Source organism: Sphingomonas sp. BK481 (assembly GCF_014194875.1).
GTDB classification, from domain to species: Bacteria; Pseudomonadota; Alphaproteobacteria; order Sphingomonadales; family Sphingomonadaceae; genus Sphingomonas; species Sphingomonas aerolata.
In genome coordinates, this window is sequence record NZ_JACIAP010000003.1 from 114,801 (window position 1) to 553,623 (window position 438,823).

431 protein-coding genes, 4 tRNA genes, 2 pseudogenes and 1 riboswitch (1 of these 438 running past the window's edge) are annotated in these 438,823 nt (G+C 67.3%); of the genes and pseudogenes, 226 read left to right on the forward strand and 211 right to left on the reverse strand.

Annotated elements, in window-relative coordinates; genetic code table 11:
* The 3 genes in view from FHY04_RS06820 to FHY04_RS06830 are tightly spaced (each overlapping or abutting the next) and all read left to right on the forward strand, a layout consistent with a single transcriptional unit that may run on beyond the window.
* Positions 1-323, forward strand: the 3' portion of a protein-coding gene (locus tag FHY04_RS06820) for a glycosyltransferase (protein WP_260171409.1). It extends 718 nt beyond the left edge of the window; 323 of the gene's 1,041 nt are visible here — the last part of the coding sequence; its start codon lies beyond the left edge, outside the window; its stop codon occupies positions 321-323.
* Positions 323-1,993 (forward strand): hypothetical protein, encoded by a 1,671-nt coding sequence (locus FHY04_RS06825; protein WP_183935931.1) that lies wholly within the window; start codon positions 323-325, stop codon positions 1,991-1,993. The genes FHY04_RS06820 and FHY04_RS06825 overlap by 1 nt, the downstream gene beginning before the upstream one ends.
* On the forward strand, positions 1,984-3,438 hold the full coding sequence (locus FHY04_RS06830; protein WP_183935932.1) for a glycoside hydrolase: 1,455 nt from the start codon (positions 1,984-1,986) through the stop codon (positions 3,436-3,438). Before FHY04_RS06825 ends, FHY04_RS06830 begins: the two co-directional genes overlap by 10 nt.
* Positions 3,439-3,446: 8 nt before the next feature.
* Here the strand turns inward: FHY04_RS06830 and FHY04_RS06835 are convergent, their stop codons facing one another.
* Positions 3,447-4,499 (reverse strand): acyltransferase, encoded by a 1,053-nt coding sequence (locus FHY04_RS06835; RefSeq protein WP_183935933.1) that lies wholly within the window; start codon positions 4,497-4,499, stop codon positions 3,447-3,449.
* A gap of 170 nt (positions 4,500-4,669) precedes the next feature.
* Between FHY04_RS06835 and FHY04_RS06840 the strand changes: the two genes are divergently transcribed.
* Positions 4,670-5,644 (forward strand): glycosyltransferase family 32 protein, encoded by a 975-nt coding sequence (locus FHY04_RS06840; protein ID WP_183935934.1) that lies wholly within the window; start codon positions 4,670-4,672, stop codon positions 5,642-5,644.
* Positions 5,645-5,692: 48 nt separating this feature from the next.
* On the opposite strand, the gene FHY04_RS06845 is transcribed toward FHY04_RS06840, so the two are convergent.
* The 4 genes from FHY04_RS06845 to FHY04_RS06860 all read right to left on the reverse strand — a co-directional run bounded on the left by FHY04_RS06845 (position 5,693) and on the right by FHY04_RS06860 (position 10,307).
* On the reverse strand, positions 5,693-7,189 hold the full coding sequence (locus tag FHY04_RS06845; protein ID WP_183935935.1) for a lipopolysaccharide biosynthesis protein: 1,497 nt from the start codon (positions 7,187-7,189) through the stop codon (positions 5,693-5,695).
* 1 nt (position 7,190) lies between these two features.
* Positions 7,191-8,270 (reverse strand): acyltransferase, encoded by a 1,080-nt coding sequence (locus FHY04_RS06850; protein ID WP_183935936.1) that lies wholly within the window; start codon positions 8,268-8,270, stop codon positions 7,191-7,193.
* A 61-nt stretch (positions 8,271-8,331) separates the two neighbouring features.
* On the reverse strand, positions 8,332-9,426 hold the full coding sequence (locus FHY04_RS22880; RefSeq protein ID WP_183935937.1) for a glycosyltransferase family 1 protein: 1,095 nt from the start codon (positions 9,424-9,426) through the stop codon (positions 8,332-8,334).
* A complete protein-coding gene (locus FHY04_RS06860; RefSeq protein ID WP_243845674.1) occupies positions 9,423-10,307 on the reverse strand; it encodes a glycosyltransferase family 2 protein in 885 nt (294 codons plus the stop codon). The genes FHY04_RS22880 and FHY04_RS06860 overlap by 4 nt, the downstream gene beginning before the upstream one ends.
* Before the next feature lie 203 nt (positions 10,308-10,510).
* Between FHY04_RS06860 and FHY04_RS06865 the strand changes: the two genes are divergently transcribed.
* Positions 10,511-11,644, forward strand: a complete 1,134-nt coding sequence (locus FHY04_RS06865) for a glycosyltransferase family 1 protein (RefSeq protein ID WP_183935938.1) — start codon at positions 10,511-10,513, stop codon at positions 11,642-11,644.
* Here FHY04_RS06865 and FHY04_RS06870 read toward each other — a convergent pair.
* The gene (locus FHY04_RS06870; protein ID WP_042466930.1) at positions 11,638-12,234 is read right to left on the reverse strand and encodes a sugar transferase; all 597 of its coding nucleotides are present in this window, start codon (positions 12,232-12,234) and stop codon (positions 11,638-11,640) included. The genes FHY04_RS06865 and FHY04_RS06870 overlap by 7 nt on opposite strands.
* Before the next feature lie 508 nt (positions 12,235-12,742).
* Complete coding sequence (locus FHY04_RS06875) at positions 12,743-13,750, reverse strand: LacI family DNA-binding transcriptional regulator (RefSeq protein WP_183935939.1); 1,008 nt, start codon at positions 13,748-13,750, stop codon at positions 12,743-12,745.
* Between the two features lie 124 nt (positions 13,751-13,874).
* Here FHY04_RS06875 and FHY04_RS06880 point away from each other — a divergent pair, with 124 nt between their 5' ends.
* From FHY04_RS06880 to FHY04_RS06920, 9 genes are read left to right on the forward strand one after another with little or no spacing between them, the layout of a single operon-like run.
* Positions 13,875-15,137, forward strand: coding sequence for an MFS transporter (locus FHY04_RS06880; RefSeq protein WP_236559211.1), 1,263 nt, complete (start codon positions 13,875-13,877; stop codon positions 15,135-15,137).
* Positions 15,134-16,198 carry a sugar phosphate isomerase/epimerase gene (locus FHY04_RS06885; protein WP_183935940.1) on the forward strand — a complete coding sequence of 355 codons (1,065 nt, stop codon included), beginning with the start codon at positions 15,134-15,136 and terminating at the stop codon, positions 16,196-16,198. Before FHY04_RS06880 ends, FHY04_RS06885 begins: the two co-directional genes overlap by 4 nt.
* On the forward strand, positions 16,195-17,337 hold the full coding sequence (locus FHY04_RS06890) for a Gfo/Idh/MocA family protein (RefSeq protein WP_183935941.1): 1,143 nt from the start codon (positions 16,195-16,197) through the stop codon (positions 17,335-17,337). The genes FHY04_RS06885 and FHY04_RS06890 overlap by 4 nt, the downstream gene beginning before the upstream one ends.
* Positions 17,334-17,723 (forward strand): cytochrome c family protein, encoded by a 390-nt coding sequence (locus tag FHY04_RS06895; protein WP_183935942.1) that lies wholly within the window; start codon positions 17,334-17,336, stop codon positions 17,721-17,723. The genes FHY04_RS06890 and FHY04_RS06895 overlap by 4 nt, the downstream gene beginning before the upstream one ends.
* Positions 17,724-17,736: 13 nt before the next feature.
* Positions 17,737-18,648 carry a hydroxypyruvate isomerase family protein gene (locus FHY04_RS06900; protein WP_183935943.1) on the forward strand — a complete coding sequence of 304 codons (912 nt, stop codon included), beginning with the start codon at positions 17,737-17,739 and terminating at the stop codon, positions 18,646-18,648.
* A gap of 26 nt (positions 18,649-18,674) precedes the next feature.
* Positions 18,675-19,490 carry a DUF1080 domain-containing protein gene (locus FHY04_RS06905; protein ID WP_183936164.1) on the forward strand — a complete coding sequence of 272 codons (816 nt, stop codon included), beginning with the start codon at positions 18,675-18,677 and terminating at the stop codon, positions 19,488-19,490.
* On the forward strand, positions 19,487-20,062 hold the full coding sequence (locus FHY04_RS06910) for a gluconate 2-dehydrogenase subunit 3 family protein (protein WP_031394100.1): 576 nt from the start codon (positions 19,487-19,489) through the stop codon (positions 20,060-20,062). Before FHY04_RS06905 ends, FHY04_RS06910 begins: the two co-directional genes overlap by 4 nt.
* Positions 20,059-20,904 carry a sugar phosphate isomerase/epimerase gene (locus FHY04_RS06915; RefSeq protein WP_183935944.1) on the forward strand — a complete coding sequence of 282 codons (846 nt, stop codon included), beginning with the start codon at positions 20,059-20,061 and terminating at the stop codon, positions 20,902-20,904. The genes FHY04_RS06910 and FHY04_RS06915 overlap by 4 nt, the downstream gene beginning before the upstream one ends.
* 21 nt (positions 20,905-20,925) lie before the next feature.
* On the forward strand, positions 20,926-22,602 hold the full coding sequence (locus tag FHY04_RS06920; RefSeq protein WP_031440861.1) for a GMC family oxidoreductase: 1,677 nt from the start codon (positions 20,926-20,928) through the stop codon (positions 22,600-22,602).
* A gap of 57 nt (positions 22,603-22,659) precedes the next feature.
* On the opposite strand, the gene FHY04_RS06925 is transcribed toward FHY04_RS06920, so the two are convergent.
* The gene (locus FHY04_RS06925; protein ID WP_082451164.1) at positions 22,660-23,745 is read right to left on the reverse strand and encodes a LacI family DNA-binding transcriptional regulator; all 1,086 of its coding nucleotides are present in this window, start codon (positions 23,743-23,745) and stop codon (positions 22,660-22,662) included.
* A gap of 259 nt (positions 23,746-24,004) precedes the next feature.
* Between FHY04_RS06925 and FHY04_RS06930 the strand changes: the two genes are divergently transcribed.
* The 9 genes from FHY04_RS06930 (at position 24,005) to FHY04_RS06970 (ending at position 38,316) form a co-directional block, all read left to right on the forward strand.
* Positions 24,005-25,177, forward strand: a complete 1,173-nt coding sequence (locus tag FHY04_RS06930; RefSeq protein ID WP_260171375.1) for a glycoside hydrolase family 43 protein — start codon at positions 24,005-24,007, stop codon at positions 25,175-25,177.
* Complete coding sequence (xylB, locus tag FHY04_RS06935) at positions 25,177-26,622, forward strand: xylulokinase (RefSeq protein WP_183935945.1); 1,446 nt, start codon at positions 25,177-25,179, stop codon at positions 26,620-26,622. The genes FHY04_RS06930 and xylB overlap by 1 nt, the downstream gene beginning before the upstream one ends.
* 9 nt (positions 26,623-26,631) lie before the next feature.
* Positions 26,632-27,939 (forward strand): xylose isomerase, encoded by a 1,308-nt coding sequence (gene xylA / locus FHY04_RS06940; protein ID WP_056406591.1) that lies wholly within the window; start codon positions 26,632-26,634, stop codon positions 27,937-27,939.
* A gap of 380 nt (positions 27,940-28,319) precedes the next feature.
* On the forward strand, positions 28,320-29,588 hold the full coding sequence (locus tag FHY04_RS06945) for an arsenic transporter (protein ID WP_183935946.1): 1,269 nt from the start codon (positions 28,320-28,322) through the stop codon (positions 29,586-29,588).
* 53 nt (positions 29,589-29,641) lie between these two features.
* Positions 29,642-30,922, forward strand: coding sequence for an MFS transporter (locus FHY04_RS06950; protein ID WP_183935947.1), 1,281 nt, complete (start codon positions 29,642-29,644; stop codon positions 30,920-30,922).
* 101 nt (positions 30,923-31,023) lie between these two features.
* Positions 31,024-32,601, forward strand: a complete 1,578-nt coding sequence (gene nadB / locus FHY04_RS06955) for an L-aspartate oxidase (RefSeq protein WP_031440868.1) — start codon at positions 31,024-31,026, stop codon at positions 32,599-32,601.
* A 116-nt stretch (positions 32,602-32,717) separates the two neighbouring features.
* Positions 32,718-33,827, forward strand: coding sequence for a serine hydrolase (locus FHY04_RS06960; RefSeq protein WP_183935948.1), 1,110 nt, complete (start codon positions 32,718-32,720; stop codon positions 33,825-33,827).
* A gap of 78 nt (positions 33,828-33,905) precedes the next feature.
* Positions 33,906-36,680 (forward strand): DNA polymerase I, encoded by a 2,775-nt coding sequence (gene polA, locus FHY04_RS06965; RefSeq protein ID WP_183935949.1) that lies wholly within the window; start codon positions 33,906-33,908, stop codon positions 36,678-36,680.
* A gap of 118 nt (positions 36,681-36,798) precedes the next feature.
* Positions 36,799-38,316 (forward strand): oligosaccharide flippase family protein, encoded by a 1,518-nt coding sequence (locus FHY04_RS06970; RefSeq protein ID WP_183935950.1) that lies wholly within the window; start codon positions 36,799-36,801, stop codon positions 38,314-38,316.
* A 33-nt stretch (positions 38,317-38,349) separates the two neighbouring features.
* On the opposite strand, the gene purH is transcribed toward FHY04_RS06970, so the two are convergent.
* The 4 genes from purH to FHY04_RS06990 all read right to left on the reverse strand — a co-directional run bounded on the left by purH (position 38,350) and on the right by FHY04_RS06990 (position 43,946).
* The gene (gene purH / locus FHY04_RS06975) at positions 38,350-39,912 is read right to left on the reverse strand and encodes a bifunctional phosphoribosylaminoimidazolecarboxamide formyltransferase/IMP cyclohydrolase (protein ID WP_183935951.1); all 1,563 of its coding nucleotides are present in this window, start codon (positions 39,910-39,912) and stop codon (positions 38,350-38,352) included.
* A gap of 292 nt (positions 39,913-40,204) precedes the next feature.
* Positions 40,205-41,908, reverse strand: coding sequence for a heparinase II/III family protein (locus FHY04_RS06980; protein ID WP_183936166.1), 1,704 nt, complete (start codon positions 41,906-41,908; stop codon positions 40,205-40,207).
* 29 nt (positions 41,909-41,937) lie between these two features.
* On the reverse strand, positions 41,938-42,597 hold the full coding sequence (gene rpe / locus FHY04_RS06985) for a ribulose-phosphate 3-epimerase (RefSeq protein WP_031396295.1): 660 nt from the start codon (positions 42,595-42,597) through the stop codon (positions 41,938-41,940).
* A gap of 71 nt (positions 42,598-42,668) precedes the next feature.
* A complete protein-coding gene (locus FHY04_RS06990; protein ID WP_183935952.1) occupies positions 42,669-43,946 on the reverse strand; it encodes an RsmB/NOP family class I SAM-dependent RNA methyltransferase in 1,278 nt (425 codons plus the stop codon).
* A gap of 102 nt (positions 43,947-44,048) precedes the next feature.
* On the opposite strand from FHY04_RS06990, the gene FHY04_RS06995 reads away from it, so the two are divergent.
* Both FHY04_RS06995 and FHY04_RS07000 read left to right on the forward strand, forming a co-directional pair.
* Positions 44,049-44,207: a DUF1674 domain-containing protein gene (locus FHY04_RS06995; RefSeq protein ID WP_081874308.1), complete on the forward strand. Its 159-nt coding sequence runs from the start codon at positions 44,049-44,051 to the stop codon at positions 44,205-44,207.
* Between the two features lie 234 nt (positions 44,208-44,441).
* The gene (locus FHY04_RS07000; protein WP_311723999.1) at positions 44,442-46,271 is read left to right on the forward strand and encodes an AsmA family protein; all 1,830 of its coding nucleotides are present in this window, start codon (positions 44,442-44,444) and stop codon (positions 46,269-46,271) included.
* A 45-nt stretch (positions 46,272-46,316) separates the two neighbouring features.
* Here the strand turns inward: FHY04_RS07000 and FHY04_RS07005 are convergent, their stop codons facing one another.
* Together FHY04_RS07005 and tsaD are read right to left on the reverse strand one after the other, a co-directional pair.
* Entirely contained in the window at positions 46,317-47,294 is a 978-nt protein-coding gene (locus FHY04_RS07005) for an NAD(P)H-dependent glycerol-3-phosphate dehydrogenase (RefSeq protein WP_056406605.1), read from the reverse strand.
* Complete coding sequence (gene tsaD / locus FHY04_RS07010; RefSeq protein WP_183935954.1) at positions 47,291-48,319, reverse strand: tRNA (adenosine(37)-N6)-threonylcarbamoyltransferase complex transferase subunit TsaD; 1,029 nt, start codon at positions 48,317-48,319, stop codon at positions 47,291-47,293. The genes FHY04_RS07005 and tsaD overlap by 4 nt, the downstream gene beginning before the upstream one ends.
* Positions 48,320-48,394: 75 nt before the next feature.
* On the opposite strand from tsaD, the gene hemC reads away from it, so the two are divergent.
* Positions 48,395-49,303, forward strand: a complete 909-nt coding sequence (gene hemC, locus FHY04_RS07015; protein WP_031440879.1) for a hydroxymethylbilane synthase — start codon at positions 48,395-48,397, stop codon at positions 49,301-49,303.
* Positions 49,300-50,946 carry a uroporphyrinogen-III synthase gene (locus FHY04_RS07020; RefSeq protein ID WP_183935955.1) on the forward strand — a complete coding sequence of 549 codons (1,647 nt, stop codon included), beginning with the start codon at positions 49,300-49,302 and terminating at the stop codon, positions 50,944-50,946. The genes hemC and FHY04_RS07020 overlap by 4 nt, the downstream gene beginning before the upstream one ends.
* A gap of 54 nt (positions 50,947-51,000) precedes the next feature.
* Here the strand turns inward: FHY04_RS07020 and FHY04_RS07025 are convergent, their stop codons facing one another.
* Both FHY04_RS07025 and FHY04_RS07030 read right to left on the reverse strand, forming a co-directional pair.
* Complete coding sequence (locus FHY04_RS07025) at positions 51,001-52,512, reverse strand: globin-coupled sensor protein (protein ID WP_183936167.1); 1,512 nt, start codon at positions 52,510-52,512, stop codon at positions 51,001-51,003.
* Positions 52,513-52,750: 238 nt separating this feature from the next.
* Positions 52,751-52,825, reverse strand: a tRNA-Gly gene (locus tag FHY04_RS07030).
* 163 nt (positions 52,826-52,988) lie between these two features.
* Between FHY04_RS07030 and FHY04_RS22490 the strand changes: the two genes are divergently transcribed.
* The 7 genes from FHY04_RS22490 (at position 52,989) to FHY04_RS07065 (ending at position 61,052) form a co-directional block, all read left to right on the forward strand.
* Positions 52,989-53,786: an ImuA family protein gene (locus FHY04_RS22490; protein WP_183935956.1), complete on the forward strand. Its 798-nt coding sequence runs from the start codon at positions 52,989-52,991 to the stop codon at positions 53,784-53,786.
* Positions 53,755-55,260, forward strand: a complete 1,506-nt coding sequence (locus FHY04_RS07040; protein ID WP_260171412.1) for a DNA polymerase Y family protein — start codon at positions 53,755-53,757, stop codon at positions 55,258-55,260. Before FHY04_RS22490 ends, FHY04_RS07040 begins: the two co-directional genes overlap by 32 nt.
* 7 nt (positions 55,261-55,267) lie before the next feature.
* Complete coding sequence (locus tag FHY04_RS07045) at positions 55,268-58,651, forward strand: error-prone DNA polymerase (RefSeq protein WP_183935957.1); 3,384 nt, start codon at positions 55,268-55,270, stop codon at positions 58,649-58,651.
* 88 nt (positions 58,652-58,739) lie between these two features.
* Entirely contained in the window at positions 58,740-59,636 is an 897-nt protein-coding gene (locus FHY04_RS07050) for a tetratricopeptide repeat protein (RefSeq protein WP_183936169.1), read from the forward strand.
* Complete coding sequence (locus tag FHY04_RS07055; RefSeq protein ID WP_031395355.1) at positions 59,633-60,235, forward strand: LON peptidase substrate-binding domain-containing protein; 603 nt, start codon at positions 59,633-59,635, stop codon at positions 60,233-60,235. The genes FHY04_RS07050 and FHY04_RS07055 overlap by 4 nt, the downstream gene beginning before the upstream one ends.
* The gene (locus FHY04_RS07060; RefSeq protein WP_056406620.1) at positions 60,232-60,420 is read left to right on the forward strand and encodes a Trm112 family protein; all 189 of its coding nucleotides are present in this window, start codon (positions 60,232-60,234) and stop codon (positions 60,418-60,420) included. The genes FHY04_RS07055 and FHY04_RS07060 overlap by 4 nt, the downstream gene beginning before the upstream one ends.
* Positions 60,420-61,052 (forward strand): DUF2238 domain-containing protein, encoded by a 633-nt coding sequence (locus FHY04_RS07065; RefSeq protein ID WP_183935958.1) that lies wholly within the window; start codon positions 60,420-60,422, stop codon positions 61,050-61,052. Before FHY04_RS07060 ends, FHY04_RS07065 begins: the two co-directional genes overlap by 1 nt.
* On the opposite strand, the gene FHY04_RS07070 is transcribed toward FHY04_RS07065, so the two are convergent.
* Positions 61,034-62,248 (reverse strand): UbiH/UbiF/VisC/COQ6 family ubiquinone biosynthesis hydroxylase, encoded by a 1,215-nt coding sequence (locus FHY04_RS07070; RefSeq protein ID WP_107931099.1) that lies wholly within the window; start codon positions 62,246-62,248, stop codon positions 61,034-61,036. The genes FHY04_RS07065 and FHY04_RS07070 overlap by 19 nt on opposite strands.
* A 143-nt stretch (positions 62,249-62,391) precedes the next feature.
* On the opposite strand from FHY04_RS07070, the gene FHY04_RS07075 reads away from it, so the two are divergent.
* The 5 genes from FHY04_RS07075 to FHY04_RS07095 all read left to right on the forward strand — a co-directional run bounded on the left by FHY04_RS07075 (position 62,392) and on the right by FHY04_RS07095 (position 68,143).
* On the forward strand, positions 62,392-64,707 hold the full coding sequence (locus FHY04_RS07075; RefSeq protein ID WP_183935959.1) for a DNA translocase FtsK: 2,316 nt from the start codon (positions 62,392-62,394) through the stop codon (positions 64,705-64,707).
* 210 nt (positions 64,708-64,917) lie between these two features.
* Entirely contained in the window at positions 64,918-65,538 is a 621-nt protein-coding gene (locus tag FHY04_RS07080) for an outer membrane lipoprotein carrier protein LolA (protein WP_031395416.1), read from the forward strand.
* A 261-nt stretch (positions 65,539-65,799) separates the two neighbouring features.
* On the forward strand, positions 65,800-66,582 hold the full coding sequence (locus FHY04_RS07085; RefSeq protein ID WP_056406626.1) for an exodeoxyribonuclease III: 783 nt from the start codon (positions 65,800-65,802) through the stop codon (positions 66,580-66,582).
* A complete protein-coding gene (gene ribA / locus FHY04_RS07090; RefSeq protein WP_260171376.1) occupies positions 66,579-67,634 on the forward strand; it encodes a GTP cyclohydrolase II in 1,056 nt (351 codons plus the stop codon). Before FHY04_RS07085 ends, ribA begins: the two co-directional genes overlap by 4 nt.
* Positions 67,631-68,143, forward strand: a complete 513-nt coding sequence (locus tag FHY04_RS07095) for a YdcF family protein (RefSeq protein ID WP_051916637.1) — start codon at positions 67,631-67,633, stop codon at positions 68,141-68,143. Before ribA ends, FHY04_RS07095 begins: the two co-directional genes overlap by 4 nt.
* Here FHY04_RS07095 and FHY04_RS07100 read toward each other — a convergent pair.
* Both FHY04_RS07100 and FHY04_RS07105 read right to left on the reverse strand, forming a co-directional pair.
* Positions 68,140-68,823, reverse strand: coding sequence for an HAD family phosphatase (locus tag FHY04_RS07100; protein WP_183935960.1), 684 nt, complete (start codon positions 68,821-68,823; stop codon positions 68,140-68,142). The two genes, FHY04_RS07095 and FHY04_RS07100, sit on opposite strands and share 4 nt — an antisense overlap.
* Positions 68,820-69,518 (reverse strand): YggS family pyridoxal phosphate-dependent enzyme, encoded by a 699-nt coding sequence (locus tag FHY04_RS07105; RefSeq protein ID WP_260171377.1) that lies wholly within the window; start codon positions 69,516-69,518, stop codon positions 68,820-68,822. Before FHY04_RS07105 ends, FHY04_RS07100 begins: the two co-directional genes overlap by 4 nt.
* 58 nt (positions 69,519-69,576) lie before the next feature.
* On the opposite strand from FHY04_RS07105, the gene FHY04_RS07110 reads away from it, so the two are divergent.
* Entirely contained in the window at positions 69,577-70,053 is a 477-nt protein-coding gene (locus FHY04_RS07110; RefSeq protein WP_260171378.1) for a thiamine phosphate synthase, read from the forward strand.
* 43 nt (positions 70,054-70,096) lie between these two features.
* Here FHY04_RS07110 and FHY04_RS07115 read toward each other — a convergent pair whose 3' ends face one another.
* Positions 70,097-70,807 (reverse strand): hypothetical protein, encoded by a 711-nt coding sequence (locus FHY04_RS07115; RefSeq protein ID WP_234387526.1) that lies wholly within the window; start codon positions 70,805-70,807, stop codon positions 70,097-70,099.
* 247 nt (positions 70,808-71,054) lie between these two features.
* On the opposite strand from FHY04_RS07115, the gene FHY04_RS07120 reads away from it, so the two are divergent.
* From FHY04_RS07120 to holA, 4 genes are read left to right on the forward strand one after another with little or no spacing between them, the layout of a single operon-like run.
* Positions 71,055-71,486, forward strand: coding sequence for a DUF3576 domain-containing protein (locus FHY04_RS07120; RefSeq protein ID WP_031396163.1), 432 nt, complete (start codon positions 71,055-71,057; stop codon positions 71,484-71,486).
* A gap of 10 nt (positions 71,487-71,496) precedes the next feature.
* On the forward strand, positions 71,497-74,010 hold the full coding sequence (leuS, locus tag FHY04_RS07125) for a leucine--tRNA ligase (protein WP_183935962.1): 2,514 nt from the start codon (positions 71,497-71,499) through the stop codon (positions 74,008-74,010).
* Positions 74,007-74,528 carry an LPS assembly lipoprotein LptE gene (lptE, locus tag FHY04_RS07130; RefSeq protein WP_183935963.1) on the forward strand — a complete coding sequence of 174 codons (522 nt, stop codon included), beginning with the start codon at positions 74,007-74,009 and terminating at the stop codon, positions 74,526-74,528. Before leuS ends, lptE begins: the two co-directional genes overlap by 4 nt.
* Positions 74,525-75,544 carry a DNA polymerase III subunit delta gene (gene holA, locus FHY04_RS07135; protein ID WP_183935964.1) on the forward strand — a complete coding sequence of 340 codons (1,020 nt, stop codon included), beginning with the start codon at positions 74,525-74,527 and terminating at the stop codon, positions 75,542-75,544. The genes lptE and holA overlap by 4 nt, the downstream gene beginning before the upstream one ends.
* 70 nt (positions 75,545-75,614) lie before the next feature.
* On the opposite strand, the gene FHY04_RS07140 is transcribed toward holA, so the two are convergent.
* The 6 genes from FHY04_RS07140 to FHY04_RS07165 are packed head-to-tail and all read right to left on the reverse strand — an operon-like array spanning position 75,615 to position 81,366.
* Complete coding sequence (locus FHY04_RS07140) at positions 75,615-76,526, reverse strand: ParB/RepB/Spo0J family partition protein (protein WP_183935965.1); 912 nt, start codon at positions 76,524-76,526, stop codon at positions 75,615-75,617.
* A 10-nt stretch (positions 76,527-76,536) separates the two neighbouring features.
* Positions 76,537-77,319 (reverse strand): ParA family protein, encoded by a 783-nt coding sequence (locus tag FHY04_RS07145; RefSeq protein WP_031396158.1) that lies wholly within the window; start codon positions 77,317-77,319, stop codon positions 76,537-76,539.
* Complete coding sequence (locus FHY04_RS07150; protein ID WP_183935966.1) at positions 77,316-77,936, reverse strand: 16S rRNA (guanine(527)-N(7))-methyltransferase RsmG; 621 nt, start codon at positions 77,934-77,936, stop codon at positions 77,316-77,318. The genes FHY04_RS07145 and FHY04_RS07150 overlap by 4 nt, the downstream gene beginning before the upstream one ends.
* Positions 77,933-79,768 carry a tRNA uridine-5-carboxymethylaminomethyl(34) synthesis enzyme MnmG gene (gene mnmG, locus FHY04_RS07155; protein WP_183935967.1) on the reverse strand — a complete coding sequence of 612 codons (1,836 nt, stop codon included), beginning with the start codon at positions 79,766-79,768 and terminating at the stop codon, positions 77,933-77,935. Before mnmG ends, FHY04_RS07150 begins: the two co-directional genes overlap by 4 nt.
* A gap of 54 nt (positions 79,769-79,822) precedes the next feature.
* Positions 79,823-81,103 (reverse strand): tRNA uridine-5-carboxymethylaminomethyl(34) synthesis GTPase MnmE, encoded by a 1,281-nt coding sequence (gene mnmE / locus FHY04_RS07160; RefSeq protein ID WP_183935968.1) that lies wholly within the window; start codon positions 81,101-81,103, stop codon positions 79,823-79,825.
* A gap of 8 nt (positions 81,104-81,111) precedes the next feature.
* On the reverse strand, positions 81,112-81,366 hold the full coding sequence (locus FHY04_RS07165) for a DUF6489 family protein (protein ID WP_031440901.1): 255 nt from the start codon (positions 81,364-81,366) through the stop codon (positions 81,112-81,114).
* Between the two features lie 56 nt (positions 81,367-81,422).
* Here FHY04_RS07165 and FHY04_RS07170 point away from each other — a divergent pair, with 56 nt between their 5' ends.
* Complete coding sequence (locus FHY04_RS07170) at positions 81,423-81,896, forward strand: methylated-DNA--[protein]-cysteine S-methyltransferase (protein WP_183936172.1); 474 nt, start codon at positions 81,423-81,425, stop codon at positions 81,894-81,896.
* Positions 81,893-82,594 (forward strand): dienelactone hydrolase family protein, encoded by a 702-nt coding sequence (locus FHY04_RS07175; protein ID WP_183935969.1) that lies wholly within the window; start codon positions 81,893-81,895, stop codon positions 82,592-82,594. Before FHY04_RS07170 ends, FHY04_RS07175 begins: the two co-directional genes overlap by 4 nt.
* 237 nt (positions 82,595-82,831) lie before the next feature.
* On the opposite strand, the gene FHY04_RS07180 is transcribed toward FHY04_RS07175, so the two are convergent.
* The 4 genes from FHY04_RS07180 to hemE all read right to left on the reverse strand — a co-directional run bounded on the left by FHY04_RS07180 (position 82,832) and on the right by hemE (position 86,826).
* Positions 82,832-83,551 (reverse strand): TerC family protein, encoded by a 720-nt coding sequence (locus FHY04_RS07180; RefSeq protein ID WP_031395108.1) that lies wholly within the window; start codon positions 83,549-83,551, stop codon positions 82,832-82,834.
* Between the two features lie 237 nt (positions 83,552-83,788).
* Entirely contained in the window at positions 83,789-85,045 is a 1,257-nt protein-coding gene (gene rho / locus FHY04_RS07185) for a transcription termination factor Rho (RefSeq protein ID WP_031395107.1), read from the reverse strand.
* Positions 85,046-85,339: 294 nt separating this feature from the next.
* Positions 85,340-85,801 (reverse strand): CopD family protein, encoded by a 462-nt coding sequence (locus FHY04_RS07190; protein WP_031440904.1) that lies wholly within the window; start codon positions 85,799-85,801, stop codon positions 85,340-85,342.
* The gene (gene hemE / locus FHY04_RS07195) at positions 85,798-86,826 is read right to left on the reverse strand and encodes a uroporphyrinogen decarboxylase (RefSeq protein ID WP_183935970.1); all 1,029 of its coding nucleotides are present in this window, start codon (positions 86,824-86,826) and stop codon (positions 85,798-85,800) included. The genes FHY04_RS07190 and hemE overlap by 4 nt, the downstream gene beginning before the upstream one ends.
* Positions 86,827-87,175: 349 nt before the next feature.
* Between hemE and FHY04_RS07200 the strand changes: the two genes are divergently transcribed.
* From FHY04_RS07200 to FHY04_RS07250, 11 genes are all read left to right on the forward strand, one after another.
* Positions 87,176-87,991 (forward strand): pyruvate, water dikinase regulatory protein, encoded by an 816-nt coding sequence (locus tag FHY04_RS07200; RefSeq protein ID WP_031395104.1) that lies wholly within the window; start codon positions 87,176-87,178, stop codon positions 87,989-87,991.
* A complete protein-coding gene (locus FHY04_RS07205; RefSeq protein WP_082451170.1) occupies positions 87,988-88,581 on the forward strand; it encodes a nucleoside triphosphate pyrophosphatase in 594 nt (197 codons plus the stop codon). Before FHY04_RS07200 ends, FHY04_RS07205 begins: the two co-directional genes overlap by 4 nt.
* Positions 88,582-88,700: 119 nt before the next feature.
* The gene (locus FHY04_RS07210; protein ID WP_183935971.1) at positions 88,701-89,516 is read left to right on the forward strand and encodes a shikimate dehydrogenase; all 816 of its coding nucleotides are present in this window, start codon (positions 88,701-88,703) and stop codon (positions 89,514-89,516) included.
* Positions 89,513-90,100: a dephospho-CoA kinase gene (gene coaE, locus FHY04_RS07215; protein ID WP_183935972.1), complete on the forward strand. Its 588-nt coding sequence runs from the start codon at positions 89,513-89,515 to the stop codon at positions 90,098-90,100. Before FHY04_RS07210 ends, coaE begins: the two co-directional genes overlap by 4 nt.
* Positions 90,101-90,107: 7 nt before the next feature.
* Positions 90,108-90,800: a DNA polymerase III subunit epsilon gene (dnaQ, locus tag FHY04_RS07220; RefSeq protein WP_183936173.1), complete on the forward strand. Its 693-nt coding sequence runs from the start codon at positions 90,108-90,110 to the stop codon at positions 90,798-90,800.
* 49 nt (positions 90,801-90,849) lie between these two features.
* Positions 90,850-91,446: a ribosome hibernation-promoting factor, HPF/YfiA family gene (gene hpf / locus FHY04_RS07225; RefSeq protein WP_031395099.1), complete on the forward strand. Its 597-nt coding sequence runs from the start codon at positions 90,850-90,852 to the stop codon at positions 91,444-91,446.
* A gap of 101 nt (positions 91,447-91,547) precedes the next feature.
* Positions 91,548-92,015, forward strand: coding sequence for a PTS sugar transporter subunit IIA (locus FHY04_RS07230; protein WP_107931477.1), 468 nt, complete (start codon positions 91,548-91,550; stop codon positions 92,013-92,015).
* Positions 92,005-92,484 (forward strand): PaaI family thioesterase, encoded by a 480-nt coding sequence (locus FHY04_RS07235; RefSeq protein ID WP_183935973.1) that lies wholly within the window; start codon positions 92,005-92,007, stop codon positions 92,482-92,484. Before FHY04_RS07230 ends, FHY04_RS07235 begins: the two co-directional genes overlap by 11 nt.
* Before the next feature lie 10 nt (positions 92,485-92,494).
* Positions 92,495-92,821 (forward strand): DUF1491 family protein, encoded by a 327-nt coding sequence (locus FHY04_RS07240; protein ID WP_183935974.1) that lies wholly within the window; start codon positions 92,495-92,497, stop codon positions 92,819-92,821.
* Positions 92,822-93,010: 189 nt separating this feature from the next.
* On the forward strand, positions 93,011-93,634 hold the full coding sequence (locus FHY04_RS07245; protein WP_234387597.1) for a cell wall hydrolase: 624 nt from the start codon (positions 93,011-93,013) through the stop codon (positions 93,632-93,634).
* 117 nt (positions 93,635-93,751) lie between these two features.
* Positions 93,752-94,249 carry an MmcB family DNA repair protein gene (locus FHY04_RS07250; protein ID WP_031395094.1) on the forward strand — a complete coding sequence of 166 codons (498 nt, stop codon included), beginning with the start codon at positions 93,752-93,754 and terminating at the stop codon, positions 94,247-94,249.
* A gap of 60 nt (positions 94,250-94,309) precedes the next feature.
* Here FHY04_RS07250 and FHY04_RS07255 read toward each other — a convergent pair whose 3' ends face one another.
* Positions 94,310-94,966 (reverse strand): ankyrin repeat domain-containing protein, encoded by a 657-nt coding sequence (locus FHY04_RS07255; protein WP_244648442.1) that lies wholly within the window; start codon positions 94,964-94,966, stop codon positions 94,310-94,312.
* Between the two features lie 74 nt (positions 94,967-95,040).
* On the opposite strand from FHY04_RS07255, the gene FHY04_RS07260 reads away from it, so the two are divergent.
* From FHY04_RS07260 to FHY04_RS07270, 3 genes are read left to right on the forward strand one after another with little or no spacing between them, the layout of a single operon-like run.
* On the forward strand, positions 95,041-95,640 hold the full coding sequence (locus tag FHY04_RS07260) for an SCO family protein (protein ID WP_183935975.1): 600 nt from the start codon (positions 95,041-95,043) through the stop codon (positions 95,638-95,640).
* Positions 95,637-96,071 (forward strand): YcgN family cysteine cluster protein, encoded by a 435-nt coding sequence (locus FHY04_RS07265; RefSeq protein ID WP_031395091.1) that lies wholly within the window; start codon positions 95,637-95,639, stop codon positions 96,069-96,071. Before FHY04_RS07260 ends, FHY04_RS07265 begins: the two co-directional genes overlap by 4 nt.
* A gap of 4 nt (positions 96,072-96,075) precedes the next feature.
* Positions 96,076-96,750 carry a M48 family metallopeptidase gene (locus FHY04_RS07270; RefSeq protein ID WP_183935976.1) on the forward strand — a complete coding sequence of 225 codons (675 nt, stop codon included), beginning with the start codon at positions 96,076-96,078 and terminating at the stop codon, positions 96,748-96,750.
* Here FHY04_RS07270 and FHY04_RS07275 read toward each other — a convergent pair.
* The 5 genes from FHY04_RS07275 to FHY04_RS07295 form a co-directional block, all read right to left on the reverse strand.
* Complete coding sequence (locus FHY04_RS07275) at positions 96,726-98,885, reverse strand: transglycosylase domain-containing protein (RefSeq protein WP_183935977.1); 2,160 nt, start codon at positions 98,883-98,885, stop codon at positions 96,726-96,728. The genes FHY04_RS07270 and FHY04_RS07275 overlap by 25 nt on opposite strands.
* A gap of 119 nt (positions 98,886-99,004) precedes the next feature.
* Entirely contained in the window at positions 99,005-100,090 is a 1,086-nt protein-coding gene (locus FHY04_RS07280) for an NAD(P)/FAD-dependent oxidoreductase (RefSeq protein ID WP_244180450.1), read from the reverse strand.
* A complete protein-coding gene (locus FHY04_RS07285) occupies positions 100,087-100,785 on the reverse strand; it encodes a methyltransferase domain-containing protein (RefSeq protein ID WP_183935978.1) in 699 nt (232 codons plus the stop codon). Before FHY04_RS07285 ends, FHY04_RS07280 begins: the two co-directional genes overlap by 4 nt.
* Positions 100,779-101,909 carry a type III polyketide synthase gene (locus tag FHY04_RS07290; RefSeq protein WP_409349150.1) on the reverse strand — a complete coding sequence of 377 codons (1,131 nt, stop codon included), beginning with the start codon at positions 101,907-101,909 and terminating at the stop codon, positions 100,779-100,781. The genes FHY04_RS07285 and FHY04_RS07290 overlap by 7 nt, the downstream gene beginning before the upstream one ends.
* Before the next feature lie 100 nt (positions 101,910-102,009).
* Positions 102,010-102,171 (reverse strand): hypothetical protein, encoded by a 162-nt coding sequence (locus FHY04_RS07295; RefSeq protein ID WP_167396709.1) that lies wholly within the window; start codon positions 102,169-102,171, stop codon positions 102,010-102,012.
* 324 nt (positions 102,172-102,495) lie between these two features.
* On the opposite strand from FHY04_RS07295, the gene FHY04_RS07300 reads away from it, so the two are divergent.
* Together FHY04_RS07300 and FHY04_RS07305 are read left to right on the forward strand one after the other, a co-directional pair.
* Positions 102,496-102,963, forward strand: coding sequence for a hypothetical protein (locus FHY04_RS07300; RefSeq protein ID WP_031395526.1), 468 nt, complete (start codon positions 102,496-102,498; stop codon positions 102,961-102,963).
* 212 nt (positions 102,964-103,175) lie between these two features.
* Complete coding sequence (locus tag FHY04_RS07305; RefSeq protein ID WP_183935981.1) at positions 103,176-103,883, forward strand: PilZ domain-containing protein; 708 nt, start codon at positions 103,176-103,178, stop codon at positions 103,881-103,883.
* Here the strand turns inward: FHY04_RS07305 and FHY04_RS07310 are convergent.
* From FHY04_RS07310 to FHY04_RS07320, 3 genes are all read right to left on the reverse strand, one after another.
* Positions 103,880-104,035 (reverse strand): hypothetical protein, encoded by a 156-nt coding sequence (locus FHY04_RS07310; RefSeq protein WP_166746558.1) that lies wholly within the window; start codon positions 104,033-104,035, stop codon positions 103,880-103,882. The two genes, FHY04_RS07305 and FHY04_RS07310, sit on opposite strands and share 4 nt — an antisense overlap.
* 92 nt (positions 104,036-104,127) lie before the next feature.
* Positions 104,128-104,214 (reverse strand) — tRNA-Leu (locus FHY04_RS07315).
* A 162-nt stretch (positions 104,215-104,376) separates the two neighbouring features.
* A complete protein-coding gene (locus FHY04_RS07320; protein ID WP_260171380.1) occupies positions 104,377-105,363 on the reverse strand; it encodes a zinc-ribbon domain-containing protein in 987 nt (328 codons plus the stop codon).
* Positions 105,364-105,561: 198 nt separating this feature from the next.
* On the opposite strand from FHY04_RS07320, the gene ftsE reads away from it, so the two are divergent.
* From ftsE to FHY04_RS07345, 4 genes are read left to right on the forward strand one after another with little or no spacing between them, the layout of a single operon-like run.
* Positions 105,562-106,272: a cell division ATP-binding protein FtsE gene (ftsE, locus tag FHY04_RS07330; protein ID WP_183935982.1), complete on the forward strand. Its 711-nt coding sequence runs from the start codon at positions 105,562-105,564 to the stop codon at positions 106,270-106,272.
* Entirely contained in the window at positions 106,269-107,147 is an 879-nt protein-coding gene (locus FHY04_RS07335; RefSeq protein WP_183935983.1) for an ABC transporter permease, read from the forward strand. Before ftsE ends, FHY04_RS07335 begins: the two co-directional genes overlap by 4 nt.
* On the forward strand, positions 107,144-107,680 hold the full coding sequence (locus tag FHY04_RS07340) for a YdcF family protein (protein WP_031393671.1): 537 nt from the start codon (positions 107,144-107,146) through the stop codon (positions 107,678-107,680). The genes FHY04_RS07335 and FHY04_RS07340 overlap by 4 nt, the downstream gene beginning before the upstream one ends.
* A complete protein-coding gene (locus FHY04_RS07345) occupies positions 107,677-108,363 on the forward strand; it encodes a 1-acyl-sn-glycerol-3-phosphate acyltransferase (RefSeq protein WP_183935984.1) in 687 nt (228 codons plus the stop codon). Before FHY04_RS07340 ends, FHY04_RS07345 begins: the two co-directional genes overlap by 4 nt.
* A 25-nt stretch (positions 108,364-108,388) precedes the next feature.
* Here FHY04_RS07345 and FHY04_RS07350 read toward each other — a convergent pair whose 3' ends face one another.
* On the reverse strand, positions 108,389-109,297 hold the full coding sequence (locus FHY04_RS07350; RefSeq protein WP_056673245.1) for a prephenate/arogenate dehydrogenase family protein: 909 nt from the start codon (positions 109,295-109,297) through the stop codon (positions 108,389-108,391).
* On the reverse strand, positions 109,297-110,394 hold the full coding sequence (gene hisC / locus FHY04_RS07355) for a histidinol-phosphate transaminase (protein WP_031439518.1): 1,098 nt from the start codon (positions 110,392-110,394) through the stop codon (positions 109,297-109,299). Before hisC ends, FHY04_RS07350 begins: the two co-directional genes overlap by 1 nt.
* 73 nt (positions 110,395-110,467) lie before the next feature.
* On the opposite strand from hisC, the gene FHY04_RS07360 reads away from it, so the two are divergent.
* From FHY04_RS07360 to FHY04_RS07370, 3 genes are all read left to right on the forward strand, one after another.
* Positions 110,468-111,607, forward strand: a complete 1,140-nt coding sequence (locus FHY04_RS07360) for a homoserine O-acetyltransferase (protein ID WP_031393675.1) — start codon at positions 110,468-110,470, stop codon at positions 111,605-111,607.
* On the forward strand, positions 111,604-112,224 hold the full coding sequence (metW, locus tag FHY04_RS07365; RefSeq protein ID WP_056406672.1) for a methionine biosynthesis protein MetW: 621 nt from the start codon (positions 111,604-111,606) through the stop codon (positions 112,222-112,224). Before FHY04_RS07360 ends, metW begins: the two co-directional genes overlap by 4 nt.
* Before the next feature lie 110 nt (positions 112,225-112,334).
* On the forward strand, positions 112,335-112,730 hold the full coding sequence (locus FHY04_RS07370; protein ID WP_031439515.1) for a response regulator: 396 nt from the start codon (positions 112,335-112,337) through the stop codon (positions 112,728-112,730).
* A gap of 16 nt (positions 112,731-112,746) precedes the next feature.
* Here FHY04_RS07370 and FHY04_RS07375 read toward each other — a convergent pair whose 3' ends face one another.
* From FHY04_RS07375 to FHY04_RS07400, 6 genes are all read right to left on the reverse strand, one after another.
* Positions 112,747-114,294 (reverse strand): PAS domain-containing protein, encoded by a 1,548-nt coding sequence (locus FHY04_RS07375; protein ID WP_311724050.1) that lies wholly within the window; start codon positions 114,292-114,294, stop codon positions 112,747-112,749.
* Positions 114,295-114,299: 5 nt separating this feature from the next.
* Complete coding sequence (ssb, locus tag FHY04_RS07380) at positions 114,300-114,887, reverse strand: single-stranded DNA-binding protein (protein WP_183935985.1); 588 nt, start codon at positions 114,885-114,887, stop codon at positions 114,300-114,302.
* 8 nt (positions 114,888-114,895) lie between these two features.
* Positions 114,896-116,758: a ferrous iron transporter B gene (locus FHY04_RS07385; protein WP_183935986.1), complete on the reverse strand. Its 1,863-nt coding sequence runs from the start codon at positions 116,756-116,758 to the stop codon at positions 114,896-114,898.
* A gap of 13 nt (positions 116,759-116,771) precedes the next feature.
* A complete protein-coding gene (locus FHY04_RS07390) occupies positions 116,772-117,047 on the reverse strand; it encodes a FeoA family protein (RefSeq protein WP_031394931.1) in 276 nt (91 codons plus the stop codon).
* A 106-nt stretch (positions 117,048-117,153) separates the two neighbouring features.
* Positions 117,154-117,807 (reverse strand): COQ9 family protein, encoded by a 654-nt coding sequence (locus tag FHY04_RS07395; protein WP_183935987.1) that lies wholly within the window; start codon positions 117,805-117,807, stop codon positions 117,154-117,156.
* Positions 117,804-118,781 carry a DMT family transporter gene (locus FHY04_RS07400; RefSeq protein WP_183935988.1) on the reverse strand — a complete coding sequence of 326 codons (978 nt, stop codon included), beginning with the start codon at positions 118,779-118,781 and terminating at the stop codon, positions 117,804-117,806. Before FHY04_RS07400 ends, FHY04_RS07395 begins: the two co-directional genes overlap by 4 nt.
* A gap of 50 nt (positions 118,782-118,831) precedes the next feature.
* On the opposite strand from FHY04_RS07400, the gene FHY04_RS07405 reads away from it, so the two are divergent.
* Together FHY04_RS07405 and FHY04_RS07410 are read left to right on the forward strand one after the other, a co-directional pair.
* Positions 118,832-119,920: an alkene reductase gene (locus FHY04_RS07405; RefSeq protein ID WP_183935989.1), complete on the forward strand. Its 1,089-nt coding sequence runs from the start codon at positions 118,832-118,834 to the stop codon at positions 119,918-119,920.
* Between the two features lie 90 nt (positions 119,921-120,010).
* A complete protein-coding gene (locus FHY04_RS07410; RefSeq protein WP_260171381.1) occupies positions 120,011-120,547 on the forward strand; it encodes a hypothetical protein in 537 nt (178 codons plus the stop codon).
* A 50-nt stretch (positions 120,548-120,597) separates the two neighbouring features.
* On the opposite strand, the gene ribH is transcribed toward FHY04_RS07410, so the two are convergent.
* The 7 genes from ribH to gltX form a co-directional block, all read right to left on the reverse strand.
* Positions 120,598-121,020: a 6,7-dimethyl-8-ribityllumazine synthase gene (gene ribH / locus FHY04_RS07415; RefSeq protein ID WP_031440486.1), complete on the reverse strand. Its 423-nt coding sequence runs from the start codon at positions 121,018-121,020 to the stop codon at positions 120,598-120,600.
* A complete protein-coding gene (gene ribB, locus FHY04_RS07420; protein ID WP_031440487.1) occupies positions 121,020-122,183 on the reverse strand; it encodes a 3,4-dihydroxy-2-butanone-4-phosphate synthase in 1,164 nt (387 codons plus the stop codon). Before ribB ends, ribH begins: the two co-directional genes overlap by 1 nt.
* Entirely contained in the window at positions 122,173-122,814 is a 642-nt protein-coding gene (locus FHY04_RS07425) for a riboflavin synthase (RefSeq protein WP_183935990.1), read from the reverse strand. Before FHY04_RS07425 ends, ribB begins: the two co-directional genes overlap by 11 nt.
* Positions 122,814-123,791 (reverse strand): bifunctional diaminohydroxyphosphoribosylaminopyrimidine deaminase/5-amino-6-(5-phosphoribosylamino)uracil reductase RibD, encoded by a 978-nt coding sequence (gene ribD, locus FHY04_RS07430; RefSeq protein ID WP_183936177.1) that lies wholly within the window; start codon positions 123,789-123,791, stop codon positions 122,814-122,816. The genes FHY04_RS07425 and ribD overlap by 1 nt, the downstream gene beginning before the upstream one ends.
* Positions 123,792-123,793: 2 nt before the next feature.
* Entirely contained in the window at positions 123,794-124,141 is a 348-nt protein-coding gene (locus FHY04_RS07435) for a hypothetical protein (protein WP_031396092.1), read from the reverse strand.
* Positions 124,142-124,243: 102 nt separating this feature from the next.
* Positions 124,244-124,909, reverse strand: a complete 666-nt coding sequence (locus FHY04_RS07440) for an energy transducer TonB (protein ID WP_183935991.1) — start codon at positions 124,907-124,909, stop codon at positions 124,244-124,246.
* Between the two features lie 159 nt (positions 124,910-125,068).
* A complete protein-coding gene (gene gltX / locus FHY04_RS07445; RefSeq protein WP_183935992.1) occupies positions 125,069-126,412 on the reverse strand; it encodes a glutamate--tRNA ligase in 1,344 nt (447 codons plus the stop codon).
* Between the two features lie 106 nt (positions 126,413-126,518).
* Here gltX and FHY04_RS07450 point away from each other — a divergent pair, with 106 nt between their 5' ends.
* Positions 126,519-127,457, forward strand: coding sequence for a ribose-phosphate pyrophosphokinase (locus tag FHY04_RS07450; RefSeq protein WP_056673279.1), 939 nt, complete (start codon positions 126,519-126,521; stop codon positions 127,455-127,457).
* Between the two features lie 34 nt (positions 127,458-127,491).
* Here FHY04_RS07450 and FHY04_RS07455 read toward each other — a convergent pair whose 3' ends face one another.
* On the reverse strand, positions 127,492-127,833 hold the full coding sequence (locus tag FHY04_RS07455) for a PilZ domain-containing protein (protein ID WP_042466950.1): 342 nt from the start codon (positions 127,831-127,833) through the stop codon (positions 127,492-127,494).
* Between the two features lie 230 nt (positions 127,834-128,063).
* On the opposite strand from FHY04_RS07455, the gene sucC reads away from it, so the two are divergent.
* The 5 genes from sucC (at position 128,064) to FHY04_RS07480 (ending at position 133,373) form a co-directional block, all read left to right on the forward strand.
* Complete coding sequence (sucC, locus tag FHY04_RS07460; protein ID WP_159512100.1) at positions 128,064-129,266, forward strand: ADP-forming succinate--CoA ligase subunit beta; 1,203 nt, start codon at positions 128,064-128,066, stop codon at positions 129,264-129,266.
* 231 nt (positions 129,267-129,497) lie between these two features.
* Positions 129,498-130,244: an electron transfer flavoprotein subunit beta/FixA family protein gene (locus FHY04_RS07465; RefSeq protein ID WP_031393439.1), complete on the forward strand. Its 747-nt coding sequence runs from the start codon at positions 129,498-129,500 to the stop codon at positions 130,242-130,244.
* The gene (locus FHY04_RS07470) at positions 130,241-131,170 is read left to right on the forward strand and encodes an electron transfer flavoprotein subunit alpha/FixB family protein (protein ID WP_031440307.1); all 930 of its coding nucleotides are present in this window, start codon (positions 130,241-130,243) and stop codon (positions 131,168-131,170) included. The genes FHY04_RS07465 and FHY04_RS07470 overlap by 4 nt, the downstream gene beginning before the upstream one ends.
* 166 nt (positions 131,171-131,336) lie before the next feature.
* Entirely contained in the window at positions 131,337-132,092 is a 756-nt protein-coding gene (locus FHY04_RS07475; protein WP_183935993.1) for an energy transducer TonB, read from the forward strand.
* Positions 132,093-132,134: 42 nt separating this feature from the next.
* Positions 132,135-133,373, forward strand: a complete 1,239-nt coding sequence (locus tag FHY04_RS07480) for a dipeptidase (RefSeq protein ID WP_183935994.1) — start codon at positions 132,135-132,137, stop codon at positions 133,371-133,373.
* Positions 133,374-133,376: 3 nt separating this feature from the next.
* Here the strand turns inward: FHY04_RS07480 and FHY04_RS07485 are convergent, their stop codons facing one another.
* The 4 genes from FHY04_RS07485 to FHY04_RS07500 are packed head-to-tail and all read right to left on the reverse strand — an operon-like array spanning position 133,377 to position 137,792.
* Complete coding sequence (locus FHY04_RS07485) at positions 133,377-134,651, reverse strand: MFS transporter (RefSeq protein WP_183935995.1); 1,275 nt, start codon at positions 134,649-134,651, stop codon at positions 133,377-133,379.
* Entirely contained in the window at positions 134,623-135,627 is a 1,005-nt protein-coding gene (locus tag FHY04_RS07490) for a histone deacetylase family protein (RefSeq protein ID WP_183935996.1), read from the reverse strand. The genes FHY04_RS07485 and FHY04_RS07490 overlap by 29 nt, the downstream gene beginning before the upstream one ends.
* 23 nt (positions 135,628-135,650) lie before the next feature.
* Positions 135,651-137,225, reverse strand: coding sequence for a lysine--tRNA ligase (locus tag FHY04_RS07495; protein ID WP_183935997.1), 1,575 nt, complete (start codon positions 137,223-137,225; stop codon positions 135,651-135,653).
* A 57-nt stretch (positions 137,226-137,282) separates the two neighbouring features.
* Positions 137,283-137,792 carry an outer membrane protein assembly factor BamE gene (locus FHY04_RS07500; RefSeq protein ID WP_031396395.1) on the reverse strand — a complete coding sequence of 170 codons (510 nt, stop codon included), beginning with the start codon at positions 137,790-137,792 and terminating at the stop codon, positions 137,283-137,285.
* Between the two features lie 129 nt (positions 137,793-137,921).
* On the opposite strand from FHY04_RS07500, the gene FHY04_RS07505 reads away from it, so the two are divergent.
* On the forward strand, positions 137,922-138,428 hold the full coding sequence (locus FHY04_RS07505) for a ubiquinol-cytochrome C chaperone family protein (protein ID WP_183935998.1): 507 nt from the start codon (positions 137,922-137,924) through the stop codon (positions 138,426-138,428).
* The gene (locus FHY04_RS07510) at positions 138,425-138,949 is read left to right on the forward strand and encodes a YceD family protein (protein WP_166746539.1); all 525 of its coding nucleotides are present in this window, start codon (positions 138,425-138,427) and stop codon (positions 138,947-138,949) included. The genes FHY04_RS07505 and FHY04_RS07510 overlap by 4 nt, the downstream gene beginning before the upstream one ends.
* An 18-nt stretch (positions 138,950-138,967) precedes the next feature.
* On the opposite strand, the gene FHY04_RS07515 is transcribed toward FHY04_RS07510, so the two are convergent.
* Together FHY04_RS07515 and FHY04_RS07520 are read right to left on the reverse strand one after the other, a co-directional pair.
* A complete protein-coding gene (locus FHY04_RS07515; protein WP_031396398.1) occupies positions 138,968-139,507 on the reverse strand; it encodes a histidine phosphatase family protein in 540 nt (179 codons plus the stop codon).
* Positions 139,508-139,517: 10 nt separating this feature from the next.
* Positions 139,518-142,247 (reverse strand): ATP-dependent DNA helicase, encoded by a 2,730-nt coding sequence (locus FHY04_RS07520; RefSeq protein ID WP_183936178.1) that lies wholly within the window; start codon positions 142,245-142,247, stop codon positions 139,518-139,520.
* 306 nt (positions 142,248-142,553) lie between these two features.
* Between FHY04_RS07520 and FHY04_RS07525 the strand changes: the two genes are divergently transcribed.
* The 5 genes and pseudogenes from FHY04_RS07525 (at position 142,554) to FHY04_RS07545 (ending at position 148,620) form a co-directional block, all read left to right on the forward strand.
* Positions 142,554-143,933, forward strand: a complete 1,380-nt coding sequence (locus tag FHY04_RS07525) for a glycosyl transferase family protein (RefSeq protein WP_183935999.1) — start codon at positions 142,554-142,556, stop codon at positions 143,931-143,933.
* On the forward strand, positions 143,899-145,125 hold the full coding sequence (locus tag FHY04_RS22495; protein ID WP_260171382.1) for a hypothetical protein: 1,227 nt from the start codon (positions 143,899-143,901) through the stop codon (positions 145,123-145,125). The genes FHY04_RS07525 and FHY04_RS22495 overlap by 35 nt, the downstream gene beginning before the upstream one ends.
* Before the next feature lie 43 nt (positions 145,126-145,168).
* Positions 145,169-146,083, forward strand: coding sequence for a sulfite exporter TauE/SafE family protein (locus FHY04_RS07535; protein WP_037529957.1), 915 nt, complete (start codon positions 145,169-145,171; stop codon positions 146,081-146,083).
* A gap of 38 nt (positions 146,084-146,121) precedes the next feature.
* Positions 146,122-146,841 (forward strand): TIGR02186 family protein, encoded by a 720-nt coding sequence (locus tag FHY04_RS07540; protein ID WP_052149151.1) that lies wholly within the window; start codon positions 146,122-146,124, stop codon positions 146,839-146,841.
* 88 nt (positions 146,842-146,929) lie between these two features.
* A pseudogene (locus tag FHY04_RS07545) lies at positions 146,930-148,620 on the forward strand (ATP-binding protein).
* Between the two features lie 43 nt (positions 148,621-148,663).
* On the opposite strand, the gene FHY04_RS07550 reads toward FHY04_RS07545, so the two are convergent.
* Both FHY04_RS07550 and FHY04_RS07555 read right to left on the reverse strand, forming a co-directional pair.
* Positions 148,664-149,275 carry a BLUF domain-containing protein gene (locus FHY04_RS07550; protein ID WP_221211694.1) on the reverse strand — a complete coding sequence of 204 codons (612 nt, stop codon included), beginning with the start codon at positions 149,273-149,275 and terminating at the stop codon, positions 148,664-148,666.
* A gap of 240 nt (positions 149,276-149,515) precedes the next feature.
* Positions 149,516-151,045, reverse strand: a complete 1,530-nt coding sequence (locus FHY04_RS07555; protein WP_183936001.1) for a M23 family metallopeptidase — start codon at positions 151,043-151,045, stop codon at positions 149,516-149,518.
* A 242-nt stretch (positions 151,046-151,287) separates the two neighbouring features.
* On the opposite strand from FHY04_RS07555, the gene FHY04_RS07560 reads away from it, so the two are divergent.
* From FHY04_RS07560 to FHY04_RS07585, 6 genes are all read left to right on the forward strand, one after another.
* The gene (locus FHY04_RS07560) at positions 151,288-153,780 is read left to right on the forward strand and encodes a helicase-related protein (protein WP_183936002.1); all 2,493 of its coding nucleotides are present in this window, start codon (positions 151,288-151,290) and stop codon (positions 153,778-153,780) included.
* Positions 153,773-154,096 carry an RNA-binding S4 domain-containing protein gene (locus FHY04_RS07565; protein WP_260171383.1) on the forward strand — a complete coding sequence of 108 codons (324 nt, stop codon included), beginning with the start codon at positions 153,773-153,775 and terminating at the stop codon, positions 154,094-154,096. Before FHY04_RS07560 ends, FHY04_RS07565 begins: the two co-directional genes overlap by 8 nt.
* A gap of 214 nt (positions 154,097-154,310) precedes the next feature.
* Positions 154,311-154,652, forward strand: a complete 342-nt coding sequence (fdxA, locus tag FHY04_RS07570) for a ferredoxin FdxA (RefSeq protein ID WP_031393648.1) — start codon at positions 154,311-154,313, stop codon at positions 154,650-154,652.
* Positions 154,653-154,870: 218 nt separating this feature from the next.
* Positions 154,871-155,404 carry a CarD family transcriptional regulator gene (locus FHY04_RS07575; RefSeq protein ID WP_031393647.1) on the forward strand — a complete coding sequence of 178 codons (534 nt, stop codon included), beginning with the start codon at positions 154,871-154,873 and terminating at the stop codon, positions 155,402-155,404.
* Between the two features lie 147 nt (positions 155,405-155,551).
* On the forward strand, positions 155,552-156,283 hold the full coding sequence (locus FHY04_RS07580) for a head GIN domain-containing protein (protein ID WP_183936004.1): 732 nt from the start codon (positions 155,552-155,554) through the stop codon (positions 156,281-156,283).
* A 52-nt stretch (positions 156,284-156,335) separates the two neighbouring features.
* Entirely contained in the window at positions 156,336-157,028 is a 693-nt protein-coding gene (locus FHY04_RS07585) for a GIN domain-containing protein (RefSeq protein ID WP_183936005.1), read from the forward strand.
* Between the two features lie 9 nt (positions 157,029-157,037).
* On the opposite strand, the gene FHY04_RS07590 is transcribed toward FHY04_RS07585, so the two are convergent.
* On the reverse strand, positions 157,038-157,454 hold the full coding sequence (locus tag FHY04_RS07590) for a DUF1489 family protein (RefSeq protein WP_037530035.1): 417 nt from the start codon (positions 157,452-157,454) through the stop codon (positions 157,038-157,040).
* A 43-nt stretch (positions 157,455-157,497) separates the two neighbouring features.
* Positions 157,498-158,907, reverse strand: a complete 1,410-nt coding sequence (mgtE, locus tag FHY04_RS07595) for a magnesium transporter (protein WP_183936006.1) — start codon at positions 158,905-158,907, stop codon at positions 157,498-157,500.
* Positions 158,908-159,016: 109 nt separating this feature from the next.
* Between mgtE and FHY04_RS07600 the strand changes: the two genes are divergently transcribed.
* On the forward strand, positions 159,017-159,472 hold the full coding sequence (locus FHY04_RS07600) for a peptidylprolyl isomerase (RefSeq protein ID WP_056406711.1): 456 nt from the start codon (positions 159,017-159,019) through the stop codon (positions 159,470-159,472).
* Between the two features lie 182 nt (positions 159,473-159,654).
* Here the strand turns inward: FHY04_RS07600 and FHY04_RS07605 are convergent, their stop codons facing one another.
* The gene (locus FHY04_RS07605) at positions 159,655-160,539 is read right to left on the reverse strand and encodes a LysR substrate-binding domain-containing protein (RefSeq protein ID WP_183936007.1); all 885 of its coding nucleotides are present in this window, start codon (positions 160,537-160,539) and stop codon (positions 159,655-159,657) included.
* A gap of 277 nt (positions 160,540-160,816) precedes the next feature.
* Between FHY04_RS07605 and FHY04_RS07610 the strand changes: the two genes are divergently transcribed.
* Positions 160,817-163,090 (forward strand): CDC48 family AAA ATPase, encoded by a 2,274-nt coding sequence (locus FHY04_RS07610; RefSeq protein ID WP_183936008.1) that lies wholly within the window; start codon positions 160,817-160,819, stop codon positions 163,088-163,090.
* Between the two features lie 344 nt (positions 163,091-163,434).
* A complete protein-coding gene (locus FHY04_RS07615; protein WP_183936009.1) occupies positions 163,435-163,680 on the forward strand; it encodes a hypothetical protein in 246 nt (81 codons plus the stop codon).
* A 27-nt stretch (positions 163,681-163,707) separates the two neighbouring features.
* Here FHY04_RS07615 and FHY04_RS07620 read toward each other — a convergent pair whose 3' ends face one another.
* Complete coding sequence (locus FHY04_RS07620) at positions 163,708-165,030, reverse strand: MFS transporter (protein WP_183936010.1); 1,323 nt, start codon at positions 165,028-165,030, stop codon at positions 163,708-163,710.
* The gene (locus FHY04_RS07625) at positions 165,027-165,350 is read right to left on the reverse strand and encodes an antibiotic biosynthesis monooxygenase (RefSeq protein ID WP_031441002.1); all 324 of its coding nucleotides are present in this window, start codon (positions 165,348-165,350) and stop codon (positions 165,027-165,029) included. The genes FHY04_RS07620 and FHY04_RS07625 overlap by 4 nt, the downstream gene beginning before the upstream one ends.
* A 181-nt stretch (positions 165,351-165,531) precedes the next feature.
* On the opposite strand from FHY04_RS07625, the gene FHY04_RS07630 reads away from it, so the two are divergent.
* Positions 165,532-166,146 carry a class I SAM-dependent methyltransferase gene (locus FHY04_RS07630; protein WP_031394390.1) on the forward strand — a complete coding sequence of 205 codons (615 nt, stop codon included), beginning with the start codon at positions 165,532-165,534 and terminating at the stop codon, positions 166,144-166,146.
* Here the strand turns inward: FHY04_RS07630 and FHY04_RS07635 are convergent.
* Positions 166,125-166,712: a septal ring lytic transglycosylase RlpA family protein gene (locus tag FHY04_RS07635; protein ID WP_183936011.1), complete on the reverse strand. Its 588-nt coding sequence runs from the start codon at positions 166,710-166,712 to the stop codon at positions 166,125-166,127. The two genes, FHY04_RS07630 and FHY04_RS07635, sit on opposite strands and share 22 nt — an antisense overlap.
* 120 nt (positions 166,713-166,832) lie before the next feature.
* On the opposite strand from FHY04_RS07635, the gene FHY04_RS07640 reads away from it, so the two are divergent.
* The gene (locus FHY04_RS07640) at positions 166,833-168,842 is read left to right on the forward strand and encodes a bifunctional diguanylate cyclase/phosphodiesterase (protein ID WP_183936012.1); all 2,010 of its coding nucleotides are present in this window, start codon (positions 166,833-166,835) and stop codon (positions 168,840-168,842) included.
* Between the two features lie 19 nt (positions 168,843-168,861).
* Here the strand turns inward: FHY04_RS07640 and FHY04_RS07645 are convergent, their stop codons facing one another.
* On the reverse strand, positions 168,862-169,788 hold the full coding sequence (locus FHY04_RS07645) for a crotonase/enoyl-CoA hydratase family protein (protein ID WP_042466417.1): 927 nt from the start codon (positions 169,786-169,788) through the stop codon (positions 168,862-168,864).
* A gap of 211 nt (positions 169,789-169,999) precedes the next feature.
* On the opposite strand from FHY04_RS07645, the gene FHY04_RS07650 reads away from it, so the two are divergent.
* Positions 170,000-171,382, forward strand: coding sequence for a hypothetical protein (locus FHY04_RS07650; RefSeq protein WP_183936013.1), 1,383 nt, complete (start codon positions 170,000-170,002; stop codon positions 171,380-171,382).
* A gap of 15 nt (positions 171,383-171,397) precedes the next feature.
* On the opposite strand, the gene FHY04_RS07655 is transcribed toward FHY04_RS07650, so the two are convergent.
* The 3 genes from FHY04_RS07655 to FHY04_RS07665 all read right to left on the reverse strand — a co-directional run bounded on the left by FHY04_RS07655 (position 171,398) and on the right by FHY04_RS07665 (position 175,102).
* Positions 171,398-172,420 carry a lactonase family protein gene (locus tag FHY04_RS07655; protein ID WP_183936014.1) on the reverse strand — a complete coding sequence of 341 codons (1,023 nt, stop codon included), beginning with the start codon at positions 172,418-172,420 and terminating at the stop codon, positions 171,398-171,400.
* A 73-nt stretch (positions 172,421-172,493) separates the two neighbouring features.
* Positions 172,494-172,766: a CsbD family protein gene (locus FHY04_RS07660; protein WP_031396253.1), complete on the reverse strand. Its 273-nt coding sequence runs from the start codon at positions 172,764-172,766 to the stop codon at positions 172,494-172,496.
* Between the two features lie 119 nt (positions 172,767-172,885).
* On the reverse strand, positions 172,886-175,102 hold the full coding sequence (locus FHY04_RS07665) for a TonB-dependent siderophore receptor (protein ID WP_183936015.1): 2,217 nt from the start codon (positions 175,100-175,102) through the stop codon (positions 172,886-172,888).
* A gap of 141 nt (positions 175,103-175,243) precedes the next feature.
* Between FHY04_RS07665 and FHY04_RS07670 the strand changes: the two genes are divergently transcribed.
* From FHY04_RS07670 to FHY04_RS07685, 4 genes are all read left to right on the forward strand, one after another.
* Positions 175,244-175,801, forward strand: coding sequence for a pyridoxamine 5'-phosphate oxidase family protein (locus tag FHY04_RS07670; RefSeq protein WP_183936016.1), 558 nt, complete (start codon positions 175,244-175,246; stop codon positions 175,799-175,801).
* The gene (locus FHY04_RS07675; protein ID WP_031439290.1) at positions 175,798-175,998 is read left to right on the forward strand and encodes a DUF2007 domain-containing protein; all 201 of its coding nucleotides are present in this window, start codon (positions 175,798-175,800) and stop codon (positions 175,996-175,998) included. Before FHY04_RS07670 ends, FHY04_RS07675 begins: the two co-directional genes overlap by 4 nt.
* A gap of 171 nt (positions 175,999-176,169) precedes the next feature.
* Entirely contained in the window at positions 176,170-176,508 is a 339-nt protein-coding gene (locus FHY04_RS07680; protein WP_031439291.1) for a P-II family nitrogen regulator, read from the forward strand.
* A gap of 27 nt (positions 176,509-176,535) precedes the next feature.
* Positions 176,536-177,888: an ammonium transporter gene (locus tag FHY04_RS07685; RefSeq protein WP_031394700.1), complete on the forward strand. Its 1,353-nt coding sequence runs from the start codon at positions 176,536-176,538 to the stop codon at positions 177,886-177,888.
* A 125-nt stretch (positions 177,889-178,013) separates the two neighbouring features.
* Here the strand turns inward: FHY04_RS07685 and FHY04_RS07690 are convergent, their stop codons facing one another.
* The 3 genes from FHY04_RS07690 to recQ are packed head-to-tail and all read right to left on the reverse strand — an operon-like array spanning position 178,014 to position 180,618.
* Positions 178,014-178,427 carry a hypothetical protein gene (locus FHY04_RS07690; RefSeq protein WP_183936018.1) on the reverse strand — a complete coding sequence of 138 codons (414 nt, stop codon included), beginning with the start codon at positions 178,425-178,427 and terminating at the stop codon, positions 178,014-178,016.
* Positions 178,424-178,852, reverse strand: coding sequence for a TIGR01244 family sulfur transferase (locus FHY04_RS07695; RefSeq protein WP_031394698.1), 429 nt, complete (start codon positions 178,850-178,852; stop codon positions 178,424-178,426). The genes FHY04_RS07690 and FHY04_RS07695 overlap by 4 nt, the downstream gene beginning before the upstream one ends.
* Positions 178,849-180,618: a DNA helicase RecQ gene (gene recQ, locus FHY04_RS07700; protein WP_183936019.1), complete on the reverse strand. Its 1,770-nt coding sequence runs from the start codon at positions 180,616-180,618 to the stop codon at positions 178,849-178,851. Before recQ ends, FHY04_RS07695 begins: the two co-directional genes overlap by 4 nt.
* Before the next feature lie 284 nt (positions 180,619-180,902).
* Here recQ and FHY04_RS07705 point away from each other — a divergent pair, with 284 nt between their 5' ends.
* The gene (locus tag FHY04_RS07705) at positions 180,903-181,877 is read left to right on the forward strand and encodes an aspartyl protease family protein (protein WP_183936020.1); all 975 of its coding nucleotides are present in this window, start codon (positions 180,903-180,905) and stop codon (positions 181,875-181,877) included.
* Between the two features lie 143 nt (positions 181,878-182,020).
* On the opposite strand, the gene FHY04_RS07710 is transcribed toward FHY04_RS07705, so the two are convergent.
* On the reverse strand, positions 182,021-183,850 hold the full coding sequence (locus FHY04_RS07710; protein ID WP_183936021.1) for an ABC transporter ATP-binding protein/permease: 1,830 nt from the start codon (positions 183,848-183,850) through the stop codon (positions 182,021-182,023).
* Between the two features lie 43 nt (positions 183,851-183,893).
* Here FHY04_RS07710 and FHY04_RS07715 point away from each other — a divergent pair, with 43 nt between their 5' ends.
* The gene (locus FHY04_RS07715; protein WP_260171385.1) at positions 183,894-184,202 is read left to right on the forward strand and encodes a hypothetical protein; all 309 of its coding nucleotides are present in this window, start codon (positions 183,894-183,896) and stop codon (positions 184,200-184,202) included.
* 146 nt (positions 184,203-184,348) lie between these two features.
* Here the strand turns inward: FHY04_RS07715 and FHY04_RS07720 are convergent, their stop codons facing one another.
* From FHY04_RS07720 to crtY, 4 genes are all read right to left on the reverse strand, one after another.
* Entirely contained in the window at positions 184,349-185,296 is a 948-nt protein-coding gene (locus FHY04_RS07720; RefSeq protein ID WP_183936022.1) for a phytoene/squalene synthase family protein, read from the reverse strand.
* A gap of 148 nt (positions 185,297-185,444) precedes the next feature.
* Entirely contained in the window at positions 185,445-186,026 is a 582-nt protein-coding gene (locus FHY04_RS07725) for a TIGR00730 family Rossman fold protein (RefSeq protein WP_031394045.1), read from the reverse strand.
* Between the two features lie 197 nt (positions 186,027-186,223).
* Positions 186,224-187,702, reverse strand: coding sequence for a phytoene desaturase (locus FHY04_RS07730; protein WP_031394044.1), 1,479 nt, complete (start codon positions 187,700-187,702; stop codon positions 186,224-186,226).
* Positions 187,699-188,865, reverse strand: a complete 1,167-nt coding sequence (crtY, locus tag FHY04_RS07735) for a lycopene beta-cyclase CrtY (protein ID WP_183936023.1) — start codon at positions 188,863-188,865, stop codon at positions 187,699-187,701. Before crtY ends, FHY04_RS07730 begins: the two co-directional genes overlap by 4 nt.
* A gap of 235 nt (positions 188,866-189,100) precedes the next feature.
* Here crtY and FHY04_RS07740 point away from each other — a divergent pair, with 235 nt between their 5' ends.
* Complete coding sequence (locus FHY04_RS07740) at positions 189,101-189,685, forward strand: GNAT family N-acetyltransferase (RefSeq protein WP_183936024.1); 585 nt, start codon at positions 189,101-189,103, stop codon at positions 189,683-189,685.
* A gap of 172 nt (positions 189,686-189,857) precedes the next feature.
* Here FHY04_RS07740 and FHY04_RS07745 read toward each other — a convergent pair whose 3' ends face one another.
* A complete protein-coding gene (locus FHY04_RS07745) occupies positions 189,858-190,277 on the reverse strand; it encodes a hypothetical protein (RefSeq protein WP_183936025.1) in 420 nt (139 codons plus the stop codon).
* A gap of 421 nt (positions 190,278-190,698) precedes the next feature.
* On the opposite strand from FHY04_RS07745, the pseudogene FHY04_RS22500 reads away from it, so the two are divergent.
* The 4 genes and pseudogenes from FHY04_RS22500 to thiC form a co-directional block, all read left to right on the forward strand.
* Positions 190,699-191,056, forward strand: a pseudogene (locus FHY04_RS22500) (sterol desaturase family protein); the annotation flags it as partial.
* The gene (locus FHY04_RS07750; RefSeq protein ID WP_260171386.1) at positions 190,962-191,411 is read left to right on the forward strand and encodes a DUF2141 domain-containing protein; all 450 of its coding nucleotides are present in this window, start codon (positions 190,962-190,964) and stop codon (positions 191,409-191,411) included. The pseudogene FHY04_RS22500 and the gene FHY04_RS07750, both read left to right, overlap by 95 nt.
* 69 nt (positions 191,412-191,480) lie before the next feature.
* A complete protein-coding gene (locus FHY04_RS07755) occupies positions 191,481-192,344 on the forward strand; it encodes a MipA/OmpV family protein (protein ID WP_236701581.1) in 864 nt (287 codons plus the stop codon).
* A gap of 87 nt (positions 192,345-192,431) precedes the next feature.
* Positions 192,432-192,541, forward strand: a riboswitch (TPP riboswitch).
* A 39-nt stretch (positions 192,542-192,580) separates the two neighbouring features.
* Positions 192,581-194,503, forward strand: a complete 1,923-nt coding sequence (gene thiC, locus FHY04_RS07760) for a phosphomethylpyrimidine synthase ThiC (protein ID WP_183936026.1) — start codon at positions 192,581-192,583, stop codon at positions 194,501-194,503.
* 57 nt (positions 194,504-194,560) lie between these two features.
* Here thiC and FHY04_RS07765 read toward each other — a convergent pair whose 3' ends face one another.
* Positions 194,561-194,866 (reverse strand): alkylphosphonate utilization protein, encoded by a 306-nt coding sequence (locus FHY04_RS07765; protein ID WP_031394037.1) that lies wholly within the window; start codon positions 194,864-194,866, stop codon positions 194,561-194,563.
* 25 nt (positions 194,867-194,891) lie between these two features.
* On the reverse strand, positions 194,892-195,017 hold the full coding sequence (locus tag FHY04_RS22505; protein WP_260171387.1) for a hypothetical protein: 126 nt from the start codon (positions 195,015-195,017) through the stop codon (positions 194,892-194,894).
* A gap of 168 nt (positions 195,018-195,185) precedes the next feature.
* Between FHY04_RS22505 and FHY04_RS07770 the strand changes: the two genes are divergently transcribed.
* Both FHY04_RS07770 and FHY04_RS07775 read left to right on the forward strand, forming a co-directional pair.
* On the forward strand, positions 195,186-195,734 hold the full coding sequence (locus tag FHY04_RS07770; protein WP_183936027.1) for a hypothetical protein: 549 nt from the start codon (positions 195,186-195,188) through the stop codon (positions 195,732-195,734).
* Positions 195,727-196,365 carry a YbhB/YbcL family Raf kinase inhibitor-like protein gene (locus FHY04_RS07775; RefSeq protein WP_183936028.1) on the forward strand — a complete coding sequence of 213 codons (639 nt, stop codon included), beginning with the start codon at positions 195,727-195,729 and terminating at the stop codon, positions 196,363-196,365. Before FHY04_RS07770 ends, FHY04_RS07775 begins: the two co-directional genes overlap by 8 nt.
* Positions 196,366-196,408: 43 nt before the next feature.
* Here the strand turns inward: FHY04_RS07775 and FHY04_RS22510 are convergent, their stop codons facing one another.
* From FHY04_RS22510 to FHY04_RS07785, 3 genes are all read right to left on the reverse strand, one after another.
* Positions 196,409-196,537, reverse strand: a complete 129-nt coding sequence (locus tag FHY04_RS22510; protein WP_260171388.1) for a hypothetical protein — start codon at positions 196,535-196,537, stop codon at positions 196,409-196,411.
* A 335-nt stretch (positions 196,538-196,872) separates the two neighbouring features.
* Entirely contained in the window at positions 196,873-197,883 is a 1,011-nt protein-coding gene (locus tag FHY04_RS07780) for a GGDEF domain-containing protein (protein WP_311724103.1), read from the reverse strand.
* 95 nt (positions 197,884-197,978) lie between these two features.
* Positions 197,979-198,509 carry a peroxiredoxin gene (locus tag FHY04_RS07785; RefSeq protein WP_031395292.1) on the reverse strand — a complete coding sequence of 177 codons (531 nt, stop codon included), beginning with the start codon at positions 198,507-198,509 and terminating at the stop codon, positions 197,979-197,981.
* Positions 198,510-198,600: 91 nt separating this feature from the next.
* Between FHY04_RS07785 and FHY04_RS07790 the strand changes: the two genes are divergently transcribed.
* Positions 198,601-199,449, forward strand: coding sequence for an inositol monophosphatase family protein (locus FHY04_RS07790; RefSeq protein WP_183936029.1), 849 nt, complete (start codon positions 198,601-198,603; stop codon positions 199,447-199,449).
* 189 nt (positions 199,450-199,638) lie between these two features.
* On the opposite strand, the gene FHY04_RS07795 is transcribed toward FHY04_RS07790, so the two are convergent.
* Complete coding sequence (locus tag FHY04_RS07795; protein WP_183936030.1) at positions 199,639-201,762, reverse strand: AsmA family protein; 2,124 nt, start codon at positions 201,760-201,762, stop codon at positions 199,639-199,641.
* Between the two features lie 199 nt (positions 201,763-201,961).
* Between FHY04_RS07795 and rpmI the strand changes: the two genes are divergently transcribed.
* The 7 genes from rpmI to FHY04_RS07830 all read left to right on the forward strand — a co-directional run bounded on the left by rpmI (position 201,962) and on the right by FHY04_RS07830 (position 209,510).
* Positions 201,962-202,165, forward strand: a complete 204-nt coding sequence (gene rpmI / locus FHY04_RS07800) for a 50S ribosomal protein L35 (RefSeq protein ID WP_031395289.1) — start codon at positions 201,962-201,964, stop codon at positions 202,163-202,165.
* A 19-nt stretch (positions 202,166-202,184) separates the two neighbouring features.
* Positions 202,185-202,550, forward strand: coding sequence for a 50S ribosomal protein L20 (gene rplT, locus FHY04_RS07805; protein WP_031395288.1), 366 nt, complete (start codon positions 202,185-202,187; stop codon positions 202,548-202,550).
* 262 nt (positions 202,551-202,812) lie between these two features.
* A complete protein-coding gene (locus tag FHY04_RS07810) occupies positions 202,813-203,154 on the forward strand; it encodes a GIY-YIG nuclease family protein (RefSeq protein WP_031395287.1) in 342 nt (113 codons plus the stop codon).
* A 22-nt stretch (positions 203,155-203,176) separates the two neighbouring features.
* On the forward strand, positions 203,177-204,271 hold the full coding sequence (gene pheS, locus FHY04_RS07815) for a phenylalanine--tRNA ligase subunit alpha (RefSeq protein WP_183936181.1): 1,095 nt from the start codon (positions 203,177-203,179) through the stop codon (positions 204,269-204,271).
* On the forward strand, positions 204,268-206,682 hold the full coding sequence (pheT, locus tag FHY04_RS07820; protein ID WP_183936031.1) for a phenylalanine--tRNA ligase subunit beta: 2,415 nt from the start codon (positions 204,268-204,270) through the stop codon (positions 206,680-206,682). Before pheS ends, pheT begins: the two co-directional genes overlap by 4 nt.
* A gap of 158 nt (positions 206,683-206,840) precedes the next feature.
* Positions 206,841-207,716 carry an aldose 1-epimerase family protein gene (locus FHY04_RS07825; protein WP_183936032.1) on the forward strand — a complete coding sequence of 292 codons (876 nt, stop codon included), beginning with the start codon at positions 206,841-206,843 and terminating at the stop codon, positions 207,714-207,716.
* Positions 207,717-207,941: 225 nt separating this feature from the next.
* Positions 207,942-209,510 carry a peptide chain release factor 3 gene (locus tag FHY04_RS07830; protein ID WP_031395328.1) on the forward strand — a complete coding sequence of 523 codons (1,569 nt, stop codon included), beginning with the start codon at positions 207,942-207,944 and terminating at the stop codon, positions 209,508-209,510.
* 61 nt (positions 209,511-209,571) lie between these two features.
* On the opposite strand, the gene FHY04_RS07835 is transcribed toward FHY04_RS07830, so the two are convergent.
* The 5 genes from FHY04_RS07835 to rpmF form a co-directional block, all read right to left on the reverse strand.
* Positions 209,572-209,931 (reverse strand): MerR family transcriptional regulator, encoded by a 360-nt coding sequence (locus FHY04_RS07835; RefSeq protein WP_107930923.1) that lies wholly within the window; start codon positions 209,929-209,931, stop codon positions 209,572-209,574.
* Between the two features lie 8 nt (positions 209,932-209,939).
* Positions 209,940-210,239 carry an integration host factor subunit alpha gene (locus FHY04_RS07840; RefSeq protein WP_031395326.1) on the reverse strand — a complete coding sequence of 100 codons (300 nt, stop codon included), beginning with the start codon at positions 210,237-210,239 and terminating at the stop codon, positions 209,940-209,942.
* Positions 210,240-210,333: 94 nt separating this feature from the next.
* The gene (locus FHY04_RS07845) at positions 210,334-211,302 is read right to left on the reverse strand and encodes a beta-ketoacyl-ACP synthase III (protein WP_183936033.1); all 969 of its coding nucleotides are present in this window, start codon (positions 211,300-211,302) and stop codon (positions 210,334-210,336) included.
* Positions 211,299-212,327, reverse strand: coding sequence for a phosphate acyltransferase PlsX (gene plsX / locus FHY04_RS07850; RefSeq protein ID WP_031395324.1), 1,029 nt, complete (start codon positions 212,325-212,327; stop codon positions 211,299-211,301). Before plsX ends, FHY04_RS07845 begins: the two co-directional genes overlap by 4 nt.
* A 27-nt stretch (positions 212,328-212,354) precedes the next feature.
* The gene (gene rpmF, locus FHY04_RS07855; RefSeq protein ID WP_031438822.1) at positions 212,355-212,534 is read right to left on the reverse strand and encodes a 50S ribosomal protein L32; all 180 of its coding nucleotides are present in this window, start codon (positions 212,532-212,534) and stop codon (positions 212,355-212,357) included.
* Between the two features lie 207 nt (positions 212,535-212,741).
* Between rpmF and FHY04_RS07860 the strand changes: the two genes are divergently transcribed.
* Together FHY04_RS07860 and FHY04_RS07865 are read left to right on the forward strand one after the other, a co-directional pair.
* The gene (locus FHY04_RS07860; RefSeq protein WP_056406758.1) at positions 212,742-213,185 is read left to right on the forward strand and encodes an MAPEG family protein; all 444 of its coding nucleotides are present in this window, start codon (positions 212,742-212,744) and stop codon (positions 213,183-213,185) included.
* A 38-nt stretch (positions 213,186-213,223) separates the two neighbouring features.
* Complete coding sequence (locus FHY04_RS07865) at positions 213,224-214,843, forward strand: M28 family metallopeptidase (protein ID WP_183936182.1); 1,620 nt, start codon at positions 213,224-213,226, stop codon at positions 214,841-214,843.
* A 187-nt stretch (positions 214,844-215,030) separates the two neighbouring features.
* Here the strand turns inward: FHY04_RS07865 and FHY04_RS07870 are convergent, their stop codons facing one another.
* Positions 215,031-215,699 (reverse strand): MBL fold metallo-hydrolase, encoded by a 669-nt coding sequence (locus FHY04_RS07870; protein WP_031394761.1) that lies wholly within the window; start codon positions 215,697-215,699, stop codon positions 215,031-215,033.
* An 80-nt stretch (positions 215,700-215,779) separates the two neighbouring features.
* Between FHY04_RS07870 and pabB the strand changes: the two genes are divergently transcribed.
* From pabB to msrA (FHY04_RS07890), 4 genes are all read left to right on the forward strand, one after another.
* Entirely contained in the window at positions 215,780-217,540 is a 1,761-nt protein-coding gene (pabB, locus tag FHY04_RS07875; RefSeq protein ID WP_183936034.1) for an aminodeoxychorismate synthase component I, read from the forward strand.
* 50 nt (positions 217,541-217,590) lie between these two features.
* Positions 217,591-218,790, forward strand: a complete 1,200-nt coding sequence (locus FHY04_RS07880; protein ID WP_183936035.1) for a pyridoxal phosphate-dependent aminotransferase — start codon at positions 217,591-217,593, stop codon at positions 218,788-218,790.
* A gap of 202 nt (positions 218,791-218,992) precedes the next feature.
* Positions 218,993-219,139: a hypothetical protein gene (locus tag FHY04_RS07885; protein ID WP_166746496.1), complete on the forward strand. Its 147-nt coding sequence runs from the start codon at positions 218,993-218,995 to the stop codon at positions 219,137-219,139.
* Positions 219,140-219,223: 84 nt separating this feature from the next.
* Entirely contained in the window at positions 219,224-219,883 is a 660-nt protein-coding gene (msrA, locus tag FHY04_RS07890) for a peptide-methionine (S)-S-oxide reductase MsrA (protein ID WP_183936036.1), read from the forward strand.
* 15 nt (positions 219,884-219,898) lie between these two features.
* Here msrA (FHY04_RS07890) and pdeM read toward each other — a convergent pair whose 3' ends face one another.
* Positions 219,899-220,594 (reverse strand): ligase-associated DNA damage response endonuclease PdeM, encoded by a 696-nt coding sequence (pdeM, locus tag FHY04_RS07895; RefSeq protein ID WP_183936037.1) that lies wholly within the window; start codon positions 220,592-220,594, stop codon positions 219,899-219,901.
* Between the two features lie 124 nt (positions 220,595-220,718).
* Between pdeM and FHY04_RS07900 the strand changes: the two genes are divergently transcribed.
* Entirely contained in the window at positions 220,719-222,683 is a 1,965-nt protein-coding gene (locus FHY04_RS07900) for a potassium transporter Kup (protein ID WP_042466152.1), read from the forward strand.
* Positions 222,684-222,843: 160 nt separating this feature from the next.
* On the opposite strand, the gene FHY04_RS07905 is transcribed toward FHY04_RS07900, so the two are convergent.
* From FHY04_RS07905 to FHY04_RS07915, 3 genes are all read right to left on the reverse strand, one after another.
* Positions 222,844-224,235, reverse strand: a complete 1,392-nt coding sequence (locus FHY04_RS07905) for a M20/M25/M40 family metallo-hydrolase (protein ID WP_409349155.1) — start codon at positions 224,233-224,235, stop codon at positions 222,844-222,846.
* An 80-nt stretch (positions 224,236-224,315) separates the two neighbouring features.
* Positions 224,316-225,287 carry an aspartyl protease family protein gene (locus FHY04_RS07910; protein ID WP_183936039.1) on the reverse strand — a complete coding sequence of 324 codons (972 nt, stop codon included), beginning with the start codon at positions 225,285-225,287 and terminating at the stop codon, positions 224,316-224,318.
* A 66-nt stretch (positions 225,288-225,353) separates the two neighbouring features.
* Positions 225,354-227,762, reverse strand: a complete 2,409-nt coding sequence (locus FHY04_RS07915; RefSeq protein ID WP_311724122.1) for a ligase-associated DNA damage response DEXH box helicase — start codon at positions 227,760-227,762, stop codon at positions 225,354-225,356.
* A gap of 116 nt (positions 227,763-227,878) precedes the next feature.
* Between FHY04_RS07915 and FHY04_RS07920 the strand changes: the two genes are divergently transcribed.
* Both FHY04_RS07920 and FHY04_RS07925 read left to right on the forward strand, forming a co-directional pair.
* A complete protein-coding gene (locus FHY04_RS07920) occupies positions 227,879-228,484 on the forward strand; it encodes a hypothetical protein (protein WP_183936041.1) in 606 nt (201 codons plus the stop codon).
* 68 nt (positions 228,485-228,552) lie between these two features.
* A complete protein-coding gene (locus FHY04_RS07925; protein WP_183936184.1) occupies positions 228,553-229,551 on the forward strand; it encodes a ligase-associated DNA damage response exonuclease in 999 nt (332 codons plus the stop codon).
* Here FHY04_RS07925 and FHY04_RS07930 read toward each other — a convergent pair.
* The 6 genes from FHY04_RS07930 to FHY04_RS07955 all read right to left on the reverse strand — a co-directional run bounded on the left by FHY04_RS07930 (position 229,548) and on the right by FHY04_RS07955 (position 235,249).
* Complete coding sequence (locus FHY04_RS07930; protein WP_260171389.1) at positions 229,548-230,939, reverse strand: DUF418 domain-containing protein; 1,392 nt, start codon at positions 230,937-230,939, stop codon at positions 229,548-229,550. The genes FHY04_RS07925 and FHY04_RS07930 overlap by 4 nt on opposite strands.
* A gap of 61 nt (positions 230,940-231,000) precedes the next feature.
* The gene (gene rpoN, locus FHY04_RS07935; protein WP_183936042.1) at positions 231,001-232,521 is read right to left on the reverse strand and encodes an RNA polymerase factor sigma-54; all 1,521 of its coding nucleotides are present in this window, start codon (positions 232,519-232,521) and stop codon (positions 231,001-231,003) included.
* Positions 232,522-232,525: 4 nt separating this feature from the next.
* Positions 232,526-233,320 (reverse strand): LPS export ABC transporter ATP-binding protein, encoded by a 795-nt coding sequence (lptB, locus tag FHY04_RS07940; protein WP_031438836.1) that lies wholly within the window; start codon positions 233,318-233,320, stop codon positions 232,526-232,528.
* A gap of 90 nt (positions 233,321-233,410) precedes the next feature.
* The gene (locus FHY04_RS07945) at positions 233,411-233,956 is read right to left on the reverse strand and encodes an LptA/OstA family protein (RefSeq protein WP_056406775.1); all 546 of its coding nucleotides are present in this window, start codon (positions 233,954-233,956) and stop codon (positions 233,411-233,413) included.
* A 5-nt stretch (positions 233,957-233,961) separates the two neighbouring features.
* On the reverse strand, positions 233,962-234,627 hold the full coding sequence (lptC, locus tag FHY04_RS07950; protein WP_234387468.1) for an LPS export ABC transporter periplasmic protein LptC: 666 nt from the start codon (positions 234,625-234,627) through the stop codon (positions 233,962-233,964).
* Position 234,628: 1 nt separating this feature from the next.
* Positions 234,629-235,249 (reverse strand): ribonuclease D, encoded by a 621-nt coding sequence (locus FHY04_RS07955; RefSeq protein WP_183936043.1) that lies wholly within the window; start codon positions 235,247-235,249, stop codon positions 234,629-234,631.
* A 249-nt stretch (positions 235,250-235,498) separates the two neighbouring features.
* On the opposite strand from FHY04_RS07955, the gene FHY04_RS22885 reads away from it, so the two are divergent.
* On the forward strand, positions 235,499-236,347 hold the full coding sequence (locus tag FHY04_RS22885) for a cold-shock protein (protein WP_183936044.1): 849 nt from the start codon (positions 235,499-235,501) through the stop codon (positions 236,345-236,347).
* A gap of 37 nt (positions 236,348-236,384) precedes the next feature.
* Complete coding sequence (locus FHY04_RS07965; protein WP_183936045.1) at positions 236,385-237,209, forward strand: glutaminyl-peptide cyclotransferase; 825 nt, start codon at positions 236,385-236,387, stop codon at positions 237,207-237,209.
* Here FHY04_RS07965 and FHY04_RS07970 read toward each other — a convergent pair.
* The 5 genes from FHY04_RS07970 to FHY04_RS07990 all read right to left on the reverse strand — a co-directional run bounded on the left by FHY04_RS07970 (position 237,206) and on the right by FHY04_RS07990 (position 240,748).
* A complete protein-coding gene (locus FHY04_RS07970; RefSeq protein WP_183936046.1) occupies positions 237,206-238,816 on the reverse strand; it encodes a cisplatin damage response ATP-dependent DNA ligase in 1,611 nt (536 codons plus the stop codon). The genes FHY04_RS07965 and FHY04_RS07970 overlap by 4 nt on opposite strands.
* A gap of 138 nt (positions 238,817-238,954) precedes the next feature.
* The gene (locus FHY04_RS07975; RefSeq protein ID WP_031395540.1) at positions 238,955-239,140 is read right to left on the reverse strand and encodes a DUF1328 domain-containing protein; all 186 of its coding nucleotides are present in this window, start codon (positions 239,138-239,140) and stop codon (positions 238,955-238,957) included.
* A gap of 74 nt (positions 239,141-239,214) precedes the next feature.
* Positions 239,215-239,712 carry a Dps family protein gene (locus FHY04_RS07980; RefSeq protein WP_031395539.1) on the reverse strand — a complete coding sequence of 166 codons (498 nt, stop codon included), beginning with the start codon at positions 239,710-239,712 and terminating at the stop codon, positions 239,215-239,217.
* A gap of 106 nt (positions 239,713-239,818) precedes the next feature.
* Positions 239,819-240,385, reverse strand: a complete 567-nt coding sequence (locus FHY04_RS07985; protein ID WP_183936047.1) for a TMEM165/GDT1 family protein — start codon at positions 240,383-240,385, stop codon at positions 239,819-239,821.
* A 21-nt stretch (positions 240,386-240,406) separates the two neighbouring features.
* On the reverse strand, positions 240,407-240,748 hold the full coding sequence (locus FHY04_RS07990; RefSeq protein ID WP_042466204.1) for a hypothetical protein: 342 nt from the start codon (positions 240,746-240,748) through the stop codon (positions 240,407-240,409).
* Between the two features lie 205 nt (positions 240,749-240,953).
* Here FHY04_RS07990 and rpmG point away from each other — a divergent pair, with 205 nt between their 5' ends.
* A complete protein-coding gene (rpmG, locus tag FHY04_RS07995; protein WP_017977469.1) occupies positions 240,954-241,121 on the forward strand; it encodes a 50S ribosomal protein L33 in 168 nt (55 codons plus the stop codon).
* A gap of 107 nt (positions 241,122-241,228) precedes the next feature.
* On the opposite strand, the gene FHY04_RS08000 is transcribed toward rpmG, so the two are convergent.
* Positions 241,229-241,591, reverse strand: a complete 363-nt coding sequence (locus FHY04_RS08000; protein ID WP_183936048.1) for a response regulator — start codon at positions 241,589-241,591, stop codon at positions 241,229-241,231.
* A 39-nt stretch (positions 241,592-241,630) separates the two neighbouring features.
* Between FHY04_RS08000 and FHY04_RS08005 the strand changes: the two genes are divergently transcribed.
* The 4 genes from FHY04_RS08005 to FHY04_RS08020 are packed head-to-tail and all read left to right on the forward strand — an operon-like array spanning position 241,631 to position 244,214.
* A complete protein-coding gene (locus tag FHY04_RS08005) occupies positions 241,631-241,912 on the forward strand; it encodes a DUF3572 domain-containing protein (RefSeq protein WP_183936049.1) in 282 nt (93 codons plus the stop codon).
* Positions 241,909-242,535, forward strand: a complete 627-nt coding sequence (locus FHY04_RS08010; RefSeq protein ID WP_056406780.1) for a hypothetical protein — start codon at positions 241,909-241,911, stop codon at positions 242,533-242,535. The genes FHY04_RS08005 and FHY04_RS08010 overlap by 4 nt, the downstream gene beginning before the upstream one ends.
* A gap of 33 nt (positions 242,536-242,568) precedes the next feature.
* Entirely contained in the window at positions 242,569-243,036 is a 468-nt protein-coding gene (locus FHY04_RS08015) for a RidA family protein (protein WP_031396590.1), read from the forward strand.
* Positions 243,037-243,068: 32 nt separating this feature from the next.
* Positions 243,069-244,214 (forward strand): GNAT family N-acetyltransferase, encoded by a 1,146-nt coding sequence (locus FHY04_RS08020; protein ID WP_183936050.1) that lies wholly within the window; start codon positions 243,069-243,071, stop codon positions 244,212-244,214.
* On the opposite strand, the gene FHY04_RS08025 is transcribed toward FHY04_RS08020, so the two are convergent.
* A complete protein-coding gene (locus FHY04_RS08025) occupies positions 244,177-245,769 on the reverse strand; it encodes a hypothetical protein (protein WP_051916706.1) in 1,593 nt (530 codons plus the stop codon). The two genes, FHY04_RS08020 and FHY04_RS08025, sit on opposite strands and share 38 nt — an antisense overlap.
* Positions 245,770-245,888: 119 nt before the next feature.
* Positions 245,889-247,136 carry an argininosuccinate synthase gene (locus FHY04_RS08030; RefSeq protein ID WP_236559181.1) on the reverse strand — a complete coding sequence of 416 codons (1,248 nt, stop codon included), beginning with the start codon at positions 247,134-247,136 and terminating at the stop codon, positions 245,889-245,891.
* Between the two features lie 149 nt (positions 247,137-247,285).
* On the opposite strand from FHY04_RS08030, the gene FHY04_RS22890 reads away from it, so the two are divergent.
* Positions 247,286-247,675 carry an EF-hand domain-containing protein gene (locus tag FHY04_RS22890; RefSeq protein WP_183936051.1) on the forward strand — a complete coding sequence of 130 codons (390 nt, stop codon included), beginning with the start codon at positions 247,286-247,288 and terminating at the stop codon, positions 247,673-247,675.
* Between the two features lie 149 nt (positions 247,676-247,824).
* Here FHY04_RS22890 and FHY04_RS08040 read toward each other — a convergent pair whose 3' ends face one another.
* Genes FHY04_RS08040 through FHY04_RS08050 form a run of 3 tightly spaced genes read right to left on the reverse strand, consistent with a single transcriptional unit; the run spans position 247,825 to position 250,635 of the window.
* Positions 247,825-249,051: a cyclopropane-fatty-acyl-phospholipid synthase family protein gene (locus tag FHY04_RS08040; RefSeq protein ID WP_031439117.1), complete on the reverse strand. Its 1,227-nt coding sequence runs from the start codon at positions 249,049-249,051 to the stop codon at positions 247,825-247,827.
* A gap of 49 nt (positions 249,052-249,100) precedes the next feature.
* Positions 249,101-249,862, reverse strand: a complete 762-nt coding sequence (locus FHY04_RS08045; RefSeq protein ID WP_183936052.1) for a molybdopterin-dependent oxidoreductase — start codon at positions 249,860-249,862, stop codon at positions 249,101-249,103.
* Positions 249,859-250,635 carry a cytochrome b/b6 domain-containing protein gene (locus FHY04_RS08050; protein ID WP_042466308.1) on the reverse strand — a complete coding sequence of 259 codons (777 nt, stop codon included), beginning with the start codon at positions 250,633-250,635 and terminating at the stop codon, positions 249,859-249,861. The genes FHY04_RS08045 and FHY04_RS08050 overlap by 4 nt, the downstream gene beginning before the upstream one ends.
* A gap of 51 nt (positions 250,636-250,686) precedes the next feature.
* Here FHY04_RS08050 and FHY04_RS08055 point away from each other — a divergent pair, with 51 nt between their 5' ends.
* A complete protein-coding gene (locus tag FHY04_RS08055; protein ID WP_183936053.1) occupies positions 250,687-251,304 on the forward strand; it encodes a flavin reductase family protein in 618 nt (205 codons plus the stop codon).
* Positions 251,305-251,375: 71 nt separating this feature from the next.
* Here the strand turns inward: FHY04_RS08055 and FHY04_RS08060 are convergent, their stop codons facing one another.
* From FHY04_RS08060 to FHY04_RS08075, 4 genes are all read right to left on the reverse strand, one after another.
* Entirely contained in the window at positions 251,376-252,134 is a 759-nt protein-coding gene (locus FHY04_RS08060) for a sulfite exporter TauE/SafE family protein (RefSeq protein ID WP_260171390.1), read from the reverse strand.
* Positions 252,127-253,317: a 23S rRNA (adenine(2503)-C(2))-methyltransferase RlmN gene (rlmN, locus tag FHY04_RS08065; RefSeq protein ID WP_042466312.1), complete on the reverse strand. Its 1,191-nt coding sequence runs from the start codon at positions 253,315-253,317 to the stop codon at positions 252,127-252,129. The genes FHY04_RS08060 and rlmN overlap by 8 nt, the downstream gene beginning before the upstream one ends.
* Before the next feature lie 216 nt (positions 253,318-253,533).
* Positions 253,534-254,007, reverse strand: a complete 474-nt coding sequence (locus FHY04_RS08070; protein WP_183936054.1) for an invasion associated locus B family protein — start codon at positions 254,005-254,007, stop codon at positions 253,534-253,536.
* Entirely contained in the window at positions 254,004-254,687 is a 684-nt protein-coding gene (locus tag FHY04_RS08075; RefSeq protein WP_183936055.1) for a histidine phosphatase family protein, read from the reverse strand. Before FHY04_RS08075 ends, FHY04_RS08070 begins: the two co-directional genes overlap by 4 nt.
* 139 nt (positions 254,688-254,826) lie before the next feature.
* Between FHY04_RS08075 and FHY04_RS08080 the strand changes: the two genes are divergently transcribed.
* The 6 genes from FHY04_RS08080 to gyrB all read left to right on the forward strand — a co-directional run bounded on the left by FHY04_RS08080 (position 254,827) and on the right by gyrB (position 262,568).
* Positions 254,827-255,480: an outer membrane protein gene (locus tag FHY04_RS08080; protein ID WP_031395115.1), complete on the forward strand. Its 654-nt coding sequence runs from the start codon at positions 254,827-254,829 to the stop codon at positions 255,478-255,480.
* Positions 255,481-255,612: 132 nt separating this feature from the next.
* Complete coding sequence (gene dnaN, locus FHY04_RS08085; protein WP_031395114.1) at positions 255,613-256,731, forward strand: DNA polymerase III subunit beta; 1,119 nt, start codon at positions 255,613-255,615, stop codon at positions 256,729-256,731.
* A 110-nt stretch (positions 256,732-256,841) separates the two neighbouring features.
* Positions 256,842-257,636 carry a Coq4 family protein gene (locus FHY04_RS08090; RefSeq protein ID WP_183936056.1) on the forward strand — a complete coding sequence of 265 codons (795 nt, stop codon included), beginning with the start codon at positions 256,842-256,844 and terminating at the stop codon, positions 257,634-257,636.
* 125 nt (positions 257,637-257,761) lie between these two features.
* Positions 257,762-258,886, forward strand: coding sequence for a DNA replication/repair protein RecF (gene recF / locus FHY04_RS08095; protein WP_183936057.1), 1,125 nt, complete (start codon positions 257,762-257,764; stop codon positions 258,884-258,886).
* Positions 258,887-258,983: 97 nt separating this feature from the next.
* Positions 258,984-259,775 (forward strand): OmpA family protein, encoded by a 792-nt coding sequence (locus FHY04_RS08100; RefSeq protein WP_260171391.1) that lies wholly within the window; start codon positions 258,984-258,986, stop codon positions 259,773-259,775.
* Positions 259,776-260,036: 261 nt separating this feature from the next.
* A complete protein-coding gene (gene gyrB / locus FHY04_RS08105) occupies positions 260,037-262,568 on the forward strand; it encodes a DNA topoisomerase (ATP-hydrolyzing) subunit B (protein ID WP_409349151.1) in 2,532 nt (843 codons plus the stop codon).
* A 53-nt stretch (positions 262,569-262,621) separates the two neighbouring features.
* Here gyrB and FHY04_RS08110 read toward each other — a convergent pair whose 3' ends face one another.
* From FHY04_RS08110 to FHY04_RS08135, 6 genes are all read right to left on the reverse strand, one after another.
* The gene (locus tag FHY04_RS08110; protein WP_183936060.1) at positions 262,622-263,683 is read right to left on the reverse strand and encodes a LuxR C-terminal-related transcriptional regulator; all 1,062 of its coding nucleotides are present in this window, start codon (positions 263,681-263,683) and stop codon (positions 262,622-262,624) included.
* A gap of 114 nt (positions 263,684-263,797) precedes the next feature.
* Positions 263,798-264,256, reverse strand: coding sequence for a spore coat U domain-containing protein (locus FHY04_RS08115; protein ID WP_183936061.1), 459 nt, complete (start codon positions 264,254-264,256; stop codon positions 263,798-263,800).
* On the reverse strand, positions 264,244-265,503 hold the full coding sequence (locus FHY04_RS08120) for a fimbria/pilus outer membrane usher protein (protein WP_183936062.1): 1,260 nt from the start codon (positions 265,501-265,503) through the stop codon (positions 264,244-264,246). Before FHY04_RS08120 ends, FHY04_RS08115 begins: the two co-directional genes overlap by 13 nt.
* On the reverse strand, positions 265,500-266,597 hold the full coding sequence (locus FHY04_RS08125) for a fimbria/pilus outer membrane usher protein (protein WP_221211697.1): 1,098 nt from the start codon (positions 266,595-266,597) through the stop codon (positions 265,500-265,502). Before FHY04_RS08125 ends, FHY04_RS08120 begins: the two co-directional genes overlap by 4 nt.
* A complete protein-coding gene (locus FHY04_RS08130; protein ID WP_183936064.1) occupies positions 266,557-267,258 on the reverse strand; it encodes a molecular chaperone in 702 nt (233 codons plus the stop codon). The genes FHY04_RS08125 and FHY04_RS08130 overlap by 41 nt, the downstream gene beginning before the upstream one ends.
* 66 nt (positions 267,259-267,324) lie before the next feature.
* On the reverse strand, positions 267,325-267,846 hold the full coding sequence (locus tag FHY04_RS08135; RefSeq protein ID WP_183936065.1) for a spore coat protein U domain-containing protein: 522 nt from the start codon (positions 267,844-267,846) through the stop codon (positions 267,325-267,327).
* Between the two features lie 495 nt (positions 267,847-268,341).
* Between FHY04_RS08135 and msrB (FHY04_RS08140) the strand changes: the two genes are divergently transcribed.
* Positions 268,342-268,794, forward strand: a complete 453-nt coding sequence (gene msrB, locus FHY04_RS08140; protein WP_183936066.1) for a peptide-methionine (R)-S-oxide reductase MsrB — start codon at positions 268,342-268,344, stop codon at positions 268,792-268,794.
* A 40-nt stretch (positions 268,795-268,834) separates the two neighbouring features.
* Here the strand turns inward: msrB (FHY04_RS08140) and FHY04_RS08145 are convergent, their stop codons facing one another.
* The 11 genes from FHY04_RS08145 to FHY04_RS08195 form a co-directional block, all read right to left on the reverse strand.
* On the reverse strand, positions 268,835-269,260 hold the full coding sequence (locus FHY04_RS08145; RefSeq protein ID WP_056673505.1) for an organic hydroperoxide resistance protein: 426 nt from the start codon (positions 269,258-269,260) through the stop codon (positions 268,835-268,837).
* 111 nt (positions 269,261-269,371) lie between these two features.
* Positions 269,372-270,403 (reverse strand): sensor histidine kinase, encoded by a 1,032-nt coding sequence (locus FHY04_RS08150; protein WP_183936067.1) that lies wholly within the window; start codon positions 270,401-270,403, stop codon positions 269,372-269,374.
* On the reverse strand, positions 270,404-270,847 hold the full coding sequence (locus FHY04_RS08155) for a response regulator (protein WP_183936068.1): 444 nt from the start codon (positions 270,845-270,847) through the stop codon (positions 270,404-270,406). It lies immediately after the preceding gene.
* Positions 270,844-272,352 carry a CHASE3 domain-containing protein gene (locus FHY04_RS08160; protein WP_183936069.1) on the reverse strand — a complete coding sequence of 503 codons (1,509 nt, stop codon included), beginning with the start codon at positions 272,350-272,352 and terminating at the stop codon, positions 270,844-270,846. Before FHY04_RS08160 ends, FHY04_RS08155 begins: the two co-directional genes overlap by 4 nt.
* Before the next feature lie 185 nt (positions 272,353-272,537).
* Positions 272,538-272,780, reverse strand: a complete 243-nt coding sequence (locus FHY04_RS08165) for a hypothetical protein (RefSeq protein WP_031394821.1) — start codon at positions 272,778-272,780, stop codon at positions 272,538-272,540.
* 355 nt (positions 272,781-273,135) lie between these two features.
* Positions 273,136-273,381, reverse strand: coding sequence for a hypothetical protein (locus FHY04_RS08170; protein ID WP_183936070.1), 246 nt, complete (start codon positions 273,379-273,381; stop codon positions 273,136-273,138).
* Between the two features lie 109 nt (positions 273,382-273,490).
* Positions 273,491-274,270: an exonuclease domain-containing protein gene (locus FHY04_RS08175; RefSeq protein WP_042467016.1), complete on the reverse strand. Its 780-nt coding sequence runs from the start codon at positions 274,268-274,270 to the stop codon at positions 273,491-273,493.
* A 27-nt stretch (positions 274,271-274,297) separates the two neighbouring features.
* Complete coding sequence (locus tag FHY04_RS08180; protein WP_107930841.1) at positions 274,298-274,753, reverse strand: PH domain-containing protein; 456 nt, start codon at positions 274,751-274,753, stop codon at positions 274,298-274,300.
* A 79-nt stretch (positions 274,754-274,832) separates the two neighbouring features.
* On the reverse strand, positions 274,833-276,200 hold the full coding sequence (pgmG, locus tag FHY04_RS08185) for a phosphoglucomutase/phosphomannomutase PgmG (protein WP_183936071.1): 1,368 nt from the start codon (positions 276,198-276,200) through the stop codon (positions 274,833-274,835).
* 16 nt (positions 276,201-276,216) lie between these two features.
* Positions 276,217-276,519: a J domain-containing protein gene (locus FHY04_RS08190; protein WP_260171392.1), complete on the reverse strand. Its 303-nt coding sequence runs from the start codon at positions 276,517-276,519 to the stop codon at positions 276,217-276,219.
* Positions 276,506-277,360: a division plane positioning ATPase MipZ gene (locus FHY04_RS08195; protein ID WP_243845586.1), complete on the reverse strand. Its 855-nt coding sequence runs from the start codon at positions 277,358-277,360 to the stop codon at positions 276,506-276,508. Before FHY04_RS08195 ends, FHY04_RS08190 begins: the two co-directional genes overlap by 14 nt.
* Positions 277,361-277,435: 75 nt before the next feature.
* Between FHY04_RS08195 and panC the strand changes: the two genes are divergently transcribed.
* Both panC and FHY04_RS08205 read left to right on the forward strand, forming a co-directional pair.
* Positions 277,436-278,287: a pantoate--beta-alanine ligase gene (gene panC, locus FHY04_RS08200; RefSeq protein ID WP_183936072.1), complete on the forward strand. Its 852-nt coding sequence runs from the start codon at positions 277,436-277,438 to the stop codon at positions 278,285-278,287.
* 80 nt (positions 278,288-278,367) lie between these two features.
* On the forward strand, positions 278,368-278,664 hold the full coding sequence (locus FHY04_RS08205; protein ID WP_107045447.1) for a sel1 repeat family protein: 297 nt from the start codon (positions 278,368-278,370) through the stop codon (positions 278,662-278,664).
* A gap of 44 nt (positions 278,665-278,708) precedes the next feature.
* Here the strand turns inward: FHY04_RS08205 and topA are convergent, their stop codons facing one another.
* Positions 278,709-281,330, reverse strand: coding sequence for a type I DNA topoisomerase (gene topA, locus FHY04_RS08210; protein ID WP_183936073.1), 2,622 nt, complete (start codon positions 281,328-281,330; stop codon positions 278,709-278,711).
* Positions 281,331-281,744: 414 nt separating this feature from the next.
* Here topA and FHY04_RS08215 point away from each other — a divergent pair, with 414 nt between their 5' ends.
* Complete coding sequence (locus FHY04_RS08215) at positions 281,745-282,011, forward strand: hypothetical protein (RefSeq protein ID WP_183936074.1); 267 nt, start codon at positions 281,745-281,747, stop codon at positions 282,009-282,011.
* Here FHY04_RS08215 and dprA read toward each other — a convergent pair.
* Both dprA and plsY read right to left on the reverse strand, forming a co-directional pair.
* Entirely contained in the window at positions 281,980-283,116 is a 1,137-nt protein-coding gene (gene dprA, locus FHY04_RS08220; RefSeq protein WP_311724169.1) for a DNA-processing protein DprA, read from the reverse strand. The genes FHY04_RS08215 and dprA overlap by 32 nt on opposite strands.
* Positions 283,109-283,726 (reverse strand): glycerol-3-phosphate 1-O-acyltransferase PlsY, encoded by a 618-nt coding sequence (gene plsY, locus FHY04_RS08225; RefSeq protein WP_056673530.1) that lies wholly within the window; start codon positions 283,724-283,726, stop codon positions 283,109-283,111. Before plsY ends, dprA begins: the two co-directional genes overlap by 8 nt.
* A 310-nt stretch (positions 283,727-284,036) precedes the next feature.
* On the opposite strand from plsY, the gene murI reads away from it, so the two are divergent.
* Both murI and hemA read left to right on the forward strand, forming a co-directional pair.
* Positions 284,037-284,831, forward strand: a complete 795-nt coding sequence (gene murI, locus FHY04_RS08230) for a glutamate racemase (protein ID WP_183936076.1) — start codon at positions 284,037-284,039, stop codon at positions 284,829-284,831.
* Positions 284,832-284,967: 136 nt separating this feature from the next.
* Positions 284,968-286,230, forward strand: coding sequence for a 5-aminolevulinate synthase (gene hemA, locus FHY04_RS08235; RefSeq protein WP_042466797.1), 1,263 nt, complete (start codon positions 284,968-284,970; stop codon positions 286,228-286,230).
* 11 nt (positions 286,231-286,241) lie between these two features.
* Here the strand turns inward: hemA and FHY04_RS08240 are convergent, their stop codons facing one another.
* From FHY04_RS08240 to FHY04_RS08255, 4 genes are read right to left on the reverse strand one after another with little or no spacing between them, the layout of a single operon-like run.
* On the reverse strand, positions 286,242-286,706 hold the full coding sequence (locus FHY04_RS08240) for a DUF3429 domain-containing protein (protein WP_183936077.1): 465 nt from the start codon (positions 286,704-286,706) through the stop codon (positions 286,242-286,244).
* A complete protein-coding gene (locus FHY04_RS08245; protein WP_311724173.1) occupies positions 286,706-287,425 on the reverse strand; it encodes an anti-sigma factor domain-containing protein in 720 nt (239 codons plus the stop codon). The genes FHY04_RS08240 and FHY04_RS08245 overlap by 1 nt, the downstream gene beginning before the upstream one ends.
* On the reverse strand, positions 287,418-287,987 hold the full coding sequence (locus FHY04_RS08250; protein ID WP_031441039.1) for a sigma-70 family RNA polymerase sigma factor: 570 nt from the start codon (positions 287,985-287,987) through the stop codon (positions 287,418-287,420). Before FHY04_RS08250 ends, FHY04_RS08245 begins: the two co-directional genes overlap by 8 nt.
* Before the next feature lie 10 nt (positions 287,988-287,997).
* Complete coding sequence (locus FHY04_RS08255; protein WP_183936078.1) at positions 287,998-288,426, reverse strand: hypothetical protein; 429 nt, start codon at positions 288,424-288,426, stop codon at positions 287,998-288,000.
* Between the two features lie 160 nt (positions 288,427-288,586).
* Between FHY04_RS08255 and rpiB the strand changes: the two genes are divergently transcribed.
* From rpiB to FHY04_RS08280, 5 genes are all read left to right on the forward strand, one after another.
* A complete protein-coding gene (rpiB, locus tag FHY04_RS08260) occupies positions 288,587-289,045 on the forward strand; it encodes a ribose 5-phosphate isomerase B (RefSeq protein WP_183936079.1) in 459 nt (152 codons plus the stop codon).
* Positions 289,042-290,352: a serine hydroxymethyltransferase gene (locus tag FHY04_RS08265; RefSeq protein WP_031441042.1), complete on the forward strand. Its 1,311-nt coding sequence runs from the start codon at positions 289,042-289,044 to the stop codon at positions 290,350-290,352. The genes rpiB and FHY04_RS08265 overlap by 4 nt, the downstream gene beginning before the upstream one ends.
* A 5-nt stretch (positions 290,353-290,357) precedes the next feature.
* Positions 290,358-290,537, forward strand: coding sequence for a hypothetical protein (locus FHY04_RS08270; RefSeq protein WP_055882487.1), 180 nt, complete (start codon positions 290,358-290,360; stop codon positions 290,535-290,537).
* A complete protein-coding gene (nrdR, locus tag FHY04_RS08275; protein ID WP_031394945.1) occupies positions 290,538-291,002 on the forward strand; it encodes a transcriptional regulator NrdR in 465 nt (154 codons plus the stop codon).
* A 160-nt stretch (positions 291,003-291,162) separates the two neighbouring features.
* Positions 291,163-292,248, forward strand: coding sequence for a TrmH family RNA methyltransferase (locus tag FHY04_RS08280; RefSeq protein WP_183936080.1), 1,086 nt, complete (start codon positions 291,163-291,165; stop codon positions 292,246-292,248).
* A gap of 267 nt (positions 292,249-292,515) precedes the next feature.
* Here FHY04_RS08280 and FHY04_RS08285 read toward each other — a convergent pair whose 3' ends face one another.
* Positions 292,516-292,815 carry a chorismate mutase gene (locus FHY04_RS08285; RefSeq protein WP_031394943.1) on the reverse strand — a complete coding sequence of 100 codons (300 nt, stop codon included), beginning with the start codon at positions 292,813-292,815 and terminating at the stop codon, positions 292,516-292,518.
* A 192-nt stretch (positions 292,816-293,007) separates the two neighbouring features.
* Here FHY04_RS08285 and rpsD point away from each other — a divergent pair, with 192 nt between their 5' ends.
* Complete coding sequence (rpsD, locus tag FHY04_RS08290; protein WP_031394942.1) at positions 293,008-293,622, forward strand: 30S ribosomal protein S4; 615 nt, start codon at positions 293,008-293,010, stop codon at positions 293,620-293,622.
* A gap of 118 nt (positions 293,623-293,740) precedes the next feature.
* Here rpsD and FHY04_RS08295 read toward each other — a convergent pair whose 3' ends face one another.
* Entirely contained in the window at positions 293,741-295,717 is a 1,977-nt protein-coding gene (locus FHY04_RS08295) for a S9 family peptidase (RefSeq protein ID WP_183936081.1), read from the reverse strand.
* 204 nt (positions 295,718-295,921) lie between these two features.
* On the opposite strand from FHY04_RS08295, the gene FHY04_RS08300 reads away from it, so the two are divergent.
* Genes FHY04_RS08300 through aguB form a run of 4 tightly spaced genes read left to right on the forward strand, consistent with a single transcriptional unit; the run spans position 295,922 to position 299,741 of the window.
* Complete coding sequence (locus FHY04_RS08300; protein WP_183936082.1) at positions 295,922-297,553, forward strand: M28 family peptidase; 1,632 nt, start codon at positions 295,922-295,924, stop codon at positions 297,551-297,553.
* Positions 297,554-298,522: an agmatine deiminase family protein gene (locus FHY04_RS08305; protein ID WP_183936083.1), complete on the forward strand. Its 969-nt coding sequence runs from the start codon at positions 297,554-297,556 to the stop codon at positions 298,520-298,522. It begins immediately after the preceding gene.
* Positions 298,522-298,872, forward strand: coding sequence for a DUF3147 family protein (locus FHY04_RS08310; RefSeq protein WP_183936084.1), 351 nt, complete (start codon positions 298,522-298,524; stop codon positions 298,870-298,872). Before FHY04_RS08305 ends, FHY04_RS08310 begins: the two co-directional genes overlap by 1 nt.
* An 8-nt stretch (positions 298,873-298,880) precedes the next feature.
* Entirely contained in the window at positions 298,881-299,741 is an 861-nt protein-coding gene (gene aguB, locus FHY04_RS08315) for an N-carbamoylputrescine amidase (protein WP_183936085.1), read from the forward strand.
* A 6-nt stretch (positions 299,742-299,747) separates the two neighbouring features.
* Here the strand turns inward: aguB and FHY04_RS08320 are convergent, their stop codons facing one another.
* Complete coding sequence (locus FHY04_RS08320) at positions 299,748-300,419, reverse strand: uracil-DNA glycosylase (protein WP_183936086.1); 672 nt, start codon at positions 300,417-300,419, stop codon at positions 299,748-299,750.
* A gap of 22 nt (positions 300,420-300,441) precedes the next feature.
* Here FHY04_RS08320 and folK point away from each other — a divergent pair, with 22 nt between their 5' ends.
* From folK to FHY04_RS08345, 5 genes are all read left to right on the forward strand, one after another.
* Entirely contained in the window at positions 300,442-300,918 is a 477-nt protein-coding gene (gene folK, locus FHY04_RS08325) for a 2-amino-4-hydroxy-6-hydroxymethyldihydropteridine diphosphokinase (protein ID WP_183936087.1), read from the forward strand.
* A gap of 18 nt (positions 300,919-300,936) precedes the next feature.
* Positions 300,937-301,012: transfer RNA gene (locus FHY04_RS08330), tRNA-Lys, on the forward strand.
* Positions 301,013-301,099: 87 nt separating this feature from the next.
* Positions 301,100-301,519 carry an HIRAN domain-containing protein gene (locus FHY04_RS08335; RefSeq protein WP_183936088.1) on the forward strand — a complete coding sequence of 140 codons (420 nt, stop codon included), beginning with the start codon at positions 301,100-301,102 and terminating at the stop codon, positions 301,517-301,519.
* Between the two features lie 175 nt (positions 301,520-301,694).
* Entirely contained in the window at positions 301,695-301,964 is a 270-nt protein-coding gene (locus tag FHY04_RS08340; RefSeq protein WP_031395725.1) for a DUF1488 family protein, read from the forward strand.
* A 6-nt stretch (positions 301,965-301,970) separates the two neighbouring features.
* The gene (locus FHY04_RS08345) at positions 301,971-302,723 is read left to right on the forward strand and encodes a phosphatase PAP2 family protein (protein WP_183936089.1); all 753 of its coding nucleotides are present in this window, start codon (positions 301,971-301,973) and stop codon (positions 302,721-302,723) included.
* A 12-nt stretch (positions 302,724-302,735) separates the two neighbouring features.
* On the opposite strand, the gene galE is transcribed toward FHY04_RS08345, so the two are convergent.
* Positions 302,736-303,716 (reverse strand): UDP-glucose 4-epimerase GalE, encoded by a 981-nt coding sequence (gene galE, locus FHY04_RS08350; RefSeq protein WP_183936189.1) that lies wholly within the window; start codon positions 303,714-303,716, stop codon positions 302,736-302,738.
* 92 nt (positions 303,717-303,808) lie between these two features.
* On the opposite strand from galE, the gene msrA (FHY04_RS08355) reads away from it, so the two are divergent.
* Complete coding sequence (gene msrA, locus FHY04_RS08355; protein ID WP_031395728.1) at positions 303,809-304,351, forward strand: peptide-methionine (S)-S-oxide reductase MsrA; 543 nt, start codon at positions 303,809-303,811, stop codon at positions 304,349-304,351.
* A gap of 88 nt (positions 304,352-304,439) precedes the next feature.
* Here msrA (FHY04_RS08355) and FHY04_RS08360 read toward each other — a convergent pair whose 3' ends face one another.
* Positions 304,440-305,444 carry an L-threonylcarbamoyladenylate synthase gene (locus tag FHY04_RS08360; RefSeq protein WP_183936091.1) on the reverse strand — a complete coding sequence of 335 codons (1,005 nt, stop codon included), beginning with the start codon at positions 305,442-305,444 and terminating at the stop codon, positions 304,440-304,442.
* Between the two features lie 46 nt (positions 305,445-305,490).
* On the opposite strand from FHY04_RS08360, the gene FHY04_RS08365 reads away from it, so the two are divergent.
* Complete coding sequence (locus FHY04_RS08365; RefSeq protein WP_183936092.1) at positions 305,491-307,203, forward strand: acyl-CoA dehydrogenase; 1,713 nt, start codon at positions 305,491-305,493, stop codon at positions 307,201-307,203.
* Positions 307,204-307,616: 413 nt separating this feature from the next.
* Positions 307,617-308,447, forward strand: coding sequence for an arylamine N-acetyltransferase (locus FHY04_RS08370; protein ID WP_166746443.1), 831 nt, complete (start codon positions 307,617-307,619; stop codon positions 308,445-308,447).
* A gap of 35 nt (positions 308,448-308,482) precedes the next feature.
* On the opposite strand, the gene FHY04_RS08375 is transcribed toward FHY04_RS08370, so the two are convergent.
* Both FHY04_RS08375 and FHY04_RS08380 read right to left on the reverse strand, forming a co-directional pair.
* Positions 308,483-308,839: a GntR family transcriptional regulator gene (locus FHY04_RS08375; protein WP_031394568.1), complete on the reverse strand. Its 357-nt coding sequence runs from the start codon at positions 308,837-308,839 to the stop codon at positions 308,483-308,485.
* Positions 308,840-308,876: 37 nt separating this feature from the next.
* Positions 308,877-309,452, reverse strand: a complete 576-nt coding sequence (locus tag FHY04_RS08380) for a nitroreductase (RefSeq protein WP_031394567.1) — start codon at positions 309,450-309,452, stop codon at positions 308,877-308,879.
* Between the two features lie 164 nt (positions 309,453-309,616).
* Here FHY04_RS08380 and FHY04_RS08385 point away from each other — a divergent pair, with 164 nt between their 5' ends.
* Complete coding sequence (locus tag FHY04_RS08385; RefSeq protein ID WP_183936093.1) at positions 309,617-311,410, forward strand: peptide MFS transporter; 1,794 nt, start codon at positions 309,617-309,619, stop codon at positions 311,408-311,410.
* A 152-nt stretch (positions 311,411-311,562) separates the two neighbouring features.
* On the opposite strand, the gene FHY04_RS08390 is transcribed toward FHY04_RS08385, so the two are convergent.
* Both FHY04_RS08390 and FHY04_RS08395 read right to left on the reverse strand, forming a co-directional pair.
* Positions 311,563-312,555, reverse strand: coding sequence for an aldo/keto reductase (locus FHY04_RS08390; protein ID WP_183936094.1), 993 nt, complete (start codon positions 312,553-312,555; stop codon positions 311,563-311,565).
* Positions 312,530-313,804 carry a dicarboxylate/amino acid:cation symporter gene (locus FHY04_RS08395; protein ID WP_056406869.1) on the reverse strand — a complete coding sequence of 425 codons (1,275 nt, stop codon included), beginning with the start codon at positions 313,802-313,804 and terminating at the stop codon, positions 312,530-312,532. The genes FHY04_RS08390 and FHY04_RS08395 overlap by 26 nt, the downstream gene beginning before the upstream one ends.
* A 69-nt stretch (positions 313,805-313,873) precedes the next feature.
* On the opposite strand from FHY04_RS08395, the gene glmM reads away from it, so the two are divergent.
* The 7 genes from glmM to FHY04_RS08430 all read left to right on the forward strand — a co-directional run bounded on the left by glmM (position 313,874) and on the right by FHY04_RS08430 (position 320,583).
* Positions 313,874-315,214 (forward strand): phosphoglucosamine mutase, encoded by a 1,341-nt coding sequence (gene glmM, locus FHY04_RS08400; RefSeq protein ID WP_056673574.1) that lies wholly within the window; start codon positions 313,874-313,876, stop codon positions 315,212-315,214.
* Positions 315,214-315,429, forward strand: coding sequence for a DUF1272 domain-containing protein (locus FHY04_RS08405; protein ID WP_031395385.1), 216 nt, complete (start codon positions 315,214-315,216; stop codon positions 315,427-315,429). The genes glmM and FHY04_RS08405 overlap by 1 nt, the downstream gene beginning before the upstream one ends.
* Before the next feature lie 212 nt (positions 315,430-315,641).
* Positions 315,642-316,433 (forward strand): bifunctional hydroxymethylpyrimidine kinase/phosphomethylpyrimidine kinase, encoded by a 792-nt coding sequence (thiD, locus tag FHY04_RS08410; RefSeq protein WP_183936095.1) that lies wholly within the window; start codon positions 315,642-315,644, stop codon positions 316,431-316,433.
* Positions 316,421-317,059: a ribonuclease HII gene (locus FHY04_RS08415; RefSeq protein ID WP_183936096.1), complete on the forward strand. Its 639-nt coding sequence runs from the start codon at positions 316,421-316,423 to the stop codon at positions 317,057-317,059. The genes thiD and FHY04_RS08415 overlap by 13 nt, the downstream gene beginning before the upstream one ends.
* Positions 317,060-317,236: 177 nt before the next feature.
* Complete coding sequence (locus FHY04_RS08420) at positions 317,237-318,379, forward strand: site-specific DNA-methyltransferase (RefSeq protein ID WP_183936097.1); 1,143 nt, start codon at positions 317,237-317,239, stop codon at positions 318,377-318,379.
* 156 nt (positions 318,380-318,535) lie between these two features.
* Positions 318,536-319,594 (forward strand): dihydropteroate synthase, encoded by a 1,059-nt coding sequence (folP, locus tag FHY04_RS08425; protein ID WP_183936098.1) that lies wholly within the window; start codon positions 318,536-318,538, stop codon positions 319,592-319,594.
* A 104-nt stretch (positions 319,595-319,698) separates the two neighbouring features.
* On the forward strand, positions 319,699-320,583 hold the full coding sequence (locus FHY04_RS08430) for a bestrophin family protein (protein WP_031396098.1): 885 nt from the start codon (positions 319,699-319,701) through the stop codon (positions 320,581-320,583).
* Between the two features lie 42 nt (positions 320,584-320,625).
* Here the strand turns inward: FHY04_RS08430 and FHY04_RS08435 are convergent, their stop codons facing one another.
* Entirely contained in the window at positions 320,626-322,044 is a 1,419-nt protein-coding gene (locus FHY04_RS08435) for a sigma-54 dependent transcriptional regulator (RefSeq protein ID WP_183936099.1), read from the reverse strand.
* Positions 322,045-322,251: 207 nt separating this feature from the next.
* Here FHY04_RS08435 and FHY04_RS08440 point away from each other — a divergent pair, with 207 nt between their 5' ends.
* The 6 genes from FHY04_RS08440 (at position 322,252) to FHY04_RS08465 (ending at position 326,527) form a co-directional block, all read left to right on the forward strand.
* Entirely contained in the window at positions 322,252-322,374 is a 123-nt protein-coding gene (locus tag FHY04_RS08440) for an aa3-type cytochrome c oxidase subunit IV (RefSeq protein WP_031396100.1), read from the forward strand.
* A gap of 4 nt (positions 322,375-322,378) precedes the next feature.
* On the forward strand, positions 322,379-323,500 hold the full coding sequence (locus FHY04_RS08445) for an NAD(P) transhydrogenase subunit alpha (protein WP_183936100.1): 1,122 nt from the start codon (positions 322,379-322,381) through the stop codon (positions 323,498-323,500).
* Between the two features lie 69 nt (positions 323,501-323,569).
* Positions 323,570-323,863, forward strand: coding sequence for an NAD(P) transhydrogenase subunit alpha (locus tag FHY04_RS08450; protein ID WP_031394789.1), 294 nt, complete (start codon positions 323,570-323,572; stop codon positions 323,861-323,863).
* Between the two features lie 28 nt (positions 323,864-323,891).
* On the forward strand, positions 323,892-325,325 hold the full coding sequence (locus tag FHY04_RS08455; protein ID WP_107930774.1) for an NAD(P)(+) transhydrogenase (Re/Si-specific) subunit beta: 1,434 nt from the start codon (positions 323,892-323,894) through the stop codon (positions 325,323-325,325).
* 100 nt (positions 325,326-325,425) lie between these two features.
* Complete coding sequence (locus FHY04_RS08460) at positions 325,426-326,376, forward strand: hypothetical protein (protein WP_183936101.1); 951 nt, start codon at positions 325,426-325,428, stop codon at positions 326,374-326,376.
* Positions 326,377-326,451: 75 nt separating this feature from the next.
* A tRNA-Val gene (locus tag FHY04_RS08465) sits at positions 326,452-326,527 on the forward strand.
* A gap of 74 nt (positions 326,528-326,601) precedes the next feature.
* Here FHY04_RS08465 and FHY04_RS08470 read toward each other — a convergent pair.
* From FHY04_RS08470 to FHY04_RS08525, 12 genes are all read right to left on the reverse strand, one after another.
* Positions 326,602-327,366: a site-specific integrase gene (locus FHY04_RS08470; protein ID WP_183936102.1), complete on the reverse strand. Its 765-nt coding sequence runs from the start codon at positions 327,364-327,366 to the stop codon at positions 326,602-326,604.
* Between the two features lie 38 nt (positions 327,367-327,404).
* Positions 327,405-327,728, reverse strand: a complete 324-nt coding sequence (locus FHY04_RS23040; RefSeq protein WP_183936103.1) for an excisionase family DNA-binding protein — start codon at positions 327,726-327,728, stop codon at positions 327,405-327,407.
* Positions 327,728-327,922, reverse strand: a complete 195-nt coding sequence (locus FHY04_RS08480; RefSeq protein WP_183936104.1) for a hypothetical protein — start codon at positions 327,920-327,922, stop codon at positions 327,728-327,730. Before FHY04_RS08480 ends, FHY04_RS23040 begins: the two co-directional genes overlap by 1 nt.
* Entirely contained in the window at positions 327,922-328,062 is a 141-nt protein-coding gene (locus tag FHY04_RS08485; RefSeq protein ID WP_183936105.1) for a hypothetical protein, read from the reverse strand. The genes FHY04_RS08480 and FHY04_RS08485 overlap by 1 nt, the downstream gene beginning before the upstream one ends.
* Complete coding sequence (locus FHY04_RS08490; protein WP_183936106.1) at positions 328,059-328,595, reverse strand: hypothetical protein; 537 nt, start codon at positions 328,593-328,595, stop codon at positions 328,059-328,061. Before FHY04_RS08490 ends, FHY04_RS08485 begins: the two co-directional genes overlap by 4 nt.
* Positions 328,595-328,840, reverse strand: a complete 246-nt coding sequence (locus FHY04_RS08495) for a DUF2312 domain-containing protein (protein ID WP_311724270.1) — start codon at positions 328,838-328,840, stop codon at positions 328,595-328,597. Before FHY04_RS08495 ends, FHY04_RS08490 begins: the two co-directional genes overlap by 1 nt.
* A 119-nt stretch (positions 328,841-328,959) precedes the next feature.
* Entirely contained in the window at positions 328,960-329,112 is a 153-nt protein-coding gene (locus tag FHY04_RS08500; RefSeq protein ID WP_183936107.1) for a hypothetical protein, read from the reverse strand.
* Positions 329,112-329,534, reverse strand: a complete 423-nt coding sequence (locus tag FHY04_RS08505; RefSeq protein ID WP_183936108.1) for a helix-turn-helix transcriptional regulator — start codon at positions 329,532-329,534, stop codon at positions 329,112-329,114. Before FHY04_RS08505 ends, FHY04_RS08500 begins: the two co-directional genes overlap by 1 nt.
* Before the next feature lie 11 nt (positions 329,535-329,545).
* A complete protein-coding gene (locus FHY04_RS08510) occupies positions 329,546-332,257 on the reverse strand; it encodes a toprim domain-containing protein (protein ID WP_183936109.1) in 2,712 nt (903 codons plus the stop codon).
* Positions 332,258-332,365: 108 nt separating this feature from the next.
* Positions 332,366-334,045 carry a hypothetical protein gene (locus tag FHY04_RS08515; RefSeq protein WP_183936110.1) on the reverse strand — a complete coding sequence of 560 codons (1,680 nt, stop codon included), beginning with the start codon at positions 334,043-334,045 and terminating at the stop codon, positions 332,366-332,368.
* Between the two features lie 10 nt (positions 334,046-334,055).
* Positions 334,056-334,592 carry a phage tail protein I gene (locus tag FHY04_RS08520; protein WP_183936111.1) on the reverse strand — a complete coding sequence of 179 codons (537 nt, stop codon included), beginning with the start codon at positions 334,590-334,592 and terminating at the stop codon, positions 334,056-334,058.
* Positions 334,589-335,488 carry a baseplate J/gp47 family protein gene (locus tag FHY04_RS08525; protein ID WP_183936112.1) on the reverse strand — a complete coding sequence of 300 codons (900 nt, stop codon included), beginning with the start codon at positions 335,486-335,488 and terminating at the stop codon, positions 334,589-334,591. The genes FHY04_RS08520 and FHY04_RS08525 overlap by 4 nt, the downstream gene beginning before the upstream one ends.
* A gap of 141 nt (positions 335,489-335,629) precedes the next feature.
* On the opposite strand from FHY04_RS08525, the gene FHY04_RS08530 reads away from it, so the two are divergent.
* The 3 genes from FHY04_RS08530 to FHY04_RS08540 all read left to right on the forward strand — a co-directional run bounded on the left by FHY04_RS08530 (position 335,630) and on the right by FHY04_RS08540 (position 339,914).
* On the forward strand, positions 335,630-335,926 hold the full coding sequence (locus tag FHY04_RS08530) for an immunity 53 family protein (protein ID WP_183936113.1): 297 nt from the start codon (positions 335,630-335,632) through the stop codon (positions 335,924-335,926).
* Positions 335,927-336,989: 1,063 nt separating this feature from the next.
* Positions 336,990-339,122 carry a S8 family peptidase gene (locus tag FHY04_RS08535; protein ID WP_260171394.1) on the forward strand — a complete coding sequence of 711 codons (2,133 nt, stop codon included), beginning with the start codon at positions 336,990-336,992 and terminating at the stop codon, positions 339,120-339,122.
* Positions 339,123-339,578: 456 nt separating this feature from the next.
* Positions 339,579-339,914, forward strand: coding sequence for a helix-turn-helix transcriptional regulator (locus tag FHY04_RS08540; RefSeq protein WP_183936115.1), 336 nt, complete (start codon positions 339,579-339,581; stop codon positions 339,912-339,914).
* Positions 339,915-340,099: 185 nt separating this feature from the next.
* On the opposite strand, the gene FHY04_RS08545 is transcribed toward FHY04_RS08540, so the two are convergent.
* From FHY04_RS08545 to FHY04_RS08570, 6 genes are all read right to left on the reverse strand, one after another.
* Positions 340,100-340,354, reverse strand: coding sequence for a hypothetical protein (locus FHY04_RS08545; protein WP_183936116.1), 255 nt, complete (start codon positions 340,352-340,354; stop codon positions 340,100-340,102).
* Positions 340,355-340,948: 594 nt separating this feature from the next.
* The gene (locus FHY04_RS08550) at positions 340,949-341,407 is read right to left on the reverse strand and encodes a phage virion morphogenesis protein (RefSeq protein ID WP_183936117.1); all 459 of its coding nucleotides are present in this window, start codon (positions 341,405-341,407) and stop codon (positions 340,949-340,951) included.
* The gene (locus tag FHY04_RS08555; protein ID WP_183936118.1) at positions 341,404-341,898 is read right to left on the reverse strand and encodes a phage tail protein; all 495 of its coding nucleotides are present in this window, start codon (positions 341,896-341,898) and stop codon (positions 341,404-341,406) included. The genes FHY04_RS08550 and FHY04_RS08555 overlap by 4 nt, the downstream gene beginning before the upstream one ends.
* A 135-nt stretch (positions 341,899-342,033) precedes the next feature.
* Entirely contained in the window at positions 342,034-342,273 is a 240-nt protein-coding gene (locus FHY04_RS08560) for a P2 family phage major capsid protein (RefSeq protein ID WP_183936119.1), read from the reverse strand.
* A gap of 49 nt (positions 342,274-342,322) precedes the next feature.
* Positions 342,323-343,027, reverse strand: coding sequence for a GPO family capsid scaffolding protein (locus FHY04_RS08565; RefSeq protein ID WP_183936120.1), 705 nt, complete (start codon positions 343,025-343,027; stop codon positions 342,323-342,325).
* A complete protein-coding gene (locus FHY04_RS08570; RefSeq protein ID WP_183936201.1) occupies positions 342,999-343,652 on the reverse strand; it encodes a hypothetical protein in 654 nt (217 codons plus the stop codon). Before FHY04_RS08570 ends, FHY04_RS08565 begins: the two co-directional genes overlap by 29 nt.
* 1,166 nt (positions 343,653-344,818) lie before the next feature.
* Between FHY04_RS08570 and FHY04_RS08575 the strand changes: the two genes are divergently transcribed.
* Positions 344,819-346,138 (forward strand): M20/M25/M40 family metallo-hydrolase, encoded by a 1,320-nt coding sequence (locus tag FHY04_RS08575; protein ID WP_183936121.1) that lies wholly within the window; start codon positions 344,819-344,821, stop codon positions 346,136-346,138.
* A gap of 20 nt (positions 346,139-346,158) precedes the next feature.
* On the opposite strand, the gene FHY04_RS08580 is transcribed toward FHY04_RS08575, so the two are convergent.
* From FHY04_RS08580 to FHY04_RS08595, 4 genes are all read right to left on the reverse strand, one after another.
* On the reverse strand, positions 346,159-348,594 hold the full coding sequence (locus FHY04_RS08580) for a hypothetical protein (protein WP_183936122.1): 2,436 nt from the start codon (positions 348,592-348,594) through the stop codon (positions 346,159-346,161).
* A 53-nt stretch (positions 348,595-348,647) separates the two neighbouring features.
* Entirely contained in the window at positions 348,648-349,952 is a 1,305-nt protein-coding gene (gene pncB / locus FHY04_RS08585; RefSeq protein ID WP_183936123.1) for a nicotinate phosphoribosyltransferase, read from the reverse strand.
* A 21-nt stretch (positions 349,953-349,973) separates the two neighbouring features.
* Positions 349,974-350,633 (reverse strand): dTMP kinase, encoded by a 660-nt coding sequence (locus FHY04_RS08590; RefSeq protein ID WP_183936124.1) that lies wholly within the window; start codon positions 350,631-350,633, stop codon positions 349,974-349,976.
* A gap of 140 nt (positions 350,634-350,773) precedes the next feature.
* The gene (locus FHY04_RS08595; protein WP_031395533.1) at positions 350,774-351,052 is read right to left on the reverse strand and encodes a chorismate mutase; all 279 of its coding nucleotides are present in this window, start codon (positions 351,050-351,052) and stop codon (positions 350,774-350,776) included.
* 101 nt (positions 351,053-351,153) lie between these two features.
* Here FHY04_RS08595 and FHY04_RS08600 point away from each other — a divergent pair, with 101 nt between their 5' ends.
* On the forward strand, positions 351,154-352,182 hold the full coding sequence (locus tag FHY04_RS08600) for a polyprenyl synthetase family protein (protein WP_056406890.1): 1,029 nt from the start codon (positions 351,154-351,156) through the stop codon (positions 352,180-352,182).
* Positions 352,183-352,260: 78 nt separating this feature from the next.
* On the opposite strand, the gene FHY04_RS08605 is transcribed toward FHY04_RS08600, so the two are convergent.
* The 3 genes from FHY04_RS08605 to mutS form a co-directional block, all read right to left on the reverse strand.
* Complete coding sequence (locus FHY04_RS08605; protein ID WP_031395535.1) at positions 352,261-352,689, reverse strand: glycine zipper 2TM domain-containing protein; 429 nt, start codon at positions 352,687-352,689, stop codon at positions 352,261-352,263.
* Positions 352,690-352,741: 52 nt separating this feature from the next.
* The gene (locus FHY04_RS08610; RefSeq protein WP_159512325.1) at positions 352,742-353,725 is read right to left on the reverse strand and encodes a cation diffusion facilitator family transporter; all 984 of its coding nucleotides are present in this window, start codon (positions 353,723-353,725) and stop codon (positions 352,742-352,744) included.
* A gap of 92 nt (positions 353,726-353,817) precedes the next feature.
* On the reverse strand, positions 353,818-356,397 hold the full coding sequence (gene mutS / locus FHY04_RS08615; protein ID WP_183936191.1) for a DNA mismatch repair protein MutS: 2,580 nt from the start codon (positions 356,395-356,397) through the stop codon (positions 353,818-353,820).
* Positions 356,398-356,548: 151 nt separating this feature from the next.
* Here mutS and FHY04_RS08620 point away from each other — a divergent pair, with 151 nt between their 5' ends.
* Positions 356,549-358,807 (forward strand): NADP-dependent malic enzyme, encoded by a 2,259-nt coding sequence (locus tag FHY04_RS08620; protein WP_031394701.1) that lies wholly within the window; start codon positions 356,549-356,551, stop codon positions 358,805-358,807.
* A 144-nt stretch (positions 358,808-358,951) separates the two neighbouring features.
* Here FHY04_RS08620 and FHY04_RS08625 read toward each other — a convergent pair whose 3' ends face one another.
* Positions 358,952-359,740: an SDR family oxidoreductase gene (locus tag FHY04_RS08625; protein WP_159512323.1), complete on the reverse strand. Its 789-nt coding sequence runs from the start codon at positions 359,738-359,740 to the stop codon at positions 358,952-358,954.
* A gap of 344 nt (positions 359,741-360,084) precedes the next feature.
* On the opposite strand from FHY04_RS08625, the gene FHY04_RS08630 reads away from it, so the two are divergent.
* Positions 360,085-360,699, forward strand: coding sequence for a CHAP domain-containing protein (locus tag FHY04_RS08630; protein ID WP_081877380.1), 615 nt, complete (start codon positions 360,085-360,087; stop codon positions 360,697-360,699).
* A 13-nt stretch (positions 360,700-360,712) separates the two neighbouring features.
* Here the strand turns inward: FHY04_RS08630 and msrB (FHY04_RS08635) are convergent, their stop codons facing one another.
* From msrB (FHY04_RS08635) to FHY04_RS08650, 4 genes are all read right to left on the reverse strand, one after another.
* A complete protein-coding gene (msrB, locus tag FHY04_RS08635; RefSeq protein ID WP_183936192.1) occupies positions 360,713-361,219 on the reverse strand; it encodes a peptide-methionine (R)-S-oxide reductase MsrB in 507 nt (168 codons plus the stop codon).
* A 62-nt stretch (positions 361,220-361,281) separates the two neighbouring features.
* Positions 361,282-362,529 carry a cytochrome P450 gene (locus FHY04_RS08640; protein WP_183936193.1) on the reverse strand — a complete coding sequence of 416 codons (1,248 nt, stop codon included), beginning with the start codon at positions 362,527-362,529 and terminating at the stop codon, positions 361,282-361,284.
* Between the two features lie 97 nt (positions 362,530-362,626).
* Positions 362,627-363,856 (reverse strand): ABC transporter permease, encoded by a 1,230-nt coding sequence (locus FHY04_RS08645; RefSeq protein ID WP_183936125.1) that lies wholly within the window; start codon positions 363,854-363,856, stop codon positions 362,627-362,629.
* Positions 363,853-364,770: an ABC transporter ATP-binding protein gene (locus FHY04_RS08650; RefSeq protein WP_037528830.1), complete on the reverse strand. Its 918-nt coding sequence runs from the start codon at positions 364,768-364,770 to the stop codon at positions 363,853-363,855. Before FHY04_RS08650 ends, FHY04_RS08645 begins: the two co-directional genes overlap by 4 nt.
* 38 nt (positions 364,771-364,808) lie before the next feature.
* Here FHY04_RS08650 and queG point away from each other — a divergent pair, with 38 nt between their 5' ends.
* Positions 364,809-365,960 (forward strand): tRNA epoxyqueuosine(34) reductase QueG, encoded by a 1,152-nt coding sequence (queG, locus tag FHY04_RS08655; RefSeq protein ID WP_183936126.1) that lies wholly within the window; start codon positions 364,809-364,811, stop codon positions 365,958-365,960.
* A gap of 125 nt (positions 365,961-366,085) precedes the next feature.
* On the forward strand, positions 366,086-367,099 hold the full coding sequence (locus FHY04_RS08660; RefSeq protein ID WP_260171396.1) for a VacJ family lipoprotein: 1,014 nt from the start codon (positions 366,086-366,088) through the stop codon (positions 367,097-367,099).
* Between the two features lie 5 nt (positions 367,100-367,104).
* Here FHY04_RS08660 and FHY04_RS08665 read toward each other — a convergent pair whose 3' ends face one another.
* From FHY04_RS08665 to FHY04_RS08675, 3 genes are all read right to left on the reverse strand, one after another.
* Positions 367,105-367,446, reverse strand: a complete 342-nt coding sequence (locus tag FHY04_RS08665; RefSeq protein WP_183936195.1) for a hypothetical protein — start codon at positions 367,444-367,446, stop codon at positions 367,105-367,107.
* 65 nt (positions 367,447-367,511) lie between these two features.
* Entirely contained in the window at positions 367,512-368,210 is a 699-nt protein-coding gene (locus FHY04_RS08670) for an EI24 domain-containing protein (RefSeq protein ID WP_183936127.1), read from the reverse strand.
* Positions 368,211-368,259: 49 nt separating this feature from the next.
* Positions 368,260-368,823 carry a helix-turn-helix domain-containing protein gene (locus FHY04_RS08675; RefSeq protein WP_031394722.1) on the reverse strand — a complete coding sequence of 188 codons (564 nt, stop codon included), beginning with the start codon at positions 368,821-368,823 and terminating at the stop codon, positions 368,260-368,262.
* 105 nt (positions 368,824-368,928) lie between these two features.
* Between FHY04_RS08675 and FHY04_RS08680 the strand changes: the two genes are divergently transcribed.
* From FHY04_RS08680 to FHY04_RS08690, 3 genes are all read left to right on the forward strand, one after another.
* The gene (locus FHY04_RS08680; protein WP_260171398.1) at positions 368,929-369,531 is read left to right on the forward strand and encodes a DUF6456 domain-containing protein; all 603 of its coding nucleotides are present in this window, start codon (positions 368,929-368,931) and stop codon (positions 369,529-369,531) included.
* Positions 369,516-370,463, forward strand: a complete 948-nt coding sequence (gene dapF, locus FHY04_RS08685; protein ID WP_183936128.1) for a diaminopimelate epimerase — start codon at positions 369,516-369,518, stop codon at positions 370,461-370,463. Before FHY04_RS08680 ends, dapF begins: the two co-directional genes overlap by 16 nt.
* A gap of 84 nt (positions 370,464-370,547) precedes the next feature.
* Complete coding sequence (locus tag FHY04_RS08690) at positions 370,548-371,102, forward strand: fasciclin domain-containing protein (RefSeq protein WP_031395557.1); 555 nt, start codon at positions 370,548-370,550, stop codon at positions 371,100-371,102.
* A gap of 86 nt (positions 371,103-371,188) precedes the next feature.
* On the opposite strand, the gene FHY04_RS08695 is transcribed toward FHY04_RS08690, so the two are convergent.
* Complete coding sequence (locus FHY04_RS08695) at positions 371,189-372,454, reverse strand: NupC/NupG family nucleoside CNT transporter (RefSeq protein ID WP_031440507.1); 1,266 nt, start codon at positions 372,452-372,454, stop codon at positions 371,189-371,191.
* 161 nt (positions 372,455-372,615) lie between these two features.
* On the opposite strand from FHY04_RS08695, the gene FHY04_RS08700 reads away from it, so the two are divergent.
* From FHY04_RS08700 to FHY04_RS08725, 6 genes are all read left to right on the forward strand, one after another.
* A complete protein-coding gene (locus FHY04_RS08700) occupies positions 372,616-373,260 on the forward strand; it encodes a queuosine precursor transporter (RefSeq protein ID WP_183936129.1) in 645 nt (214 codons plus the stop codon).
* Between the two features lie 132 nt (positions 373,261-373,392).
* Positions 373,393-374,310, forward strand: a complete 918-nt coding sequence (argB, locus tag FHY04_RS08705) for an acetylglutamate kinase (RefSeq protein ID WP_056406920.1) — start codon at positions 373,393-373,395, stop codon at positions 374,308-374,310.
* Between the two features lie 223 nt (positions 374,311-374,533).
* Positions 374,534-374,836 (forward strand): YggT family protein, encoded by a 303-nt coding sequence (locus FHY04_RS08710; protein ID WP_031395935.1) that lies wholly within the window; start codon positions 374,534-374,536, stop codon positions 374,834-374,836.
* Positions 374,833-375,129, forward strand: a complete 297-nt coding sequence (locus FHY04_RS08715; RefSeq protein WP_183936130.1) for a DUF167 family protein — start codon at positions 374,833-374,835, stop codon at positions 375,127-375,129. The genes FHY04_RS08710 and FHY04_RS08715 overlap by 4 nt, the downstream gene beginning before the upstream one ends.
* A 10-nt stretch (positions 375,130-375,139) precedes the next feature.
* Positions 375,140-376,030, forward strand: a complete 891-nt coding sequence (gene folD, locus FHY04_RS08720) for a bifunctional methylenetetrahydrofolate dehydrogenase/methenyltetrahydrofolate cyclohydrolase FolD (protein WP_183936131.1) — start codon at positions 375,140-375,142, stop codon at positions 376,028-376,030.
* A complete protein-coding gene (locus tag FHY04_RS08725; protein WP_031440980.1) occupies positions 376,027-376,647 on the forward strand; it encodes a MarC family protein in 621 nt (206 codons plus the stop codon). The genes folD and FHY04_RS08725 overlap by 4 nt, the downstream gene beginning before the upstream one ends.
* A gap of 561 nt (positions 376,648-377,208) precedes the next feature.
* On the opposite strand, the gene FHY04_RS08730 is transcribed toward FHY04_RS08725, so the two are convergent.
* On the reverse strand, positions 377,209-378,999 hold the full coding sequence (locus FHY04_RS08730; protein WP_183936132.1) for an AcrB/AcrD/AcrF family protein: 1,791 nt from the start codon (positions 378,997-378,999) through the stop codon (positions 377,209-377,211).
* 91 nt (positions 379,000-379,090) lie between these two features.
* Here FHY04_RS08730 and FHY04_RS08735 point away from each other — a divergent pair, with 91 nt between their 5' ends.
* Positions 379,091-379,516 carry a GtrA family protein gene (locus FHY04_RS08735; protein ID WP_183936133.1) on the forward strand — a complete coding sequence of 142 codons (426 nt, stop codon included), beginning with the start codon at positions 379,091-379,093 and terminating at the stop codon, positions 379,514-379,516.
* Between the two features lie 16 nt (positions 379,517-379,532).
* A complete protein-coding gene (locus FHY04_RS08740; protein ID WP_183936134.1) occupies positions 379,533-380,261 on the forward strand; it encodes a bifunctional 2-polyprenyl-6-hydroxyphenol methylase/3-demethylubiquinol 3-O-methyltransferase UbiG in 729 nt (242 codons plus the stop codon).
* A 36-nt stretch (positions 380,262-380,297) separates the two neighbouring features.
* Here FHY04_RS08740 and FHY04_RS08745 read toward each other — a convergent pair whose 3' ends face one another.
* From FHY04_RS08745 to FHY04_RS08760, 4 genes are all read right to left on the reverse strand, one after another.
* Positions 380,298-380,480 (reverse strand): hypothetical protein, encoded by a 183-nt coding sequence (locus FHY04_RS08745; RefSeq protein WP_183936135.1) that lies wholly within the window; start codon positions 380,478-380,480, stop codon positions 380,298-380,300.
* A gap of 698 nt (positions 380,481-381,178) precedes the next feature.
* On the reverse strand, positions 381,179-382,171 hold the full coding sequence (locus FHY04_RS08750; RefSeq protein WP_183936136.1) for a glycosyltransferase family 2 protein: 993 nt from the start codon (positions 382,169-382,171) through the stop codon (positions 381,179-381,181).
* 62 nt (positions 382,172-382,233) lie between these two features.
* Positions 382,234-384,045: a DUF885 family protein gene (locus FHY04_RS08755; RefSeq protein WP_183936137.1), complete on the reverse strand. Its 1,812-nt coding sequence runs from the start codon at positions 384,043-384,045 to the stop codon at positions 382,234-382,236.
* 304 nt (positions 384,046-384,349) lie between these two features.
* On the reverse strand, positions 384,350-386,470 hold the full coding sequence (locus FHY04_RS08760) for a bifunctional (p)ppGpp synthetase/guanosine-3',5'-bis(diphosphate) 3'-pyrophosphohydrolase (protein ID WP_031394869.1): 2,121 nt from the start codon (positions 386,468-386,470) through the stop codon (positions 384,350-384,352).
* A 131-nt stretch (positions 386,471-386,601) separates the two neighbouring features.
* Between FHY04_RS08760 and FHY04_RS08765 the strand changes: the two genes are divergently transcribed.
* Positions 386,602-387,096 carry a helix-turn-helix domain-containing protein gene (locus FHY04_RS08765; protein ID WP_183936138.1) on the forward strand — a complete coding sequence of 165 codons (495 nt, stop codon included), beginning with the start codon at positions 386,602-386,604 and terminating at the stop codon, positions 387,094-387,096.
* Positions 387,097-387,100: 4 nt separating this feature from the next.
* Here FHY04_RS08765 and FHY04_RS08770 read toward each other — a convergent pair whose 3' ends face one another.
* Positions 387,101-387,529 (reverse strand): thioesterase family protein, encoded by a 429-nt coding sequence (locus FHY04_RS08770; RefSeq protein WP_166746411.1) that lies wholly within the window; start codon positions 387,527-387,529, stop codon positions 387,101-387,103.
* Positions 387,530-387,963: 434 nt separating this feature from the next.
* Positions 387,964-389,172, reverse strand: coding sequence for an LL-diaminopimelate aminotransferase (locus FHY04_RS08775; RefSeq protein WP_166746410.1), 1,209 nt, complete (start codon positions 389,170-389,172; stop codon positions 387,964-387,966).
* Positions 389,173-389,558: 386 nt separating this feature from the next.
* On the opposite strand from FHY04_RS08775, the gene FHY04_RS08780 reads away from it, so the two are divergent.
* The 3 genes from FHY04_RS08780 to clpS all read left to right on the forward strand — a co-directional run bounded on the left by FHY04_RS08780 (position 389,559) and on the right by clpS (position 392,983).
* Positions 389,559-391,316, forward strand: coding sequence for an alpha/beta hydrolase (locus tag FHY04_RS08780; protein ID WP_183936139.1), 1,758 nt, complete (start codon positions 389,559-389,561; stop codon positions 391,314-391,316).
* A gap of 133 nt (positions 391,317-391,449) precedes the next feature.
* On the forward strand, positions 391,450-392,358 hold the full coding sequence (phaP, locus tag FHY04_RS08785) for a phasin family protein (protein WP_183936140.1): 909 nt from the start codon (positions 391,450-391,452) through the stop codon (positions 392,356-392,358).
* Between the two features lie 238 nt (positions 392,359-392,596).
* Positions 392,597-392,983: an ATP-dependent Clp protease adapter ClpS gene (gene clpS, locus FHY04_RS08790; protein WP_221211699.1), complete on the forward strand. Its 387-nt coding sequence runs from the start codon at positions 392,597-392,599 to the stop codon at positions 392,981-392,983.
* Positions 392,984-393,037: 54 nt separating this feature from the next.
* On the opposite strand, the gene FHY04_RS08795 is transcribed toward clpS, so the two are convergent.
* Entirely contained in the window at positions 393,038-393,826 is a 789-nt protein-coding gene (locus FHY04_RS08795) for a Crp/Fnr family transcriptional regulator (protein WP_081874263.1), read from the reverse strand.
* A gap of 121 nt (positions 393,827-393,947) precedes the next feature.
* Between FHY04_RS08795 and murA the strand changes: the two genes are divergently transcribed.
* Positions 393,948-395,231 (forward strand): UDP-N-acetylglucosamine 1-carboxyvinyltransferase, encoded by a 1,284-nt coding sequence (murA, locus tag FHY04_RS08800; protein WP_031440515.1) that lies wholly within the window; start codon positions 393,948-393,950, stop codon positions 395,229-395,231.
* A gap of 118 nt (positions 395,232-395,349) precedes the next feature.
* Here the strand turns inward: murA and FHY04_RS08805 are convergent, their stop codons facing one another.
* The 6 genes from FHY04_RS08805 to lgt all read right to left on the reverse strand — a co-directional run bounded on the left by FHY04_RS08805 (position 395,350) and on the right by lgt (position 401,114).
* On the reverse strand, positions 395,350-395,868 hold the full coding sequence (locus FHY04_RS08805; protein ID WP_031440516.1) for a phosphoribosyltransferase: 519 nt from the start codon (positions 395,866-395,868) through the stop codon (positions 395,350-395,352).
* Between the two features lie 150 nt (positions 395,869-396,018).
* Positions 396,019-397,362 carry a cystathionine gamma-synthase family protein gene (locus FHY04_RS08810; protein ID WP_373928262.1) on the reverse strand — a complete coding sequence of 448 codons (1,344 nt, stop codon included), beginning with the start codon at positions 397,360-397,362 and terminating at the stop codon, positions 396,019-396,021.
* 76 nt (positions 397,363-397,438) lie between these two features.
* The gene (pgeF, locus tag FHY04_RS08815) at positions 397,439-398,203 is read right to left on the reverse strand and encodes a peptidoglycan editing factor PgeF (protein ID WP_183936141.1); all 765 of its coding nucleotides are present in this window, start codon (positions 398,201-398,203) and stop codon (positions 397,439-397,441) included.
* A 300-nt stretch (positions 398,204-398,503) separates the two neighbouring features.
* Positions 398,504-399,013: a GNAT family N-acetyltransferase gene (locus FHY04_RS08820; RefSeq protein ID WP_183936142.1), complete on the reverse strand. Its 510-nt coding sequence runs from the start codon at positions 399,011-399,013 to the stop codon at positions 398,504-398,506.
* Complete coding sequence (locus FHY04_RS08825; protein WP_183936143.1) at positions 399,010-400,062, reverse strand: class I SAM-dependent methyltransferase; 1,053 nt, start codon at positions 400,060-400,062, stop codon at positions 399,010-399,012. Before FHY04_RS08825 ends, FHY04_RS08820 begins: the two co-directional genes overlap by 4 nt.
* Positions 400,063-400,205: 143 nt before the next feature.
* Positions 400,206-401,114, reverse strand: coding sequence for a prolipoprotein diacylglyceryl transferase (gene lgt / locus FHY04_RS08830; RefSeq protein WP_409349152.1), 909 nt, complete (start codon positions 401,112-401,114; stop codon positions 400,206-400,208).
* A gap of 94 nt (positions 401,115-401,208) precedes the next feature.
* Here lgt and FHY04_RS08835 point away from each other — a divergent pair, with 94 nt between their 5' ends.
* From FHY04_RS08835 to phbB, 4 genes are all read left to right on the forward strand, one after another.
* Positions 401,209-402,897, forward strand: coding sequence for a class I adenylate-forming enzyme family protein (locus FHY04_RS08835; RefSeq protein WP_183936145.1), 1,689 nt, complete (start codon positions 401,209-401,211; stop codon positions 402,895-402,897).
* 342 nt (positions 402,898-403,239) lie between these two features.
* Entirely contained in the window at positions 403,240-405,432 is a 2,193-nt protein-coding gene (locus FHY04_RS08840; protein WP_183936146.1) for a xanthine dehydrogenase family protein molybdopterin-binding subunit, read from the forward strand.
* Positions 405,429-406,436 (forward strand): ferrochelatase, encoded by a 1,008-nt coding sequence (gene hemH, locus FHY04_RS08845; protein WP_159512143.1) that lies wholly within the window; start codon positions 405,429-405,431, stop codon positions 406,434-406,436. Before FHY04_RS08840 ends, hemH begins: the two co-directional genes overlap by 4 nt.
* Before the next feature lie 34 nt (positions 406,437-406,470).
* Positions 406,471-407,193, forward strand: coding sequence for an acetoacetyl-CoA reductase (phbB, locus tag FHY04_RS08850; protein ID WP_031439092.1), 723 nt, complete (start codon positions 406,471-406,473; stop codon positions 407,191-407,193).
* A 140-nt stretch (positions 407,194-407,333) separates the two neighbouring features.
* Here phbB and FHY04_RS08855 read toward each other — a convergent pair whose 3' ends face one another.
* Positions 407,334-407,648: a hypothetical protein gene (locus tag FHY04_RS08855; protein ID WP_183936147.1), complete on the reverse strand. Its 315-nt coding sequence runs from the start codon at positions 407,646-407,648 to the stop codon at positions 407,334-407,336.
* Between the two features lie 527 nt (positions 407,649-408,175).
* Complete coding sequence (locus FHY04_RS08860) at positions 408,176-408,562, reverse strand: glycine zipper 2TM domain-containing protein (RefSeq protein ID WP_056406961.1); 387 nt, start codon at positions 408,560-408,562, stop codon at positions 408,176-408,178.
* A gap of 205 nt (positions 408,563-408,767) precedes the next feature.
* On the opposite strand from FHY04_RS08860, the gene FHY04_RS08865 reads away from it, so the two are divergent.
* Positions 408,768-409,802 (forward strand): esterase-like activity of phytase family protein, encoded by a 1,035-nt coding sequence (locus FHY04_RS08865; RefSeq protein ID WP_311724243.1) that lies wholly within the window; start codon positions 408,768-408,770, stop codon positions 409,800-409,802.
* A gap of 228 nt (positions 409,803-410,030) precedes the next feature.
* Here FHY04_RS08865 and rpmB read toward each other — a convergent pair whose 3' ends face one another.
* Entirely contained in the window at positions 410,031-410,321 is a 291-nt protein-coding gene (gene rpmB / locus FHY04_RS08870; RefSeq protein ID WP_031395040.1) for a 50S ribosomal protein L28, read from the reverse strand.
* Positions 410,322-410,548: 227 nt separating this feature from the next.
* Between rpmB and FHY04_RS08875 the strand changes: the two genes are divergently transcribed.
* A complete protein-coding gene (locus FHY04_RS08875) occupies positions 410,549-410,782 on the forward strand; it encodes a hypothetical protein (RefSeq protein ID WP_031395039.1) in 234 nt (77 codons plus the stop codon).
* Between the two features lie 79 nt (positions 410,783-410,861).
* A complete protein-coding gene (locus FHY04_RS08880; protein WP_183936197.1) occupies positions 410,862-411,293 on the forward strand; it encodes a nucleoside deaminase in 432 nt (143 codons plus the stop codon).
* 510 nt (positions 411,294-411,803) lie between these two features.
* Here the strand turns inward: FHY04_RS08880 and FHY04_RS08885 are convergent.
* On the reverse strand, positions 411,804-412,478 hold the full coding sequence (locus FHY04_RS08885) for an OmpA family protein (RefSeq protein WP_031394229.1): 675 nt from the start codon (positions 412,476-412,478) through the stop codon (positions 411,804-411,806).
* A gap of 140 nt (positions 412,479-412,618) precedes the next feature.
* Between FHY04_RS08885 and FHY04_RS08890 the strand changes: the two genes are divergently transcribed.
* Complete coding sequence (locus FHY04_RS08890) at positions 412,619-413,920, forward strand: hemolysin family protein (RefSeq protein WP_107045480.1); 1,302 nt, start codon at positions 412,619-412,621, stop codon at positions 413,918-413,920.
* 77 nt (positions 413,921-413,997) lie between these two features.
* On the opposite strand, the gene FHY04_RS08895 is transcribed toward FHY04_RS08890, so the two are convergent.
* On the reverse strand, positions 413,998-414,399 hold the full coding sequence (locus tag FHY04_RS08895; protein WP_183936148.1) for a hypothetical protein: 402 nt from the start codon (positions 414,397-414,399) through the stop codon (positions 413,998-414,000).
* A 183-nt stretch (positions 414,400-414,582) separates the two neighbouring features.
* Between FHY04_RS08895 and FHY04_RS08900 the strand changes: the two genes are divergently transcribed.
* Entirely contained in the window at positions 414,583-414,840 is a 258-nt protein-coding gene (locus tag FHY04_RS08900; RefSeq protein WP_056673693.1) for a hypothetical protein, read from the forward strand.
* 41 nt (positions 414,841-414,881) lie between these two features.
* On the opposite strand, the gene FHY04_RS22895 is transcribed toward FHY04_RS08900, so the two are convergent.
* Both FHY04_RS22895 and purD read right to left on the reverse strand, forming a co-directional pair.
* Complete coding sequence (locus FHY04_RS22895; protein ID WP_183936150.1) at positions 414,882-415,667, reverse strand: hypothetical protein; 786 nt, start codon at positions 415,665-415,667, stop codon at positions 414,882-414,884.
* A gap of 134 nt (positions 415,668-415,801) precedes the next feature.
* Positions 415,802-417,073 carry a phosphoribosylamine--glycine ligase gene (gene purD / locus FHY04_RS08910; protein WP_183936151.1) on the reverse strand — a complete coding sequence of 424 codons (1,272 nt, stop codon included), beginning with the start codon at positions 417,071-417,073 and terminating at the stop codon, positions 415,802-415,804.
* Here purD and xseA point away from each other — a divergent pair.
* Genes xseA through FHY04_RS08925 form a run of 3 tightly spaced genes read left to right on the forward strand, consistent with a single transcriptional unit; the run spans position 417,072 to position 419,615 of the window.
* Positions 417,072-418,535 carry an exodeoxyribonuclease VII large subunit gene (gene xseA / locus FHY04_RS08915; protein WP_409349153.1) on the forward strand — a complete coding sequence of 488 codons (1,464 nt, stop codon included), beginning with the start codon at positions 417,072-417,074 and terminating at the stop codon, positions 418,533-418,535. The two genes, purD and xseA, sit on opposite strands and share 2 nt — an antisense overlap.
* A gap of 31 nt (positions 418,536-418,566) precedes the next feature.
* Positions 418,567-418,767, forward strand: a complete 201-nt coding sequence (locus FHY04_RS08920; RefSeq protein ID WP_031441717.1) for a DUF2093 domain-containing protein — start codon at positions 418,567-418,569, stop codon at positions 418,765-418,767.
* Complete coding sequence (locus tag FHY04_RS08925) at positions 418,764-419,615, forward strand: M23 family metallopeptidase (protein WP_409349154.1); 852 nt, start codon at positions 418,764-418,766, stop codon at positions 419,613-419,615. The genes FHY04_RS08920 and FHY04_RS08925 overlap by 4 nt, the downstream gene beginning before the upstream one ends.
* 30 nt (positions 419,616-419,645) lie before the next feature.
* On the opposite strand, the gene FHY04_RS08930 is transcribed toward FHY04_RS08925, so the two are convergent.
* A complete protein-coding gene (locus tag FHY04_RS08930; RefSeq protein ID WP_260171399.1) occupies positions 419,646-420,167 on the reverse strand; it encodes a hypothetical protein in 522 nt (173 codons plus the stop codon).
* 348 nt (positions 420,168-420,515) lie between these two features.
* On the opposite strand from FHY04_RS08930, the gene FHY04_RS08935 reads away from it, so the two are divergent.
* Positions 420,516-423,611 (forward strand): TonB-dependent receptor domain-containing protein, encoded by a 3,096-nt coding sequence (locus tag FHY04_RS08935; protein ID WP_260171400.1) that lies wholly within the window; start codon positions 420,516-420,518, stop codon positions 423,609-423,611.
* 404 nt (positions 423,612-424,015) lie between these two features.
* On the forward strand, positions 424,016-427,051 hold the full coding sequence (locus tag FHY04_RS08940; RefSeq protein ID WP_183936152.1) for a TonB-dependent receptor domain-containing protein: 3,036 nt from the start codon (positions 424,016-424,018) through the stop codon (positions 427,049-427,051).
* Between the two features lie 73 nt (positions 427,052-427,124).
* Here the strand turns inward: FHY04_RS08940 and clpB are convergent, their stop codons facing one another.
* Positions 427,125-429,704 carry an ATP-dependent chaperone ClpB gene (gene clpB / locus FHY04_RS08945; RefSeq protein ID WP_183936153.1) on the reverse strand — a complete coding sequence of 860 codons (2,580 nt, stop codon included), beginning with the start codon at positions 429,702-429,704 and terminating at the stop codon, positions 427,125-427,127.
* A gap of 170 nt (positions 429,705-429,874) precedes the next feature.
* On the opposite strand from clpB, the gene FHY04_RS08950 reads away from it, so the two are divergent.
* Entirely contained in the window at positions 429,875-430,276 is a 402-nt protein-coding gene (locus FHY04_RS08950) for a thioesterase family protein (protein WP_031441838.1), read from the forward strand.
* Between the two features lie 411 nt (positions 430,277-430,687).
* Here the strand turns inward: FHY04_RS08950 and FHY04_RS08955 are convergent, their stop codons facing one another.
* Positions 430,688-432,082, reverse strand: coding sequence for a short-chain fatty acyl-CoA regulator family protein (locus FHY04_RS08955; RefSeq protein ID WP_183936154.1), 1,395 nt, complete (start codon positions 432,080-432,082; stop codon positions 430,688-430,690).
* A gap of 101 nt (positions 432,083-432,183) precedes the next feature.
* Between FHY04_RS08955 and FHY04_RS08960 the strand changes: the two genes are divergently transcribed.
* The 7 genes from FHY04_RS08960 to scpA all read left to right on the forward strand — a co-directional run bounded on the left by FHY04_RS08960 (position 432,184) and on the right by scpA (position 438,521).
* Positions 432,184-433,710, forward strand: a complete 1,527-nt coding sequence (locus FHY04_RS08960) for an acyl-CoA carboxylase subunit beta (protein ID WP_183936155.1) — start codon at positions 432,184-432,186, stop codon at positions 433,708-433,710.
* Positions 433,711-433,769: 59 nt separating this feature from the next.
* Complete coding sequence (locus FHY04_RS08965; protein ID WP_056673713.1) at positions 433,770-434,072, forward strand: hypothetical protein; 303 nt, start codon at positions 433,770-433,772, stop codon at positions 434,070-434,072.
* A complete protein-coding gene (locus FHY04_RS08970) occupies positions 434,069-434,281 on the forward strand; it encodes a hypothetical protein (protein WP_037530777.1) in 213 nt (70 codons plus the stop codon). Before FHY04_RS08965 ends, FHY04_RS08970 begins: the two co-directional genes overlap by 4 nt.
* Complete coding sequence (locus FHY04_RS08975; RefSeq protein WP_159512118.1) at positions 434,278-434,796, forward strand: hypothetical protein; 519 nt, start codon at positions 434,278-434,280, stop codon at positions 434,794-434,796. The genes FHY04_RS08970 and FHY04_RS08975 overlap by 4 nt, the downstream gene beginning before the upstream one ends.
* Positions 434,793-435,212, forward strand: a complete 420-nt coding sequence (mce, locus tag FHY04_RS08980; protein ID WP_183936156.1) for a methylmalonyl-CoA epimerase — start codon at positions 434,793-434,795, stop codon at positions 435,210-435,212. The genes FHY04_RS08975 and mce overlap by 4 nt, the downstream gene beginning before the upstream one ends.
* A 256-nt stretch (positions 435,213-435,468) precedes the next feature.
* Complete coding sequence (locus tag FHY04_RS08985; RefSeq protein ID WP_183936157.1) at positions 435,469-436,254, forward strand: enoyl-CoA hydratase-related protein; 786 nt, start codon at positions 435,469-435,471, stop codon at positions 436,252-436,254.
* 122 nt (positions 436,255-436,376) lie between these two features.
* Positions 436,377-438,521, forward strand: a complete 2,145-nt coding sequence (gene scpA / locus FHY04_RS08990) for a methylmalonyl-CoA mutase (RefSeq protein WP_031441845.1) — start codon at positions 436,377-436,379, stop codon at positions 438,519-438,521.
* Positions 438,522-438,823: the final 302 nt, after the last annotated feature.

Genomic DNA, 438,823 nt, shown 5'->3' on the forward strand with positions numbered 1-438,823 from the left:
GGTTCGACGAACTGCGCCACGCTTATGCGACGTCGAAGGCGCTCATCTTCACGCCCGAGGAGGATTTCGGGATCGTGCCGGTCGAGATGATGGCATCGGGTCGCCCGGTCCTCGCCTATGCACGCGGCGGGATCCGCGACAGCCTGGTCGAGCGCAAGACCGGACTGTTCTTCGAACACCAGACGGTCGGATCGCTGATCGACGGCGTTCGCGCGATGGAGGCATGGCTGCCGGAATTCGACCCCGCCGATGCGGTGGCGCAGGCGGAACGGTTCGCCCTCGAGCATTTCGATGCCGGGATCCTGGCGGCGCTGGAGGCATGATGCGCCGCAGGGCCCTGATCGCGGCAATCTGCACGGCGTTCGCGGTCGCCGGCAGCGCGCAGCAGCAGCCCGGGACCCCGCTAATGCGTCTCGGCGTCCAGACTCATTTCAGCCAGAACTGGCCTGCCGCATGGGGCGATCGGGCGATCGACGTCACCGCCGGGTCGTTGCGCGATTCGATCCCCTGGGCTTCGGGCGAACCGCGTCCGGGCAAATATGCGATCGAGGGTAGCGTCGCTGGCACCCTGTCCCGCTATTGCCACCGCAGCGGCGGTGACGTCCTGCTGACGCTCGACCCACGCCACCCGCTCTATGACGGCGGCCATACCGTCAGCACGCCGACGGCGATGGCCGCCTATGCGGCCTATGTCGGCACGGTCCTCGATCGCCTCCCCGGCTGCGTCACCGCGATCGAGGTCGGCAACGAGATCAATAGCGGCAACCTGGCCTATCCGAAGGGTGTCGACCCCGCCGCCGCCTATGTCGCGCTGCTGACGGTCGTCCGCGACCATATCGAGCCGCGCCACCCGTCCGTCGCGATCCTTGGCGGTTCGACCAACATGATCGGCACCGGGTTCCTCGAGACGCTGTTCAAGGCCGGGATGCTTGGTGTCGCCGACGGCGTCGCGGTGCATCCCTATCGCCACCTGGCGGACAATATCGACTGGGAGATCGCGCATCTCGACGCGACGATGCGCCGCTACGGCACGCCGATCCCGATCTGGGCGACCGAGTTCAGCGACAATTACCCGACGCCCGATCTCGCCGCGCCTGAACTGGTCAAGTTCGTCACGCTGATGAGCGCGAGCGGGGTCCGGCGCGCCTATTGGTACGCGCTGATCGACCAGCGATTCTTTCGGAACATGGGTCTCTTCACACAGTCGCAGGCGGCCAAGCCCGCAGCGGAGGCCTTCACGCTGCTCACCACGCACATGCTGCCCGCCGGGCGCGCGCAGCGTATCGACACGGGCGATCGCGATGTCCGGCTCTATCGCTTCGGTGCAGATCGCTGGGTGGTCTGGGGTCCATCCGGGACGCTGCGGTTCGATGCGGGGCGCATCCTATCGGCGCGCAACCGGCCCCTGCCCGGCACCAGCGTCGCGATCGGTCCGGATCCGGTCGTCGTGATCGGCGCTGGACGCTTCGCCTTCACGCGCGGCACGGTGCTCGCCGACAGCCTCAGCGGCTATGGCAGCGCCCCCTGGTCCTATTGGGTCGAAGGCGCCGACGGACAGCGCCACGCGCTCGGCATCCTCGACGGGATGTGGACGAGCGCCTTTGGCAGCCGCTTCACGCGGCCGCTGGCGATCAGCGACACCGGCGGCGCGGTCGCGGGCGATGCGGCGCATGCGGCCCGCGCCGTGATCCGCTACACCGCCCCCGCCGCGATGACCGCGCGCATTGCCGCCTGCATCGCGAAATCACCCGGTGGCGACGGGCTCGACGTCGCGCTTCTGGTCAGGGGCAAGCGGGTCGCAGGCGCGGTCGTCGTCGATCGCTGGACGGCCACCGACCAGACCGTGACGTTGCGCACCGGCGAGACGGTCGATCTGTCGGTCGGCCCCAACCAGATCCCGGGACACGACGCCTTTACCTATCGGATCCGGCTCACCGAAGCGGGCAGCACCATTTCGCCCGACGCCACCAAGGGACCTGCAGGATGCATCTGACGCTCATCGGCGCTGTTCAGCTCGTCATCGGCTTCCTCCTGCTCATGTTCGGTACCGTGCCGGGCATGCTCGCCTTCGTGCTCGTCTCCGCGCTGATGATGGGGTCGTCGGCGATCGATCTTCCCGCGATCGGCGCGTCGTCGATCCCGCCGATCGAGTTCGCCGCCGTGTTCCTCACGATTCGCGTGCTGCTGCCCGGATCGATCAACGTGCCCGCGCTGGCGGCCGCGTTGCGCGCCAACATCCTGATGATCATCTTCGTCGCCTATGGCATCGTCGGCGCGATCCTGTTGCCGCGGCTCTATGCCGGCCAGATCGACGTCGTGCCGATGCGCGTCCGCGCGCTCAACCGCTACGAATCGATGGAACGCTTCACCTATGCGACCCAGCGCCTGCTGCCGACGTCGCAGAATCTGACCACCGCCATCTACCTTCTCGGGACGGTGATGGTCACGATCTGTGCCTATGTGGCGCTCACGCACAAGGATGCATGGCGTCTGCTGGTCAAGACGGTCGCCGTGGTCGCCCTGATCCATGTCGTCATCGGCATCGCCAGCGTGGCGGTGCCGGGCAACGCTGTCCTGACCTTCTTCCGCAACGGCGCCTATGCGCAGATCGACAATAGTTATCGCGGTTTTGTCAGGATGAACGGCATCGCGCCCGAGGCGTCCGCCTATGGCGGATTCGGGTTCATGCTGTTCGTGTTCCTGTTCGAATGCTGGATCCGCGACGTGATGCCGCGTTTGACGGGCCCGTGCGCGCTCGCGCTGGGGCTCGCGCTGGGCGCCAGCACGTCGAGCCTGGCCTATCTCGGCCTCGTCTCCTATGCCGTCCTCGTCTTTCTCCGGTCGGTCGTCTTTCCCAAGACGATGCGGGTGGATCGCCTGCTCGTGCTCGGCGCGACGACGATGCTCTTCGTCATGGTGGTTGCCGCGGCCAGCGTCTGGTACCCGCAGCTGGTCGCCGAATTCGGCGATATGATCACCCATTTCACCCTCGAAAAATCCCAGTCGCAATCGAGCGAACAACGGCAATTCTGGTCGTTGATCGGTTACCGGGCGTTTCTTGAAAGCTATGGCCTCGGTATCGGCGCAGGCAGCTTCCGGTCGTCGTCGCTGATCACCGCGATCATGGGATCGATGGGCGTGATCGGCATCGTCTGCTTCGTGAGCTATCTGTTGCAGGTCTTCAAACCCCTGCGCCTGAGCACCTATGTCTCCCCCGCCGATCCTCGCGCCGCAGTCGGCGCCGCGGCGTCCTGGGTCTGCTTCGCCTCGATGGTGCCCGCCGCGGTCGGCAGTCCGACACCCGACCCGGGCGTGCTCTTCGCGGTATTTGCCGGGGCCGCGCTGGCCTTGCGCCCGGCGGTATCGCGCAAGCCGCAGCGGATCCAGGCCGGCCCCCCGCCCGGCCAGGCGACGATGCACGATGCAGCGATGGTCTGACCCTGCGCCTAGCGTGCCGCCTTGGCGGGATGTGTCAGGCGGGTGCGGTGGAGCAACCACTTGCGCACAGGCTCGTCGAACGTCTTCACCGCGACCCATGCGAACACCGTGAATATGACCGACATCAGGATCGCCAGCAGCGTTGCTGCCAGACCCTGGATGTGCAGATGACCGGCCAGCCCGCGGATATGCGGAGCGATACCGCCCTGCAGGATATAGACCGGATAGGAGAGTGCCCCCAGCGTGCGGCACAGCGGTACAGTGCGCGTGACCGTCGCATTAGCGCCGGCCGCGACCAGCAGCGGGAAGAGGAGGATCGCCGCGGCGACCTCATACACGCCGTTCCACGCACCCAGCCGGGGCATCGCCATAATCCCGCACAGCGTCGCGATTATCGCCCGGACGGGCGCGCGCAGTCGGTCGAGCAGGCCCGCCCGGCGCAGCCTGTACACCCCGACTCCGGCAAAGAACGAGAACATCACGCGGGGGAGCCCCGCCCAGCCTTCCGGCCAATAAGGGCCGACCGCGAGCGTCTCGAAATAAAGGCCGGTCGCCGCCAGCGCGATGGCCGATACGCCGACGATGACCGCAAGCATCCGGTTATGCAGGAGCGGTGCGATCGCGCCATAGAGAAGATTGACGAGCAATTCCCACAGCAGCGACCAGCTCGGCGCATTGAGCGCATACATGCACTGGTCTTCCGACAGCGCACCATAGGGGGTCGGGATCATCAGCACCCCGGTCACGAAGAGCAGCGCCAGCATCCCGCCATCGTAAAGACGGACAAACCCTGCCGCACCGATGACGGCGCCGAGAACGATCAACGGATACAGGCGAACCACGCGCACCCACATGAAGGCCTTCAACGACATCCCCGCCTTGATCCGCTCCTCATAGACGGCCGCGATCACGAAACCGCTCAGGCCGAAGAAGAAGTCGACCGCCAGCGCGGCGTGCGGGGTTATCAGGATCGCATTATACGGCGTGACGTGCATGACAAGAACAGCGAAGGCGGCAACGCCCCGCAGGCCGTCCAGAACATCAAATCTGACCCTCTCCACATTCTTTCCGCATGTATTTTGTGTATGTCTTGTGCGGCAGACTTTATTTCTTAGACACTAGTATGTTTTTCCTTTGATTCCATTACTTGGCTCAATATCCTGCATCACGGGCTACAACTCGACTTTCTTTTATGTTCAGACTTATGACCAATAATGAGGGATTTGCGGCAATGGCGGAGCCTTTAAGTCTGCGAGTGAAACGCGTCGTGCATTCGCTGCGTGATGATTCCGCCTGGCGCATCGCGCGGTTTCTGCGCCACGACGCCCGCGATCGGGCAGCCGTTACGCCTGTGGTGTCCGACGATCCCGTTGTGGGCAGCTATCGCAATGACGTGGTCACGCTCGACGACGCGGATCTGGACGACTTTCCCGCCGTGATCTTCCAGACGTGGAAAAGCCGGTCGGTAATTCCCGGCAATTACCGGCACTGGCGGCAGACCTTCGTCGACACCAACCCCGACTGTCGCGTGCTGCTCTGGGACGACGCCGACAACCGCGCCTTCATCGCCGATCGGTTCGCCTGGGCGCTGCCGGTCTATGACAGCTATCCGCAGGAGATCTTCCGCGCGGATGCCGTGCGGTTCTTCTTCCTGCTCGAATTCGGCGGCCTGTACGCCGACATGGATACCGAATGCCTGCGCCCGATCCGGCCCAGCGCGTCGACCGGTGCGGTCGTGCTGTGTCGCATGGGGGGCAATCCCGATTTCGCGCACGCCATTCCCAACGCGATCATGGCATCCCGGCCGTCACAGATCTTCTGGCTGTTCGCGATCCACCGCATGATCGAGGCGGCGGAGCGCATCCCGGATGCCGCCGCACGGATCGCCGCCGGGCCGGAGACGATGACCGGCCCGGTGCTGCTGAAACAGGCCTATGACGCGTTCGTCGCGCTCGACGAAGCCGCGGTCATGGCGCTGCTCGCGCCGCTGCTCGCCAAGCTTACCGAGCGACAGCGCACCCGGCTGCGCTATGCGCGACCGACGCTGCTCGACGGCCGGAACTGGTATCCGCTCGACTGGACCAACATGTTCCACAAGCGGCTGTGCAACCGGTTGCGCACCGACCGCCGCATCCTGCCGATCGAGGTCGGCCGCACTCTCTTTCCGGACGCCGCGGTCGTCACCTATTGGAGTCATTCCTGGTAAACACGGCCTGCTGTGACCCGCCCCGCGCGAGGGGGCGGGCCGCGGGGGTCACGCGACCCCGCGCGTACGCCGTGACACGAGCCGGTGAAACCGGTCCGCGGCGACCGTCTCGATCCCTCGCGGGCGGCCGCTGGCCTGCCAGACCAGCATCAGCACGACGAGATACAGCATCATCCCCCCCGCCCCGGCGCCGACGAGCCCGAGCCCGCGGTCGAACCCGGTCAGCGTCTGCAGCCAGGGGCGCAGCGCGAGCAACAGCGCGGCCATCACCGCGGATGCGGCAAAGGCCCGCCACGGCCGGACGAGCTGCACGCCGAGCGGGACGCCGATCAGGCTCCGGACATAGGCCGCGGACACGATGCCCGTGACGAGGGACGATCCCGCCCGCGCGGCGATCGCGCCGGCGACGCCGAAATACAGCGCGCCGAGGATCGTCGCAGGCACCTTGATGCACAATTCGCACAGGCTCTGCCGGAAGAAGATCGCGGTCTGGCCCAGCGCCATGGCGAGCGGCGCGAGCGCGGCAGCGAACAGCGTCGGGATCATTGCCAGCACCAGCCATTGCAGCAGCGGCGATGCCGGTTGCCATTTCGGCCCGAGCGCGAAGGCGACGAGCGGCTGTGCGAGGATGCTGATCGCGACGAGGACGGGAAGGACGGCGCTGACGATCGTGCTGGTCGTCCGCAGATAGGCCTCGCGCAGGCGTTCGGGATCGTGTCGCACCATCGAGAAGGCCGCCAGCAGCGGCCGGATCGTCGGCTTGAGCACCGCCTGGTCGGGCAGGCTGGCAAGGTCGCTGGCGAGCGAGAACGTCCCCAGTTGCGCGCGCGAGACGGTGAAGCCGAGCACCAGCCGGTCGATCTGCCAGTTGATCGCGGTCACGGCCTGCGCGGCGGTCGTCCATCCGAGCAGGTCGGCGAATTCGCGCCAGCGCCCGAGTCCGAAGCGCGGGCGGAAGGGGGCGAACCAGTAGGAGGCCAGCACCATGAAGGCGGGGGCGACGACCGTTCCCGCGGCGATCGCCCAGTAGCTGCGCGTCAGGATCGCGCAGGCCGCGGCCGCGACAAAGGCGCAGCCGCGGCCGCCGACCTCGATGATCAGGTCGCGGTGGAAACTGATATCCTTGGCATATTGCGCCATCTTCGGACTGACGAGGCCGCGCAGCGCGGGGGCGAGCGCGATGAAGCAGATCAGCGGGACGAGCCGCGGGTCGCCGTAGAAATAGCCAAAGGGTATCGCGAGCAAGGCCAGACCCACCGCGAGCACGGCACTGCGCATTACGCCGAGCGTGAACGCGGTTTCCAGCATCGGCCGACTGATAGCCTCGGCGCGGACGAGCACCTGACCCACGGGCAGTTCGAAGACCGCCTCGACGATCCGGACCAGCGTCATCGCGATCGCGACGAGCCCGAAGTCCTGCGGCACCAGATAGTTGGCGAGCAGCAGAAGGCTGGCAAAGTCGATCAGCCGCGCCAGGAACCGCGAGGCGATGAGCCACGCGGCACCCGCGGTGGTGCGTCCGGCAATGGGGGCCGCCTGCGTCATCTCAGACGCCGTTCGCGATGCGCTGCGGCGCGCGGGTGCGCAACCACGTCGTCATGGCACGGCGCACCGGTTCGTCCCACCACCGCAGAATCAGCCAGCTCGCGATCAGCACGCCGGGCAGCGCCAGCCCGGTGCCGACCGCAAAGCTCCTGCTTCCAAGGATCGCCTGATAGGCCGCGTTGATCCAGACGAAGATCGGATAATGCAGCGCATAGACGGGGAACGAGAGCGCCCCCAGCACCGCCGATGCCCGCGCCACCCGGCCGCGCAGCACGACATGCGCCCCGCTGAGCACCAGCAGCGGCGAGACGATCAGCGACCAGCTCCATCCGACCCAGAAGGACAGGCCCTGAGGCCAGTAGAAGAGCAGCGCGCTGAGCCCGAGCAGCGGCCAGAACAGGAACCGCCACCGCGCATTGCGGATCAGCGCGAACCGCGATTGCGCATGATAGAGCCCGACCCCGGCGTAAAAGGCCCCGAACACGCGCGGCAGGCCGGTCCAGAAGCTCGCCACCTCGTCCCCGCCTATCCCGACCAGCGCCATCAGCGCATATCCCGCCACGACGATCGCCAGCGCGCTCCCCATCCCGTCGATCCGGCGCAGCGCCGCCCAGGCGATGTTGACGACGATTTCGAGAAACAGCGTATATTGCGGGCCGTTGAGCGGAAAGACCTGTGGCCCGCCGATCGCCCGGCTCGCGTCGAGCATCGGCAGGCACAACAGCCCGAACGCGGTCGCACGGCTCAATTCGGCGATAGTGATGGTTGAATCGTGCAGCAAGACGATGCGCGCGGCGAGATAGGCGGCGGAGATCAGCGTGCCGAGAATGACGAGCGGCATCAGCCGGACGAGCCGCAGGACGGCAAACGTCCGCGTCGCCATCCCCTGATCAAGCGTGTCGCGATACGCCACCGACAGGACATAGCCACTCAGACAGAAGAAGAAATCGACCGCTAGCCCCGCATTCGCCGCCAGCCAGGGATGACCCTGCCAATGACCGAGATGGAAGAGCAGGACCGATATCGCCGCCAGCCCGCGCAGCCCGTCGAGCGCTGCATAATGCGGGCGCTGGCGGGTCACGCCGCGATCGCTTCGATCAGCGCCCGGCCCCGCCGGTGCATACGCACGCGCATCGATCCCCTCAGTCACGCGCGACACGCTCGATAACGTCCAGCAGCTGCCGTCCCGCCGAATCCCAGCGGAACGCCGCGGCCCGGTCATGGCCGGCGGCGCGCTTCGCCGACCGGACAACCGGATCGGCCAGCGCGGTGATGGCCTGCCGCCACCCCGCCGGATCGTCGACATCGGCATAGAGGACCGCATCGCGGCACATTTCCGGAATCGCGCCCGCCGGCGCGACGATCGCCGGGCAACCGCACAGCATCGCCTCGAGCGGCGGGAGCCCGAAGCCTTCGGTGCGCGACGGAAAGACCTGCGCATGCGCGTCCATATAGAGCGCGCGCAGCGTCGCATCGTCGCAGCGGCCGACGAACAGCGCGTCGGGCGGCGGCGTCAGGCCAGCCGCGTCGAGCGCTGCGCGATCCGCGCCGACCACGACGAGCTGCAACGGCGCCAGCGCGCCATCGGCAAAGGCCTCGAACACGACGTGGTTGTTCTTATAAGCCTTGGGGCTGCCGAACAGGAGCACATAGCGCCCCGCGGTGAGCCCCAGTCGCGCCAGCGCGTCGCGGTCGGACTCGCCGTCGAGAATATGGTCGACGCCGTTGTGGAGGACTTCGGTCATCCGCCGATCGACCACGCCGAGCAGGTCGAGCATCTGCCGGGAATAGGCCGACACGGTGAGGACGGCCGCGCTGCTGCGCGCCATGCGCGGCACGAGCAGCCGGTATCCGACGCGCTGCCGCCATGGATAGGAGCTGTCGGGAAAGAGGAACTGCGCGTCGTGGATCAGCAGGATCTTGCGACGATGCCGGATCGGCGCGAGGTTGGCGAGGTTGACCAGCACGCCGTCGGCCGCGCGCGCGGGCAGGACGAGCTGCTCCCATCGCTGCGTATCGCCGTCCGCCTGCTCGACCAGTTCGATCGCGCGCAGCACGGGCTGCCATTGCCGCCGCGCGGGTATCAGCAGGCGGGCCGGCGGGCGACGTTCGGGCGGCATCGCGGCGAGCAACGCGTCGACCTCGCGGATAAGCCGATCGGACACGCGGTGCACCCCGTTCATCCCGCCCGCATAGAATTTGCCGTTGAAATAGATCGGCGTCGCGGTGCTGCTCACATCCGCTCGATCTTGCGGGGATCGAGCTTGCCGCGGGTCAGGTCGGCAAAGGCCAGGACATTGCCCCACAAGCGCCCGCGCCGATCGACATGCGCCTCGGGCCACAGGCTGCGCACCAGATTCGCGATGACGTTCGCGGTCATCAGCCGTTCGCCCAGCCGCGGCTGCATCGTACCCTTTCGCTTCAGATAGACGATGTTCGCGATCTGCGAATAGCCGAGCTTCTTGCCCGGCGTGCGGCCGGACTTCACGCCCATGTGTACGCCGGTGATCGACGCGGACGAAACCAGTCGGCCGCGTCGTCCGATCTGCGTCGTGAAATCGATATCCTCCTGCCAGCCATAAAGCGGCAGCGCCTCGTCGAAACGCAGTCCGGTCGCGGCACTCAGGCGGATCGCCATGTTGCAGCCATAGAGCGCCTGACGGTCGCGCAGCGCCGGGTCGGCTTGGGGATCGGCTTGGGAATCGGGGCTGGCGGCACGCGCCGCGACGATCGCCAGCGCGGCCTCGACGCTCAGCCCGCTCGAATTGATGCCGTCGGCGAGCAGGTCGCCGGTGATCCCGACAATCGCGGGATCGCCTTCGAACACGCGCTCGACCATTTCGAGATAGTCGGGCGCGGGGACGAAATCGTCATCGAAGAAGGTGACGAACGCCGCCGCGTCGCCGATCATGTCGAGCGCCGCGTTGCGCTGCCGGCACAGGCCGCGTCCGGCGAACACGATCTCGGGCTGCACCGGGCTTTCCGCGACACCCTCGACGTCCTGCGGCGAGACCGACACGACGATCACCCGATCGGGCCGTCGCGTCTGTCGTTCCAGCAGATCGATCGTTCGACGCGTCAGTGACGCCCGACCGACCGTGGCCACGACGACATACATCAAAGCCACTATTCGCCCCCAAGCAATATCCAGCATAGCTGCTTGACGACTTGTATTGTAACGTACCTTCTATTCATAGCAAGCATGTCGCTTACTATTACGGCTTGGAAAATCTTTTGTACAATTTGATAAAATAGAAATACTTTATTTTCATAATGATGATGTTAGTCGCGGACGACATGTCTTTTGGTTCGGGGATAATAATGACGGACCAGCTGCAGGAATTGGTCATCAACGGGCGCTTCTTGATGCAGCCCACGACCGGCGTTCAACGCGTTGCACGTGAAATCACACGCGAGATCGATCACCTCGTTGCGAACGGCGACGTGCCGCTGCGCGTCCGCCTGGTGTGCGAAGCCGATGCCGATATCGGCGATCTCAACCTGCGCGCGATGCAGGTGGAACGGACGCGTCACGCGCATGGCCATGTCTGGGAACAGTTCGTGCTGCCCCGCCATGTGAAGGGCGGACGCCTGCTGTGCCTCGGCAATACCGCACCGATTGTGACGTTGCTCGGCCGCAAGCCGGTCGCGTTGATGATCCACGATCTGTCCTATCGGCTGTTTCCCGATGCCTATCGCCGTCATTACAAGCTCGGCCATGCGCTCATGCTGCCGTTCCTGTTGCGCCGCGCGGATCCGATCGTGACGGTGTCCGAAACAGAAAAGGCAATGTTCACCAGCCTGGTGCCGGGTGCACGCCACCGCCTGATCGTCGCGCAGAATGGTGGCTGGCGGGCCGGCTGCGATGCTCGCGCGGCCCCGCCGCCCGATATCGACGCGACCCGGGGCGATTATATCCTCTATGTCGGCTCGCTGTCGCATCGCAAGAACATCGCCGGGGTGCTGGCGGTCGGCATCGCGATGGCGCGCGAACGCGGCATCCCGCTCGTGCTGGTCGGATCGTCCGGCGCATTTCTGTCGCCGCTCCCCGTCAGCATTCCCGACGACGTCAGACATCTGATCCGCCTCGAGGGTCAGGTCGAGGATCTCGGCCGGCTTGGCGATCTGTACCGCAACGCGCGGTGCCTGTTATTCCCGTCCTTCTACGAAGCCTCCCCCCTCCCCCCGCTCGAGGCGATGCATTTCGCCTGCCCGGTGGTGGCCTCCGACATCCCGTCGATGCGCGAGCGGTGCGGCGATGCAGCGGCCTATTGCGATCCCTATGATCACGACTCGATCCACCGTGCGGTGACCTCGGTGCTCGACGATCCCGGTTATGCGCGGATGCTCGCGGGTCGCGGGCTGGCGCAAGCGAGCCGATATTCCTGGCGCGAGCAGGCGCGGATCATCCTTTCCGCGATCTTCGATCTCCAGACCGTGCAACCGGGTCAGTAGGACCCCTTGGCCATCAGTACCGCGGGCGCGGTCATCAGGATGATCCTGAGATAGAGCGACAGCGACTGCGACCGGCAATAGGCGACGTCGAAGGCGACCCGGCGCTGATAGGAGACATCGCTGCGGCCGCTGATCTGCCACAGCCCCGTAATCCCCGGACGCGACATGCAGTAATGCTCGAAATACCGGCCGTAGCGCCGCTTTTCCGCCTCGACGATCGGCCTTGGCCCGACAATGCTCATCTCTCCGCGCAACACGTTGAACAGCTGGGGCAATTCATCCAGGCTGCTCTTGCGCAGGAAGCTGCCGACGCGAGTGACGCGCGGATCCTCCTTGAGCTTGTGGCTCAATTCCCATTCGAGCCGGGCCTGCGGGTCGGACGCCAGCAGATCGGCGAGCAGCGCCTCCGCGTTGACCGCCATCGAGCGGAACTTGAAGCACCGGAAATAGGCACCGCCATAGCCGATGCGGCGTTGCGCAAACAGGATCGCCCCGGGGTCACTGACATAGACGGCTGCGGCAATGACGAGGAGCAGCGGCGCAAAGAAAAGCAGCGCAACAAGCGCGAGCAGAATGTCGAAAAGCCGCATGAGGCGTCGTTCGACAGAAATGGCTGGCGGTGCCGGGCTGCGCTCAGCACCATATTGAAGAATTTCCCCGCGTGTCGCCACAAAACCCCCCACGGTGATAGCAAAGCGCATTTGTTATTCTGCGATGCAACACAAACCTTTCCTCTATGTTGCATTCAATAAGGCAATGTAATTGTATAAATATCGCGCTTGTTGAGTCTGAATCTAATAATACAATCTTGTTTTCTGAATATCTACAATCATTCTATAGACTTCATTGGCAAATATAAGGCCGAACATATTGTAAGCATCTAATAGATGAGTCCCGCTGCCTTTATGATAGTTTTGACGGGCTGCATCATTAAGTGCCTGCTGGAACTTCATATTTTCTGAGAATGGTCGAGGGACGGGCAGGCGCGGCGGTCCGCCGGGGCCGAGGCACGGTCGACGACATCCGGCGCGCGCGCTTGGCGGGACGCGGCCTCAGGGACGATGCGGGCGGCCCGTCGGACGGTGCCGCGTGTCAACGTTAGGGGTCGGTGCGCGGCTCGGCTGTGCTGCCGCGCACCACGAGCGTATGCGCGAGCGTCGTCTGCCGCCGCGGGCATTCGACGCCGCGCAGTATGTCGACGAGCAGCTCGACGGTGCGCCGGCCGATCATCCCCTTGGGTTGCGCGATGGTGGTCAGCGCGGGCTGAAAATAGCGTGCGAGCGGAAGATCGTCGAACCCCATGACCGACACGTCACGCGGACAGGACAATCCGGCCTCGCCGATCGCGCTCAGCGCCCCCAGCGCCATCTCGTCGCTGAAGCAGAAGATCGCCGTCACCCCGGCGGCGAGCAGCGCACGCGTGGCCACGAACGCCGACCCCGCGGAATAATCGCCGATCTCGACGTGCAGCGCGTCGCGCAGACCGCGCAGTTCGGCCGCCCGCAGCGCACCCGTCAGACGGTCGCGGCTGATCGGGCTGATCTCGGGGCCGGTGACGACGCCGATCGCCCGGTGGCCGAGACCGGCGAGATGCGCGATCGCCTCCGCGCTCGCCGCCGCATTGTCGATATGGACGCTGGGGACGCCGAGATCCGCACTATATTCGCATCCATTGACGATCGGTGCGGCACCCCCCTCCCGCGCGAGCAGCGCCGCCAGGCTGTCGGGGAGGCGATGGCCGAGGAAGATCAGCCCGTCGACCTCGCGACGCGACAGCATGTCGGCATATTGATCCTCGACCGCGGAATCATGCCGCGTGTCGCCGACAACGACCGAATAGCCCGCGTCGCGCGCCGCCTCCTCTGCGCCGCGGATGACGCTGGCGAAGAACGGGTTCGAGATGTCGGGGACCGTCAGCAGGATCTTGGCGGCGCGCAGCGTGCGCAGGCTGCGCGCGGCGACATTGGGGGCGTAGCCCGACGACCGGACGATCGCGAGCACGCGCAGCCGGGTCTTTTCGGACACCTGGTCCGGTCGGCTGAGCACGCGCGACACGGTTGCGGTGGAGACGCCAGCCATCGCGGCCACTTCGATGATCGTCGGCATCGCCGGGTCATGGATCCGGGCGCTGCCGCTGTCGACCGATAACCGATGTAATCCTTTACATCGATCCCGCGTCGACCTAGCCTTATGTCAGACAAGCAGCAAAACTGCGGTTGAGAGGTGGCGAATGGCGGTAGCGGACGATCTGGGAACGGCCCCCTTGCGCGGTGTCGACACCGCGACGGGCGGCATGCTCACCGCGCGCCTCAGTGCGCTTATGTTCATGCAGTTTTTCGTCTGGGGTGCGTGGAACGTCACGCTCGGGCTGGCGATGCAGACCGTCGGGATCGGCAACCTGATCGGCAATGCCTTTTCAGTCGGCCCGATCGCGTCGATCGTCGGCTCGTTCCTGCTGGGCATGGCGGCGGCGCGCTATGTCAGCCCGAAGATGCTGATGGTCATCCTCCATCTCGTCGGCGGCGCGATCCTGTTCGTGCTGCCGTCGTTCGTGACGCCGGAGCGCGGCGCCAGCTTCGTCTGGCTGCTGCTCGGCTACATGATCCTCTACATGCCGACCGTGGGCCTCGCGAACACGATCGCGCTCAAGAGCTTTGGCGATCGGACCGACAATTTCCCGTTCGTGCGCGCGTTCGGGACGCTCGGCTGGATCACCGCGGGGCTGATCATCGGCTGGGCGGGCCTGTCCGCGAGCCCGCAGATCTTCCGGGTCGCAGCGGTCGTCTCGATCGCGCTCGGGCTCTACAGCTTCACGTTGCCCAATGTCGCAACCGATGCGCCACGCGATGAAAGCGTGCTGCGCCAGGTCCTGTGCGTCGAGGCCTTCGGGCTGCTCCGCCAGCGGTCGTTCCTGATCTTCATGACCTGCGCGACGCTGATCTCGATCCCGCTCGCCATGTATTATGCCTATGCCTCGCCCTATGTCGGCGCGACCGGCATCACCAATGTCGGCGGTACGCTCGCGATCGGGCAGATGTCCGAACTTGTCTTCATGTTCTCGATGCCGTGGCTGTATCGCCGATTCGGCGTGAAGCCGCTGCTGCTGGTCGGGATGATCGCCTGGGCGGCGCGCTACGCGCTGTTCGCGATCGGCGACGGCGGATCGAGTCTCTGGGCGGTCTATCTCGGCGTCGCGCTGCACGGCGTCTGCTATGACTTCTTCTTCGTCGCGGGCGCGATCTACACCGGCACGATCGCGACGCCCAAGGGGGTGAACGCACAGGCGCAGGGGATGCTGACGCTGTTCACCTATGGCGTCGGCATGCTGCTCGGGTCGCAGATCGGCGCGATGCTCTATGCGCAGCTGCCCGCCGCGCCGACCATCGCCGACTGGCAGCATATGTGGTGGTATCCCGCGATCGCCGCCGCCGTGATCGCGCTGCTGTTCCAGATCCTGTTTCGCGACGATACCCGACGGGAGATTGCAGCATGACCGGACTGCGCGGACCAGCCATCTTTCTTGCCCAGTTTCTCGGTTCCGAGCCGCCGTTCGACACGCTCGACGGACTCGCGCAATGGGCTGCGGGCCTTGGCTATGTCGGGGTGCAGATCCCCTGCACGTCGCAGTTGATCGACCTGTCGCTGGCTGCCGAGAGCAAGACCTATTGCGACGATCTTAGCGGCCGGCTCGCCGCGCACGGCATCGCGATCACCGAGCTGTCGACGCATCTCCAGGGCCAGCTCGTCGCGGTCCACCCGGCCTATGACGCGCTGTTCGACGGGTTCGCCCCGCCCGAGCTGCACGGCAAGCCCGCCGAGCGCCAGCAATGGGCGGTCGAACAGGTCAAGCTGGCTGCGCGTGCGAGCGCCAATCTCGGCCTGTCCGCGCATGCGACCTTTTCGGGCGCGCTCGCCTGGCCCTATGTCTATCCCTGGCCGCAACGCCCGGCCGGGCTGATCGAGGAGGCGTTCGCCGAGCTCGCGCGGCGCTGGACCCCGATCCTCGACGTGTTTGCGGATGCCGGGGTCGACTGCGCGTTCGAGGTGCATCCGGGCGAGGACCTCCACGACGGCGCGTCCTGGGAACGCTTCCTTGCCGCGGTCGACAACCATCCGCGCGCGCGCCTCCTGTTCGACCCGTCGCATTTCGTGCTGCAACAGCTCGACTATCTCGACTTCATCGACCGTTATCACGACCGGATATCGTGCTTTCACGTCAAGGATGCCGAGTTCAACCCGACCGGCCGATCGGGCGTCTATGGCGGGTATGAAAGCTGGGTCGACCGCGCCGGGCGGTTCCGTTCGCTCGGCGACGGACAGGTCGATTTCTCGGCGATCTTCAGCAAGATGGCGCAATATGGCTTTGCCGGCTGGGCGGTGCTCGAATGGGAATGCGCGCTCAAGCGGTCCGAGGACGGCGCGCGCGAGGGTGCACCGTTCATCCGTGATCACATCATCCGCCTGACCGAGCGCCCGTTCGACGATTTCGCCGCCAGCGGGATCGATCGCGCATCGATCCGCGCGATCCTGGGGCTGGCCGAGGACCGCGCATGACCCGGCTGCGGCTCGCGATGGTCGGCGGCGGCGAGGGCGCGTTCATCGGCGCGGTCCACCGGATGGCCGCCGCGCTCGACGGCGACTGGGACCTCGTCGCAGGCGCGTTCAGCACCGATGCCGGCCGCAACACGCGTACCGGCACACAGCTCGGGCTCGCCCCGGCACGCGTCTACGCGTCGTTCGAGGCGATGATCGCCGGCGAACGTGCGCTGCCCGCGGACATCCGCGCGCAGGCGGTCGCGGTCGTCACGCCCAACCATCTCCACGCGCCGATGGCGATTGCCGCGCTAGACGCGGGCTTCGACGTGCTGTGCGAAAAGCCGATGGCGATGAGCGTCGCCGAATCAGAGGCGATCGCCGCCGCCGCCAAGGCGAGCGGCCGGCATTTCGCGCTCGCCTTCACCTATAGCGGCTATCCGATGATCGAGGAGGCGCGCGCCCGCGTCGCACGCGGCGATCTCGGCGCGATCCGCCTCGTCCAGGTCGAATATCTGCAGGGCTGGCTCAGTTTGCCGATCGATGGCGACGGCAACCGCCAGGCCGAATGGCGGACCGACCCGGCCCGTGCCGGGCTGGGCGGCTGTCTCGGCGATATCGGCACGCACGCCTTCCACCTCGCCGAACATGTCTGCGCGCTGCGGGTCGAGGCGGTCTCGGCGGATCTGACGACGCACGTGCCAGGCCGCCGGCTCGACGACGATGTCAGCGCGATGCTGCGGTTCGAGGGCGGCGCGCGCGGCATGCTGAAGGCGAGCCAGGTCGCCGCCGGCGAGGAAAATGCGCTCACGCTGCGAGTCTATGGCGAGCGAGGCGGGCTCGAATGGGCGCAAATGGAGCCGAACACGCTCGTCATGCGCTGGCTCGACCGCCCTGCCGAGATCGTCCGCACCGGCGGCCCCGCGCTGCAGCCCGGCGTCGCCACGCTGACGCGAACCCCGTCGGGCCACCCCGAAGGCTATATCGAGGCGTTCGCCAATCTGTACCGCGCCTTTGCGGCAACCGTCCGCGGCGAGGGCGGACGCTGGTTCCCCGGCGTCGTCGACGGGCTTCGCACGATGCGGTTTATCGAGGCGGTGATCGCCAACGCGGCATCGGACCGCAAATGGTCGCCGCTCTATCCTGGAGAGACGGAATGAAATTCTTCATCGGGCTTGGCGCAGCCGGTATCGGCGCGGCGGCCCTCATCGCCGTCTGCGCGCCGACCAGCGCCCAGACGACACCCGCCGCGGCGCCCCCGGCCTTCGCCGCTTGCCGGGCCTGCCATACGGTCGACAAGGGCGGCCGCAACGGTATCGGCCCCAATCTTCACGGCGTGGTCGGCCGTGCCGCCGCCGCGTCGCCGGGGTTCAATTATTCGCCTGCGCTGAAGGCGTCGAAGCTGCGCTGGGACGACGCGACGCTGAGCGAATATCTGGCGGCCCCGTCGAAGAAGGTCCCCGGATCGCGCATGCCGATCGCGACCCCGGATCCCGCAAAGCGCGCCGCGATCATCGCCTATCTGAAGGCGGCGGGCTCGAAATGAGACGGATCCGGCGATGACGCTCTCCCGCCGCACGCTGATCGCGGCCGGCGCCGCGGCGTCGCTGCTCCCCGCGGGTATCGCCGCGCAGCGCCGCGGCACGACCGCCGCCCGCTTCTCGCTCGGCTATGCGCCGCATGAGGGCAGCTTTGCGAGCCGCGGCGGACTGATCGAGCAGATCGCCTTCGCCGCCGACCAGGGCTTCACCGCCTGGGAGGACAATGAGGCCGCGGCCCGCCCCCTCGCCGACCAGGAGCGGATGGCCAAGGCGCTGGCGCAGCGGGGCATGACGATGGGCGTCTTCGTCGCGAGCATGCCAAAATGGGCGAAGTCGCGCCCCTTGCTGGGCGCCAATGACGACGCGGATCGCGAAGGGTTCCTTGCCGATATCCGCGCGTCGATCGCTGTCGCCAAGCGGCTGAACGCAAACCGGATGACGGTCGTCACCGGCTTCATGGACCCGAAACTGCCCGTCGAGATCCAGACGGCGCGCGTGATCGACGTCATGCGACGGGCCGGCGACATCGTCGCGCCGCACGGCATCGCGATGGTGATGGAGCCGCTCAACACGCGCACCAACCATCCCGGCGTCTATATGCAGACGATCGCGCAGGGCTATGCGGTCGCCCGCGGCGCGAACAGCCCCGCGGTCAAGATCCTTGCCGACCTCTACCATGAGCAGATCCAGTCGGGGAATCTGATCCCCACGCTGGACAGCTGCTGGAACGAGATCGGCTATCTCCAGTTCGGCGACAATCCGGGCCGCAACGAGCCGATGACGGGCGAGATCAACTATGCCGCGATCGTCCGCTGGCTGCGCGGCCGGCGCTATGCGGGGGTGATCGGCATGGAACACGGCAATTCGGTGGTGGGACGCGCGGGCGAGGATCGCCTGATCGCCGCCTATCGCGCGATCGACGCGGCATGAGGGGGAAGAGCATGACGAGCTATGTGATGGCGGGGGTCGTCGCGGCGATGGCGCTGACGACAACGGGGTCCGTTGCCGCGCAGGACAAGCCGGGCTTCAAGGACACGCCGATGCTGCCCGGCGGCCAATGGCGTGTCCACGACGCCGACCGCCCTGCGCCCGTCGCCGTCGCGCCGGCCGCCGCCCCCGGCGGTCCGCCCGCCGACGCGATCGTGCTGTTCGACGGCCGTTCGCTCGACGCGTGGAAGCCCGATCGCATCGCCTGGCCGATCGAGAACGGTGCGCTGATAATCCCGTCGCGCGCAAAAAGCGGCGGCGAGAACAATCTCGTCTCGAAACAGAGCTTCGGCGACGTGCAGATGCATCTCGAATTCCGCTCGCCCAATCCGCCGACCAAGAGCTCGCAGGACCGCGGCAACAGCGGCATCTGGTTCATGCAGCGCTACGAGCTGCAGATTCTCGACGGCTATCGGAACCCGACCTATGCCGATGGCACGGTGGGCGGGGTCTATGGCTGGAAGCCGCCGCTGGTGAACCCGGCGCGCAAACCGGGCGAATGGCAGACCTACGACATCGTGTTCGAGCGGCCGCGCTTTGCCGCCGACGGCAGTCTGGTTCGGCCGGCTTACGTGACCGCTTTGCTCAACGGCGTGCTCGTCCAGAATCATCAGGCGATGCTCGGCACGACCAACTGGCGCCATGTCGCACGCTATACCGCGCATCCCGATGCGGCACCGATCCAGCTGCAGGACCATGATTCCCCCGTGGCGTTCCGCAACATCTGGATCCGCCCGCTGACCGATGCGGCAATCGCGCAGGACCTTGGAAAGGACGGTAAATGATCGATCGCAGAACCGCGCTGGCTGGTGTCGCCGGCATGTTCGGCGCAGCGCTCTATGCCCCGATCGCGCGCGCGGCCGGGCTCGTACAGCAGCCGGCGGCCGGTATCCCGCCGATCAGCGAAGGGCCACCGAGCGCGCCGGTCTTCACGCCTGCACAACGTGCACTGATGACCCCGCTCAGCGAGCGCGTCCTGCCGACCACCGATACCCCCGGCGCGATCGCGGCGGACGTCCCGGCCTTTATCGAAAAGCTGCTCGCCGACTGGGCCCGGCCCGAGGACCGCGTGCCGATCATCGCCGGGCTCGACTCGATCGAGGCGCGCTGTCTGCAGGACTATAAGGTCGCCGGCGCCCGGGCGACCGCGGCACAGCACGACGCGCTGCTCACCCTGGCGATGAACGACGGCCTGCCGTCGGGCGGCGCGTTCTTCACCGCATTCCGGCAGCTCGTCATCACCGGTTACTACACGTCCGAAATCGGCATCACGCAGGAACGCGAATATCTGCCGGTCCCCGGCGAATATAACGGTGCCTTCCCCTATTCTCAGGTCAACAAGGTGTATTCCTCATGATCCTCAGCCGTAGAACCCTGCTTACGGGCACCGGTGCGGTGGCGGCGCTCGCGCTGGTCGATCGCTCGATCTCCCCCGCCTCCGCCGCACAGCTCAAGGCGATCGGCCTGCAACTTTATACCGTGCGCGAGCTGTTCGCGAAGGACCCCGTCGCCACGCTCGAGGCGGTTGCGCGGATCGGCTACCGCGAGGTCGAATTCGGCGGTGGCGGGTACGAGACGATGGATCACGCGCTGTTGCGCAAGACCATGGACCGGCTCGGCCTGACCGCACCCTCGGTGCATATCGGCTATGACGCGCTGCTTCAGCGGTTCGAACCGTCGGTGGCAATGGCGAGGACGCTCGGCGCGAAGACCGTCGTGCTGCCGTACATGACCGACGAGCATCGCAACGAACAGGGCTGGAACGCCGCGCTGCCCAATTTCAACCGCTTCGCGACACAGCTGAAGTCGGCGGGGTTCGGTTTTGCGTATCACAACCATGATTTCGAATTCACGGTCCGGCCGGGCGGGGTCAGCCTGTACGACCGGCTGCTCAAGGAAACCGATCCCGCGCTCGTCAAGCTCGAGCTCGATATCTACTGGGCGGCGCATGCGGGCGAGGATCCCGCGGCGCTGATCGACCGGCTGTCCAACCGCCTCTACGCCTATCACGTCAAGGACATGCGGCCCGATCGCAGCATGACCGCGGTCGGCCAGGGCACGCTCGACTTTGCCGCTTTGTTCAAGCGCAAGTCGAGTGCCGGCGTGCAGCATTTCTACGTCGAGAACGACCAGGCGCCCGCGCCCTATCTGCCCGACATCACCACCAGCTTCCGGACGCTGCGCGCACTGCGCTTCTGACCGAGACAGGAGACCAAGACCATGGCCGCAACCAACAGGTTCGACGCGATCGTCATAGGATCGGGCGTGAGCGGCGGGTTCGCTGCGAAGGAACTCACCGAAAAGGGCCTGCGCGTCCTGATGCTCGACCGCGGCGTGATGGTCGAGCACGGCGAAGGCTATGCCTATGACGGCAAGCCCGCCTACGAGGTGCCCGCGCGCAACATCATGCCCCCGGCGCTCGTCAAAAGCGATTATTTCATCGCCAAGCACGGCTATGTCGCACCCAGCAACCGCGCCTTCTACAATGACGACCGGCTGAACCCCTATGCCTATGACGAGGGCAGCAAATTCTACTGGATCCGGCCCGCGGCGGTCGGCGGCAAGTCGCTGATCTGGGGACGCTGGTGCTTCCGGTGGAGCGAGGAGGATTTCGAGGCGAACAAGCGTGACGGAATCGATGGCGACTGGCCGATCCGCTATGGCGACGTCGCGCCCTGGTACAGCTATGTCGAGAAATATATCGGCGTGTCGGGCTCGCGCGAGAACCTGCCCTATCTGCCGGACAGCGAATTCCAGCCGCCCATCCCGATGAACGTCGCGGAAAAGTGGCTGAAGCAGAATCTGGAGAGCCGCTTCCCCGGTCGCAAGCTGATCAACACGCGCCTGTCCAACATGACCGAGGACAAGCCCGAGCAGAACCGGACCAAATGCCAGTTCCGCAACCAGTGCAGCAATGGCTGCTCGTTCGGCGCCTATTTCTCGACCCAGGCAGTGACGCTGCCCGCGGCGCGCGCAACCGGCCGATTGACGCTGCAGTCGGACGCGGTCGTCACCAGCCTCGATTATGATCCCAAGGCCAAGCGCGTGACCGGCGTCCGCTACATCGATACCAAGACCGGCCAGGCGCAGTCGGTCCAGGCCGACCTCGTCTTCCTCTGCGCCTCGGCGATGGCATCGACGCAGATCCTGCTCAATTCGCGTCCGGCGGGCAGCGATCGCAGCCATTTCGACACGAGCGGCACGCTCGGCCGCTATGTGATGGACCACATCTTCCGCGTCGGGGTCGACGGCGAGATCGGCGGGATGCAGGAGTTCATCGAATATGGCCGCCGCCCGGGGGGCGTCTACATCCCGCGTTTCCGCAACATCGGCGGCGACGACGGTGTCGGCTTCAAGCGCGGCTATGGCTATCAGGGCGGTGCCTATCGCACGCCCGCGGCACCCGTCGGGTTCGGCGCATCGATGAAGCACGGGATGCGCAACTATGCGCCGTGGCACTTCAGCATGGGCGCGTTCGGCGAATGTCTGCCCTATGCCGACAACCATGTGTCGCTGCATGCGTCGAAGGTCGACCGGTTCGGCGTGCCGCTGCTCCGGTTCGACGTGCGCTTCCACGACAACGAACTCAAGATGATGGCCGATGCGCGGGCGCAGGGCGAGGCGATGCTCCGCGGTGCCGGGCTGACCAACGTCAAGAGTTCGGAACAGGAGCACGTCCCCGGCGACGCGATCCACGAGATGGGCGGCGCGCGCATGGGGCGCGATCCGCGCACCTCGGTGCTGGACGCGTGGAGCCGCGCGCACGAGGCGACCAACCTGTACGTCACCGACGGCGCGCAGATGGCTTCGGCCTCCTGCGTCAATCCGTCGCTCACCTTCATGGCACTGACCGCACGCGCCGCCGATCACGCGGTGAAGCAGCGCACCCGCGCCTGATCGGCCCCCGCCACCCGTTTATGATATCGCTATCATTAACGGGTGGCACGTAGCGGATCAGTCGACGGAGACCTTGGGCCTGCGCCGCGGTGCCGAGTCGGACTGGCGCCGGATCAGCGTGAAATCGAACGTCTTGTGCCGGTCCTGCGGATCAATCGCCTGCGACCGGCGGATGGTCGAGGCGAGCATTTCGACCGCCGACCGCGCCATGTCCGCGATTGGCTGGTGGATCGTCGTCAATTCGGGCCAGATCGCGGTCGACAGGGTCGTGTCGTCGAACCCGCACACCGTCAGGTCGCCCGGCACGTCGAGCCCGCGCCGATGTGCGACCGCGACCGTCGCGGCGGCCATGTCGTCGTTCGACGAGAAGATCGCCGATGGCTGCTCGGCGAGCCCCAGCAGCGTCTCGGCGGCATCGAGCCCCGATCGGTAGGTGAACAGCCCGTGCGCGATCAGCGACTCGTCGCGTGCGATCCCGGCCTCGTCCAGTGCCGCCGCATAGCCTTCGAGCCGGCGCGCGCTCGACGACAAATTCGGGTTGCCGGTGATGAAGCCGATCCGGCGATGGCCCAGCGCGATGATGTGCCGCGTCATCGTCAGCGCCGCCTCGCGGTCGTCGATGCGGATCGCCAGCATGTCGGGCACGGGCAGACCGCTCGCCAGCGACACGGTCGGGACCTGTGCCGCCGCCAGCAGGTCGAGCACCGCATCCGCCTCGCACAGCGGCGGCGGCAGGATGATGCCATCGATCCCGCCCTCGATCAGGTGACGCGTCACCGCGATCTCGTGCTCGCCCAGGTCGCATTTCTCGATGATGATCTGCACGTCGCTGCGCGCCGCCTGGTCGAGGCTGCCGAGCAGGAACTCGCTGAGAAAGCCCGCGCTCGGGTTGCTGTAGAGCAGGCCGATGCGGACCTGCCCCGCCCCGGCCAGGCTGCGCGCGGCCGGGTTGGGCGCATAGTTCAGCGTCGCGATCGCGTGAGTCACTGCGTCGCGCGTCGCGGCGCGCACATTGCTCGTGCCGTTGATCACGCGCGACACGGTCATCGGCGAGACCCCGGCGAGTCGAGCGACATCGCTGATGGTCGGCGCGCCGCCGGTGCGCCGCGACGTCTTGACGCGGCCGATCGAGGAAGTGTTCATGTACCAACCGTTAGCGCACCCCCTTGACGCGGCAAAGCCCCACGCGATCCGATCCCGAGTCGGCCGTCGTCGTCGGGCTTCGATGGACGACTCGCCCCGTTGCGAGACGCCGGCCGTTCTTTTCATGGGGTATTTTTCGTGCGCGACGATGCGGAACCCCCTTGCTCCGGCGCACGAGAGGGATATGATAGCGCTATCTCCCGCCCCGGCGGAGGACAGGTCTCGTAGAAGACCAGCTCTTAGGAAGGATCATAAGGTCATGCGCCTCCGTTTCCCCATGCCCGCCCGCCGTGCGCGCGCGGTCCCGTTGCTGGCCGCCTCCGCTCTGGTCGTTCCCGTGCTGGCGGGTCTCGCACCCACATTGTTCACGGGCGGGGCCGCGACCGCACAGTCCGCCGCCAAGCCGCAGGGCGAACCGCGCAGCCCCGAGGGCAAGCGCTATTTGTCGCAGCCGCTGGTCACCAGCATCTACACCGCTGACCCGTCCGCGCATGTCTTCAACGGCAAGATCTATGTCTATCCGAGCCACGACATCGACGTGACGACTGCCGACGACGATCTGGGCAACCAATATGCGATGCGCGATTACCGCGTGCTGTCGATGGACCGGATCGGCGGGCCGGTGAAGGTGAACCCCGTCGCGCTCGACGTGAAGGACGTGCCCTGGGCGTCGCAGCAGATGTGGGCGCCCGACGCGGCCTATAAGAACGGCACCTATTATCTGTATTTCCCGGTACGCGACAAACAGCTCGACAAGAACGGGCTCGGCACCTTCCGCATCGGCGTCGCGACCTCGAAGAGCCCGGTCGGCCCGTTCAAGGCGGACCCCAAGCCGATCGCGGGCAGCTTCTCGATGGATCCCGCGGTGTTCACCGACGCGAACGGCGCCAGCTACATGTATTTCGGCGGCATCTGGGGTGGCCAGCTGCAGCGCTGGAAGGACGGCAAGTTCGACCCCAACGGCTCCGACACCGATCTCGGCCAGGACGACCAGCCCGCGCTGTCAGGCAAGATCGCGCGGTTGAACCCCGACATGAAGAGCTTTGCCGAGACGCCGCGCGACGTCCAGATCCTCGACGAGGCCGGCAAGCCCGTCCTTGGCGGCGATCATGAGCGGCGCTTCTTCGAGGCGTCGTGGGTCTTCAAGCGCGGCGGCAAATATTACTACACCTACTCGACCGGCGACACGCACTTCCTGAACTATGCGACCGGCGACAATCCGTACGGGCCGTTCACCTACAAGGGGCATATCCTGAAGCCGGTGCAGGGCTGGACGAGCCACCATTCGATCATCGAGTGGAACAAGAAATGGTGGCTGTTCTATGCGGACACGCAGCTGAGCAACAAGAACCACCTGCGCAACGTCAAGGTGACCGAGCTGAAGTTCGCGCCCGACGGCTCGATCCCCACCATCGATCCGTTCGTCAACTGATGTTCCTCGGGATCGACATCGGCACTTCCGGCGTAAAAGCCGTGGTGCTCGACGAGGCCGGCAGCGTCGTCGGCCAGGGCGTCGCCGCGCTGAGCGTCCAGCGCCCGCATCCGCTCTGGTCCGAACAGGATCCCGATGCGTGGTGGCACGCGACGACCGCCGCGGTCCAGGCCATCGACCCGGCCGTCCGCCGCTCGGTCCGCGGCGTCGGGCTTGCCGGGCAGATGCACGGCGCGACCCTGCTCGACGCCGACGACCGCCCTTTACGCCCCGCGATCCTGTGGAACGACGGCCGCAGCTTTGCTGAGTGCGAAGCGATGGAGCGTGCGGTGCCCGATCTGCGCGCAATCGCGGGCAACATCGCGATGCCGGGCTTCACCGCGCCCAAGCTGCTCTGGGTGCGCGAGCATGAGCCCGAGATCTTCGCAAAGATCGCGACCGTGCTGCTGCCCAAGGACTATGTCCGCCTGCTGATGACCGGCGACAAGGCGTCCGACCTGTCGGACAGCGCAGGGACCCTGTGGCTCGACGTCGCCGCGCGGAGCTGGAGCGACGCGCTGCTGGCCGCGTGCGGACTGACGCAGGCGCAGATGCCACGGCTGTACGAAGGCTCCGAGATCACCGGCACGCTGACCGCCGAGGTCGCCGAACTCTGGGGCATGCCGCCGGTCCCCGTCGCGGCGGGGGGCGGCGACAATGCCGCGGGTGCGGTCGGCGTCGGCGTGGTCGCGGACGGCGACGCATTGCTCTCGCTCGGCACCTCGGGCGTGATCTTCGTCGCGACGAAGGAGTTCCGTCCCAACGCCGATAGCGCGGTCCATGCCTTCTGCCACGCGCTGCCGGGCATGTGGCACCAGATGTCGGTCCATCTGTCGGCTGCGTCGTGCATCGACTGGGTCGCGAGAATCACCGGCGCGACCGGCCCGGCCGACCTGTTCGCACGCGCGGAAGCCGCTGGTCCCGCCAGCGGCCCCGAGATCTTCCTCCCCTATCTGTCGGGCGAGCGTACGCCGCACAATGATGCCGAAGTCCGCGGCGCGTTCCTCCGGCTCGACAACGACACCGATGCCGGCCGTCTGTCGCAGGCGGTGCTCGAGGGCGTCGCCTTCGCGCTCGCCGACGGGCTCGACGTGCTGCGTGCGGCGGGTACGACGGTCGAACGCCTCGCGGTCATCGGCGGCGGCGCGCGCTCGCGCTACTGGGGCGCAGTGCTCGCCGCGGCGATGGAGGTCGAACTCGTCTATCTCCAGGGCGGCGAGGTCGGCCCCGCGCTCGGCGCCGCGCGGCTCGCGCAGCTTGGTGTCGATGGCGGCGATCCCGCGACCGTCTGCGTCGCACCGCCCGTGTCGCACCGCATCGCCCCCGACCCCGCCCTCGTCGCCGCGCTCGCCGAGAAAAAGGCGGCGTTCCGCCAGGCCTATTCCCGTATCACCCCAAAGTCATAGGAATCCCCGATGTCCGACTTCTTCGCCGATATCCCCCAGATCAAATATGAGGGCCCCGACAGCAGCAACGAGCTCGCCTATCGCTATTACGACAAGAGCAAGGTCGTGCTCGGCAAGACGATGGAGGAGCATCTGCGCTTCGCCGCGTGCTTCTGGCACACCTTCTGCTGGCCGGGGTCGGACGTGTTCGGCGGCGGCACGTTCAACCGCCCCTGGCATGCCGGCGCCAACGACTCGGCCGCCGCGGCGCACAAGCGCGAGGTCGCGTTCGACTTCTTCAAGAAGCTCGACGTGCCCTATTATTGCTTCCACGACGTCGACGTCATGGCGGATGCCGCCAACGTGACCGAGCATCGCCGCTTCTTCGCCGAAGCCGTCGACCATCTCGAACAGCTCCAGGCCGCGTCGGGCCGCAAGCTCCTCTGGGGCACCGCCAACGCGTTCAGCCATCCGCGCTATGCGGCCGGCGCGTCGACCAACCCCGATCCCGAAGTCTATGCCTTTGCCGCGCTGCAGGTCCGCGACGCGCTCGAGGCGACGCATCGCCTCGGCGGCCAGAACTACGTGCTGTGGGGCGGTCGCGAAGGCTATGAGACGCTGCTCAACACCGACATGAAGCGCGAACTCGACAATTTCGGCCGCTTCCTGAGCCTCGTCGTCGAGCACAAGCACAAGATCGGCTTCACCGGCACGATCCTGATCGAACCCAAGCCGCACGAGCCGACCAAGCATCAGTACGACTTCGACACCGCAACGGTGTACGGCTTCCTCAAGCGCTACGGGCTCGAGAATGAGGTGCGCGTCAACATCGAGGCGAACCACGCCACGCTGTCGGGGCATACCTTCGAACACGAGATCGCGACCGCCAACGCGCTCGGCATCTTCGGGTCGATCGACGCCAATCGCGGCGATCCGCAGAATGGCTGGGATACCGACCAGTTCCCCAATTCGGTCGAGGAACTGACGCTGGCGATGGTCGAGATCCTGCGCGGCGGCGGCTTCACCACCGGCGGCTTCAACTTCGACGCCAAGGTCCGGCGCCAGAGCATGGACGCGGCCGACCTGTTCTACGGCCATGTCGGCGGCATCGACGTCGTCGCGAAGGGGCTGCTCGCCGCTGCCGCGATCATCGAGGATGGTCGGGTCGATGCGATCAAGGCCAAGCGCTATGCCGGCTGGGACGGTGACTTCGGCAGCACGATCGGCGGGCTCGATCTGGCCGGCATCGCCGATCTCGCGGTCGAGCGCGACATCGATCCGAAGCCGGTTTCGGGCCAGCAGGAACGCCTCGAAAACCTGATCAACCGCTTCCTCTGATCGACCCGCGACGCCGGGGCCACGTCCTGACGGACGGGCCCCGGCCTTACCGCCGCTCGCCGCCCAGCCGCTGCAATCAAGCCGCTGAGAACGGGCGATAAACCCGTTGATCCGGGTCCGATTGCCACATGAACGATTTGTCACGATCGCGGCGGGGTCCTTTGCCCCTACTGCTGTGTTGTCGCGCCTGACACCAGTTGTCCGCAAGTCATGTCAGGGGCCGGATCGATGCGTAACACAATCATTAGGGCAACAACACTTCCCGATCACGCCGCCTAGTCTGAAAGGACCATGGCGAGGACCAGGGTGATGACCGGCTATGCTGGTCATTGTGGCGATAATGACTGCCGTGTCGCGCCGGATCGGTGCCGCAGCGGAAAATGCGACGGACACAGCGCGTGACCCCCGGGATTGGCCTGACCTGGGCGATCTGCGCGGCGGCGACGGCCGGGGTGATCACGCGCCCGTTCCGCCTGCCCGAGGCGGTGTGGGCGGTCGCGGGCGCGGTCGCGTTGCTCGCGCTGGGTCTGTTGCCGGTCGCCGCGGGGCTGACCGCGGTCGGCAAGGGCATGGACGTCTATCTCTTCCTGATCGGCATGATGCTGCTCAGCGAGACCGCGCGCCAGCAGGGCCTGTTCGACTGGATCGCCGCGACCGCCGCGCGCGGTGCACAGGGGTCGCCCGTCCGCCTGTTCGCGCTCGTCTATGTCACCGGGATCGTCACCACGACCTTTCTGTCGAACGACGCCACCGCGGTGGTGCTCACGCCCGCCGTCTATGCCGCCGCGCGCAAGGCGAAGGCGGATCCGCTGCCGTTGCTGTTCGCCTGCGCGCTCATCGCCAACGCGGCAAGCTTCGTGCTGCCCATCTCCAATCCGGCGAACCTCGTGCTCTATGGCGGCACGATGCCCCCGCTCGGCCAGTGGTTCGCGTCGTTCGCGCTGCCATCGGTCGCGGCGATCGTCGTGACCTATGTCGCGCTCCGCTGGACCGAGCGTGCACGACTCGTCGGGCAATGCGAGACGGAGATCGCGCGCACGCCGCTGACCATCGGCGGCAAGGCGGCGCTGGCGGGGATCGTCGTCACGGCGGTCGTGCTGCTGCTGGCCTCGGCATTCGACGTGCAACTCGGGCTGCCGACCTGCATCGCCGGGGTCGCGACGACGCTCGCCATCTGCCTGCTGGTACGCATGTCACCCCTCATGGTCGTGCGCGACGTGTCGTGGAGCGTGCTGCCGCTCGTCGCCGGGCTGTTCGTACTGGTCGAGGCGCTCGATCATAGCGGCGTCATCGGCCACGTCGCGGCGTGGTTGCGTGCAGAGGCCGCCGATCCGGCACGCGCGGCGATGACCGCGGGGACAGCGCTCGCCTTCGGGTCTAACCTAGTCAACAATCTTCCCGCCGGGTTGATCGCGAGCACCGCGGTCGCGCAGGCGCAGCCGCCGCGCGTCGTCGTCGACGCCCTGCTGATCGGCGTCGATCTCGGCCCCAACCTGTCGATCACCGGGTCGCTCGCGACGATCCTGTGGCTCCAGGCGATCCGCCGCGAAGGCCTTGATGTCGGGTTCCTGCGCTTCCTGAAGGTCGGCGCGGTGACGATGATTCCCGCGCTTGCCGCCGCGCTCGGCACGCGTCTGCTGATCGGCTGACCCTCGACGCTCCCCTCTGCCCGCCCCCTCTTTTCCAGGACCAAGGACCGACCATGGCGACCCTCTCCGCTTCCCTGCCCTCCCGCCACCCCCCCGGCGGCAAAGCTCCGCACCGTCATGCGCCGGCGGGACGCACGCTCGACGCGCTCAACTTCTTCCTCGCCGACGTGCGCGACGGGCTCGGGCCCTATCTCGCCATCTATCTGGTCGCGGTCCGCGGTCCTGCGCATGGCTGGAACGAGGCGACGGTCGGGCTGGTCCTGACGATCGCCGGGATCGTCGGCCTAATCGCGCAGACGCCCGCCGGCAGTCTGATCGACAAGAGCCGCAACAAGCCGCGGATCGTCATGGTGGCAGCGTTGCTGGTGACGTTGGCCAGCGTGTCGCTGCCGTTCGTTACGGGCTTCACCGTGGTGACCATCACCCAGTCGGTCGCCGCCGTCGCCGGCGCGATCTTCGCCCCCGCGATCTCGGCGATCACGCTCGGTCTGGTCGGGCCGAAGATGTTCGCCAAGCGGGTCGGCCGTAACGAGGCGTTCAACCATGCCGGCAACGCGGTGTCCGCCGGGCTCGCGGGCGTGCTCGCCTGGACGTTCGGACCGGTCGTGGTCTTCTGGCTGATGGGCGCGCTGACCGTCGCCAGCATCGTCACCGCGACGCGGCTCCACAACGACGATATCGACAATGCCGTCGCGCGTGGCCTCGACTGCGAGCCCGATGCAAACTGCGACGAGCCGAGCGGCTGGAAGACGCTGATCGAGAACCGGCCGCTGATGACCTTTGCGGTGATCGCGTTCCTCTTCCATCTGGCGAATGCCGCGATGCTGACCTCGGTCAGCCAGCTGCTCGCGCGCACCGTCGGCAAGGATCAGGCGACGTCGCTGACCGCCGCGTGCATCGTCGCGGCACAGCTCGTGATGGTGCCCGTCGCGATCTTCGTTGGTCGCCATGCCGAACGGCTCGGCACAAAGCCGCTGTTCCTCGTCGCCTTCGGATTCCTCGCCGCGCGCGGCGCGCTCTACACGCTGTCCGACGACCCCTATTGGCTGGTCGGCGTGCAGGCACTGGACGGCGTCGGCGCGGGCATTTTCGGTGCCCTGTTCCCCGTCGTGATCGCCGACCTGACCGAGGGCAGCGGCCGGTTCAACGTCAGTCAGGGCGCGGTCGCGACGACGCAAGGGCTTGGCGCAGCGCTGTCGGCGACGCTGGCGGGATCGATCATCGTCTGGGCAGGCTATAGCGCGAACTTCCTCACGCTCGCGGCGATCGCGGGGGCCGGGTTCCTGCTCTATCTGGTCGCTATGCCCGAGACGAAGAAACGCGCGCGCGGATAAGTCCGGGCGATCGATCGGAACACCCCCTGTCCTGTGGTCTCACTTTCGTGCAACAGCAGGACCCCGCATTACCCTGTCCCCTGCCCCGGATCCCGAGCCGCATGACCAGCGACATTCTCATCATCGGTTCCGGCGCGGCCGGGCTGACCGCGGCGCTCACCCTCGCCGACCGTTTCACCGTCACCGTGCTTGCCAAGGGGGCGCTGAACGAAGGGTCGACCGCCTGGGCACAGGGCGGGATCGCCGCGGTACTCGAACCCGGCGACACGTTCGAGAATCATGTCGAGGACACGATGGTCGCCGGCGCCGGGCTGAACGATCGCGGGATCGTCGAGATGGTGGTCGAGGGCGCGCCGGCCGCGATCGAACGGCTCACCCATCTCGGCGTGCCATTCGAGACCGAGGGGAACGCGCTGCACCTGACGCGCGAGGGCGGCCACAGCCATCGGCGGATCGTCCATGTCGCCGACGCGACCGGCTGGGCGGTGCAGGAGGCGCTGCAGAGGGCCGCCGAGGCGCATCCCAACATAACGCTGGTCCCCGACCAGGTCGCGATCGACCTCGCCACCGGGCGGCACGAGATGCGCTATTCAGGCGCGGGCCGGGTCTGGGGCGTCTATGCGGTCGACCGCGGCACCGGTCGCGTCGCGCTCTACACGGCGCGCGCGACGATCCTCGCGACCGGGGGTGCGGGCCGCACCTATCTGTTCTCGACCGCGCCACGCGGCGCGACGGGCGACGGCATCGCGATGGCCTGGCGCGCGGGCGCGCGCGTGTCGAACATGGAGATGATGCAGTTCCACCCGACCTGCCTCTACAATCTGGAGGTCAAGAATTTCCTGATCACCGAGGCGGTGCGCGGCGAAGGCGGGCGGCTGATCAACCCGACCACCGGCAAGCGTTTCATGACCTATTATGATCCCGTCCGGATGGAGCTGGCGCCGCGCGATATCGTCGCGCGCGCGATCGACGCCGAGATCAAGCGCTACGGGCTCGATTACGTCCATCTCGATATCAGCCACATGCCCGCCGACTTCATCCGGCATCATTTTCCGAACATTCACGAAAAGCTGCTGACGGTCGGGATCGACATGACGACGCAGCCGATCCCCGTCGTCCCTGCCCAGCATTACACCTGTGGCGGGATCGTCGTCGACGAGCATGGCAAGACCGACCTGCCCGGGCTCTACGCGGCGGGCGAATGCACCGAATCGGGGCTGCACGGCGCGAACCGGCTGGCGTCCAACTCGCTGCTCGAATGCTTCGTGTTCGGCGAGGCCGCGGCGGACAGCATCGCCGCCGATTGGGACAGCCTGCCCCCGCCGCCGCCGATCCGCCCCTGGGATGAGAGCCGCGTCACCGATTCGGACGAGGAAGTGGTCATCAAGCAGACCTGGACCGAGATCCGCCGCTTCATGTGGAATTATGTCGGCATCGTCCGCACGACCAAAAGGCTCGAACGCGCGCAGCACCGGATCGCGATGCTGAACGAGGAGGTCGCCGAATATTACCAGCATTTCCGCGTCACGCCCGACCTGATCGAACTGCGCAACCTGCTTCAGACCGCCGAACTGATCGTCCGCTCGGCGCTACATCGTCACGAAAGCCGTGGCCTGCACTACACGCTCGATTATCCGCAGATGCTGCCGGAGGCTGTCGATACGGTCCTGACGCCCTGACGTTCCACATCCCGGCGCGCCGTGCGTGCAGTTCGTCGCAGCCGGGCGCGCGGGGCGTATCGCGGCGATCCGGACCGTATCAGGATCGTAGCGCTATCGCAGGATATCCGACACCCATGGCAATTGGCAGGTTCGCGCGTCTTTTCGTGACCGGCGGCATCGCGCTCGCGCTGACCGGCTGTGGCTCGACGTCACGCCCCGGGGCGACCGGCGCCGCGCCGCAGGCCGATGGAACTGCCAGCGTATCGATCCCGGTCCCATTGCCCACCGCACGCCCCATCCGTGCCGCCCCCGCATCTCTCGTCGCGGCCGTCACTGCGCTGCACCATGATTTTGCGGGCAAGGCGGGGATCGCGATCCGCGCGGTGGACGAGGGCTGGACGGTCGAGGCAGGCGGACGCCAGCGCCTGCCGCAGCAATCGGTCAGCAAGCTCTGGGTCGCGATCACGCTGCTCGACCTGCGCGACCAGGGCAAGGCGAAGCTCGAGGATCCGGTCGTCGTCCGCGCGGAGGATCTGACGCTGTTCCATCAGCCGATCGCGATGCTCGTCACCGGCGACGGCTATCACACCACCGTCGGCGAATTGCTCAGGCGTGCGCTGACGCATAGCGACAATACCGCGAACGACCGGCTGCTGAGCTATGTCGGCGGCCCGCGCGCGGTGCGCGGCATGATCCTGCGCAAACAGCTGGGCGAGATCCGCTTCGGTCCGGGCGAGCGGCTGTTGCAAAGCGGGACGGCGGGGCTCGTCTGGCAGCCCGCCTATGCGCTCGGCAACGCGTTTGCGGTCGCCCGCGCACGGCTCGATCCGCAGATCCGCGCCGCCGCACTCGACGCCTATGTCGCCAATCCGCCCGATGGCGCCGCGCCGATCGCGATCGCGGACGCGCTGGCCCGGCTCGCGCGGGGCGAATTGCTCAGCGCCAGCTCGACCCAGGTGCTGCTCGACACGATGGGCGCGTCGGTCACCGGCCGCGCGCGGTTGCGCGCCGCGCTGCCCGCGGGGTGGCGGATCGCGCACAAGACCGGCACCGGCCAGGATCTCGGTCCCCGCAACGCCGGCTTCAACGATGTCGGACTTCTCACCGCACCCGACGGCAAGCGCTATGCGATCGCGGTGATGATCGGCGACACGCTGCGGCCGATCCGCGAACGCCAGATGCTGATCCAGGCGGTCGCTGCCGCGGTTGCCGCGCATGCCGGTGGCGCCCGCCCGTCGATCTGAGATTTTCCTCACACCTGATACCCAACAACCACGCTTCGCCCATTGGTCCGCGCGCGCGCATCCGCTAGACCGCGCGCGATGCCCCATCTCTATCTCGTCGACGGCTCCGGCTATATCTTCCGCGCCTATCACCGGCTGCCGCCGCTTACCAACAAGGATGGCGAGCCGGTTGGCGCGGTGTACGGCTATACCACCATGTTGTGGAAGCTCGCCGATGAGGTCCACGCCGCCGACGGCCCGACGCACATGGCGGTCATTCTCGACAAGTCGTCGAAGACGTTCCGCAACGATCTCTACGACAAGTACAAGGCACAGCGTCCGCCCCCGCCCGAGGATCTCGTTCCCCAGTTCCCGATGATCCGCGACGCAACGCGCGCCTTCTCGCTGCCGTGCATCGAGACCGAGGGGCTCGAGGCGGACGACATCATCGCCTGTTATTCGAAGGCTGCGCTGGCGCAGGGCTGGTCGGTCACGATCGTCTCGTCGGACAAGGACCTGATGCAGCTGATCGAGCCCGGGCTCGACATGTACGACACGATGAACAACCGCCGGCTGGGCGCGGAGCATGTCGCGGAGAAATTCCACGGCGTCACCCCGGCGCAGCTCGGCGACGTGCTCGCGCTGATGGGCGACAGCGTCGACAATGTGCCGGGCGTTCCCGGCGTCGGCCCGAAAACCGCCGCCAAGCTGATCCTCGAGCATGGCGATCTCGAATCGGTGCTCGCCGCCGCCGAGGGCATGAAGAAGGGCAAGCTGCGCGACAATCTGATCGAGCATGCCGAGATGGCGCGGCTGTCGAAGGTGCTGGTCACGCTCAGATGCGACGTCGCGCTGCCCGAGCCGCTCGAGGATCTCGAGCTCAAGGGCATTCCCGACGCCCCCTTGCGCGCGTTCCTCGATCATCACGGCTTCAAGTCGCTGATCGCCAAATTGTCGGCCGTCGCCGAAGCACCGGTCGCCGAGTCGACCGTCGTCGCTGACATGGACGCGGACGAGCCGTGCAAGCATGACGATTACGAGACCGTCGTCGACGAGGCGGCGCTCGACCGCTGGATCACGCTGGCGAAGCATCAGGGCTGGATCGCGATCGACACCGAGACGACCGGGATCGACGCGACGCGCGCCGACCTGGTCGGGATCAGCCTGGCGCTGCATCCGAACCTCGCCTGCTACGTGCCTATCGCGCATGGCGGCACCGATTTGCTCGCGGAAAACCCGGTCCAGATCGACCGCGCGGTCGTGCTGGCGAAGATGAAGCCGTTGCTGGAGGATCCGAGCATCCTCAAGATCGGCCATAATCTGAAATACGACATGATCGTGCTGGCCCGCGCCTATGCCGCCACCGGTGGCGTGACGATCGCGCCGTTCGACGACACGATCCTGATGAGCTTCGACCTCGACGCGGGGCTTCACGGACACGGCATGGACGAGCTCGCCGCGACGCACCTCTCGCACACCTGCATCGCGTTCAAGGACGTGGTCGGCACCGGCAAGTCGCAGCGCAGCTTCAACGAAATCGACCTCAAGGCCGCGACCCATTACGCCGCCGAGGACGCCGACGTGACGCTGCGCCTGTGGCGGCGGTTCAAGCGCCGCCTGCCCGCCGAGGGTTCGACGCGGGTCTACGAGATGGTCGACCGCCCGCTCGTCCCCGTCATCGCGCAGATGGAGATGCACGGGATCAAGGTCGACGCCGCGAAGCTGTCGAAGCTGTCGACCGAGTTCGCCGCACAGATGGCGAGCCTCGAGACCGAGATTCACGCGCTCGCCGGCGCGCCGTTCACGATCGGCAGCCCCAAGCAACTCGGCGACGTGCTGTTCGAGAAGATGGGCATCAAAGGCGGCCGCAAGGGCAAGTCCGGGGTCTATTCGACCGACGTCACCGAACTCGAACGCATCGCCGCCGACAAGGATTCGCCCGGCGCGGTGATCGCGCGCAAGGTGCTTGACTGGCGCCAGCTGTCGAAACTGAAATCGACCTATACCGACGCGTTGCAGGCGCAGATCAACCCCGCGACGGGTCGCGTCCACACCTCCTACTCGCTGACCGGCGCACAGACCGGGCGGCTGTCGTCGACCGATCCCAACCTGCAGAACATCCCGATCCGCACCGAGATCGGCCGCCAGATCCGTGACGCGTTCGTGGCGGAGCCCGGCAACGTGATCCTCGCCGCCGACTACTCGCAGATCGAACTGCGACTGGCCGCGCACATGGCGAACGTCCCCGCGCTGAAGCAGGCGTTCGCGAACAGCGACGACATCCACAGCCTGACTGCGCAGGAGCTGTTCGGCGAGGTCAACCGCGACACGCGCGGTCGCGCCAAGACGATCAACTTCGCGATCCTCTACGGCATTTCGCGCTGGGGGCTCGCCGGCCGGCTCGACGTGTCCGCGGACGAAGCGCAGGCAATGATCGACCGCTATTTCGATCGCTTCCCCGGCATCTCCAGCTACATCGTCGACACCACCGAAAGCGTCCGCGCGACCGGGTTCACGACGACGCTGTTCGGCCGCAAGACGCATTTCCCGCGGATCCGCTCGAAGATCCAGCACGAACGCCAGGGCGCCGAGCGTGCCGCGATCAACGCGCCGATCCAGGGGACGAGCGCCGACATCATCAAGCGCGCGATGGTCCGGATGGGGCCGGCGCTGCTCGAAGCCGGGCTGCCGAACGTGCGCATGCTGCTTCAGGTCCACGACGAACTCGTGTTCGAACTGCCCGAAGGCGATGTCGAGGCGGCCAAGCCCGTCATCGAACGTGTGATGGCGTCCGCGGCCGAGCCGGCGGTGACGCTCGACGTGCCGCTGGGGATCGAGATCGGCACCGGCCTGAGCTGGGGCGCAGCGCATTGATCGCGCAGGGCGGCAGCCGGCCACGCCCGGCTGACTCGCACAAGCGCGGCCGGCGGAGCGTTCGCTCCGACCGACGACGCGGCTTTGCCGTGGCGCGGCGCACCAACGGCGCCCGCCCGTGACCGAATCGACCAAGGACATCGACACGCTCGCCAAGGGCGGTCGGACCAACATTGCGGGCTTCGTCCTCCGCCTCGCCGCGCGCATCCCGTTTCTGTTTATCGCGGGCCGCATCTACGGCCCGGACCTGGTCGGCCGATTCGCGATCGCGGTCGTGGTGGTCGAACTCGCCGCGCTGCTGGCGACGCTCGGCCTCAAGCGCGGTCTTGCGCAGGCGCTGAGCAGCACCGAGCGGCCGCACGCTTATGTCGTGTGGGATGCGATGGCGGTGGCGTTCGTCGCGTCGCTGATCGCGAGCGTGGTGCTCTTCACCTTCCCCGAGATCATGTACCCCAATACGGCGATCACCGGGCTCGACCGGTTTTTGCCGCTGATCATCGTCGCGGTCGCCTGGTCCGACGTCAGCCTGGCCGCACTCGCCTATCGGCTGAACGTCAAGGCCGCGGTCACCGCGCGCGCGGTGGTCGAGCCGTGGACGATCTCGATCGCCGCCTGGGCCTTTTCCTATTTCACGATCCGCGACGGGCTCGTGCTGAGTTACGTCGCGTCGATGACCGCGGCGCTGATCGCCAGCCTCGTGCCGTTCGTGCGCAGCTACGGGCTGCCGCGCGGCTGGTCGCCGCATCTGCGCCCGCTCTACGCGCTCGCCCGCGCCAATGTGCCGCTGGCGGGCGCGGACATCCTCGAATGGGGCAGCCGCAACGTCGACCGCTTCATCCTTGGCGTGATGTTCGAGCCCAAGGTCGTCGGTATCTATTACATGGCGCAACAGGTCGCGAGCCTGCCGCAGAAGCTTAAGACGAGCTTCGACCCGATCCTCGGCCCCGTCATCACGCAGAGCCTGGCGATCAACGACCGCGCGGCGATCGCCAACCAGGTCCGCCAGGTCGCGTTCTGGATCATGGCGGCACAGGGCGGCCTCGCGCTGATGGGCTCGATTCCCGGCGAGGCGGTGATGGGCGTGGTCGGCCCGCAATTCGTCGCTGGCACCGCCGCGCTCGCCTTCCTGCTGACCGCCGAATTCCTCGCCTCGAGCGGCGCGGTCAGCGAATCCGCGCTCGTCTATATCGCGCGGCACCGCAATCTGATGATCTCGGCGGTGATGCTCGCCTTCCAGATCGGCCTCAGCTTCGCGCTGATCTTCGCGATCCGCCGGCTTGGCTATCCGGTCAATTATCAGGCTGCGGGGCCCGCGATCGCGCTCATGATCTCGGTCGCGCTGACCTCGGTGATCAAGTCGCGGCTGCTCGGAAGCCTGCTCGGCGCGAGCGTCTCGCCATGGCGCTGGCCGCTGGTCTGGGCGGCGCTTGCGGCGATCGTCGTGGGCGCGGGCTTTACCGCGCTGCCCAAGCGGCTCGAATGGGTCGAACTCGCGGTCGGCGAACCGGCGATCGCCGCGACCTATCTCTTCATCCTCTGGAAATGGGCGTTCGGGCCCGCCGACCGCGCCCTGTTCGCCAAGACCCCCGAGCCCAGCGAAGCGACGCTGCCGCGGAGCGGATCACCGGTCCGCTGATCCGGCCCCCCGAAGCCGGGGGGCCGCCGGCGATCAATGCCGGAAGTGGCGCATCCCGGTAAACACCATCGCCAGCCCCGCCTCATCCGCCGCCGCGATCACGTCGGCGTCGCGGATCGACCCGCCCGGCTGGATCACCGCGGTCGCGCCTGCCTCGACCGCCGCGAGCAGCCCGTCGGCAAACGGGAAGAACGCGTCGGAGGCAACCGCCGAGCCGATCGTCCGCGGCGTCGCCCAGCCCGCCTTGTCCGCCGCATCCTTGGCCTTCCACGCGGCGATGCGCGCGGATTCGAGGCGATTCATCTGCCCCGCACCGATGCCCGCGGTGCTGCCGTCCTTGGCATAGACGATCGCGTTCGACTTGGTGTGCTTGGCGACGGTCCAGGCGAAGCGGCAGTCGGCGAGTTCCTGCGGCGTGGGCTGGCGCTTCGTCACCACCTGCAATTCGCCGGGCGTGCCGTTGTCGCGCCCCTGGACGAGCCAGCCGCCCGCGATCGACTTGGCGGTGAGTCCGGTGCGCGCTGCATCGGGCAGGTCGCCGGTCAGAAGCAGACGCAGGTTCTTCTTCGCGGCGAACAACGCGATCGCCTCCTCATCGGCGTCGGGTGCGACGACGACTTCGGTGAAGATGCCGGTGATCGCGCGCGCGGTCTCGACATCGAGGCGGCGGTTGACCGCGATGATCCCGCCGAACGCCGACACCGTGTCGCAGGCGAACGCCGCGGCATAGGCCTCCTCGAGCGTCGCGGCGGTCGCGACGCCGCACGGATTGGCATGCTTGACGATGACGACCGAGGGGGCGGCATCGCGGAACTCGGCGACGAGTTCGAGCGCGGCGTCCGCGTCGTTCAAATTGTTGTAGCTCAGCGCCTTGCCCTGCACCTGACGCGCCTGGCCGATGCCGCGGACGCCGTCGGTCGCGGTGTAGAAGGCCGCCGACTGGTGCGGGTTCTCACCATAGCGGAGCGCATCGCCGCGCTTGAGGGTGATCGGCAACGTGGCCGGAAACTGTTCGCCCTGGTCGACCGTGCCGAACCAGGTCGCGATCGCCGAGTCATAGGCCGCGGTGGTCGCGAACGCCTTGGCGGCGAGGCGCTTGCGGTCGTCGAGCGTCGTGCTGCCGCCCGCGACCAGCGCATAGTCCGCGGGATCGGTGACGATCGCGACATAGGCGTGGTTCTTGGCGGCCGAGCGCACCATGCTGGGACCGCCAATGTCGATATTCTCGATCACCGTGTCGCGGGCCGCGCCCTTGGCGACGGTCGCCTCGAACGGGTAGAGATTGACGATCACAAGGTCGATCGCGCCGATCTGGTGCTCCTCCATCGACGCGGCATGCCCCGCATCGTCGCGCACCGCGAGGAGGCCACCGTGCACCATCGGGTGCAGCGTCTTGACGCGGCCATCCATCATCTCGGGAAAGCCGGTCAGCTCCGACACGTCGCGCACCGTCAGCCCTGCCGCACGCAGCGCGGTGGCGGTACCGCCGGTCGACACCAGTTCCACACCGTGGCTCGCAAGCGCGGTGCCGAGATCGACGATCCCGGTCTTGTCGGAGACGGACAGGAGTGCGCGCTTTATCGGGATGCTGGTCATGACAGGTCTTTCGTGATCCGGGTTTCGCCGTGCGGCGGGCCTTAGCGTCGGTTGGAGTTTGGGAACAGGGGGCGTGCGGGAACGCGGCGATCTTCGAAGGTGGCGTCTCGACCAGTCATCGCGAAAGGAAGCACCTCCCCAGCGAAGGCCGGGGTCCAGTTGGAAAGGCCGTCGTAACGACGCGCTGTCCCCTGTCAGCGCCGTCTCGCAACTGGACCCCGGCCTTCGCCGGGGAGGTGGCAGTGTCTGGGAATGAAAAGACCATTGGGTCGTGATCTTGCCGGAGAAAGTGTCAGGCCTTTTTCAGTGCCCAGCTCACGCTGGCGCCGCCGGCCGCGGCCTCGCCGGTGATCATCAGTTGCTGCGTCGCGACCGGGCGGCCGTCCGCGTCGATCCAGACGCTGTCCTCGACCACCAGCGCGCCGCCGCGGCAGCGGAACTGCCAGATCGCGCCGCCCGGCAGGCGGAGGATCGCGCCCAGACCGTCCGCGGTCGGCGACACCTGCGCCCCCGCGCCCAGATGGAAGCGGATCGCGAACAGCGAAAGGCCCAGGCGCCGCTTGCTGCCCTTGGGCAACAGCGCGTCTTCGCCCCGCAATTCGCGGCCATCGCCGGTCAGCATCAGCTGGCGGCGGTGCACAAAGCCCCAGCGCCGGACATAGCCGTCATGGCTCGCCTCGATCCGGCTCGCCGCCTCCGATTCCTGCCGGCTCAGCTCGACTTCGGCGACACCGCGGCCGAGCGTACCGTCGGCGTGGATCGCGGTCGAGTTGCTGTCGGCGATCGTCAGCGTCGAATGCGCGGCGGTCGACCGCAGACCTTCGACCATTGCCGGCGGTAATTGCGCGATCCCTGCCCGTGCGCCGCCGCAATTGACGACAAGCCGCGCCGGGCCATCGGAGAATTCGAACGCGAGCGTCGAAGCGCACCCTCCCTCGACCAGCCGTGCGACGGGTGGCGGCGCGGCGTCGACGATCAGCACCGAGGTTGCCGCCGCCAGCCGCTGATAGCCCCAGTCGCGCGCCTGGCGGAGCGGCCGGGTCCGGACGCCGCTCGCCTCGATCACCGCGGCGACCTGGGTCTCGCTTGCGGGGCCCCCACCCTGCCAGCTCGACAGCCCAAGATCGCCATGCGTCACGCCGAGCAGCGCCGCGACCATCCTGGTGAGCGTCGTCGCGACGGGTTCGGGCAAGGCCAGATTGCGCGCCAGGTAACTGTCCTGAAGCAGCGTCAGAAGCTGGATCGAATCGAGCAGCATCGCCGGGCTGCGCGAGACCGAACCGCCATCGTCGAACAACCCCGTGCCGAGCGCGCGCAGCAGCCCGGCCTCACCGAACGCGCGGCGTGGGTCACCGCCCGGGATCAGCAGCCCGGCGGCGACGACGCCGCACCATGCCGCGATCCGCGGTGCGCCCGCGGGCACCTTGTCCGCGCTTCGATCAAGGTGCAGCGCGCCCCGCGCGAGCGCGTTCAGCACCTTCGAGCGGTAGACCAGATCGGACGACGACAGGATCAGGGGCGCATGCGCGGTCCAGAACAGGATCCGCCTGCCCCAGAGGTCCGGCCGCCACGCGATCCCGCCCGGCGTGTCGGCATAGGCGGTCAGCCACAGCCCCATGAGATATTCAGCGATCGGCGCCCCGCGCGCGCGGGTTGCGACGGTCGACAGGTCGCGCAGCCAGGCGAAGCTGTGGAAATAGTCGGCAAAGGGACCGGGCAGCGGCTTTGCAAGATCGAGCGTCTCGATATCGCGCGCCTCGCCGCGGAACGACAGCAGGCCCTCGAGCAGCATCGTGCCCCGCGGGATGTCGCCGAGCACCGGATCCTCGGGGACGGCGATCAGCTTGAGCGGATAGCGTCCCTTGAGCCGCAAGGCATGGAGCGGCGTACGCCAGGTCAGGCGGTGAAACCGCTCCGCCAGCCGGTCGGCGAGCGACAGCCCGTTGTCGCCGCCGAGCCGGATCAGGCGACGTCCTTCGTCGATACCGTCGAGCATTGGATCGGTCACGGGATCGGGCTGGTCGGTCAATCGCCCCTCAATGCCGCGATGTTGGCGGCATATTGTGCCGGCCCCCCGCGAAACACCGACGTCCCCGCGACCAGCGCGTCCGCACCCGCATCGATGCAGCGCTTCGCCCATTCGGCGTCGACACCGCCATCGACCTCGAGATCGATCATGCGACCGCTCTTCTCGATCATCGTCCGGATCGCGGTGATCTTCTTGAGCTGGCTGGGGATGAAGCTCTGCCCGCCAAACCCGGGATTGACGCTCATCACCAGCACGAGGTCGACCATGTCGAGCAGGTAATCGAGCATCTTCGCCGGCGTACCGGGGCAGATCACGACACCCGCGCGCTTGCCGAGCGACTTGATGTGCTGGAGCGAGCGGTGGATGTGCGGGCTGGCCTCGTAATGCACGGTGATGCAGTCCGCGCCGGCCTCCGCGAACGCATCGAGATACGCATCGACGGGGGCGATCATCAGATGGACGTCGAACGGCTTGGCGGTGACGCCGCGCACCGACTTCATGACCGCGGGGCCGAACGAGATGTTGGGCACGAAATGCCCGTCCATGACGTCGATATGGATCCAGTCGGCGCCAGCCGCATCGATGGCGCGGACCTCCTCACCCAGTTTGGCGAAGTCGGCGGACAGGATCGAGGGAGCAATGCGGACGGGTTGCATGAATGTGTCCTAGCGGGGGATTCACGTGGTGCGAAGGCCTTCAATCCTCCCCCAAAGCGGGGGAGGATTGATCAGGCACGCTTCAGACGGGTGATGAAGAAGCCGTCGCAACCGCCTTGTTCGGCGAGCATGCCCGGCAGCGTACGAACGGTGCCGGTGTCGGTCGGCGTGATCCCGGCGGGGAGCTCGGCCTGGTCGACCGGCACGATCGAATAGTCGCTGCGCGCAGACAGGAACGCGTCGAGCTGCGCCTCGCCTTCCGACGGTTCGAGCGAACAGGTGGCGTAGACGAGCGTGCCGCCGGGCTTCACCCAGTCGGCCGCGCGCGCGAAGATCCGCGCCTGCAGCGCCGCGGTCTCGGCGATGATCGAGGGGCGGACGCGGTGGAGCACGTCGGGGTGGCGGCGGAAGATACCGGTCGCGCTGCACGGCGCGTCGATCAGGATCGCGTCGGCGGGCTGGGCGGGCGCCCATTCGAGGAGGTCGGCGTTCACCACCTCGGCCTTCAGATGCGTCCGGTAGAGATTCTCGCGCAGCCGCTTGATCCGGCTCTGCGAATTGTCGACCGAGGTGACGGTCCAGCCCGCCGAAGCGAGCTGCAGCGTCTTGCCGCCGGGCGCCGCGCACAGATCGAGGACATGGCCCTCCCCCTTGCCCAGCAAGCGCGCGGGCAGCGAGGCGGCGATGTCCTGCACCCACCAGGCGCCGTCGCCAAAGCCCTCCATGTCGGGGACCGAGGCATGATCGCCCAGCCGCAGATGCCCGGGCATGAAGCTCTCGCCGCCAAGCTTCTCGCGCCAGCCTTCGGTTTCGGCCGGGTCGGCGATCGTCAGGTCGAGCGGCGGCGGTGCGGCGATCGCACGGCCCGCATCGTCGACCATCTCCTCGCCCCATGCGGCTTCCCAGCGCAGCTCGACCGGAGCGGGCAGCGTGGGCACCTCGGGCAGCAGCATGTTAGCGCGGAACAGCGTCCCGAACACGCCGTGGACGAGTTTCCGCGGACCGCCATCGACCAGCGGCAGCACGGTCGAGATCGCGGCGTGCGACGGCGTGCCCAGGATCAGCACCTGGACGAGCGCGATCCGCAGCGCCATCCGCGCCTTCGCATCGTCGGGCAGATTGGTCTTGGTGACCGAATCGATCATCGCGTCGAGATCGGGGAGACGGCGCAGCGTCTCGGCGGCGATCGCATGCGCAAGCCCGCGATCGGGCCCATGGATCGCGCGGGTCGCGGCGGGCAGCGCGGATTCGAGCGACTCGCCGCGGCGGAGCACCGCATCGAGCAGGCGCAGCGCGGCGCGGCGGGTGGGGACGCCAAGCGGCTCGGGGGCGTGGGTGTAGTCGGGCATGAGAAGGTCCTTCGCGTTCGGGTGCCGCGCGCTGCATTGGCAAGTCGCACGGCGCGCCCCATGTGGCGGTTACGACGCCAACACGCAATCCGGAGAGCCATGATGGGCCAGCGCCCCGACCATGTGAAGCCACCCGCCTATCTGTCGAAGGATACACCGGTGCCACAGCCCGAGCCGATCGTGCCCGACAAGGATCCCGAACCGCGCGACCCGACGCGCTATGGCGACTGGGAACTCAAGGGCATGGCGATCGACTTCTGATCGCTTCGTCATTCACCCTCCGTCATCCTGACGAAAGTCAGGATCCAGGACCACGAACGGTGACGCTACTGGCTCTGGATCCTGACTTTCGTCAGGATGACGGGATAGAGTGAGGATGACGGGGTAAGGTCCGGTCGACGGGGTAAAATCTGCGGCAGCGGTCCTGACGCACGCGGAACGTATCGCACGGCGGCGCGTCGCGGTAGGATGAGGGGATTCTTCGCAAAACGCTGGGTGAAAATCACCGGCATCGTCGTCGCTGGCGTGCTGGTGCTGGGGTTGATCGTGCTCGCCGCCTTCCCCTGGGGCTCTCTCAAAGGCGTGATCCAGCGGCAGCTTACCGCGCGGTTCGGCCGGCCGGTGACGATCGGCGGGATCGAGCGCGTCGATACGTTCGGGTTCAACCCGACGATCCGCATCACCGACGTCCGTATCCCGCAGGCGGAATGGGCCGGAACGGGCGATTTCGTCCGGCTGCGCGAGGCCGAAGCCACCTTTTCCGGGCTCGCGTTGCTAAAAGGGGCGTTCGGGCCGCGCGACGTGAAAGCGCGCGGACTGCGGCTTGTGCTGGTCCGCGACAGGAACGGCCGCACCAATTGGGAACGCCCGGGCAAGCCGAAGGGCGGCGGGAGCTCCACCGACCTCGACGGACTGACGATCAGCGACAGCGTGATCGCCTATCGCGACGACAAGCAGGACCGGTTCGTCACCGCACGCTTCGCCTCCGATCCGGTGCACGGCATCCGCGCGGCCGGCAACGGCACGATCCGCGGTGCGGCGGTGCGGATCGCCGTGGCGGGGCCTTCGGTCGAGCGGTTCCAGGGCAAGCCCTGGCCGTTCACCGCGTCGATCGACGGCGACGCGCTCTCGATCACAGCGAAGGGCCGGATGGACCACCCGCTCGACACCGACGCGATGGAGCTCGACGTGACCGCACGCGCGACCGACCTCAAGCTGATCGACGCGGTGATCGAGGCGGGGCTGTTCCGCACGCAGCCGGTGTCGTTCTCCGCGCATGTCCGCCACGACCAGCCGAAATGGACCGTCACGCAGCTGAAGGGCGTCGTCGGGCGGTCCGATTTCACCGGGCATGTCAGCGTCGACAAACAGGATGGCCGGAGCAAGGTCGACGGCGCGATCGTGTCGCGACAGTTTGATTTTGGCGATCTGGCGTCGGACGAGGGGAAGGCGAAGGGGGCCGCGCTCGAACGCGCAATCGGCCCGCGGCTCGTGCCCAATACGCGGATCGATATCGGCAAGATCGACACGACCGACGCGCGGATGGCGTTCCGGATCAAGCGGATCGTGAGCGCCAAGGGCGCGTCGCCGATTCTGTCCGCCAGGGGCGTGCTGGCGATCGACCACCAGTTGCTGACGCTCAGCGACCTCGACGCGCGATTGCCGCATGGCCGGGTCGAGGGGAAGCTGACGGTCGACCAGCGCGGCGACCGCAAGGTGCCGATGGTCGATATCAACCTGCGGCTGCGCGGCAGCAGCGTGCAGGATCTCGCGGGCGGCGGCGGCGAGTTCAGCGGCAATGTCAGCGCGCGCGCACGACTGAGGGGGCCCGGCAAGACGATCCGCGCGGCGGTCGGCAATGCGAACGGCACGATCGGGTTCGTCGCGCGTGACGGGCAATTGCCGCAGGGAATCGCGGCGGCTTTGGGGTTCGATGCGGCGCGCGCGCTGCTGGCGAAGGATGGCGCGCGCGCGGGGCTGCGCTGCGTCGTGCTGAAACTCGACGTGACGCGCGGCCATGGTCGGATCGATCCAATGATCGTCGACACGACCGCCAGTCTGATGCGCGGTCAGGGGAGCGTGGTGTTTCCCGGCGAGACACTGAACATCCGGCTGACCGGCACGCCGAAACAGCATGCGCTGCTGCGCGTGCCGGGCTCGGCCTATATGACCGGCACGATCGAGCGGCCGGCGGTGACGATCCCGCCCGAGGTGAAGTCGGTCGGCAACATCTTCAAGGCGATCGGCCGCGCGATCACGGGGAAACAGGGCCCGACCGCAAGAGATGCGGATTGCTCGGGGCTCGCGGCGCGCGTGCTGCGCTAGACTGATCCTCCCCCGCCAGGGGGAGGATGAAGCAATCGCCTCCTGTCAGCCCGCCTCGTCCTTGAGCGGCCGCGCGAGCAGGTCGCCGATCACGTCGCGGACCGGGGCGCCTTCGAGTAGGCGGCACACCGCCTCGGTGATCGGCATGTCGACGCCCGCGTCACGCGCGGCCTCGCGCAGCACGGGGGCGGTGAATGCGCCTTCCGCGACCGTGCGGCGATCAGCCAGCAACGCGGCGGCGGCCTCGCCGCGCCCCAGCCCGACGCCAAGCGAGAAATTGCGCGAGCTCGTCGACGAGCAGGTGAGCACGAGATCGCCAAGCCCGGACAGCCCGGCCAGCGTCTCCGCACGGGCGCCGCGCGCAAGCCCGAACCGCGTCATCTCGGCAAAACCGCGCGCGATCAGCGCCGCACGCGCATTCTGGCCGAGCCCGGCGCCCTCGACCACGCCGCAGCCGATCGCGAGCACGTTCTTCACCGCCCCGCCAATCTCCGCGCCCGCGACGTCGGTCGACGCATAGGTCCGGAAATGCCGCGCCGCGAGCCGGGTCGCGAGCGCTTCGCCAAGCGCCTCGTCCTCGCAGGCGAGCGTCACCGCGGTCGGCAGCCCCGCCGCCACCTCATGCGCGAAGGTCGGCCCCGACAGCACCGCGATCGGCGCGTCGGGATGCACCGCACGCGCGACCTCGCCGACCAGCCGCTTGCTCCCCGCCTCGATCCCCTTGGCGCACAGCACCAGCGGGATGCCGCCAACCGGCGCGGCGGCGAGCACGCTGCCGACATGCTGCGCCGGCGCGACGACGAGGATCGCGTCCATGTCCGCCAGCGCGCCGAGATCGCCGGTCGCGCGGATCGTCGGCGACAGCGCGACGCCGGCGAGAAACAGCGCGTTCGCATGAGTCGCGTTGATCGAGTCGACGACGGCCGGCTCGCGCGCCCACAGGATCACGTCGCGACCTTCATGCGCGGCGACCTGTGCCAGCGCGGTGCCCCAGGCGCCGCCACCAATGACGCCGATCCTCATGCCTTCACCCCTGCGCCGCGCACCGCCTCGGCATCCGGATCGAGCGGCCAGCGCGGGCGGGCCGCGGTATCGAGCGGATCGGTGAGCCCGGCCGCGAACCGCTCCGCCCCGGCCCAGGCGATCATCGCCGCATTGTCCGTGCACAGCCAGAGCGGCGGCGCGACGAACCGCAGGCCGCGGGTCGCGGCAAGCGTCTGCAGCGCGCCGCGGACCGCGCCGTTCGCCGCGACCCCACCCGCGACGACCAGCGCGGTGGGCGTCACCGTCAGACCGTTCAGCGCTCTGGTCGTGCGGTCGATCAGGCAATCGACCACCGCGGCCTGGAACGACGCGGCGATATCCTCCGGCGCATAGTCCCCGACGACCCGCGCGACCGCACTTTTGAGACCGGCGAAGGAGAAATGTGGTTCGGCCGAACCCTTGAGCGGGCGCGGCAGCGGCACGGCCTTTGGATTGCCCAGCGCGGCGGCACGCTCGACCGCGGGGCCACCGGGAAAGCCGAGGCCGAGAATCTTGGCGGTCTTGTCAAACGCCTCGCCGGCCGCATCATCGATCGTCGTCGCGAGCCGTCGATACGCGCCGACCCCTTCGACCAGCAGCAACTGGCAATGCCCGCCGGACACCAGCAGCAGGAGATAGGGGAAAGCGAGATCGGGATCGGACAGCCGCGGCGACAGCGCATGGCCTTCCAGATGGTTGACTGCGATCAACGGCTTGCCCGCGGCATGCGCGAGCGCCTTGCCGGTGACGAGCCCGACCATGACCCCGCCGATCAGCCCCGGCCCGGCCGTCGCCGCGATCGCATCGACATCGGCCAGCTTGAGCCCCGCATCGGCCAGCGCCGCGACGATCAGCGGCTCTAGCGCCTCGACATGCGCGCGTGCCGCGATCTCCGGCACGACCCCGCCGAACGGCGCATGCGCCGCCTCCTGCCCGAGCAACCGGTGCGCCAGCACCTGCCGATCGGCGGTGACGAGCGCGGCGGCGGTTTCGTCGCAGGAGGATTCGATACCCAGAATGATCATCCCATATCCCTATCGCGCCGAACAAGGCTTGTCCTCACGCTTGTCGAACGCGCCGCGTTTCTGCATGCAGGCGTCATGACTAGTTTTCGGCTCGGCACACGCGGCTCGCCCCTCGCCCTCGCGCAGGCAGGCATGGTGCGCGACGCTTTGTGCGCCGCGCATGGCTGGTCCCCGGATCGGATCGAGACGGTCGTGATCCGCACCACGGGCGACCGTGTGCAGGATCGCGCGCTCGCCGAGATCGGCGGCAAGGCGCTGTGGACGAAGGAACTCGATCGCGCGCTGCACGACGGCGAGATCGACTGCGCCGTGCATTCTATGAAGGATGTCGAGACGATCCGCCCGCAGACCCTGCAGATCGCCGCGATGCTGCCGCGCGCGGACGTGCGCGACCGGCTGATCGGCGCGGAAACGCTTGCCGACCTCCGCCAGGGCGCCGTCGTCGGCACCAGCTCGCCACGGCGACGCGCGCAGATGCTGCGATCGCGCCCCGATCTCGACATCGTGCTGATCCGCGGCAACGTCGATACGCGGCTCGCGCGGGTCGCGGCCGGCGACATGGATGCGACGCTGCTTGCCGCCGCCGGGCTCGATCGTCTCGGGCGGACGGCGATCGGTCATGCCATCCCGACCGACATCATGCTGCCCGCACCCGCCCAGGGTGCGGTCGGGATCGAGACGCTGGTCGGCAAGCCGGCACAGGCGATCGTCGCGGCGATCGATCACGCCGATACCAGCCTGTGCGTCCGGACCGAACGCGCGTTGCTCGCGCGGTTGGGGGCGGATTGCCATTCGCCGGTGGCAGCCCTTGCCTCGCTCGCCGGCGAGACGCTGACGCTGCGCGGCGAACTGATCGCCGAGGACGGGTCGTGCGACGTCGCCGGCGCGATCGAAGGCGGGATCGACGAAGATCTTGGTACCGCACTTGCGCTCGACCTGCTGACCCGCGCCCCCGCCAGCGTCCGGCGCCTGTTCGCCGCATGACCCGCGTCGTCGTGCTGCGCCCGGAGCCGGGCAACGCCGACACATGCGCCAAGCTTCGCGGACTGGGGCTCGAGCCCCTGGCGATGCCCGTGTTCACGGTCGTCCCCGTCGCCTGGACGCCGCCGGACTTCGGCGGGTTCGATGCCGTTCTGCTGACCAGCGCAAACGCGGTTCGCCATGGCGCCCTGCCCGACACACTCAAGGCGCTGCCGGTGATTGCGGTCGGCGACGCCACGGCCGCCGCCGCCCGGCGCGCCGGCTTCAATGTCGCGGTGACCGGCACCAGCAACGTCGATGCCGCGATCGACGCGGCGCGGGCATCCGGGTTCGACCGCCTGTTCCACCCGGCGGGTCGCGACCGCAGGCCGACCGGCCCGGACGTCGTCGCGTGCACTGTCTATGCGAGTGAGGCGCTGCGGATCGGCGATATCATGTTGCCTCGGCACGAAGACCTGCTCGTACTGATCCATTCACCCCGCGCCGCGCATGCGTTTGCCGAGCATGTCGCACAGGCCGGCATCGACCGGTCGCGCGTCACGATCGCTGCGATCAGCCGCACCGCGGCCGACGCGGCGGGCAGCGGCTGGGCCGCGGTGGTGGTGGCGGAGACTCCCACCGACGATGCGCTTGTCACGATCGCCGCAAAGCGCGCGATTGACCCTGACGCGCGTCGCGGGGATAAGCGCGTCATGAGCGACCACGTGCCGATCGAGCGTCCCCGGGCACGCGGCCCCCGCCTGGGTGTTATCATCATAGTGATCGGACTGGCTTTTATCGCCGGATCGGTAGCGATGGGCTATGCGCTGAAAACGATGCCATGGTTTGGTCAGCGCACCGGTCTGACGGCCGCTGGATCGACCACGGCCGCGGCGGCATCGGGCAATCCCGATTTCACCCCCGCGCAACCGCTCAACGCCAATGGCGAACAGCCGCGGGTCGACACCGCAATGCTGGCGACGCGCGAGGCGACGCTGGCGGGCCAGCTCACCGCGCTCGAGGCCCGGACCGCGGCCGTGTCGAGCGACGCGATGGCAGCCGGGGGGCAGGCAACCCGCGCGGAAGGCCTGATGGTCGCGTTCGCTGCGCGTCGGGCGATCGATCGTGGGGTCGGACTGGGCTATATCGAGGAGCAGCTGCGGCTGCGCTTCGGGCGCGCCCAGCCGCGCGCCACGGCCGCGGTGATCCAGGCCGCGCACCAGCCGGTCACCATCGAGGATCTGCGCCAGGGGCTCGATACGATCGCGCCGCAGATCACCAGCACCAACGGGACGACCAATGACAGCTGGCTGCAGACCGTGCGGCGCGAATTCAGCAACCTGATCGTGCTGCGCGAGGAGAGCATGGCCTCGCCCATGCCGGCAGACCGCCTTGCACGGGCGCGTCGTCTGCTCGAGGCCGGCCAGGTCGAGGCGGCCCGCGCCGAGGTCGAGCGCCTGCCCGGCGCGACGCAGGCGAGCAACTGGATGGACGCCGCCCGCCGCTACATCGTCGCGCGCAAGGCGCTGGATATACTGGAGAATACGGCGCTGATGGGTCAGGCGGGTCAGCCCCAGCCCAGCCCGATCGTGGTCACCACCCCGGTGCTGCCACCGGTCGCGACATCGACGCAGACCGAGGCGCCGGTCGCCGTACCCGCCCCCTGAGACACCCCGCTATCGCGACCGGCCGAAGCCTGTTGCGATAGGCGCTTTCGGGCGTCAGAAGGAGTTCCAGTCGTCCTCGTGGCGAACCATCGCCGGGATTGCGGCTGGCGGCAGCGGCTTGACCGGCGACGTATAGCTTTCGGGCTGGCCATAATCCTGTTTCGGAGATGCGACCGGCGGTCTGCCAGCGCGGGAGTCGCCGGTGCGGAACCGTCGGGCCTGGTCGGCCAGCGTGCCCACCTCGGCGGCTAGGTTGCGCGCCGCCGCCGACGTTTCCTCCACCATCGCGGCATTTTGCTGCGTCGTCTGGTCCATCGTCCCGATCGTCGCGGAAATCTCGGTGATCGCGACCGACTGGGCCTGATTGTCCCGCGCCATGGTGGCGAGCAGGGCGTGAACCTGCGCCACGTCGTCCGATATCGCCGCGAGCGCGCCATCGACCTTCGTCACCGCATCGACCGCGGTGACGATGTCGGTCTGCGTCACCGTCAGCTGATCGCGCGCGCGCTTGGCCTCTTCCTCCGCACGCATCGCGAGCGCGGATACCAGATCGGCCACGACCGCGAATCCGCGACCCGCATCGCCGGCCCTTCCCGCCTCGACCGCGGCGTTCATCGCCAGGACGCGCGTCTGGAAGGCGATCTTGTCCAGCCCCTCGATCACGCTGTCGATGCCCTTGGCGCTGTCCGATACGCGGCCCATCGCCTGTACCGCCAGATCCGCCACCGTACGACCGCCCCCGACCGTCGCGATCGCCTGATCGGCACGTTCGACCGTCTGGCCGGCCGCGGTCACGGAGGCGCGAAGCCGGCCATCCATCTGAGTCACCGACGCGGCAGTCTCCTCTAGAGAAGCGGCATTGCTCTCGGTCCGGCGGGCAAGATCCTCCGACGCCTGCGCGATCTCGTTGGATCCGGTGCGGATCGCGGTGGCGCTTTCGGACACCGCGCCGATCAGGGTGCGCAACTGGTTAAGCGCGTCGTTATAGCTGTCCTCGAGCGGCGCGAAGCTGGCCGGGAGCCCCGTCAGCGTCGTCGACAGATCCCCGGCGGCGAGCGCGTTCAGCGCCTTGCCCATGGTCGTGATCGCCGCGTTGCGTTCGACCTGGGCTTCCTCGAAATACACCGACAGCGACAATTCCATGTCGAGCAGCGCCGCCTTGACGATCGCGATGCTGGCATCGGTCGCGCTCGGCGGGCGGAGCCCCTTCACCAGCCGCCGCCAGGGGCTGTAGTGGCGGCCGATCCCCTCAAGCAGATTTTCGAGAACGAGCGCATAGGCGCCGACATACCATCGCGGCTCGAGCCCGATCCGCGCGTGAACGGTCCCGATCCGCCGTACGCTGTCATAGAAGCTCGCGTCGAACTGGCCTCGCGCGATGTTCATCCAGTGCTTGGCCTGAGCCGACTTGGCCGAAGTCATGTGGCCGGCATCGCGGAAGAAGGGCGAGGTTTCGGGTTGATTGCGGACCCGGTCGTAGAATTTGTCGAGCGCGCCGCCGATCAGGGATTCGATCAAAGGCCGGACGGCGGCGACGGTCGCCTGCTGATCGGCTTCCATTTCCATGAATGCGAGACGCGACGAAACTTGGTCAACGGACACGGACGGCTCCGAATATAGCGGTAGATGACCAATTTATAGCAACGCGGCGCCGCTATCGGTCAGGTCCGCCTCAACAAATCGTCATCGTCGAGCATACATAGATCAAGCATGCCGTACGTATGGCGTGATGCCATCTGGGAGTTTACCGTGGAGGTTTGGAATCACCCGATCGGCGAAAGCCGCTGCCGTTCAAGGCAGCGACTGGAGCGGGCGAAGGGATTCGAACCCTCGACCCCAACCTTGGCAAGGTTGTGCTCTACCCCTGAGCTACGCCCGCTCTGGCGCCTGTGCCGCCGGTCTGTAACGACACGGTGGCGGGGTGAGGCGCGCTATTAGCCCGGGGTTTCGGATCCGGCAAGCGCCTTCTTTGCAAAATTTGCAGCGACCATCGCGAAGAATGTCCTTGGCGACTCCCCCAATAGAACATTACAAGAACAATTGTGAACGACTCGACCGCCCTGATCGCCCGCCTCAAGCGGATCGCGACGACCGGCCTGCCATCGCAGCGCGATGGCCGGGCGGTCGAGGCCTGGATGACCGAGGGCATGGCCAAGGCGCAGCTGCACGAGATCTTCGCGTCAGTCGACGATTCGGCAAGCGCCGCGGGTTTCGCGGTCGCGACAACTCTGGCCGCGCGAGCGGTGCCGTTATTGTGGCTGCGCACCGAGGCGAGCGAACGCCAGGGCGGGCGACTCCACGCAAACGGTCTGGTGGAAATGGGTCTCGACGTCTCGTCGCTGGTCCTCGCGCTGGTCGATGACGAGGCCAGCCTGTTGCGCACCGCCGCGGATGCCGCACGATGCCAGGGGCTGGGAACGCTGGTCATCGAATCCTGGGGTCGGGCGGCGAGCATCGATCTGACGGCGACGCGTCGGCTGATGCTGGCCGCCGAAACCTCGGGCGTGACCATACTCAGCCTCAGGATCGATGCGGCCCCCGTGCCCAGCGCCGCTGCGACGCGCTGGCAGGTGACATCGTGCCGGTCGCAACCGCTGGACGCGGACGCCCCGGGCAAGCCGGCCTTCGATATCGAATTGCTGCGTCGACGCGGAGGCCAGGCCGGCCTGCGCTGGCGCGTGGAGTGGAATCGTGACGCGTATGACTTCGAACAAGCCCTCCCCCAACCCGACATTGAAACCGGCATCGATACCGTGCCGCTATCTGGCGCTGGTATTCCCATGGTTGCCGATCGAGCGGCTGCGGACGATGCGCCCCCATCTGTTCGTCGGACGGGCTGAGGCACCGATCGCGTTCGTCGAGACGGTTGCGGGCGGGGTACGGCTCAAGTCGCTCGACCGCGAAGCGCTTCGCGCCGGGCTCGAACCCGGGTTGACGCTTGCCGATGCACGGGCGCGCGTGCCTGGACTGGAAACCTATCAGCATGATCCGCATGCCGATCACGAATGGCTCGAGCGGCTGGCGGACGGATGTCAGCGCTATACCCCGTCGGTCGCGCTCGATGCCCCGGACGGGTTGATCCTCGACATCGCGGGCTGTGTCCATGAATTCGAGGGTGAGCGCCGGCTTGCCGCCGATCTCGAGGAACGGCTGGCCCGCCGCGGCCTGCTGGTGCGACATGCCTTTGGCGACACGCCGGATACCGCGCGGGCGCTCGCGCGGTTCGCCGGGGCGCCTGCCCCCGACGAACGCCGCGCGGTGAAGCGCCTGCCGGTCGCAGCACTCGGCCTCGATGACGATGCGACGACCGCCTTGTCGCGCGCCGGGTTGAAGACGGTGGGCGACGTGATGGCACGCCCGCTCAGCGTGATCGCGGCGCGATTCGGCGAAGACGCCGCGATGATGATCCGCAGGCTCGACGGATCGGTGAAAGGGCCGATCGTGCCGCGGCAGACGGTTGCGAGGATTGGCGTCGAACGCCGCTTTGCCGAGCCGATCGCGCGCACCGACTATGCGCTCGAGATCCTGTCCGAGCTTGCGACCGAGGCCGGGATCCAGCTCGCCGAACGCCATGAGGGTGGCAGGCGCTGGGAGGCGCGGCTGTTTCGCGCCGATGGGCTTGTCCAGCGGTTGCGGATCGAGACGGGTCAGCCGACCCGCGACGTCGCCGTGCTGATGCGGCTGTTCCGCGAGCGGATCGACAGTCTCGCCGATCCGCTGGACCCCGGCTTCGGCTATGACCTGATCCGCCTCGACATCGCGCTCGCCGAACGGCTGGATGCGACGCAACTGAAACTGGAGGGCGGGCACAAGGGAGACGGTCAGGACCGGGACGGCCAGAACCGGAACGTGGCGCAACTCGTCGACCAGCTCGGCACGCGGCTCGGTCGGGCACGGGTAAGGCGGTTCGCGGCGCGCGACAGCCATATTCCCGAACAGGCCGAACTGATGCTGTCGGCGGCGGACGTCGCCGCGGTCAGTGCGCGCCCGGCGCCGTGGACCGCGCCCGAATCGGGCGAACCGCCGCTGCGCCCGATCTATCTGTTCGATCCCCCGCACCCGATCGAATCGATGATGGCCGAGGTCCCGGACGGTCCGCCGCACCGGTTCCGCTGGCGCCGCACCGTCCACGACGTCGCGCACAGCGAAGGCCCCGAACGGATCGCAGGCGAATGGTGGCGGCGTCAGGACATTCCGACGCGCGATTACTACCGCGTCGAGGATCGCCGCGGCCGCCGCTTCTGGATCTTCCGGCACGGCCTGTATTCGGAGGTCGAGACCCCGCGCTGGTATCTCCACGGCGTCTTCGCATGACCGCGCCATGACCGCCTTTGCCGATTCCGCCTTTGCCGAACTCGTTGCGGCGACCAATTTCTCGTTCCTCGACGGCGCGAGCGATGCCGGAACCATGGTCGGTCGCGCGGTCGAGCTGGGCCTTGGCGGCATCGGCATCGCCGACCGCAACACCGTCGCCGGCGTGGTCCGCGCGCACCAGGCGCTGAAGAAGGCCAAAGACGGACTGCTGGGGATGATGCTGCCGCCGATCGACTTCAGGCTGATCGTCGGGGCGCGGCTGGTGTTCGAGGACGGGACCCCCGACATCGTCGCCTATCCCTCGACCCGGCGTGGCTGGGGGCGCCTAACCCGTTTGCTGACGGTCGGCAACCGACGCGCCGAGAAAGGGGGCTGCATCCTCGGGCTCGGCGACCTGATCGCGCATCATGCCGACATGATGCTGGTGGTGATGCCCGAGAGCAGCGCACGAGGCGCAACGGCCGTATCGCCGCTGCCCGACGGTGACATGCTGCCCGAACGCCGCGACCGCGACCTGTCGAGCGTCCTCCACGCGGTGAAGCGGCTGGGGGCGGACTGTGTCTGGCTCGGCGTGACGATGCCGCGCGGCGGACGCGATCGGCGGCGGCTGGCACGGCTGGCGCGGCTCGCCGACGCCGCGGGCATACCCGTGCTCGCGACCACCGACGCGCTTTATGCCTATCCCGACGACCGCGACCTGCACGACATCGTCACCTGCATCCGCGAGGGCACCAGCATCCACAAGGCCGGTCGCCTGCTCGCCGCCAATGGCGAACGCCATCTGAAGGACACAGACGAGATGGCGCGGCTGTTCCGCGATCGTCCCGATGCGGTGGGGCAAAGCGCCCGCCTGATGGCGCGGATCGCGTTCTCGCTCGACGACCTGCGCTACGAATATCCGCACGAGCCTGTTCCGCCGGGATGGGAGGCGCAGGACTGGCTGGAGCATCTCGTCTGGCAGACCGCGCTCGAACGCTATGACGACCGCGTACCCGACAGGATGCTGGCGCTGCTCCACGAGGAGTTCACGCTGATCCGCGAGAAGAACTACGCCTATTACTTCCTGACCGTCTCCGACATCGTCCGATTTGCGCGCAGCTGCGACCCGCCGATCCTGTGTCAGGGGCGCGGCTCGGCGGCCAATTCGGTGGTCTGCTATCTGCTCGGCGTCACCTCGGTCGATCCGATGAAATACGACCTGCTCTTCTCGCGCTTCGTCTCCAGCGAACGCGACGAGCCCCCCGATATCGACGTCGATTTCGAGCATGAGCGGCGCGAGGAGGTGATGCAGTATATCTATCGCCGCTATGGCCGCGACCGCGCGGCGATCGCTGCGACGGTGATCCATTATCGCCCCAAGAGCACGGTGCGCGAGGTCGGCAAGGCACTGGGCCTGACCGAAGACGTGACTCAGAAACTGACGAGCACGGTCTGGGGCAGTTTTTCGAGCCGGTTCGACGAACGCCGCTTCACCGAAACCGGGTTCGATCCCGACAATCCCGAGATCGCGCGGCTTCGCGAGATGGTCGACCGGCTGCTCGAATTTCCGCGGCATCTGTCGCAGCATGTCGGCGGGTTCGTGCTGACGCAGGGGCGGCTCGACGAAATGGTGCCGATCCATAACGGCGCGATGGCGGACCGCACCTTCATCGAATGGGACAAGGACGATATCGACGCGCTGGGGCTGATGAAGGTCGATATCCTCGCGCTCGGCATGCTGACCTGCATCCGCAAGAGTTTCGACCTGATGCGCGAGCATGGCCACGGCGATCACCTGCTCGACACGATTGCCGTCGCCGAGGACGACCGTGTCTATGACATGCTGTGCAGGGGCGACAGCATCGGCGTGTTCCAGGTCGAAAGCCGCGCGCAGATCAACATGTTGCCGCGGCTGCGTCCGCGCAAACTCTATGATCTGGTCGTACAGGTCGCGATCGTCCGCCCTGGACCGATCGAGGGCGACATGGTCCATCCCTATCTCCGCCGCCGCAGCGGCAAGGAGAAGGTCGACTTCCCCTCGCCCCACCCGCGTTTCGGCCCGCCCGACGAACTGCAGCAGCTGCTCCGCTTCACCTATGGCGTGCCGCTGTTCCAGGAACAGGCGATGAAGCTGGCGATCGTCGCGGCCGGGTTCACGCCGGGCGAAGCGAACCAGTTGCGCAAGTCGATGGCGACGTTCCGCAAGGTCGGCGGCATGGATAACTTCCAGGCCAAGCTGATCGGCGGCATGGTCCGTCGTGGCTATGAGGCGGAGTTCGCCGAACGCTGTTTCAAACAGATTGAGGGGTTCGGATCCTACGGCTTTCCCGAAAGCCATGCGCTGTCGTTCGCGCGGCTGGTCTATGTCTCGTCGTGGATCAAATGCTTTCACCCCGCGGTGTTCACCTGCGCGCTGCTCAATTCGCAGCCCATGGGGTTCTACGCCCCGGCACAGCTGGTGCGCGACGCGGTCGAACACGGGGTGACCGTGCTGCCCGTCGACGTGAACGCGAGCCTGTGGGACAATGGCCTCGAAGCCGGCACCACGGCCGGGCAGGAGGCGTTGCGCCTCGGCTTTCGGCAGGTCGACGGGTTCCGCGCGGAATGGGCGCACAATCTTGTCGCGGCGCGCACGCTCGCGCGCTTTACCGGGATCGAGGACCTTGCCCGCCGCGCCGACCTGCCGCAGCGCGCGATGAACCTGCTCGCCGATGCGGATGCGTTCCGCTCGCTCGCCAAGGACCGTCGCGAGGCGCTGTGGGACGTTCGCCGCACCCCGCCCAGGCAGCTCGCGCTGTTCGCCGCCGCCGATGTGCCCGAGCTGGGCGTCGAACCCGATGCGCAGCTTCCCGCGATGCCCCTGTCCGAACAGGTCGCCGCGGATTACCAGACGACCGGCCTGTCGCTGAAGGCGCATCCGATGGCGTTCCTGCGCGATCGCTTCGCCGCCGAGGGGATCCTGTCGAGCGCGCAGGCCTGTGCCACCCGGGATGGCCGGCGCGCCAGGGTCGCGGGCATCGTCCTCGTCCGCCAGCGCCCGGGCAAGGGCAATGCGATCTTCGTGACGATCGAGGACGAGACCGGCGTCACCAACGGGCTGATCTGGGCGCGCGATTTCGAGGCGAATCGCCGCGCGGTGATGGCCTCGCGGCTGATGGTTCTCGAAGGGGTGATCCAGCGCAGCGAGGAGGGCGTCACGCATCTGATCGCATCGCGCGTCCAGGATCGCAGCGCGATGCTCCGGTTCCTGTCCGAGGACCATGCACTCGACGCGCCATTTTGCCGCGCAGACGAAGTGATCCGATCCGTCCCGACACGCAGTCCGGATTCACGGACGTCGCTGTCGCAACCCTCGCGCGCGCAGCATCCCCGGGACGTGCGTGTCCTGCCCAAGTCGCGCGACTTCCATTGAGAGTGTCGGTAAGATGGTGGCAATCACCGCGCCGCCGCCCCAGATAGCGCAGAGTTCAATACGGGAGTGTATGTTGGCCACGCTTGGAATGTCGCCTGCCGAGAAGGACGCCGTCGAGGCGTTCCGTCGCGATGTCGTCGAACCGTCGATGACGAAACTCGTGATCATCGACTTCTGGGCGGAATGGTGCGGGCCGTGCAAGGCGCTCGGGCCGACGCTCGAAAAGGTCGCCGCGGATTATGCGGACACGGGTGTCGTGCTGGCGAAGGTCGATACCGACAAGAACCAGTTCATTGCCGCGCAATTCCAGATCAAGTCGATCCCGACCGTCTATGCGATGTACCAGGGGCAGCTGGTCGCCGACATGACCAGCGCGCGCACCGATTCGCAGCTGCGCGTGATCCTCGATCAGTTGCTCAAGCAGCTGCCGATCGAAGCGGAGGCCAATACCGACGCCCCCGACATCGAACCGCTGATCGCGATGGGTGAGGAGGTTCTTGCCGATGGTGATGGGGAGCGTGCGCTGGGGATCTTCCGCCAGATCGCCGACATGGCGCCCGAGCACCCCGCGGTCCATGCCGGCTTCGTCCGCGCGCTCGTCCTGACCGGGCAGCTCGATGAGGCGGCCGACTGGCTTGCGAACCTAGACCCCGCGATCGCCAAGGATCCGGCGATCCACCGCGCGCAGGCCGCGCTGGCGCTGGCCCAGTCCGCACCCCCGGTCGCCGACCTGTCGCCACTGATCGCCGCGGTCGAGGCAGCACCAGACGATTTGGCCGCGCGCTTCGCACTCGCAAACGGCCAGATGGCGGCGAACGACCGCGATGCCGCCGCGGACAGCTTCCTCGCCATCATCGCCGCGGATCGCGACTGGAACGAGAGCGCCGCGCGGACGCAGCTGCTTAAATTGTTCGAGGTGGTGGGCCTCGAGGATCCCTGGGTCTCTGGACAGCGGCGGCGCCTGTCTGCGATCCTGTTCGGATGACGACCCGGCTCTCCATCTTCCCCCTGCCCGGCGCGCTGCTCTTCCCGGGCATGCAGTTGCCGCTGCACCTGTTCGAGCCGCGCTATCGGGCGATGATCAGCGATGCGATGGCGCGCGATCGGCGGATCGGCATGATCCAGCCGCGCGGCGATGATGGAGAGCTCTACGCGCTGGGCTGCGTCGGCAAGATCGCCGAAGTCGAGGCGCTGGAGGACGGGCGGTACAATGTCGTGCTGGAGGGCGTCGCAATGTTCCGCATCGTCCGCGAACTCGATGTCACCACGCCTTTCCGCCAGGTCGAGGCCGAACTGCTGCCGGTGATCGAGGATGACACGCTGTCGCTCGGCCGACGCTCGTCGCTCGAACTCGAATCACGCCGCTTCGCCGACGTGCAGGGCTATGCGGTCGACTGGGACGCGGTCGCGCGGCTCGACGACGAGAGCCTGGTCAACGGTATTGCGCAGATCGCCCCGTTCGATTCCGCCGCCAAGCAGGCGCTGCTCGAGGCCCCCGACATCGAAACGCGCGCCGAACTGATCATCCAGCTGATGCAGTTTTTCGGGCGACACGACGGCGACGAACAGGTGACGCTGCAATGAGCGGGCTCGATCCCTGGCTGCTCGAACGCCTCGTCTGTCCGGTGTCGCGCACGCCCCTGCGCTACGACGAGGCCGCGCAGGAGCTGATCTCCGATGCCGCCGGGCTCGCCTATCCGATCCGTGACGGCGTGCCGGTGATGCTGGTCGAAGAGGCGCGGCCAATCGATGGTGTCGCAACCGCCTGATGGCGAAACCCGACCGCCGCCTCGTCATTCTCGGGGTGGCCTGGAGCATCGGGCTCGCGGCATCGGGATGGTCGCCCTTCGACCGCGCCACCTGGTGGATGGAAGTGGCGCCCGTCCTGATCGCCTTTCCGATCCTGGTGGCGCTGCGTCACCGGTTCGCCTTCACCCCTTTGGCGCTGGTCCTGATCGCGTTTCGTGGCTTCGTGCTGACGCTGGGTGGCGCCTATAGCTATGCCCGCGTCCCGGTCGGTTTCATGGTGCAGGACTGGCTGCACCTCGCGCGCAATCCCTATGACCGGTTCGGTCACCTGATTCAGGGGTTCGTCCCCGCGATCGTACTGCGCGAGCTGTTGATCCGGGGTCGGCATATCGCGTCGCCACGGGTGCTGACCGTCACCGTGCTCGCCTATTGCCTCGCCATCAGCGCGTTGTACGAACTGATCGAATTCGGCGCGGCGGTTTCGCTCGGCGAGGGCGCGGACGCGTTTCTCGGCACGCAGGGCGACCCCTGGGATACGCAGTGGGACATGCTGATGTGCCTGATCGGCGCCGCGCTCGCCGTCATGCTGCTGTCCCGCCCGCACGATCGCCAGATCGCGCGGACGGGTGATGGTCAGATCGTCAGGCCCTGAAGCAGCTTGGGCAGGTCGCCGCTCTCGCCGCGCGCCTCTGCCATGAAGCGATCCTTGAGCGGCGGTAGCGCGTTGACCGCGCTGATGCCGAAGCGGCGCACCGCACTCGCGGTCTTGCCGGGCATGCCGAACAACCGGGTCAGCGTGTCGGTCGCGGCGGCGGTCATGAACGTGTCGAGCCCGCGCCAGCGCTGGTAACGCGCGAGCAGCGCCGCGTCGCCGAGGTCGAGGCCGAGGCGTTTGCCCTCGACCAGCACCTCGGCGAGCGTCGCCACGTCGCGAAAGCCGAGATTGAGCCCCTGTCCGGCGATCGGATGGATGCCGTGCGCCGCATCACCGACCAGCGCCAGCCGCGTGTCGGTAATGCGCGCCGCGTGCTGAAAGCCGAGCGGATAGGAGGAGCGCGGCGTCAGCGTCGACAGCTCGCCGAGAAAGCCGCCCATGCGCTTGCTCGCCTCGGCGAGGAAGGCGCGGTCGCCCATCTTGAGCATCCCCGCGGCGTTCTTCGTGTCGACCGTCCACACGATCGCCGAGCGATGCCCCTCCGCATCGTCGGGCAGCGGCAGCAGCGCAAACGGGCCGCTGGCGTAGAAGATCTCGTAGGCGACATCCTCATGCGAGCGTTCGTGATGAAAGGCGGCGATGATCGCGGTGTGATCATAGGACCAGTGCGCCATCGTGATCCCGGCGGCCTCGCGCGTCGGCGACTTGCGCCCCTCGGCCACGACGACCAGCGGCGCGCGGACCACCGCACCCGAATCAAGCGTCGCGGTCACCCCCGCGGCACTGCGGTCAAGGTCGGTCGCGCGCGTCATCATCCGCAGGTCGACATGCGCCGCCGCGCTCGCGGCATCGAACAGCGTGTGACGGAGCAGCTTGTTCTCGTACATCGTGCCCAGCGCGCCGTCGTCCGCAGCGGGGACGAAATCGAGCTTGCCCGGTTCCAGCCCGTCGCTGACGCGGATCTGGCGGATCGCGCAGCCCTGCCCCGCCAACGTCGCGCCGACGCCGATCGCATCGAGCATCCGGTGGCTCGCGCTCGCGACGGCCGAAGCCCGGCCATCGAAGCCCGGCGCCAGCGTGACCGCGGGGTCCGCCGGATCGATCACGATCGTCGAGATGCCGTGCACGTCGAGCGCCACGGCGAGCGTCGCACCGACCAGCCCGCCACCGAGGATGAGTACATCTGTGTCCATGATGCCGCTCTATCCCGCCCGCCCGCCGCTGCCAACGACGATCCGGGGTCGCTTTAACCCGTGTTGTCGCGTGCTCGCCTTGACGTCGGACCCGCCCGGCGCGATGAAAAGTCGGATTTTCGCACATTGAAGGATTTGAGGTCATGGCCAGCCGCGCGCAGCCAGCCTTATGGCGTGAGACGGTAAAGGCGGGAGCGGTGCGCAGCGGCGCGCTGATCGCCGCGATCGCGCTGTTCGTCGCGACGTTGCTGATGGCGCTGGCGCTGGCCAGCTATCATGCCAGCGATCCGGCGCTGAACACCGCGTCGGGCGGCTATCCGGCCAACCTGATCGGCCCGCCGGGCGCGTGGTTCGCCGATATCGCGCTGTCGCTGTTCGGCCCCGCCGTCGCGCTGCTGCTGCCGGTCGGGCCGATCCTCGCGATGCGGCTGTGGCGCGACCTGCCGGTCGGACGCTGGGCACGGATGCTGCGCGGTGCGGCGCTCGGCGTCGCGCTGATGGCCAGCGCGCTTGCCTTCGTGTCCGATGCGTCGGTGCTCGCCCTTCCTGCAGGCTGGGGTGGCATCATCGGCCTGTCGGTCGCCAATGCGGTGCATTGGGGTCTTGGTTTCCTGGGCCAGCCGGTCGCCGAACTCTGGTCGGCGCGCGCCGTCGGGCTCGTCGCCGCGATCGCGGGTGCGATCATCTGGGGCAAGAGCATCGAGATCGATCTGGGCGAGCGCAAGTGGCGCTTCCGGCGCAACCGGATCCCGGCGCTCGGCTATGATGACGGTGCCGACGGCTATATCGGCGGACCGGAGGACGAGGACGAGCCGCTCACGCTGACGCGCAAGCCGGTCGAGCCGCGCGCGATCGCCGAACCCGATCCACGCCCCGCGCCCGTCATCGCCGACCGCCAGAACGCGCCGTCGCAGGCGAAACCCAAGGAACGCCAGCTCGACCTGCGCGACAACTACACGCTGCCGAGCGTCGACCTGCTGACGCCGTCGCCGCCGAGCCAGGGCAATGTCGTCGACAAGGCCGGGCTTGAACGCAACGCGCGGCTGCTGGAGAACGTGCTTGACGATTTCCACGTCAAGGGATCGATCATCGAGGTGCGGCCGGGCCCGGTCGTGACGATGTACGAGCTCGAGCCCGCGCCCGGCATCAAGGCGAGCCGCGTGATCGCGCTGGCCGACGATATCGCGCGCAACATGTCGGCGATCTCCGCACGCGTCGCGGTGATCCCGGGACGCAACGTGATCGGCATCGAACTGCCCAATGCACGGCGCGAGGCGGTGTCGCTGCACGAGCTCGTCGGCAGCCAGACGTTCGAGGATCAGGCCGCGCAGCTGCCGATCATCCTGGGCAAGAACATCGCGGGCGATTCGGTGATCGCCGACCTCGCGCCGATGCCGCATCTGCTGGTCGCGGGTACGACGGGGTCGGGCAAGTCGGTCGGGCTCAACAGCATGATCCTGTCGCTGCTGTACAAGCTGACGCCGAACCAGTGCCGGATGATCATGATCGATCCGAAGATGCTCGAGCTGAGCATGTATGACGACATCCCGCATCTGCTGTCGCCGGTCGTGACCGATCCCGCCAAGGCGGTGCGCGCGCTGAAATGGGCGGTCGAGACGATGGAGGATCGCTATCGCCAGATGTCCTCCGTCGGCGTGCGCAGCCTCGCCGGCTTCAACGACAAGGTGCGTGGTGCCAAGGCCAAGGGGCAACCGCTGGGTCGGAAGGTGCAGACCGGCTATCACCCCGACACCGGCGCGCCGATGTACGAGGAGGAGAAGCTCGAATATGACGTGTTGCCGCAGATCGTGGTGATCGTCGACGAGCTGGCCGACCTGATGATGACCGCGGGCAAGGAGGTCGAATTCCTCATCCAGCGATTGGCGCAGAAGGCGCGCGCGGCGGGCATCCACCTGATCATGGCGACTCAGCGGCCGTCGGTCGACGTGATCACCGGCGTCATCAAGGCCAATCTGCCGACGCGCATCAGCTTCCACGTCACGTCGAAGATCGATTCGCGCACCATCCTCGGCGAACAGGGTGCCGAACAACTGCTCGGCAAGGGCGACATGCTCTACATGCCCGGCGGCAAGGGCATCGTCCGCGTCCACGGCCCGTTCGTCAGCGATGACGAGGTCCGGCTGGTGGCGGATCACTGGCGCTCGCAGGGCCTGCCGGATTACATCTCGTCGGTGACCGAGGAGCCCGAGGACGGCTTCACGCTCGAAGGCTCGCCGACCGGCGAGGATTCGGCGGAGGACCAGCAATATCGCAACGCCATCCAGCTGGTCTGCGAATCGCAAAAGGCGTCCACCTCGTGGCTGCAGCGGCAGTTGCGGATCGGCTACAACTCGGCCGCACGGTTGATCGAGCGGATGGAAAAGGACGGCATCGTCGGCCGGCCCGATCATGTCGGACGCCGCGAGGTCCTGCGAGATACCGAAGGGCATGCGATCTGAGGGCATGAGGGGGGGCGTCCAGCACACCCTGCCCGTCATCCCAGCGAAGGCTGGGGTCCAGAGCCCCAAGACCCGGCCTATGCGGCGCTGGATCCTGGGTCAGGCCCAGGATGACGCAGGCTCTGGCGGTGATGGCCCAATCCTCACGCATCCCAGTTCACAACCCGTTCAAGCCGGGCCCGGCATTGCCCGGCGTCCAAGGAGATTTCGATGTTCAACACCCGCCCCGCGGTGATCGCGACGATCGCCGCCCTCTCGGTCGCCGCCGTGCCGTCACCGATCGCCGCACAGGCGACCGGCGACCTCGCCGCCGTCCAGAAGCACCTGCAATCGGTCACGACGATGACCGCCGATTTTTCGCAGGCGGATCGCAACGGCAAGGTGCTGACCGGCGTGCTGACGCTCAAGAAGCCGGGCAAGCTGCGGTTTCAATATGAGAAGGGCGTGCCAATCCTGATCGTCGCCGAGGGCGGCGCGCTGACCTTCATCGACTATTCGGTGAAGCAGGTGCAGCGCTGGCCGATCAAGAATTCGCCTCTCGGCGTGCTGCTCGACCCGAGCCGCGACATCACGCGCTATGCCAAGCTGGTCCCCGGCTATGACAACCGCGTCGTCTCGGTCGAGGCGAACGACCCCAAGCACCCCGAATATGGCCGCATCACTTTAGTCTTCGCACGCGATGCCGCCGCCCCCGGCGGGCTGATGCTGCAGGGCTGGGTCGCGCTCGACAGCCAGAACAACCGGACCACCATCCGCCTGTCCAAGCAGAAATTCGGTGGACCGGTCAGCGACAACACCTTCCGGTGGAACGACCCGCGCCGGACGCGGTGAGCCTGGCCACCTCCTGAAAATGAACGGCATTGTCGTTTCATTCATCCCGGCGACAGGTTCCTGGCGCTAGGGGCTGAGTCGCGGATGTGGGGCATTCGGGATTTTTCCCCCTGTTGCCCGGATGGTGTCCCCATTGTCTGCCTGCGTGACGAACGCTGAGTCGGCCCTCGCTCCACGCCCCCGGAGCGGGGGTCTTTTCGTTGATCGGCACGCCGCCGCGCGATCCTTGTCGCCACCCCCACGCGGCGCTACATCGCACGCGTGAAAATCGTCTCCTGGAACATCAACTCGGTCCGCTTCCGGATCGCCATCGTCGAGCAGTTTCTGAAGGAAGCCGCGCCCGACATCCTGTGCCTCCAGGAAACCAAGGTCGTCGACGACGACTTCCCCTTCGAGACGTTCCGCGCGCTCGGCTATGAGCATATCGTGCTCCACGGCCAGCGCATGCATCACGGCGTCGCGATCCTGAGCAAGGTGCCGATCGTCGCCGACGACCGGTTCGACTGGCAGGCGAACAGCGAAGCCCGCCACGTCGGCGTGCGCCTGGAAAACGGCGTGCGGCTGGAGAATGTCTATATTCCCGCGGGCGGTGACGTCCCCGACCGCGACGCCAATCCGAAATTCGGCCAGAAGCTCGACTTTCTCGAACGGATGACGCGCTGGTCGGAAACGCTCAGCGGCCCGACGATCCTGGTCGGCGATTTCAACATCGCGCCGCTCGAGGCGGACGTCTGGAGCCACAAGCAGCTGCTCGATGTCGTCAGCCATACGCCCGTCGAGGTCGAGGCGCTGGCCCGGCTCCAGGCCGCGGGAAACTGGGTCGATCTTGGCCGCCGCTTCCATCCCGCCCCCGCGCGGCTGTTCACCTGGTGGAGCTACCGCGCGAAGGACTGGGCGACGTCCGATCGCGGGCGGCGGCTCGATCACATGTGGGCGACGGGCGCGGCCGCGGACGCCGCGATCGCGCATCACGTCTTCGAGCCGTGCCGCAGCTGGCTCAAGCCCTCCGACCATATCCCGATCCTGACCGAGTTCGCCTTTTGAGCGATCGCCCCAATCCGCGCGCTGCAGCCCGCGCGGTCGATGCCCTGCGCCGCGGCTGGCCGATCACGATCGACGGACTGACGTTGCTCGCGGTCGAGACGGCGGACGCGGACCGACTCGCGGCATTCGATCCGCCGGCGACCGGCGGGGTGCTGATCTCGTCGGGACGGGCGGTGACACTGAAGCTCGCCAATCAGCTCGAGGCGGCCGACCCGACCGCCCCCGTCCTCGTCGATCGCGCACCCTGGATCGACTTTCCCGCGGCGACCGCGCTTGCCGACCCGCAATTCGACCTCGCGACGCCGCTCAAGGGTCCGTTCCGCACCCTGCCCGTCCCCCATCCCGACGCAGCCGCGGCTGCGTTGCGGCTCGCGCGGATCGCCGGGCTGTTGCCCGCCTTCTTCCTGGGCAGTGGCGTGCCTGAGGCGACCGCGACCGCCGCCGATATCGATGCGCATGAGGATGCGACCCGGCTGGTCATCGCGACCCGCGCACGCTTGCCGGTCGAGGGTGCGGAGGATGCCGAGATCGTCGCCTTCCGTTCGCCAGAAAGCGCCGACGAACACATCGCCCTCCTGATCGGGCAGCCGAACGGCGATGCCCCGCTCGTCCGGCTGCACAGTGAATGCCTGACCGGTGACGTGCTCGGCAGCCTCAAATGCGACTGCGGGCCGCAGCTCCATGCCGCGATTCACGCGATCCAGCACAGCGGCTGGGGCATATTGCTCTATCTGCGTCAGGAGGGGCGCGGCATCGGCCTGGTCAACAAGCTGCGCGCCTATGCGCTGCAGGATCAGGGGTTCGACACGGTCGACGCCAATACCCGGCTGGGCTTCGCGATCGATGCACGCGATTTCGGCGTTGCCGCGCGGATGCTGAGCCTGCTCGGCCAGAACCGGGTCCGGTTGCTCACCAACAATCCGGCCAAGGTCGCCGGACTCGAGGCGACTGGTGTGACGGTGGCGGAGCGCGTTCCCCATGCGCTGCCCGCCAATCCGCACAATGCCCGCTATCTCGCGACCAAGCGCGACCGCACCGGACATCAGCTTTGATCGATATACCTCCCTCGCGCCGGCTGATCGTCGTGTTCGGCGCCGCGGTGCGCGCGGATGGCAGCCCGAGCCCGACGCTTGAGCGACGGATCGCGTTCGCGGCAGCGGCGGCGGCGCGCTATACCGAGGCGGACCTGTTCTGTTCGGGCGCGATCGGCCGTCATGGTCCGTCGGAGGCGTCGGTGATGGCCGACCGGCTGGCCGAAACGGTCGATCGGTCGCGGATCCACCTCGATGAAGCCAGTCTCGATACGCTGCAAAGCGTGGTCGCAGCGACCCGGTTCGCCCGCGCGGGGCAGTATGCCCAGTGCATGATCTGCACCGACGGCTATCACCAGCCGCGCATCCGCATGTTGTTCGCGATGCTGGGGATGCCCGCCAGCGCGATCCACGTCCCGCATGGCGGCAGCCGCCGCTACCAGATCAAGATGCGCGCACGCGAGGCTGCGGCGATCCCCTATGACCTGGTGGCGGGCGTCGGCGCGATCCTGCGCAGGCGGCGGGCCTAGGCCCCCTCTCGCAGGACGCGCGCCACCGCGTCGAAATCGTCGGCCAGCGCATCGACGCCGATCGCCTTCAGCCGCGCGCCGTGGTCCGGCCCGCAATGCGACCCCGCCGACAGTCCGATGACATAGCCGCCCGAGGCCACCGCGCCGGTCGCGCCGACCGGGGAATCCTCGAGGATCGCGGTCCGGCCGATGTCGACGCCGAGCCGCTCGGCACCGTAGAGATAGAGGTCAGGCGCAGGCTTGCCGTTCGTGACATGCTCGCGGCCGCTGTAGAGATGATCGCCGAACGCGTCGCGCAGGCCGATATGGTCGAGGTGCCGCGCGATCCAGCGGGTCGGGCTCGACGAGACGATCGCCTTGGGCAGATCGGCCGGCAAGGCGCGGACGAAGGCGACCGCACCCGCGATCGCTTCGATACCGGCGGCCATCACGCGGTCATCCTCCGCCTTGCGCGCCGCGTAGAACGCCTCGGGCAGCGGCCGGTCGATCCAGCGCTCGATCGCGTCGACGAATTGCGGCCCGGCAAGCCCCATGAAGTTCGCCATCGACTCCTCCGGGGTGATCGGATGCCCCGCAGCGGTCAGCCATTCGGCGATATGACGGTTGCCGAGCGCCTCGCTGTCGATCAGCACCCCGTCGAAATCGAACAGCAGCGCGTCGAACCGGACTGCGCCGGTCATGCGCGATGCCCCCGCGCGCCGAACAGCGCGCTGCCGATCCGGACGTGCGTCGCGCCGATCGTCACCGCGGTCTCGAAGTCGTCGGACATGCCCATGCTCAGCCCCGACAGCCCGCAATCGCGCGCAAGCTTTGCCAGCAGCGCGAAATAGGGTGCGGGCTCGACATCCGCGGGGGGCAGGCACATCAGCCCCGCAACCGGCAGGTCGGCCGCGCGGGCCGCGTCGAGCAACGCGGGCAGGTCGGCGATTGCACAGCCTCCCTTTTGCGGCTCATCACCGATATTCACCTGAAGATAGCAGTCGGGGCGCCGCCCGCTCTCGCGCATCGCCTTGCCAAGTACGGTGACCAGCGACGGACGATCTACGACATGAATGCAGTCGAACAGCGCGACCGCGTCGGCCGCCTTGTTCGACTGCAACTGCCCGATCAGGTGCAGGACGACGTCGGGGTACCGCGCCTTGAGCGATGGCCATTTGTCCGCCGCTTCCTGGACGCGATTCTCGCCGAATATCCGCTGACCCTGGTCGAGCAGGGGTTCGATCGCCGCCGCCGGATGAGTCTTCGACACCGCGATCAAGGCGACGTCCTCAGGCTTGCGACCGGCGATCTCGGCGGCCTTGGCGATCCGTGCGCGGATCTCGGCCAGGCGCTGCGCGCGGTCGGTTTCGTCGGTCATGCCGTTCGTGTCTGTCATGCGGGGCGCTATAGGCAGCAGGATGCCGCACCGAAACCCCGTCCCGCGCCTCTGGCTGATGACCGACGAGCGGATGGGCGAGGCGCTATGGCGTGCGCTGCAGTGTATTCCGCCTGGATCGGGGGTCGTGATCCGCCATTACCAGACGCCCCCGGCACAGCGTCGGGCGCTGGCGCTGCGCATCCGCCGCATCGCGCTGGCACGGCGGCTGGTGGTGGTCGCACGGCCCGGATTTGCCGGGATCGACGGCGTGCATGGCGCCGGCCGCAGCGCGAGCCTGCGGACCTGGCCCGCGCATGACCGGCGCGAGGCGATGCTCGGCGCGCGGGCCGGTGCCGACGCGCTGTTCGTGTCGCCGATCTATCCGACGCAGTCGCATCCGGGGGCGCCGGCGATCGGTCCCGCGGCTGCTCTGCAGGTTGCGCGCGGGCTCGGTCTACCGATGATCGCGCTGGGCGGCATGACCGCCGCACGGTGGCGGCGACTCAGGATGCTGGGCTTTCACGGCTGGGCCGCGATCGATGCATGGACGTGATGGGAGCAATTCGCGGCTCACCGCCGGTCATGCTGCGCCCGGATCAGAAGCGGAAGGCAGTACCGAGATAGACGGCCTGGCTGTCGCGACGATCGTCCTCGAGCCGAACGAACCGCTCACGGTCCGACCGATAGCGGACGCCGGCGGTTACATCGATGTTCCGCGTAAGTGAATAGGATCCGCCGAGATCGACCGAATAGCTCGGCGCATCCTCGACGAGACGCGGCGTATTGGCGAGCGGACGATCCGCCGCAGCCTTGACGCTGCCCGTGAACCGCTTGCCCGCATAGCTGACCGCGACATCGGCGGAGCTGCGACTGCCCGGCATCCCGGCCAGATCGACGCGTGCCAGATCGCCCGACACCGCGAACCGCTTCCAGCCGACCGACATGCCCAGATTATACGCGATCGGCGCCAATCCGACGGTCGGCGCGGTGCTGGTCGCGAGACGCGTGGTATCGATACCACGGTTGGTCTGCGCGCGGACAGCGACGGTGACGGCGCGATTGTCGCGACGCGTCTCAGCCGGGGTGAAGCGGAAGCTGCCGGCATCGAAGCCGCCGCGCGCGAACAGCGCCGCGAGCCGGGGGTCCGCCGCCGATGGGGTGAAGCCGCCCGTGCCGCGTACCGACAGCGCCGGGCGCTTGGCGATGCGGACCTGCTGTTCGGAGGCGCCGAACGCGGGCGCGACGAAGACCGCAGCGGCAGCAGCCACTCCGGCGAACATCCCGACCATCACGCGCTTGGCGACCAAAACAACAACTCCCTGCGAATCTTTTATAGACGAATCTTGTTACGATTCCTTCGCTGAACGGCAGCTAACACAGATCGATCCCCGTCAGCTATCCGCACCTAATGATTATCCAAAGGTGTTGCATCAGACACACAGAACAGGTCGAACGCCGTGGTTGCCGGACGAATTGCCGACGCCCACCCCATCCTTGCGGGTCGCAGGCCCGCCCTGTAGAGGCTGACGACGATCTATTGCCAGGATGATGCCGATGTTCCGCCCGCGTACCGCCCTCGTGGTTCTCGCCGCTCTGCCGCTGGTTGCGTGCGGCGGCGGCAGCGCCCGTCCCAAGGCCGATCTGGCCGCGTCGAAGATCACCACGATCGGCGTCAACAGCTATCTCTGGCGCGCGACGCTCGACACGCTGAGCTTCATGCCGCTGCTTCAGACCGACTCCAATGGCGGCGTCATCGTCACCGACTGGTACGTCAACCCGCAGACCCCGGCCGAGCGGATGAAGGTAACGGTATCGATCCTCGACCAGGACCTGCGCGCCGATGCCGTGCGCGTCGCGGCACTGCGCGAGATCAACCGCAACGGCCAGTGGGTGTCTGCACCCGTCCAGGCGGCGACCACGCAGAAGCTCGAGGACATCATCCTGACCAAGGCCCGCGACCTGCGTCGCGCCTCGATCGCGGGCTGAGGGCGACATCATGGCGTCGCGTTTCAATGCGTTGAAGGCGGACGCGGCGTGGCAGAAGGTCTGGGACGAACGCAACACGTTCGCCGCCGACGACTCTTCGACCAAGCCGCGCTCGTACGTGCTCGAGATGTTCCCCTATCCGTCGGGGCGCATCCATATGGGGCATGTCCGGAACTACACGATGGGGGACGTGCTCGCGCGCTTCCGTCGGATGAAGGGCATGGAAGTGCTCCATCCGATGGGCTGGGACGCGTTCGGCATGCCCGCCGAGAACGCGGCGATGGAAAAGGGCGTGCATCCGGGCAACTGGACGCGCGCCAACATCGTGACGATGAAGGCGCAGCTGAAGCGCCTCGGCTTCGCGCTGGACTGGACGCGCGAGCTGGCGACGTGCGAGCCTGACTATTACGGGCACGAGCAGGCGCTGTTCCTCGACCTGTTCGCGGCAGGGCTGGTCTACCGCAAGGAATCGGCGGTCAACTGGGATCCGGTCGATATGACCGTGCTCGCCAACGAGCAGGTGATCGACGGGCGCGGCTGGCGCTCGGGCGCGCTGGTCGAGCGGCGCAAGCTGTCGCAGTGGTTCTTGAAGATTACCGATTTCGCCGACGAACTGGTCGACGGCCTCGGCGCGCTCGAGCATTGGCCCGACAAGGTCAAGCTGATGCAGGAGAACTGGATCGGCCGCAGCCAGGGGTTGCAGTTCAAGTTCGCGCTGGCGGGCAATGCGACCGGCATCGGCTCGGTCGAGGTGTTCACGACGCGTCCCGACACGATGTTCGGGTCGAGCTTCGTCGCGGTCGCTGCGGATCATCCGATCGCGCGCGCCATCGCCGAGACGAACCCCGATGCGGCTGCGTTCATCGAACTCTGCAAGCGTGGCGGCACCACCGCGGCCGAACTCGACACGCAGGAGAAGCTGGGCTTCGACACCGGGATCCGCTCGACGCATCCGCTCGACCAGAGCTGGGAGCTCCCGGTCTACATCGCGAACTTCGTGCTGATGGAATATGGCACCGGCGCGGTGTTCGGCGTGCCCGCGCACGACCAGCGCGATCTGGATTTCGCGCGCAAATACGACCTGCCGGTCAAGCGCGTCGTCAGCGAAGGCGATGACGAGGCCCCCGTGTTCGTTGGCGACACCGCCTGGACGGGCGCCGGCAATCTCGTGAACTCGCACTTCCTCGACGGAATGGACATCGAGGACGCCAAGCGCACCGTGATCGAGCGCGCCGAGGGCGAAGGCTGGGGCAAGGGTACGACCGTGTTCCGCTTGCGCGACTGGGGCGTCAGCCGCCAGCGTTACTGGGGCACGCCGATCCCGATCATCCACTGCGACGCGTGCGGTGCGGTGCCGGTGCCCAAGGACCAGCTGCCAATCGTCCTGCCCGAGGACGTGAGCTTCGACATCCCCGGCAACCCGCTCGATCGCCATCCGACGTGGAAGAACGTCCCCTGCCCTAGCTGTGGCGGGAATGCGCGACGCGAGACCGATACGCTCGACACGTTCGTCGATTCGTCGTGGTATTTCATCCGCTTCGCCAGCCAGCCGGACGCCAAGCCGTTCGACCGGACGGGCGCGGAGAAGTGGCTGCCGGTCAACCAGTATATCGGCGGCGTCGAGCATGCGATCCTGCATCTGCTCTACGCCCGCTTCTGGACGCGCGCGCTGAAGCATATCGGCATGCTCGACATCGCCGAGCCGTTCGCCGGGCTGTTCACGCAGGGCATGGTCACGCACGAGACGTACAAGTCCGCGGACGGCCGCTGGCTCGGCCCCGACGACGTGCGCGACGGCATCGAGATCGCGACGGGTGACGCGATCACCATCGGTCGTGTCGAGAAGATGTCGAAGTCGAAGAAGAACACCGTCGATCCCGAGCCGATCGTCGACCAATATGGCGCCGACGCGGTACGCTGGTTCGTGCTCTCCGACTCGCCGCCCGAGCGCGACCTTCCCTGGAGTGAATCGGGTATCGAAGGCGCGTGGCGGTTCGTCCAGCGTCTCTGGCGCCTGATCGAGGCCGACGGTGCCGCCAAGGCCGAGGGCGACGACATTGCCCTGCGCAAGCTGTGCCATCGCACCACCGTTGGTATCGAGAGCGATATCAATGGCTTGCAGTTCAACAAGGCGGTCGCGCGGCTCTACAGCCTGTGCAGCGCGATCGAGAAGGCATCGCCGTCCGCCGACCGCGAACAGGCGATCCGTACGTTGCTGCTGCTCGTCAGCCCGATGGTGCCGCACGTCGCCGAGGAAGCCTGGGCGACCGCGGGCAATGACGGCCTGATCGCCGACGCCGCGTGGCCCGCGGTCGATCCGGCGCTGCTGGTTGATGACGAGGTCACCATCGCGGTCCAGGTCAATGGCAAGCTGCGCGACACGCTCGTCTTCCCCAAGGGCGCGCCGAAGGACGAGGTCGAGGCGGCAGCGCTCGCCTCCGACAAGATCGTCCGCCTGCTCGAGGGCAAGCCGCCCCGGAAAGTGATCGTCGTGCCCGACCGCCTCGTGAACATCGTCGCATGATCCGGCGTGCGATCCTCGCCGGCGCGCTGGCGCTGCCGGCCGTGGCGCTCGGCGGGTGCGGGCTGCATCCGCTCTATTCGGGCGGTAGCAGCGGCGCGGTTGCCGGGACGCTCGGCCAGGTCGAGATCACGCCGATCGAGGGCAAGTCCGGGTGGCTGATGGCGACCGCGCTACGCGACCGGTTGCCGTCGAACGGCGCGGCGCCGCTGTATCGGATCGACATCCAGCTTGAGGACCAGATCAACGGCCTCGGCGTCCGTCGCGACGACAGCGTCTCGCGCGAACGCCGAATCCTGCGCGCGCGCTATCAGCTCGTCCGGATCGGCGACGGCACCGTGCTGCTCGACGCGACCGCAGGATCCGACGCCGGCATCGATGTCGTCCGGTCCGAATATGCCACGATCGCCGCGGAAAACACCGCGCTGGAACGTCTGTCGGGAATCGTCGCGGATCAGATCGTCGCGCGGATCGCGCTCTATGCGCAGCGGACCCCGCCGGCCCCCACGCCGGCCCCGTGAAGGCCAGCGCCAACCAGATCCGCGCCGCATTGACCAGGCCCGGCCCCGATATCCGTCTCTATCTCCTCCACGGCCCAGACGAGGCCGGCGCAAGCGACCTCGCCCGCACGCTAGCCAAGGCAATGGGACCCGATGCCGAGCGCGTCGATCTGGATGGCGCACAGCTCAGATCGGATCCCTCGCGGCTCGCCGACGAGGCGGCCGCCATGTCGCTCTTCGCCACCGCGCGTCACGTTCGCGTCGCCTCGGCTGGCGAGGAGAGCCTTGATGCTTTCACCACGCTTTTGAACGCCGATCGTGCGGGCAACCCGGTCGTCGCGATCGCACCCAGCGTCAAGACGAGTGCGAAGATCGTCAAGCTCGCACTCGAATCGCCGCGTGCGATGGCGTTCGCCTGCTACGCACCGACCGCCGCCGATGCGGAGCGGCTCGCCAGCACGATGGCGGGCGAACAGGGCCTGCGCCCCGCCCCCGGCGTCGCGCGTCGCCTCGTCGAGACCACCGGTGGCGACCGGGCGGTCATCGCACGAGAGATCGACAAGCTCGCGCTGTATCTCGACGCAAGCGCCGAACGACCGCATGATCTCGACCACGCCGCGCTCGATGCGATCGGCGCGGACCTCGGCGAGGCGGAGATGGGTCAGGCGATCGACGCGGCGATCGAGGGGCGTGTCGCCGATCTCGGGACCGAACTCGCGCGGCTCGAAGAAGCCGGCACTTCACCGATCCCGTGGCTGCGGCAGCTCGTCCGCAGGCTGATCGCGCTCGCCGAGATGCGCGGCGAGATCGATCGCGGCGAGTCGGTCGATGCCGTGATGAAGCGCCACCGCGTCTTCTTCCGCGACGAGGCACAGACCGCCAAGTCGCTCCGCCGCTGGTCGCCAGTGATGCTCGCTACGGCCATCGCCCGAGTCCGCACCGCCGAACGCGCGATCATGGCCCCGGGCAATCCCGGCGGGGTCGTCGCGGATGCCGCCATCGTCGCCCTTGCCCAGGCGATCGCGCGGAGAAACTAAAGTCCGCTTAATTCCCCCCGTTAGGCGGACGTAACGGAGGGGAGGACGCTAACCGCTCCGCCCCAGACGTTCAGATCGCCCCGCCCGTCAGCCGCTGGCACACCATGTCGAGCTGATCGAGCGTCGAATAACTCAGCGTCAGCGTGCCGCCCGTCTCACTATGCGCAACGCGCACCTGTAGACCCAGCAGATCGGCCAGCTGCCGCTCGAGCGCTGCGATATCCGCATCGGGGATCCGCGCCTCGTTCGCTGCGGCCGCGGTGCCCCCGCCCGACCGAGTCCGGCCCGGCTTGGCATCGCGCGCCAGCTTTTCGGTCTCGCGCACCGATAGGCCGCGGGCGATCACCTGGTCCGCCAGCGTCTCGACATCGGGCGAACCGAGCAGCGCGCGCGCATGGCCCATCGACAGCGATCCTTCGACCACCTGCGACTGAACCTGCGCAGGCAGTTCGAGCAGCCGCAACAGGTTGGCGACATGGCTGCGCGACTTATGGACGATCTTGGCCAGCACCTCCTGCGTATGGCCATATTCGCCCGCCAGCCGCTGATAGGCCTGCGCCTCCTCGATCGCGTTGAGATCCTCGCGCTGGATGTTCTCGATCAGCGCGATTTCGAGCGTTTCGGCGTCGTCGAAGTCGCGGACGACCACCGGGACCTCGTGCAGCCGCGCCCGTTGCGCCGCGCGCCAGCGGCGCTCGCCCGCGACGATCTGATAATCATGGCCGTGCGGCCGGACGATGATCGGCTGGATCAAGCCGCGTGCGGCGATCGAGGCGGCAAGCTCGCTCAGCATAGCCTCGTCGAAATGCCGGCGGGGCTGGTCCGGATGCGGCGACAGCGAACTGACCGGCAGCATGCGCACGCCGCTATTGGTCGGCGCATCACCGCTGGCGTTGACCGGCGCCTCGCGGGCCATCTCGCCGAGCAGCGCGTTCAGCCCGCGGCCAAGCCCCGGCCGGCCGCGCTTGGTACCTTCACTCATGCCAATACCCTCACGCGGCTGCTCGTGCCGATACCGGAAGCCGACCGATCATCTCGCGGGCGAGCGCGATATACGCCTGCGATCCGCTGCAGCGATGGTCGTAGATCAGCGCCGGAAGTCCGTGACTGGGTGCTTCCGACAGCCGTACGTTGCGCGGGATGACCGTTTCGAACACGACCTTGCCCAGCACCGCGCGGACATCCGCCGAGACCTGGTCGGTCAGCCGGTTGCGGCGATCATACATTGTCAGCGCAACGCCGAGGATCGACAGGCCGGGGTTGAACCGCTGACGGATACGTTCGACCGTGCTGAGCAACTGCGACAGGCCCTCGAGCGCGAAGAATTCGCATTGGAGCGGCACGAGCAGCGCATCCGCTGCAACCATCGCATTAATCGTCAGCAGCCCGAGCGACGGCGGACAATCGATCAGCGCGATATCCCAATGCCCGGTCGAGTCCTGCATCGCACGATCGAGCCGATGCGTCCGCGCATCGAATTCGACGAGCTCGATCTCTGCTCCCGACAGATCGACCGTCGCGGGGATCACGTCGAGCCGGGGCACGCGGCTGTGCACCACGGCCTGGTCGATCGTTGCTTCGCCGATGAGGACGTCATAGCTCGATTTGACGCGTTGCGCATGGCCGATGCCAAGGCCGGTCGAGGCGTTGCCCTGCGGGTCGATATCGACCAGCAGCACCCGCATCCCCGTCGCCGCCAATGCGGTCGCGAGATTGATGGCACTGGTGGTCTTGCCCACCCCACCCTTCTGATTGGCGACCGCGATGGTGATCATCGCGCGCGGACTCGATCCAGAACCACGATAGACGACTCCGGGTTCGTGACGCTTTGTTCCACGTGGAACATAAAGTGCCAAGGCTTCTGAAGCGCGGTGATCTCTGCCTCATCGAGACGCCCCCGAGGCAATAGCCACCGCGTCTCTGTTGTGGCGCAGTGCGCCGCGCCACGCAAAAGGTTTTCGAGCGAGGCGACGGCGCGCGCCGAAATGATCCGCGCCGTCGCAGTGACGGACTCGACCTTGGTCGGATGCACGCGGACCTGCTCGCCGAGCCCGAGCCGAGCGACACAGAGCTGGAGAAAGTCCGCGCGACGCCGGCGTGGTTCGACGAGATCGACCGGCCCACTGCGGACCAGTGCGACGACCATGCCAGGAAATCCGCCTCCGGTCCCGATGTCGAGCCAGCGCATCGCATCCGTCTCCGGGCCCGCGAGTGCAACCAGCTGAAGCGAGTCGACGACATGCCGCTCCCAGATCGTCGGGATCGTCGAAGGCGCGATCAGATTCTGATGCGCAGCCTCCTCGACGACCATCGCGACGAACGCCGCGACCCGCTCGGTCGCGACGGGGCCAAACCGCTCGAGGACCCAGGTCCGTGCTTCGTCTTCGGTCATGCCGGCACTCGTTTCGTATGGAGAAGCACCGCAGACAGCGCCGCGGGCGTGATGCCCCGGATGCGTGCCGCGGCGGCCAGAGACAGCGGTCGTGCCGCACTCAATCGGTCGATCATCTCGTTCGACAGACCGGGGACCCGATCATAGGCAAGATCCTGGGGTAACAGGATCGCCTCGTCCGCCCGCAATCGTGCGACCTCCTGCGCCTGCCGTTCGATATAGGGGGCGTAGCGCGCATCCTCGACGACCTCGTCAACCACAGCCGCCGGGATCCCGGTCGCCGCATCAGGCGCGACATGCGCAAGCTTTACGCCCTCGAAGCGCAACCAGTCGAACGCTGTCCGCCGCGCGCCATCACGCCCCACCGCAACGCCCTGGTCCGCGATCTCGGTCGCGGTGCGTTCGCCGTGCAGTGCGGATCGGAACCGGACCCGGTCTTCGCCACGCGCGCGCTGATGGGCGAGCCGCGCGGTGCCGAGACATCCCGCCGCCTCCGCGATCCCGCCAAGCCGCGTCTCGGCATTGTCCGCGCGGAGCGACAGCCGGAACTCGGCACGCGCGGTCAGCATCCGGTACGGCTCGGTGACGCCCTGCAGGACAAGGTCGTCGATCATCACGCCGAGATAGCTCGATGCGCGATCGAGGGTCACCGGTGCGAGATCACAGGCATGCGCCGCCGCATTGAGCCCGGCGACCAGCCCCTGCCCCGCCGCCTCTTCATATCCCGTGGTCCCGTTGAGTTGGCCGGCACAGAACACGCCGTCGATCGCCGGAAGCGCCAACCGCGTATCGAGCGCACGCGGATCGATATAATCATATTCGACGGCATAGCCCGGCATCGTCATTACGACACGCTCAAGCCCGGGAATGCTCGCGAGCATCGCTGCCTGGACCTCGACCGGCAAGGACGTCGACAGGCCATTGGGATAGATCGTCGCGTCATCGAGCCCCTCGGGTTCGAGGAACAGCTGATGGCCGTCGCGGTCACCGAAGCGGGAAACCTTGTCCTCGATCGACGGACAATAGCGCGGCCCCGCCGCCTCGATCGCGCCGGTGAACAGCGGCGATCGGTGGAACGCGGCGCGGATGATCGCATGCGTCTCGCCCGTCGTCCGCGTGATCGCACAGGCGATCTGCGGCAGGATACGGCCGGTCGTCATCGGCGACATCGTCCATGGCTCGGAATCGGAGGGCTGCTCGGCAAGCGCCCCCCAATTGATCGTTCGGCCATCGAGCCGTGGCGGGGTCCCGGTCTTCAGCCGCGCCATGGGCAGCGCGCGCGCGCGGAGCTGGTCCGCCAGTGGCTTCGCCGCGCGCTCGCCGATCCGGCCCCCCTCCTCGCGGTCATCACCGCGGAAGATCCGCCCGCCCAGAAACGTCCCGGTCGCGAGGACCACCGCGCGCGCTGCGACCACGGCGCCGTCGGCGAGCACGACACCCGCGACGCGATCACCGTCCAGATGCAGCGCGCTGACCTCGCCGGCGATGATCGACAAGTTTGGCGTCGCCGCCAGCTGTGCCTGGATCGCCGCCGCATAGAGCCTGCGGTCCGCCTGGATCCTCGGCCCCTGGACCGCGGATCCCTTGCTGCGATTGAGCATCCGGTGATGGATCGCTGCGGCATCGGCAGCACGACCGATCAGCCCGTCAAAGGCATCGACCTCGCGCACCATATGGCCCTTGCCAAGCCCGCCTATCGCCGGGTTGCATGACATCGCACCGATCTGCTGCGCGTCGAACGACACCAGCCCAGTACGCGCGCCTCTCCGCGCTGCCGCGGCTGCGGCCTCGGTCCCGGCATGGCCACCGCCAACCACCACTACATCGAACATGCCATCGCCGTAGAGCGACGCAACGATCGCGTCAAAGTTGTTCCACGTGGAACATCATTTGCCGATACAGAACCGGCCGAACAGTGCGTCGAGCATCTCCCCGGTTGCGTCGAGACCCAGCACCGCGGCGAGCCCGGTGCGGGCTTCGCGAAGATGCTCCGCAACGATCAACGGGTCGTTGCCCGCCGCACGCAGTGTCACCGCAGCCCGCTCGCAGCGCAGGCGTTGATCTGCCTTGAGCGCCAGATCGTCGTTGCGCGGAAGCAAAGCGGCTGCGCGATCATGGACGACAGCCCAGAGCCGGTCGAGCGATGCCTGATCGCTTTGCGAGAAGGCAATCATCCGACCGGGCGGAACGCCCCCGTCCCGCCCCGGCAGATCGGCTCGGGCGTGAACCCAGATCGCATCCTCGCGTGGCGGCGCCGTATCGGCGAGCCACAGCAGCAAATCGGCGGTAGCCATAGCGGTCTCCGCCCGGGCAACGCCGATTGCCTCGATCGGATCGAGCGTATCGACCAGACCCGCGGTATCGGTCAGGACATAGGCGACCCCGTTGCGCAAGACCGGGACATCGATACGGTCACGCGTCGTCCCCGAGATCGGCGATACGATCGCGGCATCGCGCTCCCCCATCAGATTGAGCAAGGTCGATTTGCCGCTGTTGGGCGGGCCGCCGATCACGACGCGAAGGCCGTCTTTCAGTCGCTCGACCGGGGGGCTCGCCACTACCGTCTCGATCGCCGACGCCAGCGCCGCGAGATCGGCGAGCACCGCGTCGAAGGTCGCCGCATCGCTGGTTACGTCATCCTCGTCGGCAAAGTCGAGCATCGCCTCGATCCGTGCGGACAGCATCGCGACCGCGTCCATCCAGCCGCGCACCGCCTGGCTCACGCGCCCCTCGGTCGCGGTGATCGCGGCAACACGCTGCGCCTCGGTTTCGGCCTCGAGCAGATCCGCGAGCCCTTCGGCCTGGGTCAGGTCGATCCGCCCGTTGCCAAGTGCGCGGCGGGTGAATTCTCCCGGCTCGGCCAGTCGTAAACCGGGCATTGCCGCAAGCGTGCGTTCGACTGCGGCGATGACCGCCCGTCCCCCGTGACAATGGAACTCGACCAGATCCTCGCCCGTCGCGGTGGTCGGGCCCGGAAAGATGATGACCAATGCGCGATCGAGCATCGTCCCGCTCGCATCACGCAGACCACGCAAACTGGCATGCCGCGCGGTGGGGAGCGGCCCGGCGAGCGCGACGGCTGCCGCAAACGCCTCGGGCCCCGATATCCGTACCACCGCGATCGCCGCGGGCGGGCGTCCGCTCGACACCGCAAAGATCGTCGTCATTCTGTTACTCAACCGCCCGTTTTGCCCGTCTGCGTCGCGCCGTCGAACATCCGTTTCCAGAACGCCATCCCCGCTTCGCCCATCGGCTGCCACCCGCGCATCATCGTTTCGATCATCTCGGGCTGCATCGCCCCGTCGCCGAGCCCGGGCATCGCCTCGATCATCATCGCGACATAGCGGTCATGGATCGGCGTCAGGTCGGGCAGCCCGACCGCGCGGCGGGCCTCTTCGGGCGTGCATTCGATTTCGATGTTCATCTTCATGGACGGCCCTTTCGGTGGCGCTTGAGCCGCACGGCGGGGCACGGCATAGCGTGGCAATGTATGCGCGGGATGCCGCCTCGATCGCAACGCCTATCGGGCTGATCCGCGTGACCGGCAGCACCGACCGGATCGACGCGATCGCGATCGACCGGGACGGCATCGTCGAGGCGACCATGAACGCGGTGATCCGCGAAGCCCTTCGCCAGCTCGACGCGTATTTTGCCGGCCGTCTCACCGTCTTCGACCTTCCGCTCGCGCCATCGCTGACGCCCCGCGGCGACGCGCTGCGCCAGGCGATCGTTGCGGTCCCTTACGGCCGGACCGCCAGCTATGGTGATCTCGCGCAGGCGATCGGGTCGAGCCCGCGTGCGATCGGCCAGGCCTGTGCGCGCAATCCGTTTCCGATCGTCGTCCCCTGCCATCGAATTCTCGGAGCCGGGGGCGGGCTTGGTGCGTATTCCGCAGGCCAAGGCCCGATCACAAAATCCCGGCTGCTCGATCTCGAACGGCCGCAAGGAGTATTGCTATGACCAACACCACCACCATCCCGACGCTCGCGGGCGACGGCAGCTTCACCGCCTATCGCGCGGTCCCCGCCGGCACGCCCAAGGCCGCAATCGCCGTGATCCAGGAGATCTTCGGCGTGAATGCCGGCATCCGCCGCAAGTGCGACACGCTCGCCGAGGCCGGCTATCTCGCGATCGCCCCGGACCTGTTCTGGCGGCTGGGGCCGGGGATCGAGCTGGACCCGGACGTGAAGCCCGAATTCGAGCGTGCACTCGAACTCATGGGCCAGTTTGACCAGGACAAGGGTATCGCCGATATCGAGGCAACGATCCGCGCCGCGCGCAGCGAACTCGGTGACGGCGCAAAGGTCGGCGCGGTCGGCTATTGCCTCGGTGGCCGCCTCGCCTTCATGACCGCCGCGCGCACCGACATCGATGCGAGCGTCGGCTATTACGGCGTCGGGATCGACGGGCTGCTCGGCGAGAAGCACGCCATCGCAAACCCCGTACTGCTCCACGTCCCCGAGGAGGATCACTTCGTCGACAAGGCCGCGCAGGCGGCGATGCACGCCGGGCTCGACGATCATCCCAAGGTCACGATCTACGATTATGCGGGCGAGGATCACGGCTTCGCGACCGAGTTCGGCGAGCGCCGATCGGATGCGTCGGCCAAGCTGGCGGACGAACGCACCGCTGCGTTCTTTGCCGAGCATCTGGGCTGAGGGCTGAAAGGCACGCCTCTCCCATCGTCATTCCCGCAAAGGCGGGAATCCATACTGGCTAGCGTGGGTACAAGATCGCCGACCTTGAAGGATATGGATCCCCGCCTCCGCGGGGATGACGATGGGGGTCGTGTCTGAACGCACTATAAGCGGCATGACGAACGACCAAGCGCCACAAAAAAAGGCCTCGCCGGACGATCCCGGCGAGGCCTTTTCCTTATCCGGACACTGCCCCGATCAGCCGAGCAGCGACACGATCCCGAGCGTTTCGCCGGTACCGGTCCAGCCCTCGTAGATCATCTTCACCGCGACCACGAGGATCACCGCCAAGCCGATATAGGCGATCCAGCGATAGCGGTTGATGATCCGCGCGATGAAGTTCGCCGCCAGACCCATCATCGCGACCGACAGCAACAGGCCGATCACGAGGATCCCCGGATGCTCGCGCGCCGCGCCCGCGACCGCGAGCACGTTGTCGAGGCTCATCGACACGTCGGCGACCGCGACCGCCCAAGCAGCGCTGGCAAACCCCTTCGAGGATTTGATCCCCGAGCGTTCGTCGCCCTCGATTTCCTCGGAGCCGGCATTCTGTGCACCCTCGCGGATTTCACGCCAGAACTTCCAGCTGACCCACAGCAGCAGCAGGCCGCCCGCGAAGATCAGCCCAACGATCCCCATCAGCCACGTCACGATCAGGGCGAAGAAGATGCGCAGGACGAGCGCAGCGCCGATGCCGATCAGGATGACCTTCTTGCGCTGGTCGGCGGGAAGCCCCGCGGCGAGCGCGCCGACGACGATCGCATTGTCGCCGGCAAGGACGAGGTCGATCATCAGGACCGATCCGAACGCGGCCAGCGCCTTCGGGTCGCCGAGATTGGAGAAGTCGGCGACGATGTGCTGCCAGATTTCCAGCGGTGAACCGGGTCCGGTTACTCCCGATGCGGCGGTGGCCAGCATGGCGATGATACTCAAGATGTCAGCTCCCGGTGACGGGCCACCACCGACGTGCGGAGATGGCGGATTTCAATGGGTTTCATAGCAAAGCGGCACACGAAAGCCATTGCTCTCGCGTGCCGCATTTTGGGTCGGTCTTCTTGGCCGGACATGGGCGAAGCCCATGTCGTCGGTCGGGGCGGTGCCCCGCCGGCCGGATCGATGCGAGTCCCGCTGCAGCGTGCAGCGGGCCGCATTCGATCACTGATTCATGCTGTCGAAGAAATTCTCGTTGGTCTTCGAATCCTTCATCTTGTCGAGCAGGAACTCCATCGCGTCGATCGTGCCCATCTGCATGAGGATACGACGCAGCACCCACATCTTGGAGAGCTTGGCCTTGTCGACCAGCAGCTCTTCCTTGCGGGTACCCGACTTGCCGACGTCGAGCGCCGGGAAGATGCGCTTGTCCGCGACCTTGCGGTCGAGCACGATTTCCGAGTTGCCGGTGCCCTTGAACTCCTCGAAGATCACCTCGTCCATACGGCTGCCCGTGTCGATCAGCGCGGTGGCGATGATCGAGAGCGAGCCGCCCTCCTCGATGTTGCGCGCGGCACCGAAGAAGCGCTTCGGGCGCTGCAGCGCATTCGCATCGACACCACCGGTCAGGACCTTGCCCGACGACGGCACGACGGTGTTGTAGGCACGACCCAGACGCGTGATCGAGTCGAGCAGGATCACCACGTCCTTCTTGTGCTCGACCAGGCGCTTGGCCTTTTCGATTACCATCTCGGCGACCTGCACGTGGCGCTGCGCGGGTTCGTCGAACGTCGAGCTGACGACCTCACCCTTCACGCTGCGCTGCATGTCGGTGACTTCCTCTGGACGCTCGTCGATCAGCAGGACGATCAGGAACACCTCGGGGTGATTGTCGGTGATCGCCTTGGCCATGTTCTGCAACATGACCGTCTTGCCGACGCGCGGCGGGGCGACGATCAGCGTGCGCTGGCCCTTGCCCTGCGGCGAAACGATGTCGATGACACGCGCCGACTTGTCCTTGACAGTCGGGTCGGCGGGATCGAGCGTCAGCTTGCTCTCGGGATAGAGCGGCGTGAGATTGTCGAAATTGACGCGGTGGCGGACGACGTCGGGATCGTCGAAATTGACCGCGGTCAGCTTAACCAGCGAGAAATAGCGCTCGCCGTCCTTCGGACCGCGAATCTCGCCCTCGACCGTGTCACCGGTACGCAGGCCGAACTTCCGCACCTGGTTCGGCGAGATGTAGATGTCGTCGGGCCCTGCGAGATAGTTCGACTCCGGTGAGCGCAGGAAGCCGAAACCATCGGGCAGCACTTCGATCGTGCCGAGTCCCATGATCTGGTCGCCATTGTCCGCCTGCACCTTCAGGATCGCGAACAACAGATCCTGCTTGCGCAGCGTCGAGGCGCTCTCGACCCCCAATTCCTCGGCCAGCTGGACCAGCTCGGCGGGCTTCTTCTTCTTCAGGTCTTTGAGATGCATGGGGATTTCCGGATAGCGATCAACGGGAACAGGTTCGGTCTGCGGGTGCGCTGGAAAGCGGAACTGGGCGAGCCGAACAGGCAGGACCACACGACCGGGCAGGACGCCAGGAGGCCGTGCTGGGAATCGGGGTAGAATTGGGGGGGCGGTTAGTCAAGCGGCACCGCGTCCCCACTCCGTTGTCATTCCCGTGTAGGCGAGAACCCATATCGGCGAACCTGGCGGCACTATCGCCGACGTTAGAGGCTCTGGGTCCCCGCCTCCGCGGGGATGACGAGAGTTGGTGCGACGCGCTTAGAACGGCTTGACGATCACCAGCACGACGATGAGCGTCACCGCCAGCGCAGGGATCTCGTTGAGCATCCGCAACTGCTTGCCCGTCAGCGTCGGCTTCCCCGCCGCGAGCTTCTTCGCATAGCCGACCGTCCAGCCATGATAACCCGTCAGCAGGAACACCAGCAGCAGCTTGAGATGCAGCCACCCCAGCCCCGGCGCGCCGTCCGCAAGCCCGAGATTCAGCGCAAGCGCGAGCCCCAGCACCCAGACGACGATCATTGCCGGGGTCAGGATGATCTTGCGGATCTTGCCCTCGCGCTCGATCCAGCTCGCCGCCTCGGCTGCATTGCCCGCGGCCAGCGCTTCCTGATGATAGACGAGATAGCGCGGTAGCATGAACAGCCCCGCCATCCAGAAGATCACGAAGATCAGGTGTGCGGCCTTCACCCAATCATAGGCCGCCCCGAGAAAACCGCTCATGTCGTGCTCCTGACGCGGGCGATCAGTTGCTCGACATGCGCGATCGGCGTGTCGGGCAGGATACCATGCCCCAGATTGAAGACGTGCGGACGATCACCGAACGCCCCGAGAATCCGGTCGATCGCCGCATCGAGATCCGCACCGCCCGCGATCAGCGCGAGCGGATCGAGATTGCCCTGCACCGGCAGGTCGGCGGGCAGTGACGCATGCGCCCAGACCGGATCGACCGTCTCGTCGAGCCCGATCGCATCGGCCCCCGTCTCGCGCGCATAGGCGGGGAGCTTGCCCCCTGCCCCCTTCGGAAAGCCGATCACCGGCACGCCGGGACAGCGCGCATGGAGTTCGTCGATGATCCGCGCGGTCGGCGCGATCACCCAGCGTTCGAACTGCGCAGGCGACAGCGATCCCGACCAGCTGTCGAACAACTGGACTGCATCGACTCCCTCCTCGATCTGGCGGACGAGATACTCGACGGTGTTGTCGGCGATCGCATCGATGATCGCTCCGAAGGCCGCCGGATCGCGATAGGCGAAACGCCGCGTCTCGCCCTGATCCTTGCTGCCCTTGCCCGCCACCATATAGGTTGCAACCGTCCAGGGAGACCCCGCAAAGCCCAGGAACGTTGTCTCGGGCGGCAAGGCCTCGGCGACCCGCGTGACGGTCTCGTAGACCGGCTCCAGCCGCTCCGGCACCGACTGCAGGCGATCGAGCGCATGATCGACCAGCGCGGGTTCGAGCCGCGGCCCCTCACCCACCCCGAAGCTCAGATCCTGCCCCAGCGCCCAGGGAATCATCAGGATGTCCGAGAACAGGATCGAGCCGTCGAAGCCGAACCGGCGGATCGGCTGCAGCGTCACCTCGGCCGCGGCCTCGGGATCGGTCGCGAGCGCGAGGAACCCGCCCTTTTCCGCCCTGAGCGCGCGGTATTCGGGAAGATAGCGCCCGGCTTGGCGCATCAACCACAGCGGCGGAGTCGCCTGACGGCCGCCGCGCAATGTCGCCAGAAGCGGCTTGAAAGTCGGCATATTGGGGGTCGGATCGGTCAGCGGAGCACCCTTCTTCTACTATAAGAAGATTCAAGAAAGAGGTTGTTGCAGTGGTTGGGCGGTTGATCACGGGACTTATGCGGTGATCCCGGAAATGCCAACAGCTTGACCTCTGCACACCCGTACAAACGCGCTGATTCGATTCAACGGCCCCCGCAACCCACAGCCTGTGGATAACTTTTCGGGCTGTGCGCGGCCCTGTGGATAAAAGGTGACTTATCCACAGCGACCGGCCCGCTTGGCGGGAGGCATGAGTTACGCTAGCCCTTATCCGCATGTTATCCACAGATTCATCACGATGGCCCCTCGCGGCAGGGCTATGCGACCTATGATACGGCTCCATCTTCACCTGCTATCGGACTCGACGGGCGAGACGCTGGAGAACATCGCCAAGGCCGCGCTCGCGCAATATGACGATGTCGAGACGGTCCGCCATTTCTGGCCGATGGTCCGCACGGAGGCGCATCTCGAACGCATCTTGCAGGAGGTCGCGCAGAATCCCGGGCTAGTGATCTTCACCCTGGTGAACCCCGCGACGCGGCGGATCCTCGAACAACGCTGCCTCGCACTCGGGCTGCCCGCGGTCGCGCCGCTCGATCCGGTCAACGACGCATTGTCGGGACTGCTGGGTCAGCAGGCCAAGGCGCGGCCGGGTCGCCAGCACGTCCTCGACGCCGCCTATTTCGCGCGTGTCGACGCGATCCAGTGGACGATCGCGCATGACGACGGGATCGCGTGGGAAGAATGGGAGGAGGCCGACATCGTCCTCGCCGGCGTCTCGCGCTCGTCGAAGACACCGACCTCGATCTACCTCGCCAATCGCGGCTACAAGACTGCCAATATCCCGATCGTCGTCGAAAGCCCGCCGCCGAAGATCCTCTACACCTTGCGGAAGCCGCTGATCGTGGGGCTGACGACCAGCGCCGACCGGCTGATCCAGGTGCGGCGCAACCGTCTGCTGTCGCTGCACCAGGCGCCTGACACCTCCTATGTCGAGGAAGAGGCCGTGATGCGCGAACTCGCCTTTGCGCGACGGATGTTCGCGGACAATGGCTGGCCGGTGATCGACGTGACACGGCGGTCGATCGAGGAAACCGCGGCGGCGATCATCGCGCTGTGCAACCAGCGCCGGCCCGAGGCATGAGCCTGCTGATCCTCGCCTCGCAGAGCGCGTCGCGTCGTGCCATGCTCACCGCGGCGGGCGTCGCGTTCGATGCGACCTTTGCAGGTGTCGACGAGGATGCGGCCAAGGCGGCCCTGGTCGCGCTGTCACCGCGCGATCTTGCCGACGCGCTTGCCGAGCTCAAGGCGACGAAGGTCTCGACGCGGATGCCGGGACATCTCGTCCTTGGCAGCGACTCGCTCGTCGCGCTGGAGGACGGCACGATCCTCGACAAACCGGTCGATCGCGATGACGCGGCCGCGCACCTGCGACGGATGTCGGGCACGCATCATGACCTGTGGAGCGCGGCGGTCATCGCGGAGAATGGCCGACCGGTGTGGCGCCATGTCGAGCGCGCGCGGATGCATGTCCGGCCGCTGTCCGACGCGTTCATCGAAACCTATCTCGAAGCCGAGTGGCCGGCGATCGCGGGGTGCGTCGGCTGTTACCGGATCGAGGGTCCAGGCGCGCAGCTCTTCACGAAGATCGACGGCAGCCAGTTCACCGTGCTCGGCATGCCGCTGCTCAACGTGCTCGATTTCCTCCGGACCCGCGGTGCACTGCCCGCCTAGCGCGTGTGCCTCTGACGGCGATCGGCGTTCGTCTGGCAATCCCGGTGGTATCGATTACACGCCATCGATGCGGTGGCGGCGTCGAACGCGAGCCAGCCCGGGATCTTATGGAGCTCTGAATGACCCCTCGCCCCTATGCCGAAGTGATCGGCGATCCGATCGCCCAATCGAAATCGCCACTGATCCACGGCTTCTGGCTCGACGCGCTCGGGATCGACGCCGAGTACCGGCACAAGCACGTCACCGCGGAACAGCTTCCGGCCTATTTCGCTGAGCGGAAAAGCGATCCCACATGGCGGGGGTGCAATATCACCATGCCGCACAAGCTGGCGGCGCTCGACCACGTGTCCGACCCCGGCGACGTCCGGGGTTCGATCGGCGCGATCAATACCGTGTTCCGCAATTCCGCCGGGGATTGCATCGGTACGAATACCGATGCCGCGGGGTTCTGGGCGCCGATCGATGATCTCGATATCGCCGGCCAGCCCGTCACCGTGATCGGTGCAGGCGGCGCGGCGCGCGCGATCCTGTTCGCGCTGTCGCGCATGGGCGTCGGCCCGGTAACGATCCTCAACCGCAATCCTCTGAAGGCGGCGGCGTTGCTGTCGACATTCAAGCTCAAGGGACAGGCGCTGCCGATCGGCCCGGCGGTCCCGCCTTCGCGGCTGCTGGTCAATGCGAGCATCCTCGGCATGGCCGGCCAGCCGCCGCTCGACCTCGATCTGGGCGCGCTCGATCCCGACTCGCTCGTCTATGACATCGTCTATTCGCCGCTCGAGACCGGACTGCTCAAGGCCGCTCGGGCGCGTGATCTCGAAACCGTCGACGGGCTCGAAATGCTCATCGGCCAGGCGGCGGTCGCGTTCGAGATTTTGTTCCACGTGGAACCTCCGCGGGACCGCGACGAGGCCTTGCGCGCGCTGCTCACCGCATGATCATTGGACTTACCGGCTCGATCGGCATGGGCAAATCCGCGGTCGCTGCGATGTTCGCGGAGGAGGGCGTCCCCGTGTTCGACGCTGATGCGACGGTCCACCGACTGCAGAGTGTCGGCGGCCGACTCGTCGAACCGATCGGCGCCGCGTTTCCCGGCACCGTCCATGACGGCGCGGTCGATCGTACACGACTGGGCGCAGCGGTGTTCGGCGACGACGACGCGATCCGCCGTCTCGAGGCGATCGTGCATCCCGCAGTCGGTGAGGAGCGTCAGGCGTTTCTCGATTCTCATGCCGGCGCGCTGGTCGTGTTCGACGTGCCACTGTTGTTGGAAACCGGCGGTGACGCGCGCGTTGACTGCATCGTCGTCGTGACCGCCGCCGCCGATGTCCAGCGGGCCCGCGTGCTCGCCCGCCCCGGCATGACCGCCGAGCGTTTCGCCGCGATCCTCGCCCGCCAGACACCCGATTCCGAGAAACGCGCGCGTGCCGATCATGTCATTCGCACCGACACGAGTTTCGACGAAACCCGCGCGCAGGTTCGTGCGGTGATCGCTTGCGTGACGGGACGTGAGCGCCGATAACAGCCGGATGCGTGAGATCGTCTTCGATACCGAAACCACCGGCCTCAGCTTTTCCGGTGGCGATCGCATGGTCGAGATCGGCTGTGTCGAGATGGTCAACCGGGTCGAGACAGGGCGCACCTTCCACGCCTATTACCATCCCGAACGGGACATGCCGGTCGAGGCGTTCAACGTCCACGGGTTGAGCCAGTCGTTTCTCGCCGACAAGCCGCGGTTTGGCGAGGGCGTGGCGGACCTGCTCGATTTCGTCGGCGATGCGCCGATGATCGCGCATAATGCGAGCTTCGATTTCTCGTTTCTCAACGGCGAACTCGTCAAATGCGGTCGGCCGATTATTCACCTGAACCGGATGATCGATACGCTGCAGATCGCCCGCAGCCGTCATCCGGGCGCGAAGCATTCGCTTGATGCGCTGTGTTCGCGGTTCGGGATCGATCGGAGTCACCGCGTTCTCCACGGCGCGCTGCTCGACGCGCAGCTTCTGGCGCAGGTCTATGTCGAGCTGTTGGGTGGTCGCCAGATCGGTCTCGGCCTCCTCAGCGAGCGGACCATCACCGCTGCGACTCCGGTCGTCGCACCGGCGCCTCGTGTCGTTCGGCAAGCGCGTGTTTTCCCGGTCAGCGAGGGAGACCTTGCGGCCCATGCCGCGTTTATGAAGGGGATCAAGGATCCGATTTGGGGGGCCGTGGCGTCCGGATGACGCCGGGCGGACGGAGCCAATAGGACCGTCCGATGAGAAGGAGACGATAATGGATATCCGGATTTCTGGTCATCAGGTCGCCACTGGCGATGCGCTCAACAGCCATGTGGAAGACCGACTCCAGGGTATCGCCGACAAGTATTTCTCGCGCGCCATTTCCGCCGAGGTCACGTTCGGCAAGGGGCCGCATGATGCCGGCTTCAAATGCGATATCGTCGCGCATGTCATGAAGGGGCTGGTTCTCAAGGGCCACGCCGATGCCTATGACGCCCGTGCCGCGTTCGACAGCGCCGCGGCCAAGATCGAAACCCAGCTCCGCCGCTATATGCGCCGCCTGAAGGATCGCCATGCCGGTGAAGCCGTGGCGATCGCGGAAAGCAACGGCTATGACAATGCAAGCTATACGCTGTTTCAGGAGCAGGTCACCGAGGACGATGCCCCCGATGCGCCCCTGATCATTGCCGAGACGCGCGTCGACATCCCCGAGGCCAGCGTATCCGACGCGGTGATGATGCTGGATCTTCGCAATACAGCCGCATTATTGTTCATGAATGCGGGTACTGGCGCGCATAACATGGTCTATCGCCGCGGTGATGGCACGATCGGCTGGGTCGAACCGCAACGCTCCGCATCAGCCGCACCCTAATAGAGCGCGCGAGCCGCAACAGCTGTTGTGACGCTGCGCTTTACGCCCCCGTGCAAACCGTTAAGGCGGGGCGTGCGGGGGCGCTTTGAGACATGAACAGCATGAATGACTTCAGTGATATGCTGCGTCCGGACGCGGTCCTGACTGGCATGGTCGCGGCAAACAAAAAGGCCGTGCTTCACCATGTCGCCACGCTTGCTGCCGACATTGTCGAAGGCGACGCAAAAACTATCGCGGACCGTCTGATTGCCCGCGAAAAGCTGGGTTCGACGGGATTTGGCGGTGGTGTCGCGATCCCGCATGCCAAGCTTGACGGACTGACACAGGTCACGGCGGTGTTCGCGCGACTGGCGCAGCCGATCGATTTTCAGGCCGTCGACGATCTGCCCGTCGATCTCGTCTTCATGTTGCTGTCGCCGACCGATGCCGGCGCGGTTCATCTGAAGGCACTGGCGCGGATATCGCGCCGGCTGCGCGACAAGCTGTTCCTCGACAAGCTGCGCGGTGCGGGTTCGACCGATGCGCTCTATGCGCTGTTCACCGCCGATGCGGTCCGTGATGCCGCCTGAACTGGCCTCCGCCGGCGCCGAGGCGCATTATCGCGCGCTGGAATCGCTCTACGCCTGTGCGCCGATCAACCGCTTCTTCGAATCCACGCTCGAGATTCCGGAGGCCGGTGTCGCGCGGATCCGGTTCACGATCGACGAACGTCATTATCATGCCGGCGGTGCCGCGCACGGGACGAGCTATTTCAAGATGCTCGACGATGCCGCCTTCTATGCCGCCAACAGCCTCGTCACCGATCGCTTTCTCCTGACGACCGCGTTCAACCTGTTGCTGACCCGCCCGTTAAAGGCGGGGCCGGTCATCGCCGAAGGCCGCTGGATCAGCGGGAAGCGCCGCGTGTTTGTCGCCGATGCCCGGCTGATCGATGCCGAGGGGGAGGAGGCGGCGCGAGGTACGGGTACGTTCATGCGCTCGCGGATCGCCCTGGCCGGGCTTCCCGGATACCGCGCCTCGCCGCGCCCCCTGCCGTGATGGTCCTGCAATGAGCGGCCGTCTTCCCAGCGGCGTCCTCGTCAGTGCGCTGCTGCGACGGGTCAACGACGCGGGCGGTTTTGGCGCGGTGCTCGCCAAAGGGGACGCGCAGGGCGGCGCGATCCTCGTGGTCGCCATCGATCGGGGCGCCCTGCCCCGCCTGCTCGAGCGCGGAATCGGCGCCGACGGGCGAACGGCGCTGATCGACTCGACTCCGGCCGAAGATCTCGACGGCTATTGGCGTCGACGGCGGTCGAGCGATCCGGATCTCTGGGTGATCGAGGTGGATGTCGCAGCGGCGGAACGGTTCGCCGCTGAAACGATCCTGGCCGATTGACTCCAAAGTCCCCCCGATAGAGGGGATATTCAACATTGATTGGCGTTGTGCTGGGACGGGTGCGATCCGGATCAGTTACGCAGTCGGGGGGATGCCTGGACGATCGGCTCGTACGATTGGTTCCGTGGTCCAACCGCATCTGAATAAGTTTGAATGACGATTTTGCAGCGGGCCGCAACGATTGCGGTCATGACCTTCTCTCTCGCCGGCCTGTTCGGCAACAGCGCGCCCAGCCAAGCGACCGGCGTCGATCGCTCGACCGCCAGCCTTACCGCACTCGCAAATCTAAACGCCCTCTCCTCTCAGAATGTTCCGCAGACCGTTCCCGCCGTGACGCCCGTCACCGCCGTCGAGCCCGCTGCACAGACCGCCGTCCAGACGTCGGCCGAAATCGAAGACGAAGAATTCGAAACGCTCGCTCAGGCCGTTGCCGCGCAGGATAGCGCCGCCGCCGACGAAGCGCTCCAGTGCCTTGCCGGCGCCATCTATTTTGAATCCAAGGGCGAGCCGCTCACCGGTCAGCTCGCCGTTGCCGAAGTCATCATCAACCGCGCCAAGTCGGGTCGCTTCCCGGCCGACGTCTGCGACGTCGTCAAGCAGCGCGGCCAGTTCAGCTTTGTCCGTGGCGGCCAGATCCCCGCGATCAACAAGGGCACGTCGTACCGCACCGCCATCGCCGTCGCGAAGGTCGCACTGGCCGATGCGTGGAACAGCCCGGCTGAGAAGGCGCTGTATTTCAACACCGCCGATCGCCGCCCAGCAGGCCGCGTGATCAAGGTCGCTTCGATCGGCAACCACGTCTTCTATCGCTGATCGACAGCCGATCCGGACAGGATCCGGTTCATGATCAGCATCCCATCTGCATCGCCAACGCTATAAACAATCCGTGAACGCGCTTGCGTCGTTCGCGGATTGTTCTATTTCTGGCGCATGCTCGACAGCCCCCCGGACTCCTGCATCGACGAACCCGGATCGCCCTTATGTGCCGCCGATGTGGCACGTGGCGTGATCCGGATGTTGTTGCGTCACGACCTGACCGCGATGGCGGAGGTTCCTCTCGACGGGGGGCGTCGCGCCGATCTGATGGCGATCGATGCCCGCGGGCAGATCGTCGTCGTCGAGATCAAGGTGTCGCGCGCGGACCTGGTCGGGGATGGCAAATGGCCTGAGTATCTCGGGCATTGCGATCGCTATTTCTGGGCGGTGCCGGCCGGGTTCGACATGCGGCCGCTGCAGGGGGCGGCGTTTCTGCCCGAACGTACCGGGATCATCGTCGCCGATCGCTATGACGCCGCGATCGTCCGCGAGGCGCATACGACCCCCCTGCCCGCGCATGTCCGCAAGCGCTGCACGCTGGCCTTCGCCAGACGCGCCGCACGCCGCCTGATCGCACAGGTCGATCCCGACGCCGCCGGTCTCGCCTTCTGATCCGGCTGGCGGCTGATCCTCACGATACGCGGCAGGATCAGCCGCCCGGCGACGTGATCGTCAGAATTTCGGCCCCGCGACCGCCTTGCGGGTCTTCTTCGGCGCATCGGCCAGCAGCTTGGTCACCACGACGTTGCGGCCGTCCTGCTTGGCATAATCGCGCGCCGACATGCCGGCGATGATATCGGCCTGATCGGGGTCGGCGTTTTCGTTGAGTAGCACGCGGATCATGGCAACGTCGCGGCGCTGAACGGCGCGGATCAACGGAGTCTCTCCTGCCGAATTGGCAAGATTCGGATTGGCGCCGGCGGCGGTCAGGATCGGGATCATGTCGGTCTGGCCGAGCGTCACCGCGAGGAGCAGCGGCGTGTTGCCCTTGCCGTCGCGCAGATTGGCGTCGGCGCCTTTCTGCAGCAGGAACCGCAGATAGGTCTCGTCGGCGCGTTTGATGACGATGTGCAGTGCGCCCTCGCCTGTCGAGACGTCGCGTGCATTGACGATGCTGCTGCCCGGACGTCCGAGCATTTCGAGGACTTCGTTGTTCTTTGACTCGCGCACCGCGTTCAGGAATTTATAGCCTTCCGACTGGTTCTGCGCGTGTGCGACACGCGGGGCGATCACGGTGGCTGCGGGAAGCGCGATCACGGCTCCCATCAACAGGGCGCCCATGGTCTTGGCGCCCGTCGTCAGGGCGGGGCACTGGCGGATATACGACATCGATAGATCCTCGGGACGCGGGTGATGTGCGACGCTTGCGCCGCACGGGCTAACAGATCAAGGCTGGCTGTATCATGACCAATCGACGCCCCGCCCTTCTCGCCGCCCTCGCGCTCGCGGCGTGCAGCCCCTCTGCGCCCGATACGAGCGCGGCGCCCGCGACGCCGCCGCTTGCCGGGGCGCGGATCGGCGGGCCGTTCACGCTCGTCGATCAGGACGGGCAACAGGTCAGCGACCGCCGGTTCGCAGGCAAATACCGGATCATGTATTTCGGCTACACCTTCTGTCCCGATGTCTGTCCGACCGACATGCAGACGATCGGCGGCGCGATGAAACTGCTCGAGGCCAGCGACCCGGCGCTCGCGGCGCGGATCGTGCCGATCTTCGTGACCGTCGATCCGACGCGTGACACGCCTGCGGTCGTCAAGCAGTTTGTCACCGCCTTTCATCCGCGCGTCGTCGGGCTCACCGGCAGTCCCGCGGCGATCGAGACCGTAAAGAAGGAATTCGCGATCTTCTCGGCCAAGGGGGATGCCGCGCCCGGTGGCGGCTACCTCGTAAATCACTCGCGTCAGGCCTATCTGATGGATCCGGACGGCAAGCCTCTCGCGCTGCTGCCACAGGATAAGGGACCACAGGCCTTGGCCGACGACATCAAGCGCTGGGCCCGATGAGCGCCAGATTCTGGGAAGACACGCCGATCGAGAAGCTCGATCGCGGCCAGTGGGAAGCCCTGTGCGACGGCTGCGGCAAATGCTGCATCCACAAGCTTGAGGACGAGGATACCGGCGAACTCGTCGCGACCAACGTGTCATGCCGGCTGCTCGACCGGCGCAGCGGGCAGTGTTCGGACTATCGTCACCGCCACGCCTATGTCGCCGAATGCGTGCGCCTCACGACGTCGAACGTCCGCGATATCGACTGGCTGCCCTCGACCTGCGCCTACCGCCTGCGCGCGGCGGGCGAGCAGCTTCCCGAGTGGCATTATCTCGTCTGCGGCGATCGCGAGGCGGTCCACCGCGCCAAACAGTCGGTCCGCGGCTGGACGATCAGCGAGGACGAGGCCGGCGAACTCGAATATCACGTGATCGACCGCGAACTCTGACGCGGTGATCGACGGTCTCGAGATCATCCGGCATCCGCGCGCACGCCGGGCACGGTTGTCGATCGATGCCGCCAGCGGCCGCGCCCGGCTCGTCCTGCCCAAGCGGGCGGCGCTCAAGCAGGCACTGGCCTGGGCGGAGGAGAAGGCGGACTGGATCGCGGAACAACGCGCGCGTCTGCCGCGGCCGCAGCCCTTCGTTCCCGGTGCGGTCGTGATGGTCGCCGATGAGCCGGTGACGATCGCATGGACCCCCGGCAGCCGCCGCACGGTGGTCCGCGACGGCGCGATCCTGTCGCTGTCCGGCCCCGTCGAGACGATTCCCCGCCGTGTTGAGGCATGGCTCAAGCGTACCGCGCTGGGCCTGCTGGACCAGGAAACCGCCGAATATGCCGCCAAGGCGGGGGTGAGCGTCACGCAGGTCGCGATCGGTGATGCCAGGGGCCGCTGGGGCAGCTGCGCGACGAGCGGGGTGATCCGCTACAGCTGGCGGCTGATCCTCGCCCCCGGCTTCGTACGGCGGGCAACGGTGGCGCATGAGGTCGCCCACCGCGTCCACATGAACCACGCGCCCGCCTTCCACGCGCTCGTCGCCGATCTCTATGGTGAGGACCCCACCCCTGCGCGGGTCTGGCTACGCACGCATGGCGCGGCGCTTCACTGGGTCGGTCGATCGTCCTGAAAGCGATCGCGCGAACTCTCGCGTGACCAGTCCCGCTGGGGCGCGCGCGGCTGCGGCGCGACGGGATCGCGCCGTGGTGCGTCCCGGCCCGTCACGCGGTCAATCCAGTCCTGGTTCAACTGCTGCTGCGGCACCTGCGGGGCCTGGTCGGACGGGTCCGCATCGGGGCGCGGTATCGGCTCGCCCGCCGGGGCATCGCTCGGCATATCCGGAACACCGCCAGGCTCGATCGGATTGCCGTTCTCGTCGACCATCATCTGGCCGTTGTCGGGCTGGCCGAAATAGCTCTCCTCATCGGGTTCGAGCTGCCATTCGGGCAGGGTCACCTGCGTCTCGAACTGCTCGATCGGGCGATTGGCCGTGGCTGGCTTCATGAACGCCGCCCAGGCGCGCGCCGGTGCCGTACCGCCGTGCAGTCCGGAGATCGGCTTGGCATCGTCGCGACCCATCCAGACGCCGGTGGTGATGCCGCTCGAGAAGCCGAGGAACCAGCCATCCTTCGACGAACTCGTCGTGCCCGTCTTCCCCGCCACCGGGCGGCCGATCTGCGCAGCGCGCCCGGTGCCGGTGTTGACCGCGGTCTGCAACAGGTCGGTCATCTCGGCGGCGACATAGGGGGCGACGAGGACGTGGCTGCGATCGACCTCATGCGTGTAGATCGTCTGGCCGTTCGCGGTCACGCGAGTGATGCCATAGGGGGTCACCGCGACGCCCTTGCTCGCGACGCTGGCAAAGGCACGCGTCATGTCGATCACGCGGACCTCCGACGTGCCCAGCACCATCGAGGGATGCGTGTTGACCGTCGTCGTGATCCCGAACCGCCGCGCCATGTCCGCGACCGTCGTGAAACCGACCTCCTGCCCCAGCTTGGCCGCGACGGTGTTCAGCGAATAGGCAAAGGCCGTGCGCAGGCTGACGGCGCCGGAATTGCGCCGCGAATCGTTGCGCGGGCTCCATCCGTCGATCGTCACGGGTTCGTCGACGATCGAATCCTCGGGCTTGTGCCCGGCCTCGAGCGCGGCGAGATACACGAACAGCTTGAACGCCGAACCCGGCTGGCGGACCGCCTGCGTCGCGCGGTTGTAGATCGACGAGACATAGTCCTTGCCGCCGACCATCGCCTTGACCGCGCCATCGCGGTCGAGCGACACCAGCGCGCCTTGCGCACCCGGGGGGGCATTCGCCCGGATCGCGGCATCGGCATCGCGCTGCATCGACAGGTCGAGCGTCGTCCACACCTCGAGCGGCGCCTCGGTCTCGTCGATCAGCGTGTCGAGCTGCGGCAAGGCCCAGTCGGTGAAGTAGCGGACGCTGTTCTGCTTCGGCTCGGGTGCCAGTTTGAGCCCCTGCACGTCCGCATCGGCCGCCTCGCCCGCGCTGATGACGCCGGTTTCCGCCATCGTCTTCAGCACGACGCCCGCACGGCCCATCGCCGCCTCGGCATCGGCGGTCGGCGAATAGTTGGATGGTGCCTTGACGAGCCCGGCGATCACCGCCGCTTCGGCCAGCGACAGGCGGTCCGCCCCGTGGCCGAAGAACTTGCGCGACGCGGCGTCGATTCCGTAGGCGCCGCCGCCATAATAGACCTTGTTGAGGTAGAGTTCGAGGATCTGATCCTTGCTGAACTTGCGCTCGAGCGCGAAGGCCAGGATCCATTCGCGGAACTTGCGCCCGAACTTCTTCTGGTTGTTCAGGAAGACGTTACGCGCCAACTGCTGCGTGATCGTCGACCCGCCCTGCGTCCAGCGCCCGCGATCGAACCGCACCTTGACCGAGCGTGCGATCCCGACCGGATCGACGCCGAGATGCGATCGGAACCGACGATCCTCGACCGCGACGGTCGCGTCTCGCATCACCGCGGGGATCTGGCCATAGGAAAGCCATTCGCCGAAACTCGGCCCCATCGACACGATCACGCTGCCATCGGCGGCATGTACCCGGATCATCTGGCCGTTGGGCGAGGATTTGAGGCTTTCGAAGCTCGGCAGCTGCGCGCGGGCGATATAGATCGCGATCACCAGCGCGCCGAGCGCGAGGATGGCAATACCGGCAAGAACCTTCAGGAGGAGGACAAACCGGCGGCGCCATGAGGAGCGAGGCCGAGAGGGGCGGGAAGCGGGACGCGCGCGAGCCATGAAGGGTCGACGAAATACGCCTTAACCGCGGCGCCGACAAGCGGTTCGCGTGTGCAGCCTTGGTACGCGCACTCCGCCCGGCGTTTCGTCGACAGTATTCATCGCCGCGCGACCGCGCGTCACGCGCCGATCCGGGTCGCCTGCGCGAGCATCCGGATCAGTACGGGATGCGCGAAGGGGATAAGCCGGGCTACACCGCGGCTTTCGGCCACCCGGCGCACCGCGCCCGCCACCCCGATCGGCCGCGCGAGCGTGCGCGCCAGCTGCTGCTGCCATTCCGCTGCGCCCCCTGCCCCGTCGGTGCGATAGGCGCGCGCGGCGGCGAGTCCGCTGGCCAGCGCGATGCCCATGCCCTCGCCGGCCAGCGACGGGATCACCCCCGCCTGATCGCCCAGCCTGTACTGCCCCGCCTGCCCCGTCGTCTGGCGCCAGCCATAGGGGACGTTGGCGATCGCATCGATCGTCGCATCCGGCGCGATCGCGGCGACCCATTCGCCAAGCACAGGCATTGCGCGGCCAAGCTCTGCGAGCAGATCCGCCGGCGTTTCCGCCTCCTGCAACCGCGAGCGATGTACCGCCATGCAAAGGTTCGCGCTGCCATCCTCCTGCATCGCAAGCCCGGCATAGCCCCGGTCGAAGAGATACAGGTCGATCTGCCCCGCCAGCGCGCGGGCCATCGCCGGCGGGGGCATGATGCGGACGCGTATCCCCAGCGTCGGATCGGCGCCGCGTGCGCTTGCCGGCCGTGCGGTCCCGCGGACATCCGACTTGCCATTGGCCAGGAACAGCGCGGGTGCGGCGATCACCGCGCCATCGGCGGTCCGCACCTGGCCGTCTTCGATCGCCCGGACGGTCACCCCGCGTTCGACCGCTGCGCCCTGCGCCACCGCGGCGGCGAGCAGAACGGTGTCGAGCCGCCGTCGCGACACCGATAGTGCAGGCCTTGGCAGCGCGGCATGCGCGACGCGGCTACCGGCGAAGATCCGGACGGTCGTCGTTCGCGCCGGGTTGAGCTGATCCGGATCGATTCCTAGTCGCGCCAGCGTGTCGAGCGTCCGCCAGCTGAGGAAACCGCCGCACAAGGCGTCGCCCGTCTCGCGGCTACGCTCGATCAACAGATGCGGCAGGCCCGCGCGTGCAAGCTCGATCGCGACCGCCGCCCCTGCCGGCCCGCCGCCGACGATCAGCGCGCGCGTCGCGGTCACCGCAGCCGTTCGACGCACAGCCGGAACGGGAACGCCCGGAACACGCGCGCACCGCGGATCCCCGCCTCGTCGAGGATCGCGGGCCATTCATCGGGCCGGTACGACCGCGCGATCGACAGCGTCCCGTCGTGACGCACGATCGGATGCCAGCGCGCGAGCCGTGCGAGAATCGGAAATCCGCGATGCGCAAACCCGTGGCGATGCAGATCGTTGATCAGCCAGCACCGCGCATGCGTGTCCATGAACCGAAGGAATGCGACCAGTTCGGCATGGCTCATATGGTGCGCGACCAGGCTGCTGACGATCGCGTCCCAGCGGGGTTCGGCGCCCCTCTGACCGGCAAGATCGGCGTAATCCCCCGTGACATAGCGGATCGTCGATCCCGCGTCCGTATGCATGCGCGCGGCCTGTTCGCTGCGTGGGTTGAGGTCTACCCCGACCAGTTCGGTGTCCACGCCTCGCCGGCGAGCCCAGCGCTCGATCATCCTCAGCATGTCGCCATCGCCGAACCCGACATCGAGCAGCCTCAGCCGCGTCCGGCCCGCGATGACGCGCTTCAGAAAGGCAAGCGTCGGACGCGCCGCCATCGTCACGACATTCACCTTCGCAAGATCGGCGACCACCGCGGCATAGGTTTCCGGCGACAGGTCGTCGGCGTCCATCAGTTCCTCGGCTTGCGCCCGCGTCGTCAACATCGCGGTGCGCTTCGGAAGCCGATACCCTCGGCTGCGAGACCCGGGCCGAACGCCAGCGCGACGCCGCGCGCGATGTCCGGCCCGGCGAGCAACCGCTGCAGCACGAACATCAGCGTCGCCGACGACATGTTGCCGTTCGCCGACAGCACCGCACGCGACGCGTCGAGCGCATCCGCCGGGAGCGCCAGGGCATGCTCGACCGCATCGAGGATCGATCGCCCGCCGGCATGGACCGCCCATCCGTCGACCGTATCGGCGGGGCGTCCGCCGCTCGCTGCGGCACGGAAGGCGGGATCGGCGAGCGCCTGCGCGATCCGCCCCGGTACTTCTCCAGACAGGTGCATCGCAAAGCCCTGGTCGGTGATGTCCCAGCGGATCAGCGCCTCGCTGTCGGGCAATGCGGTGGCGAACGGTGCTTCGAGTTCGAATCCGCTCGGATCGCTGGTCACCAGCGCCGCGGCGGCACCGTCGCCGAACTGGAGCATCGCCAGCAGCGGCTCGATCTCGGACACCGCCTGCAGGTGCAGCGTGGACAGTTCGACGGTGACGACCAGCACGCGCGCCCCGGGTTCGGAACGGACGATATGCCGCGCGCTGCGGAGCGCGACGACCGCGGCATAGCATCCCATGAACCCGATCAGCAGCCGCTCGACCGTCGCGGGCAGCGCGAGCCTGCGGGCGATGATCTGGTCGATGCCGGGCGCGACGAACCCGGTGCAGCTCGCCACCACCAGATGCGTTATCGTGCCGAGCGCGATCGTTTCCTGAAGCGCGGCGATGGCCTCGAGGGCAAGACCGGGTGCGGCGTCGGCATAGATGGCCATCCGCTCCGCGGTGCCGGGATGCGGATCGATCGCGTAAAAGCCGCCCGGGTCGACCGGAGACCCGGCATGCAGCCGCTGCGTGTCGCCGCTGTCGACGCCGTCCGCGACCGCGATGGCCTTTGTCGGGGGCAGGACCGACCAGCGGTGCGCGATACCCGATCGCCCCGCCATACGATCGAACAGCCTGGCCGAACGGGCATCGACCCGGTCGCGCGCCCAGCGGATAAACGCCTCGTGAATGTCATGGCCGGGGACCGCAGTCCCGATCGCGTTCAGATAGGCAGGCAGGGAAGCGGGCACGACATCCTTTCGCACGGTTGATACGGCCAACGCGTGACGTCCGGACATCGGCCCGACATGCGGCTATAACAAGCCCTTGGCATGCGGAACCGCGCTGGCTTTAGTCCTGATCGATCGGGTCGAGATGGTCGTGCCCGACCAGGTACTTCTCCTCGACCATCGCCATGCTGACACCGACATAGGCCGCAATCGCATGATCGCCCGCCTCTTCGAGCGCGCGACAGGCTTCCTGCAGAAGCTCATAGGTGCGTGCAGCATTCATCGCGTATCTCCGAGGAGGGCATCCGAGCCGGAGGATCATGCCGGACGCGGGCAAAAGCGATCAAACCTTATATTGGTTTCACATTGGTACAAAATTCTACCTGTTGCAGCCAAAAACTCACACGGGGCAAGCCACCAATCACAACCAAACTGAACAGATTTCAACCCGTTTTGCATATCTTAAGAAAGTTCCGAGACTATCACGTGTACCTAAAAGAATAGAGCGGTAAAACAGATAGCTGAATGATGTTGACCATTATGCCGGCGTGCCGCCATATTTGGGTCATTATGGGCTTAAGACCCTGTGGGCGACCGGGAGCATGTGGTGAAAGACGAATCCGTTGCCGACTTGATCAAGGATCTGGGATCGAGGCTGGCCGCCGTCAGCGAGGAGTTCACGGCGCGGGCATCGCGGGTCGTCGACCAGCGGGCCGAGGATGCGACGAGCCCGATCAGCGAGGAAATGCTCGTCGCCCGGGCCAAGGAGATTCTGGCGCATCGTAAACTGCGCCGTCGCTTCCTGCCGGGCGAATTGTTTCACGAGCCGGCCTGGGACATGCTCGTCGCACTGTTCGTTTCGCACCGCGATCACCGGCCGACCAACGTCAAGGCGCTGGTCGCGATGGCGGATGCACCGGTCACCACGTCGCAACGCTGGATCGAGCATCTCCACAAGCTGAAGCTGATCGACCGCGTCAACGACCCGACCGATCGGCGTCGCATCGAAATCTCGCTGAGCGCAGCCGGCTATGACGCGGTCGCCGGCTACCTCACCGCGATCGCCCGACGCTGACCGGCATTCAGCACGGTATTACAGTAATTTCGGTTTTGTAGTAATTAGTTAAGCCGCGCCTAGCACGGTTCGCCGACACCGTTCGGGGATATCAAATGTGCGGCAAGGCAGGCCAGGCTCAGGCACCAGATGGCGCTATCGCGCACCGACAGGGCGGTGCGTGCTGATCGCGCGTCGCGCCTCCCGATCGCATGGCGGCGGGGAGACGGCGCGTGCTCTCGGGGCCTGACGAGGAAGACGCAACCGGCGGCGACAGCGGGAGCGGAGCAGATCTGCGCCGGCCCGCGGACCGCGACCGGCGTGCCGGTCGGCGCCATGCGACCGTCCTGCTGATCGGCCGGGTCATGCATGCCGACCGCGGCTCGATCTGTCTCGTCCATGACATTTCGACCGTCGGTCTGAAGGCGCGCTTCACCACGCTGCCAGCGCTTGGTGAGACGCTCGAGATCAAGGTGCGGGGCATGCCGTTGCTTCGCGCCACCGTCCGCTGGGTCGACGGGTTTCGCGCAGGGGTCGATTTTGACGAGCCGCATGTGATCGACCCCGTCTTCGCGACGCGCGACGCCGCCGGGATGATCGCCCGATCGCCACGATTCGTGGTTTCGGCACCAGTCAGGCTGAATGTCGAGGGGTGCTGGTATGCCGCAAGGCTGGTCGATATCTCAACCGGTGGCGCGAAACTCGAGGTCGCGACGTCGCTCTGCGAGCATTTTTCACAGGGGCAGGCGGCCCAGCTCGTCGTCGATCCCGGCGGACTCGCGATTTTTGCGGCAATCTGCTGGCGACGTGGCAACCGATTCGGGCTTCGCTTCGTTGCGCCGCTATCGCTCGTGACTTTGTCCCAGGTGCTGGAGTCAAACCCCGATTGTCAGGTCCCCATCCCCCCTCCCAGGGGCCTGGCAACGACGACCGGCGACTAAACCTCGTCGGTCGTCAACTTCACCTTGTTGGGAAGCTTCTTGCCCTTGGTGCGGCGCGACGGGAGCTGCACGGGGTGTTTCTTCTTCCACTGCGCGAACGTCATCGGGCCATCGGGCGTTTCGATGATCTGGTCGTCGATCGAATCGGCCATCGCCGTGCTCCGCTTTGACAGGATCCCGCAGGACGGACCGTCATGTCCCCCATGGGGGTGGTCGTGATCCGGGTCGGTAGAAACGAGGAAAGTGGTGCGGCCGAGAAGACTCGAACTTCCACGGGCTTTCGCCCACAACGACCTCAACGTTGCGCGTCTACCAGTTCCGCCACGGCCGCACGTGAAACACTGACCGGACAAGCCGGCTAGCTGGTAGGCCGGTGCCACTAGCAAGGCTTTTGCGATCCCGCAACGCCCTTTCGCCATCGAATGCGCGCCCCTGCGAGAAAATCGTGCCGCAGGGCCCTATGCCGCCACCGCGTCGGGGCGGCGGAACCGGATCAGGAGGCGTTTTCGCCGGCAAAGCTCAGTTCGAGCCGTTTCGAATTCGACGGCACGTCGAGCTTGGCGGAGTTGAAATCGATCGCCGCGCCGGGTGTCAGCGTCCGCTTTTGCGGGGTGATCGTCCAGCTATACACGATCCGGCCTTGCGCATCGCGCAGCTCGGCGCGGATGTCGGGCACGCGCTGCGTCGAATCGGAGGGATTGGTGACCTGGCCGCTGACCGCGAACAGCTCGGATCCGTTGTCCAGTTCGCGGCGCTCGATCGGATTGTCGCGCAGTCGCAGCGGTGTCTCGTCCGCGCCCGTCACCAGTCCCAACTGCGTCGCAAGGCCGGGTGCGCCGACATAGAGGATCGCAGCGACGCCCAGCAGCATCAGAAGCCCAGCCGCCACCGCACCGATCGTCCACAGCCGGGTGGTGTTGCGCCGGGCGCGGAACGGCGGGGCATGTGCGAATGCATCATAGGAATCGGTGTCGCTCCGGCTTCCCGCATAGGAGGGCGGGGCGGCGCTGTCGGTGGTCGTGGCCGGCACGGTCGTCGCAACCGCTGGCAGCTCGGCCTGCTCATCCGCGACATTCGACGTGGCGGCCGGCGCGGCGGCAGGCTGGGCAGCCAATGGCGCAAAGGGTCGGATGATCGGCGGTGGCAGATCGTCGGCGGTCTGCGCAGCCGAAGGCGGCGAAGACATCGGAACCCCGGACGGGGTGGGCGAGGACGGATTGGGCCACGCCGGATTGGGCCAGACCGGGGGCGCGGCGGGCTCAGCGTCGAACGCCGCGCCGAACGGCGGCGCGGGCGCAAAGCCGAGCGGGGCCGCAGGCATTGCCTCCGCGGCGGCTGGCGCGTCGGGCGCCGTGATGTCCGTCGCGGCCTGAAACCAGCTGTGGCGGCAATTGGCACAGCGCACGGTCCGACCCTCGGTGCCGATCGCGCTGTCGGGGACCAGATAGCGTGTGCTGCACTCGGGGCATTGGAGGATCATCGGGCACGATTCACTGCGGGCCGCGGGACGGGGCCGTTCGCGGTCAAACTAAGCACGTGGCCCCCGCTCGTGGCAAGCATCATGCGCCCGGATGCTGTCTGCCGCGCTGCAGATGGCCGCCAGCTTGAAGCCGCGCGCGCTTTCATGCGAAAGCGAGGCTCACGGCACAGGCGAACTCGGGCGGGCGCGACCAATTTCATGGCGAATATCGTGCAGTTCGAAAATGTTGGCTTGCGCTACGACACCGGCGCGGAAACGCTGTCCGACATCTCGTTCACGCTGCGCAGCGGCGCCTTCTACTTTCTGACCGGCGCGAGCGGTGCGGGCAAGACGTCGCTGCTCCGACTGCTCTATCTCGCGCAGCGGCCGAGCCGCGGGGTGATCCGGCTGTTCGGCGAGGATGCGGTGCTGCTCCCGCGTGACCGGATGCCGGGGTTCCGCCGCCGCATCGGCGTGGTGTTCCAGGATTTCCGGCTCGTCCCGCATCTGTCGACCTGGGACAATATCGCTCTGCCGTTGCGCGTCGCGGGGATGCCCGAGGCGGACCTCCGCCAACCGGTCGAGGAGATGCTCGCCTGGGTCGGCCTGACCGAACGCGCCGAGGCGCGACCGGCGACGCTGTCGGGTGGTGAGCAGCAACGCGTCGCGATCGCCCGCGCGGTGATCGCCCGGCCCGAGATGCTCGTGGCCGACGAGCCGACCGGCAATGTCGATCCCGACATGGCCGAGCGGCTGCTGCATCTGTTCGAATCGCTCAACAAGCTCGGCACGACGGTGGTGGTCGCGACGCATGATCTGCACCTTCTCAACCGGATTCCGACCGCGCAGATGATGCGGCTCGATCACGGCCGGTTGCTCGATCCGACCGGGTCGCTGCAGTACCCCCCATCGCACCGGGCCGAGCCATGAGCCGCGCATCCGAACGTCGCGTGCTCGACGAGGCTGGCGGCGTCCGTGCCATGACCTGGGTCATGGCGATCATGCTGTTCCTCACCATGCTTGCCGCCGCGCTGGGGCTGGGGACCGCGGGTGCCGCGCGCGCGCTCGATCGTCAGCTGGCGGGACGGCTGACGGTCCAGATCATCGACGGCGACCCGGTTCGGCGTGATGCCAGTGCCGCCCGCGTCCTCGCGACGCTGCGGACGCTGCCGGAGGTGACCCGCGTCGCCGCGGTCGATCGCGCCGAGCTGACGCGGCTGTTGCGACCCTGGCTCGGCAGCGACGGCGCCGATCCGGGGCTGCCCGTGCCGGCGATGATCGACGTCGATCTGGGCGGCCAGGACGATGCCGCGGTCGCAGCGGTCGCGCGCGCGGTTCGCGGCGTTGCGCCGACCGCGCGCGTCGACCGGCACGAAACCTGGATGTCACCCGTCAGCGGGGTGATGCGCTCGCTGACGCTGCTCGCGCTCGGTATCGTCCTGTTGATGGCGGGCGCGACCGCAGCGGTGGTCGTGCTGGCGGCACGCGCGGGACTTGAAACGCACCGCGCGACGATCGAGGTCATGCACATGTTGGGATCGACCGATCTGCAGGTCGCGCGTCTCTTCCAGCGTCGGGTGGCGATCGACGCCGCGATCGGCGGCGTGGCCGGTGCCGGCGTCGCGATCGCCGTCATTGTGCTGATCATGACCCGGTTGCAGGGGCTGGGCTCCGAACTGCTCGACGGGGGGCGGTTGTCCTCGACCGACTGGGCCACGCTGGGCGCGATGCCGGTCGGGTTCATCGTGCTGGCGATGGTCGCCGCGCGCGCGACGATCGTGCGCGCGATGAGGACGACCTTGTGATCGTCCGCCTTCTGGGTGTCGGTGTGCTCGTCTGGGCGCTGGGGTTCGCCGCGTTCATGCTGCTCCTGCCGCCACCGCTCAATGGCTCGACCACCGATGCGATCGTCGTGCCGACCGGCGGGGCAGGGCGGATCGATCGCGGTCTGGCCTTGCTGCGCGACCGCCAGGCGAAGCGGATGCTGGTGACCGGAGTCGCGCCGGGCGTCCGCCCGATCGACCTCGCACTCGAATATCGCACCTCGCCCAGCGTGTTCGCCTGTTGCGTCGATCTCGGCGCGGATGCGGTGGATACGCGGTCGAATGCCGAGGAAACCGCGCGCTGGGTCAAGACGCACGACTATCGTACCGTGCGTCTCGTCACCTCGGACTGGCATGTCCCGCGCGCCAAGATGGAGCTTGCCGCGGTGCTCGGGCCGCGCGTGCTGGTGCTTGGCGACGGCGTCCCCGGCACCCCGCGGCTCGGGACGCTGGTCAACGAATATAACAAGTTGATCCTGCGACGGATCGCATTGTGGATAGGATTTGGCGCATGATCGCCTGGTTACGAACGATCGTCTTCATGATCGTCTTTTACAGTATCTCGGCGCCGATCGTGCTGACCGTGCCGATCAGCGCGCTGTTCGGGTCGCGCGCGGTGATCGTCCATTCGACGGTGTGGACGCGGTTCCACCGCTGGGCGACGCGCTGGATCCTCGGCATCCGGATCCGGATCGAGGGGACGAGGCCCGACGGCGCGGCCTTCTACGCGTGCAAGCACCAGGCGATGTTCGAGACGCTCGAGCTTCAGGCGCTGCTCGACGGGCCGGCGATCGTGCTGAAGCGCGAACTGGCGGACATCCCCGCCTGGGGATGGGCGGCGCGACGCTATGGTGCGATCGTCGTCGACCGCGACGCGTCGGCCAAGGCGCTGCGCAACATGATGCGCGAGGCGATCGCGGCCAAGGCGACCGGGCGGTCGGTCCTGATCTTCCCCGAAGGCACCCGGGTCGCGCCCGGCGAGCATCCGCCGCTCAAGCCGGGTTTTGCGGGCCTCTACCGCGCGCTCGGCATGCCGACGGTCCCAATCGCCTGCGACAGCGGCACCGTCTGGCCGCGCAAAGGGCCCAAGCGCGCGGGCGTCATCACCTTCCGCTTTGGCGAGGTCGTCCCCGCAGGTCTAAAGCGCGAAGATGCCGAGGCGCGCGTCCATGCGGCGATGAACGCGCTCGACGGCTGACGCCGCTGGTGCCGCTCAAGCGGGGTCAGTCGTGCGCGCGGCCGAAATCGGCGGCATCGTCGTCCTGACCCTGTTCGACGATCGACCGGCGCACCGCGCGCGTGCGCGTGAACAGGTCGAACAACTCGTCGCCCTTGCCCCAGCGGATCGCGCGTTGCAGCGCGCTCAGATCCTCCGAAAAGCGTTGCAGCATGTCGAGCACCGCCTCGCGGTTGGTCAGGAACACGTCGCGCCACATCGTTGGATCCGATGCCGCGATACGCGTGAAGTCGCGAAAGCCGCCCGCCGAATATTTGATCACCTCCGACTGGGTGACCTCTTCAAGGTCGCTCGCGGTGCCGACGATCGTGTAGGCGATCAGATGGGGCAGATGGCTCGTGATCGCGAGCACCCGGTCGTGATGATCGGGGGCCATGAACTCGATCTGCGCGCCCAGCCGCCGCCAGAATTCGGCGACCCGCTCGACCGCAGCCGGCTCTGCGCCCTCGGGGGGCGTGACGATGCACCAGCGATGGTTGAACAGTGTCGCGAACCCCGCCTCGGGCCCGCTGCGTTCGGTGCCAGCGACCGGATGCGCGGGGATCACGGTCGCGCCCGGCAGCGCCTCCGCCAGCACGCGCGCGACCTCGGTCTTGCTGCTGCCGACATCGCTGACGATCGCCTCGGCGGGCAGGTCCGCGGCAAACTCCGCCGCGACCGCCGCCATCGCGCCGACGGGGACGCACAGGATCACCAGATCGGCATCGATCACCGCACTGCCCGCAGTGTCGGCGATATCGTGGCACAGCTCCAGCCGGTCCGCGGTCGCACGCACCGCGGGATCGGCGTCATAGCCGGTGAGCCGCACCGTCGGCATCGCCTGCAGCACGCCGCGCGCGATCGACGATCCGATCAGCCCCAGTCCCAGGATCGTGACGCGTGCGAACGGCAGCATCAGCCCCGCTCGACCAGCGCGCGCAACGCGGCGATCACGCCGCGCGTCTCATCCTCGGTGCCGATCGTGATACGAAGCGCGTTGGGAAGGCCCTGTCCGGGCAGCCAGCGGACGATATACCCCGCCTCCATCAGCCCGTGATAGGCCGCGTCGGCGGTCAGCTGGCCTTCGAACAGGACGAGCACGAAATTCGCTTTGGAGGGCACGCAGCGCAGGCCGGCATTGCCCATCTGAGCGACCTGCTCGACGAACCAGCCGCGCCAGCGGTCGTTGTGCGCGCGAGTCGCATCGACGAAGCCGGTATCCGCCAGCGCCGCAACCGCCGCCGCCTGGCCCGCCGTCGTGACGTTGAAGGGCGCGCGGATGCGGTGCATCGCATCGATGATCGGCGCACAGGCATAGCCCCAGCCGATCCGCTCGGCGGCCAGACCGTGGATCTTCGAGAAGGTTCGCGTGACGAGCACGTTCGCCTCGGTCATCGCCAGCGCGAGGCCGGCATCATCCTCCTCGGGGCTGAGATATTCGGCATAGGCCTGATCGAGGACGAGCAGCACCGAGCGCGGCAGGCCGGCGTGCAACCGGGCGATCTCGGCGCGCGGCGTGAAGGTGCCGGTCGGGTTGTTCGGGTTGGCGACGAACACGACGCGGGTGCGTTCGGTGACCGCGGCGAGGATCGCATCGACATCGGTCGCATAGTCGCGATCGTCGACGACGACCGGCTCGGCGCCGACGCGCCGCGTTGCGATCTCATACACTGCAAAGCCGTAGCGGACATGGATGATCTCGTCGCCGGGGCCCGCATAGGCGCCTGCGACCAGATGCAGGATCTCGTCCGATCCGGTGCCATAGATCACGCGTGCCGGATCCAGATCGTAATGCGCCGCCAGTGCCTCGCGCAGCGCGGTCGCGCTGGCGTCGGGATAGCGTTCGAGCGTGTGATCCGCGCCATCGAACGCGGCCTTTGCCGCGGGGCTCGTCCCGAGCGGGTTCTCGTTCGACGACAGCTTGATCACCGTGCGGCCATCATCGGTCGTCGAGCGACCGGGCGTGTACGGCGCGATCCCCAGGATCCAGGGCTTCGGCGTGGGTGCGGGCATGATGTTTGTCATGGCCGCGGGGCATAGCGGTCGGTGTGGCGCAGTGGCAAATGGTTGTGGTAGCGGACGCGTCATGCTCGACACGATTGATCCCGACCGGACGACCGACGCGCGCTTCGGCCTGGCGCGTCGCGTGACCTTGCCGGGACCGTTGCGGCTCGATGGCGGCGTCCTGCTGTCGCCGGTCGACATTGCCTATGAAACCTATGGCACGCTGAATGCCGACGCCTCGAACGCGGTCCTGATCTGTCATGCGCTGACCGGTGATCAGCATGTCGCCTCGACGCATCCCCGGACCGGCAAGCCCGGCTGGTGGACGCGGATGGTCGGTGAGGGGCGACCGATCGATCCCGCGCGGCATTTCATCGTCTGCGCCAATGTGCTCGGCAGCTGCATGGGCTCGTCGGGACCGGCGACGATCAACCCCGCGACCGGGCGCGCCTGGGCGATGGGATTTCCGGTCATCACGATCCGCGACATGGTTCGCGCGCAGGCGATGCTGCTCGATCATCTCGGCGTCGACGTGCTGCAGGCGGTGGTCGGCGGATCGATGGGCGGGATGCAGGCGCTGAGCTGGCCCGCGACCTTCCCCGACCGGGTCCGCGCCTGTGTCGTGATCGCATCGACCGCGCGACACACCGCGCAGAACATCGCCTTTCACGAGGTTGGCCGCCAGGCGGTGATGGCCGATCCGAACTGGCGCGGCGGCGATTATCACGATGAGTCCGCGCCGACCGCGGGGCTCGCGGTAGCGCGGATGGCAGCGCACATCACCTATTTGTCGGAAGCCGGGCTGACCGAGAAATTCGGGCGACGGCTGCAGGCGCGCGATGCCAAGTCGTTCGGCTTCGACGCCGATTTCCAGGTCGAGAGCTATCTGCGGCATCAGGGGCTCGCCTTCACGGACCGGTTCGACGCCAATTCCTATCTCTATATCACCCGCGCGATGGATTATTTCGATCTCGCGGAGGAGCATGGCGGGCTGCTCGCCAACGCCTTCCGCGCGACCAGGGCGCGCTTCTGCCTCGTCAGCTTCGACACCGACTGGCTCTATCCGACCGCGGAATCGCGCAGCATCGTCCAGGCGCTCAATGCCGCCGGCGCGCCGGTCAGCTTCGTCGAGCTCAGCAGCCCATACGGCCATGACGCGTTCCTGCTCGAGGCGCCCGAGCTCAACCGCGTCGTCGACGGATTTCTGAGGGCAGGGGCGTGAGCACCCCGACGCCGCAGGAGACCCTGCGCGCCGACCTGGGGATCATCGCGCATCACGTGGCCCGTGGGTCGCGCGTGCTCGACGTAGGATGCGGCGACGGCGCGCTGATGGCGGCGCTTCGCGACGAGCGCGGTGTCGATGCGCGCGGGCTGGAGATCGATCCGGGCAACGTTGCGGCCGCGGTAGGCCGCGGCCTGTCAGTGATCCAAGGTGACGCCGATGTCGACCTGCAGGGCTATCCCGATGCCAGCTTCGACTATGCGATCCTCAGCCAGACATTGCAGACCGCGCGCGCGCCCGATCTGGTGCTCGACCATCTGCTGCGGATCGGTCGGCGCGCCTTTGTCAGCTTTCCCAACTTCGCGCATTGGCGTGTGCGGCTGTCGCTGCTGTGGGGCGGGCGGATGCCGGTCACGCGGCAATTGCCCGAAAGCTGGTACGACACCCCCAACATCCATCACGTCACGATCGACGACTTCCGGGCGTTCCTCCGGCAGCGCGGTGTGATCGTCGAGGGCGCCTGGTTCCTGTCGGGCGACAAGCAGACGACGTCGGCCGCCGCCAACCTGCTCGCCGAGCACGCCGTATTCCTGTTGCGGGGCGAACCGGGGGCATGACCCGGGCGCTCCCCCGGTAACACAGGTTATTTGTTTCAATTCGCTACACGTTCTTGATTCAAATCAATAAACCGAAGGAACGGATAGCCCGGCCAACGGTTGCCACGACAATGACCAAGACCGCCATGATCGTTGAAGATGAAATCTTCGTCGCGCTGGATCTCGAAAGGATCCTGATCGACGCCGGATATCACGTCGTGGCGATCGCGGCGGACCGCGAAACCGCGCTCATCGCCGCGGCCGGATGCGATTTCGCCTTTGTCGACGTCAATCTGCGCGACGGTCCGACCGGTCCGTCGATTGCGGAGACGATTGCGCGCGATCACGGCGTGAAGGTCGTCTTCGTCACCGCCAATCCCAGCCAGATCGGCGATGCCGATTGCCTCGGCTATATCCGCAAGCCGTTCAACGATGCCGCGATCCTCGCCGCCGCCGAACTGGCGACCACGGGTCAGGCGCTACGCGGCGGTAGCGAACTGATCCAGATCCGACGGCGCGGGAACTGACGGGGAGACCGCGCGGTCAGCGGCAGAAGGAGGGGAGGGGGACCCCGATCTCGACGCACAGCCCCTCGGGACGCCAGTCGCGCCGCACCGTGCCGCCCAACTGGCGAACCGCACTCATTTCGATCAGCTGACTGCCGAAACCCTTATGGCTCGTCGGGTGTGCGATCGGCGGACCACCCTGCTCGCGCCAGATCAGGCGCACCATGCCTGTGGCGCCATCTTCGTCATGCCCGATCGTCAGCGCAACATGCCCATCGACAGTCGACAGCGCGCCGTATTTCGTCGCGTTCGTCGCAAGCTCGTGGAACAGCAGGGCGAGCGGGGTCGCGGAACGATCGTCGATCCGCACATCGTCGCCGATCACGACCAGACGATCCGTCCCGTCTTGCCGATAGGGTTCGAACAAATCGCCCAGCAGGCCCTTCAGACTGTCCTGCGGGGCTTCCGGACGCGACTGTGTGCTGTGCGGGCGGACGAAGTCGTGTGCACGGCCCAGCGCGGTGATGCGGTGGCGCAGGTCGGTCGCGATCCCGGCGAATTCGGGTTTGCCGCGCGCGGAAAAGGCGATGAGTCCGGCGATGACGGCGAAGATGTTCTTGATCCGGTGGCTCAGCTCCTGGCTGATCACCTCGCGCTCTTCATAGGCGAGCTTCTGCTCGTGGATGTCGGTGCAGGTCCCGAACCAGCGCGTGATCGCGCCCTGGTCGTCGCGTACCGGCAAAGCGCGGCCGAGCACCCAGCGATAGGTGCCGTCCCGGTGCCGCAACCGATATTCGATCGTATAGGGCTCGCCGCTCGCGAGCGAATGGCGCCAGATCGTCCAGGCGCGGTCCTGGTCCTCGGGATGGAACACGTCGTTCCAGCCCTCGCCATCGGTCGTGCCGGGCGTCGTGCCGGTAAACTCGTACCAGCGCGCATTGTAATAATCATGGAAGCCGTCGGGCAGCGTCGACCAGACCATCTGCGGCATCGTATCGGCCAGCGTCCGGAACCGCAGATCGCTCGCCTCGAGCGTGCGCCGCGCCCGCGCCTCGGCAAAGGCCTGTTCGCGCGCGGTCCGGCGATCGTCGAGCCGCCCCATCGCCGCCTTGGCCAGCAGCGTCAGCCCGTCGCGCTGGAACGGCGTAAGCCCCGCCCGCGAGGTCGTCGCCAGCACGCACAGCGCGCCGAGTGGTACGCCTTCGCTCGAGACCAAGGGTGCGCCCGCGTAGAATCGGACATGCGGGGCACCGGTGACGAGCGCGTTGTCCACGAACCGCGGATCGGCCTGCGCGTCGGGCACTTCCATCACGTCGTGATGGTGCATCGCATGCGCACAGAAGGACTGGCTCCGCGGCGTCTGGTGGAGATCGGTGCCGCTGCGTGAGAGGAACCGCTGATATTCCTCCTCGACCAGGCTCAGCAGCGCGATCGGCGCATCGCACAGCCGGGCTGCGAACGACACGATGTCGTCCAGCTCACCCTGCATGCGCGCGCCCGCGACATCGTAGGACGAGATGACGCGCGATCGCGCCGCCTCGTCGTACACGCTCGGCGCTACTGGAGTCGAAACGGGTGGCGTCACGATGCTTAGAACGGCACGTCGTCGTCGAGATCGTCCGAGAACCCGCCGGTCTGGCCAAAGCTGCCGCCGCGCGCGCCGCCACCGCTGCCGCCACCCGACGGCGCCGAGCGGCCACCACCGCCGCCGCCGTAACCGCCGCCGCCGCCCGACGAGCCGCCGCCAAAGTCGTTGCCGCCGGCCCAGTCGTCGCCGCCGCCGCGGCTACCACCGCCACCGCCTGCGCCGCCGCCCTGGCCGCCATTCGGGCCGTCGAGCATCGTCAGCACGCTGTTGAAGCCCTGCAGCACGATCTCGGTCGAATACTTGTCCTGGCCCTGCGCGTCCTGCCATTTGCGGGTCTGGAGCGCGCCCTCGATATAGACCTTCGAGCCCTTGCGCAGATACTTTTCCGCGACGTTGGCGAGGCCTTCGTTGAAGATGGCAACCGAATGCCATTCGGTCTTTTCCTTGCGCTCGCCCGACATCTTGTCCTTCCAGGACTCGGACGTCGCGATGCGCAGATTGACGACCTTGCCGCCGTTCTGGAACTGCTTGCTTTCGGGATCGCGGCCGAGATTGCCGACGATGATGACCTTGTTGACGCTGCCTGCCATGATGCCCCTCAGAGGCCGGCGAACACCGCCAGCCAATATGTGATTCCGGCCATGATGTAGGCGGCGGCGAACAAATAGCCAACCATGAACGCCGGCCATTTCCACCCGTTCGTCTCGCGACGCGTGACGGCGATCGTCGAGATGCACTGCGGCGCGAACACGAACCACATCAGGAAGGCGAGCGCGGTCGGCAGTGTCCAGCGGCCGCGCAGATTCTCGACCATCGCCTTGCCGCCCTGGTTGCTGTCGGGATCGTCGATCGCATAGACCGTGCCGATCGCCGCGACGGCAACCTCGCGCGCGGCCATCGCCGGGATCAGCGCGAGCACGATGTCGCGGTTGAAGCCGATCGGCGCGAACACCGGGGCGATGCCATTGGCGATCCGTCCCGCCGCCGAATAATCGACCGGCGATACCTTGCTGCCCTCGGGCGGCTTGGGGAAGCTCAGCATCACCCAGAGGATGACGGTGGAGATCAGGATGATGCCACCCGCGCGCTTCAGGAAGATCTGCGCGCGGCTCCACAGGCCGATGCCGACGTCGCGCCACTGCGGCCACTGATATTTCGGCATCTCCATCATGAAGCCCGACGACACGCCCTTGGTGACCGTCCGGCGCAGCACCAGCGCGGCGACGAACGCACCGACGATCCCCATTACGTACAGCCCGAGCATCACAAGACCCTGAAGGCCGACGAACGGCAGGACCTGCGTGTTGGGAATGAACGCGCCGATGATCAGCGTGTAGACCGGCAGCCGCGCGGAGCAGGTCATCAGCGGCGCGATCAGGATCGTCGTCAGCCGGTCCTTCTCGTCGTCGATCGTCCGCGTCGCCATGATCCCGGGGATCGCGCAGGCGAAGCTCGACAGCAGCGGGATGAACGCGCGCCCCGACAGCCCGACGCTCGCCATCACGCGGTCCATCAGGAACGCCGCGCGGACCATGTAGCCGCTCGCCTCGAGCACGAGGATGAACAGGAACAGGATCAGGATCTGCGGCAGGAAGACGATGACCGCGCCCACGCCCTTGATCACCCCGTCGACCAGCAGCGACCGGAGCAGCGAATCGGGAAGCTCCGACGTGATGAACGCCTGCAGCGCCGTGAAGCCGCCGTCGATCAGGTCCATGAACGGCTGCGCCCAGCTGAACACCGCCTGGAACATCAGGAACATGATCGCCAGCAGCAGCACCGGTCCGGCGATGGGATGCAGCGCGACCCCGTCGAGCATGTGCGTCCAGCGCCGCACCGGCGTCTCGGACAGCGTGGCGGCCGTCGCAATGTCGCGCGCGCGCCGTTGCAGCGTGACGATGTCGTCCTGCACGCTGCCGTCCGACTTGCGCAGCCGGATCGGACCGTTGACGACGGTCTGCGTCAGGATCGCACGCAGCGCGTCGAGCCCGCGTTTGCGGACCGCGACGGTCGGGATCACCGGTACGCCGAGTTCGCGCGAAAGCACCACTGCGTCGAGTTTCAACCCGTCGCGTTCGGCAAGGTCGACCATGTTGAGCGCCACCACGACGGGCAGGCCGAGCGCGATCAGCTGGAGCGTGAAGCGCAGGTGATTGTCGAGATTGGCGGCATCGACGACCACGACCAGCGCGTCGGGCAGGCGTTCGCCGTCCTGCGTGCCGGTGACAACGTCGCGCGTGACGCGCTCGTCGGGGGAGGAGGGCTCGAGGCTGTAGGCGCCCGGCAGGTCGACCAGCTCGACCGGGCGGCCGTCGTCGAGCGTCAGCCGTCCGGCCTTGCGCTCGACCGTCACGCCTGGATAATTGCCGACCTTCTGCCGCGCACCCGTGAGCGCATTGAACAGCGCGCTCTTGCCGGCATTGGGATTGCCGACCAGCGCGACCAGCGGTGCTGCGTTCATAATGTCAGGCTGATTATTCTGCGGCGGCTGGCGTGGGTGATACGCGAATCGCACCTGCGACCGCACGCCGCAATGCGACGGTCATCCGGCCGATCCGGCAGGCGATCGGACCCTGGCCCAGCGTCGCGCGGTGAAGAACCTCGACATCGACACCCTCGTCAAAGCCGAGTTCGCGCAACCGGCGTGCCTCCGGGCCCGCCAGTCGGGCCCAGTCGATCGCAGCGACGATGCCATGCTGCTTGCGGGGCAGCGTTTCGAGACTGACGGAACGATCGGGGCGAGTGTCCATGATGCGACTGATTATCAGTAACGGATCGCCAAGGGAAGCCCCGGCACGCGCGCTTGACGCAGATTGCGTGCATTCCATCGCCGCGTGACGGCGCGCCGCGGCAGGCTCATGCCACCGGATAACGCAAGCGCCCGACGAACCGCGACAGGCTGAAGCCATGCTCTGTCCGCTTGAGAAAGCCTGACTTTGCGGTTTCGAACCGCATGATGCCGTCGATCCGCCGGCTGAGGAACGCGCGCGTCTCGGCAAACCCCTCACTGTCGTCGTCGAGGAAGACCGTGACCGTCGCGGCATAGACGCCGAGCAGGATCGTCCGCTTGGTATAATGATTATAATCGGTCGCGACGTCGCCCGCGGCGCGCCAGATCGTGTCGACCGTCCGCCAGCCGAGCCGCCCAGCCTTGGTCAGATTCTGCGGCAGGGCGAGGATCGCCAGCGCGCGGCGCAGCGATTCGCGGTCGGCGGCGGTCGCCTGCAGCCGGGCCTCGACCAGCGCGGCGATCCGGGCGCGGATCTTCATCGCCGACAACCGTTCGGGCGGCAGGCTTGCGAGCATCGCGACGTCGATATCGGCGAACCAGGCGTCGATCATGTCGACCGGTCCCTCTTCGAAGGCGAGCGCGGCGACGTCGCGGTCGATCCCCGCCGCGTCCGCCGCCATGTCGCGCGCCGCGTCGCTCCACCCGTCGAACGCCGCATTGGCGGCGATGCCGGGGGCGAGCAGCGAGCGGATTTCGTCGAGCGTGAGGTCTTGGGTCATACCGTCTCCTGCCGTCCAAGATCAGCCGTGTCGAGCGCCTCTTCAATAGGGGGGCGATCCGCCGGCGTCCGGCGGACCAGCACCAGCGCGATCGCGACCATGACGACGCCGACCAGATCGGGCAGGCCGAGCCGCTCGCCATAGACCAGCCAGCCGACCGTCCCTGCGACGACCGGCTGGATCAGCAGCGCGATGCCGATCACCAGCGGCGAAAACCGCCCGAGCGCATAGATCATCAATCCCTGCCCCAGCACCTGGCTGCACAGCGCGAGCCCGATCAGCGGCCCCCACTGCGCCGGCACGATCCGCTCGCCCATCGCCAGCGCGAACACCAGCAGCGGCACGATGCCCGCCAGGGTCGACAGCACCAGCGCGGACAAGGGGGCAAGCGTCGTCCGCGCGCGCGCCATCAGGATGAAATACACCGTGTAGAGCAGCCCCGCGAGGATGCAGAGCAGGTCACCCGCCAAATTCTTTGCGTCGAGCTGATAGGAGCGCCCGAGCAGCAGCGCCGCACCTGCCGCCGCCAGCATCAGCGCCCAGCCCTGCGTCCGCGTCGGCCAGGTCCGCGCGACGAGAAACCCGTAGATCGGGAACATCAGTGTAGCCGCATTGCCGAACAGCGTCGCATTGGCGAGCGTGGTGCGCAGGATGCCGAGATGCCAGCTGCCGAGATCCGCGGCAAAGCACACGCCGCCCGCGATCAGCCCGATCCAGACGCCGCGGCCGAGCCGCGTCGGTCGCGCGCCCTGCTGCGCTGCGAGCAGGACGAGAAACGGCACCGCCAGCGTCAGCCGCCAGAATCCTGCCGCGACCGGTCCGACCTCGGTCGCGCGGACGAACCACGGCCCGAATGCGAGCGCGACGTTGGCGATCAGCAGCGCGCCGAACGCGAGCGTGCCGGGGGCACCGGTCGTCGTCGCCGTCGGCGTTTCGGGCACGCTAGATATTCTTTGCGGGGCGGGGCGATGCATGCCGCGCTGTAGCGTCCTATCTTGCCCCCGTCAGGCATTAAGGAGCCCCCATGCCAAGCCTTTTCGATCCCATCACGCTCGGCGCCGTCGAAGCGCCCAACCGCATCCTCATGGCGCCGCTCACCCGCGGGCGTTCGGACAAGGACGCCGTCCCGTCCGACCTCATGATCGACTATTACACGCAGCGCGCCAGCGCCGGCCTGATCATATCGGAAGCCACCGGCATCAGCCGCGAAGGCCTGGGCTGGCCATTCGCGCCGGGCTTGTGGACGCAAGCGCAGGTCGAGGCGTGGAAGCCCGTTACCGCAGCGGTGCACGCCGCCGGTGGCCGCATCATCGCGCAGCTCTGGCACATGGGACGCCAGGTCCATTCGTCGGTGATCGGCGGCCAGCCCGTTTCGTCGTCCGCGACCGCGACCGAAGGCCAGGCGCACACGTTCGAGGGCAAGAAGGATTTCGAGGTCGCGCGTCCGCTCGAGCTGAACGAGATCCCGCGGCTGCTGAACGACTATGAGCTCGCGACGAAGAACGCGCTCGAGGCCGGGTTTGACGGCGTCCAGATCCACGCCGCGAACGGCTATCTGATCGACCAGTTCCTGCGCGACAACGCGAACAGCCGCACCGATGACTATGGTGGCAGCATCGAGAACCGCATCCGCCTGCTTCGCGAAGTCACCGAGCGTGTGATCTCGGTCGCCGGCGCCGATCGCACCAGTGTCCGCCTCTCGCCCAATGGCGATTCGCAGGGCGTCGACGACAGCAACCCCGAGCCGCTGTTCACCGCCGCCGCCAAGGCGCTGTCCGATCTCGGCATCGCCTTCCTCGAGCTGCGCGAGCCGGGTCCCGACGGCACCTTCGGCAAGACCGACGTGCCAAAGCTCAGCCCGGCAATCCGCAAGGTCTTCAAGGGCGTGCTGGTCGTGAACTCGGATTACGACACGCTCGAAAAGGCGCAGGCCGAGCTCGACAAGGGCGATGCCGATGCGATCAGCTTCGGCCGGACGTTCATCGCGAACCCCGATCTGCCCGAGCGCCTGCGCACCGGCGCACCGCTGGCGCAGGATAACCCGAAGACCTGGTATAGCCAGGGCCCAGAGGGCTATATCGACTATCCGGCGCTGGAAACCGTGCCCGCCTAAGCCGACCGCCTGATTGTCACCGGTGACGCCATCGCATAGCAGCGCGGCTTTCGCGTCGTGCGCGGCGCACCGGTGACGACAGGACATAACATGACCGACGGCTGGGGCCCGCCGAAATCGCCCCCCAAATCCAGCCCCGCATCGGCCTGGCCGCTGAACGACCGCGGCCCCGGCCCGTTGCTGCCCGGCACCGCGGATCGCGCCGCCCGCCGTGCCGAAGAGCGCGCCCGCGAGCGGGAACAGCGCGCGCAGGACCGCCTCGCCGCGACCGATCAGCGCGCCGAAGCGCGGGCCGCGCAACGCGATGCGCTCTCGCAGGACCGTGAACGTGCGCGCGAAGCCCGCCGGGTCGAGGAAGCGCAGCGGATCCGCGCGCGCCTCGACGCGCCGCCTGCCAATGACGAGGAAGCGCTCAAGATCGCCAAGCGCCGCCGCTCGGGCGCGCGTGCGCGCAGCGGCGAGGAGACGAAAACCGAACGCGACACCCGCGGCTATACGACGATCGTCGACCCCGCCCGCATCCGCTCGCTCGCCGCCCGCGGCGCGTCGATAGCCGCGCTGGCCGCCGCGTTCGGAATTACTGCCGAAGAGGTCGACGCCGCCCTGCGCGACACTCCCGGGGAATGACCAGGGCGATCGTGCGTGGATGAGGGCGGACGTCCGAACGCCCAGGCATCCTACGCGACGAAGCGGTCCTTCAGCGCCAGCATCGCGAGCGCCGCCTTGGCCGCGCCGCCGCCCTTGTCGCCCTCGGTCGGGCGCGCACGCGTGAGCGCCTGCGCCTCGTTCTCGGTCGTCAGGATGCCGTTGCCGATCGGCAGGCCGTCCATCGTCAGCGCCATGATCCCGCGCGCGCTCTCGCCCGCGACGATCTCGAAATGATAGGTCTCGCCGCGGATCACGACGCCCAGCGCGACATAGCCGTCATAGGTCTCGCTCTCGGCCGCCAGCGCGATCGCGCCGGGGACTTCGAGCGCGCCGGGGACGGTGATCGTCTCGTGGCTGTGCCCCGCCGCCTCGATCGCCGCGCGCGCGCCCTCGATCAGCAGGTCGTTCAGATGGTCGTAGAACCGCGCTTCGACGATCAGGATATGCGCCATCAGTTGGGAGCCTTTTCGGTGTCGAGGGGAGCGATCGGGCGTTCGCCGACGATCGACAGGCCATAGCCGTCGAGCCCCACCAGCGTGTGGTGCGTGTTGGTGATCAGCACCATGTCATGGACGCCGAGCTCGGTCAGGATCATCGCGCCGACGCCGTAGTCGCGCAGCTCTTCCATGTCCGGGGTGATCTCCGCGCCTGCCTTCTTCAGCACGGCAGAGGTGAACGCGTTGCCGCGCGGCCGGTTGATGACGACGATCACGCCCGCGCCCTCGTCGGCGATCATCTGCATCGACCGCGCGAGGATCCGGCCGCGATCGCCCGATTCGCCGAAGATGTCGGCGAAGGGCGACAGCGCATGCATGCGGACGAGCGTCGGCTTGGCGGGGTCGATCCGGCCCTTGACCAGCGCGACCTGCTCGGTGCCCGTCGCCTTGTTCCAGAAGGTCAGCGCGGTCCAGTCGCCGCCCCATTCGGACGTGAACCTGGCCTCGGCGCGCTTCTCGACCAGATGGTCGTAGCGGCGGCGATAGGCGATCAGGTCGCGGATCGTGCCGATCTTGATATTGTGGAACTGCGCGAAGGTGACGAGGTCGTCCATCCGCGCCATCGTCCCGTCCTCGTTCATGATCTCGCAGATCACGCCCGAGGGATTCAGCCCGGCGAGCCGCGCGACGTCGACCGCCGCCTCGGTATGGCCGGCGCGGATCAGCACGCCGCCATCGCGCGCGACCAGCGGGAAGACATGGCCGGGGGTGACGATGTCCGCCTTCTGCTTGGTCGCATCGATCGCCACCGCGATCGTCCGCGCGCGATCCGCCGCCGAGATGCCCGTCGTCACGCCTTCGAGCGCCTCGATCGACACAGTGAACGCGGTTTCGTGCCTTGTGCCGTTGTTGCGGCTCATCAACTCGAGTCCGAGCTCTTCGGTCCGCGTCTTAGTCAGCGCGAGACAGATCAGGCCGCGACCGAACTTCGCCATGAAGTTGATCTTCTCGGGCGTCGCCATCTGCGCGGGAATGACCAGGTCGCCCTCGTTCTCGCGGTCCTCGTCATCGACCAGGATGAACATCCGGCCGTTGCGCGCCTCGTCGATGATCTCTTCGGGGCTCGACAGATATCCATGCTTCAGGCGCCCGAGTTCGGCGCTGCGTTCAGCTGGCATTGACACGGTAATGCTCCATCCGTTGGAGATAGCGGGCAAGGACGTCGATCTCGATATTGACCGTCCGGTCGGTCTCGATCGTCCCGAGCGTGGTGACGCCCCAGGTATGCGGGATGATGTTCAGCCCAAACTCGACCGCCTTCTGCCCATCAGGGCCGTCGACGTCGCGGACGGTGTTGACGGTCAGCGACACGCCGTCGATCGTGACCGATCCCTTGGCGGCGATGAACGGCGCGATGTCCGCGCCGGCGCGGACGGTGACGCGGTGCGAGCCGCCTTCCTCGACCACCGACACCACCGTGCCGAGCCCGTCGACATGGCCGGTGACGATATGCCCGCCCAGTTCCTCGCCGAGCTTCATCGCGCGTTCGAGGTTCAGCGGGCGACCTTGCGTCCACTGATCGCGCGCGGTGCGGCTGATCGTCTCGCCCGACACGTCGACCGCGAACCAGTGCGGTCCGTCGCCGCCCGCGGACTTGTCGACCACGGTCAGGCAGACGCCCGAACACGCGATCGACGCACCCAGGTCGATCGTGGCGGGATCATAGGCGGTCGCGATGACCACGCGCGTGTCGCCCTGCTGCGCCACGCTGGTGATTGTGCCGATGTCGGTGACGATTCCGGTAAACATTATCCCTCGTTTCGCTCGCGCTCGTAGACCTCGACTCGGTCGCTGCCAAGTTGCCGTGAATCGACGATCGACCAGCGGCCATGCGCGCTGGAAAGATTGCCGAGACCAATATTGCCAATGGAATGCCGGCCGTTCCCGATCAGGATCGGCGCGCGGTACAGCAGCAGCCGGTCGACCAGATCCGCGGCAAGGAACGCCGACGCTACGGCCGCGCCGCCCTCGACCAGCAGATGGTCGCCGGGCAGGGCCGCAATATCCTGCGGATCGGCGATGACGTGCCACCCCGCGTCCGCATCGGGCGCCGTCCGCGACAGCAGCACGCGGCGCGGTGCCCGCGATTCAAGTCCCGCAAGCCGCACGTCGAGTCGCGGCGCATCTGCCTCGAACGTCCCGCGCCCGACCAAAATCGACTCGTGCCGGCTCCGTTCGAGATGCGCATGCGCGCGCGCCTGTGGCCCGGTGATCCAGCGGCTCGACCCGTCCGCCATCGCGATACAGCCGTCGAGCGAGGTCGCGAGCTTCAGCGTGACATGCGGCCGACCGCGAGCGAGTCGCGTCAGGAACCCCGCCATCGACCGTCGCGCCTCGGCGGCACGCACGCCCGTCTCGACGCGGATCCCGGCGTCGCGCAACCGCGCGAACCCGCGCCCCGCCGTCCGCGGATCGGGATCCTCCAGCGCCGCGACGACCCGCGCCACGCCGGCCGCGATCAGCAGATCGCTGCACGCCGGCCCGCGCGGTGATTCATGCGCGCAGGGTTCGAGCGTCACATAGGCCGTGGCTCCCCGCGCCTTAACGCCCGCCTGCGCCAGTGCCATCGCCTCGGCATGCGGCCGACCGCCTGCTTGCGTCCAGCCGCGCCCAACGACACGTCCGTCCGCGACGATCACGCAGCCGACACAAGGGTTGGGTGCCGTCCGCCCACGTCCCCGCGCAGCTAGCGCCAGCGCTGCCCCGACAAACCGGCCGGATTCGATGGTCAGATCCCCAGCGCCTTCAGCTTGTCGTCCATCCGCTTGAACGACGCGCGGGTTTCCTCCTCGCGCTTCTTCTGCTCAGCCAGGCGCGCGGCCTTGATCGGCGCGTCGATCTTCTGCTGGGCGACGATCTGCGCATCGGTGCGATCCGCGGGCCATTGCTCGACATAGACGATGTTCGGCCGATACTCGCGCTCGGCATAGCTGTCCTTCGAGAAGGCATAGATCAGGAAGCCCGTGACGAGCATCGCCAGCGCGAGAAAACCAAGCTCGTACGGCTGCCGGCCCCGGAGGAACAGGCGGAGGTCGCGATAGGCGCGGACCGGCGAGAAACGACTGAAAGAGCCCATCGCGCAAAGATAGGCATGCAGACCCCCCAAGGCCAGTACCTTGGGCGACGGCCCGGGGGGCCGTCCTGCATGCCATCCTTGCGGCGGGCCGATGCCCGTGGTTCAGTTTTCCAGCACGAACGACAGGTTCATCGTCTTCCACGCCTCGACCGCGACCCCGTCGCGCGTCGCCGGCCTGAACCGCCACTTCGTCAGCGCCCGGTCCAGCGTCGCGCGATAAAAGGCGTCGCTGGTGGCGGTGACCCGCTCGACCTGTTTCACGCGCCCGTCCGCGCCGATCAGCACGCGCAGGATGACTCTCCCTTCGCGCCCGGCCCGGCGTTCCTCGGACGGATAGCCCGGCTGGAAATCCGCGGCATAGCGCGGGTCGATGCCCGGCTGGACGAACAGGGGCGACGGCTTGGGCGGGTCGACCACTACGCTGCCTGTGCCCGTGCCGACGACGTCGATTGGCGGGGTGAAGGGCAGGGGGTCCGGCACGACCTGGAACCCTTCGGTGGCCGGCGTCGGCACCTGCCGGACCGGTGCATCGGGCCGCGGCGCGGGGCGCGGCTGCTGGCGGACCAGCGGATCGGCGGGCGGCACCGGCGTGGGCGGCGGCGGGGTGTGCGGAATATAGATTGTGAGCGGCGGGTCGGGGGGCGTGAACGGCACCAGTTCCGGTGCTGCAAAGAACAACGCTCCGATCACCACGCCGTTGATCGCCAGCGCGACGCCCAGGCTTCCGGGGTTCAATCCGCCCGTCCGGCTCATTCTGTTCGCGTACATCCGTCCGTCTCCTTCGCATCTCCTCGAGGGTGGCGGCGCAATCAATACCGCCGAATGAAATGGTACATCATTACATGCGCCGCGCAAGCGCGATCCGAGTCGTTTTGCACGTGGTCGGATCAGCAACGGTCGGCGGGGTTCAGCCCGCCCGGCCAAGCCTCAGCCGGCGCGGGCGGCTGCCAATCGCGCCAGTGCCCGCTCACGCCCGATCAGCGGCAGCAGCGCGGCCATGTCGGGCCCGTGATCGCGCCCGGTCAGCGCTCGGCGCAGCGGCAGGAACAGCGCCTTCCCCTTGCGCCCGGTCTCCGCCTTCAACCGGCTCGTCAGCACGTGCCAAGGGTCACTTGCCCAGTCGATTGCCGCCGCGGCCGCCAGCGCCTGGTCGAGATACGCCGCATCCTCGTCCCCGCCGACGGGTTCGACCGCGACCGGCCCCTCGATCACCTGCCACCAGTCGGCGGCATCGGCGAGCGTCACCAGGTTCGGGCGCACCGCCTCCCATGCGGCCTCGCCCATCCCCGCGGGCAGGCGGTCGGCGACGTCGGCAAAGGGCAGCGCATGCAGGATCCGCGCATTCAGCTGCGCCAGCTCCCCCTCGTCGAAGCGCGCCGGCGCGCGGCCAAACCGGGCGAAGTCGAACGTCGCGATCAGCGGCGCGGCGTCGGCGATCGGCTCGACCGGATCGCTCGTCCCGATCCGCGCGAGCAGCGCACGCACCGCCTGTGGCTCGATCCCGACGTCCCGGAAATGATCCGCGCCGAGCGAGCCCAGCCGCTTGGACAATTTCCCTTCCGCGCCGGTCAGCAGCGCCTCGTGCGCAAACTGCGGTGCGGGCGCGCCGAGTGCTGCGAACATCTGCAGCTGAAGCGCGGTGTTCGACACATGATCCTCGCCGCGCACGACATGAGTCACGCCCATATCGGCATCGTCGATCGCCGACGGCAGCATGTACAGCCACGACCCGTCCGCGCGCCGGATCACCGGGTCGCTCATCGTCCGCGCCTCGAAATGCTGCTCGCCGCGGATCAGGTCGGTCCAGGCGATCGGCGTGTCGTGATCGAGCTTGAACCGCCAGTGCGGTGCCACCCCGTCGCGCTCGTACGCCGCGCGCTGCGCGTCGGTGAGCGCCAGCGCCGCGCGATCATAGATCGGCGGCAATCCGCGCCCCGCCTGAATCTTGCGCTTCAGGTCGAGCTCCTGCGCGCTCTCATACGCCGGATAGATATGCCCGCTCTCGACCAGCGCCGCGAACCGCGCCTCGTACAGCGCGAACCGCGCTGACTGGCGTTCCTCGCCATCGGGCGTCATCCCCAGCCAGTCGAGATCGCCGCGGATCGCGTCGACGAACCGTTCCTCGCTGCGCGCCGCATCGGTGTCGTCGATCCGCAGCAGGAAGCGTCCGCCTTGCGCGCGCGCAAACATCCAGTTGTGGAGCGCGGTACGGATGTTGCCGACGTGCAGCCGGCCGGTGGGCGAGGGGGCGAAACGGGTTATGACGGTCATGCCCTGCGCTGTACGAAGCGGCGCGCCCCCCGGCAAACCCCTTCGCCCCTTTCCCCATTGGAACACCGGGACTAAGGGGCGTGCGACTGGGCGTGGAGCGATTTTGATGAAACTGATGACCGGCAATTCCAACCTGCCTCTGGCGCAGGAGATCGCCGCCTATCTCGAAATCCCGCTGACCGATGTCAGCGTCCGCCGCTTCGCCGACGAGGAAGTGTTCGTCGAGATCAACGAGAATGTCCGCGGCGAGGACGTGTTCGTGATCCAGTCGACTGGCTTTCCGGCGAACGACAACCTCATGGAATTGCTCATCATGATCGACGCGTTGAAGCGCGCGTCGGCACGCCGCATCACCGCGGTCATCCCCTATATGGGTTATGCCCGCCAGGACCGGAAACCCGGCCCGCGTACGCCGATCTCGGCCAAGCTCGTCGCCAATCTCATCACCGTCGCGGGCGCCAACCGCGTCCTCTCGGTCGATCTCCATGCCGGGCAGATCCAGGGCTTCTTCGATATCCCGACCGACAATCTCTATGCGGCGCCGGTCATGTCCGCGGATATCCTTGCGCGGTTCAAGGGCAAGAACCTGATGGTTGTCTCCCCCGATGTCGGCGGCGTTGTGCGTGCGCGCGTGCTCGCCAAGCGGCTCAACAACGCGCCACTCGCGATCGTCGACAAGCGTCGCGAGCGCGCAGGCGAATCGGAGGTGATGAACATCATCGGTGAGGTCGAGGGCCGCTTCTGCATCCTGGTCGACGACATCGTCGATTCGGCAGGCACGCTGTGCAATGCGGCGGCCGCGCTGATGGAGGCGGGCGCCGAGGGCGTCGTCGCCTATGTCACGCACGGCGTGCTGTCGGGCGGCGCGGTCGCGCGGGTCGAGGGCTCCGAACTGCGCGAGCTCGTCATCACCGATTCGATCGGCAATCACGACGTGATCAAGGGCGCGCATGGCAAGATCCGCCACTTGCAGATCGCACCGCTACTCGGCGAGGCGATCAAGCGGATCGCGGATGAAACCAGCGTCTCAAGCCTGTTCGACTGACGCGCCGCTGTCGGATCGTGGTGCGGTCGCCGGGTTACCGCTGCGACAGCGCCACGATGTGATCGAACACCGCGGGGTGCAGCGGCTTGGCGAAGGCGCAGCCATATTTGAACTTGTCGCGCCACGCGACCACCGCCTCGAGCGCGGCGAGGCCGGGCAATGTCAGCCACACGACCGTCCCCGGCCAGAGCGTGAAGCTGGTCTCGGCCCGGAACCCCGACAGTGAGAGGTCGGTCACTTCGATCTCGAACCGCGTCTGGCCGCGGTCGCGCAGGTGCGCACGCATCCTGACGGATTTGCGCAACGCCCGGCGCAACTCTCCACCGGGCTCTTCACCGGTCCGAGTCTCAGGCGAGTCGTAGGCGGGGTCTGTCATGGTTCAACTCTGGCACGGAAAGGGTTACTTTTCCGCAAATGTTTGTGATCCGGCAGGCGTTTCGATCCGCTGCGGCGCGCATCCACGAAATGGCCAAAAATCAGCGATCGCCGCGCCCTATTGCGAACGAGACGCAAGTGCAAATGCCTTAAGGGTGGATTTGCGGCGCGCCCTGTGCTTTACGCGCTGGCAATTCCCGAGTTTCCCAAAAATTGCGTGGAGCCTTCCCGATGAACATCCATGAATACCAGGCCAAGGAACTGCTGGCCAAGTTCGGCGTCCCCGTCCCCGCCGGTTTCGCGGCGCTGACCGTCGAGGAAGCCGTCGAGGCCTCGAAGAAGCTCCCCGGACCGCTCTACGTCGTCAAGGCGCAGATTCACGCCGGCGGCCGCGGCAAGGGCAAGTTCGTCGAGCTCGGCCCCGACGCCAAGGGCGGCGTCCGTCTCGCCAAGACCGAAGACGAGGTTCGCGCGGCCGCAACCGACATGCTCGGCAACACGCTCGTCACCATCCAGACGGGTGACGCGGGCAAGCAGGTCAATCGCCTGTACGTCACCGACGGCGTCGACATCGACAAGGAATTCTACCTCGCGCTGACGCTCAACCGCACCACCGGCCGGGTGATGATGGTGGCCTCGACCGAAGGCGGCATGGACATCGAAGCGGTCGCGCACGACACGCCCGAGAAGATCCAGTCGATCGACATCGACCAGGCGACCGGCTTCATGCCGCATCACGGCCGCGCCGTTGCCGCAGCACTTCAGCTGACCGGCGATCTCGCCAAGCAGGCCGCGAACACCGCGTCGAAGCTGTATGACGCGTTCATGGGCACCGATGCCGAGCAGATCGAGATCAACCCGCTCGCAGTCACCAATGACGGCAAGCTGATGGTGCTCGACGCGAAGGTCGCATTCGACGGCAACGCGCTGTTCCGCCACAAGGACCTGCTGCAGTTGCGCGACGAGACCGAGGAAGATCCCGCCGAGCTCGAGGCGTCGAAGTACGACCTCGCCTATATCAAGCTCGACGGCGACATCGGCTGCATGGTCAACGGCGCAGGCCTCGCCATGGCGACGATGGACATCATCAAGCTCAACGGCATGTTCCCGGCCAACTTCCTCGACGTCGGCGGCGGCGCCAACAAGGAGAAGGTGACCGCGGCGTTCAAGATCATCCTCGCGGATCCGAACGTGAAGGGCATCCTCGTCAACATCTTCGGCGGCATCATGAAGTGCGACATCATCGCCGACGGCATCGTCGCGGCGGCGAAGGAAGTGAACCTGTCGGTCCCGCTGGTCGTCCGCCTCGAGGGCACGAATGTCGAGAAGGGCAAGGAGATCCTCGCGAACTCCGGCTTGGCGATCGTCCCCGCGAACGACCTTGGCGACGCCGCCAAGAAGATCGTCGCAGAGGTGCAGAAGGTCGCGGCGTAACCGCTGTCGGCCTCGCATACTGACTTCGCGAAAAACGGGGCTCGGACGGAAACGTCCGGGCCCTTTTTCGTTGGTATCGCAGCCGGTCCGACGGGGCGGTCGTCGTGACGCTACGGTATCCGATGTTTCCGTACCGCACTTGCGAAAACGACGCGAAACCGCCATCTGTCGCACCAACGCAGCCGGTAACCGGCGGGCGAAACGAACATATTCACCTTGGAAGGAATCCTGATGAAGGTGCTGGTGCCGGTCAAGCGTGTGCTTGACTACAACGTGAAGCCTCGCGTGAAGGCGGACGGAACGGGCGTCGATCTGGCGAACGTCAAGATGAGCATGAACCCGTTCGACGAGATCGCGGTCGAAGAAGCGATCCGCCTGAAGGACAAGGGCGTGACCGAGATCGTCGTCGTCTCGATCGGCGAGCAGAAGAGCCAGGAAACGCTGCGCACCGCGCTCGCCATGGGTGCCGACCGCGCGATCCTCGTCCTCAGCGAGACCAAGGTCGAGCCATTGGGCGTCGCGAAGATCCTCGCCAAGATCGTCGAGGAAGAACAGCCCGACCTCGTCATCCTCGGCAAGCAGGCGATCGACGACGACAACAACCAGACCGGGCAGATGCTCGCCGGCCTCCTCAACTGGGGCCAGGGCACGTTCGCGTCGAAGGTCGAGATCGCCGACGGCTCGGTCCATGTGACGCGCGAAGTCGATGGCGGTGCGGAGACGGACACGCTCAAGCTGCCCGCGATCATCACCACCGATCTTCGCCTCAACGAGCCGCGCTATGCGTCGCTGCCGAACATCATGAAGGCCAAGTCGAAGCCGATGGCGACCAAGGCGCCGGCCGACTTCGGTGTCGACGTGACGCCGCGGCTGACCACGCTGAAGGTCGTTGAGCCCGCCAAGCGCTCGGCGGGGATCAAGGTCGCTGACGTCGATGAGCTCGTCGGCAAACTCAAGACGATGGGAGTCGCAAAGTGAAGACGCTCGTTTGGGTCGAACATGACGGTCAGGTCGTCAAGGACGCCACGCTTTCCGCGGTCACTGCCGCGAGCAAGCTCGGCGAAGTCCATCTGCTGGTCGCAGGGCAGGGGGTCGACGCCGTCGCCGCCGCCGCTGCGAAGATCGCCGGCGTCGGCAAGGTGCACGTCGCCGATGACGCGGCGTTCGCGCACGCGCTCGCCGAAAACGTCGCGCCACTGATCGTCGAGCTAATGGGGCATCACGACGCGTTCGTCGCGCCGTCCACCACGCACGGCAAGAATATCGCGCCGCGCGTCGCCGCGCTGCTCGACGTCATGCAGATCAGCGACATCCTCTCGGTCGAGAGCGACGACACGTTCACGCGCCCGATCTATGCGGGCAACGCGATCGCCACCGTCCAGTCGTCGGACGCGAAGAAGGTCATCACCGTCCGTGGCACCGCGTTCGAGAAGGCCGCGACCGAAGGCGGCTCGGGCGAGATCGAGGCGGTCGCCTCGACCGGCGACAAGGGTCTGTCGACCTTTGCCGGCGCGGAGATCGCCAAGAACGAGCGTCCCGAGCTGACCAGCGCGAAGGTCATCGTTTCGGGCGGCCGTGCGCTGGCCTCGAGCGACCAGTTCCACGCGCTGATCGATCCGCTCGCGGACAAGCTTGGCGCGGGCGTCGGTGCAAGCCGCGCCGCGGTCGATGCGGGCTATGCCCCGAACGACTATCAGGTCGGCCAGACGGGCAAGATCGTCGCCCCCGAAGTCTATGTCGCAGTCGGCATCTCGGGCGCGATCCAGCATCTCGCGGGCATGAAGGATTCGAAGACGATCATCGCGATCAACAAGGACGAGGACGCGCCGATCTTCCAGGTCGCGGACATCGGCCTGGTCGGCGATCTGTTCAAGATCGTCCCCGAACTCACCGAAAAGCTCTGACCCCGCAAAGCCTCCCCCGCCAGGGGGAGGTGGCAGGCATAGCCTCGCGGAGGGGGAGGATAGACGGACCCATGTTGCCCGTCCTCTTCCCCCACCCGCCAAACCCCCGGACAGCGCCGCGGCGCGAACGCTTGCCGCCCCGCGCCATCCTCCCCAGATATCAGTCATGTACGGCGTCCAACCCCATCCGCGCGACCGGATCCTGTCCGCCGCCGGCGCCGCTGCCCTGTGTGCAGCATTGGGCTATGCGCTGATCCTCGGCCTCGGCGTCAGCCTCCCGTCGGCGATCCCCGACGCGCTCAAGACCTTCGCGGTCGGCCCGCCGCCCCCGCCGCCGCCACTCGAAAAAGTCGTGCCCCGCCCGGCGAAGAGCCACCGGCCCGAAGGCGCCGCATCACCCGCCAATCTCCGGTCGAAGGCGACCGAGCTCGTCGCCCCGATCCTGATCGTCCCGCCCGTCATCCCGCCGCCGATCGTCGCTGCGCTCAAGCCCGGCGTCGGCAGTGCAGCGACGACCGGCGCCGCCCCGGTCCCGGGCCCCGGCACCGGCGCGGGCGGTGAGGGCGACGGTACCGGCAGCGGCCGCTATGGCGACGGCGACGGCGATGGCGGTGACGAGAGCCCGCCGCGGCTGTTGAAGGGGCGGTTCCGGAACAGGGACTTCCCCAATGCGGAGGCGATCATCGGCGCGGGCGGCGTGGTCGGTGTCCGCTACACCGTCGAGACGAACGGCCGCGTCACCGGGTGCAGCATCACCCGTTCGAGCGGCAATGCGGTGCTCGACGCGACCACCTGCCGGCTGATCGAACTGCGCTATCGCTACCGGCCCTGGCTCGACGCCGCGGGGCGCCCGGTCCGCTCGACCGTCGTCCACAATCAGGAATGGGTCAACGAACTCGGCCCCCCCGAGGACGACGACTGATCCCCTTGCCGCCGTGCGATGCGGCGGGCACGATGGCGCGGCATGATCACGGCCCTGCTCCTGATCGCCGCGCAGGCAAGCGCGGCGCCCGTCGCCCCCGACCCCCGCATAGCCGCGCGTGTCGACCGGGTGCTCGGGAAGACCCCGGTGATCGACGGCCATAACGACCTCGCCTGGGAAATCCGTGACGTGCACGGCGCGAAGGTCGAATCGCTCGATCTCGCCAAGGACACGCGCCCGCTCCAGACGGACATTCCTCGCCTGCGCAAGGGCCGCGTCGGCGCGCAATTCTGGTCGGTGTGGATCCCCGCAGATATGACCGGCCCGCGCGCGGTCGAGATGACGCTCGAACAGATCGACATCGTCCACCGGTTCGTCGCCGCCAATCCCGCCGCGCTCGAACGCGCGACCAGCGCCGCTGATATCCGTCGGATCGAGAAGGCGGGGCGGATCGCGTCGCTGATCGGCGTCGAGGGCGGGCACCAGATCGACGGCCGCCTCTCCGTGCTGCGCCAGTACCGCGCGCTCGGCGTCGGTTACATGACGCTGACGCACGGCAAGAGCCTGAACTGGGCGGACAGTTCGACCGATGCGCCGTGGGCGAACGGGCTCAACGATTTCGGCCGCGCGGTCATCGCCGAGATGAACCGGATCGGCATGATCGTCGATGTCAGCCACGTCTCCGACGCGACGATGCGCGCAGTCCTCGCCGTCGCCAGGGCGCCGGTGATGGCCTCGCATTCCAGCGCCCGCGCGCTGACCGACGCACCGCGCGACATTCCCGACGACCTGCTCGCCGCAATCGGCGCGAACGGCGGGATCGTCATGGTCAATTTCTATCCGGCCTTCGTCTCGACCGCGTGGCGGGCCTGGGATGCCGACCGGACCGCCTTCGCCAAGACTGCAGGCGTGCCCGCCAACGTCTACGGCGCGCGTTCACCTGCGCCACTGGTCGCCTGGGACCGGGACCATCCCGAACCGCGTGTTACCGCCGCGACCGTTGCGGATCATGTCGAGCATATCGCGCGGGTGGCTGGCCGCGATCATGTTGGCCTCGGCGGCGATTATGACGGCATCAACGGTACCGGGCCCGAGGGCATGACAGGCGTCGACGGCTATCCGCTGCTGTTCGCCGAACTCGCGCGGCGCGGCTGGAGCGATGCCGACATGGCCAGGCTCGCCGGCGGCAATATGCTCCGCGTCATGGATGCCACCGACGCGGTCGCGCGCTCGCTGTCCGCGCTGCCGCCGGGCGACGCGATCGATATCGCCTCGCGCTGAGGTTCAGGGCACCGGCATCCGCGGTGCTGCCACCGGCTCGACCCGCAATGGTGGCACCGCGCGCAGCCTCAGCCCGATCGCCAGCGCCGCCCCGCCGACGACCAGGCAAAAGCCCGTCACCCCGGGCCAGCCGGCATGCGTCCACGCGAACCCGCCCGCCGAGCCCAGCACGCTCGACCCCATATAATAGAAGAACAGATAGAACGCAGCCGCCTGCCCGCGCGCGCCACCGCCCGCGACGCTCTGTGCCCGCCGCCCGACCCACGCGCTCGCGATCGAATGCGCGCCGAAAAAGCCGATCGTCACCACCGCGATCCCGGCGATCACCAGCGCCAGCGGCTGCATCGCGGTCAGCGCGACACCGCCGATCAGCACCACCACCGGCACCCAGAAGATCGTCCGCCGCCCCAGCCTGCCGGCGAGCGTCCCGAACCGCGCCGAGCTGATAGACCCGAGGACATAGAGCAGGAACACCGCGCCGACCGCCGACTGGCTGAGCCCGTAAGGCGGCCCCATCAGCCGGAATCCTGCATAATTGTAGACGGTGACGAACACCCCCATCAGCAGGAACGCCTCGAGATACAGCAGCGGCATCGCCCGGTCCGCGAACAGCGCGCGCGCATCGCGGACCAGCGCCGCCGGGCGGCCCGCGCTGGGATGGAAGTTGCGCGACGGCGGGGCGAGCCGGCGAAACGCTTCGGCCATCGCCAGCCCCGCGACCCCGACCGCGGCGATCGCGAACCGCCAGCCGCCGAAATCGGCAACCAGGCTCGCGACCAGCCGCCCGCCCATCCCGCCGATCGCGCTGCCCGCGATATACAGCCCCATCGCACCGCCCACCGACGCCGAATCGACCTCCTCGGCGACATAGGCCATCGCCACCGCCGGCACCCCCGCGAGCGCCAGCCCGGTGAGGAACCGCAGCACGAGCAAGCCGCTCCACCCCGGCACCAGCGCGGTCGCGAGCGTCAGCGCACCCGCCGCGAACATCGCCGCGATCATCAGCGGCCGCCGCCCGAGCCGGTCGGACACCAGGCCTGCGAACAGGATTCCGATCGCGAGCGGCCCCGTCGCGAGCGAGACCGCAAGCGACGCCGCCTCCGCGCTCAGTTGGAACTGCGCGGCGAACGACGGCAGCAACGGCTGCACCGAATAGAGCAGCGAGAAGGTCGAGAAGCCTGCGAACAGCATCGCGAGCGTCAGCCCGCGATAGGCCGGCGTCCCCGCCGCGATACCCGTCCCTGAAATGTCAGAATCCCCGCAGGAAGCTGTCGACATTGTGGCCGAGCGCATCGACCGCATAGCCGCCCTCCATGACGATCGCCGTCGGCCAGCCGCGCGCCGCGATATCGCGCGCGAGCACCGCATAATCGGGCGTGGTCAGTGCGAAATGCGAGATCGGATCCCCCTCCCACGTATCCGCGCCGAAGCTGACGACGAGCAGCCCGGGATCGAACGCCGCGATCGCGTCGAGCGCGGTCGTCTGCGCTGCGCGAAACGCGTCGATCGTCGTGCCGTGGGGCAAAGGCAGGTTGAGCGTCGCACCGCGACCGTCGCCATCCCCCGTCTCGTCCGCATGCCCCCAGAAGAACGGATAGTCGGTCCGGGGATCGGCATGGACCGAGGCGTAGAACACATCGCCGCGGTCGTAGAAGATGTCCTGCGTGCCGTTGCCGTGATGATAGTCGATGTCGAGGATCGCGACGCGTGCGACACCCGCGTCGCGTGCCGCCTGTGCCGCGATCGCCGCGGTGTTCAGATGGCAATAGCCGCCGCAATAATCCGCACCCGCATGATGGCCGGGCGGCCGGCACAGCGCGAACGCCGCGCGGTCGCCCTCCAGCACCACGTGCGTCGCGGCCAGCGCGGACTGCGCGCTGCCATAGGAGGCGGCCCAGCTGTCGGGGGTGATCGGCGTCGTCGCATCGAAGCTGTGCGCCCCGATCAGCGCATCGATCCGCGTCAGGTTGAGCGGCCGCCGCCCGCGAATCGGAAACGTATAGGGTATCGCATCGCCCGTTCGCCCCGCCTCGCGCCACAACCGCGCCGCGTCCTTCAGGAACGCGACATAGGCCGGCGAATGCACCGTGAGGATCGCCGCCTCGCCGCGATCTGCCGGCGTCTCGACCGGCCCCACCGCGGCCAGGATCGCATCGACCCGCGCGGGCATCTCCGCATAGGTCGTAAAGGCGCCATTGTGCAGCTCCTGCGTCGGCGCATGCGCCCGCTGCCGGTCGTCGAAGAACATGCGCATCGGGTATACCCTCGTAAGGAGTGTCAGGCAGCGGGGCGGGCGAGCGCCTCCGCGATCAGCTTGCGCGAATTGTCGATCCCGTACAGCGCGATGAAACTGCCCATGCGCGGTCCCTGTTCGGAGCCGAGCAGCGTCTCGTACAGCGCCTTGAACCAGTCGCGCAGGGTCTCGAACCCGCCGGTCTTGCCGATCTCGTAGACGATGTTCTGCACATCCTCCGCGCTCGCATCGGCGGGCAGCGCGGCGAGCTCGGCATCGAGCCGCTCGAGCGCCGCGATCTCGACGCCTTCGGGTGCACGCCGCTTGAGCGTCGGCGCGACGAAATCGCGGCCGTACGCCAGCGCATGATCGATCAGCTTGTCGAGCTCGGGATAGCTCTCCGCCGATGCGTCGGGGACGTAGTTCGCCAGATAGCCCCAGACCTGCGCCTTGCTCGCATCGCCCATCACGCCGACGAGGTTGAGCAGCAGCCCGAACGTCACCGGCAGCTCGCCCTCGGGCAGCTTGCCGTCATGGATGTGATGCACGGGGTTGCCGAGCTTCTGCTTCAGGTCCTGGCCGGCATAATTGCCGCGGAACTGCCAATATTCGTCCACCGCGCGCGGGATCACGCCCATGTGCAGCGACTTGGCCTTTTTCGGCTCGCGATAGGCGTAGAACGCCAGCGATTCCTGCGGGCCATAGGTCAGCCACTGGTCGAGGCTGAGGCCATTGCCCTTGGACTTCGAGATCTTCTCGCCATTCTCGTCGAGGAACATCTCGTAGTTGAAGCCCTCGGGCGGGCGGCCGCCGAGCACGCGCGCGATCTTCGACGACTGCGTGACCGAATCGATCAGGTCCTTGCCCGCCATCTCGTAATCGACGCCGAGCGCGACCCAGCGCATCGCCCAGTCGACCTTCCACTGCAGCTTGGCCTTGCCGCCGAGCACCGACTGCTCGATCCGCTGCCCCTCGTCCTCGAACGCGATCAACCCGGCCTCGGCATCGATCACCTCGATCGGCACCTGCAGCACGATGCCGCTGGTCGGCGAGATCGGCAGCACCGGTGAATAGGTCGCGCGGCGCTCGGCGCGCAGCGTCGGCAGCATCACGTCCTGAATGCCCTGGAAATGCTGCAGTACGCCCTTCAGCGCCTCGTCGAAGCGACCGCTCGTGTAATATTCGGTCGACGACGCGAATTCATAGTCGAAGCCGTAGCGGTCGAGGAATTCGCGCAAAATCGCGTTGTTATGCGCGGCAAAGCTCGAATGGGTGCCGAACGGATCGGGGATCTGCGTGAGCGGCTTGCCGAGATGCTCGCGCAGCATGTCGCCATTGGGGACGTTGTCGGGCACCTTGCGCAACCCGTCCATGTCGTCCGAAAACGCAATCAGCCGGGTCGGCGTGTCGCTCAGCGCGTGGAAGGCGTTGCGCACCATCGTCGTGCGCAGCACTTCGTTGAACGTGCCGATATGCGGCAAGCCCGACGGGCCATAGCCGGTCTCGAACAGGATCGGCGCGCCCTGCTTGCCCTGCGGATAGCGCTTGAGAAGTTTGCGCGCCTCCTCATACGGCCAGGCTTTGGATTCCAGGGCGGCGGTGCGGAGCTCGTCGGTCATGCCCCGCGCCCTAGCGCGAAGGCACGAGTCTGCAAAGTCCGCGACCGCCCGGTACCGTTAGGGCCGCGTGCGGCCCGTACCCGTATTGGCGCCACCGCCGCCGCCCGTGCCGGGTGCACCGACCGAGCCGATATTGCCGAACAGATCCTGGAAGAAGCCGCGCTGGCGACCCAGCGTCGGCGTCGTCTTGCCATCGGGGCTGATCGACGCGACCTGGTCGAGCCCGCCGCGACGGATCGCGGTGACGGTGCCCTGCTGGTCGAAGCTGATCTGCAGCGTGATCTGCGCGTTCGGGCGCGGGTTGCGGAACGCCAGGTTGCGGCTGTCGCGCGCCAGATAATACCAGTCGCCCTGGTCGAACTGTCCCGCGAGCGTCGGCTTGCCGAGCGTCTGGAGCACCGACTGACGGTTGTCGACGCCAGGCTGGACCGAGTTGACGAGGTCGACATCGACCACATAGCCCTGATGCGAGCGAAGCTGCGTGCAGCCAGCGCTCGTCAGGCCGACGAGCGCGAGCGCCGCGACGCTGGCCGTACGGCGTGTCAGGCGGAATGAAAGGACGCTCATATACTCTCCCGGGGCGGGGTCACGCGATACTGGCGGCAGCACGATTGCATCGGCCGCGGATCGCCTCGATATGCGAGGTTGCGCAGGCAAACAAGCCGCCGCGCATTGGCGACGGGAAGGCGACAGGATTTGGGCTGGTTCGGCAGGCTATTGGGCGAGAAGCACGACGAGGCGCTGCCACTTTATACCGCGGTCGTGCAGCGCGCGCGCGCGGAGCATTGGTATCGCGACGGGCAGGTGCCCGATACGGTCGACGGCCGGTTCGACATGATCGCCGCGGTGCTCGCGCTCGTCATGCTGCGGATGGAATCGGAGCCATCGGGTGGTGAGCCCGCGGCGCGACTCGCGGAACGCTTCGTCGACGACATGGACGGGCAGCTTCGTGAGCTCGGGATCGGCGACATCATCGTCGGCAAGCATATCGGCCGGATGATGAGCATGCTCGGCGGGCGGCTTGGTGCCTATCGCGACGGGCTCGCGGCGGGCGATCTCGACGCACCGCTGGTCCGCAACCTCTATCGCGGTGATCCACCCGCGCCCGCCGCACTCGCGCATGTCCGCACGGCCCTCACCGACTTCCACGCCGCGCTCGCCGGCGTCCCGCTATCAACCCTACTCGCCGGAGAGCTGCAATGACCCCCGAATTCAGCCGCCCCGAGCGACTCGACACGATCGGCGAGCGCGATCGCAGCGTGACCTTCGCCGCGACGCCCGAGGAGCGCCGCAAGCTTGCCGCGCGGTTTGCGATCCTGTCCGTCGACCTGCTCGAGGCGCGCTTCACGATCCGGCGCGACACGAGCGGGATCGTCGCCAAGGGACATGTGACGGCAAAGGTCGTGCAGGCCTGTTCGGTGACCGACGAACCGCTCACTGCGACGATCAAAGAGCCCGTCGCGCTGCGCTTCGTCGACGATTTCGGCGCGGTCGACGGCGAGATCGAATTGTCGGACGATGCGCTCGACACCGTGCCGATCGATGGTGGTGCGGTCGATCTGGGGGAAGCGGCGGCCGAGACGCTCGCGCTCGCGCTCGATCCCTTTCCCCGCGGCCCCAACGCCGCGGCCGCACTGCGCGCCGCCGGGGTGATCAGCGAGGACGAATATCAGCCGGTCAACGCGTTTTCGGAGCTGAAGGCCAAGCTCGAGGGCAAGGGCTGACGAGTCCGGCCCGACGCGTCAGTCCGCGTCGGGCCCCAGCGTCGGATCGAGATCGCGTGGCCGCACGAAGCGGGTGAACCGCGCCGATCCGCTCGTCAGATCGTCCCAGTCGTCGATGTCGAACTGCAGCTCGGCGAGACTTGCGGTCGGATATTTGTCCTCGACCGCGTCGCGGAACGGGTGGGTCACGTCTGGAGTCAGCAGCAGGACGAGATCCTCAAGCCCCGGATTATGCCCGATCACCAGCGCGCGATCGACGCCGCGCGGCAGGTCGCGGACGAGGTCGAGAATCGTCCCCGCCGACGCCAGATACAGCCGCCGGTCCCAGTCGGGCGCCAGCGTGCGTCCATAGCCCGCGACGATCTCGTCGAGCGTCTCGACGACACGGACCGCGGGCGAGGCGACGACATGATCGAACGCGAGCGACAGCGTGCGCATCTGCCGCCCGATGATCGTCGCGGCGCGGCGGCCCTTGGCGTTCAGCGGCCGGTCGAAATCGCGCGAGACCGTGTCGTCCCAGCCCGACTTGGCATGGCGCAGCAGCGTCAGCGTCTTCATGGCTCGGGCGTCATGATAAGGGTCCTCGGGCCGGTTCGCCCGCCTCATGCCTCAAGGCGGCGCGCGAGGAAAGCCGTGCCGCGACTCGGGTCACCGCTTCATCGAGCGTCACGCGTGTCACCGGTACACCCGGCGGGAACGCGCTGAGCAGCCGCGACGGCATCGCCGCGGACAGCATGACGAACGCGCCCGAATCGTCCGCACGCCGGATCAGCCGCCCGAACGCCTGCGCCAGCCGCGCGCGGATCAGCCGGTCATCATACACGGCGCCACCACCCGCAAGCCGTCGTGCGGCATGCAGCACGGTCGGCTTGGGCCAGGGCACGCCCTCCATCACCACCAGCCGCAGCGATTCGCCCGGCACGTCGACCCCGTCGCGCAGTGCATCGGTGCCGAGCAGCGACGCGCCCGGGTCGTCACGGAAGATATCGACCAATGTGCCGGTATCGATCGGATCGACATGCTGCGCGAGCAGCGGCAGCCCCTCGCGCGCCAGCCGGTCGGCGATCCGGCCATGCACGCCGCGCAACCGGCGGATCGCGGTGAACAGCCCGAGCGTCCCGCCGCGCGAGGCGACGATCAGCCGGGCATAGGCGTTGGCCAGCGCGCCCACATCACCGCGCTTGACGTCGGTGACGATCAGCACCTCGGCCTGTGTCGCATAGTCGAACGGGCTGAGCGCGGCGAATCGCGCGGCAGGGCGGGTGAGATGCGGGGCGCCGCTGCGCGCCTCGGCGATCTGCCAGCCTTCCTCCGCGCTGCCGCCCCCGGTCAGCGTCGCCGACGTCACCAGCGCGCCATGCGCGGGTTTCAGCACGACCTCCGCAAACGGGCGGGTCGGGTCGAGCCAGCGGCGATGCAGCCCGATATCGAATTCGCGTCCCTCGACCCGGTCGACCGCGAGCCAGTCGACGAAATCGGCATCCGCAGGTCCGCCGACCCGCGCCAGCAGCGAAAGCCAGGCCGCGACCGTTTCGGCGCGCCACCCGATCGACGCGATCGCGCCCTCGACGCGTGCGCGCGCCGGCCCGTCGAGCCAGTCGGGGGCCTCGCTCAGCACCGCCTCGAGCCGCCGGCCGAGCGTGACCAGCGGGCGTACCAGCGCGTCGAGCGCGGCGGCGGCGGGCGCGGCGGCCTCGATCAGCGTCGGATCGGGTTCGGCGAGTTCGGTCTCGAGTCCATAGCCTGCATCGCCCGGCTGTTCAGCGCGCGCATAGGTCAGCCCGCGGACCGCTGCGAGCAGCTCCTCGATCGGCCCGAACGGCGCGCCCTCGCCGATCCGCTGCAGCCAGCCCTCGCTCGCCAGCGCGCCGGCGGCGGCCACCGCCTCGCCGATCGCCCGATTGCCTGCCTCGTCATAGCTGGCGAGATCGGACAGGCGTGCGGCCAGTCCGCGCCGCCGCCCCCGGCTGCTGCCCTCGGGACCGATGATCCAGCGGCGCAGCTCGATCGTCTCGCCGCCGGTCAGCGCGGTCGCGAACATCGAATCGGCGGCGTCGAAGATGTGATGCCCCTCGTCGAACACATAGCGTGTCGGTCGGGTCGCGAGTTCGCGTCCGCGCGCCGCGTTGACCATCACCAGCGCATGGTTGGCGATGACGATGTCGGCATCGGTCGAGGCGCGCGCCGCGCGTTCGATGAAGCATTTGCGGTAATGCGGGCAGCCGGCATAGACGCACTCGCCACGCCGGTCGGTCAATGCGGTCGATCCGTTGCGCCGGAACAGCGTCGGCAGCCAGCCGGGCAGGTCGCCGCCGACCATGTCGCCGTCCGCGCTATACGCGGCCCAGCGCGCGACGAGCTGCGCGAGCACCGCCGCCCGTCCCGCAAAGCCGCCCTGCAACGCGTCCTCGAGGTTCAGCAGGCAGAGATAATTCTCACGGCCCTTGCGCGTGACGACCTTGGTCCGGCGGATCGCGGGATCGGGAAAGAGCCGTTCGGTCTCGCGTCCCAACTGGCGCTGCAACGCCTTGGTATAGGTGGAGATCCAGACCGCGCCGCCCGCCTTTTCCGCCCAGATCGAGGCGGGGGCGAGATAGCCGAGCGTCTTGCCGATCCCGGTCCCCGCCTCCGCCAGCACCAAATTGGGCGAATCGCGCACCGCCCGCGGCGCGAACGCGGCCGTCGCCGCGGCGGCATAGGCGCGCTGCCCCGGTCGTTCCTCCGCGCCATGCCCGGTCAGGTCGTCGAGTCGCGCCTCGGCATCACCCGGCTCGATCGCGATCGTCCGCGGCGCGGGGCGCGGGGCCTGCTCCTCCCATTCGGGCAGCTTCGAAAACAGCCAGCGTTCGTTGACCGCCGGCTTGGCCAGCCGTTCGGCGACCACCGGCGCCCAGGGCCAGCGCAACCGGTAGAGCGACTGCGCCGCGGTCCAGGCTCCCTCCCGCTCGGGCCAGTCCGCGGCGTCGGTCAGCGCCAGCATCGCCTCGGCGGCGCGCAACAGGAACGGCGCGACCTCGGCATCGTCGGTCGGCAGGTCGAGACCGGTGACGCGGGCGATGCCCTTTGGCGTCGGCACCGCAAACTGCGCCGGGCGCAGGAACGCATAGAGTTCGAGCAGGTCGAGTCCCGACAGATCGGCATAGCCCAGACGCTGGCCGATCAGCGCGGCGTTGAGCAGGATGACGGGGGTATCGGCAGCGATCCGGATCGCTTCGCCACGCCCGATCCCGCGCGTCTCGCCGCCCTGCGCGACCCAGATGCCGCCATGGCTGGCGTGAAGGGCGGGGTAGGCAAGCACGTTGCCGACCGTGCGCGATGCGGAACGAATTGGCAACCTCGCCGTGCCGAAAAGCCGCAATACCGGCTTGTACGTGGGTCTCGTCGGTGACGAGGAGCCGTCCCCGCCCTGCCGAACAGACGCTGGGTCGCGCACCGGGCAGCGTGGCGGGCGATGTTCATTCGATCCAAATTTCAGCATCGGTCGGCGGACGAGCCAAGTCATTCCAATATTCTGACGATCGGTCGGCCGACACCTGTCCGAAACGGATCATGTTTGGTCCGTTACGGCGGGGACAGCGGATAGTCTTGCCCGGGGAGAGGGCCGATGAGCGAGTCGCTGGGGATCATCGATATCATCGTGCGCGAGGCGGTGGCATTTGCTGCGGTCGGCTTGTTGATCGGCGGCATCGATGACCTCCTGGTCGACATCGCATTCTTTTTCTGGAAAATCTGGCGCGGACCGTCGACCTTGCCGGGCATGGACGCGCTGCCCACGCCGTCGGAGCCCGGCCGGCTCGCGGTGTTCGTGCCGGCCTGGGACGAGGTGGCGGTGATCGGCGCGATGCTGTCGGCGGCGGTGGCGCGGTTCGACCATGACGACTACCGCATCTTCGTCGGACTCTATCCGAACGACCGCGCGACGATCGACGCCGCGGCGCGCGTGGCGGCGCGCGATCCGCGGATCCGCCTGGTCATTGGCCAGCGCGACGGACCGACGACCAAGGCGGACTGTCTCAACACGCTCTGGCATGCGCTGCGCCGCGCCGATGATCGCGACGGGCGGCGGACCAAGGCGGTCGTGCTGCACGATGCGGAAGACGTCGTGCACCCGCTCGAACTGCGCGTGTTCGATTCGCTGATCGATCATTATGCCGTCGTGCAATTGCCTGTCCTGCCGCTCGTCAAGCGCGGCTCGCGGCTCGTGTCGGGTCATTATGCCGATGAGTTCGCCGAAGCGCATATGAAGCAGCTGGTCATCCGTACCGCGCTCGGTGCGGGGATGCCGCTGGCGGGGACGGGGTGTGCGATGTCCACCGCGATCCTCGAAACCGTGGCGGTGACCCGCGACGGCGATCCGTTCGACGCGTCCAGCCTGACCGAGGATTATGAGCTCGGGTTGCGGATCGCCCAGCTCGGCGGGGCCGGACGGTTTGCGCGGATCGTCGACGATGCGGGCGCGCTGATCGCGGTGCGGGCGTTCTTCCCGGCGACCTTCGACGCCGCCGTCCGGCAGAAGGCGCGCTGGATGACCGGGATCGCGCTGGCGGGCTGGGACCGGACCGGCTGGGCTCGTCCGCAGGCACTGGCCGATCACTGGATGCGGATGCGCGACCGGCGGGCGCCGCTCAGCATGGTCGTGCTGGCCGCGGCCTATGTCGGGCTGACCGCCTGGGTGCTGACGTTCCTGGTCCATGCGATGGTCCCGGCCGCGCAGGGCTGGCCGGCGATGCCGGTCGTCTGGCTGGCTGGCGCGAATATCGGGCTTCTCGTGTGGCGGCTCGGCATGCGGATGGCCTTCACCGCGCGCATCTACGGCTTGGCCGAGGCATTCTGGTCGCTGCCCCGCTTCGTCGTCGGCAATGTCATCAGCCTCATCGCCGCGCCTCGCGCCGTGGTCCGCTATATTGCGATGCTCCGCGGCGCGGCGCTGGTCTGGGACAAGACCCGGCATGAATTTCCCGATCTCCGATCATCGGGAGGGTGAGCGGGACGCGCACGCTGCGCCACGGGTGAAGGGCGGTCGGCCGCTCCGTTTTCTCGCCGCCGCGCTCGGCGCATGGGTCGTGATGCGGATCATGGTGCTGTCGCCCTATGCGGCGGGAGTACTGTCGCCCGGCGGATCTGGCAGCCTGCAGCGTCCCACTGTCGCGGCGGGGACGCGGCACGATCGACAATCTTCGCTCACCGCCCGCGCCGTCGGTATCGCCGCCACCGACCATCGTCGCGCCGCCGCCAATGCCAATGCCAATGCCGCTCTTGCCGCAGCCCGCCGCCCCGACCGGCGTGCCACGCCGCCGCGACCGCCCTACGGGGCCATCGGGCACGGCCCCCGCGCGTCGCCCGGTCATGCCCGCGCCGCGCCGGTGCTCGCCGCGGTCATCCTGAACGCACGTGCGCGCGCCGTTGACGTTCGCACGACGCTCGCTCCAGATCGTGACGCCCAAGTCGCTATGGACGTCCAGCCCGACCTTGCGCTCGACCGGCAGGGCCGGATCGCGATGCTCCCGCCGCTCGGTCCGGCCGCGATCGGTGCGACCCGCGCAACTGCGCACGCGCCGCTGAGCGTCAGCAGCTGGCTGCTCGCCCGCGGTGGCGCGTCGGGTACCGTGTCCGGGGGGCAATTGGGCGCATCGCAGGCGGGGGTGCGGGCCGTCTACGGAATCGACCCATCGCGGCGGCTCGGGCTGACCGCGCGGCTCGCAGCGCCGCTCGAGGGACGCGGACGCGAGGCGGCCCTCGGCATCGAATGGCGGCCGACCCGCTGGCCCGTCCGTCTGATCGCCGAACAGCGCTTCGTCCTCGACGGGGGCCGCGGCGGCCCGACGGTCGGCGTGATCGCAGGCTACGGCCCCGCCGAGATCGCACCGGGCGCGCGGATCGAGACCTATGGTCAGGCAGGGGCGATCATGCGCGACGGCGTCGAAGGGTTCGTCGACGCCGCTGCGCGCGTGACGCACGGCCTCGCGGAACGCGGCGCGCTCCGTCTCGACGCGGGGGTCGGCGCATGGGTGAGCGCGCAGCGGGGCGCGGCACGGGGCGATCTCGGTCCGTCGCTCGGGCTGGCGCTGCCGCTCGGCCGACGATCGGTCCGTCTCGCGCTCGACTGGCGCCAGCGTATCGCCGGCACTGCCCGCCCCGGCTCGGGTCCCGCACTCTCGGTCGGCAGCGACTTCTAGCCGGCCGCTAGCCCCCGCGGCCGGTTTGCGTATAACGACGCGCGTGGACCTGTATCTTCCCATCGCAAACCTGTCGGTCAATGCGCTCGTCATCATCCTGCTCGGCGGCGGTGTCGGGCTCCTGTCGGGGATGTTCGGGGTCGGCGGCGGCTTTCTGACGACGCCGCTGCTGATCGTCTACGGCATCCCGCCGACCGTCGCCGCCGCCTCGTCTGCCAGCCAGGTCACCGGGGCGAGCGTATCGGGCGTGTTCGCGCATTTCCGCCGCAACGGCGTCGATGTGAAGATGGGCGGCGTCCTCGTCGCAGGCGGCATATTGGGCGCGTTCTTCGGCGCCTGGCTGTTCCGGCTACTCCAGCAGAGCGGCCAGATCGATACCGTGATCGCGATCGTCTATGTCGTGATGCTCGGCTCGATCGGCGGCATGATGGCGAGCGAATCGATCGGGACGATCCGGCGCGCGCGGACCGGCCGCCCCGCCAAGCCCCGCAAGCGACGCCATCACCCGCTGGTCGCCGCGCTGCCGCTGCGCACGCGATTCTACGCCTCGGGCCTGTATATCTCGCCGCTCGCGCCGCTGCTGCTCGGCTTTTCGACCGGGATCCTGACCATGTTGCTGGGGATCGGCGGCGGGTTCATCCTGGTGCCGGCGATGATCTATCTGCTCGGCATGGCGACGTCGGTGGTGGTCGGAACCTCGCTGTTCCAGACGCTGTTCGTCACCGCGGTGGCGACGATGGTGCATGCGACGACGACCAAGGCGGTCGACATCGTGCTGGCCGGGCTGCTGCTGATCGGCTCGGTCGTCGGTGCGCAGATCGGTGCGCGGTTCGCGACCAAATTCCGCCCCGAATATCTCCGTCTCGGGCTTGCCGTGATGGTCCTGCTCGTCGGCGCACGGATCGTGCTCGGGCTGGTGTGGCGGCCCGAGGAGATCTTCTCGGTCACGCTGTCGTGAAGCCGGGCGCGCCGCTTCTCCTGCTCGCGCCGCTGCTGATGGCACAGGCCAAGCCGGTGCTCGTCCCCGACGTGTCGCAGCGCAATATCGAAATCGCCTACAGCTTCACGGGCGCCGAACTGCTGCTGTTCGGCGCGATCCTCTATCCCGGCGGGCGCCTGCCGAGCGGCGAGAGTCCCACTGACATCGTCGTCGTCGTCAAGGGGCCGACCCAGTCGATCGTGATGCGCGAGAAGGAGAAGGTCGCCGGCATCTGGGTCAACACGTCGCGGCTGCGCTATCGGTCCGCGCCCAGTTTCTATGCGATCGCCTCATCCAAGCCGATCGGGCGGCTGGTCGACGACCGCACCCGAGCGATCTACGAACTCGGCCTCGACAGCCTGCAATTGTCGCCCGCCTCGAGCGCGCCGATTCCGACGCAGGACCGGTTCCAGCGCGGCCTGGTCGACCTGAAACGCCGTGCCGGGCTGTATTACGAGGCGCCGGGCGCGGTCGAGATCACCGATGACGTGCTGTACCGCGCGCGGGTTTCGGTGCCCGCGCGCGTACCGGTCGGGCGCTTCACCGCGGAAACCTTCCTGATCCGCGACGGCCGGGTGCTGGCCGCGGCGGTGCGCGACATCGACATCCGCAAGTCCGGGTTCGAACGCTTCGTCGCGCGCGCGGCCGACAGGTCGGCGATCGCCTATGGCCTGGTCGCGGTCTTTCTCTCGATCTTTCTCGGCTGGGCGGCCGGCTGGATCGCGCGCCGCGTCTGAGGCGCGCGAACGCTCACGCATTCTTTACCCGTGCGCGGCATGGATGCGGACATCTGGCAAAAGCCGGAGGATCGAGGACCGACCGCCTATGACCGACATGCCCGCCGCCCATCTGTTCCAGCGGGCGATTGCCGCCGCGGCGATCGCGGACGGCGCGGGGCCGGACGCACCACCGGGGGGACATGGCGACGTCCCGATCGGTGTCATATCCGCGATTGCCGGCGCCAGCAGCCGGGTCCTGCTCGATCGGGCCGCGATCGCGCCGCTGCTCGCGCACCCCGACGCCGTGCTCGCCGCCGCCGGCCAGGTCGGCAGCCAGGTCAAGATCCGGGTCGGCACGTCATGGATCATCGCCAATGTCCGCTCGCTCGCGCTCGAGGCGGCGATGGGCAGCGTCATCGCGGGCGAGATCGATTTCCTTGGCGAGGGGGACGAGGACCGGGCGACCGGCGCGCTGTACGGATTCCGCCGCGGGGTGACGCGCTATCCCATGCCGGGCTGCGAGGTGTTCGCGGTCACGACGCGCGACCTGCGCGAGGTCTATGCCGCCGAGGACCGCGCGAATATCGCGATCGGCACCGTCTATCCGACCACCGACGTTCCCGCCGCGCTGTATGTCGATGCGATGCTCGGCAAGCATTTCGCGCTCGTCGGCTCGACCGGCACGGGCAAGTCGACCGCCGCCGCGCTGATCCTGCATCGGATCTGCGACCTCGCGCCGCAGGGGCATATCGTGATGATCGACCCGCACGGCGAATATGCCGCGGCCTTCGGCACGAACGGCGCGATCCACGACGTGTCGAACCTGCAAATGCCCTATTGGCTGATGAATTTCGAAGAGCATTGCGAGGTCTTCCTGACCAGCACCGGGGAACAGCGCCAGTTCGATGCGGACATCCTCGCCAAATGCCTGCTCGCCGCCCGCGCGAAGAGCCGGCTCGGCCAGGCGATCGCCAAGCTGACGGTCGACGCGCCGATCCCCTATCTGCTCAGCGACCTTACGGCATCATCAGCCTCGAAATGGGTAAGATGGACCGCGCCGGCGACACCAGCCCCTATCTGCGGCTCAAGGGCAAGATCGACGAGATCAAGGCCGATCCGCGCTATGGCTTCATGTTCTCGGGGATGCTCGTCGCGGACACGATGGCGGCGTTTCTCCAGCGCATCTTCCGCCTGCCCGGCGACGGCCGGCCGATCTCGATCATCGATGTGTCGGGCGTGCCGTCGGACATCACCGCCGTCGTCGTCGCGATGCTCGCACGGATGACGTTCGACTTCGCGATCTGGTCGCGCAACGAGCCGCAGCGACCGATCCTGCTCGTCTGCGAGGAGGCGCATCGCTACATCCCGAACGATCGTCAGGCGGAGAGCTCGGTCGGGCGGATCCTCGGACGGATCGCCAAGGAGGGCCGCAAATACGGCGTTTCGCTCGGGTTGATCACGCAGCGCCCGTCTGATCTGGCGGAAGGCGTCCTGTCGCAGTGCGGGACGATCGTCGCGATGCGGCTCAACAACGAACGCGATCAGGCCTTTGTCCGCGCGGCCATGCCCGAGGGCGCACGCGGCTTTCTCGAATCCATCCCTGCGCTGCGCAATCGCGAGGCCATTATTTGCGGGGAGGGCGTGACGATCCCGATCCGCGTCGCGTTCGACGATCTCGAGGACGCGCGCCGCCCCGCCTCGAGCGATCCGCTCTTCTCGACGCTGTGGCGCGATGTCGGCGGCGAGGAGCAGATCATCGACCGGACGATCCTGAAATGGCGCGCGCAGGGCAAGTGAGCCGGCTGCCGGTCGTCGTGGCGGGTGCTACTCGCGGCGGCGCCTAGGCGGCGTAGTCGGTTTCGGTGATCTCGTTGTCCGCCATCAGCCGCAGCCGGTTGATCAGGCGGCATGCGATCTCCGACTTGCCGGGCCCGTTCGGGGTGGCGAGCATCGGGATGAGCTGCTGGTCGACAAACGTGTCGGGACCCGAATAGGCCAGTGAAAAGCGCCGGAACCCCCGGTCCAAGCCGACCATGTCCGTGATGATCGTCACGTCGCTATGGCGCCGGTCGGCGCTCAGCCGCGCGAGCAGATTGGAGATCGCCGGATCCGGTCCCTCGACCAGCTGGACGAAGTGCAGATCGGTGATGATCAGCGCGCCGGTGATGCCGGCCTGTGCGTTCCGCGCGCTGGACTCGTTGACGATCTCCATCAGCGCGCGCTGATCCATCGCGATATCGGGCTTGATCTTGCTCAGATACAGTACTGTCCTCAAGGCCGGCACGGGCGTCGCGCGGGCGGGCCGGATCGCGGTGACTGGTGTCGGGCGCGGTTGCGGCCGGCTGGCACTCCGCAGGGCCCAGTCCTGCTCGCGGCGCATCGCGCGTCCCGGAACATAGCCCTGGATCGAGATGAGCCGTCCGGTCGCGGTCGAGGAGAGCCCTGTCTGCATGATCGTCACATATCCGGTAAAGCGATGGTGCATCCCGCCTAGCATGGTGCATGACGGTCCTGTAATATCGTAGAACTACGAACCGCACTTTAGTATGGGATCTGCGTCCGTGATTGGGGCCGACAGCGCGTTAGTCTGTGCGAATTCGGAAATATGATCGATCAATAGTGCACGCGGTCGACACGGGCATCTGCGGGGACTCGGCGGCGGATGCAGATTCGTACGGCGCGACGCGCGTCCCTAGGTGCCGGTGCGGACCGCGAGCAGGCGGGCGACCCGCGCCTTGAACGCGCGCAATGCCGGGCCGGACAGCTGTGCCGCGCTCGCCAGCGATACCGATCGCGGATTGATCGCGCTGCCGTTCCTCCACACCTCCCAGTGGAGATGCGGCCCCGTCGACATACCGGTCGAGCCGACATAGCCGATGACCTGGCCCTGGCGTACGCGCGTGCCCGATGCGACCGCGATCCGGCTCATATGGCCATAGCCGCTCGCCAGACCGCCGCCGTGGACGAGCTTGACGAAATTGCCATAGCCGCCGGTCCGGCCCGCGAAGCTGACCACCCCGTCGGTCATCGCATGGATCGGCGCGCCCCGCGGCGCCCCGATGTCGAGTCCCTTGTGCATCCGCGTGAAGCCGAGCAGCGGATGCACGCGCAGGCCGAAACCGGACGTGATGCGGCCGATCACCGGCATGCCCGACACGGCGCGGCGTTCGGTCTGGCCATTGGCATCGAACCAGCCGCCGCGACCCGCGTCATCGCTCTCTGCAGTGTCGAGGTCCGCCTGTGGGTCGGTCGTGGTGGTCGGTGCGAAGCGGACGAGCTGCAGCGTGCGCCGTCCCTGGTCGATCCCGGCGAACAGCAGCGCGCCGATCCGCGTTTCGCCGGTCGCGGCGCGTTCGCGGGCAACGATCAGGTCGAAACGGTCCGTCGCGCTCACGTCGCGACCGATCGAAAGCCGCGTCGCGATCGCCTTGATATAGGTCTCGACCGCCTTGGCGGGCACGCCGGCGGCGCGCATCGACCGATAGAGGCTTGATCCGGCGAGCCCCTGGATCCGCAGCGGGGTGCGGTCGACCGCGATCGCCGTGCGCGTCATCGCCAGACCCGCTGCGGTGCGGTGCAGTGATACGTCGAGGTCGAACCGTGCGCGCACCGCGAGCGAGTCGAGCGGACGCGCGACCGTGCGATCCGCGCGCCGGCCCAGCGTCAGCGCGATCCGCGTGCCCGCCGTGATTGCGCCGGGATCGACCGTCTGCGCGATCAGCGCCGATGCGGCGCTGGCGTCACGCCGGCTGACGCCCGCGCGGATCAGGACCCGGTCGAAGGCATCGCCCTGACCCAGTGTCGCGGCAAGGTCGACGCTCGGCCGTTCGGGGGCCTGCGCGAGCGGTACGACGAGGTCGTTCGCCGCCATCCGCCGCCCCGTATCCGCGCCCTGGCCAAGCGGCGCGATCGCCAGTGCCCGCGCCTGCTCGCGTGCCGAACCGGCCAGCGGTGCCGGGACGCCGCCGGTCAGCGGGCGAAAGCCGGGGGCGAGCATGACGGTCGCGGCGCACAGCGCGGTGCAGGTCGCGAGGCCGCGCCACCAGACGGCGCTGCCGATCGCGCTGCCCAGATCGGGCACCCAGTCGATCCGTGCTGCGGCGTCGTGCAACCGCGTGACGCCCCGGGGAATTGCGTCGGAACCGGTGGTGGCGGCGCGCCCGAAACCCCGGGCGTCGATGCCGCCGGCCAGCCTCAGTTCCTGCTCCGTCCCTAGATACACGTCGCGCACCTCGTGGCCCAAATTCCTGGCGCACGTTTCCGGCCAGGCTCGCCGTTCCCCCCGGCGCGGGTCGGAGTCCTGTGCAGCAAGGGTCCTAAAGTCAAATTAACCCGCCGCGTGCCAGCCACGCACGACGACGAGGCGTGGTGCGGCGGGGGCGGACGGAAGCCCGTGCGCGGAATACGGCGAACTTGTCCTGCCGGTCATTGCGCCGCGCGACCTTACGCCCGATGTTCTGGGCTATGAGTGACGATGTGTCCGGCGGCGTGACCGCGGTCCTGGGGCCGACCAACACAGGCAAGACGCACCTCGCGATCGAGCGGATGTGCGCGCATTCCAGCGGCATGATCGGCTTCCCGCTGCGGCTGCTGGCGCGCGAGGTCTATGACCGCGTCGTCGCGATCAAGGGCGCGAATCGCGTCGCGCTGGTCACCGGCGAGGAAAAGATCATGCCGCCCGATGCGCGCTGGCTGCTCTGCACCGCCGAATCGATGCCCGACCGCGACGTCGCCTTTGTCGGACTGGACGAGGCGCAACTGGGCGCCGATCCTGAGCGCGGGCATGTGTTCACCGACCGGCTGCTGCGTGCCCGCGGACGCGAGGAGACGATGATCCTAGGCTCCGAGGCGCTGCGACCGATGATCAAGGCGCTCGTGCCCGGGGCGGAGATCGTCAACCGCCCGCGCTTCTCGACGCTCACCTATGCGGGCGCCAAGAAAATCAGCCGCCTGCCCAAGCGCTCCGCGATCGTCGCCTTCTCGGCGGAGGAGGTCTATGCGGTCGCCGAGATGCTCCGCCGGCTGCGCGGTGGCGCCGCGGTGGTGATGGGCGCGCTGTCACCCCGGACCCGCAACGCGCAGGTCGCGATGTTCCAGGCGGGCGAGGTCGATTATCTCGTCGCCACCGACGCGATCGGCATGGGGCTTAACATGGACGTCGCGCATGTCGCCTTCGCCAGCCTCAACAAGTTCGACGGCAAGCGCCAGCGCCGCCTGACCGTCGCCGAGATGGCGCAGATCGCCGGCCGCGCGGGCCGGCACCAGCGCGACGGGACGTTCGGCGCGCTGTCCGATGACGGGCCGGGCGCGTTCCTGCCCGAAGAGGTGCTCGCGATCGAGGAACACCGCTTTCCCCGCCTCGAAAACCTCTACTGGCGCCAGGGCGAACCCGATTTCGCGAGCATCGACGCGCTGGTCGCCAGTCTTGAGGCGCGTCCGCCCGCAGGCGTCCTGCGTGCCGCCCCCCAGGCGCTCGACCTCGGCGTGCTCAAGCGGCTCGCCGAGGAGGGTTGGGTGCGCGAACGGACGCGGCACCCGAAGATGGTCGCGCGGCTCTGGGCGGCATGCGGCATCCCCGATTTCCGCAAGGTCGGGCTCGACCCGCATGCGCGCTTCGTCTCGCGCGTGTTCGGGCATCTCAGCGAGGGGCGGGGGCATATCCCGCACCAATGGTTCGCCGACGAGATCGTGCGGCTCGACACCGTCGCGGGCGACGTGCCGGTGATCGCGGGCCGGATCGCGGCGACGCGGATCTGGGCCTATATCGCGCAGCGGGCCGACTGGCTCGCCGAGCCCGCGCACTGGGCCGCGCGCACCGCCGCGCTCGAGGAGCGTCTGTCCGACGCGCTTCATGCCAGTCTGACGCAGCGCTTCGTCGACAAGCGTACGACCGCGCTGATGCGTCAGATCGGTGCGGACGCCGCGTCGCTCCCGGTCGTGATCGGTCCGGAGGGCGAGGTGATGGTCGAGGATCACCCGATCGGCCGCCTCGACGGCTTCCGCTTCACCGTCGCCGCCGACGCGCGCGCCAGCGACAAGCGCCTGCTGCTCGCCGCCGCCGAAAAGCGGCTGACGGGCGAACGCACGCGGCGCGGCCAGTCGCTCGTCGATGCGCCGGATGCGGACATCGCGCTCGACGAGTCGGCGCAGATCGTATGGGCGGGGCATCCCGTCGCCCGGCTCGGCGCCGGCCCGTCCTTCGCCCGCCCGAAACTGATCCTCGATCGCGCGCTCGACTGTCTCGACAAGGCGGCGCGCGAGCGGATCGAGACGCGCCTGTCGCGCTGGCTCGCGGGGATGCTGAAGCGGCGGCTCGCGGTGCTTGTCGATCTTGCCGCGCTCAGCCGCGACGCGGACGCGACCCCGGCGCTGCGCGCGGTCGCCAGCGCGATCGAGGAAGCGGGCGGGATCCTCCCCCGCCTGCCGATGCGGCTCGCGCTCGAGGCGGTCGATCCCGACGAGCGCAAGCGGTTGCGCAAGATCGGCATCATGATCGGTGCGCTCGACCTGTTCGACATCCGCCTGCTCAAGCCCGAGCCGGCGCGCTGGCGCCGTATCCTCGCCGGCATCCGCGGGACGGTGATCACCGCGCCGCGCGACGGGGCGACCGTGCTCGCACGCGGCAGCGACGGCGCGACGCTCGAGGCCGGGTTTCGTCCGCTGGGGCTTCAGGCGGTGCGCGTCGACCTGATCGAGCGTATCGCCCGCGCCGCGCATGATTCGCGCACCGGCCGCGCACCGTTCGCGCCCGACCCGGCGCTCGCGACCTCGATCGGCCTCGAGCCCGCGTCGATCGAGCGGCTGATGGCCGAGCTCGGCTTCAAGGCGCTGGCGGGTGACACGCCGCGCTGGGTCTGGCGCGGCCGCCCGCCCGCGCGCGCCGTCCCTGCGACGCCGATCGACCCGTCGCGGCAGAACGCGTTTGCCGGGCTTGCCGCACTGGTCCGCCATGGGTGAAGGCGCGATGCGGATCGATCGGTTCCTGTGGTTCGTCCGGCTCGCCAAGACGCGCAGCGCGGCCCAGGCTATCGCCGAGAAGGGGCATCTGCGAATCGACGGCCGCGCGATCGACCGCGCACACTGTCCCGTCCGGATCGGCAACGTCCTCACCTTCGCCGCCAACGACCGCGTCCGCGTGATCCGCATCGAGGCACTGCCGACACGCCGCGGTCCCGCCCCCGAAGCGCAAGCGTGCTATCAAGACCTGATCGCCGGCCAGACCCCTGCCGGCACCGAAGCGGATGACGTCGGACCACCCCGCCCGTCATCCTGACGAAAGTCAGGATCCAGGATACCAAAGGACAGCGTCTCATGGCCCTGGATCCTGACTTTCGTCAGGATGACGGCGTGGTTTGGGCGGAGGCGGTCGGAGGCGGCAAAGCCTGATAACGTCTCGCAGAAGGCTTGCTATGATTGACGCGACGGGCCTGCGCGCATAGTCGCAGGCCGTTCGTCGCCGGGAAGGAATCCGGCCCAGGAGTTCTGCAATGACCTACGTCGTCACCGATGCCTGCATCCGCTGCAAGTACATGGATTGCGTGGAAGTGTGCCCGGTCGATTGCTTCTACGAGGGCGAGAACATGCTGGTGATCAATCCCAGCGAGTGCATCGACTGCGGCGTGTGCGAACCCGAATGCCCCGCCGAGGCGATCCTGCCCGACACCGAAAGCGGGCTGGAGCAGTGGCTCGAACTCAACACGACCTTCTCCGCGCAGTGGCCCAACGTCACTCGCAACGACAACCAGACGCCGCCCGACGCGGACGCGATGAAGGGCGTTGAGGGCAAGTTCGACAAGTATTTCTCGCCCGAGCCCGGCGCCGGCGACTGAAAATCGCGCGAAATTCGTGTCTTTATGGCGGATTGGGGCACGAGGGCTGTCACGATCGGCTGGTAATTTTGTTGCAAAGATGGTAATTGGGTCCGTGACGGGCGCGATATGTCAAGTCGTCCGCCTGGAGTATGTTCGAACCCTATTCCTCCACGGTGCAATCCGGCGAACGCGTCGCTGTGGCACCGCGTGGAGGCATTGATCCGGAAAGGCCCCCAATGGCTGCCAAGGCACTGTCCTTCGACGTCGGTGATTTCGTCGTTTACCCAAAGCACGGAGTCGGCCGTGTGATCGAGCTGCAACGCTCGGAAATCGCCGGCATGACGCTCGAACTTTACGTCCTCCGTTTCGAGAAGGAGCGCATGACGCTCCGCGTTCCGACCAACAAGGCCGAAAGCGTCGGCATGCGCAAATTGTCCTCGGACAAGACCATGCGCGAGGCGATGGACACGCTCAAGGGCAAGCCCAAGGTCAAGCGCACCATGTGGTCGCGCCGCGCGCAGGAATATGAGGCGAAGATCAATTCGGGCGACCTCGTGTCGATTGCCGAAGTGGTCCGCGACCTGTTCCGCGCCGACGACCAGCCCGAGCAGAGCTATTCCGAGCGTCAGATCTTCGAAGGTGCGACCAGCCGTCTCGCCCGCGAACTCGCCGCGATGGAAGAGATTGACGAGCCCAAGGCGCAGGAGAAGATCCTCGACATCCTCCGCGCCGCTGCCGCGATCTACAACAAGGACAAGCTGCCCGCCTGACCGCTGGCGCTCCGTTCGATGACGCAAGGGCGGTCCCGCGGGGCCGCCCTTTTGCGTTTATGGTCCGCCGGCCGATGACCACCACGGATTCCGCTTCCGCCTCTCGCCGATCGGGTGTATTGTTTGGGCAATACACAGGAGGATGCCATGAAGTATCTCGCGCTCGGTCTGATGATGCCGCTTGCCGCCTGCTCGTTCAGCTGGTCGGGGGACGATGACGGGGCGGGGGCATCGCCGAGCGGCACCGGCACGACCCGTACCTATATGGTCAGCGATTTCAGCACGATCGACCTGCGCGGTGCGAGTGACGTCGATGTGCGCGTAGGCACGGGCTTTTCGGTGCGCGCCCAGGGACCGGTCGAGCTGCTCGACCGGCTGAAGATCGAGCGGGAAGGCGACACGCTCGAGATCGGGCGGCGCAAGAATATGGATTTTGGCTGGGGCCGATCGGGCAAGGTCAAGGTCTTCGTCACGCTGCCACGGCTGGCGGCGGCGGCGATATCGGGATCGGGCGACATGACCATCGACCGGGTCGAGGGAACGCGATTCGCAGCCAATGTCGCAGGGTCCGGCAGCCTGGGGGTCGCGGCGGTGAAGGTCGATGATCTCGCCGTCTCGATCGCAGGCTCGGGCAGCGTCTCGGCGGCAGGATCCGCGCGGGCGCTCGCAGTCTCGATCGCGGGCTCGGGGGATGTCGACGCAGCCGGGCTCAGGGCCCGCTCCGCGCGGGTCGAGATCGCCGGCTCGGGCAGCGTCCGCGCGGTCGTCGATGGCCCTGCCACCGTCGACATGATGGGGTCGGGCGATGTCGATTTGGGCAGCGCGGCACGGTGCACCGTGTCCAAGATGGGCTCCGGCTCGGTCCGCTGCGCACCGTGACCCGCTGCGCGCGCGGCTTGCGTCGGTGCGTCGAAGCGGCAACGATCGGGCGATGATCCGTTTTCTTGCCCTGCCGCTCCTGTTTGCCTGTCCCGTCGCCGCGGCCGCGGCCGATCGTAGCGTGTCGGTGGGCAGCTTCGAGCGGGTCCGGATCGACGGTCCGTTCGACGTGCGCCTCGTCACGGGATCGCCCGGCGCAAAGGTCTCGGGGGATCCGCATGCGACCGAGGCGGTCGAGATCCGAGTCGACGGCGCGACGCTGTCGGTCCGGCGGAGCACGAGCCGCTGGGGCGAGCGCCCTGAGACAGGGGCGCCGCGCCCGGTAATCGTGACGCTGTCCACCCCGCGTCTCGCCTTTGCCAGTGTCGTGGCGGGGGGGCGGCTGACGATCGATCGCATGAAGGGGATGCGGCTGGACCTCGCGGTCAGCGGTGCGGGCAGCGTTGCGGTGAACGATGTGCAGGCGGACCAGTTGAACGCCACCGTCATCGGCACCGGGCGGATGACGCTCGCAGGGCGCAGCGCGCGCGCACGTCTGACCGTCAGTGGTCCGGGGCTGATCGACGCGACCGCACTTGCCGTCGATGATCTCGTCGTCATGCAGGACGGCGTCGGCGAAACCCGCGCCTCGGCGCGCCGCACCGCGCAGGTGACGAACGGCGGTGCGGGCTCGGTCACGGTCGCGGGCACCGCCGCCTGCACGGTCCGCGCCGCCGCCACCGGCCCGGTGCTCTGTGGCCGCTAAGCGCGCAGGCTAGATCAGCGCGAGTTCGGCGAGCTTGGTCATCAGCGCGGGCGGCATGATGTCGAGCCCGGTCGCGTCGCCGCCGAGATCGAGCGGCGCATCGGCGCCCTCGAGATACCGCCACCCCTGATGTGCGCGCTTTGGCCGGGCCTGAACCAGCACCAGTTTGGGGTCGATATGGATCGCGACGCGTCCGCCCTCCGCCTCGCCAAAGCCCAGGATCGGCGACCGCGCGATCAGCTGGTGCTTCAGGATCCAGTACATCGAGCCGCCTTCGCCGACCGGCCCCGCAACCTCCTCGTGCCGCTTGGGCAGGTAGCGGGTGGTGAGGAACACGGGGCCCTCCTCACCGCGCAGCCGCAGGCGCTCCGCCAGATGGTCGACGCTGTCCGCGCCGAACGCGACTTTGGTGAGGTGAAGCGGCATCCGTCTGGAAATGGGCGCTAATCCGCGCCAGTCAACCGGAGCGTCAACCGTGCAGCCCCCACAGGCTCGCAAGGCCGAGGAACGAGAAGAATCCCATCGTGTCGGTCATCGTCGTCACGAACACCGCCGACGAGACCGCGGGATCGATCCGGAACTTGTCGAGCGTGATCGGGACCAGCACGCCGGAAAGCCCTGCGGTGATGTTGTTGGTCAGCATCGCCGCGGCGATCACGATCGACAGGTCGGTGTTGCGGAAGATTACATAGGTGCCAAGCCCGATCAGCGTGCCCAGCATGATGCCATTGGCCGTGGCGATCCGGAATTCGCGGACGATCATCCGCTTGGTGTTCGAACTCGTCAGCTGGTTGGTCGCGAGCGCCCGCACCACGACCGCGAGCGTCTGCGTCCCCGCATTGCCGCCCATCCCCGACACGATCGGCATCAGCACCGCGAGCAGAGCGAAGCTCGCGATCGTCCCCTGGAACAGCCCGACGACCGACGACGCGACCATCGCGGTGCCCAGATTGACCACCAGCCAGGTGAAGCGCGTCCGCACCGTCAGCCGGATCGGTTCGTTGATGTCGCCGTCGCCAGCCCCTGCCAGACGCAGCGTATCCTCGCCCGCCTCTTCGGAAATGATGTGGACGATGTCGTCGACGGTGATCATGCCGACCAGCCGGCCGCCATGATCGACCACCGCGGCGGAGATCAGCGCATATTTCTGGAAGCGCAGCGCCACCTCTTCCTGGTCCATGTCGACCGGGATCAGCGTCTGTTCGCGCTTCATCACATCGGCCATCGCGATCCCGCGCGGCGTGCGCAGCATCCACGACAGCTGGCACGTGCCGATCGGCTTGTGCGCGGGGTCGACGACGAAGATTTCCCAGAAATCGGTCGTCAGCTCCTCGTGACCGCGCAGATAATCGATCGCGTCGCCGACGGTCCAGTGCTCGGGCACCGCGATCAGCTCGCGCTGCATCAGGCGGCCCGCGGATTCCTCGGGATAGCTCAGCGCCTCCTCGATCGCGGCGCGATCATCGGGATCGAGCGCGCGCAGCACCGCGCGCTGCTCGTCCTCGTCCATGTCCTCGATGATCGCGACCGCGTCATCGGTATCGAGTTCGGAGGCAAGGTCGGCGACCTGGTGCGGCTCGAGCGCGTCGATCAGATCCTCGCGGACATAATCGTTCATCTCGGCGAACACGTCGCCGTCGAGCAGATCGGTGACCGCGCGCGCCAGCGCCGCACGATCCTCCTGCGGCGTCAGCTCGAACAGATCGGCGATGTCGGCAGGGTGCAGCGGCTCGACCAGCGCGCGCGCCGCCGCATTGTCGCCGTCCTCGACCGCGTCCAGCACGGCGCGGACGAACTCGGGCCGCAACCGGTCGTCGCGATCAAGCTGGGTTTCGGGCTGGGTCTCGGTTTCGACCTCGGGAAGCTCGAGTTCGCTCATGGCTGCCTCCCTTAAAAGCGTGCGCCTTGGGCCCTAACGCGCCGCGCATGCATTTGCCAGTCGCGGGGTGGATCCCTATCTGCCGCGCATCAATTCAGGAGAAGACCCAATGGCCGATACCCCCGAAACGCTGACGCTGACCCTCGACGGCGGTGACGTGACGATCAAGCTGCGCCCCGATCTGGCCCCGAAGCATGTCGAGCGCATCGTCGAGCTGGCCAATGACGGCTTCTATGACGGCGTCGTGTTCCACCGCGTGATCCCGGGCTTCATGGCGCAGGGTGGCGATCCCACCGGCACCGGCATGTCGGGCTCGGACAAGCCGAACCTCAAGGCGGAATTCTCGGCCGAGCCGCATGTCCGCGGCGTGTGCTCGATGGCACGCACCAACCAGCCCGACACGGCGAACTCGCAGTTCTTCATCGTGTTCGACGACGCGCGCTTCCTCGACAAGCAGTACACCGTCTGGGGTGAAGTCACCAACGGCATGGAGCTGATCGACGCGCTCCCCAAGGGCGAGCCGCCGCGCGCACCCGGCAAGATTGTGAAGGCACGCGCAGCCTGAGCTGAAGACTGCACCGGCGCAGCAAAGCTGCGTCGGAGACAGTCGAAGCCGGCCGGCGGAGCAAAGCTCCGTCCGACGGCGCGGCTTAGCCGCGACGCGCTTCAAGTCAGAAGCGCGTCGCGGTTGCTACCCTGACCCTCTCTCAACCGTACATCCGGTATCCGAGCGGAGGCTGCGCCTCGCTAAACTTCCGCTAGCATCTTGATCAGCCAGTCGTGGAACAGCTTGACCGGCTTGGCCTGCAACGCGCGCGGGCGGCAGACGAACCAATAGCTGTACGGGCTCTCCACCTCGATTTCGAACAGCCGCACGAGCCGCGGATCGTTCGCATCCTCGAAATGGCTCGCATGCATGAACGCGACGCCCAGCCCCTGCGCCGCCGCCTCGAGCATCAGCGCCCCCGAATCGAAATGGTCGATCGCCAGCGGCTCGATATCGTCGAGCCCAGCCGCCGTCCGCCACGCTGTGAACGTATCCGTCATGTCGCGGTGGACCAGCGCGGTCAGCGTCGAGAGCTGTTCGGGTCGGGTGATCGGATCGGCGCGGTCGAGCAGGGTGCGCGCACCGATCACATAGACCGAATTGCGATCGAGCCGCCGCGCATAGAAGGCCGGATCGATCTCGCGCGACAGCGCGATCACCGCGTCCAGCCCGTCGCCCAGCCGCGATACCAGATGCGCCGCGGTATCGATGTCGAGATGCAGTTCGGGATGCGACGCGCGCAGTTCGCCGAGCCGCGGGAACAGCTTCTGCGACGCATAGAGCGGCAGGATGCCCAGCCGCAGCCGCAGCACCTCGGTCGTGCTGGTCATCGATTCGACGGCATCCGACAGCGAATCGAGCACCGGCGCGATCTGCGCGAGCAGGCGTTCGCCGTCGGCGTTCAGCACCATCGCCTGATGCCGGCGTGCGAACAGCGGCTTGGCAATGAACCGCTCGAGGCTCTGCACGCGTCGGCTGAGCGCGGGCGCGGACAGCGCCAGATCCTCCGCGGCGGCCTTGATCGAGCCCAGCCGCGCGACCTGGACGAACGCCTCGATAGCCCCGAGTGGCGGCAGCCTCCGCATGATTCCTCCCCGACGCCCTTATCCGACTCGATGCATGTGATCCGCATCATTGGCCGCATTGAAGCCTACGATTGCAGTTAGCGCAATCGTAGCGGATCCATTCGCACTTGCAACATGAACCGCTTCGACGCAAAAAGACCTCGCCTTTCAGGCATCCTCTCCTAAAAACTTTCATGGGCTGGCCTTCATTGGCCGGCCCTTTTTTTTGTCTTTTCAAGTCCTCGCAAGCCCGGCGGCGGCCCCCCATCTGACACGCTTCGAGTTTGAAGGAGTCGAGATGCCCGATAGCGAAACCCCGACGCGGAAAATCCAGGTGGCGAACGCGCGTCCCGAGGACAGCGGCCGCGGCCTGGCGCATCTGCCGCGCGCGCTGATGGCGACGCTCGGCATCGGCGAGGGCGACGTGATCGAGATCCTCGGCAAGCAGAACACCCCCGCGCGTGCGGTCGGGCCGTATCCGGAGGACGAGGGGCTCGACATCCTGCGCATCGACGGGCTCCAGCGCGCCAATGCGGGCGTCGGCTCGGGCGATTTCGTCGAGGTGCGCAAAGCCGAATCGAAGCCCGCGACGCGCGTCGTCTTCGCACCCGCACAGCAGAATCTGCGGCTTCAGGGCTCGACCAACGCGTTGAAGCGCACGTTCCTCGGCCGGCCGATCTGCCAGGGCGACATCGTCGCGACTGCGGGGCATCAGCGCGTTGGCAACATGCCCGCGGGCGTCCAGCAGTTCATGAACGCACCCGCTTATGCGCTGCAGGAGATCCGCCTCGCGGTGATCGCCGCCAGCCCCAAGGGCGTCGTCCATATCGACGAGAATACCGAGATCGAGCTGCGCCCCGAATATGAGGAGCCGCAGGACGCACGCCGCGCCGACGTCACCTATGACGACATCGGCGGCATGGCGCAGACGATCGACCAGCTGCGCGAGATGGTCGAGCTGCCGCTGCGCTATCCCGAACTCTTTCAGCGCCTCGGCGTTGATCCGCCCAAGGGCGTGCTGCTGCACGGCCCCCCCGGCACGGGCAAGACGCGGCTCGCGCGCGCGGTCGCCAACGAATCCGACGCGCAGTTCTTCCTGATCAACGGCCCCGAGATCATGGGGTCGGCCTATGGCGAATCGGAAGGCAAGCTGCGTCAGGTGTTCGAGGAGGCCGCCAAGGCCGCGCCGTCGATCGTCTTCATCGACGAGATCGATTCGATCGCACCCAAGCGCGGGCAGGTGTCGGGCGAGGCGGAAAAGCGTCTCGTCGCGCAGCTGCTGACGCTGATGGACGGGCTGGAGGCACGCGCGAATCTCGTCGTGATCGCCGCGACCAATCGTCCCGAGGCGATCGACGAGGCGCTGCGGCGTCCCGGCCGGTTCGACCGTGAGATCGTCGTCGGCGTCCCCGACGAGCGCGGCCGCCGCGAGATTCTCGGCATCCATGCGCGCGGCATGCCTTTGGGCGACCGGGTCGATCTCGACGAGCTGGCGCGCACGACCTACGGCTTTGTCGGTGCCGATCTTGCCGCGCTGGCGCGTGAGGCGGCGATCGAGGCGGTGCGGCGGATCATGCCCAAGCTCAACCTCGAGGAGCGCACGATCCCGCCCGAGGTGCTCGACGACCTGTCGGTCACGCGTGAGGATTTCCTCGGCGCGTTGAAGCGAGTGCAGCCGTCGGCGATGCGTGAGGTCATGGTCCAGGCGCCGACCGTGCGCTGGGCCGATGTCGGCGGGCTCGACGATGCGCAGATGCGGCTCAAGGAAGGCGTCGAGCTTCCGCTCAAGAATCCCGACGCGTTCCGGCGGCTCGGCATCCGCCCGGCCAAGGGCTTCCTGCTCTACGGCCCGCCCGGTACCGGCAAGACGCTGCTCGCGAAGGCGGTCGCGCGCGAGGCGGAGGCGAATTTCATCGCCACCAAATCGTCCGACCTGCTCAGCAAATGGTATGGTGAGAGCGAGCAGCAGATCACCCGGCTGTTCCAGCGCGCGCGTCAGGTTGCGCCCTGCGTGATCTTCATCGACGAGCTCGATTCGCTGGTGCCCGCCCGCGGCAGCGGCGCGGGCGAGCCGCAGGTGACCGAGCGTGTGGTGAACACGATCCTCGCCGAGATGGACGGTCTGGAGGAGCTCCAGTCGGTCGTCGTGATCGGCGCGACCAACCGCCCCAATCTGATCGACCCGGCGCTGCTTCGCCCGGGGCGGTTCGACGAGCTCGTCTATGTCGGCGTGCCCGACAAAGCGGGGCGCCGGCGGATCCTCGGCATCCAGACGCAGAAGATGCCGCTGGCGTCCGACGTCGATCTCGACCGGCTCGCGGAGCGGACCGATCGCTTCTCGGGTGCGGATCTGGAGGACGTCGTCCGCCGCGCAGGCCTGGTCGCGCTGCGTCGCTCGATCGATTCGACCGACGTGACGATGGCCGATTTCGACAATGCGCTGAAAGAGTCGCGCGCCAGTGTCACGCCCGAAACCGAGCGGGAATATGAACAGATGGCCGCCCGCCTGAAACAGGATGCGACGGCCATCCAGCCGATCGGCTTCGCCTTCCCCAGTAAAGGCGCGGCGTGATCACCGCCCCTCTCCTTGACGGGAGAGGGGTTACTGCCAGCATGGTTCCATTCGGCGGTCTATAGTCGACTGGCCGAATGGCCCTGATCTTGTGCCATGTATTGACATTACCGGGCGCGGGTCCAATGTAATTCTCATGTACGCATCCGCGACACATAAGCGTTTCCTCGACCACGCCGGCCAACTCGCCGCACGGGGTTAGCCCGAGCTCGCGGCTATAGGCCGCTGGAGTTCGGGCTTTATTCGATCTGACCTTTGGGACGTGCGCTGCACGCCCATGATCTCGAATATACGGAAACCACGCAATGTCAGGCCCAGCCTCTGAATCTGGCGATCACTCGCCAATGCGCCGCGACGTCGATGAAGACGCCCTGTCTCCGAAAGCCTCGTTGCGGATGCGTCCGAGGAGTTTCTTTTCGAAACAATTCGATATGGAAATCGTCGAGGATTATTCGAAGGAAGAGGCCGATCGGGACTCCGCTGGGCAGCCGAAATGGCTCAACCGACTGATCCAGATGAACTTGTTACTGATGATCCTCTTGATCGGGGTTCCGCTGCTTCTGTACTGCATCGGAATGTCGGCGAAATAGCGGAACCGCGGCCTGATGAATCCCGGGTCAGCCGCCCGACGCGTCCTTCGCCTCATTCAGCGTCACCCAGGCATAGCCGATCAACACCACGCACGCTGCGCCCGCGACCAGATAAGGCAGCGAATGTTGCGCCTCGTACAGTCCGACCCCGATCGACGGCCCGAGCACGAAGCTCGCGCCGTTGATGCTGGTCACCTTGCCCGCGACCGACCCTTGCGCATTCGCGCCGACCGCGAGCGAGGCACCCGCGGTAAAGCCCGGCCGCGTGAAGCCGAAACCGAGACTCGCCAGCGCATAAGCGGTCGCGATCGTGTAGAGCGAGGTCGCGATCCCCGTCAGCGCGGTGCCCGCCGCCGCCAGCACCAGCCCGGTCAGGACGAGCTGGCGCGGGGTCAGGTTGAGCCGCGGAATGATTCCCCATTGCGCGAGCAGCGCTGCACCCGCGCCCATCATCAGCACGATCCCCGTCGGCTCGAGCGCAAGTGCGGGCGCAAGGTTGAGCCGGTCGATCACCAGGAACCCGATCGCCTGCCCGGTCATCGCCTGCGCATGCCCCATCACCAGCCCGGCGATCATCCAGGCGCGGATGCGCGGATCGGTATAGCCGACCTGTTCGACATGCGACTGGGTCGCAGCAGTGACCGACGCACCGCTCGGCGCGCCGCCGATCGACGGATAGGCCGAACTCGCGCCGTGCATATCGTCATGCGGTGCGACGATCCGGTCGTCGGGCAGCATCCGCCGCACCGTGATCCACACCGCCACGCCGAACAGCGCGAACAGGAAGGCGGGGCCCGCCAGCCCTACCTCGAGTCCGCCGACCGACCCGAGGATCAGATAGGGCGCGATCGCCGGCCCCAGGATCGTGCCGAGCCCGAAGGCGGAAGCGAGCAGCGTCAGCGCGCGGGTCCGCTCCGCGCGCGTCGTCTCGCCCGCGACGAGCGCCTGCACCGCTGGCGGCGCGGCGGCGCCGAATGCGCCATAGATCAGCCGCCCGGCGATGAAGCAGCCGAACGCCGCGGTCCCGCCGATCCAGTGGTTGATCCCCGCCATCAGGAACAGCCCGCACAATGTCAGCGACACGCTGAATCCGCCGATGCCGAGCAGGATCATCGCGCGGCGGCCATGCCGGTCGGACCGGTTCGCCCAGAACGGCGCGGCGATCACCCACAGCAGCGCGGACACCGAAAACGCGCCCGCCACCGCACTGTCCGCGACGCCGAGCGACCGGCCAAGCGCGGGCAGCACCGATTGCAGCGCGGTATTGCCCGCCGCGATAGTCAGCATGACGAGGAACATCAGCGCGAAGCGACGATCGATCCGCGCATCCTTGCGACCGATGCCGGTCATGGCCGCGCCCAGTCATAATCGCGCTCGACCCGTGCGACGGTAACGCGGTAGCGGTCATACCAGAGCGCCCGACCGCGCTCGCGAATCGCGCTATGGTCGGGATCGTCGCGCCACGCGATCGCCGCGGCGTCGTCCGCCCAATAGCTGATCGTGATCCCCAGCCCGGCTTCGTCGCGCACGCTGTCGATCCCGCGATAGCCGGGCTGCGTCGCGGCGAGCGCCTCCATCGCGGCGGCGGCCGCGGCATAGCCGGCGGGGTCGGTGCCGTTACGGTTCGACATGAAAATGACCGCCGTCTGGCCCGTCCGATCGTCGTGCATGCCCAATGCTTAAGCCAAGCCCGGGGGTTGGCAAGCGCGGGTTGCGGCACCGTGCACTGGTCGCGTTCGGTGCGGTTCTTCGCGTGATGCAACCCGCAGGCCTTGAAACACGTTTGGAATCCGTGCGACGGGGGGCTCAAAGCCTCGCGTGCGCGCGGGATCCCTGATCGTAAGGAACACGATGCCCAGTCCGACCACAGCCGCCCGGCGCGCGCGCACCCGCCCCGCCGGCGTGCCCTCCCCGTGGCAGATGTTCTTCACCGAATTCCTGAAACACCCTGTCATGGTCGGCTCGATCGTGCCGTCGTCGGACAAGCTGATCCGCAAGATGCTCGGCCGGGTCGACTGGGACAACACCAAGGTGTTCGTCGAATACGGACCTGGCGTCGGCACCTTCTGCCGCCCGATTCTCGACCGCATGGCGCCCGACGCGACGCTGATCGTGATCGACACCAACCCCGATTTCATCCGCTATCTGCGCCACACGATCACCGATCCGCGGTTTTCGGCGGTGCTCGGCTCGGCGGCCGATGTCGAAAAGATCGTCGCCGATCACGGCTTCGAATCGGCCGACTATGTCCTTTCGGGCCTGCCCTTTTCGACGCTGCCCCCCGGCGTCGGTCCGGCGATCGCCGCCGGCACGCATTCGGTGCTGCGCAGCGGCGGCGCGTTCCTGGTCTATCAGTTCAGCCCGAAGGTGAAGGACTTCCTCACCCCGCATTTCGAATCGATCGATCACGACATGGAATGGTGGAACGTGCCCCCGGCACAGCTCTACTGGGCCTGGAAGGACTGATCCGTCAGCCGCGCGCGCAGCGCGGCGAGTTCGTCGGGCGAGGCATCGGGTCTCGCCGATGCGGGCTTGCCGGCCCGCAGCCGCGCCCGGTCCTTGGCGTCGGGCTCGACGCGGCGGACGCGGACCACGGCCCGGCCGAGGCGCTCGATCCCGAGCAGCCGGGCGGCGCCGCGTGACAGGTCGATCAGCCGCGAGGGCGTGAACGGCCCGCGGTCGTTGATCCGCAGCAGGATCGTCCGGCCGGTGTCGAGCGCAGTGACCTCGACATAGCTTGGCAGCGGCAGGACGGTATGCGCGGCAGAAATGCCCTTCACACGAAACCGTTCGCCGTTCGCGGTCTGGTTGCCCGATTCCCGGCCATACCAGCTCGCCATGCCGACCGCGTCATAACCCGGCAGATCGGCGGGCCGGTAGGTCGTGCCGCGCACGCTGTAGGGGCGGCCGATCTTGACCGGATAGTCGCTGACCGGGCGGTAGCGCGTCGTGCCGCAGCCGGCGAGCATGGCGCACAGCGCGAGGGCGGCCAGCAGGCCGGGCGTATCGGAACGCGGTGCGATTGGGATCATTATCCCTGCTAGCGGACACCCGGTCGAAGCTGAACCCCATTGCGGCGAACCGCCCGCGCGCGGGATCGTAGCGTTTGCTTAACCGCTTTACCCTACGGTTACAGTCTGTTCGAAGGTGCCATGACGCATTTCATTACCCGGTTGAGGCAGCTTCGCCACTCGGATCACGCGGTCGCCGCGGACGTCCGGGCGACTCTGGTCACCTCGCTCTATGCCTCACCCAAGTCGCTGGTGATCGGTGCGCTGACGAGCACGGGTATCGCCACGGTCGTGGCCGTCACCAGTGGCGATCGCTGGCTTGCCGGCTTCGCGGTGCTGATCGGGCTGGTCGCCGCACTGCGGATCATCGGCATCGTCCAGCGCGTGCCCGATCAAGAGGCCGCTGACGGATTTGCTGTCGATCGGGGTGCCGCCGAGCGCCCGCGGGCAGGACAGTGGGAGTTTTACTACCGCATCGGCGCCTTCGCCTTTTCCGCGCTGCTTGGCATGTTCGGGCTGCTGACGCTGACCCGGACCGCGGACGGCGTGCTTCATCTCCTCTCGGTGACGACGGCGATCGGCTATGCGGCGGGGATTGCCGGACGCAATGCGGGCCGGCCCACGATTGCGCTCGCGCAGCTTTGCCTCGCGTCGCTGCCGCTCGCGGCGGGGCTTTTACTGTCGGGTGAGCCGCTTAACGCCGTGCTTGCGATCGTCATCATCCTGTTCGTGCTGGCGATGATCGACATCACGCTGCAGACCTATGAGGCCATTCTCGGCGCGACCATCGCGGCGAGTGAAAAGACCGCGCTCGCCGAACATCACGCCGCATTTGCGCGGCGCGACGACCTCACCGGGGTCGCCAACCGCACCGCGTTTCGCGAATGGTTCGAGCGGCGGCTGCACCGACTGGAATCGACCGGTGAGCTCCTGTCGATCCACTGGATCGATCTCGACCGGTTCAAGGAGATCAATGATTCGCTCGGTCACCTGGCGGGCAACGTGCTGCTGACCGAGGTTGCGCAGCGGCTCCAGACCGCGTTCGTCACCGATGGCGGCACCATCGGGGTGGCCGGCGACGCGATCGTCGCGCGGCTGGGCGGCGACGAGTTCGCGGTCGTCTGCGCGATCGGCGCGCGCGACGATGCCCGCACGATCGCCGATCATATCCTCGACCTCGTCGCACAGCCCGTGGCCTATGCCGGGCGTCGGCTGACGGTCGGCGCCTCGCTCGGCGTGGCGATCGCACCGATCGACGGGGGCGACGCTGACACGCTGCTCAAACACGCCGATCTCGCGCTTTACCGCGCCAAGGAAAGCGGCCGGGGCGCCTTCTGCTTCTACGAACCGGTGATGGACGAGAAGATCGAACGGACGCGCGCGCTGACCAGCGACCTGCACGGCGCGATCGCGCGCGGCGAGCTGTGGCTCGCCTTCCAGCCGATCTTCGATCTGGCGACGCATCGCATCCTGTCGTGCGAGACGCTGCTGCGCTGGGACAGCCCGTGCCATGGCAGCGTGTCGCCCGCCGAATTCATCCCGATCGCCGAGCAGAGCGGCCTGATCGTCGAGATCGGCGCTTGGGTGCTGCGCGAGGCCTGCCGTCACGCGCGCGACTGGCCGGACACGGTGCGCGTCGCGGTCAACCTGTCGCCGATCCAGCTCCTGTCGCCCGGGCTCGCCAAGGTGCTGAAGGACACGCTCGACGCTACTGGGCTCGCGCCGGGGCGGCTCGATCTCGAAGTGACCGAATCGGTGTTGCTCGACGATATCGACGCATCGCTGGCGGCGCTGTCGGCGATCAACCGGATGGCGGTCGGCACCACGCTCGACGATTTCGGCACCGGCTATTCGTCGCTCGGCTATCTCACCAAATTCCCGTTCCAGACGCTCAAGATCGACCGGTCGTTCATCACCGCGCTCGACGACAATCCCGCGTCGATGGCGATCATCCAGACGGTGGTCGATCTGGCCGCGACGCTCGGCATGCAGACGGTCGCCGAGGGTATCGAGACGCCGACCCAGCTCGCGCAGCTGCGTCGCACCCGCTGCACCGCGGTGCAGGGTTTCCTGCTCGCGCGCCCGATGTCGGCAAGCCAGGTGGCGAACCTGCTTGCCGACGAAACCCCCAGGATGCGTGCGCTGTCCTGAGGGCCGGCGGCGATGTCCGTCAGCCTTTCGGCTTGTCGAGCAGACGGGTCTGCGCCGCGACGAGCCGCCGCATCAGCTTGAGATCCCCCTCGCTGAGGCGCAGCGCGGCGTCCGCCCACAGGTCGACCACCGCCTCGAGCTCGTCGAGCGTCAGCGGATTGACCGCGCGCGACGCCTCGTAGATCGCGCAATGCCCGCTGTGGCGACGCCGGTTCTGGCGGATATAATCCTCGACCACCCGGCGGCCCTGCCCGGGGTCGGCGAGCGCGTGGACGATACCCAGATCATAGAGCTCCTCCGCGCTGTAGTTGCGCCCGCTGAGGATCATCTGCTCGGCGCGCGCCGCGCCCAGACGCCGCGACAGGAAGCAGTGCGCCCCCATGCCGGGGAACAGCCCGAACACGGTCTCGGGAAGGCCGAAGCTCGCGCCGCGTTCGGCGACGACGACGTTGAACGACAGCAGCGCCTCGAACCCGCCGCCCAGCGCATCGCCCTCGACCAGACCGATCGTCACGATCGGCAGGTCGAGGCCGCGCAGGTTGCGATGCAGGATCTGCACGCAGGCACGGCCATATTGGACCAGCGCCTCGCGGTGACCGGCGCGGATATGCTGTGCGAACAGGTCGAGATCACCCCCGAGCGAGAAGACGCCGGGGAATCGCGAGCCGAGCACGAGATAGCGAATCGGCATCGCTCCGGAAGTGTGGGCGCTGTGGATATCGGCCTGCCACTGACCAAAGTCCGCGAGCAGCGCAGGGTTGAAGCTCGGCCGCGTCCTTGGCCGCATATAGGTCCACAGCGTGTCGGCCTGCGGGTCGAACGTCACCTCGAGCTGGTCGAGCGCGAATAGCGGCGGGGTGGGGGCGGGGGCCGCGATCCCGGCTGTGGTCGCGGTTGCAGGCCGCGGGGCCGGCGAGAAATGTCGGGCGGGTAAAGCAAGAGTCACTGTGGCATTCCTTTGTAATCGCAGCGCAGTGCTGCACCGCCGAACCTAGGGCACAATGGCGGCGATCCCGCGGGGGCATGCGCGCGACGCGCGTTAAAATCCGTCTCGCGCGACACCGCGCCGGTGCGCTAGGCGGGGTCGGGGTCAGGGGCGGTCGTGGCGCACGGTCCGCGACCCGGTGCTGGCCCCCGAAACTGGACGTTTGCCGATCATGACAGCGAAATGGATGCAGGCGGGGCTGGCCGGAGCGCTGGTTGCGGGATTGTGGCTCCCGGTACCATCCGGCGCGGCGCAGACCGGTGTCGCGCCGCCCGCCCCGTCACAGATCGCGTCGGTCGATGCCCCCCAGCTCCAGTTCCCCGTCGATGCGGCGATGCAGGACGCGGCGCAATATGCGCGGCGGTTCGGCGTGCCGCTCGATGTCGCGCTCCACCGGATGCGGGCGCAGGCGGCGACGATACCCGTCACCGACGCGCTGCGCCGCGAATTCGCCGATCGCCTTGCCGGCATCGCGGTCGAGCATGACCCGGCCTACCGGATCGTGGTGCTGCTGACCGGCACCGACCCGGTCGCGGACCGCGTCGTCGAGGCGGGGGGGATGAGCGTCCCGCTGGTGTTCCGGACCGGCGCGGCGGCGACGCTCGACCGGATCCTCGGCCAGATCCGCACCTTCCAGGCGGCGATCCGCGCCGCGCTTCCGCATCCCCCCGGCATCGGTGCGGATCAGCGGACCGGCACGCTCGTCGTGATGGTCGCGACCGCGGACCTTGCGCTCGACCGGGATGGCGCACTTACCGCGAAGTTCGCCGATATGACCGGCGTTCCCGTGCGGATCGAAGCCAGTGACCGCCTGATGCTGCCGATGGCGCTTCAGACGAGCGTAACGGCCACGCCGGGCGCCACAGTGCCCGGGATCCCCGTGGCGACGATCCCGCGTGCCGACGCAGTGACCGTGATGCCGGACGTCGCGGGCGGGGGGCGGGTGGTCGGGACGGTCGACGGCCGGCGCTATATCTGCACGACGGGATTCGTCGTCACCGATGGCGTCGCGGATGCGATCGCCACCGCCGCGCATTGTCCCGACACGCTCGATTATGTCGGACGGCCGCCGGCGGGCACGGAGCGGCGGGCGATCGCGCTGCCCTATGTCGGCCAATGGGGCTGGGGGTATCAGGACGTCCAGATCAACCGCGCGCCCGCGCTGCCGGCGACTGCGCCACGGCTGCCCGCCTTCTTTGCCGATACCGCCAAGACCCGGCTCAGGACCGTCGCGACATGGCGCAACCGGACCAGCACGCGCGCGGGCGACTTCGTCTGTCACCGCGGCGAGCGTACCGGCTATAGCTGTGCGCCGGTCGCGATGGTCGATTTTGCCCCCGCGGGCGATCTGTGCGGCGGCGCGTGCCTGCCGACCTGGGTCGCGGTCGACGGGCCGACATGCAAGTCGGGTGACAGCGGCGCGCCGGTTTTCGAAGGGCAGGTCGCACTCGGCCTCGTCAAGGGCGGCACCTACCGCGCTGATGGCAGCTGCCTCTTCTATTATTACATGTCGACCGACTATCTGCCGCCCGGCTGGACGCTCGCCTATCGCTGAGCGCCGACATGCAGCCTAGAGGGGCAGGACGAACGCCGCCCCCGGAACCGCGACGCGGGCGACATGCGGCCCGAGCAGCCCGTCCGCGTCGATCGGCAGCAGCGTCACGCATTCGTCCTTCTCGTTCGCGACGACCATCAGGCCCTCGTCCTCCAACAGCACGAAGTGTCGCGGATAGGCCGCCCCCGCCGGTGCATGCTGGATCAGCCGCGGGTCACCATCCGGGTCGAGCGCGAAGACCGCGATGCTGTCATGCCCGCGGTTGGAGACATAGAGCCGGTCCCCCGCCGCGTTGATCGCCAGATGCGCGACGATGCTCGGACCCTCATATTCTTCTGGTAGCGTCGACACGGTCCTTGCTGCCGAGAACCGACCCTCGCCGCCGACCAGCACGGTCAGCGTGTTCGCAAGTTCGTTGGCAAGATATGCCATGCGCTGGACATGCGGATGCAGCAGCAGATGGCGTGGCCCCGATCCCGCTGGTGCGTGAAAGGCTGTTCCGGCCGCCCGGACACGGTTGCCGCCCGGCGCCGGCGCCACCGCGAAGGCGCGGATCTCGTCCGTCCCCAGATCGGTTGCATAAAGCCAGCGATCCTCGGCGTCGAACCCGACCCAGTGTGCATGCGGGCTCGTCTGACGCTCGCGGTTCGGACCCGATCCTTTATGGGCAAAGACATGCGTTGGCGCGATCGGCAGACCGTGCGAATTGAGGTTCACGACCGACACGCTCCCGCTCGCATAATTAGCGACGGCGAGCAGGCTCTGGTCGTGACTCAGCGCGAGATGACAAGGCGCGTTCCCATCGACCGCCACGCGGGCGATCTGTCGCCAGCCGTCGGCGGTCGCGCGATACACGCCGATCGCGCCGTCATCGCGCTCGTCGACGAGATAATGGAGGTCATGGCGCGGCGAATGGACGCCGAAGGACACGTTTATCGCGTCAGGATAGGGCGTGCCGGTCGACCAGCCATCGCCGTGTCGTAGCGGATGGAGCCCACCACGATTGGTGCCGATCCAGAGGCCGGCGGGTCGACTCACGAGGCGGTCACCCCATGCCGACACCGCCGGGATCCTCCGACCAGCGGGGCCGCGCGGACGCGGCCCCGGGCGATCACTTGCCGCGCAGCGTGTTGAGCAGCGCGATGCCGACGACGCCGACCAGCGCCGCGGTGGCGAACGGACGATCCTTGGCAAACGCACGCGCCTTGTCGGCGAGCGGTGCGACGGTGTCGGTCGCGGTGCCGATCGCCTTGTTCGCGGTGCCTGCGATCTGGTCGGCGACGCCGCCGGCCTGAAGCGAGCTGTCGCCCGTTGCATTGCCTGCTGCCTGCTTCACCGAACCGAGCAGATCCTGGCCTTCACCCTTCAAGGTCGTCGTGTTCATGCTAAACTCCTATGCTGGACGGCATCCGGAACGAATGCGCTCGGACCGCTGAACGGCCGACACGCCAAGATGTGCCATCGACCTGCGCATAAACCGCCCGCGCAGGGCCGAGCGGCCCGTTACCAGCGATACCCGATCGTTGCCTGCACCGTGCGGCGGTTGCCGTACCAGCACCAGGCATAGTTGGCGAAGCAGCTCGTCAGATACTTCTTGTCGAACAGGTTGGTCGCGTTGACGCCGAGATCGACATTGGCGAGCCGCGGGCTGAGCTTGCCCAGATCGTAGCGCAGCAGCGCGTCGAACACCGTATAGGCGGGTGAATAGCGCGCGACGCCGTCCGAATAGAAATCGGCATAGGTCTTGTCGACGTGCCGCACCGCGCCGCCGATCGCAAAGCCCGATGCCGGCCCCTCGGTCGGCGCCCATTCGAGGTTCGCCGAGATTCCGCCGCGCCCGACCGTCGCGAGCGGCAGGCCGATATTGGCGGCAACGACGTCCTCGACCTTCTTCACGCGCTGGCGGCTATAGGCGAGCTTGGCGTTGAAGCCGTAGGGCAGCGGCGCGCTCGCCTCGACCTCGACACCCTGCGACCGGACCTTGCCGATCTGCTCCGCCGTGAAATCGGGATAGGACACGACGACATTGGTCTGCTCGATCCGGAACCAGGCTGCGGTGACGAGGATCGACGTGCCGGTCGGCTGATATTTCACCCCCGCCTCGATCTGCTTGCCGAGAGACGGCTTCGGGGGGCTGCCATCGCGCAGTTCCGCATTCTCCGGCTGGAACGAGGTCGAGTAGCTTGCATAGGGCGCCAGCCCGAACGGCAGCAGGTACAGCGCACCCGCGCGCCAGGTGAACTTCTCGTCTTTCTGCGCCTTGCCGTTGCGTTCCTGGCGGGCCCAGTCCTGGCGGCCGCTCAGCGTCACGCGCAGCCCGCCGACCGCGATCTGGTCCTGCGCATAAATCCCCTGCTGACGCTGGCGGACATTGGCGGAACCGATGCCGAAGGACGCTTGGACATCGGCTGGCGTCTGCGGCGTGGGCATCGTCCCATAGACCGGGTTGAAAACGTCGATCGGCGTCCCGCCGCCAAAGGCCGAGAGCCCCGCCGAATGCGCGACCTGACGGTCGACCCCGAACAACAGGTTGTGCGTGACGGGGCCAGTGACGACCTTGCCCGTCAGCTGATTGTCGAACGTCCAGTTGTTGAGCTGCTCCCGCGTCGAATAGGAGGACCGGGCATACAGCGTCGGCGCTACCGCGAGCGGATCGACCGCGGGTCCGCTGGTATAGACCAGCCCCATCCGGCTCTTTACATATTGATAGCGCCCCGACGAGCGCAGCGCCCAGCCGCTACCGAAATCGTGATTGAAGATATAGGTCAGCGCGGCCTGTTCGCGACGGAAGAAGTCCCCGGGCTCGCCACCATAGAATTTGGTCGAGATCTTGCCTGCCGGGTTGTCGATCAGCGTCCCGAGCGTCGGGAACACCCCGTAATTGCCATTGAACGGATCGTGCGAATAGGCGCCGAGCAGCGTGAAGCTGGTGCTGCTGCCCGCGCCGGCGGTCACCGCGGCGGAGATCGTCTGGCGCTCGCGCTTGCCCTGGCCCTGCGTCTGCTGATCGTCGGCGCCATTCGCGCTGCCATAGATGCGCCACAGCACGCCGTCCCCTGCGCGCCCGCCGATATCGGCGTCGACGCGGTACAGGTCGTAGGTGCCATAGGTGCCGCTGACCGCACCATAGGTTGCGCGATCAAGCGGCAGCTTGCTGACCTCCGCGACCAGACCGCCCGGGCTCGACTGGCCATAGAGCACCGACGCCGGGCCCTTGATAATCTCGACCCGATCGAGCCGCGACACGTCGACCTGCGGTACCGCATAGCCGGTCGCGCTGCCGAACTGGCGCAGGCCGTCGAGATAGACCGGTGCGTCGAACCCGCGCAGCTTGAACTGGTCGTACACCTCGGCGGATGCACCGCGCGTCTCGGGGGTGACGCCCGCAACGAAGCGCAGCGCCTGATTGAGGTTCTGCAGCCCCAGCCCGGCAATGTCACCGGCGCTGATCACGCTGATCGACTGCGGCGTCTCGACGATCGGCGTTGCGCTCTTCGTCCCCGACGACGCGATCGTCGTCGCCTTCTCGCCGGTCACGACGATCACGCCGTGATCCTGCGGTTCGGACGCGTCGGATTCGTCGAGGCTTGTTGCCGCTGCCACGGACGCGTTGGGGGTCGTGTCCTCCGGGGCGGACCCGGCCCAGGCCGGTGTTGCGGACAGCGCGGCCGTGAGAATGGTGCCGGCGAGCAGCAGGCGGGCGAAGCGACGTTCGGACATGAAAAACCCCTTTCCGGCTCGCTACTGTTGTCGCGACTGATTTGCAATAGCGTTGCGACCGATTCGCAAACCGCGTTTTCAGTGGCTTGGAAAAGCGGTTCACCGTTCGCGTCTGAGCGGTGGTCCTGATAGGGTGTTGCCATGGACTTCTTCCCCGCCCTTACCGATGCGCACCGCGCGTTCGTCGAACGCCAGCCCGTGTTCTTCGTCGCGACCGCGGCCGAGGGTGCGCGGATCAACCTCAGCCCCAAGGGGATGGACAGCTTCCGCGTGCTCGACGCTGGCACCGTCGCCTATCTCGACGTCGGTGGCTCGGGGAACGAGACCAATGCGCATCTCGCCGCCGACGGACGCATCACGATCATGTTCTGCGCGTTTGACCGCCCCGCGCTCATCTTCCGCATCTATGGCCACGGCACCGCGGTGCTGCCGCAGGACGATCGCTGGGACGCGCTCTATGCGCAGTTCACGCCGTTGCCTGGTACGCGGCAGATCTTCGAGATCGCGGTCGATCAGGTGCAGACGAGCTGCGGTTGGGGCGTGCCCGTCATGATGCTCGATCACGAACGCCAGACTCTGTCCAAATATCACGCCGGGCAGAGCGACGCCGAACGGCTCGCCGAATGGGCCGAACATCCGCGCAGCATCGATGGTCTGCCGACGCGGGTGCCGACCATCGCGCCCGGTGCAGCCCGATGAGTCTCGCCGAGCTTGGCCGCTACAGCCGCAACGAGGCGCTGATCATCGCCGGCCGGCTCGAAAGCGAGGGCATTGCCGCGATCGTGTTCGACGGCGACATGGCGATCGGCGACGGCAGCGATCTGCTGATCCCGGTCCGCGTGATGGTCGACGCCGACGATTTCGCCGAGGCACGCGCGATCATTCCCGACCGCTGATCAGAAATCGTCCGGCGACGCGCTGCCCGTTTTTCAGGCAATTGTCCCGCGCTGCACAGTTTCTAGCGGCCCGGCGCATCTGACACCCCGTATTCCACCCCATCCCACACCCTGTCAGAAAACTGGCACGGTCGTTGCGTTGTGTTCGGCGTAACAAGGGGAAGGGGCGCGATGAAACTCGTCATTGCCATCATCAAGCCGTTCAAGCTCGACGAGGTGCGCGAAGCGCTCACCACGCTCGGCGTGGCGGGCATGACGGTCACCGAGGTCAAGGGGTTCGGCCGGCAAAAGGGTCAGACCGAGATTTATCGCGGTGCCGAATACACGACCAACATGGTGCCCAAGATCAAGGTCGAGGTCGTGTGCGCGACGAGCCTGGTGGATCGCGTGGTCGAGGCGATCCAGGCATCCGCCAACACCGGCGCGATCGGCGATGGCAAGATCTTTGTGGTCGACGTCAGCCAGGCGGTGCGCATCCGCACCGGCGAAACCGACGATTCGGCGCTCTGAGGGGAGGGGGACACGATGAAGCATGACATGAAGACAGCCGCCGCGGCGGTTCTGGGGTTCGGTGCCGCGCTGGTCGCCGCCGCGCCCGCCTTTGCGCAGACGGTCGTCGCACCCGCGGCCGCGCCCGTCGTCGCCACCGTCAACAAGGGCGATACCGCCTGGATGATGACCTCGACGATCCTCGTCCTGATGATGATCCTGCCGGGTCTCGCGCTGTTCTACGGCGGTCTTACCCGGTCGAAGAACATGCTCTCGACGATGACGCAGATCGGCGCGGTCGCAGCACTCGCGATGCTCATCTGGGTGATGTGGGGCTATACGCTGGCCTTCGGTCCCGACGTGACCAATCCGCTGCTCAGCAACTTCATCGGCAGCCTCGACAAGGCATTCCTCAAGGGGATCACCCCCGCCTCGCAGGCGGCGACCTTCACCGCGGGCGTCGAAATTCCCGAATATGTCTTCGTCTGTTTCCAGATGACCTTCGCCGCGATCACGATCGCGCTGGTGCTGGGCTCGGTCGTCGAGCGGATGAAATTCTCCGCGGTGATGGTGTTCGGCCTGGTCTGGCTGACGATCGTCTATTTCCCGATCGCGCACATGGTCTGGGCCGCGTCGGGCTATTTCTTCAAGGCCGGCGCGCTCGATTTCGCCGGCGGTACCGTCGTCCACATCAACGCGGGCGTTTCCGCGCTGGTCGCCGCACTGATGCTCGGCAAGCGGATCGGCTATCCCAAGGAGCCGATGGCGCCGCATTCGCTGGTGATGACCGGGATCGGCACCGGGCTGCTCTGGGTGGGCTGGTTCGGCTTCAACGCCGGCTCCGCGCTCGAGGCGAACGGGTCGGCCGCGCTGGCGATGATCAACACCTTCGTCGCGACCGCGTCGGCGGCACTGTTCTGGATGCTCGCCGAGCGGCTGTCGGGTCACAAGGGTTCGGCGCTCGGCTTCTGCTCGGGCATCGTCGCAGGGCTGGTCGCGGTGACGCCGGCGGCGGGCAATTCGGGCCCGTTTGGTGCGATCGTGCTGGGCGCGATCGCCTCGCTGATCTGCTTCATGGCGGTGTCGAAGATCAAGCCGCTGCTCGGCTATGACGACTCGCTCGACGCGTTCGGTATCCACGGCATCGGCGGCATGGTCGGCGCGATCGGAACCGCGGTGGTCTATGCGCCGTCGCTCGGTGGGCCGGGTGCCGCCGACTATGCGATCGGCGCCAAGCTGCTGGTGCAGATTCAGGCGGTTCTCGTCACGATCATCTGGGCCTCGGTCGGCACCGTGATCGCGATCCTGATCGCCAAGGCGGTCACCGGGCTGCGCGTCTCGCCCGAAGTCGAGGTCGAGGGTCTCGACATCGGCGAGCATGGCGAGCGTGCCTATAACTGATCCTGTCCGGTAGCGGGCCGCCTGAGCCCGCACCCACGATGTTCCTCCTGCGGACAACCTGGCCCGGTGCGCACAACGCACCGGGTCTTTTTTGCGTGTCGATCGCGGTGCCGGCAGGGTGGTCGCTAGACGCCGATGTTCCTGGGAGCCAGCCGCCGGATATCGAGCACGTCGACCCGCGAGAGCATCACCGCGCCAAGCGTCCGGTCGCCGGTCTCGACGAGGATTCCTTCCTGCGTCGCGCGCACCGTCCGCCAGGTGACCTCGCGCACTGCGATCCGCTTGCCGACACGCTTGACCGCGGCGACGCGGCCATCCTCCGCCACCGCGAGCGCGCCGCGCCCATCGGCGCCGACGACGGCCCCTGACACGGCAAAGCCCGGCAGTTGCGCCTGCGCCGCCTCGGCGGCCTCCTCGGCGGTCTCGATCCGTATCACACGCCGCTTCCGGACCGTTGCCCAGCCGATACCACCGACCGACGCCACCAATGCCGCGACCGCGGCCCCGATCACCGCGGGGCCGAGCGCGATCGGGATCATCGCGGCCCTGCGAGCGCGTCCAGCATCGGGCGGATCCCGCGCAGGTCATAGCCTGCGTCCTCGGCCTGCGCGAGCAGCAGGTTGGGATTGCGCCCCGCCTTTGCCGCGGCGAGCGCCCACAGATTGCAGCTCCGCGTGCCCGACCGGCAATAGGCGAGGACGGGGCCTTTCGCCTCGGTCAGCGCCTGGGTCATCGCGTCGATCTGCGGATGCGAAAAGCCCGCATGCGTCACCGGGATCGCGACATAGTTCAGGCCTGCCGCCTCGGCCGCCGCACGGATCGCGTCGCCCGAAGGCTGGCCCGCATCCTCGTCGTCGGGGCGGTTGTTGACGATCGTCTTGAACCCCGCCGCGGCAATGTCCGCGACGTGCTCGACCGCGATCTGCGGCGCGACCGAAATGCTTTCGTTGATGTGCCGGATCATGCGGACTCGCGGATAACTGCCAGAAAGGCATCCCCATAGGCGTCGAGCTTGCGCGCGCCAATGCCCGATAGCACCGCGAGCGCCGCGCGCGATGCGGGCCGCTGCGCCGCCATGTCACGCAGCACCGAATCGTGGAAGATCACATAGGGCGGAACGCCCGCGTCCTTCGCCAGATCACGGCGGCATACGCGCAGCGCCTCGAACAGCGGATCGTCGACCGGGTTCGGCACGGCCCCCGGTGCAGCCTTGCGCCGCCGCTCGCGCTTGGGCGGCACGATCACCGACAGCGCCGCCTCGCCTTTCAGGATCGCCTTCGCCGCCGGTCCGAATTCGAGGCCGCCGTGTGGATTGGTGCGCAGCGCGTCCTTCAGCATCAGCGCGCGCGAGACCGGTTTCAGCAACCCCACCTCGTCGCCCTCGACGATCCCGTACACCGACAACGCCTCATGCCCGTTCATCAGGCTGCGCTCCGACGACACGCCCGTCAGGATACCCTCGATATAGCCAACGCCGAACATCTGCCCCGTCCGGAACACCGCCGACAGGAATTTCCGCGCGGTCTCGGTCGCGTCGACCGCATCGACATTGCCGAGGCAATTGTCGCAATTGCCACAATCCTCTTGTCTGTCCTCGCCGAAATGCTTGAGCAGGATCCGTCGCCGACACCCCGCGGTCTCGACCAGCCCGCCCATCGCGGTCAGCCGCTGACGCTCGCCCGCTTGCCGCTCGGGTTCGACCTCGCCGATCCGCTGGCGGGCGCGCGCGAAATCCTCCGCGCCCCAGAACAGATGCGCGATCGCCGGATCGCCGTCGCGCCCCGCGCGCCCCGTTTCCTGATAATAGGCCTCGATCGATTTCGGCAGCCCAGCATGCGCGACGAACCGCACGTCGGGCTTGTCGATCCCCATCCCGAACGCGACCGTGGCGCAGATCACCATGTCCTCGCTCGCGACGAAATCCGCCTGGTTCTTCGCGCGCACCTGCGGATCGAGCCCGGCATGATAGGCGCGCGTGGGCCGCCCGCTGCGCCCCAGCGCCTCGGCCAGCTTCTCGGTTGCCGCGCGCGTCTGCGCATAGACGATCCCCGGCCCGGGGATCTTCTCGAGGATGTCGGCAATCTGCCGGTTGACGTTATCGCGCGCCGAGATCGCATAGCGGATGTTCGGCCGGTCGAACCCCGACACGATCAGCCCTTCACGCGAGATGCCGAGCTGTTCGAGGATATCCGCGCGCGTATGGGCATCGGCGGTCGCGGTCAGCGCGAGCCGCGGCACGTCGGGAAAGCTGTCGAGCAGCGGCCGCAACAGGCGATAGTCGGGGCGGAAATCGTGCCCCCATTCGCTGACGCAGTGCGCCTCGTCAATCGCGAAAAGCGAGAGCTTCGCCTGAGACAAAAGGTTGCGGAAGCTCTCGTTCGAGGCCCGCTCGGGCGCGACGTACAGCAGGTCGAGATCGCCCGCGCGGAACCGCGCGATCGTCTCCTCGCGATTGGTATCCACGCTCGTCAGCGTCGCCGCCTTGATCCCGACCGCGGTCGCGGCGCGCAGCTGGTCGTGCATCAGCGCGATCAGCGGCGACACGACCACGCACGTCCCCTCGAGCATCGTTGCCGGCAACTGGTAGCACAGCGACTTGCCAGCCCCGGTCGGCATCACCGCCAGCGTCCGCTGCCCCGCAAGCACGCGGTCGACGACATCGCGCTGCACGCCACGAAAATCAGGAAAGCCGAAGATGCGCTGGAGATCGGGAAGGGGGTCGAGTGCCATCGCCGTCTAGGTAGCGATCCTCGGGGGGATGTCGAGGATCGCGCAGGTCTTATCGCGACGAAGCATCGGGGCTTGGCATCTCGACCATATAGAATGCACCTCCCCGGCGGAGGCCGGGGGCCAGTTGGAAAGGTGGTCGTAACGATGGGACGTCCTTTGTCAGCAACGTCTCCCAACTGGACCCCGGCCTCCGCCGGGGAGGCATACATTCATACTCGTGGCGAATGCGGTTGCGGTCGTCGAGCGATGTGCAACACCCCTCGCGATCGATTGGTGGAGGTGGCATGAAAGGCTTTGGTTTGCGGAGCGGTGCCACGGCGCTCGTCTTGGTCGGGCTCGTCCCGATCGGCAGCGCGGGCTTCGCTGCGGACAAGCCGGCGGCGGTGCGAGACGTGCCGGTCGGTGGCATGATCGCCGCGACGATCGACGGCACGCCAGTCACGCTCCGCGTCGATCCTGGCGCGCCCGGGCTAGTCCTCATGACCACCGCCGCCGCCGACCGGCTCGGGTTGAAAGGCGGCATGATGGAAATCGGCTATTCGGTGGGCGGGAAGGGCGCGATGCAGGCCACGACCGTGCGGCCGATGACGTTCGGCGCCACCCGCGTGAAACGCCGGGTCGGCTTTCCCAGTCGCAAGAAAGGGTCTGCCGACGGTCGCTGGACCGGGCGCGTCTATGCGACCGTCGGCGATGGCAGCATCGGGCCGGGGTCGCTCCCCGAACCCGTCGTGCGTATCGCCCTCCACGCGCCGCGCGCGAGCGAACGGACGGTCGCGCTGCCGATGGTCGATGGCGGCGGCCTGTTCGGACGGCTGTCGGGCGAATTCGCGCAGATCATGATCGGCGGCCAGCCCGTGCGCGTCCGCTTCGATTCCTATCACCCGCGCACCACGGTCACCGCCAACGCCGCGTCGCTGATCGCCGAGGCGCAGCGCGGCACGCTCGTCGGTACATTGGAGCCCGTCGAAATCGCTTTCGGCATCGTGCGGCCGGTGCGCACGATGATGCTCGCCACCGCGCTCCCGGTTGGCCCGCTGATGCTGTCGACGCTCGGCGTCCGCGCCAGCGACGTCGGCGGTGCCGTGTCGATTCCGGAAGCCGACGCCGCACCACCCGACCCCGACGAGATCGTCGTCACCGCTAAGGGCAAGCGCGACCCCAAACACGACCGCCTGACGCTCGGCGCCGACGTGCTCGATCACTACTCCACGATCGTGTTCGACAGGCCGCAGAAGCAGGTACGGCTCACGTGCGGTTAACTGGCTAGCCTCGCACGATACACCACCCCGGCGAAGGCCGGGGCCCAGTTGGGGGGCGTCGGTAATGAAAGACCGCGCCCCGTTACTCAGACCTCTCCAACTGGACCCCGGCCTTCGCCGGGGTGGAAGACGGAGCAACGACCTTATTCCGCCGCGAGCGCCCCCGCGTCATCACCCGCACGCTCCTGCGCCTGGCGGTTCCACATCTCCGCATACACGCCGTCCGCGCGCAGCAATTCGGCATGCGTGCCCTTCTCGACGATCCGCCCCGCCTCCAGCACGACAATCTGGTCGGCATGCACCACGGTCGACAGCCGGTGCGCGATCACGATCGTGGTGCGGCCGCGCTCGATCGCCTCGAGCGTGTCGAGGATCTCCGCCTCGGTGCGGCTGTCGAGCGCGGACGTCGCCTCGTCGAGGATCAGGATCGGCGGGTTCTTCAGCAGCGTGCGTGCGATCGCCACGCGCTGCTTCTCGCCGCCCGACAGCTTCAGACCACGCTCGCCGACGCGCGTTGCATAGCCCAGCGGCTGGCGTTCGATGAACCCTGCGATCGCCGCGCCCTTCGCCGCCGTCTCTACGTCGGGCATCTCCGCGCCCTCGCGGCCATAGGCGATGTTGTAGCCGATCGTGTCGTTGAACAGCACGGTGTCCTGCGGGACGATCCCGATTGCCGCGCGCAATGATGCCTGGCGGACCTGCGCAATGTCCTGCCCGTCGACGGTGATCCGCCCGCCCGTCAGGTCGTAGAAGCGGTAAAGCAGCCGCGCGAGCGTCGACTTGCCCGCGCCCGACGGTCCGACCACCGCGAGCGTCGATCCCGCGGGCACGTCGAGCTCGAGATCGCGCAGGATCGGACGGCCCGCATCATAGCCGAACGAGACATTCTCGAACCGGACATGACCCGCGCTGACCGCGAGTACGGGGGCGTCGGCCACATCGACCACGGAAGCGGGCGTGTCGATCAGGTCGAACATCGCCGCCATGTCGAGCGCGCCCTGGCGGATCGTGCGATACACCATGCCGAGCAGGTCGAGCGGCCGGAAGAGCTGCGCCAGCAGCGTCGAGACGAAGACCACGTCGCCCGCCGAGGCCTCGCCCCGGCTCCACCGCCACACGACGAAGCCCATGCCGCCCGCGAGCATCAGGTTGGTGATCAGCGCCTGGCCGAGGTTCAGCCATGCGAGCGAATTCTCGCTCTTCACCGCGGCTTCGGAATAGGCGGTAATCGCGCTGTCATAGCGCTTTGCCTCGCGCTCCTCCGCGCCGAAATACTTGACCGTCTCGAAGTTCAGCAGCGAATCCACCGCATGCGCGACCGCACCGGTATCGAGGTCGTTCATGCGTGCGCGCAGCGCGTTGCGCCAGTCGGTGACCATCCGCGTGAACGCGATATAGCCGACCACCATTACGATCGTCGCGACGACCAGCGGCCAGCCGAACTTGGTCCAGAACAGGCCCAGCACCAGCACGAGTTCGAACAGCGTCGGCGCAATGTTGAACAGCAGGAAATAGAGCATCGTATCAATGCTCTTCGTCCCGCGCTCGACCACCTTGGTCACTGCGCCCGTTCGGCGCGACAGATGGAAATCGAGGCTCAGCGCATGGAGGTGGCGAAACACCTGCGCCGCCAGCCGCCGCGACGCGTCCTGTCCGACCCGCTCGAACACCGCGTTGCGCAGATTGTCGAACAGCGTCGTTCCGAACCGCGACGCCGCATAGCCGACCACCAGCAGCGCGACGAGCGTCAGCGCGCCGCGGTCGTTCCCCGCCATCCGGTCGACCGCATATTTCAGCGTGAAGGCCGCGCCGAACACCTGCACCAGCTTCGACGCGATCACGAGCAGCATCGCGACGACGATCCGGACCTTCAGCTTCGGCTGCCCCGCCGGCCACAGGAATGGCAGAAAGCGGCGGAGCGTCGGCAGCAACGGCTGGTCCGCGCGGGTGGAGGTGTAGGTATCAGGGGGCATTGCTGGTGGTGATGTAGGCGCGGTCAAGCCCCGGCGAAAGCGGTTGACGGAACAATCCTGCCACTTCGTCGCTTTTCATATCGTGTCCAACGCCGGGCACGGCGATCCACTGGAGAATGAAATGGAACCGCTGTTCTACGTCATGGCCATCATGGGTTGCAGTGACGGCAATATGAACTGCACCGAGGCGCGGGTCGTGCCGGCGCGTTACGAAACCATGGCGCAGTGCCGCGCGGCGTTGCCGGATCAGCTCGCGCAGAACACCGACGTTCCCTATCCGATGATCGGTGCCAACTGCCGCACCGCGGGCGCGCAGATCGCCGTGGCAGGCAAGGCCAAGCCCCGGGGCTGATATGTTGGTTCGAGCGGGTTTGAGTTCGTCTCCTTCGCTCTCTCTTCCCCGTTCGTGCTGAGCGAAGTCGAAGCACAGGTCCCGAACGGAGGCCCTTCGACTTCGCTCAGGGCGAACGGATAAGGGGTGAGGCGTGAAAGACTAAGCTACCGCGGTCGTGTCCACAGCCGCGGATCGCGCGGCGTGCGTGGATACAGCCGCTCCCGCGCCGCTGCCTCTCGCGCGGCTCTGGCGATAAACCCCAGCTTCTGCGCCCCCGACGTCGTAACGCGGTGATCCCACGCATGCTCGCCACGCGCTGCGACGGTCCGCCCGATTGCGCCATAGATACCGGCCGCCGACAGCACGGCCCAGGCCGATCGGAACGATAACGCGGGCGTGCCCTCCCGTGCGCTCGCCTCGAACGCCGCCGCGCGGTCCGCCATTCGCTTGGTGAGCACCGCGAGGCGCGCGCGGAATGGCGGCTTCATGTGCTGGCCGGGCGGAAAGTCCATCTCGACCAGCCAGTCCTCGGGCAGGTAGCAGCGCCCGACCCGGTCATCCTCCTCGACATCGCGCATGATATTGGCGAGCTGGAATGCCATCCCCAGGTCACAGGCGCGGTCGAGTGTGTCCTCGTCCTCGGGATCGACCCCCATCGCGATCGCCATCATGCAGCCGACGACGCCCGCGACATGGTAGCAATATTTGTAAAGGTCGTTTTCGGAGCGCGGTCGCCACTCGCGCGCATCGAGCGCGAAGCCCTCGACCAAATCGCGCGCGAACCGCTTGGGCATCCGCGTCTCGGCGGCGACGATCCGCAGCGCGTCGAATGCGGGTTCGCCGACGACTTCGCCCGCCAGCGCCTGCTCGGTCATCGCGGACAGCGTGACGAGCCGCGCCGGGGCATCGTCGACCACGGTCATGCCGTGCCCGTGATCCTGCCCGTCGGCGATATCGTCGCACCGCCGGCACCAAGCATAGAGCAGCCACGCCCGCTCGCGAGTCGGCTTGTCGAACAACAGGCTGGCGGCTGCGAAACTCTTCGATCCGCGCGCGATCGATTCCTTCGCCGTCGCGACGATCGCTTCGCGGGTAGGGGAGGGGAAGGTCATGCCACCACCTTTACTACCACCCTGGCGAAGGCCGGGGCCCAGGTGGGAAAGCAAGTGTAATGACGCGTAGCGCGAGCCAATCTCCGTCCCCCGACTGGGCCCCGGCCTTCGCCGGGGTGGTGCAGGATAGTATGCGGCGCGAAGACGGTCACAGATCCGACGCGTTCATCCGGACGATCGGCTGTGTCGGCACATGCTCCGCCATCCGGTCGAGCAGCAGGTCGAGCGTATCCGCGACGATCAGCAGGTCGCGGTGCTGCGGTCGCAGGAAGCCGACCTCGCCCATCTTGTCCCAGAACGCGATCAGATGGTCGTAATAGCCCGCGGTGTTGAGCAGCCCGACCGGATCCGCATGATAGCCGAGCTGCGCCCAGCTCAGCGCCTCCCACAGCTCGTCCATCGTGCCCGTACCACCGGGAATCGTCACGAACCCGTCCGACAGGTCGGTGAACATCTGCTTGCGCTGGTGCATCCCCTGCACGACGTGGAGCTCGGTCAGCCCCCGGTGCGCGACTTCGGCATCGACCAGCGCCTGCGGGATCACGCCGATCACCTCGCCGCCACCCTCGAGCGCACCGTCGGCGATCGCGCCCATCAGGCCGGTGCGGCCACCGCCATAGACGAGGCCGATTCCGCGCTCAGCAAAGGTCCGTCCCAGCGCGCGCGCGCCTTCGATATACAGGGGATCAGCCGGCGTCGCCGACCCGCAATACACAGCAAGTCTTTTCATCGTGCCTCGCTAGGGGAAGCGCGCGTGGTGCCGCAAGAAAAGAATGGGTCGTGCGGAGACGCGGAGAACGCGGAGGTGTTGCAGTCCGGACAGCGCTTGCGCTGTCATCATGCCCGCTCCGCCATCCGTTGGAGACACGGTCGCTTCGCGACACGCGCATCACCTCCGCGCCTTCGCGTCTCCGCGCGAACAAACCCTTACTGCTCGCCCTCAAGCATCAACCGCGCCGTCGCCTTAGCACTCCCGACGACGCCCGGAATCCCCGCCCCCGGGTGAGTCCCCGCGCCGACGAAGTACAGGTTCGGGATATGATCGTCGCGGTTGTGCACGCGGAAATAGGCGCTCTGCGTCAGCACCGGCTCGAGCGAGAAGGCCGAGCCCAGATGCGCGTTCAGATCCTGCGCGAAATCCTTCGGCGCATAGCTGAACTTGGTCACGATCCGGTCGTGGATGTCCGGGATCAGCCGCCGGCCGATCTCGTCGAGGATCCGCTTCTCCAGGATCGGGCCGATCTCGTCCCAGTCGACCGGGAATTTGCCGAGATGCGGCACCGGCGCGAGCGCGTAGAAGGTCGAATGCCCTTCCGGCGCCAGGCTGGGGTCGGTGACAGTCGGATGATGGAGATAAAGCGAGAAATCTTCCGCCAGCACGCCGTGATCGTAAATGTCCGACAGCAGCCCCTTATAGCGCGGCCCGAACAGGATCATGTGGTGCGGAATGCCGGGCCACGTGCCCTTGATCCCGAAATGCACGACGAACAGCGACGGGCTGTACTTCTTGCGCTCGAGCGACGCCTTGGTCCGCTGTCCGCTGCGCGACGTCGCCAGCAGGTCGCGATAGGTGTGCATGATGTCGCTGTTCGCCGCCACCGCATCCGCCTGGCCCGACCAGCCGCTCGCCGTCGTGACCCCGGTCGCGCGGTCACCCAGCGTCTCGATCGAGGTCACCGGGTCGTCGAGCCGCAGCACGCCGCCCAGCCGCTCGAACTGGGTCACCAGCGCCGCGACCAGCCGGTTGGTACCGCCACGCGCGAACCAGACGCCGCCGTCGCGCTCCAGCTTGTGGATCAGCGCATAGATCGCGCTGGTCGTCATCGGATTGCCGCCGACGAGGAGCGTGTGGAACGAGAGCGCCTCGCGCAGCTTCTCGGACTTCACGAAGCTCGACACGATCGAATAGACCGAGCGCCAGGCCTGATATTTCGCGAGGGCCGGCGCCGCCTTGATCATCGACCCGAAGTCGAGAAACGCGACATGGCCGAGCTTCTCATAGCCTTCGTGAAACACGCCCGCCGAATAGGCGAGGAACTTCTCATAGCCCGCCCAGTCGCCCGGATGCAGCTTCTCGATCTCCGCCCGCATCTGCGTATCGTCATTGGTATAATCGAAATTCGTCCCGTCCGCCCAGTTCAGCCGGTAGAAGGGCAGCACCGGGTCGAGCGTCACGTCCGCGCTCATGTCGTGCCCGCTCAGCGCCCATAATTCGCGCAGGCAGTCGGGATCGGTGATCACGGTCGGGCCGGCATCGAAGGTGAAGCCGTCGCGCTCCCAGTAATAGCCACGCCCGCCCGGCTTGTCGCGGCTCTCGACGATGGTCGTCTGGACGCCTGCGGATTGCAGCCGGATCGCGAGCGCCAGCCCGCCAAACCCTGCGCCGATGACGATAGCTGTCTTCATGATCTCATACTGCCTGCGATGGCGCGGACGGCGCGCACGATGGGGACGGGGGGCTTGCCGGTCAGGATCCGCGCCTTGTCGGTCATGGTCGAACGTCCGGCATAGAAACGGCCTATCAGCGAAGGGGAGAGGCGATAGAAGCGCTCGAGGATCCGGTAGCGTTCCTCAGGCTCCGCCGCGCGGAACAGCATCGTGTCGAGCATCCGGTAGAAACCGCGGCTTTTCCACGTCGCCTGCGCCATCGCATAGGTCGCGTCGTGCAGCCGTGCGCCCGAGAAATCCCCCAGCGCCGCGATCATCGACGCGGTCCGCACCGCATCGGGCAGCGAATAGCCGGTGGTCGGGTGGAACATCCCCGCGCGCATCCCCGCCTTGGCGACGCGCGCGCCGGTCGAGCGCCAATAGGCCTCGAAATCGCCGCCCATCGCGACCGGCAGGACGCCCGATTCCTCGCGTTCGATCCGCTTCACTGACCAGCCGCGCTCGGCGACATAGGCGTCGATCCGGTCGCGCAGCACGGGCAGATCGAGATCGGGCGTGTCGCTGTAATAGGTGTCTTCGACGAACATCCGCCGCGCCTTGAACGGCAGGCAATAGACGAAACGATAGCCGTCGAGCTGTTCGACGCCCGCATCCATCACCATCGGCCGCGGCGCCTTGTGCATCGCGTCGAGCAGCAGTTCGCGTCCGAGGAATTTCTGCCACGCCAGATCGAGCAGCGTAAGGTCGCCCGGCCCGCGCGCGTCGATCACCCCGGTCGCTTCGATCCGGTCGCCGTCGCTCAGCACCACCGCGGTCGCGCTCGCGCCGCTGACTTTGCAGTCGAGCATCAGCGCGTGCGGCGGCAGGACGCGGCGTACTTCGCGGTCGAGCTGGACGCTCTCGATCGAATTGTAACGCGCGTCGATGGTCCGCGCATGCCCTGGAAAGCGCACGTCATAGCCCTGCCAGCCATGCACCACGAGCGGCGCGACGATCCAGCGGTCCGCCGCCGCCACGTCGCTGTCGAAGAACGACCAGAGGTGATTGCCACCGACCGTCGGGGCGGCATCGACCAGCCGCACGTCGAGCGCCGGATGCTTCGCTTTGAGCGCCAGCGCGATCATCCCGCCGGCCAGGCCCGCGCCAACGATCGCGACGTCGCAGGAGATCGTCGATGCCATGGCTCCGACTAGCGCAAACCGGCGCCTGCGAAAACAGCCTTTCCCGCCCAATCGCACGCGAAGACAACCTGCATTGCCGGCCCCGCTGCCTCTTCCGCCACCGAGGCGATCCCCCTCGGGTTACCGCCTTCCGCTGCCACCGCGCGGCGGACGCGAAGGGACGGGGAGCGCCAGGTCGGGCATGGCGCGCCGCCGCCATCTCCGCCACTATGTCCATGCCAGATCCGGAGCCGCCATGCCCCCCTCACACCCGACCGACGCTTCGCCAGCACCGCACGCCGGCCCCCGCCACCCCCAGGCGCCGACGCTGGCCACGGCGCGCCTGACGCTGACCGGCCATGTCCCTGCCGATCTCGACGACTGCGCCGCGATGTGGGCCGATGCCCGCGTCTATGCGATGATCGGCGGCTCGCCGCGCAGTCGCGAGGAGGTGTGGATCCGGTTGCTCCGCTCGATCGGGCAGTGGACCGCGTTCGGCTATGGCAGCTGGATCGTGCGCGAGACCGCGACCGGCCGGCTGATCGGCGAGATGGGGTTGATCGATGCGCGGCGCGCGATCCTGCCGCCGATCGACGGTCCCGGTGCGATCGGCCCCGAAATGGGCTGGACGCTGACCGGCGACGCGCAGGGCCAGGGCTATGCGTCGGAGGCTATGGCGGCGGTCCTGGCCTGGGCCGACCCGCGCATCGCCGCCACGACCTGCATCATCGACCCCGGCAACGCGCCCTCGCTCCGCCTCGCCGAGCGCCTCGGCTACCGCCTGCGCATCGAGGGTCGTTATCGTGACGCGCCGATCCTAATCCTCGACCGGCGCGCCTGACCTCGGTTCCGGACGCTCGGCGGACAGGTCGAGCGATGCTGGCCGAGGAACTGCGCGGGTTTTTACGGTACCGGGCAGCCGCAAGTCGTCGCTGCTGCCCGGCACCATGTGCGGTGCGCGCTCTTTTCCGGATCAGCCGGGAGCGCTCATGCCCATGTTTACGCGCTGGCGATCAGTTCGCCGGGACCTTGATGAACGGGTCATAGCTGTAGGTCTTGCCCGACATCGAGAAGACGACGCTGTACTGGTAGGACCCCTGTCCTGTGCCGTTGTTGATCACACAGGTCCAATAGATGACGCCCGCGGGCGTCGTCTGTTTTTCAAGATTCTGGAATACACTATTCGGCGGGTTCTGCGTGCATTGACCGGTAAACCCGGTGATTGCGATATTATCGGCGGGATTGATGGGATAGACGGTCCACACCAAGACGTCACCGGCATTGCACGGCGTCGTCAACTCGTTGCCACCCTCGGACGTGCCTTCATAGCCCGTCGTGTCGATCATATACAGACCCTGGGTGATGGTCTGGCCACTGGCCGTCGACTGAGCTGTTTCCACATCCACAGCAATCATGATGTTGATGGTTGCCATATCCTCATCTCCTAAATTTATAGTATCGAGATGGCCTGTCTCCGACATGGCGTCAGACTTTCAAACAGGCGTTATCGTCGTAATGGAGCAATGTTCTGCTATCCGGATCTGAAATTCGTTGACCTGAGTGAAATTTCACATTGCAAGGCGTCAATGAGACTTCAACAACCGAGTTGTTGGCGCATGAATTCTGCAAAATCGATAAAGTTATGATGAGGATCCGGTGTTCGGACATAGATCAGGGCGGCGTCAAGTTTGCAGGCGCACAGGCCGTCGCGCTTTGCAGCCGCGTACCCGGATGCCGCCGGTATCGATCATTTTGCGGGGGCGATAGACTAGAGTCAGTGCAAACAGGTGGAGCACCGGCCGGGCGTGGTCGACCGATGGTCTGAATGGCAACGGCGTTCGATCCGGTCCCGTTGCTGTGATAATTCCGCTACGGGTCGTCGCGATTCCGACCGTGGCGGTGCGCTCGGTTTGGCTCTGACGGTCATGACCGTTATGGAGGGGGCCAATCCGATGGGCTGGGAGGTTTTTCCCCGGTTCATGTGGAGGGGAGCATTGGGGACATGGCTGATCACGGCCAGCCACCATCAGCCACACATCATGAACGATACAGGTGCAATTATGAGCTCACTTTCCGGTTCTGGGATCGGCTCTGCGGCACCGACCGGGAGCTCGGCAATGTCCGCAGATCGCATGCCAAGGCTGCCGCGCGTGCTGGCCGCGGCGGCGGTCTGGGCCGTTCTGGCGGCGGCGAGCCCGGTCACGCGGCTTGACGTCGAGGTCGACAATCTTCGCTCGGCCAAGGGCTTGATCCGTATCTGTCTGACCGCCGACCCCGACAATTTTCCCGCCTGTGTCGACGATGCCAAGGCGCTGACCCGGACCCTGCCCGCCGCGGTCCGGACGACGAGCTTTCCGGGCCTGCCGCAGCGTGGCTATGCGCTGGCGATCATCCATGACGAGAACAGCAACTCCAAGCTCGACACGATCGCGGGCATCCCGCGCGAGGGCTATGGCTTCTCGAACAACGCGGCGGTACGCTTCGGACCGCCGCGCTTTTCCGCGGCACGGTTCATGCTCGCCGGTGATGCTGAAATGCAACAGGTCAGGATGCGTTACATCTTCTGACGGATTGCAACGGACCGAATGGGGTTGCCCCGCGTTGCGCGGTGGAACCTTTTTGTCCGGAGCCCGTCCTTGCGCGCATTCTCACTCGTTCTGACTGCCGCAACCGCGGCCGTCGCCCTCGCCACGCCGGCACTTGCGCAGACGGATCCCAATCCGACCCCGCCAATCACCGATCCCGCCGACAACAACCGCATCACGCTGGGGCTCGGCGTCGCGTCGCTTCCCGATTACGAGGGTGCGGACAGCAACAGCTTCACCCCCGGCGCGGTCGCGATCGGCACGATCCGCGGGCATGACTTCTTCACGCGCGGTACGCAGCTCTACGTGAACCTGATCCCCAATACCGGGTCGGTCGGGATCAACTACGAAGTCGGCGTTATCGCCGCCGTCCGCACCGATCGCACGGGCCGGGTCGACAACCGGCAGGTCCGCGCGCTCGGCAAGATCGACACGGCCTATGAAGTCGGCGGCTTCGTCGGCATCGGCAAGACCGGCGTCATCACCAGCGATTACGACACGCTGACCGCGCGTGTCGCCTATATCCACGACGTGTCGGGCACGCACGACAGCTATGTCATCACCCCGCAGGTCAACTACACCACGCCGCTGTCGGTCCGCACCCTGGTCGCCTTCGGCCTGTCGGCGGATTATGCAGGCAAGGGCTTTGGCCGGACCTATGCCGCGGTCACGCCGATCGGCACGATCAACAGCGGTCTGCGCACCTATGACATCAACGACAGCGGCTTCCGCCGGGTCAACGTCTCCGCGTTTGCTTTGCAGAGCCTGTCGGGCGATCTGCGCCGCGGCTTCGGCGTCGGCGCAGGGGTGCTCTACGGCCGCATGCTCGGCAAGTACAAGGACAGCCCGATCGTCGCGGACGTCGGCGATGCCGACCAGTGGCTCGGCGCGGTGGGCCTGACCTACACCTTCTGATCGCAACCCGCCGATCGATCCGAAACCCCGTGCGGCCCGGCCGTGCGGGGTTTTTCCGTTTGCGCCCCCGTCCGTTGCGCCTATGCTCGCCCTACCCCGGGGGAGCGCCGATCCGCGCTTGAGAGGAAGGCAGGAGCCTTCGACCCGCTGAACCTGATCCGGTTGATACCGGCGGAGGGAGGGAGCGGTCGCCACAGAACCGCATGCCTTGCTCCGAGACCTTTAGGAGCAAGCGCATGGCCGATTACGATCCCCGCATCCCGACCGCCGACATCGGCGTCACCACCGGCCCGATCCGCGGCTCGCGGAAGATCCATGTCGCGGTGCCCTCCAGCCCCGACGTCCGCGTCGCGATGCGCGAGATCGTGCTCGACCCCAGCTGCTCCGAGCCGCCCTTGCGCGTCTACGACACCAGCGGTCCGTACACCGACCCCAGGGCGACGATCGACATCAACGCCGGCCTGCTGCAACTCCGCCGCCAGTGGATCGAGGCGCGCGGCGACGTCGAGAGTTACGACGCGCGCGCGGTCCGGCCCGAGGATAATGGCCAGCTCGGCCCCGACCGCTCGGGCGGCGTCCCGCAATTTCCCGGCAGCATCAAGCGCCCGTTGCGCGCCAGGGCTGGCGCCAATGTCAGCCAGATGCATTACGCACGCCGTGGCATCATCACGCCCGAGATGGAATATGTCGCGACCCGCGAGAATCTCGGCCGCGCGATGCTGAAAGAGTATAAGCGCGACGGCGAGAGCTTCGGTGCGTCGATCCCCGACTTCGTCACCCCCGAATTCGTCCGCGACGAGGTCGCGCGCGGCCGCGCGATCATCCCCAACAACGTCAATCACCCCGAATCCGAGCCGATGGCGATCGGCCGCAACTTCCTGGTCAAGATCAACGCCAATATCGGCAACTCCGCGGTCGCGTCGAACGTCGCCGCCGAGGTCGACAAGCTCGTCTGGTCGATCCGCTGGGGCGCCGACACGGTGATGGACCTGAGCACCGGCCGCAACATCCACGACACGCGTGAATGGATCCTGCGCAACAGCCCCGTGCCGATCGGCACCGTGCCGATCTACCAGGCGCTCGAGAAGGTCGGCGGCGTCGCCGAGGAGCTGACGTGGGAGATCTTCCGCGACACGCTGATCGAACAGGCGGAGCAGGGCGTCGATTACTTCACGATCCACGCTGGCGTGCGCCTCGCCTATATCCCGATGACCGCCAAGCGGGTCACCGGCATCGTCTCGCGCGGCGGCTCGATCATGGCGAAATGGTGCCTCAGCCATCACAAGGAGAGCTTCCTCTACGAGCGCTTCGACGAGATCACCGAGATCATGAAGGCGTATGACATCGCCTATTCGCTCGGCGACGGGCTGCGCCCCGGCAGCATCGCCGACGCGAACGACGAGGCGCAGTTCAGCGAGCTCTACACGCTCGGCGAACTCACCCACCGCGCATGGAAGAGCGACGTCCAGGTGATGATCGAGGGCCCCGGCCATGTGCCGATGCACAAGATCAAGGAAAACATGGAAAAGCAGCTCGAGGTCTGCGGCGAGGCGCCCTTCTATACCTTGGGGCCGCTCACCACCGACATCGCGCCGGGTTATGACCATATCACCAGCGGCATCGGCGCGGCGCAGATCGGCTGGTACGGCACCGCGATGCTTTGCTACGTCACGCCCAAGGAGCATCTCGGCCTTCCCGACCGCGACGACGTGAAGGTCGGCGTCGTCACCTACAAGCTCGCCGCGCATGCCGCCGATCTGGCGAAGGGGCATCCCGCCGCGCAGATGCGCGACGATGCGTTGAGCCGCGCGCGCTTCGAATTCCGCTGGCGCGATCAGTTCAACCTGAGCCTCGACCCCGATACGGCCGAGCAATATCACGACCAGACGCTCCCCGCAGAAGGCGCCAAGACCGCGCATTTCTGCTCGATGTGCGGTCCCAAATTCTGCTCGATGAAGATTACGCAGGAGGTGCGTGACTTCGCCGCCAAACAGAACGGCCCCGCCGACACGTTCCTAGCGGCCGATATCGATCATACCGACGCCAACCGCGCGATCTTCGCCAAGGGTGCGCATGCCGACGCGGAAAAGGGCATGGCGGAAATGAGCGAGAGGTTCCGCGAGAAGGGCAGCGAGATCTACCTCCCCGCGGACGTCTGATCCGCCACACCTCGAACTCCTTCCCCGCCAGGGGGAGGAGTTCGGGGGGTACGTCCGTTACCGCTTGCGCACGAATTCCGCGCGCAGGACCAGACCCTTGATCCCCTCGTAGCGGCAATCGATCTCCTGCGCGTCACCGGTCAGGCGGATCGCCTTGATCAGCGTGCCGCGCTTGAGCGTCTGGCCCGCGCCCTTGACGGTCAGGTCCTTGATCAGCGTCACCTGGTCGCCGTCCGCCAGCACGTTGCCGACCGAGTCGCGGACCACGACCGCGTCGTCGTCCGCCGCGCGGGTCGTGGATGCGGCGTCGGCGGCGACCCATTCGCCGCTGGCCTCGTCATAGACGTAATCGTCGTCCGCCATCGTCATCGTCCTGTTTCGTGCCGGATCACTTGAGCGTCGTCATCTCGACGGGCTTGCCCTTGGTCGTCGGGTTCGACGCGTTCGCCTTGGGCTCCTTCTCGGCCTTGGGCTTGCGGACTTCCTTGTTCGATTTCTTCTGGCTCTTGGCCATGATGCTGCCCTTCCGGCGGGGCGGAGCGCCCCGGGACGGCGACGATACACGCTTGCGCGCGCGCATACCCGTAGATTCGGATCGCCAGGTCGCCCCGGCAGTGCGGGCATCGCGGGCAACCTCGGCCCGGTCGGCGCGTTGGGATGAAAAGAGCATGAGGGGGCTGCGATGCATATCGGATCCGGGGCTGCGCCGATTACCCTGTCGCTGCGTGCGGGGATGGCAATGCTTGCCATGGCCGTGTCAGGCTGCAGTGCGGGCGACGATTCCCAGCAGACCGCTGCGGTTACGAATTTCACGCCGCCTGCCACGCGGACGCCGACCCCCGTGGCGGGGCAGGCGCAGACCACGCCGCTCACCGCCTATGTCGGCAAATATCCGCATGATGCGCTCGATGGCGTCGATTTCTTCGATCGGACCGAGGTTGCGGGCGGGTTGCTCGCGGTGGTCGACGATGCCCGGTTGCGATCGCTGATCCGCGGGCGTTCGGGGCCGCAGACGCCGATCTTCCAACGGGGCCGGCGCATCGCCTCCTGGGGGTGCGAGGCACATAACTGCGGCGATCACAACTGGATGGTCGCGATCGATCCGGCGGGTGGGACAGCGCAGGCCTGTTATCACGATGCCGGCACGATGCGCGATCAGAGCCGCTGGTATGCCGATGGCGCACCGGTCCTGCGCCCTGGCGCCTGTCCTTCGGAGGGTAACGATGCTTGAACACATGCCTGCCTGGCTCGGCCACGCACTTAAAGGATTGCGCGCTGGTGCCGACGCGTTGGTGATCGCCCGGTCCGGTCTCGGGTCGGGCGCGCAGGCCGGCACGGGGTTCGCGACGCTCGACCTGACCAGCCCCGCCTTTGCGCATGAGGGGCGGTTGCCGCCGCGGTTCACCGCCGATGGTGACGGGGTGTCGCCGCCGCTGGTCTGGAGCGTGCCACCTGCGGGCACCGCCGCGCTCGCGCTGATCGTCGAGGATGCGGATGCGCCGACGCCGCAACCGCTGGTTCACGCGATCGTCTGGCATATCGCTGCCGATCGGCTGCGACTGGCCGAAGGTGCGATCGCGGCCGACGGCGCAGGGACGCCCGACGGCGATGTCGGGCGCAATTCATATCTGCGCGAAGGCTGGCTGCCGCCCGATCCGCCGACCGGGCATGGCGAACATCGTTATGCTTTCCAGCTTTTCGCGCTCGATGCGGCGCTGGGCGATCCAAGCGTGTCACCGGGCCGCACCGCGCTGGTCGAGGCGATGTCGGGACATGTGCTCGCGGCGGGGTTGCTGATCGGGACCTATTCGCGCGAGGAGGCCGCGCCCGTCGGCCCTGCTTCATCGGCCATGCCGGCCTGACCGCGATCCGCGCCTGGCGGGCAGGGATCCGCCACGCTGCCGGTCAGGCGAACGCTGCGGCGTGGGTCGCGATCAGCAGGACGGTGGTCGAGAAGGCGACGATGCAGACGAGCAGGCCGGGGTCCCGCGCCCGATCGGGCCGCGATTGGGCGCGATGGAGATGACGAAGCATGATGCAGTCTCCGCAGTCAGGCCAGATCACGCGATCGGGATGATCGGCGTCGCTGCGCTGATCGCGATGCCGGCGAAGACCAGCGCCCCGGCGAACGAGAGGAGGATGCGCTTGGCGGATTCGAAATGGATCGAGGACATGGTGGCTTCCCTTCGGTGATGGCGGCGTCCGGACCATCCGGCTGCCGATATCCCCTGCTTTGCACACCCCGTGCCAGTTCCGTATCCGGCTGAATTAGCGCGGTTTTTCGCTGCAGGCACGCAGCAGTTGGGATTTTGCGCCACACAAATCCGGTGAACGGTGCCAAGGATCGGTGCCGCGGACCGCCGTGCGGATCAGGCGGCGCAGATCCGGTCGCGCCCGTCGCCCTTGGCGGTGTAGAGGAGCCGGTCGGCACGGGCGAACGCGCTCTCGGCGGCTTCGTCCGCATGGATCGCAGTGACGCCTGCCGAAAAGGTGATCTGGCCAAGCGGCGAATCGGTCTCGCGGTTGCGGAAGCGTTTGGCGGCGACGATCGCGCGGACCGAATCGAGCAGGCGCGCGGCGTCGCTCAGGCTGACGCCGCACAACAGCACTGCAAACTCCTCGCCGCCGTGCCGCACGACGAGATGCCCCTCGCACCCCGCCGCGATCATCTGGCCGATCGCGGTCAGCACCCGGTCGCCGACGCCGTGGCCAAACGCGTCGTTGACGCGCTTGAACCGGTCGACGTCGCATACCGCCAGGCAATAGGGGCCCTTGTCCGCGTCGCGTGCGCCGAACGCCTCGTCGAACGCGCGCCGGTTGGGCAGGCCGGTCAGCGTGTCGCGCCGTGCGCTGTCGCGCGCCTCGATCAGCTTGGCACGCAGGACGTCGGTCTCGTGCTTCGCCTTGGCCAGCCGCACCTCCGACTCACGGATCCGGCCGATCATCGCGGTGGTGATCCGCGTGATCTCGTCGATCTCGGCTAGTCCCGGCGAGGTCGTGATCGCTGCCGCGCTTTCCGCCAGGTCATGGCCGAAGCCGCGGGTCTCGGCGTGGATGCTGTGCATGATCGTCGCGAACCCGTCGACATACTCCTGCGTCTCGGCGACCAGCCGGTCCGCCTGCCCTTCGCGTTGCGCGGGATCGCACGGGCCGTCGTGATCGACCACCGCAGAGGGCTCGGTGACCTGTCCGCCAAGCGCCTCGATATCCCTGCGCAGCAGCCGGACGCCGCCCTCGGTCAATTGCGCAACCTGCGCCGCGAGCGGGCCGTCCGGCGCCGACAGCACCGCATGCGCGAACGCATAATGCGACGGATCCGGACGCAACCGGTGCTTACGGAGGAATCGGCCGATCTGGTCGAACAGGTCCTCCGTGCTCACCTGTTGTGCGCCCTGCGCGTCCCGCATGTCATTTGCCCCCGTTTCGCCCCCGGAATAGAACGATAAAGGTTAGCAACGCGTGACGATTTGCGGATCTATCGGCGGTTAAGGGTCTCGACTGCGGCCAGCGTCGAACTGACATGCTCGGCCGGGTTCATGTCGTCGTGAACAAAGGCGACCCGGCCGTCGCGGCCGATCACGTAACTGGTGCGCTTCGTGACGTCGCGTCCCATCACTTGCTTGCCGAGCGCGACGTCATAGCCCGCGACGACCTTCGGCCCTGCACTGGCGACCGCGAACTTGCCCGCGCATTTCTCTGCCGAGAATTTGCTCAGCGTCTCGACGTTGTCCGCCGACATGCCGATCACCGTCGCGCCGGCCTTCTTGAACGCGGGGACCGCCTCGGCAAAAGCATGCGCCTCGGCATTGCAGCCACCGGTATAGGCCGCGGGGAAGAAGTAGAGCACGACGGGGCCCTTCTTCAGCTGTTCGGCGAGGTGGACCGTGAACACCTTGCCGGCGATCGCGCCGCGCGTGGTGAAGTCGGGCGCCTTGGCGCCGGGCGCGAGCGCCGCGACTGCGGGGGTGGCGAGGAGGAGGGCGGCAAGGGTCGGGACGAGGCGCATGGGGCTATACTCCGGTATGATCGCAATGACGTACGCCCGCTCGCGGCATCCGTCCATTGCCCGCGCCGTACAGGCTCGATAGGCAGGGCACATGCCAGTGACCCAAGCCGATATCGACCTCGCGCACCGCCTCGCGGATGCCGCGGGCCACGTCATCCGACCCTATTTCCGCCACGAGCATGGCGTCGAGATCAAGGACGACCAGTCCCCCGTCACCCGCGCCGACCGCGAGGCCGAATCGGCGATGCGGCGGCTGCTCGACGCCGAACGCTCGGGCGACGGTATCGTCGGCGAGGAGTTTGGCGAGAAGACCGGCGTCACCAACCGCAAATGGGTGCTCGACCCGATCGACGGCACGCGCAGCTTCACCGTCGGCCGCGCGATCTTCGGCACGCTGATCGCGCTGGTCGAGGATGGCTGGCCGGTGCTCGGGATCATCGACCAGCCGGTCCAGCGCGAACGCTGGGTCGGCGTCGCGGGGCGTCCGACGACTCTGAACGGCGTGCCGGTGCGCACCCGGGTCTGCCGCGAGCTGGCGGGATCGACGATCGCGACGACCAGCCCGCATCTGTTCGGTGAGGCTGACGTCCCGCATTACCTCGCGCTCGTCGCGGCGATTTCGGGTGGCAACCCGCGCCAGGGGCCGGTCTATGGCGGCGACTGCTATAATTACGGGCTGCTCGCGAGCGGGCATCTCGACGTCGTCTGCGAATCGGGTCTCCAGCTCTACGACTTCGCCGCACTGGTCCCGGTCGTCGAAGGCGCCGGCGGGATGATGTGCGACTGGAACGGCGACCCGCTGACTGCGGCGAGCGAAGGCCATGTGCTCGCGATCGGCGATCCGGCGCGGCTGGACGACGTGCTCGAGGCGATGCACCGGATCGCGGGTGATGCGCATGACGATGGCGGTTCGCATAACCACGGCGATCACGACCATTGATACCGTCTTGGTGGCCGACGGGCGTCATGCCTCGCACCCAATCTGATATCCGTCATCCCGGCGAAAGCCGGGACCCATGGACACGGAACGGTCGCTAACCGCGCTGGCCGAAACCATGGGCCCCGGCTTTCGCCGGGGTGACGGGATGGGCTTGGTAGGCGCAAAAAAAACTGCAGCGCCGCCGCCGCCTTAGAAGATCCCCAGAAACTTCTTCTTCTGCCCCTTCTTCTCCGCCTCGGACGCCTTGCCGTCCTCGCCCTTGGCGGTCGTCCCGCGGCCGACATCGTCGCGCGTCTCGCCCTTGGTCGTCCGCTGCGCCTTGGCGGTCGCGCCGGCCAGCACCGGGCCGCACGCGGTGGCCTTCGCATCGCCGACATCCACGAACGCAAGCACACCCGCGACCGGCGTCGCCACCAGCGCGAGGCCCAGCCCGGTGCCGACGCGGGCGAGCAGGTCCTTCGACACCACGCTCATCTTCGGTGCCGCGAACACCCCGCCGAACCCGACCGGCGACTGGCCCGCAAACAGGCTGAACTTCTTCGAATCGGCGCGGAAGGCGAGGTCGACCGCCTCGTTGCGGAAGCTGAACCCGCCGCGCCCGACGATCACGTTCTTTCTCGTGTCGATCAGGATCGGGTCCGCTGCCGCCACACCGCCGCGCACGGTGAAGCCGATCAGGCCGCAATTGACCTGGACCGGCTCGTCGAGCTTGCCCTGGAACATGCGCTGCGCGAACGTGCCGATGTCGAGCTCGGCGAGCTGGACGTTGCGCACCGACAGTGCGCCCGACGGCATCACAAACGCGATCCGGCCGCGTGACGACGCCAGCGAATCATGGATCGAATCGCCGCGCCCGTCGAGCTTGATCCGCCCCTTGATCGTCCCGGTCGTCCCCGCCTCGGCAAGCCCGTAGCCCTTGAGCAACCGTCCCATCGGCGTCGGTGCGAGGCGAATGTCGTAGGACACCGCGCTCGGCCGCGACCGCGTGTCGAAGACCGCGTCGGAGGCGACATTGCCGCGCGCCATCGCAAACGTCAGCGGCGACAGCGCCAGCCGCCCGCGCTCGAGGTCGAGCGTCAGGTCGACGTTCGAGATCGGGATGTTCTTCGACCGGACCACGCCGATCGTCCATTTCAGGTCGGCATCGAAGATCTGCATCGTCTCGACCGGGAAATTCCCATCGGGCATCAGGCGTTGCGCGCCCGCGCCGGTCGCGGCGGCGGCCGCCACCGCGCCGCGGCTCTCGACGATGTCGGGATTGTAGCCGATGAACGGCGCGGCATCGACGATATCAAGGCTCTTGGTCGCGAGCACCGAATCGAGGTGGATGCGTTCGCCATTGGTAATCGTCAGCTTGCCCGCCAGATCAGTCTTCCCCGCCACGCCGGTGATCCGCGTGAAATGATATTCCTCGCCCTGTTTCACGAGCTGTCCGCGTAGCCGATAGGTGCGTGTGTTCGGTATCGCGACGTCGATCACGCCGAGCAGGGTCGACAAATTGGCGCCGCGCGCGGTCACCGCGAGCGGCACGTTCTCGACGTCCGCGATGCTCGGCAGCGTGCCGGCGACGTCGATCACGTTGCCCGCCGCGCGCATCCGCGCGACCAGCTTGTTCTGTCCCCGGTTGGCTGTCGCGTCGGGCGACAGCAGCTGCGCGGTCACCGTGAACGGCGTCTCGCGCAGCTGGCCGGTGCCCTTGAGGCCGACCGCGCGGCCGATCGTCGCATCGACGGAGCGGATGTCGGCGACGTCGAGATTGGCGAGCACGCGCATCCGCGGGTCGAGATAGCGCACGCTCGTCCCCGTCACCGTCGCCACGTCGATCCGCGGGAATTCGAGCGGCTCGCCGCCCTTCTTGTCGCCGAACGTCCAGCTGTTGGCGGTATGCGCGGCATTCCATTCGAGATCGACCGTACCATTGACCAGATCGAGCCAGTAGAGTCGACGCTTGCCGAAGATCAGCGACAGCGGCGCTATCCGCGTGTCGAGCTTGTCCGCCTGGAACAGGTTGGGCCGGCTCGCCCAGTCGGGGTTGGAGAGCGTGAAGCGCTCGGCATAGAATTTGATTCGGAACGGCGCGAAATAGAGCTGGAAATCGCCGCCGACGGTCACCGTGCGGTGGGTCATCGACCCGACGATCCGCTCGAACGGATGCTTCAGGAAGCGACCCTTGGTGATGTAGAGTACCAGCCAGATCGCGGCGATCACCGCGACGATCCCGATCAGAATGTTGCGCAGGATCCGCCGTTTGCGCCTCTTCTGCGCCGCGGCGGGCGGGGGGGCGTCGATCGGCTGCGTCGGGCTGGCGTCCATGATAAGCCTATCGCATGGCGGGCGCAGCGGTTCCACTATGGTCGGATGCCGCATTAATGCGGGAATGCGGCTTGAGATTCCGGACCGATGCGGGTATCGGCCCCGCTTCCTCGAAGGGATGCGCGTTCGACGAATCGCCCGGCCAGTGTGGGCTGCCGCGGCGATTTCAGCGTTTCCCTTCGTAACCGAAAGGATAAAAATGCCCAAGCTGAAGACCAAGAGCGGCGTCAAGAAGCGCTTCAAGCTCACCGCCACCGGCCTGCTCAAGCACGGCGTCGCCGGCAAGCGTCACCGTCTGGCGCATCACAACGGCAAGTACATCCGTCAGAACCGCGGCACGAAGCTGCTGTCCAAGGCCGATACCGCAGCAGTGAAGGCCTGGGCGCCTTACGGCCTGCGTTGAGCTGAGAAGGAATTAGACAATGGCACGCGTAAAACGGGGTGTTACCACCCGCGCCAAGCACAAGCGTATTTTGGTTCAGGCGAAGGGCTATTATGGCCGTCGCAAGAACACCATCCGCATCGCCCGTCAGGCCGTTGAAAAGGCCGGACAGTACGCATATCGTGACCGCAAGGTTAAGAAGCGCACCTTCCGTGGCCTGTGGATCCAGCGCATCAACGCCGGCGTCCGCGCCGAGGGTCTGACCTATTCGCAGTTCATGCACGGCGTGAAGCTGGCGGGTATCGAACTTGACCGGAAGGTCCTGGCCGACATCGCGATGCACGAGGGCGCAGCCTTCAGCGCGATCGTCGCACAGGCGAAGGCAGCACTTCCCCAGGCCGCGTAATCCGCGACTGAGGTTGGGTTTGAAAAGGGCGCCGGTGGGAAACCACCGGCGCCCTTTTTTTGCGTTTGGGCGGAGTGAACGTCCAACCTCCGCGGTCCTTACCCCCCCCCCCCGTCATCCCGGCGAAAGCCGGGACCCATGGTTACGGCGGACCCGGCGAAAGCGTGCTACCATCACCCGGCCCGCAACCATGGGTCCCGGCGTCCGCCGGGATGACGGATATAAAAGATCCGGGGGAGGGTGATCAAAGGGGGAGCAAGAAATGCGCGAAACCTTCCAGCCCTGCGTCTACATCCTCGCCTCCCGCCGCCACGGAACGCTCTACGTCGGCGTCACCTCAAATCTGCTCGCGCGGCTGGTTCAGCACCGCGAGGGGTTGATCCCCGGCTTCACTCACCGGTACGGCATCAGGCGTCTCGCCTATTACGAGATGTTCGACACTATGGAGGCCGCGATCGTTCGCGAGAAGCGGCTGAAGGAGTGGCGAAGAGCGTGGAAGATCGAGCTGATCGAAGCGCGCAACGAAAATTGGGACGATCTGGGTATCGGTCTGGGGCTGCCCCGCCTACCCGATCTGCCGACCGAACCCGCTCTGGGAGTATGACGTGACGCAAGACCTGAACCAGATGCGCGAACACATGTTGGCGGCGATCGCCGCGGCATCCGGCCTCGACGCGCTGGAGGCGTGCCGGGTCGAGGCGCTCGGCAAGCAGGGTACGATCACCGCGCTGCTGAAGACGCTTGGCAAGATGACCCCCGACGAGCGCCTCGTGCAGGGGCCGCTGATCCAGGGGCTGCGCGAGGCGGTCGCGAACGGCATCGCCGAACGGAAAGCGACGCTCGAACGCGCCGCGCTCGACGCGCGCCTCGCCAGCGAAACGCTCGACATGACGCTGCCCGCCGACGCGCCCATGCCCGGCACGATCCACCCGGTCAGCCAGGTCATGGACGAACTCGCCGAGATCTTCGCCGACCTGGGCTTCGCGGTCGCGACCGGGCCCGAGATCGAGACCGACTGGCACAACTTCTCCGCGCTCAACATCCCCGAGACGCATCCCGCGCGCGCGATGCACGACACCTTCTATCTCCAGCAGGGGATCGACGCGAAGGCCGCGGGCACCGCCGACGAGAAGACGACCTTCTCGCTGCTCCGCACGCACACCTCGCCCGTCCAGATCCGCACGATGCTGAGCCAGAAGCCGCCGATCCGCATCATCGCGCCGGGCCGCACCTACCGCTCGGATTCGGACGCGACGCACACGCCGATGTTCCACCAGGTCGAGGGCCTCGTGATCGACAAGGGCATCACGCTCGGCCATCTGAAGTGGACGCTCGAGACGTTCGTGAAGGCGTTCTTCGAGCGCGACGACATCGTCCTGCGGATGCGCCCGAGCTATTTCCCGTTCACCGAACCCTCGGTCGAGATCGACGTCGGCTACACGCTCGTGAAGGGCAAGCGCGTCGTCGGCGGCGCGGAGCCAGACGGCTGGCTCGAAATCCTCGGCTCGGGCATGGTCCACCGCAAGGTGATCAAGGCCTGCGGGCTCGATCCCGACGAGTGGCAGGGGTTCGCGTTCGGCTGCGGGATCGACCGGCTCGCGATGCTCAAATACGGCATGGACGACCTCCGCCCATTCTTCGACGGCGATATCCGCTGGCTGAAACATTATGGTTTCTCGAGCCTCGACGTCCCCACTTTGTCGGCAGGAGTCGGCGCATGAAGTTCACGCTCAGCTGGCTCAAGCAGCACCTCGACACCACCGCCACGCTCGACCAGATCGTCGACGCGCTGACGCGTATCGGCCTCGAAGTCGAAGGCGTCGAGAATCCCGGCGAGAAGCTCGCTGCGTTCAAGATCGCCAAGGTGCTCAGCGCCGAACGCCATCCGCAGGCCGACAAGCTCCAGATCCTGTCGGTCGACGCCGGTGACGGTCCGCTCCAGGTCGTCTGCGGCGCGCCCAACGCGCGCGCCGGGCTGGTCGGCGTGTTCGGTGCGCCCGGCGCCTACGTCCCCGGTCTCGACGTCACGCTGAAGCTCGCGAGCATCCGCGGGGTCGAATCGAACGGCATGATGTGCTCGACGCGCGAGCTGGAGCTCGGCGAGGATCATGACGGCATCATCGAGCTGCCCGCGGACGCGCCGATCGGCACGCCGTACCCCGATTATGCCGGGCTCACCGATCCCGTCATCGACGTCGCGATCACCCCCAACCGCCAGGACTGCATGGGCGTGCGCGGCATTGCGCGAGACCTCGCCGCTGCCGGCATGGGCACGCTCACACCGCTGATCTTCGATCCGATCGCCACCGACGGGGCAGGGCCATCGGTCCGCACCGACGACACCGCAGGCTGCCCCGCCTTCTTCGCGCAGACCGTCACCGGCGTGCGCAACGGCGAGTCTCCCGACTGGATGCGCCGCAGCCTACTCGCGATCGGCCAGAAGCCGATCTCCGCACTCGTCGACATCACCAATTACCTGATGATCGACCTCGGCCGCCCCTTGCACGTCTACGACCGCGCCAAGCTGTCGGGCGGCCTCGTCGCGCGGAAAGCCAAGGACGGCGAACAGGTCGTCGCGCTCAACGGCAAGACCTACACGCTCGATGAAGCCATGACCGTCATCGCCGACGACGTGGCCGTGCACGACATCGGCGGCATCATGGGCGGCGAGCATTCGGGCGTCTCGGCCGACACCACCGACGTGCTGATCGAGTGCGCCTATTTCGATCCCGACCATATCGCGCGCACCGGCCAGAAGCTCACGCTCACGTCCGACGCGCGCAGCCGTTTCGAACGCGGCGTTGATCCGGCGTTCCTCGACGACGGCCTCGCAATCGCCACCGCGCTCGTGCTCCACGTCTGCGGCGGTACCGCGAGTGAGGTCACGCGCTCGGGCGAAGTGCCGTCGGAGCCCCGCGTGATCCATTACGACCCGCGCCTCAGCGCGGATCTCGGCGGGCTGCACGTCGCGCCCGAACGCCAGGCGCGCACGCTGCTGTCGCTCGGCTTCACGATCGGTGCGATCAAGAGCGCGGATGCGTTCAGCGACGCGCTGTTTTCGACGATCGAAGGCAAATGGCCGGTCACGGTCCCGAGCTGGCGCCGCGACGTCGACGGCCCCGCCGACCTCGTCGAGGAAGTCGTCCGGATCGAGGGCATCGACAATATCCCCTCGACGCCGCTGCCGCGCATGCCCGGCGTCGCCAAGCCGACCGCCACGCCCGAGCAGAAGCTCGAACGCCGCGCGCGTCGCGCTGCCGCCGCCCGCGGGCTCGACGAAGCGGTGACGTGGAGCTTCCTCTCGGAGGCCGAGGCCGCACCGTTCGGCGGCGGCGCCTGGACGCTCGCCAACCCGATCAGCGAAGACCTGAAGGTCATGCGCCCCTCGCTGCTCCCCGGCCTGCTCGCCGCGACGGGGCGCAACCTCAAGCGCGGCCAGCAAAGCGTCCGCCTGTTCGAGATCGGTCGCCGCTACCTCGCCGACGCCGAGCGCGCGACACTGGGCGTGGTGCTGGCGGGCGACCGCCGCCCGCGCGGCTGGCGCGACGGCAAGGCCGCGAGCTTCGACGCCTACGACGCGAAGGCCGAAGCGATCGCGCTCCTCGCCGCCTCGGGCGCGCCGGTCGATAATCTGCAGGTGATGGGGGAGGCGGGTGATGCCTGGCATCCGGGTCAGTCGGGCACGCTCCGACTCGGGCCGAAGACGGTGCTGGCAAGCTTCGGCATGCTGCATCCGCTGGTGCTCAAGGCGTTCGACCTCGACGGCATGGTCGCCGCGGTAGAGGTTTATCTCGATGCGATCCCGCCCAAGCGCGCGTCTGGCTTCGCGCGCCCGGCCTACACGCCGCCGGCGTTGCAGGCGGTCCGCCGCGACTTCGCGTTCCTCGTGCCGACGGCGCTCGCCACCGACGCGCTGGTCCGTGCGGTCAAGGGCGCCGACAAGGCAGCGATCGTCTCGGCGCGCGTGTTCGACGTGTTCACCGGGCAGGGCGTCGAGGACGGCCACAAGTCGGTCGCGGTCGAGATCGTCCTGCAACCCAACGCCAAGAGCTTCACCGACGAGGAGCTGAAGGCGGTGGCGGACAAGGTCGTCGCGGCGGCAGCGAAGCAGGGCGCGAGCCTGCGCGGGTAACGCGCCCCAACACCCTGTTCGTCATCCTCGCGAAGGCGGGGATCCATACTGGCTGACCAATCGATTCTATCGAAAGCGCTGCCATTCTGGATCCCCGCCTTCGCGGGGATGACATGCAAGGTAATGTACAGAATGGCCGACCGTAGCGGAGCACCGACATGACCGACCTGATCACGATCGCCAACGACCACCTCACTGTGCAGATCAACCCGCTCGGCGCCGAGCTCACGTCGCTGAAGGATGCAGACGGGCGCGAGCTGATGACCGACGCCGACCCGGCCTTCTGGACCGGCCACGCACCGATCCTCTTCCCGGTCGTCGGTCGCCCCTACCGCGACACGATCCGCGTCGACGGCGCCGAATATTCGATGAAGCAGCACGGCTTCGCGCGGCGCATGGTGTTCGCGGTGTCCGAGCAGCAGCCCGGATCGGTCGCCTTCACGCTCGAGGCGACGCCCGAGACGCGCGCGGTCTATCCGTTCGATTTCCGGCTGACGGTGACGTTCGCGCTGGTCGACGCGACGCTGAGCGTCGACGTCGCGATCACGAACCCCGCCTCACAGCCGCTTCCGGCGAGCTTCGGTTTCCACCCCGCCTTCGCCTGGCCGCTGCCTTACGGGGAGGATCGGGCCGACCACCGCATCGTCTTCTCGGCCGACGAGCCCGATGCGCTGCGTATGATTGCCAACGACGGCACGATTGCGGAGGGCGAACGGCCCTCCCCGCTGGAGGGACGGACGCTGCGCCTGCAGGACGCGCTGTTCGCAAAGGATGCGCTGGTCTGGGATTCGGTCCGGTCCGATTCGGTCACCTATGGCGCCGAGACCGGCCCGCAACTGCGGATCGACTTCCCCGACACGCCGATGCTCGGCCTCTGGACCAAGCCCGGCGCCGCCTATGTCTGTGTGGAGCCGTGGCACGGCATCGCCGACCCCGAAGGCTATGACGGCGACTTCCGCGCCAAGCCCGGCGTGTTCGAGATCCCAGCAGGCGGCACCAAGCGCATCGCGCTCCACGTAACGCTGCTCCGCTAAAAGCCCCTCCCCTTCAGGGGAGGGGTTGGGGTGGGGGGCCCCGCAAGCACCACGCTTATGATGACACCCCACCCCCAGCCCCTCCCCTGAAGGGGCGGGGAGCAGCTATCGCTCGACTGCCCCCCTGTCCTCCGGCCCCCGCATCTGCCAAGAGCGGCAGCATGACCGCCGGACTCCCGGCCCAACCTTCTTTGCGAGCCGCGACAGGCTCCCCGGACCCACGCCATGACCCAATTTCCCCGCCGCACCTTCGCGATCATCTCGCATCCCGATGCCGGCAAGACCACGCTGACCGAAAAGCTGCTCTATTTCGGCGGCGCGATCCATCTTGCGGGCGAGGTGAAGGCGCGCGGCCAGAACCGGCGCGCGCGCTCCGACTGGATGAAGATCGAGCAGCAGCGCGGCATCTCGGTCACCTCGTCCGTCATGACGTTCGAGCGCCAGGGAATCACCTTCAACCTGCTCGATACGCCGGGCCATGAAGACTTTTCCGAGGATACGTATCGCACGCTGACCGCGGTCGACTCGGCGGTCATGGTGATCGACGCTGCCAAGGGCATCGAGCCGCAGACGCGCAAGCTGTTCGAGGTCTGCCGCCTGCGCAACGTGCCGATCATCACCTTCGTCAACAAGGTCGATCGCGAGGGCCGTGACCCGTTCTCGTTGCTCGACGAGGTGGCCGAGATGCTTCAGCTCGACGTCTGCCCGATGAGCTGGCCGGTCGGCATGGGCGGCGAGTTCGAGGGCGTGTACGACCTCTACGCCAACACGCTGAGCCGCCCCGAAGGCGACAGCCGCGAATTCATGGGCAAGGCGATCCCGTTCGCCGGCATCGACGACCCGGAGTTGGCCAAGATCCTCAGCCCCGAAGCGATGATCCGCCTGAACGACGAAGCCGAACTCGCGCAGGGCGGCTATTCGAGTTTCGACGCCGACGCCTATCGCGCAGGCAATCTGACGCCGGTCTATTTCGGCTCGGCACTCAAGGATTTCGGTGTCGCCGAACTGATCGCCGCGCTCGCCGACTATGCGCCGCCACCGCGCGCGCAGCCTGCCGAGCCCGCCCCCATCTCCCCCGACGAAAGCGAAGTCACCGGCTTCGTGTTCAAGGTGCAGGCGAACATGGATCCCAACCACCGCGACCGGATCGCGTTCATGCGGCTGTGCTCGGGCGTGTTCAAGCGCGGTATGAAGCTGACGCCCACGGGCCACGGCAAGCCGATCGCGGTTCACTCGCCGATCCTGTTCTTCGCGCAGAATCGCGAGCTGGCGGACGAGGCGTTTCCGGGCGACATCATCGGCATCCCCAACCACGGCACGCTGCGCGTCGGCGATACGCTAAGCGAACGCGCCGCGATCCGCTTTACCGGGCTGCCGAACTTCGCGCCCGAAATCCTGCGCCGTGTCGTGCTGAAGGATTTTACCAAGACCAAGCAGTTGCGGAAAGCGCTCGACGACATGGCGGAGGAGGGGGTGACGCAGGTCTTCTACCCCGACATCGGCTCGAACTGGATCATCGGCGTCGTCGGGCAACTCCAGCTCGAGGTGCTGCTCTCGCGCCTCGACGCAGAGTACAAGGTCGCGGCCGGGCTCGAGCCTGCGCCGTACGAGACCGCCCGCTGGATATCGGCGGAAGACCCGCAGGAGCTCAAGACCTTCGCCGAGATCAACCGCGGCGCGATGGCGAAGGATCGCGACGGGAACCCGGTGTTCCTCGCCAAAAGCGCGTGGGAGGTGAATTACATCGCCGACCGCTATTCAAAGATCCGCTTCGCCGCGACCCGCGAACGGTAAGGGACCGCCATCGATCGTCATCCCCGCCCGCGCGAGGATGACGAACCGGCAGGCATGCGGATCAATCCGCGGCCAGGGCCTCAGCGAGCATGTCGCGGATCGCGCGCAGTGACGTGATCGGCGTCTCGGCGGGCGCAACGATCTCGGGAGCGACCGCGGGCGGTGCACCCTTTTCGGCGGCCAGCAGCTGCTGTACGCCGCGCACGGTATAGCCGTCGCGATTGAGCAGCTGGTCGATCCGGCGCACCAGCGCGACGTCCTCGACGCGGTAATAGCGACGATTCCCGGCACGCTGGAGCGGTCGGAGCTGGGGAAAACGCGTTTCCCAATAGCGCAGGATATGCTGTGGCAAGCCGGTATCGTTCGACAGTTCGCCGATGGTCCGGAATGCGGTACTGGCCTTGCCGGAACTGTCCGGCATCGCGTGCCTCAGCCTGCGCCGACGATGCGTTCGCGCATCATCTGGCTTGCGCGGAACGTCAGCACGCGGCGCGGTGCGATCGGCACCTCGACGCCCGTCTTGGGGTTACGACCGATGCGCTCGCCCTTGTCGCGCAGGACGAACGTACCGAAGCCCGAAATCTTGACATTCTGCCCGCTGGTCAGCGCTTCGCACATCTCGGTCAGGATCTGTTCGACGACTTTTGAAGCATCCGATCTCGAAAGTCCGATTTCGCGATGAAGCGATTCGGCTAGATCGGCCCGTGTCAGCGTACCCGTCATTGTCATTCCGAAACTCCCACACCCATTGCGGTACCTACACAAGCAGCGTGATCATCGGAAGAGCTTTATCGGACAAATTGCAACTGGCTTTCAGTTGCGTTTAGAAGCGGATGACCGCCGCACCCCAAGTAAAGCCGCCACCCATCGCCTCGAGCACGACGATCTGGCCCTGCTGGATCCGTCCGTCACGGACCGCCACGTCGAGCGCGAGCGGTACCGACGCCGCGGAGGTGTTGGCATGCTGGTCGACGGTGACGACGACGCGCTCGGGGGCAAGGCCCAGCTTGCGCGCGGTCGCATCGAGGATCCGGGCATTCGCCTGGTGCGGCACGACCCAGTCGACCTGGTCCGCGGACAAGCCCGCCATCGCCAGCGATTCGGTCATGACGGCGGCAAGGTTGGTCACCGCGTGACGAAACACCTCGCGGCCCTTCATCCTGAGCTTGCCGACCGTCCCGGTCGTCGAGACGCCGCCATCGACATAGAGAAGCTGGTTGTGTCGCCCATCGGCGTGCAGCTTGGTTGTCAGGATCCCGCGACCGTCCGCATCGGCGGTGTCCTGCGCCTCGAGCACGATCGCGCCCGCACCGTCGCCGAACAGGACGCAGGTCGTGCGATCCTCCCAGTCGAGGATCCGGCTGAACGTCTCGGCGCCGATCACCAGCGCGCGCTTGGCGACGCCGCTGCGGATCATGCTGTCGACGACCTGGACCGCGTAGAGAAAACCCGAACACACCGCGGCGACGTCGAACGCGACGCAGTCGTCGATCCCGAGCATCGCCTGCACCTTGGTGGCGCTGGCGGGGAAGGTCTGGTCGGGCGTCGCGGTGGCGAGCACGATCAGGTCGATGTCCTGCGCGTTCACGCCTGCTACGGCGAGAGCCGCGCGGCAGGCATCCGCCGCCAGAGTCGCGGTCGTCTCGCCTTCGCCGGCGATATGACGGAACCGGATGCCGGTGCGCTCGACGATCCATTCGTCGCTGGTGTCGACCTGTTCCGCCAGTTGCGCATTCGAGACGCGGCGGACCGGCAGGGCCGATCCGGTGCCGGTAATGACCGAACGGATCATGCGGCTTCCTTGACGTTGCCCAGATCGTCGCTGATCCGGCGGACGAGGTCGTTTCTCACCATCTTGGCGGCATTGCCGATCGCCGTCGCCACGCCGCGCTCATTGGCGCCGCCATGGCTTTTGACGACGATGCCGTTGAGCCCGAGAAACACCGCGCCGTTGTGATTATTGGGATCGAGATGATCGCGCAGCAATTCGGTCGCGGGCTTCGAAATCAGGAAGCCGAGCTTCGACCGGACCGAGCTGCGGAATGCGCGCTTGAGCAGGTCGGCGACGAATCGCGCAGTGCCCTCGGCGGTCTTGAGCGCGATATTGCCCGAAAAGCCGTCACACACGACGACGTCGACATCGCCGCGCGACAGGCGGTCGCCTTCGATGAAGCCGGTGAAATCCATGTCGAGCTTGGGCGTCGCGCGCAGCATGGCGGCGGCCTCGCGAATCTCGTCGGTGCCCTTCATGTCCTCGCTGCCGATATTAAGCAGCGCAACACGCGGATGCGCGATATCAAGCGCGGTCCGTGCATAGGCGCCGCCCATGATCGCGAACTGGACGAGGTTGCGCGCGTCGCACTCGGTATTCGCACCGAGGTCGAGCATCACCATGTCGGTGTCGCCAAGCGTCGGGAGACGCGCGGCGAGCGCCGGGCGATCGATACCCGGCAGGGTCCTGAGCGACAGCTTGGCCATCGCCATCAGCGCGCCGGTATTGCCGCTCGAGACCGCGGCTGCGGCACGCCCCTTTTTGACGAGATCGATGGCGATGCCCATCGATGTCGTCTTGGCGCGACGAATCGCCTGGCTCGGCTTGTCGCTCGAGCCAACCACCTCGGGGGCGTGGACGATCTCGGAGTTGAGTTCGAGATTCGGATGGGCTTTCAGCCCGTCGCGAATCGCGGTTTCGTCACCGACCAGCAGGAAATGCATGCCGTCAAACTGGCGTCGCGCACGCGCGACACCCGCCAGCATTACCGCCAGCCCGTCATCGCCACCCATCGCATCGACGGCGATCCAGGCGCTGTCGGGCATGCTCACGTCCTTCGCTCAGGTAAGGGCTCAGCCCTCGACCGAAAGGATTTCGCGACCGTTATAGTGGCCGCAAGACGTGCAGAGGTTGTGCGGGCGCTTGAGTTCGCCACAGTTCGGGCACTCCTGAAATGCCGCGATCGTCAGCGAATCGTGGCCACGGCGCATGCCGCGCTTGGAGGGCGAGGTTTTTCTCTTGGGGACGGCCATTTCGGCACCTTGTTCTTTATAAAGGTCGGGGCTCCGATAGGCCCGGACGAAGGAGTCGGCAACCGACTGTTAAGGTCGGCCGCGTGAGCTACCATACGGCCTGACGCATCGCGAAGCGTGGCGCTATAGCGATAATCGCCTGCGTTGCAAGCATGGTGGCACAGTGGCACGACCCGCGCACACCGGAAACATCGAGGAATAAGCTCCATGATCCTGCCCGTAACCCTGACGATCGCCGCCGCGGCCGCGGTCATCAATCTCTGGCTGGCCTTCCGGATCGTGCCGACTCGCCTCAAGGACAATGTCCTGCTGGGCGACAATGGCAATCCGGTCCTGCAGGGGCGGATGCGGGCGCAGGCGAATTTCGTCGAATATGCGCCCTTCATCCTGATCCTGTTCGCGCTGATCGAACTGGGTGGCGGATCGCCCCGCTGGTTGTGGATCGCCGGAGTCGTTTTCGTCGTCGCGCGAATCGCCCACGCCTTCGGCATGGACAAGACGACGTCGAACCTGCCGCGCGCGGGTGGCGCACTCGCAACCTGGGCGCTGATGGCGCTGCTCGCGGGCTGGGCACTCGCGATCGCCTATCAGGCCGGTGCCACGCCGTCGGTCACGACGTTCCAGACCGCACCGATCGAGGGTCGCGCATGAGCATCGTCCGGAATGTCGCCGCCCTCCTCGCCACGCCTATGCTGCTCGCGGTCGCGACGCCCGGCCTTGCGAAGGACGGCCCAGCGCAGGACGCCATCTCGCCCGAGCGCCTGTCCGCCGATGTCAGGACGCTGGCGTCGGACGCGTTCGAGGGCCGGGCACCGGGAACCGCGGGCGAAACCAGGACGATCGACTGGCTCATAGCGCAGTTCAAGGCGATGAAGCTGTCGCCGGGCGGGCCGGACGGCAGCTGGACGCAGGCGGTGCCGCTGGTCCACACGCGGCTGGGGCAGGGCAGTGTGCGCGCCGGGGCCACGCCGCTGGTTCAGGGCCGCGACGTCTATCTCAGCACGGTGCGCGGGGTCGACCGTGTCGCGATCGCCGACGCGCCGATGGTCTTTGTCGGCTACGGCGTCACCGCGCCCGAACGCGGCTGGGACGACTTCAAGGGTCTCGACCTGAAGGGCAAGGTCGCGGTCTTCCTGGTCAACGACCCCGATTTCGAGGCGGTGGCGGGCGACGATGCCAAGGGCCGGTTCGGCGATCGCCGCATGACCTATTATGGACGCTGGACCTACAAGTTCGAGGAGGCCGCGCGGCGCGGTGCGGTGGCGGCGCTGATCGTCCACGACACCCCGGGTGCCGGCTATGGCTGGGCGACGGTCACCGCACCCGCGGGCGAGAATTACGACATCGTGCGCGAGGATCCGACGTCGCGCGTGCTGCTGCAGGGGTGGATCGAAGGGGCCGCCGCGACCCGGCTGTTCGCCGCCTCCGGGCTCAACCTCGCCACATTGCGCAAGGCCGCGCGGCATAGCGATTTCCGCCCCGTCGCGCTGAAGCAGCGGTTCACGACCGACCTTCCCGTCCGTCATGACACGGCGGAGAGCCGCAACGTGCTGGCGATGCTGCCCGGCAAGACCCGTCCCGACGAAGTGGTGATGTTCGGGGCGCACTGGGATGCGTATGGCGTCGGCGCGCCCGATGCGCAGGGCCGCACGATCCGCCCGGGTGCCAATGACGACGCGCTCGGCGTCGCGGGCGTGCTCGGCCTTGCCCGCAGCTTTGCCGCCGCGCCGCGTACCGATCGCAGCCTCGTCTTCGCGTTGTGGAGCGGGGAGGAGCGGGGGCTGCTCGGATCGGAAACCTATGCGGTGAAACCGGTCTATCCCGCGGCGAAGACGGTCGCCAACCTGACGCTCGACATTCTCCAGACGGCAGGGCCGGCGCGCGACGTCCTGCTGGTCGGCGCGGGCCAGAACAGCCTCGAGGACATGCTGGGCGATGCCGCGAAGGCGCAGGGCCGTGTCGTAACCCCCGAAGCCCTCCCCGAACGGGGGCTGTTCTACCGCGCGGATCATTTCTCGGTCGCGCGGCGCGGCGTGCCGACGCTGTTGCTGATGGCGATCAGCGGTGCGTCCGACCTCGCGACGGGTGGTCGCCCGGCGGGGCAGGCGTGGCTCGACGGCTATATGAAATGCTATCACCAGACGTGCGACGCCTGGAGTGCGGACTGGGATCTGCGCGGCGCGGCGCAGGATGTCGGTCTGTTCCAGACGATCGGCACGAAGCTGGCGAACAGCCGGCTCTGGCCGGAGTGGCGCGACGACTCCGAGTTCAAGTCGGTTCGGGCTGAAAGCGCGGGGGAGCGGAAGTAGGACTCAACCCACATTCGCTACCACCCCGGCGAAGGCCGGGGTCCAGTTGGGAAGGTTGCAGTAACGGCGCGCTACCTCCACCAATCTTGGTCCCCCAACTGGGCCCCGGCCTTCGCCTTGGTGGGGTGATTGGCGCGTTGGACATCTGCTTCCCGGTGTTCTCCCGCATCCGCAGGAGAACAGGGACCTACGCCGCCAGTGCCCGATCGCTCACGAACAGGTTCGTCGCGCGCTCATGCGCGAACGTGCTCGCGGGGCCGTGACCCGGGATGAAGCTCGTGTCGCTGCCCAGCGGCCACAGCTTTTCGACGATCGACGACAGCAGCACCCGGTGATTGCCGCCGGGCATGTCCGATCGCCCGACCGACCCCTGGAACAGCACGTCGCCGACCTGCGCGAATTTCGATGGCGCGTGATGGAAGATCACATGGCCTTCGGTATGCCCCGGCGTTTCGTAGACATCGAGAACGAGATCGCCGACCGACACCCGGTCACCCTCGACCAGCCACCGGTCGGGTTCGAAATTGACCCCGGCGATCCCGTATTTCGGCCCGTCCTGGTCGAGCCGCTGGAGCCAGAAGCGGTCGGCCTCGTGTGGCCCCTCGATCGGCACCGCCAGATCGTCGGCCAGCGCCTTCGCCTCGCCGGCATGGTCGATATGCCCGTGCGTCAGCAGGATCTTCTCGACCGTCACGCCCGCCTCCGCGATCGCCGCCTTGATTCGCGGCAGGTCGCCACCGGGATCGACCACCGCCGCCTTCATCGTCGCGGTGCACCACAGCAACGTGCAGTTCTGCTGGATCGGCGTGACGGGGATGATCGCGGCACGCAGCGGCGGCAGGGAGGTCTTTGTCATTCCGGCAAAATAGGGCGGCGGGCGGTTTCGGGCAATCGCCGCTTGCGGTTTGCCTGTCGCCCCGTGCATCAGTCGGCACGATGTGGACTGCGCCCTTCGTGCTGCTTGATGATGCCCGGGAGGCGGGGGGCCCCGCGCGCCTGTACGATCGGCCTGTCCGGGTCGTTCGCGCGGACACCCCCGATGCCGTGCAACCGGCACTTGCCGAGATCCGCCGCGGACTGACCGAGGGGCTGCATGCCGCGGGGATGCTGGCCTATGAGGCGGGGATGACGTTCGCGTCGCGTAAGGTCGATACCGGCCCGCCGGACGGCCCGTTGCTGTGGTTCGGCCTGTTCGAGCGCTACGAGACGATCCCCGCGGCGGCGCTGCCCGCGCTGTTGCCCGATCCCGCCGGGATCTGGGTCGGGCCGCCGCAGCCGCAGATCGACCGCGACGCTTATGATGCGCGAATCGCGCGGCTGCTCGCGCTGATCGCGGCGGGCGACATCTATCAGGCCAATCTGACCTTTGCCGCGACCGTGCCGTTCATCGGCGATCCCCGCGCGCTCTATGCCCGCCTCAGACGCCAGGCGCGTGCGGGCTATGGCGCATTGATCGACACGGGCAACGAAACCTGTCTGTCGCTGTCGCCCGAACTGTTCTTCACGCTCGAGGGCGATCGGCTGACCTGTCGGCCGATGAAGGGTACCGCGCCGCGCGGCGCGACGCCCGACGTCGATCGCCGCCTTGCCCAGGAGCTGGCCGCCGATCCGAAGCAGCGCGCGGAAAATCTGATGATCGTCGACCTGATGCGCAACGACCTGTCGCAGGTCGCGCAGGGTGTCTCGGTCCCCGACCTGTTCACGGTGGAGACCTATCCGACCGTCCACCAGATGACCTCGACGGTGTCCGCGCGGCTGACCCCAGGTCGCGATGCGATCGATGTGCTCGCCGCGCTGTTCCCCTGCGGCTCGATCACCGGCGCACCCAAGCAACGCGCGATGGAGGTCATCGCAGAGGTCGAGCAGGCCCGCCCTCGCGGCCTCTATACCGGCGCGATCGGCCGGTTCGATCCCGGCGGCGACGCCGCGCTGAACGTCGCGATCCGCACGCTGACGGTGCGCGACGGTGACGCGGTGATGGGACTCGGCTCGGGGATCGTCGCGGACAGCGTCGCCGACCAGGAATGGCAGGAATGCGCGGACAAGGCGGCCTTCGTCACCGCCGGACAGCGCAAGCTGGACCTGATTGAGACGATGGCGTTCGATCCCGAACACGGGGTGATGCGGCTCGAACTGCATCTCGCCCGGCTGACCGCGAGTGCTGCGGCGCTGGGGTTCAGCTTCGATCGTCACGCCGTTCGGAACGAGCTGCAGGCGGCGACCTTCCGGCTGCGCGGTCCGCGGCGGATCCGGCTGGTCGTCGCGGCATCGGGCGCGGTCGCGATTCAGGTCGGTCCGATGCCGGTCACGCCCGCGCAGATGACGGTCGCGATCGTCCCGCTGCCCGTCGCGCCCGCCGATATCCGGCTGCGCCACAAGACCAGCGACCGCGCCTTTTACGACGACGCGCGGCGTGCCGCGGGCACCACCGAAGTGGTATTCGAGGGGCCCGACGGCTTCCTGACGGAGGGCAGCTTCACCTCGCTGTTCGTGCCGCGTGACGGGGTGCTAGTGACCCCGCCTGTGGGCGCGCTGATCCCCGGCGTGCTGCGCGCCGATCTGCTCGCCAGCGGCCAGGCGGTCGAGGGACGGTTGACGCGCGCCGACCTCGCCAACGGGTTCCGTATGGGAAATGCAGTACGTGGGCTCGTTCCGGCCGTTGTTGCGGTTGCGAAATCAGGCGATCGCGGCGTATAGCCCGCGCGAATTCCGCAGGCGCCGCTGCGGTCAACCGCAGAGGTTTCACCATGCACGCATCCGCCGCCCTTGGCCGCATCAGCCCTTCGCCGACCCTCGCGATCACGTCGCGTGTGCTCGAACTGAAGCGCGCCGGCGTCGACGTGATCGGGCTGGGGGCGGGCGAGCCTGATTTCGACACGCCCGATTTCGTCAAGGAGGCCGCGATCCAGGCGATTCGCGACGGCAAGACGAAATACACCAATGTCGACGGCACGATCGAGTTGAAGCAGGCGATCGCCGCCAAGTTCGCGCGCGACAACGGCCTGACCTATGCCACCGACCAGATCAGCGTGAACGTCGGCGGCAAGCACACCCTGTTCAACGCGATGGTCGCGACGATCGATCCGGGCGACGAGGTCGTGATCCCCGCGCCCTATTGGGTCAGCTATCCCGACGTCGTCCAGTTCGCCGGCGGTGTGCCGGTGATCGTCAAGGCCGGCCCCGAAGTCGGCTACAAGCTCGCACCCGAGGCGCTCGACGCGGCGATCACGCCGAAGACCAAGTGGGTGATCCTCAACTCGCCGTCGAACCCGACCGGCGCCGGCTACACGATCGACGAGTTGAAGGCCCTGGGCGCGGTGCTCGCGAAGCACCCGCATGTCTGGATCTTCGCCGACGATATGTACGAGCATATCGTCTATGACGGCTTCAGGTTCGCGACGATCGCCGAGGCGTGCCCCGAGCTGTTCGAGCGCACGCTGACCGTCAATGGCTGTTCGAAGGCCTATGCGATGACCGGCTGGCGGATCGGCTATGCGGGCGGCGCGAGCTGGCTGATCAAGGCGATGGCCAAGCTCCAGTCGCAGTCGACCTCGAACCCGTGCTCGATCGCGCAGGCCGCCGCCGTCGCCGCGCTTAACGGCGACCAGTCGTTCCTTGCCGAGCGCAACACCGCATTCCAGGGCCGCCGCGATCTGGTCGTGTCGATGCTGAACGACATTGACGGCATGGAATGCCCGACGCCCGAGGGGGCGTTCTACGTCTATCCGTCGTTCGCCGCGCTGATCGGCAAGTCGACGCCGAACGGTCGGCTGATCGACACCGACGAGGCGATGGTCGGCTATCTGCTCGACGATGCCAAGGTCGCGGTCGTGCAGGGCGCGGCGTTCGGCCTCAGCCCGGCGTTCCGGATCAGCTATGCCACGTCGGACACGCTGCTGCGCGAGGCCTGCACGCGGATCCAGACCGCCTGCGCCGCGCTGCGCTGATCCGGCACGCCCGGCAACATCGTGGACATGCCCGGACATCCGCCAGCAACCCTGCTGGCGGATGAACGGATTGGCCACATCGCGTTAATCGACCGTTTCATAAAACGGCATTGTGAAGACGCGGCATCCCCACGACATGCTGGGTCGTAGCTGACGTGATCCACCGGGATCACGCCAAGTCTGATTTCAACAGGAGCGCATGATGCGCAATCTTATCAAGTCGAGCTTTCTCTGGCAGTTTACTGGCGGTTTTGTTCTCGGTGCGCTGGGTCTCCTTGCGTTCCAGCCCGCCGAGGCAACGCAGCCGGTGTATGGCGCGCCCGTGCACACCGCTCCCGCCCAGCGCTGAGCCTGCTGGATCCCGGTGACCGGTCGCCGAAAGGCATTCCGCGCCGGGGCTGGAAACGTCATCGAGACGCCCCACATGATCAACATGCACACGCCCCTTTTCGCAACGCTCGCCGCCGTCGGACTCGCCGGTGCGGTCATCGCCACCGGTTCGGCCCAGGCAGAGCGCGCGGTCATCATCCCGGCCGCGACCGTCGATGTCCCGCGGACGGGCGGCCTGCAGACCGCAGTGCTGGCGGGTGGCTGTTTCTGGGGGCTCGAGGCAGTGTTCGAGCATGTCCGCGGCGTCAAGGGCGTGACCGCAGGCTATGCCGGCGGGACGAAGGCGACCGCGAATTACGAGCAGGTGTCGAGCGAAACCACGCGGCATGCCGAGGCGGTGCGGATCAGCTATGATCCCCGCGTCGTGAGCTACGCCACGCTGTTGCGCGTCTATTTCTCGATCGCGCATGATCCGACGCAGCGCAACCGCCAGGGTCCCGACAGCGGCACCAGCTATCGCTCCGCGATCTTCCCGCAGTCCCCGCAGCAGGCGCAGGTCGCACGGTCCTATATCGCGCAACTCGGTCAGACGCGGGCGTTCGCGCGGCCGATCGTCACGACGCTCGAAACCGGCAGCTTCTATCCTGCCGAAGCCTATCATCAGGACTTTTTCGACCGGAACCCGACGCACCCCTACATCGTCGCCTGGGACAAGCCCAAGCTCGCGGCGTTCCGCAAGGCCTTCCCGACGATCGCCAGCTGACGCTGGCTGATCGCGTCAGGCGGATACGGCGATCCGCGTGTCCGGTCGCTGCGCGGCGACCGGAAACCGCAGCATCCGGTCCGCGACCGGCAACAGCGCCTGCGCACCAGGACCCACCGCGCGGATGATCTCGGGATGGTCGACGTCCAGCCCGCCCGTCAGTGATCCGAAGGCGGGCAGGATCAGCTTGCTCTCCGTCGCGACGAAGCACCGCCGCGCGACTTGCTTGCCGCGCAGCCGAAGCCGCAATTTTGGATGGAAATGGCCCGAGAGTTCGGGTCGGGTTTCACGGGGATCGGCCTCGTGGCGCAGTACCAGGCCATCGACACAGGCCTCGTCGACGACCGTGCCACCGCACCGGTCGAGGATCATCGGGTCATGATTGCCCGTGATCCAGGTCCAGTGCGTCTTTTGCGTCATGGCGCGCAGCATCTCCTGCGCGCGCTGCGGCAGCCGGTCGCAGCCGTCGCTGTCGTGGAAACTGTCGCCGAGACACCAGATCTCGGTCGCGCCGGTCGCATCGAGCACGGCGGCGAGTTCGGTCAAGGTCGCGATCGAATCATAAGGTGGCAGCATCTGGCCACGGCTGGCGAACCAGCTCGCCTTTTCGAAATGCAGGTCGGCGACCAGCAAGGCGTGTCGCGCGGGCCAGTAAACCGCACCTGCCGCCAGCGCCGAAAGCGTGTGTCCGCCGAACGAAAAGGGAACCATCAGGTGGCCATGCCGTCGGTCGACGTTCGAATCAAGCGATTGTGCGGCGCAGCGTCGAACACTTGCGCATGGCTGCAATCGGCGTAAAGCGCGCCGTCCCATCAGGAGGAGCGCTTTTCGCGCCATGTCGTCCGTCGCCGGAACACCCCAGCCCGCTGAAACGTCCACCGATCTGTCGGCGGCGCATCTTCACCCGCATCCGGCGCTCGCCGCGCTGACCGTGGGGGCGATCGGCGTGGTGTTCGGCGATATCGGCACCAGCCCGCTCTATGCCTTCCGCGAAGCGCTCGGCCAGAGCGCTGCGGGCGGGATCGATCCGAGCGAGATTCTCGGCGTGCTCAGCCTGGCGCTGTGGTCGCTGTTCCTCGTCGTCACGGTGAAATACGTCATCTTCCTGATGCGCGCGGACAACCAGGGCGAGGGCGGCGTGCTTGCACTCGCAGCGCTCGCGCGGCGCGCGCTGGGGGTCCGGTCGAAGATCGCGATCGTGCTCGGGGCCGCCGGCGCGTCGCTGTTCTACGGCGATGCGATCATCACGCCGGCCCTGTCCGTCCTCTCGGCAATGGAAGGGCTGCGCACGATCCCGAGCGCGGCGCATATATTCAACGAGGGCGTGGTGCGCGCGTTGACGATCGCGATTCTCATCGTCCTGTTCGTGATCCAGTCGCGCGGCACGGCGCATGTCTCGAAGCTGTTCGGTCCGGTCTGCATCGTCTGGTTCGTCGCGATCGGTGCGCTGGGCGTGTGGCATATCGCCGACGAACCCTCGATCGTCCGCGTCTTCTCGCCGACCTACGGCGTCGCGTTTCTCGCGACCCACGGAGTCACCGGGCTGTTCGTGCTCGGCGCGGTGTTCCTGACCGTCACCGGAGCGGAAGCTCTGACCGCGGACATGGGCCATTTCGGCAAGATGCCGATCCGCATCGGCTGGTTCTTCCTGGTCTTTCCGGCGCTCGCGCTCAACTATCTGGGGCAGGGCGCGTTCGCGCTGTCGCAGCTCGAGGATGCCGCGCGTCGGGGCGTCCCGTTCGTCAATCAGGACTGGTTCTTCCTGATGGCACCCGAATCGCTGCGCCCCGCGCTGATCATTCTCGCGGGCTTCGCGACGGTCATCGCCAGCCAGGCGGTGATCACCGGCGCGTTCAGCCTGACGCAGCAGGCGATCCAGCTCGGCCTGCTGCCGCGGCTACGCATCCGCCAGACATCGGCGGTGTTCGCCGGGCAGATCTACCTCCCCGCGATCAACTGGCTGCTGCTGATCGGCGTGCTGGTGCTGGTGATCCAGTTCAAGACCTCGTCGGCGATGGCTGCGGCGTACGGTATCGCGGTGACCGGCACGATGGTCGTCACCACGCTGCTCGCCTATATCGTCGTGCGGCACCGCTGGAACTGGTCGCGGCCGCTGGCGCTCGCCGCGATCCTGCCGTTCCTCACGCTCGACCTGATCTTCTTCGGCGCGAACATCCTGCGCGTGATCGAGGGGGGCTGGGTGCCACTCGTGATCGCGGCGTCGATCGGGCTGATCATCTTCACCTGGGTGCGCGGCAAGAAGATCGTCAGCGCGTTCGAGAAGCGGCAGAGCATCCCGCTCAGCGACCTCGCCGCCGCGCTCGAGAAGCGCCCGCCCGAACGCGTGTCGGGGACCGCGGTGTTCCTCACCGCCAATCCGCACGCCACGCCCGGCGCGCTGCTCCACAATCTGAAGCACAACAAGGTTCTGCACGAGCGCAACCTGATCGTCAGCATCCGCACCGCGGATCGCCCGTTCGTCGACCAAGCGGGCCGCGCCAAGGTCGAGCGGGTCGATGACAATTTCTCGATCGTCGTGCTGACCTACGGCTTCATGGAATCTCCCGACGTGCCGCGCGATCTCGGCGTCGGCGCGAAGACCGAGCAGCTCGGGCTCGACCCGATGCGGACGTCGTTCTTCATCGGTCGCAACACGCTCAAGCCCGACGCGGAAAAGGGCATGCCGCCCTGGCAGGACCGGATCTTCATGTTCCTGCAGCGCAACGCGAGCGATCCGACCGATTTCCTGCGGATTCCGCCCGGCAAGGTGCTCGAACTCGGCGAGCAGGTGACGGTCTAGACTCCCTCTCCCCTAGGGGGAGAGGGAAGGGGCCCGCACGGCGAAGCCGGGTGGGAAGGGTGAGGGGCTTGAGGCTACGGACGATGATCCCAATGCCCCTCACCCTTCCGTCGCCTGCGGCTCCTCCCTCCCTCTCCCCCGGGGGGAGAGGGACGAGCGGTCATCCCGCGAACGCCTTGACCAGATCGTACAGATAGTCGCGGCCGTCATAGAGCGACGCCACCCGGATCCGTTCGTTCAGGCCGTGGATGCCGCCCATGTCCTTGTCGATGAAGACGCCCGGCGCGCCGTAAACCGGGATGCCGATCGCCTCGAAGAAGATCCCGTCGGTCGCACCGGTCGACATCAGCGGCAGGATCGGCAGGCCGGGGAAGTGCTTGGCCGCGACCTTCGTAACCGGGCCCATGATCTTGGGATCGAGCGTCGGCGGGATCGCGGTCGGCCGGACCGGCTGGTTCGCGGTCACGCTCACCTTGGTACCAGCGAGCGACTTCAGCTTGGCCAGCGTGCCGTCGACCGTCTCGCCGGGGAAGATCCGGCAGTTCACATTCGCGGCCGCGCGCTGCGGCAGCGCGTTTTCGGCATGGCCCGCACTCAGCAGCGTCGCGACACAGGTGGTGCGCAGCGTCGAATGCATCGCCTTGTCGCGGCTGACGATCGCGTCCGCCGCCTTGTCCTGCGGGTTGGCGAGCAGGCGCGTGATCGCGTCGCCCATCGTGCCCGGCATCGCCTTTGCACTCGCGGCGAAGAAGGCGCGCGTCGTGTCGGTGAAGGTCACGGGGAATTCATGGTTCTGCACCGCCTTCACCGCGTCGGCGAGTTCGTAGATCGCATTGTCGGGCGTCGGCTGGGAGCTGTGCCCGCCGGGGTTGGTCGCGGTGAAAGTGTAATTCTGCGCGGCCTTTTCACCGACTTGGATCGCCAGCAACTGGCGCTTGCCAGTATCGTCGAGCCGCCCGCCGCCGCCCTCGTTCAACGCGAATTCGGCAGCGATCAGGTCGGGCTTGCTCGCGGCGAGGTATTGCGCGCCGTTCCACGCGAACGTCGTCTCCTCGCCACAGGTCAGCGCGAGCTTGATCGTCCGCTTCGGCGTGTAGCCCGATGTCTTGAAGCGGATCATCGCGTCGGACCAGATCGCCGCCTGCGCCTTGTCGTCGACGGTGCCGCGCGCATAATAATAGCCGCCTTCCTCGATCAGCGTGAACGGATCGCGCACCCAGTCCTCGCGCTTGGCCTCGACGACGTCGAGATGGCCGAGCAGCAGCATGGGCTTGATCGACGCGTCCGACCCCTTCAGCACCGCGACCAGCCCGCCATCCTTGGGATGCTCGGGCACCGAGAAATAGGTGATGTCGGCATCGGCATAGCCCGCGCTTTTCAGCCGTGCGCCGATCTGCGCCGCGGCCTGAGTGCAACTGCCCGAGGACAGCGTCGTGTTGGTCTCGACCAGCTCCTTGTAGAGTCCGAAGAACGCCTTCTGGTCGGGGCGGCTCTGCGCAAATCCCGTACCGGGCATGGTGACGACACTGGCCGTCAGCATCACTCCCGCCATCACCCTGCTTACTGCGCGCATCGTCGTCCCCTTGATCGTTTATTGCAGCAGCGTTGCAGCGAATGATCGATCACGCAACCTCAACGCTGCGTGACATTGCGCGGCAGGGCAAGCCGCACCTCGCGATTGGCAAAGTCGATGTCGATGCGGCGGAACAACGTCAGCGCATCCATGCCGAGCAGGATCGCGGGCCGTTCCGCCAGGCCGAACTGGCGAAAGGGCGGGGCGTCGACGGCCGTCAGCGCGATCGGCAGGCTGGTGATCGTCAGGCTGCCGATCATGACGCGATCGATCGTCGAATAGTCCGCCATCACCGTCTGTCCGGTGACACCGGTCAGCGCGATCGATTGCGACCGGACCGGCTTGCGCAACAGCTTGCGGCGCAGTGCGGCATTGCCCATGCTGACCGACGACCCGGTATCGATGATCACGCGGATCCGGACGCCGTTGCAATAGGCGTCGGTGACGACGAGCTGGCCGAACAGGCTGCGCGCCCGGACCACGATCTCGCCCCGCTCGGTTCGCTCGCGGCGGTTGCGCCGGCGGGCGGGCGTCACGGTCATCGTGCGGGTGTCGAAATCGATCCCCACCGCGCGTCCCTGCAGCGTGTCGATCCCCAGCAGCCCCAGCGCACCCAGATTCTGCGCGGCGATCGCGGGCGCTTCGATTGCCGGGCTGTCGATCGTGCCGACCCGTAGCGCCGGGATGATCACGGTCGCGACGCTGTCCGATCCGGTCATGCCCGTGACGCGGACGATCCGGCCGGGCGCAAGCCGCAACACCGCCGCAAGCTCGCGCGAGATCACGGTGCGTTGCGCGCCGGTATCGACGACGAACTTCTGCGGACTGGTGCCCGCGATCGACACGGGCACGGTCATCCTGCTCTCGTCCTGCCCGAACAGCATCACCGTGTTTGCTGCGGATGCTGCATCATCGACCGGTGCAGCATAAGCGGGCGGGGCGGCGGCTTGGGGAGTAGCATCCGGGGCAGACTGCTGGGCCGCAGCCGGGGCAGCGATGATGAGCAACACCGGGCCTGACCACCTGCGCATGACCCGATGCTGCGCCCGAAACCGACGGACGACAAGTCGTTCGTCCCTGGTTCGTCTCGGGTCCGTTCAGTCGATCCGCATCGCCTCGGCCGCCAACGCCTCCGCCTCGATCAGCAGGGCATCGTCGGACGTGTTGGTGGCGACCTTCTCACGCCCGATCAGCGTCAGGATCGGCACCGCGAGCGGCGTCACGCGCTCGAGATCGACATGCAGCATCGTCTCCGCCGCACGGTCGAGCAGCCCGGCCAGGCGCCCGACATCGGTCATCCGCGCGCGCGCATCCGTCCAGGCGGCTTCCAGCAGCAAATGCGTCGGCTCGTATTTGCGCAGCACGTCATAGATCAGGTCGGTCGAGAAGGTGACCTGGCGCCCGGTCTTGCGCTTGCCGGGATGCTGGCGCTCGACCAGCCCGCCGATCACCGCGACCTCGCGAAACGCGCGTTTGAGCAGATGCGATTGCTGCACCCAGTCGACGAACTCATGTTCGAGGATGTCGGCGGAGAACAGCGATGCCGGGTCGGTGATCTTGTCGATCCCGTACACCGCCAGCGCATAGTCGTTCGCGACGAAGCCGAGCGGTTTGAGCCCCTGCGTCTCCATCCGCCGCGTGATCAGCATGCCGAGCGACTGGTGCGCGTTCCACCCCTCGAAGCTGTAGGCGACCATGTAATGCCGCCCCTCGCGCGGGAAGGTCTCGACGAGCAGCTGCCCGGGTTCGGGCAGGACCGAGCGCAACCGCTGATATTCGAGCCATTCGCGCACATCGTCGGGAAACCGCGCCCATTCGCCGGGATGCGCGAGGAAGCCGCGGACGCGGTCGGCGAGGTTGGTCGACAGCGGCATCCGGCTGCCGCCATAGGTCGGGATCCGCGCAGGCTTGGAGGTCGCGCGGACGACCAGGTCCTCGGTGTCCATCTTGATGACTTCAAGGCTGAGCCCGGCGAAGAAGAAGGTGTCGCCGGGGCTGAGCTGCGCCGCGAAGCCTTCCTCGACGCGGCCGAGCGCGCGGCCATTGCCGAACCGCACGTTGAGCATCGTCGCCTCGACGATGATCCCCGCATTCAGCCGGTGCTGGCCGATGAACTTGGGGTGGCTGATCCGCCATGTGCCGTCCGCATCCTGCGTCAGCCGCTTGAACCGGTCATAGGCTTTGAGCGCATAGCCGCCGTCGCTGATGAAGCCGAGCACGCGCGAGAAGGTCTCGGCCGGCAGCGCGGAATAAGGGAGGGCCGAGCGGACCTCGTCGAGCAGGTCCTCCTCGCGGAACGGCGCGGCGCAGGCGCACGCCATCACATGCTGCGCCAGCACGTCGAGCGCGCCGACGCGGAACAGGTCGGGATCGAGCTCGCCCGCTTCGACCGCGTCCAATGCGGCGCGCGCCTCGAGATATTCGAACCGGTTGCCGGGGACGAGGATCGCCTTGCTCGCCTCGTCGAGCCGGTGATTGGCGCGGCCGATCCGCTGGAGCAGCCGCGACGAACCCTTGGGTGCGCCCATCTGGATCACGCAGTCGACATTGCCCCAGTCGACGCCGAGGTCGAGGCTGGCGGTCGCGACCAGCGCGCGCAGCTTGCCCTCCGCCATCGCGCCCTCGACCTTGCGTCGTGCCTCGCGCGCGAGGCTGCCGTGATGGACGCCGATCGGCAGCGTGTTCGCATTCACCTTCCACAGATCCTGGAAGATCAGCTCGGCGAGGCTGCGCGTGTTGCAGAACACGATCGTCGTCGCATGTTTCTCGATCTCCGCCATCACCTGCTCGGCGGCATAGCGGCCCGAATGGCCCGACCACGGAATGCGACCCTCGGGCAGCAGGATCGCGATGTCCGGATCCGCGCCCGCCTCGCCCTGCACCATCGCGACCTGGTCGATATCGCCGTCGGGAGCGAGCCACGCGCGATAGCCGTCGGCATCCGCGACCGTCGCCGACAGCGCGACGCGGCGCATGCCCGGCGAGATTGTCTGCAACCGCGCCATGCACAGCGAAAGCAGGTCGCCGCGCTTGCCGGTCGCAAACGCATGGACCTCGTCGATCACGATCGTGCGGATGCCCTCGAACATCGTGATGCTGTCGGGATAGCTCAGCAGCAGCGAGAGCGATTCGGGCGTCGTCAGCAGGATCTGCGGCGGTTTCACGCGTTGCCGCGCCTTGCGGTCCGACGGCGTGTCGCCGGTGCGAGTCTCGACGCGGATGTCGACGCCCATCTCCTCGATCGGCGTCAGCAGGTTCCGCTGGACGTCGACCGCGAGCGCTTTCAGCGGCGAGACATAGAGCGTGTGGAGCCCGCTGGTCGGCTCCTCGATCAACTCGGCGAGCGTCGGCAGGAAGCCAGCGAGCGTCTTGCCGGCCCCCGTCGCCGCGACCAGCAGCGCGTGGTGCCCGGCGCGCCCCTGCGCCAGCATGTCGGTCTGATGCCGGCGCGGCCGCCAGCCCCGTGTCGCAAACCAGTCGTCAAGTTGGGGGGGAAGGTCGCTCACGGCCTGTTCACGCATGGTCGTCATATGGGTGCACTATGCCGCAACGCCATGGACGGCGCTCACCCGGTCGGCAATTTGTCGGACCATCGATCTGTTTAGCCTGTGAAAGACCAACCTTGTCGATTCTTCGCCATCTCGCGCCGCTGTCCCTGATCGCGCTGTTGCCCTTTGCCAATGCGACGGCGGCGACGCAGAAGTTCGTCGGCGCAGGCGGCACCGTTCGCCTCGCCTATCCGTCGACCCTGCCCCCGACGCGCAACTTTGCAGGTCGCGCGTTGATGACCAGCGGCTGGCGGACGATGTGGGACGGCACGCTGCCCGGGCGGGGCGTCGGCATCGTCCGGTTCTGGCAGGTCGCAAAGCCGACCGACGGGCAGGGGCAGGTGACCGAGATGATCCAGGTCGGCTTCAGCCGGAGCACGGCGGTGATCGCGCGCTGCACCACCGACGGGCTGACATCGGCGAACAGCCGCCGCCTCGCCGATCGCACGCTCGGCGGTCAGCGCTGGACGACCTATGAGACGGGCGATGCCGGGATGAGCCAGCAGGTCCGAGCGCTCACGCTGCGCAGCGTCATTGGCGGCACCTGCTACGCGGTCGACCGGATCACCTATGCGGCCAAGGCGGGATCGCCGCCGCCGCGCAATGCACCGACCCAGGCGGTCGCCGCGGCGCGGATGGATGCGATCCTGAAGTCGGTCAAGGTCGGCCGGCGGCGCTAGGCGGCCGCGTATGTGCCGCTCTGCTGCCACGCGTGGCACCGCAGCCGCGGCTCGGGCGTAGTAGCGTGATGGCAAAACTCGGCGACTGGCTCGAACCGCACCCGCACGGCATCCTCGTCAAGCCGATCGACGCGTGGATCGATCCGTCGATCCCGAGCGAAAGGGCGCTCGTCACGCACGGTCATGCGGATCATGCGCGCGGCGGCCATGCCGCGGTCTGGGCGACGCCCGAGACGCTGGCGATCATGGACGCGCGCTATGGTCCGCAATCGGGTCATCCGGTCGCCTATGGCGAGACGATCCGCATGGGCGAGGTCGATATCGGTTTCGTCCCCGCCGGCCATGTGCTGGGTTCGGCGCAGATCGTGCTCGACTATCGCGGCGAACGGGTCGTCGTCTCGGGCGATTACAAGCGGCGGAGCGATCCGACCTGCACGCCGTTCGAGCCCGTCAAATGCGACGTGTTCGTCACCGAGGCGACCTTCGGCCTGCCGGTCTTTCGCCACCCCGATACCGGCGACGAGATCGACAAGCTGATCGCCGCATTGCACGCCAATCCCGACCGCTGCGTGCTGGTCGGGGCCTATGCGCTCGGCAAGGCGCAGCGCGTGATCGCCGAACTTCGCGCGCGCGGGCACGAGGCGCCGATCTACATTCATGGTGCGCTCCAGCGGCTGTGCGATCTCTACGTCGATCACGGCGTCCGTCTCGGCACCCTGCTGCCGGTTGCGGACGCCAAGAAGGCCGACATGGCGGGGCATGTCGTGATGTGCCCGCCCGGCGCGCTCAACGATCGCTGGTCGCGGCGCCTGCCCGACCCGATCACCGCGATGGCGAGCGGCTGGATGCGCGTCCGCGGGCGCGCGCGGCAGAAGAATGTCGAATTGCCGCTGATCCTGAGCGACCATGCCGACTGGGACGAGCTCATCGACACGCTCGCCGAGATCGCACCGCGCGAAGTATGGGTCACGCATGGCCGTGAGGATGCGCTCGTCCACTGGTGCATGACCCGCCAGATCAAGGCGCGCGCGCTGGCGCTGGTCGGGTTCGAGGACGAGGATGACTAGGCGGATGCCGGCCGCATGGCGGGGGTGATACGTGTTTTGCGCCACGGCAACCGGCGCCGCTCGAGAAGCGACCGCCACGCCCATTCGACCGGCGCGATGCCGAACGTGCGCAGATAGGCATTGGCGAGCCACAACAGGCTGATATTGATCGCCAGCGCGATCCCCATCAGCGCGGCCCATCCGAACTGGCCGTACAACCCCAGCGCGAAGGGCGGGAACAGGATCCACAGGCCGATGATCGTCTGCAGCACGTAGAGCGACAGCGCGGTCCGGCCGGCGGCGGCGAAGGGCCGCAACAGCCGCGCGCCGAGGATCGTCCCGACCAGCAGATGGACGGCGCCGACATGGCCGAGTGTCATCGCCAGCCGGCTGACCTCCGCGGTCGCCCAGAGCGTCTTCGGCGCGGTATCGAAGCGCATCTGCTCCGCCGCGCCGATCATCCGCAGCGGGATCGCGATCCCGTAAGCGACCAGCGTCATCCGCGCATAGAAGGCGCGCGATCGTCCGCCCTGCAGGATGCCGAGCCTGTACAGCGCCGCGCCGATCAGCATCACGCCGGCCGCTTCCCACACGAACACCAGCTCGAGCCCACGGCTCTGCAGATAGGCGATGACGCTCCACTGATACGCCGCCCAGGTCATGAAGCTGCCCGTACGCGCCTTGTCCTCGGCGGCGATCCGCGCAGCATCCTCGGCCTTGGTCTTGGCGCGTCTTGCAGCCCCCTCGGCGACCTTGGTCAGCAGCGTGCGGTCCGCGGCGGTGACCGGTCGCCCGGCGCGCTGCGCGCTTTCGATCGCGGCGACCTGCGCCTGGGTCTGCGTGGTGGAGACATAGCCGTAGGTGCCGCCGGCGAACTGCAGCGCCGCCGCCGACAGGCCGATGGTCAGAAGCAGGCGGGGGCGCAGTCCGCGAAACAGGAAGGCGATCAGTGCCGCGAGGCCATAGGTGTGGAGGATGTCGCCCGGCCACAGCAGGACGAGGATGTGCACCACGCCGAACGCGAACAGCAGCAGGTTGCGCGCATAATAGCGCTTCATCACCACGCGCGTCCCCGCCAGCTGCGCGGCGCGGTCGGTCAGGATCACCATCCCGGCGCCGAACAGCATCTCGAGCATGCAGCGGGCGGTGCCGTTGGCGATCACCTCGCGCAGCCACCAGGCGATCTGGTCCTGTGTGGTCCAGCCGAAATGCCGGATATCGTCGAATGACGCGTAGAGCGACCCGCCCATGTCGTTGATGTTCATGAACAGGATGCCCAGGATCGCGATCCCGCGCAGGATATCGAGCACCGCGATGCGTGGCGCGCCATCGGGCTCGGCCGCGATCATCGGTGGGGAGGTCGCGACGCGCTCGGCGTCGCCATCACGGCTGGCGGAAAGGTCGTTCATCGGTCTGGGCCCCCCCGTGATGCAAGCCGGACGCTACGCCGATCCGGTGCGAAGGCAAGCTTCAGCCCGTACCCTCGAGCGCGCGCGCCCGGCGGCGTTGTACCGAACTGCCGATGCCGAGCGCCTCGCGATATTTGGCGACGGTGCGCCGGGCAATGTCGAAGCCCTTGCCGTCGAGCAATTCCACCAAAGTATCGTCGGACAGGATCTTGGCACCCTCGTTCGCGATCAGCGCCTTGATCGCGCTCTTGACCGCCTGGGCCGACACCGCATCGCCGCCATCCGCCGACTGGATCGCCGAGGTGAAGAAATATTTCAGCTCGTACAGGCCGCGCCCGCACGAGACATATTTGTTGCTGGTCACGCGGCTGACGGTCGATTCGTGCATCTCGATCGCGTCGGCTACCATCCGCAACGTCATCGGCCTGAGATGTGCGACGCCGTGGAGAAAGAACGCCTCCTGCTGCTTCACGATCTCGGTTGCGACCTTGATGATCGTGCGCTGCCGCTGGTCGAGCGCCTTGACCAGCCAGTTCGCGCTGGCGAGACACTCGCTGAGCCACGCCTTCGACGCCTTGTCCTGCTCGCCGCGCGCCAGTTCGGTGTAATAGCTGCGGTTGACGAGGATGCGCGGCAGCGTCGCGGTGTTGATCTCGATGCTCCACCCGCTCTTGGTTCGCGCGACGAACAGGTCGGGCACGACCGCGCGGCTCGGTTCGCCGCCGAACCGGCATCCGGGCTTCGGATCATAGCCGCGCAGCTCGCGGATCATGTCCGCCATATCCTCGTCATCGACCTGGCACAGCCGTTTCAGGCGCCCGATCTCGCCCCGCGCCAGCAGGTCGAGATTGTCGATCAGCCGCGCCATGCAGGGGTCATAGCGATCCGCCTCCCGCGCCTGGATCGTCAGGCATTCGGCCAGGTCGCGCGCGCCCACCCCGGTGGGGTCGAAGGTCTGGATCACCGCCAGGACATGCTCGACCCGGGCGAGCGCGACGCCCAGCCGGTTGGCGATCTCGAGCAGCGGCACGGTGAGATATCCCGCCTCGTCGATCTGGTCGATCAGATGCGCCGCGACGAACGCATCGTCCGCGGCGATCGCGGGGCCCGCCTGTGCCAGCAGATGATCCGCAAGGCTGAGTCCGGTATCGGCAAAGCCGTCCAGATCGAGACCGTTCCCGTCGCCATCGCTGCCACCGCCCGCGCCGGCCCCGCTCATCGACAGCGCGCCGTCGGTGCCGCTGCCACCGTCGGCGACGCTGTCCTGGTGATGGCTCTCGGTCGCATAGTCGATGTCGAGCGCGGGCTCGTCGCTGCCGACACTGCCGCTCACCAGCTCGTCGGCGGCGACGCGTTCGTCGCGGGGGGCGGCGTCGTCAGGTTCCGGTCCGGCGTCGCGGTCGGGTCTGTCGCCATCGTCCGCAGCGCCCGCCTCGAGCAGCGGATTGCGCTCGATCTCCTCGGCGATGAACCCCTCGATCTCCAGGTTCGACAGCGCCAGCAGCTTGATCGCCTGCTGCAATTGCGGGGTCATCACCAGCGACTGCGATTGGCGAAGGTCCAGGCGAGGCGCGAGGCTCATGACACTAGAGCGAGAAGCCCTCGCCCAGATAGAGGCGGCGGACATTCGCGTCGGCGACCAGTTCGGCCGGGCTGCCCGAGAACAGCACGCGGCCATCGTAGATGATGTAGGCGCGGTCGACGATGTCGAGCGTCTCGCGGACATTGTGGTCGGTGATCAGCACGCCGATATCGCGGCGCTTGAGATCCTTCACGAGGTCACGAATGTCGGCGATCGAGATCGGATCGATGCCCGCAAACGGTTCGTCGAGCAGCATGATCGACGGCTCGGCGGCCAGCGCGCGGGCGATCTCCGCGCGGCGACGCTCGCCGCCCGACAGCGCCATCGCGGGTGCGGCGCGCAGCCGGGTCAGGCCGAACTCCTCGAGCAGCGTGTTCAGCTTGCGCTCGCGCACCGCCTTGTCGGGCTCGGACAGCTCGAGCACCGTCAGGATGTTCTTCTCGATCGTCAGCCCACGGAAGATGGAGGTTTCCTGCGGCAGATAGCCAAGCCCCAGGATCGCGCGCCGATACATGGGCAGGCGCGTGATATCGTCGCCGTCGAGCATGATCCGGCCCGAATCGGGCTTCACCAGCCCCATCACGGAATAGAAGCACGTCGTCTTGCCGGCGCCGTTCGGCCCGAGCAGCCCGACCACCTCGCCGCGCCCGACAGATACCGATACGTCGGTCAGGACGGTGCGCTTGTCATAGGATTTGGCGATCGACACGACCTGAAGGCCGTTGGTCGTCGGCGCTTCGACGATCGCGTCGCCGTGCGGGCCGGGGGTTTCGATCGGGGGCAGCGTGGGGGCATCCATCAGGCTTTGGCCTTGCTGAGGGCGGGCGGGTAAAAGCGGCGGGCGGTCGGCTGGCGGGGTTCGCAGATGACCGGCGGTGCGCGCATCGGATCAGTTGCGCTTGGGAACCGAGAAGGTGCCCGTCACGCGCCCGCCCGTCTGGGTCACGGTGCCGCCGCTGGCGGTTGCGCCGCCGCTGCCGCGGACCGACGATCCGTCGATCACCGCGCGGCCGGTGTCGAGGTTCATCGTCAGCCGCCCGCCATTCACGGTGTTGCCACCCTGGGTCAGCGTCACCGCGCCGAGCATCGTGATCACCCGCCGGTTGAGGTCGTAGATCGCATATTGGCTCTTCGCGGTCTGGTCCGGCCGGCGCACCGTCACGCCGCCCGACGCGTCGAGGCGCGACACCTGCGGGTTCCCGCCGACCACTTCGCCGGTATAGGCCACCGTCATCCGCGCCGAATTCAGCGTCATGTCCGCCTGCTTGACCGACACGCCCCCGCTCAGCACGGCGCGGTTCGCCTTGTCCTGAAGCTCGATATGATCCGCGCCGAAATCGATCGGCGCGTTCGAGTTGTGCGCACGTTGCGCGGAGACGCCGGTCGCCGCGAGCGCGGAGAGCATCAGGAGGACGGAGCTTGGTATGAGGCGCATGGCGGCTATTTCGGCCCTCGCGGCACGATCCGCAAGCGCGCATTGCCGTCGAGCCTGACGGTGCGGGCTTCCAGATCGGCATGCAGCTTGTTTGCACTGAACACGCCCTGCGGCACCGTTCCCGTCACCGCACTGCCGCTGTCCATCGTCCGCGCGCGCATGTCGAGCGTCGCATTGGTGGTTTTCAGGTCATAGCCGTTGGGAGCGGTGACGTTGAGCGGGCCGTTCAGCTGCACCTTCTCGGTGTCCATGTCGTAGCGCCCGGAATTCGCCTTGATGTTGGCGGGGCCGTCGGCGAGCTGGAGCTGCGCGCTCAGCGTGTTGAGCTGCACGATCGGCTCGGCCGAGCTCTTCTGGATCGCCGAGCGGGCGTCGAGCGTGAACGCCTGGCCCTTCGAATCCTGCCCGCGATATTGCGCGGCCTGCAGCTTCATGCGCTCCTGCGCGACCTCGACCTTGTTCTTGTCGAGCACGAACGAGACGTCGCCGCCCGCGGTCAGCGGCGCCATCACCAGGAATGCGGTCAGCACGCCGATCGCGGTCGGCAGGCCGAGTCGCGCGAGCCCGACGACGCGGTCGTGGCGACTGCCCGGCGCCGCCCAGACCTGACGCGGCGAGCGGGCCTGCCGGATCGTCTTCGCCGATGCGTCGGACGGGGGCGCCATGGTCATGTCAGGCGTGCGCGAAGATGTCGATCTCGGGCCATCCGGCGAGATCGAGCGCGGCCCGGGTCGGCAAAAAGTCGAAGCATTTCTGCGCGAGCTCCATGCGGCCTTCGCGAATCAGCCGCTTGTCGAGCTCTTCCTTCATCCGGTGCAGGAAGCGGACGTCGGACGCGGCATAGTCCTTCTGCGCCTCGCTGAGCTGCGGGCTCCCCCAGTCGGAGGATTGCTGCTGCTTCGACACGTCCTGGCCCAGCAGTTCGCGGACCAGCTCCTTGAGCCCGTGCCGGTCGGTATAGGTCCGGACCAGTCGCGACGCGATCTTGGTGCAATAGGCCGGCGCCGCGACGACGCCAAGATAATGCTGGACCGCGGCGATATCGAATCGTCCGAAATGGTAGAGTTTCAGCCGCTCCGGATCCGCGAGCAGCGCCTTGAGGTTGGGCGCCGCATAGTCGCTGTCGGCCGCGAACCGGACGAGATGTTCGTCCGCGCCGCCATCCGAAAGCTGCACGACGCAGAGCCGGTCGCGCGGCGTGATGAGGCCCATGGTCTCGGTGTCGACGGCGATCGAGGCGCCCGATGCGAAGATCCCGGACGGGATGTCGCCTTCATGAAGATACACTGTCATGCGGTGGCCCTAGCGGTCGGGGGCGCCTTGCTCAATGGTCCTCCGCGATGACGCGGGTGCGCCATGCTTTTGCCGCGATCATCGCCAATGGAGCAAGCGGACAAGATTCTGTTCGCGATAGCTTGATTTTTGCGCTATGCCCTTCCCCAAGGCGCAAAAGGTTTCGCGCCCGAGGGCCCGCGTTCGTCGTCCGGACACGCCGGCTTTTGGAGAGATTTTGCGGGCGAACCGGGAAGACGATCAGGGCTTATGGGTTTCGATAAAGGTGGCCGCGGGAACCGTGGCGGGCGTGGCCGCGACAAGCGCGACAGCTTCGGCGGCGGCAGCGACGATTTCGGCGGCGGCAGCAGCTTCGGCGGCGGCGGTGACCGGTTCGGCGGCGGCGGCAGCAGCTATGGTGGCGGTGGCAGCAGCTACGGCGGCGGCAGCAGCTTCGGTGGCGGCGGTGATCGCTTCGGCGGCGGCGGCGGTGGCGGCGGTGGTTACCGCGGCGGCGGCGGTGGCGGCGGCTTCAGTGGCGGCGGCGGTGGCGCCGGGCGCGGCATGCCCCCCCAGGTCGTTGGTGAAGGCACCGGCGTCGTAAAGTTCTTCAACGCACAGAAGGGCTTCGGCTTCGTCGTTCGCGATGACGGCGGCGAGGACGTGTTCGTGCACATCAGCGCAGTCGAGCAGGCCGGCATGGTCGCTCTCGCCGAGGGTCAGCCGCTCGGCTTCACGCTCGTCGATCGCGGCGGCCGCATCTCGGCAACCGATCTCAAGATCGATGGCGAGCCGATGGCCGTTACCGATCGTGGTCCGCCGCGTGATCGCGATGCCGGCCCGGGTGCACCCCGTGGCGGTGCCGATCGTGGTGCAGGCGGCGCCCCGCAGCGCCAGCTGACCGGTGAGAAGGCAACGGGTACGGTCAAGTTCTTCAACGCGATGAAGGGCTTCGGCTTCATTCAGCGCGATGATGGCCAGCCTGACGCGTTCGTGCACATTTCGGCGGTCGAGCGTGCCGGCATGGCCACGCTGAACGAGGGCGACAAGCTCGAGTTCGAGCTCGAAGTCGATCGTCGCGGCAAGTATGCAGCGGTCAACCTGAGCGCAGGCGGCTAATCCCGTCCGTCCGGTCATCGGGGTTTTTCGAACCAGCATGACGATCGGACACAGCCTGATAGCGGCCGGTCTCGCACTTGCGGGGCCGGCCGTCGCCGTTCTGGCGCAGGGCGCAACGGCGCCCCAGCCCGCCACGCGCACATTGCACGCTCCTGCGCCCGCGCCAGCCGTGCCGATCCTGTCGGTCAGCATCGTGGCCCGCTATCCGCACGATGCGACGGCATTCACCGAAGGCCTGTTGTGGCACGACGGCGCGCTCTACGAGAGCACGGGCAAGGAGGGGCAGTCCGACGTCCGCCGCGTCACGCTTCGCGATGGTCGTATCGTCGCGCGCCGCCGGATCGATCCGGCGCAGTTCGGCGAGGGGCTCGGCCTGTGGAAGAACGAGCTGATCAGCCTGACCTGGCATGACGGGATCGCGCATCGCTGGGACGCCCGCACGCTCAAGCCGACCGGCACCAACCGCTATGCGGGGGAGGGCTGGGGCCTGACGAGCGACAGGGATGGCCTGATCCAGTCCGACGGCAGCGCGTCGTTGATCCTGCGCGATCCCAGGACACTCGCCGAACGTCGCCGGATCAGCGTGACGATCGACGGGCGTCCGCTGACGCAGCTCAACGAACTCGAATATGTCGATGGCGCGATCCTCGCCAATGTCTGGCAGACGGGATATCTCGTCCGCATCGCCCCCGGCACCGGCCGCGTCACCGCGATCATCGATCTGCGTCCGCTGGTCGCCGAGATCGGCGCCCGCGACCGCGACGCGGTGCTCAACGGCATTGCCTGGGATGCCGCGAAAAAGCGGCTGTTCGTCACCGGCAAGCTCTGGCCGACCCTGTTCGAGATCCGGATCAACGGCTAGGGCGCGGGGATCATCCGGCGGAGCGTGTCGATCCGGTCGGCCTCGGCCGCGGGCTTGTCCGTCCGGATCCGCGCGATCCTTGGGAAGCGCATCGCAATCCCCGACTTGTGCCGCTTCGACTCCTGCAGCGCGTCGAACGCGATCTCGAGCACCATCGTCTTGGCGACCTCGCGCACCGGCCCGAACCGGTTGAGCGTGTTCTTGCGGACGAACGAATCGAGCATCCGCAGCTCCTCGTCGGTAATCCCCGAATAGGCCTTGCCGACTGGCAGCAGTTCGCCCTCCTCGGTCCAGCAGCCAAAGGTATAGTCCGAATAATAGGAGGACCGCCGGCCGCTGCCCCGCTGCGCGTACATCATCACGCAATCCGCGGTGAGCGGGTCGCGCTTCCATTTATACCAGAGCCCGACGCGGCGCCCGCCGACATAGGGCGAGTCGCGGCGCTTGAGCATCACGCCCTCGATCGCCGAGTCGCGCGCGCCCGCACGCACCGCCTCGAGCGCGGTGAAGTCCGCGGCGTCGATCACCTGGCTCAGGTCGAAACGCTCGGCATCGAGCTGCGGCATGAACGCCTCGAGCCGCGCGCGTCGCGCGGTCCAGGGCAGCGCACGCAGATCCTCGTCGCCATCGATCAACAGGTCATAGAGGCGGACAAAGGCCGGATACTCGGCCAGCATCTTCGCCGACACCGTCTTGCGCCCCAGCCGCTGCTGCAGCGCGTTGAAGCTCGCCGCGCCGCCGCCCTCCTCCAGCGTGCCCCCCTGATGCTCGCCCTTGACCAGCAATTCGCCGTCGACCGTCCCCGGCGTGACGAAGGCGGCGGCGATTTCGGGGAAGCTCGCGGTCACGTCGTCGCCGGTCCGGCTGTAGAGTCGCGTTTCACCCGCGACATGGACGATCTGCACGCGGATCCCGTCCCATTTCCACTCCGCCGCATAGTCGGCGAGGTCGACGCGCAGATCCTCCAGACCATGGGCGAGCATGAAGGGACGGAAGACGGGGACGTTGGCGGGGGTCGGTTGCGCGCCATGCCCCTCCGCCCAGGCGAACAGCGTCGGATAGGGGGCTGCCAGGCCATGCCAGACTTCCTCGACCGCATCGACGTCGAGCCCGAACGCATCCGCCAGCGCGGTCTTCGCCAGGCGCGACGAAACGCCGATCCGCAGCCCGCCGGTCGCCATCTTGAGCAGGGCGAAGCGCTCCTCCGCATCCGACCGATCGAGCATCGCGGCAAGCGCCGCCGGCGCCTCGGCGCGCGACAGCGTCATCAGCCGGTCGACCACCTGCGAGATCGACAGCGGTTCGGCGGGCACCGGATCCGGTCCCAAGGGCTCGGGCTCTGGCCACAGCAGGGCGACGGTCTCGGCGGTATCGCCGACATAATCGCGGCTCATCCGGAAGAGGACGGGATCGATACGGTCCTCGATCAATCCGCGGATGACCGCCGATTTGACGCCCGGCAGATCGAGATCGCCGGTCAGCGCCGCCATCGCCCAGCCACGATCGGGGTCGGGCGTCACGCGCAGATAATCGCCGATCAGCTTCAGCTTCGCATTGCGCGACCGCGTATAGGTGAGGGCATCGAGGAGCGCGGCGAAAGCATGCATGATCCGATAACGCGCCGCCCGGCACTCGGCTCCGGGCCGGCGTCCACGTCGCTGCGGGCGCTACATCAAAAAGGTCCCCGCCGTTCCCGGCGAGGGCCTTATCTTGGCATCGGCGCGAGCTGATGCAATCTCGTCGCGTCAGTCGATCGCGTTCTTGATCCCCTTGCCGGCCAGCAGACCGAGCACCAGGAAGATCACGAACAGCGCGATCGCGATGAAGAACAGCACCTTGGCGATGCCGATAAACGCCCCGCCGACGCCGCCAAATCCGAGCAGGGCCAGCACGAGGCCGATGATCAAGAAGGTGATGGCGAGCTTCAACATGGGCATTCTCCTGTTCCTGACAGAACCCGTCCCGCCCATGTCGGTTCCGACACGGGAAGGACGGGCGCCGGGGTTCAGGCCTTGCGGCTGGCTTCGAACAGGAACCAGGCGCGTTCCTCGGCCTGATCGGTCCATTCGTCGACGATGCCGCTGGTGGCATTGTCCTTGGCCTCGTCGGCGGCGTCCTTGACGATCCGGAACTGTTCGACGAGCTTCAGATTGTCTTCGCGAAGCTCGGCGAGCATTTCGGTCGGTCCGACGAAATCCTTGTCATTGTCAGGGATGCTCTGGCGGCGCGAAATGTCGCCGATCGAGCGCAGTGTCGTGTTGCCGGTCTTGCGGACGCGCTCGGCGATCGCATCGGTCACGCCCAGGATCTGTGCCGCCTGGTCATCGAGCAACAGATGATAGTCACGGAAATGCGGACCCGACATGTGCCAGTGAAAGTTCTTGGTCTTCAGATACAAGGCATAGCAATCGGCGAGCGAGGCATTGAGCGCTTCGGCAACCGTCTTCGTGCTGTTGCTGACGAGATCGGTGGGCGTGTCGAGTGCGGGGTTGGTGGCGGGCATCGAAAACTCCATGCATGGGAATGTCTGTGGATCGTTGCGTCAACGAAGCGATAGCCGAAATGCTCCCGTCGCGCATGCGCCATTCCTCATCTGAGTGATCGCCCGGCTAGATCAATCGCGCAGCGCTTAGGCCCAGAATGACCCCCAGGATCACGAATATCAGCCCGATGCCGGTGCGCAGTCGGGCGAGCGGCCATCGGCGCCACGCGGCTTCACCCATCATCGCCGCGGGGACGATCACCACCAGCGATCCGATCGTCGCGCCGACCGCCGCCAGCATCGGCACGGCGCTGCGAAGTGCGAGGGCGGCCACGATGAACTGTATGCCGTCGCCGAACGCAAGGATGAACAGCCCGAGCATCGTGGTGGCGACCGCGCCGGTCCGCCAGCCCCGCAGCGGATCGGGCGCCTTGACCGGCAGCAGCGCACCGCCGCCCTGGAGGATCAGCGCCAGCGCCAGCATCAGCTGGCGCGCATTGGGGGTCAGCAGCGGCGCGACCGCGATCCCGCCCGCGACCGCCAGGCTACCGGCGAGCAGCAGCGCGAGCGCCGCCGCAAGGATCACCAGCCGCGGCTTGCGATACCGATCGGACAGGATCGCGGCGAGCCACGCGGTTCGATCGCCGACCTGCGCCAGCGCGGCGGCGACGAGCGCCGCCATCAGCGCGTCCATCGCTAACGCGTCACGCGCGGGTCATCCCGCGAGCCGTACCGAACAGGCGGCCGCGAAGACATGGCAGGCCTGGACGTCCTGCCGCTCGCTATAGATCGCGTCGCTGAGCGTCATCAGCCAGCCATGGACGAGCGCGCCATGTTCGCCGCGCGACAGCGCCGAATCGATGAAGTGCGTGACGGTCACCGCGGGGTTCATGCCGTTGCGATGCGCGATCAGGCGGATCGCGTCGATATCGGGCGCGAGATCGGTCGCGCGGGTATAGGGCGCGCGGACGTCGATCGCGGCGATCCGGGCCGCAAGCTCGGCCTTTACCAGTGCCAGATCCTGGAATTCCGCGACTCGCTCGGCAACCTGCCCCATGATCCCGCCTCCTGTCTTTCTTATGGGATGCATCGTGCGCCCATGCCGATAAAGATGGGGTTAAACACCCTGCGATGCGGGATTCCGGGGCGAATATGGGGTGATATGGTTGACTTGGCCGGCAGCATGCGCCATGCGCCGCGACAGATCGGGCGGTGGCATGCGTGCTGCCGCCCTAGCATTTTCAGCCTTAAGGATTGGGCTCATGGCCAAGCCGACTACCGTCAAGATCAAGCTCGTCAGCACCGCGGACACCGGCTTCTTCTACGTCACCAAGAAGAATCCCCGCACGAAGACCGAGAAGCTCTCGTTCAGCAAGTATGATCCCGTCGTGCGCAAGCATGTCGAGTTCAAGGAAGCCAAGATCAAGTAAGTCGACGCGGCGGCGATGCCGTCGCGCGTTTACGATGCGATCGCAAGGCCGCGGGTAGCGATACCCGCGGCCTTCGGCGTTCAAGCGTAGAGGGTCTCGCGGTTCGCTTAGACGAACGCGCGCACCGCTTCCATGAAGCGGGCGAGGCTGATCGGCTTCGAGATATAGGCGTCCGCGCCCGCGGCACGGATCCGGTCCTCGTCCTCGCGGCCTGCATAGGCGGTGACCGCCATCACCGGGATCGCGCGCAGCACGTCGTCGGCCTTGAGCTCAAGGATGATCTCATAGCCGGTGACGTGCGGCATCTGGATGTCCATGATGATCAGGTCGGGGGCGAATTCGCGCGCCCGCACCACCGCCTCGCGCCCGTCGCGTACAGGTTCGGCAAGGTAATCATGCGCCCGCAAAAGGTCGCAGAATAGTTTCAGGTTGAGTTCGTTGTCCTCGACAACGAGCACCTTCTTTGCCACGCGAGCCACCATTCGTTTCAAGAAGGATGACAATAGGCAATGCGCGGCGCCGTTACAAATAAAGACGCTGAGGCCCTGGCGCTGCAAGCCCTGGTATGGACGCTGAGCGAGCCGGACCGAGCGATGCGCCTGTTGTCGGTGACCGGACTCGACCCTGCCGACCTGCGCACGCGGGCCGGCGAGCCCGCCGTGCTCGCGGCGGTACTTGGTTTCCTCGAATCGCATGAACCCGATCTTGTCGCCTGCGCCGAAACGCTCGGCATCAGGCCCGAGGCGCTGGTCCGCGCGCGGATGACGCTCGATCCGGGGTTTGAAGCATGAAGCCGCTGCTGATCAGCGATTGCGACGAAGTGCTGCTGCACATGGTCAAGCATTTCGGCACCTGGCTCGACGAGGCGCATGATATCGATTTCGAGATCGGCCACGGCGATTTCGCCAACAGCATGACGCGCCGCGACGGCGGGCCCGCGCCCACGCGCGAGGACATGTGGGCACTGCTCGGCGGGTTCTTTCCTGCAGAGATGCACCGCCAGACTTTGGTGCCGCATGCCCGCGAGGCGCTCGCGACGCTCGCCGAGATCGCGGACATCGTGATCCTGACCAATTTGCAGGACGAATGTCGCCTGCCGCGGATCGAGCAGCTCGCCGCGTTCGACATCGCTCACCGTGTGGAGTGCAACCAGGGCGGCAAGGGCGACCCCGTCGCGCGGCTGGTCGCCGAATATGGCAACCCCGTCACCGTCTTCGTTGACGACCTCGCGGTGCATCACGAATCGGTCGCGCGGCATGCGCCGGGCGTCCACCGGCTGCACATGGTGTCCGAGCCGACGCTGGCGGGGGCGGTGCCCAGGGCGCCCGCCGCGCATGCCCGGATCGACGACTGGCGCGAGGCGCAGGCCTGGATCGCCGCGCGGTTCGCCGCCGGGGTGCCCGCGGACGCTTGACCCGCCCCCCGTGGCTGTGGTGAGACCGCGCACATGACCGATCGTATCGACCGCAAGCTCGAAGAGCTTGGCCTGACGCTGCCGCAGGCCGCCGCCCCCGTCGCATCCTATGTTCCCGCCGTCGAGGCGAACGGGCTGCTGCACATCTCCGGCCAGCTGCCGTTCAAGGATGGCCAGATCGTCACCGGTCGCCTCGGCGACGGCGTGTCGCTCGAGGACGGGCAGGACGCGGCGCAGCGCTGCGCGCTGATGCTGGTCGCGCAGATGAAGGCGGCGCTCGGCTCGCTCGGCCGCGTCGAGCGGATCGTGAAACTCGGCGTGTTCGTCAATTCGCATGGCGATTTCACCGATCAGCCCAAGGTCGCGAACGGCGCGTCCGACCTGATGGTCCAGCTGTTCGGCGAAGCGGGCAAGCATGCCCGCTCGGCCGTCGGCGTTCCCGTGCTGCCGCTGGGCGCCGCGGTCGAGATCGACGCGATCGTCCAGGTCTCGGCCGCTTGAGACTGACGCCTGCGCGCCTATTTTAGGAGCGCATGACAGCCATTACCGCCCGCATCGCCCAAGGCGTTACCTCGATCGCGGCGGAGGACTGGGACGCCTGCGCCGGCGACGCGAATCCGTTCGTCGGCCACGCCTTCCTCGCCGCGCTCGAGGCCTCGAAAAGCGTCGGTGGACGATCGGGGTGGCAGGCCCTGCCGGTGGTCGTCGATGGCGACGACGGCCGGCCGGCCGGGATCGCGCCCGCCTATGCCAAGAGCCATAGCCAGGGCGAATATGTGTTCGATCAAGGCTGGGCCGACGCGTGGGAGCGGGCAGGGGGGCAATATTACCCCAAATTGCAGATTGCCGCGCCGTTCAGCCCGGTGCCCGGCCCACGCCTGCTCCTGCGCGACCCGGCGGTGGCGCCCGCGCTGATCGCCGCGCTCGAGGCGGTGACCGACCAGAGCGGGCTGTCCTCCGCGCATGCGACCTTCATCGCCCCCGCCGAGGTCGCGCTGTTCGAGGCCGCCGGATGGCTGATCCGTCAGGGCACGCAGTTCCACTGGACCAATGACGGCTATGCGAGCTTCGACGATTTCCTTGCCGCCCTCGCCAGCCGCAAACGCAAGGCGATCCGCAAGGAGCGCGCCGCTGCGGTCGAGGGACTGACGATCCGGCATCTGACGGGCGCGGAGATCACGCCCGCGCACTGGGACGCATTCTGGGTCTTCTACCAGGACACGGGCAGCCGCAAATGGGGCCAGCCCTATCTGACGCGCGCCTTTTTCGACCGGATCGGTCAGACGATGGGCGACCGGGTGCTGCTGATCCTCGCCGAGCGCGACGGCGTGCCGATCGCGGGGGCGCTGAACCTGATCGGTGCGGACACGCTCTACGGCCGCTATTGGGGCGCGACCGAGGAGGTGCCGTTCCTCCATTTCGAGCTCTGCTATTACCAGGCGATCGATGCGGCGATCGCGCGCGGGCTGAAGACGGTCGAGGCGGGCGCGCAGGGCGAACACAAGCTCGCGCGCGGCTATGCGCCGGTCGCGACCTATTCCGCGCATTACATCCCGGATCCGGGCTTCCGCCGCGCGATCGCCGACTTTCTCGTCCGCGAGCGCGAGGCGGTCGCCTCCGACCGCGACTATCTTGGCGAGCTTACTCCGTTTCGGCGGGCGGAACCGCCGACCGGTTGACCTTGTACAGCACGCTGGTGCCGTCGCGGCGGATCGGGGTCAGGTCGCGGATCAGCGCGGGGTCGAACGCCGGCGGGTGGATCAGCCAGACATAATCGAACGCGTCGCGGGGGAAATGCTCCAGCGCCATCGCGATCGGCCGCCAGAACTGGCCACGACAGCGGATATCCGTAACGATTTCGGACGGATCATGCGCAAAGCCGCGCGCGATCGGATAGCGCGTCGTCATCAGCTGTCCGCCCGCCATCGACCACTGGTCGTTGGTGAAGGCCAGCCGCCGCTCGAGCAGCAGCGCCGGGACATGCTCGAGCCGCGAATAGGCCCAGTCGTCGCGACAGCGCCGCCCGACGAAAGAGACCACGCGCGCGCGCTCGGGCACGGTGTCGATCGCGGCGATCGCCTGGTCGTAGCTGCGGTCATAGATCAGGAAGCTGATCGTGGTGCCCGCCAGCCGGACCGCGAAGAAGCTGAACCCCAGTACCGCCAGCGTCGCGGCGCCGCGCAGCGACAGGCGGTTGCGCGGGCGCAGCGCGATGATCGCGAACGCCAGCATGAACGGCGCGAGCCGCATGTCGGCATAGGCCGAGCCGAACACGATCCGCGGCAACAGGATATAGACGAGCGCGAGGAACAGCGCGGACAGCGCGAGGTTGCGCGAATATTCGATCGTCTGGTCGCGCACGCCGCGGAACAGGATGACGAACAGCACGGTGACCGACGCGATGTCGAACGCCATCCAGCGATCGCGCAGGACCATCGTGATCCAGTTCATCTTCCAGCGCCAGTTGAACCAGTCCTGCGTCTTCCCCGTGACGTGGTCGCCCGACCGCCACAGCACCATCATCACCATCGGCAGCGCCAGCGGGATACAGCTGAGCCCGGCGCGGATGAACGCGCCGATCCAGCCCTTGATCGCGCCTTCGCCGCGCACCCCGGTCTTGCGGATGTCGTGCTGGCGGATCAGCTCGGCGGAGAAGGCGAGCACGCCCAGCACGCCCCAGCCGAAGGTATGGCACAGCCAGAGCAGGCAGGATCCGGGCACGAACAGGATCGTGCGCAGCCGCAGCCGTTCGAGCCGCCCGAGGCGGAGCCACAGCGCGAACATGTTGAGCGCGAGCGCCATCGCCAGCGCGAAGTTCACGAAGCCGAACTGGAACGGATAGCTATAGGCGAGCGGCAGCGCGAACAGCGCGGTCGCCGGGATCCGGCCATGCACCTCGCGCGCGATCCACAGTAGCCCGGTGACGGTCAGCGCGGGGATCGCCATGACGATCAGCTTCACCGCGAGCTGCAACCCGAAGATCGGCGCGAGCGGCACGATCAACAGGTCGATGCCGAGATTGCCGATCAGCTGCCAGCGGAAGTCATACCATTGGCTGAGCCAGGGATTGTCGCCGATCGCGAGCTGGACGCGGTAGCGCCCCATATGCCCGGGCAGATCGACGAGAGGCGGCACCTCCGGCCACAGCAGCGGGATGATCGATGCCAGCGCGACGCACGCGACGAACGTGCGCGTCTGCCACCAGTGAAGTTCCGTTGTTGTCCCCCGCGCCATCCCTCGACGCCTAGCGCCGCAGGGGGGCATTCGACAAGCGCCGACCGCGCCGCATTGCGACGGAATACACCGCCAGGGCTCCCGGCCCCCGAGCGTCGGGGGACGGGAGCCGGTATCGCTCACACCTGGTCGCGGCGGCCCAGCAGGCGCAGGCGCAGCGCGTTCAACTTGATGAAGCCGGCCGCGTCGCGCTGGTCATAGGCGCCCTGATCGTCCTCGAACGTCACGACCTTTTCCGAATAGAGCGAGTTGGGCGACTTGCGGCCGACCACATACACGCCGCCCTTGTACAGCTTCAGCCGGACGGTACCCGACACCTTCTCCTGGCTGTGATCGATCGCTGCCTGGAGCATCTCGCGCTCGGGCGAGAACCAGAAGCCGTTGTACAGCAGCTCGGCATAGCGCGGCGCGAGCTCGTCCTTCAGATGCGCCGCGCCGCGATCGAGCGTCAGCTGCTCGATGCCGCGATGCGCGAGGTGATAGATGGTGCCGCCCGGCGTCTCGTACATGCCACGGCTCTTCATGCCGACGAAGCGGTTCTCGACCAGGTCGAGACGGCCGATGCCGTGACGCCGGCCATAGTCGTTGAGCGTCGACAGCAAGGTCGCGGGGCTCATCCCCTCGCCGTTGATCGCGACGCCGTCGCCACGCTCGAAATCGATCGTGATGTACTCGGGGACGTCGGGCGCGTCCTCGGGGTTCACCGTGCGCGAATAGACATAGTCCGGCACCTCGTCCCACGGATTCTCGAGCACCAGCCCTTCGGACGAGGTGTGGAGCATGTTCGCATCGGTCGAGAAGGGTGCCTCGCCGCGCTTGTCCTTGCTGACCGGGATCTGGTGCTGTTCGGCGAATTCGATCAGCTTGGTGCGGCTGGTGAGATCCCACTCGCGCCACGGTGCGATCACCTTGATGTCGGGCGACAGCGCATAATAGCCGAGCTCGAAGCGGACCTGGTCGTTGCCCTTGCCGGTCGCGCCGTGGCTGACCGCGTCGGCGCCGACCATCCGGGCGATCTCGATCTGGCGCTTGGCGATCAGCGGGCGCGCGATCGACGTGCCGAGCAGGTACAGCCCCTCGTACAGCGCGTTCGAGCGCATCATCGGGAACACGTAATCGCGCACGAATTCCTCGCGCAGATCGTCGACGAAGATGTGCTCGGGCTTGACGCCCATCATCTCGGCCTTCGCGCGTGCGGGCTCGAGTTCCTCGCCCTGGCCCAGATCCGCGGTGAAGGTGACGACTTCGCAGTTGTAGGTCTGCTGGAGCCATTTCAGGATCACGCTGGTGTCGAGGCCGCCCGAATAGGCGAGGACGACCCGATTGATGCCGGCGTCGCCGGCGGCGCGGTTGATCTGATCGGTCACGGGCAAGATCCTTTGGGCAATATCCAATGCCCGCGCCCCTATGCGCTGGACGCCCTGCATGCAACCGGGGCATGCAACCGGCCGCATTCATGGCGCGTACAACCAACCCGCGCTACGTGCGCGCCCAGATCATTTGGAGTGTCCCGACCGTGCTACGTCAAACGCTTACCCTGTTCGTCCTCGCCGGCCTCGCGACGCCCGCGCTGGCGCAGGAGACCCGCGCTTCCGTGTCCGCCAAGTTCAAGGCCGAGTTCGCCGCGCGCGATACCAACAAGGACGGCGTCCTGACGCGCGCCGAGGTCCAGGCGGGGATCAGCCAGATGAAGGTCGGGCCGGGGCGCCCGGATCCGGTCCACGCCAAGCGGCTTGCCGAACTGTGGTTCAGCAGCGCCGACACCAACAAGGACGGCAAGGTCACGCAGCCCGAGGCCCAGGCACTGCTCGCCGCGACCTTTGCGAAATATGACGCGAACAAGGACGGCAAGATCGGCGGCGACGAGCGATCGGCCGCGAAGTCGCAGATGCAGGGCAACCGCTGAGGCCACCCTTATAGTATCGTCATCCCCGCGGAGGCGGGGATCCAGACCGGCTGGCTTTTCGGTTTCATCACCGGAGCCTGCCAGTCTGGATTCCCGCCTTCGCGGGAATGACGAACGTCCGGATCTTACCCTGCGCCAAGGACGGGAAATTAGCCCGCGCGCAACGCCCGTTCGCCCTCGATCATATAGTCACGTGTCAGCGGCAGCGTCATCCGGCTCTTCGACAGCTGGATCTGGTAATTGACCATCCCCCCGGTACGGAACGCCGCGGCGGCACCTGCGAGGTAGAAGGTCCACATCCGGTAGAAGCGCTCGTCGTAGAGCGCGACGATCGCATCCTTCGCCGCCACCGTCCGGTCGTACCAATGGTCGATCGTCAGCGCGTAATGCACGCGCAGCACCTCGATATCGGTCGGGAAGAACTTCAGCCCCTCATAACCGCGGACGATCTCCGACAGCGCGGGGTTGTAGCCGCCGGGGAAGATGTACTTGGTCGTGAAGGTGTCGGTCACGCCGGGCCCGCCCATCCGGCCGATCGTGTGGAGCAGCATCACCCCGTCCGCGCTCAGCAGGTCGCGACACTTGCGGAAGAACGTCTTGTACTGCGGCGGGCCGACATGCTCGAACATGCCGACCGACACGATCCGGTCGAACGTACCCGTCAGCGCGCGATAGTCGATCAGCTCGAACTTCACCTTGTCCGCGACGCCGGCCTCCTCGGCGCGGCGCCGCGCGACCTTGAGCTGTTCCTCGCTCAGCGTGACACCCAGGACCTCGGCCCCGGTCTTTGCGTGCAGGTACAGCGCCATGCCGCCCCAGCCGCAGCCGATGTCGAGCACGCGCATGCCGGGCTGGATCGCGAGCTTCGCGGCGATATGCGCCTTCTTGTCGTCCTGCGCCTGTTCCAGGCTGTTGCCGGCATCGGTGAAGTACGCGCACGAATATTGGCGATCGGCGTCGAGGAACAGATCGTAGAGCCGGTCGGACAGGTCGTAATGATGCGCGACGTTCTTCTTCGACCGGCGCGCCATGTTCACCCGGTCGACGCGGTGGACAACCTTGTCGAGCAGCTTGATCGGCAGCGACGGATTGAGCCCGCCGCCGCGCTCCCACGGGCTGTTGCCCTTGAGCAGGTTGACGAGGTCGCGGATGTCGCCGCGCTCGATCACCAGGCGGCCGTCCATGAACGCTTCCGCCGCGCCCAGCGCCGGGTGGCGGACGATCGCGCCCGCAACACCGGGGGCGGTAAGGCGGATGGTGACGGGGTTGTAGGCAGGGTCGGGCGTGCCGAATTGCTTGGTGGTACCGTCCGCGTGGATCAGCGTGAGTTCGCCGGTTTTTACCTGCCGGGCGAGAAAGCGATCGAATAGGGCCATGTCGCGTTAGCTAATGACTGGTATGGAAATGCGCCACCCCCGGGCGGCGTCAGATCCCCGCATACCAATCATAATCCACATTATCTTCCCAATAGCCGCCCTTGCCCTTGCCGATCCCGGCCAGGCTGGCGACGGCGTCTATCGCCATGATATATTTGGCATGTTTGTAGCCAAGCTGGCGTTCGACGCGCAGCCGGACGGGGGCGCCGTGCGCGACGTCCAGAATCTGATCATTCAACGCCCACGCGAGGATCGTCTGTGGGTGGAATGCGTCGATCAGGTCGATCGACTCGTAATAGGGCGTGCCCCGGTACAGGTCGGCGCAGGTGAAGACGATGTAGCGCGCGGTCTCGCGGATCCCCGCGGCCTTCAACAGCGTGGCAAGCTTCGGACCCTGCCACTTGGCGATCGCCGACCAGCCCTCGACACAGTCGTGCCGCGTGATCTGCGCGCGCGCGGGCATCTGGCGGAGCTGCGGCAGCGAGAGCGACAGCGGCCGGTCGACCAGCCCGCCGACGCGCAAGCGATAGTCCGCGAAGTTGTTCACCAGCAGCTCGGTATAGGCCGGGGTGCCCGGGTTGCGCGTGCCGTTCGACCGGAAGATCGGCGACATCTGCGCTGCGCTGAACTCGGGGACGAGCGCGTTGCGATCGGTCAGCGCGCGTTGCAGCCCGCGCTGCATCTCCTCGCCCATGAACAGGATCTTGCGCGCCTCGGGATGCTGGATGATCTTGTCGCACCCGGTGAGCAACGCGCCGGCGCCGACCGCCGCGCCTGCGACCAGCGAGCGGCGGGTGATGATGGTGCTCATGCGGCATCCTCCCCGGTATGCGCGGGGACGTGCCCCGGAACGGTAAAGCGTCCGGTGATCATCGATCGCACCTCGTTCCACGCGCCCGCCAGGATCACGAGCGCGAGGTGGACGATGATGAACAGCACGAGCGCGACCATCGCGATGAAGTGGATCGACCGCGCCGACTGCCGCCCGCCGAAGATGTCGAGCAGCCACGGCCACGCGGCATCCATCGCCGGCGACATCGCCAGCCCGGTGAGGATCATCACCGGCAGCAGGATGAAGATCGTCGCGACATAGGACAGCTTCTGCAGGATGTTGTACGCGGCGGGCCGCTTCGGATCGTGGAAACGCAGTGCCAGATGCTCGCGCACGTCATGCGCCACTTCGCGCGGCGCAAGCTCACCCGCCCGGACGCGAAGGTCGCGCTGGAAATGCCGATTGAACAGGCTGACGATCATGAAGCCGAGCAGCGCGAACGACAGGACCAGTGCGAAGAACAGGTGCCAGCGTCGCGAGATGGCGAGGTTGTAGCTCGCCGGAATCGTCAGCAGGTTGATCAGCGTCACCACCCAGCCCGGCCACTGGTCGAGCGTCGTCCACGCCTGATCGAAGTTCGCACCATAGCGCCCCCAGTAGAATCGCGGATGCGCCTTCAAGATGCCGATCCCGCTGCCGATCATGATGAACATCGCCACCGCGGTGATCCAGTGCCACAGCCGCGTCGCGATCCGGTGGCGTTTGATGACGGTGACAGGGGCGGTGGCGATAGGGCGGGCGGGATCGTTCATGCTTGGCCTTCGCTTTAGGCGACAAGCTCCGACCATAGCAGGGATACGCGTATGACCGAATGGCATTCTTACGAACCGACGCGCGGCCATCGCCTGCCGCATGATCCGCTCAACGCGATCGTCGCGCCGCGCCCTATCGGCTGGGTGAGCACGCTGTCCGCGGACGGCGTACCCAATCTTGCGCCCTACAGCTTCTTCAACCTGTTCAACTACACCCCGCCGCTGATCGGCTTTTCGTCGATGGGGTGGAAGGACAGCGTCGCCAACATCGCCGCGACCGGCGAATTCGTCTGGAACCTCGTCAGCCGCGATCTGGGCGAGGCGATGAACGCGACCGCGGCCAATGTCGCGGCGGACGTCGACGAATTCGCACTCGCGGGGCTCGAGACGCTGGCGTCGCTGCACGTGAAGCCGCCGCGCGTCGCCGCGAGCCGTGCGCAGTTCGAATGCAAGGTGACGCAGATCGTCCGGCTGGAAACCAAGGAGGGACGCGAACTCGACCAGTGGCTGGTGCTCGGCGAGGCGGTCGCGATCCATATCGACCCGGCGATGCTCGAGGACGGCGTGTACCAGACCGCGCGCGGCGAACCGATCCTGCGCGGCGGCGGCCCGGCGGATTATTTCGCGATCACCGAGGAGTCGCTGTTCAAGATGCGTCGGCCGGGTTGACCTGAGGCGGTTGGTCCACCCGCGAAGGCGGGTGCCCAGACTGGGTCCCCGCCTTCGCGGGGACACACGCCTCAGCCATACGCTCGCCAGAAGAACACGATCGTCGTCGCGATCGTTACCAGCAGCGTCCACACCCGAATGACCTTGGCGGGCAGCACCAGTCCGAGCTTCGCGCCGAAATGCCCGCCGACGATCCCGCCGAGCAGCATCGGTATGCACAGCGCCCAATAGACCATGCCGGTGGCGATGAAGACGAACGTCGCCGCCAGATTGGCGACCGCGAGCATCAGCGTGCGCGGTGCGGCAAGCATGGCGGGCGTCGCGCCCGACAACAGCCCCCAGGCGGCGGTCAGCATCAGCCCGACCCCGCCGCCGAAATAACCGCCATAGACGCCGAGCATCGCCTGCACCGCGACCAGCGATTTCGGCCCGATCTCGACCCGCGCCCGCAGCCAGAGCGACGCCTGCGTCCCGAACGCGATCGCCAGAGTCGCGAACAGCAGCAGCCACGGCACGATCAGGTCGAACGCGCGCGCCGAGGTCGCGACGAGCAACAGGCTGCCGACGAGCCCGCCGACGAAGGTGATCCCCGCCATCGTCCGCATGCCGACGCCCGACACCGGCTCCAGCCCGTGCCGATAGGTCCACGCGCTCGCCATCGCGCCGGGCTGGAGCGAGACGTTGCTCGTCGCATTGGCGAAGGTCGACGGCACGCCCAGCCCGATCAGCGCGGGCATCGTCGCGAAACTGCCGCCACCCGCCAGCGCGTTCATCGCGCCGCCCAGCAACCCCGCACCCGCCGCCAGTGCCACCACACCCAAATCAGGCAAGCGCGGCTTCGCGATCGAGTTGCGCGCGGCTCTTCTTCTCCGACGCGGTCTTCAGCTGCCCGCACGCCGCATCGATGTCGCGCCCGCGCGGGGTGCGCACCGGCGCCGAAATGCCCGCCCCGAACACGATGCTCGAGAACGACTTGATCCGCTCGGGCGTCGAGCATTCATAGGCCGCACCCGGCCATGGGTTGAACGGGATCAGGTTCACCTTGGCGGGCAGCTCGTATTTGCGCAGCAGCCGGACGAGTTCGTGCGCGTCGGCGTCCGAATCATTCTTGTCCTTCAGCATCACATATTCGAACGTGATCCGGCGCGCATTGTTGGTGCCGGGATAGTCCGCGCAGGCCTGGAGCAGTTCCTCGATGCCGTATTTGCGGTTGAGCGGCACGATCTCGTCGCGCACCTCCTTGGTCACCGCGTGCAGCGACACCGCGAGGTTCACGCCGATCTCCGCACCCGCGCGCGCCATCATCGGCACCACGCCGCTGGTCGACAGCGTGATCCGGCGGCGGCTGAGCGCGAGCCCTGCGCCGTCCATCACCAGCTTCAGCGCATCGCGGACATTCTCGAAATTATACAGCGGCTCGCCCATCCCCATCATCACGATGTTGGTGAGCATGCGGCCCTCGGGCTGGCTCGGCCATTCGCCGAGCGAATCGCGCGCAAGCATCACCTGGCCGACGATCTCGGCAGGCGTCAGGTTGCGCACCAGCCGCATCGTGCCGGTGTGGCAGAAGGTGCAGTTGAGCGTGCAGCCGACCTGGCTCGACACGCACAACGTGCCGCGATCCGCGTCGGGGATGAACACCATCTCGTAATCCTGCGCGTCGTCCGATCGCAGCAGCCATTTGCGCGTGCCGTCGGTCGACACCTGCGCCTCGACCACATTGGGCCGGCTGATCACGAAGCGCTGTTCGAGCCACGGATGCATCGTCTTCGAGATGTCGGTCATCGCCGAAAACTCGGTCGCGCCGCGATTGTAGATCCAGTGCCACAGCTGCTTGGCGCGCAACTTGGCCTGTTTTTCCTCGAGCTGCGACGTCTCCAGCGCCATCCGCAGATCGGCGAGCGACAGCCCGAGCAGGTCGATACGCCCGTCGCTGCGCGGCACGAAGCTGCGGGGAACGGGCACGGGATCGATGTGCCCGGGGATGGGCATGAGGTTCGCGGCGGTCTGCATGGCCGGGCGCATAGCGGAATTTTGCCGATTTTTCTACAGGCTGCGTCGAGCGAAGAGTCGCCGCCATGAACACCACGCGTAGCACCACACAATAACACCTCCCCGGCGGAGGCCGGGGCCCAGTTGGGGGACGGAGGTAAGGACGGTCAGCCCGTTGTTACGACCACCTTTCCACCTGGCCCCCGGCCTTCGCCGGGGAGGTAGAAAGAAGGGAGGCTACCCCCCGCGACACGCCAGCACGGCCGCATCGATCGCCGTCGCCGCGCCAGACAGCGCATAGACATCCGCGAACGGCCGACCACCGACGCCGACCGCCTCGACGCTCATGCTCCGCCCCGATCGCAGCGCGGCGACGATCGCGCGGTCGCTGGGGGCATCGCTCGCCCACGCGTCCAGCCCGTTCGCGACCAGCGCGAACCGGCGTTCGCCGACCGTCAGCGTCACCCCGGCGGAGCGATCGCGCTCGCGGCTGAGGCGGATGTACAACGACGCGCGCAGGCCGCGCTTCGGCCAGGTCGCGATGGTCGCGAAACCCGTCGTGCGCCCGCCCGCCATCACCGGCCGCGCGATCGCGTAGCAGCGCGGCGGCGTCGCGTCGCGGAATGCGCCCCACCCCCGGTAAATACCGATAGTGTCGCGCGCCGTCGCCGGTGTCGCGACCGCGAAGACCAGCAGGACCGCCAGCCTCACGCGGGGGCGAAGCCGGTGCCGCGGTGCGGGACGGTCGCGCGGCCCTGCTCGACCAGCGTCACCGACCCCTGCGGCAACCCGGCCGCAACCGCGGTGCCAAGCACCGGGTCGACCGGCGCACCCGTCATCGCGCCCAGCATCACCCGGCTCGAAATCCCGTGCATGATCACGAGCCGGTCGCCCGGATCCTGCGCGGTGTCCGTCAGCCAGCCGCCGACCCGTGCCGCGATCTGGGGATAGGTCTCTCCGTCGGGCGCGGGTTTAAGCGTGCCGCCAGGCATCATCACCGGGCCGACCTCGTCGACCACATCGGCATAATAGCGGCCGCCCCACGACCCCATGTCGATCTCGACCAGCCGCGGGTCGGTGCGCGCATCGTGCCAGTCGAGCTCGAGATGCTCGCAGATCACCGCCAGCGTCTGCAGCGCACGCCCGGTCGGCGACGCCCACAGCGTCAGCGCAGGCCTGGCCCCGAGCACGTCTCGCAGCGCACGGCCAAGCTCGTCGGCCTGCGCAAATCCGGCGCGCGTCAGCGGCGTGTGCGCGGCATTACCCTGCAACCGGTGCGCGGCGTTGAACACGGTTTCGCCGTGCCGCGCGACGAAATCCCGGCCAAGCCTGACGGGCGGTTTGCCGGTTGGACCGAGGTCCGCTGCACGTTGCCGAGGGCTTGGAATCATGGCTCGCATTTCAACCCCCTGTTGCGCAAAAGCAACGGATTTCCGTGTTTATCTGGGGTTCATGCAACGCCTGTCGGATTGGTCCATTGGAGCCATCCACCCCGCGTTCGGGGGTGACGAAGATTAACGGAGTATCCCAATGCGTAAGCTTATCGCCGCATCGCTGTTCGCGACCACCGCCATTGCCGCCCCCGCGCTGGCACAGACCAATCCGACCTTCACCGGCCCGCGCGTCGAGGCCACGCTCGGCTACGACCACACCGGCGCCGGCAGCAGCGTGTCCAACAACAACGGGCGCGACGACCAGAAGATCGACGGCCTGCTGTACGGCGGCGGCATCGGCTACGACATCGCGACTTCGAGCAACATCGTGCTCGGCGCCGAGGCCGAACTGACCGGTTCGACCGCGAAGAGCGACCGCAACGACTATACCAGCGACTTCGGTTTCGGTCGCGTCAAGCAGGGCCGCGACATCTATGTCGGTGGTCGCGTCGGCTATGTCGTCGCGCCGACGACCATGATCTACGCGAAGGGCGGCTACACCAACGCCAAGCTGAACGTGCTGGCGGGCGACACCAACCAGACCACCGACACCGACTTCAACCTCGACGGCTGGCGGATCGGCGCGGGCGCCGAGCATGCGGTCGGCCCGAACAGCTATGCCAAGCTCGAATATCGCTATTCGAACTATGAGCGCAGCAACATCGACTATGCGACCGGCGGCACCAGCGGCCGATTCGACGTCGACACCGATCGTCATCAGGTCGTCGCCAGCTATGGCTTCCGCTTCTGATTGCGGTTTAACGCGACGTTTACCGTGATCAAAGAAGGGTCGGGGCGCTTGCTCCGACCCTTTATTGTTGGGTAAGCCATCTGCGGATTGCCCCCAGCCCCGAATCCGGCTGTGGAGGCCGGGGGAATTTTGATGAAGGCGACGATCGAACGCGCAACGCTCCTCAAGGGGCTGAGCCATGTCCAGTCCGTGGTGGAACGGCGCAACACCATCCCCATCCTGTCGAACGTGCTGATCGAGGCGACCGCCGAGGGCACGCTGAAGCTGATGGCGACCGATCTGGATCTGCAGATCAACGAATCGATTGCAGCCGCGGTCGATCAGCCCGGCGCGACCACCGTGTCCGCGCACACACTGTTCGACATCGCGCGCAAACTGCCCGAGGGCAGCCAGGTCCAGCTCGCCGCCTCGGAAGGCCGGATGAGCATCATCGCGGGCCGCGCGCGCTTCTCGCTCGGCACGCTGCCGCGCGACGATTTCCCGGTGATCGCGGAAGGCGAACTGCCGACCCAGTTCGAACTGCCTGCCGAGACATTGAAGCAGATCATCGACAAGACGCGCTTTGCGATCTCGACCGAAGAGACGCGCTATTATCTCAACGGCATCTTCCTCCACGTCGCGGACGGCGACAGCGCGAACCCGGTGCTGAAGGCCGCCGCGACCGACGGCCACCGCCTCGCGCGCGTTACGCTGCCGCGGCCCGAGGGCGCCGAATCGATGCCCGACGTGATCGTGCCGCGCAAATGCATCGCCGAGCTCCGCAAATTGCTCGACGAGGTCGACGGCTCGGTCGGCGTCTCGCTGTCGCCGACCAAGATCCGCTTCGACCTCGGCCAGGCGATCCTGACCTCGAAGCTGATCGACGGTACCTTCCCCGATTACAGCCGCGTGATCCCGACCGGCAACGACAAGATCCTCAAGATCGACCCCAAGAGCTTCATGGAAGGCGTCGACCGCGTGTCGACGATCGCCACCGAGAAGACCCGCGCCGTGAAGATGGCGCTCGATCGCGACAAGATCACGCTGTCGGTGACCTCGCCCGAAAACGGCACCGCCGCGGAGGAAGTCCCCGGCGATTATGTCGCGCTCCCGTTCGAGATCGGCTTCAACAGCCGCTATCTGATGGACATCCTCGCACAGATCGACGGCGACATGGTCGAGGTCCACCTCGCCGACGCCGCCGCCCCGACGCTGATCCGCGAGAACGACAAGTCGCCCGCGCTCTACGTGCTGATGCCGATGCGCGTCTGACCGTCGCACGCTGGCGATCGCGTGAAAGGCCATCCTGCGGGGTGGCCTTTTTCGTTTGAAGGCTCGAGCGGATCTGATACTGACATCACTGTTAGTAAGGAGTCGACTCGATGGCGAAGCTTCCTCCCTTTCCCGGTACGACCGGTCGTCGCGACTGGCGGACCGCGATGGATGCGATCCGGAAGCTCCTCGCCAATGGCGACGACACGACTCAGGTGTTCCGGATCATGCGCGCGCTGAACGTCGGCAACGCGCCGATGAACTATGCGCGGCTGATCGCGACCGAGCGGGGCGGGCGGATCGCCTATGATCAGGTCGAGCTGGCGCGGCGCTTCTCCGATCCGGCGTTCGTCGCGAGCTTTGCGCCCGGCACGGTCGGCGCGGCCTATCGCCATTTCCTAGAGACGACGGGCTATTCGGCGGACGGACTGGTCGAGGTGTCGCGGCTGGTGCCGAGCGAGGACGATCTGGCGCATCCCTATGCGTGGTTCGGCCGGCGGGTGCGCGACACGCATGACATCTGGCACGTGCTGACCGGCTACAAGGCGGACGAGAGTCTGGGCGAGGCGGCGCTCGTCGCGTTCAGCTATGCGCAGGTCGGCGGCCTCGGCTGGGCGCTGATCGGGTCGGCGGCGGCGCTCAAGAGCCTCCGCGTCACCGGCAATGGCCTGTTCGCCAAGGCGGTCTGGGAAGGCTATCGCAATGGCCGCAAGGCAGAATGGATTTCGGGCGAGGATTATCTGACCCTGCTGCACGAGCCGCTCGATGCGGCACGCGCGCGGCTCGGGATCGCGACGCCGGTCGCCTATCTGCACGCGCAGCGCGAACTCGGTCCCGCGCTCGCCTCCTATCTGAGTGCGCGGAAGGCGGGAGCGGGCACCGGACCCGAGCGGATCGCCGCCTGACGCGAAGGCTGACAGCGCACCGGGTCTGTCGCGGGCGGTCCTGACCAGACCGATCGCCGACTCCGCTCAGGGCGAACGGAAAAGGGCGATGCACTCGGCTGCAAAACTCCTTTAAGGCCGGTGCGATGCTGTCGCGCCTCGTCCTTACCGATTTCCGCAATCATGCCGACCTGACGCTCCAGCCGGGGGCGGGATTCGTGGTGCTGACCGGCGCGAACGGCGCGGGCAAGACCAATATCCTCGAGGCGGTTTCGCTGCTCGCCCCCGGCCGGGGGCTGCGCCGGGCGGCGCTCGGCGAGATGGCGCGGCAGGGCGGTGCGGGCGGTTTCGGCGTCGCGGCAACGCTCTGCCCCTCCGCGCGAGGTGAGACGTCCGTAGCTGGGGCCGAACGCGACCAGCATGCCGACGCTGGTAGCCACATCGGCGATGTCGATATCGCGACCGGCGCGCTGACCTCGGCGCCTGAGCGCCGCATCGTCCGCGTCCAGGGTGCGACCACCACCGCCAATACGCTCGCCGAGTGGCTGACGGTGTTGTGGCTCACCCCCGCGATGGACCGGCTGTTCGTCACCCCCGCGGGCGAACGCCGCGGCTTTCTCGACCGGCTGACGCTCGCGCTCGCACCCGGTCATGCGCATCATGCCGCGCGCTACGAGGCGGCGATGCGCGCGCGCAACCGGCTGCTCGGCGACGAAGGCCGTCCCGATGGCGACTGGCTGTCCGCGCTGGAGGCGCAGATGGCGGAGCATGGCGACGCGCTCGATGCCGCGCGCCGCGAAACGGTCGACCTGCTCGGCGCGCGGCTGGCGGGCGAGACGGACGGCGCATTTCCGCGTGCGGGCCTCGCGCTCGACGGCTGGGCCGGCGATGCCGCGCCGCTCGCGGTCACGCTGGCGCAGGGTCGCGCGCGCGATGCCGCTGCCGGGCGGACCCTGGTCGGGCCGCACCGTGTCGACCTGATCGTCACGCACCACGACAAGGCGCGCGCCGCGTCGCTCGCCTCGACCGGCGAGCAGAAGGCGCTGCTGCTCGGCATCGTCCTCGCGCATGCCGAGCTGGTCGCCGAGCGGACCGGCCAGCCCCCGGTCCTGCTGCTCGACGAGGTTGCCGCGCATCTCGATCCGGCCCGCCGCGCGGCGCTGTTCGATCGGCTGGCGGGGCGCGGGCAGGTGTGGATGACCGGCACCGAGGATGCGCTGTTCGATGCGATCGACGCGCAGGCGACGCGGATCGCGGTCGGGCCTGGCTGAACGCGCGCTGTCGATGCGCGTCACGAGGGGTTCAAGCGGGCGCGGGCAAATCCCGGTCCATCGCGCCCCGGTCCATCGCGGGCGACGGAGAGACATGATGAAGACGACTATCGCACGCGCCGCATTCGGACTGGTCATGATCGCGGCAACCACCGCACCGGCATTCGCGCAGGCGCGCTATGACATGAGCAACCCGCCCTGGTCGCGCCCCGGTTACAGGCTAGCGGGTGCCGGCGTGCCGATCCTGTTCCCCGAACTACGCAATACGCCGCGCGGTCGCACGTTCGTGATGCCCAATTTCGATGCAAACGGCGATGGTCGGATCAACCGGCAGGAAGCCGGTGACGCCAACCGCGAATTCGCCCGCATCGCCGGGCCGCGTCGCGACCGGTTCGACTGGGCCGCCTATGGCCGCGACCCGGGAGGCTATCGCGGCGACCGCGGCGGCGGCACCACTGTGGTCGAGACCACCACGACGTGGGACCGCGGCGCGATGCGCAACTATGGCTTCCGCCAGACGCCACGCGGCGCGACGCTGACCCTGCAGGAGGACGTGCTGTTCCGCACCGACAGCGCGGTGCTGCGCCCCGGCGCGATCGAGAAGCTGCGCCCGCTCGCGCGCTATCTGCGCGGCAATCCGGGGGTCCGCGTCGCAATCGACGGATTCACCGATTCGCGCGGGTCCGATGCGCATAACCAGGACCTGTCCGAGCGCCGCGCGGCGAGCGTCCGCCAGGCGTTCGACGACATGGACGTCGTCCGCGCCCGCTTCAGCGTCGTCGGCCATGGCGAGCGCCAGCCGGTTGCGACCAACGCGACCGCGGCGGGCATGCGCCTCAACCGCCGCGTCGAAGTGACCCTGCTCGGCCAGCGCGTCGACCGCTTCTGAGTGCAAGCTCCCTCTCCCCCGGGGGAGAGGGAAGGGCCAGGCTCCTCCCCGGCGAAGGCCGGGGCCCAGGTGGGGGACGTCTCTGACGGAAGGTGGCGCTGCGTTACGACCACCTTTCCAACTGGGCCCCGGCCTCCACCGGGGAGGCGGCGTGTTTGGACGAAGTACAGAGCGAACGCTGTCCTACGCCTCACGACCCGACCCCCGGCACCACAGGCCATTTCGCTTCCGTTTCGGGCGTGCGATGCCTATATGCTGGGCATGGCATCCAACCCTGAATCCAACAATCCCAACCTGCCCAACCAGGGCGACTATGGCGCCGACTCGATCAAGGTCCTCAAGGGCCTCGACGCAGTGCGCAAGCGCCCCGGCATGTATATCGGCGACACCGACGACGGGTCGGGCCTTCACCACATGGTGTTCGAGGTCAGCGACAACGCGATCGACGAGGCGCTTGCCGGGCATTGCGACCGGATCGACATCGTCCTGAACGCCGACGGATCGGTCAGCGTCACCGACAATGGCCGCGGCATCCCGACCGGCATCCACACCGAGGAAGGCGTGTCCGCAGCCGAGGTCATCATGACCCAGCTCCACGCCGGCGGTAAGTTCGAGAACACCAGCGACGAGAACGCCTACAAGGTCTCGGGCGGCCTGCACGGCGTCGGCGTCTCGGTCGTCAACGCGCTCAGCGAATGGCTCGACCTGACGATCTGGCGGGACGACAAGGAGCATTACATGCGCTTCGCGTTCGGCGACGCGGTGCTCCCGCTCAAGATCGTCGGCGACGCGGCCGAGGGCCAGAAGGGGACACGAGTCACCTTCTTCCCGTCGCCCGCGACCTTCAAGATCACCGATTTCGACTTCGACAAGCTCGAGCACCGCTACCGCGAGCTCGCCTTCCTCAATTCGGGCGTGCGCCTGTTCCTGACCGACGCACGGCATGAGGAGCTGAAGACCGTCGAGCTCTATTACGAGGGCGGGATTGCCGCGTTCGTGAAGTATCTCGATCGCGCCAAGCTGCCGCTGATGCCCGAGCCGGTCGCGATTTCGGGTACGCGCGACGACGTCACGATGGACGTCGCGCTGCAGTGGAACGACTCCTATTACGAGAACGTCCTCGCCTTCACGAACAACATCCCGCAGCGCGACGGCGGCACGCACATGGCCGCGTTCCGCGCCGCGCTGACCCGCACGCTCAACAATTATGCCGAGAAGTCGGGCCTGTTGAAGAAGGAAAAGGTCCAGCTCACCGGCGAGGACATGCGCGAGGGGCTCACCGCGATCGTCTCGGTCAAGCTGCCCGACCCGAAGTTCAGCAGCCAGACCAAGGACAAGCTCGTTTCGTCCGAAGTCCGCCAGCCCTTGGAAAGCCTGATGGCCGACAAGATGGCCGAATGGCTCGAGGAGAACCCTGCGCACGGCAAGGCGATCGTCGCCAAGATCATCGACGCCGCCGCCGCCCGCGAAGCCGCCAAGCGCGCCCGCGAACTGACTCGCCGCAAGGGCGTGATGGACATCGCCTCGCTGCCCGGCAAGCTCGCCGACTGCCAGGAGCGCGATCCCGCCAAGTCCGAACTGTTCCTGGTCGAGGGTGACTCGGCAGGCGGCTCGGCCAAGCAGGGCCGCGATCGCCATTTCCAGGCGATCCTCCCCCTGCGCGGCAAGATCCTGAACACCGAGCGTGCGCGCGAGGACCGCATGTTGTCGAGCCGCGAGATCGGCACGCTCATCACCGCGATGGGCACCGGCATCCGCGACGACTTCAACGCGGACAAGCTGCGCTACCACAAGATCGTCATCATGACCGACGCAGACGTCGACGGCGCGCACATCCGCACGCTGTTGCTGACGCTGTTCTACCGTCACATGCCCAAGATCATCGAGGGCGGCTATCTCTACATCGCGCAGCCGCCGCTCTACAAGGCGACCAAGGGCCGCTCCGAGATGTACCTGAAGGACGATGCCGCGCTCGACGAATATCTGGTCGATGCAGGCGTCGGGTCGATGGTCCTTGAAGGGCCCGGCGGCGCCCGGTCGGGGCGCGACCTGAAGGATCTGGTCGACCACGCGCGCCGCATGCGCACGCTGATGCGCTACGTCCCCAAGCGCTATGACGCGGGCATGATCGAAGCGCTGGCGCTGGGCGGCGTGTTCGATCCCGAGGCGTCGGTCGCGGACCGCACGTCGCGGCTCGAGATCGTCACGCGTCGCCTCGAACTCGACGACGGCGATGCGCGCTGGACCGCCGAGTTGACGCAGGATGGCGGCATCCATTTCCAGCGTGCGTGGCGCGGGGTGACCGATCACCACATCATCGAGGCGAGCTTCCTCGTCTCGGCCGAGGCGCGCAAGCTGCACGCCTTGTCGGCCGAGCAGTCCGACAGCTATGCGCGCACCTCGAACCTCGTCCCCGCGAGCAAGGCGGCGCACGCCGACGAGCCCGAGGCGGAAGACGCCGCAGAGACCGGTGCCGGCGTGATCGGGTCCGCCACCGCGGTCGCGACGCGCGGCTCGACGCAGGTGTCGCGCCCGAGCCATCTGCTCGACGCGATCCTCGCCGCGGGCCGCAAGGGTCTCGCGATCCAGCGCTACAAGGGGCTGGGCGAGATGAACGCGGAACAGCTGTGGGAAACCACGCTCGATCCGTCGGTCCGCTCGATGCTGCGCGTCACCGCGGTCAATGCCGAGAGCGCGAACGAGATCTTCACGCAGCTGATGGGCGAAGTCGTCGAACCGCGGCGTGAGTTCATCCAGGACAACGCGCTCAACGTCGCCAATCTCGACGTCTAGGGCGCGTTTCGCTTCCCCGGACCGACGCACAGGGATCGTCCGATCCGTGTGCGTCAGTCCGGTTCGGCCCTGCGTGGCGCGTCGGTCTTGCGGATGATCGCGCCGAAATGCGTCTGGCCGTCCTCGCGCCACATCGACAGCGACAGGGTGACGGCCAGTTTCGACCCGCCGCGGTGCGTCGCCTCGAGGGTGACGGTCGTCCCGACCAGATGCGCCGCGCCGCGGGCCGCGAGTTGCTGAAGGCTCAGGGCGTTACCCCGTTCTCGCGGATCGATGATCGCGATCGTCTGCCCCAGAGCCTGGTCGGTGCTGAAACCGAACAGCGTCTCGCACGCCGCGTTCCAGACGATGATCCGGCCGTCATGATCCGCACATAGAATGCCATCGGGAGAGGTCGCGGCGAAATTGTCGAAGCGGGACCGGCCCGGGTCGGGCAGCTGCGGCACGTGGTTCGCCAGCGGCGACCCCTCACGCAGGCTGCGCGCGAGTTCGGGCGTGTCGAGCCAGCGTTCGCGGGGCGCGAGCCCGCCATCGACCGCGACATAGACCATCTCCGCCACGCTGCTGACGTTCAGCTTGCGCAGCGCCTGCGCGCGGTGCCCCTCGACCGTGCGCGGGCTGATCGCCATCGCCTGCGCGATCGCCTTGTTCGTCTGGCCGACGATCATCGCGCGCACGACATTGCGCTCGCGCTCGGTCAGCAGGTTGAGACGCGCGCGCGCCGCGCCGCGCTGCGCCGTCCAGTTCACCAGCGTCGCGACCCGTTCGAACGCGCGGTCCAGCGCGGCCGCCAGCGTTTCGGGCTCGAGTGGCATGTCGAGCACCTCGGTCGCGCCCAGTTTCATCGCCTCGACGGTGACCGTCGCATCGGTCCGCGCCGTGATCGCGATCGCCGGCCAGCGGATGTCGCGTTGTGCCAGCGCGGAGAGCAGCCCCAGGCCGTGCGCCGGCGGCGTCCGCAGCTCGATCAGGATCGGCGCAGGCTTGAGCGTGGGCAATTGCTCGAGGAACAGGTCGGCATGGGCAAAGGGCCAGACCGTGATGCCCGACGGCTTCAGACAGGCCTGCAGATGCCGCCGCGTGCCGCTGTCGTCGTCGATGACGTATAGGATCATGGCTGCTCCGGTCGGTGGCGGTGCCAGGGGCCCGAAAATGGTGCCGCGGCCGGGACGATGAAATTCGGCGTTACACGGTAAAGTTTAAGAGTTCGAGGGGGCTGTCGCGGGCGTTCAATAGGTGATGCTGACCCAGAGGATGTCGCTGTAGGATCCCGGCTTCAGCTGCGTCTGGCGGGCCGGTGCGCGCGCATAGACGGGAATCGCGGTGCTGGTCGCGACCGCGGTGCTGCTGACGGTGCTGCTGCCATTGGTGCCGTCGCCCCAGACCCGTGAGTGCGCAGGATCGATATAGAGATTGTAGAGCAGCGCCTGGGCGCCGCCGGTCATGGTCCGCGCGCCATAATCGCCATTGCCCGGGCCGATCGCGATGACGACGCTGGTCTCGACGTCGCAGCTGATCGCGATGCTGGTGACGGCATCCTGGGGTGCGGTCGCGAACGGATCATAGGAGCCGAGCGTCAGCGCCTGCGGGCTTACGCTGCAACTGGCAGCCGCTGCCGGCGCCGCGGTCGCGAGCAGCGCGAAGACAAACGCGGCGGTGATCGCGCTGCGACCGATCATGAGGTGCATGTGAAGGTTCCGAGATCGGGTTGGGTCTGTCCGGCGGGGACGAAGTCGAAGGCGAAAGCGCACCCGCCGCCGGCAAAGGTGGCAGACACGCGATTGCGCGTGGCCAGCCCGGTCAGATAGGCGTCGCCGCCGGGCGCCAGCAGAAAGGCTTCGCCCGCGCCGTTCAGGTGAAGCACGGTGCCGGCGGGAAGCGGGCTGCCGTCCGCACCGACCACCCGAAGCCGCGCATCGCTTGCCGCGCGTGCGCCGAACCGTACCGCGACGCCGCTGCGATCATAGGGCCGCACCGTACGCTTGGTCTCGTCGATGATCGCGTCGAGCGGCAGGTCCTCGGCCTCGATCCGGATATGATTGTCCTGAAACGGCAGCAGCCGCGGGATGACCAGCACGCCCGCCGCGTTCGTCCGGCCGACCAGCTGGTTGTGCGAATAGACGCGGACATTGGCGTAGGGGCCGACGCGCACGGTCCCGAAGCTCTGCTCGATCCGACGCGCGGCGAACACCGCGCCATCGACCGTCGCGACCGATCCGACCAGCTGCAGCCGCCCGCCCGACGCACCGTTCAGCCGGGTCACCTGCGCATCGATACGGCCGATGCCGCTCTGGGCATTGACCTCTGCATCAAGCCGCTCGATCGCCCCGGTTTCCGCCTGCAGCCGGTATCCGACGCCGTCTCCATAAGGGAGGTTGCGTTGCAGCGTCGTCGTCGCGCCGAGCTCGCCGTCGCGCAGCTGCACGCCGGCGGTGGCGCTCGTCCGCTGGCCGAACGGGACGGTGAGGCGGAACTGCACCGTCGTGTCGCGCGCGCCGGCAAAGCTCCGGCTCGCATTGAGGCTGAGCGCGCCGATCCGACGGAGCCGCATTGACGCATTGGCATTGCCCGACAGGATATCGCCGCGCTGGTCGCGGCTGCGTCGCCACAGGAGAGAAGCGGTGACCGATCCATAGGGCGTGGGCGTGCCGATAAAGCCGGTCACCGTGCTGCGCGCGCGCCGATAGGCAATCGAATCGCCGACCGTCGCATAGTCCGCGGTGGTGATCTCGCCATTGCCGCCCAGCGACAGGCCGCGCGTCTGGCGTTCGAACCCGATCCCGAACAGGCCGCCGCCGCCCCGGTCCGAATGGCTGCCCGCGGCCGAGAGCGAGAAGATCCCGACCGCGGGCCACAAGGCGCTGACCTGCATGCTGGTCGCCTGCATCCTGCGGGTGGTTTCGCCATGCGCCTCCACCGTCAGCCGCTCAGTCACGCCATAGCGATGCGTCGCCGACAGGATCGGCGTGCCATAGTCGAAGCTCGCCCGCGTGAAATTGCGCCTAACACGCCGATCTCGTACGAGAAATCATGCAGGCCCCGGCGCAGGATCTGCGGCGCGGCATAATAGGATTGCGTCACCCGCGTCTCGCGACCCAGCGCGTCGCGCACCACCAGCTGGATATCGCCGCTGCCATTGACCACCGGGACGTCGGTCAGCGCGAACGGTCCGGACGCGACCGTCTGGCGGTTCTGGAGGATGTTGTTGACATAGAGGTCGACGACCGAGGGGACGGCGGCGCTGCCGTTCAGCGTCGGCAGCGCCATCGTCAGATAGCCCGGCTGCGTCGCGAAATTGGTCGCGAGCTGAAGGCCCGCGAACCGCAGCGCACCGGTCCCGGTGCTGCCGCGCGTCACGCCGTCGCCAATCCGCAGCGATCGCAGCCGCGCCGGGTCGTCGATCGTCCAGTTGGTATCCAGCCTGACGAGGCTGCGTCGCCCGTCGCCACTATTCCCCGTGCCGGCGATGAAGCCCGTCCCCATCGTCCCCGCGCCGCTGAACGCGCCCAGCTCGAACAGGCCGTCGAGCGAGGACGCGCCTGACGCGGTCTGTGCGGACAGGTCGTAATTGAGGAAGCCGCCGATCCCGCTGCGCGTCATCGGCCCGTCGGTCCGGCCCGACAGCAGCGCGCTCGACGGCATGAACAATGCGGCCGGCGCGGTGATCGACAGCGTCTGCGTCGCATCGTCGAGGCCGGCGACGAGTCCTTCCGCCGTGTCGAGCCGAAGATAGGTCTCGCCCTCGAACAGCCGCGTGTCGTCCTCTTTCAGCACCAGTCGCCAGGCGCGCGCCGCGTCTCCGGTGACGTACAGCGCGTCCGCATCGTACAGCACCCAGACCGGATCGGGCTGATCGATGCCGTTGATCCGGATCGCGAGCAACGCCAGACGCAGGTCCGCCGGCGCCGCAGCCTGTCCCGCAGCCGGGATGGGCGCGGGGTCGGCAGCGATGCCGGGCGAACCCGCGGCCAGAAGCACGATTGCCAGACTAGCGCGCGGCCAGATTCGCCGTGACTTCGTGCTCGCCATCGGCGGTGCGGATCGCGAGCGTCAGCGGCGTCCCGGTCGTGAGTTCGGGGTGCTTGCCGATCTCCCATTGGCGCATGCTCTGCGGCAGGACGACGCCCATCGCGTTGCTCAGCACGCTCGACGTGCCGCCCGGGCCCGTGCCCATCCCCGTACCCGCCCGATGTGCGATGCCGGTGACCTGCGCGATCGCGCCGCCGGTGTTGCGCGCCTCGAGCACGATGTCGCCGGCCGGACGCCGCCAGGCGGTCCAGGCGACGTCAGCCTTGGCGGCCGGATCGGCGACGATATAGAGCGGCAGGTTCAGCTTGACCGCGATGCGCACGCCGTTCGCCGTCGCCGGCCCGGGGATCTCCTGCAGCATCACGCGATAGGCGGCATTGGGCACGCGGTGCCGCACGCCGATGCGGACAAGCTGCGGTGCCCGCGTCGCGGCGGTGAAGATGGGTGGCGACGCGATCAGGTCGTCGGTCGGCGTATAGACGTCCTTGCCGTCGACCTGCGTCCAGCGAAAGGCGGACACCCGGATCGATACCGGTACATCCTCGCCATTGGTGATGGTCAGCGATCCGATCGGGCGGTTGGCGGGCAGGGTGAGCGTGACCGGGCTGACGCGAAAGTTGCTCGCGACCGCATCGCCGGGCAGGGCGATGGCGGCGGCCATGCAAAGACCGGCCGCCGTGAGGCGACCGGTCTGCAAGAGGCTCATAAAGCGCATTGCTTGAAGAGCTTAGTAGTTAACCGTGACCTGGACGAGATCCGCATAGGTTCCTGCTGGTATGCCCGTCTGGCCAAGCGGGATGCTGCCGGCCAGCACGATCGGCACAACGACGCCGGTACCGGTGCCGATGATCGGCGAGGTGCCGCCCGTGCCATCACCCCATGGGCTGGTCGCGGTGTTGTCGTTGTACAGGACGTAGTTCAGCGGCAGGCCGCCCCCGGCGGTCGAGGTCATCCCGCGCAAGGCCATCGTTGCGCCGGTGCCCGTGCCGACATCGGCCGTCGCGGTCCAGGCCGTGCCACTGGTGCACATGACGTCCAGACCACCGGTGCCCGCATGCGCGGCGCCATCGGTCACATCGGCGCCGCCGAACTGCAGAGCGGTCGAGGTGACCACGCAGCTCTCGGTGACTTCGGCGTTGGCGGCGATCGTCGTGCCGGTGGTCTGCGCCGATGCCGGAAGGCCGACGAAAGCGGTCAGGCCGAGCGCGGACGCCAGCGCGAATTGGACGCGCATGTTGTTGATAGCCATTGGTAATTCCCAGGACTGGGCGCAGCAGGACATACCTTGCGCCACTCATGTCGAGCCGTATCTGTCATCAAGAGGCTTCTTGAAAACATGCCGCCTCATCGATGCAGTTCTACGCCAATGGCATTGCGAAGACCTGAACAAATGTACAATATTTCCCACGTAGATCTACGTGGACATGCATGGTCTTGCCTTGGGATAATCGTCGGTCATTGCCGTACATCATGACGCATCATGGTAAACGGAATGAGTTTCGATGGTTAATACTAGATGAAAGACTGAATGCTGGCAAGGCGTGCAGTGCGCAGGGGCGCCACATGCCTCGGGATTGCGACGATCGCGGCCCGGGCACCGGCCCATCAGGCTGGCCATCACCGTCGCGCGGCCATTCCTATAGCGCCAACGCCCCCTATATCCCGTCAGCACCCTGCTGACCGGACGCAGCTTCCGCGCATCCCGGCCGGCCAACCGACGCGGATCGCCGCGTGAGAGGACAGCATGACAGAGTATAAGAAGACCGACGCCGCGCTCGCCAAGCTGACGCCCGAGCAATATCACGTCACGCAGGAAAGCGGCACCGAGCGGCCCGGGACGGGATCCTATCTCAACACCCGCGAACCCGGTCTCTATGTCGACATCGTGTCGGGCGAGCCACTGTTCGCGTCGGCCGACAAGTTCGACTCGCACTGCGGCTGGCCGAGTTTCACCAAGCCGATCACCCCCGCGCATGTCGCCGAGCTGCATGACCGCAGCCACGGCATGGTCCGCACCGAGGTCCGCTCGGCAGGCGCGGACAGCCATCTGGGGCATGTCTTCGAGGACGGGCCGCGTGACCGCGGCGGGCTGCGCTACTGCATCAACTCGGCCGCACTTCGCTTCGTCCCGCGCGACGCGATGGAAGCCGAGGGGTATGCGGACTATCTCGATCAGGTCGACGCCGCAGGCGCGTGACGGAACGGCCGGCCGCTCGCGCGGCCGGCCACCCCGTGGGTCAGGCGAGCGTCAGGCCGACATCGACATTGCCGCGCGTGGCGTTCGAATAGGGGCAGATCTGGTGCGCGGTATCGACCAGCTTCTGCGCCTGCTCGCGGTCGAGACCCGGCAGCGCGACGGTCAGATCGGTGGTGATGCCGAACCCGCCCGCACTGCGCGGACCGATGCCGACCTTGGCGGTCACCGACACATCGTCGGGCAGCTTCACCTTCAGCTGCTGTCCGGCGACCTTCAGCGCGCCGATGAAGCAGGCCGAATAGCCCGCCGCGAATAGCTGTTCCGGGTTGCTTCCGTCACCACCGGCGCCACCAAGCTCCTTGGGCGTCGACAGGGCCACCGCGAACCGGCCGTCCTCCGACCGTGCCTCACCGTCACGACCGCCAGTGGCGGTTGCCGTGGTGCTGTATTTCACATCGACCGACATGCTGAATCTCCTATCTGTTTATCGCGATAATTAAATAGGAGCGCGGGTCGGTGCTGTCCAGAGCCGCGCGTTTTGACCAGCATCGACAATCCTGCTCGTGACTGACGAAGGTCAGCGCACCTCGGCGCGGAGCGTCGCGCGGACGCCGCGATGCGCGCGGTCATATTCGACGATCGAATGCAGGCTCTGCGCCATCGCGCGGATCAGCTTGGTGCCGAGCCCCGTACCGCGCGGGGTGGCATCGGCGGGCATGCCGCAGCCATCATCCTCCACCGCCAGCAGGAACTGGCCGTCATCGGTCTGCGACAGCGTCACGCGGACTTCGCCCGATCCCGCGGGATAGGCGTATTTGCAGGCATTGGTGACGAGTTCGGTGACGATCACGCCCAGCGACACCGCGCGGTCGGTCGCCAGCCGGATCGGTTCGGCGACCAGCCGCAACGCGCGTGGCAGCGCCTCGCTCGACCAGGTCTCCGCCAGTTCGTCGACCAGCGCGCCGAGATATTCGCGCATGTCGACGCTCTCGACATCGTTGCTCGTATACAGGCGGCGATGGACCTGCGCGATCGCCTGGATCCGCCGCTGCGTATCCTCGAGCGCTTCGCGCGCGGCCGGGTCGGTCAGCGCGCCGGCCTGCAGGCTGACCATCGCCGAGACCAGCTGCAGCGAATTGGCGACGCGGTGGTTCACCTCGCCGAGCAGCGCCTCGAGCCGCGCATTGGTCGCGCGCAGATCGGCCTCGGCGACGGCCTTGGCCTGTTGCAGCACCGATCGCGCGCCAACCTGTTCGAACGCCGCATCGAGCAGCTCGAAAAACTCCTCGCCGACGGTCTTCACGACATAGTCGGCCGCGCCCGCCTTCAGCGCGGCGACCGCGATCCGTCCCTCGTCTGACCCGGTGACATAGACGACGGGCGGCGCATCGGGCAGCGCGCGCAGCACGTTCAGCGTCTCGAGCCCGTCCATCCCGGGCATGTAATGATCGACCGCGATCAGGTCATACGGTTCGGCGCGCGCCATCGCGACGCCGTCCGCGCCCGACTCGGCCAGCGTCATATGATACCCGCGACGCTCCATCGCGCGCCCGACCAGCCGCCGGATACCCGCATCGTCATCGATATAGAGAACGCGTTTGCCGGTCATTCAACTCTCGGCCGAGGGGACCTGGATCACCGACAGGAACAGGCCGAGCTGGCGGATCGCCTGGGCAAAGCTCTCATAATTCACCGGCTTGGTGATATAGACGTTGCAGCCGAGATCATAGCAGCGCTGGATCTCGACCTTGTCGTCGGTGGTCGTCAGCACGACGACGGGCGCGCGTCGCAGGGGGCTGCCCTCCGCCTTGATCCGCGCGAGGATGTCGGTGCCGCTCATGTCGGGCAGGTTGAGGTCGAGCAGGATCAGCGCAGGGCCGCTCTTCGCCGGACCGTCGGCCGCATCGAACAGGAAGGCGAGCGCGGTCGTGCCATCGGTGAAATGGCGGATGTCATTGAGGATGCCCGCACGACGGATGTTCTTCTCGATAAGGCGCGCATGGCCCTCGTCGTCCTCGATCATCACGATGCCGACGGATTTGTGATCGTTCATGCCACGGGATCCTGTAACCTGAGGTCGAAGGGAAGGTTGAGCCGGAAGGTCGCGCCTTCGCCGAGCGTCGAGACCACGTCGATCGTCCCGCCGAGCCGATAGGCCAGCGCGCGGACATGCGCGAGGCCGATGCCCTCGCCGGGCTGGTCCTGCGGCCCTGCGCGCCGGAACAGGTCGAAGACGCGCTGGTGATCGCCCGGCGCGATCCCGCGGCCATTGTCGATGACCGACAGGATCACGCGGTTGCGCTCGCGCGTGCCGGCAAGCCGGATCGCGCCCGGCCGCCCGGGCTGGAGATATTTGGTCGCATTCTCGATCAGGTTCGACAGAATCTGCTCGAGCGCGAGCCGGTCGGTGACGAGTGCGGGCAGGGGGCGGTCGATCGTGACGGTCGCGCCGCGATCGTCGATCAGATGCTGGATCGACGCGACGATCGCGTCGCCGACGGCGGCCGGGTCGACCGGTTCGGGGGTGATCGACCGCCGCCCCTCGCGCGACAGCTTCAGGATCGCGTTGATCAGCCGGTCCATCTTCTGCGTCGAGGCGCGGATGAAGCCGATCGCCTCGGGCAGGTCCTCGCGCGCGGCGATCCGCGCCTCGGGGGTGACGATCTCCGGGGCGATCGCCTCCGCCCGGTCGATCAGCGCCGCCAGCGGCGCGGCGGCCTCGGCCAGCTCCGCGGTGAAGCCCATCACGTTGACGAGCGGCGAGCGCAGGTCGTGGCTGACGATATAGGCGAAACGCTGGATCTCGTCATTCGCCCGGCTGAGATCCGCGGTCCGTTCGACCACCTGATCCTCGAGCGTCTCGTTGAGCAGGTGCAACCGGTCGCGCGACGCGCCGAGATCGGCGGTGTAGCGCCGGATCACCAGGATCGCGAGGATCGCCACGACGAGGAGGAGCAGCGCCGCGAGGCCCGCCATCGACAGGAACAGCATGTTCGACCGCTGCTGGCGGTCACTGCGGATCTCGAGCAGGCGAACTTCCTCGGCAGCCATCGCCCGCAGCCGGTAGCGGATGCTGCGCATCAGCGGGACGCTCGCATCGACCGCGAACCGGCGTTGCGCCTCGCCGATCCGGCCCGCGTCGACCAGCGCGATCGACTGCGTTCGCAGGCTGCGCAACTGGCCCACCCGCGGTTCGATCAGGTCGAGCCGCGCGGTCTGGCGTGGATTGTCGTGGGTCGAGGAGCGCAGCGCCGTCAGCGCCGGCGCGAGCCGCTGGGCCGTCGTCTCATAGGCCGTCGAGAACAGGGGCAGGCCAGTCAGAAGATAGCCGCGCCGCGCGGTCTCCGACTGCTCCATCTCGACCTGCAACGTGGCGATCGCCTGGCGGACGTCCTGCGTATGAAGAATATCGGCGGTGTAGCGCGCGTTACGCACCGTGATCCAGCCGATCGCGACCGCGGCAGCGGCCAGCGCGACGAAGCCGAGCGTCATGAACGCGACCAGCCAGCGGGCGATGCGCCCTTCCGACTGGGGAAGTTTCAAGCTGATACGCGCCATATGCGACCCGTCTAGGATACCGCCTATCGTTACGCCAGCGATACTGACGGACGGCGGCCGGAGAGGGTGGATACCGGCGGCTGCGCGACGGCGATTGCGGAGATCGGGGCGTCTGGCCGCGCCGGATGGGCATCGACACCGGCCCGCCAGGGTGGGGCCGGCGCCAGCGCCGACCCCGTTATGTCTTAGTTGCTGTCGGAGTTGTTGTCGTCGTCGATCGCGAGATACAGCGCGCCGCCCACGGCGACGGCAGCGACGGCGACGATGACCAGACCGGCACCGGCAACTTTGTTCTTCTTGGCAGTCGGCGATGCAGCGCGCACCGACTTGGCGACCGACAGCGACGCTGCGGAATTTGCAGCAGCATTCGCCGCGACGGGCATGGCCGAGACGGCAACGGCAGCAGCCGTGAGAAGGATCTTACGCATGAGAACAACTCCGTAACTTTATGAGAAGAGCGCACAGTATAGGCGTTTGTATTAAAAATGAAGCAACGTCTAAACCGATCGGGGGCAATTATCGGTCGCCGACCGTGCCCCTGGGGCAACAGTTTTCGGGCGCTGGCCTTGCCAACGCGGCGGTCGCCACTGTGCCGCATCGATCGCGGGATTAGCCGAGACCCGGAGATCGCAATCGCGATCGATCGGGACGGCCATCAAGATCACGGATCATCATGACCCGGTGATATCGTCGTCATGGTTCGACTTTGGCAGGCCCTCTAACCCGCCCGACAAGGCGGGACCGCTGCCGTTAGCCTATGACATCGCTACGCCGTTCGTTTGCTCAGTTGCTGTCCGAATCATCGTCGTCGCTCGAGGCAAGCAGAATGGCGCCGCCCACGATGACAACCGTTGCCAGCAGGGGGACGATCAGGCTCGGACCGGCAAGCTTGGTCTTCCTGACGGTCTGCGTCGATACACGCACCGACTTGGCGACAGACAATGGCGCCGCTGCGTTGGTGGCTGCATTCGCGGTGGCCGGCATCGTAGAGATTGCAAATGCTGCGGCAGTGATGATGAACTTTCGCATGAAGGGTCTCCACTTCACCGAAGGAGACACGATCATAGTTCAATTCACGAATAATATAAACGCGCGTCATGTTTTGGTACGGACTATATGTATCCGCCGCGAAGTCGCTCTAAAGCAACAGTTCCTGCGCGCTCGCCTTGCCGACGCGGCCGCCGCCACTGCGCCGATCCATCTCGTGATTGGCGGTGAAGCGGATATCGGGATCGCGATCGGTCAGGAATGCCATCAGGGTCTCGTGATCCAGTTCGGACCATTCCTTGCCGCGGTCGGGACCATAGCGCACGCGCGGGATCAGGCCGGGATCGCGCGACCATTCGATCAGCTGCGCCAGGCTCGCCTCGTTGAGCATGTCGCGCAGATGGAAGGCGGTGACATAGGCGTCGGGAAAGGCGCGGTGCGCCGGCAGGCCGCGCTCATGCTCCATCCCCGCGGGCTTGCGCCAATAGCGCAGCACCTGATTCGAGAAGCTCGGCGAATCGGGCCACAGCCGCAGCGCGCATTTCCACGTACAGATCCATTCGGCGTCGCGCGTCAGCGCGGGGGTGCAGAATTTCTGTTCGAAATCGGCACGGTGCGCCGCCAGCGCGAGCCGTCGCGGCCAGGGATCGAGCACCTGGCGCGCACAATCATGCCACCAGGGCGCATCGGCGACATGCTCGTCGAGAATATGGTGGATCGCCTGCGTCACCGGCGGGATCAGCCGGCCGGGATTGACGAGCAGGCTGCCGCCTTCGCCGTAGATTTCCCAACGCCCGTCCTCGCCCAGCGCGACATCCTGCCAGCCGATCTCGCACACGCCGTGCGCGGGGGGAGCCGATCCGGTGGTCTCGAGGTCGATGACCCGGATCATCTGCGGCTGGGGCTTGGGCTTTGCATAAGATGGCGCCATGACTGCCATGTGGGGACAAAAGCGCGGCTAATCCAGCGCGTATGCACCATCCCGGTCGATATCGACCTCGCGCACGCCGCGCCGCTGGCGCGCACGGTCGACGAGCGTGCGCAGCCCTTCGCGCCGGTCGCGCGCCATCGGCACGTCGCGCAGGACGAATTCGCCGCCGCCGGTCGTGCGATCGGTCGACGTCAGCACGATCGTGCCGATGTCGGTCATCTGGTTGAGCAGCGAATAGCCGAGCCGGACGTCCTTGATCCGGTAGAGCTCGATCTCGTCGATCGTCTTGAACAGGATGCCGCGCTTCACGATCAGCCGCTGGTCGGTGATCTCGAAGGTCGTGCTCCGGTTCCGGAGCCACCGCAGCCCGATCAGCACGAAGCCCACGCCGACCAGGCAGGCCAGCAGCGTTCCCCAGCCGGCAAAGCTGCCGAGCAGCCAGCGGCGCGTGCTGGACCGGAATTCGTCGATGGGTCGCTCCACGCGGCACTCCTTGGGATGATGGCGGAGGGTAGGGTAGCGCCGCCCCGAGTCAATCGCCGCGCGCGGGGCGGCACGCGGATCAGGCCCGCGTCACCCCGCAGGCCGCGAGGTGCGCATCGACGGTGGCGAGCAGGCTGGCCAGCGCGTCGTCGGTGCGTGCTTCGGCGCGCACCGTCAGCATCGCCTGCGTGTTCGACGCGCGCAGCAGCCACCAGCCCTCGGGCGTGGTGACACGCGCGCCATCGGTCAGGTCGACCACCGCGCCATCGCGCGCCAGCCGTGCGACGACCGCGTCCACCACCGCGAACTTCTCCCCGTCGTCGACCGGGAAGCGCAGATCGGGCGTCGCGACCAGCGCCGGCATCGCATCGTGCAGCGCGGTCAGCGACTGTCCCGACAGATGCACCGCGCGAATGAGGCGGACCGCGGCATAGGCGGCGTCGTCGAACCCGTAATAGTCGCCGGCGAAGAACAGGTGCCCGCTCAGTTCGCCGCCGAGCGGGGCACCGGTGCGCGTCATCGCGGTCTTCATCAGGCTGTGCCCGGTTGGCGCCATCACCGCCTCGCCGCCAAGCGTGGTGATCCGGTCGAACAGCGCCTGGGACGACTTCACGTCCGCGACGATCGCTGCGCCGGGATGCTCGCGCAGCGCGGGCTCGACCAATATGGACAGGATCTGATCCCCCCAGATCACCCGTCCCAGCGCGTCGACCGCACCGATCCGGTCGCCATCGCCGTCAAAGGCCAGTCCGAAGTCGAGGTTGTTTTTCGTGACGAGCCGCTTCAGATCGGCAAGGTTCGATTCTTCGGTAGGATCTGGATGATGATTGGGAAAATTGCCGTCGACTTCGGCGAAGATCACATGATGCTCACCCGGGAGGAGCTTGACCAGCGCCTCGATCACCGGGCCCGCGGCGCCGTTGCCCGTATCCCAGCCGATCCGGTACGCGCCGCCGGCATATCCCGCCATCAGCCGGCCGACATAGGCGTCGCGCAGGTCGGCGGTGGTAACCACGCCGGCGCCTTCGCTCCACGCGCCCGACGCGGCAAGCGCGGCAAGATCCTGGATGTCGTCACCGAAAAATGGGGCGTGACGCAATACCATCTTGAAGCCGTTATACTCGGCGGGATTATGGCTGCCGGTTACGTGGATGCCGCCATCCACTTCTAGCGTCGCCTCGGCATAATAGAGCATCGGCGACGGGCCGAGACCGATCCGGACGACGTCGACCCCGCCCGCGACCAGCCCCGCGACGAGCGCCGCCTCGAGTGCGGGGGAGGACAGGCGACCGTCATAGCCGACCGCCACGCGGGTGCCGCCGATGCCGCGCACGCGCGTCGCGAACCCCCGGCCGATCGCGGTGGCGTCCGCGGGGCCAAGGCTTTTGCCGACGATCCCGCGAACGTCATATTCGCGCAGCGCGCTGGGGTCGAACTGGTGCGTCATACGTCTCTGTGTCGGCTTATCGTGTGCGTTTGAGCAGCAGGTCGCGCGCGGCGTTCACCCGCCGCGTCAGGTCGGTTGAGCCGCCGCGGTCGGGATGGACCGAGGCGATCAGCCGCCGGTGCGCGCTGCGGACCGCGTCGGCGTCCGCAAGCGCGTCGATCCCCAGGATCGCGCGCGCTTCCGCCTCGTCGGTCACCACGCGCTGTTTCGGCTTGGGGCGCAGATACCGCCAGGCCAGCCAGATCAGCAGCGCGGTGGCGATCCACGTCACGCCGCGGCCCTGCGGCGGACCGTGGTGCGGTCCGTCATGCAGCGACATCCGACACGGGGCCGGGCGACGACGGCGTAGCGGCGCGCGGCGCGGTTTCGGCAACCAGCTCGGGCAGTTGCAGCGCCGCCATCATCTCGCGCAGTTCCTGGCGCGCGGCGACGTGCGCCAGCCCCATGCCACCGAATTCCTTCGCATCGATCATCGTCAGCCCGGCGGGGAACATCTCGCGGTAGATGACGCGCTCGCCGAGCCCCGGGATGATCCGGAATCCGACCCGCTTCGACAGCTGGACCAGCGCATCCGAGACGCGGCGCATGTTGCGCGCCTCGATATGCTGGAGGCGGTTGCGTAGCACGACCCAGTCGATCGTCGTCCCGTCCGCGCGGGCGCGCTGCTTGCGCGCGTCCCAGATCAGCTCGGAATAGAAGCTCGGCCGCGTCACCTGGAAGGTTTCGGGATCGACCTGCCCGATCAGGTCGAAATCGACGAAGCTGTCGTTCATCGGCGTGACCAGCGTGTTCGACAGCGCGGCGGCGGTGCGCGCAAACGGATCGTCGCGGCCGGGCGTGTCGACGACGAGGAAATCCGAGTCCGCGCACAGCGAATGCCACAGATCCTCGAACTGGTCCTCGGTCTGCGCCGACAGCGTCGCGTGACGCGGCATCGGCAGCGCGGAGCCGGTGCGCTTGATCGTCTCGGCGCGGTTGTCGAGATAGCGGCCGACGGTGCGCTGGCGGTGGTCCAGGTCGAGACAGGCGACGCGCGCGCCCCTGGCGGCCAGCGCGATCGCGACATGGACCGCGGTCGTCGATTTTCCCGTGCCGCCCTTCTCGTTGGCGAACACGATGACGTGCGTCGAAGCGTGAGGGGAATCCGGGCCCGTGGCCAACGCGCGTTTCCTTATTGATCGTGAGTGACGCCCTTCATAGAAGCCGCGACCGTACTTATCGAGTGGGAGTTTCACGTGGACACCGTCAGGGACCTGAATATGCTGCGCGAAAGCGTCGCCGCGTTCCGCGCGGCCGGCCAGCGCGTCGCGCTCGTCCCGACGATGGGGGCGCTCCACGCCGGCCATGTCGCGCTGATCGAGGCGGCGAAACGCCCGGGAACGAAGGTCGTCGCGTCGATCTTCGTGAACCCCAAACAGTTCGGCCCGAACGAGGATCTCGCGCGCTATCCGCGGCGCGAGATGGCGGACATCAGGCTGCTGAACGAGGTCGGTTGCGACCTGCTCTGGGCGCCGGGCGTCGAGGTCATGTATCCCGACGGCTTTGCCACCAATGTCAGCGTCGCCGGGGTGAGCGAGGGCTTTGACGGGGCCGCGCGTCCCGGCCATTTCGATGGTGTCGCGACCGTCGTCGCCAAGCTGTTCAACCAGGTCGGCGCGGATGCCGCCTATTTTGGTGAAAAGGATTTCCAGCAGCTCGCCGTCATCCGCCGGATGGTCACCGATCTCGACTTCGCGATCGAGATCGTCGGCGTCCCGACGCAACGCGACGATGACGGCCTCGCCATGTCGTCGCGCAACATCTATCTCGACGACGACCAGCGCCGGCAGGCGGTCGCGCTGCCGCGTGCGCTCGGCGTCGCCGCGCGTGCGATCGCCCGCGGCGAGGATGTCGCCGCCGTGCTCGACGACGCCCGGACCGCGCTGGTCGGCGCGGGCTTCGCAATCGACTATGTCGCACTCGCGGATGCCGAGACTCTCGTCGAGCAGACGGGGGCGGAACAGCCCGGCGCGGGTCGCCCGCGGCGGCTGCTGGCGGCGGCGCGGATGGGCACGACCCGGCTGATCGACAATATCGCGGTCGACTAGGCAATCCTACGGAATGCCCCGTTAACCATTGTGCAGGCCGAGTCGGTCCAGTCTGTCGGCAGGAACAGCGGGGACCGACAATGGCTGGCAGGCTCAAGACCAAGAATTTCCTGATCGAACGGCGCCTCGCCGATGCCGCACGCGGCGACGAGCGGGCGTGTTACGAACTCGGGATGGTGTATTCGACCGGCACCGCGGGCGTCGTGCTCGACCTGATCGAGGCGCATAAATGGTTCAACCTGGCCGCGGTGTCGGGCAATCACGCGGCGCAGGAATGCCGCGCGCAGATCGCCGAGGACATGAGCCCTCGCGAAATCGCGGTGGCGCAGCGCGCCGCGCGCGACTGGATGCAGTTGACGCAACGCCGCGCGGCGTAAGCCTTCTGTCTGTATCCTCCCCCTGACGCGGGAGGATCAGGGCGTTATTCGGCTGCGGCCTTCTTCTTGGGCGCGGCCTTTTTCGCAGGCGCCTTCTTGGCCGGCGCCTTCTTCACCGGCGCTGCCTTCGCCTCCCCGTCCTTGGCCGCCGCAGCCTTGGCCGTTGCCTTCTTCGCCGCGGGCTTCTTGGCGGGCGCCTTCTTCTTCTTCGTCGCAGGTGCCGCCGCGGCCCGCGCATCGATCAGCGAGGCCGCTTCCTCCAGCGTCAGCTGGTCCTTCTCGATCGACTTGGGCAGGGTCGCATTGGTCGTTCCGTCAGTGACATAGGGGCCGTAACGCCCCTCCATCAGCTTGATCTCCGCCTCGGTACGCGGATGGTTGCCCAGAACCTTCAGCGGCGCCTGCGCCCCGCGCGCGGTGCGACCGCCGCCGGCCGCCGCTTCGGCGAGCTTCACGACCGCCGCGTTCATCCCCGTCTCGAACACGTCCGCGGTCGTGGTGAGACGTGCATATTTGCCCTGATGCTTCAGATACGGCCCGAACTTGCCGATCGTCGCGATGATCGGCTCGCCGGTCTCGGGGTGGTTGCCGACCGTCCGCGGGAGCGAGAGCAGCTTGACCGCCCATTCGAGGTTGAGCTCGCCGATATCCTTCGGGATCGACGCCATCTTGCGATCCTCGCCCTCGCCGATCTGCAGATACGGGCCGAAGCGTCCCGACTTGCGCTCGATCGGCTGGCCGGTGTCGGGATGCGTGCCGAGCGTCGACGGACCCGCATCCGCCTCGGCGTCACCGCCGGGCTGCGCGAAGCGGCGCGTATATTTGCACTCGGGATAGTTGGAGCAGGCGATGAACGCGCCGAACTTGCCGCCGCGCAGCGCAAGCTGCCCCTCGCCGCAATTGGGGCAGAGCCGCGGATCGCCGCCGTCCGCCTTGGCGGGGAACAGGTAGGGCGCGAGGAAGGTGTCGAGCTCGGCGGTGATCGCGCTGGGCTGCTGCTCCATCACCTCGGACGTGCGCGGCTTGAAATCGCGCCAGAACGCGTCGAGCACCGACTGCCACTGCGCGCGGCCGCCCGAGACGTCGTCGAGCTCTTCCTCGAGCTCCGCGGTGTAATCATAGCCGACGTACTTCTCGAAGAAGCGCTCGAGGAACGCCGTCACGAGCCGCCCGCTCTCCTCGGCGAAGAAGCGGTTCTTCTCGATCCGCACATAGGCGCGGTCTTTCAGCGTCTTGATGATCGAGGCGTAGGTGGACGGACGGCCGATGCCGAGCTCCTCCATCCGCTTGACGAGGCTCGCTTCCGAGAAGCGCGGCGGCGGCTGCGTGAAGTGCTGCTCGGCGTCGACCTTCTTCTTGGCCGGCGCATCGCCCTCCTTCATCCGCGGCAGGCGGCGTGCGTCCTCGTCCTGCGTGTCGTCGGCGCCTTCCTCGTACAAGGCGAGATAGCCGGGGAAGAGCACGACCTGACCGGTTGCGCGCAGGATGTTGCGCCCCGTCCCGTCGGCCATCTCGACCGTGGTGCGCTCCATCCGTGCCGACGCCATCTGGCTGGCAAGCGCACGCTTGAAGATCAGGTCGTACAGCCGCGCATGATCGCCGCCGCCGGCCTTGTCCTTCGAAAAATCGGTCGGACGGATCGCCTCATGCGCTTCCTGCGCGTTCTTCGCCTTCGACTGGTACTGGCGCGGCTTGTCGGGGACGTAGCTCGCGTCGAAGCGGTTCGCGACCGCGAGGCGTGCGGCTGAAATCGCGCTGCCGTCCATCTGCACGCCGTCGGTACGCATATAGGTGATCGCGCCATCCTCGTAGAGGCCCTGCGCGATCCGCATCGTATGGTCGGCGGAGAAACCGAGCTTGCGCGACGCCTCCTGCTGCAGCGTCGAGGTCGTGAACGGCGGCGGCGGGTTGCGCGTGGCGGGCTTGGTCTCGACCGTCTGGACCGAGAAATTGCCGTCGAGCACCGCCTGCTTGGCGCGCAGCGCGTCGCCTTCGTTGCCGATCGACAGCCGGTCGAGCTTGTTGCCCTCGAACTGCGTCAGGCGCGCCTGGAACGCGGTGCCGTCATGCTCCATCTCGGCGGTGACGGACCAGTATTCCTGCGGCTTGAACACGTCGATCTCACGCTCGCGCTGGACGATCAGGCGCAGCGAGACCGACTGAACGCGGCCGGCGGACTTGGCGCCGGGCAGCTTGCGCCACAGCACCGGCGAGAGCGTGAAGCCGACGAGGTAGTCGAGCGCACGGCGGGCGCGGTAGGCGTCGATCAGATCGTCGTCGAGCTCGCGCGGGTTCTTCATCGCCTCGGTCACGGTCGCCTTGGTGATCGCGTTGAAGGTGACGCGTTCGACCTCCTTCGGCAGTGCCTTGCGCGCGCGCAGTACCTCGCGGACGTGCCACGAAATCGCCTCGCCCTCGCGATCCGGATCGGTCGCGAGGATCAGGCGGTCGGCCGTCTTGGCGAGGTCGGTGATCGCTTTCAGCTGCTTCGACTTGTCGGCGTAATTCTCCCACGTCATCGCGAACTGGTCGTCGGGATCCACCGAGCCGTCCTTGGGCGGCAGGTCGCGGACATGGCCGTAGCTGGCCAGCACGCGATAGTCGCTGCCGAGATACTTCTCGATGGTTTTGGCCTTGGCAGGCGATTCGACGATGACAAGCTGCATGGGGAAACCGGGATCCTTACGTGTACGCGTACGAGGGTGACGGCGTTCGGGTGGTGCCGTCAAGCAGGCGCTTGGTCGGCATGAATGCGCCAGATAGGGCGCCGGCGCCCGTTTGTCAGAGGCAGGGGGGGGCGCGGTGGCGGCATCGCGGTGCGCGATCGCGGGCGCGCATCGTGCAGACCGGATGGCGTCCCCGCCCGGGACTGGTCGAAGTGATGTCGATAGAGCATATGCTGGATAGTTGATCCAAATCAGGTTAATTGTTGGTGTAAGATCGCATCGATCGGCGCTCATTTCGGCGGATTGCATGACATATCAGGGCCCTCTGCCACGCTGCGCCGCCCCCGACCGGGAAAGCGCGTCCTGCCGCGCCACGGCGTCGATCACTGTCCGGGTGGATCCGGCGGGCGACGCATGACCCCCGCGGCACTCGTCCTCGCGCAACGCAAATGCGCGGTGCTGGCGCGACGGATCGCGACGCTGCGCCGGGCCGCGCTGCGCACGACCACCCCGCTGCTGATCGAGGACGACCAGCGCGAGCTCGACGGATTGATCGCGACGATCGAGCGGGCCTGCGACGATGCGGACGCGCTCGCTCGGAAACAGCGTGCGGCGATCGCGCTGGCGCTGGCGACGACCGGCGGCGCGCCTAACCGGCGGATGCGGCCCAGATCAGGCTGACGCGCCCGCCCGCATGCCGTTCCAGCCGGCCGGCCAGTTCGAGTTCGAGCAGGATCAGCTGGACGATCGCCGGCGCCCGGTGCGACTGGCGGACGAGCTCGTCGATCCCGACGGGGACGGGGCCGAGCAGGTCGGCGACCGCGCGCCGGTCGGCCTCGCTCGCGTCGTCCTGATACCCGTCGCCGGCGTCCTGCCCGGTATAGGCGTCGACGGGGGAGCGGACCGAGCGGCTGTCGAACGGGCGGATCTGTTCGAGAATGTCCGCCGCCGACTGGACCAGCGTCGCACCCTCGCGGATCAGCAGGTTGCACCCCTGCGCGCGCGGATCGAGCGGGCTGCCGGGCACCGCCATCACCTCGCGTCCCTGCTCGGCGGCGAGCCGCGCGGTGATCAGCGAGCCCGATTTGGGCACCGCCTCGACCACCACCGTCCCGATCGAGAGGCCTGCGATGATGCGGTTGCGCGACGGAAAGTTGCGCGCCTTGGGTTCGGTCCCGGGCGGCTGTTCGGCGAGCAACAGCCCGTGCATGGCGATCGCGTCCTGCAGCGCGGCGTTGTCGGGCGGATAGGCGATGTCGATACCGCTCGCGATCACGCCGATCGTGCCGCCGGATCCGGTTCCCGTGCCGTTCTTCCCGAGCGCACCGACATGCGCGGCGGTGTCGATCCCGCGCGCGACGCCCGACACCACCGTCGTGCCCGCCTCGGCGAGCGCATGCGCGAGTTCGCGCGCGAAGCGGCAGGCGGCGGCAGAGGCGTTGCGCGCGCCGACCATCGCGATGCATGGCTGGGTCGCATGCGCGATGTCGCCGCGCAGGATCAGCACCGGCGGCGCGGTCTCGGTCTCGGCCAGCAGGCGGGGGTAATCGGGGTCGTCGACAAAGAGGTAGCGGGCGCCCAGCCGCGCCGTCGCCGCCATCTCGCGGTCGACCAGCGTCCGGTCCGCAACCCGCGGGACGCGCCCGCCGCCGCGTGCGGCCAGCGTCGGCAGCGCGTCGATCGCGGCCTGCGCGCTGCCGAAACGGGCGATCAGCTGGCGATAGGTGACCGGTCCGATCCCGGTCGTACGGATGAGCCGAAGTCTGGCGACCGCGGTGTCAGCCACCACGCGGCCGGCTGGTGCCACCGATCCGCGGCTCGGTCCCGGCGAGCAGCCGCTGGACGTTCTCGCGGTGTTTCCACCCGACGATCAGCGCAAGCGCGAGGAGCAGCAGGACCAGATCCGTGCGCCCGAACAGCGCGGCGGCGAGCGGTGCGCTGAACGCCGCGGCGATGCCCGCGACCGACGAGATCCGCAGCGTGCCGAGCAGGCCGAGCCACACCACCGCATAGACCAGCCCGAGCGGCCAGTGGAGCGCGACGACGATTCCCATCAGCGTCGCGACGCCCTTGCCGCCGCGGAACCGCAGCCACACCGGGTAGCAATGGCCGATAAAGGCGCCGGCCGCCGCGAGCAGCGCGTTGCCGGGAAACAGATGCGCGACCAGCAGCACCGCGACCAGCCCCTTGGCCATGTCGAGCAGCAGCGTCGCGGCGGCAAGGCCCTTGCGCCCGGTCCGCAGCACGTTGGTCGCGCCGATATTGCCCGATCCGATCGTTCGCAGATCGCCTGCGCCGCCCAGCCGCGTCAGGATGACGCCGAACGGGATCGACCCCAGCAGGTAGCTGAGCGCCAGCGACAGCGTCGGCGCGACCCAGAATATGTCCGTCTGCAAGAAAGCTCCCCCGTTCCGCCCCGCTATAAACGACCCGCGGCGGACGGCAAATCCCGCGTCCGTGGGCGTTGGGGCGCGCGCCCGGACACCTCCACCCCGTCATCCTGACGAAAGTCAGGATCCAGGGCCAGGTAGGACGACGCTCGCAACTCTGGATCCTGACTTTCGTCAGGATGACGGAAGAAGGGGGGGCGGATACCGTAAGGCGCGGGCGGCGGAAGCGCCGTGCGGGCGACGGGCGACACCCCTGCCAACCTTCGGCCCTCCCGCCAGGCTGTCACCCGCCACCGATACCGCCTAAGGCGCGGTGATGGACGTTCGCCCCATCCTGTTCTTCGATTCCGGCGTCGGCGGCTTGTCGATCGTCGGCCCCGCGCGCGCTGCCTTGCCGGACGCGCCGTTCGTCTATGCCGCCGACTCGGCCGGCTTTCCCTATGGCACCAAGAGCGAGGCGGAGATCGCCGCGCGCGTGCCGGTGCTGCTCGGGCGGCTGGCGGAGCGCTACCGGCCGCGGCTGATCGTGATCGCGTGCAACACCGCGTCGACGATCGCGCTGCCGGTGGTGCGCGCGGCGCTTGATCTGCCGGTGGTCGGAACGGTCCCAGCGATCAAGCCCGCCGCCGCGCTCTCGGTGACGCGGACGATCGGCGTGCTGGGGACCGAGGCGACCGTGCGCCAGGCCTATGTCGACGATCTTGCGGCGCGGTTCGCGGCCGACTGCACCGTCCTGCGCCACGGCTCGGCGGCGCTGGTCGAGATGGCGGAGGCCAAGCTCCACGGCCGCGCGGTCGCGCCCGATCGCTATGCCGCCGTCCTCGACGGCCTGTTCTCGCAAGTGGGCGGCGAGGCGATCGACGTGATCGTCAACGCCTGCACGCATTTTCCGCTGGTCGCCCCCGAGCTGGCCGCCGCGGCCGGGACGCGGGACATCCGCTTCGTCGATGGCGGCCCCGGCATCGCGCGCCGGATCGTCCACCTGATGCAGGGTCAGTCCTGGGCCGGCGCCGGCGAAGGGGTCGCGGTCTTCACGCGACTCGGCCCCGACGAACAGGCGCTCGCCCCCGCGCTCGCCCGGCACGGGTTCACCCGGATGGAGCAGCTCTGACGCAAGGCTTGGGACAATATGCCCGCTTGCGTCATGCGCGCAGCATGGCAATGTTCTACAAGGACGAGGAAAGCGATCACCGTAACAACGGTATTGCGCTGGATTAGACGGAAAGCGAGGCGTAGTGCCCCAGGTCATGATTACGGATGTCTCCACGACGGCCGACGGCATTGCGGGCCCACGAGTCGATTATTCGCGCGTCTTCACGCAGGCGATCGACCGCCTCCATGCCGAGGGCCGCTACCGCGTCTTCATCGATATCCTGCGCAACAAGGGCGCGTTTCCGAACGCACGCTGTTTTGCCGGGCATAACGGCCCCAAGCCGATCACCGTCTGGTGCTCGAACGATTATCTCGCCATGGGTCAGCACCCCAAGGTGATCGCGGCGATGGAAGAGGCGCTGCACGATGTCGGTGCGGGCTCGGGCGGCACGCGCAACATCGGCGGCAACACGCATTACCATGTCGACCTCGAGGGCGAACTCGCCGACCTGCACGGCAAGGAAGCGGCGTTGCTGTTCACCAGCGGCTATGTCTCGAACGAGGCGACGCTGGCGACGCTCGCCAAGGTCCTGCCGGGCTGCATCATCTTTTCGGACGAGCTGAACCACGCGTCGATGATCGCGGGCATCCGCAATTCAGGCTGCGAGAAGCGCGTGTTCCGGCACAACGACCTCGCGCATCTCGAGGAGCTGCTCGCCGCCGAGGATCCGAGCGCACCGAAGCTGATCGCGTTCGAGAGCGTCTATTCGATGGAAGGCGACATCGCGCCGATCTCGGCGATCTGCGATCTCGCCGATCGCTACAATGCGCTGACCTATTGCGACGAAGTCCATGCGGTCGGGATGTACGGCGCGCGCGGCGGCGGCATTTCCGAACGTGATCAGGTCGCGCACCGGATCACGATCCTCGAGGGGACGCTCGGCAAGGCGTTCGGCGTGATGGGGGGCTATATCGCGGCCGATCGCACGATCGTCGACGTGATCCGCAGCTATGCGCCGGGGTTCATCTTCACGACCTCGCTGTCGCCGGTGCTCGTCGCGGGCGTGCTCGCCAGCGTGCGGCACCTCAAGGCGTCGAGCGTCGAGCGCGACGGACAGCAGGCGTCGGCCGCGATGCTGAAGGCGATGCTGAAGGATGCCGGGCTGCCGGTGATGATCGGCGACACGCATATCGTGCCCTTGATGGTCGGCGATCCGGTCAAGGCGAAGAAGATTAGCGACGTGCTGCTCGCCGAATACGGCGTGTACGTCCAGCCGATCAACTATCCGACCGTGCCGCGCGGTACCGAGCGGCTGCGCTTCACGCCCGGCCCCGCGCATACCGAGGCGATGATGCGCGAACTGACCGACGCGCTGGTCGAGATCTGGAGCCGTCTGGACCTGCGCAAGGCCGCCTGAGCCGGACCAGCCTATAGTGCCGCCGCCCCGAGGGTCAGGACACCGAGCCCCAGCGACAGCGGCACGCGCAGCGCCATCCACCCCGGTGGCGCTATCCCCGCGCGGACCAGCGCGCGGTCGACGAGCAGCGCGCCGATCAGGCTGATCCCGAGCACCACCAGCGACGGCCCCGGCCAGCGCAGCCCGACCATCCACGGCCAGGCGGTCACCAGCGCGATCAGCGACGGCGCGACGCTCGCGAACCACAGCCAGCGCGGCGCGCCCTCGGTGCGCGCGGCCAGCCCCCACCACAGCCCGCCGAGGAAGCTGAGGATCAGCGCGGCATAGGCATAGGCGACCGCCAGCGCGGAAAACCGGCTCGCAGGGTCGTTGCCGAGCAGCAGCGCGACCGCGCCGATCTGCGGCAACAGCCCCGACAGCCCGAGCAGCCGCGCGATCGGCGGAATGCCACCGGAGGGCGCAGGCGCGGGCGCCATCAGACGCGCGCGACCACGCCGGTCGCGACGACCGGACCGGTCGGCAGCCCGGTCGGCGAGCCGCCCAGCGGTTCGATCGAGATCGCCAGCGTCGCGCCCGGCGCGATCCGGCCGCGATCCGCGCCCTGTGGCGCCAGCACCGTCGGCCGCGCGGCAAGCAGCCCGAGCGAATGCGGCACGCCGTCGCCGCCGATCACCCAGAGCTGCGCGACGCGCGCATCGGGCACGCCCGGCCCGGCCGCGACGCGCAGCGCCCCGGTCGCGGGGTCGTACACCGCAGCAACGGGCGACTTGGCGTCGCCCAGCATCGCGACCAGCACGCTGCTTGGCCGCGCCGCCGGGATCGGCTGCGACACCGGTGGCGCCGACCGCGGCTCGACCGCGATGAACAGCAGCAGGCAGGCGGCGACCGCGCTGCTCGCCGCCGCCAGCCACGGCCAGGGCGACCGCGCCCCGCTGCGGAGCGTGGTCACGCCGTCGGCCGCACGACCCGATTGCCGGGTGAGGGCGTCGAGACTCGTCTCGACCCGCGCCGCGAGCTGCGGTGGCGCGTCATGCTCGGGCCACAGGTCGAACAGCGCCGCGAACTGCGTGCGCCACCATTCGACATCGGCGGCGAAACCGGGTTCGGCGAGCAGGCGGCGCACCGCCGCGGCCCGCTCGTCGCCCTCGAGCAGGCCCAGGGCGAATTCGCCCGCAAGCGGATCACGATCAGCCACCGAGGCAATCCTTCAATCGGGCCAGCCCGCGCCGCACCCAGCTCTTCATCGTCCCGAGCGGCACCGCGCGACGCAGCGCGAGCTCGGCATAGGTCACGCCATCGAAGAACGCGGTCCGGATCACGTCGCGCTGCTGCTGCTCCAGACCCTCGAGGCAGGCGTGCAACCGGCGCGTTGCCTCGTCGTCGAGCAGCAAGGCCTCGGCGCTCGGCTGCGGGTCGGCAATGTCCGGCGCATCGTCGATCGGCGAGGCGCGGCGCACGCCCTGTGCGCGCTGCCAGTCGATCGCACGGTTGCGCGCGATCGTCGCGAGCCAGGTGATCGGGCTCGCACGACCGGGTTCCCAGCCGCCGGCGCGCTTCCAGATCGTGAGATAGACGTCGTGCAGCACATCCTCCGCGGCTTGAGCATTGCCACAGATACGCAGGGTGATCCCGAAAAGCTTCGCCTGGGTCAGCGCATAGAGCTCACGAAAGGCGTCACGGTCTTCCTCGCCGGTCCGGATCAGGACACTCGAGAGATGGGCGCGGGCGGCATCCGCCTGGGGCTTGGACAGGGTCACGCGGCCGACACTAGCGCGTTGATCCGCGGCGACAATAGCCTTCGCCCGTCTTGACCGTCAGGCAGTCGGTCTTGCCGGCCAGATATTTCAGACCCGTCGCGTCGCCGTTCGTCGGCCGCAGGATCTCGCGCACGCCGTCGCGCGTGAAGACGATCGTGTCGCCGACCGCGCGCGCGTCGAACACTCCCTTGTGGTCGAGATCCCACTGCATCGCGAGCCGGAACTGGCCCGGTCCGCCCGCCGGCGTCACGTCGAGGACCATGCCCTCGACGCCGATCCACCGCCCGGACAGGTCGCGCGTCGGCTCTGCGACGACCTTTTCGGGGCGCGTCGTCTCGGTCGCCCCTGCCGACGTCATGCTCGCGTCACCGCGCGTCTCGGGTGCCGGCCCGGAACAGGCGGCGAGGACGAGGGCGGCGGTTAGGGCGAGAGCTTTCATGGGGATCTCTTTGCAGGCGGCAGGGCGGTCATTGCAATCCTCCCCCTGGCGGCGGGGGATCGTCAGGCTCTATGCGCCGCCTTCGCGAACAGGTGTGGCAAATCCCGGCTCGGCTCGGTAAAGGGCTGGGCACCCGATCCCGATCACAGGAATACGCCAGGTGCGCATCGCCATCGCGTCCGACCACGCCGCCGTTTCGTTGAAAGCGGTGCTGACCGCGTGGCTGCGCGAGGCCGGGCACGACGTGCTCGATCTCGGCCCCGAGAGTACCGCGAGCGTCGATTATCCCGATTACGGCTATGCGCTCGCCGCCGCGATCGAGGACGGTCGCGCCGAGCGCGGCATCGCGCTGTGCGGCTCGGGCATCGGCATCTCGATCGCTGCCAACCGCAATCCCGCCTGCCGCTGCGCGCTCGTCTCCGAGCCGCTGTCGGCGAGCCTCGCGCGGATCCACAACGACGCCAATGCCATCGCGATGGGCGCCCGCCTGATCGGCGAGGAAATGGCAAAGGCGTGTGTCGAAGCCTTCCTGTCCGCCGATTTCGCCGGCGGCCGTCATCAACACCGTGTCGACAAGCTCTCCGCAGTCGACCGGACTTCCGCAAAGGTCCCCGCATGAGCACCCAGCCCAACACGCTCCATGACGTCCAGCCGGACGGCTTCTTCACCCGCGGCCTCGCCGATGCCGATGCCGCCGTCTTCGCCGGCGTCGAGGCGGAGCTCGAGCGCGAGCAGACCCAGATCGAGCTGATCGCATCCGAGAACATCGTCTCGAAGGCGGTGCTCGAGGCGCAGGGCTCGGTCTTCACCAACAAATATGCCGAAGGCTATCCCGGCAAGCGCTATTACCAGGGCTGCGCGCCGTCGGACACGGTCGAGACGCTCGCGATCGAGCGCGCCAAGCAGATCTTCGGCTGCGGCTTCGTCAACGTCCAGCCGCATTCGGGCGCGCAGGCGAACGGCGCGGTGATGCTCGCTTTGGTCAAGCCCGGCGACACGATCCTCGGCATGAGCCTCGATGCCGGCGGCCATCTGACGCACGGCGCCAAGCCCGCCCAGTCGGGCAAGTGGTTCAACGCGATCCAGTACGGCGTCGACGCGACAACGCACTTGATCGATTACGACCAGGTCGAGGCGCTGGCGGTCGAGCATCAGCCGAAGCTGATCATCGCGGGCGGCTCGGCCTATCCGCGCGTCATCGACTTCGCCCGCTTCCGCGCGATCGCGGACAAGGTCGGCGCCTATTTCATGGTCGACATGGCGCATTTCGCCGGGATCGTCGCGGCGGGGCTTCACCCGACACCGTTCGGTCACGCGCATGTCGTGACCACGACCACGCACAAGACGCTGCGCGGTCCGCGCGGCGGCATGATCATGACCAACGACGAGGCCATCGCGAAGAAGATCAACTCGGCGGTGTTCCCGGGGCTCCAGGGCGGGCCGCTGATGCACGTGATCGCAGCCAAGGCGGTCGCGTTCGGCGAGGCGCTCCAGCCCGACTTCAAGAGCTATATCGCCGCCGTCGTCGAGAATGCGAAGGTGCTGGCGGCGACGCTCAAGGAGCGCGGCTCGGACGTCGTCTCGGGCGGCACCGACACGCATCTCGCGCTGATCGACCTCACCCCGCTCGGCATCACCGGCCGCGATGCGGACGAGGCGCTCGAGCGCGCGGGGATCACCTGCAACAAGAACGGCATCCCCAACGATCCGCTCCCGCCGATGAAGACCAGCGGCATCCGCGTCGGCACCCCTGCCGGCACGACGCGCGGCTTCGGTCCGGCCGAATTCCGCGAGATCGGCAACATGGTCGCCGATGTGCTGGACGGGCTCGCGAAAAAGGGCGAGCATGGGGACCCGCAGGTCGAGGCGGACGTTCGGGCACGTGTTCGCACGCTGTGCGCGCGCTTCCCCATCTATCAAGGATAACGAGCATGTCGAAGATCGACGAAATCCAGAACGACATCAAGGCGACCCCGGGCCTCGGCAAGAGCATGGCCAAGTGGAGCGCGCTCGGCGCGGTCGTCGCGATTCCGGTGCCGGTGATCGGCCCGATCTTCGGCGCGCTCGCGGGCGCGGGCTATGCCTATTACAAGGGCAAGAAGAAGGTCTGAATGCGCTGCCCCTTTTGCGGACATGAAGACAGCCAGGTCAAGGACAGCCGCCCCACCGAAGACGGGGCGGCAATCCGGCGCCGGCGCCAATGCGAAGGCTGCGCCGCGCGTTTCACGACGTTCGAGCGCATCCAGCTGCGCGAACTGTTCGTGCTGAAGAGCGAGGGGCGCAGGGAGCCGTTCGACCGCGAGAAGCTGCTCCGCTCGCTCTCGATCGCCACGCGCAAACGCGCGATCGAGCCGGGACGGATCGACAAGCTCGTCAGCGGCATCCAGCGCCGGCTCGAGACGCTGGGCGAGAACGACGTCACGTCGAAGCGGATCGGCGAGATGGTGATGGACGGGCTCAAGGGGCTCGATTCGGTCGCGTATATCCGGTTTGCCAGCGTGTACCGGGACTTCAGCGAGGCGAAGGACTTCGAGGCGTTTGCCGGGAGTGTCGAGGAGGTCGGGCGGGCGGAGTGATCCCGGCCTGTCCCTCGTCACGCGCTCTCGACAAGCTCGATCACTACTCGGGACGAACGGCTGCATTGCGGCACGACTCCCCGCAATCTCCCCCACCCCCGTTCGTCCCGAGTAGACGTCGAGCTTGTCGAGACGGCGTATCGAGGGATAAGCCCCGCGGATGACATTTTGGGCCTATGTGGTGCGCTGCGCCGACGACAGTTATTACACCGGACACACCGACGACCTCGAGCGAAGGATCGGTCAACACAACCTTGGCGAGATCGAGGGCTACACACAGACGCGCCGCCCCGTGACGCTGATGTGGAGCCAGGAGTTCCCCTCGCGACAGGAGGCACTCGCGGCCGAGTTCCAGATCAAGGACTGGTCGCGCAATAAGAAGGAGGCGCTGTTCCGCGACGACTGGGCAGCGGTGTCGGCCGCGGCGCGCAAGCCGGAGCGCTCCGAATCTGTCCCTCGATACGAGGTCTCGACAGGCTCGACCTCTACTCGGGACGAACGGGATGGGGGAGCCGCAACCCCACCCCCCGTCATAATCCTCGTCCGCCCCCAACTCGGCGAAAACATCGGCAAGGCCGCGCGCGCGATGCTGAACTTCGGCCTCGTCGAGATGCGCCTCGTCTCCCCGCGCGACGGCTGGCCCAACCCCTCTGCCGGTCCCGCCGCGAGCGGCGCCGACATAGTCCTGCAAAACGCCAAGGTCTATGACAGCGTCGCCGCCGCCACCGCCGACTGCGCACAGGTCTTCGCGACAACGGTCCGCAAACGCGGCGTCACCAAGCCCGTCATGACCCCCGAACAAGCCGCGACCGAGATCCACGCCGCCCCCGGCCGCTCCGCGATCCTGTTCGGACCCGAGCGCTCGGGCCTCGAAACCGATGACGTCGCGGTCGCGCGGACGATCATCACGGTGCCGATCAACCCCGAATTCGGCTCGCTCAACCTCGCCCAGGCGGTGATCCTGGTCGCCTATGAATGGTCCAAGGGGCTGACCGCGGAGCGCGAGCTCAGCCAGCCCTCGATCAACCCGATCATGCCGCCCGCGCCGCAGGAGGAGCTCGACGGAATGATCGGCCAGCTCGACACGATGCTGATGGGCGCAGGCTTCTTCTATCCGCCCGACAAGATCCAGACGACCCGGCGGACACTGCGCACGCTGCTGACCAAGCCCGGCTGGTCGAGCCAGGAAATCCGGACGATGCGCGGCGTGCTGTCGTCGCTGGCGGGGAAGAAGCCGCGGGGGTAATCGGCGGCGATAGGTTCGTTCTGGCCCGTTCTCCTACCCCCCCCCGTTCGCCCTGAGCGAAGTCGAAGGGTGTGCCCCAAGCGAAGGTGCTTCGACTTCGCTCAGCACGAACGGGATGGGGAGGGGAGGGGGCGGTTGCATTGCCCTCGGCCCCGTCGCGTCCCCCTACCCCCGTTCGCCCTGAGCGAAGTCGAAGGGCATGCCCCAAGCGAAGGTGCTTCGACTTCGCTCAGCACGAACGGGGCAGGGGGGCGTACGTGGGGAGCCTCAACGCCGGTCGAACGCCGCCAGCTCATACGCGATCGACGCCTCGACCAGCCCCTCCCACAGATCCGCGATCGCCGCGTCGGGCAACCCCAGCCGCGCGGCCTCGGCCCGCGCATTCTCGATCACCTGAGTCTTGCGCGCCTCGTCGCGCACATGCCCCCGCTCGGGCTTGATGCGCGCGGCGGCGTCCATATAGGCAAAGCGTCTGGCCAGCAGCGCGACGAGCTCGCGGTCGAGCGCGTCGACGCCCGCGCGGACCTCGGTCATGGTGGTACAGTCGGGGCCGGATAGGATGGTCATGCCGCCTCTTGCCGAGCGGCCCGCACGCTGTCCAGCTTGACTCTGGCAGGCGCGGCGTCTAGGCGCCCGCCTTCGCAATGGCCCTGCACCCCGGTGAAGCGGTGGCCCTGCCTTGTCCGGACCCTTGGGTCCTATGACGACCAGCAGAGCGATACCGGGACCAACGTTGTTTGCATTTGCAAAGGTTATACTATGTCGAAGCGTCAGAGCGCAAAGTACAAACTCGATCGCCGTATGGGCGAGAACATCTGGGGTCGCCCCAAGTCGCCGGTCAACAAGCGTGAATACGGCCCCGGCCAGCACGGCCAGCGCCGCAAGGGCAAGGTCAGCGACTTCGGCATCCAGCTGCGCGCCAAGCAGAAGCTCAAGGGCTATTACGGCGACGTGACCGAGAAGCAGTTCCGCGCCTGCTATTTCGAAGCCGCACGCATGAAGGGCGATACCAGCCAGAACCTGATCGGCCTGCTCGAGCAGCGTCTCGACATGATCGTCTACCGCGCCAAGTTCGCGCCGACGATCTTCGCGGCCCGCCAGATCGTTTCGCACGGCCACATCCGCGTCAACGGCGTGAAGTGCAACGTCGCATCGCGTCGCTGCTTCGTCGGTGACGAGATCACGCTGGGCACCAAGGCGCAGGAGATGGCGCTGGTGATGGAAGCACAGACCCTCGCCGAGCGCGAGATCCCCGACTATGTCGCCACCGACGGCGCCGCCAAGGTCACCTTCACGCGCGTGCCGACGCTCGACGAAGTGCCCTACCCGGTGAAGATGGAACCGAACCTGGTCGTCGAGTTCTATTCGCGCTAAGTCGAGCAACGCGAGACCGGCCGGCGTCGCGCAGGCGACGTCCGACGACGTGGCCCCGCCACGGCGCGGTTCGAAAAAGGAAAAGGGCGGTCCTCCGGGGCCGCCCTTTTTCGTTGCGCTACATCCCCATCGCGTTGCGGAGAAATGCATCCGCCTTGGCAAGCATCAGGGTACGCGCACCATCGTCGTCCAGCTGGTGATCGAGACCGGGGAATTCGACGAGCTCGACCTTGCCGCCCGCCCCCTTCAGCCTCGATGCCATCAGCCGCGATTCGTCGATGCCGACATTTCGGTCGCGGTCGCCGTGGAACATCAGGACGGGCGCGGTGATCCGGTCGGCATGGCGCGCGGGCGATCCCGCCTGGACGTGCAGACCGCGACCGATAAAGGCGTCGACCACCGTGTAACTGGTAAACCCGCGCGCTTCCTCGCGAAATGCATCGAGATCGGTCACCGGCGCGACCGCGACGATTGCCTTGAACAGCCCGGGTTCGGTGACCGCCGATTGGAGCGCGGCATAGCCGCCATAGGACCAGCCGACGATCGCCAGCGTGGCGGGCGCGGCAATTCCCTGGGCGACCAGCCAGCGGCCGGCATCGTCGACATCGCCGATCGCGGTGCGCCACGACTGGAAGCCGTTTTTCTGGAACCAGGCCGAGCCATAGCCGGTCGAGCCGCGGAAATTGGGCTGAAGCACGGCAAAGCCGCGCGCGGCGAAGAATTGCGGGAGCCAGTCGAACCCCCATTCGTCGCGCGCACCCGGCCCGCCATGCGGCATCACGATCGCGGGCAACCCCTTGCCGCTGCTGCCGGCGGGAAGCGTCAGATAGCCCGGGATCATTGTCCCGTCGGCCGCGCGAAAGCTGATCGGCTTGACGCTGCCGAGCGGGATGCCGGCGAGCTGCGCGCGCGCCGGCATCACCTCGCCCATTTTCCGGGTCTTGCGGTCGAGCAGGTAATAGCGGCCGGGATCGACGTCGCTGCCCGCGAACAGCAGCAGCGTGTTCTCATCCGCACTGGCATCGATGAACGTCACGATCGGCTTCCCCGGCAGCGCCGCGTTGAGCGACGCCGCCAGCGCGCGCAGCGCAGGGTCGAAGAACGCCACCTCGCGCCGATCGGTCGCATAGGTGGCGCCGACCACGCGGCTCTGCCGGCCGATGCGGATCAGGCCGTCGACATCGACATCGGGGTGGGCCAGCACGAGCTCGCGCGTGAGCGTGCCGTCCAGCGCAACCTTGAACAGCGCCTGGCGGCCATCCTTGTCGTCAAAGCCATAGGCGATGTTGAGCGCCGGATCGACGGCATAGGGATTGAACCCGGTACCGTTCTGACCGCCCTCCAGCCGGCTCAGCGGCAACCAGGCGCGATCGCCGGGCTTCCGGTACAGATAGTCGGTCCGCCCGGTTTCGTAGCCGGCGTTGCTTCGGCTGCGCAGCCCCATGATCCGCACCATGCCGCGACCGTCGCTGATATACTCGTCCGCCGTCCCGCGCGGCGCCTCGATCGTCCGCCGTGCGAGCGTGACGCTGTCGATTCGTTCGACTCCCAGGCCCTCGCCGCTGCTCGCGGTCTGCATCCCGGTCGTCATCTCGGGCACGAAGCTGCGCGTCATCAGCACCGCGCCGGCGACGCCGTCGGCGGTCCAGTCGATCACGCTGCCGCCGTCCTGCATCATGCCGAGCGAACGGTCGTTGGTGCGGGCGCTGAGCATCTTCATCGCGCTGCCGTCGCGATTGATCGCGACCGTCCGGCTGAAGCCGATCAGCCCGAAACTGCTCTTCGACGCGGTCCGGATCTGGCAGATCACGCGGATGTCGGTGGCCCATCGACAGGAGGTCAGCGTTTCGGGATCCCCCGCCGCGGACAGGATCGGCTGTGCCACCTCGCCCGTGGTCATGTTCGCGATCCGCAGCGCGGCACCGTGCCCGCGAACGGGTACGATCATCGCGACATGCGTCCCGTCGGGCGACAGGCTCATCTGCTGGACCGCCTCGCGCGCGCCGAACGCTGCCGCCATCGGCCCGGCCGGGTCCGCGGCGCCCGCCGTCGTCGAAATCCCCACGCACAGCGCCATGCCCACGCGCACGCGCATCATTGATCGCAACCGCATTCTTATCCCCCGCACCAAGCCCCGCTGCGCACCCTACAACGCCGCGGACGACGCCAGCCGTGCATTTTCGTCCAATTTGCACCAGACCGGGGGCGGGGACCGAGGCGACCACCGCGGGGGTGGCGCATGCCTTGCGCGGCGGGGGGCACGCTGCCAGAACGCGCGGCACTTACTCGGGAGATCCCTATGCGCGCTGCCCTTCTGCCCTTGCTCCTTCTCGGCACCGCCGCCTCGGCGCAGACCGCGCCCGCGATCTCGGTCGAAACGCTCAAGACCGTCACCCAGACATTGTCGTCCGACGCCTATGAAGGCCGCGCGCCGACCACGCCGGGCGAAGCGAAGACCGTCGCCTATCTCGTCGCGCAGATGAAGGCCGCGGGGCTGAAACCCGGCAACAAGGGCAGCTGGACGCAGGACGTGCCGATGGTCGAGATCACCGCCAAGGACGTCCGGCCGTTCGTCTTCACCGGCGGCACCGCTCCCGTCAGCCTCGCCTATCGCACCGACATGGTCGCCGGCACCTACCGCGTCGCGCCGACCGCGACCGTGACGAACAGCGACGTCGTGTTCGTCGGCTACGGGATCACCGCGCCCGAAAAGGGCTGGGACGATTATGCGGGCGTCGACGTGAAGGGGAAGACCGTCGTCATCCTCATCAACGACGCCGACTGGCAGACGATGGGCCGCGAAGGGCCGTTCGAGGGCCGCGCGATGACCTGGTATGGCCGCTGGCCGTACAAGTTCGAGAATGCGGCGAAGCACGGCGCGGCGGCGGCGATCATCGTCCACGACACCGAACCCGCAGCCTATCCCTGGGCGGTGGTGCAGTCGTCCTGGACCGGGCCGCAGCTCGAGCTCGACGAGACGGGCGATCATCTCGACCAGTCGCAGGTGATCGGCTGGATGCAGAAGCCTGCCGCCGAACGCGTCTTTGCGAGTGCGGGCAAGGACTATGCGGCGCTCGCCGCGGCGGCCAAGGTGAAGGGCTTCAAGGCGGTACCGCTCGGCCTCAAGCTGTCGACGGGCTTTGCCAACACGATCCGGCGCCAGGCGTCGAAGAACGTCATCGGCGTGCTGCCGGGCACGACCGCACCGGACGATTACGTGCTGTATTCGGGGCATTGGGATCATCTCGGCCGCTGCGATGCGGTGGGTGGCGACGACATCTGCAACGGCGCGGCGGACAATGCGACGGGCACCGCGGGGCTGATCGCGCTCGCACAGGCGCATGTGAAGGCCGGCCCGGCGAAGCGCTCGATCGCGTTCCTCGCGGTGACCGCGGAGGAATCGGGGCTGCTCGGCTCGCGCTATTATGCCGAACATCCCGTCTATCCGCTCGCGCGGACGGTCGGCGGCGTGAACATGGACGTGCTGAACGTCGACGGCCGCGTGAAGGACTTCGTGCTGACGGGGGCGGGCAAGTCGGAGATCGAGGATCTGGTCAAGCCGTTCGTCGCCGCGCAGAGCCGCGTGATTGGCGTCGAGGCGAACCCCGAACGCGGCGGCTATTACCGCTCGGACCATTTCAGCTTCGCCAAGCTCGGCGTGCCGATGCTCGACGGCGGCAGCGGCGAGGATCTGGTGGTCGGCGGCACCGCGGCGGGCCATGCCGCGCGCGAGGACTATGTCGCGAACCGCTATCACAAGCCCGCGGACGAATATGACGCCAAATGGGACTGGTCGGGTGCAGTCGAGGATCTGACGATCTATTACGGGCTCGGCCGCAAGCTCGCCGACGACACCGCGCTGTGGCCGAACTGGTACAAGACCGCCGAATTCCGCAACATCCGCGACAAAGATCGCGCAGGAGCCAAGTAAGTGACGACACTCCCCCCGCCCGCCGAATGGGCCTATCACAAGGCCGTGTGGATCGGCTTTCCGAGCCATGCCGATCTGTGGCTCGACGATCTCGAACCCGCGCGCGACGAGGTCGTCGCGTTTGCGTCCGCAGTCCATGCCGACGGCCGCGGCGAGACGGTGATCCTGGTCGCCGCGGACGAGGGCTCGGCGCGGACCGCACGCCGGCTCGCGCCGTTCGCCGAGGTCGTGGTCGAGCCGTTCGGCGACATCTGGCTGCGCGACACCGCGCCGATCATCGTCGGCGACGGCACCGCGCACCAATTCGTGTTCAACGGCTGGGGCGGCAAATACGACCTGCCCGGCGACGACACGATCGGCCGCCGTCTGGCCGAGGGCCGCGGCAAGACGCTCGCGGCGTTCGACTGGGTGCTCGAAGGCGGCGCGGTCGATGGCGACGGCACCGGCGTGGTCGTCACGACCGAGCAGTGCCTGCTCAACCGCAACCGCAACCCCGACCTCGACAAGGCGGGGATCGAGGCGCGCCTGAAGTCCGATCTCGGCTTCAGCCAGGTGGTGTGGCTCGGCGACGGCCTCGTCAACGATCATACCGACGGACATGTCGACAATCTCGCGCGCTTCGTCGGCGAGGGCCGCGTCGCGATTCCCGAGGCAGCCGAGAACGACCCCAACTGGCAGGTCTATCAGCTGGCGAAGCGCGCTGCGGAGCGCGCCGGCCTGACGGTGGTCGGCATCCCGTCGCCCGGCCGCGTGCTGCGCGACGAGGAAATCGTCCCGGCCAGCTACATGAACTTCTACATCGGCAATGCCGCCGTCGTCGTGCCGCTCTACGGCGCGGAGAATGACGATGCCGCGGTCGCGGCGATCCAGGCGATCTTCCCCGACCGTCAGGTCGTCGGGCAGCGTGCGGATCATATCCTGACCGGCGGCGGCAGCTTCCACTGCATCAGCCAGCAAATCCCCGGCTGATGCTCGCCTTCGCGGTCCGCGCGGTCCTGTCCGGGATCATCGTCGCGCTGATCGCGGTCATCGCCCGGCGGAGTCCGGCGGCAGGGGCGCTGGTCGCGTCGCTGCCGCTGCTGTCGGTGCTCGGCATGATCTGGCTGTGGCACGACACCGGCGACCGCGTCCGGCTGGCGGTGCATGCCGAGGCGACCTTCTGGTACGTGCTGCCGTCGCTGCCGATGTTCCTGCTGATCCCGGTGCTGTTGCGGCACGGTGTCGGCTTCTGGGTTTCGCTCGCTGCCGGTTGCGTCCTGACGATCCTTCTCTATCTCGCGGTCGTCGCAATCGCGGCGCGCTTCGGCGTGACGCTATAGGAATTCGCATGACCGAGATCACCGTCGCCGCGCTCCAGCTCGGTTTCACCGCCGATATCGACAAGAACATCGCCAATGTCTCGCGGCTGGTCCGCGAGGCCGCGGCGCGTGGCGCGCAGGTGATCCTGCCGCCCGAATTGTTCGAGGGCGAATATTTCTGCCGCGTCGAGGACGAGGGCCTGTTCGCCAACGCCGCCCCCGTCGGCGAGCACAAGGCGGTGCTCGCGATGCAGGCGCTCGCCGAGGCGCTCAAGGTCACGATCCCGACCAGCTTCTTCGAAGCCGATGGCCCGCATCACTATAACAGCCTCGCGATGATCGGCCCCGATGGCGAGGTGCAGGGCGTCTATCGCAAGAGCCACATCCCCGACGGCCCGGGCTATGAGGAAAAATTCTATTTCCGCCCCGGCAATACCGGCTTCAAGGTCTGGCCGCACACTTCAGCGCAGGGCCGTTCGACGCTCGGCGTCGGTGTCTGCTGGGACCAATGGTATCCCGAGACCGCGCGCGCGATGATGCTGATGGGCGCCGAGGTCCTGTTCTACCCGACCGCGATCGGCAGCGAGCCGCACGACACCAGCCTCGACACCGCGCGGCTGTGGCGGCGTGCGATGGTCGGTCATGCGGTCAGCAACGTCGTCCCGATCGTCGCCGCCAACCGCGTCGGCGTCGAGCATGGCCAGACCTTCTACGGCACCAGCTTCATCGCTGACGAGCGCGGCGATATCCTCGCCGAACTCGGCCGTGACGACGAGGGCGTGATCACCGCAACGATCGACCTCGACATCGTCAAGCGCCACCGCGCCGCCTTCGGCTTCTTCCGCGACCGGCGACCTGATCTTTACGGACGGCTCGTCGCGGACGTCTGACGCAGCTTATGCTGCGGCGATGCTGCGCCGCAACTCCAGCGCCCGTGCGAAGACCTCCTCGAACATCTCTGGGGTCAGGACGCGGGTGTTCTGGTTGTAGCGTGAGCAGTGATAGCTATCGATCAGGATGCGGCCGTCGGGCATGACATGCTCGGCGAGATGGCCGAACTTCGCCTTGGGCAGGCGCCCGCCGAGCAGCTTGACGCTGGTCTGGTGCGCGATCTGGCCGAGTGCGATGAAGATCCGCGCCTTGGGCAGCTCGGCAAGCTGCGATTCGACGAACGGCCGGCAGGTGCGGATTTCCTCCGGGGTCGGCTTGTTCTGTGGCGGCAGGCACTTGACCGCGTTGATGATGATCGCGCCGTTGAGTTTCAGCCCGTCATCGGGTTTCGCCGCGAAGACGCCGTCTGCCAGCCCGAACTTGCCGAGCGTGTCGTAGAGCAGCTGCCCCGCGAAATCCCCGGTGAACGGGCGGCCGGTGCGGTTGGCGCCGTGCTTGCCGGGCGCGAGGCCGATGATGCCGAGCCACGCGTCGGGATCGCCGAACGCGGGGACGGGTGCGTTCCACCAGGTCGGGAATTCGGCGCGCAGTTCGTTGCGGAAGGCGACGAGGCGCGGGCAATTGGGACAGTCGTGCGGCGGCTCGGTTTCGGGCAGCGGGGAGGGTGCGAAGTTCATCGCGGTGCGTTAGGCGGGTCGGATGGAGCGGACAACCTATGCGATCGCGCTCGGATCGAATCGGCGCGGGATCCACGGCGCGCCGGCTGCGACGATCCGCGCCGCGCTGGCCGCGGTCGGCGGCGTCGTCGCCGTGTCGCCGATCATCGCGAGCGCGCCGCTCGGGCCGTCGATCCGCCGCTATGCCAATGCGGTCGCGCTGATCGAGACGCGCGACTCGCCGCCCGTGCTGCTCGCGCGGCTGAAGCGAATCGAGGCCGCGTTCGGGCGGCGGCGCGGGCGTCGCTGGGGATCGCGGGTGATCGATCTCGACATCATCCTGTGGTCGGGGGGCGCGTGGAGGGGGCGGGGGCTGAACGTGCCGCACGTCGCCTACCGGGACCGCGGCTTCGTGCTGGCACCGCTCGCACGCATCGCGCCGCGCTGGCGCGACCCGCTGACCGGGCAAAGCGTCCGCCATCTCGCGCACAAGGTTGACCGACCGCGGCTGCGCCCCTAGTGGCTCGCAGCCGATGTCGGGTCCGTAGCTCAGTTGGTAGAGCAAGCGACTTTTAATCGAGAGGTCCCGGGTTCGAGCCCCGGCGGACCCACCATCGGCACCTCCTCCTCTCGCAAGCCCCCGATTCGCCCCCCGATCCGCACTGCTTGATCGGCCGCGCCGGCGCGCGCATCGTCGCGCGATGGACGAATTCACCACCTCGATCGTCGGCATCGACTTCCCCAATGCGGACAAGACCCGGAGCAACCGGCGGATGGAAATCCTGCTCTGTGCGCCGGGCGACCGCGTGACCCTGCGCCGCGAACCGAAGAATCCGCATGATTCGAATGCGGTCGGCGTGTGGAGCGAACGCGACATCCAGCTCGGTTATATCAGCGCCGAACGCGCGCCGATGATCGGCCGGCGGCTGCAGGCCGAGGAGACGAGCGCGCTGTTCCAGGCGATGCATCAGGGTAGCGCCTATATCCGCATCCGCTTTGGCGGAGGCGATCCTGCGCTGCCGCCGCCGATCGCGGATCCCGGCCCGCCGCCACCCCCGCCCGAACCCGACCGTGACGACGGCTTCTACCGCGACGAGGACGGACCCGAATGGGGCGCCTGATCGCTCGGGGTGGCGAAACGCCGCTGCGTGGGCGTTTCCCGGATCGAAGGCCGGGCTCACGGGTTATCGCTGCCTGACCAACCCTGTATCGGCGAAGCGCAAAACGCGTTTTACCGGCTTGCCCTGCACGAGGGGCGCGGGCAGGGACGATCGCGTAACCCCGGGAGTTCAAGACATGGCCAGCAGCCTCGTAATCGACCAGAACAGCCTTACCGACAATGACCGCGAGCGGCAGGTCGAGTTCACCGCCGAGATCGACGGCGACGACCGTGATTTCGCGGTGAAATATGCCGTGCTGAAGGAGCTCAGCGGCGACGAGCCCGAGGACGACGCGCTCGAGCTGTTCGAGCGCTTCAGCGACGAGATCGTCGACGTCTGCGCCGAAGCCGCGATGAAGAAGCCGTCCGCATCGCTCATCGTCATCGACGAGGGCGATCTGGAATAATTCCGCATGACCGCGTCGGCCGGCCGTGGCGACGGTGATCGCAGCGTGACGCCCGGCGTCGCCACCCCGGGCGAGGCGCATCGCCGTCGCCTGCCGGTGGTGCTTGCGGGTGCATCGGTCGGCGCGGTCGCGATCGCGCTCGTCCTGCTGATCGGTCTCGCGGTCGGCCACTGGCCGTTCGATTTCGACCGCGCGATCATCCTCAACCTGCGCGCCTGGGGCGGGCCGTCCTGGCTGCCCAAGGTCGCCGCCGACGTCACCGCGCTCGGCGGCGGCGTCGTGCTGACGATCATCGTGGTGCTGGCGGCGGGGCTGCTCGCGGTCCAGCGGCTCTGGCTCAGCGCGGCGGCGACGCTCGCCGCCAGTATCAGCGGCGGGATGGTCGTCGCGCTGGTCAAGACCGAGGTCGCGCGGCCGCGACCCGACATCGTCGACCATCTGGTCCAGGTCTCAAACATGAGTTTTCCGAGCGGGCATTCGGCGAACAGCGCGATCGTCTATCTCACGCTCGCCGGGCTCGCGTCGCAGGTCACCGTGTCGAATGCAGCGCGGCGCTACATCCTCGTCATGGCGATCCTGATGGTCGGGGCGATCGGATGCAGCCGCGTCTATCTCGGCGTCCACTGGCCGAGCGACGTGCTCGCCGGCTGGAGCTTCGGAACGCTGTGGGCGCTTGGCTGGTGGCTCGCCACCGCGCGCGCCCGGGCGGCGATCGGCGGCGAGCGCCACGCCTTTGGCCGCCCGCCCGCCGACGCCTGATCGGGCCCGTTCCTAGCGCTGGCGCTCGGCGAGCGTGCGTTCCCAGGCCAGCGCATCGCGGACGATCCCGTCGAGATCGGCATGGCGCGGCGTCCAGTCGAGCGTCGAAAGGATCGCGCTGTTGTCCGAGATCAGCATCGCCGGATCGCCCGCGCGACGCCCCTCGAGACGGCGGTCGATCGTCATGTTGGTGACCTTGTCGACCGCATCGAGCACCTCGAGTACCGAGAAGCCGGTGCCATAGCCAGCGTTCAGCGTGTGGCTCTTCGCCGGCTCGGCGACCAGCAGGTCGAGTGCGGCGACATGCGCGGCGGCAAGGTCGCTGACATGGATATAGTCGCGCACGCCGGTGCCGTCGGGGGTGGCGAAATCGGTGCCATAGACGCCGACATGGCTGCGCTTGCCCGTCGCCGCCTCGACCGCGATCTTGATCAGGTGAGTCGCGCCGACCGTCGACTGGCCGCTGCGCCCCTGCGGATCCGCGCCCGCGACGTTGAAATAGCGCAGCGCGGCATAGTTGATCGGGTGCGCCGCCGCGACGTCGCGCAGCATCGCCTCGGTCATCAGCTTCGACATGCCGTAGGGATTGATCGGCACGGTCGGATCGCTCTCGGCGACCGGCACCTTCTCGGGCGTGCCATAGGTCGCCGCGGTCGACGAGAAGATGAAGTGCGGCACGCCTTCCGCCACCGCGCTCTCGATCAGCGACCGGCTGGCGGCGGTGTTGTTGCGGTAATATTTGAGCGGGTCGCTGACCGATTCGGGCACCACGACCGAGCCGGCGAAATGCATGATCGCGCGGACCTTGTGATCGCGGATCGCAGCGCGGACCTTCGCATCGTCGGCGACGTTCGCCTCGACCAGGGTTGCGCGAGGATCGACCGCCCAGTCGAAGCCGGTGACCAGATTGTCGACCACGACCACCTCATGCCCCGCGTCGAGCAGCGCCAGGACCGCATGGCTGCCGATATAGCCGGCGCCGCCCGTTACCATCACCCTGCCATCAAGCCTTGGACCGTCGATCACATGCGTCTCCTCTTTGTTGCGGGGTAGCGGCTTCCTATCTTGGCGGAAAGGAGATCGTGATGACGGATTATGTAACGCTGGCGGGCGGGTGCTTCTGGTGCACCGAGGCCGTGTTCAAGGACGTGATTGGCGTCGAGAGCGCCGAGAGCGGCTATATCGGCGGGCATGTGCCTGATCCGACCTACAAACAGGTATGCGGCGGCGATACCGGCCATGCCGAGGCGATCCGGATCGGCTTCGATCCCGAACAGCTGAAGCTCGGCGACCTGCTCGACATCTTCTTCGCGACGCATGACGCGACGACGCTCAACCGGCAGGGCAACGACGTCGGCACGCAATATCGTTCGGCAATGTTCCCCGCCGACGACGCGCAGAAGGCCGAGATGCAGGCCGCGCTCGAGCGTGCACAGGCGGACAGCGCCAAGCCGATCGTCACGACGATCGAGCCGATGACGACCTGGTACGAGGCCGAAGGCTATCACCAGGATTATTGGGAAACCTCGGGGCGCTCCAACCCCTATTGCATGGCGGTGATCCCCCCCAAGCTGCAGAAGCTCCGCAAGAGCTTTGCCGCACGGTCGAAGGCCGCGGTCAGCGCGTAACGACGCTGTTCCCCCGCGGACGCGGGGGTCCAGCTAAATACCGGATGCCAACGCAATTCCTGGACCCCCGCCTGCGCGGGGGAACAGGTCAGCGATGCGCGGCGCGGCGGAGGCGGTCGTTGATCGCCTCGCCGATGCCTTCGGACGGAATGGGTGCGACGGCGATCCTCGGACGGTCGTTCGCATCGGCCGCGTGGAGCAGGTCGAACAGCTTCGCCGCCGCTTCGACGAGGCTGCGTGACGTCGACAGCGAGACATCCCCTGCAACCGCCCCGAACCCGATCAGCCATTCATCGGGCTCGGCTGCGACCGCGTTCAACCGAAGCAACTTGCTCGGCGCATAATGGCTTTCAAGCTGCCCGGGCGCCGTAACCGCACGCCCCCCCGGCGAAGGCCGGGGCCCAGTTGGGGGACGACCGTGAGGCCCGTCGCCCTCCGTTGCAGCGACCTTTCCACCTGGGCCCCGGCCTTCGCCGGGGAGGTGTTCTAGAAGCGCGTCCGCGGTCACCGGCCCCGGCCGCAACACCGTCCGCCCCGCCACGATCGTCGACTCGAGCCCCGCCTCGGTCGCGCCATCGTCGAGGATCAGCGGCACGTTCCCCCCCAGACTCGCCGCGACATGCGCCGCCGTCGTCGGCGAGATCCCCCCGCTCGCATTGGCCGACGGCGCCGCGAGCGGCCGCCCCGATGCCGCGATCAGCGCCTGCATCGCGCGGTGCCGCGGCACCCGGATCGCGATCGTGTCGAGCCCCGCGGTCACCAGCGCCGCGATCCCCGAATCGCTGCGCACCGGCAGCACCAGCGTCAGCGGACCCGGCCAGAACGCCGCGGCCAGCGCGCGCGCGTCCGCATCGAACACCGCGATCCGTTCGGCCGCGGCGAGATCCGCGACATGCACGATCAGCGGGTTGAAGCTCGGCCGCCCCTTGGCGGTGTAGATTCCCGCCACCGCCTGTGCGTCGGTCGCGTCCGCGGCGAGTCCGTAGACCGTCTCGGTCGGCACCGCGACGAGCCCGCCGGCGCGAATCATCGCCGCCGCCTGCGCGACCGCCGCGGTGCCGTAGGGTAAAATCAGGGGGTGTGGACGCGTCATTCTGAAGGCCTATAGCGGGCGCAAAGCATAGCGATAAGAGGATGCCATGGCCTTCACCCCAGCAACCACCGAACAGCGTTTCGTGCTCGATCACGTCGTGCGGATCGGCGAACTCGCCGCCACCGACCGGTTTTCCGCCGCCAGCGACGACGTCGTCGACGCGGTGCTCGAAGGCGTGGGACAGTTCGCCGCGGGCGAATGGGCGCCGCTCAACCGCGCAGGGGACACTGTCGGCGCGAAATGGACCCCCGACGGCGTCGTCATGCCCGACGGGTTTGCCCAGGCGTACAAGGACTATGTCGAGGGCGGCTGGGGCACGATCGGCGTCGAGGAGGAATGGGGCGGGCAGGGCCTGCCCTTTGCGATCCAGACCGCGGTGCTCGACACGCTGGGCTCGGCGAACATGGGCTTCGCGCTCTGCCCGACGCTGACCGTCGGCGCGATCGAGGCGCTCGCGCATCACGGCAGCCCGGAGCAGCAGGCGCTCTACCTCCCGCATCTTGCGACCGGCGAATGGACCGGCACGATGAACCTGACCGAGCCGCAGGCCGGCTCCGACGTCGGCGCGCTCCGCGCGACCGCCACGCCGCTGGGTGACGGCAAATGGTCGATCAAGGGCACCAAGATCTACATCTCGTTCGGCGATCACGACATGGCGCCGAACATCGTCCACCTCGTCCTCGCGCGGACGCCCGGCGCGCCCGCGGGTACCAAGGGCATCTCGCTCTTCCTCGTGCCGAAATACCGTCTGAACGACGACGGCACGCCCGGCGACTTCAACGACGTCCGCGTCGTCTCGATCGAGCACAAGATGGGGCTTCACGCCTCGCCGACCTGCGTGCTGAGCTTCGGCGATAATGACGACTGCGTCGGCGAGCTGATCGGTGCGGAACTCGGCGGCATCCGCGCGATGTTCACGATGATGAACAATGCGCGGCTCAATGTCGGGCTTCAGGGCGTGCAGGTCGCCGAGGGCGCCACCCAGGGCGCGGTCGCCTATGCGCTCGACCGCGTCCAGTCGGCGCGCGCGGGCTCGCCGAACAAGGAGTCGGTCAAGATCGTCGAGCATCCCGACGTCCGCCGCATGCTGCTGCGGATGAAGGCGCAGACCCAGGCGGCGCGCGCGCTCGTCTATTATGCCGCCGGGCAGGTCGACCGCGCCAACATGGGCGACGCCGCGGCGCGCAACCGCCTCGAACTCGTCACCCCGCTGGCCAAGGCGCACGGCACCGACATCGGCAACGAGGTCGCCTCGCTCGGCATCCAGGTGCATGGCGGCATGGGCTATGTCGAGGAAACCGGTGCCGCGCAGTATTTCCGCGATGCGCGCATCACGCCGATCTACGAAGGCACCAACGGCATCCAGGCCGCCGATCTGGTCGGCCGCAAGCTCGCGCTCGACAATGGCGGCGCGTTCGCCACGCTGATCGCCGACATCCGCGCGGAAGCCAGGGACGAACGGCTGCTCGCGCTCGTCGACGCCTGCGACGCGATCGGCCGCCGCCTCGCCACCGCGGACGCCGACGACAAGCTCGCCGCGAGCTATCCCTTCCTGACGATGCTGTCGGTCGCGACCTGCGGCTGGCTGATGGAGCGCCAGGGCGCGGTCGCCGGCACCGACGATTTCGGACGGATGAAGGCGGCCTCGGTCCGCTTCTACCTCGACCAGATCGTCCCCGAAGCCATGGGCCTCGTCGCCGCCGCCAGCGCCAGCGCCGCGGTGCTCTACGCGATCGAACCGGCGCTGTTCGCGGCGTAAGTCCCCCTCCCGTCATCCTGACGAAAGTCAGGATCCAGAGCCACGCATGCGGGCGTCCGTGGCTCTGGATCCTGGGTCGAGCCCAGGATGACGGAGGGGGCTGGTGCGCACACCCACCCCGTTCGCCCGCTTTCATTCGCCCCATTCCCAAACACCCCACCCCCGTTCGCCCTGAGCGCAGTCGAAGGGCCGCCCCAACCCAGGTGCTTCGACTTCGCTCAGCACGAACGGCGGGGGCTAGGGGCGGTGGCGGGGGACGTATGCACGCGACGGCGGGGGACGTACGTGCATGTGGTGCACGCCCGCCCCAGAACCGCGGCCATGCCCCCCAACAACCCCCACCCGCCCTTCAACACTCGACGGCCGCGCCACACGCACGGTAAGGGCAAACCCAAACGAGGACCCCCCGACCGATGTTCGATCTCGACGCCTATCTGACCCGTGTCGCCATGCCCGCGCGGCCCACGCTTGATTCGATCGGCCTCGGCCGGTTGCAGCTGGCGCACCGGCTCGCCATCCCGTTCGAGGATCTCGACGTCGTGCTCGGCCGCGGCATCGCGATCGACAGCGCCTCGGTGTTCGCAAAGCTCGTGACCGCGCGCCGCGGTGGGTATTGCTTCGAGCATAACCGGCTGTTCCTCGATGCGCTCGCCGAACTGGGCTTTGCCGCCCGCCCGGTGCTCGCCCGCGTCTGGATCGCCGCGACCGAAGTGCCGCCGCTCACGCACACTTTCGCGCTCGTGACGATCGACGGGCAGGCCTGGATCGCCGACACCGGCTTCGGCGGCAGCTACACCCCCGTGCTCCCGCTCGCCGACGGCGCCGAGGCGACCGCACCCGATGGCGCGCGCTTCCGGCTCGAGGCGACCAGCCGCGATCACGGCGAACAGGGCTGGATGCTGCTGCGCAACGGGGATCCGATGACCACCGACGGACGCGGCGCGAGCGGCGGGTTCCAGCCGCAATACAGCTTCACGCTCGCCGAGGTGTTCGACGCCGATCTGCTGCTCGGCAATCACTGGACGTCGACCGCCCCCGCGAGCCGCTTCACGCAGACCGCGATCGCCAGCATCGTCCTGCCCAATGGTTTCGCCTCGCTGATGGGGCGTACCTATCGCCGGCGGTCCGGCACCGACACGGCGGCAGGCGAGATCACCGACCCGCGCGTCTACCGGATCCGCATGAGCCTGTTGTTCGGGATCGACCTGAGCGTCGAGGACATCGCCGCGCTGAATCTGTTCTGAGCCACCCGCCGCGCGGGATCACCCCGCGGGGTGGCTCAGGCCCGTTCGTGCGCCAGCAGGTCGCGCGCGTCGAGGCCGAGCAGGTCGATATGCCCAAGGATGCGCGGCCAGTGCGTGGTGACGAACGTCTCGCGTTCCGCCACACGCAACGCCTCCGCGGCCCCCGGCAGGACGAACATGCCGACGCCGCGCCGGACCTCGACATAGCCATCGTCCTGGAACGTCTGATAGGCCTTGGCGACGGTCAGCGGGTTGGCGCCATGCTCGGCGGCAAAGGCACGGACCGAGGGCAGCTGATCACCCGCGCGATAGTCGCCGCGTAATATCCCGGCGGCGATCGTGGCGCGGAGGCGGAGATATACGGGGCTGTCTTCGCTGCTGAGCGCTGTCATGCTGCCTTAATACAGCAATTGGCCATTTCGTCGAGTCCTAGGGCCGCCAGCGCGAGACGACACGTTCCATATCGGGGCGGGGCCGTTCGTCGAGCGGCCGGGATGGCGTGCCGACGAACAGGAACCCGGCGATCCGCTCATGGCCCTCGCCGAACGCATCGCGCACCGTGTCCGAATAGCTCGGCCAGCCGGTCAGCCAGCCGCCCGCAAAGCCCAGCGCATGCACCGCGTGGAGCAGGTTCATGCACGCCGCCCCGGTCGACAATTCCTGTTCGAACACGGGAATGTGGCTCGGCTTGGGTGACGACAGCACGACGACCAGCGCCGGGGCCTGGTGCGCGAACTGGTCGAGCGCCTCGATCTCGGTCCGCGACGCGGTCGGCCGCTCGACGCGGTACGCATCAATGATCAGCGCGGCGAGCGCGGTGCGCTGGTCCTGGCCGACCACCACGAACCGCCACGGCGCCAGCTTGCCATGATCGGGGGTGCGCGCCGCGATCGCCAGGATCTGCGCGAGCTGGTCGGCATCGGGACCGGGTGCGACAAGGTCGCGCGGCTTGCCCGAACGGCGGGTCGCGAGCAGCGAAAGCGGGCTGGAAGTGTCGTTGAACATCGCTCCGCAGATAGGCACGGGGCGCGGCAATTTACAGCCGCATCCGCGATTTAGCAGGCGGTCCCGCGGCCACCGATATTTACAGTCCCGGCTTTGCCGCTAGGTAAGGCCGCAATGAAGCCGCCGCGTTCGACGGCGGCCCAGCGTTTCAGGGAGCGTAAAAGATGGTGGACACCCCGACCGCGGATACGCCGCGAGAGCCGGATATCACCCATGTGAACCCCGCCAGCGGGGAGACGTGGTTCGGCCATCCCCGCCAGCTCGCGCGACTGTTCACCACCGAGATGTGGGAGCGTTTCGGCTATTACGGCATGCGCGCGCTGCTCACGCTGTACCTCACCAAGCATTTCGTGTTCGGCGATCGCGAGGCGACCGGGCTGTACGGCGGCTATACCGCTTTGGTGTATCTGACGCCGCTGGTCGGCGGCTATCTCGCCGACCAGTATCTCGGCTCGAAGCGCGCGGTGAAGTTCGGCGCGATCATCATGGCGATGGGCTATCTGCTGCTCTGCTTCGGCGGCGAGACCGCCAAGCCCTATGCGACGATCGCCAACCAGCGTTACGAAATCCAGGTCGTCGAACAGGCCGACAGCGAGGTCCGCTACCTCGTCGACGGCGCGAACAAGCTGAAGATCAAGGGCAATGACGACGGTACCGTCTCGCTGCTCGCCGCCGACGGCGCGGTCGCGCGCACGGTCGAGAAGGGCGGCTTTGAATCGGGCGCGGAACGCAGCAGCTTCTACGTCACGATCATGCTGCTCGCACTCTGCATGATCTCGGTCGGCAACGGCTTCTTCAAGCCCAACATCTCGACGATGGTCGGCGAACTCTATGCGCAGGGCGACAAGCGCCGCGATGCCGGGTTCACGATCTTCTACATGGGGATCAACCTCGGTTCGCTCTTCTCGCAGCTGCTCTGCCCGTTCCTCGCGGTCGCGTTCGGCTGGTGGGCCGGCTTCGGGCTGGCGGCGATCGGCATGCTGTTCTCGTGGACGCTGATCCAGTTCGATGGCGGCAAACTCAACGGCTACGGCGAGCCGCCGGTGCGCAGCGGCCCCGATCGCGCGCTCGGCATCTATGCGCTCGCGCTGCTCGGCATCCCGATCTTCTACCTGCTGTTCGTCAACCTGATGAACGCCGAGCCGCCGGTGCCGGGTTCCGGGATCATCGGCTACATCGTCTCGCTGTCGCTGATGGGCAAATTGCTGTTCGGCACGTTCCTGGTCGCGGTGCCGGGCATCCTGATCTGGTCGTTCGTCAATGGCGAGCGGCGCGAGTTCCAGATGATGCTCGCGGCAATGGTGCTGATCGTCTTCAACGTCGTGTTCTGGACTTTGTTCGAGCAGGCAGGCTCGAGTCTCACGCTGTTTGCTGACCGCAACACCGATCTCAGCGTGTTCGGCCTGTTCAGCATCTCCGCCGGGCAGACGCAGTTCTTCAACGCGTTCTTCATCGTCGCGCTGGCGCCGGTGATGTCGATCCTGTGGACCAAGCTTGCGGCCAGGGGCATCGAGCCGTCGATCCCGGTCAAGTTCGGCATCGCCCTGATCGGCGTCGGCGTCGGCTTCCTGTTCCTCGTCTGGGGCGCGAGCATGGTCGGCCCGACGTTCAAGGTCGCGATCTGGTGGCTGGCCGGGCTCTACTTCATCCACTCGTTCGCCGAGCTCTGCATCTCGCCGGTCGGGCTCAGCATGATCACCAAGTTGTCGATCGCGCGCGTCGTCGGGCTGATGATGGGCGTGTGGTTCCTGTCGATCTCGGTCGCGCAATATGTCGCGGGCATCGTCGCACAGGTCGCCAGCGTCGAGACGGTCGGCGGGCAGGTGACCAATCTCAAGGTCAGCCTCGACACCTATGCCGGCGTGTTCTGGACGATCGGGCTGGTCTCGGCGGGGATCGGCGTGCTGCTGCTGCTGATCTCGCCGCTGATCAAGAAGTGGATGCACGGGGTCCAGTAAGGCCGCTGGACCTGCCGACGCATCATCCCCAATAATCCGTCATCCCCGCGGAGGCGGGGATCCAGACACTCTGCAGTTCGTGATAGACCACGGCCTGCCAGTCTGGATCCCCGCCTGCGCGGGGATGACGGTTATGAGAGGGTATGACCCGGTCAGATCCGCGTCATCGACAGTGCCTTCTCACCGTAGCGCGGCCCCGCGGTGCCGCCCCTCGGCGCCGCCGCATCAAGCTTCGCCAGATCGTCCGCCGACAGCGTGACGTCGGCCGCCTTCATGCTGTCCTCCAGCGTGACGCGGCGCTTCGACCCCGGGATCGGCACGATGTCGTCGCCCTGCGCCAGCAGCCACGCCAGCGCGACCTGCGCCGGGCTCGCCCCATGCGTGTCGGCGATCGCCGTCACCACCGCGACCATCTCCATGTTCTTGGCGAAGTTTGCGTCCGAATAGCGCGGGTCGTTGCGGCGGTAATCGCCCTCGGGCAGGTCCGATCGCGCAGTGATCTGCCCGGTCAGGAACCCGCGCCCCAGCGGCGAATAGGGCACGAACCCGATCCCCAGCTCACGGCACAAAGGCAGGATTGCGTCCTCGACCCCGCGCTCCCACAGTGAATATTCGCTCTGCAGCGCGGCGATCGGATGCGTCGCCGCGGCGCGCCGGATTGTGTCGAGCCCGGCCTCCGACAGCCCCAGATGCCGCACCTTGCCCTCGCGGACGAGCTCGGCCATCGCGCCCACCGTCTCCTCGATCGGCACGCCCGGATCGACGCGGTGCTGATAGAGCAGGTCGATCGTCTCGACGCCGAGCCGCTTGAGCGATCCCTCGCACGCACGCCGCACATTGGCGGGCGTGCTGTCGACCCCGGTCATGCCGTTCTCGTCATAGCGGAAGCCGAACTTGGTCGCGATCACGACGCCGTCGCGCTTGCCCCGGATCGCCTTGCCAAGCAGCTCCTCGTTGATCAGCGGACCATAGATTTCGGCGGTGTCGAACAGCGTCACGCCCAGTTCGATCGCGCGGTGGATCGTCGCGATGCTCTCGTCGGCGGGGGCGCTGCCGTACATGTCCTTGCCGACCCCGGCCATCGGCATGCAACCGAGGCCGAGCGCGGAAACCTCGAAATCAGGGCCGAGCGTGCGATACTTCATGCGGAATCTCCTCGGCGCCGCCGCCGTGATCGGACCGCGCCGCGACGGAGATAGTGACGGCGGTGTCCATCGTCACGTTCCCGACCGTGCGAAACAGGTCGGGAATGGTCTCCACCGCGATGAGCAGGCCGAGCACCTCGAGCGGGATGCCCATCGCCAGCGCGACCGGCGCGACCGAGGCGACGAAGCTGATCGTGCCGGGCAGCGAGATCGATCCCATCGTCGTGATCGCCGCGGTCGCGACGCCCGCGGCCATCTGTCCCGGCCCGATCGGCAGCCCCAGCCAGTGCGCGACATAGAGCGCGACCGCGAGGTTCATCGCCGGGCTGGTCGCGCGGAACACCGCGACCGACAGCGGCAGGACGATCCCGGCGGTGGCGGGCGACGCGCCGAGCTCGGTCGAGGCCTTCAGCATCGCCGGCAACGAGGCGAGTGACGACTGGGTGCTGATCGCCACCGCCTGCGCCGGCGCGACCGCGCGCGCGAACCGGCCCAGGCTGACCCGGCCGCCGATCATGCCGATCGGATAGGCGCTCAGCAGGACGATGAAGCCGATCGCCGAGACGCAGACGATATAGTGCAGCAGCGCGCCGAACGCCGCCGTCCCGGTGCGCGCACCGACCCCGTAGGCGAGCGCGAAGATGCCGATCGGCGCGAGTTTCAGCACCCATTTGATGATGATCAGCAACGCGTCGACGACCGCCTGGAAGAAGCCGGTCAGCACGCGGCGGCGATCGTCGGGCAGTTTCGTCACGGCGAACGCGAACGTCAGCGCGAAGACGGTGAGCGGCAGGAACGAATCGCTCGATGCCGCGGCGACGATGTTGGTCGGCACGATCGTGTCGAAGAACGCGCCGATCCCCGGCACCGGCCCGACCGGGGCGGCACCGGTCAGCGCGGCGCGCAGAGCGGCGCCGAGCCCGCGCGGCAGCGGGAAGGCATCGAGGATCAACGGCATGACCAGCGCGGACATGATCGTTGAACTCCACAGGATGACGACGATCATCACCATCGCCCGCATCGTGATCCGCCCGGCGCGTGCCGCCTCGGTCGTCGCGCCGATCCCGGTGACGAGCAGCCCGACGACGAGCGGCACGATCACCATCTGCAACCCGTGCAGCCACGCCGCGCCGATCGGCTGGGTCACCGCCGTCGCCGCGAGCGCGTGGGCCGGCGACCAGGCGGCCGCGGCGATGCCGATCCCGATGCCGCCGAACAGCGCTGCGAGTATCCGTGTAGTCTGCGACATGCTCGCCCTTCGTGTTCCACCGCGCTATCAGCGATGCCAGAGAGCGATACCGGACGGAAAGCATTGACGATGGCAAGGAAATATTTCGGCACCGACGGCATTCGCGGTGCCACCAACGCATCGCCGATGACCGCGGAGATGGCTATGAAGGTCGGCATGGCGGCGGGCGCCTATTTCCTGCGCGGCGATCACCGGCACCGCGTCGTGATCGGCAAGGACACGCGGCTGTCGGGCTATATGCTCGAATCCGCGCTGGTCGCGGGCTTTACCAGCGTTGGCATGGACGTGGTGATGGTCGGGCCGATGCCGACACCCGCGGTCGCGATGCTGACCCAGTCGATGCGCGCGGATATCGGCGTGATGATCTCCGCCAGCCACAACCCCTATGCCGATAACGGGATCAAGCTGTTCGGCCCCGACGGCTTCAAGCTGTCCGACGAGGCCGAGACCGCGATCGAGGCGCTGATCGACGGCGACGTGCCGCTGGTCGCGTCGAGCAAGATCGGCCGCGCGCGCCGGATCGACGATGCGCAGGGGCGCTACATCCATTTCGCCAAGTCGACCTTTCCGGAAAATCTGCGGCTCGACGGGATGCGGATCGTGCTCGATTGCGCGAACGGCGCCGCCTACAAGGTCGCCCCCTCGGCGCTGTGGGAACTCGGCGCGGACGTCGTCGCGATCGGCGTCACGCCCGACGGCACCAACATCAACGACGGCGTCGGCTCGACCGCACCGCAGGCACTCGCCGAGACGGTGGTCGCGAGCGGCGCGGATATCGGCATCGCGCTCGACGGTGACGCCGACCGGCTGATCGTCGTCGACGAGACCGGCACGATCGTCGACGGCGATCAGCTGATGGCGACGATCGCGGCAAGCTGGGCGCGGCAGGGGCGGCTCAAGGGCGGCGGTCTCGTCGCCACGGTGATGTCCAATCTCGGCCTCGAACGCCATCTCGCCGCGCAGGGGCTCGGGCTGGTCCGCACCCAGGTCGGCGATCGCCACGTGCTCGAGAAGATGCGGTCGAGCGGCTATAATGTCGGCGGCGAGCAATCGGGGCACATCATCCTCAGCGACTATGCCACGACCGGCGACGGCCTGGTCGCCGCGCTCCAGATCCTCGCCGAGGTCAAGCGCTCGGGCGCGCGCGCGGGCGAGGTGCTCCACCGGTTCGAACCCTTGCCGCAACTGTTGAAGAACGTCCGATTCGGCGGCGGCAAGCCGCTCGACGACGAGGCGGTGAAAGCGGTGATCGCGCAGGCCGAGGCCGAACTCGCCGGCAAGGGGCGGCTGGTCATCCGCCCGTCGGGCACCGAACCCGTGATCCGCGTGATGGCCGAGGGCGACGATCCGGGTCAGGTCGGGCGCGTCGTCGACCGGATCTGCGACGCCGTCCGCAAGGTTGCCGCCTGATGCTCGAGATGCGCCCCGCCTGCGAACGCTGCGCCGCCGAGCTTCCCGCCGACGCGCCCGGCGCGTTCATCTGCTCGTACGAATGCACCTTCTGCGCGTCCTGCGCGGACGCGCTCGACGAGCGCTGTCCCAATTGCGGCGGCGAACTCCTCGACCGTCCGACCCGGTTCGGCGACGCCCCGCCACAGAGACCGGCCTCGGGCCGGCGGCACTAGACCCTCTCGAAACCTCTACCACCCCGGCGAAGGCCGGGTTCCAGCTGGCAAGGTCGCAGTAACGAAGCGCTGCGCTCACCCAGCAACGTTTCCCAACTGGCCCCCGGCCTCCGCCGGGGAGGATGCCCGCATATGTCGCGCTTCCCTGTCCCGCACCGCACCGATTATGCCATAGCCCGACCCATGACCTCCAACCCCGCCCGGCACCGCCAATGACCGCCAGAATCCTCATCATCGCCGGCTCCGATTCAGGCGGCGGCGCCGGCATCCAGGCGGACATCAAGACCGTCACGATGCTCGGTGGCCACGCGATGACCGCCATCACCGCGATCACCGCGCAGAACACGCTCGGCGTGCAGGCGGTCCACCCGGTGCCCACCGACATCGTCCTCGCGCAGATCGACTCGGTCGTGTCCGACATCGGCGTCGACGCGGTGAAGATCGGCATGATCGGCTCGGCCCAGACCGCCAACGCCGTCGCCGACCGCCTGACGTCAATGTTCTCCCGCGAACCGATACCGATCATCTTCGACCCGGTCATGATCGCCAGCAGCGGCTCGGTGCTCGCCGACCCCGACACGATCGCCGCCTTCGCCCGCCTCATGCGGATCGCCACGCTCGTCACCCCCAACCTCCCCGAACTCGCAGCGCTGAGCGGCGAGGCGGCGGTACGCGCACTCGGGCCCGCCGTGCTCATCAAGGGCGGCCACGCCGAAGGCCCGCGCGTCACCGACCGCCTCGTCACCGACGCCGGCGAAACGCTGTGGACCAACCCCCGCATCGAAACCCGTCACGCGCACGGCACCGGCTGCACGCTCGCCAGCGGCATCGCCACCGGCCTCGCGCAGGGCATGTCGCTCGACGCAGCCATCGCGCGCGCGATCGCGTTCGTCCGCGCCGCGCTTGCGCAGCCGCCGGGGCTTGGCGCAGGGCACGGGCCGATGGGGCACGCGCTCGGCGTCAGCCCGTTCGACCAGCTGAGAGACCGCACATGCCCGGCATGAAACATGAAAAGCTCTGCGTCGGCCCCGTCGCCGGCGTCGACGAGGCCGGTCGCGGTCCGCTCGCCGGTCCGGTCGTCGCCGCCGCGGTGATCCTGCCGTCCAAGGGCGTGCCCCGCGGCATCGACGATTCGAAGAAGCTCTCCGCCTCCGAGCGCGAACGGCTCTGCGCGCGGCTCAAGGGCTGTGCGATCGTCGGTATCGGCATCGTCGAGCCCGACGAGATCGACACGCTCAACATCTACTGGGCGACGATGAAGGCGATGACGCTCGCGGTCGACGCGCTCGCCACCGAGCTCGGCCACGCGCCCGGCCATGTGCTGGTCGACGGCAACCGCCTGCCGCGCTGGAGCTACCCCGCCACCCCGCTGGTCGGCGGCGATGCGAAATCGCTGTCGATCGCCGCCGCCTCGATCGTCGCCAAGCACACGCGCGACCTGATCATGATCGCCGCCGCCGACATTCATCCCGAATATAACTGGCATTCGAACAAGGGTTACGGCTGCGCGCACCACATGAAGGCGCTGCGCGATCATGGCCCCACACCGATTCATCGCCGCAGTTTCGCCCCCGTCGCGGCGGCCTATCTGGCGCGCGAGGGCCTTTTCGCGAAGGAAACGACGAGCTGAGTCTTTCGCGCCACACCCCAAGGGCTTGAGGCGCGAGTCTGTCACGACTCAACATCTGGGCGACGGCGACTCGTTTGGTCGCACCGACGGATTCGCGCGCGCGCGCCGTTCATGAAACTCTGCTTGACGGAGTCGGACAATTCCGCAGCTATGGGGGTCGACAAGGGGCGCAAAAACATGGGTTTGATCGACACGATCGCGCGGCCGCGCGCGGTAAAGAAGGTAGCGGCGCCGGCGGTGCAGCCCGCGCTGCCGCTCGACCAGATCCTGCGCGGCGACTGTATCGAGCGCATGAAGGCGCTGCCGTCGAACTCGATCGACATGATCTTCGCCGATCCGCCCTACAATCTCCAGCTCGGCGGCGAACTCTATCGCCCCGATGGCAGCCATGTCGACGCGGTCACCGACGAGTGGGACAAGTTCGACACCTTCGCCGCCTATGACCGCTTCACCCGCGCCTGGCTGAAGGAAGCGCGCCGGATCCTCAAGGACGATGGCAGCATCTGGGTCATCGGCAGCTATCACAACATCTTCCGCGTCGGCGCGGCGGTGCAGGATCTCGGCTACTGGATCCTCAACGACATCGTCTGGCGCAAGACCAACCCGATGCCCAATTTCCGCGGCACCCGCTTCACCAACGCGCACGAGACGCTGATCTGGGCGTCGAAGGGCGAGAAGGCGAAATACACCTTCAACTACCGCGCGATGAAGACGCTCAACGACGAGCTGCAGATGCGCAGCGACTGGGAATTCCCGATCTGCGGCGGCCCCGAGCGGTTGAAGAAGAACGGCACCAAGGTCCATCCGACGCAGAAGCCCGAGGCGCTGCTCTACCGGATCCTGCTCGCCTGCACCAAGCCCGGCGACGTCGTGCTCGACCCGTTCTTCGGCACCGGCACCACCGGCGCGGTCGCCAAGCGGCTCGGCCGTAACTGGATCGGGATCGACCGCGAGGGCGAGTATATCGAGGCGGCGCAGGAGCGGATCGAGGCCGCGCTGCCGCTCGACGAATCCGCACTCGCGACGATGATGAGCCCGCGCGCACAGCCCAAGGTCGCGTTCGGCGTGCTCGTCGAGAATGCGTATCTCGCGCCTGGCACGGTGCTGACCGACGGCAAGCGCCGCTGGCGCGCGACGATCCGCGCGGACGGCTCGCTGCTCAGCGATTGCGGCACGATCGGCTCGATCCACAAGCTCGGCTCGACGCTCCAGAACGCGCCCGCCTGCAATGGCTGGAGCTTCTGGCATTATGAGAGCGACAAGGGGCTGAAACCGATCGACGACCTCCGCCAGACCTATTTGCTGGCGACGACGGTCTAGCGAATTGCCGTTCGTGCCGAGTAGAGACCGAGCGTAGTCGAGGGCTCGTATCGAGGTACATGTCCCTCGATACGGCATCGCGACGTGCTCGATGCCTATACGGGACGAACGGGATTAGCCGTTTGAACGGCATGCGGATTTGGGGAAAAGGGGGGCATGACCAGCCTCCACCTCCGCCCCGTCCAGTTCGTCGACACCCCGATCGGCCATCCCGATGGCAGCGTCGCGCGGCTTGCGGGCGGGATGCAGTGGTTCGCCGCCTATGAGGTGATCGAGCGCGGGACCCGTCGCACGATCCCCGTCGCCGACGTCGCCACGCAGGGCGAGCGCGCGGCGCATCTTCACGCGCTGATCACCGCGCCGCGCGCGCCGCTCGCGCTCGGCGAGCGCATGCTGCGCTTCGACCAGCCGCTCGTCGCCGCTATTCTCAACGTCACCCCGGACAGCTTCTCCGATGGCGGCAAGCATGTCGACGACCCCGCCGCCGCCGCGGCCGCCGGGATCGACATGGCCGCGGCGGGCGCGACGATGATCGACGTCGGCGGCGAATCGACCCGCCCCGGCGCGGCGGCGGTCTGGGAAGGCGACGAGATCGCCCGGCTCGTCCCCGTCGTCGAGCGGCTCGCCCGCACCGGCGCGATCGTCTCGGTCGACACGCGCAAGGCCGGCGTGATGGCGGCGACGCTCGCCGCCGGCGCGCATATCGTCAACGACGTCGCCGCCCTGCTGTGGGACGATCGCGCGCTCGAGGTCGTCGCCGCCAGCGGTTGTCCGGTCGTGCTGATGCACTCGCCCGACCCCCGCGAGGGCGGCCACGGGCGGACCGGCTACGGAAACGTCGTCACCGACGTGTTCGACTGGCTCGAGGCGCGGATCGCCGCGGTCGTCGCGGGCGGCGTCGATCGCACGCGGATCATTGTCGATCCCGGCATCGGCTTCGGCAAGACGCTCGCCGACAATCTCGCGCTGCTCAACGACCTGGCGATGTTTCACGGGCTTGGCTGCCCGATCCTGCTCGGGGCGAGCCGCAAGCGGCTGATCGGCGCACTGTCGAACGAGGCCCCGGTCGGCGACCGGCTCGCCGGATCGCTCGCGCTCGCGCTCAAGGGCGTCGAGGCGGGGGTCCAGATCCTGCGCGTCCACGACGTCGCCGAGACCGTTCAGGCGCTGCGCGTCTGGCGCGGGATGCGCGACCTCGCGCTGGTCGGCGGCTGACCCGGCGCCGATCTTCTGGTCACATGTTCGGGGCGGAATATCGCCGCATTGCAGCGAAATGCGCGATCGCGCATTAGACAAGGCGTCAGCAAGGAGCCTTTCGTTTGATCGTTACCGCAACACCGCGCCTCAGCCAGATCCTCAGCGAAGTCTGGCGCCCGTTGCTCGGGCTCTTTGTCTGGGACGTCGTGGTGACCATCACCTATTATGTCCTGCCCTTTCATGCGCCGTCGCTGCCGCTGACGCTGTTCGGCACCGCGCTCGCGCTGTTCCTCGGCTTTCGCGACAATTCCGCCTATCAGCGCTGGTGGGAAAGCCGCGGCCTCTGGGGGCTGATGACCAACGCCTCGCGCAGTCTCGCCCGCATGACGCGCAACCTGCTGCCCGAACCCGAAGGCCATGATCTCAAGCGGACGATCGTCCTGCGCCAGATCGCCTATGTGAACGCGCTGCGCTGTCAGCTCCGTCGCCAGCCGGTCGCGCCCGATGTCCTGCGGTTCCTGTCGGAGGACGAGGCGTCGTTCGCCCTCGCGCGGACCAATCCCGCCAACGGCCTGCTCGACGGCACCGGACGGCGGATCGACATCGCCCGCCGCAACGGCTGGATCGACACGATCCAGCAGGCGTCGTTCGAACGGCTGCTGGTCGATATCGCCAATGCGCAGGGCGGGATGGAGCGGATCAAGAACACCCCGCTGCCCAACCAGTACCGCTTCTTCCCGACGCTCTTCACCCGGCTGTTCTGCATCCTGCTGCCGATCGGGCTGGTCGAGACGCTCGGCTTCGCAACCCCGATCGGGTCGACGATTGCAGGGTTGATGTTCCTCGCGGTGCTTCAGATCGGCGACGATCTCGTCGATCCGTTCGCCGACACGATCCACGACGTGCCGCTCAACGCGATGTGCCGCACGATCGAGATCGACCTGCTCCAGGCGATCGGTGACGAGGCCCCCGAGCCGCTGAAGCCGGTCAAGGGCGTGCTCTGGTAGGTCGCCGCCCCTGATCCGATTTTAAGGTAACGTCGCCCGGGGTCAGGCGACGTTGTCGATCCCGAGCTCGGCGAGCTTGCGGTACAGCGTCGACCGCCCGATCCCGAGCCGCCGCGCGACCTCGGTCATCCGTCCGCGATAATGGCCGATGGCCAGCCGGATGAGGTCCGATTCGATCTCCTCCAGCGTGCGCAGATGCCCGTCGGCACTGAACAGCGTCACACCACCACCGCCGCCGGCTGCGGTCGCGGGCTCGGGCCGGCGACGGCTGCCCAGCGCCGCGATCTGCGGGAAATCGGCGCGCGTCAGCGCGTCACTTTCGCACAGCACCGCGGCGCGGAAGAGCGCATTCTGCATCTGCCGGACATTGCCCGGCCAGTCATATTGGACCAGCAGCGCCAGCGCATCGTCGGTGATGCCCAACGGACGCAGCCCCGGCTGCTGCGCGATCCGCGCGAGCAGATGGCGGGCAAGCGCCGGGATGTCACCGGTTCGCTCGCGCAGCGGCGGGATCGTCACCTGCACCGCGTTCAGCCGGTAATAGAGGTCCTCGCGAAACCGGTCCGCCTCGACCTCGTCGATCAGCGTCGTGTTGCTCGCGGCGATCACCCGGACGTCGACCTGCTGCGGATGCCGCGCACCGAGTGCATGCACGTCGCCCGTATCGAGCAGATGGAGCAGCTTGATCTGCGCGTCGATCGGCATCGCCCCGATCTCGTCGAGGAACAGCGTGCCGCCGTCCGCCTCGCGAAACCGGCCGATCTTGCGCTCGAATGCGCCGGTAAAGGCGCCTTCCTCGTGCCCGAACAGCTCGCTCTCGACCAGATTGGCGGGGATCGCGCCGCAATTGACGCTGATCATCGGGCGTTTGGCGCGCGGCGACGCCGCATGGATCGCCTCGGCGACGACCTCCTTGCCGACTCCGCTTTCGCCTTCGAGCAGGATCGCGACGCGGCCGCGCGCGGCCTTGGCGGCGATCGCCAGCGCGGCGCGGAAATCGGGCGACGAGCCGACGATCTCGTCGAACGCGAGCAGTGCGGGGATCTTCTCGGTCAGCGGGCGCAATTCGCCCGCGGTCGTGCCGGCGACCACCGCATCGAGCGAGGCGAGCAGCCGGTCGGGCGCGAGCGGCTTGACCAGGAAATCGGTCGCGCCCGCGCGCATCGCGTTCACCGCATGCTCGACCGAACCGTTCGCGGTCAGCATCAGGATCGGCAGCGCCGGGCGACGATTGCGCAGCTCGGCGATCACCGCCGTTGCGTCCTCATGCGGTGCGGAATGGTCGAGGATGATCGCGTCGAGCTGCATCCCGTCCTGCGTGCCGAGCGTGGCGATCGCCATCTCGCCGTCGCTCGCGAACACGGTCCGCCAGCCGCCACGCGACGCCAGTGCGGACACCAGCCGCCGTTGTGCAGGCTCGTTGTCGATCAATAGTAGCAGGCGCTGCCCGTTGCGCGTCATGGCGAATCCTGTCCCGTTTGCGGACAGTCTTTAGCGTTTTCAGGTAAAGGGCGACTTAAATATCGCTTTGGGGCGGTTGCGATGCGCTCCGACCATGTCGCCGCGGCTGCACGACGGCGTGAAGCCGGGGTTTGGAAGCGCGGGGGTTGAGGCTGGGGCACCGGCCCGATAAGGTCGCACCGATAACAGAATGGCGAGGGACGGATCATGGCGGACGATGCAAACATCAAGGGTCATGCTGCGACCTATGACAGCGTCATCGGTGTGATGAAGATCGGCGCGATCGCCTGTGCGGTGATCGTCGCGATCGTCATCTGGCTGATTTCCTGATCCGATGAAGATCGCCGTCCTCAAGGAGCAGGTGGACGGCGAGCGGCGGGTTGCCGCGACGCCCGAAACCGTCCGCAAGTTCGTCGCGCTGGGCGCGACGCTCGCGGTGGAGGCGGGGGCCGGCCAGTCCGCGTCGATCGCCGACGCCGCCTATGCCGATGCGGGGGCGAGCGTCACCGACCGGGCGGCGGCGGTTTCGGGTGCGGACATCGTGCTCGGCGTGCAGGCGCCCGATCCGGCAACGCTGGCAGGCGCCGCGCCCGGCGCATGGGTCGTCGCGAGCTTCAATCCCTTTGGCGAGCGCGCCCGGGTCGATGCCTATGCCGCCACGGGCCTCGAGGCGCTGGCGATGGAGTTCATGCCGCGCATCACCCGCGCGCAGTCGATGGACATCCTGTCCTCGCAGTCGAACCTGTCGGGCTACAAGGCGGTGCTCGACGCGGCGGCCGAATATGGCCGGGCATTTCCGATGATGATGACCGCGGCGGGGACGATCAGCGCCGCGCGCGTGTTCGTGATGGGGGTCGGCGTCGCCGGGCTTCAGGCAATCGCGACCGCGCGCCGGCTCGGTGCGCAGGTCTCCGCCACCGACGTCCGCGCCGCGACGCGTGAGCAGATCCAGTCGCTCGGCGCGAAACCGATCTTCGTCGAAAGCGTCGCCGGGATCGAGGGCGAGGGGACGGGCGGCTATGCGGGCGAGATGAGCCCCGAATATCAGGCCGCGCAGGCCGAACTCGTCTCCGGGCACATCGCCAGGCAGGACATCGTCATCACCACCGCGCTGATCCCCGGCCGCCCCGCGCCGCGGCTGATCTCGGCCACGCAGGTCGCGAGCATGAAGCCCGGCTCGGTGATCGTCGATCTCGCGGTCGAACAGGGCGGCAATGTCGAGGGTGCGGTCGCGGGCGAGATCGTCGAGGTGAACGGCGTCAGGATCGTCGGCCACCGCAACGTCCCCAGCCGGCTCGGTGCCGACGCCAGCGCATTGTTCAGCCGCAATTTGTTCAATTTTCTCAGTGCCTTCTGGGACAAGGAGACGGGGCGGCCGGTGCTCGATGCGGAAATCGGCGACGCGATTCGCCTGACCCGCGACGGCGCGATCGTCAATCCGCGTTTGCAGCCATGACCCGGCACGATACAAAACCCCGTTTGCGTCTCAACATTCGCAACATTCGCGGGGCTCAGGAGGGCTGAGATGGACTTTATCGCGATCCTGTCGATCTTCGTCATGGCCTGCTTCGTCGGCTATTATGTCGTCTGGTCGGTGACGCCTGCGCTCCACACGCCGCTGATGGCGGTGACCAACGCGATTTCCAGCGTGATCATCGTCGGCGCGCTGATCGCGTCCGCCGCGGCGGGATCGCCGGTCGCGAAATATCTCGGGCTGCTCGCGGTCGTGCTGGCGAGCGTCAACATCTTCGGCGGCTTTGCGGTCACCGCGCGGATGCTGGCGATGTACAAGAAAAAGGAACGGCCGGTCGCCAAGTGACCGTTACGGATCCGAGGGGAACTGAGTGATGCATGACGTAGCCGTGAACCCCTGGGTCGCGCTGGCCTATCTCGTCGCCGGCATGTGCTTCATCCTCGCGCTGCGTGGTCTGTCCAGCCCGGCGACGAGCCAGCGCGGCAACCGGTTTGGCATGATCGGCATGACGATCGCGGTCGTCACGACGCTGGTCACGCATCTCAATGTCGGCATTTGGGAGATCGTCGTCGCGATCGGCATCGGTGCCGCGATCGGGCTCGTCACCGCCCGGCGGATCGCGATGACCGCGATGCCGCAGCTCGTCGCCGCGTTCCATTCGCTGGTCGGGCTTGCCGCGGTGCTGGTCGGGGTTGCGGCCTATCTCAACCCGCAGGCATTCGGCATCTCGGACCTGATGATCCCGCTGCTTGGCGATCCGGTCGCGATCATTCGGCCGGTCAGTCGGATCGAACTGGGGCTGGGCGTCGCGATCGGCGCGATCACCTTCTCGGGCTCGGTCATCGCCTTCCTGAAACTCAACGGCAACATGGGCGGCAAGCCGATCATGCTGCCCGGGCGCCACGTCATCAACATCGCGCTGCTTGCCGCGATCCTCGGGCTGATCGCCTATTTCGTCACCAATCAGGAGCCGTGGATCTTCTGGACGATCACGGCCTTGAGCTTCGTGATCGGCTTCCTGCTGATCGTACCGATCGGCGGCGCCGACATGCCGGTGGTCGTCAGCATGCTCAATTCCTATTCGGGCTGGGCGGCGGCGGCGATGGGCTTCACGCTCCACAACACCGCGATGATCATCACCGGCGCGCTGGTCGGCTCGTCGGGCGCGATCCTCAGCTACATCATGTGCCGGGCGATGAACCGCAGCTTCATCAGCGTGATCGCCGGCGGGTTCGGACAGTCCGCCGATGCCGGCGGCCCCGCGACCGCCACCGACCGCCCGTGGAAGCGCGGTTCGGCGGAGGACGCCGCCTTCCTGATGAGCCAGGCCGAACAGGTCGTCATCGTGCCCGGCTACGGCATGGCGGTCGCCCAGGCGCAGCACGTCCTGCGCGAGATGGGCGACAAGCTGAAGGCGGAAGGGGTGCGCGTGAAATACGCGATCCACCCCGTCGCCGGGCGCATGCCGGGGCACATGAACGTGCTGCTCGCGGAGGCGAACGTGCCCTATGACGACGTGTTCGAGCTCGAGGACATCAACAGCGAATTCGCGCAGACCGACGTGGCTTTCGTGATCGGCGCGAACGACGTCACCAATCCGGCGGCCAAGACCGACAAATCATCGCCAATCTATGGAATGCCGGTGCTCGACGTCGAGAAGGCGAAGACCGTGCTGTTCATCAAGCGGTCGATGGGCGGGGTCGGCTATGCCGGTGTCGACAACGACTTGTTCTACCGCGACAATACGATGATGCTTCTGGCGGATGCGAAGAAGATGGTCGAAGACATCGTCAAGGCGCTCGACTGACGGCGTCCGCCTGTCCGCCGGATCCGCCGAGAACCGACCCATTTGGCGTGTGAATCCGGTACGATCCATGGCCTAATTGCGTCTGGCGGGGGATGCGGCAATGACGGCGATCGACACGCTATCGGCGGACATACGCTATGATGGCGGTGCCGCTGCGGTTCTGATTGCGGACTTTGGCGGTGCGGGGGCAGGGGATCGGCTCGCGACCGCGCTGGGTGCGCTGGGCGGGCGCCTGATTGCCCGGATCGACTGGCACATCTTGCTCGATCGGTCCGCGACACCGCGTATCATTCTGGTCGATACGGTGGGGATCAACGCACCGCTGCTCGCCGAACGGATGGCACAGATCGTGGCCTGGGCCGCCGATACCGATGCTGCGCTGGTGGTCGCGCTGCGGCCCGACCAGATCGACGCAATTACCGCGCTGACGCTGGGCGGTGCGACATCGCTGCTCGTCGATCCCGGGATCGGCGAGTGCGTGGCCGCAGTGGCGATCGCGATCGAACGATCGCGCCAGCCTGCTGGGGTCTTCGACGTCACCCGCGAAAGCGACGGGGCACGGCTCGAGCGCCTGAGCGCGGAGGTCGGGCGCATTGCCGAGGCGCTTGCCCGGCTGACACAGGCAGATCATGATCGACCGTCCGATCCCCCGGCGATCGTCGGCGATCGATCGGTCGCCTATCAGGCAGCGCCCGGGGCGACGCAGCACGACGCGACCGACATTCGACGCGCGATCCGCGCGCGGCGGCTTCGCGACCAGTTTTTTGGCGGCACGCTGTTCGAGGATCCGGGTTGGGACATGCTGCTCGATCTCTACGCCGCCGATCTCGAGCGGCGCCGTGTCTCGGTATCGAGCCTGTGCATCGCCGCAGCCGTCGCGCCGACGACGGCGTTGCGCTGGATCGCGCGCATGACCGATAGCGGGCTGTTCGAACGCCAGCCGGATCCGCATGATCGCCGCCGCGCCTATATGGCGCTGTCGCCGCCCGCGCGCGACGCAATGCGTGGCTATTTCGGCGCGGTCCTGCGCAACGAACTGCGGATCGCCTGAACGCATGTGCTTTGGGGCTTGCCCCGACGCCGCAGCTTTGGCATCGGACCCCCACCTCAGGGTCTCATCCCGAGAGGGCGCTTAGCTCAGCTGGTAGAGCGGCTCGTTTACACCGAGTAGGTCGGCGGTTCGAACCCGTCAGCGCCCACCATAGTTTTCCGCCGTTTTTAGCGGTTCTCCAGCATTTTCCCGAGTGGTTCGCGTGGTTCATATGAACCACGCGGCTTAGAAATCGAGGGCTGCACTGGCATCTTGCATGAAGCTGGGGCTGTATCGCGCATAGGTTCGCTCCGTTACGCGGGTTGACGTATGCCCGAGATATTGCGCGATCTTTTGCATCGGCACGTCAGCCTCGGCCATCCACACGCCAGCCGTGTGACGAAAAACGTGGGGCGAGCATGGAACGCCGGCACGTCGGGCAGCAGCGGTTATAGCGCGCCGGATGCTTTTGATTTGGGCGCCGGCATATTCAATTACGAACTCGGAAAGTGCGGCGGGTTGCGCCTCTCCAAGTGCCAAACGTGCTCGTGTGTTGAGCGGCACGACCGTGCGTCGCTTGTTATTTACGTGCCGGCCGGCCGGGTTGAAGTTCGCTATTCCCCTGACCAGGTCGACGCGGTCCCAAGTGAGATCTAGCAACGCCGACATGCGGGCGCCGGTCGTTATCGCGAGGATTGCATAAAGCCGAACATGCGGGGTCTCGATCGCCGCCAGCAGCTTCGTGACCTCCGCCTTTGTCAGGTAGCGGTCGCGGGGAGCGCTTTCAGGCGGGATCCAAAGCTGTGGTGCTTCATCGCCATAACGGTGCCGGAGGCATGCCCGCAAAAACTCAAGCTCTGTTTTTGCGGTGCTATCGGTCCGTCCGGCCGCACGTCGGGCTTTGTGATAGGCGCGGCAGTCGTCCCGATTTACGGCGCGACCGAGACGATGACCAAAGTGAGGACCGAGGACTTTCCATAGGCCGTCAAACCGCTCGGTCCGTGTGACCACCTTTTTTCGGTCGGCAACATACGCCGCCCAGAGATCCTCTATCCTTTCGGACGCGGGTCGATGTCGGTGGGCCCAGATGTCACGAGCGCGAGCCTCGGCGAGGCCTCGGTCATCCGTGCCAAGCGCGATCCGAACGCGTCCCCGCTCTGCGTCTTTGAAGACGAGGGCGAGAGATCCTCGATAGGGAGCAATTCGGTAGTCTGACATTCGAACCTTTCGACAGCGGCAGCGGGGATGCGAATCAGCTTCCCGAGTTTGAAGCCCTCAATCTCGCCGGCTCTATACATCCGGCGAACCTTATCTGAGCTACAGCCCCACCGCTCGGCGAGCGTTTCGGGCGAAAAGGGACGTGCGATACCCACTATGCGGCCTTTCGTTTGGCGAAAGCATTGCTGCCGGCGCGGCGATTGTAGAGGCGGAAACCCCGGTTCTGGGCGGCGAACATCAGCTCGGCGTAGCGATCGGCTTCCATGTCGCTCAGGACGCGGATACGTGCGGCGCGCTCGAGGCGGGCAAGCTCGCCTTCCTGCTCAAGATATGGGCTGAAGCTCGCCATCACCGGCGCCCGTCCGAGAGACTCGCGAGCAGCGTGAGCAACACAAAGGGGGCACAGATGATTGCGAGGACGATGGCCAGGACAGTGGCGAGTGCCATCTTGGCCTTGCGCCAGCGGTTTGGGGCAGTGTCAGTCGTCATGCTGCTACTCCGAATTGAAAAGGCATGCCGGCGCGGGGCGCGGCTGGCGCGATCGGCGCCGTCGATTTGGTGGCCGAGGGCGCGACGATCGCGGCGATCGGCGCCGGCGTCGGCGCCGGCTGGCGCAGGGCGCGATTGCAATCGGCGATCAGGCGGGCGCTTGGCTGCGCGGTCTCCCACCAGATCAGCGTGTCGATCGCGTCCGCGAAGCCGACGATCTCGTAATCGTTCGGCAACTCGATAGCCGCGGCACGGGGGCGGCGCGCTGCGACCGTGAGGGCGTGAAGCCTCTCGTAAGGCCATGCGCCACCCAACTCGGGATCCTGCGTCCACGCCGCCTCGGGCTGGCCGTCGACGATCGCCCACCAGGTGCACGCGATCGTGCCCATGATGCGGATGCCATCCGCTGCCGCGAGCGGGGTCATTCGGCCGGCGTCGACCAGTTCGGGATAGCCGGTGATCCGAAGCGCGTGCAGCTGCGAGGCAACGCAGGCGAGCAGCTCGTGATCATGCTGCCAGCGTGGGGCAGGCATCAGATCATCCCCAGCGCTTGGAGGTAGGTCTCGAGGATGGCTTCCTCTTCCTGGAACTCTTCCTTCGCCTTCAGGCGGATTGCCATGATCTTGCGCAGCGCCTTGCCGTCGTATCCGCGGCTCTTCGCCTCGGCGATGACGTCCTTCAGATCGTCCTGCGCGCCCTTGATCTCCTCGACGATTCGCTCGGCGCGCTCGACGAGCAGCCGCAGCTCCTCCGCGGCGGTCTCGCCGTTCGTCTGGATTGGATCGGGCACGACGCGCTTTTTGCGGCCCTTCGTGGTTGCGGCGGTGGGCTGGAACGGGGTCGGCATGTGACGGACCATTCCGCCAGCATCGCGCACCGTGCGCATGGTCATCATGGTCATCGGATCAGCTCCGCGATGAAGGGGGAGAGGGTGCGGACGGCTTCAATCAGGCCGGTGACGACGGCGCCGGTGGCTATGCCGCTGACGATCATCACGAAGGTCTGAAAGCCGTCATCGTCGTCGGCCGGGCGGGGCGGGAGGCTTGCCATCACGCCGCGTCCTGCGCTGCGCGATCGAGGCAGGCGCCGCACGCGTCGGGCGCGCGCCACTGGCAGGGGCCATCAGCAACGGTGCACGAGTCATAGGCCGAGCAGCCGCAACCCGAGCAGATCCGGATGTCGTCGGCGGGGGATTCGACGAGCTGGAAATAGACGTCCGGATCGAGCGGGAAGACCTTTGCCAGGCGCTCGATATGGCTGCGGTTTTTGGCCGTATATCCGTCCGTTTCGAGCGCGCGCAGGAAGGCTGCGGTCATCGACCGATACGCGATGCGAGGCATCAGCTGTTCCGCGATCTGTGCGATCGTCAGGTCGGCTGCGTTACGCCGCAGGCGGAGGTAGTTGGCCGGCGTCATGATTCGCGCGGCAATGGTGTTCCCGGGGCGGGGGTCATGGATGGAGACGTGCAACATCAGGCGATCCTTCAATTTGCGGGGGATGTGGAGTGGTCAGGGTTGCGGAAGACCCAGCAGTTCACCGACTTGTCGGTGATCGAGTTGACCGTCTTGATGGCCTCGAACTTGCGGGCCTTTGACGACTTCAGCAGGCGCTTCAGCTCGTTGGCGGCACAGGGCATGCGCTGGTTCAGTTCGCCGCAGCGCTGCTCGAATTGGACGAGGCTGACGGCGAGCAGGTCCGGCGTGCGACTGTGGTTGATCGGCCGTTCGCAAGCGGGGCCGTCGAGCGCCCGCATGTGATCGACGCGCTCCCAGAACCATTCGACATGCGGGTGATCCGTCTCGACCGCCTTCTGCCGCTGCTCGAGCATCGTCACGATCATGCGGTGCGCGTCTGTGACGTCGGCGGGATCGATGTTTACGACCAGGAGCATGGCGTCGAGCATCGCGGCGAGCTGGGCGTGATTCTTGGCCAGGCGCCCGTTGCGGATCCCCGGATGCTTGAGCATCGCCGTTTCATGGTGGGCGAAGGCGGCGCGGTAGCGCTCGAGGATATCCTCCTCGCGTCGGGCGACGTGGACTGGAAAGCCGCTGATGTCCTCCATCGGCATGGCCGAGAGGCGTTCGGCCGCGAGCTTGCCGGCCGCGCTGAAATGCGACTTGTCGAAATGGATGCCGAGGATTCGCTCGGTGATGGCTGGCGAGCCCTCGACGACGTCGTTCTGGGCGATGACGATCGCGCCGCGGAAGGGCGGCTCGAAGGTCTCCATGCCGGCATTGGCGATAGCGCGCGTCCGGACGGCACGACCGTTATACGCGGTCTTCAGCTCGTCCCATTCGAAGCGCTTGGCGTGCGGGTTATCCTTGCCGCGATCGGCCTCGATCAGGACGACGGGGAGATTGCCAACTTGCCCCATGCTGCGTGCGATGCCAGCGCCGGTGGCCTTGGTCGGGTCGAAGCCCTCATAGTTGGCGCGCCCGTACAGCTTCCACAGGAATTCGAGCAGCGTCGACTTGCCGGTGCCGGGCAGGCCGGTCGCCTCGAGGAAAGCGAGCGAGTCCTGCATGTTGCGGATCTGCTCGGCGAAAAGCGCCAGAACCCAGAAGGCGAGAACGACGACGCCCTTGCCGCGGTAGGCAGTGACGAGATCGTTGACCCATGCCGTGTCGAGCTTGTCGGCATCATAGGCGATGCGCAGCAGGCGATCGGTCGTGCGCAATTTAACCGAGCGTTTGCCGAGAACGAAATAATCGTCCTCGTTGGGGTCGAAGACCCGGCCGTTGTGCACGGCGATGTCACCGAAGATCCATGCGCTGTGCTCGATCGAATAGCCGGTGTGCTGGATTGCCTCGACGGTGCGGATGTCGCTCCACTGCATCTGCATGAGACGAGCGATCTGGGCCTGCGACCCGGTCCAGAGGGCGCCAGGCGCAACTGATGCGAGCCGCTTGGTGAACTCACCGCTGGTCGTGACGGCCGAGCCCGAGAACGTCGCCTTGACGGTCGCGCGGTCGGACGGGAAGTCGACGCGAAGGAAGTATGCGCCCTCCTCGAGCGCAGCGTCCTTCTGGAAATACAGGGTGCGGAACACGCAATTGGCGAGTTCGGTGATGTCGATCGCTTCGGCCGCGGCCCGGTCGACCCGCTCAAGCGGTGACATGTCCTTGAAGGCGGCGAACTCGGGGTCGTCGCTCTCCATCCACTGCTGCTGGATCTGGTTGATGCGCTCAACCGAGAAATTGGCCCATAATTGGCGACGTCCGAAGACGAGCGGGAAGGACTGATACCGATCGCGCTTGTAGATCAGCAGCGCCTTTGCTGACGCATCGGTCGCGATGGTGATCTCGCCGTTGTAGAGATAGTCGGCGCGATGTTCGGCTGTCAGCTCGTCGACCAGCGCGAGGTCGTTCCAGTCGCGCTTCTCACCCTCGCCATCGGGACGGACCTGCGCGGCGCCGACTTCCCAGCCGTCCTCGCGCGCCTGTTTGACGAACTTGCGGGTGAAGCTGACGCCTGCCTTGCCGACGTCAAAGGCGAAGATGATTTTTGGGGGCGCCTTGCCGAGATCCGCCGCAGCGCGGCGCAACGCGCCGAGCGCCTTCTCGGGGTAATTGTTGCAGCTCATCAGGCTGACGGCAGGCTGACCGCCCGACTGGATCATGGCGATCGAGTCGAAGATGCCCTCGACGCACCAGATCGTATCGGCCGCGGCGAGCTGCTCGATCGGCAGCATCGACCACCATTCGCCGCGGTACGATCCGCCGTACCCGAAGTTCGCCTTCTTCTTCCCGAACCGGCCGGGCTGGTCGATCAGGCGTTCCCAATAGGTGCTGCCCGGCAAGGGGAAGCGGACGGTCGCTGAGCCGATATTCAGCTTCTGATCGAAATAGGCTTCCTGGGTATAGAGTCCGCGCAGACCGAGCAGATCGAAGCCGCGCGCATGCGACAGGTAGGCGTCAGCCGCGGCGTTCGGTGCCTCGGCCGTCTTGACGTGACGCTTCGACCAGTCGTCGAAAATCTCGGGGTAGAGCTGCTTGACGCTGAAGGTTTCGCCGCATTTGTCCTCTCGGCCGCAGCGCAGGACCCATGGCTTCTCGGCGTTCGCCCACAGTTCCTTCTTGCCGCAACCACCATGCTCGGGCGGGCATTTGCCGCCCCGCAGATAGGTGCCCTTCATCTGAAGGCCGAAGTCGGTCTTCAGGCGGGACAGCAGGTCTCTGTGCAGATCTGAACGCATGGGAGGGGGCACGTCTTTCGGGCAAGCGGAGGGCGTTCCCGGCGACGGGGGTCGCGCCGGGTGGATCAGGGCAGTGCAGGGTCGTTTGCGGCGAGGTGCCGCGTTGGCTTAGCTGGGGGCGGGAGTCGTCGCGGCCGGCGAGGTCACGACGTCATCATTGGCTGGCGTCCGGTTGTCGTCATTCGCCGGCAACGGCCGGGTCCTGCAGATGTTCGGATTGGCAAAAGGGAGGCGGACCTCCGGGTTCGGGCAAGCGCTCGGCACGATCGTGCGAATGACCTGCAGCTCGGCAACAAAGACGTGGCCGCACGTGTCGTTCTCACAACGGTAGCGGATGCCCGCATTGCCTTTGATGATCGGCGTGATCGCGTACATGCCGTTAGGCGTCAGGACGAGCCGCTCGGCGCCGCCTACGTTGAAGCGGAACGCATTGTTGGCGCGGTCGAACACGACGGACGCGCCGTCGCCCATGGTGAGCGTGGCATTGCCACCCGCCAGATCGAGGAAGAACTGCGCATCGCGGCCGAATGGGCCGGTGAACGTGTCGCCGCTACGCCGGGCGGGTGTATAGCCGAGCCGTCCGGCGATATCGGCGTACCAAGCGCCCTGCTGCCCATCGAGCAGATCGGCGTCGAGGCCCGAGCCTGCCCCGTCATTCGACGGGTGCCAGACAGGGCTCCCACCTACCACGAAGGAATTGGCGCTGACCGTCGCGCCGGCGGTGATGTTGGTCTGGATCGTCAGCGAGGGCGCGCTGAGCGCCTTGGCAAACGACGCGCCGTTGCCTGCGGTGACGAGATCGAGCGACTTTAGGAAGGTCTCGGCGGTGACCTTCTTCAGCGTCCGCCCATCGGCTGCGGTGACGACGACGTTGATGACGTTGATCGCCTCGACCGGGGCGAACAGGTTGAGATTGCGCACCGACGTGTCGCCGTTGCCGTCGCGGGTCATGACGGTGTTTGCGCCTTCGCCCGACGACGGCGTCTGGCCGCGCAGTAGATCCGCGTCGAGCCCGGATCCGGCACCGTCATTGCCCGGATGCCAGGCAGGGAGCCCGCCAATCAGCACCGAGTTTGCCGCGACCGTCGCGCCGGCGGTGATGTTGGTTGCAGCGGCGAAGGTCGACGACGACAGCGCGCCTGCGAATGCCGCGCCGGTCAGCAACGCGAACTCGGATGCGTGCCGCCCATCGAGCATGTCTGCATCGAGACCTGAGCCCGAACCGTCGACCGTCAGCATGCGGGCAATGATGTTCGCGGCCGTCATGATCACCGCCATGCTCTTCGGCGTCAGCGCCCGCACCGCATCGGCCATCGCTGCCGCCTCGGCGTCGGTTGCCAGCTCGATCACGCCGGCCGTCTCGGTGGTGGCAGGCGGATTGAGGAAGTTGGCGTTACCGAAGGTAATCCGGTCGGCGGGCACGCCGACCAGCGCGATATCGATCGCGAGCAGTAGCAGCGACGCGGCCGACTTCTCGACGATCGTATCGGCCTGGCCGTAGATCGCGAACATCGTGCCGTCTTCGAGGTACAGCGCGAAGGAGCGCAGCGGATAGGCGTCGGCGGACTCGTCACGCACCACGAGGTGGATGATGTCCGAGGCAACTGCCGCCCCCGAGATCGTCGCGATGCGCTTGTATTCCCCGGGCAGCGTCGTGCTGGTCGGCAGCGGTGCCACGCCCGCGCCTGACACGCCGACCGCGGCGATCTGAACCGCGTTAGTGCCGCTGTGCGCGGCGTTGACGAGCGCCGCGCGGCCGGCATCGGTGATCGTAAGGGTGAGGGCCATATCGACTCCGTCAGGCGCTAAGGGAAAGGCGGACAAATGCCGCGGGGCGGGCTGCGCCGATCACACCGACCTGAGCGCTTGCGTTGAGCGCCTGGCTGAAGGTGAAGTGCGAGCGGACGGGTTTGGTCCGGTAGACCTCGGCGATCACGGCATCGACGTAGCCGGCGTCTGCCGGCGCGCCCTGTTCGTTGGTGACGTTGAGGACGAGGCTGAAGGTGTGCGGCTCGCCGGGCGGCTCCATCTGCCACCATTCGCGGATCGCGACGATGCCCCCGAAGGACTCTATGACGTCGCGCACCGACGAGGACGTCCCCTTGCGGCGCTGGATCGCTAGCGCCTGGCGCACGCGCGCGCGCTTCACCGTTTCCGACCAGGCGCTCGACCAGCTGTCGATCGACAGCGCCCACGCCAGATAGGGCAGCAGGTCGACCGGGCAGGTGTCGGGGTTCCACAGGTCGCGTAGCGGCACGGGAACATCCGCGAGCCGCGCCATGCTGGCTTCGAGCGCGCGCTCGAGCTCGCTTGCGTTGCGGGGCAACAGCGTCATTCGCCGAGACCTGCATGATTGACGGTAACGCCCGTGCACCAGCTCGCCTGCGTACGATCGAGCACGATGTCCGCAACCGGGCTGGTCAGCACGACGTTCTGAACGCCTTCGGTATGGAGCGCCCCGAAGATCCCCGAGCGGGTGATGTCGCGGCCGAGGCGGTGCGAGTTGGCGACGTAGGCGGCGAGCCGCGCGCGGGCATCGGCGATGACGATCGAGCCGTCGGGACCGGCAAATGTCGTGATTGATGCCGTGACCGCATATTCGACGATCTGCGCCGACTGGATCGTGACGTAATCAGTGAGCGGCCGCCGTGTCTCGGCCGACACGTAGCTGAGCACTGTGTCCAGCAACGCGGGCGATGCCGCGCCGTTGCCAACGCGCGACAGGACGGTGATGCGTACCTCCCCGGTCGTCGGGCTCGTAGCGCTGGCGTCGAGCACGTCCGACGCGGCGGACAGCGCGTGGAAGATGTAGGCGCCCTCAGGGCCGGCGACGGAATAGCCCTCGGGCGCGAGCACCAAGCGACGCCGGAAGTCCTCGTCGCTTTCGTAGACCGCGGGGGCGTTGGTCTGGGCGTTCGCGGGGGTGATGAGCAGGCGCACGACGCCCATCAGAGCGGCGAGGTTGTCGAGATCCGCGCCGATCGCATAGGCGGGCATGACCGCACGCGCGGCATCATTCACGCGGGCGCGCAGCAGCATCTCACGGTACGCGGCGACCTCGAGCAGCTTGATGGCGGGATCGGATTCGACCGTGGCATCGAACGTCGGCACAAGCGCCTGCAGAGCAGCAAGCATCTGGCCGTAGATCGTGTCGTAATCGAGGGTCTCGACGATCGTCGGCGCCGGCAGGCGCGACAGATCGACAGCGGTGAAGGTGGACGGCTCAGCCATTGGGCCATGTCGTCGGTCAGGTCAGGCAAGCGCCATCATGCTTGGGTGTGGGATGGGATTTCACACCCAGTCAGAATGTCCATTATTGGTGGGAAGCGGACGTTCCTTCCCATGTCGCTGTCGGTCGATTAGCGTTGGGAGATGGACGTGCTGGACTGGTTAGCGCGCTGGTATGCAGCGCAGTGCGATGGCGATTGGGAGCATGGCTTTGGTCCCCGCATCGGCACCATCGACAACCCCGGTTGGTCGTTGAAAGTGGAACTGGCGGGAACCGACTGCGACGGTCGTGTGCTGGAGCGCGTCACTCACAACTATGAACACGAGACGGATTGGTGGACGTGCTGGACGGACGACAACGCGTTTCATGGCGCTGGCGGGCCGCTTCACCTTCGCTCGCTGTTAGAAGCCTTCCGCGATTGGACAAAAGACGTCGCTTAATGGGCGGAGGGACACAGTGTGGCTCGGATGCAATCGTTGTGCGACCAACATGGCTGCCTATCGGGTGGGTAGATCAATCTTCACCGGGCCTGTCACTCCCGGCACGGGCATGAACAGGACAGCCACACCTAGAACAATTCCGGCGACGCCCCACACATGGCGCTTTTGTCGCAGAAACATAACGCCGGTTACAATGCAGTAGGCTGCTACTGCCACGCCTATGGCCGTCCAGACCCAAATCACTCCAGTGTCTCCGCCGGCTTATGCTTGACGATCTTGCTTAGCCGCCCCTCAAAGCACGTCTTGCTTTTTGAACTCGTATCGGGATCAGCAGCCATTTGGGCACTAAGCCATGGCTCAGGAACGGCCGCAAGTGGGCGTTAGGGGTCATCCGGTCGATCACCGGACCGAAGGTCGCTTTGTGGTGGAAAACGGACGGTCCGGTTATGGGAAGGCGGACTAAGATAGCCGACCTCCCGCGGCGCGGCTGCCTTTCCTGATCGGGATGGTTGATTGGGAAAGCGCACCGCGCTGGCGCCGAACCGTTCCAGTCGTCGGCACGATAGCCTGCCTTTAACAGTAGCAACGCCACGGTCCCGCAAATCACGCGATAATGCTCGGCCCAACCATACCAGCCTCCTCCGCCAGCACGGATCGCGAATCACAAACGATCGCCGTGAATCCCTGATGATCCAGCTCGGCTGAAAAGCGCTCTGGTGAAGATCTGCGATTAATTCCTGACAGTAACCATAGTGCAACCCTTTTCAGTCCAGTAAATCACGAGTGATAAAACAGGGCGGATGTCATGCGCGGCACGAAGGCGGGCCACCTGCGATTGGCAGCATTGAGCTGCGGGTTATTTCTCGGTGCATGCGGCAGCGGCGGTGGTGGCATCAATTCGACACCGACGCCGCCTGACGCATCCGTCCCGCCAACCACGCCAGCGCCTGTTCCTACACCAACGCCCACTCCGACACCGACACCGACACCGACACCAACACCCGCTCCGACAGCGACGAATTCCGACACACGCGAATACCGCGCGACGGTGGGTGCGGTGTCGATGAATGCGCTCGCAGCTTATAATAGGGGTGCGACCGGCCTGGGCATCGGCGTCGGCGTCATCGACAGCGGCATCGACCTGCAAAGCGAGGAGTTCGGTAGCCGTATCTCCACCGCCTCGACCGGGGTCGCCGGCAACACATCGATCGACGACGAGGGAGGGCACGGCACCGCCGTTGCCTTCACCCTCGCCGGAAGGCGCAATGGCACCGGAACGCACGGCGTCGCGTTTGACTCAACGCTGATCGTGTTGCGCGCGGATCGCCCCGGCACCTGCGTCGGCGGCACCACGGACGACGCCGAATCGGGCTGCAAGTTCTTCACCGATGCGATCACCCGCGGCGTCGATACCGCGCGGACAGCAGGTGCGAAGGTCATCAATATCTCGCTTGGCGGATCGGCGATGCCGCAAAGCCTGAAGGATGCCGTCGGCCGGGCGACGCTGGCCGGGATCATCGTGGTGATCGCGGCAGGCAACGACGGTACCGACAATCCCGACCCCTTCACCAATGTCGCCAATGACAGCATCGCTCGCAACATGGTGATTATCGCGGGTTCGGTCGGTACAGGCGACACGCTGTCCACGTTCAGTGACAAGGCTGGCACTGGCGCTGCACATTTTCTCACCGCAGTCGGCGAGCGGGTCCCCGCACCGGACAATAACGGGGCTAATTTCCTCTGGTCGGGAACGTCGTTCGCCGCCCCGCAAATCTCCGGCGCCGTTGCTTTGCTCGCGCAGGCGTTCCCGAATCTTAATGGCGCGCAGATCGTCGACATCCTGTTCAAGAGTGCGCGCGATGCCGGCGCCGCAGGAGTCGACGCGATCTATGGCAATGGCGTGCTCGACCTGACGCGTGCATTCCAGCCGCTCGGGACGACGTCGGTCGCGGGGTCGAGATCTGCGATCTCGTTCGTCAGCAACGGCATGCTGTCGGCACCGATGGGCGATGCCGCGCAGGGGTCGTTGGGCGCGGTCGTCCTCGACGGCTACTCCCGTGCCTTCGCGACCGATCTTGCCCCGACGATCGGGCGCAGTGCACCGTCGTCAACGTTGGGCGGCATGCTCCAATCAAGGACCCGGGCGGTTGCCGTGGCGCGTGGCGGCATGACTGCGTCGATGACGTTGGTGCCGAAGTCCCGTGGTTTCGGATCCGGTAGCACAGACAATGATGATACGCGGTCGATCCTGACCAGGGCCGACGTTTATCCAAACGCTGGTCCGAATAGCGGGTTCGACGCCGGGCAATCGCGCGCGATTGCCGCAACGATGACCCAACGGCTTGGCGAGACGCTGTCGTTCGGGCTCGGCGTTGCGCAGGGATCGACTGCAATAACCGCGCAGCTGACGGACCAGTATGAACCGGCGTTTCTCGTTGCTACCATGTCGGGCCTCGGCTTCGACAGCAGCGCGCGGGCGTCGAGCGCGGTGCGGCAGCGTTTTGGTGGGTTCGGCGTGACTGCGGGGATTGAAACCGGCGATGTGCTGTCGCGCCGCGAGGCAGATGGATTTGCGCGTACCGGCTGGCGGCGGTCAGGCTATGAGCACGTCGCTATCGGTGTCGATCGGCAATTCGGCGCGGTGTCGACGTATGTCTCGGCTACCCGGATGAGCGAGCAGAATACGTTTCTAGGTGCGAGACTCGATGCCGGGCTAGGTGCTGCGCGTGCAGCAAGCTGGTTTGCTGATGCCAAGGCGCGGCTCGACGGCGGCGATGGCTGGTCGATCGGCGGCTCGTTTCGCCAAGGCTGGTCCAGCATGCATATCCGCGGCGGTCTCAACGGCGGCGGCATGCTCCATACCCGAGCATTCGCAGCCGATATCGGCAAGGCGGGCCTGTTCGGCACCGACAGCATCGGCCTGCGCATCGCCCAGCCTCTGCGGGTCGCACGGGGCGGGATCGATCTCGCGCTGCCGACCGACTATGACTATGCGACCAGCCAGGTAACCGGCTGGACCACGCAGCGCCTGAACCTTACGCCAAGTGGCCGCGAGCTTGATATCGAGGCCCGATACAGCCTGCCAGCGTTTGGCGGCGGACTTGAATCCAACCTGTTCCTGCGCCGCGACCCCGGCAATTTTGCGAATATTCCGACCGATTACGGTTTGGCGGTACGCTTCAACCGCGGATTCTGACACGCGGGGCAGCTGGACTGTAATGATCCATACGGTCGGATTGGCTGTCATGGTCGCAAGACGGTGGCCAAGCCTTGGACGTGATCTCAGCGATGCAAGGAAGAGGGTGACGGAAGCAGCAAGGGGTCGGCTTAGGCTGAGGGCGAATTGACACTTTACGCGGAGCAGCCGGGTTAGGAGGAGATATCGGACCGTCCGCCATTTCGCAGCCCGACGGCGTCAGCAGTAGTTTGGTCGATCGCCGGGCCGAATGTCGCTTTTTGGTGGAAAGCGGACTGGCTGCTTTCGGGAATCCTCGATCATTCAATTCAAGCCTGTAACTCGCTAGGAGGCTAGGCCCCCGCCCGTCCGGATCAAGATTCCACAAAGCCTCACTATACTTTTAAACTTATCTTTGAGATGATGAGTGAAGTTGAGGGCAATAGAGGAGTAGCGAACGTGGACTCAGGAGCGTGTGTGGGCACCAACATCAAGCGCTTTCGCGAACTGGCTGAACTGAGCAAATCTGAATTGGCACGGAGGGTTGGCGTCAGCCCGACCGCCGTGAACAACTGGGAAGAGAACGGCGTGATACCCAGGATGCAGATCATGCTGAAACTCGAGAAGGTGCTGGAGGTAAGCTGGCTGCAGATCAAGGGACACGCGGGCGAGGCCAACGAGGCGTCCGAGGCCCCGTCGACTGGGGCGCAACCGGAAGTAAGCCGCAATGACCGCCTGACACAGTTTCGACGGCAGATAGCCACGCTGTTCGACGTCACTCCCGACCGCGTAGAAATCGTGATCAAGACTTAGGATCGGCTGCAAATGATGCCCTTCGCAATGGCCATTCTGTGGTTGTGTAGGAGGACGAAATGCCTCTGGATGGCTGAGCCAACAATGTCCGCTATTGGGCGGAAGCGGAATGGCCGACATTGGTGAAAGCTGCCGTTCGCGATCCTCGTCTTCCTACTCTGGTCGATCGGATCAGGACATCATAGTCAGCCAAGAAATCTGCTCCATCGGTACGTCAGCCAGCCAACCACGGTGGCCAGAACCGGAAGGCCAAATATCAATGCGAAGAACTCAATCCGCTTGTTAGCAAGGCAGTCGGACACCTCTAGATGGTCGTGAGGCAGACACTCGCCCATCGTGCTGGTTAGCAGCACTGGCAGACCGATAAGCATCAGAAAGCCAGTAGCGAAGACCCAGCCTACAATTCGGTGAAAACGATTTGGGTCGGGCGTCTTGGCCATCTCCTTCTGTGTAGTCGATATGGAAATGTCTGTTAATGGGCGAAAGCAGACTGGCCGCTTCGAATTAATGCCGATCAGCAGCGCGAGCGTCGGGACTTGGTAGGAAGCCGGCTTTTAAAGTTTCGAAGGCGTTCTCACGCTGATTAGGCCCGCGCATATGCCAAACCACGGCACAAGGCCGACCCAAATATGACTTACATCTGTAAACTCGGAAATAAACTTAATTATAGAGAAGGCAATAATGAGACTGACAGGTGATATCCACCAGATGCGCGATACCATTGGTATCGCAATAGCCGAAATCAATAGAGGGTAAAAAGTCAACCTCATGAGTCGGACTCTTTCCGCGCTATTTGGAGGCGTCCAGCAATCCCCTAACTCGAATATCACAGCAGCCAACAACGCGAGAGCTATAAGCGCGAAGGAAGCTCCTACTTTCAAGCATCCCCATGCAGCCGATTGCTCAGATGGTGATGCCATTTATCGTGCCTTCATGATTCTGCATCTTCGCGTAGCACGCCGAAGGTTGAATGCTCGTGAAGGGAATGTCCGGTTATGGGCGAAAACGGTCATTCGCTTTTGTCGGTCCACGACCTAGTCCGTTACGTGCGCAAACAGAATGTCTAGCAGCACCTGGCGGTCCGCTTCCGTGTCGCCGAGCAGCACGCGTCGCGCGTATCGGACCGGCTTCGCACCCTTCGCGGGCGCATCCTCGAGCCCCTCCTGGTGTACGCGTGCGATCCGGGCAGCACGCCCGCTAAATCCGACCCACGCCTCGGTGTCTGTCGATCCCGCTTTCAGATTGGACGTGTTGCGCAGCTTGCGGAACATCGCCTTGCGCTTGATCGTCCCGCCTCGCCGCAGCCGACCCGAGGGCTGCGCCTTGCGCGCGGCGAAAGGCTGGCCGTCCGGATCCTGCTGACGGGCAATGCGTGCCAACTGGCTGCTGCGGAGCGTGCGCGCCATGACGCGCAGGATCTTGCTGCGTTCGCCGGCATCGACACGTCGCAGCAGTGCGCCGGCTAGCGCCTCCATGTCCGCGAAGTCGCTCACTGGTCATCCACGAAGCGCGGATCATTGGTCTGTGCCACGACATCGAGACCCATGAGGAGCTGCCACAGGGGCACGCACCCGATCCCGAAGCTGTCGGCATCGCCCGCAGGATCTGCGCGCTCTGCTGTAAAACCGCCGCCCTCTTTGGCCGAAACGCGCACGGCTTCGTCAAGGTCGATGAAGATCGACACATCGGCGGTCTCCGCGTCGAGCAGCTCGGACTCGAAGCGGAACGGCTCCTGGTCGGTGCGCTGCAATAGCTGGGGTTGGTGCTGGGCGATCCATGCCAGGATCGGCACCATGAGATCGTCAACGTCGCCCGCGTAATCCTGCACGACGATATTGGCGGTGTAGCGATATTCAAGGCTGAGCGACCCCGCGGTTGCCGCGATCCGCCCCTTGTCGACGAAGATCGACAATCTGGACGGATCCGCCGCAAGAGCGGGCACGAACATCTGCAGCGTCTGCCGCAGGCTTTCCGGCTTCTTCAACGAACGTCCTTCGTCTCAGGGTGTAATGCATTGCGAGACGATGTCGCCCGGCTCTTGCGACCCGGGCGCGTCGATCAACGGATGGGTTTGCCAGCGGGCCAATAACGCATGGGATCACCTCCTTTCGTGTTGGTTTTAGAATTGGTCATGAAGCTCATCAGGGGGCGATTTACGGTGATCGTGCGCGGTGGACGTGGCGGTTACGGGAATGATGTTGATGCTGGTGAGGAACGCGCTCGACTGCTGGATCTTGCCGCGCAGGGTCTGCGCGACCGCAGGCGCCACGGTGAACGAACGGCTTGGATCCTCAACGGCGTTCAGCTTGCCAATCTGGGCGGTGTAGGCGTTGTACTTCTGGCGGGTTGCATTGCGCATTGGGGCGGCTCCTGGGCGTATTCTTGTCGGGTCGAGGGGTAGCTGCGCGTCAGCAGTCGGTGATGGGCTCGCCGTCGCCGCCATTGGCGGGGGTGCGGCTAAAGTCGGTGGCCGGCGTCGCCTCGAGCTTGGCCTGCAGCGTTGCGAACTGACCCTGCAGCTCGGCATAGCCTTCGGCCATCGGCTTCACCGCCGCGGCGATCGACGAGGCGACAGCCGTGCCCAGCTGCGTGGTGAATGCAGCAGCGTCGAAATTGTCGTTTGCAGCGACCGGAGGCGTCTCAGCGGCGGGGGCGGCTGGCGCAGCCTTTCCGCCGCGCAGCGTTGCCGCCAGCGCGGAGAAGAAGCCGGCAATGGCACCTTCGACCTTTTCCGCGTCTGCAGGCGCTGCCTCGAATTCGAGCGGGACGCTCTCGGATGCCGCGGCGAAAAGCGTGCCAGGCGAGCTGCGCGAAAACTGCAGCGATTCAGTTGCGATCGACGCCGGCTTGTCAGTGAACGCCAAGCCGATGAGGCCGATCTTGTCGGTGCCGGCGTAGCTCGGCGTTAGCTCGACCGAGGGATAGGGCTTCTGGTTGGCGGCGACGAGCGCGACAAGCTGGTCGTTCGCGTCGACCTGGCAATACAGCGCGCGGCGCTTCTCCACCGTGCCGGCGATCGTGATGTCGTCGGTCTGCGCCTTGACGGCGATGACCGAGCCATAGCCATTGAAGGGAGGCTCGGGGCTATATCCGCACGTCAGCCAGCCGGACATGATCGGTTACATTTCCGCCGCTGACGGCCGTAGCGGCTGTCTTTCGGGCTTCCTCTAGTTGAGGAAGGACAAGAATAGCGGTGCCGCCATTTTGGAACGTGAGTTGAGGAACGAGCCGTTCCGAACCGGATCCGGCAAACGAATTCGAGCCACGCCCGGTGAAACTTGAGCTGGGAAATCGCTGAAGATAACTGCCGGGCGTATTGGGCTGCGTGACCTCGTAAGTCTCGTTGCCGTTAAACGTGGCATTTTCGATCACTGCAGCGCTGATAGTATCAGGCTCTGTGAGGAGGAGACGTACGCCGTTGTCGAGGAGCGCATCCGACACCCGCCGCCCGCCCCCGCTATCAATCTCCCTGGCAACTGACGGCGTAGTGAACGCGATCGTGGTCGTCGTCGTCGGAGGCGTCGGTGATGGCGTCGGCGTCGGCGTCGGCGCAGGCACTGCGGCAATCGGGCCATTCGATCCGCCATCGGTTCCTCCGCATCCCGCCAAAGCGAGTGCAGCGGCAAGCGCGACTGAACGATAGAGACGACTGCTTGGATCGACGTGCACTTGGTTCCCCGGGCTCATTATCACTTGCTGGATTACAGGAATGCTGCGCGAAATTTTGCCCGAGATCAAATTGCCTCACGCAGGCGCCCGCGCGTCCTTCCGGAACCCCTGAAGCTGCGCAAGAACCCCCGCCTCGCCCGCGGGCTTTTTGGGTCTCTTTTGATGCAAACCCAGATTTGATGCGAGCCCTAGGAAAACCGTGGGTTTCTGGGCCCTTTTCACGTCCGTCTGCTGATGCGGATTGATGCACCTGGCAGGGTCTTATCGATCACTTCCCGCAAGCCCGCGTCACGGGCCATTCCTCCTCCATTTCGGCTTGGAATGCGGGGGGCTCGGCGCAGCCAAATTGCGCATCACGCCGCTAAACAGCCGCGGATGGCCAGCCTACCACACGGGAAAACCCTAATATGCCTAACCTTGCCGGAAAGGCCCGACTAAGTCCCTGAAAAGCTACAACTTTCCAATTAGAGTTGAACCCTAATCTGGCCTAACCTTTTTACCCGAAAAACCTAACCCCATTGAAAACACACGGCTTTTCTAACGTCGATAGTGAGGGTTAAATGTTATAATCTGATTATAGAAATATTAGAGTAAAAGTTAGGTCAAAAACCGCAGAAATCCGCCAATGTTAGGAATGTTAGGGTTTTCCCGTGCCCTACTTTATATGCTGGCGCTCCCTTCCCGTTGGCTTGGTGAGGAGCTGAATGGCGCTAGATCGTCGACAGAAACGGCTAGTCATACTCGCCGTCGACGTTCTCCGCGAGGCACCGGATCGCGCGGGAAACGTGGCTGGCGATACTAACGAGGTCCGGCTCGCTCTTCACGCTCTACTCCCACATTGCCCGGAGCGCTGGCCGCTAACGATGTTCTGGGAGTCGGCCGGACAAGATCACGTCATCGGTCGAGAGCGGGGCATGAACGCGGCGTACAATGGGATCTTACGCCAGTTGGAGCGGTCGGGGCATTCCCCTGATATGGGATGCACAGGTGTGCGCGTCGCCCGAGTGTGTCGCTGGTTCCATTTGCACCACGCGTCCGCGCGCAGGACGCGAAACCGCCATTCTTAGCCACCAAAACGCATACATTTGAGCGTAGGATTGGCGGAAATCATAGGGTGGGAAGCGTTTACACCGAGTAGGTCGGCGGTTCGAACCCGTCAGCGCCCACCATATCTCCCGACACTGGACGCGGCGGCCGAACCCCGCTTTCATGCTGCCAAGGGAGTTGAGACGCTTATGGCACGACAGAAATTCGGGTGGGTCGCGACGGTGGTCGGGGGTATCCTTCTCGCAGGGGCAGCGCAGGCGCGCCTCACGCCGGCGGAGATGCGGGCGGTCGCGACCGTCGACGCCGAGCATGAGCGCTCTATCGGGCTGCTCAAGACGCTCGTCGACCAGAATAGCGGCACGATGAATCTCGAAGGGGTCGCCAAGGTCGGTGCGATGGTCCGGGCGCAGCTCGAACCACTCGGCTTTGCGGTGACCTGGAAACCGATGCCACAGACGCAGCGGGCGGGACATCTGATAGCGCGGCACCCGGGCAAGCCTGGCGCCAAACGCTTGTTGCTCATCGGTCATCTCGACACCGTCTTCGAGCAGGATTCACCGTTTCAACGGTTCGAGCGCAAAGGCGAGAGCGCGACGGGGCCAGGCGCGGGCGACGACAAGGGCGGGATCGTCGTGATGCTTTCGGCGCTGCGGGCGATGAAGGCCGCGGGCCTGCTGGACGCCGCCGATATCGAGATCGTGCTGACTGGCGATGAGGAAGATGCGGGCGACCCGGTGGCGATCGCGCGGGGCGATCTGATCGCAGCGGGCAAGCGCGCCGATGTCGCGCTCGACTTCGAAGGCCTGTCGGTCGTCGAGGGTCGCGACATGGGATCGATCGCGCGACGGTCGTCGAACGGATGGGTGCTCACCACGTCGGGCAAGACCGGGCACTCGTCGCTGATCTTCTCGGACGCCTATGGTGACGGCGCCATCAACGAGATGGCCCGGATCCTGGCGGCATTTCGCAAGGATCTGCCCGAACCCAACCTGACCTTCAATACGGGCGTGGTCGCGGGCGGTGCGACGGCGGCGCTCGACAGCGACGGCGTCCGGGCGAGCGCAACGGGCAAGGGCAATATCATCCCTGCAACCGCGGTGGCCCGTGGCGACTTCCGAACCCTGAGCGAAGATCAGACCATGCGGGTCCGTGCGAAGATGGAGCGGATCGTCGCGGCGCATGCACCCGGTACGAATGCGACGATCAAGTTCGAAAGCGGGTATCCCGCCATGCCGCCGACGACCGGGAACCGCGAGCTGCTCGACCGGCTGAACGCAGTCAACCGCGACATGGGGCTTGCCGAGATGGCGGCGCTCGATCCGCTCAAGCGCGGCGCGGGCGACATTGCATTCGTTGCGGGCGATGTCGACGGGTTGATCGGGCTCGGGACCGCAAGCAGCGGGGATCACGCACCGGGGGAGACGGTCGACCTTGCGAGCATTCGCCGTCAGGCCAAGCGCGCCGCGATCCTGATGGCCCGCCTCTCACGCGAGCCAAAGGATCGGTGAAGGCTCGACGCCTCGCTGGGCTAGCGGTCGACGACGTTCGGCTTGGCGGTCGCAACGACTGAATCGTCGTCGCGCAGCTTGAGGAACAGCGTGTCGGTCGGGCGCGGAATTGCGACCGTACTGGCGGTATAGCCGTCCGGAATTGCCGCAACGCCGGTGAACTGCGCGTCTCCGCCAACCGCGGCGAGCAGATACAGCGCGTCACCGGTCAGCAGGCACCGCGGCGCGCCCTTGTCGCAAGTCACGCCCGTCAGTGTGGGCAGGCGGACGAGGGTGACGAGCGGCGCCCAATCGCTTTCCACACCGTCCTGCAGGAGGCGGTAGCGCAGCGGGCCATAGGCCGATACGCCCAGCGCCCTGGCCGGTTCGATCGTCGCAATCGCGACTTGCGCACTCTGGACGCGGTAGCCGTTCGCTGCGGCGATGACCGTCGACGCGCGTCCGTCGACCGTGGCGATCTCGACCTGTTCGCGTCCGCTGAACCGGGTCGCCCCCGCGCCGCGGATCGAAAAGGTCAGGCTGGCATCGGGCGGCATGACGGTGCTCGACGGCAATGTGATCGGCAGCGACGCTGCATGCGCCGCCGGGGCGATGGTCTTGTCGATGAGTGTGACCGAAGGCCGCGCTAGAGCGACATGCACGGCGACCGGCAGCACGCGCCCGTCCTTCAACGTCACCCGCCCCGATCGATCCTGGCCTACGGTCCAGGCGGCGACCGGAGCAGCCGTGTCGACCGTCATGACGCGTTCATCGGCCTTGCCTGTCCGTACCACCGCGCCAGGGCTGAATACTGCGCCATCGACGCTCAGCGAGGCGACGGTGTCGAGCCGCGTGCCCGTCAGGACACCATGAAGATCGCCGGCGTGCAGCGTGAACGCGTCGATCCGCCCCGTCTCCGTCAAGGCCGTCACGGTGATCGTATCGACATCGGCGGTTCCCTGCTGACGAATGAGCAGGCTGATTTGCCCCGCCGCAATCTGCGCCTTCGGGATCGTTGTGGTGATCCGGCCATCCGGCAATGCGGCCCATTTGAGCGGCTCTGTCGTGCCGGAGGTGCGGGCGAGTGCGATGTCCTCGACACAGGCGGCTGCTCCGCCCTCGATCGTCAGGCTGTTATCGCGTCCGGCGATCACCGTGGTGCCCTCGATCGCGCGCCAGCTGTTCGCGCGCGGACGCTGGATGCGAAAGCGTGGACCGTCGAACGGGGTAAAGCCCCATACGCCGTGAAGCGTGGCGTCAAAGCTGGCTCGCAGATCGCCGCCGTAGCTGCCCGGGCCGGCGAGAAGGAACCCCCCGCGTTCGACATCGGCGCTGACCGGCAGATCGAGCGTGCTGCCGTCGGCCCGCGTCACGCGGACCGCCATGGCATGCGCATAGCGCGTGGCATAGATCAGCGGCGCGCCTTCGACCGGAAGCAGCACACCCTCTCGTGCTCGACACAGCGCGCGACCGGGCGCGATCGTCCGCAGCGGCGGCGGCTCGGGCGCCTCGATCGCCGGAAGCGCCGCGACCATGACCGACTTGGGCTTTGCAAAGGAGGGGGCGGCGTTCAGCAACAGCGACAGGCGCGCCTCTGCCGCACGGCCGAGGGCGGGAATATACTGGAACTGGGTCGACTGGAATGCGCCGAAAATCCGGGCAAGATCGCGAACGACACCGATATAGGAGCTGTAATAGCCGTATCCGGCCTCGGGTGTTGCGGCGAGTTGCAAGGCCAGATCGGTGGGAGCGCCGACGAGGGTTTCGGTCAGCGATGCGCTGTGGCTGTCGGCCAGCAGCAGTGAACTTCGGCTCTGCGTCAGGCAGGCCGCCTGGAGATCAATCGCCTGCTCGAGGCATTCGGCCTTAAGCGTGATTGACAGGCTGCGGGTCAGAACGGGTGATACGGCCTCGATGCGTTCAGGATGCGTGCGCTCAAGGCGGTGGATGGAGTCCAGAAACGTGTCGAGCCGCGCGCGGTCGAGCGACGCCTGGTTGAGTTCCTGCGAGGCGCGGACGAACGCGCCGGGCTGTTTGCGGACGGCGTCGACGATCGAGTCATAACCCCCGCCGGTTTCCGGCGCGAGGAAGAGGATCAGCTGGCGTGCGCCCGCGGGCACGGTCAGGTCGAGCGTGTTCTTCTTCCGCTCCCACGTCTTGGCCTGCGTGAACCAGTTTTTGGGGGGCGGATTGGTCGCGCCGCGCAGGAATGCGGCCACCAGCAGGTAATGGACACCCTGATCACGGGGTAAATCCGCACTCACCGCGATCCGGTCGCCTTCGCTGAGATTGGGCACCTGCCCGATCGGCAACGTCGTTGCGCCGTGTGTCACCGTGACGTTCAGCGCCGGACCGGACAGGTCGAAGGCTGCGGGGTCGGCCTGTGCCGGGGTGAGCGGCAGCAGCGCGGCGAAGAGCAGCGCGATGCGTCCCGACCGGGTAATCGACGCGCCGAGGGGGAATCGCGAAACAGCCATAGGCGCTACCCGTGGCGGCAGGGCATGGCCATTTTAGGGCGGTGGCGCAGGGTCTAGACCGCGACCTTCGCGTTCGTGCGGCCCTCGTCGCCGAAGATTCGCAGGTACCGGGCAATCTCGCCCGGATCGCCGGTCGCCTTGGCCGGATTGTCCGACAGCTTCACTGCCGGGCGTCCGTTGGCCTGCGTCACCTTAGCGACCAGCGAGATCGGCTCGAGTCCGGCCATGCCATCGGGGTCGCACCCTCGGAAGTCGTTGGTCAGATTGGTCCCCCAGCCAAAGCTCATCCGCACCCGGCCGTGGAAATGCCGATAGGTCTCTTCGATCGTGTCGACATCCATGCCGTCCGAAAAGATCAGCAGTCTCGTTTTAGGGTCGCGACCCTGTGCCTTCCACCAGGCAATGATCGCTTCGCCACCGGCGATCGGCGGCGCACTGTCGGGGCGGAAGCCCGTCCAATCGGCGACCCAGTCGGGCGCGTTGGCGAGGAAGGCGCTCGTTCCGAACGCGTCGGGCAACGCGATCAGCAGATTGCCGCCATAATGGCGTCGCCAGTCATCGAGCACCCGGTAGGGCGCATCCGCTATCCCCCGGTCGTCGTCGGCCAATGCGGCATAGACCATCGGCAATTCATGCGCGTTGGTGCCGATGGCTTCCAGATCGTTATCCATCGCCAGCAAGACGTTCGACGTGCCGATGAAACGGCTGCCAAGCCCTTCCTTGAGCGCCTCGACGCACCAGCGTTGCCACAGGAAGCCATGGCGGCAGCGCGTGCCGAAGTCGGACAGGACCAGATCGGGCAGATTCCTAAGTCGTTCGACCTTGTCCCATAATTTGGCCTTCGCGCGCGCATAGATCACGTCGAGCGCGAAACGTCCGCGATCGCGGACCGCCACGCGCGCGCGCAATTCATTGATGATCGCGAGCGCGGGGATTTCCCACATCGTCGTTTCCGCCCAGCAGCCCTCGAAGCGCAGCTCGAACTGTCCGTCGACGGTCCGCAGCTCGTATTCGGGCAGCCGGAAGGCGGCAAGCCACTGCAGGAATTCGGGCGCAAACATGCGATCCTGGCCATAGAAGCTGTTGCCAGCGAGCCAGATCAGCTCCTTCTTCCCGAACCGCACCGTGCGCGCATGATCGAGTTGCGCGCGCAGTTCGCCTTCGTCGATGATGTCCGCCAGCCGCACGCTCGTCGTGCGGTTGATCAGGGTAAAGGTCGTCTGCACCTTGGGATGCAGGTGACGGATCATCTGCAACATCAGCAGCTTGTAGAAATCGGTATCGAGCAGGCTGCGGACGATCGGATCGAGCCGGAAGCCGTGGTCATAGGTACGCGTGGCAATATCGGTGACGGCCATGCCGATCTCCTTCCGGGGCGTTCAGCGCAGCAATGCAACGATATCGCGTGCAATGTCCGCTGGCAGTCGCGAAGCGCCGGCCTCGACCGTCGATACGGTCGCCCAGCGGCCGAGCAGCCCTGCCGCCGCCATCGCGGCATAGTTGACGCGGACGCGGTCCTGGAGCCCGGTATCCGCTTCGTAAGCGTCGAACGCATCGTCGGTATAGGAGCGCTTGCGCTTCTGGCGGATCAGCCCGCGTGCAATGTCTGCCGGCGTATCGAGGTAGACGGATAGATCAGGCGTCGGCAGGGCAAAGCTGCCCGTTTCGAGATCCGCGATCCAAGCCATCATCGTATCCGCTTCGTCGACGGGCACCTGCGCCGCCTGATACGCCATGTTCGACGCGATATAGCGGTCAAACACGACGACGTCGTTCGCCGCCATCGTCGCCATCAGGTGATCGCGCGATTCCATCCGGTCGAGCGCGTAGAGCACGGCGGCGGCCTTTGGCGACGTGCCGCGTGGCAGCGTGCCCGCGAGCATCGCCCCTAGCGCCCAGCCGCCGACCGTGTCCGTATAGCGCGGGAACGAGATGACCGCGGCGCTGCGCCCGGCGGCCTGCAAGTGCTCGACGACCAATGCGGAGGCCGTGGCCTTACCGGCGCCGTCGGCGCCTTCGATAGCGAGGAGGAAGCTCATCGCGCTCCCCTAAACGACCGGCGCGTGCAGGTCGATAAAGCTGTGCTGAAGCGAATATACGGGAAGTGCGGCCTGGCGGAGATGTCGGCCGCCCTTGGCGATGCCGTGAACCTTTCAATCGGCCACCACCGCCCAGCGCGTCATTGGCAAAGTTTCTGGTGGTGGCGGATCACCTCGTCGATGATGAACCGCAAAAACTTTTCGGAGAATTCCGGATCGAGTTGAGCTTCCTCGGCGAGCCGACGCAACCGCGCGATCTGACGCTCCTCACGTCCGGGATCGGCAGCCGGCAGACCGTGCTCCGCCTTGTGCCGGCCAACCGCCTGCGTCACCTTAAACCGTTCGGCAAGCATATGAATCAGCGCCGCATCGATGTTGTCGATGCTCTGGCGATAGCCGCTCAGCAGGTCGTCGGGCATCGTGTAACCTCCACCTATTGCCGTCGCCTGCCTTTTGGTGAGGGTTTGCCGAGCCGGCAAGGGTTGCTTTGCGAGGCGGTAGCCGTCAGAGGCACGGGCAGATGAGCGCCACCGTCCACCGCCTCGACTCCCCTCGTTCGAATCCCGGGCCACAGCCTTCGCTGGACCCGATGGTCAAGCTCGTCACCACCGACATGGACCAGGTCAATGCGGTGATCGTCGCGCGCATGACCTCCGATATTCCGTTGATCCCCGAACTGGCGGGTCATCTGATCGCGGGCGGGGGCAAGCGGATGCGCCCGATGCTGACGCTCGCGAGTGCACAGCTGCTGGACTATGCCGGGACGCAGCATCACCTGCTCGCGGCGGCCGTGGAATTCATCCACACCGCGACGTTGCTGCATGACGACGTCGTCGATGGCTCCGACCTGCGGCGTGGTAACCGCACCGCGAACATCATCTGGGGCAATCCTGCCAGCGTGCTGGTCGGCGACTTCCTGTTCAGCCGCAGCTTCGAACTCATGGTCGAGGCGGGCAGCCTGAAGGCGCTCAAGATCCTCTCATCGACCAGCGCGGTCATCGCCGAGGGCGAGGTCAACCAGCTGACGGCGGCCCGCCGCGTCGATCTGGGAGAGGAGCGCTATCTCGACATCATCGGCGCAAAGACCGCAGCGCTGTTCGCTGCCGCCTGCCGAATCGCTGCCGTGGTGGCCGATCGGCCCGAGAATGAAGAGGCGGCACTCGACGCCTATGGCCGCAACCTCGGGATCGCCTTCCAGCTTGTCGACGACGCGATCGACTATGTCTCGGATGCGGATACGATGGGCAAGGATGCGGGCGACGATTTCCGCGAAGGCAAGATGACCCTGCCGGTGATACTCGCTTATGCGCGCGGATCGGCCGAGGATCGTCAATTCTGGAAGGATGCGGTCGAGGGGCGTCGTGACACCGATGCCGACCTGCAGCATGCCGTGCGTCTGATCCGGGCAACCCGCGCGATCGACGACACGTTTGCGCGGGCGCGGCATTATGGTCAGCGGGCGATCGATTCGATTGCGGGCTTTGCCAATGGCGAGGCGAAGGACGCGATGATCGAAGCGGTCGAGTTTGCGGTGGCTCGCGCTTATTAAGTTCAACCTGCTGAGGCAGACACAATAACGGCGGCCGATCGCTCGGCCGCCGCATCTTCGTTTACCGAGCAAAAAAGCTCAGCGGCACTTGACGTTACCGCGGTCGACCGACCGTCCGAGCAGTGCACCGCCACCGGCACCCGCCAGCGTTCCAAGCGTGCCGCCGCCGATCAGATTGGCAAGAACGCCGCCACCGAGTGCGCCGATCACAAGCCCGGTCGTGCCATCGTTGCGCTTGCAATAGGCCCGGCCATCGTTGCCGCGATAGATGCGATCATTGCGGCCGAGACGACGCTCGCGGTAATTGCCGTTCTGATAGCTGCGCGAAGGATCCCAGTTGCGATCGTCACCGCGCCAGTTGCGGTCGTTACCGCGGCGCGAGTCGTTGTTCCGGCGGTCGTCATGGCCCCGGCGGTCGTCATGACGCTGAGCGGCGGCTTCGACAGGCACCATTGCGGGGGCGACGACGGCAACGGACATGAGCGCAGCGATAAAATGCTTCTTCATCGGGTATTACTCCAGAACTATACTAGGATAACCCCCGCAACGCCCCAAAGGTTCATATCACCGCGTGGCGCGTCATCGAGCATGGCTGACCGTCGCCCGTCTCGACCTGCAACGTGGCATGGCCGATCCCGAAACGCTCTTGCAGCATCGTGCGGGTCGCGGTGAGGAACGGATCGCCGGGATGGCCGCCCGGCATGACCAGGTGCGCGGTCAGGACGGGCTCCGTCGTGCTCATCGGCCAGATGTGCAGATCATGGATCGCCGTCACGCCGGGCAGGGTGCATAGCGCCTCGTCGACCTGGTCGAATTCGATCCCGCGCGGCACCGCGGACAGCGCCATTTCGACGGTCTCACGCAGCAATCCCCAGGTTTGCCAGAAGATCAGGACCGCGATGACGATGGAGACCGCCGGGTCGATCCAGGAGATCCCGGTCTGCCAGATCAGCACACCCGCGATCACGACCCCCGCCGATACCAGCGCGTCCGCGGCCATGTGCAGATAGGCGCCACGGATGTTGACGTCCCCCTTGCGACCGCGCGCGAACATCCAGGCGGTGATCGCATTCACCGCGATGCCGATCCCGGCCACCATCGATACGGTCAGGCCCGCCGTGGGCGTTGGGTCTGCGAAACGCTGTGTCGCCTCGAGCAGGATCGCCCCGAGCGCGACGAGCAACAGCAGCGCATTGGTCAACGCGGCAAGGATCGTCGACCCTTTCAGCCCATAGGTAAAGCGCTTGGTCGGCTCGGTTCGCGCGAGCATCGTTCCCCCCCAGGCGACGACCAAGCCAAGTACATCGGAGAGATTATGCCCGGCGTCCGCGAGCAGCGAAACCGAGTTGATCCGCAATCCCACCAAGGCCTCGACCGCGACAAACGCCACGTTGAGCCCGATCCCGATCGCAAACGCGCGGTCGAACGATGCCGGAGCATGGCTGTGTGCATGTCCGTGCCCATGTCCCGCATGCCCGTGTGCATGCCCGTGCCCGTGTCCGCTCAAAGCCCATGCTCCAATGATTCGGCCGGCGCGTAGCATCCGTCTTGCATGTGATACTAGGACGCCGCACGATGGGATTGCAGGCCGGGGGGCAAGTATCGGCAATACAGTGGTTTTCGCCGGGTTTGCGCTCAGCCCTCGGTCGCGAGCGCCTTCAACCGGTAGAGCGCGTCGAGCGCGTCGCGTGGGCTCATCGCATCGATGTCGAGCTTCGCCAGGTCTTCGCGCAGCACGTCGCACGCCACCTCCTCGATCTGCGCGGCGGCCGCGAACAGCGGAAGATCATCAAGCCCCGCCGCCAGGCCGCCAGTTTTGGCACGCCCGGCTTCCAGCTTTGCTAGCACCGCCTTGGCGCGCTGCACGGTGAGCGGCGGCATGCCGGCGAGGCGCGCGACCGCCAGACCGTAGCTGCGATCCGCCGGCCCGTCGGCGAGTTCGTGGAGCAGGACGAGCTCGCCCTTCCACTCGCGCGCGCGCACATGATGCAGCGACAGCGCCTCGCAGCGTTCGGCGAGCCGGGTCAGCTCATGATAATGCGTCGCGAACAGGCAGCGGCACCGATTGTCCTCATGGATAGCCTCGACCACGGCCCAGGCGATCGCGAGGCCGTCATAGGTGGAGGTGCCACGACCGACCTCGTCGAGGATCACGAAGCTCCGCGGCGTCGCCTGCGCGAGGATCGCAGCGGTTTCGACCATTTCGACCATGAAGGTGGACCGACCGCGCGCAAGATTGTCCGACGCGCCGACGCGACTGAACAGGCGATCGACCAGACCCAGCGTGGCCTTGGTCGCCGGCACATAGCTTCCGGCCTGCGCCAGGACCGCGATCAGTGCATTCTGGCGCAGGAAGGTCGATTTGCCGCCCATGTTCGGGCCGGTGACGAGCCACAGTCGCGAGGACTCCGACAGGTTGCAGTCGTTGGCGACGAACCGGTCGCCCGACTTGGCGACGGCGGCCTCGACGACCGGGTGCCGGCCTCCCTCGATCTCGAAACAGGCATGGTCGACCAGGATCGGGCGCGACCACTGCCCCTCGGCTGCGCGCTCGGCGAGACCGGCGGCGACATCGAGTCGGGCGAGCGCGTCGGCGGTCGCGGCGATCGCCTCGCGCCCGGCGAGCGCCCGCGCGGTAAGATCCTCGAGATGCGCCGATTCCGCCGCCGTGGCATGCGCACCCGCCTGCGACACTTTCGTTGCGACATCGTGCAGCGCGGGCGTGTTGAAGCGTACGACACCTGCGAGCGTCTGGCGGTGTGTGAAACCGCTGTCGGGCTTCATCAGCGAATCAGCAGCCCGTGCAGGGACTTCGACATGATAGCCGAGCACGCCATTGTGGCGGATCTTGAGCGCGTACACGCCGGTCGAGGTGCGGAACTCGGCCTCCAGTGCGGCTATCGCGCGGCGTCCCCCCGCGCCGGTATCGCGCAGATCGTCGAGACCGGCGTCATATCCCGCCGCGATATACCCCCCGTCAGACGCTTCTATCGGTGGCGATGGTACGAGCGCACGCTTGAGCAGGTCGATCAGGCTGCCATGCCCGCGCAACAGCGGTGCAACGTCGCTGAGCAGGCGCGGCGGATCGGTGAGCGCGTCGAGCCGCTCGCCCAGGTTCCAGGCGCCGTCGAGGCCGTCGCGCAACTGCCCAAGATCGCGCGGTGATCCTCGACCCGCGGCGAGGCGGCCGAGCGCCCGGCCGATGTCCGGCAGCGCGCGCAGCGTCGCGCGCAACCGTTCGCGCAGCGCCTGGTCGTCATGGAACAACCGGACGAGGTCGAGCCGCGCGTCAATCGCAGCCTTGTCCATCAGCGGCGCGCCGAGATCGGCACCGAGAAGCCGCGCACCGGCACCGGTGACGGTACGATCGACCGCGTCGAGCAGGCTCCCCTTGCGGACGCCGCCGGTGGTGCAGGTCAGTTCGAGGCTTTCCCGCGTCGCGGCGTCGATCGCCATCACCTGTGCCGCCCGCCCGATTCGCGGCGGCCGCAGGAAGGGCAGCGCGCCCTTCGCATTATGTTCGAGATACGCGACCAGACCGCCGGCCGCGGCCAATGCGGCCCGCCCGAACTGCCCGAAGCCGTCGAGGGTCGCGACGCCGTAGATCCGCTTGAGTCGCGCTTCGCCCGCACCACTGTCGAAATCGCTCCTGGGACGCAGCGTCGTGGCGGCCTCTGCGAAACCGCTCGCCTCGGCGACGACGATCTCGGCCGCGGCAAGGCGCGCGAGTTCGGCCCCGACCGCGTCGTCGGCGACGTCGATGACCTCGAACCGGCCGGTCGACACGTCGGCTGCGGCAATCGCGACAGATCCCCCGGCTTCACCGATCGCCACGCACCAATTGTCGCTGCGCGCATCGAGCAAGGCTTCTTCGGTCAGCGTGCCCGCGGTCACGACGCGGACGATCGCGCGGGCGACAAGCGCCTTCGATCCGCCACGCGCCTTCGCCTCGGCCGGGCTCTCGACCTGTTCGGCGATCGCGACGCGGTGCCCGGCCTTGATCAGCCGCTGAAGATAGGCCGTGGCCGCATGCACCGGCACGCCGCACATCGGGATCGGCTTGCCCTCATGCTCGCCGCGCGCGGTCAGCGCGATGTCGAGCACCGCCGCAGCGATGCGCGCATCATCCATGAACAGCTCGAAAAAATCGCCCATGCGGTAGAACAGCAGGCAATCCTGCGCCTCGGCCTTGAGGCCGAGATACTGCGTCATCATCGGGGTAGCGGCGGGAGTGGACATCGGCGCGGGGTAGCGAAAACCGTCCGCACGTCCAATAGCGCTGCGAAGGGTTCCCAAGGGGTGACGAACAGCCACGCGTTCCGTAAAGGCAGGGGCTCCCCCTGCAGATACCCCCGAGGCTCCGCTTATGTCCGACGACAATAATCTCCAGTTCTCCGAACGCGAAGCGCTGCTCTTCCATTCGGAAGGCCGTCCCGGGAAGCTCGAGATCATTGCGTCCAAACCGATGGCGACGCAGCGCGACCTCGCGCTCGCCTATTCGCCCGGCGTGGCGATTCCGGTGCAGGCGATCGCCGATGACCCCTCGACCGCCTATGACTATACCGCCAAGGGCAATCTGGTCGCGGTGATCTCGAACGGCACCGCGATCCTCGGCATGGGCAATCTCGGCGCGCTCGCGTCGAAGCCCGTGATGGAGGGCAAGGCGGTGCTCTTCAAGCGCTTCGCCGACGTCGATTCGATCGACATCGAGCTGAAGACCGAGGATGTCGATCGCTTCATCGATGCGGTCGAGCTGATGGAGCCGACGTTCGGCGGCATCAACCTCGAGGACATCAAGGCGCCCGAGTGCTTCATCATCGAGCAGACGCTGCGCGAGCGCATGAATATTCCCGTATTTCATGACGATCAGCACGGCACGGCGATCATCTGTGCGGCCGGGCTGATCAACGCCTGCCTCGTGACCGGGCGCAAGCTTGGCGACATCAAGCTGGTCGTCAACGGCGCGGGCGCGGCGGCGATCGCGTGCACCGAGCTGATGAAGGCGATGGGCGTGCGGCCCGACAACGTCATCATGTGCGACCGTACCGGCGTGATCTACCAGGGTCGCGACGATGTGAACCAGTGGCAGTCGGCGCATGCCACGACGAGCAGCGCGCGGACGCTGACCGAGGCGCTGGTCGGCGCCGACGTGTTCCTCGGCCTGTCGGCGGCAGGCGCGCTCAAGCCCGAGATGGTCAAGGACATGGCGGCCGCGCCGATCATCTTCGCGATGGCCAATCCCGAACCCGAAATCCGCCCCGAACTGGCGATGGCCGCACGTCCCGACGCGATCGTCGCGACGGGCCGGTCGGATTATCCGAACCAGGTCAACAACGTGCTGTGCTTCCCGTTCATCTTCCGCGGGGCGCTCGACGTCCGCGCGACGGGGATCAACGACGCGATGAAGATCGCCGCGGCCAATGCGATTGCCGAGCTGGCGCGCGAGCGTGTGCCCGAGGAGGTCGCGCTGGCCTATGGTGTCAGCCACAGCTTCGGCCCCGCCTATATCATCCCTGCGCCGTTCGATCCGCGGCTGATGGAGGTCGTTCCCGTCGCGGTCGCCAAGGCGGCGATGGCATCGGGCGTCGCGACCAAGCCGATCCTCGACATCGAGGCGTATCGCCAGTCGCTGCGCGCGCGTCTCAACCCGACCACCTCGGTGCTGTCGATGGCCTATGAGGGCGCGCGGGCGCATCCCAAGCGCGTGATCTTCGCCGAGGGCGAGGAAGAGGTCGTGCTGCGCGCGGCGATCGCGTTCAAGGAGGGCGGCTATGGCACGCCGGTGCTGGTCGGCCGTGACGACGTGCCCGACCGGTTGCGCGCGCTGGGCGTCACCGATCCCGAGAGCTTCGAGCTGCACAACAGCCGCGTCTCGCCGCTGGTGCCGAAGATGGTCGAGCTGCTCTATGCCCGGCTCCAGCGTCGCGGCTATCTGCGGCGCGACTGCGAGCGGATGGTGAACCAGGATCGCAACATCTTCGGTGCGCTGCTGCTGCAGCTCGGCGAGGGCGATGCGATGATCACCGGCATCACGCGTACCTATGGCGAGACGATGCGCCAGATCTACCGCGTGATCGATCCGGCAGCGGGCAAGACGCCGTTCGGCATCCACCTGCTCGTCGGGCAGAGCCACACGGTGTTCATCGCCGACACCACGGTCAACGAACGTCCGACCGCCGAACAGCTCGCCGATTTCGCCGAGCAGACCGCAGCGGTCGCGCGTCGCATGGGGCATGAGCCGCGCGTCGCGTTCCTGAGCTATTCGAACTTCGGCAATCCGAAGGGCGAGTGGCTCGACAATATCCGCGACGCGGTGACCGTGCTCGACGGTCGTCAGGTCGGGTTCGAATATGAGGGCGAGATGGCGCCGGACGTGGCGCTCAACCCGAAGCAGCTGGCGAACTATCCCTTCGCGCGACTGTCCGGGCCGGCGAACGTGCTGATTATGCCGGGTCTTCAGTCGGCGCATATCTCGGCCAAGCTGCTGCGCGAGCTTGGTGGTGATTCGGTGATCGGGCCGATGCTGATCGGCATGGAGAAGCCGGTGCAGGTCGCGCCGATGACGAGCACGGCGAGCGAGCTGGTGACGCTGGCGGTGCTCGCGGCGGGTGGGATTGCTCGGTGAACTCTCCCTCTCCCCTTAGGGGAGAGGGAAAGCGCGCGGAGCGTGCGAGGGTAAGGGCAGTGGCGGGAATGCGGCGCGTGCCCTCACCCTCCCACCGCTTCGCGGCGGGCCCCTCCCTCTCCCCCGGGGGGAGAGGGGTTGTGGTTAGGCGTCGATGCTGGTGCCTAGCGAGGCGTGGACGAGGCCGCCGTCGACGGTAATGGTCTCGCCGATCACGTAATCGCCGGCGCGACTGGCGAGGTAGATTGCGGCGCCGGCCATGTCTTCGTCGACGCCGACCCGCTTGGCGGGGATACCCTGCGCGACCGCGTCGCCGTGATCGCGGGCCGCCTTGTTCATGTCGCTGGCGAACGCGCCGGGGGCGATCGAGGTGACGTTGATCGAATCGGTCACGAGCCGCGCGGCCATGCGCTTGGTCAGATAGATCAGCGCCGATTTCGACGCGTGATAGCTGTAGGTTTCCCACGGGTTAAGCCGCTGACCGTCGATCGAGGTGATGTTGATGACCTTGGCCGGCCGGTCGCGCGAGCCCGAGGCCTTGAGCGCCGCGTGAAGCGCCTGGGTCAGGAAGAAGGGCGATTTGACGTTGAGGTCCATTACCTTGTCCCAGCCAACTTCCGAAAACTCCTCGAACGGCACGCCCCAGGCCGCACCCGCATTGTTGACGAGGATGTCGAGCCGGCTCTCATGCTCGGCGAACTGGGCAGCGAGCGCCTTGCAGCCGGCGACGGTCGAGACGTCCTGGGGCAGCGCGATGCAGTTGGGGCCGAGTTCGGCCGCGGCGGCTTCGCAGACATCCGCCTTACGCGACGAGATATAGACCTTCGCGCCCTGCGCGATGAAGCCCGCCGCGATCATCTTGCCGATGCCGCGGCTGCCGCCGGTGATCAGCGCGACGCGGCCGTCGAGACGGAACAGGGTGGTCGTATCCATGCGGCATCCTCCAAAGATTTTTGCGACTGGTATCGCCGCGCGGCGCGCGTAGCAAACCCGTTTTTCGAATCGCCGTGGTTTGACGAGGTGGTGCGCCGTACTGTTAGCGCAAAGCCGGCCCTCCTGCGCTCTCTTGATGGGTGCGGGACTAACGATCCCGGCCCGCATGGGCGTGTCCGCTGCATCAGCGGCAGAACATCGGAAAAGGGCGGCATGGTCGGCTAAAAAAGGGGCTCGTCGGCGCGGCAACACGCTTCGTCGGATATGGTTCCGCGACGCCTTTCAATTAAATCCGCACTCCCGTAGCCAGACTGTGACGAACGGGTTTTGACCGGGGGGTCTCGATGAATTTCAAGGCGTTAGCAGCGCGTTTTGCGCTGGTGGTATCGTGCGGCCTGATGACGGCCACACCGGCAGCGGCCCAGTTCTGGCAGTGCGTGACCTTTGCCCGCTCGGTGTCGGGCATCGAGATCCGTGGCAATGCCAACACCTGGTGGAGCCAGGCCGAGGGCCGTTACGAGCGTGGCCATGCACCAAAGGCCGGTGCCGTCCTCGCCTTCTCGCCGACCTCGCGGATGCGCGTCGGCCATGTCGCGATGGTCTCGAAGGTCGTCAGCGACCGCGAAGTGCTCCTGACCCATGCCAACTGGTCGCGTCGCGGTGCGATCGAAACCAATGTCCGCGCGATCGACGTGTCCGACGCGGGTGACTGGAGCATGGTCAAGGTCTGGTACGGGCCGCAGGGCGATCTCGGTACCTCGGCCTATCCGACCAAGGGCTTCATCTATTCAGGCCATGCACCGCGTGGCGACACGCTCGACGCCCCCGCCCAGCCGTCGCTTCAGATGGTCAGCGCGCCCAGCGCAACGCAGCGTGCCAATGCCGCTCAGCTCGCCACGGTGCAGCATGGCCCGACCGACCCGCGCGGCATCTTCACGCTCGTAAACGACGCGGGCTGAACCAGTTAAGCGATTACCGGGCCGCCATCGCCCGGAACGTCAGCGCATCGCCGTTCATGCAATAGCGCTTTCCCGTCGGCTTGGGGCCGTCGTCGAACACATGGCCGAGATGCCCGCCGCAGCGTCGGCAATGCACTTCGGTCCGCGCCATCCCGAGCGTCGAATCGACCCGGGTCCGCACGGCATTGGGCAAGGGCTGCCAGAAGCTCGGCCATCCCGTCCCGCTCTCGAACTTGGTCTTCGACGAGAACGCCGGCAGTGCACAGCCGGCACAGGAAAAGATCCCCGCGCGATGTTCGCCGTTGAGCGGGCTCGAATAGGGCCGCTCGGTCGCTTCCTTGCGCAGCACGTCATACGCGTCGGGCGACAGCTTCTTGCGCCACTGTGCATCGCTCAATGTGACCTCGAAGCGTTCGGCAGCCTGAGCGGACTGCGACGAGCAGCCCCAGAGGGCAAAGCCCGCCGCGCCTGCGCCGGCGAGCGTGAGGAACGTGCGGCGATCGGGCGATGTGTGTGTCATGGTCATGATATAAGTACGAACCTTGCCGCGAACAGGATGCGCGCGAAGGCGGGCGATGAAAGTCAGTAGCGGCTGATCTCGACCGGGAGCGTGCGATAGCCGTGGACGAAGCACGCGGCGACGCGGGTCGGCGGGCCGACCACGTTGATCCGCATGCGGCGCTTCGCCATTTCCTCGAGCAGGATCGCGAGCTGCATCTCGGCGAGCCTTGCCCCGACACAGCGGTGGATGCCGTGGCCGAAGGCGAGATGGCGCCGCGCATTGGGACGGTCGACGCGGATCGCGTCGGCATCGTCGCCAAACACGCTTTCGTCGCGATTCGCCGACAGATACCACAGCGCCAGCTTGTCGCCGGCCTTGATCGACTGGCCCTGCAGTTCGGTATCCTGCGTTGCGGTGCGCCGCATGTGCGCAAGCGGCGTCTGCCAGCGGAGAATCTCGCTCACGGCGTTGGGAATGAGCGCCGGATCCGCTTCGAGCATGGCGCGGGCGTCGGGAAATGCGTCGAGGCCATAGGCTAGCGCCGACATCGAATTGCGCGTCGTGTCATTGCCCCCGACGATCAGGAGGATCAGGTTTCCGATGAATTCGTGATGCTCCATATGCGCCATCGCATCCGAATGGATCATCATCGAGATCAGGTCGGGGGTCGGCGGCCGGCCGATCTTGGCGTTCCAGAGCGTCTGGAAATAGGCCCCGCAATCAAACATATGCGCGAGCCGCTGCTTGCGCGTTTCCTCGTTCTTGACGAGCTCGATGTCGCCCGCCCAGTCCGACCACAGCGTCAGCTTGCGCCGATCCTCCCAGGGGAAATCGAACAGGATCGCCAGCATCTGCGTCGTCAGTTCGATTGCGACGCGGTCGACCCAGTCGAACGGCGTGTTCCAGTCGAGCCCGTCAAGGATCTCCGCGGTGCGCCTGCGGATGTCGGGCGCCATGCGGGTCATCTCGCTCGGCGTGAAGGCGGGCGCCACCGTGCGGCGCTGGCTGGTGTGGATCGGGCGATCGCGCGCGATGAACATCGGCATGCGAACGTCGCGATCGCGATCGAAATCGGCGAGCGTGATGCCGCCGGCTTCGGAGGAATAGAGGTCGGGCAGCGACTCGACCTCGACGATCCCCCGGTAGTTCGAGACCGACCAATAGGGGCCGTAATCCGAGCTCGCGACATGGTGGACCGGGGCATGCGCGCGAAGGTGGCGGAAGGGCGCGTGCCAGACATCGTCGCGGTAGAGGTCCGCGCGACTGACATCGAGCGGGTCGATCGGCGGTTTTCCGGTTGCCGCCCCGTTGGTTACGCGCTCGCTGATCGGAGCCGTCGTGATTTCGCCTGCAAGCGTCGCCACCCATCACTCTCCTGTTTTCGGGCAGGAGACCAAGTACTGACAGCGATGTCAACAACCTGCGTCAGTGGGGCTTCGCGCGGCGCCAGAAGGGCCGGGCGCTGCCCGACTGGAGCACGCCACGGCGGAACAGTCGTGCGCCAACGACGATGAAGATCGTCACCCACAGGGCCTGCCAGGCCAAGGCGGCGACGTGCGGCCAGAGCTCGGGGGAATTGGCCGCGTGCCCGGCCATCGCGAAGGGCGAGGAGAGCGGGAAGAGTTCGGCGAGCGTCGCGATCCAGCTGCCGGGGCGCGAGACCGCGGCGGACGAGAGACCGAACATCGCGACCTGAAGGATCGTGATCGGCAGCGACAGCATCTGGATCTCGCGCATCGTCGACGCCTGCGCGCCGACGCCGAGAAACACTGATCCCAGAAGCAGATAGGCCATGGTGAAATAGCCAGCGAACAGCAGCGCGAACATCGGTCCGCCGACTGCGGGACGGAGATCGCCGATCGCCGCCGCCGCGCCTGCGGGAAGCAATGTCGTGACCTGTCCGACGACGGTTCCCCAGAAGGCGACGAACAGCACCGCGACGCCGAACATGCCGATCAGCTTGCCGAAGAATACCGATTCGAGCGGGACCGCGGCGGCGAGCACCTCGATCACCTTGTTGTTGCGCTCCTCGGCCATCGTGCCGACGACCTGGCCGGAGAGGAACAGCGTCAGGAAGAAGATCCCGAACACCGCGAAGAAGGCGGACTGATGCTGGCCACCGACCGAGCCGCGCGACCGCGTGATCCGGGTCTTGGTCACGTCGATCCGGGGCAGCGTGCCGCCCGCCTGTTGCGCCGCGAGCGTCGTCTGCGCGAGCGTCGCGAGATAGCCAGCCGCGCGGTCGCCGCGTGGACCATAGAGGATCTGTGGCGCCGCGAGCGGGCCGTAAAGCACTGCGGCGGCGTCGATATCGTTGCGGTCGAAGGCGTTGCGCGCCTGTGCCGCCGGATCGGCGGCGGCCGGCTGGGTGGTCAGGTCGGGTGGTCCCTCGCCTGGCCGGAAGATGCCGCGCAGCCGCGTATCCGCCTCGGCCATCATGCGCGACTCGGCGGCGGGGAGGATCGCGATGATCTGCGCCTTGTCCTGCGCGCCGTCGGTGACGCTGGCCGCGCCAAGGCCGCCGACCGCCCCGAAGGCGCCCATGATCAGCGGCGCGAACAGGAAGAGCAGGAAGATCGGAGTAAAGACGGTTGCGGTGAAATCGCGGCGGGCGATGGTGAAGGTCTGGCGCAGCGTGCGGCGGAAGCGGGTCATGGCTGCGCCTCCTGCTGGCCGACGATTCGCACGAACGCCTCGTGCAGCCCGGGGCGTTCGATCGAGAGCCCGGAAATGCCGTATCCCGCGTCGATCAGCCGCACCAGCAGCGTCTCGATCCCGCCGCCTGGCAGTTCGAACCGCCAGCCGTCGCGATCGGGCAGCGCGTCGGGGGGCAGCACGCCGCGGATCGCGGGGTCGGGACGGTGCGGGGTGTAGTGAACGCGCTGGGGCAGGACGCCGCGCGCGTCGTCGACGGTCCCCTCGAACCGGCGCTTGCCGCCGGCGATAATCGCCAGCCGGTCGCACAGCCGTTCGGCATGGCTCATGATATGCGTCGAGAACAGGATCGTCGCGCCGCGATCGCGCTCGACAAGGATAAGCTTTTCAAGACGTTCCTGGTTGACCGGATCGAGCCCGGAAAAGGGTTCGTCGAGCACGAGCAGATCGGGCTGATGGACGACCGAGCCGAGCAGCTGGACGAGCTGCGCCATGCCCTTCGACAATTTGCGGATCTTCTCGTCGACCGCATGGCCGAGCCCCGCCCCCTCCATCAGCGTCACCGCGCGCGCACGCCCGGTCTTCCAGTCGAGACCGCGCAGCGCGCCCATGAACGCGATCGCCTCGCGTGCCTTCATCGCGGGATAAAGTCCCCGTTCCTCCGGCAGATAGCCGACATGATCCGAGGCGTCGCGCGGGCTGTCGAAGCCCAACAGCGTGCGATGGCCTTCATCGGGTTCGATGATCCCGAGCAGCATGCGCAGCGTCGTGGTCTTGCCCGCGCCGTTCGGGCCGAGCACGCCGTAAATCGCGCCGGTCGGCACGGCGATGTCGACGCCGTCGACCACCCGCCGGTCGCCGAAGCGCTTGACCAGCCCGCTGGCCTTGACCGCCCATTCCTCGCCCACGCGCAAACTTCCTTCAAGCCGAGCGGCTGTGGTAGCGGGCGGACGTGCCCGACGACAAGCCATCCGACCTCGAATCGCGCGTGAAGGCCAAGGCGGCCGAACTGGGCTTTGCGGCGTGCGGGATTGCGCGCGCGGATGCGGCGCCGCTGGCGGGCGAACGGCTGCACGAGTGGCTGGCCGAAGGGCGGCATGGCGACATGATCTGGATGGAGGAGCGGCGCGCGCAGCGGGCGAGCCCCGCCGGGCTGTGGCCCGCGGTGCGCAGCGTGATCGCGCTGGGCATGAGCTATGCGCCGAAGGACGATCCGCTGCGGCTGGCGGAGCAGGGCGAGGTCGGCCGGATCTCGGTCTATGCGCAGGGCGCGGACTATCACGACGTCATCAAGCGGCAGCTGAAGGCGCTCGGCCGGTGGCTGGCGAGCGACGCGGTCGGTGTCGAGTATCCGTTCGATCTCAAGGTGTTCGTTGATACCGCCCCGGTGATGGAGAAGCCGCTCGCCGAGGCGGCGGGGCTGGGGTGGCAGGGCAAGCACACCAATCTGGTCAGCCGGACAGAGGGCAGCTGGCTGTTCCTCGGTGCGATCTACACGACGCTCGAACTGAAGGGCGATGCCGCGGGTCGGGATCTGTGCGGCAGCTGTGACGCGTGTCAGCGCGCGTGCCCGACCGATGCGTTTCCGGCGCCCTACAGGCTCGATGCGCGGCGTTGCATCTCGTATCTGACGATCGAGCATGCGGGCGTAATTCCGCATGAATTCCGGGCGGGTATCGGCAACCGCATCTATGGCTGCGACGATTGCCTGGCGGTGTGCCCGTGGAACAAGTTCGCCGCCGCGGCGAATGCCAATCTCGCCTTTGCGCCGCGGGCCGAGCTGGTCGCGCCCGAGATCGCCGACCTGATCGCGCTCGACGATGCGGGATTCCGCCAGGTCTTTGCCGGATCGCCGATCAAGCGGATCGGGCGCGACAAGATGGTCCGCAACGCATTGATCGCGGCGGGGAATAGCGGCGATCCGGCCTTGTCGGAGGGCGTCGCGGCGTTGCTGGGCGATCCGGCGCCGGTGGTGCGCGGGACGGCGGTGTGGGCATTGTCGCGACTCGACGCGGTGCGATTCGCGGCCGAGAAAGCGCAGCGTCGTGGCGGCGAAAATGACGACGGCGTCCGCGCGGAATGGGACCGGGCTAACTTAAGCTGACGCGGGCCAAGTGACGCGCGACAGGGGAAATTATTCACGAACGCCGGTGTAGGGGCGCGCATTCGAGACTTGCCTTGCGGGGGCAATGCGGACAGCGGTGGCGGTCCAAGGGGCGATGATTGCATATGTTGGCATTTTCCACTGCTACGATGGTCGCCGCGCTGGCGGTGCAGGCCGTCGACCCGCTGCCCGTCGCACCGGTCCCGGTTGCGCCGTCGACGGTGGTCGCGGACGAGCAGCGCATGCCCGAATCGCCCGTCGTGCCGGTATCGCCCGTCGTGCCGGTATCGCCGCCCGTGGTGCCCGTGGTGCCCGTAGCGCCGAATGCAGCGCCGCAGACCGCCCCGGTTCCTGCGCCCGTGCCTGCCGAGCCGAACGCGCAGAAGGACATCGTCGTCGTCGGGCAGACGCGCGATCCCGGCGATCCGTTGCGTGGCGTGAATGCCCAGGCGTTCGGCGCGACCCAGGCCGTCGACAGCGCGGTCGTGGGGCCGGTGGCGCGGGTCTACAAGCGCAAGGTGCCGAGCCCGATCCGCAAGGGTATTCACAACTTTCTCTATAACTTGCGCGAGCCGATCGTGTTCGTGAACTTCCTGCTGCAGTTCAAGCCGGGCAAGGCGGCCGAGACGGTCGGGCGGTTCGTGATCAATTCGACGGTCGGCGCGGCGGGGGTCATCGACGTTGCCAAGAAGCGGCCGTTCCGGCTGCCGCGCCGGTCGAACGGCTTTGCCAACACATTGGGGTATCACGGGATCGGCAACGGGCCGTTCCTGTTCCTGCCGCTGGTCGGGCCGACGACGGTGCGCGACCTGATCGGCGGGACGCTCGACCGGTTGCTGCTGCCCACTGCGATCGGGTCGCCGTTCACCGATGCGAGCTACACGGTGCCGGCCGGCGTGCTCGGCGCGCTCGACCACCGCGCCGATTTCGACGAAACTCTCAAGTGTTTGCATGACGATGTGGGCGATCCCTATGCATCGTCGCGCGCCTTTTACCTGCACCGGCGACAGGCGGAGATCGATCATCTCCACCGCCGGCCCCCGGCACCGCCGCCCGAATGCCAGGCGGCGCTGCCCGCGACGCGGATCCCGGTCGGCGCGGCGGGCGCAACCGAAACGGTGCCGCCGCCCGGGCCCTGAGCGGCTTAGCGGCCGCCGTCGCGGCGGGTGAGCGCGGCGACGCAGCTCGCGCGGTCGATCGTGCTGCCGTCGAGCTCGCGCGCGTCGATATAGGTGACCTTGGGCTCGCCCGATCCGGCGGGGTAGAGATAGGCGTCGAGCACGCAAATTCCGCTCTGGAACTGGAGCTTGCGCGCCACGCCCTCGCGGACATCGGCGTCGGGATCGCCGAACAGCCGGGTCAGCCCGGCGGCGGTCTGGCCGATCACGCGTTCGAGCCCGACGCTGGTATAGGGAATGGCGGGGCGTCCGACCGGGGCGGTCGCGACGGGCGCGGCGCAGCCCGCGAGCGCGAGGCCGAGGGCCATCGCCAGGCCCGGGGCGGACCGCGAGATTGCGAAGGCTTTCAACGCGTTGACACGTGATCTCGTCATCAGCTGGTCCCCCGGGCGCGCACCGCTGCGCGCGTCCCGTGATAAAAATGCGTCGCCATCGCCGCGCCCAGCACGGGGGCGGCGATGTTGAGGATCGGAACCACGAACAGCGCGGTGTTCGCAAGACCCAGCACGAAGCGTGACGCCCGCGTCGTCGCACGCCAGCCCCGCATCGCCGCGGCGTCCATGTGGCGCGCGGCCACCATGTCGCCGAGATCGCGCCCGAGCAGCCAGCCATTGACCAGGAAAAACGCCGCCGCGGTCCCGACCCCGGTGACGAGCAGGCCGATATAGACGGGCACCATCAACAGGTTGACGAGCAGCACGCGGAACGCCGAGCGCAATCCCATCGCCAGGCTGCGCGCGAAGGGCACGGGCCGCGCGGTGGCGAGACTGGCGGGATAATGCCGCGCCTCGACCGCAGCGACGACATCGTCGGCGAAGATCCCGACGACCGCGATCGCGACCGCGCGAAACAGGATCCAGACCGCGAGGATGGTCAGGAACAGCGCGACCGCGGCGGCGATCCCGGCCTGGTCGCTGCCGAGCCAGGCGGCGAAAATCGCCTTTGCGCCCAGCCACATGAGCAGGCCGAGCGCGGCGAAGACGAGCAATGTCACCGCCATCGACTTGGCGAAGACGCGCAGCACCGGCGGATCGCCGAGCTGGCCGAGCGAGAGGAAAAAACCGCGGATCATGCGTCAGCGATGGCCCGCCGCCTCGGGGCCGTCAACGTTGGGCTGCGACTCAGAGCGTGCGGATCAGGCGGACCGCGCGGGCGATCCAGACGGGGCGCTCGATCTGCTGGGGCGCGGCATCGTCGCCGACCGGAATAAGCGTGGGACTGCCGTCGGTTAGCGCGACCAGACGGCCAAAGGCGAAGCGGCCGGCGGGGCGGGGGACGAGCACGTCGCGGTAGAGCGCGCTCTCGAAGTCGTCGGGGCCGAGCGTGGTGCACCAGAGCACGTCGCCCGTGCGGTAGTCGCCGACGCCGGCGGCCACCGTGACCGCGACCTGACCCGGCTCGACATGCGGCGGGGTGGCGAGGTTGGGGCGGGTAGGGGCTTGAATTCCGGTCGAATCCAGGATCGCGACGACGGGCAGATCGGCGCGTTCGGGCATCGTCACCAGATCGACCGCGGCGACGTCGAGCGCGGCGGCGATCCGGTTGAGCCAGCCGACCGACACGGTCCGCGTCCCCGTCTCGAGCCGGCCGATCGTCTGCGCGGTTGTCGGGGGATCACAACGCCTTGCGACGTCGTCGAGCGTCAATCCCTTGGCGCGGCGGACGGCACGGATAGCAGTGATCATCGACAGGCTCCGTCGCTTGTACAAACCAGATAGGTTAGTTTCTCTTGCAATTTCTGGTCGAATATGGCAAGACAAACGAGACTCGGCAAATGGAAAGGGCGGCGCATGCAGGATCTGATCGAGGTCGCGATCGACGGGCGGGGCATGCGGCGGGAGCCTGACAGGGAAGGTGACAGGGTGGTTGAGCGGGACCCTGGCCGGGAAGTGCAGAGGGAAGGTGTCGCGCGGGGCGGGCGGAGCGTCACGGTCAACCGGGCGGAGTCGCCGCTGACCTGGCTGCGGTCGCGCGGGCTGATCGATGCGCGACAATATGCGGCGGGCGAGCGGTTGCGCGCGGCCTACGAGACCGCGTCGATCGCGCCGAGCGTGACGATGCGCTGGACGCCGCGGGTCGATGGCGGCGGGCAGGACACGCTCGACCCGACCGTCGCGCAGATCGCGGCGAAGCGGCGGTTCGACGCGGCGATCGCGGCGGCGGGGCCAGGGCTCGCGGATATCGTGTGGCGGGTGGTGTGCGCGGGCGAGGGGCTGCCCGCGGCGGAGCGCGCGCTGTCCTGGCCGGCGCGCGCGGGGCGGCTCGTGCTGACGCTCGCGCTCGACCGGCTGGCGACACATTATGAGGGCGGGGACGTCAGAGGGCGCGAGGGGGGCGGCGGCTCGCCTTTGCGGAGCGACGCGGGTAAGGGCGCGGCATGCGCTTCGATCTGATCAAATGTCATGGCTCCGGCAACGATTTCCCGCTGATCGACGCGCGTGCGCTGTCGCTGGGCGATGCGGACTGGGCGCGCGTCGCACGCGCGCTGGCGGATCGCGCGGGGCCGGTCGGGGGTGACGGGCTGCTGCTGCTGACCGCGGGTGACGAGCACGGGCGGGCGTTCGGGATGCGGATGTTCAATTCGGACGGGAGCGAATCGGAGACGTGCCTCAACGGGCTGCGCTGTGTCGCGCGCGCGGGGTTCGCCGCGACCGGGCTGACGCGCGCGACCGCTCGGCTGAAGACGAGCGACGCGCTGGTCGTGCGCGATGCGGAGATTGCGCCGGGCGTGTTCACGGTGCGCGAGACCGCGGGGCCGGCGTCGCTCGACGTCGCGGCGTGGCCGATGCATGTCGATGCGGACCAGATCGTCGAGGCGCCGCTGGCCGGGCTGCCCTCGACACGCGCGTTCACCGCGGTGGCGATGCCCAATCCGCATCTGGTGGCGTTCGTCGAGGCGGTTGACGATGCCGAACTGGTCCACGTCGGCGAGGCCTGCGAGGCGGCGCCCGACTGGCTGCCCAACCGCGCCAATGTGAGCTTTGTCGAGGTGCGCGGGACCGACCTGTTCGTCCGCACGCATGAGCGCGGGGTCGGGCTGACCGACAGTTGCGGCAGCGCGATGGCGGCGTCGACCTTTGCCGCGTGTCTGACGGGGCGGATCGCGTACGACACGCCGACGACGGTGTTCAACCGCGGCGGGCTGGTCCGCGCCGAGGCGGGGGCGGACGGCATGGTGACGCTGTCGGGCAATGCGACGGTCGAATGGACCGGGTCGGTGACGGTCGATCTGGATCCGGGCGAGCCGGGTGCGCGCGACCTGGTGATCGCGCGGCGGCATGACGAAGAGATTGCCGCCTGGGAAACATTGCGCACCGGAATGTAAAAAAGCGTGTGCATCGTTGCGGCCGGGGTGGCCGTATCTTCGCCGCGGCAGCCGGATCATCGGCGCCGATCAGGAGAGACCGTCATGACCCCCCTGTTTCGTACCACGATCATTGCCGCCGCTGTCGCCGTCAGCGGCACCGCGCTGGTCGCCGCGCAGACCAACCCGATGGTCGGCGGCGCCGCGATGTACCCGACCAAGACGATCGTCGAGAATGCGGTCAATTCGAAGGATCACACGACGCTGGTCGCCGCGGTCAAGGCCGCCGACCTGGTCGAGACGCTGTCGGGGCCGGGGCCGTTCACGGTCTTCGCGCCGACCAATGCCGCGTTCGCGAAGCTGCCCGCGGGGACGGTCGACACGCTGCTCAAGCCCGAGAACAAGGCGCAGCTGGCGGGCGTGCTGACCTATCATGTCGTGCCGGGGACGATCATGGCCGCCGACATCGCGGCGAAGGCCAAGGCGGATGGCGGGACTGCGAGCTACACCACCGTGCAGGGCGAGCCGCTGATGTTCATGAAGTCGGGCAGCGGCTGGGGCATCATGGACGGCAAGGGGCACAAGGGACGGATCACGATCGCCGATGTGCGCCAGTCGAACGGGCTGATCCATGTGATTGATACGGTGATGCTGCCGTGAGGGGGTAGGGTTCGAGCCTCGCGTGCCCTCACCCTCCCACGCTTCGCGTGAGCCCCTCCCCCTCCCCCTGGGGGAGAGGGGTTTGTTTAGCTGATCAGGAGGCCGGCGAGGGCGGCGGACATGAGGTTGGCGAGGCTGCCGGCGGCGAGGGCGCGGAGGCCGAGTTTGGCGATCATCGGGCGCTGGTTGGGGGCGAGGCTGCCGGTCACCGCCATCTGGATCGCGATCGACGAGAAATTGGCGAAGCCGCACAGCGAGAAGGTGATCACCGCGATCGTCCGCGGGCTGAGCCCGGGTTGCGTGCCGAGCGAGATATAGGCGACGAATTCGTTCAGCACGATCTTCTGCCCGAACAGCCCGCCGGCGATCCCCGCCTCGCTCCACGGCACGTTCAAGAGGAACATGATCGGCGCGAAGACATAGCCGAGCAGACCCTGGAAGCTCAGCCCCGGCAGCCCGATCATGTTGCCGAGCCCGCCGAGCAGGCCGTTGGCGAGCGCGACCAGCGCGACGAAGGCGAGCACCATCGCGCCGACCGCGACCGCGAGGCGGACGCCGGTCTGTGCGCCCTGCGCCGCGGCCATGATCAGGTTGGCGGGCTTTTCCTCGTCATGCGTCGCCTGCGGCATGGGTTCGCCCGCGGAGGATTCGCCGGGCAGGTCGCCGAGCGCGAGTTCGCCCTCGGGCGGCGTGACGCGGTCGGGCATGATGATCTTCGCCATCAGGATTCCGCCGGGCGCGGCCATGAAGCTGGCGGCGAGCAGATAGTCGATGCGGATCCCCATCGACGCGTACGCCGCGAGGATCGTGCCCGCGACGCCGGCCATCCCGCTGGTCATCACGGTGAAGAGCTGGGCGGGGGTGAGGCCGGCGAGATAGGGGCGGATGACGAGCGGCGATTCGCTCTGGCCGACGAAGATGTTCGCGGCCGCGCAGAGCGATTCGACCTTCGACACGCCGATCACCTTCTCGATGCCGCCGCCGACCCAGCGCACGACGAACTGCATGATGCCGAGATAATAGAGGATCGAGACGAGGCTGGCGAAGAAGATGATGACGGGAAGCGCGGCGATCGCGAAGCTCTGGCCGCCGATCTCGGGGGTCGCCATCTTGCCGAACAGGAATTCGGTGCCCTTTTGCGAATAGCCGAGCAGATTGGCGACGCCGCCCGACATGCTGCCGAGCACGACCTTGCCGAAGCTCGAATAGAGCACGAGGATCGCGATGCCCGCCTGGAGCGCGAAGGCGGCGCCGACGATCCGCAGCCGGATCGCGCGGCGGTCGCTCGACAGCAGCACCGCGATGCCGAGGATGACGGCGATGCCTGCAAGGCCGATGATCAGTCTTTCCATGGACGCCCTGCGTTTTGGTACGATGACACACGCGGCCCCCCGGCTGCGCAAGCGGCCGACATGACACGGGTACGCCGTGCTCGCCAGTCATTTGACGCCTGCACGCGTTCAGACGGGCTAGGCATTTGACGGCGCGCGGCATTTCGCTAGCGTCCGGCGCGATGACCACAGACCTTCCCGCGTTCCCGCGTTCGCTCTTCATTTTCTCCGTCCTCTATGGCGGCATGGTGTGCATCGCCGGCGTGCTGGGGGTGAAACAGGTCGCGCTCGGGCCGCTCGCGGTCGAGGCGGGGATCTTCGCGTTCCTGCTGCTGGTGGTGATCAGCAGCGCGATTTCGGAGCTGCACGGGCAGAAGACCGCGACGTTCCTGGTGCGGCTGGGGTTCATCCCCCTGCTGGTGTCCGCCGCGCTGATCCAGCTGGTGCTCGCGCTGCCGCATGATTCGGGGATGTACCCGCCCGCGGTCGACGCCTTCCCGGTCGTCGTCGGGCAGGGCGCGCGGATGATGATGGCGGGGCTGATCTCCTACGGGATCTCGCAGACGCTCAACGTGCTGATCTTCGCGCGGCTGGCGGGGCCGGTCGGCGGCGAGGGGCGGCTGGTGTGGCTGCGCGGGATGATCGCGAGCATCGTGTCGCAGGTGATCGACACGGTGCTGTTCATCACCATCTCGTTCCTTGGCGCGCGGCCGATCGTCGAGCTGATGGCGGGGCAGATGCTGACCAAGGTGGTGCTGTCGGTGGTGCTGGTGCCGTTTGCGATCACCTTCTTCGTGCGGCTGGGGCGGCGGCTGGACCGGGTTTGAGCGGGCCGGCCACCTGATGTGTCCCCGCGAAGGCGGGGACCCAGACTGGGCTCCCGCCTTCGCGGGAGAACAGGGAGGCAGGCGGGCCCCCGGCGGCTTTCACTCCCTCCCTCAACTGGCTAAGGGGGCGGGATGACCGATCATACGCCCGATCCCGCCCTGCTCGCCAAGGCCGAGACGCTGACCGAGGCGCTGCCCTATCTGCAGCGTTATGCCGGCAAGACCTTCGTCGTGAAATATGGCGGGCACGCGATGGGCGATCCCGAGCTGCAGCGCGATTTCGCCGAGGACATGGTGCTGTTGAAGGCGGTCGGGATCAACCCGGTCGTGGTGCATGGCGGCGGGCCGCAGATCGGCTCGATGCTGAAGCGGCTGGGGGTCGAATCGCGGTTCGTCGACGGGCTGCGCGTGACCGACAAGGAGACCGCGCAGATCGCCGAAATGGTGCTGGCGGGATCGATCAACAAGGAAATCGTCGGCTGGATCGGCCAGGCGGGCGGCCGCGCGGTCGGGATTTCGGGGAAGGACGCCGGCCTCGTCCTCGCGCAGAAGGTCGGGCACGGGCGCGAGCCCGACAAGCTGCAGGGGATCGAGCGGCATGTCGACCTGGGGTTCGTCGGCGAGCCGATCGCGGTCGACCGGACGATCCTCGACACGCTGATCGCCGCGGACATCATCCCGGTGATCGCGCCGATCGGGATCGGTGCGGACGGCCATACCTACAACATCAACGCCGACACGATGGCGGGCGCGATCGCCGCCGCGATGGGCGCGGCGCGGTTCTTCCTGCTGACCGACGTGGTCGGCGTGCTCGACAAGCAGGGCGAATTGCTGACCGATCTGGATCCCGCGAAGATCGCCGAGCTGCGCGCCGACGGGACGATCACGGGGGGGATGATCCCCAAGCTCGAGACCTGCGTCGCGGCGGTCGGGTCGGGCGTCGACGCGGCGGTGATCATCGACGGGCGCGTGCCGCATGCGATGCTGCTGGAGATTTTCACGCGGCAGGGGGCGGGGACGCTGGTGAGTGCGAACGGGCGGGCGCGGTAGGGGGTTCTTCTTCCCGTCGTCCCGGGCTTGACCCGGGATCCAGGGTCGCGGGTCGTGGTGCTGTTTGGCTCTGGATCCTGACTTTCGTCAGGATGACGGAGTTGGGGCAGGGGGGATGCTCTTTTTTCGTCAGGGTGACGGAAGGGGGTTGTTTGGAGGGGGCGGGGTTCTCGTTGTCGGTCCGCTGCCTTATATAAGGCATACACCAGCGGAGACCCTTGCCTTGCTCGCCCTTCTTCAGATCGTCCAGTTGCTGCTCAACCTCGTCTGGTGGGTCATCATGATCCAGGCGGTGATGTCGTGGCTCATCGCGTTCAACATCATCAACACGCAGAGCAATGTCGTCCGGTCGGTATGGGAGGCGCTGCAGCGGATCACCGAGCCGCTCTATCGGCCGATCCGGCGGATCCTGCCCGATTTCGGTACGCTCGACCTGTCGCCGCTCGTCGTGCTGCTGATCCTGTACATCCTGACCAACATCGTCGTGCCCAACATCGCGCAGAGCCTGCTCGCCCCCGGGCTGTGAGCGAACCGGCCGCCTGGCGTGCGGTGGATGGCGGTCTGGCGATCGTGGTCCGCGTGACGCCGCGCGGCGGGCGGGATGCGCTGATGGCGGGGACGCCGGAGCATCTGGCCGCAAGGCTCGCGGCGGCGCCGGTCGATGGCGCCGCGAATGCCTCGCTGATCGCGCTGGTCGCCAAAAGCTTCGGCGTGCCCAAACGCGCGGTGAGGATCGTCGCGGGCGAGACCGCGCGGCTGAAACGCCTGCATGTCGCGGGCGACACGCCTGCGCTGGCGGAAATCGCCGCCGCGCTTTAGGACGGCGGGCATGAGTGCGACCATCATCGACGGCAAGGCCTTCGCCGCCGGCCTCCGGGCCCGTATCGCCACCGGCGTCACCGCCTTTGCCGCAGCGGCGGGCCGCGCGCCCGGGCTCGCGGTCGTACTGGTCGGCGAGGACCCCGCGTCCAACGTCTATGTCCGGTCGAAGGGCAAGGCGACGCGCGAGGCGGGGATGGTGAGCGTCGAGCACCGGCTGCCCGCCGATGTCGGGGCCGAGGCGCTGCTCGCGCTGGTCGCCGACCTCAATGCCGATCCGACGATTGACGGGATCCTCGTCCAGCTGCCGCTCCCAAAGCATATCGACGAGCAGGCGGTGATCGCGGCGATTGATCCCGACAAGGATGTCGACGGCTTCCACCCGATCAATGCGGGGCGGCTGGCGACGGGCTCGGCGGGGTTCGTGCCGTGCACGCCGCTCGGCTGCGTGATGCTGCTCAAAAGCGTCGTGCCGAACCTGAGCGGGATGGAGGCGGTGGTCGTCGGCCGGTCGAACATCGTCGGCAAGCCGATGGCGCAGCTGCTGCTGCGCGAGAGCTGCACGGTGACCGTCGTGCACAGCCGGACGCGCGACGTGCGCGCGCATGTCGGCGCCGCGGACATCGTCGTCGCCGCGGTCGGGATTCCCGAGATGATCAAGGGCGACTGGCTGAAGCCCGGGGCGACCGTGATCGACGTCGGCATCAACCGCACCGAGGCGGGGCTGGTCGGCGATGTCGATTTCGCGAGCGCGGTCGCAGTCGCGGGCGCGATCACGCCGGTGCCGGGCGGCGTCGGGCCGATGACGATCGCGTGCCTGTTGCGCAATACTTTGGTGTCCGCCGGGCGGCGCGAAGGTGTTGCGATCGACGAGGCGGCGCTCGACCGGGCCGGCGCATGATCGAGCTTTATATCTCGTCGCTGATCACCTTCTTCGTGGTGATCGATCCGCCGGGCTGCGCGCCGATCTATGCCGGGCTGTCGGCGAGCGCGTCGGCGGCACAGAAGCGCGCGATGGCGTTCCGCGCGGTCGGCGTGTCGGCGGCGATCCTGTTCGTGTTCGCGCTGTTCGGCGAGGCGTTGCTCAAAGGGCTGGGGATCAGCCTGGCGAGCTTCCGGATCGCGGGCGGGATCATGCTGTTCCTGATCGCGCTCGAGATGGTGTTCGAAAAGCGCACCGAACGCCGCGAGGACCGCGCCGCCAAGGTCGCGAGCGATCCCGAGGCCGACGATGTGTCGATCTTCCCGATGGCGATGCCGATGATCGCGGGGCCGGGATCGATCGCGTCGGTGATGCTGCTGATGAGCCGCAACAGCGGGATCGAGCGCTCGGCGGTGGTGCTGGCGGCGATGGTGACGATCCTGTTGCTGACACTCGTCGCGCTGCTCGCGGCGGGGCCGATCATGCGGATCCTGGGCGCGAAGATCGAGGCGGTGATCACGCGGCTGCTCGGCGTGCTGCTGGCGGCGCTGGCGGTGCAGTTCGTGCTGGATGGGTTGTCGGTGGTGTTGCGGTAGGTTGGGGCGAAGGTGTGGGCCGTCCGCCGATTGCCGTCATCCTGACGAAAGTCAGGATCCAGGGCCAAAGCCGATACCGCGCGTAACTCTGGATCCTGACTTTCGTCAGGATGACGGGGGGAGGTGAGGAGACGGTGTGCCCACCCCCTGCTACGTCATCCCCGCGGAGGCGGGGATCCATCGTCTATGCAGTTGTTGATGACTCGCAGCCTTTGCCAGTCTGGATCCCCGCCTTCGCGGGGATGACGGGCTAGGTTAGGTGCGCGTCCGCCCTTCTTCGTCATCCCGGGCTTGACCCGGGACCCAGGGTTTCGGGCGGTGGTGCTGTTTGGCTCTGGGTCCTGACTTTCGTCAGGATGACGGGGGAGGGGTGACGGTGTCGCAGCCCCCTTCGTCATCCCCGCGGAGGCGGGGATCCATAGTCTATGCGGTTGTTGATGACTCGCAGCGGTTGCCAGTCTGGATCCCCGCCTTCGCGGGGATGACGGTTGGTGGCGGGGATGACGGTTGGGGGGCGGGGATGATGGTGCGCGTCCGTCGTGCGCGGTGGGGGCTTGCGCCTCAGTCGACCTTGAAGAGGCGGAGGGGGGATTTTGCCGGGAGGGGGAGCGGGGTCAGCCAGGTGGGGACCTGGTTCTTCGCCATCTGCGCGTAGAAGCCGTTGGGGCTGCGGGCCTTGTAGTTGGTTGATTCGGCGGCGTTGGGGCAGAGCAGCAGCAGCGTCGCGCCGTGGCGTTTGATGATCGCGTGCGCTTCGTCGGGGGTGCGGCCGAAGGCGTGCTGGACGTCGAGGATCGCGGCGCCGTTGCGGTGATAGGGGCCGGCGATCGCGTTGTGGTGCGTGATCGTGATCAGCCGCGGGCCCATGTCGACGAAGGTGAAAATGGTCTGAGCGGGATATTTGTTGAGCGCGAGCAGCACGGTGGTGCGCAGGCAGTTGCCGGTCGCCATGTTGACGCGCTTTTCATAGCCCTTGGGCTTGCCCACGGGGACGTATTTCAGCGCGATGCCGACGAAGAAGCCCGAGACGATCACCAGCGCGCCCGCGGTGCCGAGCACGCGCACCAGCATCGAGCGGTGGCCGAGCAGCCGGGGGACGATCACCCAGGCGAGCGCGACGCCGCCGGGGACCGCGAGCATCTGGGCTGCGGGACCCGCGCGGACCTGCCACAACAGCATCAGCACCGCGAAGGTCGTGAACAGCGCGACCGCGACCCAGCCGATCGCGCTCGGGCGGCGGCGTGCGCGCCATGCGGCGAACAGCGCGCCGAGCAGGCCGATCACCGGCAGCGTCGCGATCGCGACGCCGGTGCGCCAGCTGTGCTTGTAGATCGGTTTGGCCTCGCGGACATTGTTCAGCCAGTTGCGCTGAAGCTCGGGCGAGACGCCCTCGGGCCGGGCGAGGCATTGCGGGAACATCAGCGCGAAGCCGATCACGATCGCCGCGCCCGCCGCGACCGCGAGCGCGAGACGCACCCCGCGTGATGCAGGGCCGAAGCGCGCGAGCAGGAAGAGGAGCATCCCCGCCGCGATCATCACGCTGAGCCAGACCGGCGTCAGCGCGTCGCAGCGCATCGCCTGGTTCGCGTTCGAGGCGAACAGCGCGAAGCCGAGCGTGCTGCCGCCGCCCAAGGTCAGCGCATAGACCGCGAGCCGCGGCGCCTCGGCGCGGTCCCAGACCCAGCGCAGGGCGATGATCGCGCCCGCCATCGCGGCATAGGGGAGAAGCTCGAGCCCGATCGACAGCGACACCGCGCTCGCGATCCCGACCAGCGCGCCGCCACGGCGGGCCTGCGGGTCGCAGAGCCCGGCGAGCGTCAGGCTGAGCATCGCGAGCTGCCAGCCGTGATGGTCGATGCGTTCGGGCATGTACATCAGCATCGTCGCGGTCGCGCCGACGAGGAACAGCATCGCGAGCGGCCAGGCGAGCGGGTGGATCAGCCGCCGCACGGTCGCGCCGATGCCGAGCATCGCGATCGACAGCGGCAGCAACGGCGCGATCCCGCAGGCGAGCCGTTCGGCCCAGCTGTTGCTGGTGAACAGGCGGAAGAAGAGGATCAGGCCGGCGATCGGCAGGTCGACGATCCGGCTCCAGTGGATGTCGAAGCCCGCGGGTGGGTTCATCCGGTACTGGCGCAGATCGTACCAGCCCTGGCCGTCCAGCCACGCGCGGACCTGCATCAGGCGCATATTGTCGTCGGTATCGCCGAGCGACAGCCAGCGGACCTGACCCCAGCGGTCGGCCAGCGACCAGGCGGCGACGCCGAGCCATGCCAGCAGCGTCAACGCGACCCAGTGGCGATCGAGCAGGTCGCGCCCCCGCTGCCATGGGGACTGGTGGGGCTGATCCAAAACGCTTTCCTCCTGACCGCGCGCGGACTAATGCGCGGGGCGTGACGTTGAGCGCCGCTGTATCGACGCGCGTGTAAAGAACAAGGCGGGCATGCAGGCGATCAGGCGACAGATGGACCAGATGCGGGCGAGCGGCGTGCTCGGCCAGCTCTTCCGCTTCGGGATTGCGGGCGGGCTGTCGAGCGTGATCTATTCGCTCGTCTATCTGCCGCTGACCAGGTTCGTGTTTCCGCCGCAGCAGGCGGTCGCGGCGGTACCCTTCGCCTTTGCGGTGGCGGTGACCGCGGGCTATTTCCTGCACAGCCGGTGGAGCTTCAAGGGGCATGCCGCCGAGCCGGGCGGGGCGAAGCACGTCAAGTTCGTGCTGGTGCAGGGTACCGGGCTCGCGCTCAACGCGCTGATCACCTGGATCGGCACCGCGTTCCTTCATCTGCATCCCTGGGTGCCGCTGGTCCCCGCGGTGTTCCTTGCCGCGATCGTGACGTTCGTGCTCAACCGCTTCTGGGTATTCTCTTGATTATGGCCGATTGCTGATGGACCGCATCGTTTACGACCGGATGGCCGCGCATGATTCCACGCATTGGTGGTACCGCGCGCGCCGCGACATCCTGGCGGATTATCTGACGCGCTATGGCGGCCTGCCGGCGGATGCGAAGATCCTCGAGATCGGCTGCGGGACGGGGCACAACCTGCCGATGCTGGCGGGGTTCGGCGAGATCGACGCGATCGAGATCGACCCGGCGGCGCGCGAGATCGCGAGCGCACGGCTCGGCAAGCCGGTCGGGGCGGCGCCCTTGCCCGAGTTGCCGGGGGTGCCGCGCGGGCATTACGACCTGATCGCGGTGCTCGACGTGGTCGAGCATATCGAGGACGACGTCGCGGCGTTGAAGGCGATGGCGCAGTGCCTCGCGCCCGGCGGCAAGATCCTGATCGCGGTGCCGGCGCACCAGTGGCTGTGGAGCGCGCACGACACGGTCAACCATCACCACCGGCGCTATTCGAAGGCGACGCTGAAGACCGCGATCGCGGCGGCGGGGCTGAAGCCCGACAAGCTCGGCTATTTCAATTCGCTGCTGTTCCCGCTGGCGGCGGCGGCGCGGATCGCCGGGCGGCTGTCAGGCCGCGACGACAGCGACGATTCCCCGCCCGCCAAGCCGCTCAACGCGCTGTTCGAGCGGATCTTCCGGCTGGAGCGGCATCTTGTCGGGCGGGTGCCGATGACGCCGGGGGTTTCGATCGTGACGCTGGCGGTGCCGGGGTAGGGGGTGGCGAGCGCGACACTGTGGCTGCGCTCTCCCTCACTCTTGCTGGTCGGGTGATTGCCGATATTTGTCCGGGATCGGACGGATGACCGCCGCCAGGACGCACCCGACGATCAGCGCGCCGAGCTTCACCAGGTCGAAAGCGTCGCCGTTCTGCACGGTCTCGATCAGGCCGGTCAGGGCGAGCCAACCGACCGCGAACGACAGAAATGGCGTCATGGCCATACGCAGCCGCGGGGGCAGCCTGTTCGCCAACCGTGCTGTTACCGTCGCCATCCCAATCTCCTCTGCGCGAAGACATGTCACGATGGTTTGATGCCCGCAATCGGGCCAGGCGCCGCCCCATGTTCGTTCGCCCTGAGCGGCGTCGGAGGGTGGGTGCCGTGGGGGGGGTGCTTCGACTTCGCTCAGCACGAACGGGGGTTTGGGGCAGTGCTGCGGTTGGGTTTGGTTCGCCCGTGACGTCTCGCTAATTCCTCCCCGGCGGAGGCCGGGGTCCAGTTGGGGGACGGTGCTGACGGGCGTTGCGCTTTGTTACTTTGGCTTTCCCACTTGGGCCCCGGCCTTCGCCGGGGTGGGGGCTCAGGTGCAGGGTGCGTGCCGGGCGGTGCTTCGACTTCGCTCAGCACGAACGGGGGGTGGTGCTGTAGTTGGGTGGGTTTCGCCCGTGACGTCTCGCCAATTCCTCCCCGGCGTAGGCCGGGGTCCAGTTGGGGGACGGTGCTGACGGGCGTTGCGCTTCGTTACTCTGGCTTTCCCACCTGGGCCCCGGCCTTCGTCGGGGTGGGGGCTCAGGTGTAGGGTGCGTGCCGGGGGGTGCTTCGACTTCGCTCAGCACGAACGGGGACTTTGCGAGCCGGTGCTTGCGGGGTGGGGCCCCACCCCAACCCCTCCCCTGAAGGGGAGGGGCTTTTTGGTTAGTTGAGGGGGGTTTCCGTGGGTTCGGCGCGGAAGCCCAGCGTGGCCTTGCCCTGGATGGGGCCGGCGATGTCGGCGACGATGTAGAGCGGGCGGCGTTTGGATTCGACGTACAGCCGGCCGAGATATTCGCCGATCATGCCGAGCACGAACATCTGCACCGCGCCCAGAAACACCGTCACCAGCATCGTCGAGGTCCAGCCCTGCACCGCGCTGCCCGAGAGCCAGCCGATCGCGATATAGACGAACAGCAGCAGCGAGACGCCGGTGAGCGCGAGGCCGGCATGGCTGGCGAAGCGCAGGGGGGCGGTCGAGAAGCCGGTGACCGCGTCGAAGGCGAGCCGCATCATCTTGGCGAGCGGATAGTTGGTCTCGCCCGCATGCCGCTCGGCGCGGTCATAGGCGAAGGGCACCTGGCGGAAGCCGATCCAGGCGACCATGCCGCGGATGAAGCGCGCCTGTTCGGGCAATGACAGGAACGCGTCGAGCGCGCGCCGGCTCATCAGCCGGAAATCGCCGGTGTCGACCGGGATCGGCGTGTCGGTCATCTTGGTCAGCAGCCGGTAGAAGGCGGCGGCGGTGGCCTTCTTGAACACGGTCTCGCCCGCGCGCTGGCGGCGGACCGCGTAGACGACGTCGGCCTGCTGCTCGGCCATCGCGGCGCGCATCTGGGGGAGGAGCTCGGGGGGATCCTGGAGATCGGCGTCGATGATCAGGATCTGCTCGCCCGCGCACAGGTCGAGTCCGGCGGTGAGCGCGAGCTGATGCCCGTGGTTGCGCGACAGGTTGATCGCGACGAGCCGCGGATCGGCGGTGGCGAGACGCTGCATGACGGACCAGCTGTCGTCGCGCGAGCCGTCGTTGATGAGGACGATCTCGTAATCGTCGCCGACCGCGCTCTGCGCCGCGCCGGAGATGCGCGCGTGGAGGAGGTCGAGGCAGGCGGCCTCGTTATAGCAGGGGACGACGACGGAGAGCGCGGGACGGTGCATCCCCGCTCTCTAGCCGCCCAGTTGCGCGGCGTCATCGTTTGTTCTTGGGGGAGGATTAAGCGTCAGGCCTTGGCCAGCGCGGTGGCGCGGGCTTCGACGAGGCGTTCGAGGATCGTGAGGGGGACGGCGCCGTCGCGCAGGACTTCGTGGAACTGCTTCACGTCGAACCTGTCGCCCAGGATCTTCTTCGCGGTGTCGCGGGCGCGGAGCCAGCTGATGTGGCCGAGTTTGTAGCTGCAGGCCTGGCCCGGCATCGTGCAGTAACGCTCGATCTCGCGCTGCGAACGGGGGCGGGCGAAGCCGACGGTGTCGACGAAATAGTCGGTCGCCTGTTCGCGCGTCCAGCGCTTGGCGTGGATGCCGGTGTCGGCGACGAGGCGCGCGGCGCGGAAGAGGAAGGACTGGAGATAGCCCGCGCGTTCGATCGGGCCGGCATAGCCGCCAAGCTCGTCGGCGAGCTGTTCGGCGTAGAGCGCCCAGCCCTCGACATAGGCGCCGAAGAACGAGAATTTGCGCAATAGCGGCGTGTCGAGCCCGGCAACGAGGCTGAGCTGGAGGTGATGGCCCGGCACGCCCTCGTGATAGGTGAGCGAGGGGAGCGTGTATTTGGGCCAGTCGGCGACGCTTTTCAGGTTGATGAAGTAGATGGCGGGGCGCGAGCCGTCGAGCGCGGCGAGCCGGTAATAGCCGTTCGAGGCGCCGTCCTGGATATCGGTCGGGACCGCGCGGATCTGCAGCGGGGCGGACGGCGGGTTTATGAACGCCTGGGGGAGCTTGGCCTGCATCGCGGCGAGCCCGGTGTTGAGCCCGGCGATGAGGTCGGTGCGGCCGGCGGGCGTGTCGGGATAGAGCTGTGCCGGGGTGGCGTTGAAGGCGGCGAGGCGTGCGCCGATGCTGCCCTTGGTCAGGCCTTGCGCCTTGAGGATGGTGTCGAGTTCGGCGCCGATCTGCGCGACCTGGTCGAGGCCGAGCTTGTGGACCTCGTCGGGGGTGAAGTTGGTGGTGGTCGCCTGCGCGAGCGCGGCGGCGTAGATCGCGTCGCCGCCGGGGACCGCCCAGAGCCCGGCCTCGGCGCGGGCCTTGGTCCGGAGCTGCTTGACCAGCGCGATCTGGCGGTCGAGCGCGGGATAGACTTTGTCTGTCACGAGCGCGGTGGCGCGGCGGTCCCAGTCGCCGGTCAGCCCGGCGGCCTTGCTGCGCGTCGCGACCGAGGTGACGAGACCGCTCTGCGCGGGCGCGGGCGCGCGGAGCGCCGCCATCTGGCCGAGCGCGAGGTCGAGCGAGAAACCGGGGGCGACGAGGCCGCGTTTCGCACGCTCGGCCTGCGTCGCGGTGTCGCCGTCGAGCGCGGTCGCGAACGCGTCGAGGCGCGCGCAATAGGCGTCCGCGTCGGCGGCGGTCTTGATCGTGTGCGCGCTGTCGAGGAAATCGGGGACGTCGAAATAGGCGCCGTCCTGCTGGCTGATGACATAGGGGTTGGTGGGGGAGCCGAGCCCGAATTTTTCGGCGGCGGTGCGCTGCTGGTTTTGCGAATAGAGCACGACCTCGCGGTTGAGGCGGCCGGCGTCGGAGAGCGTGGCGGGGGCGACGGCCTCGATCTGCGCGATCGCGCGGGTGGTGCGCGCGAGGTTCGCCCTGACCGCGCCGGGGGTGTAATCGCCGAGCCGGCTTTTCAGCGCGGCATTCGCGCCCTTGTCGAGCCCGAGCTGGGTGGCGAATTCGGGGGCGTATTTGAGGTTCGCGTCGAAGATCGAGGTGAGGAGCGCGTCGAGCTTCGCGTCGCCGGGGGTGGCGCCGGCGGCGAGGGCGGCGCGCGGGACGAGGGCGAGGGTGGCGAGCATGCTCGCGGACGAGAGGAAGGCGCGACGGTTCATGTGATGGGTCCCCCGGGGTGTTGGGGGGATAGTAGCCGGGGATTTTTGCGGGGCAAGCGCGGGGGGCTTCTTCGTCATCCCGGGCTTGACCCGGGACCCAGGGTTGCAGGCGGTGGTGCTGTTTGGCTCTGGGTCCTGACTTTCGTCAGGATGACGGTGGGGAGGGGGGTGAGCTTTCCCCTTCGTCATCCCGGGCTTTACCCTGGACCCAGAGCCGCGGGCGGTGGTGTTGCTGGGCTCTGGGTCCCGACTTTCGTCGGGATGACGGAGAGGGGATGGCGCGGGGGACGGCGTGGAGTGGCGGTTAGACGCGTTCGACGGTGTTGACGGCGTCGGCGGCGCGGAGGCCGGCCATGAGGCGCATGAGTTGCTGGATGTCGTGGACCTCGACGTCGATCTCGTTGGTGTGGAAGCTGGTGTCGCGCGTGTCGAGGCGGAGGTTGATGATGTTGGCCATGTGCGTGCCGATGATCGACGCGACCACGCCGAGCGAGCCGGGCTCGTTCTTGACCATCACCGAGATGCGCGCGACCGCGCCTTCGGTCTTTTCGCCCCAGGCGACGTCGACCCAGTCGGTCTCGTTCTCGGTCCGCTCGGCGAGTTCGGCGAGCACGCGGCAGTCGATCGCATGGACCTCGATCCCCGCATCGGGACGGCGCAGCCCGACGATGCGGTCGCCCGGCACCGGGTGGCAGCAGGTCGCGAGGTCATAGGCGACGCCCGGCGTCAGCCCCTTGATCGAGATCGCGCTCGACTGCGGGGCGACCGCATGGCCGAGATCGGCACCGGTCGAGCCCGGCATCAGCGCCTCCATCACCTGTTCGTCGGACACGGTGCGGCGCGCGATCGCGACCATCAGCGCGCCCTCGTCGGCGAATTTCAGCCGCTTGAGCGCGGGCTCGGTCGCGTCGGGGCCGATCGGGGCGGGGAGGCGCGAGGCGATGTCGTCGAACAGCGTGCGGCCGAGTGCCTCCTGCTCGACGCGCTCCTTGTGGCGCAGATGGCGGCGGATCGCGGCGAGCGCCTTGCCGGTGGTCGCGACGTTGAGCCAGTGCGGTTGCGGCGACTGGCCCTTCGAGCGCAGGATCTGCACCTGGTTGCCGTTTTCGATCACGGTCGAGAGCGGCACGACGCGGCCGTCGATCTTCGCGCCGACCGCCTGGTCGCCGAGATCGGTGTGGACCGCATAGGCGAAGTCGATCGGCGTCGCGCCCTTGGGCAGCTGGATCAGCTCGCCCTTGGGGGTGAAGGCGAAGATGCGGTCGGCGTACATCGCCATCCGCGTGTGTTCGAGCAGCTCCTCGGGGCTTTCGGCGGTGTCGAGGATCTCGACCAGGTCGCGGATCCAGCTGACCTGATGCTCGCCGCCGCCGATCGTCTGGCCGCCGCTCTTCTGCTTGTAGGCCCAGTGCGCGGCGAGGCCGAATTCGGCCTGGGCGTGCATCGCCTCGGTCCGGATCTGGATCTCGATACGCGCATTGTCGGCATGGATCACGCTGGTGTGGAGCGAGCGATAGCCGTTGCGCTTGGGCGTCGAGATGTAATCCTTGAACCGGCCGGGCACCATCGGCCAGCGCTGGTGGATGATGCCGAGCGCGGCGTAGCAGTCCGCCTCGGTCGGGACGATCGCGCGGAACGCCATCACGTCGGACAATTGTTCGAAATTGATGTGCCGTTCGGACATCTTGCGGAAGATCGAATAGGGATGCTTCTCGCGCCCCGCGACCTCCGCCTCGATGCCGGCGCGCGACAGCACGAGTTTGAGCCCCGAGGCGATCTTGGCGATGCGGTTGCCGTCGCCGTCCTTCAGCTGTTCGAGCCGGCGGTTGATCGATTCGGAGGCTTCGGGTTCGATCTGTTCGAAGGCGAGCGTCTGCATCTCGCGCATGAACTCGTACATGCCGATCCGCTCGGCGAGCGGCGCGTAGATGTCCATCGTCTCCTTGGCGATGCGACGGCGCTTCTCGGGTTTGGCGATGTGATGCAGCGTGCGCATGTTGTGCAGCCGGTCGGCGAGCTTGACCAGCAGCACGCGGATGTCGTCGGACATGGCCAGCAGGAACTTGCGCAGGTTCTCCGCGGCGCGCTCGTTCTCGGTCTGCGCCTCGATCTTGCTGAGCTTGGTGACGCCGTCGACCAGCCGCGCGACCGACGGGCCGAACAGCCGCGTGATCTCCTCGGGCGTGGCGACGGTATCCTCGATCGTGTCGTGGAGGATCGCGGTGGCGATCGTCTCGTCATCGAGATGCAGGTCGGTGAGGATGCCCGCCACCTCGATCGGATGGCTGAAATAGGGATCGCCGCTCGCACGCTTCTGCGACCCGTGCGCCTGCATCGAAAACACATAGGCGCGGTTCAGCAGGGCCTCGTCGGCATCGGGATCGTAATCGAGGACTCGATCGACGAGTTCATATTGGCGCAACACGGAACATAGATGGGGCCGCAGCGTGTTGCTTTGCAACCAAAAGCGTCTGGTCACCGTGATAGACGCACTCGATGAGCGCATCGCGCGGCGGAATGCTATAGGCTAGACCGGGGTCGGGGGGAGCCGGGACGATGGGGATTTCGGGGGGGATTTCGCGGGGAGTTTCGCCGGGAATTTTGCGCGAGCCGCTGTGCGAATGCAGCCTGCCGGCGGCGCTCGAGGCGATGGGGGAGCGCTGGTCGTTCCTGATCCTGCGCGCGGCGTTCAACGGGCTGCATCATTTCGAGGAATTCCAGGCCGAGCTCGGCATCGCGCGCAACATCCTGGCGAACCGGCTCGCACGGCTGGTCGAGCACGGCATCCTCGCGCGGCGGCCCTTGCCCGAGGATCGCCGCAAGATCGCCTATGGCCTGACCGAAAAGGGCTTTGCGCTGCTGCCGACGATGATCGCGCTCAGGCAATGGGGCGAGCGGTGGGAGACGCGGATCCCGGCCTTCCCGATCCTGGTCGATGCGCGCGACCGGCAGCCGATCGAACAGGTCGCGGTGCGCGCGCATGACGGCCGCGTGCTGGGCCGGGGCGATCTGATCTGGGCGCTGCCGGGGGAGATCGGCGCGACGGACTGAGCGGTCAGGCGGGGGTGGCGAGCCGCGCGATATGGTCGCGGATCGCGGGCGGCAGGGGTGCGGGGCGGCCGGTCGCGAGATCGACATGGACGCTGACCATCGTGATCACCGTGTGGAGCGCGCCGGTTTCGGCATGCGTCAGCTCGATCCGCTTGGTGAGGCTCGACGTGCCGACCCGCTCGATCCGGACATGCGCCGCGATCGTGTCGCCGAGGCGGAAGGGCGCGAGATAGTCGATCTCCGTGCGGCGGACGTTGAATTCGGTGTCGTCCCAGCCGGGCACCGCGGCGGCGATCCCGCTCCAGTCCCAGAAGTCGGTGATCGCGACATCGGCATATTCGAGATAGCGCGAGTTGAAGACGATCTTCTGCCCGTCGATCTCGGCGTAGCGGACGCGCAGGGTGGTGGAGAAGGCGAAGCCGGGGCGGGTCATGGCTTTGGGGGATGGCTGGGGCGGGGGGTGGCGTCAACCTTTCGGGGGGGGCTGCTCTTCCCGCCGTCATCCTGGACTTGATCCAGGATCCAGAGCCGCAGCGGGGTGCTGTTTGGCTCTGGATCCTGACTTTCGTCAGGATGACGGTTTGGGGTGGGGGCATGTTTGTCCGAACCGTCAGCAGGGCGGGCGGAGGTATGGCCACCCGCTCCGTCATCCCCGCGGAGGCGGGGATCCATAGTCTATGCGGGTGCGGCTGGACTCGCGGGCGTTCGCCGGTCTGGATCCCCGCCTGCGCGGGGATGACGGTTTGGGGAGGGGGTGCTGCTCTCCACGCCGTCATCCCGGGCTTGACCCGGGACCCAGAGCTGCGGGCGGGGTGCTGTTTGGCTCTGGGTCCTGACGTTCGTCAGGATGACGGGTGGGGGTGCGGGTCAGCCGGCGCCCTGGGCGGGGGTGTTGACGCCCATGCTCTGGAGGTAGCGCTTCACGTTGCGTGCGGCCTGGCGGAGGCGTTGTTCGTTTTCGACCATCGCGATGCGGACATAGCCCTCGCCATTCTCGCCATAGCCGACGCCGGGCGCGACCGCGACGTGCGCGTGGGTGAGGAGCTGCTTGGTGAATTCGAGGCTGCCGAGATGCGCGAGCGCGGGCGGCAAGGGGGCCCAGGCGAACATCGAGGCGCGCGGCGAGGGGATGTCCCAGCCGGCGCGGCCGAAGCTTTCGACCAGCACGTCGCGGCGCTTGTGATAGAGCTCGCGGTTGCGCGCGACGATGTCCTGCGGGCCGTTCAGGGCGGCGCAGGCGGCGGCCTGGATCGGGGTGAAGGCGCCGTAGTCGAGATAGCTCTTCACCCGGGCCATCGCCGCGATCAGCGTCTTGTTGCCGACCGCGAAGCCGATCCGCCAGCCCGCCATCGAATAGGTCTTGCTAAGCGAGGTGAACTCGATCGCGATGTCCTTGGCGCCCTTGACCTGGAGGATCGAGGGGGTCGGATTGCCGTCGTAATAGAGCTCGGAATAGGCGAGGTCGGAGATGATCCAGACCTTGTTCTCCTTCGCCCAGGCGACGAGCCGTTCGTAGAAGGCGAGGTCGACGGCTTCCGCGGTCGGGTTGGACGGATAGTTGACGACGAGGATCGACGGGCGCGGCACGGTGAACGCCATCGCGCGCTCGAGGCTCTCGAAATAGGCGTCGTCGGGGGTGGTCGGCACCGCGCGGATCGTCGCGCCGGCGATGATGAAGCCGAAGGTGTGGATCGGATAGGAGGGGTTGGGCGCGAGCACGACGTCGCCGGGCGCGGTGATCGCGGTGGCGAGGCTGGCGAGCCCTTCCTTCGAGCCCATCGTCACGACGACCTCGGTCTCGGGATCGACATCGACGCCGAAGCGGCGGCCATAATAATTGGCCTGTGCCTTGCGGAGACCGGGAATGCCGCGCGACTGCGAATAGCCGTGCGCGCCGGGCTTGCTGGCGACCTCGACGAGCTTGGCGATGACGTGCTCGGGCGGCGGCAGGTCGGGATTGCCCATGCCGAGATCGATGATGTCCTCGCCGCCCGCCCGCGCCGCCGCCCGCATCGCGTTCACTTCGGCGATGACATAGGGTGGCAGGCGTTTGATGCGGTAGAAATCGTCGGACATGATCGGCCCCGAGCTGGAGGAAGGGGTGCTGTACCGTATGCCGCGGGGGGCGTCATCCACCGCGTTTGGGTTCTGGTGGGAAAGGTGGGGGGTGCCTGCCCTTCTTCGTCATTCCGGGCTCGACCCGGGACCCAGAGCGACGGGCGTGTACGCTGCTTGGCTCTGGATCCTGACTTTCGTCAGGATGACGGGTTTTTTGGGGCGGGCGGTCGCTCTCCACGTCGTCATCCTGGACTTGATCCAGGATCCAGAGCGGCGGGCGTGTACGCTGCTTGGCTCTGGGTCCTGACTTTCGTCAGGATGACGGAAGGGGGGGCGGGAGGGTTGCTGGGTGCTTTCGCCGGGTGGGGGAGTGGGTTAGGCTTGGGCAAAAGGAGAGGTTGCCCATGTCCGAGACGCCGGGGATTGCCGCACCGACGCTGGCCGAGCTGCAGCACTGGACCTGGGTGATGGGGCGCGCGCAGCAGATGATGATGGCGCAGGGGCTCGATGCGATCACCGCGCCGCTCGATGCGGCAGTGCCGGAGGCTATGGTGGTGCCGGGGTTCAACGATCCGGCGACGCTGTCGCGGGTGCGCGATTTCTGGCGCGACGGGTTTGCGCTGTGGCAGCAGATGCTGGTGCCCGCGGGGGGCGGCGCGGCGCCCCCGCCCGAGCCCGGGCCTGCGACCGACAAGAGGTTCAAGGCGGCGCAGTGGCGCGAGCCGGTGTTCGACCTGATCCGGCAGAGTTACCAGACGATCGGCGACCAGATGCTGCGCAGCGTCGACGCGGTCGAGGGGCTGGAGCCGCGGCAGAAGGAGCAGCTGCGCTTTGCGACGCGCGGCTTCGTCGATGCGATGAGCCCGACCAATTTCGCGCTGACTAATCCCGAGGTGATCGAGAAGACGATCGAGACGCGCGGCGCCAACCTGTTGCAGGGGCTGCAGAACATGATGGCGGACATCGGCCGCGGGCAGCTCAGCCACACCGCGCAGGGCAGTTTCGAGCTGGGCCGCAACCTGGCGATGACGCCGGGCAAGGTCGTGCTGCGCACGCCGCTGTACGAGCTGATCCACTATGTGCCGACCACCGAGCGCGTGCAGGTGACGCCGCTGGTGATCTTTCCGCCGTGGATCAACCGCTTCTACATCCTCGACCTGAACCCCGAGAAGAGCTTCATCCGCTGGGCGGTCGAGCAGGGCTTGAGCGTGTTCATGGTGTCGTGGAAGTCCGCCGATGCGAGCATGAAGGACGTGATCTGGGACGATTATGTCGCCGCGCAGATCGAGGCGATCGAGACGGTGCGCGGCCTGCTCGACGTGCCCGCGGTGCATACGATCGGCTATTGCGTGGCGGGGACGACGCTGGCCGCGACGCTGGCGGTGCTGAGCGCGCGGGGGCAGGCGGACCGCGTCGCGAGCGCGACGTTCTTCACAGCCCAGGTCGATTTCGCGGATGCGGGCGAGCTCGCGCATTTCATCGACGACGAGCAGATCGCGCTGCTCGGCACGCTGTCGCCCGAGGGGTTTCTCGACGGGCGCTACATGGCGGCGACGTTCAACCTGCTGCGCGGGCGCGACCTGATCTGGAATTACGTCACCAACAACTATCTGCTCGGCAAGGATTATGTGCCGTTCGACCTGCTCCACTGGAATGGCGACACGACCAACCTGCCGGCGAAATGGCACAAGGCCTATCTGACCGACCTGTACCGCGACAATTTGCTGGTCGAGCCGGGCGCGATGGTGGTGGACGGCACGCCGGTCGACCTCGGCCGCGTGACGACGCCGGCCTATGTCCAGGCGGGGCGCGAGGATCATATCGCGCCGGCGGCGAGCGTGTGGAAGCTGACGACCGCGCTGTCGGGGCCGGTCCGCTTCGTGCTGGCGGGGTCGGGGCATATCGCGGGCGTGGTCAACCCGCCCGCCGCGGGGAAATATCAATATTGGACGCTCGATCCGGCCAGCACCGACGCGCCGGCGAGCCTCGACGCGTTCGTCGCCGCGGCGGTCGAGACCAAGGGGAGCTGGTGGCCCGACTGGGTCGCGTGGCTGCGCGCGATGGGGGACGAAACGGTCGCGGCGACGGGGGCGCGGATCCCGGGCGAAGGGGCGCTGCCCGCGCTTGGCGAGTCGCCGGGAGACTATGTGCGGATGCGGTAAGCTAAGGCCGCATCCAGCGCCCGTTAACCAACACGTTGAATCGGGGAATATATTGCACTGCACAATGACGATTGTCGGGGTGTTGCAACTGTGATATATTGCGACGCAACACGATAAGGCGGGGGCAGATGTGATGCGGGGGTCTGGTTCGAAGTCGGGCGATCGCGGGACGGTCAAATCCGTCGCGCCGGCACGCGCCAAGCGAGTCGCCAAGCCCGTCGCGTTGCCCCCGGCCGAGATGGTCGCGGCGGTTGAGACGGCCCCGGTCGCGGAGCCTACCCCGATCGTCGAGCCGGCTCCGGCAGCCGTGCAAGCCCTCGAAATCGCACCGCCCGAGACCGCGCCCGTGGCACCTCCCGAGACTGTGCCCGAGATGGCTGTCGCCGCGGTCGAGGGGGCGGCGGGGATTGCTGCGGCGGACATCGCCGCGCAGCCCGCAAGCCCCGACGAGCCGCAGACCGCCGCGTCCGACGACGCGCAGCCCGTGAGCACCGACGAGGTGCCGCCCGCCGTGACCGGCGTCGCAGTGCCGCTTGCAACACCCGTTTCGACACCAGCAGACATCGTCGTTCCCGTCGGAGCGGCGCGTACAGGAAAGGATGGCATGATGAATTTCGACACCGGCACGATCGAAAAGACCCAGGCAATGTTCGCCGACCTCTCGACCCGCGCGAAGGGCGCGATGGAGAAGAGCGCGGCCGCGTTCGAGGACGCCAATGCGTTCGCCAAGGGCAATATCGAGGCGATCGTCGAATCGTCGAAGATCGCCGCCAAGGGCGCCGAGACGCTGGGGCATGAGGTTTCGGCCTATGCCAAGGCATCGTTCGAGGGCGCGACCGAGGCGATGAAGACGCTCGCCGCGGCCAAGTCGCCGACCGAGTTCATGAAGCTGCAGGGCGATTACATGCGCACCGCGTTCGACACGCTGATCGCGGACAGCGCGCGTTCGACCGAGATGATGATGAAGATGGCGGGCGAGATCACGCAGCCTTTGTCCAACCGGGTCGCGCTGGCGACCGAGAAGCTGAAGATCGCCAACTGAGCCGGTGACCGGGGTCGGCGCCACGCGCGCCGTCTCCGGCCGGACGCGAGACGGGAGGGGCGGGCAGGGGATCCCCTGCCTGCCCCTTTTGCGTGTCGCTTGTTCCGGGCGCTTGTGACGGGCCCTTTTGCCGGGCCTCATAGGTTGCCCTTTTAGCGGGCGGGGCTTGCTCTTCGACCATCAGGTGCCATATTTTCACGTCATGGCGCTGACACCGAAAATACTGGTTCCGATGACGATGACCGAGCGACGCTATAGCCGTGTTGAAGATGGGATCCGTGCCGAAGACGGGAATTCGGATGGCAACGGGGATTGCGGCGGCAATGACCGGGGCAATGTCGGCATCGCGACCAAGACGCGGTCGCGCACCAAGCAGCCGACGCCGTACCGGGTGCTGATGCTCAACGACGATTACACGCCGATGGAATTCGTCGTGCTGTGCCTGCAGCGCTTCTTCCGCATGGACATGGAGGCGGCAACGCGGGTGATGCTGCACGTCCACCAGAAGGGCGTCGGCGTGTGCGGGACGTTCAGCTACGAAGTCGCCGAGACCAAGGTCAGCCAGGTGATGGATTTCGCGCAGCAGAACCAGCACCCGTTGCAGTGCACGCTCGAAAAGGCCTGATCGCGCGGCTTTGAGCGCGCGTCGGGCGCTGGGCCCCCCGCCGGGCCAGGGTGGTCAGCGCGCGGGCGGGAGCCAGCGCAGGTCGAGACCGTCGAACCGGTTCACGTAATTGGCGGCGCGCAGCAGCGCGGTCTCGTCGGTGAACGACACGCGGCCAGCACCACGCGCGATCAGCCCGTCCTCCTCAAGCTGGCGCAGCATGCGGTTGACATGGACCGCGGTCAGCCCGGTCGCGTCGCCGATCTCCTCCTGCGTGAGCGGTAGCGCGAAATCGGTGGTCGCGGCCTGTCCGGTCAGCCGGATGCGGTTGCGGATCTCGAGCAGCAGCGCAGCGACGCGGACCTTGGCCGAGGTCCGGCCGAGGGCGGCGAGCCGGTCGGTCAGCGCGACCTTTTCCATCTGGTTCATCACCATGATGACCGCGGCGAGCCGCGGATGTTCGGTCAGCAGCCCAGCCATCAGCGTCCGGTCGAACGGGCAGACGGTCAGGTCGGTCATCGCGACGATCGTCTCGGGCGAGTCGCGATAGACCAAAGCCGAGACCGCGAGCATGTCGCCGGGAAACAGGAAGCGCAGGATCTGGCGGCTGCCGTCGTCGAGCAGGACATAGCTCATCGCCATGCCGCGCTGGAGGATGAAGAGCTCGGCCATCGGGTCGTGCTCGCGCAGCAGGATCGTGCCGCGGCGCAGGTCGCGCGGGCGCTCCTCGAGGCGCGTCAGTGCCGTCGTCTCGCTCTCGGTCAAGGTGATGTAATCGCCGAGACGTTCGGCGAAGCAGCTGTGCGGCACTGTGATCGGCTCCCCGTCGTTGCTCCACAGAGCAAACCCCCCGATTTTACGCATTAAAGTCGATCAATAGGGCCGGTATGAGCCGCATTTGGTTGACCGCCATGCGCGCCTGCGGACACAGGCCCGCCACGCGGCCGGGCTTGCGCGGATCGTGCGGGGCGATAGACAGCCGGGGATGGACCGTATTCTCATTCGCGGCGGCAACCGCCTGACCGGGCGCCTGCCCATTTCCGGCGCGAAGAACGCCGCGCTCACGCTGATGCCCTGCGCATTGCTGACCGAGGAGCCGCTGACGCTGCGCAATTTGCCGCGGCTGGCCGACGTCGACGGGTTCGGGCATCTGCTCAACCAGCTGGGCGCGTCGACCGCGATCCAGGGGACGCGCCCTGAGGATTTCGGGCGGGTGATGACGATCCGCGCGGGCAACCTGACCTCGACCGAGGCGCCCTACGACATCGTGCGGAAAATGCGCGCGTCGATCCTCGTGCTCGGGCCGCTGCTCGGGCGCGGCGGCGAGGCGACGGTGTCGCTGCCCGGCGGCTGCGCGATCGGCAACCGGCCGATCGACCTGCATCTGCGCGCACTCGAGGCGATCGGCGCCGAGCTTGAGATGGCGGCGGGCTATGTGAAGGCGACCGCGCCCGGCGGGCGGCTGACGGGGGGACGCTACCGCTTCCCGATCGTGTCGGTCGGCGCGACCGAGAATGTCGTGATGGCCGCCGTGCTCGCGCGCGGAACCAGCGTGATCGAGAATGCGGCGCGCGAGCCCGAGATCGTCGACCTGTGCCGCTGCCTCGTCGCGATGGGCGCGTCGATCGACGGGATCGGCACCGAGACGCTGACGATCGAGGGCCGCGACCGGCTGCACGGCGCGACCTATGCGGTGATGCCCGACCGGATCGAGGCGGGCAGCTATGCCTGTGCCGCGGCGATCACCGGCGGCGACCTCGAGCTGACCGGCGTGACCGCGTCGGACATGGGCGCGACGCTCGACGCGCTGGTCGAGGCGGGGGTGAGCGTCACCCCGACCAAGGACGGCATCCGCGTCGCGTCGGACGGGCATCTCCAGCCGCTGACGCTGTCGACCGCGCCCTATCCGGGGTTCGCGACCGACATGCAGGCGCAGTTCATGGCGATGCTGTGCAAGGCGGACGGCGCGAGCGTGCTGACCGAGACGATCTTCGAGAACCGTTACATGCACGTGCCCGAGCTGGCGCGGATGGGCGCGGACATCCAGGTGCGCGGCCGCACCGCGGTGGTGCGCGGCGTCGACAAGCTGGTCGGCGCGCCGGTGATGGCGACCGACCTGCGCGCGTCGATGAGCCTGATTTTGGCGGGGCTGGCGGCGGATGGGGAGACGTCGGTCGGGCGGGTGTATCATCTCGACCGGGGGTATGAGCGGCTCGAGGAGAAGCTGAGCGCGGTCGGTGCGGATATCGAGCGGGCCAGCGACGGGTGAGGCTCTTTCCGCCGTCATCCTGACGAAAGTCAGGATCCAGAGCCATTAAGCGCGGCGTCTGTAACTCTGGATCCTGACTTTCGTCAGGATGACGGGAAGGGGTGGCGGGTGCCGCGCGTCAGGCGATGCGGTCGGGGACTTCGGCGGCGTCGTGTTCGATCGTGGTGGCGGGGGCGACGGCTTCCCAGGGGAAGACGAACCAGTCCTTGGTGTCGCGGCGGTCGATCGTGCGCGCGGTGTAGTCGATGCGTTCGGCGGAGCTGAGATTGTCGATCAAAGTCGCGAAGCGGATCGCGCCGGGCGTCGCGCCTGCGGCGGCGAGGGCGGTGCGCAGATGGGTGATCGTGCGGCCCGAATCGTTGATGTCGTCGAGGAACAGCAGGCGCTCGCCCGACTGGGTGCGCGCGGCGAGCTTGACGAGCGGCTGGTCGGCGAAATCCTCGACCTGGCTCGAATAGTCGACCGAGAGCGTCGGGAGGCCGATCGCGTGGCTGAGGAAGACCGCGGGGACGAGGCCGCCGCGGCCGATGCCGATGATGAAATCGGGGGTCCAGTCGGCGTCCGCGCGAAGCTGTGCGGCGAGGGTGTGGATCGCGGCGACGAAGTCGTCCTGCGGGATGGGGGTGAAGATCGGCATCCGTTGCGCTTTAACGGGTGGGGGGCGCTGGGGCCAGCCGGTGTTCGGATCGGGTTCGGGTAGGGCGGGTTTGCTTGGCTCTGGGTCCTGACTTTCGTCAGGATGACGGGAAGGGGGGGCGCCCGCCGTTTTTAGCGGGCGCCCGGTTGGTCAGATCGCTTCGAGGGCTTGCGTGAAGTCGGCGATCAGGTCGTCGGCATCCTCGACGCCGATCGAGATGCGCACCAGGTTGTCGGTGATGCCCAAAGCCTGCTTGCGCGCGTCGGGGACCGAGAGGTGCGTCATGCCGGCGGGGTGGCTGGCGAGCGTTTCGGTGCCGCCGAGCGAGACCGCGAGTTTTGCGATCTTGAGCGCGTCGAGGAAGGCGAAGCTCTCGCGCTCGCCGCCCTTCAGGTAGAGCGAGAAGGTCGAGCCGCCGCCGGTGCAGTGGCGGCGATAGATGTCGGCCTGACGCTCGGCGCCGGGTTCGTCGGCGAGGAAGCCGAGATAGCCGACGCGCTCGACCTTGGGGTGATGACGCAGATAGGCGCAGACCTTGGCCGCATTCTCGCCCGCGCGGCTCATGCGGAGTTCGAGCGTCTCGAGGCTGCGCAGCAGCATCCACGCGGTGTTGGGATCGGTGATCGTGCCGATCGTGTTGCGCATCGTCCGGATCGTGTTGATGTGCGCCTTGGTGCCGAGCACGCCGCCGGCGACGAGATCCGAATGGCCGCCGACATATTTGGTCAGCGAATAGACGACGATGTCCGCACCGTGCTTGAGCGGCTGGAACCAGAGCGGTCCGAGGAAGGTGTTGTCGATCGCGATCGGCGGCTTTTCGTCACCAAAGATCGCGTCGCGGCTGGCGGCGACCGCCTCGACATCGACCAGCGCGTTGGTCGGGTTGGCGGGGCTTTCGAGATAGATGAGCGCGACATTGCCGGTCGCGGCCTCGGTCATCACCGCGTCGATCTCCTCGCGCGTGGCGCCGGCGGGGAAGTCGAGCCACTTGACCCCGAACTTGCCGAGCACGCGGCCGATCAGCGTCTCGGTCGCGGCGTAGAGCGGCCCCGAATGGACGATGGTGTCGCCGGGCTTGACCATCGCGAGGAACAAGGTGGCGATCGCGGACATGCCGGACGAGAAGGCGAGCGCGTCCTCCGCCTCTTCCCAGACGCCGAGGCGATCCTCGAGGATCTCCTGGTTGGGGCCGTTGAAGCGCGAATAGACGAGGCCCTCGGCACCGCCCGGACGCTTGCCGGTGACGCCCTCGAAATGGCGCTTGCCCGCGGCGGCATTGGGGAAGACGAAGGTCGAGGTGAGGAAGATCGGGGGCTTGAGCGAGCCTTCGGACAGCGACGGGTCGTAGCCATGGCCCATCATCAGCGTCGAGGGCTTCAGCTTGCGGCCGCCGATCTTCTCGACCTCGGGCTTGGGGGCGACGCGCGCGGCGACGCCGGTGAGGTCGGCTTCGGTCTCGGCGGGCATGCCGGTGGGGGTCGGGGTATCGGACATTCTAGGCTCCTGCATGACCCGTCTGGTGCGGGCCGATGCGGCGAGCCTAGCGATGCGCAGCCGGTTTGGGGAGGCGTCAGAGGCCGATGATACTGATCTGGCGACCATAAGTGGGTTCGCCGCGATGGGTCGCACGGCGATAGCTGAAGAAGGCGTCGTCTTCGGTGTAGGTGTCGCGGCCGAGCGCCTCGACCCGGCCGACCCCCGCGGCGGCGAGCCGGTTGACGACATAGGCCTCGAGATCGAACTGGTAATGGTCGGTGCGGGCATCCGCGAAGAAGCGTTCGTTCTCGGGATCGGCCTCGCAGAAGCGGCGGAGGAAGCCGGTGTCGACCTCGTAGCTGGCGCGCGCGATGCACGGGCCGACCGCGGCGACGATCCGGTCGCGGCGCGCGCCGATCGCTTCCATCGCGAGCAGGGTCGCGTCGGTGACGCCGCCGAGCGCGCCCTGCCAGCCGGCATGCGCGGCGCCGACGATCCCCGCCTCGCTGTCGGCGAAGAGGACGGGCGCGCAGTCCGCGGTGAGGATGCCGAGCGCGAGCCCGGGGCGGTCGGTGACGAGCGCGTCGGCGCGCGGGCGGAATGTGTCGTCGACGGGGGCGGTGATCGTCACCGCCTCGGCGGAGTGGATCTGGTAGAGGCCGACGAGCTGCGCACCGGGGCTGACGGCGTCGGTTGCGCGGCGGCGGTTTTCGGCGATCGCGGCGGGGGAATCGTCGGAGCCGGTGCCGGCGTTGAGGCTGGCATAGGCGCCGGTCGAGACTCCGCCGGTGCGGGTGAGGAAGCCGTGGGGGATGAGGGCGAGGGATTTTGCGCGGATGGGGGTGGGGGCGGGAGTCATGCTCGGATGTCCTGTCTGTAGTCCAGCACCACCCCGGCGAAGGCCGGGGCCCAGTTGGGGGACGGTTGTAACGGGGGGCGACGCTTCATTACCGGGGACGTTCCACTTGGGCCCCGGCCTTCGCCGGGGTGGGGGCTGGGTTGGGAATCTGGAGCGGGGCGCTGGCGTGTTGCACCACCCCGGCGGAGGCCGGGGGCCAGTTGGGGGACGGTGGTGACGGGGGGTGGTGCTTCATTACCGGGGACGTTCCAACTGGGCCCCGGCCTTCGCCGGGGTGAGGTTTGGGGGCGGCGCGCCGCGTCACAGCGCCAGGCGCATGATGCGGTCGTCGTCCGCCTTCTCGCCGACCATGAAGACGTAGCGGCCGATCTCGGTGAAGCCGTAGCGCTGGTAGAAGCGGTGGGCGCGGTGGTTGTCGACATAGACGCTGAGGATCATCTCGGTCCGGGCGTCGGCGCGCGCGGTGGCGAGCGCCCAGTCCATCAGCGCGGGGCCGACGCCGGCGCCGTGCCGGTCGGCGCGGACATAGAGCTGGTAGAGCTCGACCGCGGTGGCGGGCCAGTCGCCGGGGAAGGCGACCGGGCCGGTCTTCGCGAAACCGACGACCGCACCCTCGTCGAGCGCGATATGGATGCGGAAGGCAGGGTCGCCGATCTGCGACGGCAGGCCCTGCGGCCCGAACGCCTGGTCGAGGAACGCGGCGAGATCCTGCGGGCGGTAGAGCGTGCCGAACGTCTCGGTGAACGACGCGCGCGCCATCGCGGCGAGCGCGGGGCCGTCGGCGGGGACTGCGTCGCGGTAGGTGATCACGCGAAGGCGGCCGGGTTGGGCCAGCCGGGCGACGTGATCGCGAGCGCTTTGAACAGCGACCCCATGTCGTCCATCAGCCGGCGGCGGTCGGCGGCGAGCGCCTCGGCGCGGTCGGGTGAGGCCTTGGCGAGTGCGGACGTGCGCGTGTCGATGCCGAGCCCGCCGAGCAGGTCGCGCTGTGCGACGGGGCCCCAGGCGACCGCGCCATCGGCCTGCGCGGCGGCGGCGAGCGTGGTGAAATCGACATGCGCGGTCAGGTCGTGCTCGCCCGGTGCCTCGAACGGGTTGGCGAAGGCGTGCGCGCGGACCGCCTGGAGCGTGTCGCCGAGCGCGGGGCCTTCATAGCCGTAATCGATCGCGAGCAGCGCGCCGCCCTGTGCGACGAGGCGTTTGGCGAGCGTGCGGACGATGCCGACCGCGGCGGGCGCGGTCTCGATGATCGATCCGGCGGGCGCGTCGCGGAAGGGCTCGGGGATGACCGCGTCGGGAAGCGGCTTGCCCGCGATCGGGAGGAACAGCAGGTCCTGCGCGGCGACGAGGCGTTCGTGCCAGGCGTCCTCGCGCTTCAGCAACTGGCGGATCGGCAGCGCGTCGAAGAATTCGTTCGCGACGACGATCAGCGGAAGCTCGGTCGGCAGCGTATCGATCGTGTCGTGCCAGGTCGCGGCGGGGACGCGCTCGGCCTGCGCGGTGCGGAGCGCGGGGCTGGTCTCGACGAAATGGACGGGGGGCGTCAGGCCGGCCTTGGCCATCGCGCGCAAGGCATCGGCGGCGAGCGTGCCGCGGCCGGGGCCGAGCTCGACCCAGGCAATGTCCGGGCGGCCGGCGCGGTCCCACAGGTCGGCGCACCACAGGCCGATGAGCTCGCCGAACATCTGGCTGATCTCGGGCGCGGTGGTGAAGTCGCCCGCTGTGCCGAGCGGGTCGCGGGTCGCGTAATAATGCGCGTTGGCGGCGGCCATGTACTGCGCGACGGGGACGGGGCCGGCGAGGGTGATCGCGCGGGCGAGGCGTTCGGGGAGGGCGGTGTCGGGGGTGGTGTCAGTCATCATGTACTTCTCTACCTCCCCGGCGGAGGCCGGGGCCCAGTCGGGGGACGGTGATGACGGGGGGCAGCACGCTCGTCACCTGGGCCTTCCCAACTGGGCCCCGGCCTTCGCCGGGGTGGGGATGAGGGTGAGGGTGGTGTCCGTTACGCGACGCTCTGCGAGCCGGCGATGGATTCGACGCGGATGCGGCGGCGGGCGGCGGTGAGGATCAGGAAGAGGCCGCCGAGGATCATCGGGACGCAGAGCCACTGGCCCATGTGGAGCCCGGTCTTCTCGGCAAAGGCGCGCAGCTGCGAATCGGGTTCGCGGAAGAATTCGACGGTGAAGCGCGCGAGGCCGTAGCCGAGCACGAACAGCCCGACGAGCTTGCCCGGGTCATAGCGCGCCTTGGTCTTCCAGAAGGCGAACCAGAGGAGGGCGAAGAGCGCGAGGCCTTCGAGCCCCGCCTCGTAGAGCTGGCTCGGGTGGCGGGCGGGTTCGATCATGCCGAAGGGGACGGTGCGCGCGAAGACGATGCCCCAGGCGACGTCGGTCGGCTTGCCCCAGAGCTCGCCGTTGACGAAGTTGGCGAGCCGCCCGAAGAACAGCCCGAACGGCACGCAGCAGGCGATATAGTCGTGGACGCGCAGCCAGTTGAGCTTGTGCTTGCGCGCGAACAGGATCAGCCCGAGCGACACGCCGATGACGCCGCCGTGGAACGACATGCCGCCGTCCCAGAGCCGGAGAATGCGCAACGGCCGCAGGATCATCTCGGGCGCGTAGAACAGTACATAGCCGAGCCGCCCGCCGAGGATGATGCCGAGCGTCGCGTAGAAGACGAGGTCGTCGGCATGACGCCGCGCCATCGGTGCGCCGGGCTGGGCAAGCAGCTTCAGCAGATACCACCAGCCGAGCAGGATCCCGCCGATATAGGCAAGGCTGTACCAGCGCAGCGTGAAGAAGCCGATCGAGAAGACGTCGGGGTGGAGCCCCAGGTCCTCGAACCGGATATGTTGGCCCGTAGCGGGGCTAAGCAGGCCACCGGCTACGGCGGCTAAGGTCGACAGGATCAATGGCTTTTCCCCACGCGTTCGCGCCTGCATAATGAGCGGTGACGATAAGACCAAGGCGATAAGACCGGGGCCATAAGTCCAGAGGGAGAGTGAGATGCGGACCGAGCTAGACGCGGCGATGGATTCGACGATGGCGGCGCTGACCGCGCCCGGGGGAATGCTCGGGCTCGGATCGATCGAGCGGTTCGGCGTGACGCTGCCGACGATCGCGGTCGCGCCGCCCGCGCTCAACGCCTATTTCGCGCATTATGCCGGCGAGCACCGCGACCAGGTGTTCCTGGTCGCAGGTGACGAGCGGCTGACATTCGCCGAGGTCGAGGACGCCGCCGAGCGCGTCGCCTGCGCGCTGGTGTCCGCGCACGGCATCCAGCGCGGCGACCGGATCGGCATCGCGATGCGCAATTCGCCGTCGTGGATCGTGCTGTACATGGGCATCATCATGGCCGGCGGGGTCGCGACGCTGCTGAACGGCTGGTGGCAGTCGGACGAGCTGGAGGCGGCGATCCGCGACGTCGACTGCAACATGGTGTTCGCCGATCCGCCGCGCGTGAAGCGTCTGGCGCAGATCGCCGGGCTGGCGACGCCGGTGATCGGGATCGACGACACGCTGCCGCTGCGAATCGCGCTCGACGTGCTGCTGAAGGAGGACCCGGTCGGCGTCGCGCTGCCGCCGCTGGGGCCCGACGACCATGCGACGATCCTGTTCACCAGCGGGTCGACCGGCCAGTCGAAGGGCGCGCTGTGCGATCACCGCGCGATCATCCAGGCGATCTTCAACTATCTGGGGCAGGCGATGATGATGCTCGGCATCGCCACCGCGCAGGGCAATCCGCCGGTCGGCCAGCCGGTCACGCTGCTGACGATCCCGCTGTTCCACATCACCGGCGAGGTGCCGGTGTTCCTGCAGAGCTTCGCGATGGGGCGCAAGCTGGTGCTGATGCCCAAATGGGATGCGCGCGAGGCGATGCGGCTGATCGAGGCGGAGGGCGTGACCTATTTCGTCGGCGTGCCGCTGATGAGCTTCGAGATCCTCAACCACCCCGATCGCGGCGATTACGACCTGTCGACGGTGACCGATTTCGCCGCGGGGGGCGCACCGCGGCCGGTCGAGCATGTCCGGCGGCTGGGCGAGGAAATGGGCGGAAGCGCGCCGCTGATCGGCTACGGGCTGACCGAGACGAATGCGGTGGGGACGGGCAACTGGCGGAGCAATTATATCGCCAAGCCCAATTCGGCGGGGCGGGCGAGCGCGCCGCTGGTCGATCTCGCGATCCTCGACGATGACGGGCGCGCGCAGCCCGCGGGGGTGCGCGGCGAGGTGGGCATCCGCAGCGTGTGCAACTTCAAGGAATATTGGAACCGGCCCGAGGCGACCGCGGCGGCGTTCACCGCGGACGGCTATTTCCGGACGGGGGATATCGGGTTTCTCGACGAGGACGGCTATCTGTTCATCGTCGACCGCAAGAAGGACATCATCATCCGCGGCGGCGAGAATATCTCGTGCCAGGAGGTCGAGGCGGCGCTGTACCAGAACCCCGCGGTGGCGGAGGCGGCGGTGTTCGGGCTGGCGGACGAGCGGTTCGGCGAGGTGCCGGGCGCGGTGGTGGTGCTGCAAGAGGGCGAGACGCTGACCCCGGACGATCTGTGCGCGTTCCTCCACCAGCATATCGCGGCGTTCAAGGTGCCGCAGCGGGTCTGGATCGCCGACGCGCCGCTGCCGCGGCTGGGGACGGAGAAGATCGACAAGGTGACGATCCGGGAGCGGTATCGGGGGATGGTCTGAGGGGGGTGTCGTTGGGATAGCTCGCTTCTTGCGTCATCCTGACGAACGTCAGGACCCAGGGTCCAGCGGCGGTGCGTTTTGGTACTCTGGATCCTGACTTTCGTCAGGATGACGGGAGTGGGTGGGCGTGCGCGTGCCTCACGTCTGCTCGTCATCCTGACGAAAGTCGGGATCCAGAGCCAAGCAGCGTTGCGTCCTGTTACTCTGGGTCCCGACTTTCGTCGGGATGACGGAAGGGGGGATGACGGAAGGGGGGAGACGGGTGGGGGTGGGGCGCGGTCCCCCGCATCCGGCGGTTTGCGGCGCCTTCACCCCCGGGGGGAGAAGGGGTAGGGGCGCGGGATGATCAGTCGGCGGGGGATTTTGGCGGGGGGCGGCGTGGGGATCGGGCTGGTCGTCGCCTGGGGGCTGTGGCCGCGTGACTATGCGCCGACGCTGGTCGCGGATCCGGGGGAAAGCGCGTTCGGGGCGTGGCTGAAGATCGGCAGCGACGGGCATGTGACCGTCGCGGTGCCGCAGGCCGAACACGGGCAGGGCGTCTATACCGCGCTGGCGCAGATCGTCGCGGACGAGCTGGGCGCGGACTGGCGGACGGTGGGGGTCGAGCCCGCGCCGCTCAACCCGCTCTATGCCAATCCGGTCGGGCTGAACGCGCTGTTCGAGGGGATGCCGGGCGTGGTTCCCGCAGCGGTCGCCGGCCCCGCGCCGACGCTGACCGCGGGATCGAGTTCGGTGCGGATGTTCGAGGCGGCGTGCCGGAGCGCGGGCGCGGCGGCGCGGGTGCTGTTGTGCAAGGCGGCGGCGCGGCGCTGGGATGCGGACTGGGCGGACTGCCGGACCGAGGCGGGGTTCGTCGTCCAGGGTGCGCGGCGGATCCGCTTCGCCGCGCTGGCCGAGGACGCCGCGCGCGAGACCTTGCCCGACGAGCCGGTCATCGGCGGGCCGGGCGCAGGCGCGCTCGCGGGGCGGTCGGTGCCGCGGATCGACACGCCTGCCAAGGTCGACGGATCCGCCAATTTCACCGGCGACGTCCGCCTGCCCGACATGGTCCATGCCGCGATCCGGCAGGGACCGGTCGGCGACAGCCGGCTGATCGGGGTCGACCGCGCCGCCGCGGACCGGGTGCGCGGCGTGCTGCAGATCGTCGAGACGCCGGCCTGGGTCGCGGCGGTGGCGACGACCGGCTGGGCGGCGCAGCAGGCGCTGTCCGCGATGGCGCCGCGGTTTGCGACGCGGGGGCCGCTGGTCGACAGCGGGACGATCGCCGCCGCGCTCGACGCCGCGTTCGAGACGCCGGGGGCGACGATGGCGCAGACCGGGGAGATCGGCACGCTGCTCGACGGGGCGGGGGTGGTGACCGCCGCCTACCGCGTGGCGCCCGCGGTGCATGCGGCGATCGAGACGCGCAGCGCGACCGCGGCATACCGCGACGGAATCCTCGAGCTGTGGATGCAGACTCAGGCGCCGGGGCCCGCGCGTGCGGCGGCGGCGGCCGCGGCGGGGATCGACGAGGCGCAGGTGGTGATCCATCCGATGCCGGTCGGCGGGTCGTTCGGTGCCGCGCTGGAGCATGACGCGGCGGCGCAGGCGGCGGTGCTGGCGGTGCGGCTGAAGCGTCCGGTCAGCCTGGTCTGGTCGCGGGCCGAGGACCTGATGCACGACCGCTATCGGCCCGCGGCGGCGGCGCGGCTGGCGGCGCGACTCGATGCGCGCGGGCGGATCCTTGCCTGGCGCACGGCGATCGCGGCGCCCGCGACCGGCGCGGAGATCGCGGCGCGGGTGCTGCCCGGCATCGCCAGCCGGGCGGCGACCGCGCTGACGCGGGGCGATCCGCATGCGGTCGGCGGTGCGCTGCCCGCCTATGCGATCCCGGCGGTGGCGGTCGTGCATCATGCGGCCGAGATCGGCGTGCCGACGGGCGCGCTGCGCGGCGGCGCGCATGGCTATACCGCGTTCTTCACCGAGACGTTCGTCGACGAGCTCGCGCGGATCGCCGCGACCGAGCCGATGTCCTACCGGATCGGCATGCTGGGCGGTGGCGCGAGACTCGCGCGGTGCCTGTCGACCGCGGCGTCGCTGGGCGGGTGGAATGGCGGCGTGCCCGGCAGCGGCCAGGGGATCGCGGCCCACGCCTTTCGCGGCAGTTTCATCGCGGTGCTGGCCGAGGCGCATCTGGGCGCGGACCGGCGGCCGGTGGTCGAGCGGCTGGTCGCGGCGGTCGATTGCGGGGTGCAGATCAACCCCGATCTGGTCCGCCAGCAGATCGAGGGCGGGCTGATCTTCGGACTGGCGACCGCGCTGGGCGCGGCGACCGGCTTCACGCGCAACCTGGCCGATGCGCGCGGCTTTGGCGACCTGCATCTGCCGCGGCTGGCGGACACGCCCGACATCACCGTCGAGCTGATCCGCAGCGACGAGGCGCCGGGCGGGGTCGGCGAGCTGGGCGTGCCCGCGGTCGCGCCGGCGATCGCGAATGCAATCTTCTCCGCAACGGGCTTTCGTCTGCGCGATTTGCCTTTAAGACCCTCGACATGACCCTGCCCCCCGACCATCCCGCGATTCCGAAGCCCCGGATCGGCGTCCTGCTGATGAACCTGGGGACGCCCGACGGCCCCGACGTGCGATCGGTCAAACGCTATCTCGGCGAATTCCTGTCGGATCGCCGCGTCGTCGAGATTCCGGCGATCGCGTGGCAGCCGATCCTGCGCGGCATCATCCTGAACACGCGGCCGAAGAAATCGGCGCATGCGTACAGCCAGGTGTGGCGCGAGGACGGTTCGCCGCTCGCCGCGATCACGCGGTTGCAGGCGGCGGCGGTGAAGGATTCGTTCGGTCCCGAGGTGCTGGTCGACTGGGCGATGCGCTATGGCCGGCCGGCGATCGCCGAGCGGCTGAGCGCGATGCAGGCGGCGGGCTGCGAGCGGATCCTGCTCGCGCCGCTCTATCCGCAATATTGCGCGGCGACGACCGCGACCGCGAACGACAAGGCGTTCGCGCATCTGGCGGGGCTGCGCTGGCAGCCCGCGCTGCGCACGCTGCCGCCTTATTATGACGATCCCTTGTATATCGACGCGCTGAAGACCGATCTCGAGACGTCGCTCGCCGCGCTCGATTTCGTCCCCGATGCGATCGTCGCGAGCTTTCACGGCATGCCCAAGCGGACGCTGGAGATGGGCGATCCGTACCATTGCCACTGCCAGAAGACCGCGCGGCTGCTGAGCGCGGCGATGGGGCGCGAGCTGACGGTCGCGTTCCAGTCGCGGTTCGGGCCGCAGAAATGGCTGGGGCCCGCGACCGACGAGACGCTGGTCGAACTGGCCAAGGCGGGGAAGACCAAGGTCGCGATCTTTGCGCCGGGTTTTTCGGCGGACTGTCTGGAAACGCTCGAGGAATTGTCGATTCGTGGGCGCGAGAGCTTCGAGGAGGCGGGCGGCAAGGACTTTGCCTATCTGCCGTGCCTGAACGACGGCCCCGCCGGGATCGCGATGCTCGAGCGGCTGCTCGCACGCGAGCTTGAAGGTTGGACGCGCCGCGGTTAGCCTCCGGTAAAACACGTATGGCGGGAGAGAAGGCATGGCACGCGTCGCGATCGTAACCGGGGGAACGCGTGGCATCGGTGAGGCGATCAGCCTTGCGCTGCAGAAGACCGGGCTGACCGTGGCGGCGACCTATGCGGGCAATGCCGAGCGCGCCGAGGCTTTTGCCGCGCGGACGGGAATCGCGGTCTATCAGTGGGATGTCGCGGATTACGACGCGTGCCAGGCGGGCTGTGCGAAGGTCGCGGCCGATCTGGGCGATGTCGACATCGTCGTGAACAATGCGGGCATCACGCGCGACGGCACGATCCTGAAGCTGAGCTATGACGACTGGAAGGCGGTGATCGACACCAATCTGGGCGGCTGCTTCAACATGGCCAAGGCGGTGTTCCCGGGCATGCGGACGCGCAAATGGGGGCGGATCGTCAATATCGGCTCGATCAACGGGCAGGCCGGGCAATATGGCCAGGTCAATTACGCCGCGGCGAAATCGGGCATCCACGGCTTTACCAAGGCGCTGGCGCAGGAGGGCGCGCGGGCCGGCGTGACGGTCAACGCAATCGCGCCGGGCTATATCGATACCGACATGGTCGCGGCGGTGCCGGCTGACGTGCTCGAGAAGATCGTCGCGAAGATCCCCGTCGGGCGGCTGGGCCAGGCGAGCGAGATTGCGCGCGGGGTGGTGTTCCTGTGCTCGGAAGAGGGCGGGTTCGTGACGGGCTCGACGCTGAGCATCAATGGCGGGCAGCATATGTATTGACGGTTTTGCCCCGGCTGCGCGGCAGCCGGGCCCAGACCGTCACGGCCGGCGGACGGGTGCAACCCGGTCCGGCCGACGGCTTTGCCGGTGGCGTGGGTTTGGCGGCGGACGGTGGCCCGGGCTCTGGATCCTGGCTTTCGTCAGGATGACGGGAGTGCTCCGGTCTCGGGGGCGAAACCGAAATAATCGTGGCGGTACGCGTCGAGCGCGGTGCCGATGCAGCGGACCGTCGGGGAGGACTGCGCGTCGCCCTGATCGTCGGCGTGCAGGGTGAAATCTGCGCTGGGGAGCTCGGTCCGGCTGGGACGGAATTTGCCGCGGACCGCGCCGCAGCGGGTGGCGATCTGCGCGACCGCGTGTGCGGTGAGGACGGGCTTTTCGGTGTGCGGCCCGGCCGCACAGCCGGCGAGCAGCGGAAGAGTCGTCAGCATGGCGAGCGCGAGGGTGCGGATCACGGGGCTCTCCGGGGTCTGGATGTCGCAGCGTAGGGCGGTCGGCGTTGCGGCGGAAGCGGGGATGCGCGGCCGGGGACGGTGGGTGGTATCCTGGATCCTGACTTTCGTCAGGATGACGGGAGTGGGGTGTCGACCGGCCCGACCAAAAGCTCCGTCATCCTGACGAAAGTCAGGATCCAGGGTAACGAGGGGTGTCGCTGCTGGGCTCTGGGTCCCGACTTTCGTCGGGATGACGGGGAGAGGATGACGGAGGGGTAAGGGCTCAGGCCGGGCCTGCCGTCGGCAAAGCCGTCGGCCGGGTTGGCGCTGGCGCCACCCGCCGGCCGGTCCGGCTCCGCGCGGTGCGCGGCTCCGGACGAACACGAGGCCGGCCCCTTGTAGGGGACCGGCCTCTGCCCTCGATACGCTACGCGAGGGAACTGGGGGCTGGAGCGGACGCCGGCTAAGCCGTCGTCGGACGGGTGGCTTGGGGCCACCCGCCGGCCGTGCCGGAGGTGCTCGCCGTGCAAGCACCCGCGCTTTCGCGCTTAGCGGCGGCAGTAGCGCGGGTTGTCCGACTTATCGATCGCGTTGCCGGCGAGGCCGCCGCCGGCGGCGCCGAGCAGCGCGCCGATCGTGCCGTTGCCGCGGCCCGCGACGGTGTGGCCGAGCAGGCCGCCGGCGAGGGCGCCGACGATCGTGCCGCCGGTGTTGTCGCAGCCGCGACGGTTGTTGCGGTCGTTGCGGTAGTTGTAGCGGCGGTCGTTGCCGCGATATTCGCGGTCATAGCCCCGGCCACGATCATAGCCGCGCCCGTCGTAACCGCGGTCATAGCCGCGCTCGTAGCCGTAGCGCTGCGCCTCGGCGGCGACGGGGACCAGGGTCGCGGTGCCCATTGCGAGCGCGCTGACGGCGAGGGTGAAGGTCTTGAACATCAAACGTCTCCCATTTGGGACCTGGGGGAGTGCGCCGGTGGCGGGCCCTTCGATCCTGATGACAGCCTTATGGTCGAGTCGGATTGAGCCGAGCCTGAATGCGTTCGTTATCAACGGTTCAGGCGCGACTCCGGTCCCGCGCCCTATCGCGCGCGCCTGACTGGAAGCGGGTGCCCCCGGGCGCGACAGCGGCTATGGGGCGGGCGTGCGGCGTATCCCGACCCTGTTGTTCGTGCTGGCGAGCGTGCACCTGCTGGTGCCCGGATGGAGCGGCACGTCGCGGCTGCCGCTGCTGGGTGCGGCGGCGGACATGACCGCGACGCGGGTGCGGATCGATCCGGCCGATCCGTCGCGGCGGCGGCTTGGCGGGCTGACCTATCTGGGCGGGGTGGTGCTGCGCAGTCGCGATTCGGCGTTCGGGGGATATTCCTCGATCGCGGTCCGTCGCAGGGCTTCGCGGACACAGGTGACGCTGCTGAGCGATGGCGGGAATATCGTCCGCTTTCATATCGGCGACGACTGGCGGCCCGCGGGGATCGGCTTTGCCGCGCTGCCGGGTGGTCCCGGGCAGGGCTGGTCGAAGCGCGACCGGGACAGCGAATCGCTGACGATCGATGCGGCGACGGGGATGGCCTGGGTCGGGTTCGAATATTGGAATGCGGTCGGGCGCTATGCCGCAGGGGCGGACGGCACGCTGCTGGCGCGATTCGAGGGGATGGTCCGGCCGCGGGCGATGCGCGAATGGCCCGACAATGGCGGGCCCGAGAGCATGGTGCGCCTGCGCGACGGGCGATTTGTCGTGCTGTCGGAGACCGCGCGGCCGCGGGTGCGGACGAGCGCGGGCGGGGTCGGGCGCGGGACCGGGCGGCGGGGGCTGTTCTTTGCGGGTGATCCGCTCAACGCGCGCGGCGTCGGCTTTACCTATGTGCCGCCGGTCGGGTTCAGTCCGGTCGATGTCGCCGAGCTGCCCGACGGGCGGCTGATCGTGCTCAATCGCGCCTTTGCCGCGCCGTTCGCGTTTTTCAACACCGTGACGGTGATCGAATCGGGGGCGATTCGGGCGGGGGCGGTGGTGCGCGGGCGCGAGATCGCCCGGCTGGCGGCGCCGCTGGTGCATGACAATTTCGAGGGGATCGCGGTGGCGCGCGAGGGGGACGACACGGTGGTGTGGATCGTGTCGGACGACAACGAGACCGTGCTGGAGCGGACGCTGTTGCTGAAGTTTCGGCTGGAGGGGTAGCGGGGGGCGAGCGGGGTGGCGGTGTCTCGACTTCGCTCGACACGAACGGGAGGGGGGCGAGCGGGGCGGGCGGTGTCTCGACTGCGCTCGACACGAACGGGAAGGGGGGCGAATCGGGTTAGGCGGTGAGCTTCGACGGCAGCGCACCACGGTGTGGCAAGCGCACAAACGCCGACGGCCCGCGCTCCGGTGGGAGCGCGGGCCGGGGCCGTGTCGCAGTCGCGCGGGTTAGGCGGCGGCGGCGATCTTCTTGACGACGTCGCGCTTCAGGCGGCGGGCCTTGAGCGAGAGCTTGTCGTCCGAGGTCTTGACGAGCCAGTTGTCGAGGCCGCCATTATGCTCGACCGAACGCAGGCCGTGCGTCGAGACGCGGAGACGAACGCTCTGCTCGAGCGAGTCGGAGATCAGCGTGACGTTCTGCAGGTTGGGCAGGAACGTACGCTTGGTCTTGTTGTTGGCGTGGGACACGTTGTTCCCGACCATCCGGCCTTTGCCGGTCAGTTCGCAAATGCGCGACATCTGTCTACCTATCAAGTGTCGGGAGGAACCCCGGAAAGGCGCGCAGATACCCGGCAAGCGCGGCCGCGTCAACCGATTCACCCGTTTTTGCCGATCGGTGCCCACGCGGATGCGGCGAACGGGGCGGCAGAGCGGGGCGTGCAACCGCGTGGGGTTGATCGACGTTGTTACGCCATCGAACCGGTCGACGCCCGCATTGGGTCGTGGCCTTATATAAGGGGAATCCCATGCGTACGCTCTTGTCTCTGGTCGCGATCGCGCTGCTCGCCGTCGTCGCGCTGATGTATTTCGGGATCATCAACATCGACCAGACGCGTGCCGGCGCGATCCAGACGCCGAAATTCGAGGCGGACGTCGCCAAGGTGCGGCTGGGGACCGAGACCAAGACCGTCGCGGTGCCGACGATCTCGGTCGACAAGCCGGGGACCGCGGCGGACAATGGCCAGGTGCCCGCCAACTGATCCGCGCCCGCCCTGTCCTGCGGCTTTACCTGATGGGGAAGGCAGGGCAGGGCGGGGCATGTTTCCGATCCCCGACCCGATGCGGCGTGCGCTCGACGCCGCGCGCGATGCCGCGGCGGCGGGCGAGGTGCCGGTCGGCGCTGTCGTGGTGCGTGCCGGGCAAGTGATCGCGACCGCGGCCAATGCGCCGCGCGCGCTGTGCGATCCGACCGCGCATGCCGAGATGCTCGCGATTCGTGCGGCGGCCAGGGCGCTGGGGCGGGACCGGCTGGAGGACTGCGATCTGTGGGTGACGCTCGAGCCGTGCGCGATGTGCGCGGGGGCGATCGCGCATGCGCGGATCGCGCGGCTCTATTACGGGGCGGCGGATGCGAAGGGCGGCGCGGTCGAACATGGCGCGCGGTTCTTCGGCCAGCCGACGTGCCATCACCGGCCGGAGGTGTATGCGGGGATCGGCGAGCGGGAGGCTGGCGCGTTGCTGACGGGGTTTTTCCGGGGGCGGCGTTCGTAGAAGAAGAATGGCTTCGCGCGGAGGCGCGGAGGGGGTGCGTCCGACCCTTCGGTCGGGAGACCCTGACCTTTAGCTCTGCCGGATATGATCGGGTAGGCGCTTCGCGGCGTCCACACCGTCTCCGCGCCTCCGCGTCTCCGCGTGAACCAAACTTGTTCTGTCTTGTAGCGCGTACTCGTCCTTCCGGCTGACGCCGGAGTGCAGGGCAATGCGGGTTTGCGCTTGTGGCCCTGGGTCCCGGCCTTCGCCGGGATGACGGGGTGATTAAGAAGAGTGGGTTCACGCGGAGGCGCGGAGGCGCGGAGGCGCGGAGGGGGTGCGTCCGGCCTTTCGGTCGGGAGACCCTGACCTTTAGCTCTGCCGGAGGTGATTGGGTGGTCGCTTCGCGACGTGCACACCCTCTCTGCGTCTCCGCGCCTCCGCGCGAACCCCTGTCTTCTACTGCCGGTCCGCCCGCACCCTGGGTCCCGGCTTTCGCCGGGATGACGGAGGGGCGGGCGGACGGTGGAGTTAGCGGAGGTCGTTCTGGGTGATGGGGACGATCTTCACCTCGACGCGGCGGTTGGCGGCGCGGCCGGCGTCGGTGTCGTTCGAGGCGATCGGCTGGCTTTCGCCGTAGCCGCGGGTGCCGATGCGGGCGGACTGGACGCCGTGGCTCGACAGGTAATCCGCGACCGAGGTCGCCCGGCGCTGCGACAGGGTCTGGTTGTAGGAGTCGCTGCCGGTCGAATCGGTGTGGCCGTACACGTCGATATAGGTCTGGTTATACTGGCGCAGTGTGTCCGCGACCTGATCGAGCGTACGCTGGAACTGCGGCTGCACGGTCGCGCTGTCATAGGCGAAGGTGATGCCCGACGGGATGTTGAGGACGAGGTCGTCGCCCTGGCGGATCACCTGGACGTCGGTCCCTGCGGTGCGTGCGCGCAGATCGCGCTCCTGCTTGTCCATATAGGCGCCGACGCCCGCACCCGCGAGGCCGCCGATGCCGGCGCCGAGCAGCTTCTCGGTCCGGTCGTTGCGCCCGCCGACGATGTCGCCGAGCAGATAGCCGCCGAGCGCGCCGCCGATGCCGCCGAGTGCGGTCTTCGAGATCGTGCGCTGGCCCGTCTCCGGATCCGTCGTGCAGGCCGACGTCGTGACGAGTGCGGCGAGCGCTGCGCCGATGAATATACCCTTGGCCTTCATGTCTCTGTCCCTTTTGATCATGCCGCAGATAACCCGGCATATTCGGCGATTGTTCCACCTGCGCACTGAACGCCCGATGACGATAAGTGTCGAGACCGGTTGTGAAGCGCGCGAATGTGCGCCAAGAGACGATCGAGCCAATGGCACCGCTTCCCCCCTTCCCCTGGATCGACGTCGCGATCATCCTCGCGCTCGTCGCGTTGAACGGCGTGTTCGCGATGAGCGAGCTTGCGATCGTGTCGTCCAGGCGTGCGCGGCTCGACGCGCTGGCGCGGACCGGGCGCAAGGGCGCGAGCGCCGCGCTGCTGCTCGCCGCCGACCCCGGCAAGTTCCTGTCGACCGTGCAGATCGGCATCACGCTGATCGGGATTCTCGCGGGCGCCTATTCGGGTGCGAGTCTCGGCACGCCGACCGCGGCGCGGCTGCAGGCGCTGGGGCTGAGCGCGAGCACGGCGGAGACGGTCGGCTTCGCGATCGTCATCGGCCTGACCACCTATGCCTCGCTGATCATCGGCGAGCTGGTGCCCAAGCAATTCGCGCTGCGATCGCCCGAGACGATCGCCGCGTTCATGGCGCGGCCGATGCGCTGGCTGGCGATCATCACGGCGCCGATCGTGTGGGTGCTCGATTCGACGAGCGCGCTGATCTTCAAGGCGCTGCGCCTCAACCGCGAATCGGAGGAGCATGTCACCGCCGAGGAGCTCCACCTGATCGTCGCCGAGGCATCCAAGTCGGGCGTGATCGAGGAGCATGAGCGCTCGATCATCTCGGGCGTGGTGCGGCTGGCCGACCGGCCGGTGCGCGAGGTGATGACGCCGCGGACCGATATCGACTGGCTCGACTGCAACTGGGATGCCGACGAGATCCGCGACACGCTGCTCGCGTCGCAGCATACGCGGCTGCCGGTCGGCGATGGGTCGATCGACCGGGTGCGCGGCGTGGTGCAGGCGCGCGACATCGCCGCCGCGCTGTTCCGCGGCGAGCCGCTCGACCTCAACGTGCTGATGCGCAAGGCGCCGGTGGTGATCGACCAGATCGACGCGATGGACGCGCTGATCGCGCTGCGCCAGGCCGAGGTGCCGATGGCACTGATCCATGACGAATACGGGCATTTCGAAGGGATCGTGACCCCCGCCGACCTGCTCGCGGCGATCGCGGGCGAGTTCAAGTCGGATGCCGACCCCGACGATTCGCCGTCGGTGGTGGTGCGCGACGACGGCTCGCTGCTGGTCGCCGGCACGATGGCGGCGGATGCGCTGGCCGACCGGCTGGGCATCGACCTGCCCGAGGACCGCGACTATGCGACCGTCGCAGGGCTGGCGCTCGCGGTGTTCCGCCATCTGCCGGGCGAGGGCGAGAGCTTCGTCGAACAGGGGTGGAAGTTCGAGATCGTCGATCTGGACGGGCGACGGATCGACAAGCTGCTCGTCAGCGAGGTTTGAGGCTGGGGGGGGGTGGTGCTTGAACGCGCCGGATCACCGACCCGGTTGATTTACCCGTGCGCTCATTGTTTCGACGTTTAGCGGTTGCCCGAGATTTTAAGCCGTCGCGACACGTACCGCACGCAGGCAAAAACCGCGATTCCGACTACAAGAGACGGGGCATAGATCATTCCGACCCCGTAGATCGGGACGTCGCGAAGTGATTGGTAGTCATACCACGAGCTATAGATGACGTAGACGCACAGTGCGACGAACAGGATTGCGCACACGAGGATGGCGATCCTTGCTTCGGCGTCGACCTCCTCGTGTGCGACGGTTTCCGCATGCTCGCTGTTTGCCAGACGGTGCAGGACGGGACCAAGGAACACGCCAACGGCCAAACCGACCGCCAGGATAATGACAGGCTTGTCGAAGGCGAAAGCAGCGCAGACGATTGGACCCAGACACAGATACGCAAGGATCAGCAGCCCCTTTGCCATCCCGTATCGTGGTTGCTGCATAGCCTGTCCGCCGCCTTATTGGTTTTCCTTGTCGTGGATGAAATTCGTTAACGGTGCGTGAGGCAGCGTCCGCGTCAACGCGGGCGGTGGCGGATGTTCGTGCTAGTGTCGGCCATGACCACCATAGCCTTTGTCTTATTGCTGCAAGTTGCCTCGGGGCAGATGGCGCCACCCGTGATCGTGCGGCCAGCGGATGACCGGACGGTGTCCGCCCCGCTTCGTGGGCTGGGCGACACGATGGAAATCGCGGGTCGCTGTTCGCGCTTCATCGCACCAGCCGACATGGACACGTTCCTTGCCGTGGCCAAGGCCAATCCCGCCGACGAGCCGTATCTGATCAGCCGGATCGGCAAGGGCAGCCAGCATCCGAAGGACCCCGCATGGTGCAATGCGGCGATCAAGACGCTCGGTCGGAAATAGCCTGTCGGGATGAAGCAGGCCGCTGACGCGCGGCCTGCGCGTCAGAGTTTGCCGAAGACCGCTTCGAAGCCGGGTTTGTCGCCGGCGGCGAGGAGGCGGGATTGTTCGATCCAGCGGTCGCGGCCCATGCGGCCGGTGAAGGCGCCGAGCTGCGCGTCGATGTTCTGCGCTTCGGTTTCGGAGAGTGCGGCCATGTCGCCGACGGTGGTGACGCCCAGCTCCGCGAGGCGGGTGGCGACCTTGGGGCCGAGGCCCTTGAGCTGGGTGACGGGGGCGGCTGCGTGGTCGACCGCGGGGGTCGGAGCGGGTGCCGGGGCAGGTGCCGGGATCGGGGCAGGCGCTTCGGTCGGGGTGGCGGCTTCGGCGGCGGGGTTGGCGTCGAAGCTGGCGGCGGCGATCGGTTCGTCGGACAGCGGTGCGGGGGCTGGCGCGGGCGCAGGCGCGGGGGCGACTGGCTGCGGTGCAGGCGCGACCGGGCGCGCGACCGGAATCGGGGTCGGGGCGGTCTGGACCTGCGACTGGCTGGGTGCGGGGGTCGGTTTCGGGGCCGGGCGCGTTTCGGGAGCTGGGGCGGCGGCGGGCGTCGGCGCGGCGGGCAGCTCGGGGGTCGGCTCGGGTGCGGGTTCGACGCCGGCTTCGCGCGCGTTGGCGATGACGTCGCGCGACGCCTTTTTGCGGCTGCGCTTGGCCTTGATGCCCCAGAGCAGCCCGGCGATCACGAAGAGCGCGAGCACCGCGATGATCGCGAAATGGATCGTCGTCAGCGTGGTGATGCCGTCGGGGAGCAGGCTGTCGCCCGAGGCGGACGTCGCGGAAGTTTCGTTCATTTGCCTATAGTAGCGGGGTGGGTCGGGGGGGGCGAGACTTAATGCGCGTTGGCGGCGGTATCAGTGGCGTTGCGTTTGGGGATGCGCCCCACCCCCAACCCCTCCCCTGAAGGGGAGGGGCTTTTTGCTTCGGGTCAGCGGGTGAGTTCGCGCCAGCCTATGTCGCGGCGGTAGAAGCCTTCTGCGAAATCGATCGCCTCGACCGCGCGGTAGGCGTTGGCCTGGGCGGAGGCGAGGTCGTCGCCGGTGGCGGTGACCGCGAGGACGCGGCCGCCGGCGGCGACGAGGCCGCCATCCTCCAGGCGGGTGCCGGCGTGGAAGACGGTGCCGCCCGCCGCGCGCGCCGAATCGAGGCCGATGATCGCGCCGCCCGCCTTTGGCGTGCCGGGATAGCCCTGCGCCGCCATCACCACGGTCAGCGCGGTGGCGGCGCTGAAGCGCGCAGGCGGGAAGTCGGCGAGGCGACCTTCTGCCACCGCGAGCATCGTCGCGATCAGGTCGCCCTCGAACCGCATCATCAGCACCTGGGTCTCGGGATCGCCGAAGCGGGCGTTATATTCGATCAGCTTGGGGCCCTGCGCGGTGAGCATGAGGCCGGCATAGAGGACGCCGCTGAACGGGATCCCGTCCGCCGCCATTGCCGCGACGGTGGGGGCGACGATCTCGTCGAGCGCGCGCTGTTCGAGCGCGGCGGTGAGAACGGGGGCGGGGCTGTAGGCGCCCATGCCGCCGGTATTGGGGCCGGTATCGCCCTCGCCGACGCGCTTGTGATCCTGCGCCGAGCCGAACGGCATCAGCGCGGTGCCGTCGGTGAGGACGAAGAGGCTCGCCTCCTCGCCTTCGAGGAATTCCTCGATCACCGCCTCCGCCTCGCCGTCCGCGAACAGCGCGTCGAGCGCAGCGTCGGCTTCGGCGCGGGTGAAGGCGATGACGACGCCCTTGCCCGCGGCGAGCCCGTCGGCCTTGATGACCACGGGGAGCGAGAAGGTCCGGGTGAGCGCAACGTCGGCGTCGGCGCGGCTCGCGACGCGGACATAGCCCGCGGTCGGGATGCCTGCGCGCGCGCACAGATCCTTGGTGAAGCCCTTCGACCCTTCGAGCTGGGCGGCCGCTTTCGACGGACCGAAGACGGGGATGGCGGCGGCGCGCAGCGTATCGGCGAGGCCGTCGACGAGCGGTGCCTCGGGGCCGATCACGACGAGGCCGATGGCCTTTTCGCGGACGAAGGCGACGACGGACGCGTGATCCGTCGCATCGAGACGCACGAGCGTCGCAAGGCTGGCAATGCCGGGGTTGCCCGGCGCGGCATAGAGCGTATCGAGGCCTGGAGAAAAGCTGGCAGATTGCACCAGCTTCCACGCGAGCGCATGTTCGCGGCCCCCCGAGCCCAACAGCAGGACGTTCATGCCCGATCCCTTTTCCGATGACGTCGTGTCCAGCGACATGCTGGCGAGCGATATGGGGCGGCTGGTAGCCGAGCCGGTCGCCGGCGACAACGCACTCGCCATGTCGGTCGGCGAACTCGCGTTCAAGCTGAAGCGGATGGTCGAGGGCGAATTCGGCCATGTCCGCCTGCGCGGCGAGATTTCGGGATGGAAGCGCGTCGCGTCGGGACATTGCTACATGGCGCTGAAGGACGATCAGGCGGTGATCGACGGCGTGATCTGGAAGGGGAGCGCGGCGCGGCTCGCCTTCGTGCCGCAGGACGGCGTCGAGGTGATCGCGACGGGCAAGCTGACGACCTATCCCGGGCGGTCGAAATACCAGATCGTGATCGACCGGATGGAGCTGGCGGGCGCGGGCGCGCTGATGGCGCTGCTCGAGAAGCTGAAGGCGAAGCTCGGCGGCGAGGGGCTGTTCGACGCGGGCCGTAAGAAGCCGCTGCCGTTCATGCCGCAGGTGATCGGCGTGGTGACGTCGGGGACGGGCGCGGTGATCCGCGACATTCTCCACAGGCTCGAGGATCGCTGTCCGACACATGTCATCGTCTGGCCGGTCAAGGTGCAGGGCGAGGGATCGGCGGCCGAGATCGCCGCGGCGGTGCGCGGCTTCGATGCGATCGCGCCCGGCGGCCCGGTGCCGCGCCCCGACCTGGTGATCGTCGCGCGCGGCGGCGGGTCGGTCGAGGATCTCTGGTCGTTCAACGAGGAGGTCGTCGTGCGCGCAGTCGCCGCCTGTTCGATCCCGATCATCTCCGCGGTGGGGCATGAGACCGACACGACCTTGTGCGACTATGCCGCCGACCTGCGCGCGCCGACGCCGACCGCGGCGGCCGAGATCGCGGTGCCGGTGCTCGCCGACCTGCGCCTCACGATCGACAGCCACCGCAACCGGACCGAGCGGTGCGCGCGACGCTATGTCGAGCGCGGGCGCGAGCGGCTCGATGCGCTGGCGCGGCATCTGCCCAAGCGCGACCAGCTGCTCGGGCCGCAGCGGCAGCGCGCGGACGATGCCGGGCAGCGGCTCGACCGCGGGCTCGAGCGGCGGCTGACGCTGGCGCGCGGGAGCCTCGACCGGTCGGGCGCAGCGCTGCGGCCGGCGACGCTCGAACGCAAGCTGGAGGGCGCGCGCGCACGGCTCGATGCGACCTGGCGGCTGGTCCAGTCGCTCAACCCGGATGCGATCCTCGACCGTGGCTATGCGCGGGTGACTGGGCGGGCTCCGGGGGGCACGACGCTCGCGTCGGCGGCGGCGGCGCGCGCAGCGGGGGCGCTGACGCTGCATTTCCGCGACGGGATGGTCGATGCCACCGTCGAAGGCGGTGACAGCGAGGTCGCCGCCAGGCCGAAGCCGGCGAGCCGGCCGACGCCGTCTGCCGCCCCGTCCGCTGCCTCCGGTGCCGCGCCGCGCCAGCCGACCCTGTTCTGATCCTTCCCCCTGTGACGACGAGAGAAATCCGATGCTGATGTCCAATTCCGACCGCGCCGCCAAGCTGCATTACATGGCGAACGGCTTTCGCGTGCTGAGCCCGGGGGATCATGTCGTGTGCGCGGTCACCGGCCACCGCATCCTGCTCGAGGATCTGCGCTACTGGAGCGTCGAGCGGCAGGAGGCCTATGCGACCGCAGCGGGCGCCGCCGAGGCGATGAAACCGCGGTGATCCGCCCGCTGCTGCTGCCGTTGGCGCTGCTGGCGTCGGGCGGCGTCGCGCAGACCGTGCCGGCGCCTGTCGCGGTCGCCCCCGCGGCGACGGGGTTCGTCTGGACCGGGACGCTGAGCCAGGGCGGGCTGATCCTCGGCACTGCGCCTGCGGGGACGCGCACGCTGACGCTCGACGGGCGGGCGGTGACGGTCGCGCCCGATGGCCGGTTCGTCGCGGGGTTCGACCGTGATGCGGGGACGCAGGCGCTGCTCGTCGCGACGCTCGCGGACGGGCGCGTCGTCCAGCAGCCGCTGGGAATCGCGGCGCGCGGCTGGGACATTTCGCGGCTGTCGAGCCTGCCCAAATATCCGGTCCCCGCGCCCGAATTCGCGCGCGTGCGTCCCGGCGAACTGGCGCAGATCGTCGCGGCGCGGCGGATCGCGGCGGTGTCGGGCGGCTGGCGGCAGGCGTTCGTCTGGCCGGTGACTGGGCGGATCTCGACGCTGTTCGGGTCGCAGCGCGTCTATGCCAATGGCGAGGCGGGATCCTATCATTCGGGGATCGACATCGCGCGGCCGACGGGGACGACCGTGGTCGCGCCCGCGGACGGCGTGGTGATCCTGGCGGCGGACCACCCCTTCACGCTCGAGGGCAATCTGCTGATGATCGACCACGGCATGGGGCTGAACAGCGCGTTCCTGCATCTGTCGCGGATCGACGTGAAGCCGGGCGACCGGGTGACGCAGGGCCAGCCGGTCGGCGCGGTCGGGAATAGCGGCCGCGCGACGGGGCCGCATCTCCACTGGAGCCTGCGCTGGGGGGATGCGAAGCTGGATCCGTTGCTGGTGGCCGGAGCGATGAAGTAAGCGCCGGACGCCAGAGGGGGCGCGCGACGGTCAGTTGAGGCGGCGGACCTTGACCGCGGGCTGACCGCCGACGCTCATCCGGAAACTGCCGAGTGCGGCGCGCTTGATGACGACCGCATCCTTCGCGCGCGGGCGCCGGGCGATCACATTGTCGTCGGTCTGGATCCAGCGCGCGCCGTCGCCGAGCTGGAAGCGCCAATGGCCGGAGTCGTCGACCGACGCACCCGCGAGAACCGCCTCGATCTGCGGCAGGTCCTCGGCCTTGCCGAGCAGGCCCGTCTCGGGAAGCGCGATGCCGAATACTGCGCGCCGCGTCTCGCGCACCTGCTGCTGATCGATGATGACGATCGTCCGGTTCGCTTCAGCCTGTTCGAGCGCGGCGACCGAGCGGTCGAAACAGGCGAGCCGCGCGGCGGTCTCCGACAGCGTGCGGCACTGGGTGAGCGCGACCAGCACCGGCGCGCGTCCGCCGCGGGGCGACCCCGCGGTCGCGGCGGACACCAGGCTCGCGATCAGCAGTCCGCTGGCGGCAAATTGCGTCATCCTGTGCATGTCCACCCCATCCTCGTGTCGGCCGTGGGCGATAGGGCGGGGGTGCGCGCAGGACAAGCGATCCCCCGAATATCCCCCTGATCCGTCCCGGATATCCGGCAAAAACCGCGGTGCGGGTGCCGGGATCGTGATGTTGCCATTTTGTAACAATGGTACGCCAATGCGATGGTCCGTTACCATTTAGCAATTTAATTTTGGACAAAAGCACTGCCGTTTGCGTATCCGGCCCCGGTCAGTGCGCGGGAGCGCGCCTCAACACATCGCGTCAGTCATCACGGATCGACGACGCGAAAGGGGAATGAATACATGCGGAATCATATGTTTCGGGACTGCCTGCTCGCGTCCACGATGATCGCGGGCGCCGTCGTGGCGCTTCCGGCAGCGGCCCAGACCGCACCGGCTCCTGCACCGGCAGCCGAGCCGGCTCCAGCACCGCAGAGCACGACCAGCGACGACGGCGCGGCAGCGACGACCCCGGCGGTCTCGAACACGCCGAGCGAGGATCCCGCTGCAGCCGGAACCGCCGCGAGCACCGACATCGTCGTCACCGGATCGCGTATCTCGAACCCCAACCTGACCTCTGCCAGCCCGATCACCGTGGTCAACGCGGCGGACATCAAGCTGCGCGGCGCGACGCGCATCGAGGACGTGCTCAACAGCCTGCCGGCGTCGTTCGCGACGCAGACCTCGTCGGTGTCGAACGGTTCGACCGGTACGGCGACGATCAACCTGCGCAACCTGGGTGAATCGCGCACGCTGGTGCTGATCAACGGCCGCCGCCTGATGCCGGGCAACCCCTCGTCGAGCAGCACCGCGAGTGCGGCCGCCGACGTCAACATGATCCCCGCCTCGCTGATCAAACGCGTCGACGTGCTGACCGGCGGCGCCGGTTCGGTTTATGGGTCGGACGCGATCGCGGGCGTCGTCAACTTCGTGCTCGACACCGATTACGAAGGCTTCAGCGTCGACGTGTCGGGCGGCATCAACAACCACAACAACCGCAGCGAGCGGTTCCAGGCGCTGTCGGCGGCAAGCGGCTATCCCGCGCCGAGCGGCCAGGCATTCGACGGCACGCAGTTCGACATCAACTTCAAGGTCGGCGCGGCCACCAGCGACGGCCGCGGCCATGTCGTCGGCTATGGCGGCTATCGCAAGATCGGCGCGATCCTGCAGGGGTCGCGCGACTATAGCTCGTGCGGGCTGAACGCGCCGTCGGGCAATGTCGGCAACGATTATGTGTGCGGCGGATCGGCCACCGCATTCCCGGCGAACTTCACGCTCGGCGATGCGACCGAGGGCGGGCCGCCGACGGGCTATACGCTGAACGCAGCAGGCCAGCTCGTCGCGGGGCGGACGCTCTACAACGCCAACCCGCTGAACTATTACCAGCGTCCGGACACGCGCTACACCGCGGGCTTCCTCGCCAAGTATGAAGTCAGCGACGCGTTCAAGCCCTATGCCGACTTCATGTTCATGGACGATCGCTCGGTCGCGCAGATCGCGCCGTCAGGTGATTTCAACAACACGACGGTCCTGAACTGCAACAACCCGCTGCTGTCGGCGGCGCAGGTCTCGACCTTCTGCCGTGCGTCCAACCTGGTGACCGACGCCAATGGCGCGGTGGTCAACCTGACCAACCCGGACGGCTCGCAGTATCAGCAGGCGAAAGTCCGCATCGGCCGTCGCAACGTCGAGGGCGGCGGGCGCCAGGCGGATCTTCGCCACACCCAGTATCGCTTCGTCGCGGGCGCGACCGGCGATATCGACAAGGGCATTTCGTACGAGGCCTATGGCCAGTTCGGTAGCACCGTGTTCAGCCAGGTGTATCGCAATGAATTCTCGATCTCGCGCACCACGCGCGCGCTCGACGCGATCACCGACACGCGTCCCGGCTCGGCGACGCTCGGCCAGGCGGTCTGCCGCTCGGTCGTCGACGGCACCGATCCGAACTGCGTCCCGCTCAACATCTTCGGCGCGGCCGGGATCACGCCCGAGGCGCTGAACTATGTCCAGACCCCGGGCTTCCAGTCGGGCGAGAACAAGGAAACCGTCCTCAACGCGAACTTCACCTTCAAGGGCGCCGAATACGGCGTGCAGTCGCCGTTCGCGAGCGAGGGCATCGCGCTGAACGTCGGTGGCGAGTACCGCAAGGAATCGCTGAGCCTCGAAGTCGACAACGCGTTCCTGAGCGGCGATCTGGCCGGCCAGGGCGGCGCGACGCTGCCGATCCGCGGCAGCTACACCGTCAAGGAAGTGTTCGGCGAAATCCAGGTGCCGCTGGTCAGCGACCGCCCGTTCGTCAACGAGCTGACGGTCAATGGCGGCTATCGCTATTCGAGCTACAGCACCGCGGGTTCGGCGCATTCGTACAAGGGTGAGCTGGTCTGGGCGCCGGTCTCCGACGTCCGCTTCCGCGGCGGCTACAACCGTGCGGTCCGCGCGCCGAACACGCAGGAGCTGTTCGCACAGCAGTCGGTCCAGCTCGACGGTGCGACCGATCCCTGCGCCGGCGCCGCGGTCAACGGTCTGGTCAACGGCAACACGGCCGCGCAGTGCGCGCTGACCGGCGTTCCCGCGAACCGGTTCGGCCTGATCGCCGCCAACCCGTCCGAGCAGTATAACGGCCTGCTCGGCGGCAACCCGAACCTGCGCCCCGAAAAGGCCGACACGTTCACCGCGGGCGTGATCCTGCGGCCGTCGTTCCTGCCGGGCTTCAACCTGTCGGTCGACGGCTTCCGCATCAAGCTGAAGGACCGGATCGGCGTCGTCGGCGCGGACACGATCATCGCGCAGTGCCTCCAGACCGCCGACGACCAGTTCTGCAGTGCGATCAACCGCGATGCCAACGGCACGCTGTGGCAGGGCAATGCGGGCTTCATCGTCGACACCAATGTCAATGCAGGGTCGCTGACCACGCAGGGGATCGAGACCTCGGCGGGCTATACCTATCGCTCGGACAGCATCGGCACGATCGGGCTGTCGTTCAACGGCACCTATGTCGACAAGTTCACGTCGGACAAGGTCGGCACCAAGTTCGATTGCGCGGGCCTGTACGGCGCACAGTGCGGCTATCCGATGTCCAAGTGGCGTCACCAGGCGCGTCTGTCGCTGACCACGCTGGGTGGCATCGGCCTGTCGGGCAACTGGCGCCATCTGTCGGCGACCAAGTTCGAGCGGACCAGCAGCGATGCCGACCTGGCCGGGCCGTTCTTTGCCAATGACGGCCGCGTGAAGGCGCAGGACTATTTCGATCTCGCCGCCACCATCCGGGTCGCGGACAAGGTCACCTACCGCCTCGGCGTCAACAACGTGCTCGACAAGACGCCGCCGATCCTCAGCGCGACGGCGTCGCCGATCGGCTCGTTCGGCAACGGCAACACCTATCCGGGCATCTATGATGCACTCGGCCGGTACCTGTTCGTCGGCCTGACGATCGACATGTAAGCGATCCTTTCGGACGCGATATCGGGGGGCGGCGGATCATGGATCCGCCGCCCCTTTTTTTTGGTTCGGGCGGCCGGTCCGGAGTGACGCTGAAGCCCGGACCAAGGCCTCGCCGAGCGCCTGTCGCGGGTGCGACGTGAAAATGCCTTTGCCTAATTATTATGCGTAGCGAGGATCTGCTGTCGGAAAAAGCAACAGATTGTAAGAAAAAGTACCAGTGATTGTGTCTTTTTCGCTACACGAGATTGCCAAAGCATTCGGCCGCCCGGATGCATTCTTTACAGGATGCGACAGCACCTCCATCCCATCGCCATGTCCTTCGGGGTCGTGCTTCGGCGCGATGAAAGGGGCGGAAAATTGCCCGGCGTACCGCGATGCGGGCGACCGGGTTCAAGCGAGGGATCATGATGACCAGCATTTCGTTGACCAAGAAGGCGCTCCTGCTCGCGGCTGCGACGCCGTTCGCGTTCGCCATGGCGGCGCCGGCGTTCGCGCAGCAGGCGACGCCGCCCGAGCAGAACGGTGTCCCGTCGAGCGACGTCGCCGCGCAGAACCAGCCCGCCGCCGGCGACGAGATCGTCGTCACCGGATCGATCATCCGCGGTACCGATACCGGCATTTCGCCCGTCACCACGCTGACCACCGAAAATCTGGATTCGCGCGGCATCAACACGGTGCAGGCCGGCATCCAGGCGCTGTCGTCGAACAACGGCCCGGCGCTGACCAACTCGTTCACCGCCAACGGCGCATTCGCCGCGGGCGCGTCTTCGGTGTCGCTGCGTGGCCTGTCGACCAACTCGACGCTCGTGCTGTTCGACGGCCTGCGCGCCGCCTATTACCCGCTGTCGGATGACGGATCGCGCAACTTCGTCGATCTGAACACCATCCCCGACGACATCGTCGAGCGCATCGACGTGCTGCGCGACGGCGCATCGTCGAGCTACGGTGCCGATGCCATTGCAGGCGTGGTCAACGTGATCACCAAGCGCAAGTTCAACGGCATCAGCGGTCGCGCCGAGGCCGGCATCTCCGAGAACGGCAACAACGCCAACCAGCGGCTGACGCTGACCGCGGGTACCGGCGACCTCGACGAGAAGGGCTACAACGCCTATGTCAGCGGCTTCTATTTCCGCAACGAGGGCGTGTATCAGCGCGACCTGCCGGCGCCCTTCAATTCGGACAACCTGACCGGGATCTGTTCGAACCGCACCGGCACCACGCAGTGCGGCCCGAACAACACGTCGAACGGCCTTGACGCGAGCGGCGCCCTCAACGGCTTCGCGATCGGTACGGGCAATTTCTACGTCCGTCCGGCCAACGCCGCGAACACGGTCGCATCGGGCCGGTACCAGCTGCTGAACCCGGCAGCGGGCTGCCTCAACGGCACCCCCTACAACCCGACCGCGGCGCAGCTTGCCACGCCAGCGAACGTGACGACGCCGACTACGGTCTGCCAGGTCGACAACACCAACAAGTACGACATGGTGACGCCGAACATCGAGCGGTTCGGCGGCTCGGCCCGCTTCAGCGCAAAGGTCGGTGCCGACTCCGAGGCATATCTGCTGGTCAATTTCGCCCAGTCGGCGAGCAACTATACCGGTCGTCCGTCGGTCATCCGCGGTAACGCACCGGCCGGCATCCTATCGCCGCAGTTCTCGACCTCGCAGGCGCAGACCGCCGCGCTGGCCGCGGGCTCGGGCGTCCTGGCATTGCCGGTCTATGTCTGCGCCGCGCGCGTGAACTGCGGTCCGACGAACGGCACGCTGAACCCGAACAACCCGTTCGCGGCACAGGGCCAGGTCGCTCGCCTCGTCGGCGCGCTGCCCGACACCGTCACGCAGAACGAGACCCGCAGCCGCGTGTACCGTGCCGCATTCGGCCTCAAGGGCACCGTCCTCAACGGCTTCGACTATGACTTCAACGCAACGGCGATGCACACCGACCTGCGGGTGAAGACCAACGGGTATGTCTATATCCAGAACCTGCTCAACGTCATTGCCGACGGCAGCTACAACTTCGTCAACCCGGGCCTCAACACCCAGGCGGTGCGCGATTATCTCACGCCCGAGAACATCACCGACACGACGTCGGATCTCTATCAGGCGCAGCTGACCGTCCAGAAGTCGCTTGCCACGCTGCCCGGCGGCGACCTGCGCGTCGCGGTCGGTGGCTCGATCTTCTACGAAGCGGTCGACGCGCCCAGCGCGAACGACGACTATAACGGCGCGACACAGCGGTATTTCACGCTGAACGCCTTTGGTACCAAGGGTAACCGCACGGTGAGCTCGGCCTTCGCCGAAATCAACGCACCGGTGCTCGACGTGCTGACGCTTAACGGTTCGGGTCGCTACGATCACTATTCGACCGGGCAGAGCAACTTCTCGCCGAAGGTCGGCGCGATCTTCACGCCGCTCCAGCAGGTTACGGTGCGGGGTACCTATTCGCGCGGTTTCCGTATCCCGAGCTTCGGCGAGGCGAATGCACTGCCGACGACGGGCTATGTGACGCAGCAGATCTCGGCGATCCCCGATGCGTTCCTTGCCCAATATGGCGCAGGCTGTTCGCAGGCGAACCCGACGGCGTGCCCGGCCTATCTGACGTCCTACTCGATCGGACAGACGACGCTGGCATCGCCGGAGCTGAAGCCCGAAAAGTCGCGCAGCTTCACCGGTGGGCTCAAGTTCGACCCGATCCGCAGCGTGTCGCTGACCGTCGACTACTACAACATCAAGAAGACCGGCGCGATCACGACGCCGGACAATTCGGCTGCGATCGCAGCCTATTATGCCGGTGCCGCACCGGTTGCCGGGTTCGAGGTCATCGCCGACGCACCCGACGTCAACAACCCGAACGCGCGTCCGAAGATTGCCTTCGTCCGCTCGCAGCTGATCAATGCCGACACGATCAAGTCGTCGGGCATCGATTTCGGGATCAACGGCGCGTATGACTTCGGTCCGGTCAAGTGGACGTCGAACCTGAATGCGAGCTACATCATCGAGCTCAGCACGACGATCGACGGCGAGAAGCAGCGCTATGAGGGCACGCTCGGCAACTTCAACCTGACCGCAGGGTCGGGGACGTTCGAGTGGAAGGGCAACTGGCTCAACACGTTCGACTTTGGCGACTTCGCGGTCAGCACCACGGTCAACTACACGTCGGGCTATGACCTGTCGGCGACCGATCAGGGCGACGAATACAAGGATTGCGGCCAGGCTGCCGTGTACAACGACTGCCACGTGAAGAGCTACATCACGGTCGATGCGAACGTGAACTTCAAGGTCACCGACAAGTTCAGCTTCTACGTCAACGCGCTGAACCTCTTCGATCGCCTGCCGCCGGTCGATACCGTCACCTATGGCGCGTATCTGTACAATGCGATCCAGGGTGGCGACGGCATCTTCGGTCGTCAGTATCGTGCAGGCGCGAAGTTCAACTTCTAAGCCGATACCCACGCGACATATCGGGGCGGCTCCTTCGGGAGCCGCCCTTTTTTTGTGCCTGCCGTTCGGCGGCTCACCCGACCGCCAGCACCAGTTTCCCGTCGCCCTCGTCGATATGGACGGTGGCGCCGTCCTTGACCTCGCCGCGCAGGATCATGTCGGCGAGGGGGTCCTGGAGGTAGCGCTGGACCGCGCGTTTGAGGGGGCGCGCGCCGTAGACGGGGTCGTAGCCGACGCGGCCGAGCCAGGCGCGGGCGGCTTCGGTGAGGTCGAGCGTGATCTTGCGGTCGGCGAGCAGCTTGTCGACGCGCGACACCTGGATGTCGACGATTGGCGCCATGTGCGCCTGGCCGAGACGGTGGAACAGGATCACCTCGTCCAGGCGGTTGAGGAATTCCGGGCGGAAGTGCGACCGGACGATCTCCATCACCTGGGGTTCGACCGACGAGACGTCGTCGCCCTCGGCCATGTTGGCGAGATACTGGCTGCCGAGATTGCTCGTCAGGATGATCAGCGTGTTGCTGAAATCCACCGTGCGGCCCTGGCCGTCGGTCAGGCGGCCGTCGTCGAGCACCTGGAGCAGCACGTTGAACACGTCGCCATGCGCCTTCTCGACCTCGTCGAACAGGATCACCTGATAGGGCCGCCGGCGGACCGCCTCGGTCAGCACGCCGCCCTCCTCATAGCCGACATAGCCGGGAGGCGCGCCGATCAGCCGGGCGACCGCGTGCTTTTCCATGAACTCGCTCATGTCGATGCGGACCATCGCCGAGGGATCGTCGAACAGGAATTCGGCGAGCGCCTTGGTCAGTTCGGTCTTGCCGACGCCCGTTGGCCCGAGGAACAGGAAGCTGCCGAGCGGCCGGTTGGGATCCTGAAGCCCCGCGCGTGCGCGGCGGACCGCGGTCGAGACGGCCTTGACCGCGTGTTGCTGGCCGATGACGCGCTTGCCGATCGTCGCCTCCATTGCGAGCAACTTGTCGCGCTCGCCCTGGAGCATCCGCTCGACCGGGATGCCGGTCCAGCGGCTGACGACGCCGGCGATGTCGTCGGCATTGACCTCCTCGCGCAGCATCGCGCCCTTGGTCGCGCCGGCCGCCTCGTCGAGCTGGCGCTGCAGCCCGGGGATCGTGCCGTAGGAGAGCTCGCCCGCGCGCGCGAGATCGCCCGAGCGCTGTGCCTGGTCGAGTTCGAGGCGCGCGGCGTCGAGCTGTTCCTTCAGCCGCGCCTCGGCGTTGATCTTGTCCTTCTCGCCCTTCCAGCGCGTCGTCAGCTCGGCGGACTGTTCCTCGAGATTGACGAGGTCGCCCTCGAGCGTGTCGAGCCGGTCGATCGACGCCTCGTCGGTCTCGCGCTTCAACGCCTCGCGTTCGATCTTGAGCTGGATGATGCGGCGGTCGAGATTTTCGATCTCCTCGGGCTTGGATTCGACCTCCATGCGGATCCGGCTCGCGGCCTCGTCCATCAGGTCGATCGCCTTGTCGGGGAGGAAGCGGTCGGTGATGTAGCGGTTCGACAGCGTCGAGGCGGCGACGATCGCGCCGTCGGTGATGCGGACGCCGTGGTGGAGCTCGTATTTCTCCTTCAGGCCACGCAGGATCGAGATCGTGTCCTCGACCGTGGGTTCGCCGACCATGACGGGCTGGAACCGGCGCTGGAGCGCGGGATCCTTCTCGACGTACTTGCGATATTCGTCGAGCGTGGTCGCGCCGACGCAGTGGAGTTCGCCGCGCGCGAGTGCGGGTTTGAGGAGGTTGCCTGCGTCCATCGCGCCTTCGGATTTGCCCGCGCCGATCAGCTGGTGCATCTCGTCGATGAACAGGATGACGTCGCCCTCGGCGGCCTTCACCTCGTCGAGTACGCCCTTCAGCCGCTCCTCGAACTCGCCGCGATATTTCGCGCCCGCGATCAGCGAGCCCATGTCGAGCGACATCAGGCGGCGGTCCTTGAGCGTGTCGGGGACGTCGCCGTTGGCGATGCGAAGGGCAAGGCCTTCGGCGATCGCGGTCTTGCCGACGCCGGGTTCGCCGATCAGCGCGGGGTTGTTCTTGGTGCGGCGCGCGAGGATCTGGATCGTGCGGCGGATCTCCTCGTCGCGGCCGATGACGGGGTCGAGCTTGCCGTCGCGCGCCGCCTGCGTCAGGTCGCGCGCGAATTTCTTGAGTGCGTCATAGCGATCCTCGGCGCCCGCGGTGTCCGCGGTGCGGCCCTGGCGGACGCTGTTGATCGCGGTGTTGAGCCCCTCGGGGGTGACGCCGCCGGTCTTCAGCGCCTTGCCCGCGGCGGTGTTGAGCGAGAGCGCGAGCGCGACGAGCAGCCGTTCGACGGTAACGAAGCTGTCGCCCGCCTTGGTCGCGATCTGTTCGGCCTGGTCGAGCACGCGGACCGCGTCATTGTCGATGCCGGGCGTGGTCTGCGCGCCCGAGCCCGAGACGGCGGGGATCTTGGCGAGCGCGAGATCGGTCTCGGCCGTCGCGCGCTTCGCGTCGCCGCCCGCGGCCGCGATCAGCCCCGCGGCCATGCCCTGTTCGTCCTCGAGCAGCGCCTTCAGCAGATGCTCGGGCGCGATCCGCTGATGGTTTATGCGGATGGCGACGGTCTGCGCGGACTGGAGGAAGCCTTTCGCGCGGTCGGTGAATTTGTCGATGTTCATGGGCGTATCCCTACGATCTTTGGCCAGAGATGGTGTTGTATTTAGGCAACACAAGAGGGCGGCGTTGCATCATGCTAGGGACAAGCGCCGCGGGCCGGAATAGCGTTTATTGTCGGTGTCGAAGCAGCGTCGTCATCGCTATAAGCCCGCGCCCATGCTATATAGGTGGGGTGTCAACAGCCATTCCCCATATCTACGCCATCGGCATCGAGCCGGCCGACATCGACTTCATGGGTCACGTCAACAACGCGAACTATCTGAAGTGGGTACAGGCCGCGGTGATCGATCACTGGCAGCGTCTCGCCCCGGCCGAGGCGGTGGCGGGGCATTTGTGGGTCGCGCTGAAACACGAGATTACCTACCGCAAGCCGGCGTTCCTGGACGACGACGTGATCGCGACGGTGCTGCTCGAGAAGGTGCAGGGCGCGCGGGCGTTCTACGAGACGATCATCAAGCGCGGCGAGGATGTGCTGGCCGAGGTGAAGTCGAGCTGGTGTTGCCTGGATGCGGAGACGCTTCGGCCTTCGCGACTGGCGAGTAACGTGGTGGAGCGGTTCTTTCCGAAGGATTGAGGGGCGTTTGCCTTGGCCGTTCTCCCGCGGAGGCGGGAGTCCAGGATTATGAAGCGCTGCGCTGCTTGATCCTGGGCCCCCGCTTTCGCGGGGGAACGGGGTTTTTTGACCGGCACGTGTGACCCGTGCCGTCATTCCCGCGGAGGCGGGAAGCTAGCCTGGCTGGCCTTTGTGGGTGCCACCTTGGTTTGCCGGTCTGGATCCCCGCCTTCGCGGGGATGACGGGTTTGTGGGCTGAGTGCGGTCGTCGGTCCGGGGTCGCTCGATTGGGGCGAGCGGTCAGCCATATGCACCACCTCCCCGGCGGAGGCCGGGGTCCAGGTGGGAAGGCACTCGTGACTCCGCGTCGCCTCACGTTATTTCCGGCCCCCAACTGGGCCCCGGCCTTCGCCGGGGAGGTGGTCTAGCCGCTCACACCACTTCATACGGGACCGCGCCGCGGCGGTTGGGGTCGACGCGGATTTCGCTGGCGGCGGGCGGAAACGCGCGCTGGTCGCAGTCGGGGCGCAGGCAGATGCGGCAGGAGGCGCCGATCGGGGTGGCGATACCGCCGGTGCCGAGCGCGTCGGCGTAGATGAATTCGGACGCGTTCGCCTCTTCGCAGCCCAGCGCCACCGCATAGCGGCGCGCAGGCCGGGTATAGGTCTCGGACGGTTTCACCAGCCCCTTGGCCATCGAGACGTAGCGGATGCCGTCGCTGGTCTCGAGCAATTGCGTGAGGATGCGGTCGGGGATCGCGACCGCTTCGTGGACGATCCACAAAGGGCAGGCGCCGCCGAAGCGCGCGAACTGGAGGCGGGTGGCGGAGTGGCGCTTGGTGATGTTGCCCGCCATGTCGACGCGGCAGAAGAAGAACGGGATGCCGAGCGCGCCGGGGCGCTGGAGCGTCGAGAGCCGGTGGCAGGTCTGTTCGAAGCTGGTGCCGAAGATCCGCCGCAGCCGGTCGATGTCGTGGCGGACGCTGCGCGCCTCTGCGCGGAACCGGGCATAGGGCATGACGATCGCGCCCGCGGCGTAGTTGGTGAGCCCCGCGGTCAGCAGCGCGCGCGCGGTTTCCGATGCCATGTCGGAGGCGGCGACGATGTCGGCGATCAGATCGGCGAACTCGCCGCGCGCGACCTGATGCGCGAGCGAGAAGAGCGTGGTCTCGCCCGGCTGCGATCCGTCGAGCCGCAGCGTCGCGCCGTCATAGTCGCGTAACGGTGCTGCGAGCGCGCCCGAGATCGTCACCGAGACGCCGCGCGCCGCGAGCCGCGCCTCAAGTGCTGTGATCCGGTCGCTGCCGAGCGTCTCGCCGATTTCCTCCGCGCGGCGATCGAGCGTGTCGACATAATTGCCCGCGGCGTGAAACCAGTCGCGGACATCCTCCCAGGGGAGCCGCCCGGGTGCGCCTGACCCCGCCACGAGCCGGTCGTCGAGCGCGCGCAACTGCTCCTGCGCGCGGCGATAGGCGTCGTGCATCGCGACGAGGCGCTGGGCGAGCAAGGGCTGGTGCTTCACCGCGCGGCGGATCGCGCTCTCGTCGAGCGTGGGGGCGGCGACGCTGGTGTCGGTGACGGCTTCCAATGTCGCGACGAGCAGCGCGGTGTCGTCGGCGGCGTCGATGCTGCCCCAGTCGGCGGGGAATTCGCGCGCCAGTGTGACGAGCACCGCCTCGCTGACCGGGCGGTCGCCATTCTCGATCTGCGAGAGATAGCTGACCGAGATGCCGATCCGGACCGACATCGCCGCCTGGCTGATCCCGAGCGTGCCGCGAAGGTCGCGCAGCCGGTGTCCGACGAAGAGGCGGCGTGGGGGTGTGGTCATGCGGCGGGTGTAGTTTGCAAACATGGGTGGCACAAGTTTGCAACATTGCATTTGCGCAAAAGCTCACGCTCTGTGAAAGCCCCCAGCAGGACGGAGAGACGATGTCATCGACGATCGAAGAGCTTGAACGACGCCGCGAAGCCGCAAGAGTGGGCGGGGGTATCAAGCGGATCGGAGCGCAGCACGCCAAGGGAAAGCTGACCGCAAGGGAGCGCCTTGACGTGCTGCTGGACGAGGGATCGTTCGAGGAGCTCGACATGTATGTCGAGCATAACTGCGTCGATTTCGGCATGCAGGACCAGGTGATCCCCGGCGACGGCGTGGTCACGGGATCGGGCACGATCAACGGCCGCCTCGTCTTCGTGTTCAGCCAGGATTTCACGGTATTCGGCGGGTCGCTCAGCGAACGCCACGCGCAGAAGATCTGCAAGGTGATGGACAGCGCGATGAAGGTCGGCGCGCCGATCATCGGGCTGAACGACAGCGGCGGCGCGCGGATCCAGGAGGGCGTGGCCAGCCTTGGCGGCTATGCCGAGGTGTTCCAGCGCAATGTGCTGGCGAGCGGCGTCGTGCCGCAGCTGTCGCTGATCATGGGCCCGTGTGCGGGCGGCGCGGTGTACAGCCCGGCAATGACCGACTTCATCTTCATGGTGAAGGATTCGAGCTACATGTTCGTGACCGGGCCCGACGTGGTCAAGACGGTGACGAACGAGGTGGTCACGCAGGAGGCGCTGGGCGGTGCGGTGACGCACACGACCAAGACGTCGGTCGCGGACAATGCGTTCGAGAACGACATCGAGGCGTTGCTCGCGGCGCGCGACTTCTTCGACTTCCTGCCCGAATCAAACCGTGCGGGCGTGCCCGAGCGGCCGACCGCGGACGCGTGGGACCGGGTCGAGGAGAGCCTCGACACGCTGATCCCCGCGTCGGCGAACCAGCCCTATGACATGCACGAGCTGATCCGGAAGGTTGTCGACGAGGGCGATTTCTTCGAGACGCAGCCGGCGCATGCGGCCAACATCATCACCGGCTTCGGGCGGATCGAGGGGCGGACCGTCGGTTTCGTCGCGAACCAGCCGATGGTGCTCGCGGGCGTGCTCGACATCAACAGCTCGAAAAAGGCGGCGCGGTTCGTGCGCTTCTGCGATGCGTTCGAGATCCCGATCGTGACCTTCGTCGACGTCCCCGGCTTTCTGCCCGGCACCGCGCAGGAGCATAACGGCATCATCAAGCACGGCGCGAAACTGCTGTTCGCGTACGGCGAGGCGACCGTGCCGAAGATCACCGTGATCACGCGCAAGGCCTATGGCGGCGCGTATGACGTGATGGCGTCGAAGCATCTGCGCGGCGACCTCAACTATGCATGGCCGACCGCGGAGATCGCGGTGATGGGCGCGAAGGGCGCGGTCGAGATCATCTTCCGCGGCAAGACGCCCGAGGAGATCGCGGAGCGGACCGCGGAGTATGAGGCGCGCTTCGCCAACCCGTTCGTCGCGGCGAGCAAGGGCTTCATCGACGAGGTGATCCAGCCGCATTCGACACGGCGGCGGATCGCGCTGGGGCTGCGAAAGCTGCGCGGCAAGCAAGTCGAGAATCCGTGGAAGAAGCATGACAACATCCCGCTCTGAGGGGGCGGCTTGTTGGGTCATGCCAAGCACATTATCATGTCATGCGAAGGAGTCGTGACATGCAGACCGAACGCGTGACGTTTCTGACCACCCCCGATCACAAGGCGGCGCTCGACGCGTTTGCGGCGAGCAACGGCATGTCCGTGGGGCATGTCGTTCGCGAGGCAACCTCGCGCTATGTCGTCGAGGGCGACATGACCGAGGACGACCGCTTCAAGCTGTTGATCCACGAACTCGACGAGGCGCTTCCGGCGATGCACGCCGCGCTCGATGCGGCGATCGAGGGGCAGCAGCGTCTGCGCGCCGATATCGACGCCAGGCTGCGTGACGCCGGCCTGCTCGACGCGGAGCGTGTCGCATGAGCATGATCGGCGACGCGATGCGGACGATCGAGTCCGTCATCCTGCTCCGCAGCAAGGTCGAGCGATTGAACGAGGAACTTGCCGCGACCAACGGGCAGGTGCGACGCGTGGTCGACTCGGTCATCCAGATCAACGGACGCCTGATCCGCCTGGAAACGTTCGAGGAAATGCGGTCCGGGATACGGCCGACCCCGAGGATCGAGCAATGATCGCGCTTCTGCTTCTCCAAGCCGCGGCTGCGACAAGCACAGCAACGCCCGCGTGGAAGCTCGCCGACCGGACCAATGCGGCGGGGGTGCGCAGCATTTCCACCTCGGTCACGGGCAATGACGGGCTGTCGCGGTTCGTCGTGAAGTGCGACGTCGGCACCGAGTCGATCGTGTCGATCCAGTTCATCCAGCCGCAGTCGCTGGGGCAGGGCGCGGACAAGCCGGTCGCGGTGCGCTTCGATGGCGGGCCGGCCTTCACCTATAACTGGCAATTTCCGGGGACGGGGACGTACATCACCGATCCCGTGGCGATCACGCGGCTGACGACGTTCCTGGTGAAATCGAAGACGTTGCGGGTCGAGGCGACCAATGGCGCAGGCTTTGCGGTGCAGGCCAATTTCGCCGCGCCGGCGAGCGATGCGATGGTGCGGCAGGTGCTGGGGGTGTGCGGCTATACGCTGGGCGTCGTGCCGCCGCCGCCGCCTGCGCCGCCCGCGGCGGAGGATGCGCAATGACTTTGGGCCGCCTCAACCATGTCGGGGTCGCGACGCCGTCGATCGCGAAGTCGGTCGAGACGTACCGGGTGCTGCTCGGTGCGACTGTGATCGGGGAGCCGTTCGACCTGCCTGCGCAGGGCGTGAAGGTGTGCTTCATCGATGCGCCGAATACGCAGATCGAGCTGATCGAGCCCTATGACGAGAGTTCGCCGATCGCGGGGTTCCTGCGCAAGAACCCGGCGGGGGGGCAGCATCATGTGTGTTTCGAGGTGCCCGATATCGCGGCCGCGGTCGCGGAGCTGAAGGCGAAGGGGGCGACGGTGCTCGGCGAACCGCGGATCGGCGCGCATGGCACGCCGATCGTGTTCGTCCACCCGAAGGACTTTGGCGGGATGCTCGTCGAGTTGATGGAGACGCCGGGGGAGGATCATTGACCCTGCATCCTTTGTCCGTTGGTGCTGGGCGTGGTCGGAGTGCGTGGGACTCAGGCCCTTCGACTTCGCTCAGGGCGAACGGCGGGGGTGGGGCATGCCCTTCGACTTCGCTCAGGGCGAACGGCGGGGGTGGGGCATGCCCTTCGACTTCGCTCAGGGCGAACGGGTGGGGTGGGGCTTGCCCTTCGGCTTCGCTCGGGGCGAACGGAAGGGGCGTGGCTAGCCGACTGGGGCGTAATCGATGGGGGAGACTGGCATGACCGCCTATGAGCATATCCTGAGCGAGCGGCGTGGCGACGTGCTGGTGCTGACGCTCAACCGGCCCGACCGGCTGAATGCGGCGCCGCCGGCGATGTTCGAGGAGATCGCGGCCGCGGTCGCCTCGCTCGACGGTGCGCGGGCGGTGCTGATCGCGGGTGCGGGGCGGGCGTTCTGTTCGGGCGCGGATGTCGGCGGCGGGGCGCTGGGGTCGGATGATCCGGGTGCGGCGACCTATCAGGCGCTGACCGGCAGCTATAATCCGGCGATGGCGGCGATCGCCGATCTGGGCGTGCCGGTGGTGAGCGCGGTGCGCGGGCCGGCGGCGGGAATCGGGTGCAGCCTCGCTCTTGCCGCGGATTTCTGTGTCGCGAGCGAGAGCGCGTATTTCCTCCAGGCGTTCGTCAATATCGGGCTGGTACCCGATGGCGGCGCGTCGTGGATGCTGCCGCGGCTGATCGGCCGCGCGCGTGCGACCGAGATGATGATGCTGGGTGAGCGGGTGCCCGCGGCCAAGGCGCTCGACTGGGGGATGGTGCACAAGGTCGTCGCAGACGACGCGCTCGACGCCGAGGCGTTCGCGCTGGCGGAGCGGCTCGCGGCGATGCCGACGGTGGCATTGGGGCTGATGCGGCGTGCCATCACCGCGGCGTATGCGAGCGATTATGCGGGTGCGATGGAGGCCGAGGCGGTCAACCAGCGGGCCGCGCGCGGGTCTGCGGATTCGATGGAGGGCGGGATCGCGTTCCTGACGAAGCGCAAGCCGGTGTTCACGGGGACGTGACCACGCGCGCTTCTCGTTCCCCGGCGGAGGCCGGGGCCCAGGCTCGATGCGCAGCATCGCACGCGCTGCCGCGCGCGATTTATTTTAGGGCTGGGCCCCGGCCTTCGCCGGGGAACTAGAGTATGACTGATAAACCGAATCCGACGCTTGCCGAGTGGGAGGCTGCCGCCGCGAAAGAGGTGAAGGGCGCCGACCTGACCTGGGCGACGCCCGAGGGGATCGACGTCAAGCCGCTCTATACCGCGGCGGACGTGACCGCCGACCCCGGCCTCCCGGGGTTCGCGCCGTTCACGCGTGGGGTGCGGGCGTCGATGTATGCGGGGCGGCCGTGGACGATCCGGCAATATGCGGGGTTCTCGACCGCGGAGGCGTCGAACGCGTTCTACAGGCGGAATCTTGCCGCGGGGCAGAAGGGGCTCTCGGTCGCGTTCGATCTGGCGACGCATCGCGGCTATGACAGCGACCATCCGCGGGTGACGGGCGATGTCGGCAAGGCCGGCGTCGCGATCGACAGCGTCGAGGACATGAAGATCCTGTTCGACGGCATCCCGCTCGACAAGATGTCGGTCAGCATGACGATGAACGGCGCGGTGATCCCGATCCTCGCCTTCTTCATCGTCGCGGGCGAGGAGCAGGGCGTGCCCCGGCACTTGCTCGACGGGACCATCCAGAACGACATCCTCAAGGAGTTCATGGTCCGCAACACCTATATCTACCCGCCCGAGCCGAGCATGCGGATCATCTCGGACATCTTCGGCTACACCAGCCGCGAGATGCCCAAGTTCAACAGCATCTCGATCAGCGGCTATCACATGCAGGAGGCGGGGGCGACGCAGCTCCACGAGCTCGCCTTCACGATCGCCGACGGCATGGAATATGTGAAATACGGCGTCGCGAGCGGGCTCGACATCGACAAGTTCGCCGGGCGGCTGTCGTTCTTCTTCGCGATCGGCATGAACTTCTTCATGGAGATCGCCAAGCTGCGTGCGGCGCGCGTGCTGTGGCACCGCGCGATGACCGAGCTGGGCGCGCAGGACGAGCGCTCGAAGATGCTGCGCACGCATTGCCAGACGAGCGGCGTGTCGCTGACCGAGCAGGACCCGTACAACAACGTCATGCGCACGACGATCGAGGCGATGGCGGCGATGCTGGGGGGCACGCAGTCGCTCCACACCAACGCGCTCGACGAGGCGATCGCGCTGCCGACCGACTTTTCCGCGCGGATCGCGCGCAACACGCAGATCGTGCTGCAGGAAGAGACGGGGATGACCAAGGTCGTCGATCCGCTGGGCGGCAGTTACTATGTCGAGAGCCTGACGCAGAGCCTGGTCGATGGCGCGTGGACGCTGATCGAGCGGATCCAGGCCGAGGGCGGGATGGCGAAGGCGGTCGCGGCGGGCTGGCCCAAGGCGATGATCGAGGAGGCCGCCGCGGGACGCCAGGCGCGCGTCGATCGCGGCGAGGACGTGATCGTCGGGGTCAACAAGTACAAGCTCGCCGAGCAGGACGCGATCGAGATCCTCGACGTCGACAATGTCGCGGTGCGCGCAGGCCAGGTCGAGCGGATCGCGCGGGTGAAGGCGACGCGGGACGAGGAGGCGTGCCGCGCGGCGCTCGATGCGCTGCGCGAGGGCGCGAAGGGGTCGGAGAACCTGCTCGCGCTCGCGGTCGAGTGTGCGCGGGCGCGGGCGACGCTCGGCGAGATCTCGTCGGCGATGGAGGATGTGTTCGGACGCTATGGCACGCAGCCGACGCCGGTGTCGGGCGTCTATGGCGGCGCGTATGAGGATGATGCGCGCTGGACGCGGCTGACCGACGGGGTCGAAGCGACCGAGCGGCGGCTGGGACGCAAGCCCCGCATGCTGGTCGCCAAGATGGGGCAGGACGGGCATGACCGCGGCGCCAACCTCGTCTCGTCGATGTTCGGCGATCTGGGGTTCGAGATCGTGCCGGGCGCGCTGTTCCAGACCCCGGCGGAGGTCGCCGCGCTCGCGCTCGCCAAGGACGTCGACGTGGTCGGTGCGTCGAGTCTGGCGGCGGGGCACAAGACGCTGATCCCCGAGCTGATCGGCCACCTGCGCGAGGCGGGGCGCGCGGATATCAAGGTGATCGCGGGTGGCGTTATTCCCGCACAGGACTATCAGGCGCTGCGTGATGCCGGGGTCCAGGCGATCTTCGGACCCGGCACCAACCTGATCCAGGCCGCCGAGGACGTGTTGAAGCTCCTTGGCCATAATATGGGCCCGCAAGAGGAAGCCGCAGAATGACCGATACGATGATCCGCACGAGCCCCTCCGGTGACGGCTATGGGGCGCCTGCGAGCCCCTCCCCTTCAGGGGAGGGGTTGGGGTGGGGTTCCGCCGCGAGCGCGACGTCGGATATGCGGACGGGGGGGGGCCCCCCCCCCCCCCCCCCCCCCGCCCGGGGGGGGGGGGGGGGGGGGGGGGGGGGGGCGCGGGGGGCGGCGGGCGGGGGGGGGGGGGGGGGGGGGGCGGGCGGGGGGCGGCGGGGGGGGGGGCGGGGGGGGTGGGGGGGGGGGCAGGAGACGAGCGCGGAAACGACACCACAC

What these genes read in the sequence shown, in the direction of transcription:
- FHY04_RS06840 (WP_183935934.1), top strand. Translation starts at nt 4,670, where the DNA reads ATGGCGGAGCCTTTAAGTCTGCGAGTGAAACGCGTCGTGCATTCGCTG.
- FHY04_RS08805 (WP_031440516.1), bottom strand. Translation starts at nt 395,868, where the DNA reads ATGCCGATCTTCACCCCCATCCCGCAGGACGACTTCGTCGCCGCGATC.
- FHY04_RS07120 (WP_031396163.1), top strand. Translation starts at nt 71,055, where the DNA reads ATGTTCCGCCCGCGTACCGCCCTCGTGGTTCTCGCCGCTCTGCCGCTG.
- FHY04_RS07265 (WP_031395091.1), top strand. Translation starts at nt 95,637, where the DNA reads ATGAGCGCCAGATTCTGGGAAGACACGCCGATCGAGAAGCTCGATCGC.
- FHY04_RS07060 (WP_056406620.1), top strand. Translation starts at nt 60,232, where the DNA reads ATGAGCGGGCTCGATCCCTGGCTGCTCGAACGCCTCGTCTGTCCGGTG.
- FHY04_RS07835 (WP_107930923.1), bottom strand. Translation starts at nt 209,931, where the DNA reads ATGCCGGACAGTTCCGGCAAGGCCAGTACCGCATTCCGGACCATCGGC.
- FHY04_RS22895 (WP_183936150.1), bottom strand. Translation starts at nt 415,667, where the DNA reads ATGAACGAAACTTCCGCGACGTCCGCCTCGGGCGACAGCCTGCTCCCC.
- FHY04_RS08665 (WP_183936195.1), bottom strand. Translation starts at nt 367,446, where the DNA reads ATGGCCCTCGGCCTCGCGCTCGCGGGCTGCGCCGCGCCCGTCGCGACC.
- FHY04_RS08810 (WP_373928262.1), bottom strand. Translation starts at nt 397,362, where the DNA reads ATGTCCGATACCCCGACCCCCACCGGCATGCCCGCCGAGACCGAAGCC.
- rplT (WP_031395288.1), top strand. Translation starts at nt 202,185, where the DNA reads ATGGCACGCGTAAAACGGGGTGTTACCACCCGCGCCAAGCACAAGCGT.
- FHY04_RS08985 (WP_183936157.1), top strand. Translation starts at nt 435,469, where the DNA reads ATGACCGCCTATGAGCATATCCTGAGCGAGCGGCGTGGCGACGTGCTG.
- FHY04_RS07515 (WP_031396398.1), bottom strand. Translation starts at nt 139,507, where the DNA reads ATGAAGACGCTGACGCTGCTGCGCCATGCCAAGTCGGGCTGGGACGAC.
- FHY04_RS08750 (WP_183936136.1), bottom strand. Translation starts at nt 382,171, where the DNA reads ATGCACCGTCCCGCGCTCTCCGTCGTCGTCCCCTGCTATAACGAGGCC.
- FHY04_RS08660 (WP_260171396.1), top strand. Translation starts at nt 366,086, where the DNA reads ATGTTGGCATTTTCCACTGCTACGATGGTCGCCGCGCTGGCGGTGCAG.
- FHY04_RS08115 (WP_183936061.1), bottom strand. Translation starts at nt 264,256, where the DNA reads ATGCACCTCATGATCGGTCGCAGCGCGATCACCGCCGCGTTTGTCTTC.
- FHY04_RS07615 (WP_183936009.1), top strand. Translation starts at nt 163,435, where the DNA reads ATGCGCCGCGACGTCGATGAAGACGCCCTGTCTCCGAAAGCCTCGTTG.
- FHY04_RS06960 (WP_183935948.1), top strand. Translation starts at nt 32,718, where the DNA reads ATGGCAATTGGCAGGTTCGCGCGTCTTTTCGTGACCGGCGGCATCGCG.
- FHY04_RS07335 (WP_183935983.1), top strand. Translation starts at nt 106,269, where the DNA reads ATGAGCCGCGCATCCGAACGTCGCGTGCTCGACGAGGCTGGCGGCGTC.
- FHY04_RS07150 (WP_183935966.1), bottom strand. Translation starts at nt 77,936, where the DNA reads ATGACCGAAGACGAAGCACGGACCTGGGTCCTCGAGCGGTTTGGCCCC.
- FHY04_RS07105 (WP_260171377.1), bottom strand. Translation starts at nt 69,518, where the DNA reads ATGACAGACACGAACGGCATGACCGACGAAACCGACCGCGCGCAGCGC.
- FHY04_RS08840 (WP_183936146.1), top strand. Translation starts at nt 403,240, where the DNA reads ATGATCAGTCGGCGGGGGATTTTGGCGGGGGGCGGCGTGGGGATCGGG.
- FHY04_RS07070 (WP_107931099.1), bottom strand. Translation starts at nt 62,248, where the DNA reads ATGGACACAGATGTACTCATCCTCGGTGGCGGGCTGGTCGGTGCGACG.
- FHY04_RS08415 (WP_183936096.1), top strand. Translation starts at nt 316,421, where the DNA reads ATGCCCGGCATGAAACATGAAAAGCTCTGCGTCGGCCCCGTCGCCGGC.
- rpe (WP_031396295.1), bottom strand. Translation starts at nt 42,597, where the DNA reads ATGCAACCCGTCCGCATTGCTCCCTCGATCCTGTCCGCCGACTTCGCC.
- FHY04_RS08890 (WP_107045480.1), top strand. Translation starts at nt 412,619, where the DNA reads ATGGCACCGCTTCCCCCCTTCCCCTGGATCGACGTCGCGATCATCCTC.
- FHY04_RS06910 (WP_031394100.1), top strand. Translation starts at nt 19,487, where the DNA reads ATGATCGATCGCAGAACCGCGCTGGCTGGTGTCGCCGGCATGTTCGGC.
- FHY04_RS07295 (WP_167396709.1), bottom strand. Translation starts at nt 102,171, where the DNA reads ATGAATGCTGCACGCACCTATGAGCTTCTGCAGGAAGCCTGTCGCGCG.
- FHY04_RS22510 (WP_260171388.1), bottom strand. Translation starts at nt 196,537, where the DNA reads ATGCTTCGTCATCTCCATCGCGCCCAATCGCGGCCCGATCGGGCGCGG.
- FHY04_RS08345 (WP_183936089.1), top strand. Translation starts at nt 301,971, where the DNA reads ATGACCGCGTCGGCCGGCCGTGGCGACGGTGATCGCAGCGTGACGCCC.
- FHY04_RS08460 (WP_183936101.1), top strand. Translation starts at nt 325,426, where the DNA reads ATGACGGCGATCGACACGCTATCGGCGGACATACGCTATGATGGCGGT.
- FHY04_RS06905 (WP_183936164.1), top strand. Translation starts at nt 18,675, where the DNA reads ATGGCGGGGGTCGTCGCGGCGATGGCGCTGACGACAACGGGGTCCGTT.
- FHY04_RS06885 (WP_183935940.1), top strand. Translation starts at nt 15,134, where the DNA reads ATGACCGGACTGCGCGGACCAGCCATCTTTCTTGCCCAGTTTCTCGGT.
- FHY04_RS07685 (WP_031394700.1), top strand. Translation starts at nt 176,536, where the DNA reads ATGAAGACAGCCGCCGCGGCGGTTCTGGGGTTCGGTGCCGCGCTGGTC.
- FHY04_RS07730 (WP_031394044.1), bottom strand. Translation starts at nt 187,702, where the DNA reads ATGAAGACAGCTATCGTCATCGGCGCAGGGTTTGGCGGGCTGGCGCTC.
- FHY04_RS08645 (WP_183936125.1), bottom strand. Translation starts at nt 363,856, where the DNA reads ATGACCCGCTTCCGCCGCACGCTGCGCCAGACCTTCACCATCGCCCGC.
- folP (WP_183936098.1), top strand. Translation starts at nt 318,536, where the DNA reads ATGACCAGCCTCCACCTCCGCCCCGTCCAGTTCGTCGACACCCCGATC.
- dnaN (WP_031395114.1), top strand. Translation starts at nt 255,613, where the DNA reads ATGAAGGCGACGATCGAACGCGCAACGCTCCTCAAGGGGCTGAGCCAT.
- sucC (WP_159512100.1), top strand. Translation starts at nt 128,064, where the DNA reads ATGAACATCCATGAATACCAGGCCAAGGAACTGCTGGCCAAGTTCGGC.
- mce (WP_183936156.1), top strand. Translation starts at nt 434,793, where the DNA reads ATGACTTTGGGCCGCCTCAACCATGTCGGGGTCGCGACGCCGTCGATC.
- FHY04_RS07540 (WP_052149151.1), top strand. Translation starts at nt 146,122, where the DNA reads ATGGCACAGGCCAAGCCGGTGCTCGTCCCCGACGTGTCGCAGCGCAAT.
- rpmI (WP_031395289.1), top strand. Translation starts at nt 201,962, where the DNA reads ATGCCCAAGCTGAAGACCAAGAGCGGCGTCAAGAAGCGCTTCAAGCTC.
- FHY04_RS07250 (WP_031395094.1), top strand. Translation starts at nt 93,752, where the DNA reads ATGCTCGACAGCCCCCCGGACTCCTGCATCGACGAACCCGGATCGCCC.
- FHY04_RS08100 (WP_260171391.1), top strand. Translation starts at nt 258,984, where the DNA reads ATGAAGACGACTATCGCACGCGCCGCATTCGGACTGGTCATGATCGCG.
- FHY04_RS08780 (WP_183936139.1), top strand. Translation starts at nt 389,559, where the DNA reads ATGTCCGAGACGCCGGGGATTGCCGCACCGACGCTGGCCGAGCTGCAG.
- FHY04_RS08020 (WP_183936050.1), top strand. Translation starts at nt 243,069, where the DNA reads ATGACAGCCATTACCGCCCGCATCGCCCAAGGCGTTACCTCGATCGCG.
- FHY04_RS07830 (WP_031395328.1), top strand. Translation starts at nt 207,942, where the DNA reads ATGACCCAATTTCCCCGCCGCACCTTCGCGATCATCTCGCATCCCGAT.
- FHY04_RS08340 (WP_031395725.1), top strand. Translation starts at nt 301,695, where the DNA reads ATGGCCAGCAGCCTCGTAATCGACCAGAACAGCCTTACCGACAATGAC.
- FHY04_RS08045 (WP_183936052.1), bottom strand. Translation starts at nt 249,862, where the DNA reads ATGAGCACCATCATCACCCGCCGCTCGCTGGTCGCAGGCGCGGCGGTC.
- FHY04_RS06990 (WP_183935952.1), bottom strand. Translation starts at nt 43,946, where the DNA reads ATGCCCGACTACACCCACGCCCCCGAGCCGCTTGGCGTCCCCACCCGC.
- FHY04_RS07880 (WP_183936035.1), top strand. Translation starts at nt 217,591, where the DNA reads ATGCACGCATCCGCCGCCCTTGGCCGCATCAGCCCTTCGCCGACCCTC.
- FHY04_RS08055 (WP_183936053.1), top strand. Translation starts at nt 250,687, where the DNA reads ATGACCGAATGGCATTCTTACGAACCGACGCGCGGCCATCGCCTGCCG.
- pgeF (WP_183936141.1), bottom strand. Translation starts at nt 398,203, where the DNA reads ATGACTCCCGCCCCCACCCCCATCCGCGCAAAATCCCTCGCCCTCATC.
- FHY04_RS07795 (WP_183936030.1), bottom strand. Translation starts at nt 201,762, where the DNA reads ATGGACGCCAGCCCGACGCAGCCGATCGACGCCCCCCCGCCCGCCGCG.
- FHY04_RS08975 (WP_159512118.1), top strand. Translation starts at nt 434,278, where the DNA reads ATGATCGCGCTTCTGCTTCTCCAAGCCGCGGCTGCGACAAGCACAGCA.
- FHY04_RS08600 (WP_056406890.1), top strand. Translation starts at nt 351,154, where the DNA reads ATGAGCGCCACCGTCCACCGCCTCGACTCCCCTCGTTCGAATCCCGGG.
- FHY04_RS07200 (WP_031395104.1), top strand. Translation starts at nt 87,176, where the DNA reads ATGATACGGCTCCATCTTCACCTGCTATCGGACTCGACGGGCGAGACG.
- xseA (WP_409349153.1), top strand. Translation starts at nt 417,072, where the DNA reads ATGCCCGATCCCTTTTCCGATGACGTCGTGTCCAGCGACATGCTGGCG.
- FHY04_RS07410 (WP_260171381.1), top strand. Translation starts at nt 120,011, where the DNA reads ATGACCGACGGCTGGGGCCCGCCGAAATCGCCCCCCAAATCCAGCCCC.
- FHY04_RS07260 (WP_183935975.1), top strand. Translation starts at nt 95,041, where the DNA reads ATGACCAATCGACGCCCCGCCCTTCTCGCCGCCCTCGCGCTCGCGGCG.
- FHY04_RS08270 (WP_055882487.1), top strand. Translation starts at nt 290,358, where the DNA reads ATGTCGAAGATCGACGAAATCCAGAACGACATCAAGGCGACCCCGGGC.
- purD (WP_183936151.1), bottom strand. Translation starts at nt 417,073, where the DNA reads ATGAACGTCCTGCTGTTGGGCTCGGGGGGCCGCGAACATGCGCTCGCG.
- tsaD (WP_183935954.1), bottom strand. Translation starts at nt 48,319, where the DNA reads ATGATCATTCTGGGTATCGAATCCTCCTGCGACGAAACCGCCGCCGCG.
- FHY04_RS08390 (WP_183936094.1), bottom strand. Translation starts at nt 312,555, where the DNA reads ATGAAGTATCGCACGCTCGGCCCTGATTTCGAGGTTTCCGCGCTCGGC.
- FHY04_RS07400 (WP_183935988.1), bottom strand. Translation starts at nt 118,781, where the DNA reads ATGCATCGCCCCGCCCCGCAAAGAATATCTAGCGTGCCCGAAACGCCG.
- FHY04_RS08935 (WP_260171400.1), top strand. Translation starts at nt 420,516, where the DNA reads ATGATCGCGGGCGCCGTCGTGGCGCTTCCGGCAGCGGCCCAGACCGCA.
- folK (WP_183936087.1), top strand. Translation starts at nt 300,442, where the DNA reads ATGGAGCGGACAACCTATGCGATCGCGCTCGGATCGAATCGGCGCGGG.
- FHY04_RS22495 (WP_260171382.1), top strand. Translation starts at nt 143,899, where the DNA reads ATGAATTTCCCGATCTCCGATCATCGGGAGGGTGAGCGGGACGCGCAC.
- FHY04_RS08700 (WP_183936129.1), top strand. Translation starts at nt 372,616, where the DNA reads ATGACCACAGACCTTCCCGCGTTCCCGCGTTCGCTCTTCATTTTCTCC.
- FHY04_RS08075 (WP_183936055.1), bottom strand. Translation starts at nt 254,687, where the DNA reads ATGATTCCAAGCCCTCGGCAACGTGCAGCGGACCTCGGTCCAACCGGC.
- FHY04_RS07740 (WP_183936024.1), top strand. Translation starts at nt 189,101, where the DNA reads ATGCCCCCCTCACACCCGACCGACGCTTCGCCAGCACCGCACGCCGGC.
- FHY04_RS08450 (WP_031394789.1), top strand. Translation starts at nt 323,570, where the DNA reads ATGGACTTTATCGCGATCCTGTCGATCTTCGTCATGGCCTGCTTCGTC.
- FHY04_RS08505 (WP_183936108.1), bottom strand. Translation starts at nt 329,534, where the DNA reads ATGTTGCACGTCTCCATCCATGACCCCCGCCCCGGGAACACCATTGCC.
- rho (WP_031395107.1), bottom strand. Translation starts at nt 85,045, where the DNA reads ATGCATCTCAAAGACCTGAAGAAGAAGAAGCCCGCCGAGCTGGTCCAG.
- FHY04_RS07720 (WP_183936022.1), bottom strand. Translation starts at nt 185,296, where the DNA reads ATGACCTTCCCCTCCCCTACCCGCGAAGCGATCGTCGCGACGGCGAAG.
- FHY04_RS08285 (WP_031394943.1), bottom strand. Translation starts at nt 292,815, where the DNA reads ATGACCATCCTATCCGGCCCCGACTGTACCACCATGACCGAGGTCCGC.
- FHY04_RS08480 (WP_183936104.1), bottom strand. Translation starts at nt 327,922, where the DNA reads ATGGCGAGCTTCAGCCCATATCTTGAGCAGGAAGGCGAGCTTGCCCGC.
- leuS (WP_183935962.1), top strand. Translation starts at nt 71,497, where the DNA reads ATGGCGTCGCGTTTCAATGCGTTGAAGGCGGACGCGGCGTGGCAGAAG.
- FHY04_RS07275 (WP_183935977.1), bottom strand. Translation starts at nt 98,885, where the DNA reads ATGGCTCGCGCGCGTCCCGCTTCCCGCCCCTCTCGGCCTCGCTCCTCA.
- FHY04_RS07190 (WP_031440904.1), bottom strand. Translation starts at nt 85,801, where the DNA reads ATGAGCGGTTTTCTCGGGGCGGCCTATGATTGGGTGAAGGCCGCACAC.
- FHY04_RS07680 (WP_031439291.1), top strand. Translation starts at nt 176,170, where the DNA reads ATGAAACTCGTCATTGCCATCATCAAGCCGTTCAAGCTCGACGAGGTG.
- FHY04_RS08875 (WP_031395039.1), top strand. Translation starts at nt 410,549, where the DNA reads ATGCGTACGCTCTTGTCTCTGGTCGCGATCGCGCTGCTCGCCGTCGTC.
- FHY04_RS07965 (WP_183936045.1), top strand. Translation starts at nt 236,385, where the DNA reads ATGACGATCGGACACAGCCTGATAGCGGCCGGTCTCGCACTTGCGGGG.
- FHY04_RS06890 (WP_183935941.1), top strand. Translation starts at nt 16,195, where the DNA reads ATGACCCGGCTGCGGCTCGCGATGGTCGGCGGCGGCGAGGGCGCGTTC.
- FHY04_RS08525 (WP_183936112.1), bottom strand. Translation starts at nt 335,488, where the DNA reads ATGGCTGAGCCGTCCACCTTCACCGCTGTCGATCTGTCGCGCCTGCCG.
- FHY04_RS07245 (WP_234387597.1), top strand. Translation starts at nt 93,011, where the DNA reads ATGACCTTCTCTCTCGCCGGCCTGTTCGGCAACAGCGCGCCCAGCCAA.
- FHY04_RS08440 (WP_031396100.1), top strand. Translation starts at nt 322,252, where the DNA reads ATGGCGGACGATGCAAACATCAAGGGTCATGCTGCGACCTATGACAGC.
- recF (WP_183936057.1), top strand. Translation starts at nt 257,762, where the DNA reads ATGCTGTCGCGCCTCGTCCTTACCGATTTCCGCAATCATGCCGACCTG.
- FHY04_RS07025 (WP_183936167.1), bottom strand. Translation starts at nt 52,512, where the DNA reads ATGGAAATGGAAGCCGATCAGCAGGCGACCGTCGCCGCCGTCCGGCCT.
- FHY04_RS07580 (WP_183936004.1), top strand. Translation starts at nt 155,552, where the DNA reads ATGAAGTATCTCGCGCTCGGTCTGATGATGCCGCTTGCCGCCTGCTCG.
- FHY04_RS07905 (WP_409349155.1), bottom strand. Translation starts at nt 224,235, where the DNA reads ATGGCGGGAGTGATGCTGACGGCCAGTGTCGTCACCATGCCCGGTACG.
- FHY04_RS08960 (WP_183936155.1), top strand. Translation starts at nt 432,184, where the DNA reads ATGTCATCGACGATCGAAGAGCTTGAACGACGCCGCGAAGCCGCAAGA.
- FHY04_RS08500 (WP_183936107.1), bottom strand. Translation starts at nt 329,112, where the DNA reads ATGGCAAGCCTCCCGCCCCGCCCGGCCGACGACGATGACGGCTTTCAG.
- FHY04_RS06895 (WP_183935942.1), top strand. Translation starts at nt 17,334, where the DNA reads ATGAAATTCTTCATCGGGCTTGGCGCAGCCGGTATCGGCGCGGCGGCC.
- FHY04_RS08765 (WP_183936138.1), top strand. Translation starts at nt 386,602, where the DNA reads ATGGGGATTTCGGGGGGGATTTCGCGGGGAGTTTCGCCGGGAATTTTG.
- FHY04_RS07785 (WP_031395292.1), bottom strand. Translation starts at nt 198,509, where the DNA reads ATGCGCCTCGTCCCGACCCTTGCCGCCCTCCTCCTCGCCACCCCCGCA.
- nrdR (WP_031394945.1), top strand. Translation starts at nt 290,538, where the DNA reads ATGCGCTGCCCCTTTTGCGGACATGAAGACAGCCAGGTCAAGGACAGC.
- FHY04_RS08535 (WP_260171394.1), top strand. Translation starts at nt 336,990, where the DNA reads ATGAATGCGCTCGCAGCTTATAATAGGGGTGCGACCGGCCTGGGCATC.
- aguB (WP_183936085.1), top strand. Translation starts at nt 298,881, where the DNA reads ATGACCGAGATCACCGTCGCCGCGCTCCAGCTCGGTTTCACCGCCGAT.
- msrB (WP_183936192.1), bottom strand. Translation starts at nt 361,219, where the DNA reads ATGACACACACATCGCCCGATCGCCGCACGTTCCTCACGCTCGCCGGC.
- FHY04_RS07770 (WP_183936027.1), top strand. Translation starts at nt 195,186, where the DNA reads ATGCATATCGGATCCGGGGCTGCGCCGATTACCCTGTCGCTGCGTGCG.
- FHY04_RS08015 (WP_031396590.1), top strand. Translation starts at nt 242,569, where the DNA reads ATGACCGATCGTATCGACCGCAAGCTCGAAGAGCTTGGCCTGACGCTG.
- gyrB (WP_409349151.1), top strand. Translation starts at nt 260,037, where the DNA reads ATGGCATCCAACCCTGAATCCAACAATCCCAACCTGCCCAACCAGGGC.
- FHY04_RS07605 (WP_183936007.1), bottom strand. Translation starts at nt 160,539, where the DNA reads ATGCGGAGGCTGCCGCCACTCGGGGCTATCGAGGCGTTCGTCCAGGTC.
- FHY04_RS07670 (WP_183936016.1), top strand. Translation starts at nt 175,244, where the DNA reads ATGGACTTCTTCCCCGCCCTTACCGATGCGCACCGCGCGTTCGTCGAA.
- thiC (WP_183936026.1), top strand. Translation starts at nt 192,581, where the DNA reads ATGGCCGATTACGATCCCCGCATCCCGACCGCCGACATCGGCGTCACC.
- FHY04_RS07240 (WP_183935974.1), top strand. Translation starts at nt 92,495, where the DNA reads ATGAGCGGCCGTCTTCCCAGCGGCGTCCTCGTCAGTGCGCTGCTGCGA.
- FHY04_RS07075 (WP_183935959.1), top strand. Translation starts at nt 62,392, where the DNA reads ATGGCCAGCCGCGCGCAGCCAGCCTTATGGCGTGAGACGGTAAAGGCG.
- FHY04_RS08380 (WP_031394567.1), bottom strand. Translation starts at nt 309,452, where the DNA reads ATGTTCAACGACACTTCCAGCCCGCTTTCGCTGCTCGCGACCCGCCGT.
- FHY04_RS08770 (WP_166746411.1), bottom strand. Translation starts at nt 387,529, where the DNA reads ATGACCCGCCCCGGCTTCGCCTTCTCCACCACCCTGCGCGTCCGCTAC.
- FHY04_RS07205 (WP_082451170.1), top strand. Translation starts at nt 87,988, where the DNA reads ATGAGCCTGCTGATCCTCGCCTCGCAGAGCGCGTCGCGTCGTGCCATG.
- FHY04_RS06900 (WP_183935943.1), top strand. Translation starts at nt 17,737, where the DNA reads ATGACGCTCTCCCGCCGCACGCTGATCGCGGCCGGCGCCGCGGCGTCG.
- FHY04_RS08895 (WP_183936148.1), bottom strand. Translation starts at nt 414,399, where the DNA reads ATGGCAAAGGGGCTGCTGATCCTTGCGTATCTGTGTCTGGGTCCAATC.
- FHY04_RS07370 (WP_031439515.1), top strand. Translation starts at nt 112,335, where the DNA reads ATGACCAAGACCGCCATGATCGTTGAAGATGAAATCTTCGTCGCGCTG.
- FHY04_RS07180 (WP_031395108.1), bottom strand. Translation starts at nt 83,551, where the DNA reads ATGCTGGCCACCGCCGCATCGGGAGTAACCGGACCCGGTTCACCGCTG.
- FHY04_RS07360 (WP_031393675.1), top strand. Translation starts at nt 110,468, where the DNA reads ATGCTCGACACGATTGATCCCGACCGGACGACCGACGCGCGCTTCGGC.
- FHY04_RS08240 (WP_183936077.1), bottom strand. Translation starts at nt 286,706, where the DNA reads ATGGCGCCCGCGCCTGCGCCCTCCGGTGGCATTCCGCCGATCGCGCGG.
- FHY04_RS07310 (WP_166746558.1), bottom strand. Translation starts at nt 104,035, where the DNA reads ATGGCCGATTCGATCGACGACCAGATCATCGAAACGCCCGATGGCCCG.
- FHY04_RS08595 (WP_031395533.1), bottom strand. Translation starts at nt 351,052, where the DNA reads ATGCCCGACGACCTGCTGAGCGGCTATCGCCAGAGCATCGACAACATC.
- FHY04_RS07810 (WP_031395287.1), top strand. Translation starts at nt 202,813, where the DNA reads ATGCGCGAAACCTTCCAGCCCTGCGTCTACATCCTCGCCTCCCGCCGC.
- hpf (WP_031395099.1), top strand. Translation starts at nt 90,850, where the DNA reads ATGGATATCCGGATTTCTGGTCATCAGGTCGCCACTGGCGATGCGCTC.
- FHY04_RS06875 (WP_183935939.1), bottom strand. Translation starts at nt 13,750, where the DNA reads ATGCCGACGATCATCGAAGTGGCCGCGATGGCTGGCGTCTCCACCGCA.
- mnmG (WP_183935967.1), bottom strand. Translation starts at nt 79,768, where the DNA reads ATGTTCGATGTAGTGGTGGTTGGCGGTGGCCATGCCGGGACCGAGGCC.
- rpmF (WP_031438822.1), bottom strand. Translation starts at nt 212,534, where the DNA reads ATGGCCGTCCCCAAGAGAAAAACCTCGCCCTCCAAGCGCGGCATGCGC.
- xylA (WP_056406591.1), top strand. Translation starts at nt 26,632, where the DNA reads ATGTCCGACTTCTTCGCCGATATCCCCCAGATCAAATATGAGGGCCCC.
- FHY04_RS08515 (WP_183936110.1), bottom strand. Translation starts at nt 334,045, where the DNA reads ATGGCCCTCACCCTTACGATCACCGATGCCGGCCGCGCGGCGCTCGTC.
- FHY04_RS07485 (WP_183935995.1), bottom strand. Translation starts at nt 134,651, where the DNA reads ATGTCGACAGCTTCCTGCGGGGATTCTGACATTTCAGGGACGGGTATC.
- msrA (WP_031395728.1), top strand. Translation starts at nt 303,809, where the DNA reads ATGACGGATTATGTAACGCTGGCGGGCGGGTGCTTCTGGTGCACCGAG.
- FHY04_RS08630 (WP_081877380.1), top strand. Translation starts at nt 360,085, where the DNA reads ATGAATTTCAAGGCGTTAGCAGCGCGTTTTGCGCTGGTGGTATCGTGC.
- FHY04_RS07550 (WP_221211694.1), bottom strand. Translation starts at nt 149,275, where the DNA reads ATGCAGACAGGGCTCTCCTCGACCGCGACCGGACGGCTCATCTCGATC.
- argB (WP_056406920.1), top strand. Translation starts at nt 373,393, where the DNA reads ATGACCGATCATACGCCCGATCCCGCCCTGCTCGCCAAGGCCGAGACG.
- FHY04_RS07040 (WP_260171412.1), top strand. Translation starts at nt 53,755, where the DNA reads ATGCGCCCCCATCTGTTCGTCGGACGGGCTGAGGCACCGATCGCGTTC.
- FHY04_RS08375 (WP_031394568.1), bottom strand. Translation starts at nt 308,839, where the DNA reads ATGACAGCGCTCAGCAGCGAAGACAGCCCCGTATATCTCCGCCTCCGC.
- FHY04_RS08695 (WP_031440507.1), bottom strand. Translation starts at nt 372,454, where the DNA reads ATGGAAAGACTGATCATCGGCCTTGCAGGCATCGCCGTCATCCTCGGC.
- FHY04_RS07990 (WP_042466204.1), bottom strand. Translation starts at nt 240,748, where the DNA reads ATGGGGCAGGTTGCCGAGCGAGTCGCGGAATTCCAGGATCTGGCACTG.
- FHY04_RS06825 (WP_183935931.1), top strand. Translation starts at nt 323, where the DNA reads ATGCGCCGCAGGGCCCTGATCGCGGCAATCTGCACGGCGTTCGCGGTC.
- FHY04_RS06980 (WP_183936166.1), bottom strand. Translation starts at nt 41,908, where the DNA reads ATGCTCGACGGTATCGACGAAGGACGTCGCCTGATCCGGCTCGGCGGC.
- FHY04_RS07565 (WP_260171383.1), top strand. Translation starts at nt 153,773, where the DNA reads ATGGGTGAAGGCGCGATGCGGATCGATCGGTTCCTGTGGTTCGTCCGG.
- FHY04_RS07475 (WP_183935993.1), top strand. Translation starts at nt 131,337, where the DNA reads ATGTACGGCGTCCAACCCCATCCGCGCGACCGGATCCTGTCCGCCGCC.
- FHY04_RS07955 (WP_183936043.1), bottom strand. Translation starts at nt 235,249, where the DNA reads ATGACAGTGTATCTTCATGAAGGCGACATCCCGTCCGGGATCTTCGCA.
- murI (WP_183936076.1), top strand. Translation starts at nt 284,037, where the DNA reads ATGGACGTTCGCCCCATCCTGTTCTTCGATTCCGGCGTCGGCGGCTTG.
- ssb (WP_183935985.1), bottom strand. Translation starts at nt 114,887, where the DNA reads ATGGCAGGCAGCGTCAACAAGGTCATCATCGTCGGCAATCTCGGCCGC.
- FHY04_RS07630 (WP_031394390.1), top strand. Translation starts at nt 165,532, where the DNA reads ATGCCCAGTCCGACCACAGCCGCCCGGCGCGCGCGCACCCGCCCCGCC.
- FHY04_RS07825 (WP_183936032.1), top strand. Translation starts at nt 206,841, where the DNA reads ATGACCGACCTGATCACGATCGCCAACGACCACCTCACTGTGCAGATC.
- FHY04_RS07725 (WP_031394045.1), bottom strand. Translation starts at nt 186,026, where the DNA reads ATGAAAAGACTTGCTGTGTATTGCGGGTCGGCGACGCCGGCTGATCCC.
- FHY04_RS07775 (WP_183936028.1), top strand. Translation starts at nt 195,727, where the DNA reads ATGCTTGAACACATGCCTGCCTGGCTCGGCCACGCACTTAAAGGATTG.
- FHY04_RS06870 (WP_042466930.1), bottom strand. Translation starts at nt 12,234, where the DNA reads ATGCGGCTTTTCGACATTCTGCTCGCGCTTGTTGCGCTGCTTTTCTTT.
- FHY04_RS07910 (WP_183936039.1), bottom strand. Translation starts at nt 225,287, where the DNA reads ATGCGCAGGTGGTCAGGCCCGGTGTTGCTCATCATCGCTGCCCCGGCT.
- hemC (WP_031440879.1), top strand. Translation starts at nt 48,395, where the DNA reads ATGACTAGTTTTCGGCTCGGCACACGCGGCTCGCCCCTCGCCCTCGCG.
- FHY04_RS06925 (WP_082451164.1), bottom strand. Translation starts at nt 23,745, where the DNA reads ATGAACACTTCCTCGATCGGCCGCGTCAAGACGTCGCGGCGCACCGGC.
- FHY04_RS08370 (WP_166746443.1), top strand. Translation starts at nt 307,617, where the DNA reads ATGTTCGATCTCGACGCCTATCTGACCCGTGTCGCCATGCCCGCGCGG.
- plsX (WP_031395324.1), bottom strand. Translation starts at nt 212,327, where the DNA reads ATGCCCGACAGCGCCTGGATCGCCGTCGATGCGATGGGTGGCGATGAC.
- FHY04_RS07510 (WP_166746539.1), top strand. Translation starts at nt 138,425, where the DNA reads ATGACCCCCGAATTCAGCCGCCCCGAGCGACTCGACACGATCGGCGAG.
- FHY04_RS08300 (WP_183936082.1), top strand. Translation starts at nt 295,922, where the DNA reads ATGCGCGCTGCCCTTCTGCCCTTGCTCCTTCTCGGCACCGCCGCCTCG.
- FHY04_RS08485 (WP_183936105.1), bottom strand. Translation starts at nt 328,062, where the DNA reads ATGACGACTGACACTGCCCCAAACCGCTGGCGCAAGGCCAAGATGGCA.
- FHY04_RS08025 (WP_051916706.1), bottom strand. Translation starts at nt 245,769, where the DNA reads ATGGCGCGGGGGACAACAACGGAACTTCACTGGTGGCAGACGCGCACG.
- FHY04_RS07465 (WP_031393439.1), top strand. Translation starts at nt 129,498, where the DNA reads ATGAAGGTGCTGGTGCCGGTCAAGCGTGTGCTTGACTACAACGTGAAG.
- rpoN (WP_183936042.1), bottom strand. Translation starts at nt 232,521, where the DNA reads ATGAGCCTCGCGCCTCGCCTGGACCTTCGCCAATCGCAGTCGCTGGTG.
- FHY04_RS08965 (WP_056673713.1), top strand. Translation starts at nt 433,770, where the DNA reads ATGCAGACCGAACGCGTGACGTTTCTGACCACCCCCGATCACAAGGCG.
- FHY04_RS08970 (WP_037530777.1), top strand. Translation starts at nt 434,069, where the DNA reads ATGAGCATGATCGGCGACGCGATGCGGACGATCGAGTCCGTCATCCTG.
- polA (WP_183935949.1), top strand. Translation starts at nt 33,906, where the DNA reads ATGCCCCATCTCTATCTCGTCGACGGCTCCGGCTATATCTTCCGCGCC.
- FHY04_RS08160 (WP_183936069.1), bottom strand. Translation starts at nt 272,352, where the DNA reads ATGGCGCGTATCAGCTTGAAACTTCCCCAGTCGGAAGGGCGCATCGCC.
- xylB (WP_183935945.1), top strand. Translation starts at nt 25,177, where the DNA reads ATGTTCCTCGGGATCGACATCGGCACTTCCGGCGTAAAAGCCGTGGTG.
- FHY04_RS07350 (WP_056673245.1), bottom strand. Translation starts at nt 109,297, where the DNA reads ATGCTGCCGTTCGCACGCGTCACGATCCTGGGACTGGGGCTGATCGGA.
- FHY04_RS08130 (WP_183936064.1), bottom strand. Translation starts at nt 267,258, where the DNA reads ATGGCCGCCGCCATCGCCCTGCCCGGCGATGCGGTCGCGAGCAACTTT.
- FHY04_RS07765 (WP_031394037.1), bottom strand. Translation starts at nt 194,866, where the DNA reads ATGGCGGACGACGATTACGTCTATGACGAGGCCAGCGGCGAATGGGTC.
- FHY04_RS07650 (WP_183936013.1), top strand. Translation starts at nt 170,000, where the DNA reads ATGACAGCGAAATGGATGCAGGCGGGGCTGGCCGGAGCGCTGGTTGCG.
- FHY04_RS07610 (WP_183936008.1), top strand. Translation starts at nt 160,817, where the DNA reads ATGCCCGATAGCGAAACCCCGACGCGGAAAATCCAGGTGGCGAACGCG.
- pgmG (WP_183936071.1), bottom strand. Translation starts at nt 276,200, where the DNA reads ATGACGCACCAGTTCGACCCCAGCGCGCTGCGCGAATATGACGTTCGC.
- FHY04_RS06930 (WP_260171375.1), top strand. Translation starts at nt 24,005, where the DNA reads ATGCGCCTCCGTTTCCCCATGCCCGCCCGCCGTGCGCGCGCGGTCCCG.
- FHY04_RS08490 (WP_183936106.1), bottom strand. Translation starts at nt 328,595, where the DNA reads ATGCCTGCCCCACGCTGGCAGCATGATCACGAGCTGCTCGCCTGCGTT.
- FHY04_RS07390 (WP_031394931.1), bottom strand. Translation starts at nt 117,047, where the DNA reads ATGGACACTCGCCCCGATCGTTCCGTCAGTCTCGAAACGCTGCCCCGC.
- FHY04_RS08405 (WP_031395385.1), top strand. Translation starts at nt 315,214, where the DNA reads ATGCTCGAGATGCGCCCCGCCTGCGAACGCTGCGCCGCCGAGCTTCCC.
- FHY04_RS07235 (WP_183935973.1), top strand. Translation starts at nt 92,005, where the DNA reads ATGCCGCCTGAACTGGCCTCCGCCGGCGCCGAGGCGCATTATCGCGCG.
- rlmN (WP_042466312.1), bottom strand. Translation starts at nt 253,317, where the DNA reads ATGCAGACCGCCGCGAACCTCATGCCCATCCCCGGGCACATCGATCCC.
- coaE (WP_183935972.1), top strand. Translation starts at nt 89,513, where the DNA reads ATGATCATTGGACTTACCGGCTCGATCGGCATGGGCAAATCCGCGGTC.
- dapF (WP_183936128.1), top strand. Translation starts at nt 369,516, where the DNA reads ATGCGCTTCGATCTGATCAAATGTCATGGCTCCGGCAACGATTTCCCG.
- FHY04_RS07930 (WP_260171389.1), bottom strand. Translation starts at nt 230,939, where the DNA reads ATGAACGACCTTTCCGCCAGCCGTGATGGCGACGCCGAGCGCGTCGCG.
- pdeM (WP_183936037.1), bottom strand. Translation starts at nt 220,594, where the DNA reads ATGGTTCCCTTTTCGTTCGGCGGACACACGCTTTCGGCGCTGGCGGCA.
- FHY04_RS08360 (WP_183936091.1), bottom strand. Translation starts at nt 305,444, where the DNA reads ATGACGCGTCCACACCCCCTGATTTTACCCTACGGCACCGCGGCGGTC.
- FHY04_RS07620 (WP_183936010.1), bottom strand. Translation starts at nt 165,030, where the DNA reads ATGACCGGCATCGGTCGCAAGGATGCGCGGATCGATCGTCGCTTCGCG.
- FHY04_RS07925 (WP_183936184.1), top strand. Translation starts at nt 228,553, where the DNA reads ATGGCAAAACTCGGCGACTGGCTCGAACCGCACCCGCACGGCATCCTC.
- FHY04_RS08265 (WP_031441042.1), top strand. Translation starts at nt 289,042, where the DNA reads ATGAGCACCCAGCCCAACACGCTCCATGACGTCCAGCCGGACGGCTTC.
- pheS (WP_183936181.1), top strand. Translation starts at nt 203,177, where the DNA reads ATGCGCGAACACATGTTGGCGGCGATCGCCGCGGCATCCGGCCTCGAC.
- FHY04_RS08755 (WP_183936137.1), bottom strand. Translation starts at nt 384,045, where the DNA reads ATGAACCGTCGCGCCTTCCTCTCGTCCGCGAGCATGCTCGCCACCCTC.
- FHY04_RS07005 (WP_056406605.1), bottom strand. Translation starts at nt 47,294, where the DNA reads ATGAGGATCGGCGTCATTGGTGGCGGCGCCTGGGGCACCGCGCTGGCA.
- scpA (WP_031441845.1), top strand. Translation starts at nt 436,377, where the DNA reads ATGACTGATAAACCGAATCCGACGCTTGCCGAGTGGGAGGCTGCCGCC.
- FHY04_RS08775 (WP_166746410.1), bottom strand. Translation starts at nt 389,172, where the DNA reads ATGTCCGACGATTTCTACCGCATCAAACGCCTGCCACCCTATGTCATC.
- FHY04_RS06945 (WP_183935946.1), top strand. Translation starts at nt 28,320, where the DNA reads ATGCGACGGACACAGCGCGTGACCCCCGGGATTGGCCTGACCTGGGCG.
- FHY04_RS08155 (WP_183936068.1), bottom strand. Translation starts at nt 270,847, where the DNA reads ATGAACGATCACAAATCCGTCGGCATCGTGATGATCGAGGACGACGAG.
- mgtE (WP_183936006.1), bottom strand. Translation starts at nt 158,907, where the DNA reads ATGAGCGAACTCGAGCTTCCCGAGGTCGAAACCGAGACCCAGCCCGAA.
- FHY04_RS08365 (WP_183936092.1), top strand. Translation starts at nt 305,491, where the DNA reads ATGGCCTTCACCCCAGCAACCACCGAACAGCGTTTCGTGCTCGATCAC.
- FHY04_RS08675 (WP_031394722.1), bottom strand. Translation starts at nt 368,823, where the DNA reads ATGATCACTGCTATCCGTGCCGTCCGCCGCGCCAAGGGATTGACGCTC.
- FHY04_RS08395 (WP_056406869.1), bottom strand. Translation starts at nt 313,804, where the DNA reads ATGTCGCAGACTACACGGATACTCGCAGCGCTGTTCGGCGGCATCGGG.
- FHY04_RS07870 (WP_031394761.1), bottom strand. Translation starts at nt 215,699, where the DNA reads ATGACAAAGACCTCCCTGCCGCCGCTGCGTGCCGCGATCATCCCCGTC.
- FHY04_RS08620 (WP_031394701.1), top strand. Translation starts at nt 356,549, where the DNA reads ATGTCCGACGACAATAATCTCCAGTTCTCCGAACGCGAAGCGCTGCTC.
- FHY04_RS08165 (WP_031394821.1), bottom strand. Translation starts at nt 272,780, where the DNA reads ATGCGTAAGATCCTTCTCACGGCTGCTGCCGTTGCCGTCTCGGCCATG.
- FHY04_RS07665 (WP_183936015.1), bottom strand. Translation starts at nt 175,102, where the DNA reads ATGTCCGAACGTCGCTTCGCCCGCCTGCTGCTCGCCGGCACCATTCTC.
- FHY04_RS07170 (WP_183936172.1), top strand. Translation starts at nt 81,423, where the DNA reads ATGTATGCGCGGGATGCCGCCTCGATCGCAACGCCTATCGGGCTGATC.
- FHY04_RS08740 (WP_183936134.1), top strand. Translation starts at nt 379,533, where the DNA reads ATGGACCGCATCGTTTACGACCGGATGGCCGCGCATGATTCCACGCAT.
- FHY04_RS08920 (WP_031441717.1), top strand. Translation starts at nt 418,567, where the DNA reads ATGCTGATGTCCAATTCCGACCGCGCCGCCAAGCTGCATTACATGGCG.
- FHY04_RS07405 (WP_183935989.1), top strand. Translation starts at nt 118,832, where the DNA reads ATGCCAAGCCTTTTCGATCCCATCACGCTCGGCGCCGTCGAAGCGCCC.
- FHY04_RS07230 (WP_107931477.1), top strand. Translation starts at nt 91,548, where the DNA reads ATGAATGACTTCAGTGATATGCTGCGTCCGGACGCGGTCCTGACTGGC.
- FHY04_RS08885 (WP_031394229.1), bottom strand. Translation starts at nt 412,478, where the DNA reads ATGAAGGCCAAGGGTATATTCATCGGCGCAGCGCTCGCCGCACTCGTC.
- FHY04_RS07865 (WP_183936182.1), top strand. Translation starts at nt 213,224, where the DNA reads ATGCTGCTCGCGGTCGCGACGCCCGGCCTTGCGAAGGACGGCCCAGCG.
- murA (WP_031440515.1), top strand. Translation starts at nt 393,948, where the DNA reads ATGGACCGTATTCTCATTCGCGGCGGCAACCGCCTGACCGGGCGCCTG.
- FHY04_RS07435 (WP_031396092.1), bottom strand. Translation starts at nt 124,141, where the DNA reads ATGGGCTCTTTCAGTCGTTTCTCGCCGGTCCGCGCCTATCGCGACCTC.
- FHY04_RS08590 (WP_183936124.1), bottom strand. Translation starts at nt 350,633, where the DNA reads ATGAGCTTCCTCCTCGCTATCGAAGGCGCCGACGGCGCCGGTAAGGCC.
- FHY04_RS07495 (WP_183935997.1), bottom strand. Translation starts at nt 137,225, where the DNA reads ATGACCGACGAGCTCCGCACCGCCGCCCTGGAATCCAAAGCCTGGCCG.
- nadB (WP_031440868.1), top strand. Translation starts at nt 31,024, where the DNA reads ATGACCAGCGACATTCTCATCATCGGTTCCGGCGCGGCCGGGCTGACC.
- FHY04_RS07425 (WP_183935990.1), bottom strand. Translation starts at nt 122,814, where the DNA reads ATGTTTACCGGAATCGTCACCGACATCGGCACAATCACCAGCGTGGCG.
- FHY04_RS07945 (WP_056406775.1), bottom strand. Translation starts at nt 233,956, where the DNA reads ATGCGCCTCATACCAAGCTCCGTCCTCCTGATGCTCTCCGCGCTCGCG.
- FHY04_RS08545 (WP_183936116.1), bottom strand. Translation starts at nt 340,354, where the DNA reads ATGGCCAAGACGCCCGACCCAAATCGTTTTCACCGAATTGTAGGCTGG.
- FHY04_RS07590 (WP_037530035.1), bottom strand. Translation starts at nt 157,454, where the DNA reads ATGCCGCTTCACCTCACCAAAGTCGCGTTCGGCGCGGACAGCGTCGAC.
- FHY04_RS06915 (WP_183935944.1), top strand. Translation starts at nt 20,059, where the DNA reads ATGATCCTCAGCCGTAGAACCCTGCTTACGGGCACCGGTGCGGTGGCG.
- pncB (WP_183936123.1), bottom strand. Translation starts at nt 349,952, where the DNA reads ATGGCCGTCACCGATATTGCCACGCGTACCTATGACCACGGCTTCCGG.
- FHY04_RS07055 (WP_031395355.1), top strand. Translation starts at nt 59,633, where the DNA reads ATGACGACCCGGCTCTCCATCTTCCCCCTGCCCGGCGCGCTGCTCTTC.
- FHY04_RS08190 (WP_260171392.1), bottom strand. Translation starts at nt 276,519, where the DNA reads ATGTCGCTGCATGACGGACCGCACCACGGTCCGCCGCAGGGCCGCGGC.
- FHY04_RS07560 (WP_183936002.1), top strand. Translation starts at nt 151,288, where the DNA reads ATGAGTGACGATGTGTCCGGCGGCGTGACCGCGGTCCTGGGGCCGACC.
- FHY04_RS07395 (WP_183935987.1), bottom strand. Translation starts at nt 117,807, where the DNA reads ATGACCCAAGACCTCACGCTCGACGAAATCCGCTCGCTGCTCGCCCCC.
- FHY04_RS08795 (WP_081874263.1), bottom strand. Translation starts at nt 393,826, where the DNA reads ATGCGTAAAATCGGGGGGTTTGCTCTGTGGAGCAACGACGGGGAGCCG.
- FHY04_RS07635 (WP_183936011.1), bottom strand. Translation starts at nt 166,712, where the DNA reads ATGATCCCAATCGCACCGCGTTCCGATACGCCCGGCCTGCTGGCCGCC.
- FHY04_RS08420 (WP_183936097.1), top strand. Translation starts at nt 317,237, where the DNA reads ATGGGTTTGATCGACACGATCGCGCGGCCGCGCGCGGTAAAGAAGGTA.
- FHY04_RS08385 (WP_183936093.1), top strand. Translation starts at nt 309,617, where the DNA reads ATGGTGGACACCCCGACCGCGGATACGCCGCGAGAGCCGGATATCACC.
- FHY04_RS07985 (WP_183936047.1), bottom strand. Translation starts at nt 240,385, where the DNA reads ATGGACGCGCTGATGGCGGCGCTCGTCGCCGCCGCGCTGGCGCAGGTC.
- FHY04_RS08205 (WP_107045447.1), top strand. Translation starts at nt 278,368, where the DNA reads ATGGCTGGCAGGCTCAAGACCAAGAATTTCCTGATCGAACGGCGCCTC.
- glmM (WP_056673574.1), top strand. Translation starts at nt 313,874, where the DNA reads ATGGCAAGGAAATATTTCGGCACCGACGGCATTCGCGGTGCCACCAAC.
- FHY04_RS07900 (WP_042466152.1), top strand. Translation starts at nt 220,719, where the DNA reads ATGTCGTCCGTCGCCGGAACACCCCAGCCCGCTGAAACGTCCACCGAT.
- FHY04_RS07255 (WP_244648442.1), bottom strand. Translation starts at nt 94,966, where the DNA reads ATGTCGTATATCCGCCAGTGCCCCGCCCTGACGACGGGCGCCAAGACC.
- folD (WP_183936131.1), top strand. Translation starts at nt 375,140, where the DNA reads ATGAGTGCGACCATCATCGACGGCAAGGCCTTCGCCGCCGGCCTCCGG.
- FHY04_RS07845 (WP_183936033.1), bottom strand. Translation starts at nt 211,302, where the DNA reads ATGATCCGTTCGGTCATTACCGGCACCGGATCGGCCCTGCCGGTCCGC.
- phbB (WP_031439092.1), top strand. Translation starts at nt 406,471, where the DNA reads ATGGCACGCGTCGCGATCGTAACCGGGGGAACGCGTGGCATCGGTGAG.
- FHY04_RS08280 (WP_183936080.1), top strand. Translation starts at nt 291,163, where the DNA reads ATGACATTTTGGGCCTATGTGGTGCGCTGCGCCGACGACAGTTATTAC.
- FHY04_RS08860 (WP_056406961.1), bottom strand. Translation starts at nt 408,562, where the DNA reads ATGTTCAAGACCTTCACCCTCGCCGTCAGCGCGCTCGCAATGGGCACC.
- FHY04_RS07440 (WP_183935991.1), bottom strand. Translation starts at nt 124,909, where the DNA reads ATGTACGCGAACAGAATGAGCCGGACGGGCGGATTGAACCCCGGAAGC.
- FHY04_RS08455 (WP_107930774.1), top strand. Translation starts at nt 323,892, where the DNA reads ATGCATGACGTAGCCGTGAACCCCTGGGTCGCGCTGGCCTATCTCGTC.
- FHY04_RS08930 (WP_260171399.1), bottom strand. Translation starts at nt 420,167, where the DNA reads ATGCACAGGATGACGCAATTTGCCGCCAGCGGACTGCTGATCGCGAGC.
- FHY04_RS07020 (WP_183935955.1), top strand. Translation starts at nt 49,300, where the DNA reads ATGACCCGCGTCGTCGTGCTGCGCCCGGAGCCGGGCAACGCCGACACA.
- crtY (WP_183936023.1), bottom strand. Translation starts at nt 188,865, where the DNA reads ATGGCATCGACGATCTCCTGCGACGTCGCGATCGTTGGCGCGGGCCTG.
- lptB (WP_031438836.1), bottom strand. Translation starts at nt 233,320, where the DNA reads ATGGATGCCCCCACGCTGCCCCCGATCGAAACCCCCGGCCCGCACGGC.
- FHY04_RS07970 (WP_183936046.1), bottom strand. Translation starts at nt 238,816, where the DNA reads ATGCATGCTTTCGCCGCGCTCCTCGATGCCCTCACCTATACGCGGTCG.
- FHY04_RS07385 (WP_183935986.1), bottom strand. Translation starts at nt 116,758, where the DNA reads ATGAACGCAGCACCGCTGGTCGCGCTGGTCGGCAATCCCAATGCCGGC.
- FHY04_RS07840 (WP_031395326.1), bottom strand. Translation starts at nt 210,239, where the DNA reads ATGACAATGACGGGTACGCTGACACGGGCCGATCTAGCCGAATCGCTT.
- FHY04_RS08010 (WP_056406780.1), top strand. Translation starts at nt 241,909, where the DNA reads ATGAAGCCGCTGCTGATCAGCGATTGCGACGAAGTGCTGCTGCACATG.
- ribH (WP_031440486.1), bottom strand. Translation starts at nt 121,020, where the DNA reads ATGGCGCATATCCTGATCGTCGAAGCGCGGTTCTACGACCATCTGAAC.
- dnaQ (WP_183936173.1), top strand. Translation starts at nt 90,108, where the DNA reads ATGCGTGAGATCGTCTTCGATACCGAAACCACCGGCCTCAGCTTTTCC.
- FHY04_RS08955 (WP_183936154.1), bottom strand. Translation starts at nt 432,082, where the DNA reads ATGACCACACCCCCACGCCGCCTCTTCGTCGGACACCGGCTGCGCGAC.
- FHY04_RS08135 (WP_183936065.1), bottom strand. Translation starts at nt 267,846, where the DNA reads ATGGCTATCAACAACATGCGCGTCCAATTCGCGCTGGCGTCCGCGCTC.
- FHY04_RS08520 (WP_183936111.1), bottom strand. Translation starts at nt 334,592, where the DNA reads ATGACGCTGTTGCCCCGCAACGCAAGCGAGCTCGAGCGCGCGCTCGAA.
- FHY04_RS08510 (WP_183936109.1), bottom strand. Translation starts at nt 332,257, where the DNA reads ATGCGTTCAGATCTGCACAGAGACCTGCTGTCCCGCCTGAAGACCGAC.
- mutS (WP_183936191.1), bottom strand. Translation starts at nt 356,397, where the DNA reads ATGATGACGCAGTATCTCGGCCTCAAGGCCGAGGCGCAGGATTGCCTG.
- msrA (WP_183936036.1), top strand. Translation starts at nt 219,224, where the DNA reads ATGCACACGCCCCTTTTCGCAACGCTCGCCGCCGTCGGACTCGCCGGT.
- FHY04_RS07140 (WP_183935965.1), bottom strand. Translation starts at nt 76,526, where the DNA reads ATGAGTGAAGGTACCAAGCGCGGCCGGCCGGGGCTTGGCCGCGGGCTG.
- rpsD (WP_031394942.1), top strand. Translation starts at nt 293,008, where the DNA reads ATGTCGAAGCGTCAGAGCGCAAAGTACAAACTCGATCGCCGTATGGGC.
- clpB (WP_183936153.1), bottom strand. Translation starts at nt 429,704, where the DNA reads ATGAACATCGACAAATTCACCGACCGCGCGAAAGGCTTCCTCCAGTCC.
- FHY04_RS08735 (WP_183936133.1), top strand. Translation starts at nt 379,091, where the DNA reads ATGCAGGCGATCAGGCGACAGATGGACCAGATGCGGGCGAGCGGCGTG.
- lptE (WP_183935963.1), top strand. Translation starts at nt 74,007, where the DNA reads ATGATCCGGCGTGCGATCCTCGCCGGCGCGCTGGCGCTGCCGGCCGTG.
- FHY04_RS06830 (WP_183935932.1), top strand. Translation starts at nt 1,984, where the DNA reads ATGCATCTGACGCTCATCGGCGCTGTTCAGCTCGTCATCGGCTTCCTC.
- FHY04_RS08530 (WP_183936113.1), top strand. Translation starts at nt 335,630, where the DNA reads ATGGACGTGCTGGACTGGTTAGCGCGCTGGTATGCAGCGCAGTGCGAT.
- FHY04_RS08880 (WP_183936197.1), top strand. Translation starts at nt 410,862, where the DNA reads ATGCGGCGTGCGCTCGACGCCGCGCGCGATGCCGCGGCGGCGGGCGAG.
- FHY04_RS07585 (WP_183936005.1), top strand. Translation starts at nt 156,336, where the DNA reads ATGATCCGTTTTCTTGCCCTGCCGCTCCTGTTTGCCTGTCCCGTCGCC.
- FHY04_RS07080 (WP_031395416.1), top strand. Translation starts at nt 64,918, where the DNA reads ATGTTCAACACCCGCCCCGCGGTGATCGCGACGATCGCCGCCCTCTCG.
- FHY04_RS08335 (WP_183936088.1), top strand. Translation starts at nt 301,100, where the DNA reads ATGGACGAATTCACCACCTCGATCGTCGGCATCGACTTCCCCAATGCG.
- FHY04_RS08940 (WP_183936152.1), top strand. Translation starts at nt 424,016, where the DNA reads ATGATGACCAGCATTTCGTTGACCAAGAAGGCGCTCCTGCTCGCGGCT.
- FHY04_RS07450 (WP_056673279.1), top strand. Translation starts at nt 126,519, where the DNA reads ATGAAACTGATGACCGGCAATTCCAACCTGCCTCTGGCGCAGGAGATC.
- phaP (WP_183936140.1), top strand. Translation starts at nt 391,450, where the DNA reads ATGCGGGGGTCTGGTTCGAAGTCGGGCGATCGCGGGACGGTCAAATCC.
- FHY04_RS08215 (WP_183936074.1), top strand. Translation starts at nt 281,745, where the DNA reads ATGACCCCCGCGGCACTCGTCCTCGCGCAACGCAAATGCGCGGTGCTG.
- FHY04_RS07490 (WP_183935996.1), bottom strand. Translation starts at nt 135,627, where the DNA reads ATGCGCATGTTCTTCGACGACCGGCAGCGGGCGCATGCGCCGACGCAG.
- FHY04_RS07575 (WP_031393647.1), top strand. Translation starts at nt 154,871, where the DNA reads ATGGCTGCCAAGGCACTGTCCTTCGACGTCGGTGATTTCGTCGTTTAC.
- FHY04_RS07790 (WP_183936029.1), top strand. Translation starts at nt 198,601, where the DNA reads ATGCCAGTGACCCAAGCCGATATCGACCTCGCGCACCGCCTCGCGGAT.
- FHY04_RS07695 (WP_031394698.1), bottom strand. Translation starts at nt 178,852, where the DNA reads ATGATCCGGCACATCAACGAAAGCATTTCGGTCGCGCCGCAGATCGCG.
- FHY04_RS07165 (WP_031440901.1), bottom strand. Translation starts at nt 81,366, where the DNA reads ATGAAGATGAACATCGAAATCGAATGCACGCCCGAAGAGGCCCGCCGC.
- FHY04_RS08150 (WP_183936067.1), bottom strand. Translation starts at nt 270,403, where the DNA reads ATGACCGGCAAACGCGTTCTCTATATCGATGACGATGCGGGTATCCGG.
- FHY04_RS07345 (WP_183935984.1), top strand. Translation starts at nt 107,677, where the DNA reads ATGATCGCCTGGTTACGAACGATCGTCTTCATGATCGTCTTTTACAGT.
- FHY04_RS06845 (WP_183935935.1), bottom strand. Translation starts at nt 7,189, where the DNA reads ATGACGCAGGCGGCCCCCATTGCCGGACGCACCACCGCGGGTGCCGCG.
- FHY04_RS07500 (WP_031396395.1), bottom strand. Translation starts at nt 137,792, where the DNA reads ATGAGCGTCCTTTCATTCCGCCTGACACGCCGTACGGCCAGCGTCGCG.
- rpmG (WP_017977469.1), top strand. Translation starts at nt 240,954, where the DNA reads ATGGCCAAGCCGACTACCGTCAAGATCAAGCTCGTCAGCACCGCGGAC.
- hemA (WP_042466797.1), top strand. Translation starts at nt 284,968, where the DNA reads ATGATTACGGATGTCTCCACGACGGCCGACGGCATTGCGGGCCCACGA.
- FHY04_RS08255 (WP_183936078.1), bottom strand. Translation starts at nt 288,426, where the DNA reads ATGAAAGCTCTCGCCCTAACCGCCGCCCTCGTCCTCGCCGCCTGTTCC.
- FHY04_RS08725 (WP_031440980.1), top strand. Translation starts at nt 376,027, where the DNA reads ATGATCGAGCTTTATATCTCGTCGCTGATCACCTTCTTCGTGGTGATC.
- FHY04_RS07860 (WP_056406758.1), top strand. Translation starts at nt 212,742, where the DNA reads ATGATCCTGCCCGTAACCCTGACGATCGCCGCCGCGGCCGCGGTCATC.
- thiD (WP_183936095.1), top strand. Translation starts at nt 315,642, where the DNA reads ATGACCGCCAGAATCCTCATCATCGCCGGCTCCGATTCAGGCGGCGGC.
- hisC (WP_031439518.1), bottom strand. Translation starts at nt 110,394, where the DNA reads ATGCCCGCACCCACGCCGAAGCCCTGGATCCTGGGGATCGCGCCGTAC.
- lptC (WP_234387468.1), bottom strand. Translation starts at nt 234,627, where the DNA reads ATGACCATGGCGCCCCCGTCCGACGCATCGGCGAAGACGATCCGGCAG.
- FHY04_RS08825 (WP_183936143.1), bottom strand. Translation starts at nt 400,062, where the DNA reads ATGACTGACACCACCCCCGACACCGCCCTCCCCGAACGCCTCGCCCGC.
- FHY04_RS07175 (WP_183935969.1), top strand. Translation starts at nt 81,893, where the DNA reads ATGACCAACACCACCACCATCCCGACGCTCGCGGGCGACGGCAGCTTC.
- hemE (WP_183935970.1), bottom strand. Translation starts at nt 86,826, where the DNA reads ATGCCGACTTTCAAGCCGCTTCTGGCGACATTGCGCGGCGGCCGTCAG.
- FHY04_RS07600 (WP_056406711.1), top strand. Translation starts at nt 159,017, where the DNA reads ATGGCCGATACCCCCGAAACGCTGACGCTGACCCTCGACGGCGGTGAC.
- FHY04_RS08580 (WP_183936122.1), bottom strand. Translation starts at nt 348,594, where the DNA reads ATGGCTGTTTCGCGATTCCCCCTCGGCGCGTCGATTACCCGGTCGGGA.
- FHY04_RS08110 (WP_183936060.1), bottom strand. Translation starts at nt 263,683, where the DNA reads ATGATCCTATACGTCATCGACGACGACAGCGGCACGCGGCGGCATCTG.
- galE (WP_183936189.1), bottom strand. Translation starts at nt 303,716, where the DNA reads ATGGTAACGGGCGGCGCCGGCTATATCGGCAGCCATGCGGTCCTGGCG.
- FHY04_RS07885 (WP_166746496.1), top strand. Translation starts at nt 218,993, where the DNA reads ATGCGCAATCTTATCAAGTCGAGCTTTCTCTGGCAGTTTACTGGCGGT.
- FHY04_RS07525 (WP_183935999.1), top strand. Translation starts at nt 142,554, where the DNA reads ATGAGCGAGTCGCTGGGGATCATCGATATCATCGTGCGCGAGGCGGTG.
- FHY04_RS08575 (WP_183936121.1), top strand. Translation starts at nt 344,819, where the DNA reads ATGGCACGACAGAAATTCGGGTGGGTCGCGACGGTGGTCGGGGGTATC.
- FHY04_RS07660 (WP_031396253.1), bottom strand. Translation starts at nt 172,766, where the DNA reads ATGAACACGACGACCTTGAAGGGTGAAGGCCAGGATCTGCTCGGTTCG.
- FHY04_RS08005 (WP_183936049.1), top strand. Translation starts at nt 241,631, where the DNA reads ATGCGCGGCGCCGTTACAAATAAAGACGCTGAGGCCCTGGCGCTGCAA.
- FHY04_RS08445 (WP_183936100.1), top strand. Translation starts at nt 322,379, where the DNA reads ATGAAGATCGCCGTCCTCAAGGAGCAGGTGGACGGCGAGCGGCGGGTT.
- msrB (WP_183936066.1), top strand. Translation starts at nt 268,342, where the DNA reads ATGACAGAGTATAAGAAGACCGACGCCGCGCTCGCCAAGCTGACGCCC.
- FHY04_RS08040 (WP_031439117.1), bottom strand. Translation starts at nt 249,051, where the DNA reads ATGGCCCTATTCGATCGCTTTCTCGCCCGGCAGGTAAAAACCGGCGAA.
- FHY04_RS08320 (WP_183936086.1), bottom strand. Translation starts at nt 300,419, where the DNA reads ATGAACTTCGCACCCTCCCCGCTGCCCGAAACCGAGCCGCCGCACGAC.
- FHY04_RS08175 (WP_042467016.1), bottom strand. Translation starts at nt 274,270, where the DNA reads ATGGCGCCATCTTATGCAAAGCCCAAGCCCCAGCCGCAGATGATCCGG.
- FHY04_RS07145 (WP_031396158.1), bottom strand. Translation starts at nt 77,319, where the DNA reads ATGATCACCATCGCGGTCGCCAATCAGAAGGGTGGGGTGGGCAAGACC.
- FHY04_RS06860 (WP_243845674.1), bottom strand. Translation starts at nt 10,307, where the DNA reads ATGTATGTCGTCGTGGCCACGGTCGGTCGGGCGTCACTGACGCGTCGA.
- FHY04_RS08745 (WP_183936135.1), bottom strand. Translation starts at nt 380,480, where the DNA reads ATGACGCCATTTCTGTCGTTCGCGGTCGGTTGGCTCGCCCTGACCGGC.
- FHY04_RS08565 (WP_183936120.1), bottom strand. Translation starts at nt 343,027, where the DNA reads ATGTCCGGCTGGCTGACGTGCGGATATAGCCCCGAGCCTCCCTTCAAT.
- FHY04_RS08050 (WP_042466308.1), bottom strand. Translation starts at nt 250,635, where the DNA reads ATGAACGATCCCGCCCGCCCTATCGCCACCGCCCCTGTCACCGTCATC.
- FHY04_RS07980 (WP_031395539.1), bottom strand. Translation starts at nt 239,712, where the DNA reads ATGCCCGCCACCAACCCCGCACTCGACACGCCCACCGATCTCGTCAGC.
- FHY04_RS07640 (WP_183936012.1), top strand. Translation starts at nt 166,833, where the DNA reads ATGACGCATTTCATTACCCGGTTGAGGCAGCTTCGCCACTCGGATCAC.
- FHY04_RS07710 (WP_183936021.1), bottom strand. Translation starts at nt 183,850, where the DNA reads ATGCCCCCTGATACCTACACCTCCACCCGCGCGGACCAGCCGTTGCTG.
- FHY04_RS08625 (WP_159512323.1), bottom strand. Translation starts at nt 359,740, where the DNA reads ATGGATACGACCACCCTGTTCCGTCTCGACGGCCGCGTCGCGCTGATC.
- FHY04_RS07690 (WP_183936018.1), bottom strand. Translation starts at nt 178,427, where the DNA reads ATGATCCCGATCGCGCTCGGCCCCGCGGTGATCGGGGCCGCGGTCGCG.
- FHY04_RS07750 (WP_260171386.1), top strand. Translation starts at nt 190,962, where the DNA reads ATGTCCGCAGATCGCATGCCAAGGCTGCCGCGCGTGCTGGCCGCGGCG.
- FHY04_RS08080 (WP_031395115.1), top strand. Translation starts at nt 254,827, where the DNA reads ATGCGTAAGCTTATCGCCGCATCGCTGTTCGCGACCACCGCCATTGCC.
- FHY04_RS22885 (WP_183936044.1), top strand. Translation starts at nt 235,499, where the DNA reads ATGGGTTTCGATAAAGGTGGCCGCGGGAACCGTGGCGGGCGTGGCCGC.
- gltX (WP_183935992.1), bottom strand. Translation starts at nt 126,412, where the DNA reads ATGACCGTCATAACCCGTTTCGCCCCCTCGCCCACCGGCCGGCTGCAC.
- pheT (WP_183936031.1), top strand. Translation starts at nt 204,268, where the DNA reads ATGAAGTTCACGCTCAGCTGGCTCAAGCAGCACCTCGACACCACCGCC.
- FHY04_RS07285 (WP_183935978.1), bottom strand. Translation starts at nt 100,785, where the DNA reads ATGTTGACGACGCGGGCGCAAGCCGAGGAACTGATGGACGCCGACGAC.
- clpS (WP_221211699.1), top strand. Translation starts at nt 392,597, where the DNA reads ATGACCGAGCGACGCTATAGCCGTGTTGAAGATGGGATCCGTGCCGAA.
- FHY04_RS08310 (WP_183936084.1), top strand. Translation starts at nt 298,522, where the DNA reads ATGCTCGCCTTCGCGGTCCGCGCGGTCCTGTCCGGGATCATCGTCGCG.
- FHY04_RS08125 (WP_221211697.1), bottom strand. Translation starts at nt 266,597, where the DNA reads ATGGCGAGCACGAAGTCACGGCGAATCTGGCCGCGCGCTAGTCTGGCA.
- topA (WP_183936073.1), bottom strand. Translation starts at nt 281,330, where the DNA reads ATGCAGCTTGTCATCGTCGAATCGCCTGCCAAGGCCAAAACCATCGAG.
- FHY04_RS07045 (WP_183935957.1), top strand. Translation starts at nt 55,268, where the DNA reads ATGACCGCCTTTGCCGATTCCGCCTTTGCCGAACTCGTTGCGGCGACC.
- FHY04_RS07975 (WP_031395540.1), bottom strand. Translation starts at nt 239,140, where the DNA reads ATGTTGAAGCTCGCCATCACCTTCTTGATCATCGGCCTCGTGCTGGCC.
- FHY04_RS08670 (WP_183936127.1), bottom strand. Translation starts at nt 368,210, where the DNA reads ATGATCCGCGGTTTTTTCCTCTCGCTCGGCCAGCTCGGCGATCCGCCG.
- FHY04_RS07110 (WP_260171378.1), top strand. Translation starts at nt 69,577, where the DNA reads ATGACCGACGAGCGGATGGGCGAGGCGCTATGGCGTGCGCTGCAGTGT.
- ftsE (WP_183935982.1), top strand. Translation starts at nt 105,562, where the DNA reads ATGGCGAATATCGTGCAGTTCGAAAATGTTGGCTTGCGCTACGACACC.
- ribB (WP_031440487.1), bottom strand. Translation starts at nt 122,183, where the DNA reads ATGCCAGCTGAACGCAGCGCCGAACTCGGGCGCCTGAAGCATGGATAT.
- FHY04_RS08435 (WP_183936099.1), bottom strand. Translation starts at nt 322,044, where the DNA reads ATGACGCGCAACGGGCAGCGCCTGCTACTATTGATCGACAACGAGCCT.
- FHY04_RS07745 (WP_183936025.1), bottom strand. Translation starts at nt 190,277, where the DNA reads ATGGCAACCATCAACATCATGATTGCTGTGGATGTGGAAACAGCTCAG.
- FHY04_RS07480 (WP_183935994.1), top strand. Translation starts at nt 132,135, where the DNA reads ATGATCACGGCCCTGCTCCTGATCGCCGCGCAGGCAAGCGCGGCGCCC.
- FHY04_RS07065 (WP_183935958.1), top strand. Translation starts at nt 60,420, where the DNA reads ATGGCGAAACCCGACCGCCGCCTCGTCATTCTCGGGGTGGCCTGGAGC.
- FHY04_RS07705 (WP_183936020.1), top strand. Translation starts at nt 180,903, where the DNA reads ATGAAAGGCTTTGGTTTGCGGAGCGGTGCCACGGCGCTCGTCTTGGTC.
- FHY04_RS07675 (WP_031439290.1), top strand. Translation starts at nt 175,798, where the DNA reads ATGAGTCTCGCCGAGCTTGGCCGCTACAGCCGCAACGAGGCGCTGATC.
- mnmE (WP_183935968.1), bottom strand. Translation starts at nt 81,103, where the DNA reads ATGACGACGATCTTTGCGGTGTCGAGCGGACGCCCGCCCGCGGCGATC.
- FHY04_RS08610 (WP_159512325.1), bottom strand. Translation starts at nt 353,725, where the DNA reads ATGCTACGCGCCGGCCGAATCATTGGAGCATGGGCTTTGAGCGGACAC.
- FHY04_RS07050 (WP_183936169.1), top strand. Translation starts at nt 58,740, where the DNA reads ATGTCGCCTGCCGAGAAGGACGCCGTCGAGGCGTTCCGTCGCGATGTC.
- FHY04_RS06880 (WP_236559211.1), top strand. Translation starts at nt 13,875, where the DNA reads ATGGCGGTAGCGGACGATCTGGGAACGGCCCCCTTGCGCGGTGTCGAC.
- hemH (WP_159512143.1), top strand. Translation starts at nt 405,429, where the DNA reads ATGACCCTGCCCCCCGACCATCCCGCGATTCCGAAGCCCCGGATCGGC.
- FHY04_RS07455 (WP_042466950.1), bottom strand. Translation starts at nt 127,833, where the DNA reads ATGACAGACCCCGCCTACGACTCGCCTGAGACTCGGACCGGTGAAGAG.
- recQ (WP_183936019.1), bottom strand. Translation starts at nt 180,618, where the DNA reads ATGGCACTCGACCCCCTTCCCGATCTCCAGCGCATCTTCGGCTTTCCT.
- FHY04_RS08170 (WP_183936070.1), bottom strand. Translation starts at nt 273,381, where the DNA reads ATGCGAAAGTTCATCATCACTGCCGCAGCATTTGCAATCTCTACGATG.
- rpmB (WP_031395040.1), bottom strand. Translation starts at nt 410,321, where the DNA reads ATGTCGCGCATTTGCGAACTGACCGGCAAAGGCCGGATGGTCGGGAAC.
- pabB (WP_183936034.1), top strand. Translation starts at nt 215,780, where the DNA reads ATGTGGACTGCGCCCTTCGTGCTGCTTGATGATGCCCGGGAGGCGGGG.
- FHY04_RS06995 (WP_081874308.1), top strand. Translation starts at nt 44,049, where the DNA reads ATGGGCCAGCGCCCCGACCATGTGAAGCCACCCGCCTATCTGTCGAAG.
- FHY04_RS06920 (WP_031440861.1), top strand. Translation starts at nt 20,926, where the DNA reads ATGGCCGCAACCAACAGGTTCGACGCGATCGTCATAGGATCGGGCGTG.
- FHY04_RS08090 (WP_183936056.1), top strand. Translation starts at nt 256,842, where the DNA reads ATGGCGAAGCTTCCTCCCTTTCCCGGTACGACCGGTCGTCGCGACTGG.
- FHY04_RS08295 (WP_183936081.1), bottom strand. Translation starts at nt 295,717, where the DNA reads ATGCGCGTGCGCGTGGGCATGGCGCTGTGCGTGGGGATTTCGACGACG.
- FHY04_RS08560 (WP_183936119.1), bottom strand. Translation starts at nt 342,273, where the DNA reads ATGCGCAATGCAACCCGCCAGAAGTACAACGCCTACACCGCCCAGATT.
- FHY04_RS07625 (WP_031441002.1), bottom strand. Translation starts at nt 165,350, where the DNA reads ATGCACGACGATCGGACGGGCCAGACGGCGGTCATTTTCATGTCGAAC.
- FHY04_RS07100 (WP_183935960.1), bottom strand. Translation starts at nt 68,823, where the DNA reads ATGACCGGCGCAGTCCGGTTCGACGCGCTGCTGTTCGATTTCGACGGG.
- FHY04_RS08690 (WP_031395557.1), top strand. Translation starts at nt 370,548, where the DNA reads ATGACCCCCCTGTTTCGTACCACGATCATTGCCGCCGCTGTCGCCGTC.
- FHY04_RS07320 (WP_260171380.1), bottom strand. Translation starts at nt 105,363, where the DNA reads ATGATCCTCCAATGCCCCGAGTGCAGCACACGCTATCTGGTCCCCGAC.
- FHY04_RS22505 (WP_260171387.1), bottom strand. Translation starts at nt 195,017, where the DNA reads ATGGCCAAGAGCCAGAAGAAATCGAACAAGGAAGTCCGCAAGCCCAAG.
- FHY04_RS06865 (WP_183935938.1), top strand. Translation starts at nt 10,511, where the DNA reads ATGACGGACCAGCTGCAGGAATTGGTCATCAACGGGCGCTTCTTGATG.
- FHY04_RS08605 (WP_031395535.1), bottom strand. Translation starts at nt 352,689, where the DNA reads ATGAAGAAGCATTTTATCGCTGCGCTCATGTCCGTTGCCGTCGTCGCC.
- FHY04_RS07210 (WP_183935971.1), top strand. Translation starts at nt 88,701, where the DNA reads ATGACCCCTCGCCCCTATGCCGAAGTGATCGGCGATCCGATCGCCCAA.
- FHY04_RS08145 (WP_056673505.1), bottom strand. Translation starts at nt 269,260, where the DNA reads ATGTCGGTCGATGTGAAATACAGCACCACGGCAACCGCCACTGGCGGT.
- fdxA (WP_031393648.1), top strand. Translation starts at nt 154,311, where the DNA reads ATGACCTACGTCGTCACCGATGCCTGCATCCGCTGCAAGTACATGGAT.
- purH (WP_183935951.1), bottom strand. Translation starts at nt 39,912, where the DNA reads ATGACCAGCATCCCGATAAAGCGCGCACTCCTGTCCGTCTCCGACAAG.
- FHY04_RS08835 (WP_183936145.1), top strand. Translation starts at nt 401,209, where the DNA reads ATGCGGACCGAGCTAGACGCGGCGATGGATTCGACGATGGCGGCGCTG.
- FHY04_RS06950 (WP_183935947.1), top strand. Translation starts at nt 29,642, where the DNA reads ATGGCGACCCTCTCCGCTTCCCTGCCCTCCCGCCACCCCCCCGGCGGC.
- FHY04_RS08900 (WP_056673693.1), top strand. Translation starts at nt 414,583, where the DNA reads ATGGCGCCACCCGTGATCGTGCGGCCAGCGGATGACCGGACGGTGTCC.
- FHY04_RS08680 (WP_260171398.1), top strand. Translation starts at nt 368,929, where the DNA reads ATGCAGGATCTGATCGAGGTCGCGATCGACGGGCGGGGCATGCGGCGG.